At 71.7% G+C, this 461,373-nt stretch carries 403 protein-coding genes, 5 tRNA genes, 2 pseudogenes and 1 riboswitch (2 of these 411 running past the window's edge); of the genes and pseudogenes, 181 read left to right on the forward strand and 229 right to left on the reverse strand.

All coding sequences use genetic code 11. The features are described from left to right. Both ACQPZA_RS24190 and ACQPZA_RS24195 read right to left on the reverse strand, forming a co-directional pair. Positions 1-636, reverse strand: the start of a protein-coding gene (locus tag ACQPZA_RS24190; protein ID WP_433274029.1) for a relaxase/mobilization nuclease domain-containing protein. Its footprint begins 795 nt before the window's first position; 636 of the gene's 1,431 nt are visible here — the first part of the coding sequence; its start codon is at positions 634-636; its stop codon lies off the left edge, out of view. Beyond that, the gene (locus ACQPZA_RS24195; RefSeq protein WP_433274031.1) at positions 633-923 is read right to left on the reverse strand and encodes a hypothetical protein; all 291 of its coding nucleotides are present in this window, start codon (positions 921-923) and stop codon (positions 633-635) included. The genes ACQPZA_RS24190 and ACQPZA_RS24195 overlap by 4 nt, the downstream gene beginning before the upstream one ends. Positions 924-1,163: 240 nt before the next feature. On the opposite strand from ACQPZA_RS24195, the gene ACQPZA_RS24200 reads away from it, so the two are divergent. Further along, positions 1,164-1,697 (forward strand): zinc ribbon domain-containing protein, encoded by a 534-nt coding sequence (locus ACQPZA_RS24200; RefSeq protein WP_433274033.1) that lies wholly within the window; start codon positions 1,164-1,166, stop codon positions 1,695-1,697. Positions 1,698-1,971: 274 nt separating this feature from the next. Further along, a complete protein-coding gene (locus ACQPZA_RS24205; RefSeq protein ID WP_433274035.1) occupies positions 1,972-2,193 on the forward strand; it encodes a hypothetical protein in 222 nt (73 codons plus the stop codon). A 56-nt stretch (positions 2,194-2,249) separates the two neighbouring features. On the opposite strand, the gene ACQPZA_RS24210 is transcribed toward ACQPZA_RS24205, so the two are convergent. The 4 genes from ACQPZA_RS24210 to ACQPZA_RS24225 all read right to left on the reverse strand — a co-directional run bounded on the left by ACQPZA_RS24210 (position 2,250) and on the right by ACQPZA_RS24225 (position 5,995). Then, the gene (locus ACQPZA_RS24210) at positions 2,250-3,035 is read right to left on the reverse strand and encodes a hypothetical protein (RefSeq protein WP_433274037.1); all 786 of its coding nucleotides are present in this window, start codon (positions 3,033-3,035) and stop codon (positions 2,250-2,252) included. A 505-nt stretch (positions 3,036-3,540) separates the two neighbouring features. After that, positions 3,541-4,857 carry an ISL3 family transposase gene (locus tag ACQPZA_RS24215; protein WP_433274039.1) on the reverse strand — a complete coding sequence of 439 codons (1,317 nt, stop codon included), beginning with the start codon at positions 4,855-4,857 and terminating at the stop codon, positions 3,541-3,543. Between the two features lie 124 nt (positions 4,858-4,981). Further along, positions 4,982-5,671: an NADPH-dependent FMN reductase gene (locus ACQPZA_RS24220; RefSeq protein ID WP_433274041.1), complete on the reverse strand. Its 690-nt coding sequence runs from the start codon at positions 5,669-5,671 to the stop codon at positions 4,982-4,984. Positions 5,672-5,701: 30 nt separating this feature from the next. Beyond that, positions 5,702-5,995: a hypothetical protein gene (locus ACQPZA_RS24225; RefSeq protein WP_433274043.1), complete on the reverse strand. Its 294-nt coding sequence runs from the start codon at positions 5,993-5,995 to the stop codon at positions 5,702-5,704. A 130-nt stretch (positions 5,996-6,125) separates the two neighbouring features. On the opposite strand from ACQPZA_RS24225, the gene ACQPZA_RS24230 reads away from it, so the two are divergent. From ACQPZA_RS24230 to ACQPZA_RS24245, 4 genes are all read left to right on the forward strand, one after another. Then, complete coding sequence (locus ACQPZA_RS24230) at positions 6,126-6,740, forward strand: TetR/AcrR family transcriptional regulator (RefSeq protein WP_433274045.1); 615 nt, start codon at positions 6,126-6,128, stop codon at positions 6,738-6,740. A 277-nt stretch (positions 6,741-7,017) separates the two neighbouring features. Beyond that, the gene (locus ACQPZA_RS24235) at positions 7,018-7,320 is read left to right on the forward strand and encodes a hypothetical protein (protein WP_433274047.1); all 303 of its coding nucleotides are present in this window, start codon (positions 7,018-7,020) and stop codon (positions 7,318-7,320) included. An 80-nt stretch (positions 7,321-7,400) separates the two neighbouring features. After that, positions 7,401-7,589: an SHOCT domain-containing protein gene (locus ACQPZA_RS24240; RefSeq protein WP_433274049.1), complete on the forward strand. Its 189-nt coding sequence runs from the start codon at positions 7,401-7,403 to the stop codon at positions 7,587-7,589. 411 nt (positions 7,590-8,000) lie between these two features. Further along, on the forward strand, positions 8,001-8,711 hold the full coding sequence (locus ACQPZA_RS24245) for a TIGR02391 family protein (RefSeq protein ID WP_433274051.1): 711 nt from the start codon (positions 8,001-8,003) through the stop codon (positions 8,709-8,711). A 1,284-nt stretch (positions 8,712-9,995) separates the two neighbouring features. On the opposite strand, the gene ACQPZA_RS24250 is transcribed toward ACQPZA_RS24245, so the two are convergent. From ACQPZA_RS24250 to ACQPZA_RS24275, 6 genes are all read right to left on the reverse strand, one after another. Beyond that, positions 9,996-10,211 (reverse strand): hypothetical protein, encoded by a 216-nt coding sequence (locus ACQPZA_RS24250; protein WP_433274053.1) that lies wholly within the window; start codon positions 10,209-10,211, stop codon positions 9,996-9,998. A 490-nt stretch (positions 10,212-10,701) separates the two neighbouring features. Beyond that, positions 10,702-11,574: a bifunctional DNA primase/polymerase gene (locus tag ACQPZA_RS24255; protein WP_433274055.1), complete on the reverse strand. Its 873-nt coding sequence runs from the start codon at positions 11,572-11,574 to the stop codon at positions 10,702-10,704. A 456-nt stretch (positions 11,575-12,030) separates the two neighbouring features. Continuing rightward, a complete protein-coding gene (gene ssb, locus ACQPZA_RS24260; protein ID WP_433274057.1) occupies positions 12,031-12,453 on the reverse strand; it encodes a single-stranded DNA-binding protein in 423 nt (140 codons plus the stop codon). Between the two features lie 443 nt (positions 12,454-12,896). Then, positions 12,897-13,304 (reverse strand): hypothetical protein, encoded by a 408-nt coding sequence (locus tag ACQPZA_RS24265; protein ID WP_433274059.1) that lies wholly within the window; start codon positions 13,302-13,304, stop codon positions 12,897-12,899. A gap of 715 nt (positions 13,305-14,019) precedes the next feature. Further along, on the reverse strand, positions 14,020-15,735 hold the full coding sequence (locus tag ACQPZA_RS24270; RefSeq protein ID WP_433274061.1) for a ParB/RepB/Spo0J family partition protein: 1,716 nt from the start codon (positions 15,733-15,735) through the stop codon (positions 14,020-14,022). 325 nt (positions 15,736-16,060) lie between these two features. Beyond that, on the reverse strand, positions 16,061-17,083 hold the full coding sequence (locus ACQPZA_RS24275; protein ID WP_433274063.1) for a hypothetical protein: 1,023 nt from the start codon (positions 17,081-17,083) through the stop codon (positions 16,061-16,063). Between the two features lie 456 nt (positions 17,084-17,539). On the opposite strand from ACQPZA_RS24275, the gene ACQPZA_RS24280 reads away from it, so the two are divergent. Beyond that, complete coding sequence (locus ACQPZA_RS24280; RefSeq protein WP_433274065.1) at positions 17,540-17,767, forward strand: helix-turn-helix domain-containing protein; 228 nt, start codon at positions 17,540-17,542, stop codon at positions 17,765-17,767. Then, the gene (locus tag ACQPZA_RS24285; RefSeq protein ID WP_433274067.1) at positions 17,751-18,977 is read left to right on the forward strand and encodes a tyrosine-type recombinase/integrase; all 1,227 of its coding nucleotides are present in this window, start codon (positions 17,751-17,753) and stop codon (positions 18,975-18,977) included. The genes ACQPZA_RS24280 and ACQPZA_RS24285 overlap by 17 nt, the downstream gene beginning before the upstream one ends. Before the next feature lie 26 nt (positions 18,978-19,003). On the opposite strand, the gene ACQPZA_RS24290 is transcribed toward ACQPZA_RS24285, so the two are convergent. Together ACQPZA_RS24290 and ACQPZA_RS24295 are read right to left on the reverse strand one after the other, a co-directional pair. Continuing rightward, positions 19,004-19,075 (reverse strand) — tRNA-Val (locus ACQPZA_RS24290). 20 nt (positions 19,076-19,095) lie between these two features. After that, positions 19,096-19,506, reverse strand: a complete 411-nt coding sequence (locus ACQPZA_RS24295) for a TIGR02611 family protein (RefSeq protein ID WP_433282970.1) — start codon at positions 19,504-19,506, stop codon at positions 19,096-19,098. Positions 19,507-19,884: 378 nt separating this feature from the next. On the opposite strand from ACQPZA_RS24295, the gene ACQPZA_RS24300 reads away from it, so the two are divergent. The 4 genes from ACQPZA_RS24300 (at position 19,885) to ACQPZA_RS24315 (ending at position 20,704) form a co-directional block, all read left to right on the forward strand. Continuing rightward, positions 19,885-20,313: an SsgA family sporulation/cell division regulator gene (locus tag ACQPZA_RS24300; protein ID WP_169393742.1), complete on the forward strand. Its 429-nt coding sequence runs from the start codon at positions 19,885-19,887 to the stop codon at positions 20,311-20,313. Between the two features lie 105 nt (positions 20,314-20,418). After that, positions 20,419-20,491, forward strand: a tRNA-Gly gene (locus ACQPZA_RS24305). Between the two features lie 65 nt (positions 20,492-20,556). Beyond that, a tRNA-Cys gene (locus ACQPZA_RS24310) sits at positions 20,557-20,628 on the forward strand. A gap of 1 nt (position 20,629) precedes the next feature. After that, positions 20,630-20,704, forward strand: a tRNA-Val gene (locus ACQPZA_RS24315). Positions 20,705-20,802: 98 nt separating this feature from the next. On the opposite strand, the gene ACQPZA_RS24320 is transcribed toward ACQPZA_RS24315, so the two are convergent. Beyond that, positions 20,803-21,072 (reverse strand): tyrosine-type recombinase/integrase, encoded by a 270-nt coding sequence (locus ACQPZA_RS24320; RefSeq protein WP_433274070.1) that lies wholly within the window; start codon positions 21,070-21,072, stop codon positions 20,803-20,805. Between the two features lie 627 nt (positions 21,073-21,699). On the opposite strand from ACQPZA_RS24320, the gene ACQPZA_RS24325 reads away from it, so the two are divergent. From ACQPZA_RS24325 to ACQPZA_RS24335, 3 genes are all read left to right on the forward strand, one after another. Continuing rightward, positions 21,700-22,413, forward strand: a complete 714-nt coding sequence (locus tag ACQPZA_RS24325; RefSeq protein WP_433274072.1) for a class I SAM-dependent methyltransferase — start codon at positions 21,700-21,702, stop codon at positions 22,411-22,413. Between the two features lie 294 nt (positions 22,414-22,707). Then, complete coding sequence (locus ACQPZA_RS24330) at positions 22,708-23,259, forward strand: GrpB family protein (protein ID WP_433274074.1); 552 nt, start codon at positions 22,708-22,710, stop codon at positions 23,257-23,259. A 57-nt stretch (positions 23,260-23,316) separates the two neighbouring features. Further along, on the forward strand, positions 23,317-24,660 hold the full coding sequence (locus tag ACQPZA_RS24335; RefSeq protein WP_433274076.1) for an IS30 family transposase: 1,344 nt from the start codon (positions 23,317-23,319) through the stop codon (positions 24,658-24,660). A gap of 265 nt (positions 24,661-24,925) precedes the next feature. On the opposite strand, the gene ACQPZA_RS24340 is transcribed toward ACQPZA_RS24335, so the two are convergent. Next, positions 24,926-25,501, reverse strand: coding sequence for a TMEM165/GDT1 family protein (locus ACQPZA_RS24340; protein WP_433274078.1), 576 nt, complete (start codon positions 25,499-25,501; stop codon positions 24,926-24,928). Positions 25,502-25,602: 101 nt separating this feature from the next. Next, entirely contained in the window at positions 25,603-25,761 is a 159-nt protein-coding gene (locus ACQPZA_RS24345; RefSeq protein ID WP_433274080.1) for an SDR family oxidoreductase, read from the reverse strand. 445 nt (positions 25,762-26,206) lie between these two features. On the opposite strand from ACQPZA_RS24345, the gene ACQPZA_RS24350 reads away from it, so the two are divergent. Next, complete coding sequence (locus ACQPZA_RS24350; RefSeq protein ID WP_433274082.1) at positions 26,207-26,374, forward strand: hypothetical protein; 168 nt, start codon at positions 26,207-26,209, stop codon at positions 26,372-26,374. A 99-nt stretch (positions 26,375-26,473) separates the two neighbouring features. On the opposite strand, the gene ACQPZA_RS24355 is transcribed toward ACQPZA_RS24350, so the two are convergent. From ACQPZA_RS24355 to ACQPZA_RS24365, 3 genes are all read right to left on the reverse strand, one after another. Continuing rightward, on the reverse strand, positions 26,474-26,959 hold the full coding sequence (locus ACQPZA_RS24355; RefSeq protein ID WP_433274084.1) for an SRPBCC family protein: 486 nt from the start codon (positions 26,957-26,959) through the stop codon (positions 26,474-26,476). A gap of 3 nt (positions 26,960-26,962) precedes the next feature. Next, entirely contained in the window at positions 26,963-27,316 is a 354-nt protein-coding gene (locus ACQPZA_RS24360; RefSeq protein WP_169393751.1) for an ArsR/SmtB family transcription factor, read from the reverse strand. 64 nt (positions 27,317-27,380) lie between these two features. Then, complete coding sequence (locus ACQPZA_RS24365) at positions 27,381-27,830, reverse strand: hypothetical protein (RefSeq protein ID WP_433274087.1); 450 nt, start codon at positions 27,828-27,830, stop codon at positions 27,381-27,383. Positions 27,831-28,032: 202 nt separating this feature from the next. Between ACQPZA_RS24365 and ACQPZA_RS24370 the strand changes: the two genes are divergently transcribed. Genes ACQPZA_RS24370 through ACQPZA_RS24380 form a run of 3 tightly spaced genes read left to right on the forward strand, consistent with a single transcriptional unit; the run spans position 28,033 to position 30,725 of the window. After that, positions 28,033-28,740 carry a DUF969 domain-containing protein gene (locus ACQPZA_RS24370; protein ID WP_433274089.1) on the forward strand — a complete coding sequence of 236 codons (708 nt, stop codon included), beginning with the start codon at positions 28,033-28,035 and terminating at the stop codon, positions 28,738-28,740. Next, positions 28,727-29,695 carry a DUF979 domain-containing protein gene (locus tag ACQPZA_RS24375; protein ID WP_433274091.1) on the forward strand — a complete coding sequence of 323 codons (969 nt, stop codon included), beginning with the start codon at positions 28,727-28,729 and terminating at the stop codon, positions 29,693-29,695. The genes ACQPZA_RS24370 and ACQPZA_RS24375 overlap by 14 nt, the downstream gene beginning before the upstream one ends. Next, entirely contained in the window at positions 29,682-30,725 is a 1,044-nt protein-coding gene (locus ACQPZA_RS24380) for a DUF2891 family protein (protein WP_433274093.1), read from the forward strand. Before ACQPZA_RS24375 ends, ACQPZA_RS24380 begins: the two co-directional genes overlap by 14 nt. An 85-nt stretch (positions 30,726-30,810) precedes the next feature. Here the strand turns inward: ACQPZA_RS24380 and ACQPZA_RS24385 are convergent, their stop codons facing one another. Together ACQPZA_RS24385 and ACQPZA_RS24390 are read right to left on the reverse strand one after the other, a co-directional pair. Continuing rightward, positions 30,811-32,022, reverse strand: coding sequence for an MFS transporter (locus ACQPZA_RS24385; protein ID WP_433274095.1), 1,212 nt, complete (start codon positions 32,020-32,022; stop codon positions 30,811-30,813). Between the two features lie 57 nt (positions 32,023-32,079). Continuing rightward, positions 32,080-32,469, reverse strand: a complete 390-nt coding sequence (locus ACQPZA_RS24390) for a hypothetical protein (RefSeq protein ID WP_433274097.1) — start codon at positions 32,467-32,469, stop codon at positions 32,080-32,082. Positions 32,470-32,553: 84 nt separating this feature from the next. Here ACQPZA_RS24390 and ACQPZA_RS24395 point away from each other — a divergent pair, with 84 nt between their 5' ends. After that, on the forward strand, positions 32,554-32,811 hold the full coding sequence (locus ACQPZA_RS24395) for a type B 50S ribosomal protein L31 (protein WP_169393757.1): 258 nt from the start codon (positions 32,554-32,556) through the stop codon (positions 32,809-32,811). 39 nt (positions 32,812-32,850) lie between these two features. Here the strand turns inward: ACQPZA_RS24395 and ACQPZA_RS24400 are convergent, their stop codons facing one another. Continuing rightward, entirely contained in the window at positions 32,851-33,702 is an 852-nt protein-coding gene (locus tag ACQPZA_RS24400) for a metallophosphoesterase family protein (RefSeq protein ID WP_433274100.1), read from the reverse strand. Between the two features lie 116 nt (positions 33,703-33,818). Here ACQPZA_RS24400 and ACQPZA_RS24405 point away from each other — a divergent pair, with 116 nt between their 5' ends. Continuing rightward, the gene (locus tag ACQPZA_RS24405; RefSeq protein ID WP_433274102.1) at positions 33,819-35,141 is read left to right on the forward strand and encodes a cytochrome P450; all 1,323 of its coding nucleotides are present in this window, start codon (positions 33,819-33,821) and stop codon (positions 35,139-35,141) included. A 7-nt stretch (positions 35,142-35,148) separates the two neighbouring features. On the opposite strand, the gene ACQPZA_RS24410 is transcribed toward ACQPZA_RS24405, so the two are convergent. Beyond that, the gene (locus ACQPZA_RS24410; RefSeq protein WP_312858862.1) at positions 35,149-35,619 is read right to left on the reverse strand and encodes a MarR family winged helix-turn-helix transcriptional regulator; all 471 of its coding nucleotides are present in this window, start codon (positions 35,617-35,619) and stop codon (positions 35,149-35,151) included. Positions 35,620-35,678: 59 nt separating this feature from the next. On the opposite strand from ACQPZA_RS24410, the gene ACQPZA_RS24415 reads away from it, so the two are divergent. Further along, a complete protein-coding gene (locus ACQPZA_RS24415; RefSeq protein ID WP_433274104.1) occupies positions 35,679-36,053 on the forward strand; it encodes a cupin domain-containing protein in 375 nt (124 codons plus the stop codon). A gap of 93 nt (positions 36,054-36,146) precedes the next feature. On the opposite strand, the gene ACQPZA_RS24420 is transcribed toward ACQPZA_RS24415, so the two are convergent. The 3 genes from ACQPZA_RS24420 to ACQPZA_RS24430 all read right to left on the reverse strand — a co-directional run bounded on the left by ACQPZA_RS24420 (position 36,147) and on the right by ACQPZA_RS24430 (position 38,620). After that, positions 36,147-37,199: a phosphotransferase family protein gene (locus ACQPZA_RS24420; RefSeq protein ID WP_433274106.1), complete on the reverse strand. Its 1,053-nt coding sequence runs from the start codon at positions 37,197-37,199 to the stop codon at positions 36,147-36,149. Between the two features lie 165 nt (positions 37,200-37,364). Continuing rightward, on the reverse strand, positions 37,365-37,772 hold the full coding sequence (locus ACQPZA_RS24425; RefSeq protein WP_433274108.1) for a DUF3037 domain-containing protein: 408 nt from the start codon (positions 37,770-37,772) through the stop codon (positions 37,365-37,367). Continuing rightward, on the reverse strand, positions 37,769-38,620 hold the full coding sequence (locus tag ACQPZA_RS24430; protein WP_433274110.1) for a HipA family kinase: 852 nt from the start codon (positions 38,618-38,620) through the stop codon (positions 37,769-37,771). Before ACQPZA_RS24430 ends, ACQPZA_RS24425 begins: the two co-directional genes overlap by 4 nt. 139 nt (positions 38,621-38,759) lie before the next feature. Between ACQPZA_RS24430 and ACQPZA_RS24435 the strand changes: the two genes are divergently transcribed. Next, complete coding sequence (locus ACQPZA_RS24435) at positions 38,760-40,157, forward strand: nucleobase:cation symporter-2 family protein (protein ID WP_433274112.1); 1,398 nt, start codon at positions 38,760-38,762, stop codon at positions 40,155-40,157. Here ACQPZA_RS24435 and ACQPZA_RS24440 read toward each other — a convergent pair whose 3' ends face one another. Together ACQPZA_RS24440 and ACQPZA_RS24445 are read right to left on the reverse strand one after the other, a co-directional pair. After that, positions 40,158-41,984, reverse strand: coding sequence for a thiamine pyrophosphate-requiring protein (locus tag ACQPZA_RS24440; protein WP_433274114.1), 1,827 nt, complete (start codon positions 41,982-41,984; stop codon positions 40,158-40,160). After that, positions 41,981-42,505, reverse strand: coding sequence for a DoxX family protein (locus ACQPZA_RS24445; RefSeq protein ID WP_433274116.1), 525 nt, complete (start codon positions 42,503-42,505; stop codon positions 41,981-41,983). The genes ACQPZA_RS24440 and ACQPZA_RS24445 overlap by 4 nt, the downstream gene beginning before the upstream one ends. A 284-nt stretch (positions 42,506-42,789) precedes the next feature. Here ACQPZA_RS24445 and ACQPZA_RS24450 point away from each other — a divergent pair, with 284 nt between their 5' ends. The 4 genes from ACQPZA_RS24450 to ACQPZA_RS24465 all read left to right on the forward strand — a co-directional run bounded on the left by ACQPZA_RS24450 (position 42,790) and on the right by ACQPZA_RS24465 (position 47,524). Next, positions 42,790-44,037, forward strand: a complete 1,248-nt coding sequence (locus tag ACQPZA_RS24450) for a threonine synthase (protein WP_433274118.1) — start codon at positions 42,790-42,792, stop codon at positions 44,035-44,037. A 97-nt stretch (positions 44,038-44,134) separates the two neighbouring features. Then, positions 44,135-44,914, forward strand: coding sequence for an ROK family protein (locus ACQPZA_RS24455; protein ID WP_169395219.1), 780 nt, complete (start codon positions 44,135-44,137; stop codon positions 44,912-44,914). 11 nt (positions 44,915-44,925) lie between these two features. Next, entirely contained in the window at positions 44,926-46,599 is a 1,674-nt protein-coding gene (pgi, locus tag ACQPZA_RS24460; RefSeq protein ID WP_433274120.1) for a glucose-6-phosphate isomerase, read from the forward strand. A gap of 67 nt (positions 46,600-46,666) precedes the next feature. After that, complete coding sequence (locus ACQPZA_RS24465; RefSeq protein ID WP_433274122.1) at positions 46,667-47,524, forward strand: phosphatase PAP2 family protein; 858 nt, start codon at positions 46,667-46,669, stop codon at positions 47,522-47,524. Positions 47,525-47,602: 78 nt separating this feature from the next. Here ACQPZA_RS24465 and ACQPZA_RS24470 read toward each other — a convergent pair whose 3' ends face one another. Both ACQPZA_RS24470 and ACQPZA_RS24475 read right to left on the reverse strand, forming a co-directional pair. Further along, on the reverse strand, positions 47,603-49,096 hold the full coding sequence (locus tag ACQPZA_RS24470; protein ID WP_246267344.1) for an alkaline phosphatase family protein: 1,494 nt from the start codon (positions 49,094-49,096) through the stop codon (positions 47,603-47,605). A gap of 186 nt (positions 49,097-49,282) precedes the next feature. Continuing rightward, the gene (locus ACQPZA_RS24475; protein ID WP_169398726.1) at positions 49,283-50,089 is read right to left on the reverse strand and encodes an Fpg/Nei family DNA glycosylase; all 807 of its coding nucleotides are present in this window, start codon (positions 50,087-50,089) and stop codon (positions 49,283-49,285) included. Positions 50,090-50,208: 119 nt separating this feature from the next. On the opposite strand from ACQPZA_RS24475, the gene ACQPZA_RS24480 reads away from it, so the two are divergent. Together ACQPZA_RS24480 and ACQPZA_RS24485 are read left to right on the forward strand one after the other, a co-directional pair. Beyond that, positions 50,209-51,552: an IS30 family transposase gene (locus tag ACQPZA_RS24480; protein WP_433274076.1), complete on the forward strand. Its 1,344-nt coding sequence runs from the start codon at positions 50,209-50,211 to the stop codon at positions 51,550-51,552. An 80-nt stretch (positions 51,553-51,632) separates the two neighbouring features. Continuing rightward, the gene (locus ACQPZA_RS24485; protein ID WP_433274125.1) at positions 51,633-53,465 is read left to right on the forward strand and encodes an NHL domain-containing thioredoxin family protein; all 1,833 of its coding nucleotides are present in this window, start codon (positions 51,633-51,635) and stop codon (positions 53,463-53,465) included. 11 nt (positions 53,466-53,476) lie between these two features. On the opposite strand, the gene ACQPZA_RS24490 is transcribed toward ACQPZA_RS24485, so the two are convergent. Then, complete coding sequence (locus tag ACQPZA_RS24490; protein WP_433274127.1) at positions 53,477-54,412, reverse strand: LysR family transcriptional regulator; 936 nt, start codon at positions 54,410-54,412, stop codon at positions 53,477-53,479. 133 nt (positions 54,413-54,545) lie between these two features. Between ACQPZA_RS24490 and ACQPZA_RS24495 the strand changes: the two genes are divergently transcribed. Further along, on the forward strand, positions 54,546-54,953 hold the full coding sequence (locus tag ACQPZA_RS24495; protein WP_169398724.1) for a hypothetical protein: 408 nt from the start codon (positions 54,546-54,548) through the stop codon (positions 54,951-54,953). Positions 54,954-54,978: 25 nt separating this feature from the next. Then, the gene (locus ACQPZA_RS24500; RefSeq protein ID WP_433274130.1) at positions 54,979-55,839 is read left to right on the forward strand and encodes an alpha/beta fold hydrolase; all 861 of its coding nucleotides are present in this window, start codon (positions 54,979-54,981) and stop codon (positions 55,837-55,839) included. 101 nt (positions 55,840-55,940) lie between these two features. Here the strand turns inward: ACQPZA_RS24500 and ACQPZA_RS24505 are convergent, their stop codons facing one another. Beyond that, positions 55,941-56,876 (reverse strand): acetamidase/formamidase family protein, encoded by a 936-nt coding sequence (locus ACQPZA_RS24505; protein ID WP_169398722.1) that lies wholly within the window; start codon positions 56,874-56,876, stop codon positions 55,941-55,943. A 221-nt stretch (positions 56,877-57,097) separates the two neighbouring features. Continuing rightward, on the reverse strand, positions 57,098-57,868 hold the full coding sequence (locus tag ACQPZA_RS24510; protein ID WP_433274132.1) for a hypothetical protein: 771 nt from the start codon (positions 57,866-57,868) through the stop codon (positions 57,098-57,100). A 136-nt stretch (positions 57,869-58,004) separates the two neighbouring features. On the opposite strand from ACQPZA_RS24510, the gene ACQPZA_RS24515 reads away from it, so the two are divergent. Then, the gene (locus ACQPZA_RS24515; RefSeq protein ID WP_433274135.1) at positions 58,005-58,787 is read left to right on the forward strand and encodes a TetR/AcrR family transcriptional regulator; all 783 of its coding nucleotides are present in this window, start codon (positions 58,005-58,007) and stop codon (positions 58,785-58,787) included. Positions 58,788-58,789: 2 nt separating this feature from the next. Here ACQPZA_RS24515 and ACQPZA_RS24520 read toward each other — a convergent pair whose 3' ends face one another. After that, on the reverse strand, positions 58,790-59,431 hold the full coding sequence (locus ACQPZA_RS24520; RefSeq protein WP_433274136.1) for a response regulator transcription factor: 642 nt from the start codon (positions 59,429-59,431) through the stop codon (positions 58,790-58,792). Continuing rightward, positions 59,432-60,757 carry a sensor histidine kinase gene (locus ACQPZA_RS24525; RefSeq protein ID WP_433274138.1) on the reverse strand — a complete coding sequence of 442 codons (1,326 nt, stop codon included), beginning with the start codon at positions 60,755-60,757 and terminating at the stop codon, positions 59,432-59,434. It abuts the gene before it with no gap. Positions 60,758-60,858: 101 nt separating this feature from the next. On the opposite strand from ACQPZA_RS24525, the gene ACQPZA_RS24530 reads away from it, so the two are divergent. From ACQPZA_RS24530 to ACQPZA_RS24540, 3 genes are all read left to right on the forward strand, one after another. Then, positions 60,859-61,524 carry an O-methyltransferase gene (locus ACQPZA_RS24530; RefSeq protein ID WP_433274140.1) on the forward strand — a complete coding sequence of 222 codons (666 nt, stop codon included), beginning with the start codon at positions 60,859-60,861 and terminating at the stop codon, positions 61,522-61,524. Positions 61,525-61,636: 112 nt separating this feature from the next. Then, a complete protein-coding gene (locus tag ACQPZA_RS24535; RefSeq protein ID WP_433274142.1) occupies positions 61,637-62,143 on the forward strand; it encodes a DUF302 domain-containing protein in 507 nt (168 codons plus the stop codon). 63 nt (positions 62,144-62,206) lie between these two features. Continuing rightward, entirely contained in the window at positions 62,207-63,364 is a 1,158-nt protein-coding gene (locus ACQPZA_RS24540) for an acyl-CoA dehydrogenase family protein (RefSeq protein WP_433274144.1), read from the forward strand. Here ACQPZA_RS24540 and ACQPZA_RS24545 read toward each other — a convergent pair. The 5 genes from ACQPZA_RS24545 to ctaC all read right to left on the reverse strand — a co-directional run bounded on the left by ACQPZA_RS24545 (position 63,361) and on the right by ctaC (position 68,404). After that, positions 63,361-64,749 (reverse strand): APC family permease, encoded by a 1,389-nt coding sequence (locus ACQPZA_RS24545; protein ID WP_433274146.1) that lies wholly within the window; start codon positions 64,747-64,749, stop codon positions 63,361-63,363. The genes ACQPZA_RS24540 and ACQPZA_RS24545 overlap by 4 nt on opposite strands. A gap of 154 nt (positions 64,750-64,903) precedes the next feature. Next, positions 64,904-65,440 (reverse strand): cysteine hydrolase family protein, encoded by a 537-nt coding sequence (locus ACQPZA_RS24550; RefSeq protein WP_433274148.1) that lies wholly within the window; start codon positions 65,438-65,440, stop codon positions 64,904-64,906. Further along, entirely contained in the window at positions 65,437-66,900 is a 1,464-nt protein-coding gene (locus tag ACQPZA_RS24555; protein ID WP_433274150.1) for a purine-cytosine permease family protein, read from the reverse strand. The genes ACQPZA_RS24550 and ACQPZA_RS24555 overlap by 4 nt, the downstream gene beginning before the upstream one ends. A 180-nt stretch (positions 66,901-67,080) precedes the next feature. After that, a complete protein-coding gene (locus ACQPZA_RS24560; RefSeq protein WP_169398714.1) occupies positions 67,081-67,479 on the reverse strand; it encodes a cytochrome c oxidase subunit 4 in 399 nt (132 codons plus the stop codon). A 10-nt stretch (positions 67,480-67,489) separates the two neighbouring features. After that, the gene (gene ctaC / locus ACQPZA_RS24565; RefSeq protein WP_312859403.1) at positions 67,490-68,404 is read right to left on the reverse strand and encodes an aa3-type cytochrome oxidase subunit II; all 915 of its coding nucleotides are present in this window, start codon (positions 68,402-68,404) and stop codon (positions 67,490-67,492) included. A 224-nt stretch (positions 68,405-68,628) separates the two neighbouring features. Between ctaC and asnB the strand changes: the two genes are divergently transcribed. After that, entirely contained in the window at positions 68,629-70,551 is a 1,923-nt protein-coding gene (gene asnB / locus ACQPZA_RS24570; RefSeq protein WP_433274153.1) for an asparagine synthase (glutamine-hydrolyzing), read from the forward strand. A 291-nt stretch (positions 70,552-70,842) separates the two neighbouring features. Here asnB and ACQPZA_RS24575 read toward each other — a convergent pair whose 3' ends face one another. The 3 genes from ACQPZA_RS24575 to ACQPZA_RS24585 all read right to left on the reverse strand — a co-directional run bounded on the left by ACQPZA_RS24575 (position 70,843) and on the right by ACQPZA_RS24585 (position 73,717). Beyond that, a complete protein-coding gene (locus ACQPZA_RS24575; protein ID WP_211174881.1) occupies positions 70,843-71,763 on the reverse strand; it encodes a carbohydrate kinase family protein in 921 nt (306 codons plus the stop codon). A 141-nt stretch (positions 71,764-71,904) separates the two neighbouring features. Then, on the reverse strand, positions 71,905-72,267 hold the full coding sequence (locus ACQPZA_RS24580) for a HesB/IscA family protein (protein ID WP_169398710.1): 363 nt from the start codon (positions 72,265-72,267) through the stop codon (positions 71,905-71,907). Between the two features lie 331 nt (positions 72,268-72,598). Next, positions 72,599-73,717: a glycerate kinase family protein gene (locus ACQPZA_RS24585; RefSeq protein WP_433274155.1), complete on the reverse strand. Its 1,119-nt coding sequence runs from the start codon at positions 73,715-73,717 to the stop codon at positions 72,599-72,601. Between the two features lie 33 nt (positions 73,718-73,750). Here ACQPZA_RS24585 and ACQPZA_RS24590 point away from each other — a divergent pair, with 33 nt between their 5' ends. Further along, positions 73,751-74,383 carry a DUF3043 domain-containing protein gene (locus ACQPZA_RS24590; RefSeq protein ID WP_344016041.1) on the forward strand — a complete coding sequence of 211 codons (633 nt, stop codon included), beginning with the start codon at positions 73,751-73,753 and terminating at the stop codon, positions 74,381-74,383. Between the two features lie 28 nt (positions 74,384-74,411). On the opposite strand, the gene ACQPZA_RS24595 is transcribed toward ACQPZA_RS24590, so the two are convergent. Further along, positions 74,412-74,609: a hypothetical protein gene (locus ACQPZA_RS24595; RefSeq protein WP_169399826.1), complete on the reverse strand. Its 198-nt coding sequence runs from the start codon at positions 74,607-74,609 to the stop codon at positions 74,412-74,414. A gap of 22 nt (positions 74,610-74,631) precedes the next feature. Here ACQPZA_RS24595 and ACQPZA_RS24600 point away from each other — a divergent pair, with 22 nt between their 5' ends. The 3 genes from ACQPZA_RS24600 to ACQPZA_RS24610 are packed head-to-tail and all read left to right on the forward strand — an operon-like array spanning position 74,632 to position 77,049. Next, positions 74,632-75,165 carry a bifunctional adenosylcobinamide kinase/adenosylcobinamide-phosphate guanylyltransferase gene (locus tag ACQPZA_RS24600; protein WP_433274158.1) on the forward strand — a complete coding sequence of 178 codons (534 nt, stop codon included), beginning with the start codon at positions 74,632-74,634 and terminating at the stop codon, positions 75,163-75,165. Positions 75,166-75,225: 60 nt separating this feature from the next. Continuing rightward, positions 75,226-76,266, forward strand: a complete 1,041-nt coding sequence (gene cobT, locus ACQPZA_RS24605; RefSeq protein ID WP_433274160.1) for a nicotinate-nucleotide--dimethylbenzimidazole phosphoribosyltransferase — start codon at positions 75,226-75,228, stop codon at positions 76,264-76,266. A 21-nt stretch (positions 76,267-76,287) separates the two neighbouring features. Next, on the forward strand, positions 76,288-77,049 hold the full coding sequence (locus tag ACQPZA_RS24610; RefSeq protein WP_433274162.1) for an adenosylcobinamide-GDP ribazoletransferase: 762 nt from the start codon (positions 76,288-76,290) through the stop codon (positions 77,047-77,049). Between the two features lie 7 nt (positions 77,050-77,056). Here ACQPZA_RS24610 and ACQPZA_RS24615 read toward each other — a convergent pair whose 3' ends face one another. The 4 genes from ACQPZA_RS24615 to ACQPZA_RS24630 form a co-directional block, all read right to left on the reverse strand. Next, the gene (locus tag ACQPZA_RS24615) at positions 77,057-78,160 is read right to left on the reverse strand and encodes a branched-chain amino acid aminotransferase (RefSeq protein WP_433274164.1); all 1,104 of its coding nucleotides are present in this window, start codon (positions 78,158-78,160) and stop codon (positions 77,057-77,059) included. Positions 78,161-78,227: 67 nt separating this feature from the next. Then, positions 78,228-79,325 (reverse strand): glycine cleavage system aminomethyltransferase GcvT, encoded by a 1,098-nt coding sequence (gcvT, locus tag ACQPZA_RS24620; protein WP_433274166.1) that lies wholly within the window; start codon positions 79,323-79,325, stop codon positions 78,228-78,230. Between the two features lie 11 nt (positions 79,326-79,336). After that, positions 79,337-79,753 (reverse strand): SRPBCC family protein, encoded by a 417-nt coding sequence (locus tag ACQPZA_RS24625; RefSeq protein ID WP_433274168.1) that lies wholly within the window; start codon positions 79,751-79,753, stop codon positions 79,337-79,339. Between the two features lie 19 nt (positions 79,754-79,772). After that, positions 79,773-81,026: an APC family permease gene (locus tag ACQPZA_RS24630; RefSeq protein ID WP_312859534.1), complete on the reverse strand. Its 1,254-nt coding sequence runs from the start codon at positions 81,024-81,026 to the stop codon at positions 79,773-79,775. Positions 81,027-81,194: 168 nt separating this feature from the next. Here ACQPZA_RS24630 and ACQPZA_RS24635 point away from each other — a divergent pair, with 168 nt between their 5' ends. After that, on the forward strand, positions 81,195-82,706 hold the full coding sequence (locus ACQPZA_RS24635; RefSeq protein ID WP_433274170.1) for a leucyl aminopeptidase: 1,512 nt from the start codon (positions 81,195-81,197) through the stop codon (positions 82,704-82,706). Between the two features lie 16 nt (positions 82,707-82,722). On the opposite strand, the gene ACQPZA_RS24640 is transcribed toward ACQPZA_RS24635, so the two are convergent. Continuing rightward, positions 82,723-83,070 carry an oxidoreductase gene (locus ACQPZA_RS24640; protein WP_312859535.1) on the reverse strand — a complete coding sequence of 116 codons (348 nt, stop codon included), beginning with the start codon at positions 83,068-83,070 and terminating at the stop codon, positions 82,723-82,725. Between the two features lie 233 nt (positions 83,071-83,303). Between ACQPZA_RS24640 and lpdA the strand changes: the two genes are divergently transcribed. The 4 genes from lpdA (at position 83,304) to lipB (ending at position 88,852) form a co-directional block, all read left to right on the forward strand. Then, positions 83,304-84,686 carry a dihydrolipoyl dehydrogenase gene (gene lpdA / locus ACQPZA_RS24645; protein ID WP_169399834.1) on the forward strand — a complete coding sequence of 461 codons (1,383 nt, stop codon included), beginning with the start codon at positions 83,304-83,306 and terminating at the stop codon, positions 84,684-84,686. A 70-nt stretch (positions 84,687-84,756) separates the two neighbouring features. Beyond that, complete coding sequence (gene sucB, locus ACQPZA_RS24650; RefSeq protein ID WP_433274173.1) at positions 84,757-86,616, forward strand: 2-oxoglutarate dehydrogenase, E2 component, dihydrolipoamide succinyltransferase; 1,860 nt, start codon at positions 84,757-84,759, stop codon at positions 86,614-86,616. 196 nt (positions 86,617-86,812) lie between these two features. Further along, the gene (locus ACQPZA_RS24655) at positions 86,813-87,703 is read left to right on the forward strand and encodes a TIGR01777 family oxidoreductase (protein WP_169399836.1); all 891 of its coding nucleotides are present in this window, start codon (positions 86,813-86,815) and stop codon (positions 87,701-87,703) included. Positions 87,704-88,099: 396 nt separating this feature from the next. Then, positions 88,100-88,852 carry a lipoyl(octanoyl) transferase LipB gene (lipB, locus tag ACQPZA_RS24660; RefSeq protein ID WP_433274175.1) on the forward strand — a complete coding sequence of 251 codons (753 nt, stop codon included), beginning with the start codon at positions 88,100-88,102 and terminating at the stop codon, positions 88,850-88,852. Between the two features lie 6 nt (positions 88,853-88,858). Here the strand turns inward: lipB and ACQPZA_RS24665 are convergent, their stop codons facing one another. After that, on the reverse strand, positions 88,859-89,074 hold the full coding sequence (locus ACQPZA_RS24665) for a hypothetical protein (RefSeq protein ID WP_433274177.1): 216 nt from the start codon (positions 89,072-89,074) through the stop codon (positions 88,859-88,861). A 70-nt stretch (positions 89,075-89,144) separates the two neighbouring features. Between ACQPZA_RS24665 and ACQPZA_RS24670 the strand changes: the two genes are divergently transcribed. Together ACQPZA_RS24670 and ACQPZA_RS24675 are read left to right on the forward strand one after the other, a co-directional pair. After that, positions 89,145-90,293: a serine hydrolase gene (locus ACQPZA_RS24670; protein WP_433274179.1), complete on the forward strand. Its 1,149-nt coding sequence runs from the start codon at positions 89,145-89,147 to the stop codon at positions 90,291-90,293. A gap of 23 nt (positions 90,294-90,316) precedes the next feature. Further along, entirely contained in the window at positions 90,317-90,802 is a 486-nt protein-coding gene (locus ACQPZA_RS24675; protein WP_433274181.1) for an ArsR/SmtB family transcription factor, read from the forward strand. 27 nt (positions 90,803-90,829) lie between these two features. Here the strand turns inward: ACQPZA_RS24675 and ACQPZA_RS24680 are convergent, their stop codons facing one another. Next, a complete protein-coding gene (locus tag ACQPZA_RS24680; RefSeq protein WP_433274183.1) occupies positions 90,830-91,765 on the reverse strand; it encodes an LLM class F420-dependent oxidoreductase in 936 nt (311 codons plus the stop codon). Positions 91,766-91,876: 111 nt separating this feature from the next. Between ACQPZA_RS24680 and lipA the strand changes: the two genes are divergently transcribed. Next, the gene (lipA, locus tag ACQPZA_RS24685; RefSeq protein ID WP_169398832.1) at positions 91,877-92,878 is read left to right on the forward strand and encodes a lipoyl synthase; all 1,002 of its coding nucleotides are present in this window, start codon (positions 91,877-91,879) and stop codon (positions 92,876-92,878) included. An 88-nt stretch (positions 92,879-92,966) separates the two neighbouring features. Beyond that, positions 92,967-93,695, forward strand: a complete 729-nt coding sequence (locus tag ACQPZA_RS24690; RefSeq protein ID WP_169398831.1) for a DUF4191 domain-containing protein — start codon at positions 92,967-92,969, stop codon at positions 93,693-93,695. Positions 93,696-93,701: 6 nt separating this feature from the next. Here the strand turns inward: ACQPZA_RS24690 and ACQPZA_RS24695 are convergent, their stop codons facing one another. From ACQPZA_RS24695 to ACQPZA_RS24705, 3 genes are read right to left on the reverse strand one after another with little or no spacing between them, the layout of a single operon-like run. Beyond that, entirely contained in the window at positions 93,702-94,481 is a 780-nt protein-coding gene (locus ACQPZA_RS24695) for a MerR family transcriptional regulator (RefSeq protein ID WP_433274186.1), read from the reverse strand. Next, a complete protein-coding gene (locus ACQPZA_RS24700) occupies positions 94,478-95,068 on the reverse strand; it encodes a GyrI-like domain-containing protein (protein ID WP_433274188.1) in 591 nt (196 codons plus the stop codon). The genes ACQPZA_RS24695 and ACQPZA_RS24700 overlap by 4 nt, the downstream gene beginning before the upstream one ends. A 34-nt stretch (positions 95,069-95,102) precedes the next feature. Then, positions 95,103-95,576: an RDD family protein gene (locus ACQPZA_RS24705; RefSeq protein ID WP_169398828.1), complete on the reverse strand. Its 474-nt coding sequence runs from the start codon at positions 95,574-95,576 to the stop codon at positions 95,103-95,105. A gap of 156 nt (positions 95,577-95,732) precedes the next feature. Here ACQPZA_RS24705 and glnA (ACQPZA_RS24710) point away from each other — a divergent pair, with 156 nt between their 5' ends. Both glnA (ACQPZA_RS24710) and ACQPZA_RS24715 read left to right on the forward strand, forming a co-directional pair. Further along, positions 95,733-97,157 carry a type I glutamate--ammonia ligase gene (gene glnA / locus ACQPZA_RS24710; RefSeq protein WP_169398827.1) on the forward strand — a complete coding sequence of 475 codons (1,425 nt, stop codon included), beginning with the start codon at positions 95,733-95,735 and terminating at the stop codon, positions 97,155-97,157. Between the two features lie 643 nt (positions 97,158-97,800). Next, positions 97,801-98,760: a cold-shock protein gene (locus ACQPZA_RS24715; RefSeq protein ID WP_169398826.1), complete on the forward strand. Its 960-nt coding sequence runs from the start codon at positions 97,801-97,803 to the stop codon at positions 98,758-98,760. Here the strand turns inward: ACQPZA_RS24715 and ACQPZA_RS24720 are convergent. Next, positions 98,715-99,059, reverse strand: a complete 345-nt coding sequence (locus ACQPZA_RS24720) for a hypothetical protein (protein WP_433274191.1) — start codon at positions 99,057-99,059, stop codon at positions 98,715-98,717. The genes ACQPZA_RS24715 and ACQPZA_RS24720 overlap by 46 nt on opposite strands. A 537-nt stretch (positions 99,060-99,596) precedes the next feature. Here ACQPZA_RS24720 and ACQPZA_RS24725 point away from each other — a divergent pair. Together ACQPZA_RS24725 and ACQPZA_RS24730 are read left to right on the forward strand one after the other, a co-directional pair. After that, on the forward strand, positions 99,597-99,845 hold the full coding sequence (locus ACQPZA_RS24725; protein WP_169398824.1) for a type II toxin-antitoxin system Phd/YefM family antitoxin: 249 nt from the start codon (positions 99,597-99,599) through the stop codon (positions 99,843-99,845). Continuing rightward, positions 99,842-100,222: a PIN domain-containing protein gene (locus tag ACQPZA_RS24730; RefSeq protein ID WP_169398823.1), complete on the forward strand. Its 381-nt coding sequence runs from the start codon at positions 99,842-99,844 to the stop codon at positions 100,220-100,222. Before ACQPZA_RS24725 ends, ACQPZA_RS24730 begins: the two co-directional genes overlap by 4 nt. Before the next feature lie 181 nt (positions 100,223-100,403). Here the strand turns inward: ACQPZA_RS24730 and ACQPZA_RS24735 are convergent, their stop codons facing one another. From ACQPZA_RS24735 to ACQPZA_RS24745, 3 genes are all read right to left on the reverse strand, one after another. Next, a complete protein-coding gene (locus ACQPZA_RS24735; protein WP_169398822.1) occupies positions 100,404-100,718 on the reverse strand; it encodes a DMT family transporter in 315 nt (104 codons plus the stop codon). 9 nt (positions 100,719-100,727) lie between these two features. Continuing rightward, a riboswitch (guanidine-III (ykkC-III) riboswitch) is annotated at positions 100,728-100,789 on the reverse strand. 56 nt (positions 100,790-100,845) lie between these two features. After that, on the reverse strand, positions 100,846-101,448 hold the full coding sequence (locus ACQPZA_RS24740) for a TetR family transcriptional regulator (protein ID WP_433274194.1): 603 nt from the start codon (positions 101,446-101,448) through the stop codon (positions 100,846-100,848). 47 nt (positions 101,449-101,495) lie between these two features. Continuing rightward, positions 101,496-102,203: an SDR family NAD(P)-dependent oxidoreductase gene (locus ACQPZA_RS24745; protein WP_433274196.1), complete on the reverse strand. Its 708-nt coding sequence runs from the start codon at positions 102,201-102,203 to the stop codon at positions 101,496-101,498. Between the two features lie 206 nt (positions 102,204-102,409). Between ACQPZA_RS24745 and ACQPZA_RS24750 the strand changes: the two genes are divergently transcribed. The 3 genes from ACQPZA_RS24750 to ACQPZA_RS24760 are packed head-to-tail and all read left to right on the forward strand — an operon-like array spanning position 102,410 to position 103,991. Continuing rightward, complete coding sequence (locus tag ACQPZA_RS24750) at positions 102,410-103,012, forward strand: sulfite oxidase-like oxidoreductase (protein ID WP_433274198.1); 603 nt, start codon at positions 102,410-102,412, stop codon at positions 103,010-103,012. Then, the gene (locus ACQPZA_RS24755; RefSeq protein ID WP_433274200.1) at positions 102,982-103,731 is read left to right on the forward strand and encodes a ferredoxin reductase; all 750 of its coding nucleotides are present in this window, start codon (positions 102,982-102,984) and stop codon (positions 103,729-103,731) included. Before ACQPZA_RS24750 ends, ACQPZA_RS24755 begins: the two co-directional genes overlap by 31 nt. Continuing rightward, positions 103,728-103,991: a DUF6510 family protein gene (locus tag ACQPZA_RS24760; protein WP_169398817.1), complete on the forward strand. Its 264-nt coding sequence runs from the start codon at positions 103,728-103,730 to the stop codon at positions 103,989-103,991. Before ACQPZA_RS24755 ends, ACQPZA_RS24760 begins: the two co-directional genes overlap by 4 nt. A 27-nt stretch (positions 103,992-104,018) precedes the next feature. Here ACQPZA_RS24760 and ACQPZA_RS24765 read toward each other — a convergent pair whose 3' ends face one another. The 10 genes and pseudogenes from ACQPZA_RS24765 to ACQPZA_RS24810 all read right to left on the reverse strand — a co-directional run bounded on the left by ACQPZA_RS24765 (position 104,019) and on the right by ACQPZA_RS24810 (position 112,382). Next, positions 104,019-104,957 (reverse strand): urease accessory protein UreD, encoded by a 939-nt coding sequence (locus ACQPZA_RS24765; protein ID WP_433274203.1) that lies wholly within the window; start codon positions 104,955-104,957, stop codon positions 104,019-104,021. Then, positions 104,954-105,649, reverse strand: a complete 696-nt coding sequence (gene ureG / locus ACQPZA_RS24770) for an urease accessory protein UreG (RefSeq protein WP_433274205.1) — start codon at positions 105,647-105,649, stop codon at positions 104,954-104,956. Before ureG ends, ACQPZA_RS24765 begins: the two co-directional genes overlap by 4 nt. A gap of 17 nt (positions 105,650-105,666) precedes the next feature. Next, a complete protein-coding gene (locus ACQPZA_RS24775; RefSeq protein WP_433274207.1) occupies positions 105,667-106,371 on the reverse strand; it encodes an urease accessory protein UreF in 705 nt (234 codons plus the stop codon). A 34-nt stretch (positions 106,372-106,405) separates the two neighbouring features. Beyond that, a complete protein-coding gene (ureC, locus tag ACQPZA_RS24780; RefSeq protein ID WP_433274209.1) occupies positions 106,406-108,124 on the reverse strand; it encodes an urease subunit alpha in 1,719 nt (572 codons plus the stop codon). Next, entirely contained in the window at positions 108,121-108,501 is a 381-nt protein-coding gene (gene ureB / locus ACQPZA_RS24785) for an urease subunit beta (RefSeq protein ID WP_433274211.1), read from the reverse strand. Before ureB ends, ureC begins: the two co-directional genes overlap by 4 nt. Before the next feature lie 9 nt (positions 108,502-108,510). Then, on the reverse strand, positions 108,511-108,813 hold the full coding sequence (locus ACQPZA_RS24790; RefSeq protein WP_169398838.1) for an urease subunit gamma: 303 nt from the start codon (positions 108,811-108,813) through the stop codon (positions 108,511-108,513). Between the two features lie 55 nt (positions 108,814-108,868). Beyond that, positions 108,869-110,119, reverse strand: a pseudogene (locus ACQPZA_RS24795) (beta-propeller fold lactonase family protein); the annotation flags it as partial. A 124-nt stretch (positions 110,120-110,243) separates the two neighbouring features. Next, positions 110,244-110,709 (reverse strand): annotated as a pseudogene (locus tag ACQPZA_RS24800) (TetR/AcrR family transcriptional regulator). 8 nt (positions 110,710-110,717) lie between these two features. After that, positions 110,718-111,239 (reverse strand): DUF6328 family protein, encoded by a 522-nt coding sequence (locus ACQPZA_RS24805; protein WP_433274213.1) that lies wholly within the window; start codon positions 111,237-111,239, stop codon positions 110,718-110,720. Positions 111,240-111,503: 264 nt separating this feature from the next. After that, a complete protein-coding gene (locus ACQPZA_RS24810; protein WP_433274215.1) occupies positions 111,504-112,382 on the reverse strand; it encodes an alpha/beta fold hydrolase in 879 nt (292 codons plus the stop codon). Between the two features lie 121 nt (positions 112,383-112,503). Here ACQPZA_RS24810 and ACQPZA_RS24815 point away from each other — a divergent pair, with 121 nt between their 5' ends. The 5 genes from ACQPZA_RS24815 (at position 112,504) to ACQPZA_RS24835 (ending at position 120,238) form a co-directional block, all read left to right on the forward strand. Beyond that, the gene (locus tag ACQPZA_RS24815; RefSeq protein WP_433274217.1) at positions 112,504-115,788 is read left to right on the forward strand and encodes a BTAD domain-containing putative transcriptional regulator; all 3,285 of its coding nucleotides are present in this window, start codon (positions 112,504-112,506) and stop codon (positions 115,786-115,788) included. Between the two features lie 498 nt (positions 115,789-116,286). Further along, complete coding sequence (locus ACQPZA_RS24820; RefSeq protein WP_433274219.1) at positions 116,287-116,880, forward strand: hypothetical protein; 594 nt, start codon at positions 116,287-116,289, stop codon at positions 116,878-116,880. Positions 116,881-116,998: 118 nt separating this feature from the next. Then, complete coding sequence (locus ACQPZA_RS24825) at positions 116,999-117,541, forward strand: helix-turn-helix transcriptional regulator (protein WP_433274221.1); 543 nt, start codon at positions 116,999-117,001, stop codon at positions 117,539-117,541. Between the two features lie 55 nt (positions 117,542-117,596). Then, on the forward strand, positions 117,597-118,217 hold the full coding sequence (locus tag ACQPZA_RS24830) for a DUF4255 domain-containing protein (protein ID WP_169399702.1): 621 nt from the start codon (positions 117,597-117,599) through the stop codon (positions 118,215-118,217). Further along, on the forward strand, positions 118,214-120,238 hold the full coding sequence (locus tag ACQPZA_RS24835) for an ATP-binding protein (protein WP_433274224.1): 2,025 nt from the start codon (positions 118,214-118,216) through the stop codon (positions 120,236-120,238). Before ACQPZA_RS24830 ends, ACQPZA_RS24835 begins: the two co-directional genes overlap by 4 nt. Before the next feature lie 14 nt (positions 120,239-120,252). On the opposite strand, the gene ACQPZA_RS24840 is transcribed toward ACQPZA_RS24835, so the two are convergent. Then, positions 120,253-121,236 (reverse strand): sigma-70 family RNA polymerase sigma factor, encoded by a 984-nt coding sequence (locus ACQPZA_RS24840; protein ID WP_433274226.1) that lies wholly within the window; start codon positions 121,234-121,236, stop codon positions 120,253-120,255. A gap of 153 nt (positions 121,237-121,389) precedes the next feature. On the opposite strand from ACQPZA_RS24840, the gene ACQPZA_RS24845 reads away from it, so the two are divergent. Beyond that, positions 121,390-121,953, forward strand: a complete 564-nt coding sequence (locus ACQPZA_RS24845; protein ID WP_433274228.1) for a dihydrofolate reductase family protein — start codon at positions 121,390-121,392, stop codon at positions 121,951-121,953. Positions 121,954-121,993: 40 nt separating this feature from the next. Here ACQPZA_RS24845 and ACQPZA_RS24850 read toward each other — a convergent pair whose 3' ends face one another. After that, entirely contained in the window at positions 121,994-123,190 is a 1,197-nt protein-coding gene (locus ACQPZA_RS24850; RefSeq protein WP_433274230.1) for a hypothetical protein, read from the reverse strand. A 414-nt stretch (positions 123,191-123,604) separates the two neighbouring features. Here ACQPZA_RS24850 and ACQPZA_RS24855 point away from each other — a divergent pair, with 414 nt between their 5' ends. The 4 genes from ACQPZA_RS24855 to ACQPZA_RS24870 are packed head-to-tail and all read left to right on the forward strand — an operon-like array spanning position 123,605 to position 126,324. Next, positions 123,605-125,179, forward strand: a complete 1,575-nt coding sequence (locus ACQPZA_RS24855) for a phage tail sheath family protein (protein WP_433274232.1) — start codon at positions 123,605-123,607, stop codon at positions 125,177-125,179. Positions 125,180-125,238: 59 nt separating this feature from the next. Beyond that, entirely contained in the window at positions 125,239-125,688 is a 450-nt protein-coding gene (locus ACQPZA_RS24860; RefSeq protein ID WP_169399698.1) for a phage tail protein, read from the forward strand. Between the two features lies 1 nt (position 125,689). Next, a complete protein-coding gene (locus ACQPZA_RS24865; protein WP_169399697.1) occupies positions 125,690-126,169 on the forward strand; it encodes a hypothetical protein in 480 nt (159 codons plus the stop codon). After that, positions 126,166-126,324 carry a DUF6760 family protein gene (locus tag ACQPZA_RS24870; RefSeq protein WP_312859511.1) on the forward strand — a complete coding sequence of 53 codons (159 nt, stop codon included), beginning with the start codon at positions 126,166-126,168 and terminating at the stop codon, positions 126,322-126,324. The genes ACQPZA_RS24865 and ACQPZA_RS24870 overlap by 4 nt, the downstream gene beginning before the upstream one ends. Before the next feature lie 987 nt (positions 126,325-127,311). Here ACQPZA_RS24870 and ACQPZA_RS24875 read toward each other — a convergent pair. Further along, complete coding sequence (locus tag ACQPZA_RS24875) at positions 127,312-129,705, reverse strand: hypothetical protein (protein ID WP_433274235.1); 2,394 nt, start codon at positions 129,703-129,705, stop codon at positions 127,312-127,314. A 390-nt stretch (positions 129,706-130,095) separates the two neighbouring features. After that, positions 130,096-130,230 (reverse strand): hypothetical protein, encoded by a 135-nt coding sequence (locus ACQPZA_RS24880; RefSeq protein ID WP_433274237.1) that lies wholly within the window; start codon positions 130,228-130,230, stop codon positions 130,096-130,098. A gap of 277 nt (positions 130,231-130,507) precedes the next feature. Here ACQPZA_RS24880 and ACQPZA_RS24885 point away from each other — a divergent pair, with 277 nt between their 5' ends. The 8 genes from ACQPZA_RS24885 (at position 130,508) to ACQPZA_RS24920 (ending at position 138,182) form a co-directional block, all read left to right on the forward strand. Continuing rightward, the gene (locus ACQPZA_RS24885) at positions 130,508-130,963 is read left to right on the forward strand and encodes a hypothetical protein (RefSeq protein ID WP_433274239.1); all 456 of its coding nucleotides are present in this window, start codon (positions 130,508-130,510) and stop codon (positions 130,961-130,963) included. Positions 130,964-130,980: 17 nt separating this feature from the next. Beyond that, entirely contained in the window at positions 130,981-131,415 is a 435-nt protein-coding gene (locus ACQPZA_RS24890; protein ID WP_169399240.1) for a phage tail protein, read from the forward strand. 3 nt (positions 131,416-131,418) lie between these two features. Continuing rightward, complete coding sequence (locus tag ACQPZA_RS24895; protein ID WP_433274241.1) at positions 131,419-132,180, forward strand: LysM peptidoglycan-binding domain-containing protein; 762 nt, start codon at positions 131,419-131,421, stop codon at positions 132,178-132,180. Positions 132,181-132,229: 49 nt separating this feature from the next. Then, on the forward strand, positions 132,230-134,098 hold the full coding sequence (locus tag ACQPZA_RS24900) for a VgrG-related protein (protein ID WP_433274243.1): 1,869 nt from the start codon (positions 132,230-132,232) through the stop codon (positions 134,096-134,098). A 46-nt stretch (positions 134,099-134,144) separates the two neighbouring features. Then, entirely contained in the window at positions 134,145-134,552 is a 408-nt protein-coding gene (locus ACQPZA_RS24905; RefSeq protein ID WP_433274245.1) for a GPW/gp25 family protein, read from the forward strand. Then, entirely contained in the window at positions 134,552-136,504 is a 1,953-nt protein-coding gene (locus ACQPZA_RS24910) for a putative baseplate assembly protein (protein WP_433274247.1), read from the forward strand. The genes ACQPZA_RS24905 and ACQPZA_RS24910 overlap by 1 nt, the downstream gene beginning before the upstream one ends. Then, the gene (locus tag ACQPZA_RS24915; protein WP_169399235.1) at positions 136,501-137,064 is read left to right on the forward strand and encodes a phage tail protein; all 564 of its coding nucleotides are present in this window, start codon (positions 136,501-136,503) and stop codon (positions 137,062-137,064) included. The genes ACQPZA_RS24910 and ACQPZA_RS24915 overlap by 4 nt, the downstream gene beginning before the upstream one ends. Before the next feature lie 74 nt (positions 137,065-137,138). Next, complete coding sequence (locus tag ACQPZA_RS24920) at positions 137,139-138,182, forward strand: zinc ribbon domain-containing protein (RefSeq protein ID WP_433274249.1); 1,044 nt, start codon at positions 137,139-137,141, stop codon at positions 138,180-138,182. A 42-nt stretch (positions 138,183-138,224) separates the two neighbouring features. On the opposite strand, the gene ACQPZA_RS24925 is transcribed toward ACQPZA_RS24920, so the two are convergent. The 3 genes from ACQPZA_RS24925 to ACQPZA_RS24935 form a co-directional block, all read right to left on the reverse strand. Beyond that, positions 138,225-138,791: a dienelactone hydrolase family protein gene (locus ACQPZA_RS24925; protein ID WP_433274251.1), complete on the reverse strand. Its 567-nt coding sequence runs from the start codon at positions 138,789-138,791 to the stop codon at positions 138,225-138,227. 42 nt (positions 138,792-138,833) lie between these two features. Next, positions 138,834-145,034: an eCIS core domain-containing protein gene (locus ACQPZA_RS24930; protein WP_433274253.1), complete on the reverse strand. Its 6,201-nt coding sequence runs from the start codon at positions 145,032-145,034 to the stop codon at positions 138,834-138,836. A 324-nt stretch (positions 145,035-145,358) separates the two neighbouring features. After that, a complete protein-coding gene (locus ACQPZA_RS24935; RefSeq protein ID WP_169399232.1) occupies positions 145,359-145,721 on the reverse strand; it encodes a cupin domain-containing protein in 363 nt (120 codons plus the stop codon). A 49-nt stretch (positions 145,722-145,770) separates the two neighbouring features. On the opposite strand from ACQPZA_RS24935, the gene ACQPZA_RS24940 reads away from it, so the two are divergent. Continuing rightward, positions 145,771-146,277 (forward strand): DUF1992 domain-containing protein, encoded by a 507-nt coding sequence (locus ACQPZA_RS24940; protein ID WP_433274256.1) that lies wholly within the window; start codon positions 145,771-145,773, stop codon positions 146,275-146,277. A gap of 3 nt (positions 146,278-146,280) precedes the next feature. On the opposite strand, the gene ACQPZA_RS24945 is transcribed toward ACQPZA_RS24940, so the two are convergent. Genes ACQPZA_RS24945 through ACQPZA_RS24965 form a run of 5 tightly spaced genes read right to left on the reverse strand, consistent with a single transcriptional unit; the run spans position 146,281 to position 149,339 of the window. Next, positions 146,281-147,237: an EamA family transporter gene (locus ACQPZA_RS24945; RefSeq protein ID WP_433282973.1), complete on the reverse strand. Its 957-nt coding sequence runs from the start codon at positions 147,235-147,237 to the stop codon at positions 146,281-146,283. After that, entirely contained in the window at positions 147,234-147,671 is a 438-nt protein-coding gene (locus tag ACQPZA_RS24950) for a GlcG/HbpS family heme-binding protein (protein ID WP_433274258.1), read from the reverse strand. Before ACQPZA_RS24950 ends, ACQPZA_RS24945 begins: the two co-directional genes overlap by 4 nt. Positions 147,672-147,711: 40 nt before the next feature. Beyond that, entirely contained in the window at positions 147,712-148,128 is a 417-nt protein-coding gene (locus ACQPZA_RS24955) for a nitroreductase/quinone reductase family protein (RefSeq protein ID WP_433274260.1), read from the reverse strand. 56 nt (positions 148,129-148,184) lie between these two features. Beyond that, positions 148,185-148,604: a nitroreductase family deazaflavin-dependent oxidoreductase gene (locus ACQPZA_RS24960; protein WP_433274262.1), complete on the reverse strand. Its 420-nt coding sequence runs from the start codon at positions 148,602-148,604 to the stop codon at positions 148,185-148,187. A 21-nt stretch (positions 148,605-148,625) separates the two neighbouring features. Further along, positions 148,626-149,339, reverse strand: coding sequence for a M50 family metallopeptidase (locus tag ACQPZA_RS24965; RefSeq protein ID WP_433274264.1), 714 nt, complete (start codon positions 149,337-149,339; stop codon positions 148,626-148,628). Between the two features lie 92 nt (positions 149,340-149,431). On the opposite strand from ACQPZA_RS24965, the gene ACQPZA_RS24970 reads away from it, so the two are divergent. Beyond that, the gene (locus ACQPZA_RS24970) at positions 149,432-150,337 is read left to right on the forward strand and encodes a MerR family transcriptional regulator (RefSeq protein ID WP_433274266.1); all 906 of its coding nucleotides are present in this window, start codon (positions 149,432-149,434) and stop codon (positions 150,335-150,337) included. A 314-nt stretch (positions 150,338-150,651) separates the two neighbouring features. Here the strand turns inward: ACQPZA_RS24970 and ACQPZA_RS24975 are convergent, their stop codons facing one another. From ACQPZA_RS24975 to ACQPZA_RS25000, 6 genes are all read right to left on the reverse strand, one after another. Continuing rightward, positions 150,652-151,287 carry a LysE family translocator gene (locus ACQPZA_RS24975; RefSeq protein ID WP_433274268.1) on the reverse strand — a complete coding sequence of 212 codons (636 nt, stop codon included), beginning with the start codon at positions 151,285-151,287 and terminating at the stop codon, positions 150,652-150,654. Between the two features lie 53 nt (positions 151,288-151,340). After that, positions 151,341-154,352, reverse strand: coding sequence for a bifunctional [glutamine synthetase] adenylyltransferase/[glutamine synthetase]-adenylyl-L-tyrosine phosphorylase (locus ACQPZA_RS24980; protein WP_433274270.1), 3,012 nt, complete (start codon positions 154,350-154,352; stop codon positions 151,341-151,343). Positions 154,353-154,433: 81 nt separating this feature from the next. Continuing rightward, positions 154,434-155,270 carry a GNAT family N-acetyltransferase gene (locus ACQPZA_RS24985; protein WP_433274272.1) on the reverse strand — a complete coding sequence of 279 codons (837 nt, stop codon included), beginning with the start codon at positions 155,268-155,270 and terminating at the stop codon, positions 154,434-154,436. 65 nt (positions 155,271-155,335) lie between these two features. Continuing rightward, positions 155,336-156,679 carry a type I glutamate--ammonia ligase gene (gene glnA / locus ACQPZA_RS24990; RefSeq protein ID WP_169399987.1) on the reverse strand — a complete coding sequence of 448 codons (1,344 nt, stop codon included), beginning with the start codon at positions 156,677-156,679 and terminating at the stop codon, positions 155,336-155,338. Positions 156,680-156,690: 11 nt separating this feature from the next. Further along, entirely contained in the window at positions 156,691-159,645 is a 2,955-nt protein-coding gene (locus tag ACQPZA_RS24995; RefSeq protein WP_433274275.1) for a BTAD domain-containing putative transcriptional regulator, read from the reverse strand. Between the two features lie 229 nt (positions 159,646-159,874). After that, positions 159,875-161,434, reverse strand: a complete 1,560-nt coding sequence (locus ACQPZA_RS25000) for an alpha/beta hydrolase (RefSeq protein ID WP_433274277.1) — start codon at positions 161,432-161,434, stop codon at positions 159,875-159,877. 200 nt (positions 161,435-161,634) lie between these two features. On the opposite strand from ACQPZA_RS25000, the gene panB reads away from it, so the two are divergent. Together panB and ACQPZA_RS25010 are read left to right on the forward strand one after the other, a co-directional pair. Then, a complete protein-coding gene (gene panB, locus ACQPZA_RS25005; RefSeq protein ID WP_433274279.1) occupies positions 161,635-162,528 on the forward strand; it encodes a 3-methyl-2-oxobutanoate hydroxymethyltransferase in 894 nt (297 codons plus the stop codon). 285 nt (positions 162,529-162,813) lie between these two features. Beyond that, positions 162,814-163,869 carry a class I SAM-dependent methyltransferase gene (locus tag ACQPZA_RS25010; RefSeq protein WP_433274281.1) on the forward strand — a complete coding sequence of 352 codons (1,056 nt, stop codon included), beginning with the start codon at positions 162,814-162,816 and terminating at the stop codon, positions 163,867-163,869. A gap of 204 nt (positions 163,870-164,073) precedes the next feature. Here ACQPZA_RS25010 and ACQPZA_RS25015 read toward each other — a convergent pair whose 3' ends face one another. Next, the gene (locus ACQPZA_RS25015) at positions 164,074-165,210 is read right to left on the reverse strand and encodes a glutamate-cysteine ligase family protein (RefSeq protein ID WP_433274283.1); all 1,137 of its coding nucleotides are present in this window, start codon (positions 165,208-165,210) and stop codon (positions 164,074-164,076) included. A gap of 85 nt (positions 165,211-165,295) precedes the next feature. On the opposite strand from ACQPZA_RS25015, the gene ACQPZA_RS25020 reads away from it, so the two are divergent. Continuing rightward, the gene (locus tag ACQPZA_RS25020; protein WP_211174377.1) at positions 165,296-165,859 is read left to right on the forward strand and encodes a nitroreductase family protein; all 564 of its coding nucleotides are present in this window, start codon (positions 165,296-165,298) and stop codon (positions 165,857-165,859) included. 19 nt (positions 165,860-165,878) lie between these two features. Here ACQPZA_RS25020 and ACQPZA_RS25025 read toward each other — a convergent pair whose 3' ends face one another. From ACQPZA_RS25025 to ACQPZA_RS25050, 6 genes are all read right to left on the reverse strand, one after another. Next, a complete protein-coding gene (locus ACQPZA_RS25025) occupies positions 165,879-167,318 on the reverse strand; it encodes an RNB domain-containing ribonuclease (RefSeq protein WP_433274285.1) in 1,440 nt (479 codons plus the stop codon). A 40-nt stretch (positions 167,319-167,358) separates the two neighbouring features. Beyond that, positions 167,359-168,087, reverse strand: coding sequence for a maleylpyruvate isomerase family mycothiol-dependent enzyme (locus tag ACQPZA_RS25030; RefSeq protein ID WP_433274287.1), 729 nt, complete (start codon positions 168,085-168,087; stop codon positions 167,359-167,361). Between the two features lie 8 nt (positions 168,088-168,095). Continuing rightward, positions 168,096-168,923 (reverse strand): fumarylacetoacetate hydrolase family protein, encoded by an 828-nt coding sequence (locus tag ACQPZA_RS25035; RefSeq protein ID WP_433274289.1) that lies wholly within the window; start codon positions 168,921-168,923, stop codon positions 168,096-168,098. A 111-nt stretch (positions 168,924-169,034) separates the two neighbouring features. Then, complete coding sequence (locus ACQPZA_RS25040; RefSeq protein ID WP_433274291.1) at positions 169,035-170,189, reverse strand: serine hydrolase domain-containing protein; 1,155 nt, start codon at positions 170,187-170,189, stop codon at positions 169,035-169,037. Between the two features lie 114 nt (positions 170,190-170,303). Then, the gene (locus tag ACQPZA_RS25045) at positions 170,304-172,682 is read right to left on the reverse strand and encodes a xanthine dehydrogenase family protein molybdopterin-binding subunit (RefSeq protein ID WP_433274293.1); all 2,379 of its coding nucleotides are present in this window, start codon (positions 172,680-172,682) and stop codon (positions 170,304-170,306) included. Between the two features lie 34 nt (positions 172,683-172,716). Next, positions 172,717-172,842, reverse strand: coding sequence for a hypothetical protein (locus ACQPZA_RS25050; protein WP_433274295.1), 126 nt, complete (start codon positions 172,840-172,842; stop codon positions 172,717-172,719). 30 nt (positions 172,843-172,872) lie between these two features. On the opposite strand from ACQPZA_RS25050, the gene ACQPZA_RS25055 reads away from it, so the two are divergent. Then, positions 172,873-174,531 (forward strand): fumarate hydratase, encoded by a 1,659-nt coding sequence (locus tag ACQPZA_RS25055; protein WP_433274297.1) that lies wholly within the window; start codon positions 172,873-172,875, stop codon positions 174,529-174,531. 28 nt (positions 174,532-174,559) lie between these two features. On the opposite strand, the gene ACQPZA_RS25060 is transcribed toward ACQPZA_RS25055, so the two are convergent. From ACQPZA_RS25060 to ACQPZA_RS25070, 3 genes are read right to left on the reverse strand one after another with little or no spacing between them, the layout of a single operon-like run. Further along, the gene (locus tag ACQPZA_RS25060) at positions 174,560-177,364 is read right to left on the reverse strand and encodes a GNAT family N-acetyltransferase (protein WP_433282975.1); all 2,805 of its coding nucleotides are present in this window, start codon (positions 177,362-177,364) and stop codon (positions 174,560-174,562) included. Position 177,365: 1 nt separating this feature from the next. Beyond that, on the reverse strand, positions 177,366-178,535 hold the full coding sequence (locus ACQPZA_RS25065) for an acetoin utilization protein AcuC (protein ID WP_169396728.1): 1,170 nt from the start codon (positions 178,533-178,535) through the stop codon (positions 177,366-177,368). A 37-nt stretch (positions 178,536-178,572) separates the two neighbouring features. Then, positions 178,573-179,442, reverse strand: a complete 870-nt coding sequence (locus ACQPZA_RS25070; protein WP_433282977.1) for a sulfurtransferase — start codon at positions 179,440-179,442, stop codon at positions 178,573-178,575. 93 nt (positions 179,443-179,535) lie between these two features. Between ACQPZA_RS25070 and ACQPZA_RS25075 the strand changes: the two genes are divergently transcribed. Together ACQPZA_RS25075 and galE are read left to right on the forward strand one after the other, a co-directional pair. Further along, positions 179,536-180,255, forward strand: coding sequence for a metal-dependent transcriptional regulator (locus tag ACQPZA_RS25075; protein WP_169396729.1), 720 nt, complete (start codon positions 179,536-179,538; stop codon positions 180,253-180,255). 138 nt (positions 180,256-180,393) lie between these two features. Beyond that, positions 180,394-181,356 (forward strand): UDP-glucose 4-epimerase GalE, encoded by a 963-nt coding sequence (galE, locus tag ACQPZA_RS25080; RefSeq protein WP_169396757.1) that lies wholly within the window; start codon positions 180,394-180,396, stop codon positions 181,354-181,356. 20 nt (positions 181,357-181,376) lie between these two features. Here galE and ACQPZA_RS25085 read toward each other — a convergent pair whose 3' ends face one another. Further along, a complete protein-coding gene (locus tag ACQPZA_RS25085) occupies positions 181,377-182,513 on the reverse strand; it encodes a DUF4192 domain-containing protein (protein WP_433274300.1) in 1,137 nt (378 codons plus the stop codon). A gap of 265 nt (positions 182,514-182,778) precedes the next feature. On the opposite strand from ACQPZA_RS25085, the gene sthA reads away from it, so the two are divergent. Further along, on the forward strand, positions 182,779-184,191 hold the full coding sequence (gene sthA / locus ACQPZA_RS25090; protein WP_433274302.1) for a Si-specific NAD(P)(+) transhydrogenase: 1,413 nt from the start codon (positions 182,779-182,781) through the stop codon (positions 184,189-184,191). Here sthA and ACQPZA_RS25095 read toward each other — a convergent pair. Beyond that, positions 184,188-185,081 carry a M23 family metallopeptidase gene (locus ACQPZA_RS25095; RefSeq protein WP_312859175.1) on the reverse strand — a complete coding sequence of 298 codons (894 nt, stop codon included), beginning with the start codon at positions 185,079-185,081 and terminating at the stop codon, positions 184,188-184,190. The two genes, sthA and ACQPZA_RS25095, sit on opposite strands and share 4 nt — an antisense overlap. Positions 185,082-185,602: 521 nt before the next feature. On the opposite strand from ACQPZA_RS25095, the gene ACQPZA_RS25100 reads away from it, so the two are divergent. Continuing rightward, positions 185,603-186,799, forward strand: coding sequence for a hypothetical protein (locus ACQPZA_RS25100; RefSeq protein WP_433274304.1), 1,197 nt, complete (start codon positions 185,603-185,605; stop codon positions 186,797-186,799). Between the two features lie 17 nt (positions 186,800-186,816). On the opposite strand, the gene ACQPZA_RS25105 is transcribed toward ACQPZA_RS25100, so the two are convergent. Continuing rightward, the gene (locus ACQPZA_RS25105) at positions 186,817-187,755 is read right to left on the reverse strand and encodes an NADP-dependent oxidoreductase (RefSeq protein ID WP_433274306.1); all 939 of its coding nucleotides are present in this window, start codon (positions 187,753-187,755) and stop codon (positions 186,817-186,819) included. A 102-nt stretch (positions 187,756-187,857) separates the two neighbouring features. Here ACQPZA_RS25105 and ACQPZA_RS25110 point away from each other — a divergent pair, with 102 nt between their 5' ends. Further along, a complete protein-coding gene (locus ACQPZA_RS25110; protein ID WP_169396734.1) occupies positions 187,858-188,280 on the forward strand; it encodes a PPOX class F420-dependent oxidoreductase in 423 nt (140 codons plus the stop codon). A gap of 27 nt (positions 188,281-188,307) precedes the next feature. Here the strand turns inward: ACQPZA_RS25110 and ACQPZA_RS25115 are convergent, their stop codons facing one another. Both ACQPZA_RS25115 and ACQPZA_RS25120 read right to left on the reverse strand, forming a co-directional pair. Next, on the reverse strand, positions 188,308-188,718 hold the full coding sequence (locus ACQPZA_RS25115) for a tautomerase family protein (RefSeq protein ID WP_169396735.1): 411 nt from the start codon (positions 188,716-188,718) through the stop codon (positions 188,308-188,310). A 60-nt stretch (positions 188,719-188,778) separates the two neighbouring features. Next, a complete protein-coding gene (locus ACQPZA_RS25120; protein ID WP_433274309.1) occupies positions 188,779-189,144 on the reverse strand; it encodes a YkvA family protein in 366 nt (121 codons plus the stop codon). Positions 189,145-189,277: 133 nt separating this feature from the next. On the opposite strand from ACQPZA_RS25120, the gene ACQPZA_RS25125 reads away from it, so the two are divergent. Next, a complete protein-coding gene (locus ACQPZA_RS25125; protein ID WP_433274311.1) occupies positions 189,278-189,766 on the forward strand; it encodes a hypothetical protein in 489 nt (162 codons plus the stop codon). A 13-nt stretch (positions 189,767-189,779) separates the two neighbouring features. Here the strand turns inward: ACQPZA_RS25125 and ACQPZA_RS25130 are convergent, their stop codons facing one another. After that, a complete protein-coding gene (locus ACQPZA_RS25130; protein WP_433274313.1) occupies positions 189,780-189,944 on the reverse strand; it encodes a hypothetical protein in 165 nt (54 codons plus the stop codon). A gap of 227 nt (positions 189,945-190,171) precedes the next feature. On the opposite strand from ACQPZA_RS25130, the gene ACQPZA_RS25135 reads away from it, so the two are divergent. Beyond that, positions 190,172-190,912, forward strand: coding sequence for a PadR family transcriptional regulator (locus ACQPZA_RS25135; protein ID WP_433274315.1), 741 nt, complete (start codon positions 190,172-190,174; stop codon positions 190,910-190,912). Positions 190,913-190,991: 79 nt separating this feature from the next. Here ACQPZA_RS25135 and ACQPZA_RS25140 read toward each other — a convergent pair whose 3' ends face one another. From ACQPZA_RS25140 to ACQPZA_RS25150, 3 genes are all read right to left on the reverse strand, one after another. Continuing rightward, the gene (locus ACQPZA_RS25140; protein WP_169396739.1) at positions 190,992-191,387 is read right to left on the reverse strand and encodes an SCO5389 family protein; all 396 of its coding nucleotides are present in this window, start codon (positions 191,385-191,387) and stop codon (positions 190,992-190,994) included. Between the two features lie 58 nt (positions 191,388-191,445). Then, positions 191,446-192,405, reverse strand: a complete 960-nt coding sequence (locus ACQPZA_RS25145; RefSeq protein ID WP_433274317.1) for an AAA family ATPase — start codon at positions 192,403-192,405, stop codon at positions 191,446-191,448. A 105-nt stretch (positions 192,406-192,510) separates the two neighbouring features. Continuing rightward, positions 192,511-193,809, reverse strand: a complete 1,299-nt coding sequence (locus tag ACQPZA_RS25150; RefSeq protein WP_433274319.1) for an MFS transporter — start codon at positions 193,807-193,809, stop codon at positions 192,511-192,513. A gap of 156 nt (positions 193,810-193,965) precedes the next feature. Here ACQPZA_RS25150 and ACQPZA_RS25155 point away from each other — a divergent pair, with 156 nt between their 5' ends. Together ACQPZA_RS25155 and ACQPZA_RS25160 are read left to right on the forward strand one after the other, a co-directional pair. Next, positions 193,966-194,946 carry a PAC2 family protein gene (locus ACQPZA_RS25155; RefSeq protein ID WP_433274321.1) on the forward strand — a complete coding sequence of 327 codons (981 nt, stop codon included), beginning with the start codon at positions 193,966-193,968 and terminating at the stop codon, positions 194,944-194,946. 114 nt (positions 194,947-195,060) lie between these two features. After that, positions 195,061-195,519, forward strand: coding sequence for a DUF4262 domain-containing protein (locus ACQPZA_RS25160; protein ID WP_433282980.1), 459 nt, complete (start codon positions 195,061-195,063; stop codon positions 195,517-195,519). 47 nt (positions 195,520-195,566) lie between these two features. Here the strand turns inward: ACQPZA_RS25160 and ACQPZA_RS25165 are convergent, their stop codons facing one another. Continuing rightward, positions 195,567-197,897 (reverse strand): transketolase-like TK C-terminal-containing protein, encoded by a 2,331-nt coding sequence (locus ACQPZA_RS25165; protein ID WP_433274323.1) that lies wholly within the window; start codon positions 197,895-197,897, stop codon positions 195,567-195,569. Between the two features lie 127 nt (positions 197,898-198,024). On the opposite strand from ACQPZA_RS25165, the gene ACQPZA_RS25170 reads away from it, so the two are divergent. The 3 genes from ACQPZA_RS25170 to ACQPZA_RS25180 all read left to right on the forward strand — a co-directional run bounded on the left by ACQPZA_RS25170 (position 198,025) and on the right by ACQPZA_RS25180 (position 200,941). Beyond that, on the forward strand, positions 198,025-198,507 hold the full coding sequence (locus tag ACQPZA_RS25170) for an Lrp/AsnC family transcriptional regulator (protein WP_169396744.1): 483 nt from the start codon (positions 198,025-198,027) through the stop codon (positions 198,505-198,507). Positions 198,508-198,555: 48 nt separating this feature from the next. Next, positions 198,556-198,963: a TIGR03618 family F420-dependent PPOX class oxidoreductase gene (locus tag ACQPZA_RS25175; protein ID WP_433274326.1), complete on the forward strand. Its 408-nt coding sequence runs from the start codon at positions 198,556-198,558 to the stop codon at positions 198,961-198,963. Positions 198,964-199,186: 223 nt separating this feature from the next. Beyond that, positions 199,187-200,941: a BCCT family transporter gene (locus ACQPZA_RS25180; RefSeq protein ID WP_433274328.1), complete on the forward strand. Its 1,755-nt coding sequence runs from the start codon at positions 199,187-199,189 to the stop codon at positions 200,939-200,941. A 90-nt stretch (positions 200,942-201,031) separates the two neighbouring features. Here ACQPZA_RS25180 and ACQPZA_RS25185 read toward each other — a convergent pair whose 3' ends face one another. Genes ACQPZA_RS25185 through ACQPZA_RS25195 form a run of 3 tightly spaced genes read right to left on the reverse strand, consistent with a single transcriptional unit; the run spans position 201,032 to position 203,083 of the window. Further along, positions 201,032-202,003, reverse strand: coding sequence for an NADPH:quinone oxidoreductase family protein (locus ACQPZA_RS25185; RefSeq protein ID WP_433274330.1), 972 nt, complete (start codon positions 202,001-202,003; stop codon positions 201,032-201,034). Between the two features lie 38 nt (positions 202,004-202,041). After that, positions 202,042-202,716 carry an MBL fold metallo-hydrolase gene (locus ACQPZA_RS25190; protein ID WP_433274332.1) on the reverse strand — a complete coding sequence of 225 codons (675 nt, stop codon included), beginning with the start codon at positions 202,714-202,716 and terminating at the stop codon, positions 202,042-202,044. A gap of 58 nt (positions 202,717-202,774) precedes the next feature. Next, positions 202,775-203,083, reverse strand: coding sequence for a hypothetical protein (locus tag ACQPZA_RS25195; protein ID WP_169396749.1), 309 nt, complete (start codon positions 203,081-203,083; stop codon positions 202,775-202,777). Between the two features lie 84 nt (positions 203,084-203,167). Here ACQPZA_RS25195 and ACQPZA_RS25200 point away from each other — a divergent pair, with 84 nt between their 5' ends. After that, a complete protein-coding gene (locus ACQPZA_RS25200) occupies positions 203,168-203,782 on the forward strand; it encodes a class I SAM-dependent methyltransferase (protein ID WP_433274334.1) in 615 nt (204 codons plus the stop codon). Between the two features lie 28 nt (positions 203,783-203,810). Here the strand turns inward: ACQPZA_RS25200 and ACQPZA_RS25205 are convergent, their stop codons facing one another. From ACQPZA_RS25205 to ACQPZA_RS25215, 3 genes are all read right to left on the reverse strand, one after another. After that, positions 203,811-204,635, reverse strand: a complete 825-nt coding sequence (locus tag ACQPZA_RS25205) for a sugar phosphate isomerase/epimerase family protein (protein ID WP_433282981.1) — start codon at positions 204,633-204,635, stop codon at positions 203,811-203,813. 68 nt (positions 204,636-204,703) lie between these two features. Then, positions 204,704-205,897 (reverse strand): dihydrodipicolinate synthase family protein, encoded by a 1,194-nt coding sequence (locus ACQPZA_RS25210; RefSeq protein WP_433274336.1) that lies wholly within the window; start codon positions 205,895-205,897, stop codon positions 204,704-204,706. Beyond that, on the reverse strand, positions 205,894-207,045 hold the full coding sequence (locus ACQPZA_RS25215) for a Gfo/Idh/MocA family protein (RefSeq protein ID WP_433274338.1): 1,152 nt from the start codon (positions 207,043-207,045) through the stop codon (positions 205,894-205,896). The genes ACQPZA_RS25210 and ACQPZA_RS25215 overlap by 4 nt, the downstream gene beginning before the upstream one ends. 176 nt (positions 207,046-207,221) lie before the next feature. Here ACQPZA_RS25215 and ACQPZA_RS25220 point away from each other — a divergent pair, with 176 nt between their 5' ends. Both ACQPZA_RS25220 and ACQPZA_RS25225 read left to right on the forward strand, forming a co-directional pair. Further along, positions 207,222-208,910: a hypothetical protein gene (locus ACQPZA_RS25220; RefSeq protein ID WP_169396752.1), complete on the forward strand. Its 1,689-nt coding sequence runs from the start codon at positions 207,222-207,224 to the stop codon at positions 208,908-208,910. Between the two features lie 114 nt (positions 208,911-209,024). Further along, on the forward strand, positions 209,025-209,270 hold the full coding sequence (locus ACQPZA_RS25225) for a hypothetical protein (protein ID WP_433274340.1): 246 nt from the start codon (positions 209,025-209,027) through the stop codon (positions 209,268-209,270). 345 nt (positions 209,271-209,615) lie between these two features. Here the strand turns inward: ACQPZA_RS25225 and pgm are convergent, their stop codons facing one another. Then, positions 209,616-211,244, reverse strand: a complete 1,629-nt coding sequence (gene pgm, locus ACQPZA_RS25230; RefSeq protein WP_433274342.1) for a phosphoglucomutase (alpha-D-glucose-1,6-bisphosphate-dependent) — start codon at positions 211,242-211,244, stop codon at positions 209,616-209,618. A gap of 233 nt (positions 211,245-211,477) precedes the next feature. Between pgm and ACQPZA_RS25235 the strand changes: the two genes are divergently transcribed. Next, entirely contained in the window at positions 211,478-211,930 is a 453-nt protein-coding gene (locus ACQPZA_RS25235) for an excalibur calcium-binding domain-containing protein (protein ID WP_433274344.1), read from the forward strand. Positions 211,931-212,063: 133 nt separating this feature from the next. Here ACQPZA_RS25235 and ACQPZA_RS25240 read toward each other — a convergent pair whose 3' ends face one another. Then, positions 212,064-212,444 carry a hypothetical protein gene (locus ACQPZA_RS25240; protein ID WP_433274346.1) on the reverse strand — a complete coding sequence of 127 codons (381 nt, stop codon included), beginning with the start codon at positions 212,442-212,444 and terminating at the stop codon, positions 212,064-212,066. A 185-nt stretch (positions 212,445-212,629) separates the two neighbouring features. Between ACQPZA_RS25240 and recC the strand changes: the two genes are divergently transcribed. From recC to ACQPZA_RS25265, 5 genes are all read left to right on the forward strand, one after another. Then, positions 212,630-215,965 carry an exodeoxyribonuclease V subunit gamma gene (recC, locus tag ACQPZA_RS25245; RefSeq protein WP_433274348.1) on the forward strand — a complete coding sequence of 1,112 codons (3,336 nt, stop codon included), beginning with the start codon at positions 212,630-212,632 and terminating at the stop codon, positions 215,963-215,965. A gap of 7 nt (positions 215,966-215,972) precedes the next feature. Further along, complete coding sequence (locus tag ACQPZA_RS25250) at positions 215,973-219,338, forward strand: UvrD-helicase domain-containing protein (protein WP_433274350.1); 3,366 nt, start codon at positions 215,973-215,975, stop codon at positions 219,336-219,338. After that, the gene (gene recD, locus ACQPZA_RS25255; protein WP_433274352.1) at positions 219,335-221,200 is read left to right on the forward strand and encodes an exodeoxyribonuclease V subunit alpha; all 1,866 of its coding nucleotides are present in this window, start codon (positions 219,335-219,337) and stop codon (positions 221,198-221,200) included. Before ACQPZA_RS25250 ends, recD begins: the two co-directional genes overlap by 4 nt. Before the next feature lie 161 nt (positions 221,201-221,361). After that, positions 221,362-222,531, forward strand: a complete 1,170-nt coding sequence (locus ACQPZA_RS25260; RefSeq protein ID WP_433274354.1) for an acyl-CoA dehydrogenase family protein — start codon at positions 221,362-221,364, stop codon at positions 222,529-222,531. Positions 222,532-222,605: 74 nt separating this feature from the next. Beyond that, entirely contained in the window at positions 222,606-223,385 is a 780-nt protein-coding gene (locus ACQPZA_RS25265) for a hypothetical protein (RefSeq protein WP_433274356.1), read from the forward strand. Between the two features lie 10 nt (positions 223,386-223,395). On the opposite strand, the gene ACQPZA_RS25270 is transcribed toward ACQPZA_RS25265, so the two are convergent. From ACQPZA_RS25270 to ACQPZA_RS25280, 3 genes are read right to left on the reverse strand one after another with little or no spacing between them, the layout of a single operon-like run. Next, entirely contained in the window at positions 223,396-224,394 is a 999-nt protein-coding gene (locus ACQPZA_RS25270; protein WP_433274358.1) for a hypothetical protein, read from the reverse strand. After that, complete coding sequence (locus ACQPZA_RS25275; protein WP_433274360.1) at positions 224,391-227,726, reverse strand: AAA family ATPase; 3,336 nt, start codon at positions 227,724-227,726, stop codon at positions 224,391-224,393. Before ACQPZA_RS25275 ends, ACQPZA_RS25270 begins: the two co-directional genes overlap by 4 nt. After that, entirely contained in the window at positions 227,726-228,907 is a 1,182-nt protein-coding gene (locus ACQPZA_RS25280) for a metallophosphoesterase family protein (protein WP_433274362.1), read from the reverse strand. Before ACQPZA_RS25280 ends, ACQPZA_RS25275 begins: the two co-directional genes overlap by 1 nt. Before the next feature lie 164 nt (positions 228,908-229,071). Between ACQPZA_RS25280 and ACQPZA_RS25285 the strand changes: the two genes are divergently transcribed. Next, positions 229,072-230,064, forward strand: coding sequence for a cytochrome c oxidase assembly protein (locus tag ACQPZA_RS25285; protein ID WP_433274364.1), 993 nt, complete (start codon positions 229,072-229,074; stop codon positions 230,062-230,064). 40 nt (positions 230,065-230,104) lie between these two features. On the opposite strand, the gene ACQPZA_RS25290 is transcribed toward ACQPZA_RS25285, so the two are convergent. The 4 genes from ACQPZA_RS25290 to ACQPZA_RS25305 all read right to left on the reverse strand — a co-directional run bounded on the left by ACQPZA_RS25290 (position 230,105) and on the right by ACQPZA_RS25305 (position 234,949). Next, positions 230,105-230,836 carry a Type 1 glutamine amidotransferase-like domain-containing protein gene (locus ACQPZA_RS25290; protein WP_433274366.1) on the reverse strand — a complete coding sequence of 244 codons (732 nt, stop codon included), beginning with the start codon at positions 230,834-230,836 and terminating at the stop codon, positions 230,105-230,107. A gap of 40 nt (positions 230,837-230,876) precedes the next feature. After that, positions 230,877-232,421, reverse strand: a complete 1,545-nt coding sequence (locus ACQPZA_RS25295; protein WP_433274368.1) for an acyl-CoA synthetase — start codon at positions 232,419-232,421, stop codon at positions 230,877-230,879. Between the two features lie 173 nt (positions 232,422-232,594). Then, positions 232,595-234,328 (reverse strand): ATP-binding protein, encoded by a 1,734-nt coding sequence (locus ACQPZA_RS25300; RefSeq protein ID WP_169398199.1) that lies wholly within the window; start codon positions 234,326-234,328, stop codon positions 232,595-232,597. 99 nt (positions 234,329-234,427) lie between these two features. Continuing rightward, positions 234,428-234,949, reverse strand: coding sequence for a cupin domain-containing protein (locus tag ACQPZA_RS25305; protein WP_433274370.1), 522 nt, complete (start codon positions 234,947-234,949; stop codon positions 234,428-234,430). A 305-nt stretch (positions 234,950-235,254) separates the two neighbouring features. Here ACQPZA_RS25305 and ACQPZA_RS25310 point away from each other — a divergent pair, with 305 nt between their 5' ends. After that, positions 235,255-235,872, forward strand: a complete 618-nt coding sequence (locus tag ACQPZA_RS25310; protein WP_433274372.1) for a hypothetical protein — start codon at positions 235,255-235,257, stop codon at positions 235,870-235,872. A 15-nt stretch (positions 235,873-235,887) separates the two neighbouring features. Then, positions 235,888-237,678: a hypothetical protein gene (locus ACQPZA_RS25315; RefSeq protein ID WP_433274374.1), complete on the forward strand. Its 1,791-nt coding sequence runs from the start codon at positions 235,888-235,890 to the stop codon at positions 237,676-237,678. On the opposite strand, the gene ACQPZA_RS25320 is transcribed toward ACQPZA_RS25315, so the two are convergent. The 9 genes from ACQPZA_RS25320 to ACQPZA_RS25360 all read right to left on the reverse strand — a co-directional run bounded on the left by ACQPZA_RS25320 (position 237,675) and on the right by ACQPZA_RS25360 (position 247,664). Beyond that, a complete protein-coding gene (locus tag ACQPZA_RS25320) occupies positions 237,675-238,367 on the reverse strand; it encodes a TetR family transcriptional regulator (RefSeq protein ID WP_433274376.1) in 693 nt (230 codons plus the stop codon). The genes ACQPZA_RS25315 and ACQPZA_RS25320 overlap by 4 nt on opposite strands. Before the next feature lie 6 nt (positions 238,368-238,373). After that, positions 238,374-240,671, reverse strand: coding sequence for a xanthine dehydrogenase family protein molybdopterin-binding subunit (locus ACQPZA_RS25325; RefSeq protein WP_433274378.1), 2,298 nt, complete (start codon positions 240,669-240,671; stop codon positions 238,374-238,376). Further along, on the reverse strand, positions 240,668-241,663 hold the full coding sequence (locus tag ACQPZA_RS25330; protein WP_433274380.1) for an FAD binding domain-containing protein: 996 nt from the start codon (positions 241,661-241,663) through the stop codon (positions 240,668-240,670). Before ACQPZA_RS25330 ends, ACQPZA_RS25325 begins: the two co-directional genes overlap by 4 nt. After that, entirely contained in the window at positions 241,660-242,199 is a 540-nt protein-coding gene (locus ACQPZA_RS25335; RefSeq protein ID WP_433274382.1) for a 2Fe-2S iron-sulfur cluster-binding protein, read from the reverse strand. The genes ACQPZA_RS25330 and ACQPZA_RS25335 overlap by 4 nt, the downstream gene beginning before the upstream one ends. 103 nt (positions 242,200-242,302) lie before the next feature. Then, complete coding sequence (gene aroQ, locus ACQPZA_RS25340; RefSeq protein WP_433274384.1) at positions 242,303-242,815, reverse strand: gamma subclass chorismate mutase AroQ; 513 nt, start codon at positions 242,813-242,815, stop codon at positions 242,303-242,305. 523 nt (positions 242,816-243,338) lie between these two features. Beyond that, complete coding sequence (locus tag ACQPZA_RS25345) at positions 243,339-244,700, reverse strand: MFS transporter (RefSeq protein ID WP_169397751.1); 1,362 nt, start codon at positions 244,698-244,700, stop codon at positions 243,339-243,341. A 218-nt stretch (positions 244,701-244,918) separates the two neighbouring features. Next, a complete protein-coding gene (locus ACQPZA_RS25350) occupies positions 244,919-245,902 on the reverse strand; it encodes an L-histidine N(alpha)-methyltransferase (RefSeq protein WP_433274387.1) in 984 nt (327 codons plus the stop codon). Positions 245,903-245,993: 91 nt separating this feature from the next. After that, positions 245,994-246,983, reverse strand: coding sequence for a LacI family DNA-binding transcriptional regulator (locus tag ACQPZA_RS25355; RefSeq protein ID WP_433274389.1), 990 nt, complete (start codon positions 246,981-246,983; stop codon positions 245,994-245,996). A 111-nt stretch (positions 246,984-247,094) separates the two neighbouring features. Beyond that, the gene (locus ACQPZA_RS25360; RefSeq protein ID WP_433274391.1) at positions 247,095-247,664 is read right to left on the reverse strand and encodes a peroxiredoxin-like family protein; all 570 of its coding nucleotides are present in this window, start codon (positions 247,662-247,664) and stop codon (positions 247,095-247,097) included. A gap of 72 nt (positions 247,665-247,736) precedes the next feature. Here ACQPZA_RS25360 and ACQPZA_RS25365 point away from each other — a divergent pair, with 72 nt between their 5' ends. Both ACQPZA_RS25365 and ACQPZA_RS25370 read left to right on the forward strand, forming a co-directional pair. Next, positions 247,737-248,354 carry a TetR/AcrR family transcriptional regulator C-terminal domain-containing protein gene (locus tag ACQPZA_RS25365; protein ID WP_433274393.1) on the forward strand — a complete coding sequence of 206 codons (618 nt, stop codon included), beginning with the start codon at positions 247,737-247,739 and terminating at the stop codon, positions 248,352-248,354. A gap of 67 nt (positions 248,355-248,421) precedes the next feature. Beyond that, positions 248,422-248,898 (forward strand): hypothetical protein, encoded by a 477-nt coding sequence (locus ACQPZA_RS25370; RefSeq protein ID WP_433274395.1) that lies wholly within the window; start codon positions 248,422-248,424, stop codon positions 248,896-248,898. A 20-nt stretch (positions 248,899-248,918) separates the two neighbouring features. On the opposite strand, the gene ACQPZA_RS25375 is transcribed toward ACQPZA_RS25370, so the two are convergent. From ACQPZA_RS25375 to ACQPZA_RS25395, 5 genes are all read right to left on the reverse strand, one after another. Further along, positions 248,919-249,317, reverse strand: coding sequence for a VOC family protein (locus tag ACQPZA_RS25375; protein WP_433274397.1), 399 nt, complete (start codon positions 249,315-249,317; stop codon positions 248,919-248,921). Further along, positions 249,317-250,564, reverse strand: coding sequence for an acyltransferase (locus tag ACQPZA_RS25380; RefSeq protein WP_433274399.1), 1,248 nt, complete (start codon positions 250,562-250,564; stop codon positions 249,317-249,319). Before ACQPZA_RS25380 ends, ACQPZA_RS25375 begins: the two co-directional genes overlap by 1 nt. Then, entirely contained in the window at positions 250,561-252,048 is a 1,488-nt protein-coding gene (locus tag ACQPZA_RS25385; RefSeq protein ID WP_433274401.1) for an AMP-binding protein, read from the reverse strand. The genes ACQPZA_RS25380 and ACQPZA_RS25385 overlap by 4 nt, the downstream gene beginning before the upstream one ends. A gap of 99 nt (positions 252,049-252,147) precedes the next feature. Beyond that, positions 252,148-252,633: a DUF2975 domain-containing protein gene (locus tag ACQPZA_RS25390; protein ID WP_433274403.1), complete on the reverse strand. Its 486-nt coding sequence runs from the start codon at positions 252,631-252,633 to the stop codon at positions 252,148-252,150. A gap of 69 nt (positions 252,634-252,702) precedes the next feature. Further along, positions 252,703-254,298 carry a PucR family transcriptional regulator gene (locus tag ACQPZA_RS25395; protein WP_433274405.1) on the reverse strand — a complete coding sequence of 532 codons (1,596 nt, stop codon included), beginning with the start codon at positions 254,296-254,298 and terminating at the stop codon, positions 252,703-252,705. A 123-nt stretch (positions 254,299-254,421) separates the two neighbouring features. Between ACQPZA_RS25395 and ACQPZA_RS25400 the strand changes: the two genes are divergently transcribed. Together ACQPZA_RS25400 and ACQPZA_RS25405 are read left to right on the forward strand one after the other, a co-directional pair. Beyond that, entirely contained in the window at positions 254,422-256,461 is a 2,040-nt protein-coding gene (locus ACQPZA_RS25400) for a hydantoinase/oxoprolinase family protein (protein ID WP_433274407.1), read from the forward strand. After that, a complete protein-coding gene (locus ACQPZA_RS25405) occupies positions 256,458-258,425 on the forward strand; it encodes a hydantoinase B/oxoprolinase family protein (protein ID WP_433274409.1) in 1,968 nt (655 codons plus the stop codon). Before ACQPZA_RS25400 ends, ACQPZA_RS25405 begins: the two co-directional genes overlap by 4 nt. 17 nt (positions 258,426-258,442) lie before the next feature. Here the strand turns inward: ACQPZA_RS25405 and ACQPZA_RS25410 are convergent, their stop codons facing one another. Next, positions 258,443-258,823 (reverse strand): type II toxin-antitoxin system VapC family toxin, encoded by a 381-nt coding sequence (locus tag ACQPZA_RS25410; RefSeq protein ID WP_433274411.1) that lies wholly within the window; start codon positions 258,821-258,823, stop codon positions 258,443-258,445. Next, a complete protein-coding gene (locus ACQPZA_RS25415) occupies positions 258,820-259,068 on the reverse strand; it encodes a type II toxin-antitoxin system Phd/YefM family antitoxin (protein ID WP_433274413.1) in 249 nt (82 codons plus the stop codon). Before ACQPZA_RS25415 ends, ACQPZA_RS25410 begins: the two co-directional genes overlap by 4 nt. A 111-nt stretch (positions 259,069-259,179) precedes the next feature. Between ACQPZA_RS25415 and ACQPZA_RS25420 the strand changes: the two genes are divergently transcribed. Continuing rightward, entirely contained in the window at positions 259,180-259,851 is a 672-nt protein-coding gene (locus ACQPZA_RS25420; protein ID WP_433274415.1) for a DUF1275 family protein, read from the forward strand. Between the two features lie 141 nt (positions 259,852-259,992). Here the strand turns inward: ACQPZA_RS25420 and ACQPZA_RS25425 are convergent, their stop codons facing one another. Continuing rightward, a complete protein-coding gene (locus tag ACQPZA_RS25425) occupies positions 259,993-261,381 on the reverse strand; it encodes an FAD-binding oxidoreductase (RefSeq protein WP_433274417.1) in 1,389 nt (462 codons plus the stop codon). Positions 261,382-261,610: 229 nt separating this feature from the next. On the opposite strand from ACQPZA_RS25425, the gene ACQPZA_RS25430 reads away from it, so the two are divergent. Beyond that, the gene (locus ACQPZA_RS25430) at positions 261,611-262,018 is read left to right on the forward strand and encodes a YccF domain-containing protein (RefSeq protein WP_433274419.1); all 408 of its coding nucleotides are present in this window, start codon (positions 261,611-261,613) and stop codon (positions 262,016-262,018) included. Here ACQPZA_RS25430 and ACQPZA_RS25435 read toward each other — a convergent pair. Next, complete coding sequence (locus ACQPZA_RS25435; protein ID WP_433274421.1) at positions 262,000-262,770, reverse strand: FadR/GntR family transcriptional regulator; 771 nt, start codon at positions 262,768-262,770, stop codon at positions 262,000-262,002. The genes ACQPZA_RS25430 and ACQPZA_RS25435 overlap by 19 nt on opposite strands. 188 nt (positions 262,771-262,958) lie before the next feature. Between ACQPZA_RS25435 and ACQPZA_RS25440 the strand changes: the two genes are divergently transcribed. From ACQPZA_RS25440 to ACQPZA_RS25455, 4 genes are all read left to right on the forward strand, one after another. After that, positions 262,959-264,401 carry an aldehyde dehydrogenase family protein gene (locus ACQPZA_RS25440; RefSeq protein WP_433274423.1) on the forward strand — a complete coding sequence of 481 codons (1,443 nt, stop codon included), beginning with the start codon at positions 262,959-262,961 and terminating at the stop codon, positions 264,399-264,401. Between the two features lie 59 nt (positions 264,402-264,460). Continuing rightward, complete coding sequence (gene xylB / locus ACQPZA_RS25445) at positions 264,461-265,972, forward strand: xylulokinase (protein ID WP_433274425.1); 1,512 nt, start codon at positions 264,461-264,463, stop codon at positions 265,970-265,972. After that, complete coding sequence (gene rpiA, locus ACQPZA_RS25450) at positions 265,969-266,706, forward strand: ribose-5-phosphate isomerase RpiA (RefSeq protein WP_433274427.1); 738 nt, start codon at positions 265,969-265,971, stop codon at positions 266,704-266,706. Before xylB ends, rpiA begins: the two co-directional genes overlap by 4 nt. A gap of 108 nt (positions 266,707-266,814) precedes the next feature. After that, positions 266,815-268,251 (forward strand): MFS transporter, encoded by a 1,437-nt coding sequence (locus ACQPZA_RS25455; protein ID WP_433282983.1) that lies wholly within the window; start codon positions 266,815-266,817, stop codon positions 268,249-268,251. Here the strand turns inward: ACQPZA_RS25455 and ACQPZA_RS25460 are convergent. Next, positions 268,187-268,948 (reverse strand): MgtC/SapB family protein, encoded by a 762-nt coding sequence (locus tag ACQPZA_RS25460; protein ID WP_433282986.1) that lies wholly within the window; start codon positions 268,946-268,948, stop codon positions 268,187-268,189. The genes ACQPZA_RS25455 and ACQPZA_RS25460 overlap by 65 nt on opposite strands. 207 nt (positions 268,949-269,155) lie before the next feature. On the opposite strand from ACQPZA_RS25460, the gene ACQPZA_RS25465 reads away from it, so the two are divergent. Further along, the gene (locus tag ACQPZA_RS25465) at positions 269,156-269,953 is read left to right on the forward strand and encodes an alpha/beta hydrolase (protein WP_433274429.1); all 798 of its coding nucleotides are present in this window, start codon (positions 269,156-269,158) and stop codon (positions 269,951-269,953) included. A 19-nt stretch (positions 269,954-269,972) separates the two neighbouring features. Here the strand turns inward: ACQPZA_RS25465 and ACQPZA_RS25470 are convergent, their stop codons facing one another. Both ACQPZA_RS25470 and ACQPZA_RS25475 read right to left on the reverse strand, forming a co-directional pair. Next, a complete protein-coding gene (locus ACQPZA_RS25470) occupies positions 269,973-270,416 on the reverse strand; it encodes a DoxX family protein (RefSeq protein WP_433274431.1) in 444 nt (147 codons plus the stop codon). A gap of 77 nt (positions 270,417-270,493) precedes the next feature. Continuing rightward, positions 270,494-273,646: a BTAD domain-containing putative transcriptional regulator gene (locus ACQPZA_RS25475; RefSeq protein WP_433274433.1), complete on the reverse strand. Its 3,153-nt coding sequence runs from the start codon at positions 273,644-273,646 to the stop codon at positions 270,494-270,496. Positions 273,647-273,728: 82 nt separating this feature from the next. Here ACQPZA_RS25475 and ACQPZA_RS25480 point away from each other — a divergent pair, with 82 nt between their 5' ends. From ACQPZA_RS25480 to ACQPZA_RS25490, 3 genes are read left to right on the forward strand one after another with little or no spacing between them, the layout of a single operon-like run. Continuing rightward, positions 273,729-274,289, forward strand: a complete 561-nt coding sequence (locus ACQPZA_RS25480; RefSeq protein WP_433274435.1) for an anthrone oxygenase family protein — start codon at positions 273,729-273,731, stop codon at positions 274,287-274,289. Further along, entirely contained in the window at positions 274,286-275,320 is a 1,035-nt protein-coding gene (locus ACQPZA_RS25485) for an alpha/beta fold hydrolase (RefSeq protein WP_433274437.1), read from the forward strand. The genes ACQPZA_RS25480 and ACQPZA_RS25485 overlap by 4 nt, the downstream gene beginning before the upstream one ends. 59 nt (positions 275,321-275,379) lie before the next feature. After that, complete coding sequence (locus tag ACQPZA_RS25490; RefSeq protein ID WP_433274439.1) at positions 275,380-276,852, forward strand: aminotransferase class I/II-fold pyridoxal phosphate-dependent enzyme; 1,473 nt, start codon at positions 275,380-275,382, stop codon at positions 276,850-276,852. A 67-nt stretch (positions 276,853-276,919) separates the two neighbouring features. On the opposite strand, the gene yidD is transcribed toward ACQPZA_RS25490, so the two are convergent. From yidD to ACQPZA_RS25520, 6 genes are all read right to left on the reverse strand, one after another. Next, entirely contained in the window at positions 276,920-277,225 is a 306-nt protein-coding gene (gene yidD / locus ACQPZA_RS25495) for a membrane protein insertion efficiency factor YidD (protein ID WP_433274441.1), read from the reverse strand. Positions 277,226-277,667: 442 nt separating this feature from the next. Next, entirely contained in the window at positions 277,668-278,918 is a 1,251-nt protein-coding gene (locus ACQPZA_RS25500) for a phosphodiester glycosidase family protein (RefSeq protein WP_433274443.1), read from the reverse strand. Positions 278,919-279,527: 609 nt separating this feature from the next. Next, a complete protein-coding gene (locus ACQPZA_RS25505; RefSeq protein WP_433274445.1) occupies positions 279,528-280,811 on the reverse strand; it encodes a phosphodiester glycosidase family protein in 1,284 nt (427 codons plus the stop codon). Between the two features lie 627 nt (positions 280,812-281,438). Continuing rightward, positions 281,439-281,726, reverse strand: coding sequence for an NIPSNAP family protein (locus ACQPZA_RS25510; protein WP_433274447.1), 288 nt, complete (start codon positions 281,724-281,726; stop codon positions 281,439-281,441). Positions 281,727-281,896: 170 nt separating this feature from the next. After that, entirely contained in the window at positions 281,897-282,085 is a 189-nt protein-coding gene (locus ACQPZA_RS25515) for a ferredoxin (RefSeq protein ID WP_169398188.1), read from the reverse strand. Between the two features lie 13 nt (positions 282,086-282,098). Further along, the gene (locus ACQPZA_RS25520) at positions 282,099-283,325 is read right to left on the reverse strand and encodes a cytochrome P450 (RefSeq protein ID WP_433274449.1); all 1,227 of its coding nucleotides are present in this window, start codon (positions 283,323-283,325) and stop codon (positions 282,099-282,101) included. A 240-nt stretch (positions 283,326-283,565) separates the two neighbouring features. Here ACQPZA_RS25520 and ACQPZA_RS25525 point away from each other — a divergent pair, with 240 nt between their 5' ends. From ACQPZA_RS25525 to ACQPZA_RS25560, 8 genes are all read left to right on the forward strand, one after another. After that, complete coding sequence (locus ACQPZA_RS25525; protein WP_433274451.1) at positions 283,566-284,669, forward strand: M28 family peptidase; 1,104 nt, start codon at positions 283,566-283,568, stop codon at positions 284,667-284,669. Between the two features lie 136 nt (positions 284,670-284,805). Next, entirely contained in the window at positions 284,806-285,552 is a 747-nt protein-coding gene (locus ACQPZA_RS25530; protein ID WP_433274453.1) for an MIP/aquaporin family protein, read from the forward strand. A 350-nt stretch (positions 285,553-285,902) separates the two neighbouring features. Continuing rightward, positions 285,903-289,220 carry a formate dehydrogenase gene (gene fdh, locus ACQPZA_RS25535; RefSeq protein ID WP_433274455.1) on the forward strand — a complete coding sequence of 1,106 codons (3,318 nt, stop codon included), beginning with the start codon at positions 285,903-285,905 and terminating at the stop codon, positions 289,218-289,220. After that, positions 289,217-290,263 carry a 4Fe-4S dicluster domain-containing protein gene (locus tag ACQPZA_RS25540; RefSeq protein WP_433274457.1) on the forward strand — a complete coding sequence of 349 codons (1,047 nt, stop codon included), beginning with the start codon at positions 289,217-289,219 and terminating at the stop codon, positions 290,261-290,263. The genes fdh and ACQPZA_RS25540 overlap by 4 nt, the downstream gene beginning before the upstream one ends. Positions 290,264-290,331: 68 nt before the next feature. After that, positions 290,332-291,318: an NrfD/PsrC family molybdoenzyme membrane anchor subunit gene (gene nrfD / locus ACQPZA_RS25545; RefSeq protein ID WP_433282987.1), complete on the forward strand. Its 987-nt coding sequence runs from the start codon at positions 290,332-290,334 to the stop codon at positions 291,316-291,318. A 46-nt stretch (positions 291,319-291,364) separates the two neighbouring features. Continuing rightward, the gene (locus tag ACQPZA_RS25550) at positions 291,365-292,357 is read left to right on the forward strand and encodes an LLM class flavin-dependent oxidoreductase (protein WP_433274459.1); all 993 of its coding nucleotides are present in this window, start codon (positions 291,365-291,367) and stop codon (positions 292,355-292,357) included. Positions 292,358-292,524: 167 nt separating this feature from the next. After that, positions 292,525-293,490: a PDR/VanB family oxidoreductase gene (locus ACQPZA_RS25555; RefSeq protein WP_433274461.1), complete on the forward strand. Its 966-nt coding sequence runs from the start codon at positions 292,525-292,527 to the stop codon at positions 293,488-293,490. 32 nt (positions 293,491-293,522) lie between these two features. Further along, complete coding sequence (locus ACQPZA_RS25560) at positions 293,523-294,722, forward strand: cytochrome P450 (RefSeq protein WP_433274463.1); 1,200 nt, start codon at positions 293,523-293,525, stop codon at positions 294,720-294,722. Between the two features lie 4 nt (positions 294,723-294,726). On the opposite strand, the gene ACQPZA_RS25565 is transcribed toward ACQPZA_RS25560, so the two are convergent. The 4 genes from ACQPZA_RS25565 to ACQPZA_RS25580 form a co-directional block, all read right to left on the reverse strand. Continuing rightward, the gene (locus tag ACQPZA_RS25565) at positions 294,727-296,655 is read right to left on the reverse strand and encodes a cytochrome c oxidase assembly protein (RefSeq protein WP_433274465.1); all 1,929 of its coding nucleotides are present in this window, start codon (positions 296,653-296,655) and stop codon (positions 294,727-294,729) included. Next, positions 296,652-298,955, reverse strand: a complete 2,304-nt coding sequence (locus tag ACQPZA_RS25570; protein WP_433274467.1) for a heavy metal translocating P-type ATPase — start codon at positions 298,953-298,955, stop codon at positions 296,652-296,654. Before ACQPZA_RS25570 ends, ACQPZA_RS25565 begins: the two co-directional genes overlap by 4 nt. Next, positions 298,952-299,935 (reverse strand): cytochrome c oxidase assembly protein, encoded by a 984-nt coding sequence (locus tag ACQPZA_RS25575; protein ID WP_433274469.1) that lies wholly within the window; start codon positions 299,933-299,935, stop codon positions 298,952-298,954. The genes ACQPZA_RS25570 and ACQPZA_RS25575 overlap by 4 nt, the downstream gene beginning before the upstream one ends. A gap of 170 nt (positions 299,936-300,105) precedes the next feature. Further along, positions 300,106-300,840 carry a zf-HC2 domain-containing protein gene (locus ACQPZA_RS25580; RefSeq protein ID WP_433274474.1) on the reverse strand — a complete coding sequence of 245 codons (735 nt, stop codon included), beginning with the start codon at positions 300,838-300,840 and terminating at the stop codon, positions 300,106-300,108. Between the two features lie 62 nt (positions 300,841-300,902). Here ACQPZA_RS25580 and ACQPZA_RS25585 point away from each other — a divergent pair, with 62 nt between their 5' ends. After that, positions 300,903-301,484, forward strand: a complete 582-nt coding sequence (locus ACQPZA_RS25585) for a sigma-70 family RNA polymerase sigma factor (RefSeq protein ID WP_169398176.1) — start codon at positions 300,903-300,905, stop codon at positions 301,482-301,484. A 16-nt stretch (positions 301,485-301,500) separates the two neighbouring features. Here ACQPZA_RS25585 and ACQPZA_RS25590 read toward each other — a convergent pair whose 3' ends face one another. Beyond that, positions 301,501-302,430 carry a LysR family transcriptional regulator gene (locus tag ACQPZA_RS25590; RefSeq protein WP_169398175.1) on the reverse strand — a complete coding sequence of 310 codons (930 nt, stop codon included), beginning with the start codon at positions 302,428-302,430 and terminating at the stop codon, positions 301,501-301,503. A gap of 142 nt (positions 302,431-302,572) precedes the next feature. Here ACQPZA_RS25590 and ACQPZA_RS25595 point away from each other — a divergent pair, with 142 nt between their 5' ends. Both ACQPZA_RS25595 and ACQPZA_RS25600 read left to right on the forward strand, forming a co-directional pair. Then, positions 302,573-304,543: a flavin-containing monooxygenase gene (locus tag ACQPZA_RS25595; RefSeq protein WP_433274477.1), complete on the forward strand. Its 1,971-nt coding sequence runs from the start codon at positions 302,573-302,575 to the stop codon at positions 304,541-304,543. After that, positions 304,540-305,907 carry an MFS transporter gene (locus ACQPZA_RS25600; protein ID WP_433274479.1) on the forward strand — a complete coding sequence of 456 codons (1,368 nt, stop codon included), beginning with the start codon at positions 304,540-304,542 and terminating at the stop codon, positions 305,905-305,907. The genes ACQPZA_RS25595 and ACQPZA_RS25600 overlap by 4 nt, the downstream gene beginning before the upstream one ends. A 58-nt stretch (positions 305,908-305,965) precedes the next feature. Here ACQPZA_RS25600 and ACQPZA_RS25605 read toward each other — a convergent pair whose 3' ends face one another. From ACQPZA_RS25605 to ACQPZA_RS25615, 3 genes are all read right to left on the reverse strand, one after another. Further along, entirely contained in the window at positions 305,966-306,559 is a 594-nt protein-coding gene (locus ACQPZA_RS25605; protein WP_433274481.1) for a TIGR03086 family metal-binding protein, read from the reverse strand. Between the two features lie 46 nt (positions 306,560-306,605). Next, positions 306,606-306,998 (reverse strand): TIGR03618 family F420-dependent PPOX class oxidoreductase, encoded by a 393-nt coding sequence (locus ACQPZA_RS25610; RefSeq protein WP_433274483.1) that lies wholly within the window; start codon positions 306,996-306,998, stop codon positions 306,606-306,608. A gap of 100 nt (positions 306,999-307,098) precedes the next feature. Next, a complete protein-coding gene (locus ACQPZA_RS25615) occupies positions 307,099-307,674 on the reverse strand; it encodes a DUF6197 family protein (RefSeq protein WP_433274485.1) in 576 nt (191 codons plus the stop codon). 318 nt (positions 307,675-307,992) lie between these two features. Here ACQPZA_RS25615 and ACQPZA_RS25620 point away from each other — a divergent pair, with 318 nt between their 5' ends. The 4 genes from ACQPZA_RS25620 (at position 307,993) to ACQPZA_RS25635 (ending at position 311,971) form a co-directional block, all read left to right on the forward strand. Then, a complete protein-coding gene (locus ACQPZA_RS25620) occupies positions 307,993-308,700 on the forward strand; it encodes an RNA polymerase sigma factor (RefSeq protein WP_433274487.1) in 708 nt (235 codons plus the stop codon). Continuing rightward, positions 308,697-309,548 (forward strand): anti-sigma factor domain-containing protein, encoded by an 852-nt coding sequence (locus tag ACQPZA_RS25625; RefSeq protein WP_433274489.1) that lies wholly within the window; start codon positions 308,697-308,699, stop codon positions 309,546-309,548. The genes ACQPZA_RS25620 and ACQPZA_RS25625 overlap by 4 nt, the downstream gene beginning before the upstream one ends. A 64-nt stretch (positions 309,549-309,612) precedes the next feature. Then, entirely contained in the window at positions 309,613-311,202 is a 1,590-nt protein-coding gene (locus ACQPZA_RS25630) for a molybdopterin-dependent oxidoreductase (RefSeq protein WP_433274491.1), read from the forward strand. A 118-nt stretch (positions 311,203-311,320) separates the two neighbouring features. Further along, entirely contained in the window at positions 311,321-311,971 is a 651-nt protein-coding gene (locus tag ACQPZA_RS25635; protein ID WP_433282989.1) for a fasciclin domain-containing protein, read from the forward strand. An 86-nt stretch (positions 311,972-312,057) separates the two neighbouring features. Here the strand turns inward: ACQPZA_RS25635 and ACQPZA_RS25640 are convergent, their stop codons facing one another. After that, on the reverse strand, positions 312,058-312,405 hold the full coding sequence (locus ACQPZA_RS25640; RefSeq protein WP_433274493.1) for a winged helix-turn-helix transcriptional regulator: 348 nt from the start codon (positions 312,403-312,405) through the stop codon (positions 312,058-312,060). Positions 312,406-312,479: 74 nt separating this feature from the next. On the opposite strand from ACQPZA_RS25640, the gene ACQPZA_RS25645 reads away from it, so the two are divergent. Together ACQPZA_RS25645 and ACQPZA_RS25650 are read left to right on the forward strand one after the other, a co-directional pair. Further along, on the forward strand, positions 312,480-313,493 hold the full coding sequence (locus ACQPZA_RS25645; RefSeq protein ID WP_433274495.1) for a zinc-binding alcohol dehydrogenase family protein: 1,014 nt from the start codon (positions 312,480-312,482) through the stop codon (positions 313,491-313,493). Between the two features lie 59 nt (positions 313,494-313,552). Continuing rightward, positions 313,553-316,288: an ATP-binding protein gene (locus ACQPZA_RS25650; protein ID WP_433274497.1), complete on the forward strand. Its 2,736-nt coding sequence runs from the start codon at positions 313,553-313,555 to the stop codon at positions 316,286-316,288. Between the two features lie 24 nt (positions 316,289-316,312). On the opposite strand, the gene ACQPZA_RS25655 is transcribed toward ACQPZA_RS25650, so the two are convergent. The 5 genes from ACQPZA_RS25655 to araB all read right to left on the reverse strand — a co-directional run bounded on the left by ACQPZA_RS25655 (position 316,313) and on the right by araB (position 322,305). After that, the gene (locus tag ACQPZA_RS25655) at positions 316,313-317,101 is read right to left on the reverse strand and encodes an alpha/beta hydrolase (protein ID WP_433274499.1); all 789 of its coding nucleotides are present in this window, start codon (positions 317,099-317,101) and stop codon (positions 316,313-316,315) included. Positions 317,102-317,336: 235 nt separating this feature from the next. Then, a complete protein-coding gene (locus ACQPZA_RS25660) occupies positions 317,337-318,269 on the reverse strand; it encodes a U32 family peptidase (RefSeq protein WP_433274501.1) in 933 nt (310 codons plus the stop codon). Positions 318,270-318,398: 129 nt separating this feature from the next. Further along, a complete protein-coding gene (araA, locus tag ACQPZA_RS25665; protein WP_433274503.1) occupies positions 318,399-319,898 on the reverse strand; it encodes an L-arabinose isomerase in 1,500 nt (499 codons plus the stop codon). Beyond that, positions 319,895-320,581 (reverse strand): L-ribulose-5-phosphate 4-epimerase, encoded by a 687-nt coding sequence (locus ACQPZA_RS25670; RefSeq protein WP_169399175.1) that lies wholly within the window; start codon positions 320,579-320,581, stop codon positions 319,895-319,897. Before ACQPZA_RS25670 ends, araA begins: the two co-directional genes overlap by 4 nt. After that, positions 320,578-322,305, reverse strand: coding sequence for a ribulokinase (gene araB, locus ACQPZA_RS25675; RefSeq protein ID WP_433274505.1), 1,728 nt, complete (start codon positions 322,303-322,305; stop codon positions 320,578-320,580). The genes ACQPZA_RS25670 and araB overlap by 4 nt, the downstream gene beginning before the upstream one ends. Positions 322,306-322,476: 171 nt before the next feature. Between araB and ACQPZA_RS25680 the strand changes: the two genes are divergently transcribed. Further along, entirely contained in the window at positions 322,477-323,511 is a 1,035-nt protein-coding gene (locus ACQPZA_RS25680; RefSeq protein ID WP_433274507.1) for a LacI family DNA-binding transcriptional regulator, read from the forward strand. 9 nt (positions 323,512-323,520) lie between these two features. Here the strand turns inward: ACQPZA_RS25680 and ACQPZA_RS25685 are convergent, their stop codons facing one another. Beyond that, complete coding sequence (locus ACQPZA_RS25685; RefSeq protein WP_433274509.1) at positions 323,521-324,495, reverse strand: LacI family DNA-binding transcriptional regulator; 975 nt, start codon at positions 324,493-324,495, stop codon at positions 323,521-323,523. 198 nt (positions 324,496-324,693) lie between these two features. Between ACQPZA_RS25685 and ACQPZA_RS25690 the strand changes: the two genes are divergently transcribed. The 5 genes from ACQPZA_RS25690 to ACQPZA_RS25710 all read left to right on the forward strand — a co-directional run bounded on the left by ACQPZA_RS25690 (position 324,694) and on the right by ACQPZA_RS25710 (position 331,632). Further along, positions 324,694-326,553 (forward strand): glycoside hydrolase family 127 protein, encoded by a 1,860-nt coding sequence (locus tag ACQPZA_RS25690; RefSeq protein ID WP_433274511.1) that lies wholly within the window; start codon positions 324,694-324,696, stop codon positions 326,551-326,553. Between the two features lie 22 nt (positions 326,554-326,575). Next, the gene (locus tag ACQPZA_RS25695; RefSeq protein WP_433274513.1) at positions 326,576-327,889 is read left to right on the forward strand and encodes an ABC transporter substrate-binding protein; all 1,314 of its coding nucleotides are present in this window, start codon (positions 326,576-326,578) and stop codon (positions 327,887-327,889) included. Beyond that, positions 327,886-328,833, forward strand: coding sequence for a carbohydrate ABC transporter permease (locus tag ACQPZA_RS25700; RefSeq protein WP_433274515.1), 948 nt, complete (start codon positions 327,886-327,888; stop codon positions 328,831-328,833). The genes ACQPZA_RS25695 and ACQPZA_RS25700 overlap by 4 nt, the downstream gene beginning before the upstream one ends. A gap of 5 nt (positions 328,834-328,838) precedes the next feature. Beyond that, positions 328,839-329,723, forward strand: a complete 885-nt coding sequence (locus ACQPZA_RS25705) for a carbohydrate ABC transporter permease (RefSeq protein ID WP_433274517.1) — start codon at positions 328,839-328,841, stop codon at positions 329,721-329,723. 514 nt (positions 329,724-330,237) lie between these two features. Beyond that, the gene (locus tag ACQPZA_RS25710; protein WP_433274519.1) at positions 330,238-331,632 is read left to right on the forward strand and encodes a selenium-binding protein SBP56-related protein; all 1,395 of its coding nucleotides are present in this window, start codon (positions 330,238-330,240) and stop codon (positions 331,630-331,632) included. A 7-nt stretch (positions 331,633-331,639) separates the two neighbouring features. On the opposite strand, the gene ACQPZA_RS25715 is transcribed toward ACQPZA_RS25710, so the two are convergent. The 4 genes from ACQPZA_RS25715 to ACQPZA_RS25730 form a co-directional block, all read right to left on the reverse strand. Further along, positions 331,640-332,362: a hypothetical protein gene (locus ACQPZA_RS25715; protein WP_433274521.1), complete on the reverse strand. Its 723-nt coding sequence runs from the start codon at positions 332,360-332,362 to the stop codon at positions 331,640-331,642. Beyond that, on the reverse strand, positions 332,359-333,165 hold the full coding sequence (locus ACQPZA_RS25720) for an MBL fold metallo-hydrolase (RefSeq protein ID WP_433274523.1): 807 nt from the start codon (positions 333,163-333,165) through the stop codon (positions 332,359-332,361). Before ACQPZA_RS25720 ends, ACQPZA_RS25715 begins: the two co-directional genes overlap by 4 nt. Next, a complete protein-coding gene (locus ACQPZA_RS25725) occupies positions 333,162-334,106 on the reverse strand; it encodes an aminoglycoside phosphotransferase family protein (RefSeq protein ID WP_433274525.1) in 945 nt (314 codons plus the stop codon). Before ACQPZA_RS25725 ends, ACQPZA_RS25720 begins: the two co-directional genes overlap by 4 nt. 62 nt (positions 334,107-334,168) lie before the next feature. After that, positions 334,169-335,518, reverse strand: coding sequence for a DUF222 domain-containing protein (locus ACQPZA_RS25730; protein ID WP_433274527.1), 1,350 nt, complete (start codon positions 335,516-335,518; stop codon positions 334,169-334,171). Positions 335,519-335,819: 301 nt separating this feature from the next. On the opposite strand from ACQPZA_RS25730, the gene ACQPZA_RS25735 reads away from it, so the two are divergent. Together ACQPZA_RS25735 and ACQPZA_RS25740 are read left to right on the forward strand one after the other, a co-directional pair. Beyond that, positions 335,820-336,278 (forward strand): excalibur calcium-binding domain-containing protein, encoded by a 459-nt coding sequence (locus ACQPZA_RS25735; RefSeq protein ID WP_433274529.1) that lies wholly within the window; start codon positions 335,820-335,822, stop codon positions 336,276-336,278. A 3-nt stretch (positions 336,279-336,281) separates the two neighbouring features. Next, on the forward strand, positions 336,282-336,902 hold the full coding sequence (locus ACQPZA_RS25740; protein ID WP_433274531.1) for a class F sortase: 621 nt from the start codon (positions 336,282-336,284) through the stop codon (positions 336,900-336,902). A gap of 114 nt (positions 336,903-337,016) precedes the next feature. On the opposite strand, the gene ACQPZA_RS25745 is transcribed toward ACQPZA_RS25740, so the two are convergent. After that, positions 337,017-337,934 carry an LLM class flavin-dependent oxidoreductase gene (locus ACQPZA_RS25745; RefSeq protein WP_433274533.1) on the reverse strand — a complete coding sequence of 306 codons (918 nt, stop codon included), beginning with the start codon at positions 337,932-337,934 and terminating at the stop codon, positions 337,017-337,019. 251 nt (positions 337,935-338,185) lie between these two features. On the opposite strand from ACQPZA_RS25745, the gene ACQPZA_RS25750 reads away from it, so the two are divergent. Further along, on the forward strand, positions 338,186-338,800 hold the full coding sequence (locus ACQPZA_RS25750) for a DUF6518 family protein (RefSeq protein WP_433274535.1): 615 nt from the start codon (positions 338,186-338,188) through the stop codon (positions 338,798-338,800). A gap of 11 nt (positions 338,801-338,811) precedes the next feature. On the opposite strand, the gene ACQPZA_RS25755 is transcribed toward ACQPZA_RS25750, so the two are convergent. Next, positions 338,812-340,683, reverse strand: coding sequence for a transglycosylase domain-containing protein (locus tag ACQPZA_RS25755; protein ID WP_433274537.1), 1,872 nt, complete (start codon positions 340,681-340,683; stop codon positions 338,812-338,814). 226 nt (positions 340,684-340,909) lie between these two features. On the opposite strand from ACQPZA_RS25755, the gene ACQPZA_RS25760 reads away from it, so the two are divergent. The 3 genes from ACQPZA_RS25760 to ACQPZA_RS25770 all read left to right on the forward strand — a co-directional run bounded on the left by ACQPZA_RS25760 (position 340,910) and on the right by ACQPZA_RS25770 (position 345,009). Further along, entirely contained in the window at positions 340,910-342,136 is a 1,227-nt protein-coding gene (locus ACQPZA_RS25760; protein ID WP_433274539.1) for a PP2C family protein-serine/threonine phosphatase, read from the forward strand. Between the two features lie 411 nt (positions 342,137-342,547). Beyond that, positions 342,548-343,891, forward strand: a complete 1,344-nt coding sequence (locus tag ACQPZA_RS25765) for an MFS transporter (RefSeq protein WP_433274541.1) — start codon at positions 342,548-342,550, stop codon at positions 343,889-343,891. Positions 343,892-344,013: 122 nt separating this feature from the next. Beyond that, positions 344,014-345,009, forward strand: coding sequence for a rod shape-determining protein (locus ACQPZA_RS25770; protein WP_433274543.1), 996 nt, complete (start codon positions 344,014-344,016; stop codon positions 345,007-345,009). A 60-nt stretch (positions 345,010-345,069) separates the two neighbouring features. On the opposite strand, the gene ACQPZA_RS25775 is transcribed toward ACQPZA_RS25770, so the two are convergent. Both ACQPZA_RS25775 and ACQPZA_RS25780 read right to left on the reverse strand, forming a co-directional pair. Continuing rightward, positions 345,070-348,027, reverse strand: a complete 2,958-nt coding sequence (locus ACQPZA_RS25775; protein WP_433274545.1) for an FtsW/RodA/SpoVE family cell cycle protein — start codon at positions 348,025-348,027, stop codon at positions 345,070-345,072. A 22-nt stretch (positions 348,028-348,049) separates the two neighbouring features. Next, a complete protein-coding gene (locus ACQPZA_RS25780; RefSeq protein WP_433274547.1) occupies positions 348,050-349,291 on the reverse strand; it encodes a hypothetical protein in 1,242 nt (413 codons plus the stop codon). Between the two features lie 487 nt (positions 349,292-349,778). Between ACQPZA_RS25780 and ACQPZA_RS25785 the strand changes: the two genes are divergently transcribed. After that, positions 349,779-350,204: a DUF1810 domain-containing protein gene (locus tag ACQPZA_RS25785; protein ID WP_433274549.1), complete on the forward strand. Its 426-nt coding sequence runs from the start codon at positions 349,779-349,781 to the stop codon at positions 350,202-350,204. 232 nt (positions 350,205-350,436) lie between these two features. Continuing rightward, on the forward strand, positions 350,437-351,627 hold the full coding sequence (locus ACQPZA_RS25790; RefSeq protein ID WP_433274551.1) for a serine hydrolase domain-containing protein: 1,191 nt from the start codon (positions 350,437-350,439) through the stop codon (positions 351,625-351,627). Positions 351,628-351,663: 36 nt separating this feature from the next. Here the strand turns inward: ACQPZA_RS25790 and ACQPZA_RS25795 are convergent, their stop codons facing one another. The 4 genes from ACQPZA_RS25795 to ACQPZA_RS25810 all read right to left on the reverse strand — a co-directional run bounded on the left by ACQPZA_RS25795 (position 351,664) and on the right by ACQPZA_RS25810 (position 354,049). Beyond that, on the reverse strand, positions 351,664-352,038 hold the full coding sequence (locus ACQPZA_RS25795; RefSeq protein ID WP_433274553.1) for a hypothetical protein: 375 nt from the start codon (positions 352,036-352,038) through the stop codon (positions 351,664-351,666). A 33-nt stretch (positions 352,039-352,071) separates the two neighbouring features. Next, entirely contained in the window at positions 352,072-352,725 is a 654-nt protein-coding gene (locus tag ACQPZA_RS25800; RefSeq protein ID WP_433274555.1) for a hypothetical protein, read from the reverse strand. A gap of 325 nt (positions 352,726-353,050) precedes the next feature. Further along, on the reverse strand, positions 353,051-353,539 hold the full coding sequence (locus tag ACQPZA_RS25805; protein ID WP_433274557.1) for a SixA phosphatase family protein: 489 nt from the start codon (positions 353,537-353,539) through the stop codon (positions 353,051-353,053). 57 nt (positions 353,540-353,596) lie between these two features. Further along, the gene (locus tag ACQPZA_RS25810) at positions 353,597-354,049 is read right to left on the reverse strand and encodes a DUF5313 family protein (RefSeq protein ID WP_169399639.1); all 453 of its coding nucleotides are present in this window, start codon (positions 354,047-354,049) and stop codon (positions 353,597-353,599) included. 348 nt (positions 354,050-354,397) lie between these two features. On the opposite strand from ACQPZA_RS25810, the gene ACQPZA_RS25815 reads away from it, so the two are divergent. Beyond that, positions 354,398-355,636: an MFS transporter gene (locus tag ACQPZA_RS25815; protein ID WP_433274560.1), complete on the forward strand. Its 1,239-nt coding sequence runs from the start codon at positions 354,398-354,400 to the stop codon at positions 355,634-355,636. 2 nt (positions 355,637-355,638) lie between these two features. After that, the gene (locus ACQPZA_RS25820; protein ID WP_433274562.1) at positions 355,639-357,051 is read left to right on the forward strand and encodes a M20 family metallopeptidase; all 1,413 of its coding nucleotides are present in this window, start codon (positions 355,639-355,641) and stop codon (positions 357,049-357,051) included. Positions 357,052-357,061: 10 nt separating this feature from the next. Here the strand turns inward: ACQPZA_RS25820 and ACQPZA_RS25825 are convergent, their stop codons facing one another. Further along, positions 357,062-358,132 (reverse strand): 2,3-butanediol dehydrogenase, encoded by a 1,071-nt coding sequence (locus ACQPZA_RS25825; protein WP_433274564.1) that lies wholly within the window; start codon positions 358,130-358,132, stop codon positions 357,062-357,064. Positions 358,133-358,332: 200 nt separating this feature from the next. On the opposite strand from ACQPZA_RS25825, the gene ACQPZA_RS25830 reads away from it, so the two are divergent. Beyond that, positions 358,333-358,953, forward strand: a complete 621-nt coding sequence (locus ACQPZA_RS25830; protein WP_169399635.1) for an antibiotic biosynthesis monooxygenase — start codon at positions 358,333-358,335, stop codon at positions 358,951-358,953. A gap of 58 nt (positions 358,954-359,011) precedes the next feature. On the opposite strand, the gene ACQPZA_RS25835 is transcribed toward ACQPZA_RS25830, so the two are convergent. The 6 genes from ACQPZA_RS25835 to ACQPZA_RS25860 all read right to left on the reverse strand — a co-directional run bounded on the left by ACQPZA_RS25835 (position 359,012) and on the right by ACQPZA_RS25860 (position 365,378). Then, positions 359,012-360,205, reverse strand: a complete 1,194-nt coding sequence (locus ACQPZA_RS25835; protein WP_433274566.1) for an aminotransferase class V-fold PLP-dependent enzyme — start codon at positions 360,203-360,205, stop codon at positions 359,012-359,014. A gap of 306 nt (positions 360,206-360,511) precedes the next feature. Next, complete coding sequence (gene rutA, locus ACQPZA_RS25840) at positions 360,512-361,564, reverse strand: pyrimidine utilization protein A (RefSeq protein ID WP_433274568.1); 1,053 nt, start codon at positions 361,562-361,564, stop codon at positions 360,512-360,514. Between the two features lie 30 nt (positions 361,565-361,594). Further along, complete coding sequence (locus ACQPZA_RS25845; protein ID WP_433274570.1) at positions 361,595-362,998, reverse strand: amidase; 1,404 nt, start codon at positions 362,996-362,998, stop codon at positions 361,595-361,597. Continuing rightward, on the reverse strand, positions 362,998-363,198 hold the full coding sequence (locus ACQPZA_RS25850; protein WP_433274572.1) for a hypothetical protein: 201 nt from the start codon (positions 363,196-363,198) through the stop codon (positions 362,998-363,000). The genes ACQPZA_RS25845 and ACQPZA_RS25850 overlap by 1 nt, the downstream gene beginning before the upstream one ends. A 330-nt stretch (positions 363,199-363,528) precedes the next feature. Then, a complete protein-coding gene (locus ACQPZA_RS25855) occupies positions 363,529-364,221 on the reverse strand; it encodes a response regulator (protein ID WP_433274574.1) in 693 nt (230 codons plus the stop codon). After that, positions 364,218-365,378 (reverse strand): sensor histidine kinase, encoded by a 1,161-nt coding sequence (locus tag ACQPZA_RS25860; protein WP_433282991.1) that lies wholly within the window; start codon positions 365,376-365,378, stop codon positions 364,218-364,220. Before ACQPZA_RS25860 ends, ACQPZA_RS25855 begins: the two co-directional genes overlap by 4 nt. Positions 365,379-365,502: 124 nt before the next feature. Here ACQPZA_RS25860 and ACQPZA_RS25865 point away from each other — a divergent pair, with 124 nt between their 5' ends. Next, a complete protein-coding gene (locus ACQPZA_RS25865; protein ID WP_433274576.1) occupies positions 365,503-366,564 on the forward strand; it encodes a DUF418 domain-containing protein in 1,062 nt (353 codons plus the stop codon). Positions 366,565-366,603: 39 nt separating this feature from the next. Here ACQPZA_RS25865 and ACQPZA_RS25870 read toward each other — a convergent pair whose 3' ends face one another. The 10 genes from ACQPZA_RS25870 to ACQPZA_RS25915 all read right to left on the reverse strand — a co-directional run bounded on the left by ACQPZA_RS25870 (position 366,604) and on the right by ACQPZA_RS25915 (position 376,829). Next, positions 366,604-367,602 (reverse strand): LLM class flavin-dependent oxidoreductase, encoded by a 999-nt coding sequence (locus ACQPZA_RS25870; RefSeq protein ID WP_433274578.1) that lies wholly within the window; start codon positions 367,600-367,602, stop codon positions 366,604-366,606. A 211-nt stretch (positions 367,603-367,813) separates the two neighbouring features. Beyond that, positions 367,814-368,680, reverse strand: a complete 867-nt coding sequence (locus tag ACQPZA_RS25875) for an alpha/beta fold hydrolase (protein WP_433274580.1) — start codon at positions 368,678-368,680, stop codon at positions 367,814-367,816. Positions 368,681-368,839: 159 nt separating this feature from the next. After that, complete coding sequence (locus tag ACQPZA_RS25880) at positions 368,840-369,562, reverse strand: acetate uptake transporter (RefSeq protein ID WP_433274582.1); 723 nt, start codon at positions 369,560-369,562, stop codon at positions 368,840-368,842. Between the two features lie 463 nt (positions 369,563-370,025). Continuing rightward, entirely contained in the window at positions 370,026-370,679 is a 654-nt protein-coding gene (locus ACQPZA_RS25885) for a nitroreductase (protein ID WP_433274584.1), read from the reverse strand. 199 nt (positions 370,680-370,878) lie between these two features. Continuing rightward, positions 370,879-371,310, reverse strand: coding sequence for a cupin domain-containing protein (locus ACQPZA_RS25890; protein WP_433274586.1), 432 nt, complete (start codon positions 371,308-371,310; stop codon positions 370,879-370,881). A 103-nt stretch (positions 371,311-371,413) separates the two neighbouring features. Beyond that, complete coding sequence (locus ACQPZA_RS25895) at positions 371,414-373,291, reverse strand: SDR family oxidoreductase (RefSeq protein WP_433274588.1); 1,878 nt, start codon at positions 373,289-373,291, stop codon at positions 371,414-371,416. A 257-nt stretch (positions 373,292-373,548) separates the two neighbouring features. After that, the gene (locus tag ACQPZA_RS25900) at positions 373,549-374,349 is read right to left on the reverse strand and encodes an alpha/beta hydrolase (protein ID WP_433274590.1); all 801 of its coding nucleotides are present in this window, start codon (positions 374,347-374,349) and stop codon (positions 373,549-373,551) included. Between the two features lie 47 nt (positions 374,350-374,396). Continuing rightward, positions 374,397-374,738: a ferredoxin gene (gene fdxA, locus ACQPZA_RS25905; RefSeq protein WP_433274592.1), complete on the reverse strand. Its 342-nt coding sequence runs from the start codon at positions 374,736-374,738 to the stop codon at positions 374,397-374,399. Between the two features lie 34 nt (positions 374,739-374,772). Then, positions 374,773-375,759: an NAD(P)/FAD-dependent oxidoreductase gene (locus ACQPZA_RS25910; RefSeq protein WP_433274594.1), complete on the reverse strand. Its 987-nt coding sequence runs from the start codon at positions 375,757-375,759 to the stop codon at positions 374,773-374,775. After that, positions 375,756-376,829: an extradiol ring-cleavage dioxygenase gene (locus tag ACQPZA_RS25915; protein ID WP_433274596.1), complete on the reverse strand. Its 1,074-nt coding sequence runs from the start codon at positions 376,827-376,829 to the stop codon at positions 375,756-375,758. The genes ACQPZA_RS25910 and ACQPZA_RS25915 overlap by 4 nt, the downstream gene beginning before the upstream one ends. A 123-nt stretch (positions 376,830-376,952) precedes the next feature. Between ACQPZA_RS25915 and ACQPZA_RS25920 the strand changes: the two genes are divergently transcribed. Then, positions 376,953-377,753, forward strand: coding sequence for a 2-keto-4-pentenoate hydratase (locus ACQPZA_RS25920; protein ID WP_433274598.1), 801 nt, complete (start codon positions 376,953-376,955; stop codon positions 377,751-377,753). 22 nt (positions 377,754-377,775) lie between these two features. On the opposite strand, the gene ACQPZA_RS25925 is transcribed toward ACQPZA_RS25920, so the two are convergent. From ACQPZA_RS25925 to ACQPZA_RS25965, 9 genes are all read right to left on the reverse strand, one after another. Beyond that, positions 377,776-378,195 (reverse strand): ester cyclase, encoded by a 420-nt coding sequence (locus ACQPZA_RS25925; RefSeq protein WP_433274600.1) that lies wholly within the window; start codon positions 378,193-378,195, stop codon positions 377,776-377,778. A gap of 66 nt (positions 378,196-378,261) precedes the next feature. Beyond that, positions 378,262-379,065, reverse strand: a complete 804-nt coding sequence (locus ACQPZA_RS25930) for an IclR family transcriptional regulator (RefSeq protein ID WP_433274602.1) — start codon at positions 379,063-379,065, stop codon at positions 378,262-378,264. 25 nt (positions 379,066-379,090) lie between these two features. Next, positions 379,091-380,377: an aromatic ring-hydroxylating oxygenase subunit alpha gene (locus ACQPZA_RS25935; RefSeq protein ID WP_433274604.1), complete on the reverse strand. Its 1,287-nt coding sequence runs from the start codon at positions 380,375-380,377 to the stop codon at positions 379,091-379,093. A gap of 4 nt (positions 380,378-380,381) precedes the next feature. Then, entirely contained in the window at positions 380,382-381,419 is a 1,038-nt protein-coding gene (locus tag ACQPZA_RS25940) for an amidohydrolase family protein (protein ID WP_433274606.1), read from the reverse strand. Then, positions 381,416-381,952: an aromatic-ring-hydroxylating dioxygenase subunit beta gene (locus tag ACQPZA_RS25945; RefSeq protein WP_433274608.1), complete on the reverse strand. Its 537-nt coding sequence runs from the start codon at positions 381,950-381,952 to the stop codon at positions 381,416-381,418. The genes ACQPZA_RS25940 and ACQPZA_RS25945 overlap by 4 nt, the downstream gene beginning before the upstream one ends. Before the next feature lie 2 nt (positions 381,953-381,954). Then, on the reverse strand, positions 381,955-382,677 hold the full coding sequence (locus ACQPZA_RS25950; protein WP_433274610.1) for an alpha/beta fold hydrolase: 723 nt from the start codon (positions 382,675-382,677) through the stop codon (positions 381,955-381,957). Beyond that, on the reverse strand, positions 382,674-382,886 hold the full coding sequence (locus tag ACQPZA_RS25955) for a tautomerase family protein (protein ID WP_433274612.1): 213 nt from the start codon (positions 382,884-382,886) through the stop codon (positions 382,674-382,676). The genes ACQPZA_RS25950 and ACQPZA_RS25955 overlap by 4 nt, the downstream gene beginning before the upstream one ends. A 25-nt stretch (positions 382,887-382,911) precedes the next feature. After that, complete coding sequence (locus tag ACQPZA_RS25960) at positions 382,912-383,691, reverse strand: 2-keto-4-pentenoate hydratase (protein ID WP_433274614.1); 780 nt, start codon at positions 383,689-383,691, stop codon at positions 382,912-382,914. Then, entirely contained in the window at positions 383,688-384,503 is an 816-nt protein-coding gene (locus tag ACQPZA_RS25965) for a 2-keto-4-pentenoate hydratase (RefSeq protein ID WP_433274616.1), read from the reverse strand. The genes ACQPZA_RS25960 and ACQPZA_RS25965 overlap by 4 nt, the downstream gene beginning before the upstream one ends. 316 nt (positions 384,504-384,819) lie before the next feature. Between ACQPZA_RS25965 and ACQPZA_RS25970 the strand changes: the two genes are divergently transcribed. Beyond that, positions 384,820-389,799 (forward strand): protein kinase domain-containing protein, encoded by a 4,980-nt coding sequence (locus tag ACQPZA_RS25970; protein WP_433274618.1) that lies wholly within the window; start codon positions 384,820-384,822, stop codon positions 389,797-389,799. 102 nt (positions 389,800-389,901) lie between these two features. On the opposite strand, the gene ACQPZA_RS25975 is transcribed toward ACQPZA_RS25970, so the two are convergent. The 4 genes from ACQPZA_RS25975 to ACQPZA_RS25990 form a co-directional block, all read right to left on the reverse strand. After that, the gene (locus ACQPZA_RS25975) at positions 389,902-390,684 is read right to left on the reverse strand and encodes an SDR family NAD(P)-dependent oxidoreductase (protein WP_433274620.1); all 783 of its coding nucleotides are present in this window, start codon (positions 390,682-390,684) and stop codon (positions 389,902-389,904) included. A 39-nt stretch (positions 390,685-390,723) separates the two neighbouring features. Beyond that, entirely contained in the window at positions 390,724-390,963 is a 240-nt protein-coding gene (locus tag ACQPZA_RS25980; protein ID WP_433274622.1) for a hypothetical protein, read from the reverse strand. Positions 390,964-391,450: 487 nt separating this feature from the next. Next, entirely contained in the window at positions 391,451-391,864 is a 414-nt protein-coding gene (locus tag ACQPZA_RS25985) for a GlcG/HbpS family heme-binding protein (protein WP_169395309.1), read from the reverse strand. Between the two features lie 202 nt (positions 391,865-392,066). Beyond that, entirely contained in the window at positions 392,067-393,080 is a 1,014-nt protein-coding gene (locus ACQPZA_RS25990; RefSeq protein WP_433274625.1) for a LacI family DNA-binding transcriptional regulator, read from the reverse strand. A gap of 85 nt (positions 393,081-393,165) precedes the next feature. Between ACQPZA_RS25990 and ACQPZA_RS25995 the strand changes: the two genes are divergently transcribed. The 8 genes from ACQPZA_RS25995 (at position 393,166) to ACQPZA_RS26030 (ending at position 404,685) form a co-directional block, all read left to right on the forward strand. After that, entirely contained in the window at positions 393,166-394,467 is a 1,302-nt protein-coding gene (locus ACQPZA_RS25995) for an extracellular solute-binding protein (RefSeq protein WP_433274627.1), read from the forward strand. Between the two features lie 73 nt (positions 394,468-394,540). Further along, a complete protein-coding gene (locus ACQPZA_RS26000; RefSeq protein ID WP_433274629.1) occupies positions 394,541-395,476 on the forward strand; it encodes a carbohydrate ABC transporter permease in 936 nt (311 codons plus the stop codon). Then, positions 395,473-396,396, forward strand: coding sequence for a carbohydrate ABC transporter permease (locus ACQPZA_RS26005; protein ID WP_433274631.1), 924 nt, complete (start codon positions 395,473-395,475; stop codon positions 396,394-396,396). The genes ACQPZA_RS26000 and ACQPZA_RS26005 overlap by 4 nt, the downstream gene beginning before the upstream one ends. 28 nt (positions 396,397-396,424) lie before the next feature. Beyond that, positions 396,425-397,960 (forward strand): alpha-N-arabinofuranosidase, encoded by a 1,536-nt coding sequence (locus ACQPZA_RS26010; RefSeq protein WP_433274633.1) that lies wholly within the window; start codon positions 396,425-396,427, stop codon positions 397,958-397,960. A 744-nt stretch (positions 397,961-398,704) separates the two neighbouring features. After that, entirely contained in the window at positions 398,705-400,027 is a 1,323-nt protein-coding gene (locus ACQPZA_RS26015; RefSeq protein ID WP_433274635.1) for an ABC transporter substrate-binding protein, read from the forward strand. A gap of 52 nt (positions 400,028-400,079) precedes the next feature. Further along, positions 400,080-401,009 (forward strand): carbohydrate ABC transporter permease, encoded by a 930-nt coding sequence (locus tag ACQPZA_RS26020; RefSeq protein ID WP_433274637.1) that lies wholly within the window; start codon positions 400,080-400,082, stop codon positions 401,007-401,009. Beyond that, the gene (locus tag ACQPZA_RS26025; RefSeq protein WP_433274639.1) at positions 401,006-401,827 is read left to right on the forward strand and encodes a carbohydrate ABC transporter permease; all 822 of its coding nucleotides are present in this window, start codon (positions 401,006-401,008) and stop codon (positions 401,825-401,827) included. Before ACQPZA_RS26020 ends, ACQPZA_RS26025 begins: the two co-directional genes overlap by 4 nt. 32 nt (positions 401,828-401,859) lie before the next feature. After that, on the forward strand, positions 401,860-404,685 hold the full coding sequence (locus tag ACQPZA_RS26030) for a family 78 glycoside hydrolase catalytic domain (RefSeq protein WP_433274641.1): 2,826 nt from the start codon (positions 401,860-401,862) through the stop codon (positions 404,683-404,685). Between the two features lie 290 nt (positions 404,686-404,975). Here ACQPZA_RS26030 and ACQPZA_RS26035 read toward each other — a convergent pair whose 3' ends face one another. Then, positions 404,976-405,152, reverse strand: a complete 177-nt coding sequence (locus ACQPZA_RS26035; protein ID WP_433274643.1) for a hypothetical protein — start codon at positions 405,150-405,152, stop codon at positions 404,976-404,978. 430 nt (positions 405,153-405,582) lie between these two features. On the opposite strand from ACQPZA_RS26035, the gene ACQPZA_RS26040 reads away from it, so the two are divergent. Both ACQPZA_RS26040 and ACQPZA_RS26045 read left to right on the forward strand, forming a co-directional pair. Beyond that, positions 405,583-406,752 (forward strand): DNA cytosine methyltransferase, encoded by a 1,170-nt coding sequence (locus ACQPZA_RS26040; protein ID WP_433274645.1) that lies wholly within the window; start codon positions 405,583-405,585, stop codon positions 406,750-406,752. A gap of 2 nt (positions 406,753-406,754) precedes the next feature. Further along, positions 406,755-407,213, forward strand: coding sequence for a very short patch repair endonuclease (locus ACQPZA_RS26045; RefSeq protein WP_433274647.1), 459 nt, complete (start codon positions 406,755-406,757; stop codon positions 407,211-407,213). Between the two features lie 720 nt (positions 407,214-407,933). On the opposite strand, the gene ACQPZA_RS26050 is transcribed toward ACQPZA_RS26045, so the two are convergent. The 9 genes from ACQPZA_RS26050 to ACQPZA_RS26090 all read right to left on the reverse strand — a co-directional run bounded on the left by ACQPZA_RS26050 (position 407,934) and on the right by ACQPZA_RS26090 (position 424,042). Next, positions 407,934-408,143: a transposase gene (locus tag ACQPZA_RS26050; protein ID WP_433274649.1), complete on the reverse strand. Its 210-nt coding sequence runs from the start codon at positions 408,141-408,143 to the stop codon at positions 407,934-407,936. A 121-nt stretch (positions 408,144-408,264) separates the two neighbouring features. Next, the gene (locus ACQPZA_RS26055) at positions 408,265-413,346 is read right to left on the reverse strand and encodes an FtsK/SpoIIIE domain-containing protein (protein WP_433274651.1); all 5,082 of its coding nucleotides are present in this window, start codon (positions 413,344-413,346) and stop codon (positions 408,265-408,267) included. Continuing rightward, on the reverse strand, positions 413,343-414,701 hold the full coding sequence (locus ACQPZA_RS26060; RefSeq protein ID WP_433274653.1) for a hypothetical protein: 1,359 nt from the start codon (positions 414,699-414,701) through the stop codon (positions 413,343-413,345). The genes ACQPZA_RS26055 and ACQPZA_RS26060 overlap by 4 nt, the downstream gene beginning before the upstream one ends. Then, a complete protein-coding gene (locus tag ACQPZA_RS26065) occupies positions 414,698-416,482 on the reverse strand; it encodes a hypothetical protein (RefSeq protein WP_433274655.1) in 1,785 nt (594 codons plus the stop codon). The genes ACQPZA_RS26060 and ACQPZA_RS26065 overlap by 4 nt, the downstream gene beginning before the upstream one ends. A gap of 333 nt (positions 416,483-416,815) precedes the next feature. Beyond that, positions 416,816-416,890: transfer RNA gene (locus tag ACQPZA_RS26070), tRNA-Ile, on the reverse strand. A gap of 96 nt (positions 416,891-416,986) precedes the next feature. After that, a complete protein-coding gene (locus tag ACQPZA_RS26075; RefSeq protein WP_433274657.1) occupies positions 416,987-417,430 on the reverse strand; it encodes a hypothetical protein in 444 nt (147 codons plus the stop codon). Positions 417,431-417,447: 17 nt separating this feature from the next. Then, positions 417,448-418,839, reverse strand: a complete 1,392-nt coding sequence (locus tag ACQPZA_RS26080) for an MFS transporter (RefSeq protein ID WP_433274659.1) — start codon at positions 418,837-418,839, stop codon at positions 417,448-417,450. A 246-nt stretch (positions 418,840-419,085) separates the two neighbouring features. Further along, entirely contained in the window at positions 419,086-420,000 is a 915-nt protein-coding gene (locus tag ACQPZA_RS26085) for an HNH endonuclease (RefSeq protein WP_433274661.1), read from the reverse strand. A 772-nt stretch (positions 420,001-420,772) separates the two neighbouring features. After that, positions 420,773-424,042, reverse strand: a complete 3,270-nt coding sequence (locus ACQPZA_RS26090) for a CHAT domain-containing protein (protein ID WP_433274663.1) — start codon at positions 424,040-424,042, stop codon at positions 420,773-420,775. A gap of 94 nt (positions 424,043-424,136) precedes the next feature. On the opposite strand from ACQPZA_RS26090, the gene ACQPZA_RS26095 reads away from it, so the two are divergent. The 3 genes from ACQPZA_RS26095 (at position 424,137) to ACQPZA_RS26105 (ending at position 425,881) form a co-directional block, all read left to right on the forward strand. Continuing rightward, positions 424,137-424,526 carry a hypothetical protein gene (locus tag ACQPZA_RS26095; protein ID WP_433274665.1) on the forward strand — a complete coding sequence of 130 codons (390 nt, stop codon included), beginning with the start codon at positions 424,137-424,139 and terminating at the stop codon, positions 424,524-424,526. Continuing rightward, positions 424,523-425,410 (forward strand): hypothetical protein, encoded by an 888-nt coding sequence (locus tag ACQPZA_RS26100; RefSeq protein WP_433274667.1) that lies wholly within the window; start codon positions 424,523-424,525, stop codon positions 425,408-425,410. The genes ACQPZA_RS26095 and ACQPZA_RS26100 overlap by 4 nt, the downstream gene beginning before the upstream one ends. Positions 425,411-425,635: 225 nt before the next feature. Then, the gene (locus tag ACQPZA_RS26105) at positions 425,636-425,881 is read left to right on the forward strand and encodes a hypothetical protein (RefSeq protein ID WP_433274669.1); all 246 of its coding nucleotides are present in this window, start codon (positions 425,636-425,638) and stop codon (positions 425,879-425,881) included. A gap of 85 nt (positions 425,882-425,966) precedes the next feature. Here the strand turns inward: ACQPZA_RS26105 and ACQPZA_RS26110 are convergent, their stop codons facing one another. Next, the gene (locus ACQPZA_RS26110) at positions 425,967-426,812 is read right to left on the reverse strand and encodes a helix-turn-helix transcriptional regulator (RefSeq protein ID WP_433274671.1); all 846 of its coding nucleotides are present in this window, start codon (positions 426,810-426,812) and stop codon (positions 425,967-425,969) included. Positions 426,813-426,912: 100 nt separating this feature from the next. On the opposite strand from ACQPZA_RS26110, the gene ACQPZA_RS26115 reads away from it, so the two are divergent. Continuing rightward, on the forward strand, positions 426,913-427,878 hold the full coding sequence (locus ACQPZA_RS26115; RefSeq protein WP_433274673.1) for an alpha/beta hydrolase family protein: 966 nt from the start codon (positions 426,913-426,915) through the stop codon (positions 427,876-427,878). A gap of 152 nt (positions 427,879-428,030) precedes the next feature. Here the strand turns inward: ACQPZA_RS26115 and ppdK are convergent, their stop codons facing one another. From ppdK to ACQPZA_RS26130, 3 genes are all read right to left on the reverse strand, one after another. Continuing rightward, the gene (gene ppdK, locus ACQPZA_RS26120) at positions 428,031-430,751 is read right to left on the reverse strand and encodes a pyruvate, phosphate dikinase (RefSeq protein WP_433274675.1); all 2,721 of its coding nucleotides are present in this window, start codon (positions 430,749-430,751) and stop codon (positions 428,031-428,033) included. Between the two features lie 358 nt (positions 430,752-431,109). Next, positions 431,110-432,711: an alkaline phosphatase D family protein gene (locus tag ACQPZA_RS26125; RefSeq protein ID WP_433282993.1), complete on the reverse strand. Its 1,602-nt coding sequence runs from the start codon at positions 432,709-432,711 to the stop codon at positions 431,110-431,112. Between the two features lie 324 nt (positions 432,712-433,035). Next, positions 433,036-435,399: a glycoside hydrolase family 65 protein gene (locus ACQPZA_RS26130; protein WP_433274677.1), complete on the reverse strand. Its 2,364-nt coding sequence runs from the start codon at positions 435,397-435,399 to the stop codon at positions 433,036-433,038. 127 nt (positions 435,400-435,526) lie between these two features. On the opposite strand from ACQPZA_RS26130, the gene ACQPZA_RS26135 reads away from it, so the two are divergent. Next, positions 435,527-435,736, forward strand: coding sequence for a DUF4332 domain-containing protein (locus tag ACQPZA_RS26135; protein WP_433274679.1), 210 nt, complete (start codon positions 435,527-435,529; stop codon positions 435,734-435,736). Between the two features lie 315 nt (positions 435,737-436,051). Here ACQPZA_RS26135 and ACQPZA_RS26140 read toward each other — a convergent pair whose 3' ends face one another. From ACQPZA_RS26140 to ACQPZA_RS26160, 5 genes are all read right to left on the reverse strand, one after another. Then, on the reverse strand, positions 436,052-441,844 hold the full coding sequence (locus ACQPZA_RS26140) for a DUF3320 domain-containing protein (RefSeq protein WP_433274681.1): 5,793 nt from the start codon (positions 441,842-441,844) through the stop codon (positions 436,052-436,054). Positions 441,845-442,124: 280 nt separating this feature from the next. Then, positions 442,125-442,607 carry a flavoprotein gene (locus tag ACQPZA_RS26145; protein WP_433274683.1) on the reverse strand — a complete coding sequence of 161 codons (483 nt, stop codon included), beginning with the start codon at positions 442,605-442,607 and terminating at the stop codon, positions 442,125-442,127. A 294-nt stretch (positions 442,608-442,901) separates the two neighbouring features. Beyond that, complete coding sequence (locus ACQPZA_RS26150; protein ID WP_433274685.1) at positions 442,902-443,339, reverse strand: SRPBCC family protein; 438 nt, start codon at positions 443,337-443,339, stop codon at positions 442,902-442,904. A 9-nt stretch (positions 443,340-443,348) separates the two neighbouring features. Beyond that, positions 443,349-444,182: a phosphoenolpyruvate hydrolase family protein gene (locus tag ACQPZA_RS26155; RefSeq protein WP_433274687.1), complete on the reverse strand. Its 834-nt coding sequence runs from the start codon at positions 444,180-444,182 to the stop codon at positions 443,349-443,351. Beyond that, positions 444,179-445,369: a Tm-1-like ATP-binding domain-containing protein gene (locus ACQPZA_RS26160; RefSeq protein ID WP_433274689.1), complete on the reverse strand. Its 1,191-nt coding sequence runs from the start codon at positions 445,367-445,369 to the stop codon at positions 444,179-444,181. The genes ACQPZA_RS26155 and ACQPZA_RS26160 overlap by 4 nt, the downstream gene beginning before the upstream one ends. Before the next feature lie 383 nt (positions 445,370-445,752). Here ACQPZA_RS26160 and ACQPZA_RS26165 point away from each other — a divergent pair, with 383 nt between their 5' ends. The 4 genes from ACQPZA_RS26165 (at position 445,753) to larA (ending at position 449,701) form a co-directional block, all read left to right on the forward strand. After that, positions 445,753-446,094, forward strand: a complete 342-nt coding sequence (locus ACQPZA_RS26165) for a VOC family protein (protein ID WP_433274691.1) — start codon at positions 445,753-445,755, stop codon at positions 446,092-446,094. A 62-nt stretch (positions 446,095-446,156) separates the two neighbouring features. Then, on the forward strand, positions 446,157-446,342 hold the full coding sequence (locus ACQPZA_RS26170; RefSeq protein WP_433274693.1) for a hypothetical protein: 186 nt from the start codon (positions 446,157-446,159) through the stop codon (positions 446,340-446,342). Between the two features lie 70 nt (positions 446,343-446,412). Then, positions 446,413-448,380: a M13 family metallopeptidase gene (locus ACQPZA_RS26175; RefSeq protein WP_433274695.1), complete on the forward strand. Its 1,968-nt coding sequence runs from the start codon at positions 446,413-446,415 to the stop codon at positions 448,378-448,380. A gap of 43 nt (positions 448,381-448,423) precedes the next feature. Next, positions 448,424-449,701 (forward strand): nickel-dependent lactate racemase, encoded by a 1,278-nt coding sequence (gene larA, locus ACQPZA_RS26180; protein WP_433274697.1) that lies wholly within the window; start codon positions 448,424-448,426, stop codon positions 449,699-449,701. Here the strand turns inward: larA and ACQPZA_RS26185 are convergent. Continuing rightward, entirely contained in the window at positions 449,677-450,369 is a 693-nt protein-coding gene (locus tag ACQPZA_RS26185) for a hypothetical protein (RefSeq protein WP_433274699.1), read from the reverse strand. The two genes, larA and ACQPZA_RS26185, sit on opposite strands and share 25 nt — an antisense overlap. A 224-nt stretch (positions 450,370-450,593) precedes the next feature. Here ACQPZA_RS26185 and ACQPZA_RS26190 point away from each other — a divergent pair, with 224 nt between their 5' ends. Beyond that, on the forward strand, positions 450,594-450,926 hold the full coding sequence (locus ACQPZA_RS26190; RefSeq protein WP_312859276.1) for a hypothetical protein: 333 nt from the start codon (positions 450,594-450,596) through the stop codon (positions 450,924-450,926). A 23-nt stretch (positions 450,927-450,949) separates the two neighbouring features. Here the strand turns inward: ACQPZA_RS26190 and ACQPZA_RS26195 are convergent, their stop codons facing one another. Then, positions 450,950-453,169 carry an MMPL family transporter gene (locus tag ACQPZA_RS26195; RefSeq protein WP_433274701.1) on the reverse strand — a complete coding sequence of 740 codons (2,220 nt, stop codon included), beginning with the start codon at positions 453,167-453,169 and terminating at the stop codon, positions 450,950-450,952. A gap of 178 nt (positions 453,170-453,347) precedes the next feature. Between ACQPZA_RS26195 and ACQPZA_RS26200 the strand changes: the two genes are divergently transcribed. Both ACQPZA_RS26200 and tuf read left to right on the forward strand, forming a co-directional pair. Then, complete coding sequence (locus ACQPZA_RS26200) at positions 453,348-454,025, forward strand: MerR family transcriptional regulator (protein WP_433274703.1); 678 nt, start codon at positions 453,348-453,350, stop codon at positions 454,023-454,025. A 196-nt stretch (positions 454,026-454,221) separates the two neighbouring features. Continuing rightward, positions 454,222-455,406: an elongation factor Tu gene (gene tuf / locus ACQPZA_RS26205; RefSeq protein ID WP_433274705.1), complete on the forward strand. Its 1,185-nt coding sequence runs from the start codon at positions 454,222-454,224 to the stop codon at positions 455,404-455,406. A gap of 67 nt (positions 455,407-455,473) precedes the next feature. Here tuf and ACQPZA_RS26210 read toward each other — a convergent pair whose 3' ends face one another. Continuing rightward, positions 455,474-455,956: a MarR family winged helix-turn-helix transcriptional regulator gene (locus ACQPZA_RS26210; RefSeq protein ID WP_433274707.1), complete on the reverse strand. Its 483-nt coding sequence runs from the start codon at positions 455,954-455,956 to the stop codon at positions 455,474-455,476. A gap of 86 nt (positions 455,957-456,042) precedes the next feature. Between ACQPZA_RS26210 and ACQPZA_RS26215 the strand changes: the two genes are divergently transcribed. The 3 genes from ACQPZA_RS26215 to ACQPZA_RS26225 are packed head-to-tail and all read left to right on the forward strand — an operon-like array spanning position 456,043 to position 458,655. Continuing rightward, complete coding sequence (locus tag ACQPZA_RS26215) at positions 456,043-456,318, forward strand: DUF3040 domain-containing protein (protein WP_169397687.1); 276 nt, start codon at positions 456,043-456,045, stop codon at positions 456,316-456,318. Beyond that, positions 456,318-457,205, forward strand: coding sequence for an SPFH domain-containing protein (locus ACQPZA_RS26220; RefSeq protein WP_433282995.1), 888 nt, complete (start codon positions 456,318-456,320; stop codon positions 457,203-457,205). Before ACQPZA_RS26215 ends, ACQPZA_RS26220 begins: the two co-directional genes overlap by 1 nt. 25 nt (positions 457,206-457,230) lie before the next feature. After that, complete coding sequence (locus ACQPZA_RS26225; RefSeq protein WP_433274709.1) at positions 457,231-458,655, forward strand: pyridoxal phosphate-dependent decarboxylase family protein; 1,425 nt, start codon at positions 457,231-457,233, stop codon at positions 458,653-458,655. A 3-nt stretch (positions 458,656-458,658) separates the two neighbouring features. Here the strand turns inward: ACQPZA_RS26225 and ACQPZA_RS26230 are convergent, their stop codons facing one another. Then, positions 458,659-459,912, reverse strand: coding sequence for a PP2C family protein-serine/threonine phosphatase (locus ACQPZA_RS26230; RefSeq protein ID WP_433274711.1), 1,254 nt, complete (start codon positions 459,910-459,912; stop codon positions 458,659-458,661). Between the two features lie 331 nt (positions 459,913-460,243). On the opposite strand from ACQPZA_RS26230, the gene ACQPZA_RS26235 reads away from it, so the two are divergent. Next, positions 460,244-461,373 carry the 5' portion of a carboxylesterase/lipase family protein gene (locus ACQPZA_RS26235; RefSeq protein WP_433274713.1) on the forward strand. The gene runs 268 nt beyond the window's last position, so only the first 1,130 of its 1,398 coding nucleotides appear in the window; the start codon lies at positions 460,244-460,246; the stop codon falls past the right edge of the window.

Below are 461,373 nucleotides of genomic sequence, written 5' to 3' on the forward strand. Positions count from 1 at the left end.
CGCCCTCGCCAGCTCAACCCGGGCCGGCTCCCTGCCCTGGCGACGCGCCTTCTCGATCTCCCCCCGCCCCGGTGCCCGCGCTGCCGTCCCGTCAGCAGCAGCGGTCATCGTCAGGCCCAGATGCCGTTCGATCCGCCGCGCCGTCTCCCTCAGCCGCGGATAGTCCCGGCTCGGCCAGAACCTGCGACAAGTGTCCTGCCGCACCAACACCACCGCGATGTGGACGTGGTCATCGGCATGCCGAATCACCACCCACCGCGGCCCACCCGCGTCCCGCCGCGCCGCGACACCCGCGCCATCAAGCAGCTCGCGTGCAATTGACGCCCACTCCGCGTCCGACAGCACCCGGTCTCCCGCTGCGACCCGCGCCGAGCAGTGCCACACGTACCCGCGCTTGCCATCCGCATCGCGCTCCGGCAGCCCAGCAGCGGCAGCGGGCGCCCGAACCGCTCGAATCAGCGGCCCCAGGTCGCGATCGAACTCCCCCGGCCCGATCTGCTCCGGCTGCCAACCTGCATCCCGCCCGTCCCAACTCCCGATCACTCGCGGCCGCACATGCTCCTGAGCCCGCCCCGGCCCCATCAGATAGGCAATAAGCCCACCGACCCGCCAGCCGTGCACCACCTTCGTGATCACCGACTGCCCCGCTCGAGCTCCGAGACAGCCAGGTCGATCGCTGCATCTAGCCGCGCAAGCAGATGCGCCACCCGCTCGGAAACCGCCGCATCCGCACCCGCCATGTGCGCCACGAGCGCAACATCAGCGTGCAGCCGCAGCAGATCGGGAAGCTCAACAGACGAGCTTGCACCTCCCTCCGCGGCGTCTATCGCCGTCTGCCCGATCCACGCACCCACCGCAAGGCCAGCCAGGGTCGCGCGCTCGCGGACCACCACGAGCTCCGCGTCGGAGAACCGGACCACCACCTGCCGACGCCGAGGCACCGATGCCCGCGCCCGACGCCGCGCTCCCTCGAGACGGTTCTCGGGCGTGTGCTCCACAAGCAGCGGACCGAAGCGTCCGGGCGCTGTCGAGCCGTGGTCCGTCTGGCCCCCTGTAGACGGAGGACCACGACACGGGTGAGTTGAGGCTCCACGAGACGGACTGGGAGCCCGTTCTAGACCGGATTGACGTGGGACCGCCTGCACGACGTCCTCACGGACCCCGTGCGGACCTGGCAGCCCACGTCCGGGTCGTATGCCGCGAAGCTGGCGCCCGGTGGTGGCCTCACGGTCTGCGGGCTCTGCGGCAAGGAGCTCGTGAGCCAGCGGCACCGCGGACACACCCGGCTGATCTGCCTCAAGCAGGCGACCGGCGGCTGCGGTTTCATCACGATCAACTACAAGCACCTCGAGGAGTTCGTCCTCGGGCTTGTGTGGGAGGCGCTGGACACCCCGGACGTGCGGGCCGGCCTTTCGACCCGGACCGAGACCACCGAGGACGCGGCGCTGCGGGCCGAGCTGCAGGAGATCGAGCGCCAGCTCGACCGCGCCTTCGAGGCGTTCACCGAGGGGATTGTCGACAAGGACCGGTATCTGCGCATCAAGACGGAGCTGGACGAGCGTGCCGAGCGTCTTGAGGGCGCCTGCACGACGTGGCGTCCGGTTTCCTGCTTGGCACCGTGCCGACCCTCAACGGCGCGCGTGAGCGCTGGGAGCGTGGCGACGTTCCGTGGCGACAGGCGTTCCTGTCGGCGCTGATCCGTGAGATGCGGGTCGCCAGGCACCCCGAGGGCATCGCCTCCACGCTTATCCGGTTTCACGAGGCGTGGCGAGACCGACGAGGCGTTCGCCGCCCGGGTGCACGAGCACCGCCACCGGGCTATGCGCGAGCGCCTGGAGATCGACTGGCGGGCATGACCTTCCGATTACGAAACAGCGGGCCCTCCATGTCATACTGATCGCGTTGCCCAGCCGACGCCGTTGTGAACCCCAGTCACACGGTGCCGCCGCCGAGGACTGCAGAGGATTAGCAGTGCTGAGTAACGTCGTGCCATTGGCACCTCTGGCGATCTTGGTCGCCTATCCCCTCTACGTCTTACTGATGGCCTTGGTGCTGGCTGTCTGCGGGGTCAAGAGGGCAGAGATCGCCAAGTGGGCCCTGAAGCAGGCCGACCGCCAGCGCTTCACCGATCTCGTCCGAGCGGCCCGCGGCCTTTCCGTCCCAGGAGCCGAGCCACCGGACGGCAGCTCGTGACACCCCGGGCGAGATCATGCGCGAGTGGCTGTTGATCGATTGGCGGGCCTGACCTTCTACCGTCTAGTCGCCAGGAGCGGCCGGTCACACGGGATTACGCCTCCCGGAAGAGACACAAAGCGGCGCTCGTCGCTCTCCGGGTCCGGCGTGTTCAGGTCGCTGTCCCAGAACAGTGGATTATTCCAGGTATGGACGAACTCCTCTGTCTGTCGAGAGTTCGCGCGGACGACCCAGATGTGAGCCCTGTCGCCTGGTTTAGCTCCCACCCACACCTCCGGACAGGTCCAAGTCTGGTCGTCCCTAATGACACAGGGCCCCCGCTGAAGGAAAAAGTTGCGGTCCTCGCTGCCATCTTCACTGCCGACGTTACTGGCGAACACCCAGAGCGTCTCGCCTTGCCGCAGGTTTCCCGCCTGCCCGCCCGCGCACTCAACCTCGCCGACGAGCCCCTCTGGACGATCGATGGTGGGCAGCTGGGCAGATGCCTGCTGGATGACGCTAGCGACAGGAGCGGGTACATCCCGCGCGGGAAGCACCTGGCGCCCGAGTGCCAGCGACGTCGCAATGACGCCGATGGCCGCGACAACCGCCAGGCCCGCCTCCACCTTGTTGACTGGCGTCGGGAGGCTGGAGTCGGTGGGGTTCGGCGGCGTCTCCTGAAGGAACGGCTTCACCAAGTAGACGAGGCTGATCAACCCGGCACCGCTCGCCCCCGACACCAGCCAGAAGGCGGGATCCGACGTGGAGGCGGCCTGGAGCAGGGCGGTGAATCCTCCAACGGCCGTGAACAGGTTCACAACGCTGCGTCCAGCAAGTGTGATCCTCGGATACCTGTTCGCCACCGTTGCGCCCCTATCGATCACTGATCGGGTAGAGCAGTAGTCGATCGGCGGCCACGGGTCGTTACGGAGCATAAGCAGCGCGTCCCCCAGCGCCTTCGTCCAGCAGAGTGGTGGTCATGCCGTGAGCGGTGGGTGCAACCGGACGTACGGTAGTGATCGTGTAACCTTGCGAGCGGCTCCCACCCCTGCCAAAACGCTCGCACGGTCACAGCGAGCAGGTAGGGAGAGGTGTGCCTGCGGACTGGCAAGCACTGGCAGTAGGTCCCGTCGGAGCCGCCGCCGTTTACGCGCTCGTCCGGCTGCTCGCGCTGTTGATCGCGCTCCGCGGCGCAGCGCCGGCCGAGAGACCAGAGATCCTGCGCGCGCTCGGGGACTTCTTCCGTTGGCGCCGCCCACCTGACGGCCCCGGCGGACCGAGTCTTCCCGCATGACTACGAGGCCGCGGGCGGCCAGATCGCTTTCGTGACGCGGGAGCACAGATTGATCTTGTAACAAAGGAGGCTCTTCACGAACGAGGGTGTAGTTGCGGCCTGAATCCGCCGGTCTCCAGCAACGATCTGGCGATGTAGTTCGTCAGGTTGCGGAACCCGAGCGCGGATCCACGAAGGTGCTCGAGCCTGCCGTTGATCGCCTCGGTCGGTCCGTTGGACGTTCCGGGCCGATCGAAGTAGGCAAGCACGTCAGTGGCGCGCCTCTTCAGCGTTCGGCTGAGCGTGATGACCTCGACCAGCGCACTCGGCACGCCCTGGCTTACGGATTCGATCAACCTGGTCATCAGCTCGCGTCCCTTCGCCCGATCAGGTTCGCGGTAGGCGGCGATCATCCGCTGGTAGATGCCCCAAGTCGCTTCGACCTCGACATGCTGGTCGGCGGCGAACAGGTCGGCCAGCCGATTCTTCTGCTTGTTGGTGAGCAGGTCGGCGCCGGTGTGCAGTGTCCTGCGCGCCGAGTAGAGCGGGTCGGCCTTCCTGCCGCGGTGCCCATGGATGGCTTGCTGCACGCGACGTCGACACTCGTCGAGGGCCCGACCTGCCAGCCGGACGACGTGGAAAGGATTCATGACAGTGGTCGCGTCGGGAAGTTCCTCGCTGGCGGCGGTCTTGAAGCCGGTGAACCCGTCCATCGCGACGACCTCCACCGCGTCGCGCCACGCGTCAGGGCGGCCGGCAAGCCAGGCCTTGAACGCCTGCTTCGAGCGGCCCTCAATCATGTCCAGCAACCGTGCTGGTCCGGTTCCGTCGCGGATGCCGGTCAGGTCGATGATCACGGTAACGTACTTGTCGCCGAGCTTGGTGTGGCGCCAGACGTGCTCGTCGACGCCGATCGCGGTGACGCCGTCGAGGCCGTCGTCGTCGATGAGGACGCGCTTGCCTTCGGCCAGGACGGCATCGTTGGCGGTGTTCCAGGCGACCCCGAGCCCTTCGGCGACCCGGGCGACGGTGAGGTGCTGGACCACGATGCCTTCCAATGCCCAGCGCAGTCCGCGGCGCGACAGTTTCGCCCGCGGCGCAGCAGCATGGCCGGTGTCTTGGCGCCACACGTGTCCGCAACTGGTGCAGCGGTAGCGGCGAATCGTGACGAGCAGAGTCGTGGGCCGCCAACCGAGGGGCTCGTGCGCCAGTTGCCTGGTGACGGTGTCGCGGGGTACGCCTTCGCAGCCACAGCGGCGGCACCACTGATCGGCATCGAGAACCCGGCAGGCGAGCACGGCACGGTCGGGTTCGAGTCGCTGTCCGGTCACGACGAGGCCGAGCTCATCGAGCCGGCAGAACTTGGTCAGGTCAGGGCAAGCGAAGCCCGCGTCAGGGCTAGCGTCAGGCACGTCGAGGTCTTCCAGATGGCTGGCGTAGGAACCTCGATCATCGGGAGACCTCGACCCCTACTTCGTCTCAAGCCCGCAACGCTCGACTGTTGGCTGGTCGGCACAGGCGGGAAGCGGGCCGCTCTTACGGCGTTGGCTCCGCCGGGGCTGCTGGCCGGAGTGAAAAAGCTTGTGTCACCAGTTCGTCGAGCATGGTGGTGATGTTCTTCTCCTGCGGGTCGCTCGGGGTGAACTGAGTGTAGTCCTGGAAGTCTTCGGCGAAGGTGAGCGCGGCGGTGGGGTGCACGCCGGTGACATTGAGGTCGCTCACGATCCGACGCAGGTCGTCGACGGCGCGGGTTCCTCCTTGGATTCCATAGCCGACGAACCCTGCGACCTTGTCGTTCCATTCCGCGTAGAGGAAGTCGATGGCGTTCTTGAGCACGCCGGGGATCGAGCCGTTGTATTCCGGGGTGACAAACACGTAGGCGTCGAACGACTTGATCCTCTGGGCCCAGGCGTGGGTGTGGGCGTGTGTGTATTGGCCGCCGCGGGGCGGCATGGGTTCGTCGAGGTGGGGTAGGGCGTGGTCGGCGATATCCACGACTTCGAAAGTCGCGTCATCGCGTCGGGCGGCGATGTTGAGGACCCACCGGGCGACGGCGTCGGCCTTGCGGCCCGGGCGTGTGCTGCCGACGATGATTGCCACTCGCGGCTCGGTCAGGTCTGCCGAGTGGGTGGTTGCTAGGTCAGGCTGCGATTTCATGGTCATCTCTCTGAGGTCGTGCTGGATATAGGCCGCCGATGCGGGCGAACAGGCCGTCGCGGGCGGCATCGGGGCCGCAATGGGAGTGATTCGACATGATCAGTGGAAGCGGTATGCGCCGATTTCGTGCAGCACGGTCGTGACGGGCGGCTCGTCACACACCTGGTCGAGGCTCGTCCGGTAACGCTGGAACGCTTTGAGCTGCTGGAGCATCTCCGGGCCATCTTGCAGTTCCACGAAAGACACGAGGGTGACCTTGTCTTCGAGTTGGAAGGTCGCGTAGCGCAACCCGTCCGGCTGAACGGACGCCAGCTCGTCGTAGACGGCGCCGAGCAACTCCAGCACGTGCTCAACCTCGTCAGGTTTGATCTTGCATCGGGTCATCACGTGCACGGTCCGCTCCTCACACCGATTGCCTGTCGGCCGGGCGCTGCCTCGTTCAAGCAGGTACGCGCCCGCCAGTTTCACATGACAGTCTGTATTTTGGAAGACCATCTGTCAAGCGAATGCTAGGATGGCTGTCATGGCCACCCGCAAGTACGAGCAGCGCCTGCGCGCAGAAACGGCGGAGGAGACCCGCCGACGCATCCTGGACGCGGTGTACGCACGACTGCGCGAGGCGCCCGCAGAACCGGTCAGCGTCGACCGCATCGCCAAGCTGGCCCGCGTCGCACGCCCCACCGTCTACCTGGTCTTCGGTTCCCGCGCGGGACTGTTTGACGCCGTGGGAGCGGATCTGCTGCAGCGCGGAGGGTTCGAACGCATACTCCATGCGTCAGCCGATCCGGACGCCCGCGAGGGCCTGCGCGGCGCGATCCGCGGCGTCGTCGAGATGTACGCGGCACACCGCGACGTCCTGCGGGTCCTGTCCTCGATGGCGCTGCTGGACGCCGCCGCAGTCGGCGGAGCGATCCAACGGCTCGAACACGGTCGGGCCTCCGGCATGGCCCACCTCGCGCGACGCCTCGCCGACCAGGGGGCGCTGCGCCCAGACGTCACGGCCGACCACGCCACGGACATACTCTGGCTGCTGACCAGTTTCGACAGCTTCGACCTGCTACACACCGGCCGCGAGATGCCCGCCGACAAGGTCGCGACGACGCTGATCACGACCGCCAAGCACAGCCTGCTGCAGTAAGCACGCCCAGTTTCGGTATCCAACAGGCCACATCGGACGGATGACTGCGCGGCTCCGCGCTCGAGTTCGCGATCTCACTAACTTATCGCCAGATCCCTACTCGAGACCGGCGGGTTCAGACGTCAACTACACCCTGGATTCTGAAGAGCCACAAAAGATTCCCCCAGACGACCTTGTCGTGACCGAGCCACCGCCGAGGGGATCTTCCGACATGTTCCGGATGAACGAGGAGTAGAAGGCCGCTCGAGAGCAGCACCGTGCAGAGCGCGAGGCTGCGATGCTCGCACGGAAGAAGCACCGTGAGGACCTGAAGGCCTACGTTAAGGAGCACAAGCGGGAGAGGATCACGCACTTCAACGACGTACATCTCTTCCCTGGCCGGATCATCAGACTCCCCGGCTTCGCGAGTATGAGCTCGATGATCAACTTTGCGGCCGAACCCGAGATGTTCCCGGTCGCGGGCGTGAGCGCCTCCGTGGAGAACACTGGCGGGATCAGCGGCCGGTCGACCCTGACGCGGACAGCAGGCCGGGGGCGCACGGCTGGCAGAAGAAGGTCGACACGCGCGAGTCCTGGCTGATGATCACGGGATCTTGCTTCCAATAGCCCATTTTGGTTCAGCCGAGCTTGTCCGCACTTGCCCGGCAGTCTGCCGCCAAGGTGACTGGCGTCGGTGCCGCCGCTGCCGCTGCACCCCCGGCCGCACCGGGACCACGTCCCATCCCGCCAAGCGCGCTGGACGAGCTTCGGAAGCTCGCCGAGCTGCGTGACGCCGGAACCGTGACACAGCAGGAGTTCGAGGCGGCGAAGGCGCGGCTGCTGGGCGGCCTCACGTCGCCTCAAACCTGAGCATGTGAACGGCAGCCAGGTCCTTCCCCGACCTGGCCACCGGCCGTGATGTTATCGCAGATCGAACAGACGTTCTAAGTGGGGTCAGTCCATAAACGAGCCATCCCGCCGGCGGGAGTGCCGCGGGAGGGCGTGCTTGCACTGCGGGCAGCGCTTCCTCCACATGGTGAACATCCACCCGTATCAGGTCCACATCATCAGGACCATCAACTTGAACACCGCGGAGCGAGTGCAAGCGGAGCAGTTGTGATCACGTTCGAACACAGCTTCCGCTGATGAACGTACGCGTGGGGAGTTCTCGTGCCCTTCGGCGACGCTTCGAGTCCATTCGGCGATGGCACTGCGTGTCCAAGTGACTGCTCAGCCACGATGGTGTCGCTCCCACCGAACGACACGAACCAGGACGGACTCTTGATCCTCTTCGCCGACAAGGTCGCGCGCATTCGGCAGACTCCCGACGGTGAGGAGCGCAACGAGTTCGAGGCCCACGTCATCAGCGAGGAAAAGATTACGCTGCGGCCGAACAGCGACGTCGATACGGACGACCTCATCGAGTGGGTCACCCCGTTGGGCCGTAAGAAACTGCTCCGGGTGACGAAGGTGGTGTTCCACAACTCCCCTCATCGTGGCATCGGCAACAAGGGCCACCTCGACCACACGGAGGTGTACCTCACGCGGGCCGACGCGCCGCGCCCTGTACAGCCCATCCGCCAGGTGAAGATCGAGGGCATGCACCCGGCGATCTCCGAGACGGCCGGCCGGCTGTTCGCGGACGGTCACCGCGCGAAGGCAGTGTTTGAGGCGTTCCGCGCTGTCGAGAGCAGGGTGCAGGCTCTGAGTTCGGTTGATCAGTCGGGGAAGAAGCTCATGAGCATGGTCTTCGGTGGCCTGCCGAAGCTCGACGTTACGACCCGGACCGGGCAGAACGCCCAGGACGAGCGCGAGGGCTTCAACCAGCTGTTCATGGGCGCGGTGCAGGGGATCAGGAACCCGCGCGGCCACGGCGAGTCGATCGACGACACGCCCGAGGAGGCGATCGAGTACCTGTCCGTGGCCAGCATGCTGATGCGCCGGCTGGACCTTGCCGAGAAGCGGCTGGCAGACCAGGTCGAGTCCGCCTGAGCGGTCCGGCTCGTCTAGGTCGAACAGGTCCGCCTGGCCGCGCTTCGAGATGCGGCTGGGAACCGGCTCTCCAGCCGCTTGCGAGCCTGCCGGACCGCCCTGAGCGTGAGCGGCGGACCAGGCAGGCGATCCAGGGCCTCCTCCAGCGTGACCAGACTCCGGCGGTCCGAGTCCGCGCGGTCTAGGTCTGTATCAGCTGGGACATGTACCAGACGTTTCCGCACGTCAGCGGGGTGTGTACCCTCTATCGGTACCAGCTGGGACAGTCGGCGCGGTGTCCTGGTCCTGGTCCGCTCCTCGTGGTCCGGCCGGTCCGGGTCCAGCTGGTCCAGACCGGGATGGTCTGCGGTATGCTGGTCCGTGGTCCGGTCCAGGATCCCCGCCTTGGCCCAGACCGGACCGGGCGCGGCCGCAGACCAGACCAGGTCCGAGGCCTCCTGGTCTGTCATGTCGTAATGGAGGGGGCGAGCCAGGGGTCGTTCCAGTCACCCGCGAGATGCTCGAGGTCTATACAAAGCTCTTTCAGACCCCAGGCACCGATGAGCTCAGCCTTTTCGACGAACCACCTCCCGAACGGCGCCCGCCTGGGGGACGGTGTGCCTGACGCTCTGGTGCCCGACGAGCGGCGCGGTCGTCCGCTTTGGCGCAGACGCTTGGAAGTTAAGCAGTCCAGGACGGAGCGCCGGGGCGCTCGGCTGTCTGCTCGCCGCGCGGACCGCAACCACCTGCGTGATCGGCCGTTGCGGAACCGGCTGAGCAGACCGTCCATGATCGCCGTGAAGTGTGGGGGTCGACGCGCTAGCGGTCGAGCTTCTCGGGCTTGAGCAGTGTCGCGACCTCTCGACGGCTCGGTGACGCGCTGCGGCCGCGCACGCGGGCGTGGTCACGGCTGGGTCGACAGTGCGGCCCGGCTATCGCGGCGGGTACACACCGGCCCGGCTCGAAGGTAAACGCGCCCAGCGCATCGCATCGGAACGCCCCCGTTCCGGCTCCGCCCCTACCGGGACAAGAAGCATCGCTTCTTGTATATCTCGCTGCTCTCGACCACAGACCTGCCCATCCGTCTCCGCGGTCGAAAGCCGTTGACCCGACTCAAGATCTTTCGGGCCGCGCCGACACCTGGCCCTGGAACACCACTACTGCTGGCAAGTGAACGCGCCAGCGACCACGCCCCCCCGGCCAGCAGCGATGCGCTTCCAAGGAGCTCTGCCAGCAGGGCTCGGGACAGACAGCATGTCGCGAGCGCGGGTCCCGCCGGAGGTGGTGGCGGGACCCGCAGCCGTCTCAGGTCGGGTGGAGTTCGGTAGCGAGCTGTGCGAGTTCCTGGAGGGTGTGCTGCAGGAGTGTGGCCAGTGACGCGACGGCGTCCAGGGCGAGTGTGGGTTCGCCGCAGAGGGCGGCGACCTGGATGTCGTTGCGTGCCTGGCAGACCTGGGCTTCGAGGGCGGTGAGGCGGGTCGCGCGGGTGTCGGACTCGGTGATTTCGTGGGTGGTGGTCATGAGGGCCTCCGGTGCTCGGCGTTTGGGGGAACGCGGCACTGCCTCAGTGCGCTGGGGTGGGGGTCCCGTAGGGACGGCGGGGGTTCTGGCTCGCCCATCCCGGTGTGATCGCCGACCTCAACCGCCGGCCGACGTCGAGGCGTGCGGGCGATCTCGGCGGGATGGGTGGGCCAGGTTCATCGCCGCTCGCCCCCGCCCCAGTGTGCTGACCTCCGGGCGATTCACCTGAGCTGAGCACCGGAGGCCCGACCCGTCACACGACCGCCACCCACACCGATACCCGGCCACCTTCCGCGTGCACCGACCACGAAATGGCCACGCGGCACTCGAGGCCGACCACGGCGCGACCACACCATCTCCACCGGCCCGGCGACCTGGGTGGCCCCCTGGGGAGCCCAGCAACCGAGCACTGGAGTGGCAGGGGCAGGACTGCTGGACTCCCGAACTTCTTGGCCCGGGCGCCGGAACGGACCGATTCTCGGTCCTTGGCTCAGTTGGTCAAGTTCGCCGGATCAGGCCGGTTGGGGATGTTCTCGATCGCGCGTGGGAGTCGGGCGCCGTAGGTGAGGCCGTCGGTGATGTCGCGCTCGACGTGTGCGGCGGTGTAGCCCGCGACCCCGACGAAATGCCCGGCGGCCTCGCTCAGCGTCGCTCGTGCCTCGATCTCGGCCAGGGCGCCGCCGCCTACCCAGTGCCCGAGGCGGCGCGCTGCCCGCAGCAGCGTGCTGTGCCGCTCCCCCACACCGGCCGCCGTGACGGCGGCGACCTCTCCGCTGACGACGGCCCGCAGGTACGCCACGGCGCGGCTGCCAGACACCAGCGTCGACGTGCCGGCAGCGGGGAGCTGTGGCTGTGGGGACAGGGCGGCAACGAGCCAATCGGGAAGGGGCGCGATCGGGTACCGGCGGACCACGCGATAGGAGCCCTCCCGGCAGACGGACCCCGAACCAAGGACATAACCGCCGTGACCGCGGGTATCCACACACCACCCGAGGCCACGGCCAGCGCTGCCTTGGGTGTTACGCAGCTCGACTCCCGCGGGCTGCCGGAAGTACCAGTGCGTCCCGCCCGCTGGCGTGGCCACGACCAGGGTCTGCGGTGGCCAGGGCTCGCCGGCTCCGGCTGCGAGCCGGGCCACTACGTCGAACCCGCCACGGGCGCCGGGCGACTCGGGTGGTGGTTTGCCGTGTGCGAGGTCGAGGTCGAGGTCGAGGACGAGCAGGCCGCTCTTTCCGGTGGCGATGCCGATGTTGTAGGGCCGCTGACTCCACCAGGAACTGATCTGCTCGCGATCGCGGGTAGCGGCAGCCTCCCAGTCCTTCACCGCGGGGGAGCTTGCTGCGCGGATGCACCGGGAACACATACCGGCCCGCCTCGGCCCCCGCTTCGGCGACGCGACCCAACCGCGTACCCGTCGTCGTCGCCTGCCCGGATCCGGGTTGTGGGCCGGTGCGGGAGTCGGGCGTGGTGGTCATCAGGCTGGGCTCCGGGTCTCGGGTTAACGGCGAACGACCGCCGCGGCTGGGACGTGTGTCGCACAGCGAGCTCCCATTGCTGGTCTGCCTCGTGTCTGCTCGCGTCGGCACGCCGGAAACTGCCCGGGGTTCCGGGCCCGCGATCCGCGAGGAGTTGGAGGCCAGGCCCGGTCGGGCGTGCGTCGCGGGCCGGGTTCTCGGGCACCGTGTCGGGTCGACGCGAGACCACGAGCTGACCACGCTGCACGCGACCTGATCCGGCCCCGCCCCGTCGCGGGCAGACGCTCGATATGCCGAGCGCGGTCGGCGGCCCGGACCGGGTGGCCCGGGCCGCTGGCCGCGGGTCAGGCGGCGGTGTCCTCGGTGGTCGACCCGGGCAGCGGCTCAGGAGCGGGGCCGGCGTCGGTGTCGGGTCGCTTGTTGCGGGTGATCTCGGCGGTGGCGTAGCGGAGGCTGGCGGCGATCTCGGCGGCCTCGAGCTTCACCCCGCGGCGACGCTCACCGTCTTTGAGGTAGGAGTCGTCGGCGAGCTGGCCGGTGATGGTGACGGTCGCGCCCTTGGTCAGGCTGGCGGCGGCGTTCTCGGCGAGCTGGTTGAACGCGACGATCCGGTGGAAGACCGGGGGCAGGTTCGTGTAGCCGCCGCTGCGGCGGTCATACCGGCTGCGGTTGACCGCGACGGTGAGGGTCAGGACCGGCACGCCGCCGGCGGAGTAGCGCAGTTCGGGGTTGGCGGTGAGGTTGCCGTGGATGGTGATCTCGTTCATGTCGGGCTCCTGGGCTCGGTGTCAGTGGGTGACGCGGCCCTGCCTCAGCACGGTGTGGTGGGGTCCCCGAAGGGGACGGCGGGGGTTCCGGTTCGCTCATCCCGGTGTGATCGCCCACTGATCGGCAGGCGGCGTCACGACCGCGCGCGATCTCACCGGGATGGGCCGGTCCGGGTTCATCGGCGCTCGCCCCACTGACACTGTGCTGACCTTCGGGCGTCATCAACAGACACCCCGCGCCGAGAAACGACAGCACGTGCGATCACCAGCTCGGCACAGTCTGCTCCGGCCCAGCACAGCGCGTGTCCGCGCCCGCCGGTAGTCGATCCCGCAGCAACTCGATCAGGGGCAAGACTTTGGAGTCGCTGCTCCGCGGGCCGCAGGCCACGCGGGCGCGGGGATGTATGCGGCGCGGGCCCACGGCAGCCCGCGCCGACGGTAGGTCAGGGGTTCAACCAGCGATCGACGATGGCAGCCTGCATCGGCACCGATGGCGTCTGGTTGCGGTCCTCGCTGGACAGGTCTTGCCCGTTGATGCAGATACGCCAGCCGTCATCACCGGTCCGGCGCCAGTCGCTGAAGCTGCGGGTCGTCACGAGCAGGAAACTGCCGTCGCTCCCGGCGAGCGCGGTGACGACAGTGAGCCATCCGCGACGGCGTGCGACCTCGTGGTAGTGCAGGCCCAGCGGGACCGCGCCGGTGTGGCGGCAGATCTCGACGAGCAGCCCGCGCGCGGCGTTGTGCGCGCCGAGCATGCCCACACTGCCCCGCAGCGGGATGTTCGCCCGGACGTGGTCGGGCAGTATCCAGCTGCGGGAGTTGTCGTAGGCCTCGATCTGATTCCTGCCCATTACCAGCGCCTCCCGTCAGGCGCGTCCGTTGCGGGCTCGATGAGCACGCTGGTGAGATCTGCGTCGAGCGCAGCCGTGCGGGTGCCGCGGTCGGGGAACTCGCACCGGAGACAGCTGACGAAGTCGGTGGATCGACGGGTGTGCGGCATGCGGGCCTCCGGGGCTCGGCGTCGGGATGACGCGGCCCGGCCTCAGCACGCCGGAGCGGGCCCGCAGGGACGGCGGCTTCCGGCTCGCCCATGCGGGCGAGATCGCAAAGTCCTCCCGTCGGGCGGCCGGGGACTTTCAGCGATCTCACCGGCATGGTGTGGGCCGGGTTCGTCGGTGCTGGCCCGCCCGGTGTGCTGCCATCGCAGCGGCACCCGACGCCGGACACCGAGCGGCCGGTGCAGTGCTCGTCATCAGCCGGGCCTGCGTGAGGTTCCCGACCTGCAGGCAACTTCCTGAGCTGGAACCCCGACCTTGAGGCCGCATCCGACGACCGCCAGGATGGCTGGTCACTGCGCCGGGACTGCGCCGAGCGCGCCTCGCCGCTCTACTCGTGAGAGCGAAAGCCGGCGTGTGGGAGCTGGTCCCGCAGGCTCCGGGCCTCGGCCTTCCCCGCATTGCCTGCCGAGTTCTGTCAAGGTGCGAGCATTCCCTCACCCTGAACGTTCCAGCGGGTATGGCGCTCGTGGTCGGTGAGGCCGTGGATGACCTCACCGACCACCCGTGATCAGGCCACGTCAGCGCTCTCCTCTTCACCGCCCTGGCCGGCCGCGTCCTTATCGGCCTCGCCATCGAGGTCCGGCTCAGCGGCTTCACTGATCACCTGCGGGTCCGCGTCCTCGGCCCCGTTCTGGACGTCGGGTTCCGCCGTCGCGACATCTGCGTCGCCGCCGTCCTGGATCTCGCCGCCGGCGGCATCGGTGGTCTCTTCGTCAACGGTGGCGGTGTCCGAGTTCAGCGCCAGCTGCTCGACCGGAGACAGCGGATAGCCCCAGCCCTGCAGCGCAGTGAAGTAGGCGCGCGTTTCCCCGCTGGGGTTGCGCCAGCTGTGCCGTCCGGTGCCCTGCTCGACGGCACCGAGCAGGACCGCCAGGGCCAGCATCGTTGCTCGCGCCGACGACGCCGTTTCGGCCGCGACCGCGATGGGGTTGGGTGAGCCGAAGCCTGCAGCCGAATCCATGCCGAGTAGCTCGCGGGCGGTGCAGTGGCCGGACTCCATCGCCTTGCGCACGTCGTGGCTGCCGCGGCCCAGGGTGGCGGCGATGAACCGGATGGCGTCCTTCGGGGCCGTCTTGCGGGCCAGGAACGTCGTGCGTAACCAGTCCCGCCGGACCGTGGTCGCAGAGTCCCAGTCCTTGTTGTTGGCGATGACCCGGCGGCGTTCAGCCTTCACGGCCTCACTCATCGGGCCAGGCTGCCGGGTGCCCGACTCGCCGGCGGTGCCCGAGCTGTCCCACCGTGGGATATGCCCGTTCCCGTCCGGGTCCGTGCAGACAAACGCGGTCGTGACCGTGGCCTCCTGCGTCCCCCAGGCGCGGCGCAGCTCGACAAGGGCAGCGTGTCCCGGGCAGCCCTGGTGAGCATCGAAGGTCAGCTCGGTTCCGCTGGGATCCCCCGCGCTGGGCCGCAGCCCGGAGAGGTGAACCGCCTGGTCGGTCCGCTCGCTGACGACCCGGACACCGGCGGCGGTCAGTTCGGCGACCCGCTCGGCGACCAGGCGTTTCTCCTCACGCAGGTCTCGCAGCCGCTGCGCGACGTGGTCGAACTGGGCCGGATCACTCTGTGCCGTGACGGTCAGCGCCTTGACCGCCTCGACCCCGTGTTCGGTGCCGTCGTCGAACTCGGCGATCACCGCGACACGGTCCAACGGGATGTCGTAGCGGGCCAGGACCGCGGCAGCGAGCTCGCTGCGCGCGACCGACGTGGTGACCTTGACCCGCTTCACCGGCGTGTGCGTCCGGCGGGCGATCTGCCCGGCCGTCAACCCCAGGTCCAGCAGCTGCTGATGGGCCGCCACCTCCTCGGCCTCCGAGTTGCCGGACCGGTGCAGGTTCTCCTCGAGCTGGTCCACGATCCGCTCGATCTGCCCAGCACCGTCCTCCTCAGCCGGATCGACCTCCGGTTCGACCAGCACCCGCACCAGCGCCTGGCCGGCCTCGATCGCAGCCAAGGTGCGGCGCTTGCCCTTCCGCACCACCAACGCCCCGTCGCCGGGACGCCGGCGGACCTGGATCGGTTCCCGGACACCCCGGTCACGGATCGACCGCACAAACTCCCGGTCGAGGACGACCGCGCCGCGGACGTTCGCGCCGATGATCAGCTGACGTGGGTCGACCTGCAGCAGCTCCCCGAGCGGAGCAGCCGGGGCCATCTCGTTGCCGTCGTGCTCGGCGCTGATGTCGGCGTTCGCCTCGTGCTGGTCGTGCTGGTGATCGTCGGTCATGGACGGGCTCCTTCGTGGTGGCCGCGTGCCCTGCGGGTGCGGCGTCGGTGGTCCCGGTGTGGGACGCACCCGCCTGGCAGCGACCGCCCGGTCGGCCGGGGGTTCCGGCTGGCCTGACCGGCGTGGACCAGCACTCGACAACGCGCATACGACCGGCCAGGTCAAATTGCCGGTTCACCCGGCGCAGGCCGGCCAGGGTTCATCGGCCACCAGACCGGGCGGCGCTGCCACACTGCGTCGGCCCACCCGCCAGGACCACCGACCCGACACCACGGGACGCAGCCACTGCCGAATCAGCCGCAGCACCGCGCGAGATAGCTCAGCGCTACGCAGACGAGGATCGGGACACGGGTGGAGCGATGGGCACGTCGCTCGGCCACAGGTCCCGTCGAATGCGGATGAACCTGGGCGGGTGGCGCCACCGATGATCCTCGAACGCCGTGTCGACATCGAGCTCCACGACCGTCGTCGGCTCGACCCTGACGTAGGTCACCGATTCGCTGGGGCGCTGTCCGAACCGGCCCGAGGGAATGGTCAGGGGCCACGGATGCTCGGCACCGGCCGCGGTCAGAACCGGGGCGATGTCGTCGCGGGCAGCGCGGGACAATGGGCTCGTGCGGCCAGCGATCCATAGTCGCCCACGATGATCAGGCCGGCCGACGATGAGCGCCTCAGGCTGTACCAGCGTGCCCAGGACGCCGCCGACGACGGCTTCCGCGGTGAAGCGGGTGCGGACCTTGCGCCACATCCTGCCGCCCGCGCGATAGGGGTGGTCCAGCCGCTTCGCCACGACGCCCTCGATGCCGGCGTCGGAGTGGTTGAGCAGCCACGCCCGCGCGACGGCCGGCTCGGTCGACATCGGCATGAGGACCAGACCATGCGGGAGCCGGCGGGTGAGGAGCTCCTCGAGCAGTGCCCGACGGACGCTGTAGAGCCTCGAACGGACGTCCTTGCCGTCGAGGGCGAGGACGTCGAACACCACGTAGGACGCCGGCATGGTGAGGGACAGTTCCCGGGCGCGGGAGTCAGCGGGATGCAGCCGCCCTTGCAGCGCGGTGAAGTCCATCCGGCCCTCGTGCCAGAGGACCAGTTCACCATCCAGCACCACGTCGACGTCCAACTCGCTGACGGCAGAGACGATCTCGGGAAAGTACCGGCCGAGCGGGCGCTGTTGGCGCGACTGCAGAGCGACCCGATTCATGCCACCGTGGGCGATGCACCGGAAACCGTCCATTTTCGGTTCCACAGCCCAACCGCCCGGGTGGCTCATGGGAAGCCGCAGCGCCGGCACCGCGATCATCGAGCGCACCGGATACTCGACGCCCGCTATGCCCACCCCCTCGCTCACTCGGGGACAGTAAGCAGGTCACGGTGGGTTCGAGCTGCCGGACCGGCTGTGGTCGCGGCGGTAGCAGACCGGTTGCTTGAGGCAGTCCTTACGAACCCGCGAGACGAGGTCGCGCTTCGGGTATCAGGTCCCTCAGCTGTCCGGTGTCGCACCGTGGCTGATGTGTGGCTTGATCAAGTGCGCAGTCATCGGGATGAGCCGAAGGGCGTCCGGCGCAGCCACAGACTGACCACATCGCAAGGCACCCCCGCCCATCTGGAGCCACCACCCCGGCCACAGTCACCGCAACCCTCGGCTCCATCGGCATTGACGGGAGGAGACTGGGGTGCAGGTAAAGCGATGGACCGTCCGGCGCCATGGGAGCCGCGACGCCAGGGCAGCCATTCCTCGACAAGGAGCGTCTGCCGGGAGGTCGAGGACGAAAAGCTACGCGCTTGCTATCCCGGGCAGTTCGTGATGAGTGGACCTGACGATGCGATATCCCCTCGCCTGCGGCTGTACCGGATCCCGGAGGCCATGGAGCTGCTCTCGTTAAGCCGCACGGTCATCTACGAGCAGATCCGTGCTGGACGACTGCGGTCAGTCACCCAAGGCCGCACTCGGCTCATCCCCGCCGATGCGATGGCCGAGTACGTGACGCTGCTGATCAACGAATCCGGACACCACCGTGACGGCCCGGCGTAGCCGCGGCGACGGGGGCCTGCACTGGGATGAGACCCGGCAGCGCTGGATCGCCAGCGTGACCGTTGGCTACACCCCATCTGGCAAGCGGATCGTGAAGCGGGGCAGCGGCCGCACCAAGACCGAGGCACGAAACAAGCTCAAGGAACTGGTCCGCGACCACGACGACGGCCTCGCGGCGTCCCAGCACGGCTACACCGTCGCCGACGCCGTCAACGACTGGCTCGACTACGGCCTTTCCGCCCGGGATCAGAACACGGTGGCCACCAGGCGCAGCCTGGCCAACCAGCACGTCATCCCCGCCCTCGGCGCGCGGAAGCTCCGTGATCTGTCCGCCGAGGATGTCGACGTCTGGCTCGCCGACAAGTCCAAGACTCTCAGCACCCGCACCCTGCAAGACATCAAGTCCATCGTCCGCCGAGCCATCACCCGGGCACAGGCCCGCGACAAGATCAAGCGCAACGTCGTCCTGCTCTGCGAAACACCTACCGGGCAAGTAGGCCGACCTTCTAAGGCCCTCACCCTGCCCCAAGCTCAGGCTCTCGTCGAGCACGCCACCGACTCGACGATGGGCGCCTACGTGCTGCTGTCCCTACTCACCGGCGCCCGCACCGAAGAACTACGCGCCCTGACCTGGAGCCACGTCAACCTCGACGGCGCACCCACAGCACACCCTCCGGTCCTGCCCCACATGATGGTGTGGCGATCCGTCCGAACCGGCGGCGACACCAAGACGCGCACCTCCCGACGCACCCTCGCCCTCCCCCAACGCTGCATTGACGCACTGCGCGAACACCGCACCCGACAGACCGCCATCCGCACGCTCGCCAAAGGCCACTGGACCGACCACGACCTCGTCTTCGCCTCCGAGGCCGGCACCCCACTGGACCCAGCGAACGTCCGACGCGGCTTCCGACGCATCGCCGCGGCCGCCGGGCTCAACGCCAAGGACTGGACGCCACGCGAGCTGCGCCACAGCTTCGTGTCCCTACTGTCCGACGAGGGCGTGCCGATCGAGCACATCGCCCGCCTGGTCGGACACGCCGGCGGCTCGGCTGTCACCGAGACCGTCTACCGCAAGCAGCTCCGGCCCGTAATCGACGACGGCGCCACCGTCATGAACCGCGTCTTTCCCGCCCGCGCCCGTAGTCACTCAGTTGGTCACTCACCCCGGCCGCAGACAGCAGAACGGCCCGGTCCCGAGCTTCGCTAAAAGCTCCTGACCAGGCCGTTCGGCAGTGGGCGATACTGGGATCGAACCAGTGACCTCTTCGGTGTGAACGAAGCGCTCTCCCCCTGAGCTAATCGCCCTTGCCGTCGTAGACCTTACCTCACCCGAACAACGGGCTCTGCAACCAGGTCCACCTCTCGAGCCCCACCCAGCCGGCGACCAGGTAGAGGGCGTTGAGGAGGTAGAGGGTGGCCAGGACGATGAGGCCGGTGGCGGCCAGCACGGCGATCCGCACGACGAGGATCTGCCGGCCGAGCCAGTCGGTCCAGGCGTCGTACTTGCCGCGGGCGTAGTGCAGGACGCGCTGGGCCCAGCTGAACTCCGTGGCGAGGATGGCGAGGCCACCGAACACGATGAGCCAGCCCGGGCCGGGGTACGGGATGGCGATGATGCCGGCGACGAGCACCAGCCCGCCGAGGATCGCCACGCCGACGCGGTATGTGCGCCGCAGTGTGGGCTTCTCCTCGAGCCGGGCCCGGAAGCCGGGTCGCTGCTCGTCGTCCTCGCTCAGCTGTCCACCGCCTCTGTTCTGTCAGGCGGCTACGCCGTCCGCCTCGGCCCGGAGCCTACTGGGTGGCCACCTCAAGCGGACGGCCGCGACGGCCACGGCGCACATAAAGAAGAGGACAAGGTGGGGGCAGGACGTAACTGGCCGGTAACTACGCGTTGTCGCTGGTAGCTGCCGACAGGCGGCCGTTCGGGGAGAACCGCGTCCGCGGACCGCCGCTACACAGCACCCCACGTGCAGGTGAGCCTGGAGTAATTAGCCCAGTCGGGTGACTCTGGCCAGGCAACTGCAGGGAGTTCGTGGCTCTACCCGTCACATCTTCGCGGCACGGTCGTTTTTCCTGATGACGAACCACGCGGGACAGTGAAAGAGGGACGCAGGATGCGCGACGAGCCCACGGTCATCAGCTCACCGGCGGTGTTCGAACTGATCGCCCCGGACGCCCCTGCGGTGCCCGTCAATGTCGATCTGACGTACAGCAGCCGTGACCCCTACGCCGTGCAGGCGTCGTTCCGGACCGGCAACGGCACCGCCGTTGACTGGGTTTTCGCCCGGGACCTCCTGCACGACGGCCTGATCGCACCGGCCGGCACCGGTGACGTGAGGGTGCAGCCCATGCCGCTCGACCCGCACCGGGTACAGCTGGAGCTCTCCTCACCGTCGGGCCACGCGGTCTTCACGACGTGCGCGCAGACGCTCGGCGACTTCCTACACCGCACCTATCTGGCGGTACCGGCCGACACCGAGTACTCCTGGTTGGACTTCGACGTTGCGCTGTCGGACCTGCTGAACGACCCCGCGCGGGACTAAAACTGCAGGTCGGAGCTCCTTTGCGCAGAACACGGGGGGTGGTTTGAAGCCCCCACAGCGACTGCGCTAAGGTTCTCCCATCAACGCAGCGGACACGCTGCACAGGCGGACGTAGCGCAGCTGGTAGCGCATCACCTTGCCAAGGTGAGGGTCGCGGGTTCGAATCCCGTCGTCCGCTCGGAGGAACCACGGGTCCCGTCGGACCTCCATGGATCGAACTCCACGGATCGCTCCGAGGAATTCGGCGGAGTGGCCGAGTGGCTTAGGCAAGGGCCTGCAAAGCCCTGTACGCGGGTTCGATTCCCGCCTCCGCCTCGGGCGATTAGCTCAGTGGGAGAGCGCTTCCTTGACACGGAAGAGGTCACTGGTTCAATCCCAGTATCGCCCACCACTCCCATGAAGGCCCCCTGACCAGCACGGACAGGGGGTCTTCGTCATGTCCGGGGTCGCTCGACCCGGCGCCGTAGGCCCGAAATGGCACCACCCGCGTCACCCGGGCACCAGAACGCCCGCCGCGCCGTCGTCCGGGTCCTCGTCGTCGAGCGCGCGTTGGACTCGCGACGGGTCGTCGGTCCGCCGCGTGTAGAGGTCCAGGGTCGTGGACGAGCGTTCGCGCCCGAGCACCCGTCGGACCATGTTCACCGGCACCCCGTCATCCACGAGCCATGTCGCGTACGAGTGGCGGAGGTCGTGGAAGCGGAGTCCGCCGGCCTGGTTGCAGGCAACGTGGTTCACCGCCGCCGCTTCCGTGCCGAACATCGCCGATCCGGTGAGGCCGGCCGCGTCGGTCGCACTCCGCGTGGAACTTGTCGCCGTCCGGCTCGACGAGCCCGAGCAGCCCTGCCCGCACGAGCGCGGGCCTCCACACGCGGGTGCGGAACAGCGTTCGCCGGTACGCCCCGCCCACCTGATTGGCGAAGATCAGCCCGGCCTCCCCACGCGGATAGCGCGCCATGTGCTCGCGCAGCAGACTGACGAGCCAGGCCGGCAGTGGAACCGTGCATCGGCCCGCGGTCGTCTTGGGGAACGGCTTGAACGAGGTGTGCCCGGCGACCTCGATCACCGTCCGGATCACCCGCAGCCGAGCGGTGTCGAGATTGAGTGCGTCAGCGCACAGACTCACTGCCTCGCCCCACCGCAGGCCCGCTCTCTCCCGCCGATCGCCACGAGCGCGCGGTACCGTTGCGGAACCACCGGCAGGAGCGACGACCGGAAGACGGCCCGGTCAATGATCTGCTCGTCGCTGTCCTGCGTCCGCGTGTCGGGATACGGACACCCTTGCAGCGTTCGGGACGAAGAGGTCCGCGCGCCGGGCACCGCGGGCTGCAGCGATGTGCGCCCCAGTTAGAACCGGGGGCCTCCACCGCATCCGTAGACTCCAGCGCAATGACCGATACCTGGGACACCATTGCCGACTGGTACGCCGATCACGTCGATCGAGGGTCCGCGATGCACCAGTTCGCCCGCGCCGTGCTGCTTGATGTCTTGCCCATGGACATGAGCGGGCAGCGAGTGCTCGACGTGGGTTGCGGCGAAGGCCTGATCACACGCGCGGCCGCGAGCCGGGGTGCGGAAGTGGTGGGGGTGGATCCGACGGTCCGCCTCATCGAACGGGCTCGGGCGATCGAAGCGACGGGCGCCACCGGCGCGACGTATCGCGTGGACGACGGATGCAGTCTGGCCACCGTCGCCAACGACTGGGCGGACTGGGTGATCGCTGGCCTTTCGCTCAACAACGTCCCCGATCTCAATGCCGCCATCGCCTCGATTCGCCGCGCATTAGTTCCCGGGGGTCAACTAGCCTTCACCGTGCCGCATCCGTGCTTCGAGGCTCCTCACGCGCGCTGGGTCGGGGTCGAGCGAGTGATCGGAAGCTACTCCACCGAGGGATTCTGGCGCTCCGCCAATCCACGGGGCGTGCGCCGTGCCGGCAACCACCACCGGATGATTTCGCACTACCTCAACGCCCTCATCGCTCATGGCTTCATCCTGACCATGGTCGCCGAGCCGTCTGCTGACCCCCTCGTCATCGCCGAGCAATCCCAGCGAGCCGCACTCCCGCCTTTCCTCGTCGTACGAGCCAGCCGGTCGCCGGGCTGACGTCGTCATCGACCAGGGCCTGGTGCGGCATCCCGTCGACCTCCCTGAGGGCTACCGCGCTGCGCCAGGTCGGCGGGATACAACACTGACCTGCGGTGGTGAGGTGCGCGCCGGGGTCGGGCCGTTCGTCAGGACGTCCACCGGCAGCACCAACGACGAGAACCACCGCCGAGCGTTCGCGTAGCTCACAGGAGGTCTCGCCGGGCACTCCCGTCCACCACATCGAAACAGACAAGAGGGACGGTGAAGCGGGCGACTCAGCCCGCGCGGCAATGATGCGCCATGCTTGATCACGTGCGTGAGGAGACCGAGCTGATCGGCGGCCAGGAGAAGCGCGATATCACCGTCGTCCCGTATGACCCGATCTGGCCGGAGAAGTTTGCCTCTGAGCGTGAGCGGATCATGGGCGCGTTGGGCGCTACTGCTCAACGTGTCGACCACATCGGTTCTACTTCTGTGCCCGGATTGGACGCCAAGCCGATCATTGACGTGGATCTCAGCGTCGCGGATGCCGACGATGAGGCATCGTACCTCCCGGCTTTGGAGCGGGTGGGCTATCACCTGCGGGTCCGTCAACCGGGCCACCGCATGGTGCGTACCTCCGATCTCAACGTGCATGTACATGTCTGTGCGGGAGGTAGCGAGTGGGAGCGTCGCCACTTGTTATTCCGCGACTGGCTCCGCCACGACCCAACCGATCGGCAGGCGTACGCCAAGCTTAAGCGCGAGCTGGCCGAGCGCGACTGGCCGGACATGAACGCCTACGCGGACGCAAAAGGCGCCTTGATCACCAAGATCACTGCCCGCGCCGAGGAGTGGGCGCGGGCCGTAAACTGGTTACCTTAGCGCCAGCGGAGGGGGCGGATTCTGGGGGTCGTCGCAACACCCTTCTGACTAGGGGTGATGGCGGTGACAGGTCGGCCGAGGGTGTCGAGGGTGCGGGTGTGGGCCTTCTGGCGGGCGTGGAAGGCAGGTGCGCCGCTCGCGGCGGCGGTGGCTTGTGCCGGCGTGTCGGAGACGACCGGCCGGCACTGGGTCACCCAGGCTGGCGGGGTGATCCCTGATCTTGACGAGCCGTCGGGACGGCACCTGTCGCTCGCCGAGCGTGAGGAGATCGCGGTCGGGGTGGCGGCCGGGCTGAGCAATGCCGAGATCGCTCGCCGATTGGGCCGGCACCGGTCCACGATCGGTCGTGAGCTCACGCGCAATCAGATGATGTGGGGTGACCGACCGGCCCGGGCCCGGCCCGCGCGGGAGCGCGCGGCCCGCGCCCGCGCCCGCGCCGGGCACGACCCGCAACCAGGCCGGCCGGGACAGTCGCCAACCCCAGGCCTCGCGGCGGGCCCGGGACCCGCCCGGCGCAGGAATCTGTGTTATCGGGCGTGGGTGGCCCAGACCAAGGCCGAGCAGCGGGCCCGACGACCGAAACCGACCAAGCTGGCCGACAACCCCGCACTGGCCGCCCGGGTGCAGGCTGAGCTGACCGCCCGGTGGAGCCCGGAACAGATCGCCTCCAGGTTGCGCCAGGACTTCCCCGACCAGCCGGAGCTGTGGGTGTCCCACGAGACCATCTACCAGGAACTCTACGTGCAGGGACGCGGCCAGCTGCGCCGTGAGCTGACCCGCTGCCTGCGCACCGGCCGAGCACTACGCCGGCCCCACCGCCGCGCTGATCAGCGACGCGAACGAGCCCGGATCACCGACATGCTGATGATCTCCGAACGGCCCGCCGAGGCCGAGGATCGAGCGGTGCCCGGACACTGGGAAGGTGATCTGATCATCGGCAAGGACGGTGGCTCGGCCATCGGCACCCTGGTCGAACGATCCACCCGGTTCGTCATGCTGCTCCACCTGCCCGACACTCACGGCGCCCCACAGGTCCGCGACGCGATGATCACCAGCATGCACAGCCTGCCCGCGGCGCTGCGCCGATCGCTGACCTGGGACCAAGGCATCGAACTCAGCCGCCACGGCGAGATCACCATCGCCCTGGACATGCCGATCTACTTCTGCGACCCCCACAGCCCCTGGCAACGCGGCAGCAACGAGAACACCAACGGGCTGCTGCGCCAGTACTTCCCCAAGGGCACCGACCTCTCACGCCACACCGCCGTCGAGCTCGACCTCGCCGCCGCCGAGATCAACGCCCGACCCCGCAAGACACTCGGCTGGGACACCCCCGCCGAAGCACTCGCCCGGATACTCTCCCCACCCGCAACCACTACCGGTGTTGCGAGAACCCCCTGAACCCAAGGGGCCGGAGGCACCAGAAAGGCACTACCGCACCCGGCACCCGTCCGCACGCGTCGACACAGACCAACACACCGACCAGTAGGAACATCCCAGCTGGCTACCGGGCAGACCGGGGCATCCCGAATTGGCATGGAAGAGGTCACTGGTTCAATCCCAGTATCGCCCACCACGCCCATGAAGGCCCCCTGACCAGCACGGACAGGGGGCCTTCGTCATGCCTCGGGTTGTTTCAGCACGTTGGTCGAGCGCAGGAGCGGTGCTAGCCGAGGATCGCGCTGATCGCGCTGATCGCGGCGAGGACCACCAGGATGGCTGCCGCCACCCGGGTCACCCAGCGCACCGGCACAAGGCCGCGCAGGCGGGCGCCCCCGTAGACCGCGAGCGCGGATACGGCCCACAACGCCAAGACGGCGCCGACGCCCACGGCGAGCGGATCGTCGTATCGCGCGGCAAGCGTGACGATGACGATCTGCGTCGGGTCGGCGAACTCGGAGAGCATGGTGACCCCGAAGCTCGTCGCTATCACACTCCAGCGCGTCCTCGGCGTCTCCTTGACGGTCAGCTCGTCGTCATCGTCGTCCTCGCGGAGAAGCAGCACCGCGCCGACGAGGAACGTGACGGCCACGATGGCTTCGAGTGGCCGGTCCGGCAGCAGCGCCACGAGGCTCCCCGCGGCGATCGCGAGCCCGACGTGCAGAGCCATGGCGGCGCTGACTCCCAGGAGCACCCACCGGGCCGGGAAGCGGGTGCCGAGGACGAGCGTCGCCAAGGCGCTGGTGTCCGCCAACTCCGCGAGGGCGACGATCCCGAAGGTGATAGCAGCGGCGACGCCCACGGGGAGATGATGCTCTCCGCCGAGGTTCAGCCGGTAAGCGGTACGGGAGCTCCTGCAGGATCCGACCATGCTCGTCACGGCCCCGCCCAGGTGAACCGGGCTCACACCACCGGGAGGATCCCGCCGTCGACCCGGAACTCGGCGCCGGTCAGCCACCTGGCGCGGTCCGAGGCCAGGAAGGCGATCATCTCCGCGACGTCCTCGGGGTCGCCGGGGCGGCCCATCGGCACGTCCAGGTGGTCCACGATCTGTTGCTTCACGTCCTCCACGCCGACGCCTGCTGCTCGGCCATGCCCTGCAGATGCTGCAGCGCGCCCCCGGTGACCACGAAGCCCGGCAGGACGCGCACCACCCGCACACCGTGCCTACCGACCTCGGTCGCCGGCTCACGGCTGTAGGCGCTGAGCGCCGCCTCGCCGCCGCGTACGAGGCCTCGGCCCGCTGCGGCAGCCGGCTCGCGATCGACGACACGTGCCCGACCACACCCGAGTCGCGCTCGACCATCCCCGGGACCAGGACCCGGTCGAGCCGGACGGCCGCGAGCAGGTTCATGTCCAGGTCCGCGAGCCACGACTCGTCGGAACGCCTCAGGGTCGGCGCCGGCACGCTCGCTGCGGCCGCGGCGAGGCGACGGACGGTCGCCTACCCAGGCCGCGGCCGCCCCGGTGCCCCGTCACGTCCAGTGCGCGGCGCAACCGGGAAGCGTTGCTGACCGCGGCGCGGGAGGCGTCGTCACCGGTCGTCGACGACGCCCGGGCACAGATGGCCCACGCCCTCGACCGACTCCTCGCGGCCGGAGCGGCGGCCGGCGCCACGCGGATCACGGCGATCCTTTTCGACGGGCTCCGCTACGGCGCTCGAGGTGCCGGCTGAGTCGACTCCCCCAGCGCCGGACTCGGCATCGCCCGTCGCGGAGCGGCGGCTTGCGGCGACGCCCCCATCGCCGCAAGGCCGCTCAGCCAAGGCGTCACGTCAGGAGGCGATGAACTCGTCGATCTGGTTGATCGCAGCCCGGGAGCCCTCGATGACACCCATGTCCAGCACCTTCTGCAGCCCTTCCGCGGTCTCGTACCTGCCCACGTACGTCGCGCGCGTGCGGCCGTCGTGCTCGGTGAAGCTGTAGACGTTCGTCGAGACCGGCATGGACGGGTTCGGGGTGAAGTCCATGTCGGCGAAGCCGTCCTCGAACGAGAAGCTCCGCGGCTCGTCGACGGCCGTGATCTTCCAGTACCCGGCGAACTTCTCACCCTCCGGGCTGGTCATGAAGTAGTTGACCCGGCCGCCAGGGGTGAAGTCGTGCTCGACGACGGTCGCCGGGTGCGACGGCGGACCCCAGACCTTCTCCAGCTGGCGCGGGTCTGCGTAGACCTGCCAGATCCGCTCGACGGGTGCGGCGAACTCGGCGGTAATGGTCAGGGTCAGGGCATCCAGGTCGTGCGTGACGTCGGTGACGGGCATTGTTCAGTCCTCCTGGTCGGGATGGGTTGTGGTGTCGAATGCGATCAGCTCGTCGATGCGCGCGATGCGGCCACGCCAGACCTGTTCCAGCTCGGTGAGCATGGAGGCCACCGACCGCACCGCCCTCACGTCGCCGCTGGCCAGTTGCTCGCGACCGTTGCGCCGCTTGGTGAGCAGGCCGGCCTTCTCCAGCACGGCGACGTGTTTCTGCACCGCGGCGAAGCTCATGTCGTACTTCGCCGCGAGAGCGGAGACCGAGTGCTCCCCGGCCAGCACCCTGCGCATGATGTCGCGCCTGGTCCGGTCGGCGAGCGCATGGAACAGGGCGTCGGCCCGCTCCTCGTCGTCCTCGCTCACGGGACAAACATACAACTAATCGGTTGTACGTTGTCAAGAGGCTTCCCTGCGACCGGCTCCCCGGTCAGTCCGATGCAGCCAGGCCGTCGGTGCGCCGCGCCCGAAGGGCGGCGAGCTGGACGAGCGCGATGGCGGCCGGCGCGAAGAACAGCCCGATCGACAAGCCGGCGACCACGACGTACACGGTGAGCAGCAGCGCACACACGACGGTGAGAACCCGGATCCCGAGCGTCGCGACGTGCAGCACGAGCGGGATGGCTGTGAGCACCAGGGGCACTGCGGCGAACGTCAGGAGGGCCGGGAGGTCCGCCGCCCCGAGGCTCGTCGCGAGGAAGGCCACGCCGATCTCGCCGAGGAGGGCCAGCACGAGCGCGGCCCGAGCCGTCCACACGTCGATCCGCTCCGCCGACTCTCCCCCGCCGGCCCTGAGACCGACGACCACGGCGGCGACGAGCAGGACGAGGAGCCCGATCCCGACCATCGCGGCCACCTTCCTTCGCTCCGACGTGCGCATGCTGCCACACAGGAGCCCTGGATGTCCGGAAGATCCTGATTATGAAGAGTCACGTGAAGCGCTGATCACGAGCGCGTTTCGTCCCGTCCAGGTTGCTTGACACGACGCCTGCCGATCTCAGTACTATGTCACATACTACAGTTTTGGCGGCGCTGCCGAATTCGCGCGACCGCCGATTTCCGCTCCCCCGAAACGGAGAAGGATGTTCGCACTCATCGGCGTTGCGCTGGTGATAGTCGGGTTCGCGCTCCGCATCAACCCACTGCTGGTCGTCACGGTGGCCGGCATCGCCACCGCCGCTATTGCCGGAATCGGTCCGGTCGAGATACTCGACGCGTTCGGAACGGGTTTCGCCGGCAGCCGGTCGGTCACCACCTTCGTGATCGTGCTGCCGGTGATCGGGCTCATCGAGCGGTACGGGCTGCAGGACCAGGCGAAACACCTGATCGGCAAGCTCAGCAAGCTGACGACCGGACGCCTGCTGGCGGCCTACCTGTTCATCCGGCAGGTCACAGCGGCCGTCGGCCTCAACAGCATCGGCGGACCGGCACAGACGGTACGGCCGCTCGTCTACCCGATGGCCGAGGGGGCCGCCGTGCAGAAGTACGGCGACCTGCCCGAGAAGATGACCGAGAAGATCAAGGGACACGCTGCCGGGGCGGACAACGTCGGCGTGTTCTTCGGCGAGGACATCTTCGTGGCCATCGGCTCGATCCTGCTGATCACGAGCTTCGTCGACACCACCTACAACCTCACGCTCGAACCGCTCGCACTCGCACTCTGGGCCATTCCCACCGGAGTCGCAGCACTGCTCATACACGGCACCAGACTTCTACTGCTCGATCGGCAGCTCGCCCGGATGGCCTTCCTGCCCGCTCCCCCGAAGGGCCTCGCACGTGTTGACGAATGAATGGCTCTACTGGCTGATCGGGGCGTTCTTCATCGGCGTCGCCGTGCATATCCTGAACAATCACGAGAATCCCAGGCGGATCGCCAGCGGAACGTTCTGGGGACTGCTCGGAGTCAGCTTCGGCTATGGCACCTTCGTGCAGTCGAAGCAGGCGCCGGCCTGGATCCTCGGCATCGTCGTGCTCGTGATGGTGGCACTGGCCGGCTTCGGCCTGACCGCGAGATCGCCGGAGAAGACGACCACACCCGAGGAGCGGGCCGATTCGGCCCGCCGCTTCGGCAACAAGCTGTTCATCCCCGCCCTGCTCGTGCCCGTCGTGACGGTGCTGGTGGCCACCGTCGGACCGCTGATCACGATCGGCGGCACTCCCCTGCTCGCGGACGGGAGCGCCACCCTGACCGGCCTGGGCGTGAGCGCGATCATCGCCGTCGTGGTCGCGGTGCTGATCCTGCGGCCACCCAGCCTCGGCACGCCGCTGCACGAGAGCGGTCGCCTGCTCGAGGCGATCGGCTGGGCAGCCCTGCTCCCCCAGATGCTCTCGACGCTGGGCATCCTCTTCACCCAGGCCGGTGTCGGCAAGGCCGTCGGCACGATCGCCGGCTGGGTCCTCCCCGAGGGGTCACTGTTCGCCGCGGTGGTCGTCTACGCGGTCGGCATGGCGGTCTTCACCATCATCATGGGGAACGCCTTCGCGGCCTTCCCGATCATGACCGCCGCCGTCGGATGGCCGGTGCTCGTCCAGACGTTCGGTGGCAACCCGGCGGCGGTCTTCGCGATCGGCATGCTCTCCGGGTTCTGCGGGACGCTCGCCACGCCGATGGCGGCCAACTTCAACCTGGTTCCGGCTGCCTTGCTGGAGATGAAGGACAAGTACGGGCCGATCAAAGCGCAGTTGCCGACCGCCGGTCTGCTCCTGCTCGTCAACGTAGGGATCATGTACTTTGTCGCATTCTGACGATCGCAGGAGATGGGCCGACGGGTTCGCGGCGGTCGCGCTCGACAACCTCACCCGGCGCTACCCCTACGAGGCCCACCACGCGACGGGCAGCGCCGATGACCGCGCCCTGCCGATCGAGCTGCATCCCGCGTTCGCCACCTCCTACGACTGGCACTCGTGCGTGCACATGCACTGGCTGAGCGCGCGGCTGCTGGCGTTCGGCGTCGACCGGGATCTGGAAGCGCGGCTCGGGGAGCTCCTCGCGGGGAACCTCACCGCCGCGAACCTCCACGCCGAGGCCGCCTACCTCGCCGCGCACCCGCGCTACGAACGGCCGTACGGCTGGGCGTGGGCGATGCGGCTGGCCGTGGAGCTCACCGCGTCGCCCGTCGAGGCGCTGCGTGCCCTCGCTCCGAACGTCACGCCGCTGGTGGAGACCATCGACGAGCTGACGAGAGCGTGGCTCGAGAAGGCGGCGGCTCCCGTCCGCCACGGCGTGCACAGCAACTCCGCCTACGGGATGGTCATGATCCTCGACGCGGCTCGCGCGCTGGGGCGCACGGCACTGGAGGACGCGTGCGTCGCCACCGCACGCACGTGGTTCCTCGGCGACCGCGACTGGCCGGCGGACTGGGAACGCAGCGGCCAGGACTTCCTCTCCCCCGGGCTGGCCGAGGCCGACCTGATGCGGCTGGTCCTCGCCCCGGACGAGTTCGCCGAGTGGTGCACCGGCTTCCTCGGCACCGCGCGACCGGACAGCCCGATCTTCGCCCCTGCCGGGGTCGTCGACGAGAGCGACGGGCAGCAGGTGCACCTGTTCGGGCTCAACCTCCACCGCGTGGCGGCCGGTGCCCGCATCGCGGAGGTGCTGCTTCCCCGGACCGGGGCTCCCGCCGAGCTCGGCCGGCGTCTCGTGGCGAGCGGGCCGCAGATGCTCGCGGCCGGGATGGCCGCGAGCGTCTCGGACGAGTACATGTCCACCCACTGGCTGGCGACCTTCGCCTGGGAGGCGCTGGAGGCGATCGAGGCGGCGGCGCCGCGGGGCTGACCCCGCACCCGGCCGCGTTGCAGCAAAGCCACTTTCCTGCAACCTCGTTGCATGAACGTGGCTTTGCTGCAATCCCGAGGGCGCCTCACGAGCGCCGGTCGGCGGCGGTGCGCGGGACGCTCCCGGCGATGAGCACGGCGGCCACGACGGCAACGAGCGCGAGCACCACGAACACCGCGGGGTATCCGCCGAGCATCTCGGCCAGCGCGGCCCCGGCCCACGGGGCGAGGGCCGTGGCCAGCATCGCGGGGGCGGACAGCAGGCCGCCGAGACGGCCGTAGTGCGCCGTGCCCCAGCGGTCGGTGATCGCCGTGGCCTGCAGCAGCGTGAACAGGCCACGGGCGGCCCCGGCCAGCATGGCGGCGGCGACGAGCAGCGCCGGGGGGCCGGGCAGCACGGCGAGCAGGCCCGTCGCGAGCGCGGTGCCGGCGAGGACGAGCACCGAGCGGGTGCGCACGCCGGTGGTCGCGACCAGTCCGGCGTAACCGAGCCTGCCGAGCACCTGCCCCACCCCGCCCAGGCCGAGCGCCCACGCCGCGGCGCTCGTGGAGAGGCCACGGTCGATGAGCAGCGGAACCTGGTTCACCACCACAGCGAACGCGGTGAACGCCCCCAGCCCGACCGCGGCGACCAGGAGCACGAACTGCCGGCTGCGGGCGACCGCGCCGGGATCGTGGGCGGTCTCGGCGACGGACTCCGGGCGGGGCCAGGGACCGCGCAGCCCGAACAGGTGGGCGGGGATCGTGATCACGGCGAGGATCGCCGCCAGGACGAGGTAGGTGTCGCGCCAGTCCAGCCGCTCGACGAGGGCCGCGGTGAGCGGGGCGAAGATCGTGCTGGCCAGCCCGGCGAGCAGGGTGAGCCAGGTCAGCGCGGTGACCCGGCGCGGTCCCCACCAGCGGGTGAGGGCGGCGAAGGCGGGCTGGTAGAGCACCGCGGCCATCGACACACCGGCCAGCGTCCAGGCGGCGAAGAACCAGGGCAGCGTGGTGGCGGTCGCGATTCCCACCACGGCCGGCACTCCGAGCACCGACCCCACCGTCATCACCGGCCACGGGCCCGACCGGTCGAGCCAGCGCCCCGCCGGGATCCCGACGGCGGCGGAGACGACCAGGCCCGTGGAGAACGCGGCGGTGATCGTGCTGATCGACCACCCGGTGTCGGCGGCGATGCTCGGAGCCAGCACCGGGAACGCGTAGTAGAGCACGCCCCAGCTGGTGATCTCGGTGACGCAGAGGACCACGAGGACCCGACGGAGCCCGGCTCGGGACAGTGCGTCGGATCCCGTCGTGGTCACCCTGACCAGGCTGCACAACTCGACCGGCCCCGTCGAGATGGACCGATTGCCGGTCGCTCAGTTCAGCGGCGCCGCCGCGGCCCGGCGATGGAGATCGAGCAGGCGCGCGGGCAGCTCTGCCGGATCGAGGCGCCCGGCCCGGAGCCAGGAGGCGAGCGCGTCGACATCCGCCGAGGTCCGCAGGGGCCCGACCCGGACGGCGACGCCGGTGGGTCTGCGCCGGGCGTCACAGGCCTGCACGAGCACCACCGGCGCCGTGGCCCTCATCGCGCAGGCAGGGCCGTCGAACAGGCAGCCGGTGGTGACGAGCACGCCGTGGCGGCTCGACCGGACCGCGCTGCGCAGCACGTCGAGGAGCGGCGCCGCGACCGTCCCCTCGTCACCGGTCCCGCACCCGGTTGCGGTGCAGAGGACTGCCGTGAACCCCGTCGCAGACGCCTGGGACATCGTCCTACCCCCCGGAAACAAAATGACAATCGTTCTCGTTAAGGAGGACAGTAGCAGTCCGGAGCTCGACCCAGGGAGATCACGATGCGTCCCGACATCCACCCCGCTTACCAGCCCGTCGTCTACCAGGACCGGGCCACCGGCGACGCGTTCCTGACGCGCTCGACGGCGACCTCCGGCGACACCGTCGAGTGGGAGGACGGCAACACCTACCCGCTGATCCGGGTGGACATCACGGCGTACTCGCACCCGTACTGGACCGGCGCGGCGCGCGTGCTCGACTCGGCCGGAGCGGTCGAGAAGTTCCGTCGCCGCTACGGCGAGCGTGGCGGACGCAGCTGACGTCTCGGGGCCCGCGTCCGACGGTCGGGCACGGGCCCGTCAGGGCGCCGGCAGGATCTGACGCGGCAGCAGCTCGCTGACGGTGGTGCCGTTGCGCTCGTCGCGGGCCTTCCACTCCCGCGGGTAGCCGAGCGACGCCTCCACGAAGCGCACCCCGTCCTCCCAGGTCACCCGGGGGATGTGCAGGTGCCCGTAGACCACTGCGGCGGCCCGGAAGCGGACGTGCCAGTCGGCCGTGCGCTCGGAGCCGCACCAGAGTGCGAACTCCGGGTACGTCAGCACCCTCGTGGGGAGCCGGGTCAGCGGCCAGTGGTTCACCAGCACCGTCGGGATGTCCGGATCCACCTGCGCGAGCCGGCGCTCCGACTCCGCGATCCGCGCGGCGGACCACGCGGCCCGGTCCGGGAACGGATCCGCGTAGAGCAGGTGCTCGTCCGTGCAGACCACCCCCGCCGCGTACGCCGCCTCGAGGCCCTCCGCCGACGTCGTGGTGCCCTCGGGCAGGAACGAGTAGTCGTACAGCGTGAACAGGGGCGCGATCGTGGCCGGGCCACCCGCCCCGTCCCAGACCGCGAACGGGTCCTCCGGGGTGAGCACGTCGATGGCCCGGCACGTCTCGACGAGCAACCGGTAACGCTCCTCACCGCGCAGCGGTACCGGGTCCTTCGAGCGCGTCCACAGCTCGTGGTTGCCCGGCACCCAGATCACCTGGGCGAACCGCCCCCGGAGCAGGGCCAGCGCCCACTCGACGTCCCCGATCTCCTCCGCGACGTCACCCGCGACGATCAGCCAGTCGCCGTCCGAGGTCGGCTGCAGACCCTCCACGATGGCGCGGTTGTCCCGGTGATGGACGTGGAGGTCGCTGACGGCCAGCAGCCGCGGGATGGTCACACGTCAGTCGTACCGGACGCCGGTGCCGCTCGCGCGCGTCGGCCCCCACCCTGTCCCATCCCGGCCGCATCGCCGGAATGGGGCGGTACCGTCGATCACGAGCGATGGGGGGCACGATGCCAGGTGTAGGTGATGCGCGGCAGGCGCTCCGGTGGGGGCTGCGACACGGGCTGGTCCGGCGCACGCTCCTGCGGAAGATGCGCGACGGCGATCTGAGCGCGCAGCTCATGTTCGACCGGGAGATGATCGCCGACCCGTTCCCGCACTACGACGTCCTGCGCGAGCAGGGGCGCTTGGTCGACAACGGCCTCGTCCTCAACACGGCGCACCACGACATCGCCACCGCCGTCCTGCGCAGCCCCGACTTCGGCGTGGTCGGCGGCCCGAGCGCGCAGGCCCCCGCCGCGTTGCGGTTCGCCGTACGCGCCGCAGGCCGGGGACCGGTCGGACCGGTGGAGCCCCCGTCGATGCTCGCCGTCGACCCACCCGACCACACCCGCTTCCGCAAGCTCGTCACCAGGGCGTTCAGCGCCCGGGCCGTGGCCGCCCTGCGCAGCCGCACGGAGGAGGTGGCCGCGGAGCTCCTCGACGAGATGGCGGCGCGCGGCCACAACGCCGATCTCGTCACCGACTACGCCAGCCTGCTGCCGGCCACCGTGATCGCCGAGATGCTCGGCGCGCCCGTCGAGATGCGCAGGCAGTTCCTCGAGTGGGGCGCCGGCGGCGCGGCGTCACTGGACACCGGCCTTCCCTACCGCGAGTTCCGACGCTCCGAGCAGCAGCTCGAGGCCATGCAGAACTGGATGCTCGGCCACTTCGACCACATCCGCCGCCACCCCGGCGACACCATCCTCTCCGCACTGGTGCACGCGCACGCCGAGGAGGGGCGCCTCACCGAGGACGAGGTCGCCAGCATCGCCATCCTGCTGCTCGCTGCCGGGTTCGAGACCACCGTCAACCTCATCGGCAACGGCGCCGCACTGCTCGACGACCACCCCGACCAGCTCGCCCTGCTCCGCGCCGAGCCCGCGCGCTGGGGCAACGCCGTCGAGGAGATCCTCCGTCACGACTCCCCCGTGCAGCGGACCGGCCGGTTCGCAGGCCGCGACACCGAGGTGGCCGGCGAACACGTCCGGGCCGGGCAGGTCGTCCTGGTGCTGCTGGGGGGCGCCAACCGCGACCCGGCGGTCTTCACCGATCCCGGCCGCTTCGACATCACCCGCGAGAACGCCGACGACCACCTGGCCTTCTCCAGCGGCATCCACTACTGCCTCGGGGCGGCGCTGGCGAAGATGGAGGGCGAGGTGGCGCTGCGCGCGCTGTTCGACCGCTTCCCCGACCTCACCCTCAACGGCCCCCCGCACCGCCGTCCCACCCGCGTCCTGCGCGGGTACGACGCGATGCCGGTGCGGCTGTCCTCGGCCACGGTCGACGCCTGACGCCGGTTCAGCCTCCGCCGAACCAGCCGGGGACGTCGAGACGGAACGGGGTGGACCCGGTCATCGCACGCAGGTCGGCCTCGAGCGCGCGCAGCCGCTCCACGCCGAGCGTGTCGGCCCACTCGGCGCGCAGCGCGTCGAAGATCCGGGCGGAGCGCGCGAGGGAGTCGGCTCCACGGGCGGTGAGCCGCAGGACCTTGCGGCGCGCGTCGGCCGGGTCCGCGGTGCGCTGCAGGTAGCCGAGACGTTCCAGCGCCTCGACGTGCTTGGCGGCGGCCTGCTTCGTGATGCCCAGCCGACGGCCGAGCTCGACGGCAGTGGTGCCGTCCGGGCCGACCGCCTGCAGGACGAAGCCGTGCACGGGCCGGACGTCGGGATGACCCTGGCGGGCGAGCTCGGCGTGCAGCCCGTCGATCAGCACCCGGAACCCGAGCAGCAGGCGCAGCGGCAGCTCGAAGCCCGGCGGCTCAGTTGACACGATCGACAACCACGTTCACTATTTCGACAACCACGTTGTCCATCGTAGGAGTACCGGCCATGCCCGTCATCCGCCACGCCGCCAGCCGTCGCACCGCCACCCCGAACGCCGTGATCACCACCCATGCCTCACCCACCCAGGGCGGCAGCGCGCTCGCGGTCTGGCGGGTGGAGATGGCCGCAGGCGCGGCAGGTCCGCAGCATTCGTTCGACGTCGAGCAGGTGTGGACCGCACTCGACGGCGCCGCCACCGTGGACCTGGACGGCGAGACGCTCACCGTCCAGGTCGGCGACACCGTGGTGATGCCGGTCGGGGTGCAGCGCCGGGTGCACGCCGATGCCACGGCCGGGTTCACCGCGGTCGTGGCCGCACCTGCCGGCGCCCGGGCGACCGTGCCCGGCGGGGATCCGGTGCTGCCGGCGTGGATCGCCTGACGTCCGGACACCGGCGCCGCACCCACCGGGTGGCCACCGTGCACACGTCAGGACGTGCGCACGGTGGCCAGGGGTGTGCGTGGTGCCCGCCGGTCACCCGCCGAGGGCCGCGAGCGCGGTCTCGGCCTGACACTGCAGTGCCGCCAGGCGGGCCGCTCCGCCGTCCTGCTCGGCGGTGCCCATCACTCCCCCGGCATAGCGGCTGTACACCCCGGCGCCGATGCAAGCCGAGCGCCAGCGGGCGAAGGCCACGTAGAAGTCGAGGTGCGAGACGTCCCGGCCGGAGCGCTCGGCGTAGCGCTCCACCAGCTCGGCCCGCTCGGCGTACCCCTCCACCAGGCTCGGCCCGGTGATCGTGGGCGGCACCGCGTCGCCGGGACGGCCCCACGACGCGATCAGCCACCCCAGGTCGGCCAGCGGGTCGCCGAGCGTGGCGAGCTCCCAGTCGAACACCGCGCGCACCCGGCCGTCCGGACCGACGGCCAGGTTGCCGAGCCGGAAGTCACCGTGCGCGATCCGCACGTCCGACGGGGGCAGCGCCGCCGCCTGCTGGACCAGCCGCTCGTGCACGGCGTCCACTGTGGACAGATCCGGCACCGCCGACTCGTGCACCTGACGGTGCCAGCGCCGCAGCTGCCGTTCCAGGTAGCTCCCGGAACGCCGGAAATCCCCCAGACCGACCGCGTCGGGGTCCACTGCGTGCAGAGCGGCCAGGACGTCGACGGCGTCGAGTCCCGCGGTGCGCCGGGGCGGGCCCGGATCGAGCCGGTGTCCCGACGCCTCGTCGCCGAGCACCACGCCGTCGACGAACTCCATGAGATAGAACTCGGCGCCGATGACGTCGGGGTCGGCGCAGTAGGCGACCGGCGGCGCCACCGGCACCGCGGTGGGCGCCAGCGCCGCGATGAACCGCCACTCGCGGCTCATGTCGTGGGCGGTGGCGAGCACCATGCCGGTCGGCGGACGCCGCAGCGCCCAGCGCCCGCCTGCGGCATCGGTGATCCTGTAGGTGAGGTTCGAGTGCCCCCCGGAGATGCGCTCGATGCCGACGGGCTCGTCGCCCACCGGCAGCTGGGGTACCTCGGCACGCAGCCACTCGGTCAGGGGACCGGGCGGCACGGCCTCGATCTCCGGTGATCGGCTCATCCCGCCATCCAATCCCCCCACCCCCCACCCGTCGCAAGGCCACCTCCCCCACACCCCGCCACGGGCCGGCCCGGCGAATCCCGGCGGAAGGGCGACTCGCGCACGGAAAACGGGCGACTCGCGGGTCAGGAACGGGCGACTCGCGGGGGTGTGTGCTCGGCTAGGTCAGGGGAGGGGGAGGACCAGGGCGGCCAGGAGGCGGTCGAGCTCGGCCTCCGGGTCGGCGGTGAGGCCGGTGTGCACGGGCCCCGCCTGCACGATCGTGCTGCGCGGAGCGGTGAGGCGCCGGAACCGGCGGCCCCGGTCCTCCTCCCCCGCAGGTCCCGCGTAGCGGGCCGCCTCGGTGCGACCGTCGCCGCACAGCGCCGCCACCGCGTCCAGGGCGCGGGCGATCACCGTGCCGTCGGCGGCGGGGTCGAGCACGCACAGTCGCTGCGGGTCGAGGTGCACCCGCGCCCCGAGGTAGTCCAGCGGACGGCAGTACAGCAGCACGCCCGCGTTGAACGACTCCCCGCGCTCGATCCGCGGCACCACCCGCAGCACCGCGTACTCGAAGGCGTGGCGCCCCGTCATGCCCGGCCCTGCCCCTGCGTCACCCAGAACGGGGGCTTCGGTCCGCGGGTGGCCGGGGGCTCGCCGTGCCCGTCGCGGCGGGCGTCGACCGCGGCCCGCACGCCCGGGAGCCATGCCTCGCGCGCGTCCCGCCGGGCGAGGAGCGCAGCGACGAAGGCCGCGCGGACGTCGTCGGGACCGGCGAAGCCCGGTTCGTCGGTGAGCCACTGGGCGGGCACGGCGTCGACTGCGGCGCGCAGCAGGTCGGCGGTGACCCTCGGCGCGAGCACGGCGTCGGCCGCGTCGAGGTCGGGCGCGGAGCCGAGGAGCACGTGGTCGGCGGCGTCGTACGGCCTGCGCACCCACCCCTGCGCACCCGACCAGGCGTGCTGGAACGTCAGCGTGGCCCCGTGGTCGATCAGGTAGGGCGCGCCGTGCCAGAACAGCATGTTGACGTTGCGCCACGAGCGGTCGACGTTGCCGACGAGCGCGTCGAACCACAGCACCTGCCCCGCGAGCTCCGGGCCGAGGGCGAAGGCGGTGGGGTCGAGGTCGAGCGCGCCCGGCAGGAAGTCCATACCGAGGTTCAGCCCCGGGCTCGCCCGCAGCAGCTCCTGCACCTCCTGGTCCGGCTCGGAGGCGCCCAGGGCCGGGTCGAGCTCGACGGTGACCAGCTCCGGGACGGGCAGGCCCAGCCCGCGGGCGAGCTCCCCGGAGACGATCTCCGCGACGAGGACCTTGCGGCCCTGCCCGGCCCCGTGGAACTTGACGACGTACGTGCCGAGGTCGTCGGCCTCCATCAGGCCGGGAAGCGACCCGCCTTCGCGCAGCGGCGTGACGTACCGGATGGCCGTGACGTGCCGCAGCATCCGCTCACCCCCTGCTCCGAGACCCGGGTCGCCGTCGGCGCCATCCTCGCACCCCGCCGCGCGCGCTCTCTGGCGCGTCGTCACGCCGCGTTAACGAACGAGATCTACGGTCCCTCCCAGGATGACGAAAGGCGGCCGCATGACCGACGCGCAAGCCATCGGCGGGAAGAGCCCGGTCGACGAGGTGCCACCAGCGGGACGGCTCCTGGTGCTCGGCGTGCAGCACGTGCTCGTGATGTACGCCGGGTGCGTCGCCGTCCCGTTGATCGTCGGCAGCGCGCTGAACCTGGACACCCGCACCATCGGGCTGCTGGTGAACGCCGACCTCGTGGTCGCCGGCATCATCACGCTGATCCAGACCCTGGGCATCGGGAAGATCCTCGGGGTGCGGCTGCCCATCGTCACCGGCGCCACGTTCACGGCCGTCACCCCGATGATCCTGATCGGACAGAACTTCGGCCTGGCCGGCATCTACGGCTCGATGATCGTCTCGGGGATCTTCGGGTTGCTGATCGCGGTGCCGTTCTCGCGGATCATCCGGTTCTTCCCGCCCGTCGTGACGGGCAGCGTGATCACGATCATCGGGCTCTCGTTGATCTCGGCGGCGGCCGGCCTGATCGCGGGGAGCGACTCGACGGCCCCGGGCTACGGCGCCGTTCCCGGGCTCGCGCTCGCCGGGGGGATCGTGCTGCTCATCGTCCTGATCACGCGGTTCGTGCGGGGCTTCATCGGCCAGATCGCGGTGCTCACCGGGCTCGTCGTCGGTGCGCTCGTGGCGATCCCGATGGGGCTCACCGACTTCTCCGGAGTCGCCACCGCGCCCTGGTTCGGGGTGTCCACGCCGTTCCTGTTCGGGGCGCCGCAGTTCCCGCTCGCCGGCGTGATCTCGATGTGCGTGGTGATGCTGGTGATCTTCGCCGAGTCGACGGCCGACATGCTCGCCGTCAGCGAGACGATCGGCGAGCCCCTCACACCGGCCCGGATCGCGCGCGGGCTCGCCGCCGACGGCTTCTCCGGCGTGCTCGGGGGCGTGCTGAACTCGTTCCCGGACACGATCTTCGCCCAGAACGTCGGGCTGGTACAGCTCACCGGTGTGCGGAGCCGGTTCGTCCCCGCGGTGGCCGGCGCAATCCTCCTGCTGCTGGGCCTGGTGCCCAAGTTCGGGGAGGTGGTGGCCTCGCTCCCCGGACCGGTGGTGGGCGGCGCGGGCCTGATCATGTTCGCCACGGTGACCGCCGTCGGCATCCGGACCCTGCACAAGGTCCGCTTCGACGGCACGAACAACCTGATGATCGTCGCGGTCTCCATCGGGATCGGGATGCTCCCGGTGGTGGCACCCTCGTTCTACGAGAAGCTGCCGGCGACGTTCGGGATCATCGTCGGTTCCTCGATCACCTCGTGCGTGATCGTGGCCTTCCTGCTGAACCTGCTGTTCAACCACCTGCCGTGGGGACGGCCGCCGGGCCAGCCGCCACTCGCCGACGTCGGCTCGGCGGCCGCAACCCGCCACGTGGTGGATCCGCGGACCGACGGCTGATCAGCCGGCCCGGTGCGGCAGCAGGGTGGCTGCCGCCGTCGGCACACCCCGACGCAGGATCCCGCGCCAGTCCGAGTCGCCGCGGATCACCGCGGTGGCGGTGTGTCGGGCCTGCTCCAGGGTGAACTGCGGCGGGATCATCAGCTCGGCCGGATCGACGACCGCGTCGATCACGGTCGGGCGGTCGGCGGCGAGCGCGGTGTCCCATGCCGCGCCGACCTGCGCCGGATCGTCGACGCGGATCCCGTGGAGCCCCAGCGTGCGGCCCCATGCCGCGTAGTCGACGTCGGGCAGCAGCTGGCTGTCGTCGAACTTCGGCCTTCCCTCCTCGGCGCGCTGCTCCCAGCTGACGAACGACAGGTCGCGGTTGTTGAGCACGAGCAGCACGAACCGCGGATCCGCCCACTCCCGCCAGTACTTCGAGACCGTGATCAGCTCGTTGACCCCGTTCATCTGCATGGCCCCGTCGCCGAGCAGGGCGAACAGCGGGCGGTCCGGGTGGGCGAACTTCGCGGCGATCCCGTACGGCAGGCCACCCCCCATCGACAGGAGCGTGCCCGACAGGCTGGCGAGCATCCCCGGGCGCAGGTGCAGATGCCGGGCGAACCACGCGGTGACGGTGCCGCAGTCCACGGCGATCATCGCGTCGGCGGGCAGCCGCTCGTCGAGCTCGGCGAGCACGAGCTGCGGGTTGACGGGGTCGGCCTTCTGCTCGGCCACCTTGCGCTGGGCCGTCCGCCACGCCGCGGTGCGCGTGGCGATGTCGTCGCGCCACTCGGTGGGCGGCGTGTGGCCGGCGAGCAGGTCGAGCAGCGCACGCAGGGTGGGCGCGGCGTCACCGGCCAGGTTGACCTCGGTGGGGTAGCGCAGGCCCAGCTGGGCGCCGTCGATGTCGATCTGCACCGCGGGCCGGCCCTCCGGTGGGTAGAACTCGCCGTAGGGCATGTTCGACCCGACGATCAGCAGCCGGTCGCACTCCTTCATCAGATGCCAGCTCGGCCCCGTGCCGAGCAGGCCGATCGAGCCGGTGACCCAGGGCTCGCGCTGGTCCACCACGGGCATCGCGAGCAGCGCCGTGGCCACGCCGGCCCCCAGCCGCTCGGCGATCGCGGCGACCTCGGCCTCGGCGCCGTACGCGCCCTGGCCGACGAGCATCGCGACCTTCTCCCCGCCGCGCAGCAGCTCGGCGGCGGCACGCAGGTCGGCCTCCGGCGGGATGGTGACCCGGGTGCTCGGCGCGTTCGAGGTGGCGAAGTGGGCGTGGCTGTGCGGCGGGTCGAGGACGGCCTTCTCGTCCTGGATGTCGTTCGGCAGGACCAGCACCGACACGGTGCGGTGGGCGAGCGCCGTGCGGCAGGCCCGGTCGACCAGGTGGCGGACCTGGTTGGGGTCGTCGAGCTGGGCGAGGAAGCCCGCGACGTCCTTATAGAGCGCCAGGAGGTCGATCTCCTGGTAGTAGCCGCCGCCCTGAGCGGTGAGAGCGGTCTGCCCGACGAGCGCGACGACGGGCTGGTGGTCGAGCTTGGCGTCGTACAGGCCGTTGAGCAGGTGGACTGCCCCCGGCCCCGACGTCACGAGCGCCGCGCCGAGCGGCCCACCCCCGTACTTGACGTGCGCAGCGGCGGCGAAGCCTGCGGTCTCCTCGTGCCGGAGCTGCACGAACCGCGTGTCGGGCCGCCGCTGGAGCGCCGAGGTCATGCCGTTGATGCCGTCGCCCGGGTAGCCGTAGTAGTGCCTGACACCCCACGACGCCAACCGGTCGACCACGTGGTCGGCGACGGTGGGGTGACGGGGCTGGGCCCCTGTGGCGGCGGTCTGCGGCGTCATGCCCCCTGGTTGCCCCCCGCGGGACTGCGCCAAAAGGTGTCTTCCGCCTCAACGGCGTGGCGCGTGGGAGACGGGGGCGCCTGCACGTCGGGCTGCTGGTGCTGCCGGGTGCGGACGATGTGGTCGATGCTGAAGCGGCCGGGGCCGGTGGCGGTGATGGCGATGAGGCCCGCCGCGATCACGCCGACTAGCTCCCACCCGCCGTTGGCGACGAAGATGCCGTTGGGGATGTGGACGAAGATCGCCGCCCCGCCCATGATGACCAGCATCAGAGCGCACACCACCGGCGTGAGCGCTCCCGCTATCAGCAGCGCGCTGCCGACGAACTCGACCACCGTCACGAACGACGCGGAGACGATGGCGAGCGGGATGCTCAGGTTCTCGAACCCCTCGGTGGTGCGGCCGATACCGCTGATGACCATCTTCTGGTAGCCGTGGGCGAACATGACGACGCCGATGAGGATGCGTGCCAGCAGCAGTGCCACGTCGCTGGCAGGCGGGGGCAGGGGACGGTGCAACATCAGGTCCTCCGAAGCGCTGGGTGATCAATCTGATCCGGGTAGTGACCACCAGTGAACCCGACGTAGGCGGTCGATCACCCGACGTCACACGGATGCCTCGACGGCTGGGTGGTCATGCGCGATGAGCAGCGGACATAAGGGACCGAGTGCCCATCTCGACGTTTTCGCGTCCGACCGTCGCGCAGGACGGGCCGCTCGCCATGATCTTCACCACATCGTGTCGGCGCATGATCAGGACGAACGTCACAGTTGACGCGCTCGTCGCAGCAGGATTGCCTGCCGTCGTGGTTCTTCCTGCGGCCCCCGCCCATCCGACGACGTCCTTCTCCGCCCTCTCGCACCTCGAGTGCTCCCGTGACGGCTCCCGCCACGACGCCGACGTCGTGCAGGGCACCTCCCCGCTCGGTGCTCCCCTGCTCGCCCGCTACGACCTGCAGCGCGCGGCCGCCACCGTCACACCGGCAGAGATCGCGACCCGCCCGCCGGACCTGTGGCGCTACCACGAGCTCCTGCCCGTGCGGGACCCCGCACACGTCGTCACCCTCGGGGAGGGCATGACGCCGCTGCTCGACCTGCCCCGCCACGGCGCCCGGCTCGGCGTCCCGCGCCTGCGCATGAAGGACGAGGGCCTGGTCCCCACCGGGGCGTTCAAGGCACGCGGCGCCGCCGTCGGGATCTCGCGGGCGGCGGAGCTGGGCGTCACGGGGATCGCGATGCCGACGAACGGCAACGCCGGCGCGGCATGGGCGAGCTACGCGGCACGCGCCGGGATGGGCGCGCTCATCGCGATGCCCGTCGACGCGCCCGTGATCACCCGCCGCGAGTGCGTGGTCGCCGGTGCCGAGCTGTACCTGGTGGACGGGCTGATCGGCGACGCCGGGCGGTTGATCGCGGGGGCGGTGGCCGCGCGCGACGGCTACCAGGACACGTCCACCCTGCGCGAGCCCTACCGCATCGAGGGCAAGAAGACGATGGGCTACGAGATCGTCGAGCAGCTCGGCTGGCGGGCACCCGACGTCATCCTCTACCCGACGGGCGGGGGCGTCGGGATCATCGCGATCCACAAGGCGCTGCTGGAGCTGCGCGAACTGGGATGGCTGACCGGTGACCTGCCGAGGCTCGTCGCGGTGCAGGCGACGGGATGTGCGCCGATCGTCGACGCGTTCCACGCCGGGCGCACCGAGAGCACGGCCCCCGTCGACGCGCACACCGTCGCGTTCGGCATCACCGTGCCGAAGGCGCTGGGTGACTTCCTCGTGCTCGACGCGGTGCGGTCCACCGGCGGTACCGCGGTGGCCGTCACCGACGAGGACCTGCTCGCCGCGCAGGCTGCGCTCGCCCGCGACGAGGGCACCTGGGTGTGCCCCGAAGGAGCGGCGTGCTTCGCGGCGGTGGGGCAGCTGCGGGACTCCGGCTGGCTCGACGGCAGCGAGGACGTCGTCGTGCTCAACACCGGGACCGGGCTGATCTACCCGGACACGGTGGCGGTCGACGTGCCCACCCTGGCGAAGGACGGTGCCATCCCCGGCTGACGTCCGGCGTCGATCCCCTGTGGAGCACTCGCCATGACAGTCGCGACCGCACCCGGCTACGGTGCGGTGGGGGCACGGCACGAGGAGGACCACGGGCATGGCTGGACCGCTCACACTGGCAATCGACGTCGGCGGCTCGGGGCTCAAAGCCACCGTGCTGTCGCCGGAGGGCGAGATGATGTCCGAGCGCGAGCGTCGCGAGACGCCGTACCCGTGCACTCCACCGGTGCTGCTCGACGAGCTGACGACACTCGCCGGCACCCAGCCCGCCTACGACCGCGTCTCGGTCGGCTTCCCCGGGGCGATCCGCCGAGGCCGGGTCCGCGAGGTCCCCGCCTTCTCCCGCCACGGGCCCGGTCAGCAGCCCGACCCTGAGCTGGTGTCGCAGTGGACCGGCTTCGAGCTGGAGACGGCGCTCGAACAGCGGTTCGGGAAGCCGACGCGGGTGGCGAACGACGCCGACGTGCAGGGCTGCGCCGTCATCTCCGGCCACGGCATGGAGCTGGTGATCACACTCGGCACCGGCGTCGGGTGCGCGGTGTTCTTCGACGGCATGCTGCTGCCGCACATGGAGCTCTCGCACGGGCGCTTCGGGCACGGCCACTCCATCGAGGTGGCCTGCGGCGACAACGAACGGCACAAGGTCGGCAAGGAGCACTGGCGCGAGCGGGTGATGGACGCCCTCGAAGCGCTGGAGGCGATGGTGCTGCCCGACCACGTCTACGTCGGCGGCGGCAACGCCAAGCGGCTCGATGCGGACAAGCTCGGACCGAACCGGACACTCGTGCCGAACATCTCCGGCCTGCTCGGGGGCATCGCACTGTGGGACCGCAGCATCGGCGCCCAGGAGAGTGTCCCCACCCCCGCCAAGTCCTGATACGCGGCAGGATGGCGGACGTGCCCGCAATCGACATCACCTCCACCGCCGAGTGGTCCGCGCTGGCCGAGCACCACGAGGCCGTGGCCGGGTTGCATCTGCGTGAGCTGTTCGACGCCGACCCCGACCGCCCCGCCGCCATGACGGCAGCAGGCGCCGACCTCGTCCTCGACTACTCCAAGCACCGCATCACGCGCGACACGGTGCCGCTGCTCACCGCGCTCGCCCGCGCCGCCGGCCTGCCGGAGCGCACCGAGGCCATGTTCTCGGGCAAGCACATCAACACCAGCGAGGACAGGGCGGTGCTGCACACCGCACTGCGGCTGCCGCGCGACGCCACCCTGCAGGTCGACGGCCAGGACGTGGTGGCCGACGTGCACGCGGTGCTCGACCGGATGGGCAACTTCAGCGACGCCGTGCGCTCCGGGAAGTGGACCGGCCATACCGGCGAGCGGATCCGCGCCGTCGTCAACATCGGGATCGGCGGTTCCGACCTCGGACCCGTGATGGCCTACGAGGCCCTGAAGGCCTACGCCGACCGCGACCTCACGATGCGGTTCGTCTCCAACATCGACCCGACCGACATCACCGAGGCCACCCGTGACCTCGATCCAGCCACCACGCTGTTCATCGTCTCGTCCAAGACCTTCACCACGCTGGAGACGCTGACCAACGCCCAGGTCGCACGCCGTTGGCTGCTGGCGGGGCTCGGTGGCGACGAGTCGGCCGTGGCCAAGCACTTCGTGGCGGTCTCGACGAACGCGAAGGAGGTGAGCGCCTTCGGCATCGACGAGGACAACATGTTCGGGTTCTGGGACTGGGTCGGCGGGCGCTACTCCGTCGACTCCGCGATCGGGCTCTCGCTCATGGTCGCGATCGGCAAGGAGCAGTTCGGGGAGTTCCTCGCCGGCATGCACGCGGTCGACGAGCACTTCCGCACCGCGCCGCTCGAGGAGAACCTGCCGGCCATCGCGGGGCTGCTCAACGTCTGGTACGTCAACTTCTTCGACACCCAGACCCACGCCGTCCTCCCCTACAGCCAGTACCTGCACCGGCTGCCCGCCTACCTCCAGCAGCTCACGATGGAGAGCAACGGCAAGTCGGTGCGCGGCGACGGCAGCCCCGTCACCACCACCACCGGCGAGATCTTCTGGGGCGAGCCGGGCACCAACGGCCAGCACGCCTTCTACCAGCTGCTGCACCAGGGCAAGCGGCTCGTCCCCGCCGACTTCATCGGGTTCGCCGAGCCCAACCACGACGTGTCGGTGCCCGACGGCGGCACGAGCGGCGACATGCACGACCTGTTCATGTCCAACCTGTTCGCCCAGACCTCGGCGCTCGCGTTCGGCAAGACCGCCGAGGAGATCGCGGCCGAGGGCACGCCTGCCGAGATCGTTCCGCACAAGGTGATGCCCGGGAACCGGCCGTCGTCCGCGATCCTGGCGAGGAAGCTGACCCCGTCGGTACTCGGCCAGCTGATCGCCTTCTACGAGCACGTGACGTTCGTCGAGGGCACGATCTGGGGCATCGACTCGTTCGACCAGTGGGGTGTGGAGCTGGGCAAGGTCCTGGCTCGGCAGCTGGGACCGGTGCTCTCCGACCCGGAGGCGCACACCGGCGGCCTCGACGCCTCGACCGCGGCGCTGGTGCGCCGGTACCGGGAGTGGCGCGGCCGCTCGGTGTGAGGCCTGGTCGACCGGAGGGCATCCGGCCCGGCGGGCCGGATGCCACCACGGCGACCAGGATGGAGCGATGAGGCACGTGCAGGACGAGGACGGCGGCGACGGCACGGCCGGCGGCACGGCCGGCGGCACGGCTCCGGCCGGGGGCCGGGCGGCCAGGGGCGACGTGGTGCCCGGCAACGCGCAGCGCGTCGACCGCGCCGCGCCGGCGGGTCGCGCCGCCCCCGTACCGATCGACCTGGCGGCGCCCGCCGGACTCCACGAGCACCTGCCCCACCCGGCAACCCGCCCGGGGCTCGGCGCGCTCGTCGCGGTGCTGCTCTCCTTCGCCGCTGCGGCGGGGCTCTACGCCTCGTTCGTCGGCTCCGGGCCGGCCCTGGCGGACGGGGCACTGCTGCAGGACTCGCTCGAGATCCGCTCCGGCGGCCTCACGGGCCTCGCCGTCGTCGTCACGAACGTCGGGAACACGACGTCGATGGCCGTGCTGGCCGTCGCGGTGGGCGCCTGGTGCTGGTTCGCGGGGCGCCGTGCCGACGCGGTGCTCGCGGTCGGCGCGATGGCCGGAGGCGCCGCCCTCTTCCGCACGCTCAAGGAGGTGCTCGACCGGCCGCGGCCACCCGCCGCGCTCCGGCTGGTGGAGGCCACGAACGAGTCGCTGCCCTCGGGGCACGCGACCATGTCGATCGTGGTGATCGGCACCGTCGTCGTGCTCGCCTGGGCCCGCCACGCCGCGACGACACGGGCGGCGCTGGTGTCGGTGGCCGTGGTGTGGGTCGGAGCCGTCGGGGCCACCCGCATCTACCTCGGGGTGCACTGGTTCAGCGACGTCGTCGCGGGCTGGCTCGTCGGGGCGGCCTGGCTCGCCCTGTGCGTCGCGCTGTGGAGCTGGTGGCGCACCCGCCACCCGGAGCCCGCACTGGTGGAGTGACCCCGGGGGAGTTCAGGAAAGCCACTTTCCGGAACTGTGAGGGCCTGAAAGTGGCTTTCCTGAACCTGGGCCGGCGCCCTACGGCACCTGGGGACGGCGTCCGGGCTCCTGGCGCGGCATGCTCTGCTTCCCGATCGGCGCTGCGGGCGGCGGGAGGGTCGCGGCCTCGTACTGGGCCAGGTTGTACTGGCCCGTGGTGTCCGGCAGCAGCGGCGACTCCGCCGCCCTGTTGAACCGGAAGACCGAGGTCAGGTCACCGACGGCGCTCCGCCGCCACGCGCTGATGTTCGTCTCGATCACACCGGTGACCTGCTCCAGCAACCGGAGCTGCGACGTGTGGTCGAACGTCTCGGAGCAGACGTAGCCGCCCACCGTCCACGGCGAGACGACGATCGCGGGCACCCGGAAGCCGAGCCCCACCGGCAGCCCGCCACCCACCTCCCCCGTCACCGAGGTCTTGGTCACGAACTCGTCCGGCGTCCCGGGCGGCGGGGTCGGCGGCAGGACGTGGTCGAAGATGCCGTCGTTCTCGTCGTAGGAGAGGACGAAGACCGTCTTCGCCCAGACGTCGGGGTTGGCCGCGATCGCGTCGATCTTGCCGGCCACGAAGGTGGCGCCCGCTGACGGCAGGTGGGCCGGGTGCTCGTCGAACTGTGACGGCGGCAGGATCCAGCTGACGGTGGGCAGCTTGTCGTTCATCGCGTCGTACTCGAACTGCCCGACCGGCGTCGGGTCCATGGCGTGTTTGGCCAGGTCGGAGCCGGGAGCCGCCTCGTTGTACTGCTTGATGTGCTGGATCGCGGGCAGCCCGGTGGCCCCGCCCGGTTCGTGGTAGATCCGCCAGCTCACGCCGGCCTTGGTCAGCCGCTCGGGGTAGGTCGTGAACGAGTAGGCCCCGTTGGGGGCGCTGGTGGTGAGCGACGGGCCGCCGGCCACCCCGTTCGGGTCGATGGTGCCGGCCATCCACATGTGCCGGTTCGGCCCCGTCGGCCCGAGTACCGAGCAGTGGTAACCGTCGAGAACGGTGAACGCATCGGCGAGGGCCCACTGGAACGGGATGTCCTCCCGCGTGTAGTAGCCCATGGTGAACGGGCCGACATCGTTGCCGTCGGCCGCGCGGTGGGCGGGCAGCCAGTTGTCCATCCGGCCGCTGTTCCACGCCTGGTGTTGCACGACCCAGCCGTGGTCCGTCGACGGGACGGCCTGGCCCGAGCTGATCCGGGTGTTGAGCCGGAAGGGCATCAGGTAGCCGTCCGGGTTGCCGGGATCCGGCTGCTGGAACACCGAGCGGCCGCCACCGATCTGCATGGCGTGCGGGTCACCGAACCCCCGCACACCCGGGAGCATCCCGTAGTAGTGGTCGAAGCTGCGGTTCTCCTGCATGAGCAGCACGACGTGCTTGATGTCCCCGAGCTTTCCGCCCTTCGGCGGCGGTGCGGCGAGCGCCTGGCGGACGTTGGCGGGCAGGGCGAGGGAAGCAGCCGCGAGGCCGCCTGCCGCGGCCGCCGAGCCGAGCAGCCGACGGCGCGTCATCCTGGGTGTCGGACGTGACGGTTCGGGGTTGTCAGTCATCGAAGGTCCTTTCACAAATCGGCCGATGGCCGCAGGGGGAGCACTTCGACGCTCGTTCGTGCGCATGACGATCACGCCCGCCGGTGGATGTCCGCGGGCCGAACTTCAGCTGAAGCTGTTCACGCCTTGCAGAAAGATCGGTAATTCGCGATCAATGGGGCATTCACGCCTTTCCCGTGATGCCGGTCAGGCCTGCTCGGCGGAGCACCACCACGTCGAGCGGCCACCGACGGTGCCGTGCACCATCGGGGCCCCGCAGCGCGGGCAGGAGGCGTCGGCGTGCCGGAACGGGATCACCTCGCCCGTGTGCACGCCGCCGTTCGCGATCGCCGCCTTCAGCGCGCGCTCCAGTGCGTCGTACAGCCGGTCCAGGGTGGCGCCGCCGAGCCCGCTTGCAGGGGCCGACGGGGAGACCGCGGCCTGCCACAGCGACTCGTCGGCGAGCAGGTTGCCCACCCCGGCGAGCACCGACTGGTCGAGCAGCCGGGCCTTGACCGGCGCCTGCCCGCGACCGACCCGCGCGCGGAACTCCTCACGCGTGATCATCTCCGCGTCGGGCCCCAGCAGCGAGAGGTCGGGGTCGAGGCGCACACGTCCGAGGCGGCGCTTGTCGAACAGCCGCAGCCGGCCCCCGTCGGTGAACGTGACGGTGAAGCGGTCCCACTCCGGCTTGCGCGGGGTGCGGTCCGGACGCACCGGCTCACCCCCACCCCGCTCCTCGCCCGCACCCGACACGATGATCCGCCCGCCCATCCCGAGATGGACGCCGAGGTGGGGACCGGGCCGGCCGTCACGGCCCTCGGTCTCGCAGTACATCGTCTTGCCGAGCCGGTGCGCCGCCGTCAGCCTGCCCCCGACGAGCACGCGCGCGATGTCCCCGGGGCGGTGGGGCCGGCACACCCACTCGTCCGAGTCGTCGACGGACCGGATCTCCCGCCCCAAGGCAGCCTCAAGGGCCTGGCGCGCACTCTCGACCTCGGGCAGCTCCGGCACTCCCCCAGTCTGACGGCAGCGCCGCACACGCGCCGACCGCGCGCGTTCCGGAGCCGTAGTGCTGTCGGGAGGGGGGGCGGATTCTGGGGGTCGTCGCAACACCCTTCTGACTAGGGGTGATGGCGGTGACAGGTCGGCCGAGGGTGTCGAGGGTGCGGGTGTGGGCCTTCTGGCGGGCGTGGAAGGCAGGTGCGCCGCTCGCGGCGGCGGTGGCTTGTGCCGGCGTGTCGGAGACGACCGGCCGGCACTGGGTCACCCAGGCTGGCGGGGTGATCCCTGATCTTGACGAGCCGTCGGGACGGCACCTGTCGCTCGCCGAGCGTGAGGAGATCGCGGTCGGGGTGGCGGCCGGGCTGAGCAATGCCGAGATCGCTCGCCGATTGGGCCGGCACCGGTCCACGATCGGTCGTGAGCTCACGCGCAATCAGATGATGTGGGGTGACCGACCGGCCCGGGCCCGGCCCGCGCGGGAGCGCGCGGCCCGCGCCCGCGCCCGCGCCGGGCACGACCCGCAACCAGGCCGGCCGGGACAGTCGCCAACCCCAGGCCTCGCGGCGGGCCCGGGACCCGCCCGGCGCAGGAATCTGTGTTATCGGGCGTGGGTGGCCCAGACCAAGGCCGAGCAGCGGGCCCGACGACCGAAACCGACCAAGCTGGCCGACAACCCCGCACTGGCCGCCCGGGTGCAGGCTGAGCTGACCGCCCGGTGGAGCCCGGAACAGATCGCCTCCAGGTTGCGCCAGGACTTCCCCGACCAGCCGGAGCTGTGGGTGTCCCACGAGACCATCTACCAGGAACTCTACGTGCAGGGACGCGGCCAGCTGCGCCGTGAGCTGACCCGCTGCCTGCGCACCGGCCGAGCACTACGCCGGCCCCACCGCCGCGCTGATCAGCGACGCGAACGAGCCCGGATCACCGACATGCTGATGATCTCCGAACGGCCCGCCGAGGCCGAGGATCGAGCGGTGCCCGGACACTGGGAAGGTGATCTGATCATCGGCAAGGACGGTGGCTCGGCCATCGGCACCCTGGTCGAACGATCCACCCGGTTCGTCATGCTGCTCCACCTGCCCGACACTCACGGCGCCCCACAGGTCCGCGACGCGATGATCACCAGCATGCACAGCCTGCCCGCGGCGCTGCGCCGATCGCTGACCTGGGACCAAGGCATCGAACTCAGCCGCCACGGCGAGATCACCATCGCCCTGGACATGCCGATCTACTTCTGCGACCCCCACAGCCCCTGGCAACGCGGCAGCAACGAGAACACCAACGGGCTGCTGCGCCAGTACTTCCCCAAGGGCACCGACCTCTCACGCCACACCGCCGTCGAGCTCGACCTCGCCGCCGCCGAGATCAACGCCCGACCCCGCAAGACACTCGGCTGGGACACCCCCGCCGAAGCACTCGCCCGGATACTCTCCCCACCCGCAACCACTACCGGTGTTGCGAGAACCCCCTGAACCCAAGGGGGCCGGAACAGCACTACGGCTCCGAGGTGCGGACACGGAACACCTGGGGGCCGGGGCGTGTTGGGGCGCTCGTGGGCCGATCACGGGTACGGGCGCCGGAACTCACGGGGCGGCGCTGGCTGAACACCGGAGGCGAGCCGCTGTCCCTCGCCGCGCTGCGCGGGAAGATCGTATTGCTCGACTTCTGGACTTTTTGTTGCGTAAATTGCTTACACGTTATCGACGAGCTGCGTGAGCTGGAGGAGCGGTTCGCCGACGTGCTGGTGACGGTCGGGGTCCACTCGCCGAAGTTCGTGCACGAGGCCGACCCGGACGCCGTCGAGGCCGCGGTGGAGCGCTACGGCGTCCACCACCCGGTGCTCGACGATCCCGAGCTCACCACGTGGGACGCCTACGCGGCGCGGGCGTGGCCGACCCTGGCCGTCATCGACCCGACCGGCTACGTCGTGGCGCAGATGTCCGGGGAGGGGCACGCGAACGGGCTCGCCGTGCTGATCGAGGAGCTGGTGGCCGAGCACGAGGCCGCCGGCACGCTGCACCGCGGCGACGGCCCCTACGTCGCCCCGCCGGAACCGGCCACGGCGCTGCGGTTCCCCGGCAAGGCCATCCAGCTGCCCATGGGCACGTTCCTCGTCTCCGACACCGCCCACCATCAGCTCGTCGAGCTGGAGGCGGACCTCGTCACGGAGCGGCGGCGGATCGGCACCGGCGAGCGCGGGCTGGTGGACGGCGTCGACGCGCGGTTCTCCGAGCCGCTGGGGCTCCTGCTGCTGCCCGACGTGGTCGCGGAGACAGCGGGCTACGACATCGTGGTCGCCGACAGCGTCAACCACGCCCTGCGCGGGGTGCGGCTCGACGACGGGCTCGTGACCACGGTGGCCGGGAACGGGACCCAGCTGCGCGAGCGGGTGGACGTCGGCGCGTCGTCGGCGGAGCTGTCGACGCCGTGGGACCTCGCCTGGTGGGAGGACCGCGTCGTCGTGGCGATGGCGGGCAACCACCAGCTGTGGTCGTTCGATCCGGTCTCCGGCGCCGCCACGGTGCTGGCCGGGACGACCAACGAGGGCCTGCGCGACGGCGCGCCCGGCGAGGCGTTCTTCGCGCAGCCCTCCGGGCTCGCGGTCGGTCCGTACGGCACGCTGTGGGTGGCCGACGCCGAGACGTCCGCACTGCGCACGGTGCTCGACCGGCCCGCGGCGGGCGCCGCGGTGACCACCGCCGTCGGGTTGGGGCTGTTCGACTTCGGGTTCCGCGACGGGCCCGCCGACCGCGGCACCGAACCGGCGCTGCTGCAGCACCCGCTCGGCGTCGCGGTGCTCCCGGACGGCTCGGTCGCGATCGCCGACACCTACAACGGCGCGCTGCGCCGCTACGACCCCGACACGCGGACCGTCACCACCCTGGCCCGCGACCTGCGGGAGCCGAGCGACCTCCTCGTCGACGGCGACGCGCTCGTGGTGGTCGAGTCCGCGGCGCACCGGCTCGTCCGGGTGCCGATCCCGGCGAGCACCCGCGTGGACGGCGGCGCGCACCGCGTCCGGCGGCCGCGGACGGACCTCGCGCGCGGTGCGCTGGCGCTGCGGATCGACTTCATGCCGCCCACGGGCCAGCACCTCGACACGCGCTTCGGCGACCCCACGTCGTTGACGGTGACGGCGTCCCCGCCGGAGCTGCTCGCCGACGGCGCCGGCACGGCGACGGGCCTGGCACGGGCGGTCCGGTTCGCCCCCGACGCGCCTGCCGAGGGCGTGCTGCAGATCAGCGTCACCGCCGCGGCCTGCGACGACGGCGACGGCGTGTTCGCCGCGTGCCACCGCTACCAGCAGGACTGGGGCATCCCGGTGCGTCTCGTCGACGGCGCACCCGACGAGCTGGTGCTCGACCTGCGGGCCGTGCACCGGTAGCTCCTGATCGGTCAGCCGCTCAGGACGGAGCCGGCGAGCCCAGCCGGAACGGGAAGACCCAGCGCCGCCTCCCGCGCCGCCTCCACGAACCCGCGGACCAGCGGCGCGTCCATGTCCTTGCGCCAGGCGACGGAAAGGGGCGACGCGGGCAACTCCCGCACCGGGATGAACGCCAGCCCGGGCCGGTCGTAGAAGCGCTGGGTGGAGGCCTGGGTGAAGGCCATGCCCCGGCAGGCGAGGATCGCCTCGAAGCACTCGTCGACCGTGGTCACCTCGGCACCCAGCCGCACCGGCCGGCCGTCCCGACAGTCGGTGGCCAGCCAGAAGTCGCGCCAGTACTCCGGAGCCCGGCGGGCGACGAAAGGCTGGTCCGCGACCTGCTCCAGGCTGATCTCGTCGAACTCCGCGAGCGCGGAGTCGCTCGACACGACCAGCACGCGCGGCTCGACGAAGAGGGTCTCGAGGGCGAGCCAGTCCTGCATCAGCAGCGGCGGCCGGACGAACGCGACGTCCGCGGTGCCCGTGGCCAGCCCGACGTAGGGGTCGGAGAAGTCGTGCGAGCGCATCTCGACCTGGACGCCGGGGTGGCGGATCTGGAAGGCCGACAGGATCCGGGGGGTCAGCTCCGCCGCGGCGTTCGCCTGGAAGCCGACGACGAGAGAGCCACGTGCGCCGTGGGCCGCGGCGCGGGTGAGCTCGGCGGCCCGCTCGGCGCCGTCGAGCAGGCGCCGAGCCTCGACGAGCAGGACCTCCCCGGCTGCGGTCAGCTCCACGTGCCGGCTGGTCCGCAGCAGCAGCACCGTGCCGATGTTGTGCTCGAGCTTGCGGATCTGCACGCTCAGCGACGGCTGCGCGATGTGCAGCCGGGCCGCTGCCCGTCCGAAGTGCAGCTCCTCGGCCACCGCGACGAAGTAGCGGAGAAGTCGCAGCTCCAACGGCGTGTGCACGCTCCCGACCGTAGGCCGGGAGCGGGGCGCCGACCAGTTGCTCCTGCCTATCGATCGGTTGGCGACAGGTATTGGACCCGTGCGTACGGCGGGGAGTCAGATGGGCTCGGAACGCTCAGAGAGGAGCAGCACCATGACCACCGCCACCCGTGCCCCGGCACCTGCCGACTGGGCCCGTGCCTTCACCGAGGCCACCGACGGGGATCCGGAGATCCAGGCGCACGGCAAGTACTTCACCTGCGCCTACCTGCTGGACATGACCGACCACACGTTCGTCGTGCGCGTCGTGTCGGGGAAGGTCGCCGAGATCGCGGTCGACCCCGGCCCGATCGACGTGCCCTACCAGTTCGCCATCCGCGCGAGCGCCGACACCTGGCGGAACTTCGGGGTGCCGGTGCCCGCGCCGATGTACCACGGCATCTGGGCGGCCACCTTCCAGCGGGACATGAAGCTCGAGGGCGACGTCCTCGTGCTGATGCAGAACCTCCGCTGCCTGACCCGCCAGATCGAGCTGCTGCGCTCCGTCGGCGTCCCCGTCTGACGTCCCGAACCGAGAGGAACCGATCATGGCAAAGATCTCCCCGGTCACCGGGCACTACATCGACGTCGAAGTCGACGGTCTGCTGTACAAGGTCTTCTACCTGGAGAACGGCACCGGCACCCCGCTCGTGTGCCAGCACACCGCTGGCTGCCACAACCACCAGTGGCGCGGCCTGCTCGAGGACGACGACATCACCGCGAGCTACCGCGTGATCGCCTACGACCTGCCGCGGCACGGCAAGTCGGACCCGCCGGAGAACAGCGAGTGGTGGACCGAGGAGTACAAGCTCACGGCCGACCACTACGCCAAGTTCATCGTGGCGCTGTGCGACGCGCTCGAGCTCGAGAACCCGATCTTCATGGGCTCGTCGTTCGGCGGCAACATCGCCCTGCAGCTGGCCCTGCGGTACCCGGAGCGGTTCTCCGGCGTCATCCCGGTCGAGGGCGCCGACTACTCCCCCGGGTTCTACCTCGACTGGTGGCAGCACCCCCACGCCAACGCCGCGCAGGTCTGCGCCAGCGGCGTGTGGGACCTGATGGCTCCGCAGTCACCCGATGCCGACCGCTGGAAGACCTGGTTCTACTACAGCCAGGGCTCCGAGGCGTTCAAGGGCGACCTGTACTTCTACTCCGTCGACCACGACCTGCGGGACAAGCTCGGGTCGATCGACGGCGAGCGGTGCCCGGTGGTGATGATGACCGGCGAGTACGACTACCTCACCACTCCGGAGGACGGGCAGCGCACCGCGTCGCAGATCAAGAACGCCTCCTTCATCGAGATGAAGGAGATCGGGCACTTCCCGATGAGCGAGAACTACGAGGTGTTCCGCGGCTACCTGCGGCAGGCACTGGAGACCCTGCGCGGCAAGCAGCCCGCCCGGGCCTGATCGTCCGCCCCCGGAACGGGCGACTCGCGCCGCCGGAACGGGCGACTCGCGGGGTGGGGACGGGCGACTCGCGCCGCCGGGACGGGCGACTCGCGGGGTGGTCAGCCGATCGCGCCGTGGGGCAGGACGGCGTGCACGCCCCACGTGTCGTTGGCGACCTGCGTGATGCGCAGGTCGACCGCCGCGCTGGCCACCGCGAGCGCCGTCGCCTTCGCGTCGTCGCCGTCGAGGGCCAGCAGCGCCTGCATCCACACCAGCATCGCGTCGAGGGCCTCGGCCATGGCCTCGTTGAGGTCGGGGTGGAAGCCGAAGGTGATGCGGCCGGCGGGAGTGACGGCGTGGATGCCCGGCGCGGCCGGCTCGGTGATCACGTCGAGGACGACCTCGGTGGTCATCGGGCACTCGATCGCCGTGCCCCCGACCTCCCCGTCGCCCTGGGCCGCATGGCCGTCGCCGAGGTGCAACAGCGCGCCGGGGACCGTGACGGGCAGGTAGAGCGTGGATCCGGCCACGAGCTCCCGACAGTCGATGTTGCCCCCGCCCTCCGCGCGGGGCGGGTTGGTGGAGTGCTCACCGCCCGCGGCCGGGGGCAGCCCGATCACCCCGAGGAACGGGGCGAGCGCCACGCTGTGGCCGCGGTCGTTGATGCCGACGCCCCGCTCGGCGTCGAGTTCCCACAGCAGCCGGGACGGCGGGCCGTCCGCGAGACCCAACCGCCGCGTCAGCCAGTTGTCCTTCGTCGCGGCCGCCGTCCAGCCCCAGTCGCCGGGCCGCATCGACAGCAGACGCACCGCGAGCACGGTGCCCGGCTCGGCGCCATGCACCTCGATCGGGCCGGTCAGGCAGTGGCCCCGCCGCGGCTCGAACATGAGCGGCTGGACCTCGCCCGGCTTCTGCTGGCGCTCCAGGTGCCCGATCGCGTCGAGCGACCGCACCACCACGGTGTCCCCAGGCTCGACGGCGAGGACGGGCGCCGTGTCGCGGCTGAAGACGTCGACCGTCGTCTCCGGGGTGGGCTCGAGGCGGTGCTCGGTCATGCGGCTCCTTCTGCGGACACCGGGTCAGTGCCGTGTGCGGCCGGGGCGACGGCCGATCAGGATTGCGGTGCCCGGACGGAGCCCAATTCGACCGCGCTCCAATCCGACCCTCACCCCAATTCGGTCTGAACCCCAATTCGACCCATTGCTGGCATTTCGCCGCTATCGTATCCGATACCGAAAAGAATCGGATTTACCTGAACGAACGAACGCAGCAGCCACTACCTGCCCGGCTCAACATCGACGGTGGATCCAGGCTCGGGGCTGGTCGGCAGGGCGGCGGCGAGGTCGCCCAGACCGATGAGGGTGTCGGCGAGCACGACCCGCTCGGCGTCGGTCAGGGCGACCGCGCCTGCCCGGGTCAGGAACTCCATGGCGCCGCCCGGATCGTCGGTCCTGGCGGCGAGTTCTGCCCGGTAGGCCAGGGCGTTGACCAGGTCGACCGGCGTCGACGTGGCCAGGTCCCGGCCGAGCGCGGTGTCCAGGATGCGCACGCCCTGCTCGGCGGACCCACGCGAGTCGCCCATGACCACGGCGTTGTCCAGGGCCTTCCCGAGCCTGCTCCGGGCCGGCTCGGCGGCAGTGGTGTCGGCTGCGGGTTCGCCGGCGGCGAAGATCCGGATCCAGTTGCCGCCCGGGTCGATGACGGTGAACCCGGACAGGTTGTCGGCGTTCTTGCGCAGGCGCGGCCGGGTCATCCGGGGGATCCCGGCGACCAGGATCTTGCCGTGGGCCGCGCGCATCCCCGCGGCGAAGGCCCGGTACAGCTCCCCGGTGTCGGGCACGATGACCAGACAGGACCCGTAGGAGTCCGCGGGGTCGAAGCCCGGGATGCCGAAGAACTGCAGGTCGATGTCTGCGCGCCGCAGCGCCACGCACGGGTTGGGGCGGGTCTGGTAGTAGGTCCGGGTGAACCCCAGCATCGCGTAGAACGCCTCGATCTCGTCGATGTCCGGGCAGGGCAGCAGGGGCACGGTCTTCTCGTTGGCCATGGCGACCTCCATCGTGCAGCGTACCGTACGCTGTACTGCAGACCGTACGGTACGCTGTCCGAAAGCCGCAAGCAGCACCCCCCATACTCGGCGGGCGCGCTTGGACGGACAGCTGTTCAGCAGGAAGGCACGACCAGTGGCTCGACGTTCCCCGGCGCCCGACCTGGCCCGCAGCATCTACCTGCTGTGGGGCCACCATCCCAGCCCGGGACGCTCGGGCCTGACGGTGCCCGCGATCGTCACCGCCGGTATCGAGATCGCCGACGTCGACGGGTTGGACGCCGTCTCGATGCGGAAGGTGGCCGACCGGCTGGGCGTCGGCGCGATGTCGCTCTACGGGCACGTGCCCGGCAAGGACGACCTCACCGCGCTGATGGTCGACGCGGTCTACGCCGAGCTCTACGGCGATGACGGGAACGGCGGCGGGGATGTAACGGCCGCGAGCCGGGTCGGCGACTGGCGCGCGGCGATGCGGTTCGTCGCCGAGCGGAACTGGGCGCTCTACCAGCGGCACCCGTGGCTGCTGGACATCCGCTCGTCCCGGCCGACCCTCGGGCCGCACGTCAGCCGCAAGTACGAGGTAGAACTACGCCCGCTCGACGGCATCGGCCTGTCCGACGTCGAGATGGATGCCGCCCTCACCCTGGTGCTCAGCCACGTCGACAGCACGGCCCGCGCGCACCGCAAGGTCTCGCGGACCCGGACCGAGTCCGGGATGTCGGATGCCGAATGGTGGGCCGTCGTGGCCCCGGTCCTCGACCAGGTCATGGCCGACGACGACCTCATCGTGTCCGCCCGGGTCGGTGGCGCGGTCGGTGCGCAGTTCGACGCCGCCCAGCATCCCGAGCACGCGCTGACCTTCGGCCTGGACACCATCCTCGCCGGCATCCAGGCCCGGATCACCTCGCCGGGCCCCTGAGCTCAGGCCCCCAGCCAGGTGAGCACGGCCATGACGCGCCGGTGGTCGTCCCCCGAAGGGGGCAGTCCGAGTTTCGTGAAGATCGAGGAGATGTGCTTCTCGACGGCACCCTGGCTGACCACCAGCGTCCGGCCGATCGCCGTGTTCGTCCGGCCCTCGGCCATGAGTCCCAGCACCTCGCGCTCGCGGGGCGACAACGTGGCGAGCGGATCGCGACGCCGCCGGTGCGCGAACAGTGCCGAGACGACCTCGGGGTCGAGCACCGTGCCCCCGTCGACGACGCGCTGCAACGCGTCGGACAGGTCGGCGAGCTTCGCGACCCGGTCCTTGAGCAGGTAGCCGACGCCCCCGCCCGCGGTGAGCAGGTCCGAGGCGTAGGACTCCTCGACGTACTGCGACAGCACGAGGATCGCCGTCTCCGGTGCCGTGCGGCGCACCTCGAGAGCGGCCCGCAGACCCTCGTCGGTGAACGTGGGCGGCATCCGGACGTCGACGACCGCCACGTCCGGCCGGTGCTCGTGCACCGCCTCCACCAGCGCCGTGCCGTCCCCGACCGCGGCCACCACCGAGGCGCCCGCCTCGTCGAGGAGCCGGACCAGCCCCTCCCTCAGCAGGAGCGAGTCCTCCGCCAGCACCACACGCACCTAGTGATCCTCCCCCGGTCCCGATTCCCCCAGCCCGACGAGCGGGATCTCGGCGGTGAGCACAGTAGGGCCGCCGGGCGGGCTCACGACGTCCAGCCCACCCTCGACGGTCGCCAGCCGGTCGGCGAGCCCGGCCAGGCCGTGCCCCTTGCCCAGGTGCGCCCCGCCCCGGCCGTCGTCGCGCACCTGGACGAGCACGCGTTCCCCGTCGGCGCTCACCAGCACCGTGCACAGCGTGGCGTGCGCATGCTTGGCGACGTTGGTGAGGGCCTCGGTCACCACGAAGTAGGCCGTGTTCTCGACGGCCGCCGCCAGCCGTCGCCCCTCGGGGAGCTCGACGTCGAGGGACACCTCCACGGGGCAGCGGGCCGCGGCCGCCGCAAGGGCCGGCCCGAGCCCGCGGTCGGCGAGGATCGGCGGGGCGATGCCCCGGGAGAGTGCGCGCAGCTCACCCAGCGCCTCCCGGCTCTGCTCCAGCGCCTCGGCGACGAGGGGCCGCGCCTTCTCCGGGTCGTCGTCGAGGCGGCGGGCCACGGTCTCCAGATCCATGTTGAGCCGGACGAGGCGCTGTTGCGGACCGTCGTGGATGTCGCGCTCGAGGCGCCGCAGCGTCTGCGCCTCGGCCTGCACGGCAGCGCGCCTGCTCGACTCCAGCTGGGTGGCACGGGCGCGCAGCGCGGCGGTCTGGTTGGTCAGCAGACCCCGCACCAGGCCGGCCCGGACCGCGACCAGCCCCCGCACCACGAACGGCGACGCCGCCACCATCGCCGCGCCCAGCACGGTGTTGATCACGATGTCGCCGAGCCGGCCCTGGACGCCGGTCAGGAGCCAGAAGAGGCCCCCACCCTCGCCGTCGTCGGGCAGCGCCCACTGCCAGGTGATGTAGAGCAGGGCCCCCAGCCCGCTCACCGTCCACGCGACGCCGATGACGAACGCCGCCAGGCGGACCGGGAAGGCGAGCACGGCGTACAGCAGGTCGCGCCACGACTGCGGTTCGGCCAACGCTCTGAACAGCCCTCCGATGCCGCGCCCCCTCGGCTCGCGGTAGTGATGCGGGGGCAGGGCCCTGCCGGTGGCCCACTCGGTGGACCGCCGCTCGACGACGGCGAGCCCGCGCGCGGCCCGCAGCGTCAGCACGAGCACGGGCAGCCCGACCCAGACGACGAGCGTGCCCACGCCGACCGCGAAGCCGACGACCGCGAGGACGAACGCGACGATGCCCAGCGGGAGGCCGGCGAGGAGGTAACCCATCCCCCGCCAGAACCTCCCGCCCCCCACCGCTCCTGTGACGGGCGACGCGGCGGGTGGCGATGCGACTTCGGTCATGCCGGTAACCCTCGCCCCCCGTAGCGGCCGCTCCCAGCCGGTGCACCTCCGCAGGAGGGTAGGGCCAACCCGAACCTGGACGCGCCCCTAATCTGCCGTTCATGACAGAGGACGTCTGGCAGGCCGTCGACGGTTACTTCTCAGGGCTGCTCCTCGAACCCGATCCGGTACTCGACGCGGCACTGGAGGCCAACGCCCTCGGCGGTCTCCCGGCGATCGACGTGTCCCCGGCGCAGGGCAAGCTGCTGCACCTGCTGGCGTCCTCGATCGGCGCCCGGCGGATCCTGGAGGTCGGCACGCTGGGCGGCTACTCGACGATCTGGCTGGGGCGCGCCCTCCCGCCGGACGGCCGGCTCGTCACGTGTGAGATCGATCCGCACCACGCCGAGGTGGCCATGTCCAACCTGGCCATGGCCGGCCTCGCCGAGATCGTGGACGTCCGCGTCGGCCCGGCGACCGACTCGCTCGGCGCTCTCGACGCCGCTGTCGACGGCCCGTTCGACCTCACGTTCATCGACGCCGACAAGGCCTCCAACGTGGAGTACTTCCGGCATGCGCTGAGGCTCTCCCGCCCCGGCAGCATGATCATCGTGGACAACGTGGTGCGGGCCGGGCGGGTCGCCGACGCCGGGAGCACCGATGCCTCGGTCCTCGGCACCCACCGGCTGACCGAGGCCGTGGCCCGGGAGCCGCGGGTCAGCGCCACGGCGATCCAGACCGTCGGGACGAAGGGCTATGACGGCTTCCTGCTCGCGCTCGTCCGGTAGGCACGATCGGTGATGAGCGTCCCCTCACATCTGACTTGTTGATCAGAAGTCAGGCCTAGCCTGCGGGTAAGGCTTTTCGGTTGCAGGTCAGAGATGGAGAGGTCGTCACCCCATGACAGACGCACCGGCAACGACACGAAGCATCCGCAGGCTGTCCGTCCCGCTCGGGCTGCCCTACGCCGAGGGGGTCCGCCGGTTCGAGGAGCTCCTGCCGGCCGTCGACGTGGAGCAGTTCACCACCCTGACGAGCTGGGACGAGGTGGTGGCACTCGCCGGCCGCGCCGCACCTCTGGGCCTCATGCGCTTCTGGACGCTCGACGTGGCTCCACTCATGGTCGGGCGCGCCGGGCGGGAGTGCGTCGAGTACCTGGCGGGCAACCACGTGATCGCCGAGCGCATGTACCGTCACGATCCGGTGGCCATGCTCTACGCACCGCTGCGGATCCTGATCCACGCCGACGCGGCAGGCGACGCGGTCTTCGTGATCGACCAGCCGAGCAGCCAGTTCGGCAGCCTCGGACAGCCGGAGATCGCTGCTGTCGGGCGCGAGCTCGACGGGAAGATCGCCGCGGTGCTCACCGCGCTCGGCGCCGAACCGCCTGCGGCACTTGCCGGCTGAGTCGAAGATCCCGGCCCCGGCCGTTAGCGTTGCTCCGGGTAACGAGCGACGGGGGAGATCGACGTGGAGCCTTCCGACCTGACCGACGTGCTGTCCGCGGTGCGCACGTTCATCCGCAGGGAGGTCGTGCCGCTCGAGGAACAGATCGACGTCGAGGACGCCATCCCCGCGCGGATCATCGCCACGTGCAAGGAGATGGGGCTCTACGGGTTCGCGATCCCCGAGCAGTACGGCGGCCTCGGGATGACGCTCACCGAGGAGGCCCAGCTCGCGTTCGAGCTGGGCTGGACCACCCCGGCGCTGCGCTCGCTGTTCGGCACCAACAACGGCATCGCCGGGCAGGTGCTGCTGGTGGGTGGCACGGAGGAACAGAAGAAGTCGTGGCTGCCGCGCCTGGCGTCCGGCGAGGTGACGGCGTCGTTCGGGCTCACGGAGGCCGACGCGGGCTCCGACCCGTCCGGGCTCGCCACCACGGCGAGGCGCGACGGCACCGGCTGGGTGATCAACGGCTCCAAGCGCTACATCACGAACGCCCCGGTCGCCGACGTGATCATGGTGTTCGCGCGCACCAACCCCGAGGCCGCAGGCAACCGCGGCATCTCCACGTTCCTCGTGCCTGCCGGCACACCCGGGCTCTCCATCGGGCCGAAGGACCACAAGATGGGCCAGTTCGGGGCGTGGACCGCCGACGTCCACCTCGACGACGTGCGCGTCCCCGCCGAGGCGCTCGTCGGTGGGGACGCCGGTCTCGACCAGGGGTTCCTCACTGCGGCGAAGTGCCTCGCGCACGGGCGCGCCCACATCGCGGCGCTGTGCGTCGGGATGGCCGGGCGGCTGGTGCACGAGTCGGTGGAGTTCGCGAAGACCCGCGAGCAGGGTGGGCGCCCCATCGCGTCGTTCCAGCTGATCCAGGGCCTGATCGCCGACTCGGTCACCGACCACTACGCGGGCCGCGCACTCGTGCTCGACGTGGCCCGCGCCTACGACGCCGGCACCGACAAGGTGCAGGGGCCCTCGGCGGCCAAGTACTTCGCCAGCGAGATGGTGGGCCGGGTGGCCGACCGCGCCGTGCAGGTGCACGGCGGGGCGGGCTACATCCGCGGGGTCGCGGTGGAGAGGTTCTACCGCGACGCCCGGCTGTTCCGGATCTACGAGGGCACGAGCCAGATCCAGCAGGTGATCATCGCCCGCCAGGCGCTGGGGAAGGCGGCCCGTGGCTAGCCGACCTTGAGCTGGGTCGTGCGGCCCATCAGGCGCAGCACGACCAGCACCACCACACCGACGGCGAGCCACACCAGGCCGCCGATCTTGGCGTTGGCGTCGGCGTTCACCAGCACGTAGCCGATGATCACGAAGCCGCACAGCGGCACCACGAGGTGCAGCCCGTACGTCCGCTGCCGCTGCTTGATCAGGTACCACGCCACGACCGACAGGTGCAGCACCAGGAACGAGAACAGCGCGCCGAAGTTCACCAGCGACGACAGCAGCCCGATCTGCCCGACGAAGAACAGCCCGAGTATCAGGCTGACCACCGACACGAGCAGCACCGCGCGCTCCGGCACCCGGCGGGTGGGGTGCACGTGCGCGAGGAACTTCGGCAGCTGCCGGTCACGTGCCATCGAGAACAGCAGGCGCGACGTGGCCGCCTGCGCCACCAGGGCGTTGGCGACGGCCCACCCGAGTGCCGTGGCGATGGCCACCAGCACCTTGAACCACTCACCGCCGACCAGCGCGGCCACCGTGTAGAACGCCTCGTTGGTGGCCGTGTCGCCGACGAACTCCGTCTGCCCGGGCACGAGCAACGCGGCGAGGTAGGTCTGCACGATGAACAGTGCTGCCACCAGCGTCAGTGCGAGCACGGTCGCGCGCCCGACCACCCTGGCGCCGCCCCTGGTCTCCTCCGCCATCGTGCTGATCGCGTCGAAGCCGAGGAACGACAGCACGGCCACCGACAGGGCCGCGAAGATCAGGCTGGGCTGGAACACCTCGGGGTTGAAGAACGGCGTGAACGTCCAGGTCGCCCCGTTGACGCCGCGCGAGATGGCCACCACCGCCAGCACGACGAACAGCGCCAGCACCACCAGCTCGCCGAGCAGGAAGATCTTGTTCGTGCGCGCGGTGGTCTCGATCCCGAGCAGGTTCACCACGGTGTTGACCACCACGAAGAGGATCACCCACACCGCCTGCGGCACGGCGGGCAGCACCGAACCGAGCGCCGCCGCACCGGTGACGTAGAGCAGGGTGGGGACGAGCAGGTAGTCGAGCAGGATCGCCCAGCCGGCGAGGAACCCGGCCGCCGGATGCAGGCCGCGCCCCGCGTAGGCGTACACCGAGCCCGAGATCGGGAACGCACGCGACATCTCCCGGTAGCTCAGGGCCGTGAAGATCATCGCGACGAAGCCGATGACGTAGGTGAGCGGCACCATGCCCATCGACGCGTTGAAGACCACGCCGAAGATCGCGAAGGGCGCGATCGGCACCATGAACACGAGCCCGTAGACGAGCAGGTCGCGCAGGGTGAGGCTGCGCCGTAGCTCCTGCTGGTAGCCGAACTCGCTCAGGTCGCCGCTCTCGGCGGCCTCGCTGGTCGGACGCTCGGTGCTCACGCGCCGGCCTCGAACTGGGTCATCGTGCTTCTCGTTCCTCGACGTACCTGCCCGGCGGAGGCTCGGGTCGCCCGATCATCACCTGTGCTCGATCCCCGGTTCGTATCGATCTGGTTTCCGGACGGGACGAGCGGGATGAACGGGAACGAATCGTTCACACCGACGCGAGAACCGCCGCTGCGTCCACCACCTCGATCAGCGGGGAGAAGAGGCCGAGCACGTGCAGGGCCGCGGCGTGGCTGCGGTCGTCGGCCCCGGCACAGGCGTCGGCGACCACCCGGACCGCAACCCCGGCGTCGGCAGCGGCGAGCGCGGTGGAGAGCACACAGCAGTCGGTCGAGACACTGGCGAGTACGAGCACGCCATCCCCCACCCGGGCCGCCAGGTCGGGACCCCACTTGGAGAACGTCGTGGCGTCGACCGTCGGGCCCGGGTCGGCGAAGTCCGGGACCAGGTCGTAGAGCAGCGACCCGGGCGGGACGAGCGCGAAGGGCCAGCGCGCGTAGTAGTCGCGCCACGCCCCGGACGGCTGCTCCGGGGCGAGGAACCGCGTGTACGTCACCGCGGGCGCCAGCGCACCGGCCAGCGCCTGGATCCGCGGCACGATCTCCGCGAACCGCGGGGTGGCCCACTCGCTGCCCGGGTCGGCGAACACGCGCTGCATGTCGATCACCACCAGGTGCGCCGTCACGTGGTGCGAGCCTCCTGCTGCCGGATCGCCGACCGGCTCCCGACGAGCGTGGCCACGAACGCCACGACCAGCGCGATCAGCACCCCGAGGTTGGCACCCGCCCACGCCCCCTCGCGGCCACCGAGACCGAGCGGACCGAGCAGGTAGCCCTGCCAGGCCAGCCAGCCCGCTGCGCTGTTGGTGACCAGGCCCCAGCCCAGCACCGTGCACCCCACGACCACCGCGATCGGGACCGGCCGGACGTCGCCGTAGCGACCGGACGGCGAGAAGAGGTCGGTCTCGGCGTAGTCCCGGCGGCGCAGCGCGATGTCCGCGAGCATGACCCCGCACCAGGCCGCGACCGGCACACCGAGGGTGATGAGGAAGCCGGTGAACTCGTCGAGGAACTCCCCGCCGAAGAACACGACGTACACCGTGCCGACCACCATGATCGCGCCGTCGATCAGCGCGGCCGCGTAGCGCGGTATCCGCAGCCCCAACGCCAGCAGCGCCAGCCCCGACGAGTAGATGTCGAGCACCGCGCCGCCGACCAGCCCCAGCACCGCCACCACCACGAAGGGCACGAGAAACCAGGTGGGCAGTGCGTCGGCGAGCGCACCGATCGGGTCGGCCGCGATGGCCTCGCTGAGGCTGGGTGACGAGCCGGCGAGCAACAGCCCGAACGCGAACAGCAACACCGGCGCGAGCGACGAGCCGAACGTCGTCCAGCCCACGACCCCGCGGCCCGAGGAAGCGCGCGGGAGGTAGCGGGAGTAGTCGGCCGCGGCGTTGACCCATCCCAGGCCGAAGCCCGTCATGAGGAACACCAGCGCCCCCACCACCTCCTGCGTGGAGCCCGCCGGCAGCGCCATGACCGTGGGCAGATCGACCCGGCCCGCGACGAGACCGATGTAGACGACGGTGAGCACCGCGGTGACCACCGTGATGACGGTCTGCAGCCGCATGATCAGGTGGAAGCCCAGCACGCCTGCCACGACGATTAATGCGGCCACCACCACCAGCGCGACGATCAGGGTGGGCGTGCCCCCGCCCCAGCCCAGCCGCTGGAACACCGCGGCCGTCGCCATGGTGGCGAGGATCGTGAGCACGGTCTCCCAGCCCACCGTCAGCAGCCAGGAGATCGCCGTGGGCAGCCGGTTACCGCGCACCCCGAACGCCGCCCGGCTGAGCACCATGGTCGGCGCCGAGCCCCGCTTGCCGGCGAGCGCGACGAAGCCGCAGAGCAGGAACGAGAACACGATCCCGAGCACGCCGGCGATGACCGCCTGGACGAACGAGATGCCGAACCCGAGCGCGAACGCGCCGTAGCTCAGCCCGAGCACCGAGACGTTGGCGCCGAACCACGGCCAGAACAGCTGACGCGGGCGACCGGTGCGTTCCTCGTCGGCGACGACGTTGATGCCGTTGCCCTCCACCTGCAGGACACTCGTGCGCGGCGCGTGCCGCGGCCGTCCGCTCATCGTCCGACGCGTTCTGCACGACCACGGCGCCTCCCGCTGTAGATGATCGGCCGCACGGTAGGTCGGCGCCCGCTCCCGGTCAACGCGTATCACGCAACCAGGACTCAAGGGTGATCCCGACCCGGACAGCACGACGCCGCACGGGCCCGTGCGGGCCGGTGCGGCGTCGGGAGAGCTGAATCAGTGCTCGGCGGGCCGGATGTGGTACTCGAACACCAGGCCGCCGACGGCGAGCAGCACGAGCACGCCACCGATGACCAGGAGCCACACGTAGAAGAACGCCAGCCCCACGCCGAGGATCGCGGCCGACGCGGCCACGGTGATCGGCCAGTAGCTCCCCGGCGAGAAGAAGCCGACGTCGCCGGCCCCGTCGGAGACCTCGGCCTCCGGGTTGTCCTCGGGGCGCGTCTCGAGGCGCCGCGACACGAACCGGAAGTACGTGCCGATGATCAGCGACAGGCCACCGGTGAGGAACAGCCCGACGATGCCCACGACCTCGTGCGTGAGCACCGTGTAGACGATGGCCGCGATGAAGAAGAAGACCGTGATGATCTCGAAGATGCGGGATTCGACCTTCATGGCGTACCTCTCAGCTCCCCGCGGAGATCGGCTCGGACGCCGAACGCTGCGTGCGGTCGGTGCTGAACGGATAGGTGGTGTAGGCCTGCGGCGTGCACAGCTGACCGCAGTTCATGGCGCCGAGCGCCTCACCGGCGGTGTAGGGCGCACCCGTGGCCGGGTTGATCTGCTCGCGCAGCGTGACCCACCGGTCGTACAGCGCCGGAGACAGCGCCCTGACCTCGAAGTTCATCATCGCGTGGTACGCGCCGCACAGCTCGGCGCACCGCCCGACGAAGGCACCCTCGCGGTCGATCCGGTCGATCTGCCAGACGTTGTCCTGGTCGTTCTGCTCCGGGTCGGGGAAGACGTCCCGCTTGAACAGGAACTCCGGCACGAAGAAGCTGTGGATCACGTCGGTGGAGCGCTGCGTGAACTGGATGCGCCGGTCGGTGGGCAGCACCAGCAGCGGGATCGTGTCGGACGTGCCCTGCGTGGTGATCGGCTGGCCGTTCGCCCCGCGGGCGTCCGGGTAGTCGAAGCGCCAGTTCCACTGGAACGCCGTGATGTCCACCCGGACGTCGGGGTTCGGCAGGTCCCGGTCGACGTAGTTCTGCACGTTGACGGTGAAGCCGAACAGCACCGCGACGATGATCGTCGGGATGACGGTGAAGACGACCTCGATCGGCAGGTTGTACTGCGTCTGACGCGGCGGGGTGTCGTCGTCGCCCTTGCGCTTGCGGTGGAACGCGATCGCCCAGAACATCGCGCCCCAGGTGATGGCCCCGACGATCAGCGCCGCGATCGCCGACCAGGTCCACAGGTGACGCATCGCCTCGGCCTGCGGCGTGACCCCGACGGGCCATCCGAACCGCAGTACCTCGTCCACCGAGCAACCCGTGGTGAGCGGGATGACCAGAGCGGCCAGGGCGACCAGCTTCGCCACCCGACCGCGACCCGGGAGCCCGGATCCACGGTGCTCTCTCCCGCGCTGTGCTCGGCCCACTGCGCGCCGCCTCCCCAACCCGTCGTGTTCCGTCGGCCGCCGGATACCCCGGTGGCGCGCGCTTGCCCGCCTTCGACCTCGCGTAGAGCCTAACCGAGCAGGCCCCCGATCCGGGTGTCGGGTGGGCACGGGGCCGGCGCGAGTCGTCGGCATACTGGCTCGCTGTGTGTGGACTGCTGGGACTGCTGACCACCCGGGCCGACGCCGGTACCCGGATCCAACCGGTGGCCGCGGCCATGCGCTGCGCCCGTCACCGGGGGCCGGACGAGAGCGGCACCTGGAACGACGCCGACGTCGCGTTCGGGTTCAACCGGCTCGCCTTCATCGACATCGAGCACTCGCACCAGCCGATGCAGTACGCGAACGGTCGATACACGATCGTGTTCAACGGCGAGATCTACAACTACCTCGAGCTGCGCGACGAGCTCACCCATCAGTACGGGGCGAGGTTCGCCACCGCGGGCGACACCGAGGCGATCGTGGCCGCCTACCACTACTGGGGCCCCGCCGCCGTCGGCCGGCTGCGCGGGATGTTCGCGTTCCTCATCTGGGACGCCCAGGAGCGCGTGATGTTCGGCGCGCGTGACCCGTTCGGGATCAAGCCGCTGTACATGGCAGCCGGGCCGGCCGGCGTCGCGTTCGGGAGCGAGAAGAAGAGCCTGCTGCAGCTCGCGCCCGCCCTCGGGCTGGGCGCCGCCGGCGTCTCGGCCGACCTCGACCCCGCAGCGCTGCACCACTACCTCCTGCTGCAGTACGTGCCCGAGCCCGCCACGATGCACCGCGCCATCCGGCGTATCGAGTCGGGCACGCACTTCACGGTTCGGCCCGGCGGCGAGGTCGAGCAGGAGCGCTACTTCACCCCCACGTTCCACTCCGGCGCCGCAGCCGGCGGGTCCGCCGCCCTGCACTCCCGGATCGCCGACGTGCTCGCCGACAGCGTGGCCAAGCACATGCGTGCCGACGTCACCGTGGGCGCGTTCCTGTCCGGCGGGATCGACTCCACCGCGATCGCCGCGCTGGCCAAGCAGCACAACCCGAACCTGATCACGTTCACCACCGGTTTCGAGCGCGAGGGCTACTCCGAGGTCGACGTCGCGGCCGAGTCGGCCGCCGCGATCGGCGTGCGGCACGTCGTCCGCACCGTCAAGCCCGACGAGATGATGGCCGCGCTGCCACTCATCGTCTGGTACCTGGACGACCCGGTGGCCGACCCCGCGCTCGTCCCCCTCTGGTTCATCGCGCGCGAGGCACGCCAGCACGTCAAGGTCGTGCTGTCCGGCGAGGGCGCCGACGAGCTGTTCGGCGGCTACACGATCTACCGCGAGCCGCTGTCGCTCGCGCCGTTCGAGAAGGTGCCCGGCGCCGTACGGGGGCTGCTCGGCCGGGCCTCGACCCACCTGCCGGAGGGCATGCGGGGCAAGGACCTGCTGCGCCGCGGCGCCCTCCCGCTGGAGGAGCGCTACTACGGCAACGCCCGCATCTTCCGTGACGAGCACCTCGCCGGGATCCTGCGCCAGTACGACCCCCGCCGCTCCCACACCGAGATCACCGAGGCGCACTACCGCGACTCCGAGGCCTGGGACCCGGTGTCCAGGATGCAGCACGTCGACCTGTTCACCTGGCTGCGCGGCGACATCCTCGTCAAGGCCGACAAGGTGACGATGGCCAACTCCCTCGAGCTGCGGGTGCCGTTCCTCGACCCCGAGGTGTTCGCCGTGGCGTCCGGGCTGCCGCTGTCGGAGAAGCTGGCCGAGGGCACCACCAAGTACGCGCTGCGCCGGGCGCTGGAGGGCATCGTCCCCCCGCACGTGCTGCACCGGCGCAAGCTCGGCTTCCCCGTGCCGCTCCGGCACTGGCTGCGCGACGAGATGTACCTGTGGGCGCGCGACATCATCCGCGACTCCCAGGCCGACCACCTCCTCGACCTCGCCGCCGTCCAGCGCATGCTCGACGCCCACCGCGCCGGCCCGGTCGACCACAGCCGCCGGATCTGGACGCTGCTGGTCTTCCTGCTCTGGCACGGCATCTTCGTCGAGCGGCGGATCGTCCCGGAGATCCCCGAGCCGGCGTACCCCGTGCGCCTCTAGCCGCGCCGCATGATCGTCGCGAGATCCGCGTTTCCGCCCGTCAGAGGGCGAAGGCGCGGATCTCGCACCGATCAACGACCCTCGGCGCCGGACCGGCCGAGGGGAACGGGCGACTCAGGCGCACGAAACGGGCGACTCGCGGGCCGGACCGGGCTGATCATCGCGAGACCCACGTGTTCGCCCCCAGAGGGCCAACACGCACATCTCGCACCGATCAACGACCCCCGGCGCCGGACCGGCTGACGGGAACGGGCGACTCGCGCGCGCGAAACGGGCGACTCGCGGGGGCGGTCAGGCCGGGAGGACCCGCTCGATCTCGGTGGCGGCGTCGGGGCCGTAGGCGTCGCGGAGGCGCTCCAGGCCGTGGGCGCGGTCCCAGGTCCACTCCTGCGGGCCGTCGGTCTCCAGCACCTGGACGGCGATGAGGGAGCCGAGCTGCGCCGAGCGCTCCATGGACAGCCCGCCGGCGACCGCGGCGAGGAACCCGGCGCGGAAGGCGTCGCCGACGCCCGTGGGGTCGACCTTGCCGGTCTCGGGGACGATGCCGACCTTGAGCGTCTCCGGCCCGTAGATCTCCACGCCTTTCTCCCCATGCGTGGTGATCCGGATCTCGACCTTCTCCGTGACCTGCGCCTCGGTCCAGCCGGTCTTCTTGAGCAGCAGTTCCCACTCGTAGTCGTTGGTGAGCAGGTAGCGGGCCCCCTCGACGAGGCGGCGGATCTCCGGGCCCTCCATGCGGGCCAGCTGCTGGGACGGGTCGGCCGCGAAGGGCAGGCCCAGCTCGCGGCACTCGTCGGTGTGGCGCAGCATCGCCTCCGGGTCGTTGGCGCCGATGAGCGCCAGGTCGACCCGCTCGACGAACGGGGCGAGGGAGATCTCCCGGGACCGCGCCATGGCGCCGGTGTAGAACGACGCGAGCTGGCGCATGTCGTCGTCGGTGGTGCAGACGAACCGGGCGGTGTTGACGTCCTCGCAGACGAGCACGGCCGAGCAGTCGACGCCGTTGGCCTCGAGGCGGGCGCGGTACTCACCGAAGTCGGCGCCCACGGCCCCCACGAGCAGCGGCGACTGACCCAGCACGCCGAGGGCGAAGGCGATGTTGCCCGCCACGCCGCCGGGGCGGATCACCATGTCGTCGACCAGGAAGCTCAGCGAGAGCCGGTCGAGCTGGTCGGCGACCAGCTGGTCGACGAACCGGCCCGGGAAATGCATGAGCTGGTCGGTGGCGATGGATCCGGTCACGGCGATAGGCACGATCGAGAACCCTACCGGGCCGCCGACGCAACGAACCCCGGCTGGGGAGCCAAAGCTCCCGGCCGGGGTTCGTGGCCGATCACAACGAGCGGGTGACCGTCAGTTGAACGAGTCGCCACAGGCGCAGGAACCGCCCGCGTTCGGGTTGTCGATCGTGAAGCCCTGCTTCTCGATGCTGTCGACGAAGTCGATGACAGCACCCTGCAGGTAGGGCGCGCTCATCCGGTCGACCCCGACCTTGAGGCCGTGGTACTCGCGGAACAGGTCGCCGTCGAGCGACCGGTCGTCGAAGAACAGCTGGTAGCGCAGGCCGGCGCAGCCACCGGGCTGGACGGCGATGCGCAGGTGCATGTCGTCGCGGCCCTCCTGGTCCAACAGGGCCTTCGCCTTGAGGGCGGCGGTGTCGGTCAGCTCGACGCCGTGCGTCTCGGTGACGACATCGGTCGTGTTATCGACGGTCATGGCTCTCCCAACATCGAGCGCGGCAATGCTGTTCCAACTCGGAGCAGGTTCCGAATCGGCACCTGTAGCCGGTCCGGGATGTTCCGGTTCTGCCCTCATAGTAGGCCCTTGACCCGCTCGTCGGCCCCCCTGTGCCGGTCGGGGTGATCCGGGCCACGCGACGGGGTTCTAGGAGCGCGCTGGACAACTCGGCCCTACTGCGCGGCGCCCAGGCGGCGCCCTCGCCGCGTTGTCGTCGGGCCCGATACAACAGCGGTATCGGCCCCTCCTCCGCCTGGCGATGCCACCACCTGGACACCGCTCGCTACGAGCGGAGTTGTCCAGCACCCTCCTACCGACTCCAGCGGGTGGCGACGCGCTCCGCGAGCGCCGCCAGGGTGCCGGCCGGATCGGCCATCGACGCCTCCACGCCGCCGGCGTCGTCGGCCACGGAGTACGCCGAGTCGACCCCGACCGCCGCCGCTTCCCGCGTGCCGACGGACACCTGGCCGGCCAGCACGATGCACGGCACCCCGCGGTCGGCCGCCCCCTTGGCGACCGCGGTGATGAGCTTCCCGCGCAGCGACTGCCAGTCGAAGCTGCCTTCGCCCGTGATGGCGAGCTGGGCCTTGTCGAGCTCCTCGTCGAGGCCGACGAGCTCGCGGACCAGGCCGGCCCCGGACACGCGACGGGCGCCGCACGCCAACAGGGCGGCTCCGAGGCCGCCCGCCGCTCCGGCTCCGGGCTCGTCGCGCACGTCCTGGCCGAGGCCGCGGGCCAGCACGTCGGCGAAGCCGGCCAGTGCGGAGTCCAGCTCGGCCACGGCGGTGGCGTCCGCGCCCTTCTGCGGCCCGAAGACGGCGGCCGCGCCGTGCTCACCGAGCAGCGGGTTGTCGACGTCGGCGGCGGCGACGAGGCGCACGTCACCCAGCTGCGGCACGCCGTCGAGCCGGACGCTCCTGGCCAGGGCCGCTCCCCCGGACGGCACGGGCTCCCCCGCGTCGTCGACGGCCACCGCGCCGAGCGCGGCCAGCATCCCGGCGCCCCCGTCCGTGGTGGCCGAGCCGCCCAGCCCGATCACCACCTCGGTGACGCCGGCGTCCCGGGCCGCGGCGACCAGCTCACCGACACCGCGTGAGGTGACGGTGCGGGCGACGTCGGGCACCCGGCGCTCCCGCGGCACGAGATGCAGCCCGCACGCCGCGGCCGACTCCAGGTACGCCGTCGACCCGATCCGGAGCCAGCGGGCAGGCACCGAGTCCCCGAACGGGCCGGTGACGTCGAGCTCGTGCCACTCGCCACCCAGCGCCGTGTGCAGCACTTCGACGAAACCGGTGCCCCCGTCGGCCAGCGGGAGCAACCGCAGATCGTCGTCAGGCGCATGGCGCCGCCAACCCGCTGCGATCGCGTCGGCCGCTGCCGTCGCGCTCAAGGTCCCACCGAAGGAGTCCGGAGCCACTACCACTCGCATACTGGGCACCGTATCGCCCGTATGGTTACCCCCGTGAGGTTCCTGCGACGCTCCACACCGACCACCGTCGGTGCCGACCCGACCGAGAACGACGTCGCGCAGGGCCCCGGCGACACCTCTCGCAGCCCCGGCAAGGGCCGTCCGACGCCGAAGCGTCGCGAGGCCGAGACCAGGCGCCGTGGCCCCGCCCCGCCCCCTCCGCGCACCCAGCGCGAGGCCTCCCGCCTGGCCAGGGCCAACCGGCCCGACAAGGACCAGCGCCGGCGTGACGCCGCCGAGCGGCGCGAGCGGATGGCCGCGGGCGACGACAGGTTCCTCATGCCCCGCGACCGCGGGCCGGTCAAGGCCTACATCCGCGACGTCGTGGACTCCCGCCCCCACCTCATGGGCCTGTTCATGCCGCTTGCCGTGATCGTGGTGCTGTCACTGCTCGTGCCGGTGCCCGCGGCGCAGCAGTACCTCAGCCTGTTCAGCCTGATCGCGCTCACGGTGATGGTCGTCGAGGGGATCATCCTGGGGGCCACGGTCACCAAGAAGACCCGCGAGAAGTTCCCCGACGCCACGGTCAACCCCCTGGGCACCGGCTGGTACGCGTTCACCCGCGCGAGCCAGCTGCGGAAGCTGCGGGTCCCGAAGCCGCGGGTGGAGCGGGGCGCCAACCCCTGAGGTGTGCCCGCCCGGCATCCGGGCGGGCTCAGGCCTCGTGGAGGCTCATCGGGCCGTAGACCTCGGTGTCGCCGTCGAGCAGGGTGACGGCGTCGACGCCGCTCTCGCGCAGCGGCCGCCAGCCTGCGGCGAACCAGTCCTCGGCCTGCTGCTGGTCGTCGAACTGGTGGTCGGGCCCGTCGACCTGCTCGCCCGCCGCATCCAGGTACCGCCACCGGAACGCCATCCCCGGAGGCTAGCGTGACCGGGTGGATGCCGGCCGTCGCACGCTCGTGCTCGGTGGCACGCGGTCGGGGAAGTCGCGGTACGCGGAGGACCTGCTACCAGCCGACGCCCCGGTCCGCTACGTGGCCACCGCGCGGCGCCGGCACGACGACACCGAGTGGTCGGCCCGGATCGACGCGCACCGCGCGCGGCGACCCGCGGGCTGGACCACGCTGGAGGATCCCGACGTCGCCCGGCTGGTCCGCGAGGGCGGTGACCCGCTGCTGGTGGACGACATCGCCACGTGGCTGACCGGACTGCTGGACGACACCGGCGCCTGGGAGTCGGGCGAGGTCCCGCCGGCGGTAGGGGCCGGCGTGGCCGACCTGGTGGACGCGGTCGCCGCCTGTCCGGGACGGCTGGTGCTGGTCTCGGCCGAGGTCGGGCTCGGTGTCGTCCCGCCCACCCGGGCCGGCCGGCTGTTCCGCGACGAGCTGGGCGCGGCCAACGCCGCACTGGCCGCGGTGTGTGACGAGGTGCTACTGCTGGTGGCCGGGCTGCCGCTGCGCCTGAAGTAGCACTGCCGTCCGCGGGACCCCGGACCGCGGGGCGGGCGCTCTGCGCTGTAGGAATGGTCCGTGGAACTGCCTGCCGTCACCGCTCCGGACGTCGACGCTCGCCGCGCCGCCGTCGCCCGGTTCACCGAGCTCGCAGTGGCGGACGGAGCGCTCGGCCGGCTCGCGGAGCTGGGCGTATGGCTCGCCGCTGGACAGGGCGTCTGCCCGCCCCGGCCCCCCGCCCGGCCGCGGGTGATCGTCGTCGCGGCCGACCACGGCATCGCCGCAGCCGGCGTCTCGGCCCATTCCGGTGACGTCACGCTGCGGCAGGTCGCCGCGGTACGCGCGAGCACCGCCCCGGTCGCCGTGCTGGCCCCCGTGGCCGGAGCATCGGTGCGCGTGGTGGACGTCGGGCTCGACCACGACGTCGACGAGGTCGACCACGACTCCACCGATCGGTACCGGGTGCGCCGCGGCTCCGGGCGCATCGACACCGCGGACGCGCTCACCGCGGACGAGACCGACCGCGCCGTGCAGATCGGCCGGATGCTGGCCGACGAGGAGGTCGACGCCGGGGCCGACCTGCTCCTGCCCGCCTCGGTCGGCGTCGGTGCCACCACCCCCGCATCCGTGCTGGTGGCCGCCGTCACCGGCACCGAGCCCGTCGCCGTGATCGGGCGTGGCAGCGGCATCGACGACAACGCGTGGATGCGCAAGGCGGCCGCCGTCCGCGACGCGCTGCGCCGGGCCCGGCCGCACACCCGCGACCCACTGGCCCTGCTGCGCGTCACAGGCGGCGCCGACCTGGCCGTGCTCACCGGCTTCTGCCTGCAGGCCGCGCTGCGGCGCACCCCCGTGCTGCTCGACGGCCTCGTCGTGGGCGCGGCCGCGCTGCTGGCCGACGAGCTGGCGCCCGGAGCCCGGGAGTGGTGGCTGGTGGCGCAGCGCTCGCCGGAGCCGGCGATGACGCTCGTGGTCGACCACCTGGGCCTGGCACCCGTGCTCGACCTGGGCATCCGGCTGGGGGACGGAACGGGGGCCGCCACCGTCGTCCCGCTGCTGCAGATGGCCGCGCGGCTGCTCGCCGAGACCGCCACGGCCGCGGATCTCGGACTCGCATGACCGGGCTGACCCGGGCGTGACGTGAAGGGGTGGGCGCTGGCGCTGAGCTGGCTCACCGTCCTGCCGGTGCGCACGGACGCACCGGAGGCGCGGGTCGCCGCGGCGGCGATCCGCTGGGCCCCGGTCGTCGGGGCGGTGCTCGGTGCCGCGGCGGGCGGTGTGCTGCTCGGGCTGTCCGCGCTCGGCGTCCCCCCCGCGGCCGCCGGGTTGCTGACCGTCGGGTTCCTGGCCGCGGCCACGCGCGGGATGCACGTGGACGGCCTCGCCGACACCGCCGACGGGCTGGGCTGCTTCGGGCCGCCGGAGCGGGCACTGGCCGTGATGCGCGACGGTGGCGCCGGACCGTTCGCGGTGGTCACGCTGCTCGTGGCACTGGGCACCCAGGCCGCGGCGCTGGCCGCCCTCGTGCCGGTGGGGACGCACGCGCTCGCGGGGGTCGCGCTGGCGGGTGCGGCGGGCCGGGCGGGGTTCGCGTGGGTGTGCCGCCGCGGGGTCCCCGCGGCGCGACCCGGCGGCCTCGGCGCCACGGTCGCCGGCTCGCAGCGGTGGTGGGTCGCGCCCGCCTGGTGGACGGCCCTGGCCGTCGCCGGTCTGTTCGGGTGGGGATGGCGGGGCGTGCTCGCGATCGGTATCGGCGCCCTCGCCGTCATGGTGCTGTCCTGGCACACCAGCCGGCGCTTCGGTGGCATGACCGGCGACGTGCTCGGGGCGGCAGGCGAGGTGGCCACGACGGCGGCCCTGGTGACCCTCGCGACGGCCGGGCCCGCCCCGGCCTGGTGGTGACGGCCCGTCAGGCCGGGACGAGCGTGCGCATCCAGGAGTGCGTGTCGGGTGCGATGCCGCGCTGGACGTCGGTGAGCAGGCCGCGCAGCCGCATGCTGACCGGACCCGGCTCGCCGTTGCCCACGACGACCTCGCCGTCGTTGTGCTTGACCACACCGACGGGAGTGATCACCGCGGCGGTGCCGCAGGCGAAGACCTCGCTGATCCGGCCGTCGGCGCACCCGGTGAGCCACTCCTCCGCCGAGATGCGCCGCTCGCTGACCTGGCAGCCGAGCTCCTTGGCCAGCACCAGCAGGGAGTCGCGGGTGACGCCGGGCAGGATGCTGCCGGACAGCTCCGGGGTGACGACCTCCACCGAGTCGCCCGTGCCGAAGACGTAGAAGAGGTTCATCCCGCCCATCTCCTCCACCCACTTGCGCTCGGCGGCGTCGAGATAGGCGACCTGCGCGCAGCCGTGCTCGGTGGCCTGGGCCTGCGGCAACAGCGAGGCGGAGTAGTTGCCACCGCACTTCGCGGTGCCGGTGCCACCCACCGCGGCGCGGGTGTAGTCGGTGCAGAGCCACACCCCGACCGGCTTGACGCCGCCGGGGAAGTAGGCGCCAGCAGGCGAGGCGATGAGCGCGTAGAGGTACTCCGTGGCCGGGCGCACCCCGAGCCCCACCTCGGTGGCGATCATGAACGGCCGCAGGTAGAGGCACTCCTCACCGCCGGCAGGCGGCACCCACGCCCGGTCCACGGCGACAAGCTCGCTGAGCGAGGCGAGGAACATCTCGTCGGGCAGCGGCGGCATCGCGAGCCGGACCGCCGAGGAGCGGAACCGGGCGGCGTTGACCTCCGGTCGGAAGGAGGCCACGGAACCGTCGGGCTGCTGGTACGCCTTCAGTCCCTCGAAGATCTCCTGCCCGTAGTGGAGCACCATCGACGCCGGGTCGAGCATGAGCGGGCCGTAGGGCACCACCGAGGGGTCGTGCCAGCCCTCGTCCGCGGTCCACCGGATGGTCACCATGTGGTCGGTGAAGTACCGACCGAACCCCGGGTCGACAAGGATCTTGTCGCGCTGCGCCGTGGAGACCGGGGCGGGGTTGAGGGTCCGGGTGAACTGCGAGCTCATGGGTTTCACATTATCTGGTCGAGCAACCCCGACTGTCGGACGTCCGACAAATTGCTCCGGCCGGGAGCTACCGCACGTGCGACGGGACGAACGGCGGCTTGACCACCTCGCAGGCCAGCTCCCGTCCGCGCACGTCGACGCGCACCTGGTCGCCGATGGCCACCCCGGAAGCCGTGTCGATCAGCGCGAGCGCGATGCCGGTCTTCAGCGTCGGGGAGAACGTGCCGGATGTGGTGGTGCCCACCTGCTCCCCGTCGCTCAGCACCGTCATGCCGGCGCGCGGGACACCCCGGCCGGTGGCCCGCAGGCCGCGCAGGCGCCGGGCCGGACCGGCCTCCTTCTCCGCGACGAGCGCGTCGCGACCCCAGAACTCGGGCTTCGACCAGCCGACGGCCCACCCGCTGCCCGCCTGCACCGGGGAGATGTCGACCGAGAGGTCCTGGCCGTGCAGCGGGTAGCCCATCTCGGTGCGCAGGGTGTCGCGGGCGCCGAGCCCGGCCGGGCGCCCGCCCAGCGGCCCCGCTCCGGCGAGCAGCGCGTCCCACACTCCCGGTGCGGCGTCGGCGGGGACGAGGAGCTCGTACCCACGCTCGCCGGTGTAGCCGGTGCGGCACACCCGCACGGCGCCCGCGTCGGTGAACTCCATGTAGTCGAGCCCGGCCACGCCGTCGAAGCCGGCGAACATGGTGGTGAACAGCTCCGCGGAGCGCGGGCCCTGCACGGCGATCACGGCCAGCTCACGGTGCCGGTCGACGACCTCGACACCGGCCGGAGCCGCGGCGCGCAGGAGCTCGGCGACGCGGGCGGCGTTGGCGGCGTTGGGAACGGCGAGCACCTCGTCCGGCCCGACCAGGTAGACGATCAGGTCGTCGACGACGCCGCCGTCCTCGGTGCAGCAGAGCGTGTACTGCGCATGCCCCGGTCCGATCTTCCCCAGGTCGGCGGTGAAGCAGCGGTTGACGAACTCCGCGGCGCCCGGGCCCGTGATCGCCAGCTTGCCCAGGTGGCTGACGTCGAAGACGCCGACGGACTCGCGGACCGCCGTGTGCTCGGCAACGGTGCCGTCCGGGTAGGACAGCGGCATCGACCAGCCGCCGAAAGCGCCGAGGCTCGCGCCGAGCGTGGTGTGCCGATCGTGCAACGGGCTGGTCAGGAGGTCGTCCACGTGGCTGGACGCTACTGCTCGCACCGTCGTTTCAGGCCGTCGGCCTCCATCGCGAGGTAGCGGCGGGTCAGTCCGCGGATGAACATCCCGACCACCAGGCCCACCGGCCCCTCCTGCGCCAGCCGCAGCCGCACCGCCGTGGCGTCGCCGGTGGGCGTGACGAGGTGCTCGGCGACGGTCCGGACGCCGGGCCCGGTGGACACCCACGTGAACCCGCGGGACGGGTCCAGGTCGGTGACCTCCCAGCGGGCGGGCGGCAGGCGGGGCTGGCGCAGCTCCGCCCGGCTACCGACCGCGAGCGGGCCGGTGTCGAGGCGCCGCACGGCGCTGACCGAGGCGGTCCACTCCGGCCAGCGCTCGACGTCGGTGAGCACGGCGAACACCTGGTCGGTCGGCGCCTCGATCGTCACGGACCGCTCGAACTCCATGCGCGGGGCTCCTCACCGATCATCGACGACGGCTCAGGATCGTACATATCGCCCATCCGACAGCCAGTGCGGCGGCGGTGACGAGCACCTGCTGGAGTGCCAGCAGCACCGCGAGGCCGAGGCACAGCAGCAGCCCCAGCCACGAGGACCAGACCGGCCAGCGCCGCTGCGCCCGGGGCAGCCGCAGCGCGGCCAGGTTGATCACCGCGTAGTAGACGAGCACGGAGCACGCCGACAGCGCGATCGCCGCCACCGGTCCCACGAGCACGGCGAGCACGATCGCGGCGGCCCCGCCCGCGAGGTCGGCCCAGCGGGGGGTGCCGCGGGAGCACACCGAGGCGAGCGCGCTCGGCAGTTCGCGGCGCTGCGCCATCGCCAGCGCGGTGCGGCTCACCCCCACCAGCACGGCCAGCAGCGCCGACGCCGCCGCGGTGGCGGCGCCGACCCGGACGACTACGCCGAGCATGCTGGCCTGGCCGGCGTCGACCACGGCCACCAGCGGCGTCGGCTCCGTCGCCAGCCGCTCGCTGCCCAGGCCGACCAGCAGCGCGACCGCCACCAGCAGGTAGGTGACCAGCGCGATGCCGAGCGCGATCGTGATGGCCCGGTGCAGCGTCCGTTCCGGGTCGCGGACCTCGCCCCCGAGGGTGGCGATGCGCGCGTACCCGGCGAAGGCGAAGAACACGAGCCCGGCGGCCGTGAGCACCCCGACGACGCCGCCCCGCATCGCGATCGGCTCCACATCCGGGGTGGCCGCGGAGACCACCGGGTCGTCGTAGGGACCGAGCAGCCCGATCACGACCACGACGAGCAGGACGGCGAGCGTGCCGCCGACCAGGGCGTACGCGCCACGAGCCGTCCACCGCACACCGGCGGTGTTCAGCGCGGTGGCCGTGACGATCACCAGGATCGCCGCAGGCAGCGGGTGCGAGGGCAGAACGTAGCCGCCGAACACGCCTGCGGCCGCGGCGGCCGAGGCCGTCTTGCCCACCAGGAACGCGACACCGGCGAGCCTCCCGGCACCGGGCGAGAGCCGCTCGCGCCCGTAGACGAAGCCACCACCGCTCTCCGGGTGGGCCACCGCGAGATCGGCGGTGGACGCGGCGTTGCACAGCGCGACGAACCCGGCGATCAGGACGGCGAGCAGCAGCCACGGCCCCGCAGCAGCGGCGGCGGGAGCCCACACCGCGAACACGCCCGTGCCGAGCATCGCCGCCAGCCCGAGCACGACCGCGTCGGCCGTACCGAGACGGCGCTGCAGGCTCCAGGACACGCCGCCCACCCTTGCACCCGGCCCTGCCTGATCCGGCTGCACGCCGGTGTCATTAGCATCTCGAAGCGATCTCGCCTTCGTTCGTGCCGTCCCCCTGGGTCGGTCCGCCCGGAAGTTCCGGCCAGCGATCTGCCTCCGCGCAGGCTTCGTCCATCGAGAGGACGGCACGTGTCCACCGATCTCTACGTGGCGGACGGCTCCCCTGCCGCCGCCGAAACCGACGCCGTGGTCATCGGGCTGCTGCCCGCCGACGGGGAGGACTCCGCGCCGCGCCTGGCTCCGGGAGCCGAGGAGGTGGCCGAGGCGTTCGGCACCGGCGACGACGGCCTCGCCGCCCTGCTCGCCGTGACCGGCGCCACCGGCAAGGCCGACGAGGTGGTGAAGCTGCCCACCCGTGGCGCCATCACCGCTCCGCTGCTGGTCGCGGTGGGGCTCGGGGAGCCGGAGGCCGACGGGGCGCCCACGGCCGAGGCGGTGCGCCGGGCGTCCGGCGCGGCCGCGCGGGCGCTGGCGGGCACCGCGAGCGCGGTGAACACCCTGGGCCGCATCGACCTGGCCGCCGCGGCCGAGGGCACGCTGCTCGGCGCGTACACGTTCACCGCCTACCGCAGCAACGGCGCCGGGCGGGCGCCGGTCGGCCGCGTCGGCCTGACCGCAGGCGACGGGGACGCCGAGGAGATCCTGCGCACCGCCACCGCCGTCGCCAGGGCCGTGCGCACCGCGCGTGACCTCGTCAACACCCCGCCCAACGACCTGTTCCCGGAGTCGTTCGCCGCCCGGGCCCGCGAGCTGGCCGAGGCCGTCGGCGTCGAGGTCGAGGTCGAGGTGCTCGACGGCGACGCGCTCGCCGAGGGCGGTTACGGCGGCGTGCTCGGCGTCGGGCAGGGCTCGGCGCGCGGCCCCAGGCTGGTCCGGCTCCGCTACGCGGGCGGTGCTTCGCCGCGGGCCACCGTGGCGCTCATCGGCAAGGGCATCACCTTCGACACCGGCGGCATCTCGATCAAGCCGGCCGCGAACATGGACCACATGACGTCCGACATGGGCGGAGCGGCGGCCGTCATCGCCACCACCCTGTTGGCCGCGCAGCTGGAGTTGCCGGTGGCGGTCACGGCCACGGTGCCGATGGCCGAGAACATGCCCAGCGCCACCGCGTACCGGCCGGGCGACGTGCTGCGGATGTACGGCGGCCGCACGGTCGAGGTGCTCAACACCGACGCGGAGGGCCGGCTGATCCTGGCCGACGCGATCACCCGGGCCGTCGAGGACGACCCCGACTACCTGATCGAGACCTCCACGCTCACCGGAGCCCAGCAGGTGGCGCTCGGGCTGCGCACCGCCGGGGTGATGGGCAGCGACGAGTTCCGCGACCGGGTGGCCGCACTCGCCAGGTCCACCGGCGAGGACGCGTGGGCGATGCCACTGCCCGCCCACCTGCGCGGCGAGCTGGACTCGCGCGTGGCCGACATCGCCAACGTCACAGGCACCCGCTGGGGCGGGATGCTCGTGGCCGGCACCTTCCTGCGGGAGTTCGTGCCTGCCGGTCTCCCGTGGGCACACATCGACATCGCGGGGCCGTCGTTCCACACGGGAGGGCCGTACGGCTACACCACGAAGGGCGGCACCGGTGTGCCGGTCCGCACGATGTTCGCCGTGCTGGCCGACATCGCGGCGAACGGCTGACCGGCCCCGCTGCCATCTATCCGTTCAGACCCTCGCGGCGCCTCCGGTCACGCAGGATCCGCTGCCGGGCGTCGTGGTCGCGCATCCGCTGCGGATAGCCCACCAGCTGCACGTCGTACACCGGCATCTTCAGCGAGCGGGCCAGCTTGCGGGCCCCGTCGGCCGACGGGATCCGCCGTCGCGTCCACTCGCCGTCGCGGTCGACCAGCAGCATCGTCATCGCGGTGACGGTGGTGCGGGGCTCCACGAACGCCTCCACCCCCTCGTGCGACTCCGCCCAGGCGCGCAGATGCGCCCGGTCGTCGTCGAACGCCGCGCGCGGCCCGCTCCGGCGGACCATGCCCAGCTTCCCCAGCAGGCTCACCGGTCTCCCCCGCTGCACTCGGCCTGCGCCGCGCGCAGGCGCTGTGACACAGACTCACTCGGACGCTCACTCATCGCAGCCCCACCTCCTGACTGCGTCAACGCACGAGGTCGGTGGTTTTCTCCCGAACGACCAGCCGCCGCGGCCGAGCACCGCGGATGACAAGATGAACGAAGCGGCGTCACATGCCGCTGTCACACGCACTGCCGGCAATTCGGTGAGGGAGTTCAGACGTGCCCGAGCACAACGCAGACCTGGTGATCCTCGGTGGAGGGTCGGGCGGTTACGCCTGCGCGCTGCGGGCTGCGGAGCTGGGGATGTCCGTCGTGCTGGTCGAGCGCGACAAGCTCGGCGGCACGTGCCTGCACTACGGCTGCATCCCCACCAAGGCCCTGCTGCACGCCGCCGAGGTGGCCGACAGCGCCCGTGAGGGCGACAAGATCGGTGTCAAGAGCTCACTGGCCGGCATCGACATGGCCGGCGTGAACTCCTACAAGGACGGCGTCATCGCCAAGCTCTACAAGGGACTGCAGGGGCTGGTGAAGTCCCGCAAGATCACCCTGGTCGACGGCACCGGACGCTTCGAGGGCCCGAAGACGGTCGTCGTCGGCGAGGACCGGTACGTCGGCAAGAACGTGGTGCTCGCCACGGGCAGCTACTCCAAGACCCTTCCCGGCCTCGACATCGGCGGCCGCATCATCACCAGCAGCGAGGCCATCCACCTCGACCAGGTGCCCGATCGCATCGTGATCCTCGGTGGCGGGGTGATCGGCGTCGAGTTCGCCTCGGTGTTCAAGAGCTTCGGCTCCGAGGTCACCATCGTCGAGGCGCTGCCCCGGCTCGTCCCCAACGAGGACGAGTTCGCCTCCAAGCTGCTGGAGCGGGCCTTCCGCCGCCGCAAGATCGGCTTCAAGACCGGCGTCAGGTTCACCGGCGCCAAGCAGACCGAGGACGCCGTCACCGTGTCGCTCGAGTCCGGCGAGGAGATCGAGGCCGACCTGCTGCTCGTCGCCGTCGGGCGCGGCCCCAACACCGCCAACGCCGGCTTCGAGGAGGCGGGCGTGCGGATGGAACGCGGTTTCGTCCTCGCCGACGAGCGGCTGCGCACCAACCTGCCGGGCGTCTACGCGCTCGGCGACATCGTGCCCGGCCTGCAGCTCGCGCACCGCGGGTTCGCCCAGGGCATCTTCCTCGCCGAGGACATCGCCGGTCTCAACCCGCCGGTGATCGACGAGGCCGGCATCCCCCGCGTCACCTACTGCGAGCCCGAGGTGGCGTCCGTCGGGCTCACCGAGGCGCAGGCCAAGGAGAAGTACGGGGAGATCCAGACGCTCACCTACGACCTCGCAGGCAACGGCAAGAGCCAGATCCTGCAGACGCAGGGCGCGATCAAACTGATCAAGTCCGGGGCGGAGGGCACGCAGGGCCCCGTCGTCGGCATCCACATGGTCGGCGCCCGCGTCGGCGAACTCATCGGCGAGGCCCAACTGGTCTACAACTGGGATGCCCAGGCCGAGGACGTCGCCGCGCTGGTGCACGCCCACCCCACCCAGAACGAGGCGTTCGGCGAGGCCCACCTCGCGCTGGCCGGCAAACCGTTGCACAGCCACTCGTGACCAGGCACAGCTGACCCCGCTGCCCCGGCCACCCGAACCCGAACCGCAGGAAGAGGAGCTCCGACCCGCCATGGCCTTCTCCGTCCAGATGCCCGCCCTCGGTGAGAGCGTCACCGAGGGCACCGTCACCCGGTGGCTCAAGCAGGAGGGCGACCGGGTCGAGGTCGACGAGCCCCTGCTCGAGGTCTCCACCGACAAGGTCGACACCGAAATACCGTCCCCCGCAGCCGGTGTGCTGCAGCGCATCGTCGCCGGTGAGGACGAGACGGTCGAGGTCGGCGGCGAGCTCGCCGTGATCGGCGACGGCTCCGACTCCGACTCCGGCGGCGACGTCGAGTCCGGCGGCGACGCCGACGCCGGGGTCGAGGCGCCCGCCGAGGAGGAGGCCGACGCCGACGCGGCGCCGGCCCCGCCCAACAAGGCGGAGACCGCCAAGGACGAGGAGCCCACCCCGGCCCCGCAGGCGTCCACCGAGTCCACCGGCTCGGGCACCGCGATCACGATGCCCGAGCTCGGCGAGAGCGTCACCGAGGGCACGGTCACCCGCTGGCTCAAGCAGGTGGGCGACTCCGTCGAGGTCGACGAGCCGCTGCTCGAGGTCTCCACTGACAAGGTCGACACCGAGATCCCCTCTCCCATCGCCGGCACGCTCCTCGAGATCACCGCGGCCGAGGACGAGACGGTCGACGTCGGCGGCCAGCTCGCCGTGATCGGCGACACCTCGGCGGCCCCCTCCGGCCGTTCCGCGTCCGACAGTGCCCCCGCCGACAGCGCACCCGCCGACGAGGAGCAGGACCAGGCGGCCGAGCCCGAGGCGCAGGCCCCCACCGCCACCGACCAGAAGAAGGCGCCCGAGCAGCCCTCGAGCAACGGCAAGGCCCCTCAGGCCGAGGAGCAGGCCGAGCGCGAGGAGCTTCCCTCCGAGCAGCCCGAACGCGCCGAGGGCGGCGAGAGCGGCCGGGGCACCCCGTACGTCACCCCGCTGGTGCGCAAGCTGGCGGCCGAGCACGACGTCGACCTCTCCACGATCACCGGCTCGGGTGTCGGCGGCAGGATCCGGAAGCAGGACGTCCTCGCCGCAGCCGAGTCCCGCAAGCCCGCCCCGGAGCCCGAGGCCGCCCCGGCGGCCGCCGAGGCCCCCGCCCCGGCGGGCGCACCGTCCGCGGCTCCGGCCCGGCAGGTGCCCAAGCCCGCCGCGGACGGCCCGCAGCCCGGCACCACGGTGAAGATGCCGCGCCTGCGGCAGGTGATCGCGCAGCGGATGACGGAGTCGCTGCGCGTGTCGGCCCAGCTCACCACCGTGCAGGACGTCGACGTCACCCGCATCGCCCGGCTGCGTGCCCGCGCGAAGGCCGAGTTCGAGCGGCGCGAGGGCGTCAAGCTGACGTTCCTGCCGTTCTTCGCCAAGGCCACCGTGGAGGCGTTGAAGGCCTTCCCGCAGGTCAACGCGTCGATCAACGAGGAGACCCGGGAGGTCGTCTACCACGGGGCCGTCCACCTGGCGATCGCGGTGGACACCCCCCGTGGGCTCGTCGTCCCGGTGATCAAGAACGCCGAGGACCTCAACATCGGGGGCCTCGCCCGGCGGATCGCCGACGTCGCCGCCCGCACCCGGGCCAACAAGATCGGCCCGGACGAGCTCTCCGGCGGCACGTTCACCATCACCAACATCGGCAGCGCCGGCGCGCTCTTCGACACGCCGATCATCAACCAGCCGCAGGTCGCCATCCTCGGCACCGGCAAGATCACCAAGCAGCCCACGGTGGTCACCGGGCCGGACGGCGAGGACTCCATCGCGATCCGCTCCGTGTGCTACCTCCCCCTCACCTACGACCACCGCCTGGTCGACGGGGCCGACGCCGGTCGTTTCGTGAGCGCGATCAAGGCACGCCTGGAGGAAGGGGCGTTCGAGGCCGACCTCGGCCTCTGACACCCCCGTGGGCCCCGCCAAGGCGGGGCCCACGGTTCAGGAAAGCCACTTTCCTGCCCTGGCAGTTCGGGAAGGTGGCTTTCCTGAACGTGGGCGACCCTGAACCCGGGCGGCGGCCGCGGTGCGGCCGCAGAGTCCCCCGAGTGGGTCGGCCGCCCGACTCGCGCGCTCCGTCTGGTTCCGCAAGGATCACGGGGTGCGCGTCGTCATCGCCGGCTCATCGGGCCTGATCGGAACCTCTCTCGTGGCCCACCTCAGGGCGGCGGGCCACGAGGTGCTGCGCCTGGTCCGCCGGGCGCCGGCCGCACCCGACGAGCGCGGCTGGGACCCACCCGCCGGCCGCATCGACGACGGCACGTTCGACGGCGTCGACGGCGTGATCAACCTCGCCGGGGCCGGCATCGCCGACCGGCCGTGGAGCGGGGCGCGCAAGCAACTGCTGCGTGACAGCCGCAACGTGCCCACCGAGGTGCTGGCCACCGCCGTCGCCGACCACGGCGTGGCCGCGCTGCTGAACGCCTCGGGCATCAACTACTACGGCGACACCGGCACCCGGGTGGTGGACGAGACGGCGCCGCCCGGTGCGGGGTTCCTCGCCGAGGTCTGCCGCGACTGGGAGGCGGCCACCGCGCCCGCGAGCGACGCGGGTGCCCGGGTCGTGCTGCTGCGCTCGGCCGCGGTGCTCTCCCCTGGCGGCGGCCTGCTGGGCAGGCTGCGGCCGCTGTTCTCACTGATGCTCGGTGGCCGCATCGGAAGCGGGGAGCAGGCGTTCCCGTGGATCTCCCTGGACGACGAGGTCGGCGCCATCCGGTTCCTGCTGGAGCACCCCGACGTCTCGGGCCCGGTCAACCTCGCCGGACCGGAGCCGGCGACGAACGCCGAGTTCACCGAGGCCCTCGCGGCCGTGCTCCGCCGGCCGGCCCCCTTCACGGCGCCCGCCTTCGCCCTCCGGGCCGTGCTCGGGCAGATGGCCGACGAGATGGTGCTCACCGGGCCCGTGGCCGTGCCCGCGGTGCTCCTCAAGCACGGCTACCAGTTCCGCCACCGCTCGGTCCGAGAAGCGCTGGCCGCGGCCCTGGAACGCTGACCGCGCCACCCCGCGAGTCGCCCCTTCCCGGCCCGCGAGTCGCCCGTTTCTGGTCCGCGAGTCGCCCCGTTCCCGCCCGCGAGTCGCCCCGCTCCCGCCCGCGAGTCGCCCGTTTCCGGCCCGCGAGTCGCCCATGCTCACCACGAAGCGCGCACGGGAGCCCTGGTGGGGGCCCTGTCGCGCGACTCGCGACGATCACCAGGCCGGCCGTCCAGATCGACGGACCGGGCGACTCGCGCACGCAGAACGGGCGACTCGCGCACGGGGAACGGGCGACTCGCGCACGCAGAACGGGCGACTCGCGGGGTGGGGTGGGGTGGGGTGGGGCTGCTTTCCGGGCGGGGATGGGCCACAGTGCGAGGCGGGGACGATCAGGGCGGGCGTAGCGTGACGCTCATGGGTACGCGCACTGCTGTCCGGTCCTGTCGCCGCACTACCGACCCCGTGCGGATCGACCGGCTCGGGACCGTCGACTACGTGTCCGCCTGGGACATCCAGCGGGAGAACGCCACCGCCCGCCGTGAGGGCACCGGCCCCGACGTGCTGATGCTGCTCGAGCACCCGTCCGTCTACACCGCGGGCAGGCGCACCCGGCCCGAGGACCGCCCGACCGACGGCAGCCCGGTGGTCGACGTCGACCGCGGCGGGCGGATCACCTGGCACGGCCCGGGCCAGCTCGTCGGCTACCCCATCGTGGCGCTGACCGAGCCGCTCGACGTCGTCGACTTCGTGCGGCGGCTGGAGGAGGCGCTGATCCGGGTGGTGCACGACCTCGGCGTCACCACGGCGGGCCGGATCGAGGGCCGCAGCGGCGTCTGGCTGCCCGCCGACGACCTCCGCCCGGAGCGCAAGATCGGCGCGATCGGGGTGCGGGTGCAGGGCGGGGTCACCCAGCACGGCTTCTCGCTGAACTGCGACCCCGACCTCGCCGAGTTCGACCGGATCGTGCCCTGCGGCATCACCGACGCCGGCGTCAGCTCGCTGTCGGTCGAGCTGGGCAGGCGCGTCGGGGTGGACGAGGTGCGCGAGGCGGCGGGCGACGCCGTCATCGCGGCGCTCGACGGCACGCTGCCCGTGGCCGAGCACGTGGTGCCGAGAGTGGCCGACCCCGCCGGGCTGGACCTGCAGCTGCACCCATCGCTGCGCTGACCTGGGTCATTCCGAGCGCTCGGGCGGCTCCGGGGTGGTGTCGGCCTTCGCCCGCCGGGCGTGGTGTCCCGCCACACCGAACGCGACGCCGAGCGCGGCTCCGATCGCGATCCCGAAGGCGACGTTGTCGACGAGCATGCCGATCGGGAGCCCGATGGCCATTCCGAGCGCGATGCCGGTGCCTGGAGACAGGCTCTTCTTCTTGCCCGGTTCGTCCTGCATGACCGCACCGTAGCGATAGCCACGCCTTTCCTGCTACGGTCTTCCGTAATTTCGACATCACGGAGGACCGATGGCCCTCAGCCGTCGCCAGCTGATCGTCACCACCGCACTGCTGGCCGTGGGTACGGCCTGCACGGCGGCTCCTCCAGCGACGACGACACCCGCGCAGCCGCGGCCGATCGACAGCGCCGACGCACTGGTGGACTGGATCGCCGCGCATCCGGGCGCCGCCTCCGTGCTCGTGGACGACGGGCGCGGCCGGAGCGTGGCGCATCTCGCCGCCTGGTCCCGGCCGCTGGCCTCGGCGGCCAAGGTCGTGCACCTCACGGCCTACGCCCAGGCGGTGGTCGCCGGTCGACTCGACCCCGACGCCCGGGTGTCCGTGGCGGAGTGGGAGCGCTGGTACGTGCCGGGCACCGACGGCTTCGCCCACCGGCAGGCGCTGCAGATGCTGGGTGTCGGTCCCCACGACACGGTGCGCTGGGACGACCTGGTCGCCGTGATGACCGCCGCCAGCGACAGCGCCGTTCCCGACCTGCTCCGCGAGACCCTCGGCGACGCCGCCCTCGTGGCGGCGGCGACCGCCGGCGGCTGGACCGCACCTGATCTCCCCAGCTTCGGCGGGGAAGGGCTCCTCACCCCCGGCGCGTTCACCGACGACCCGCCGCCCGGCCCCGCGGACCGGCGTGCCGCCGCCGTCGCCGCGCTGCGCCGCTATGCCGGCGATCCCGTGTGGCGCGCCGCCGTCGCGCAGCGGGCCGCGGCCATCGAGACCGCTGCCCAGGACCCAGCGGCGCAAGCTGCCCCACCGGCCGCGGACCCGGCACTGGACCGGCTGATGGAGTGGTTCGACGGCGGCCCCGCCGGCACCGTCGCGCAGCTCGCCGGGATGCACCGCGCCGCCGCGACGGACGGGTTCGGGGCGGAGGTCGCCGCGATCGTGCGCGGACACCTGGAGCGTCCGCTGGCCGACCGCCTTCCCCCCGGGGTGCTCGGCGCGGGACAGAAGGGCGGGAGCCTGCCGGGGATCCTCACCAATGCCGTGACGGTCCGCCGAGCCGACGCCACCGTGGGCGTGGCCGTGGTCGCGCTGTCCGGCATGCCGCTGCCGGACTACCAGCAGGCACTCACCGCGGGGGCGCCGCTGCTGCTCAGCCAGCAGGTGCTGCTCGACGACGCCCTGCTCACGCGGCTCGCCACGGCCGTCGGAGTGCGGTGACCGACGGCGGGCATGCTGGCGGTGTGCACCCGGACGCCGACCTCCTGCAGCGACTCGCCGACCTGGAACGCCGGGTGGCGGCACTGGAGGCACCCGGAGCCGACGCCGGGCCCGCGGAGCAGCGGGGCCCGAGCGGGGCCGGGGTCGTCCGGTACTCGGGAGAGGTCGATCTCCACGGCGACATCACGTGGGAGATCGCGCTCGACGCCCGGGCTGCACTCGACCTCGACGACGAGCCCCGGGTCGCCGTGCTCGCGGCGCTCGGACATCCGGCGCGGGCCCGGATCGCCCGCATCCTGCTCACCGACGGCGCGCTCGGCACGGCGGCCCTGCAGCAGGCCGCCGGGCTCGCCTCCACCGGGCAGCTCTACCACCACCTGCGCTCCCTGACCCACTGCGGGCTGGTGGAACAGGACGGCCGGGGGTCCTACCGGATCGCCCCCCGGGCGGTCGTCCCGGTGCTGGTGCTGCTGACCGCGGCCGCGGACGTAGCGGGGCAGCTCCGGTAGTTCCCGGCAGGTGTCAGTGCAGACGCCTCAGCGCAGCTGCGGAGCGACCTCCGCCGCGATCAGCTCGATCTGCTCGATGTCGCCGAGGTCGAGAAGCTGCAGGTAGATCCGGGTGATGCCGGTCTTCTCCCGCCACTGCCCGAGCCGGTCGACGATCTCGGAGACCGTGCCCGCCAGCCCGTCCGCCCTCAGCTCGTCGACCTTGCGGCCGATCGCCTGGCACCGGGCGGCCACCTCGGCGTCGTCGCGGCCGACGGCGATCGTGTTCGCGACGGAGTAGACCAGCTCGGCCGGGTCACGCCCGATCTCCCGGCAGGCCGCGCCGACCCGTTCGAACTGGGTGGCGCTGACCTCCGGTGAGCTGAAGGCGACGTTGAACTCCGTGGCGAACCGGGCGGCGAGGGCGGGGGTGCGCTTCGGGCCGTGACCACCGACGATCACCGGGACGTGCGGTTGCTGCACCGGCTTCGGCAGCGCCGGGGAGTCCGTGACCGTGTAGTGCGAGCCGCCGAACGAGTAGCGATCTCCCGGGAGCGTCCGCCACAGCCCGGTGATCACCTCCAGCTGCTCCTCCAGGACGTCGAACCGCTCCCGGACGCCGGGGAACGGGATGCCGTACGCGGCGTGTTCGGTCTCGAACCAACCGGCGCCCAGCCCCAGCTCGACCCGGCCGCCGGACATCTGGTCGACCTGCGCCACGGCGATCGCCAGCGGGCCGGGGAGCCGGAACGTCGCCGAGTTGACGAGCGTGCCCAACTTGATCCGTGACGTCTCGCGGGCCAGGCCGGCGAGGGTGATCCACGCGTCGGTCGGGCCGGGCTCGCCGGAGACGTCGCCCATCTTCAGGTAGTGGTCGGACCGGAAGAACGCGTCGTAGCCGGCGTCCTCGGTGGCCTTGGCGACGCGCAGCAGGTCGTCGTAGCTCGCCCCCTGCTGGGGCTCGGTGAAGATCCTGAGGTCCATACGGGAACGCTAACCCGTGCCCCGGGGGCCCCGCCGCGGGCGCCGACCAGCGCCGCCGCAGGTCACATCCGACGGAATCGTCGCGGTGCCCCGCGGCGTAGCCTGACGTTCGTGACGATCGCACCCGAGGGTCGCAAGCTCCTGCGTCTCGAGGTCCGCAACAGCGAGACCCCGATCGAGCGCAAGCCGCCGTGGATCCGCACCCGAGCGCGTACCGGTCCGCAGTACACCGAGCTGAAGAGCCTCGTGCGTTCCGGCGGCCTGCACACGGTGTGCGAGGAGGCCGGCTGCCCCAACATCTACGAGTGCTGGGAGGACCGCGAGGCCACGTTCCTCATCGGTGGGGAGCAGTGCACGCGGCGGTGCGACTTCTGCCAGATCGACACCGGTAAGCCCGCCGACCTCGACCGCGACGAACCGCGCCGGGTCGCCGAGTCGGTGCGCACCATGGGCCTGCGCTACTCCACGGTCACCGGCGTCGCGCGGGACGACCTGCCCGACGGTGGTGCGTGGCTCTACGCGGAGACCGTCCGGCAGATCCACGGTCTCAACCCGGGCACCGGCGTGGAGCTGCTGATCCCGGACTTCAACTCCCGCGACGACCAGCTCGGCGAGGTGTTCGGGTCCCGTCCCGAGGTGCTCGCGCACAACCTGGAGACGGTGCCGCGGATCTTCAAGCGGATCCGTCCCGCGTTCCGCTACGAGCGGTCCCTCGAGGTGATCACCAAGGCCCGCGCGGCCGGGCTGGTCACCAAGTCCAACCTCATCCTGGGCATGGGCGAGACCCCGGAGGAGGTCGTCGCCGCGCTGCGCGACCTGCACGACGCCGGGTGCGAGATCATCACGATCACGCAGTACCTGCGGCCCTCGGCCCGCCACCACCCCGTCGAGCGGTGGGTGAAGCCGGAGGAGTTCGTCGAGCACTCCGCCGCGGCGGAGGAGCTGGGGTTCGCCGGGGTGATGGCCGGTCCGCTGGTGCGCTCGTCGTACCGGGCCGGTCGGCTCTACGCGCAGGCCGTCGCGCACCGGGGCGAGGAGCTTCCCGAGGGTCTCGCCCACCTGGCCACCGAGGGTGCCGCCGCCCAGGAGGCTCGGTCCCTGCTGGCCCGCTGAAGCCCCGGGACCCCCGTGCCGACACGGCTGCGGTGACCGGTGGAGATCTGCCCGCGATCACGGCTGGGCGACCCGTATCCTGAGCCGTATGGCCGGTAAGCCCGACAAAGCAGCGAAGCAGGAAGCCAAGCGCGCCAAGCGCGCGGCATCGAAGGCGCGCCGCAAGCAGATCTTCGAGGCGTTCAAGATGCAGCGCCGGGAGGACAAGGCGCTCATCCCCTGGATGGTCGGCGTCTTCCTGCTGTCGGTGGTGGTCGTCTTCGGCATCGGGCTGATCTTCAACCTGCACTGGATCCTGCTGCCGATCGGCATCGCGATCGGCGTGCTGGCGGCCATCAGCATCTTCGGCAGGCGGGTGCAGCGCTCGGTCTACACGAAGGCCGACGGCCAGCCCGGCGCCGCAGGCTGGGCGCTGGACAACATGCGCGGCCAGTGGCGCGTCACGGCCGGCATCGCCGGCACCACCCACCTCGACGCCGTGCACCGGGTGATCGGCCGGCCCGGCATCATCCTCGTCGCCGAGGGCGCCCCGCACCGCGTGAAGAGCCTGCTCGCGCAGGAGAAGAAGCGCACCGCGCGGGTGGCGGGCAGCACCCCGATCTACGACGTGGTCGTGGGCAACGAGGACGGCATGGTGCCGCTGAAGCAGTTGCAGCGCCACATCATGAAGCTGCCGCGCAACATCAGCGCGAAGGACATGGAGTCCCTCGAGGCACGGCTCGCCGCGCTGGGCTCGCGCGCTGCGGCGATGCCGAAGGGACCGATGCCCGCCGGGGCGAAGATGCGCAGCGTGCAGCGCACCGTCCGGCGCCGCTGAGCCGCATCACGGTTCCAGGGCCAGCGACACCCGGGTGACGAGCTCGTCGGGGGCCGCGGTGCCCGGGTCGGTCAGGTAGGTCTCCGTCACCGGCCCTCTGACCTGGTGCCCTCGCTCGCGGACGTGCTCCAGCACCGCCGTGTAGGCCAGCGGCAGCTCCTCGTAGGGCCCGACGTGCAGGGTCGCGGCCCACGGTCCGCCGGGCAACGCCACGGCCACCTCGGACTTTCCGGGCGGCGCGGGCACCCCGACGGCCGCGTCGAACTCGTCCACCAGGTCCAGCGGGAAGACCCCGACCAGCGGTTCGCGCCCGTTCCCCGCGCCGGTCCGCAGCACGGCGGCGCAGAGCGCCGCGGCGTCCACCTCGAGGGCGTCGGCCCGGACCCTCCCGGTCAGGCCGACCAGCCGCAGCGGCGCGCGCTCGGCGATCCCGACGTCGTAGCGCACCCGGCGCGGCGCGAGCAGGAGCGCGTCGAGGGAATGCAGCACCTGCTCACGCCGGGCCATCTCGGCCGCAACGCGCTCGCGCTGGGCGGCGAGCACGGCCGCCACGGTCTTCTCGTCCGGTGCCGCGAGCACCTCGCGCACCACGGGCAGCGGCACGTCGAGGCCCCGCAGCAGCGCGATCGTGGTGGCCGTGCGCACCTGGTCGGAGCGGTAGTAGCGATAGCCCGACCGCGGGTCGACCGACGCCGGGACGAGCAGCCCCTCGGCGTCGTAGTGCCGCACGGCCTTGACCGTGAGACGCGCCAGCCGCGCGAACGCCCCGATCGGCATCAGACTCATCGCACGGGGGCCACCGGCACCTGCAGGACGGTGCGCAGGTCGGCGGGCGGCGTCGAGCCGGGATCGTCGAGGTAGATCTCGGTGTGCGGGCCCGTCGCCACGAGCCCCTGCCCGGCGACGAACGCGGAGAGCGCCTCGAGGGACGGCCCCTCGGCCGCGTACGGGCCCCGGTGCAGCAGGCGGGCCACGCGCTGCCCCGCCTGCCGTCGCAGCTGCACCGGAGCTCCCGACGAGGCCGCCTCGGCGGCGACGGAGGCCTCGGACGCGCGCGGCGGGGCGGGCACGAGCAGGCGCCAGACCCAGCCGTCGGGGGATGCCAGGTCGAAGGGCTGCCCGTCGGCGGAGGAGAGGCTGCCGCCCTGGCTGTAGGTGCCCTCCAGCGGCACGTCCTGATCGGCGCCGAGCGCGAGCCGCGTGGCGAACAACGCGCTCACCGCCGCGGCGAAGGACGGGTCCTCCGGAGCGCCCCTGCCGTCGACGGCGAGCACGTCACGGGCCGGGAGGTCGACGAGAGCGGGGGTCGTTCCGGTCGGGGGCGTTCCGGTCGACTGCGGGGTCGGGTCGGGGCTGAGGGTGTCGGCGTCCATGCCGTCGACGCTCCGGTGTCCTGTACGGGGAGGGTCAAGCCCGGGTGCGCACGACGATGGTGCGCGCGGCCCGGTCGTGCCAGCCGCGCCCGTCGCCGTCACGGGCGACCGCGGGAAGCACCAGCGCGATCAGGGCCGTCCGCAGCAGCGCCCTCGGAATCCCGATCACGGGGGCGGAGTCGATCGAGGCGACCCTGATGCCCAGGAGCGTCATCCCCGCGCTCGCGCCGAACACCGCGACCGGCACGGCCGTGAGCAGGAACCAGATGCCGAGCACCGCCCACGAGAGGTTCGGTCCGCCGATCTCGTCCGAGCCCAGGACCAGCAGCGCGATCAGGTAGCCCAGCAGCCAGTCGACCAGTAACGCGCCGAGCCGGCGGCCGAACCCGGCCACCGAGCTGACCCCCTCGGCCGGCAGGCCGAACCGTTGGCCCGGATGGCCGTCGGCGCCGCGTCCGGGTGGACCCGTGCTCGATCCGGGCATCCAGGACTCGATCCAGCGCGCCATGGCGTCTAGCGTAGGGGCGCGACACCGGAGGGACAGCTTGCCCAGTCCGTTAACCTCCGTGAAACGGCCGAGTGACCGCTGGGCAACAACGCGCCCATAGCGTCGCCAGCGAGAGTGGTCATTCGACCCCCATGCCGTTCGAAGGAGTCATCGAGGGTGTTCAGCAACTCCGAAGAGGTTCTGAGCTTCATCAAGGACGAGAGCGTCGAGTACGTCGACATCAGGTTCTGCGACCTCCCGGGAGTCATGCAGCACCTCACGGTGCCCGCGGCCACGTTCACGCAGGACCTGCTGGACGACGGCATCGCGTTCGACGGCTCGTCGGTGCGCGGCTTCCAGGCCATCAACGAGTCCGACATGGCGCTGTTCGCGGACGCCGCCACGGCCCGGCTCGACCCGTTCCGCAAGCACAAGACGCTCAACATCAACTTCTTCGTGCACGACCCGATCACCGGGGAGCCCTACAGCCGCGACCCCCGCAACGTCGCGCGCAAGGCGGAGGAGTACCTGCGCGCCTCGGGCGTGGCCGACACCTGCTTCTTCGGTGCCGAGGCCGAGTTCTACATCTTCGACTCGGTGCGCTTCGGGTCCGACCCGCACCAGCAGTACCACCACATCGACTCCGTCGAGGGCTGGTGGAACACCGGCCGTGAAGAGGTCGGTGGCAACCAGGGCTACAAGGTGCCGTTCAAGGGCGGGTACTTCCCCGTGCCGCCCGTGGACCACTACGCCGACCTGCGTGACGACATCGTCGCCCACATGATCTCCAGCGGCTTCGAGGTCGAGCGTGGCCACCACGAGGTGGGCACCGCGGGCCAGGCCGAGATCAACTACAAGTTCAACACGCTGCTCCACGCGGCCGACGACGTGATGCTGTTCAAGTACCTCGTCAAGAACACGGCCTGGGCGGCGGGCAAGACGGCCACCTTCATGCCGAAGCCGCTCTTCGGCGACAACGGCTCGGGCATGCACGCCCACCAGTCGCTGTGGAAGGACGGCCAACCGCTGTTCCACGACGAGTCCGGCTACGGCGGCCTGTCCGACACCGCCCGCTACTACATCGGCGGCCTGCTGCACCACGCCCCGAGCCTGCTGGCGTTCACCAACCCCACGGTGAACTCCTACCACCGCCTGGTGCCGGGCTTCGAGGCTCCGGTCAACCTGGTGTACTCGGCGCGCAACCGGTCGGCCTGTATCCGGATCCCGCTCACGGGCAACAACCCCAAGGCCAAGCGCCTGGAGTTCCGCTGCCCCGACTCCTCGGGCAACCCGTACCTGGCGTTCTCCGCGATGATGATGGCCGGCATGGACGGCATCAAGAACAAGATCGAGCCGGCCGCGCCGATCGACAAGGACCTCTACGAGCTCCCGCCCGAGGAGGCCAAGGACATCGCGCAGGTCCCGGGCAGCCTGAGCGCGGTCATCGACCGGCTCGAGGAGGACCACGAGTACCTGCTCGAGGGCGGCGTCTTCACCCCCGACCTGATCGAGACCTGGATCTCGTACAAGCGGGAGAACGAGATCGACCCGCTGCGGCTGCGCCCGCACCCGTACGAGTTCGCGCTGTACTACGACGTCTGATTCAGGCGTTTCGCTGACCATCTAGGCAGCGACAAAACGGCGGTTGACCTGGCAAGACGCCTTCCGGCGCTTGTCAGTGTCAACCGCCGTTTTTCGTGCTCGTGCGCCACGGGCGCGCCACGAACGAAGATCGTCTTCCAAGGCTTGGCGACGCTGTGAGCAGCAGTCCGAGGCAGTCACCGCCCGCCGTCCCGCCTCCGCTGATCATGGCCGCGCGCCACGAGACGCCGGATGATCATGGTTTCCGCACTGTTTGCCCCGTCCGTCCGAGTCGTGGTCGGTGACAGCCGTGCCTGAGCTTCGCGTCGGTCGCGCCCTCCCGACAGACGTCGCTCGCCTGCTGGAGGTCCGGCACGCGGCCTTCTCCCGGCACGCGCCGTCGGCGTACTCCCCCGAGCAGGTCCCGCACCTGCCAACAGCTCCGGTATGAGTTTGGGCGATACCGGCGCTGACCCGGTCGTGAGCACGATGGAGCAGCAGCGGCTGGTCGAGAACCGGCTCTGAGAATTGATCGAGCCCCTGCTGCCCGAGTCTCCGCCAGCGCGCGGGCCCGCACCGCCCGCCTGTGGGCCCAGCCCGACGGACCGCGAGGTCGGTCGGGGAGACTGGGGCCAGTACCCGCCCTCCCGACCTGGAGCCTTCAATGCCGCAAGGGACCGTCCGTTGGTTCGACACCGAACGGGGTTTCGGCTTCCTCGCGCCCGAGGACGGCTCGCCGGATGTGTTCGTGCACGCCTCCGAGATCGTCGGGGACGGCGGCGCGACAGTGCTCCGTGAGGGCCAGGCCGTCGTGTTCGAGGTCGGCGAGAACGACCGCGGGCCCCAGGCGCTGCGCGTTCGCGTCACCGCCGACGCGGCCGCCGACAGCGCCGTGGGCCTGCTCGGCACCGTCACCTGGTACGAGCCGGGCAAGGGCTACGGCTTCGCCTCGCCCGACGGCGGCGGCGCCGACATCTTCGTGCACAGCTCCGCCATCGTGACCGGCGGCGTGCTCATCGAGGGGCAGCGGGTGGCGTTCCTGGTCGTGGAGGGCGAGCGCGGCCCGCAGGCCGGGCACGTGATCCCGCTGGGAGCGGGGGCCGGCCTGCCCGCTGCGGCCAGCACCACGGGCACCGCGGACGGCACCGACGGTGCTGATGGCACGGTGGCCTGGTACGACGAGGACAAGGGCTTCGGCTTCATCAACCCCGACTCCGGCGCCGGGGACGTCTTCGTCCACGCCCGGGCCCTGGCCGAGGGGCTGACGTGGCTCGCCGAGGGCGACCGCATCGCCTACGAGGTGGCCAGTGGGGACAGGGGTCCGCAGGCCCGCGACGTGCACCTGGTCCGGGGCGCCGAGCCCCAGACGGCGCCGCAGCGGTCGGCACCAGCCGTAGGGCCGGTATCGCGGGAGGTGCCCGTACGAGGCGGTGAGGGTGTCGTCGCGCGCTACGACGGCGACCGCGGCTTCGGGTTCATCACCCCGGACGCGGGCGGAGACGATCTCTTCGTCCACGTGTCGGTGGTCATGGGGTCGGGGCCGCTGGAGAAGGGTGACCGGGTCCGGTACGCGGTGCGTCAGAGCGACCGGGGCCCGCAGGCCGACCGCGTCGAACGCCTCTGAAGTCGAACCGCCAGGCGCAGCACGAACAGGTAGTCCGGCAGGCTCCTCAGTCTGCCCGGACCGTAGGCCGCCATGCCGTACCCGAAGCCTTCCTCCACCTCGCGCCCGAATGACACTGGCAACCCGTCAAGCAGCTTCCGGACCTGCCCGCGCTTCGTCGCCGCCAAGCTGCGGCTGTCCTTGATCTGCCACACGTACAGCGCCTCGGCAGCCAGCCGCTGCCCCTCCGGGCCCTCGGCGCGTGCCTGGCCGAGCAGCTTGTCCTGGAACCCCCTCGAACCGTTGTCGGGGGTTGTCACGATCTGCTCGTATAGCGACTCCAACGCCGCCGGCGTTCACACCGCGGACTGCGGCGAGAACAGCGAACCGCCATTAGCCACCACGTCGACCACGTGCGGGTGAGGGTATAGAGGATCGAACGGTCGAGCAGGCGCGGCACGGGTCTCCTCACGAGGCCGGGGCGTCGTGCTTCACGACGGAATCGGACATGCACATCATGGCGCCAGCGCGCATCAGCGGCTCGGCGACAGCTTATCGGCCTGCACGACGCCCTCGATCTCCTCGGATGCCGTGCGGCCCATACCGAGGTCGGAGCCGATAGACCGGTCTCGACATCCGCCGAACCCTGCCAGCACCGGTCAAGGTCGTCGATGCCACGACAACTCAAACACTAGATCGAGCCGGCCAGCCCATCACCCGGTACGTCCTGCTTTGCATCGGTACCCCAGCGCGGCAACACGCCATCGAATTCCGAGCGAAACAACCATCGCTCGAATCGAGAATGGTATGGCAGGATCGACTATCACCCCTGTCGCACAAGTGCTACAGTTGCAGTCATGGATGAGGTTGGACTCCGCGAGATGCGGCAAAACGCCAGCGATCTTGTACGCCGGGCCGAAGCAGGCGAACACCTGACCATCACCGTTTCCGGACGCCCAGCTGCCGTGCTCGGCCCGGTCAATCCGCGCACTTGGCGCAAGTGGGTCGACCTGGAGCCGCTGTTCGCCGGACCCACCGATCCCAACTGGGCTGACGACCGCGATCACCTCGACGAAGCCCCTGTCGACCCGTGGTCCCGCGCGTGAGCCGCGGCATCCTCGACACCAGCATCCTGATCGACACCGACGTCAGCCCCATCCCCGGCGAGCTCGCGATCAGCACCATCAGCATCGCCGAACTGCAGTTCGGCGTCCTCGTCGCACCCGAGCACGCGCGCGCCGCCCGCCTGTTCAGGCTCAGCGCCATCCAGCGCCGCTTCGACCCTCTGCCCGTCGACGACGCCGTCTCCGACAGCTACGCCCAGCTCGCCGCCCGCGTCACGGCCGTCGGCCGTCAACCCCGCGCCCGCGTGATGGACCTGCTCATCGCCGCTACCGCCCACGCCCACAACGCCACCATCTACACCCGCAATCCGAAGGATCTCGCAGGTCTTGAAGACCTCGTCACAATCGCGGTCGTTTGACCCGCCGCGAGCCCTGGCCTGGTTCTCGTGCGCCACAGATGCGCCACGAACAGCCTGTTGATCTCCATATCCGCAGTTCAGAAGCATGTAGCGTGCTGATCTACGACGTCTGACCGGCTGACGACGACGGCCCGGTGGTCCTCCCCTCAGGGGGAGCCGCCGGGCCTTCGTCGTCCTGTGGTCAGTGGCTCGCCTTCAGGCCGATCACGCCACCGATGATCATGAGGAGGAAGACTATCTTCAGGGCCGAGGTGGACTCGGCTCCGGTGACCATCGCATGGACGACGGTGAGAGCGGCCCCGATGCCCACCCACACCGCGTAGGAGGTGCCGGTAGGCAGAGCGCGCATGGCGTACGCGAGGCCGGCCATGCTGGCGATGAGGGCCACGACGAAGATCACCGACGGGACCGGCCGGGTGAAGCCCTGAGATCTGCCCAGGGCGGTGGCCCAGACTGCTTCGAGCACACCGGACAGCACGAGAACCAGCCAAGACATGACAACTCCGGTGTGCCGTCTTGTCGCTGTCCGGGTACGGCACCCTCGTCCGGGAGCCCGAAGGGCTCTGCATGCACCGTGTCACGCACCGGTCGAGTCGCACAAATGCCGTGTTGGTCAGGGTTGATCAGGGCGTGACGACGCTCCGCACGGCGGCCAGGAGTGCGGCCCGGTGCTCGTCCAGCCGGTCGGCGGAGTTCGGTTCGTCGCCTGCGGCCGCGCGCAGGGCCGCCGGCGCGCTGAGCCAGCTCTCGGTCATGCGCAGGACGAGCGCGAACAGGTCGGCCGCCGGGATGTCGGTGCGCAGCCGGCCCTCGCGCTGCGCCGCGGCGACCGCCTCCAACCGGTCGCGGTAGGTGGCCACCTCCGTATCGGTCGGCTCGGCGCGCTCGAAGGCGCGCCAGACGGCGATGCGGCGGGCCTCGGGGTGGGCCAGGACGTAGTCGAACCGGGTCGCGGCGAACGCGATCAGGTCCCCGCCCTGCAGCGGCACGGCCGTGGTGACCGCCTGCGCCTGGTCGTCGACCACGGCGTCGAACAGCCGGTCCTTGTCGCCGAAGTACACGTAGATCAGCCGCTTGTTGGCGCCCGCGCGGTCCGCGATGCGGTCGATCCGGGCCCCGGCCAGCCCGTACTCGGCGAACTCCTCGGTCGCGGCGTGCAGCAGGAGCGCCTTGGTCGCCTCGGCGTCGCGGGGGCGTGGTCGGCGCTCTGCCGATGACGCGGACATTCGATTCACTCCATCCGGAGTAGCGGGTACGCGGGTTGCGGGCCCGGTCACCAGGGGATCGGACCCGTGGCGTCGAAGAACCCACCGGTGGGGCCGTCCGGCCCGACCTGGGCCATCCGGACGATGACCTCAGCGCCCTGCTCGACGGTCTGCGTGCCGGCGTGGTGGTTGAGGTCGGTGGCGGTGAAGCCGGGGTCGACGGCGTTGATCCGGATGCCGGGGAACGCCTTCGAGTACTGCACCGTCAGCATGTTGACCGCGGCCTTGGACGACGGGTAGGCGATGTCGGGGTAGAAGTGTGCCGGGTTCACCGGGTCCCCGAGGTCGCGCGTCAACGACAGGCCGCTGCTGACGTTGACCACGACCGGGGCGGCGGACTCCGCCAGCAGCGGCAGGAACGCGTGCAGCATCCGGACCTGGCCGAACACGTTGGTCTCGAACACCGCGCGGACCGAGTCGGCGGTGACGTCGGCGACGGGGACGAACCCCCCGTCGGCGGTGCGCGGCTCGACGCCGGCGTTGTTGACCAGCACGTCCAGCCCGCCGTCGGCCTCGATCGCCTTCGCCGCGGCCGCCACGGACGCGTCGTCGGTCACGTCGAGCTGCACGAAACGCGCGCCGAGCTCGGCGGCGGCCGTGCTGCCGCGCGCGGCGTCGCGGGCGCCCGCGTACACGGTGTGGCCCGCGGCCACCAGCTGCCGGGTGACTTCGTAGCCCAGGCCCTTGTTCGAGCCGGTGATGAGAACGGTGGACATCGGAGCTCCCTACTTCTAACTAACCGTATACTTAACGGTAGTGCCGGCCGCTAAATCAGTCAACGGTTAGTTACCTCGGGACCGGGGAGCCGACTGGGGAGTTCACGGGCGCGAACGAGGCGCACCGGGGAGCAGGGTGCCCTCATGGAGATTTCAGCAAGGAGCCGGGAGCGGGCCACCGGCGTCCGACCCTGCCGGTAGGCGCGATGGCACTGTCGCCGAACTTCCACAGCAGACGACGCACCGACATCGATCCGGCACGGGTCCCGCCCGGCCAGTACGTCACGTCGGGGTTTCCGGTGCTGTCGGCCGGACCGACACCGAAGACACCACCAGCGGACTGGACCTTCACGGTCCGAGGCGCCGTCGACCGACCCCGGACCTGGACGTGGGACGAGTTCCGGAACCTGCCGAGCGAGACGATCACCGTCGACATCCACTGCGTCACGAAGTGGTCGAAGCTCGACACATCGTGGACCGGTGTCCCACTCGAGACGCTGCTCGGCAGAACTCGGACCCAGGCACACCACGTGCTTGCCTTCAGCGACGGTGGCTACACGACGAACATGCCGCTTGCCGACATCTCGGACGGAAGAGCGTGGTTGGTATACGCCTACGACGGCGCACCGCTGGCCCCCGAGCACGGCGGGCCGGTCCGGCTGCTCGTCCCCCACCTGTACTTCTGGAAGAGCGCCAAGTGGGTGCGTGGCCTCGAACTCCGCAACCAGGACGAGCCGGGCTTCTGGGAACGCTACGGCTACCACAACTACGGAGACCCATGGCGGGAACAGCGATACACGGGCGACTGAAGTGGCAGCTGGGCACGGTGGTCGAGCTCGTCGAGGAGACGCCGAACACCAGAAGCATCGCTCTTGCACTGTGCAACTGGCACGGTCATCGAGCAGGCCAGCACGTTGACGTCCGCCTGACCGCCGACGACGGCTACCAAGCGCAGCGGAGCTACTCGATCGCCTCGGCTCCGGAGGACGGCAACGTCGTGCTGACCGTCGAGCGGCTGGCCGACGGTGAGGTGTCGCCCTACCTGGTCGACGAACTCCGGATCGGCGACCAGGTCGAGGTGCGGGGTCCGATCGGCGGCTACTTCGTGTGGGAGGCCACCTGCGAACGTCCGGTACTGCTCGTTGCAGGAGGCTCGGGCGTCGTGCCGTTCCGTTCGATGTTGCGGCACCACCGGGCTGCAGGTGGCGCAGCACCGATACGGCTGCTGTATTCGGCCCGTTCGCAGTCGGCACTCATCTACCGCGACGAGCTCACCCGCATGTCCGGGTACCCGGAGATCGACATCCGCATCACACTCACCCGTGAGCAGCCCGGTGGCTGGGACGGGTACCGGGGCCGGATCGACCGGGGACTCATCGACCTGGTGGCGTGGCCGCCTGCTGACCGTCCGCTCGTCTACGTCTGCGGGCCGACCGCATTCGTCGAGACGGCGGCGGACGCACTCGTAACGCTCGGGCACGAGCCCGACCTGATCAGAACGGAACGCTTCGGCGGGACGGGGACATGATGAGCCTGTTGGACGGCAACGCGATCGCAGGCACGCTGCGCTCGGTGTTCGGCAAGGAGATGACGACGGCCGTCGGAACCTGCGCGACGTGCGGGGAGAGCAGCCGCCTCGCGGAGCTGCGGGTCTACCTCGATGCGCCCGGCGTCGTGGGCCGTTGCGCGAACTGCGAGAGCGTCCTGGTGGTCATCGTGGAGAACCGCGGGATCGCGTGCGTGGACGTCTCGGGTTTCGCTGCGCTGGATCAACCCACCCCGGTGTGATGCCGCCTGCGGTGTGCCGGCCGCGGCTCAACCCTTGCGGAGATCGGGGGCCGGGGCCCCGACCAGGGACGTGCGCGCCCCGCTCCAGGCCGTGCGCATCGCCGCCTGGACCGCCGTGGACGTGTGCCCGAGCATGCGCACAGCGGCCCCGCACCCGGCAGGCAGCTCGCTGACCCCGGCAAGCACGTCCGGTACCTCGGCGAGCGCGGTACGAAGCAGCGCGACGAGATCGGGCGGTGACATCCGCGAGCACATCACGAACAGCGTGGCCACGATGTCGTAGCCACCGAGCACGCCCGGCGACCGCGGGTCGCCCACCTGGCCGGGCCGGAGCCGGAGCGTGTCGGCGAACAGCAGCTTCCCGTCGAGGTCACGGGCCTCGGTCTCGGTCCAGCACAGGTCGTACGCGTGTGCCTCGTCGTGCGCGACCCTGCCGGGCAGGAGGATCTCACCGAGGATGACCGTCGCGTCCTCCGCTGCCGCGAGGGACGTCCGCTGGAACAGCCGCGACCCGCGAAACGGCACGACGGGATCGGGCAGGTACTCCAGCACGGCACCGGCACCGACGCGGAGGTTGATCAGCTGCGTCGCGAAGTTGTCCCGGGCGGCGAAGACCTTGGTCGAGGCCTGGGTCGTGACGTGGACAGCGGAGCCGGGCTCGCAGTCGATGTCCACCCGGCACCGGTCGCCCTGGACGATCCCGTCGCCTTGCTGCTGCAGGAAGACGAACGCCATGTCGGGCCGGCCGGGGTCCAGGTAGATCGGCCGGTAGATGTGCAGCGGTGCCCGCTGGTACTGCCGGATCACCTTCGTGCTCCCCGCGCGCGGGGCCAGCGCCAGGTCGAGCACTCCCGTCTTCCCCGGGGCCCCGACCGCCAGCCCGTCCCGGACCGTGCCGCCGAACGTGAGCAGTTCCTCGGGCAGCTCGGTGGGCGTGCACCACGCCAGGTCGTCCCGGCGGGTCATCTCGGGCCGGCGGTGGGAGCGAACCGGCCGATGACCGCACCGATCCGGTCCATGACCTCGGCGAGCCCGTCGCCGGTGAAGCAGTTGGTGAAGACGAAGGGCCGACCGGCACGCACAGCGCGGGCGTCCCGGTCCATCACCGACAGGTCCGACCGGACGAAGTCGGCCAGGTCCACCTTGTTGATCACCAGGAGATCGGAGTGGGTCACCCCGGGGCCACGCTTGCGCGGGATCTTGTCACCCTGGGCGACGTCGATCACGAAGATGAAGTAGTCGGCGAGGGCCGAGCTGAACGTCAGCGTCAGGTTGTCGCCGCCCGACTCGACGAGCACGACGTCCGCATCGGTGAAGCGATGGGTCAGTTCGGTGACCGCGTCGAGGTTCATGCTCGGGTCGTCCCGCACCGCCGTGTGCGGGCAGGAGCCGGTCTCCACCCCCACGACCCGCTCCGGCGCGAGTACACCGGCGAGCGTGCGTCGCACGTGCTGGGCGTCCTCGCTGGTGAAGATGTCGTTGGTGACGACCAGCGGGCTGTGTCCGGCGGCGATGAGCAGTGGGACCAGCTCCTCGATCAGCGCCGTCTTACCCGAACCGACCGGCCCCCCGATGCCGATCCTCGCGATGCCCGGAGCCCGGACGTCGGCGAACCGGGACGTCGGGCCGTGGTCGTGCGTGTGGGTAGGTGGCTCCATGTCGCGTGTCCCATTCCTCAGCTGGCGAACAGCCGGAGTTCGGATTCCTCGTGCAGCATCGCCATGACGTCCAGCAGCGGCGTGCAACTGGCGATATCGGGAACGTCCTTGTCAACGACCTGCAATGCCGCCTCGGCCATGACGGGGCGCACCTCGTGCAGCACGGCCTGAGCAGTGCTGTGGTCGGTCACTGCGAGCCGCACCGCGGCCGCGACCCAGTTGGCGGAGAACGCGAACAGCTCACCGGCCACCGACTCCGGACGCGGCACGCCGAGGCATGCGCTCACGACACCGAGAACCACGGCGTGGTTGCCCGGCGAGCGCCCACTCTCGACGTGCCTCGCGTAGTGCGACACCGCCCCGGCGCCGAAGGCGGACGTCGCGACGCGCAGCAGGGCCCGCCCCGTGCGCGTCGAGGTCTCCCTGGCCTCGCGTGAGAGCTTCACCGCGGTCAACCGTTCGTCGGCGCTCGTGACCAGCTCCAGATCGAGGGAGTCCGGGGTCGCCGTGGCGCGGTGCGCACACACCAGCCCGATACCGTCCGACGGCGCGACGGCGAGCCGCAGGTGGTCACGCAGCAGGGCCGACAGCAGCGCGGGGTCGCCGGGCGTCGCCACCCGACCGGTCTGCGCCAGCGTCTCCAGACCGGAGGACAGCGTGTAGCGGCCGCTGGGGAACGCCGAGTCGCTCAGCTGCAGAACGGAGAGGAATCCCGTCAACATTCGGAACCTCGCACCTGCCGCGGATGGCCCGGCATCAGACGATGTAGTACAGCTGTGACATCGACACCTCGCCGGCAGCAGGCACGACGGCCGGCTGACCGTCCACGGTGACCTGGTAGGTCTCGGTGTCGACGGAGATGTCAGGGGTCAGGTCGTTGCGCACCATCTGCGCCTTGCCGACCGTGCGGCACCCGCGCACCGCTTCCGTCCACCTGTCGATCCCGAGCCGCTCCATCACCCGGGCCTCCGCGGCCGCTTGCGAAACGAACGTCACGGACGTACGCCCGGCCGCCTTTCCCAACCCGCCGAACATCGGTTGGAGCAACACGGGTTCCGGGGTCGGGATCGACGCGTTCGCGTCGCCCATCACCGACCAGGCGATCATGCCGCCCTTGATCACGCATTTCGGCTTGACGCCGAACATGTTGGTCGGCCACAGCACGATGTCGGCGAGCTTGCCCGGCTCCAGCGAGCCGACGAGGTGACCGATGCCGTGCGTCAGTGCCGGGTTGATCGTCAGTTTCGCCAGGTAGCGCAGGATCCGCTGGTTGTCGTCACCAGCCGCTTCCCCTGGCAGGCTGCCGGTCAGCTTCTTCATCTTGTCCGCGGTGCGCCAGCAGGTCGCGACGGTGTCACCGACGCGACCCATGGCCTGCGAGTCCGACGAGTACATGCTCAGCACGCCCATGTCGTGCAGCACGTCCTCGGCCGCCTCGGTCTCGGCGCGGATCCGGGACTGGGCGAACGCCACGTCCTCCGGATTGTCCGGATTCAGATGGTGCGTCACGATCGTCATGTAGAACAGGTTGTCCGTCGTGTCCGTGGTGTAGGGACGCGTGGGATTGGTCGAGGACGGAAGCACGTTCGGCAACGACGCGATGGCCATCATGTCCGGAGCGTGGCCGCCGCCTGCGCCCTCGGTGTGGTAGCTGTGGATCGTCCGCCCGTCGATCGCGTCGAGCGTGTCCGCGAGGTACCCGCTCTCGTTGAGGGTGTCCGCGTGCAACGCCACCTGCACGTCGTACTCGTCGGCCACCTCGAGCGCGCAGTCGAGCGCGGCCGGTGTGGCGCCCCAGTCCTCGTGCACCTTCAACCCGCAGACGCCGGCCTCCACCTGCTCACGCAGGCCCTCCGGCCGGCTGCTGTTGCCCTTGCCCATCAAGCCGACGTTGACCGGGAGGGTCGCGGTCGCCTCCAGCATCCTCGCCATGTTCCACGGGCCGGGTGTGCACGTCGTGCCCTTGGAGCCGTCGGCGGGACCGGTGCCGCCGCCCAGCAGGGTGGTCACCCCGCTCGACAGGGCGTGCGGAACCTGTGCCGGCGTCAGGAAGTGCACGTGGGAGTCGATCGCACCAGCGGTGGCGACGAGACCCTCGCCGGAGATCACCTCCGTACCGGGCCCGATGACGAGGTTCGCGGACACCCCGTCCTGCACGTACGGGTTGCCGGCCTGGCCGACACCGACGATCCGCCCGTCCTTCACCCCGATGTCGGCCTTGAGGATCCCCACCACCGCATCCATGACGACGACCGAGGTGATCACCAGGTCCAGCACGCCGTCGGCGTTGCGCAGTCCGGGTGCTTGCGCCATGCCGTCGCGGATCGACTTGCCACCGCCGTAGACCGCCTCCTCACCGGGCAGGATGCGGGTGCTGTCGACCCGGGCGATCAGCTCGGTGTCGGCCAGCCGGAACCGGTCGCCCGCTGTCGGACCGTAGAGCGACGCGTACTGCCGTCTCGGGACCGAGCTCATGGTCGATCGTCCATTCCGGAGAACCCCAGTTCGGCGGCCCGGACCAAGGCCCGACTCGACGTCCATCGGGCCGACATGCCACCGTCGAGCAGGCCGTTGAACCCGATCACCCGACCGGCACCGCCGAACTCGACCAGGTCGACGTCGCGCTCGTCACCGGGTTCGAAACGGATCGACTGGCCCGACGGCACGTCCAGGCGCATGCCCAGCGTCGCCGCCCGGCGGAAGTCCAGCACCCGGTTCACCTCGAAGAAATGGAAGTGGGAGCCGACCTGGATCGGCCGGTCACCGGTGTTGCGCACCGAGACGCGCAGGGTGCATCGCCCGATGTTGATCTCGATCGGGGCGTCGTCGAGCAACCACTCACCCGGAATCATCGTCAGCCCCTAGGGAATCGGGTTGGCCACGGCCAACAGTTGCGTGCCCGTACGGAAAGTGGCCTCGACCTGGACCACGTTCACCATCTCCGGCACACCGGGCAGCACGTCGTCCCGGCTCACCACCTGCTTGCCGAGCTCGGTCGCCTCGGCGACGGACTTGCCGTCCCGAGCCGCTTCCAGCAAGGCTTCGGTGATCAGAGCGATCGACTCGGGAAGATTCAGCTTGAGACCGCGATCTCTCCGCCTGCGCGCCAGCTCGGCGACCTGGTAGATCACCAGCTTCTCGGTTTCCCGGGGGCTGAGCATCAAGGACGACAGCGAGGTCTCGATACGTGGTTCTCCGGAGCCGCTGTGCACCGTCATGTCAGAACCCGGCCAGCCCCTGCGGGCTGTTGTAGGGGATCTCCGCACTGGTGACCTCGGTGAGCGAGCCATCCGGCTGGACCGCGTACCCGATGAGCGTCGAGGCGTTGGCGTAGATCTGGTACAGGTAACCACCGTCCGGGGTGATCCAGTTGTCGTTCGGGCCACTGCTGACCGTCCCGTTGAGCGCCCGGAACGTCCCGTCACCAGGCACCTTCTCGCACGCGGAATGGTGGACCAGTGAGATCACGTCGCCGTCGATGCGGAAGCTGCTGATGTGGCTGTAGCCGAAGTTCGTGGCGAAGACCCACTGGTCGTCCGGCGACACCGCCAGCCAGCACAGCTCGGACGGCAGCCCCCCGCCGGTGTCGATCTTCACCACCGGGCCGGTGCCGAGCTCACCGCGCTCGTCGAACGTCGCCAGTGCGATGCCGTCGGCGACGGCGTAACCGATCACGAGGCGATCCGGCCGGTGGTGCAGGAACGCGGGGTAGAACGGCGATGCGCCACCACCGTCCTGGAACAGGCCCTCTCCCAGCGAGCCGTTCGCCTGCACCGGGAAGACGACGATGCCGTCCGGGTCGGGAGCGTTGGACGCCACGGACTTCTTCGTGCCGTCGGGCTGGTCCGCCCAGAGGATCGGGGAGCCGTCCGGATTGGCCGCGGCCGGTTGGTCGAACGTGGTGCCGACGACCAGGAACTTCTCGTCCGGGGACAGCACGACCATCGTGGACACCCGCAGCGGCTTGTCCGGGGTGTTCACGGTGTAGCCCTCCGGCCGGGCTTTGAGCTTGCCCTCGCTGCTCACCGACATCAGGCGGACGTGGTCGGGGCCGAAGGAGTGCAGCACGAACAGCGTGCCGCTCGCCGCCGAGTACGCCAGCGACTTCGCGGTGCCGCTCCTGCCGGTGACGATGTTCCCGGTCCGCTTGACGTCCAGCAGCGTCAGCTTGCCGTCCTCGCCGACGCCGAAGCTCGAGACCGAGTTGTCACCACCGTTGGTGGTGAACAGGAACCGCTTGTCCGCCGTGACGATCACGCTGCCGGCCGCCTCGAAGGCGTTGGGCGCGCTCTCCTGCCCACTGATCGGCTTGTACAACCCGGAACCCGCTCCCCCGGTGGGGATGCGCTCCACCTCGACGATCGAGCCGTCCGAAGCACGCGCGTAGTGGATGACGGCGTTCTCGACCTCGTTGGTCTGGATGTACACGTGACCGGTGGCGTGCATGCCGTGCTCCATATGCCTCTCCGTTTCCCGTTCTTCGGCACGGAGCGTTCCTCGGCGTCGATGTCCCTCGCATCAGGGGACACCCGAGCCACACAGCCCTGGTGATGCCCAGTCCGGGGAAGGGTCGGCGACCCGCTCCACCCGGGTGTCAGGGCTGCGTGACGGGGGCGAGCCAGACGCCGACGAGGGCGTCGATCAGGCCGGATGCGGCGTCGTGCCGGGTGGCGCGGGGGGTGGGGGTGCCTTCGGCGAGGGCGCGCTCGCGCTGGGCGACGACGTGCACCATGAGGTGCCTGCCGATGTCGCCACCGCCGGCGAGGTCAGGGACTCCTCGATCATGATCTCCCGCAGGGCGGGGTCGGTCATGACCTGGGCGCTGAAGCGGGCGTACCACGTGGGGGCGCCGAGCCCGTCAAGGTGCTCGGGGATGGGCCGCACGAGGCACGCGACCGAGTCCCGCACCTCGGGGCTGTCGCCGACGTCGGCGAGCAGGCGTTCCCTGATCCGCTCGATCTGTTCGCTGTGGCGCCGGATGATGGCCCGGACCAGGTCGGTTTGGTGCCGAAGTGGTAGCCGACCACGGCGGTGTTGCCCTGGCCCGCGGCGCCTGGCACAGGGCCATCTACGGGCTCGAGGAGCTCCCCGTCGCCTGGTGAGCGCTGTACGCGGGTCGGACATTCTCCGGGCCCGGTTGAGGCAGCTCACAGGACTCACGACGGAGCCATACCCGTAGCGCGGGCCCACCCCAGAGGCCGGCGAATGCTGCGGTCAGCACCACAGCAGCACCGACCGCCGCGGTGGGACCGACCACCACGTCGAGCACCAGGAGCAGTCCACCGACGATCGTGGCAAGCAGTCCGCACAGGCCGGCGACCACCATCCGATGCCCGATCCTGACCACGTCGCGCTTGCGCCCGTGCTGGAACAGCAGGCGATGCATCGCGACGGGCGCGACCAGCAGGATCCCGGTCAGAGCGGAGGCGACCAGGGTCACGATGTAGATGCCGCGCTGCGTGGCGTCCAGTGCGGCGAACCGGTCGGTGAACGACAGGCCGAGCAGGAACGCGAACAGGATCTGCACACCGGTCTGCGCGACCCGCAGTTCCTGCAGCAGCTCGGCGAAGTTGCGGTCGGCCCGCTTCAACGGCGCCTCGCCGCGCTGGCCGGCGTTCCAGGCGTCATCTCGCCTCGGCGGCGGTTCCCTTGGGATCCGTCGAGCGGAAGGCCTGTCAGATGTTCCGGATCGCCGGAACACCAGCCCCGAGGCGCGGGCAGGTAAACACAACATGTCTGAATACTGACGCCCGTACCAGATGTCATCGACGATCTTGGCGCGGTCTTGACGGTCGCAACGACCCTTCTGACGAACTCGACGACCAGGCAAGGACCACCGTGACCGAGTCCGCCGTTACCTGGCGAGCAGGTCGCGCAGGGCTTTGATCACCTCGGTGGGGGCTTCCTCGGCCATGAAGTGCCCGCAGGACACGGTGCGGTGGTCCAGGTCGGGCGCCCAGGCCCGCCACCGGGCGGCGGCGTCGAAGCCGAGGGCCGCGCCCCAGTCCTGCTGCAGCACGGTCACCGGCATCCGCAGCTGGTGGCCGGCCTGCCGGTCGGCCTCGTCGTGGTCGATATCAACCGTGGCCGAGGCCCGGTAGTCGGCGACGATCGAGGGGATCGCCCGGCGGGACGCGTCCAGATAGGCGGCCCGGACGTCGACGGGGATCGCGTCCGGGTCGACGGCCCAGACGTCGAGGAAGTGGCCGAAGAACGCGTCCGCCGCGCCGCTGATCATGAGCTCGGGCAGGCCGGGCGGCTGGGCCATCAGGAACAGGTGGAAGCCGACGGCGGCGGACGTGCCGTGCATGACGTCCCACGTGTCGAGGTTCGGCAGGACGTCCAGCGAGGCCAGGTGGGTGACCGCGGCGGGGTGGTCGAGCCCGGCGCGGATCGCGACCAGCGCACCCCGGTCGTGCCCGGCCAGCGCGAAGCGCTCGTGCCCGAGAGCGCGGGCGAGCGCGACGACGTCGGCGGCCATGGTGCGCTTGGCGTAAGTCTGCCCGTCGGTGTCGGCCGGCTTGTCGCTGTCGCCGTAGCCGCGCAGGTCGGGGCAGATCACCGTGTGGTCGGCGGCCAGGTCGGCGGCGACGTGGCGCCACATCAGGTGGGTCTGGGGAAACCCGTGCAGCAGGACGACGGGGCTGCCCGAGCCGCCCACCGCCGCGGTGAGCTGCACGCCCTCGGCGACGGTGACGCGCTGCCTGCTGAATCCGGTGATCTCCGGTGTCATGGGACTCCTCGTCCGGTGTGGTCGGTCGTACGGGCCCACCCTGCGGTCCGCCGGTCAGCGCACAGTCAGCAGCGGCTCAGCTCGTCCGGCCGGTCGGCGCGGGCCGATAGGTTGAGTACCGATGGTGGGTTTCGGTGTGCTCGGCCCGGTGGAGGCCGCGAACGAGCACGGCCCGATCGACCTGAAGGGCCTCCGGCACCGGGCCGTCCTCGCCCGGCTGCTGGTCGCGGGAGGCCGGGCCGTGCCGGTCACCCGGCTGATCGACGATCTGTGGGACGAGCCGTCCGACGGCGCGCTCGGCGCCGTCCAGACCTTCGTCGGCGCCCTGCGGAAGGCGCTCGAACCGGATCGCCCGCCCCGGACCCCGGCCCGGCTGCTGGTCACCGCACCGCCCGGGTACGCGCTGCGCGCCGACCCGGAGGCGGTGGACGCCTGGCGGTTCGAGGCCGCGGTCGGCGCGGCCGGCCGGCTGCTGGCCGACGGGAGAGCGGAGGACGCCCGCCGCCTGCTCGACGAGGGGCTGGGGCTCTGGCGGGGACCGGCGTACGCGGAGTTCGCCGAGCAGGGCTGGGCACGCGGGGAGGCAGCGCGGCTGGACGAGCTGCGCCTGCTGGCCGTGGAACGCCGGGCCGAGGCCGGGTTGGCCGCCGGCCGGGCCGCCGAGTCGGTGCCCGATCTGGAGGCTCACGTCGCGGCTCATCCACTCCGCGAGGACGGCAGGCGGCTGCTGGCTCTGGCGCTGTACCGGACGGGACGCCAGGGCGACGCGCTGGCCACGCTCCGCCGGGGCCGCACGGTGCTGCGCGCCGAGCTCGGCGTGGACCCCGGGCCGGGCCTGCGGCAGCTGGAGGCGGACATCCTCGTCCAGGCCCCGCAGCTCGCCGCGCCGCCTGCTCCCCGCCGGCAGAGCCCGGCGCCCGCCCCGGTCGTCCGGCCCCGGCCGGTGGGGCATCCGTTCGTCGGCCGGGCCGGGGAGCTGGCCGAGCTGCAGGACGCCGCGCAGGCCGCGGTGACGGCGGGGCGGCCACGGCTCGTGCTGCTGTCGGGAGCAGCCGGTGCGGGCAAGACCGCGCTCGCCACGACGCTGACCGAGCGCCTCGCGGCCACCGGCTGGACCACGGCGTGGGGGGCCAGCCCAGAGCAGCGGGGCGCACCGGCGGCCTGGCCGTGGGCCCGGATGCGCGAGAGCCTCACCGCGGCCGGGCCCGCCCCGCCCGATCCCGCCGTCGCGGCCGGCGGCGATCCCGTGGCGGCGCGGTTCCTCCGCCACCGGGCGATCGGCTCCTTCCTGGCCGGGATCTCCGAGCGGGGCCCGGTCCTGCTGGTCTTCGACGACCTGCACTGGGCGGACGAGGAGACCCTGGCCCTGCTGACCGCGCTGGTGGCCGATCCCGATGCCGGGCCCGTGCTGGTCGTCGGCACGTACCGATCGACCGAGATCTCCGCAGGGCTGGCCGAAGCGCTGGGCCGCGCCGCCCGTACCGAACCGGCGCGGATCTACCTGGGTGGTCTGACGGAGCCGCAGGTACGGGAGATGCTCGAGGCTCTCACCGACCGCCGGACGGCCCCGGGGGACGCCCGCGTCATCCACGCGCGCAGCGGGGGCAACCCGTTCTTCGTGCGGGAGCTCGTCCGGCTCTGGGAGGCCGAGGGCGACGCCGGCCTGCACGCCGTACCGGCCGGCGTCCGTGACGTCATCCGGCATCGGCTGGCCCGGCTCGCCGAGCCGGCGCGGACGCATCTCCACCTGGCCGCGGTCATCGGCCCGGAGGTCGACCTCGACGTGCTGGTCCCGCTCGCGGGGGACGAGGAACAGGTGCTGGCCTCCGTCGAGGCTGCCGTGCTCGCGGGCTTCCTCGTCGAGCAGGACGCCGACCGCGTGCGGTTCACCCACGCACTCGTGCAGGAGACGCTCTACCACGACATCACGCGCGCCCGCCGGGCCCGCCGGCACGCCGCGGCCGCCGAGATCATCGAGCGGATCCGGCCCGGTGACGTGGAGGCGATCGCCCACCACGTCCTGCGGGCGGGAACCCGGGTCACCGCCGCTCGCACCGCGCGCTGGGCACGCGCCGCGGCCGAACGGGCGGAGCGCCGCGTCGCCCCCCACGAGGCGGCCCGCCTGTGGCGGGAGACGGTCGTGGCCCTGGACCGGACCGGCGACGGCGCCGCGGAGAGCGACGGCCGGGAGCGGCTGGAGGCGGTGATGGGCCTGGTCCGGGCGCTGGCGGTGACCGGCGAGCTGCAGCAGGCCCGGAGTCACCGCGCCACGGCGGTCACGGCGGCCGAGACGCTCGGCGATCCGTTGCTGACCGCTCGCGTGCTCGGCTCGTTCGACGTGCCGGCGATCTGGACGGCCAACGACGACGAGGCCCTGTCGGTCCGCCTCGCCGCGGCCGCCGAACGCGCGCTGGCCGCGATGCCCGCCGACCGCGAGAGCGAACGCGGACGCCTGCTGGTAACCATCGCGATGGAACGGCGCGCCGATGCCGGACGGCGCGGGCACGAGGCGGCCCGGGAGGCCGAGACGATCGCGCGGCGTCTCGGCGACCCCACCCTGCTGGCCTTCGCGCTCAACGGCCGATTCCTGCAGACCTTCCACCGCGCAGGCCTCGCTCCGGAACGGGCCCGGATCGGTGAGGAGCTCCTCGATCTGGCCGCCCGGCACCGCGGGCTGGCGACCTTCGAGGTGCTCGGGCACCTGATCCTCGTCCAGGCCCGCGCCGCCCTCGCCGATCTCGTCGCCGCCGACCGGCACGCCGCCGCGGCCGACGAGCTCGCCGACCGCTACGAACTGCCGCTCGTCGGTGTCTTCACCGACTGGTACGCCGCCCTCCGGCTCGCGGTGACCGGGCCACCGGACGGCACGGCAACGGCCTACCGGGCAGCCGCCCGGCGGCTCACGGGCACCGGGATGTCCGGCCTGGAGGACGGAATCCTCCCGCTCGCCCTGCTCAGCCTGACCGCCCCCGACATGCCGACCGGCGTGGACGACGCCCACTGGGGCGCGTACGAGCGGTGGGCCCGTCCGCTGGTGCTGTTCGCGCACGGGCACGGCGACCAGGCACTCACCGCTGCACGCGCCGTCCCGGACTCCCCCCGCGACCTGCTCTTCGAGGCCCGCACCTGCCTGCACGCCATGGCGGCGATCCGGACGGGGGACCGTCCGGCGATGGAACGCCTCTACGCCCGGCTGCTTCCCGCAGCCGGAGAGCTCGCCGGAGCCGGCAGCGGCCTGCTCACTCTCGGCCCCGCAGCTCACCACCTGGGCAACCTCTCCACCGCGCTCGGGCGACCGCACCAGGCCGGGAGCCACTTCCGGCAGGCCGGGGCGATCGCGGGCAAGGCCGGTTCCCCGCGCTGGGCCACCGCCGCTCACGACGCCCTGCGCGCCCTCGGCAGCTAGCGCGACCGGCGCCGCCGATTGACCACGAAACGAACGCGATATCACCCCGGCCTACTACGTCATATCCGCCCGATGTGCGAATCGTCACAGAACTGGGCTACGCCGCCACGTATCTCCATCGGTTAACCGACAACTCGCCGAACACCGTGTTACAAGCTCCGCGAGCATAGGTCCGAATCCCACTCGGCAACCCACTACTGGGTGGAATGTCTATATCGCCCACTACTCGCTTCCACGTAAGAACGAGGAGACCGAAACAGTGGACTTCGGAGAATGGAGGGGGTTGACAACGGAGAGAAGTGGCGGGCTATCCTGGCCGAGTCATGCCCTCGGCGGGACGTTCCACAATCAGGGGCTTCGTGTGGCACAACTGCGAGTACCGTCCGCGGTAACCTCTTGTGTCGGCAACGCGCTGCCTGCGCCCGGCTAATCGCCGGGACCACCACAGCGGCCTGTTCTCGCCATCAGCATCCGAAAGGCAAGCCACTGAACACCCGCATGCGCATCAAACTAGGTCTGCTCACGCTCAGTGCCGTTGCCTTGACAGCATGCTCGGCCGCCCAGGCCCCGGCACCGGCGGCGGTGGCGCCGGCGCCGGCCCAGGCACCCCAGGCACAGTCCGACCAGGGCCAGGGCACGTCGTCCTCCGGCGACAACTCCGGCGGGGGCTCGCAGGCCGCGGCCTCGCTCGGACAGCGCAGCTCCGAGGGCGGTTACTGGCCGGCGTCGCTCCAGCTGGGGCAGAACAACAGCCTGGGCAAAGTAGTGCTCGACGGTCAGGGATTCACGCTGTACCGATTCGACAAGGACACCGCCCACCCGTCGGCGTCGAATTGCACGGGATCCTGCCTGGCCAAATGGCCCCCGGTACTCACGAACAACAAGATCCAGATCCAGAACCTGGACCCGTCCACACTGGGCGCCGTTACGCGCCCGGACGGAACGCAGCAGGTGACCGTTGGCGGGTGGCCGGTCTATCGGTACATCAACGATGTCGTTCCTGGTCAGGTCACCGGACAGGGAGTCGGCGGAACCTGGTTCGCGATAGCACCGGACGGTTCCAAGGCCGGTGGCGGCAAGTCCGTCAAGTAACAGCACCGGCGCCCAGGGAAACGACATGGCCGTGACCGTGACGGTAACCGTGCATTCGGATGACCCGTTGGCACTGGCCGGTGCCCTCAGTCATCTTCGGCATCAGCCGGCACTTGAGGTGGTCGAACCGTCGACGCCACCCGCCGGTGACTCGGTTGCCGTTGTACTGACCCAACGGGTCGACGAGAGCACCGCCGTCGAACTGCGGAGGCTGGTCCGGGAGCCGGGGCGGCGCGTCGTCCTGGTCACCGACCAACTCCGCGAACCGGAGCTGATGGCGGTGCTGGAGTTCGGGGTCCGCACCATTCTGTGGCGCGCCGAGGCCACCCAGAGCCGGCTGATCGGAGCGATCCGTTCGGCGGCGCAGGGGGACAGCAAACTCCCGCCCGACCTGCTCGGGCAGCTGATCGCCCACGTGAGCCGCGCCCAGCGGGCCGCATCGGACCAGCCGTCGATGGCCGTGCCGGCCGTGGGGCTCGCCCCCCGTGAGGTCGACGTGCTCAAGCTCGTCGCCGAGGGCCTCGACACCCAGCAGATCGCCGACAAGCTCGCCTACTCGGAACGCACGATCAAGAACGTGCTCCACGGCGTGATGTCCCGGCTGCAACTGCGCAACCGGGCCCACGCCGTGGCGTACGCCCTCCGCGAGGGCTACATCTGATGCCCCACGCTCGGAGACGAGCACGCACGTCCCCTCATGGCCCAGGAGAACACCGGTGATCCACGAGGTCGACGAGGCGTTGCGCTCGCTGATCGGAACGCGTGCCCTCCCGGGCGTGATCACCGACATCCAGTTCGACGCGCCCACCCGCAACTGGGCGGCCCGGCGCAACTCCCCGACCGTCAACGTCTACCTCTACGACATCCGCGAAGAGGTCGCCTGGCGCGAACGGGGCGCGGTTGCCGTCCGGGACAAGGACGGCAAGATCATCGCCCGGCGGCAACCGCCACGCTGGTTCCGGCTCTCCTACCTCGTCACGGCGTGGACCACCCGGCCGGAGGACGAGCATCGGCTGCTGTCGGCCCTGCTCATCCTGCTGCTGCAGCACGAGGCGATCCCGCGGGACACCCTGACCGGAACACTGGCGGAGCTCAACGTGTCGATTCCGATGTCGGTGGCGGTACCGCCGTCCGAGTCGCGCTCGATCGCCGACCTCTGGTCCGCCCTCGGCGGCGAGCTGAAGCCGTCGCTCGACATGGTCGTCCTCGCGCCGTTCGTCGCCTCTGCCGAGTACCCGGTCGGACCGCCCGTCCTCGAAGAGACGATCACGGTCCGGGATCGCCGGGGCGAGATCGTCGACTCCGCCACCCGCGACTACCGCAACCGCCTGCCGTGACCGTTCGCGACCCGGCCGTTCCGTTGCTGCACCGGTTGGACCTGCTGCACGTGCGGGCCGCGAACATCGTGCGGCAGCGCGCCGCCGGCGACGCCAGCTCCGCCGACCCGCTGCGTGGCCTCTACCTCCCACCGGAGGTCGCGCTCCAGTGGGCCCACCGGCCCTCGCCGGGCAGCGACGCCGCGGACGCCGCGGACGCCGAGGACGACGGGTACCCGGAGGCACTGGAACCCACCGAGGCGCCGGAGGACCGGCTGACCGGCCTGGCGCACAGGTTCATGCTGCCTGCGCTGGACGTCCACCTGCTGCTGGCCGCGCTCGCCCCGGACGTCGACCGCCGGTTCGAGCCCCTCTACGGATACCTCAACGACGACGTCTCACGGCGCCGCGTCACGGTCTCGGTCGCTCTCGAGCTGATCGGGCTGGCCCCCCACCACCGATCGGCCCGCGCTCGGATGCACCCGGCCGCGCCCCTGCTGCACGGCGGCCTGATGACCGTGGAGGACGACCGGGAACGGCCGTTGCCCGGCCGGACACTGCGTGTACCCGAACGGGTCATCGCCTACCTGCTCGGCGACGACGTACTCGACAGCGAACTCCTCGACACGGTCCGGCAGGCGCCACCGCTCCCGGCCGCCACCGGGCCGGAGCCGAACGCGTTCGAGGCACGGTTGGCGAAGCTGCTCCCCGACGCGTCGGTCGTGGTGCACCTGCGCGAGCACCGGCCCGGCACCGGTGTCGCGGTCGCCGTGGCGGCCCTGCAGCACGCCGGTCGCACCGTGCTGCGCTTCGACATGCCGTCCCCCACGGATTCCGCGGCGGCCGTCGACCTGATCCCGGCACTGGTCAGAGAGGCCCGCCTCCGCGAGGCCGCTCTCGTGATCAGCCCGCTGCCGGAGCAACCGGCGGCCGTGATGCGGGCGCTGGAGCACGTCGACGTCCCGGTCGTTCTCGTCGACCCCCGGCCCTTCGACCCCCACTGGTCGCCGTCGGCCACCGCGGTGCTGTCGCTCGACCTCCCTCCCGGCGGCCTGGCCTCGACACAGCTCTGGGCCGAGGAACTGGGCGAGGCCGACGTCCCGGACCTCGCCGCCGCCGTGGCACCGTTCCGGCTCGGCCCGGACCAGGTGCGCCGGGCGGTCCGGTCCGCCCGTGCGCTCGCCGCCCTCGACTCCGCGCCGCTGAGCCGGGTACACATCCAGCACGGCGCCCGGCAGCAGTCGGCGCCGCTGCTCAACCAGCACGCGCGCCAGGTGCAACCCGAGGTCGGCTGGCCGGATCTCGTGCTGCCCGACGAACCGTTGCAGCAGCTGCACGAGCTGGTCGTGCGCGCCAGGCAGCGGGAACGGGTGCTCCGGGAATGGCGGCTGCGCCCCGGCGGCGGGCGCGGACGCGGGGTGGTGGCCCTCTTCGCCGGCGACTCGGGCACCGGCAAGACGCTGTCCGCCGAGGTGGTGGCCGGTGAGCTGGGCGTCGTGCTCTACGTCGTGGAGCTGTCGTCGGTGGTCGACAAGTACATCGGCGAGACCGAGAAGAACCTCGAACGGATCTTCGCCGAGGCCGACCGCACCGACTCGGTCCTGCTGTTCGACGAGGCCGACGCCATCTTCGGCAAGCGCTCGGAGGTGAAGGACTCCCACGACCGCTACGCCAACATGGAGAGTGCCTTCCTCCTGCAGCGCCTGGAGTCGTTCGACGGGATCGCGCTGCTCACCACGAACCTGCGGGCCAACATCGACGAGGCGTTCACCCGCCGGCTGGACCTCATCGTCGACTTCCCCTTCCCCGATCCGGCGTTGCGCACCCAGCTGTGGCGCCAGTGCCTGACCCACGCGCCCTGCCTGCCGGACCTCGACCTGGCGGCGCTCGGCGACAGGTATGAGCTGTCCGGCGGTGGAATCCGGAGCGCCGCGGTCACGGCCGCCTACCTCGCCGCCGGCCGTGGCGAGCCCATCTCCGACGACGACGTCCTGATCGGCGCCCAGCGCGAGTACCAGAAGATGGGTCGCGTGGTGTGGTGAGCCGGTCGACGCGGTCAGTGGCCTGGTCCGAGGACCGGGGCGAGCCCGAACGCCGCGAACACCGGCGGGTCCTGGAACACCACGGTGCGGGCGATCCCCTGGGTGCTGACGGTCAGCACCTGCAGGGTGTGCAGGCGTAGCACCCCGGTCTCGTCGGGGCAGTAGGCGACGAGGGCGGGCTGACCGTTCGCCGAGGTCGGGACCATCCGCCAGCCCGTGCCCCGCATGGTGAACACCCTCGCGATGAACCGGCCGTAGTCGACGCGGCCGGCGTACCAGAGCGGGACGGGCGGCATCTCGAGCACGGCGTCGTCGGTGAGCAGCGTGACGAGTGTGTCCACGTCGGCGGATTCGAACGCCCGCACGTACCGCTCGACCGTCTCCCGGACGGACCGGTCGTCGGGCTCCCGCAGCGCGTTCTCCCGGGGCGAGGCCGCGGCCAGTGCTGCCCGCGCCCGCTGCAGCGCGCTGTTGACCGCCGCGGCCGAGGTGTCGAGCTGGGCGGCGACCTCCGCTGCGCTGAACTCCAGGACGTCACGAAGGACGAGGACGGCCCGCTGACGCGGCGGGAGCAGTTGCATCGCGGCGATCAGGGCCAGCCGCACCCCGGCGCGTGCGGTGGCGCGGGACACGGGATCGCCCTGATCCTGGCGGAGGTAGGTATCGGGCAGGGGCTGCAACCACGGCACCTCGAAGTCCGGCACGAGCGGGGCCCCCGGGTCATCGCTCGCTGATCCGAGTCCGGAGGGCAGCGGCCGTCGCGCCCGGCCCTCGAGCGCGGTCAGGCACACGTTGGTCGCGATCCGGTAGAGCCACGTGCGAACCGAGGCACGCTGCTCGTCGTAGCGATCGCGGGCCTTCCACGCCCGGATCAGCGTCTCCTGCGCCAGGTCCTCCGCCTCGTGCACCGAACCGAGCATCCGGTAGCAGTGCACCACCAGCTCATGCCGGAACGGGGCGGTCACGGCCTCGAAGTCCGTGCCGATGGTGCCGATCACGATCGTCCCCCACGTCCCGTCCTGCTCGCAGCAGCCAGCCGCGCGGTTGTCGAGGTTATCCGCGCGGCGGCGATGAGTTCGCCGCCGGCCGCCGGTATGTACCCGCGACCGCAGCACCGCAGGGGCCGCCAGAGCCGACCGGAAAGGAACGCCATGAACCGCGTCATCGTCAACGAGTTCATCACGCTCGACGGAGTTGCCGAGGACCCGGACGGGTCGGCAGGCACGGCGGCAGGCGGCTGGGCGTTCCGGCACGGCCCGGAAGCGGTGGCCGGGGACAAGTTCAAGCTGGGTTCGCGTCTCGACACCGGCGCGCTGCTGCTGGGCCGCGGAACCTGGCAGCTGTTCTCCAGGCTCTGGCCCAGCCGCTCCGACGACTTCTCGACCAGGATGAACACCGCACCGAAATGGGTGGTGTCGCGGACGCTCACCGACGTCAGCGCGTGGAACAACTCCACCGTGATCGGCGGCGAGCTCACCGACGAGGTACGACGGTTGCGTGGTGAGCGGGACGTCATCGTCATCGGCAGCACCAGCGTCGTGCAGACGCTGATGGAGCACGACCTCGTCGACGAGTACCGCCTGCTGGTCTTCCCGACGGTCCTGGGCACCGGCCGGCGACTGTTCACCGATCCGGCCGTGGCCCGGGACCTGCGTCTGGTGTCGGTCGAACAGAACGGTGCCGCCGCGCTGCTGCGCTACGAGAAGACCGGGTGACCCGGGCCGGATCAGCGGCCCGGGCCGCCCGAGGTCGGGATCAGGACGCCGCGGTGAGCGTCCACTCCTGCCCCGAGACGGACTCGCTCTCGCCGCACTCCCTCGCCTGCACCACCTGCCCCGTACCGATGTCGGTCAGGCAGGAGCCGGTCTGGGAGTTGACGATGGTGACGACGTCATTGCTGCCCGCGGGCTTCAGGAACCAGGCCTCGTTCTTCAGCAGTTGGCCATTACCCACGTTCCGCAGGGTGAGCTGCGAGTTGTTGCTCGGAACGGGCTGGCCGAGCGCGAAGTTGCGACCCGCGGCCGGAACGATGGCCGTGGAACCGTCCTGGAGACGGATGAGGCTCCAGGTCTGCAGGCGCTGCTGTTGCTGGTTCAGCTGGTCCGACTCGACCAGCGGTGTGCCGCCGCGCTGATCGGGCGCTGCCGACAACGCCACCTCGGTCTGGGTCACGTCGGAATGGGTGAACGTGACGTCGGTGGTCCCGCCCGACGAATTGCCCGAGCCCTGCCGTTGTTGCTGCTGCTGTTGCTGCTGCTGTTGTTGCTGTTGCTGGGTGGTGGGGGGCGCCTGCTGCTGGGTGGTCTGTATTCCGCCCGTCAGGGGCGGCACCTGCACGTTCGGCGCCTGGAACGAGGGGAGGGCCAGCGACGGGAACAGGCGGGACTGCAAGTTGGTGAACGGGAGGTACAGCAGACCCGCAGCGATCAGGGCAGCCACGAGCAACAGGCCGAGCAGCACCAGCAACCATTTGGGGAACAGTCCCATCTGGATGTACGTGCCCCGCAGCTGCGTCGGTTTCGCGCCCGTCAACGTCGCGTCCTCGGGCGGCATCACGGTGACCGCGAACGGGTAACGCTGCGGCTTCCCGGTGAACCGACGCCGGCGAGGACGCACCCGGAGCACCGGAGACCCGACGACCCCGGCCGGTACCAGGGTCGAGGGCTCCCGCCCGTCGAACAGCAACCTGTCCTCGTCATCGCGGCCGACCAGCCGGATCTCCAGTGGAGCGTTGCCCCGGTTGTTGACGCTGAAGCGCAGCAACGCGGAGAGGCGGCCACGGACCGTGACCGGGTTCATCTCCGCACGCAGGTCCCCGAAGGACGTGACGGTGACGGTTCCCTCGGCCACATCGGACAGTTCGGGGTGCTCGCGGGGCACCACGCGGACACCGATCGGAGTGGGGCCGGCCAGCACCTCCGGGGTGCGCGGCACCTTGACGGTGAGGGTCACCGTGCCCTCGTCACCGGGGAAAAGCCGCAGTTTGTCCGGAGTGAACTGACAAAAACGACTCAACGGACCGAGAACCGAGAGTTGGTACTCCTCGACCGTGTCCCCGTTGTTACGCACCTTCAACGTGAAGGTGGCAGCGCCCGCTCCTGGAGTGACAGTGCTCGACGTCGGCTCGAGAGACGTCCATAGACTCACCGAACAAGACTACGGATCATCGCGAGCCGGAGCAGTGGTCGGAAGGGCAGTAATCGGTCCATCACATCGGACCGAACGGGCAGGTTCCGGTGCCCGTCGCGCGGGCACCAGCATGCCCGCGGGTGGGGTCCGGCGGACCTGTCGGCGAGGGCGGGCGGCCCACATGATTCAGCGAAAAGCTTGGCCGCCACTTCATCTCCGGTACGAGGAGACCCCTGCATGCCTACCTATCTGTCGCCCGGCGTCTACGTCGAGGAGGCTCCCAGTGGTTCGCGTCCAATTCAAGGCGTGGGCACCGCGGTTGCCGCCTTTGTCGGTTTCGCCCCCACGGGTCCGCTCAACACACCGGTGCTGATTCCGAACTGGTCGTCATACGTCGCCCAGTTCGGCGAGTTCGCGGAGGGCAGCTACCTCGCCCACGCCGTGTACGGATATCTCAACAACGGCGGCTCGATCTGCTACGTCGTCCGGGTCGGCAGTGGTCCCGATGACCGGGACGACGCCGACGAGCCGTCGCGTCCGGCGGGCGCCCTGCCCGCGGCCGAGCCCGCCACGCTCGGGCCGTTCAGGCTCACCCCGCTCCCCCGCGGCAACGGCTCCGGTCCGCTCACCGCCGAGGTGACCGACTCCCAGGGCGAGAACGTCCCCGAGGACCGCTTCACGCTCCTCATCAAGGAGGGCGACAACACCCTCGAGACCTTCGACGTCTCGGCACGCAAGGGCGCCCGGAACTACATCGTCAACCAGGTACGGCAGAACTCGAAGCTGGTCAGCGTCGAAGAGGCGACCCCGAGCGGGCAGGTGAGCCGTCCCGCCAACCAGACGGTCACCCTCAACCCCCCGCCCGCGGCCGTCTCGACGAGGGGGTCCGACGCACCGAGGCGGCTCAACTCCGGTGACTTCATGGGCGACACGGACGACCGCACCGGCCTGGGTGGGCTCGAGGAGATCGACGAGATCACCATGGTGGCCGTTCCCGATGCGATGGCCGCCTACGAGCGCGGTGCGCTCGACATGGACGGCCTGAAGGCGGTCCAGCTCGCGCTCATCTCGCACTGCGAGCAGATGGGTGACCGGATGGCCATCCTCGACCCGCCGCCGGCGATGAAGGCCAAGGACATCCTGGACTGGCGCCAGCAGACGGCGGCCTACGACTCCGCGCACTCCGCGCTCTACTACCCCTGGATCAGGGTCTTCGACCCGGCCAGCGGACAGCCTCGCCTGGTTCCGCCGAGCGGCCACATGGCGGGCGTGTGGGCCCGCACCGACGCCGCGCGCGGCGTCCACAAGGCTCCGGCCAACGAGGTGGTGCGCGGCGCCATCGACCTGGGCACGCAGATCACCCGCGGCGAGCAGGGCATGCTCAACCCGGTCGGCATCAACTGCATCCGGACGTTCCCGGGCCGCGGTGTCCGCGTGTGGGGCGCCCGCACGCTCTCCTCCGACCCCGCATGGCGCTACCTGAACGTGCGCCGCTACTTCAACTACCTCGAGGAGTCGATCCTCGACGGCACCCAGTGGGTCGTCTTCGAGCCGAACGACCGCTCGCTGTGGAACCGGATCCGGCGCAACGTCACGGCGTTCCTGCTCCAGGAATGGCGCAGCGGAGCGCTGTTCGGAAACCAGCCGCAGAACGCGTTCTACGTCAAGTGCGACGCGGAGACCAACCCGCCCGAGTCGGTCGACCAGGGCCGGGTGGTCTGCGAAATCGGGGTCGCGCCGGTGAAGCCGGCCGAGTTCGTGATCTTCCGGCTGTCCCAGTACTCCGAGGGCGGCGCCGAGCTCACGGAGTAGGGCGCCCCGTCACACATTCCTCACTGCACGCATGTCTGATCAGCTAGAAGGAGCGATGGATGAGTCTCCAGCCGGGTGATGCGTATGTTGCGCATCAGTTCACCGTCGACATCGACGGTATTCAGAGCCCCATCAACAAGATCGGGGAGATGAAGTACTCGCTGGGCGTCGTCGAGTACCAGCAGGTGGACCAGCAGGGCAAGCCGCTGCGCAAGAAGATGCCCGGTGCCCCGGAAGGCGGCACCGTCACCGTGACCCGCGGTCTCGATGACCAGTCGACGCAGTTCGACACCTGGATCGACGCGGCGATGACCGGCGACATGAGCACGGCTCGCAAGAACGTCTCTCTCGTGGTGAACGACTACACGGGACAGGAGAAGATGCGGTGGAACCTCACCAACGCCTGGGTCAGCAGCGTGACGACCACGGGCGGTGAGGCCGGCAGCGCGTCGCCGTTCACCCAGGACATCGAGATCAACTGGGAAACCATGAACAAGCAGAACGGCTGACATGCGCCGCAGCGGCCCGCGTTACCGCAGCGCTTCTGCAACGGCGCTGGAGGGGACCTCGCCCGCGGCATCGGACGCAGAGGCTCTCGATGTACCCGTGCAACGAGAGCCTCTGCGTACCGAGTTCGAGTTCGAACTGCCCCGGGGATATGTGGACGAGTCGGGCGTCGTGCACCGTCGTGGCACGATGCGGCTCGCCACCGCGCGCGACGAGCTTCTGCCGTTGCGCGACATCCGGGTCAAGGAGAACCCGGCCTATCTGTCAGTTGTCCTGCTCGGGCGCGTGATCACCCAGTTGGGCAACATCGGGCCGGCGAACGACCAGATCGTCGAGAAGATGTTCGCGGCCGATCTGGCCTTCCTGCAGGACTTCTATCGGCAGGTCAATGCCGAGGGCCACACCCGGGCGTCGGTGGCTTGTCCACATTGTGCTAAACCGTTCGAAGTGGAGCTTGGTGGGAGCCGCCTGGGGGAATCGTGACGTACGCAACTTCTCGTATCCACGAGGAGATTGCGTACCTGGCCTATTACTTCCACTGGCGCCTGGAGGACGTGTTGGATCTCGAGCACCACGACCGCAGGCGGTACGTGAGCGAAGCGAGCGCGCTCGTGCGCCGTTCCGAGGAAAGCCAGTGATCCGATGAACCTATTTCCCCGCTTTCGTCGGCCGAGGCCGGTGGCGCGGCCGACGGAGACGTCGGCCGCGCCACCGGCGCATGCGCCCTCGGAGGACTGGAAGACCGTCGCCCCCATCCAACGGGTCCTGGACGAGCCGTCGCGGGTTCTCGGCACCACCCGCAGGTCCCCGGCGACCTTCGCGGATCCTCGGATGTCCAGCGCGGAACTGGTGCACAACGTCAGCGCGGACGCGCCGGGCGGCGTGGTCCACGGCTTGCTCACCAGCCGGATCGGGCAGCCGCAATCCCTCGACGTGCCGATGCCGCCCCTGCCGGTCGCGTCCCGTCCGGCGGAGCCACTGCCGCCCGAGTCGCCGCCGGCCGCCGACGCAGTCCCCGTGGTGAGGGTGCAGCGGGCGTCGGCCCTGGGTCGGATGACCACGGCCGTCCCCACCTGGCCGGCCCGGCAGTTGCAGGCGGTTGCGCCTACCCCGCCGCCTGTCCCGGCCTCCCCCGCCGGGACGAGTCCCGCCCAGGACCAACCTGCCGCCACATCGGGTGCGCAGCAGGCGCCCGCTCCGGCAGCGGCTGCGGGACAGGCCCCGGTGCTGCAGCGGCGGCCCACGCCGGAGGTGCTCTCCGACCGGTCCGCACCGAGCGTCTCGACCGCGCCGACCGAAGGCTCGTCCGCGCCGCCGTCACCACCGGCGGTCACGCCCACCGGCCCCACCGTTCAGCGACGGGCCGGACTCGGGGAACCGCGATCCGGCACCCCCACTCCCGGCAGCGCGACGCCGGGAGATGCCACGTTCCCGTCGGCCCCGACACCGGGAACGGCCCCCGGCGTCCCGCGGACCGTGGGCCAGGGCGGTGGTCCGCCGGCCCGCAGGCGTTCGCGGATCGGGCCACCCCTCACGCCGTCCGAGGCCTCCGGCCGGGTGTCGTCGCCGGGCGCGAGTCCGGCGCAGCGGTCGGTCACCGGGGCTCCGCCGTCGACTCCCCCGGCTCAGGTGCCGTCCACGTCCCGCTCCCCGCAGGCTGCGGACGGTCCGCGTTCGCCTGCCGTACCCGTCACCCCAGCGCCGGCGGCCCCCTCCCCCACGTCGGGAGCGCCCGGCCCTTCGACCCCTGACCAGGGCGGTGTGACGGCAACCCCCGCCGTGCAGCGCGCCTCGGCGCCGGGCGAGCCGCCCGCAACAACGTCCCCGACCCTTTCCCCCGCGGATGGCGCCCCCTCGGCAACCGGCACGCCCTCCGCCGGCGCCTCCCCGGCGCCCGCTGTCCAGCGCCGGCCGCTCACCTCCGCCACCCCGCACCCCACGGCCACCACCCCGCCTGCAACACCCGCCACCGGCGAGCCCGACGCTCCCCGCAGCGAGGCCACCGGCACACCGGCAGGACCGCCCACCAGCACCACCGTGCAGCGCGCACCGGCCGCAACCCCGACACCGGGCTCCCCCGGCAACCCGGCCACCCCACCGAGGCCGACACCCCTGGCGACCAGCCCCTCCTCGACGCCGTCGGCCCCGACCAGCGCCGCCCCGGCCCCCGCGGGCCCGACCTCGACGGGCTCGACGGCGGCCGCTCCGACCTCCCCCGCGGTCCAGCGCCGGCCGCTCACCTCGGCGACCCCACCCCCCACGGCGACCACCCCGCCCGCAACACCCGCCACCGGCGAGCCCGACGCTCCCCGCAGCGAGGCCACCGGCACACCGGCAGCACCGCCCACCAGCACCACCGTGCAGCGCGCACCGGCCGCAACCCCGGCACCCGGCTCCCCCGGCAACCCGGCCACTCCGCCGAGGACGACCCCACTCACGCCCCCGGCGACGGCCTCCCCCGCCGCGCCGTCGAGCCGGCCCCCCTCGACCCCGGCGCCGTCGGCCCCGGCAACTGCCGCCCCGACCTCCACCGGCTCTACGGCCTCCGGGCAGTCCCCCACGGTCCAGCGCCGGCCGCTCACCTCGGCCACCCCACTCCCCACGGCCACCACCCCACCCGCAGCACCCCCGAGCCCCGCCACCGGCGAGCCCGGGGCGCCCGGCGCTCCCCGCGCCCAGGCCACCGGCACACCGGCAGCACCGCCCACCAGCACGACCGTGCAACGCGCCACCACGCCGACACCGGCGCCCGGCTCCCCGAGCAACCCGGCGACCCCGCCGAGGCCGACACCGCCGGCGACCAGGACCTCCCCCTCGACCCCGCCCTCCTCGTCGCCGCAGACAAAGACGCCGCCCCCCTCGACCCCGGCGCCCACGACCCCGACAGCCGCCGCCCCGACAGCCCCGGGCTCGACCTCAGCGGGCTCGACCGCAGCGGCCTCCGGGCAGTCCGCCACCGTCCAGCGCCGGCCGCTCACCTCCGCCACCCCGCCCCCCACGGCCACCACCCCACCCGCACCACTCTCCGAGTCCGGACCGACCACCACCGGGGCCCGGCCCACCGGACCACAGGCACAGCTCCAGACCGGCACCACCGTGCAACGCGCTCCCGCGCCGGGCTCCCCCAGCAGCCCGGCCACCCCACCGGGCACGCCACCGGCAAGCACGACCTCCCCCTCCACGCCTGCGAGTCCCCCGAGATCCACGACCACGTCGACCACCCCTCCGAGCGCCTCTGCGACCTCACCGTCGCTCTCGGACGGACCGGCCGTGCAGCGCAGGCCCCTCACCTCCGCCACCCCGCCCCCCACGGCCACCTCATCGACGCCTGCGCCACCCCCCGTCCCGACCACGATCGACGCGCCCGCGACGCCCGACGCGCCCGTGCAGCGCACCACCCGGTCGACCGCACCTGCCGCCCCGGCGGGCCGGCAGTCGACACCGTCGAGCTCGACACCGATCAGCTCGGGCCCGATCAGCTCGGGCCCGATCAGCTCGATCCCGGCCAGCGCGGCACCAGGCACGACGACACCAGGCACCACGACACCGGCGGCCCCGCCTTCCCCGTCGATGCCGACGAGTTCGACGACCCCGACGAGCTCGACATCGGCCACCGGGTCCGCCGCCTCGGGCCCGGCTGAGCCCACCGCGGTACAGCGCCGGCCGCTCACCTCCGCGACCCCGCCCCCCACCGCCACCACGCCGACGCCCCCGGCACCCGCTACCGGCATCCAGGCCGCCGGAGCCGCCGGAGCCGCCCCCGGGCTGCCCACCAGCCGGACCGTCCAGCGCATGACGGCGCCCGCCGCGACCTCGGCGGCCCCAGCGGGCGGGTCCGCGGAGTCGGCGAGCGCTCCCGCTCCGGAGTCGGCGCGCCGGGCCACCGCGGCCGCGACGCCGCTGACATCCGCGACGTTGTCATCTGCGGCCGCGACGGGCTCGTCGGCGGCCGGACCAGCCGCGCCCGCCACCCGGTCGGCGCCGCTCACCGGAGCCACGCCGGCCGCGACGGTGTCCACCGGCCCGACCGTGCAGCGTCTGGGAGCTGCCTCCCCCGCACCGGGAACGCCGGGTACCAACCCGGCCGCCGTACCGGACGCCACGCCCCTGCAACGCACGACCGCTGCCGCGACGCCGCCCCTCGACGGCCCGGGCGGCCCGGGCGGCCCGACGTCCGTTCCCGTCCGCCCGTCGTCCCCTGCCGGGGGAACCGGCACCCTGCCAGGCGGCGCCACGCCCGCCTCGCGGTCCACGCGCGCCGGCTCGCCGGCCACCCCCGGTTCGAGCGGTTCGGCGGCGGCGGGAAGCGCGACCGGTGCCGGCGGCCCGACCGCGGTGCAGCGCGCACCACAGGCACCGGGCTCCGCCGGCTCTCCCGTGCCAGGCGCATCCTCGGCACCCCGGCCCGTTCAGCGGCTCGCACCGCTGCGTGCCACGTCGGTGCTGGGTGCCACGTCGGTGTTGGGCGCCACGTCGGTGCTGGGCGCATCGGAGCTGCTGGGTACCACCGCAGCCCCGACCGGCGGGAACCAGGCGTCCGCCACCCGGTCACCCGGTGCTGCTCACGGCTCACCCGTGGTCCAGCTCAGCCGGGACGGCGCCCCGGCGGCGACCCGCAGCACGCCGAACGCTCCACTCCCCGGGTCGCCCCTGTCCGGGGCGGCTCCGCCCGGACCGCTACCGGGCAACTTCCCGCCGCCCGGCCTCCCCCTGCCGCCCGGGACGATCCTCCCGGGCCCTGCCGCGTCTCCACCGGGGTTCGGCGGGCCGGCACCGACCGCGGGCGGACCCGGGCCGGTCGATTCCGCAGCGGGACCGGGCATGACGACCGCGGTGCGTCCGACGGTGCAGCGCTCCCCGGCGACCGGGGCCCCGACGACCCCGGCCCAGCCGTTGGCGCTGACGCAGCGCACCTACCCGGCCGCCCCGCTCACCGTCCCCACCGTGAGCCGTCGACAGGAAACGGGTGCGGCGGTCCAGCGCAACGTCACGACCCGCAGCGGGCCGGCGAGCGCTGCTCGGCAGCAGAGCGCACCCGCACCGACCCCCACGACCAGCACCAACACCGTGATCCAGCGGGCGACGACGGCCCCGAGCGACACAGCTGCGGCACCGGCCCCGACCGCGGACCCGGCCGCGGCCGGCTCGCCGATGTCCCAGCTGAGCCGCCAGGACATGGACCAGCTCGCCCGTGACCTCATCGGCCCGCTCTCCCGCCTGCTGCGGGCCGAGCTCAGGTTGGACCGTGAGCGCAACGGCCGGTTGCGCGACCACTAGCACCAGGAGAAGGACAGATGCCCCCCACCACCGACCCCGGTTCCACCGTCTTCTTCAAGCTCTCCATCGACGGACAGGACTTCGGGCTGTTCACCAGCTGCGAAGGCTTCAGCGTGCAGGCGGAGGCCCAGCAGCACCAGGAGGGCGGCAACAACTCCTTCACCTGGCATCTCCCTGGCCGCATCAACTACAGCAACATCCGGCTCTCCCGGCCGATCAACTCGGACTCCAACCAGGCCAACCAGTGGATGGAGCAGTCGATGGTCACCACTCTGTTCACGCGGCCGACCGCGGAGATCACCGCGATGAACCCCGACGGCAGCGAGCTCTGCACGTGGGGACTCAACGAGGTCACACCGGTGAGCTGGCAGGGCCCTACGTTCAACCCGGACAGTCCCGGAGTCGCCACCGAGACCCTCGAGCTCGCCTACCACGGATTCAGCCTCTTCTGAGCCATGGTCAACTTCAAGGGCATCGCCCAGAATGCGGCAGCGAACGTACCGGGCCTCAGCAACTTCGCGGTCTCGAAGGCCTCGCTGACGCTGTACCACCCGCCCGCCTCGGCGACCGGCATTCCCGGCTCCCAGATCGGCGAGGTCAAGTTCTCCTACAACCCCGGCAACGTGCAGATCCAGCGTTCCGCGTCCTGGAGCGCGCAGTCGGCCGTCGCCTTCGAGCGCGGCACCACCCCGGAGTTCCACGGTGCGCAGCCAGCCAACATGAGCCTCGAGATCATCCTTGACGGCGGCATCCTCGGTGGCCTCACCGGCGGCGGGGTCGACAAGGACATCGAACTGCTGATGTCGGCCTGCCAGGTGGACCCGCAGAGCGTGAGCAGCAAACGCCCGTCACCACCGTGGGTGAAGCTCTCCTGGGGCAACCTGAAGGAAGCCCAGTTCACCGCGATCACGCAGAACGTCAGTGTGAACATCACACGGTTCAACGCGGACGGCACCCCGAACCGCGCGACCTGCCAGCTGTCTCTCATGGAGATTCCACAGGCGACCAAGGGCCAGAACCCCACCTCCGGGGCGCTCACCGCATCGCGGATGCACTCGGTGGTGGCCGGGGACTCGCTGGCGTCGCTCGCCTGGAGGGAGTACGGCGACCCGACCGTCTGGCGGGTGATCGCGACGGCCAACAACATCGACGACCCGTTGCGGCTGAAGCCGGGACAGGAACTGCTGCTACCGGCGGCGGAAGAGGTGCGGCGATGAGCGAGCGCGCGAGTCGCGAAGCGCCGACCGAGCGCAGCGAGGGAGTGCGATGAGCGAGAAGATCTACACCAATGTGCTCGAAGTGCAGATGAACGGCACGAAGCTGCCGGACCCGCTGGCGCGGCTGCTCATCTCGGGCTGGGCGGACAGCAGCATGAACCTGCCGTCGGCCTTCGAGCTCACGTTCTCCGACCCGCACAGTGACGTGACCACCACGTTCTCGCAGCTCGCCATCGGGGCGAAGGTCCAGATGTCGGTGGCCGCCGACGGCCAGATCGGGCAGCCGCTGCTGACCGGAGAGGTCACGGCGCTGGAGGCGGACGCGGACCGGAACGGCCGGACGCTGCGGGTGCGCGGCTACGACGCTGCGCACCGGCTGCAGCGCAACCGGCGGATCGCCGGCTACCCGAACATGACCGCGTCCGACATCGTGCGCAAGCTCGCGACCCAGAACACGCTGCAGGTCGGCAAGATCGACTCGACGCCGACGGTCTACGAGATGGCGACCCAGCCCAACGTCACCGACTGGGACTTCATGTCCCGGCTGGCGCTGGAGAACGACGTCTATCTCTACGTGGACCGCACCGGCAAGCTGCAGTTCACCGCCCGCCGGGACGCGTCCGGGGCGCCCGCGGACACCACCACGTCGGAGAAGAGCCCGTACGTGCTGCAGTTCGGCGCCAACGCGCTGCGCTGCCGGGTGGGGGTGACCTCGGCGGGCCAGGTCAACACGGTGACCGTACGAGGGTGGGACGTGCCGACCAAGCGCACGCTCACCGCCCAGGTCCCGGCGACGAAGACCGACGGGACGCAGATCGACGTGACCCCGGCCGAGGTCACGACGAAGTTCGGCAAGGCCGCGCTGACCGACTCGGACGTGCCCTACACCACGCAGTCACAGGTACAGCACGCCGCCACCGCGCTCGCCGACGACGTCGCCAGCTCCTTCGCCGAGATGGAGGTGGCGGTCACCGGCACCCCGGAGCTCGGACCGGGCGTCCCGGTCGCGCTCAACGGGGCGGGCCGCCCGTTCGAGGGCAAGTACACGGTGACCTCGGCCCGGCACGTCTTCGAGAGCGGTCAGCAGTACCTCACCTGGGTGGAGGTAACGGGCCGTCAGATCCGCAGTCTCTACGGCCTGGCCTCCGGCGGGGGCCGGAGCGCCCCGGTGATGCCGAGCATGGCCAACGCGCTCGTGAGCAACGTGAAGGACCCGACGAAGCAGGGCAGGGTGAAGGTGAAGTTCCCCTGGCTGTCGGACACCTACGAGAGCGGCTGGTGCCGGGTTGCGCAGTTCGGCGGGGTGCGCGGCGGCGGCTCGGTGCTGCCGGAGGTCAACGACGAGGTGCTGGTCGGGTTCGACCGGGGTTCCCTCGAGCATCCCTACGTCCTCGCCGGCCTCTACAACGGCGTCGACCGGCCCACCCCGGACACCAGCCGGCTGGATCAGGTCGACGGGGTGAGCGGCGCGGTGAACTGGCGGAGCATGGCGTCCCGCAGCGGGCACATGGTCGAACTGCTCGACGCGAAGACCAAGGCCACCACCGGGATCCGGATGCGGACCGGTGACGGTGCTCTGACGATGTACCTCGACCAGACCAAGACCACGATCACCGTGGACAGCAAGGGCGCGGTGAGCATCAAGGGCACGGTCAGCGTGAGCATCGAGGCCGGCGGTGACCTGAGTCTGAAGGGCGGCGGCGCGGTCAACATCGACGCGGGCGGCGCGCTGAGCCTCAAGGCAGGCGGGGACGTGGCGATGAACGCGGTCGGGGCCGCGACCATCGACGCGGTGGGCACCGTGACCATGAACTCGGCCGGGCCGGTCGAGGTGGGCTCGGTGTCCGCCATCACGATCAACGCTCCCGCGGTCGCCCTGGACGGCGGAGTCCTGGCCAACGGGGTGCCGGTGATATGACGGGCCCGGAGTCGGCAGCGCCGCGGCGCATCCCGGGGATGCGGCGATGAGTGGCGCGTTCGTCGGTACGGGCTGGTCGTTCCCGATGCACACCATGGCCTCCGGCGGGATCGCGCTCTCCCGAGGTGAGGGCGAGATCGTGGAAGCCATCCGGCTGATTCTCTCCACGGCGCCCGGGGAGCGGCCCATGCGGCCGGAGTTCGGCTGCGGCGTGCACGATCTGGCGTTCGACCCGATGAACCCGACGACGGCCGGCCGGGTGCGGTTCGAGGTGATGGCGAGCCTCGAACGATGGGAACCGCGTATCGAGGTGCTCGACGTGGTCGTCACCGCGGATGACGACGACGCCGCCACGCTGCTCATCGACATCGAATATGAGATTCGCGGCACCAACAATCCGCGCAACCTCGTTTTTCCGTTTTACGTCATACCTCCCGACGAGAGCGAAGTTTAATGCCCCTGCCCGCCCCGAACCTCGACGATCGTCGGTTCCAGCAGTTCGTCGACGACGCCAAGCGCTACATCCAGCAGCGCTGCCCCGAATGGTCGGACCACAACGTCTCCGACCCCGGAGTCACCCTGATCGAGGCCGTGGCCTACATGGCGGATCAGGTCGTCTACCGGCTCAACCGCGTGCCGGACAAGAACTATCTGGCGTTCCTGGACCTGCTGGGGATCACCCTGTTCCCCCCGGCGGCGTCCCGCGTCGACGTGACGTTCTGGATGTCGGCGCCGCAGCCGGAGGCCCTGGTGGTCCCGGTGGGCACCGAGGTGAGCACGGAGCGCACCGACACCGAGGTCGCGATCAGCTTCGCCACCGAGAACGACCTGGTCATCCCGCCGTGCGAGCTGCAGTTGGTACTGCGCCAGGTCACGGGCGGTGCTCCGGAGGACCGCACCCAGGAGGTCCTCAGCGAACGTGACGTGAGCGCGTTCTCCGCCGAGCCCCGCGCGGGCGACATGGTGCTGTTCGGGCTGTCCGTCGCGGTGCCGAACTGCGCCGTGGTGCTCGAGCTGGACAGCCGGGTCGACGGCGTCGGGGTCGACCCGCGTCAGCCCCCGCTGCGGTGGGAGGCGCTGACCTCCCGCGGATGGCAACCGTGTGAGGTCGCCGAGGACAGCACCGGCGGCTTGAACCGCACCGGCCAGGTCATCCTGCACGTCCCCGACGGGCACACCCGATCCCGGCTCGGCCAGCAGGAGGCCGGCTGGCTGCGCTGCCAGGTCACCGAGCCGAAGGTCGGTCAGCCGTTCTACTCGGTGTCGCCCACCCTGCGTTCCGCCACGGCGTTCACCATCGGCGGCACCGCCCGCGCGGTGCACGCGGACGACATCCACAACGAGATCCTCGGGGAGGCCGAGGGGGTTCCGGGGCAGCGGATGCAGCTGTCGCGCCCGCCGGTGGTGCTCGGCGAGCCCTCACTGCTGCTCGAGGTGTCCGACGACGACGGCTGGCGGCCGTGGGAGGTCGTCGACAACTTCGCCGCCTCCGACGCCCGTTCCCCGCACGTCCGCCTCGACGCGACGACCGGCGAGATCACCTTCGGCCCGGCGGTCCGCGAGCCCGACGGCAGCGTGCGTCAGTACGGCGCGGTGCCGCTCAAGGGCTCGGTCGTGCGCGCGACGCGCTACCGCTCGGGCGGGGGGCGCACCGGCAACGTCTCGCGCGGCACCGTCCGGGTGCTGCGGAGCTCGATCCCGTCGATCGCCCGGGTGGAGAACCGGGAGGGCGCGCGCGGCGGTCTCGACGGCGAGACGATCGACGAGGCCAAGGTGCGGGCGCCGATCACCCTGCGCGCGCAGGACCGGGCGGTGACCCCGCGGGACTACGAGGAGCTCACGCAGCGGGCCGCACCCGAGGTCGCCCGGATCGCGTGTCCCACCGTGCGCGAGTCCGGGAACGAGAACGCGGTACGGGTGCTGGTGGTCCCCCAGGCCGTGCCGGACATCGGCGGCCGCCTTCGCTTCGAGCAGCTCGTCCCCGGTGACGAGCTGCTGGCCCGCATCACCCGCTATCTCGAGGATCGGCGCCCGCTCGGGGTGCGGCTGTCCGTCGGACCGCCGTTCTACCAGGGCGTATCGGTGCAGGCGACCATGCATTCCTTCCGCGGGGTCTCCTCGCAGCAGGTGCGGGCCGGCGCGCTGGACGCCCTGTACGAATACCTGGACCCGCTGACCGGGGGGCCGCAGGGCGATGGCTGGCCCTTCGGACGCCCGCTCGCGGCCGGTGAGCTTTTCGCGGCTCTGCAACGTGTACCTGGCGTGGAGCTCGTGGACGAGGTGCAGCTGTTCCCCGCCGACCCCCTCACGGGGCGGCGCGCCGACCAGACCGACCGGATCGATCTCGCGCCCGTGGCGTTGCTGTTCCCGTTCGACCTGCGCGTGCGAGTGATCGGGGACCGATGAGAGGCAATGTCACCGACCCCCGCAGCCCGTACCCGCTGGCCGACCAGCTGCCGGCGATCTACCAGGAGGACTTCTTCGGGCTGCGCTTCGCCAGCGGCTTCGACGTGGTGCTCGGGCCGGTGCTGATCCTGCTCGACTGCCTCGAGGCCTACTTCTCCCCCTGGCTGGCCCCCGAGGACTTCCTGGACTGGCTGGGCCAGTGGATCGGCGCCGAGCTCGACGGCGACGAGCCGGTGCTGATCCGCCGGGAGGCCATCGCCGGCGCGGTGACCATGCACCGCAGGCGGGGTACCGCCACGGGCCTCGCCACCGCCGTCCGGCTGGCGATCGGGGTGACCCCGGAGATCACCGAGAGCGGCGGGTCGTCGTGGTCGGCGCGGCCGCTCGGTCCGTTCCCCGGCAGCGCGGAACCGCAGCTGCGCGTGACCGTGCGGGTCCCCGACCCGAGCACGGTCAACCTGGCTCGGTTGGAGGCCGCGGTGGCGGGGGCAAGTCCTGCACACATGCCGTTCGCCATCGAGGTGATCGGCACCAACGGAAACGACGTGTTGACGGTATGAGCGACGAGACCACTCCACCCCGCTGCCCCAACTGCGGAAACGAGGGGCCCTCCAGCGGCAAATCCTTCTGTGAGGTGTGCGGCGACTTCGTCGACTGGGACGAGGTCCGCCGTACCGAGCAGCGCGCTTCCCAAGCAGCCCGGCCTGCGCCCCAGCCGCAACCGGCGCCCCAGCCGCAGTCGCAGCCCGCACCCCAGCCGCCGGCAGCCGCGCCGGCACCGGCTCCGTACCCGCCGCAGGCCCCGGTCACGTCCCGGACGGCCGGGTTCGACGACACCCCCGCCGACCCCGATGCCGAGTCGCGGAAGTCGGACCTGCGGCAGCGGGCCCGCCGGCTCCTCGTCCCGCTCTCCGAGCGCGACGAGGTGGCGCCGGTGCTCCCGGGGCGCCCCGAACCGCCCCGGCCCGAGGTCCGGCCGGTCACGGCGACGCAGGAGAGCGGCATCGTCTGCTGGAACTGCGGCGTCGAGAACCGGTCCGACCGCCGGTTCTGCCGCAACTGCGGGGTGGATCTCAGTGCCGCGCCTGCTCCCGCGGCCCCCCGGAGGCCGGGCTTCTGGAAGCGCATCCGGCTCTGGTTCGCGCGGCTCAGCCGCGGCAAGCTGATCGCTCTCGCCGCGCTCATCGCGGCCGCGATCCTCGCGGCGCTGGCGTTCCTGTTCCTGCCGGCCCTGATCAACAAGTTCTCGCTCCTCACGCCCTCCACGGTGGCCGCGTCGGAGACCGACCAGCAGCATCCGCCGACCGCCGCCTTCGACGGCAACTCGAACAGCTGGTGGGGCACCGGTCAGAGCGGTGACTCCTCGGGTGCGGCCATCACGGCGAACTACGCGCAGTCGGTCAACCTCCGCGCGGTCCGCATCACCCCCGGCGTCTCCCCGGACCCCAAGGACCGCGACAAGGAGAACCGGCCCGAGCTGCTCGACATCACGGTGGAGAACACGCAGGGGCAGAACAAGGTGTTCCACGTCCGGCTGCAGGACGACCTCGTGCAGCAGGTGGACACGCCGGTGGACAACGTCAAGTCGGTCACCCTCACCGTCCGGAGCGCCTACCAGTCGGGCCGGGACAAGCAGGTGGCCATCGCCGAGGTGCAGCTTCTCGGAACGCGCAGCTGAGGACCGCCCACCGGCGGGGCGACCTGGTCGCCCCGCCGGTGGTCAGCCGATGGTGGCGAGGAACTCGAGCACCCGCTTCCTGAGGACCGTCGCGGCGCTCTCGTCGTAGACGGGCAGGCTGCTGTCGGTGAACAGGTGCTGGTCGCCGGGGTAGAGGAACAGCTCCGCGCCCTCGACCGTCTCGACGAACTCGTGGGCGATGTCGACGTCACCCCACTCGTCGTGGTCCATCGTGTGGATCTGCACCGGGACGGCGTGGGGCCACGTGCCTCCGAACTCCGACAGCGGGACGCAGCTGTGGAGCAGCAGGGCCCCCGTGGCGCCCGGCCGCCGCTGGGCCAGCATCTGCGCGGGCATCACCCCGAGCGACAGCCCGGCGTAGACGACGTCGGCGGGCAGGTCCTCGGCAGCGAGCCGGCCACGCTCGATGAGGGTGCCGAACCCGATCTCGTCGGCATGGCCGATGCCGTCGGTGAACTCGGTGAAGGTTCTGCCGTCATAGAGATCCGGGGTGTGCACGACGTGTCCGGCGGCGCGGAGCTCGTCGGCGAATGCGAGCACTCCGGACGTCAGCCCCTGTTCATGGTGGAACAGGACGATCTCAGCCATGGCGCCGGAGCCTAGTGATTCCGGTAGGCCGAACGCCGGTCGCTATCTGCTCGGGACGGCACCCGCCGTCAGCCTGGACGCGGTGACGGTCATGGCGTCCCACGGGGGGTGCACGAGCCGGTTGGACCGGGCCTCGTACCACAGGATCCGGCCGTCCCGGTTCACGACGCGGTGCTGATCCACCTGCTCCGGGCGCGGGCGGCTGGTGCGGACCAGGAAACCGGAGCCGTCGCCTGCGGTCCGCAGGTCCTGCTCGAGCCTCTTGATCGAGTCGGTCACCGCGGGTTCGGCCGCCGTCGGATGGGTCCACTGCGAGTGCACCGCGGCGGCGACGGCGGGCTCGGCCTGTTCGCTCGTCTGCTCGGTCGGCAGGGAGACCGCGAACGGCACGATCCCGGACACGGCCTTCGCTGCCTCCGGCCCGGACCCGCCATGGAACGTGAACAGGAACCGCACGTGGCCGTCGAAGTGGACGAGTGGGAGCGTCACCTTGGAGTTCGACACCACCCGCCCGCCGCTCTGGACCTCGGTGCCCCGCCGCTTCCGGAGGGAGAACCCGAGGAAGCCGGTCCCGCTGGGGCTGCCCTTCACACCGGATGCCACGGCGCCGAACTGCCCGGTGAGGCCCCCCAGTTTCGACTTGCGCTCCCGCTCGCGGAACCGCGTGGTGTTCTCCGCCACCAGCGCGACATCCGCGCCCCGCTCCTCGCGGTCCTCGGCCAGCTCCACCACCTCGGCGGTCACCGAGACCCATGCGCTGCCGAGCTTCACCCGGAACCGGGGGCTCGTGAGCTCCTCCCCCTGGGTCAGGCGGGGCAGGTTGGCCATCAGCTCCTCCCGGCTGAACGCCTGCTTGGCCCGCTCGGAGTTCGTCAGGCCGCGGGTCGGCCCCGAGTCCCAGGCGCCCCGGTAGATCTGCCGCCCGTAGGTGTCGAGCAGGCCGAACAGCGAACCGACGTCGGGCAGGTCGCGGATGACGGCGTTCGACGGGAGGCCGTTGCGCCAGGTCTGCTCCGGCGCCACCCGGACGGTGCGGGGCTCCGCCCGACGCGCCGCCCAGGCCCGGCGCAGGCCCGGCGTGGCCGGCTGACCGACCCGGAACCGGGCGTCCTCGGCCTGGTCGACCTCGAGGGCGTCGCTGCTCTCCACGAGCGCCCGGAACCGCACCTTCGCACGGCCCGTGTGGCGCTCCTTCACCAGGAACGCCCGCTTCGTCATCGGGGTTGCCGTGGAGTCCGGGGAGGTGGACCTCGCCACCAGCCGCGCCCGCTCCGCGGCCAGCCTCTCCAGCCGGGACGCCGCGTTGGTCTCCACGATCGCACTGGCCGTGGGGCTCGGGGACCGGAGCGCGAACTGCCGCCGCGCCCGTTCGACCTCCAGGATCCGCTGGTCGATCTCGTCGATCCTCGGATCTCTCAGCGGTTCCGTGCGGGGCCGCCTGCGGATCTCCGCGGTCTGCTCCTCCAGCAGGTCGGCCTGCTCGGCCATGAGGGCCGCGCGCCGGCGCGCCAGCCCCTCCTCGGCAGCCACGGGATTCGGTCCCGCTGCGCCGTTCGCGGCGCGGAGCTCGTCCTCGGAACGCGCGATCTCCTGGAGCTCCGTGGTGATCCGGTCCATCTCCTGGCGGAACCTGCCGGAGTTCTTCCCGATGCTCCGGTCGACCGTCCTGCCCAACAGGCGACGCGGCGGCCGGAACTCGAAGTCGAGGACCGCGACCCCGTCGAACACGCTGCCCGGGACCTTCGACTTCGTCCCGCCGCCCGCACTTCGACCGGACCTGTGGTCGGACGTCGCGTCCACTCCGCGCTCGTACGCGCCGGTGACACCACCCACGAGAGCCGGGGCCACCCCCGACGGGTCGGAGGTGCCCTCGACCCCGACACCCGTCACGTAGGCGCTCCGTGAGTCGGCCATCGGCCGCCCGTCGGTGCCCAGGAGGCTGAGACCGGCGGTGGCGCCGCTGTTGAACTCGACGGAGGGGATGTTCGCGGCGTGCGTCATCTCCTCCACACTGGACCTGATCACCACGCTGCCGTGCTTCTTCAGCGTGATGGTCCAGGACTGACCCGCCATCATGGACCGCATCCGCGTCCGGAGCTCGTCGATCGTGAACTTCTCCGCGAGCTCGGCGCGGGCCGCCGCCCAGGCCTTGGGGGACCCGAAGGCCCGGACGCCGGTGTCCGCCAGCTGGTCCAGAACGGCCGCCGAGGAGAGCCGCCCTGACGGCCCCGGCACCGGCACCGCTGTCGATGTCGTGGCGACCGCGCCCACGGGCGGGGCCTGCTCGGGTTGGAGCAGCTCCAGCACGATGTCGCTCGCCCCGAGAAGCTGGGACTGCGCAATCCGCGAGGGCGGCCGGAAACGCGTCGTGGACGCGGTGCCCGACCCGGCCCCCGGTCTCGCCGGCATGTCGCGGGCGGGGAACGCGAACTCACCCCGCATGACCGCTGTCATCGTCCGGGGCGGCCCCCCGCGGAGCCTGACCTCGATATCGAAACTCAGCCGGCCCGTGAAGAGCTCAGCGGGCTCGACCGACTTCCCTCGCGACACCGCAGCGGCGGAATGGTCCCGACCGCGTTCCCACATCCGGTCCACGTACGCTCTCTCGCCGACCGTGACCGCCACATGGGGCGCGGACACCGATCCCTGTGCGATCGCGGCGACACGGTTCCGGTGCCCGCGCGAGGTTCCCTCGGCGGTTGTCGAGTCCGTGCCGACCTCGAACTCGAACGCGGGGACCGAGCGCAGGTGCGATGTCATCGCGGCCGTGGCCGAGACGATGCGGATGTCCGCGCGGGTCTTGTCGACCGTCACGGACGTGCCCCATGACCGCCCGTGGGTGAGTGCGGAGACCAGCGGCCGGAGCGCGACCGGGTCGAAGAGCGGAAGCACCTTCTCCTCGACCTCGCGCCAGTGGGGACCGAAGCCGTCGCCGATCTCCGCGCGGAGCCTGTCCACCACCGCCCTGTCGTCGTCCAGCCGCACGACCACGTCCGACGCACCGATCTGGCCGGTCCGGCTCACCCGCTCCGGCCCCACCGCGGCACGCGGAGCCGCGGTGGGGGTGCCCCCCGCCCCCGAGCGGCCGGCAGGGGTGGGCGGAGCACGGAAGCTCTGCGCACCGCCGGCTCCGTCCACGACCTGGTGCTCGTCGGTGTGTGACTTCGGCACCGCCACCACGAACCGGAGCGGGACCGGTTCGTCGTCCAGCGCCTCGGCGACCCCGCTCTCGGAGAGCCGGACGTTCACCGTGGCCGTTCCGATGAACACGACCATCGGCTCCGAGAACTTGCCGCTGGCCACGCTGCCGCCGCCCCGGCGCGCCTCCGAGCCCTTGCGGTGCCGTACCGCGAACTCGCCCCCGAGGCCCGGGAGCTGGCCGGACACCGCCTCGGAGAACTGGTGTTCGACGCCGCCCTGCCCCTCGACACCGCCACCCCGATAGGAGGAGCGCCCCGCGGCCGACCCTTCGCTCACGTCGTTGAGCACGTTGAGCTCGGCGTTGTTCGAGAGCTCCCGGACGTAGTCCAGCCGCTCCAACCGGGCCGTCGCCGCCATCCATGCGGAACCGTGCCGGGCGCGGATCAGCGGTGGGCTCTGCAGCGGCACGTTCCGGGTCATCGCCGGGATCGACGCCGCGAGGCGCTCGCGGCTGAACGCACCGAGAACCACTGGCCGCAGGCCCGGCCAGGCCTCGCCCAGCTGCCGCTGCCCCAGCGCCCCCGCGAGGTCGGCGACGGGGTTGTGGGCGTCGTCGGATCCCGCGAGCACGTCGATGATGACGGCATGGGCCGGGAGTCCGCCCCCGCTCTGCCCTCCGGAGCCCCAGATCGCCTCGCCGGGCCGCCGGACGGTCGCCCCCGCGGCAAAGCTGGGTGCCCTCATGGCCCCGCGTTCGCCGACGGCCGCGAACCTGCTCGCCTCGGCCGACACGACCGACTCGTCGGCCGCCACGACGGCCTGGAACCCCACTCTCGAGTACGCCGTGGTGGGAGTGGTCGAGGCGGCATCGAGAACGCTGAACGTGAGTCCGGCGATACCGGCGAAGACGGCGCCACGCGCCTTCATCTTGATCCCGGTGCCGGACCGGACCGTGATCTGCGCGCCTGATCTGTTCTCGCGCCCGTACTCGAGCGGGACGCCGAGGCTCCCGCTCAACGGCGCATCGTTGAAGTCGGAGTTCGAACCCGAGAAGACCCCTTCCGCCCGCCGGCCGGCGGCGACGGAAGAGCCCACCGTCCGGCTCGCGTCGGTCCCGACGTTGAACTCCGTCTGCGCGGTGGTGCGAACGTGCCTCATCTGCTCGATCTCGGCGGCGACCCGGATCGTGCCCCGGCCGTTCATGAGGGGGATCTCGAGACCCTTCCCCACCATCATGGCTTTCAGGTCGCTCTGCAGGGACACCATCGTGAGATGTGCCAGTAGCTCCCGCCGCACCGCAGGCCAGGCCTCGGTGAACACCCGGCGGCCGCAGCTCTCCAGGGATGCCCACTCTGTCTCGGAGCCGAGCAACGCTCGCACCCCGCCGCCGGTCCGTTTCCCGGCGGCATCCACCGCGTAGACGTCCTGGACCACGTCCATGCCGCCCAGCGCCCGGGTCTCCTGCACCCGCATCGGTGGCATGAGGTGCGCGTCGGGGCCCGGAGCACCGGCCGCCTCGGCAGCCGGGCCGGCGACCAGCGCGGGCACGGTCACCCCGGAGCCGGACCCCTCGTCTCCCCCTCGTTGTCCGATCTCCCGCCGCGAACCCACCAGCGGCAGCCGACGTGGCCCGCGGAGCCCGGAGAGGTCGAACGCGACCTGGATCTCGGTGTCCATACGCAGCGCACGTTCCGGAGTCTTGGTGCGTGCGAAGCTGCGCCCCACACTCGCCTCAACGCTGCTGGTGATCCTGTCCCGGAGCCCCCCGCCCTGGAAGGTGAAGCCGGTGGCCGCGGAGGGTTTGGCGCTGACGATCCCTCCGAAGCGGATCCGGGATCGACGCTCCCCGAGCTCGGAGACCGACGTGGACCGGTCGCCACCGTCCTCGAACTCCAGCTTCTCGAGCGTGTCCCGCGCCGCGGCCGTGACGACCCGGGCCGTCACCTCGATCTCACCCGTCCAGCCGCCGACGTCCAGGGCGACGAGCATGACGTCGCCCCGGGTCAAGGACGAGAGCACGGGCTGCAACGCCTGCAGGCTCAGCGGCGCCGCGACCTGTTCTCTGGCCTCGTCCAGCTGGCGCTTGGTCAGGACGTGTGCGAGCTCCCGCAACAGGCTCTCGCTGACCGCGTTGTCCGGGCCGTCGATGTGCAGGACGCGGTCGCCGCCCCCGAGCTGGCCCTCGCTGATCCGCTCGGGTGGGCGCGGGAGGCCACCGTCCCGGGCGGAGCCCGACGTCGTAGCGGCCGCTGCCTCGGCGGGCGCGGCGGCCCGGCCCTTTCCCTTGTCGGCGCCCCGTCTCCGGCCGGCAGCTGCCGCTCCGGCGTCGACCTGCGCCGGAGTCTCGGACGTGAGCGCCTCGACGGCGTCGGCGCTCTCCTCCGGGACGGCGGGTAGCGGCCGACGCCGGGGGCGTGCCATCGCTCGTGCCGGCATGCGCTGCACCACGGAGCCCGGGGCGGCCCGTCCCCGGTCGCGCACGGCCTCGGAGCCCACGCCGGTCGCGGGCAGCCCCGACACCAAGGCCGACGCCACCGCATCGGCCTCCTGCTCGAACCGGTCGTCGGGATGGCTCATGTGCAAGCCGTTGCCCTGGTCGGTTCCGCTCACCGGGCCCCGCCGTTGCTGGACGACGTGGGTCAGCTCGTGGGCGATGGTCCGCCGGTCGGTGCCGGCACCGAGCACGACGTGCTCACCGGAGGTGTAGGCGCGGGCCCCGATCTCCGTCGCCGAACGCTGCGCGGCCACATCGGAGTGCACCCGGACGCCGGAGAAGTCCGTTCCGAGCCACGTTTCCATGTCGCGCCGGACCCGGTCGTCGAGCGCCCGCCCGGGCGAGGCCAGCACGTCGTGCACGGCGGAGCGGTGCACGGGCTCCGGTCCCACCGGCCCGGACCCGTCCGGAGGGACGATCTCCTCGTGACCCGGTTGCGGTCGATCGGCCAGCATCCGGTTGACCGCACCGTTGCCGGCCAGGCGCTGCAGCGCAGGCAGCCGCCCCGAATCCGGCTCGGCCGCGACCGGTGCGGAGCCTTCGGCCCGGCGTGCGGGCGACCGGACAGGGTGCTGTGCACTGCCGATCTCGGGCGCGGAGCCCCGCATCCGCACTGATTCTCCCCGCTGGACGTGATGTCACTCGACTCCTTCTCGCCAGACTCGGCGAGCCGCCCCAGATTGGACGTACGAGCGGAGAGCACGGGTAACCGAAGATGTACGGGGAGGGAAATCCGCGTGGCATGATCGTTTTTGCAGGGCTTGACCCAATGATGATCGGCATCACGCCGGATCGGCGAATTCTCGGGACACGCACCGGTGCGAGCAGAGATGGTTTACGGAGAGCCCACCCGATACCATTTCCGGGCAGCGCGAGATGGCGCTGTCACCGGCGCCGGGACAACACGATTTCGACGGGCTTTCCGTGCCCGGTCAGTCGTCGCGGTGCGCGGTGTCCAATCCGAACGCCGGCAGGCACACCGCCACGTACTCGGCGCCGTCGGCGCCGGGCGAGCTGTAGCGCACCCACTCCCCTGCCGCGGTGTGCACCGCCTGCCCCGCCGCCACGGTGAGCTCGCCGCTCTCGTGCTCCACGCGCAGCGCACCCCGCAGCACGAGGGTGTACTCGTCGAACTCGGGACGCTGACCCGGCTCCGACCAGCCCGAGGGACTGCGCATGTGCGCCACCGACAGCCGTCCGTCGCCGGTGTTGACCTGCCCGACGTACTCGTCGATGGTCTTGGGCGGCTCGCCGGCCGCGGTCACCCGCGTCGGGCTCTCGATCAGTCTCGGCACCGCACGATCATTCCAGCCGTGGGTACGGTCGGGACGTTCGGGAAGGTGCGTGGGAGGGGACGCCGTGGTCGATCCCGGTGGCCACCGCTACGAGTCGGTGGTGGACAAGCAGATCCGGCTCGCTCAGGAGCGGGGTGACTTCGACAACCTGCCGGGGAAGGGCAAACCGCTGCCGGGCCTCGACGCCCCGCACGACGAGATGTGGTGGGTGAAGAGCTACCTGCGGCGCGAAGGCCTGTCGAACGACGCGCTGCTGCCACCGTCCATCCAGCTGCGCAAGGAGGTCGACCGGCTGCCCGGAACGCTGCGCGAACTGCCCACCGAGCAGGCCGTACGGGACGCGGTGGCGGAGCTCAACATGCGCATCGTCGACTTCCTGCGTGCGCCGTCGGGGCCGCGCGTACGCATCGGGCCAGTCAACGCCGACGACGCGGTGAGCCGGTGGCGCACCGAACGGACGGCGCCCGCTCCCGCCGTCGACCCCGCGGCCGCGGCCCCCGAGCCACAGCCGCGGCCGACGACACCCTGGTGGCGCCGCCTCCTGCGGCGAGGCTGACGGCTACCGCAGATCCGGTTCGGCGAGCACGGCAGGCCGGGCGGTGCTGGTCAGTGCCACACCCACCAGGATCAGCGCACCGCCGAACGCCTGCCCCGCGGTGGGCACCTGGCCCAGCAGCAGCCAGGACGCGACAGCCGAGGCCACCACCTCCAGCAACGCCACCAGCGACCCCCGGGCGGCGCCGATCCGGGCGATCGCGGCCAGCCCGGTGAGGTAGGCGACCACGGAGGAGACGCCGATGAGCAACGCGGCGGCGACCGGCCATCCGACGTCCACACCGGCGAGCAGCACGCCCGCGGCGGCGGTGTCGACCACGACCGGCAGCACACCGGCGGCCCCGAGCAACCCGACCACGACGGCACCGACCGTCATCCCGACCCCCGCGAGCACCAGCGGCGGTGTCGCGCTGCCGGCGCGGTCGGCCATCAGGAAGTACGCGGCCTGGCACACCGCGGCGGCGAAACCCCAGGCGAGCCCCTCCCAGCGCAGCCCGATCCCGGACCACACCTGCACCACCATCGACAGCCCGACCAGGGCGACACCGGCCCCCAGCACCGTGCGCGGACCCGGCGGTTGCCCGCGCACCAGCCACACCCAGCCGATCACGAGGATCGGACCGAGGTACTCCAGCAGCAGCGCGACGGTGACCGGCAGGTACTGCAGGGCGTTGAAGAACGCCACCTGCACGCCCGCCATGGCGAGCAGCCCGTAGAGCAGGAGCGCCGGCCCGTCGGCGCGGATCGCGGCCAGCACACCGGGGCGGGCGACCGCCAGGATCAGCAGGAGGATCACGGCCGCCCCGCCCAGCCGCACGAGCACCGCGCCACTGGCGGACCACCCGGCGTCGGTCAGCGCCTTCGCGAACGGCCCGGACAGCCCGAACGCGGCGGCCGAGGCCAGCGCGAGTGCGAGACCGGCCCGGGTGCCGTCGCGACGGGCGAGTAGGCCGGCGCTCAGTCCTCGGCTCCGGTCTCCGCCACGAGACCGGCCGCGGCGATGCCCGCCAGGGCCGCGGCCTCGTCGTTGAGCGACAGGTCGCCCGTGACGCCGACGGCGCCGAGCAGCCTGCCGTCGCCGTCCCGGATGAAGACGCCGCCGGGGACCGACAGGATCCGGCCGCCGGCCAGCGTGGCCACCGAGGTGAAGAACTCCGGTGAGTCAGCGGCCCGCGCGGCGATCGCGCGGTTCGTCATGCCCAGCCCGAGCACCCCCCACGCCTTGGCGACGGCGATGTCCGGGCGCAGGTGACCCGAGCCGTCCTGGCGGCCCAGCGCGACAAGGGCACCGCCGGGATCGAGCACGGCGACCGTGAGCGGGTTGAACCCCTGCTCCGTCCCGTGCTCCAGCGCGGCGCGCACGATGGTCTGGGCCTGCTCGAGCGTGATGGTCACGAGTTCCTCCGGGTCGACGGCTATCGGACCTGATCCTGCCTCAGGACACCCGGGTCAGTCGCAGGACGGGGATCGTCCGGGTGGTCTTCCGCTGGTACTCCCCGAAATTGGGGCGCTCGGCGGCCACCCGCGCGAAGAACTCGTCGCGCTCCGCCCCGACCACCTCCTCCGCGTGCACCGGGAAGGTCTCGGTACCGACCTCGACGGTGAACGTCGGGTTGGCCTTCACGTTGTGGTACCAGTCCGGGTTGGTCGGCGCCCCGGCCTTGGACGCGATGATCAGGATGCTCCCGTCGTCCTGCGGGAAGCTGGCCAGCGGCGAGACCCGCTCGATGCCCGACCTCGCGCCGATGTGATGGATCAGGATCGTCGGGTAGCCGTCGGCCTCGGCCACCCGGCCCTCATTGGCGCGGAACTCCTCGATGATGCGCGCGTTCCACTCGTCCCACTCGCTCATGCCTCTCCTCGCAGCTTCAGCGCTGCGGCCACGATGGTCCGGGTCTGGTCCCTGCCTCAGGACACCCGCGTCAGCCGCAGCACGGGGATCGTCCGGGTGGTCTTCCGCTCGTAGTCACCGAATCCGGGCCGCTCCGCGACCACCCGTGCCCAGATCTCGTCGCGCTCCGGTCCGGTCACCTCCTCCGCCAGCACCGCGAAGGTCTCCGTGCCCACCTCGACGTCGAACTTCGGGTTGGCCTTCAGGTTGTGGTACCAGTCCGGGTTGGTCGGCGCCCCGCCCTTGGACGCGATGATCACCAGGCTCCCGTCGTCCTGCGGGAAGTACACCAGCGGCGCCACGCGCACGGTGCCCGACTTGGCGCCGATGTGGTGGATCAGGATCATGTGCGCGCCCTCGAAGAAGCCACCCGCTCGCCCGTCGTTGGCCCGGAACTCCTCGATGATCTTCTGGTTCCGGTCGTCCCACTCGCTCATTTTTCTCCTCGCAGCACAGCGTCAGAAGAGCAGCACCCAGACCGCGGTGATCACAGCCCCACCTGCCACCAACCAGAAGAGACCGGCCCACATTCCGCCCGGGACGTGGGTGAGGCCGGCGAGCATGTCGGCGTCGGAGCTGGCGTGCAGGCCCCGGCGCCGGCCCCGTTGCAGCTCCCGCACCGCACGCAGGCCGCCGAACAGAAGGAACCAGCACAGCGCGGCCGCGAAGCCGTCCTGCAGGCGTGGTGTGCCCCACCCGGCGACCGCCGTCACGAGCGCGCCGGTGGCCAGCACGGCCACCGCCCCGTAGAGGTTCCGGATGTGGATCAGCGTGGCGACGAGCAGGCCGAGCGCGATCCAGAGCATCAACGACGCGCGGTCGGCGGCCACCAGCGCGGCGCCGCCGAGACCCAGGAGCGACGGCGCCGGATAGCCGCCGAGGAACGTGAACACCAGGCCGGGGCCACGGCGGGCGCCGGTGGAGACCGTCAGCCCCGACGTGTCGGGGTGCAGCCGGATGCCCGTCAGGCCGCGCCCGGCCAGCACGGCGACGAGCGCGTGGCCACCCTCGTGGGCGATCGTCACCACGATCCGCGTCCAGCGCCAGGACACCTGCCACACCACGGCGACGAACGCGAGTGCGGCCGCCAGGAGCACGCCGGGCCGGTCGGCGACCAGCGCGCCGAGGGTGTCGATGACGGTTTGCACCACTGCGCCCGCGCCGTCCCCCACGGCACGAGTCTCGCACTGACGCTGCGGCCGCCTCGGCTGCGGGCCGGAAACGGTGTTGACCCTCCAGCCGCTGGAGACCAGAGGATGAGCCCATGACCGAGACGACCCTGCTGACGATCGGACAGCTCGCCCGCCGGTCGGGCGTACCGGTTCGCACGATCCGGTTCTGGTCCGACGAGGGCGTGCTGCCCGAGACCGAACGCTCGACCGGGAACTACCGCCGCTACGACGCCCGTGCCGTGGCCCGGCTCGACCTCGTGCGCACGCTGCGCGAGCTCGGCCTCGGCCTCGACGACGTGCGCCTCGTGCTGGAGCGCAGGCGCAGCGTCGAGGACGTCGCCGCGGCGCACGTGCAGGCCATCGACAGCCAGATCCGCACCCTGCGGACGCAGCGCGCGGTGTGCACGCTGCTCGCCCGTGGGGCACCCTCCGCCAGAAAGGCAGCCCTGATGAACGACCTCGCCCGACTCTCCGCCACCGAACGCCAGCAGCTGATCGACGAGTTCGTCGACAGCGCCTTCGCGGGCACCGATCCCGACGCCCCCGGCGCGGGGATCGCCGGCGCCATGCGCACGATGCCCGCCGAGCTACCCGACGAGCCCACCACCGAGCAGGTCGAGGCCTGGGTGGAGCTCGCCGAGCTCGTCACGGACCCGTCGTTCCGCGCGCGGACGCGGGAGATGGCCGTCGCCGGATCCGAACCGGGCGCTGCCGAACCGCTGGTTGATCCGGCGGCCGTCATCGAGCACGCGGGCGCGGCGGTCACGGCCGGCGTCGCACCGGGATCGGCGGAAGGGCAGGCCGTCCTGCACCGCCTCATCTCGCCGGAGCTCGACCCGGCCGGCCGGGACGAGCTCGCCGCCGCGACCGCCACCTTCACCGACCGCAGGGTGGAGCGGTACTGGCAGCTCCTCGGGATCCTCAACGGCTGGGAGCCCAGGCCGCCCTCGGTGCCGGCGTTCGAGTGGCTGATCGACGCCCTCCGCGCCCACCCCTGACCGCCCTCCCACCCCACCCCGCGAGTCGCCCGTTTCGCGCCCGCGAGTCGCCCGTTCCCACCCCGCGAGTCGCCCGTCCCGCCCGCGCGAGTCGCCCGAATTCCGTCGGCGAGCCGCGGCTTCCCGTGCAGGCTCGGGCTCTGCCGTCACATGGACACATGTCGCTGTGCAGGGCGGCCCGCCGACCGCGACATGTGTCCATGTCGCCGACCCGTCGGGTTCTGGAGGGGTTCTGCTGCCTGTGCGGCGCACGGGAATCGGGCGACTCGCGGGCGCGAAACGGGCGACTCGCGGGGGTTGGGCGGGGGTGGGGGTCAGTCCTTGCGGCCCGTGAGGGCCAGGCCGGCTCCCATCACGATCATCATGGCGCCGCCGATCCCGCCCACGTACCGCAGGCGGGTGGGGGAGGTGGCGAGCCAGGTGCGGGCGGTGCCGGCGGCCATCCCCCACACAGTGTCGAACGTGGCGGCGATGACGGCGAACATGAGGCCGAGTACGAGCATCTGGGTGGTCGGGCTGCCGGCGCCGGTGTCGACGAACTGGGGCAGCACCGCGGCGAAGAAGACCAGCACCTTGGGATTGGTGACGCCGACCACCAGGGCCTGCCAGAACAGCCGTCGGTCGACGGGGCCGGCGGGAGCGGCGAGGGCGGCGGAGAGGGACCCGCGGGACCGGATCGTCTGGATCCCGAGGTGGACGAGGTAGGCAGCGCCCAGCAGCTTGAGCACGGTGAACACCTCGGCGGACTCCGCTGCGACCGCACCGAACCCGAGCGCCACCGCGACGACGACGAGTGCCGCCCCGATCGTGTTGCCCGCGACGCTGGTGACGGCGGCTCGACGGCCGTGGGCGAGCGCCCGCCCGACGATGAACAGCACGCTCGGGCCGGGGATGATCACCAGCACGATCCCGGCCAGTGCGAAGGCGAGGAGGGTCTCGACGGAGGGCATGGCCGGCACGCTAGCCCGCCCGTCGACGTCGGAGCACGGGACTTTCGCAGCGCCTACCAGCCGTAGAACACGCGCTCGACGACGGCGCGGGTGCGCCGCCCGGTGCGCCGGTAGTCGTCGAGGAAGACGCCGGGGTCGCCGTCGGGCGGGTAGCCCATGGCGACGGCGACGGCGGCGAGCTCCCGGCCCGACCGCGGCAGCTGGTCGCCGGGCTTGCCCTTCACCAGCATGACGGCGTTGCGCGCCCGCGTCGCCATCGTCCAGCCCGCGGTGAGCTCCGCGGCGTCCTCGGCGGTGAGCAGCCCGGCCTCGCTCGCCTCCTGCAGGCCCTCCAGGGTGGAGGTGGTCCGCAGCTCCGGGATGTCGCCCGCGTGCTGCAGCTGCAGCAGCTGCACGGTCCACTCGACGTCGGCGAGACCGCCGAGGCCGAGCTTGGTGTGGGTGGTGCGGTCCGCCCCGCGCGGCAGCCGTTCGGCGTCCACACGCGCCTTGATCCGGCGGATCTCGGTGACGGTGGCCGCGTCGATGCCGTCGGCGGGATAGCGGATCGGGTCCACCATCTCGAGGAACCGCCTGCCGAGGTCCGCGTCGCCCGCGACGGCGCTGGCCCGGAGCAGGGCCTGCGCCTCCCAGGCGTGCGACCAGCGGGAGTAGTACTCGCGGTAGGACCCGAGCGTCCGGACGAGCGCCCCGGAGCGGCCCTCCGGGCGCAGGTCCGCGTCGACGACGAGCGCCGGGTCGGGGCTCGGCGAGGCCAGGCGCCTGCGGACGGTCTCCGCAACGGTGGTGGCGTAGCGCACGGCGTCGTGGTCCGAGGCGCCGTCGACGGCCTCGCAGACGAACATCACGTCGGCGTCGCTGCTGTAGCCGAGCTCCATGCCGCCGAGGCGGCCCATCCCGATCACGGCGATGCGTGCGGGCGCGGGACCCTCGCTGATCGCGCGTTCCACCGAGTCCAGGGTGGCCTGCAGCACGGCGGCCCACACCGAGCTGAGCGCCGCGCACACCTCCACGGCCGGCAGCACGCCGAGCAGGTCGGCGCACGCCACGCGCAGCAGCTCGTGCCTGCGCATCGAGCGGGCGGTGGCGGCGGCGCCGTCCGGGTCCTTCTGACGGGCGACGGTGGCGCGCAGGGACGCGGCCACCTCGGCCGGGTCGCGGGCCAGCTCGTCGGCCTGCCCGGCGGTGGGCGCGGCGAGCAGCCGCAGCACCTCCGGGGCGCGGACCAGCAGGTCCGGGACCAGCGCCGACGTGCCGAGCAACCGCATCAGCCGCTGCGCGACCTGCCCCTCGTCACGCAGCAGCCGCAGATACCACGGCGTGGTGGCGAGCGCCTCGGACACGCGGCGGTAGGCGAGCAGCCCGCGGTCCGGGTCGGGGCTGCGGGCGAGTTCGTCGAGCAGCACCGGGAGCAGCGTCTGCTGGATGGAGGCGGCCCGGGACACGCCGGAGGTCAGCGCCCGCAGGTGCCCGAGCGCGCCCTCCGGGGATGCCCAGCCGAGCGCGCCGAGCCGGGCCGCGGCCGCGGCCTCCGACAGCCGCGCGGTGTCGGCGGACATCCGGGACACGGCCGACAGCAGCGGCCGGTAGAACAGCTTCTCGTGCAGCCTGCGGACCCGCCGCACGTTGCGCATCCACTCCGCCACGAGGACGCCGACGACGTCGCGGCGCCCGTCCGGACGCAGCCGCGCGGCGCGGGCCAGCCACCGCTGGGCGTCGGTGTCGTCCGAGGCCGGGAGGAGGTGGGTGCGCCGCATTCGCTGCAGCTGCAGCCGGTGCTCCAGCAGGCGCAGGAACCGGTAGGACGCCGCCAGGTTGGCACCGTCCTCCCGGCCGACGTACCCGCCGTCGGCGAGCGCGGCCAGTGCGTCCAGCGTGGAGGGTGAGCGGAGCGACTCGTCGGTGCGGCCGTGCACGAGCTGGAGCAGCTGCACGGCGAACTCGACATCGCGCAGGCCGCCGGGACCGAGCTTGATCTCGCGTTCGGCGTGGTCGGGCCGGATGTGCTCCTCGACGCGACGGCGCATGGCCTGCACATCGGCGACGAAGTCGTCGCGGGCGACGGCGTTCCACACCATCGGAGCCACCGCCTCGGCGTAGGCGGCGCCCAGCTCGGGGTCGCCCGCCACGGGCCGGGCCTTGAGCAACGCCTGGAACTCCCAGGTCTTCGCCCAGCGCTTGTAGTAGGACACGTGCCCGTCGAGCGTCCTCACCAGTGCGCCCTGGCGACCCTCGGGACGCAGGTTCGCGTCGACCTGGAAGCACGCCTCCCCGGCGATCCGCATGACGCGGCTCGCGAGGCGGGTGGTCGCCTGGTCGGCGGGCTCAGCGACGAACACCACGTCGACGTCGCTCACGTAGTTCAGCTCGTGGCCGCCGGTCTTGCCCATCGCGATGATGGCCAACCGGCCGGCCTGCTCGCCCGACGCGGCGTCGCCCGCCTCCCCGACGGCGACGGCCAGCGCCGCCTGCAGCGCCGCCGCGGCGAGGTCGGCGAGCTGCGCGGCGACGTCCTCCACGGGGAGGACCGGCAGCTCGGGCTCCCCCACGGCGCCGAGGTCGGCGGCCGCCAGCACGAGCAGCTCGTCGCGGTAGGCGGTGCGCAGGGCGCTGATCGCCTCGGCCCCCGAGAGGGTCGCGGCCGACCCACCCGGGGCGCCGGCGGGCGGCGCGGCCGGGTCGGCCCCCACCGCGCTGAGCAGCGTGGCGCACGGGTCGCCGCCATCGGGAGCGTCGCTCGCCAGCCGGTGCCACCGATCGGGATGGGTGACCAGGTGGTCGCCCAGCGCGGTGGAGCTGCCGAGCAGCGCGAGCAGCCGCCCGCGCAGACCGGCGTCGGAGCGCAGCGCGGCGTCGAGCGCGCTCCGGTCGGACGCGGACTGGACGAGCCGCTCGACGGTGCGCAGCGCCAGGTCGGGGTCGGGGCTGCGGGCCAGCGCCCACATGATCTCCGCCGCGCCGTCGGCCGGCTTGTCCCCGACCCACCAGCCGAGCTCCCCGAGCGTCGCCTCGGCCCACGGCTCGGTGAGCCCGAGGCGGGCGAGGGAGGTACCGGTACGCGTCACGGAGAACGATCCTGCCGCAGCGGGCACCACCTGTGGGGACCAGATGCGGTCCGATCGCGGGCGGCGACGCGACGCCGCACGTCACGCGGCGAAGCGCAGCTCCACGGTGTCGTGGAGCGGGCGGTAGCCGATGCGGGGGTAGAGCCGGTTGGTGATCGGGTTGGCGAGGTCGGTGAACAGGAGCACCCGCTGCGCGCCCTGGTCGAGCGCCCACCGGGACGCGGCCGCCGTCACCGCCGCGGCGTATCCGTGCCTGCGGTGCTCCGGCGGGGTGTAGACCGGCCCGATCCGCGACATCCCGGCCACCACCGGCCGCGCCGTGGCCTGCGCGATCGGCGCGCCGTCGACCTCCCACAGCAGCTCGCCCGTGCCCAGGCGGAGCGAGCCGAGCACGATCTCCCGGGGCGTCTCCGGGGACGTCCAGGCACCCCGGTCGTCCTCGGCGAACGCCCGGCGCCACCGGGCGAGCAGATCGACGTCACGCTCGTCGGCCCGTCGTGGACCGCCCGGGACCCCGACCGGTGCCACGAGCTCGTCCAGGACGAACAGCCGGGTGCGCTGCTCGGCATGTGCGCGGGCCCCGGTGCGGGTGACGTGCGCGGCGGCGAACGCCTCGGCCTCGGTGATCGGGCCCGCCGCACCGAGGGCCGGGCCGGCGGCGGCGAGCGCTTCCTCGACGGCCGCCGCATGCACCGGCGGGACGGCGGAGACGAGGACGGGGCGGCCGGGGGTCTGCAACGCGGCTCCCGCGACCTCCCCGGCCTCGTGCACGGTCAGCAGGGCTGCCGCGCGCCCGCCGCCCCGGCACAGCCCGTCGAGCACGGTGAGCTCGACGGTGTGCCGGACCGGGTCGGCGGCGAGCAACGGCCGGGCGAGCCGGGCGAACGTCTCGACGTCGTCGTGCAGAACGATCTCCATGCGCGCAGACCCTGCCGCGCCACCGCCCGGTGTCGCGACCGGTTTGCCGCCCCCGCGGGCGCGGGTCAGAGAACGGGCAGGTACGTGGCGAGCTCGTAGGGGGTGACCTGGCGCCGGTAGCCGTCCCACTCCGCCCGCTTGTTGCGCAGGAAGAAGTCGAACACGTGCTCGCCGAGGATCTCCGCCACGAGCTCGGAGTGCTCCATGGCCCCGAGCGCCTCCGTGAGGTTCTGGGGCAGCGACTCGTAGCCCATCGCCCGGCGCTCGGTCTCGGTGAGCGACCAGACGTCGTCCTCGGTGGGCGAGGGCAGCTCGTAGCCCTTCTGCACCCCCGTGAGCCCGGCACCGAGGATCACGGCGAAGGCGAGGTAGGGGTTGCAGGCGCTGTCGAGGGTGCGGATCTCCACCCGCCGGGTGGACGACTTGCCCGGCGAGTACATCGGCACCCGCACCAGCGCCGAGCGGTTCGCGTGGCCCCACGACACCGCGGTGGGCGCCTCGCCGCCGGTGATCAGGCGCTTGTAGGAGTTGACCCACTGGTTCGTGACCGCGCTCATCTCCCGCGCGTGGCGCAGCACGCCGGCCACGAACGCCTTGCCCGTCTCGGAGAGCTCGAAGGGGTTGTTCGGGTCGTGGAAGGCGTTGCGGTCGCCCTCGAACAGCGAGAAGTGCGTGTGCATGGCCGAACCGGCGTGCGCGGAGAAGGGCTTCGGCATGAAGGAGGCCTTCACGCCCTGCATGATCGCGACCTCCTTCACGACGTAGCGGAACGTCATGATGTTGTCGGCCATCGTGAGGGCGTCGGCGTAGCGGAGATCGATCTCCTGCTGGCCCGGGCCACCCTCGTGGTGGCTGAACTCCACGGAGATGCCCATCGACTCGAGCGTCTCGATCGCGTTGCGCCGGAAGTGCGGGGCGACGTCGTGGCTGGCCTGGTCGAAGTAGCCACCGTTGTCGGCAGGCGTGGGCGCCGAGCCGTCGTCGGGCAGGTCGCGCAGCAGGTAGAACTCGATCTCGGGGTGGACGTAGCAGGTGAAGCCGGCCTCGCCCGCCTTGCTGAGTGCGCGCCGGAGCACGTGCCGCGGGTCGGCCCACGACGGCGAGCCGTCGGGCATGGCGATGTCGCAGAACATCCGGGCCGAGTAGTGCTCGCCGGTCTGGCTCTCCCACGGCAGCACCTGGAAGGTGGACGGGTCCGGCCGGGCGACCATGTCCGACTCGTACACCCGCGCGAAGCCCTCGATCGCGGACCCGTCGAAGCCGATGCCTTCCGCGAAGGCGCCCTCCAGCTCCGCCGGGGCGACGGCCACCGACTTGAGATAACCGAGCACGTCGGTGAACCAGAGGCGGACGAAGCGGATGTCGCGTTCCTCGAGTGTGCGGAGCACGAACTCCTGCTGGCGGTCCATGGGCGCCGAGCCTAGGAAGGTCGCGTTACAGACATGTTTCCTCGCTGGTCAGTCGCTGCGACATCGGGAGAACGATCACCCTTCGGCACGGAAGGTTGCGCGCCTTTCCGCAGGCCGGCCCTCCGCCGGGCGCTCGACCCCGCTTCCTGGGTCGCCCTGTCGGAGAGACGTTCCTCCAGCCGGAGGTGGCGGAACTGGTAGACGGCTCCCACCTGTCGCAGCACCCCACGGCGGTGGGCGTCATCGAGGAAACGCAGGAGCCGGAACGGGGTGTGGCCCCGGACCGCAAGCCACAGGCGGGTGAGGACCGAGTACCCCCACGCCCGGGACAGGCCCGTCGCGAGACCGACCGCGAGCCCGAACATGATGCCGACCGCGACAGCGCTGGACGGGTTCGGCGCGCGCGGGAAGACCAGACCACCGACCACCGCACCGGCGAGCCCGTAGGCCACGCTTCCCGTGTTCCCCATCAGGAAACGGCCGAGCAGCGCCGCGGCCAGGCCGCCGGCGAGCACCAGTGCGAAGTCGAAGCGACCGCCCAGCACGTCGATGAACCGGACCTCACGGGTGAAGGCGTAGGCCATCCCGTAGAACAGGCCGAGCGACACCGTCAACGACAGGGAGAACCACAGGGCCGCGACCCGGTCGTTCCTCAGCACGCTGGCAGGGCTGGACACGCGCCTCGCGTCGACCGGGGTGTCCAGCCAGACGTGGACTCCCACGGCGAGACCGAAGACCACCGCGAGCAGGAGGACGAATCCGACCGACAGCGACCAGCCGAGTCCCAGGCTGACCGCCATCACGACACCGATCGCGAACCTGCTCAGGAATCTCCGCGTCGTGCCCCGGATCCGGAACTCGACGCGCTGGGGCCCGGGTCGGCGTCCGACCGCGTGTGCCAGGCACCCTGCCCCGGCGAACGCGAGACCGTAGATCAGCCCGATCACCGGGCCACCGGCGAGCCAGCCGGCCACGGCGAACAGCACAGCGGCGGGAAGGCTGAGGTAGAGGCTGCTGACCGGCCGGGGAACCGCCTTGTCGAGCTGCCACCAGGCCAGGTCCCCGGCCGGCAGCCGATGCGCGTGCCGGGCGAGGAAGGTGAGCCACCGCTCGGCCCTGACCGGGTCGTAGCTGCGTGCGGACGCCGGCCGGTCGTCCTGGCCGGGCGGTGCCGGCGCCTGCCGGTAGACGGCGGGCAGGTAGGCGTCGAGGAGGTGGCGCTCGACCGTGCCCCGGTCGGGGAAGCGGGTGGTGTCGCAGAGATCAGCAGGGTCAGAGGCGGGATGGGCGTAGGCCGTCCTGGCCAGGTCGACCATCAACGGGGTACCGAGTGCCTGCGCCAGCACCCCGGCCGGGTGGCGGCGCAGGTGATCCACGACGGGCTGCCAGCGCGTCTCGCCGAGCCGCCTGCGTGCGGTGAGGAAGGCGATGGCGTCGTCGACCCCGACCGGTTCGATCTCGACGACGGCGGCTCTGGCCAGCATCGAGCCCGCCTGGTTCACCGCGAGCTCGTAGTCGGTGCTTCGGCAGGTCACCACGACCGGGCGGCCACCCGCCACCGCCCGGTCGAGGGCGTCGATCGCCGCGGCGTGCAACGCCGGTGGCGTCTCGTCGAGGCCGTCGAGCACGGGGACGACCCGGCCCTCGAGAACCAGCCGGGTTGCGGCGTCCGGACCGTAGGCGGACCTGTTGGCCAGTGCGGGGTACTCCTCGACGAGCCTGCGGGCCAGCCACGCGTGCAGGTGCTCCTCGTGGGGGTTCCACGAGGCCAACGGCAGCAGCACCGGGATCGGGTCATCGGGCCGGAGCTCGGCGAGCAGCCCGAGGGTGAGCAGGATCGCCAGCACGGACTTGCCGGCCCCGGGCTCTCCCAGCACCACCAGCTGACGGGTGGGGAGCTTGCGGAACTGCTCGACCACGTCGTCGAGACCACCGCTCAGACCCAGGCAGTCGGGCCGGTCGCCGTCCGCTCCGGCACCCAGCACGGCGGAGGCCACCGCGGCCACCTGCCGTCCGGTGCTCGACCATCGGAGCGGGACCGGTTCGGGCCGGTTCAGCGATCGCATCTCGACCTCGACCGTCCACTGCCGGGAGATCGCCGACGCCAGCTCGCGGACCGCCCTGTCGAGCCGGTCGTCACGAACGGCGGCGACGGGCGCCGGCGCGTCGTCCACCGGGTCATGCCCTGCCTCGGCGGCCGGTGGACCGGGCGCCGCCCGGGGTGGCCGTGGCTCACCGGCGAGGATGCGTTCGTGGAGCTGGAGCACGTCGCGGCCGGGATCGATGCCGAGCTCCTCGACGAGCCGGATGCGCAGCTCGTGGAAGACCTGCAGCGCGTCGGCCTGCCGTCCGCACCGGTTCAGCGCGAGCATCAGCTGCGCGTGCAGCTTCTCGCGCAGCGGGTGCTCGGCGACGAGCTCCATCAGCTCGGCGGCGACCTCGCGGTGCTCCCCCAGCTCGAGCTGCCAGTCGACGCACTGCTCGACGGCACCGAGCCGCTGCTCGTTCAGCAGGGTGACCCTGTTGGTGAGCACGGAGATGTGGATGCCGTCGAGCACGGAGCCGCGCCACAGCCCCAGCCCCGCACGCGCCTCCCGCACCGCGTCCGCGAGCCTGCCCTCCGCGGCGAGACGGCGCGCCTCCGACAGCCCGCGGTGGAACCGCATCAGATCCAGCTGGTCCTCGGTGACGACGATCCGGTAGCCGGGCCCGTCGGTGACGATGACCCGGCTCCCGCCGCCCAGGCGCTCCCGGAGCACCGACACGCAGTTCTGCACCTGCTTGACGGCGGTTGCCGGCGGCTCGTCGTCCCAGACCGCCTCGACCAGCTTCGAGACCGGCACCACCGAGTTGGGCGCCAGCAGCAACGCCGCGACCACCCGTTGATGCCGGGTGCTCGGCAGGCTCACCCTGCCCCCGTCGCTCGTGACTTCGAGCGTTCCGAGCACGCGGAACTCCAACGCCATGCTTCTCCCCCGGCACGTCCTGCGCGAAATGCTACCGCCAGTAGCCGACCGGACACTGATCGCGTCGGACACCTACGGAAGGACAGCGTAGGGACGGCGAGATGACGGGGACTGTGACGTTCTGTCTGCGCCGTTCGCACGAATGGGGTATCGGTGCGGCGGATCGGTGATTGCCAGTCGTGGGGGGTTGTCAATCACCGTTCCGCCCGCGGTCAGCCGCGCCCCGTGATCAGCTCGCGCGGCAGACCGTGCCGGGCGGGGGCAGCGTGCCGTCGATCAGGTACTTCGTGACGGCGTCGTCGACGCAGGGCACACCCTGCAGGGCCACCGTGTGCTGCGTGCCCTCGTAGGTGAGCAGGCTCCCGTTCAACGCCTTCGCCAGGTCCACACCCGCCTGGTACGGAGTGGCCGGGTCCCCCGTCGTGGAGATGATGAGCGTCGGCGGCAGACCCTGCACCTGCGGGACGTGCGGCTGGCTCGTCGGCGGGACGGGCCAGAACGCGCACGGGTCGAGCGCCGCCACCACGCCGCGGCCGTCGTCCCGGAACGGGGCGGCCTCGTTCGCGCGCCGGATCAGGTCGGCCTGCTGGGCGCGGTCGGTGATCCGCTCCTCGTCCACGCAGCTGATGACGACGAACGCCTCGATGTCGTTGCCGTAGTGGCCGTCCGCGCCGCGACCGTTGTAGAGGTCGGCCAGCCGCAACAGGATCGTGCCGTCACCGGATGCGAGCAGGGACAGCCCACGGGACAGCGCCGGCCACAGCTGCGACAGGTAGAGCGCCTGGATCGTGCCCGTCACCGCGTCCGGATAGGACAGGGTGCGGGTGCCGTTCTCGGCCCGCGCGGGGGCGTCGATCAGCGGCCGGGTGAGCGCCTGGAAGGCCGCTGTGGCCTTGGCGGGGTCGGTGCCGAGCGGGCAGTCCGGTCGCTTCGCGCAGTCGGCCGCGTAGGCGTCGAAGGCCTGCTGGAAGCCCGCGTTCTGCTTCACGGTGCGATCAGCGGTGGTCTGGGTCGGGTCCAGGGCACCGTCGAGCACCAACGCCCGGACGTTCTGCGGGAACGCCTCGGCGTACGCCGAGCCGATGCGCGTGCCGTAGGAGTACCCGAGGTAGCTCAGCTTCTGGTCACCGAGCGCCGCACGGAGGATGTCGACGTCCCGGACGACGTCGCGGGTGCCCACGTTCGCCAGCACCGGGTCTCCCCCGGAACGTTGGGCACACCGCTGCGCGTACTGCCGGTTCTCCGACTCCGTCTGCTCCACGCCCGCAGGTGACGGGTCGACGTCCAGGTCGGCGCGTTCGGCCTCCCATTCGGCGTCGTCCAGGCAGTCGATCGTCGGCGTGCTCGCCCCGACGCCCCGCGGGTCGAACCCGACCAGGTCGAAGCGCTGGCTCAGCTGGCCCTGCCCGATCCGCCCCGACAGCGACGCAGCGGCGCTCGCCCCCGACGAACCGGGGCCACCGGGGTTGACCAGCAACGAGCCGATCCGCTGCCCGGTCGCCCGCTGGCGCAGGATCGCGAGCTGCGCGGTCGGACCGTCCGGAGCGGCGTAGTCGAGCGGCACCTCGAGACGGGCGCAGTCGAACTTCGGGTCCGAGAACGTCGGGCGGTCCGACTCGGACGTCGCGAAGTCGGCGCACGGCCCCCAGGAGAGTTTCTGCTCGTAGAAGCGGGACAGCTGCGTCGGGTCGGGGCCGCCCCGACCGGCTGCACCGGTCGTCGACTGGGTGCACGCCACCAGAAGCAGACCGGCGGAGCACAGGGCGGCGACCAATGTGGTCGATCTCATGCGGGCTGGCACCGCGACAGCATGCCAGCGCGGCGCCGTCGCGCATCTCCTGCCGCCCGACACCTCACCCGACCTCGCGCCACACCCGTGTGAACTCCATCCCAGACGTGCTGCTGCGACGCTGCGCGGTGTCAGGCTTCTCCCGTCAGCACCTGACGACCCGGGGACCCGCAACGGGCCTCGAGGGAGGACGGACAACGATGTCTCAGCATTTCGCCTCTGAGCAACCCACCACCCCGTCGACCGAGGTTCAACCTCCGTACCGCTCGGGACCGACCGCAGCCGGACCGGGCAGGCCCAAGCGCACCCGGATCCACCACCTGCGCGAGCTCAAGGAGCGCGGCGAGCGCTGGCCGATGCTCACCGCCTACGACATGTACTCCGCCGAGATCTTCGACGAGGCCGGCATCCCGGTACTGCTCGTCGGTGACTCGGCCGCCAACAACGTCTACGGCTACGACAACACGCTGCCCGTGACGGTCGACGAGCTGCTGCCGCTGGTGCGGGCCGTGGTGCGGGGCACGACGTCCGCACTCGTGGTGGCCGACCTGCCGTTCGGCAGCTACCAGATCGGCCCGGAGCAGGCCCTGACCACCTCCTTCCGCTTCATGAAGGAGGGCGGGGCGCACGCCGTCAAGCTCGAGGGCGGGGCGCGGTTCGCCCCGCAGGTCGAGGCGCTCGCCGGCGCCGGGATCCCGGTGATGGCCCACCTCGGGTTCACGCCGCAGAGCGAGCATGCACTCGGCGGGTTCCGGATCCAGGGCCGCGGGGACGCGGGCGAGCGGCTGGTCGAGGACGCACTGGCACTGCAGGCGGCCGGCGCGTTCTCCGTGGTGCTCGAGATGGTGCCCGCGGACGTCGCGAAGCGCGTGACGGCCGAGCTGGTGATCCCGACGATCGGCATCGGGGCCGGCCCGGACACCGACGCCCAGGTCCTCGTGTGGTCGGACATGGCCGGGATGAACCGCGGACGCAAGCCCCGGTTCGTCAAGCAGTACGCCGACCTGGGCGGAGTCCTGCTGGACGCCGCCCGGCGGTTCAGTGACGACGTGCGCGGCGGGGAGTACCCCGACGCCGCCCACTCGTACAGCTGAGACCTCCCGCACGGGCGCGGGGCCCCGCGGCCGCGCCCGTGCGGTGAGCCACCCCCGCGAGTCGCCCGTTCCCACCCCGCGAGTCGCCCGGATTCCGTGCGCGAGTCGCCCCGATCCCGTGCGCGAGTCGCCGGCGTGGCTGGTACCTGCCGCTCCGGGCTCCTCCGGATGGCCGAATCTCCCACGGGGTTTCGCCGGGGGCTTGACAGGAGCAGGCGCGTTTTCCGGCAATGGACGTGCACAGAAACCGGTCAGGCGGCGTTCACTGACAGGAAGGGTGCGGCCATGGCTGTCGACGAGGACAAGCTGAACGAGCTGCTCGGGACCTTCGTCACCGATGTCGGTGGGAGCTACCAGGCCCTCAGCGCCGTGATCGGCGACCGGCTGGGTCTGTACCGGTCGCTTCTCGCCGTGATGCCGGGCACTCCTGCCGAGGTCGCCGCCGAGGCCGGCGTCGGCGAGCGGTACATGCGCGAGTGGCTCCAGGGACAGGCCGCGGGCGGCTACGTCACCTACGACCCCGCCACCGGACGGTTCTCGCTCACCGAGGAGCAGGCGTTCGCGCTGGCATCACCGGACGGGATGCAGATCGCAGCGGCGTTCCTCATCCCGGTCGCGGTCGCCAAGAACATCGAACGGATCACCGAAGCGATGCGGACGAACGGCGGCTTCGCATGGCACGACCACGACCCGGCGCTGTTCGAGGGGACCGAGAGATTCTTCCGGCCCGGCTACGTCGCCAACCTGGTGTCCTCGTGGATTCCCGCGCTCGACGGGGTCGACGAGAAGCTTCGGGCCGGCGCGAAGGTCGCCGACGTCGGGTGCGGGCACGGTGCGTCGACGTTGCTGCTCGCCGAGTCGTACCCCAGATCGGAGATCACGGGTTTCGACTACCACCGCCCGTCGATCGAGCAGGCGCGCAGGCACATGGCCGAGGCGGGCCAGGGCGGCCGGGCGACGTTCGACGTGGCCACCGCCGCCGACTTTCCCGGCACCGACTACGACCTCGTCGCTGTCTTCGACGCGCTGCATGACATGCCCGATCCGCTGGGCGCGGCGACGCATATCCGCGAGTCGCTCAAGCCTGACGGGACCTTCCTGCTCGTCGAGCCGTTTGCCAACGACCGGGTCGAGGACAACCTCAACCCCGTCGGTCGCCTGTACTACGGGGCGTCCGCCGTCATCTGCGTCGCCCACTCGATGACGGAGGAACCGCGCACGGCACTCGGCGCGCAGGCTGGCGAGGCGCGGCTTGCCGAGATCCTTCGTGATGCCGGGTTCACCCGGATCCGGCGCGCTGCGGAGACACCGTTCAACCTCATCCTCGAGGCGAGGCCGTAGGTTGCCTCGCTTCGTGCGCGTCTCGCGCACGCGAAACGGGCGACTCGCGCATGCAAACCGGGCGACTCGCGGGGACGGGGCGGGCGACTCGCGCACGCGAAACGGGCGACTCGCGCATGCAAACCGGGCGACTCGCGGGGACGGGGCGGGCGACTCGCGCACGCGGAACGGGCGACTCGCGGGGGTCGGGGTCGGGGGCGGGGGTCAGGCGGGGTGGGGGGCGCGGCGGCGCACGCCCGCCACCGGTTCCCCGGCCTCGTACCTGGCGAGCATGGCCGTGGCGGGGCTCTCCCGGCGCGCCCAGCGCTCCCGCAACCGCTCCAGGCGAGCCAGGTCGCCGGCGCGGCCGGTGAGGGCGGCCCCCGCGGCGTCGAGGAGGGCACCGGTGCCGGCGTGCACCTCGTCGTCGCCGAGCCCGGCGACCGCGACGTGCTGGTGCATCGCGGCGTCCGGGGTGGTGCGCCGTCCGGGCAGCGTCTCGTCCAGGACGAGGCCGGTGAGCAGGCTGAGCAGCTCCCCGTAGAGGCCAGGGTCGGGGCAGGCGTCGAAGGCCTTGAACTCGATCCGCCCGACCTCGGCCGGGATCCGGGCCACCTGCGTGAGCGAGGGGTCGGCCTCCACCTGCTCGTCGTCCTCCCCCAGGAACACCAGCACCGCCGGACGCAGCCCGGTACGGATGGCGGTGCGGGCCGACAGGCCGCCCCACGGCGCCCCGTCGCGGAACGGCGAGGAGAACGACAGCGGCACCAGCCAGGGGCTGTAGTGGGTGAGCTTGCGCCCGATGTCGACGACGGCGGCGGGGTCGAGGTCGGCGCAGGAGAGGTTCAGGTCGGGCCCGTAGGTCGACATGTGCAGGTGGGCGGTGCGTTCCTCCGGCGAGTCGAGGCGGTGGCGCCGCTCCCACTCGTTGAGCGGGGGCTCGATGACGTACTCGGAGCGCAGCGGGTTGAAGCCGATCACGGTGCTGCGCAGCTGCGACGCGGCGAGGGCACCGTCGAGCGTGGCGACGTCCGCCGTGATGGCGTCGACGGCGCCGTCCACGGAGTCGTGGATGCGGGTGCGGATCTCGATGCCCTTGGGGTCGCAGCGCACCAGCCGGCCGTCGGTGTCGAACCGCTCGTAGCCCTCGACGTACCAGCGCTTGCGCTTGATCCCCTGGTCGCCGATGCGCAGATCGGGGTAGTCGTCCGGGTCCTCGGGGAGCGCGTCGATGACGACCTGCAGTTCGTCGAACGCGGTGTCGGTGTAGTCGGCGAAGCTGCCGTCGGTGTGAAGCAGCGCACACTCGTGCTCGATGCCGTAGCGGAAAACCCTGGTCGTCGGGCCTGTGGTGGGCTGCACCGATCGTCCTCCCCCGGATCTTGCGGATCCACATCTGGTGAAGATGAGGCTAGCCTTATCTGCAGGACGAGGAGCGGAGGTGGCGGTGAGCGGTGCGGACCCGCTGGCGGTGCTGCGTGATCGACGTTCGCGAGCCGCTCTGGCCGCGCCCGCCCCGCCACGCAGCGAGCTACAGGAGATCCTCACCGCGGCCTGCGCGGCCCCCGACCACGCTCGCCTGCGCCCCTGGCGGTTCATCGTCATCGAGGAGACGGCGCGCGAGGCGCTCGGCGACGCCTTCGCCGCGGCCCAGGCCGAGCGCGAACCGGACGCCACTCCCGCCGATCTGCGCCGCACCCGGACGAAGGCACTGCGTGCGCCGTTGATCGTCGTGGTGGTCGGGACGCCGCGCCCGCACCCGAAGGTTCCGGTCTGGGAGCAGCGAGCCTCTGCGGCGTGTGCCGCGTACGGCGTGGTGCTCGCCGCGCACGTCCGCGGGCACGGCGCGATGTGGCGCACCGGCTGGTACGGGGAGGCGCCGAAGGTGCGGGCCCACCTCGGGCTCGTCGACGGCGAGGAGGTGACGGGCTGGGTGTACCTGGGCACCCCGGTGGGGCCCGAACCGGCTCCTCGCCCGCCCGTCGACCCACCCATCACCTGGCTCGGTTAGCCGCCGCGGTCGGGGCGGCTCAGCTCACGGCGACGAACTCGATCCGACCCGTGGCGGGCTCGGCAGCCACCAACCGCACCCGCACCACGGCACCCGCTGTCAGCGCCCCCGTGCAGCGGGCCAGCACCGGTGGGTCGGGCAGGTAGATCTCACCGGGCTCGCCTTCCGCGCCACCCGGGCGCAGCGCCACGGCGTCGAACTCCTCCCCCAGGCACCCGGCGAGCAGGGCGGCCTCGGCGCGGTCGAGACAGGCCCGGTCGACCTTCGCCGCGAACGCGTCGGACTCCGCCATCACGTCCGGGAGCAGGGGCAGCGCCTCCCGCACCCACGCCGGCGGCTCCGCGCCCGCGGTCACCGCGAGGCAGAGCTCCGTGCAGAACCGGTCGGCCAGCCGCCGCAGCGGCGCCGTCACGTGGGCGTAAGGGGCTCCGATCCCACCGTGACCGGCGTCGTCGGGCGGCGGCACGCCGGCCTCCCGGTCGAAGGCCGCGTAACCCGCACCGCGCAGCAACGTGGTCGCGGCCCGGCGCACCGCCAGCGCGGCCGGGTCGTCGGCGGGCAGGCCGGCCAGTACCTCGGCCGCGGTCGCGCCCGGCGCCCACGCGAACCCCAGCTCCCGGGTCGCACGCCGGAACGTCTCGAGAGCCGGTGGCTCCGGCGCGGGCAGGGTGCGCAGCAGCCCGATCCCCGCGTCCAGCATGATCCGCCCGGCCGCCATTCCCGTGAGCAGCGAGATCTCCGCGTTCCACGCCTCGACGTCCAGCCGCCGCCGGGCCCGCAGCGTCCAGCCCCCCGCGCCGTCCGGCACGACCTCCTGCTCGGGCAGCTCCAGCTCGACGGCCCCGCGCCGCACCGCGTGGGCCCGCCGCAGCGGGCCGAGCTCGGGCAGCGCGGCCACGGCGGGGTGCACGCGGCCCGCGTCGACGTCGGCCTGCACACCGGCGTAGTTAAGCCGGGCCCGCGACCGGACGACGGCGCGACGGACGTCGACACTCACCGGCTCGGCCGTGTCGTCGAGGTCGATCGTCCACAGCACCGCGGCACGCGGGCCGTCCGGGAGCAGGCTCGCCGCCGCCTCGGACAGCACCGGGGGGTGCAGCGGCACCGACCCGTCGGGAAGGTAGATCGTCTGTCCCCGCCGGCGCGCCTCCTCGTCGAGGGCCCCACCCGGGACCACCACCCGGCCGAGGTCGGCGATCGCGTAGTGCACGCGGAAACCGTGGTCCCGCCGCACGACACCGAGCGCCTGGTCGAGATCCTTCGATCCGGGCGGGTCGATCGTCACCAGTTCCAGGTCGGTGGCGTCCACCCGGCCCGGCCCGTCGACGGGAGGGCGGTCCGCGGCCGCGGCCGCCTCGGCGAGGACCGCGGCCGGGAACCCGACCGGCAGCGCGAACTCCGCACGGACGGCGGCGAAGAGGGGCGAGGCGCGCAGCGGTCGCGTCGAGGACACGGGCACGCCCAGGAGCGTGCCACGCGACCTGCCCGGCCGCTGCCCGTCAGAGCCAGCGCGGCAGGGTGGGCGGCTTCCCGCCGTTCGAGCAGCGCAGCAGCCGTCCCCGGCTACGGCCGAGCAGCCACGCGATCAGCTCCGTGGCCGGGCCGGAGACGGTGATCGCGTCGGGCCGGTCGCGGGTGGTCCAGGTGCACTCCGGAGCCACCAGGTGCAGGCCTGGACACTCGTCCTTGTCCCCCATCGTCGCCGTCACCTCGGTGATCAGCTCGGCGAGCATCGGTGCCGGGAGGTCGGCGAACGACGCCCCGACGTCGAGGTCGACGGCGTGGATCCACATCTCCCGCGCCCGCAGCCAGGGGATGTCCGACGCGGGGAGCTCCCGGCCCCGCACGTCCTTCACGCGAGCCGACCAGGCCTCGCGCGGCATCTTCCGCACGACCTGGGCCAGCCGGTCCGACGAGGCGAGGACGTCCTCGCGGATCTCCGACGGCGGGCGGCGCGCGCCGGCGTCGATGTCGGCGTCGCGCTGTTCCGGGCTGGCGTAGGCCGGCGTGGGGACGCCGGTGCGCGCCCACGTCAGCAGGTTGATCAGCCCGTCGGCGTTGCGTGCGATGTGCGTGAGCACGTGCGCCCGGCTCCAGCCCGGCAGGGCCGACGGCGCCGCGAAGGCGTCGTCGCCCATCCGGGTCATCAGCCCGCGCAGGTGCGCTGCCCCGTCACCCGCCCACGCCAGGTTGTTGGTCAGCGCACGGTTGCCCGTGTCCGCGCTCATCACCTTGCTCATGACTTTTCGAGCCGACACGTGTTCCGGCACTCCCCGACCCCGGCGACGGTGGTGACGAGCTCGGCGCCGTCGGTGAGGTAGCGCGGCGGCTTACGGGCATGGCCCACGCCACCCGGGGTGCCGGTGGCGATCACGTCGCCGGGGTTGAGCGTGATGATCTCGGACAGGTAGACGACCAGGTCGACCGCGGAGAACACCAGTTCGTCCGTGGTGGAGCTCTGCAGCGTCTCGCCGTCGAGCACGGTGCTGACCGCGAGGCCGCCGTCGGGAACCTCGTCGGAGGTGACGAGCCACGGGCCCAGCGGCGTGGTCCGCTCGAACATCTTGCCCTGCAGGAACTGCGACGTGCGGTTCTGGTAGTCGCGCACGCTCACGTCGTTGAGCACGGTGTAGCCGGCGATCGCCGCCTCCGCCTGCTCCGGGGTGGCGTGCCGCACCGACCGGCCGATCACGATGGTCAGCTCGACCTCGTAGTCGATCTTCTCCGATACCCGGGGCAGCACGATGTCGTCGTACGCACCGACCAGCGACGGGGCGTACTTGGCGAACAGCGTGGGGTACTCGGGCATGTCGTGGCCCATCTCCCGCACGTGGTCGCGGTAGTTCAGCCCGACACAGATGATCTTCTCGGGGGACGGCACCAACGGTGCGTAGTCCAGGCCGTCGAGGGGGTGCGTCGGCCCGGCCGCGGCCGCCGCGTGGTCGGCCCAGTCGGGCCGTTCCAGCAGCGCACGCACGTCGGCGTCGCCCGTCTCCACGGCCGCATCCGCATCCACCCGGACCGCACGGTTCCCGGTGGCCGTCCGGATCGTCGCCAGCCTCATCGCGTCTCCTCACCAGTCGTCACGGTGCGAGTCTCGCCGAGCGCCGGGCCGGGCACACGATCGGGGGCGGCCTTCACCGGCGCAGGACTCCACCAACCGGGATATCACAGCTCAGAGGCTTGCGTAGAGGGCACGCTCGAAGGCGGCATACACGCCCAGCGCCTCCTCGGGCACGAACGGCAGGAACTGGCTGTAGATCGCACCCGTGACACCGGCCGCGGGGTCGACCCAGAAGTGGGTGTTCATCAACCCGGCCCACGCGCCGCTCCCGGCCCGGCGGCCACCAGGGACGTCCGCGGTGTTGAGCAGCAGCCCGTAGCCCCACTTGTTGTCGGGACCTGCGTGGAAACCGAAGCTCGACGCGGGGTCCGCCGTCTCGATCGCCGCCGGGAAGTCGAGATCACCGATCTGGTTCGTGAAGGCCGCGTCCACCGTGGACCGCCGGAGGATCGTGGTGCCCTCGAACGTGCCGCCGTGCAGGAGCGCCTGCTGGAACGTCAGGAAGTCCCGCGGTGTGGAGTGCAGGCCGTGGCCGCCCGCGTAGTACTCCGGCGAGGCGGGCAGGACCTCCCCGATGCCGGTCCACCTGCCGTCGTCGCCCGTGACGTGCAGCGCCACGAGGTTCGCCCGCTGTTCGTCCGCGGGTGCGAAGGACGTCTCGGACATCCCGAGCGGATCGGTGATGCCGTCCCTGACCGCGACGTCGAGCGGCACGCCGGCGGCGGCCTCGACGACCCTGCCGAGCCAGTCGGTGTTGATCCCGTACTCGAACGTCGTGCCCGGGTCGGCCACCATCGGCGCTGTGAAGATCACGGTGGAGCCGGAGAGCACATTGGGAGTTCCGGTCACGGACTGCCAGCGCGCGATGTCCTCGTTCCAGAACCAGTAGCTGAGCCCGGCGGTGTGGGTGACGAGCTGCTTCACGGTGGCGCGGCTCGCCGGCGGCCGCAGCCGGGGGGTGTCGCCGTCGAAGCCCTCCAGTACCTGGACGTCGGCGAACTCGGGCCGGTAGGTGTCGACGGGGGCGTCGAGGTCGAGCGTGCCCTTCTCCACCTGCTGCAGCGCCGCCACGGTGGTGACGATCTTCGTCATCGACATGATCCGGAAGTGGGTGCCGGGCGACACGGGGTCGTCGCCCCCGGCGACGGTGGAGCCCGCCGCACCCTCGTAGATCACGCCGTTGCGATCGGCCGCGACCGCCACCACGTGGGGCAGGGCTCCGCTGTCGACCGCCGTGCGCAGCACCGCGTCGATGGTCGAGCTCACCGGCAGCTCCTCGCCGTCGAGAATGTGTCCACCATCACTGTCGCGCGAACCGGCGATGCCGTCACGCGTCGGCGGTGGACGACCTGTCCCGACGGAGAGGAGCTGCCGGTGCCGTCAGATCTCGCCGCCCTCCACCGCGGCCGTCGCGGCCGAGCGGACCGGCAGGGTCGCGAAGACGGCGGGCGGCTCGCGCCACGGGTCGGTGGGGCTGCCGGAACGAGCGTCCTGGACGGCCCGCCACACCCGCTCCGGCGTGCACGGGAGGTCGACGTGCCGCACTCCGATCGGACGCAGCGCGTCGACCACCGCGTTCTGCACGGCGGGCGTCGCGCCCACCGTCGCGGACTCGCCGATCCCCTTGGCACCCAGCGGGTTCATCGGTGTGGGCGTCTCGGTGTTGGCCGTCTCGAACGTGAACAGGTCGGCCGCGCTCGGCATCCGGTAGTCGGCCAGTGTGCCGGTGAGCGGCTGGCCCTCGGAGTCGTAGACGACCTCCTCGTACAGCGCCTGGGCGATGCCCTGGGCCAGGCCGCCGTGCTGCTGCCCGTTGACGATCAGCGGGTTGAGGATGCGGCCGCAGTCGTCCACCGCGACGTGCCGGCGCGGCGTCACCCGGCCGGTCTCGGTGTCGACCTCGACCACCGACACGTGGGCGCCGAACGGGAACGTCGCGCCCTCCTGCTTGAAGTCGAGCGCAGCCGCGAGCTCGCCGCCCTCGGCCGCCGCGGCCCCGGCCACCTGGGCCCACGTCAGCGTCACCGAGGGCACACCGGCCACGCCGAACTCACCGTTCTCGGTGAGCTCCACGTCGTCCACGCTCGCCTCGAGCATGGCCGCCGCCCGCTTCCTGGCCTGTTCGAGCACGTCCTCCGCCGCCGCGCGGACGGCGTTGCCACCCATCTGCAGCGACCGGGAGCCGCCCGTGCCACCACCACGCGGCACCACCGCGGTGTCGGACTGCACGAACGTGATCTTGTCCATCGGGATGCCGAGGCGGTCGCTGGCGAGCATGGCGAACGCGGTGGGGTGGCCCTGACCGTGGCCGGACGTGCCCGCGGAGATCGTGGCCGACCCGTCGGCGTGCACGGTGACCGAGCCGAACTCGGTGCCGCCACCGCCCGCGGTGATCTCGACGTAGACGCACACCCCGATGCCGACCTGCACCGGGTCGCCCGCCTCGCGGCGGGTGGCCTGCTCCTCGCGGACCTTCTCGTAGTCGACGAGCCGCAGCGCCTCCCGCAGCGGGAGGTCGTAGTCACCGATGTCGTAGTGCATGCCGGTGACCGTCGTGTACGGGAAGTCCGCAGGCTGGATGAAGTTGCGGCGGCGGATCTCCACCGGGTCGAGGTCCAGCTCGGCCGCGGCCAGGTCCATCATCCGCTCGAGGTAGGCGGCAGCCTCCGGCCGTCCCGCCCCCCGGAAGGCTCCGACCGGCGTGGTGTTGGTGAGGGCCACCGCGGCGTCGTAGCCGATCTGCGGGATGCGGTAGACGCCCTGGCTCAGCATGTAGGTCGGGCCCAGCGCCAGCGCACCGCCGAACCCCGCGTAGGCACCACTGTCGGCCACCACCCGCGCCCGCATGCCGGTGATGACCCCGTCGCGGGTGAGGCCCAGCTCGTAGTAGCCGACCTGCGCCCGGCCGTGCGGCATCGAGACGAGGTTCTCGGAGCGGGTCTCCACCCAGGTGACCGGGCGGTTCAGCGCCCGCGCCGTCCAGATGGACGCCGTGTGCTCGGCCAGCGGACCGGCCTTGCCGCCGAACCCGCCACCCACGTGCGGCGTGATCACGCGGACGTGCTCCGCCTCGATGCCGAGAAGGCCGGCGATCACGTTGCGGAAGGCGTGCGGCATCTGGGTGGACACCCAGATCGTCAGCTCGTCCCCGGCGCGGTCCTCGCCGTACGGGCCGGGGAGCACGGCGATGGCGTTGCCCTCCATGGGCATCACCGCCAGCCGCTGGTTGACCATGCGGGCCCGGACGACCACCTCCGCGTCCTCGAGCGGATCGGTGTCGGAGCGGATCCCAGCCGCGAGGTTGGTGCCGAGCTCGGGGAACTGCAGCTCCGAGCCGGGCTCCAGCGCGGCCTCCGGATCGACCACGGCGGGCAGCGGGTCGTAGTCGATCTCCACGAGCTCGACCGCGTCGACGGCGGCGGCCTTCGTCTCGGCGACCACGACCACGACGGGCTCACCGACGAAGCGGACGCGATCGGTGGCCAGCGGCGGGCGCGGGACCTTGGGGTTGACGACCATCAGGCCGTGGTGTGCCGGGAGGTCGAGGTCGGCCGCGGTGAAGACCGCGACGACGCCGGGAGCGGCCTCCGCCTCGGACTTGTCGATGCCGACGATGCGGGCATGAGCCAGTGGGGAGCGAACGAAGGCGAGGTGCAGCACGCCGTCGAGGGCGAGATTCCCGACATACGTACTGGCCCCGGTGATCAGTTCGAAGTCTTCCACTCGGCGGACGGAGGTGCCGAGAATCGATCCAGCCATGGTGCTGACACTACGGAACGATGCTTCGCAACGCTCAGCAGTTGACGTGCCGCGGCGCACGGGAGAAGGTCATGTCGAGACCTTGCGCGGTCGGTTCGTCCGCCCGCGCGTCCTCCGGGAGGTCGGACTGGTCGGGGGCCGGTCCGGCCTCCCGATCCATGTGTGCCGCCGGCGCTGTTAGGTTCCTCGGGTGCCCGAGTTCCGCCACATCGACGTGCTTCCTCTCGGTCCGGACGACACCGAATACCGCCGGCTCGATCTGCCACCGGGGCGGGTCGTCGAGGTTCCGGCACTACCGGGCCGGACCTTCCTCGAGATCGACCCGGCCACCATCACCGCGCTGATGCGCGAGGCCGTGCACGACATCCAGCACATGCTGCGCCCGTCGCACCTCGCCCAGCTGCGGTCGATCGTCGACGACCCCGAGGCGTCGCCGAACGACCGGTTCGTGGCCACCGACCTGCTGCGCAACGCGTGCGTCTCAGCGGGCGGCGTGCTCCCGATGTGCCAGGACACCGGCACGGCGATCGTCGTCGGCAAGCGCACCGAGACGGTGCTGACCGGCGGCAACGACGAGGAGGCCGTCTCGCGCGGCATCTTCGAGGCCTACGACGAGCTCAACCTGCGCTACTCGCAGATGGCACCCACGTCGTTCTGGGACGAGAAGAACACCGGCACCAACCTGCCGGCGCAGGTCGAGCTCTACAGCGCGCCGGGCCAGGCGCCCAAGTACGAGTTCCTGGTGATGGCCAAGGGCGGCGGCTCGGCCAACAAGACGTTCCTCTACCAGGAGACCAAGGCGCTGCTGAACCCGAAGAAGCTCGCCGGGTTCCTCGACGAGAAGCTGCGTTCGCTCGGCACCTCGGCCTGCCCGCCCTACCACCTCGCGGTCGTCGTCGGCGGGATGTCGGCCGAGTACACCCTCAAGGTCGCGAAGCTCGCCTCGGCCCGCTACCTCGACGCCCTCCCCGAGGCCGGCTCGGCCGCGGGACACGCGTTCCGCGACCGTGACCTGGAACAGCAGGTCCTCGCGCTCACCCGCGAGTTCGGCATCGGCGCCCAATTCGGCGGCAAGTACTTCTGCCACGACGTGCGCGTGGTGCGGCTGCCCCGCCACGGTGCCTCCCTTCCCGTCGGCATCGCGGTGTCGTGCTCGGCCGACCGGCAGGCCAGGGCGAAGATCACCCCGGAGGGCGTGTTCCTCGAGCAGCTCGAGCGCGACCCCGCACGGTTCCTGCCCGACGCCTCCACCGAGGACCTCTCCGAGGAGGTCGTGCGCGTCGACCTGAACCGCCCGATGAGCGAGATCCGGGCGCAGCTCTCCGCGCTGCCGGTGAAGACGCGGGTGTCGCTGACCGGGCCGCTCGTCGTCGCCCGCGACATCGCCCACGCCAAGATCGCCGAGCGGCTCGACGCCGGCGAGCCCATCCCGCAGTACCTGCGCGACCACCCCGTCTACTACGCCGGACCGGCGAAGACGCCCGAGGGCTACGCCTCCGGCTCGTTCGGGCCCACCACCGCGGGACGCATGGACTCCTACGTGGAGCAGTTCCAGGCGGCGGGCGGGTCGCTGGTGATGCTCGCGAAGGGCAACCGGTCCAAGCAGGTGACCACCTCCTGTGCCACCTACGGCGGGTTCTACCTCGGGTCCATCGGCGGCCCCGCGGCCCGGCTGGCGCAGGACTGCATCCGCAAGGTCGACGTGCTCGAGTACCCCGAGCTCGGCATGGAAGCCGTGTGGAAGATCGAGGTGGAGGACTTCCCGGCATTCGTCGTGGTGGACGACAAGGGCAACGACTTCTTCGCCGACGTCAGCACGCCCACCCTGCAGGTGACGTTCCGCCGCTGACGCCGGCGTCTCTCAGCGCAGAGGTCTCTCAGCGCAGGCGGCGCGGGCCGCCGTCGTGCCGTGTGGGCGGCGGCCCGAGCAGCACCCTCGCCCCGGTGACGAACACACCATCGGGTGAGGCGAGCACCGGGTCGAGGCTCAGCGAGCGCACCTCGGGCAGGTCCTCGGCGATCTTGCCGACCCGCAGCACCAGGTCCTCCAGCGCGTCCAGCCGCACCGGCTCGGTGCCGCGGTATCCCGCCAGCAGGGGGGCGGCCCGGGGGGCCCGGACCAGCGCCGCCGCATCCTGGTCGGACACGGGCACCACCCGGAAGGCCCGGTCGCCCAGCAGTTCGGTCGCCATCCCGGACAGCCCGAACGACAGCAGGGAACCGAACGACGGGTCGTCCACCACCTCCAGCACGCACGACACCCCCTTGGGCGCCATCCGCTGCACGTAGACCTCGTCCTGGCCGGTGAGCCGCGCCAGGTCGGCGTGGGCCTGCCGCACCCCGGCGCTCGTGGTGACGTCCAGTCGCACCCCCACCTGGTCGGTGCGGTGGCGCCAGCGGTCGCCGGTGGCCTTCAGCGCGACCGGGTAGCCGATCTCCTCCGCCGCGGCGACCGCGGCATCGGCCCCGGAGACCCGCTGGAAGTCGTTGACCGTGATCCCGTAGCAGCCGAGGAGCTCGAGCGCGTCCCCGTCGCCGAGGTCGTGCCGCTCGGTGGCGCCGAACCGCGCGACCAGCATCCGGGCCCGCTCGGTGTCGATCCCGGGCGGAGTGACGAACTCCCCCACCGGCCGCGCGCGCCAGCGGGCGTAGCGGCTGACCCGGGCCAGCGCGGCCGTCGCCCGCTCCGGACTCGGGTAGCTGGGCACCGAACCCTTGCCCGGCGAGCCGTCCGCACACGGCACGGCCAGTTCGGCCGGCACCCCCTCCGCTGCGAGGAAGACCGCGACCACGGGTTTGTCGGCACCCGCGACGGCCTCCCGCAGCGCCCGTGCGTACGCAGCGCCCGGGACGGCGATGGGCGGCACGAACACGACGACGAGCGCGTGCGCCCCACCCTCGTCCGCCCCACCCTCGTCGGCCTCGGCCCCGGCGTCATCGGTCCGGGCGGCGCCGCCACCGCCGAGGGCTGCGGCCACCGCCGCGGCGAACTCCTCGGGCGGGGCGGCCGTGCCGACGTCGACGGGCGGGCCCGCGAGCTCCATCCCTTCGTCGAGCAGGGCGTCGCTGACCAGCAGCCCCAGCGCGGTGGAGTTGCCCACGACCGCAACCCGCGGCCCGGCGGGCAGCGGCTGGTACGCCAGCAGGAGCGCGGTGTCGAACAGCTGCGACAACGTCTCGACCCGGATCACGCCGGCCTGTTCGAACAGGGCCTGCACGCTCGCGTCGTCGATCGGCACCGCGCTCGCGGCCAGTGCCGCCGCCGGCGCCGAATGCCGGCCGCTCTTCACCGCGACGATCGGCTTGGTGCGGGCCAGCCGGCGGGCGAGCCGGGCGAACTTGCGGGGGTTGCCGAAGGTCTCCAGGTACAGCAGCACGACGTCGGTGGCCGGGTCGGTCTGCCAGTACTGCAGCATGTCGTTGCCCGACAGGTCGGCGCGGTTGCCGGCCGACACGAACGTGGACAGCCCCAGCCCGCGCTCCTTGGCCGCGGCGAGGATCGCGATGCCCAGCGCGCCGGACTGGGAGAAAAAGCCGACCTGGCCCCGGCCCGGCAGGTCGGGGGCGAGGGTGGCGTTGAGCCGCACGTCGGCGTCGGTGTTGGCCACCCCGAGCGCGTTGGGCCCGATCACCCGCATCCCGTGGACGCGGGCCTCCGTGACCAGTCGCCGCTCGGCGACCAGGCCGCCCGCCCCCGCGTCGGCGAAGCCCGCGCTGATCAGCACCAGCGCCTTGACCCCCTTCGCCAGACAGGAGTCCATGACCTCGTCGATCCCGGCGGCCGGGACGGCGACGACCGCGAGGTCGACCTCGTCGGGGATGTCGGTGACCGAGCCGTAGGCCCGTACCCCGCGCACCGAGCGGGCCTCCGGGTTGACCGGGTACACCGGCCCGGTGAAGTTGCCGCGCAGCAGGTTGGCCAGTACGGCATGCCCGATCTTGGCGGGGTCGGTGGACGCGCCGATCACCGCGACCGACGTCGGGTGCAGGACGTTGTGCACGCTGCGGGCCTCGGCCCGCTGCTCCCGGGCATCGCGGACCGCCAGCGACCGCTCGGTGGGGTCGATGTCGAACTCGAGGTGGAGCACACCCTCGGCGAACTCGCGGCTGACCTGGTAACCGGCCTGCCGGAACACGCGCACCATCTGGTGGTTCTCCATGAGCACCTCGGCCTCGAACCGGCGCAGCCCGTTCTCGCGGGCGGCCGCGGCCAGGTGCTCCAGCAGGATCGAGCCGAGGCCGCGCCCCTGGTGGGAGTCGCGGACCACGAACGCGACCTCCGCCGAGTCGGGGCCCGCCGTGCCGGTGGTACCGCCCGGGCCGCCGTCACCCGGCAGCCCCTCGTAGCGGCCCACGGCGATGATCTCGTCGCCCAGCAGACAGATGAACGCCACGCGCGAGTGGTGGTCGACGTGGGTGAAGCGGGCGAGGTCGCGCTCCGAGATCCGCGGGTACGGGCCGAAGAACCGCAGGTAACGGGTGCGTTCGGAGAGGCTCGCGTGGAACCGCAGCAGCGCGTCGGCGTCGCTGGGCAGGATCGGTCGCAGGTGCACGATGCCGCCGTCGGAGGCGACGACATCGGCTTCCCAGTGGCGCGGGTACCCGGGCCCCGCGTCGGCGGGGTCGGCCGCTGACGGGGACGGCCCGCCGCCCGCCGACGCCGGCGTGGACGCGGGATCCACGTCAGTCACGGGGATCGTCGGGGTCGAGGCCGTGCAGCGGGAACACCGCACGCCTGGTCTCCAGCACGGCGGTGTCGACGCGGTCGGAGCCCTCGCCCCACGGTTCGTAGCCGCTGTCGCGACCATCGGTCATCGAGGTGGGCAGCTGCTGCCCGGTGAGCCCGGCGACGTGGGCCACCCATCCGGCCGGGAGCGGCCGGTGCGGTTCGACGTCGCGGTCGAGCACCGTGGCGACGAGGTGCGTCCACGACCGCGGGACCACCCGGAACAGCCCGTACCCGCCGCCGCCGACGGCCAGCCACTTGCCGCCCGCGGCGTGCTCGGCCAGCTCGCGCAGGGCCCGGTAGATCGTGCGGTGGCCGTCGACGGACAGCCCGAGGTTGGCGAGCGGGTCCTCGGCGTGGGTGTCGACCCCGCACTGCGTGACGAGGATCTGCGGCCGGAACTCGCTGACCAGCGACGGCACCACCGCGTGGAACGCGCGCAGCCAGCCGCTGTCGGACGTGCCCGGCGGCAGCGGCAGGTTGACGGCGTACCCGGCGCCGTCGCCGTCGCCGTACTCACCGGGCCACCCGGTGCCCGGCCACAACGTCATCGGGTGCTGGTGCAGCGAGACGGTGAGGACCCGCGGGTCGCCGTAGAACGCGGCCTGCACCCCGTCGCCGTGGTGCACGTCGACGTCGATGTAGGCGATCCGGTCGAACCCGTGGTCGAGCAGCCAGGAGATCGCGACGGCGCAGTCGTTGTAGACGCAGAACCCGGAGGCCCGGTCGGGCATCGCGTGGTGCAGGCCGCCCGCGATGTTGACGGCGCGGTCGGCCCGGCCCTCGGCGATCTCCTTCGCGCCGAGCAGCGACCCGCCGCACACCAGTGCGCTGGCGTCGTGCATCCCGAAGAAGACCGGGTTGTCCTCCGTGCCGAGCCCGTGCCCCACCCCGAACGGGGCCTCGGGCGCCGACTTCACCGCCGTGAGGTAGGACGGCACGTGCACCCGCTGCACCTCGTCGTCCGGCGCCTGCGTGGGAACCAGGGGCTCGACGCCCTCGAGCACACCCAGCCCCGTGGCGAGGCGCATCGTCAGGTCGAGGCGAACCGGATCGAGCGGGTGGCCATCACCCAGGTCGTAGTGGAGGAACTCGGGCGTCCACACCACCGCAGCTCGGGGACTCATGGCCGCGACCGTAAAGGATCGCCGGGCCCGCCGCGTGTCAGGGCGCGGCGCCGGTGGCCACCGGCCGCTCCGGGTCGGCGGACCAGTTGGACCAGGAGCCGGAGTAGAGCGCGATCGGCTGTTCCGGCGGCCGCAGCCGGGCGTGCTCGGCCGCGAGCACCAACGCCGCGGCGGTGACCCCGGAGCCGCAGTAGGCGGCGACATCCGCACCGCCCTCCGCGGCGACCCCCAGCGCCGCCAGCCGCTGCGCCACCACCTCGGGGGCGAGCCAGCGCCCGTCGGGGCCGACGAGGTCGGCGGCAGGTGCGTTGAGCGCGCCCGGGATGTGCCCGGCTCGCGGGTCGACCGGCTCGGTCTCCCCCCGGTAGCGGGGCGCCGCACGGGCGTCGAGCAGCACACCGTCCCGGGCCAGGGCAGCGGCACCGTCGGCGTCCAGCACCGGCATGCCGCCCGGGCGGACGGTGACGTCGCCCGGTTCGGGCCGCGACGGCTCCGCCGTGGTGGGCAGGCCGGCGGCCACCCATGCGGCGATACCGCCGTCGAGCACGGCCACCCGGCCGGCGGGCAGCCCCGCCCACCGCAGCAGCCACCAGGCGCGCGCAGCCACCACCCCGTCACCGTCGTCGTGGGCGACCACGCGCGAGCCGTCGTGGACTCCGGCTCGCCGCAGCGCGTCCTGCAGCCGCTGGGGCGTGGGCAACGGGTGCCGGCCCGCCGGACCGGGCGGATCGGCCAGCTCCGTGTCGAGGTCGAGGAACACCGCACCGGGGAGGTGGGCGCGGTCGTGGTCGGCCCGTCCGGGTGGTCCACCGAGCCGCCAGCGCACGTCCAGGACCACAGGTCGCTCGGCGCTGCTCGACGTGTCCAGCAGTGCGGCAAGGTCGGATGAGGTGATCAGCGGAGGCAGTGGGGCGGTCACCCGGCCAATTCTGCCGGGGATGGCGGACCTCCATGAGGCCTGACACAGATAGGATGGGGTCTTGACGAAAGGGCTGAGCGCGTGAACGAGCTCATCGACACGACCGAGATGTACCTCCGCACGATCTACGAACTCGAAGAGGAGGGCGTCGTACCGCTGCGCGCCCGGATCGCGGAACGCCTCGGTCAGAGTGGGCCGACCGTGAGCCAGACCGTGGCCCGCATGGAGCGCGACGGCCTCGTGGTGGTGGCCGGTGACCGGCACCTCGAGCTCACCGACTCCGGTCGGTCCCGGGCCGTGTCGGTGATGCGCAAGCACCGCCTCGCCGAGCGCCTGCTCTCCGACGTGATCGGGCTCGAGTGGGAGTTCGTGCACGCCGAGGCGTGCCGCTGGGAGCACGTGATGAGCGACGCCGTGGAGCGCAAGCTCGTGCAGCTGCTCGACAACCCGACGATCTCCCCCTACGGTAACCCGATCCCGGGTCTCGACGAGCTCTCGCAGCTCCACGACCCCGTGCAGGGCGGCGTGTCGGCCCCGCCGACGCTCGAGGTGGGGCTGCAGCGGCTCGACGAGTTCGCCCGGCGTGGTGGTGGCCGCGTGGAGGTGCGCCGGATCGCCGAGCACGTGCAGGTGGACGCCGACCTGATGGCGGAGCTCAAGGGTGCGGGCATCGTGCCGGGGCGCGACGTGCAGGTGCGGCCGATCACCCGCTTCGGGGATCCCGTGCCCGTGGCGGCCGACGGCGCCGACGCCAGCGTGGCACCGCTCATCGCCCACGCCGTGCTGGTGCGGGCGCGCTGATCCCCCTCGTCCGGTGGGCCGGAGCAGCATGAGACGGTGTGCGCCGCCGACGCGCTCCGCTCCGCCGTGGCGCGTGGCGCCGGCAGGCGCCCGGTCGGCGCGACGCCCCGTCAGCCACCCCGCACCAGGAGGATCTTCGTGAAGCTGCTCGTCACCGGTGGAGCCGGCTACGTCGGCAGTGTCTGTGCCGCACACCTGGTGGACGCGGGCCATGACGTGACGGTGCTCGACGACCTGTCCACCGGTCACCAGGACGCGGTGCCCGATGGCGCCCGCTTCGTACAGGCCGATCTGGCCGAGGCGGCCGACGACCTGCTGGCCGAGGGCTTCGACGGGGTGCTCCACTTCGCCGCGCGCTCCCTGGTGGGCGAGTCGGTGCAGCGCCCGGAGCTGTACTGGTCGGGCAACGTGGTGACCACCTTCCGCCTGCTCGAAGCCATCCGGCGGCACGAGACGCCCCGGCTGGTGTTCTCCTCCACCGCGGCCACCTACGGCGAGCCGGAGCAGGTGCCGATCCGTGAGGACTCCCCCACCCGGCCCACCAACCCCTACGGCGCCAGCAAGCTCGCGATCGACCACGCGATCCGGTCGTACTCGATCGCCCACGGCCTGGCGGCGGTGAGCCTGCGCTACTTCAACGTGGCCGGCGCGCACGGCCGTTTCGGCGAGCGGCACACGGTGGAGACGCACCTCATCCCGCTCGTGCTGCAGGTGGCGTCGGGCACGCGTGACGTGGTGCAGGTGTTCGGCGACGACTGGCCCACCCCCGACGGCACCTGCGTGCGCGACTACATCCACGTGGACGACCTCGCCGCCGCGCACCTGCTGGCGCTGGAGCACGCAAAGCCGGGCGAGCACGCGATCTACAACCTGGGCAGCGGCACCGGCTTCTCCGTGCGCGAGGTGATCGAGGCCTGCCGGACCGTGACCGGACACCCGATCCCCACGACCGTGGCGCCTCGCCGCAGTGGCGACCCCGCCGTGCTGATCGCCTCCAGCGAGGCGGCCGTGGCCGACCTGGGCTGGCGCCCCCAGTACACCGACATCACCAGGATCGTGGGCGACGCCTGGCGGTTCACCCAGAGCAGGCAGCCCGTCTGACCCCCGCCGGCACCGCGTGCTCATGCGCCGGGCCGGTTTCTGCGGATGGTGCGGCGCGAGGTGGGGAACGGCACGGCTGACACGCCGCCCTGCTCCCCGCCCCCACGCACCCACTCCCTGATCTCCTCGGGCCGCATCCCGAGCAGCACCGAGCGCAGGATCGCGGTGAGCCGGTGCCCCGGCCAGGCCTGCTCCGCCCGGTCGAGCGCGATGTTGGCGAGCGCTCCGTCGCCCCGCACCATGGCCGACACCGCCAGCAGGGCGGCGGGCTCCGCGGCCTCGGGGTCCGGCGTCTCCCGCACCAGCGCCGTCCACAGCTGTTCCGCCGCGGCCGCGACGGGACCGACGCACCGCAGCAGGGCGGCGTCGCGGACGTCCGGGACCGCGAGCGCCCCGGCGAGCGCGACGACCCTGGTGTCGTCGAGGACCAGCCGGTCGGCTGCCGCGTCGGCGATCGCAGCGTCGACGAGCGCGAGTTCGGCGTCCAGGCCCTCGCGGTCGGCCGCGGCCCGGCGGGACGCTCCCGGATCGGGGTGGTACAGCGCCTCGTCAGCGGCCTGGATCAGCAGAGCCTCCCGAAGGCGGATGCGCTCGGGGTGGGCCGGGGCGAGGAGCTGCTCCAGCTCGTTCCGATCGGCCCGCACGACCCGGCCGGCAGCCACCGAGGCTGCTGCGAACGGGGTGGCGGAGCCCTCCGGCACGAGACCGGTGCATCCGCAGGGGTCGTAACAGGTCCACCGGGCGCCCGCCGCCGTGCTCGGCGTGCTGAGCACGGTGTGGACGTCGATGCCGCGGGCCTCCAGGGCGTGGACCACGAGGCCGACCAGATCCTCGCGCGGCCGCACGGCCTCGGCGCTCCCGGCGACGACGATCACCGCGGCGCCGGTGGGGCTGTCGAGGAGCAGGTTCTGGACGGCGTCGGCCGCGACGGCGGCGTCGTGCTCGGGCGGAGGGAGGTCGACGCGGAGGGTGAGGCCCAGCCTGCGGCCGGACTCGCCGCCGGTGGCCACGAGCACGAGCGACTCACGCGGATGGAAGCCGAGCAGGATCGGGACGGCCGCCAGCAGCTCCCCCGGCTCGCGGACCCGGAGGGTGGACGGGTCGCCCGGCAGGGGCGGCAGGGCGGAGGAGGAGCGGGGGATGTCGGGAGTTGCCATGTGCGCAGCGTCGGGCGGCTCCGGTGCGGTGCGCCATCCGTTGCGCCGTTCGGCTGTGGACCACCTGCGGTCCCCCGCTGGAGATCGCCGTCCGGACGGGCATATGGGGATGGCCGCGGCACGGAGGGCCGAAGTGTCGTCGCCGATTGTTAGCCTCCCCCGCTTGCCGGGGGACGCCTCCGCCCGCGACCCTTTCCCCGTGGCAGGGCGGCCACCGGCGCTGATCCGGTGGCGCCCGCCGAGCGAGCGAGTGGGAGGACATCCCGTGTACGACTACGACCTGCTGGTGATCGGCTCTGGTCCCGGTGGCCAGAAGGCCGCGATCGCGGCCGCCAAGCTGGGCAAACGCGTCTGCGTGGCGGAGCGGCGCAACATGATGGGGGGCGTCTGCGTCAACACGGGCACGATCCCGTCGAAGACGCTGCGCGAGGCGGTGCTCTACCTGACGGGTTTCGCCCAGCGGGACATGTACGGCGCCAGCTACCGCGTCAAGTCGGAGATCACGATCGCCGACCTGCTGGCGCGCACGGCGCACGTCGTGGGCCGTGAGGTGGAGGTGATCCGCAACCAGCTGCTGCGCAACCACGTCGACATCCTCGCCGGTACCGCCCGGTTCGAGGACGCGCACACGGTCGTCGTCGAGGGCGACTCGCGTGGTGACCACAACACCGTCACGGCCGAGAACATCGTCATCGCCACCGGGACGAAGCCGGCCCGGCCGAACGCGGTCGAGTTCGACGAGAACCACGTGATCGACTCCGACGCCGTGCTGACGCTGCAGCGGGTACCCGGCTCGATGGTCGTGGTCGGCGCCGGTGTGATCGGCATCGAGTACGCGTCGATGTTCGCCGCTCTCGGCACCCGCGTCACGGTGGTGGAGAAGCGCCCGCAGATGCTGGAGTTCTGCGATCCCGAGGTGGTCGAGTCGCTCAAGTTCCACCTGCGCGACCAGGCCGTGACGTTCCGGTTCGGTGAGGAGGTCGAGAAGGTCGAGATCACCCCCAAGGGCACCGTCACGAGCCTCGCGAGCGGCAAGCGGATCGCCGCGGACATGGTGATGTACTCCGCGGGGCGCCAGGGTGTCACCGACGAGCTCGACCTGGAGAAGGCGGGGCTCTCGGCCGACAAGCGGGGCCGGATCTCGGTGGACAAGCAGTACCGCACGGAGGTCCCCCACATCTTCGCGGTGGGCGACGTGATCGGTTTCCCCGCGCTGGCCGCCACGAGCATGGACCAGGGGCGGCTCGCGGCCTACCACGCCTTCGACGAGCCGGTGCGGGAGCTGCAGGAGCTGCAGCCGATCGGCATCTACACCGTTCCCGAGATCTCCTACTGCGGGAAGACGGAGGCGGAGCTGACGCAGTCGTCGGTGCCGTACGAGGTGGGGATGTCGCGCTACCGGGAGCTCGCGCGCGGCGCGATCGTCGGCGACTCCTACGGCATGCTGAAGCTGCTGGTGTCCACCGTCGACCACAAGCTGCTCGGCGTGCACGTGTTCGGCACCAACGCCACCGACCTCGTCCACATCGGACAGGCGATCATGGGGTGCGGCGGCACGGTCGACTATCTCGTCGACACGGTGCTCAACTACCCCACGCTGTCGGAGGCGTACAAGGTGGCGGCGCTGGACGTCACCAACAAGATGCGCGCGCTGGACGTGTTCGCGAACGGGAGCTAGTAGCGAATGCCGTGCTGGTCGAGCCACGGGCGCGGGTTGATCTTCGTGCCGCCCGGGGTGATGACCTCGATGTGCAGGTGCGGGCCGGTCGACTGGCCGCGGTTGCCGACCTCGGCGATCTCCTGACCGGCTGTCACCTTCTGGCCCACGCGCACCAGTGACCGGTTGATGTGGCCGTAGACGGTGATCGTGCCGTCGGCGTGCCGGACGCGCACCCACAGGCCGAACCCGCTCGCGGGACCCGAGTCGATCACGGTGCCGGCGAGCGGGACGCGGATCGGGGTGCCGATCGGGGCGGCGATGTCGAGGCCCTGGTGAGACGAGCCCCAGCGGGCACCGAACCCGGACGTGACCCGCCCGATGATCATCTCGACGGTGGACGCCGCGGCCTTCTTGGCGGCCTCGGCAACACGGGCGGCTTCGGCCACCTTCGCCTGCTCGGCGGCGCGAGCAGCGGCATCGGCAGCGGCCTGCTGGAGGTCGGCGGCCTTGACGAGCGAGGCGGCGTCGGCGACAACGGGCTCGGGCGTGACCGGCCCGACCGCCGCGGCGACCGCGGCGACGACCGGGGGATCGGCGACGAGCGGCGCGGAGAGCGCAGCGGCCTGCACGTCCGGAGCGGAGCTGAGGAGCTCGTTGACTCCGATGCGCAGCACGTTGGCGCCGTCGGCCGCCGCCGGCAGAGCCTCGGCGAGCGCGTGCTGACCTGCAGCGGCCACTGCGCCACCGGCGACAACCGTCGCGACGAAGCGGACGGGGAGCGAGGGAGTGAGCTGGGGAAGCGAGATCGACCGGTGGGCGCCGCCACCGACCCCCGCTGCCGCCATGACGGCCGGCAGCGGGGGCCCGAGGTGTGCGCGCCGGCCCTGGGGGGAGCGGTGCCGTGCCACGACCTTTCCTTCCGGATCGGGCGCTCCGGCCGGACATCCCGCTCGGGGGTGCGGGCGGACCGCCGGGGGTGCGGTCCGTGTCCGGTCTGTGACCGGGGCGTTATCGATCCGGGGGAAACGTTAATCGCGGTTGACTCGACGTTGACCCCCGCACCGCCAGAACTGAGATCGCCGGACGGAACGGCGCGGCGAGCGGCCGGACCGGCATGTCGGGCCCAACACGCCGATGTGGCGCCTCCCGTTCAGCGCAGAGTTGCCTCCGGTCCCCCGCCGGCAGCCGTAGTCCCGTATCCGCGAGGCGATCACGGCGGGTGCGGTACCAGCGAACGGAGTAGTCCGCGGTGCCGGTGGCCGCAGGATCCGCGCCGAACGGAGGCGGGGTGCTGATCGGGAACGCCGGACCGGTCAGCCGTCAAGCCCTCGGTGCCCCGATGTTCCCGCTCTCTGGTGATCTACGCATACACGCACGGAGCACCCTTCCGGGTACGGTTTCGACCATCCCAGCGCGCGAGGGGAGCGAATTGTTCCGCAGGTCCGACCGGAGGGACGAGCCCGCCGACGAGCGCGCGCTCGCCGCGCGCCACGCCGCCACACAAGGCTTTCTCGCCCTGGACGACGAGCAGCGCGCCGTCGCCGACGCCGTGCGGGCTGCCGACGAGCTCGGCGGCAGCCACGGGCTGACCCGGGCGTGGGCGGAGGTCGCGGCCGTCGGGGATGCGGCCACCGAGGCCTACCTGGCCGCAACCGGCGACCAGCCGCCGGGCGGTGCGCGGGCGGCGGACACCCGCGCGGCCGACGAGCGGGCGCTACGGGAGATCGAGCGGGCGCGGGAGATGATCCGCCGCTTCCGTGCCTCGAACTCCCGGGCGCTCGATGAGGCGGCGTTCGCAGTGAGCAACCTGCCCCGCACGGTCCAGCAGGCGCACACGGCGCTGCGCGAGGCGCGCACCGCGGTGGAGCAGGCCGACGCGGCCGGCGTCCGGTCCCGCCGGGCGGCGGAGCGCCTGGCGGAGGCCGAGCGGGCCGCCGCTCAGCTCGACATCCCCGGCGCGCGCCTGCGCGACCAGCGCCGGTCGGCCCAGCACACGCTCGACCTGGCCCGATCAGCCGCCGCGCTCGCCGCCGAGGCACCACGCACGGCCGAGGTGGTGCGCACGGCGCTGACCAGCATCGGCACCCGCCGCTCGGCCGCCGAGACCAAGGCCGACCGGATCGAGCCGTCGATGTCGGCGTTGCGCCGCGAGTTCTCCGAGCCCTGCTCCCGGGATCTCACCGGGGCCGAGACCCTCGCCCGCGAGGCCATCGCCGACGCCGACCGGGCGATCGCCCAGGCGCGACAGCTGGCCGGGGACGGCGACTGGGACGAGGCATCGGACCTGATCACGGCAGCCCGATCGGCGCTCGGTCGTGCCGAGGAACGGTACGACGTGGTCACCGACCGGTTGTCCCAGCTGCGCGAGGCCCGGACCGACCCCACCCGCCAGGCCTCCGACGCCCGGTTCGTGCTGCGCGACGCGCAGCGGCTCGTGGTGGACCGCGGGCTGGTCACTGAGTTCGGCGCGATCCTCGACGCCCAGTCGGTGCGGCTCGCGAACGCCGAGGAGCGGCTCACCGGGGTGCACCCCGACTACTGGCTCTACCTGACCGAGCTGCGTGGCGTCCGGGAACGGGTGAAGGACGTCGTCGCCCGGGCCAGGAGCACGCCGCCGCGCCGCTGACGGGCCGGGCACTCCGGCTACGTGGTCAGCACCATCTTTCCCGTGGTGCGCCCGAGCTCGCCTGCCCGGTGGGCGTGCGACGCCCGTTCCAGGGGAAAGGTCTCGGCCACCAGCACCCGCAGCCGCCGGTCGTCGACCAGCCGCGCGAGCTCGTCGAGGCCGTCCCCGTCGGGCTCCACGAGCATGCCGGTGGCACGCAGCCCACGGTCCGCCGCGGCGGCCACGGCCTCGGCGGCGGCGCCGGACGGCAGGCAGATCAGGCGACCGTCGGGGTGCAGCACGTCGAGCGAGCGCACGGCGATCTCCCCACCGAACATGTCCAGCACGAGGTCGACGGGGTCGATCACCTTCTCGAACGCCTCGGCCCGGTAGTCCACCGCCTCGTCGATGCCGAGGTCGTTGAGCAGGTGGTGCTTGCCGATCGATGCGGTGCCGATCACGTAGGCGCCCCTGGCCTTCGCGATCTGGACGGCCAGGTGCCCCACCCCGCCCGCGGCGGCGTGCACGAGCACCCGCTGGCCCGCCTGCACGCCGGCGATGTCCACCAGGCTCTGCCACGCGGTGAGCCCGGCCAGCGGGAGCGCCGCCGCCTCCACCTCCGACAGCCCGGCGGGGCGGTGCGCGAAGTGCCGTGACGGGGCGGTGACGAACTCGGCGTAGGCGCCGGCCTGGCGCGGGAACCACGGCATCCCGAACACCGAGTCGCCCACCGAGAACCGGGTGACGCCGAGGCCGACCGCGTCGACGGTGCCCGCGACGTCCCATCCGACGGTGAACGGGGGCGGCCCGATCACCGCCGCCATCCCCGAGCCTGCGCGCGTCTTCCAGTCCACGGGATTCACCCCGGCGGCGGCCACGCGCACACGTATCTCGGTGGGCAACGGGTCGGGCACCTCCGCCTCACCGATCTCGAGTACCTCGGGACCGCCGGTCGAGAGTTGCGTGATGACGCGCATCGTTCCCACGTCCGATACCTACCATCAGAAGACCAGGAATACCGGCCCGGGTCGGCGGACGACACTCCGGCATCGGGCAAGTGCACCCGTTACGGTGCGACCGTGAGCCCCCTTCCCGAGAGTGCGCGTGCCCTCATCGAATCCGGAAGGCTCGCCCACTGCGCGACGATCAACCCGGACGGGAGTCCTCAGCTCAGTGCCGTGTGGGTCGGGCTCGACGGCGACGAGATCGTCATGGCGCACCTGCCGGAGCACCGGAAGGTCCGCAACCTCCGTCGTGATCCCCGCGTCGTGCTGTCCCTGGACGCCGAGGAGCGCAATGCCCTCGGGATGCAGCACAACCTGGTGGTGTACGGCACGGCCACCGTCACCGAGGGCGGAGCGCCCGAACTGCTGCAACGGCTCGTGAAGGTCTACGCCGGGCCGGGTGCCGAGTTCCCGTTGCCGCCCGACGCGCCGGCCGGCTACGTGGTGCGCATCGCCGTCGAGCGGGTGGGTGGGGTCGGCCCCTGGACGGAGCACTGAGCGGCTCCCGGGCGGGCGGCGGACGTCTCAGCCCGACGTGGCGAGACGGGTCCGGGGGTCGCCGCGCCGAGCGCCGCCCGACACCCCGCCGGTGGCCCAGTCGTCCGGGTGCACCGGGATGATCCGGCCGTGGACCAGCCTCCGGTCCACCCCGAGCACGTCGACGACGATGTCGGTGAAGTCGCCCAGCAGCCGCCGGCGCTGCTCCACCGGCCTGCCCTCGAGCACCATCGCCGTGAAGTACGGAGCCGACCGGCTCGACGCCGGCGTGCCCGCGGTGGCCCAGAGCTCCGGCCGGTGCAGGGTGACCCACGCCCGCACCCCGTCGAGGGGCCATCCCAGGAGCTCGGCGTAGCGGGTGCTCATCGCCGAGAGCAGCTCGGAGTGCTGTGCGGGGGTGTGCATCCCCTCGACGAGATGGACTTCGAGGATCGGCATGGCGCATACCGTAAGGAGCCCTGCCGGCCCGCCCGCGATCGGCCTCGGCGTGCGGACGGCTCAGTCGTGCGGCTGCTCGACCACCTTCGGCTGGGTGCGCTCCCACTCGAGGTACCGGTCGGTCTCGACGAGGACGGCGCCCCCGAGCCAGAGCGCGACGATCACGTCGTCGCCCAGCCCGAGCAACGCCAGGAACACCTCCGGGACGAGGTCGACCGGTGACACGAGGTAGGCCAGGGCGAGCACCAGTAGCCCGAGCCGCCCCCGGCTCAGCTCCGGGTAGCGGCCCGAGAGCGCACCGGCGAGCATCCGGGGCAGCGACCGGAGCCGGTCGCCGAACCCGGGTGCGCCCGGCCTGCGTCCGTCGGACAGGGCACGCCACAGGGCGCGGAACGCGGCGATCCGGCGGGGTCCGATCTTGGGCACGCTCTCACAACGATCTCGACAGTCGGAACGTTCCGGACGCCTCGCCCGATCGGCGAGCGGGCACCACACCGCGGCCGTGCCGGGCGGGCGCTATCGTCGGCAGCTCCACTGATCGCTCGCGGGGGAAGTGTCGATGGGTCTCGTTTCGCGTGGCGCAAAACTTGCCGCCGCGCTGGTCGCCGGCGCCATCACCGCAGGCTGCGGCGGCTCCGTCGCCGACTCCGACAACCGCGAGCCGACTCGTCAGCAGGCTCCCCCGCCGAGCCCGTTCTGTACGGCCGCGCAGGCGAACATCGCGGCGGTCCGGCCGTTGTCCGCCCTGATCACCCGCGGCGGAGCGTCCCCCCAGGAGCTCTCCGCCTCGATCGACGGCGTGCGGCGCGCCGGTGCCGCGATGCGCGATTCGGCACCGGACCCCATCCGCTCCGACGTCGACCTGACGGTGCAGGCGGCCAACCTGCAGCTGGATGCCCTGCAGGCCAACGGGGGCGACGGCGCGGCACTGGCGCGTGATCCGGAGCTCAACGCGCGGCTCGGGTCGGCGGAGTTCACCGGCGCGCGCGAGCGCGTGCAGGCGTACGTGGACGACAACTGCGGCCCGGTGCCCGCCGCCACCCGGTGACGCCGGCGCGCTCTCAGCGCCCGATCGACCGGCGACCCTTCACCGCGGAGTAGGTCACCACTCCCAGCGCCACCACGGCGCCGATCACCAGCGCCGTGGTGAGGAACTCGAAGACCGCCCCCAGCACCGCCAGTGCGAGCCAGATGACCACTGCGATGCCCAGGATCTTCAGCAGCATCTGAACGGACCTCCTCGGGGCCTGCCGCGTCGACGACGCGTCCCCTGTTCCTACCAGCCCCGGTCCGAAACCGACCCGGCTGACCGGATGTCGTTCCCCTCGCCTGCTCCGAACGGGTGAAAGATACTTCGGCGCTAGCTCGCTGCGCTATCGCGATATATCGTGATGGCACACGAGCTACTCGATGCCATGAGAGCAGGAGGCTCGCAACGTCCGAGGAGACGACGATGAACGCCATGAACCCCGCCTGGACCCCTGGTTGGCCAGGCTTCCGATCCACCCCCTTCGGTCGCCGGCGCGGCCACGGGCACTCCCACCCGGCGGCCGGCCCGATGACCGCGGCGATGGGTGGCCCCGTGCCTCCCATGCCGCCGTTCGACGACGCGGACGACGGGGAGCACGAGCGCCACGGCAGGCACGGCGGCCCGGGCAGGCGCGGCCGGCGGGGCGGTCCCCCGTTCCGTCCGGGCTTCGGCCCGGGTGGCCACGGCGGCTTCCCCGGTCACCGGGGCAGGCGCGGCCGGCGGACCGCACGCGGCGACATCCGCGCCGCCGTGCTGGCCCTCGTCGCGGAGCAGCCGCGGCACGGCTACGAGATCATCCAGGAGATCGCCGAACGCTCCGGCGGAGCGTGGCGGCCCAGCCCCGGCTCGGTCTACCCCACGCTCTCCCAGCTCGAGGACGAGCAACTGGTCCGCGTGGAGCAGGCCGAGGGTCGCCGGGTCGTCCACCTCACCGAGGAGGGCACCCGGTACGTCGAGGAGCACCGCGAGGAGCTGGACGCCGTCTGGGCGTCGGTCGGCCGGGACGCCGACGACGACGGGGCGGGCGAGCTGTGGGAGCAGCTCGGCCAGCTGCACGCCGCCGCCCAGCAGGTGATGGCCGCGGGCAACCCGGAGCAGATCACCGCGGCCACCGCGGCTCTGACCGAGGCCCGCCGCACGCTCTACCGGCTGCTCGCGGAGTAACCGGCACCCTGATTGCAGCAAAGCCACTTTCACGCCATCTGATGGCAGGAAAGTGGCTTTGCTGCAATGCGGGGTTGCCTCAGCAGTCGCGCAGCTCCGGGCTCTGGTTCAGGACCTGGCCGCGGGGACTGATGAACTCGCGATAGGTCGGCCCGTCGACGTCCGCGGGGGCGAAGGCGGCTACGCGGTGGCAGTTCTGGAAGGCGAGCACCACGCCGAAGTGCCGCTCCAGCGCGCCGCGGATGGCGTTGCTGGCCAGCGCCCGGAGCAGCTGGCCGCGCTCCTGCTCCGACGGCGGGGGCACCTCGTGCTCGCCGAACGGGGCCTCGGGGTGCTCGACCCTGTCGTCGGCGGCCGCGGTGACCACCTGCCACGCGTAGGGCAGCGAGTCCCGGACGACGGCGAGGAACTGGGCGTCGTCGAGCTCGCCGCGTTCAGCGGCGGTGAGCACGTGGGTGGGGACGTCGAGGGACACGGAACCTCCTGGGTTTGCCGGACGAACGGACGGGCTCGGGGTGACGGGTTCGGGTCGGTCACGCACGCGCGGCGCGGACGGCGCCGGGCCCCGGCACGAATGCGGGGTCGACCTGGTCGGCGAGGTCGGCACCCACGGCCCGGTTGGCCCAGGCCGCAGCGTTGCGGAGGTGGAACTCGACGGTGCCGCGGTGGTAGGCGGCCCAGTCGCGCTGCCGGTCGTCCAGCGCGCCCAGCACGGCGTCGAGCACCGCGAGGTTGGCCGGTTCCAGCGCGCTGATGGGGGCGACGCCACCGCGCTCGGCGGCCCGCACCCAGGCGGACTGACCGAACCATCCGAGCAGGGCGTCGCCCACCTGCTCGCGCAGGTAGGTGACGTCGTCCGGCTCGCTCACCTTGTTGCCCAGCACCCGCAGCGCCACGCCGTGGCCCGCGGCGTGCTCGGCATACTGCCGGTAGACACCGACGCCACGCCGGGTGGGCTCGCTGACGAGCACGGTCAGGTCGAAGCGGGTGAACAGGCCGGACGCGAAGGCGTCGGCGCCCGCCGTCATGTCCACCACCACGTACTCGCCGGGGCCGTCGACGAGATGGTTGAGGTAGAGCTCCACCGCGCCGGTCTTGGAGTGGTAGCAGGAGACGCCGACGTCCGCCTCGTCGAACTCGCCCGTGACGAGGTAGCGCACGCCACCCGCGACGGCCGAGTACCGCAGCAGCAGCTCGCCGTCCGGAGCGAGATCGAGCAGCCGGGACCCGGCGCCCGGCGGAGTGGTCTTGATCATCGTCTCGGCGGAGGAGATGCGCGGGTTGGCGGCGCGCAGGTGGTCCTTCAGCCAGGTGAGGTCGGTGCCGAGCGCGCGGGGCGGCGGCCCGTCGTGCCCCAGCGCCGCGCCGAGGTGCTGGTTGATGTCGGCGTCGATCGCGAGGACCGGGTGGCCGAGCTCGGCGAGATAGCGGCTGAACATCGCCGCGGACGTCGTCTTCCCACTGCCGCCCTTGCCGACGAACGCGATCCGCACCCGGTCCTCCGATGATCGATCCTGTGAGACCCGATAACGATAAGCGTTTCCACTAACGGGTGACGACACCGGCCCGGTGTGGAACGAACGGAGCGGAGAACGAGATCAGCGCGGGCGGCGACGCTCGGCGAGAAGCTCACGCAGCGGGGGCACCACCACGCCCTCGATCGCCATCTTGCGGCGCGCCCGGCGCCGGGCGACCAGCACGCCGACGAGCGCGAGCACCCAGATGACGTACTGCACGGTCCACGCTCCCCGGAACGCCTCCGGGCTGTAGCCGTCGGCCGGCCCGATGAGGCCGAGCACGACGCCCACCGTGAGTGCCACGAGCAACGACGCGAAGAACCCGCCGACGTTGACGATGCCGATCGCCGTGCCCTGGCGGTGCCCGGGGTTGAAGGTGCGGGCGTAGTCGAAGCCCACCATGGACGCCGGGCCGCCGAGCGCCAGCACGACCACGAGCAGCACCAGCAGCCACCGCGGGGCGGGCGGTGGAACCGCCAGTACGACCGTCCACATGAGGGCGGTCGTACCGATCACCGCCAGCACCAGCCACGAGCGCCGCAGGGGGTGCCGCGCGGTGAACTCGCCGAACAGCGGCCCGGCGACGATCCCCACGCCGACGAGCACCGTGAGCATCGCGCTCGCCGAACCGGGCGAGAAGCCCTGGCCCGCCACCAGGTACGGCACACCCCAGAGCAGCGCGAACACCGTGCCGGAGAACTGGGTGCCCATGTGGGTCCAGAGGCCGAGCCGGGTGCCCGGTTCCCGCCACGACGAGACGAGCCCGTCCACCACCTCGCGCGGCGACGGCGCGCGCGGGGGCGCGGGGGCGCCGGGCGGCCGGTCGCGCAGCACCGCCAGCGCCGCGAGCGCGACCGCCACCCCGAGCGCCGCGGCGGACACGAACGCGGTGGTCCAGCCCGGTCCGTGGAGCAGAACGGCGAGCGGGACGGCGCTGAGCACCTGCCCGAGCTGCCCGATCAGCCCGGTGAGCTGCGTCATCAGCGGCACGCGCCGCGGCGGGAACCATGCGCTGACGACGGACAGGACGCTGATGAACGTCAGCGCGTCACCGGCCCCGACCAGCACCCTGGCCAGGATCGCGAGCGGGAGGCCGGTGGCCAGCGCCAGCATGAGCTGGCCAGCGGCCATCGTGAGCGCGCCGACCACGATCAGCCTGCGGGCACCGAAGCGGTCGAGCAGCACGCCGACGGGTATCTGCAGCGACGCGTAGACCAGCAGCTGCAGCACCACGAACCCGGACAGCACCGCCGGGCCCGCGTGGAACCGCGCGGCCGCGTCGAGGCCCGCCACTCCGAAGGACGTGCGGTGCATGACTCCGACGAGATAGGCAGCCAGACCGACCGCCCAGACCCCCCAGGCGCGATGATGCACGTTCATATCGGATCCATGGTGCGGGCAGCGGCGCCCGAACGGGATGCTGTGCGGGGAAGTTCACGTTGCATCGGGGAGACTGACGTCGCCCGGGGGAACCCCCGACCGTGTGACGCTGCGACGGGCGGGGCGCCTGCCCCGTCGAGGAACCGGAGGTGTGCGGTGCTGGAGCCGGCTGAGCTGTACGAGGTGGCGGCGGACGCGCCGCAGCTGGACGAGCCCGTGCTGCTGGTGGCGCTCGACGGCTTCGTCGACGCGGGTAACGCTGCGCGGCTGGCCGTGGACGCGCTGCTGGCGGACCGCGAGGCACGCAGCGTGGTCCGGTTCGATGTCGACCAGCTCGTGGACTACCGGTCGCGGCGGCCACCGCTGCGGTTCGAGTCCGACCACTGGGCCGCCTACGACCCACCCCAGCTCGATGTCGTGGCCCTCTCCGACACGGGCGACACCGACTACCTGCTGCTCGCGGGGCCCGAACCCGACACCCAGTGGGAGCGCTTCTGCGCCGCGGTCGAGCAGATCGTGCGGCGCCTCGGCGTCCGCCTGGTGATCAATCTCACCGCGATCCCGATGGCCGTGCCGCACACCCGTCCGATCGGCGTCACCGTCCACGGCACGCGTCCCGACCTCACCGAGGGGCACGAGGCGTGGTTCGCCACCGCGCAGGTCCCGGGCAGCGCCGTGGGGCTCATGGAGTTCCGGCTCGGGGAGGCCGGGCTCGATGCGATGGGCTTCGCCGTGCACGTTCCGCACTACCTGGCCCGCGCCGAGTACCCGCAGGCCGCGCGGGTCCTGCTCGACCACGTGGGGCTGGCCGCCGGCCTCTACCTGCCCACCGAGGGCCTGTCGAAGGCCGCCGAGCGGGCCGAGGCGGAGATCGCCGAGCAGGTGGCGGCCTCGGACGAGGTGAGCCAGGTCGTCCAGGCGCTGGAGCGGCAGTACGACATGGTCGCCACCGGGCGTGGGGAGCGCTCGAGCCTCGGCATGTCCGGCGAGCTGCCCAGCGCCGACGAGCTCGCCGCCGAGGTCGAACGGTTCCTGGCCGACCAGGACGACGAGAGCGGTACCGACAGCCCCCGGAGCAGCGAGGACAACGGGGACGACAGCGGGGACGAGGGGCGCGGAGGAGCGCAGCCCAGCTGACCCGCCCTGTGGACAACTCCTCGGCAGCGCACCACACACCGTCGTGGCTGTCGGTGGTCACGGTGACCGTGGCCCGGTCGATGTCGACCGACCGAGGAGGAACCGGTGTGCAGGATGTGCGACGACCCCACCGTCGGCCCCGAGCAGTACCTGGAGCACGTGGCCCGGCAGCTCGAGGAGCGCTGCTGGGTGGTGCAGGGAGTGGCGGCCGAGCGCGATCGCCCGGGGTGGGCCTACACGGTGGGTCTCACGGCCCACCACCGGCCGGAGCTCGTGATCACCGGCATGCCGGTGGCCCGGGCCACGCGGCTTCTCGACGGTGTCGCGGCGCACCTGCTGCACGCCGCGGCGCCACCGCCCGGTGAGCAGGTACGGCTCGTCAGCGGGGTGCTGGTCGAGTTCGTCGCGGTCGAGCACCCCGAGGTCCACCTCGTCGTGGCCCACGCCCTCTACGGGCCGTCCGTGCGGGCGCTGCAGGTGGTGTGGGCCGACGACCGGGACCACTGGCCGTGGCATCCCGGCTTTCGGAGCCGCCGCGGGGGCCAGCCGGTGCTGGGCCCCCGGGCGACATGACGCCCCCGGCGCCGGTGACGGCCGCGAACGCCGCCGGCGCGATCAGGTCACGGAGCCAGGTCCAGGCCCGCCCGCACGATGCTGTCGGCGTCCAGGCCGTGGTGGCGGTAGACGTCGTCGAGGTCGCCGGACTGTCCGAACCGCGACACCCCGAGGTGGGCGGCCCGCACCTGGTTGATCCCCGCCAGGAAGGACAAGGTGTGCGGGTGGCCGTCCAGCACCGTCACCATCGGCGTGGCGCGGAAAGCCGGGAACGCGGCGTCGAGGACCCAGGTCTCCGCGTCCCCCCGGCCGCTGCGTGCCTGCAACGCGTCGAACAGCAGCCCGGCGCTCGTCACGCACACCACGTCGGTGGGCGTGCCGAGCGCCTCGAGCCGCTCGGCCGCAGCGAGTGCCTCGGGCACCACGGCACCCATCGCGGCGATGGTCAGCGCAGGCTCCGCGGCGCGGCGCAGCGGGTAGGCCCCGGCCACCACCTGCCGGCGGCGGCGTTCCCGGGCGGCCGGGTCGGTGGGCACCGCGGCGAGGGTCTGGTCCACCGGCCTGGTCGACAGCCGCAGGTAGGCCGAGGTCCCGTCCGGGCGGCCGAGCCGGGCCAGCGACGCCAGCAGTGTCCACTCCACGTCGATCGCGAAAGCCGGGTCGTAGCTGATGCACCCGGGCTGCTCCAGCCCCACCGACGGCGTGCTGATCGACTGGTGGGCCCCGCCCTCCGGGGCCAGCGACACCCCGGACGGCGTGCCGACGAGGATCGACTGCCCGCCCGCGTAGATCCCGAACGACCACGGCTCGAGCGCGCGCTCCACGAACGGGTCGTAGAGCACCCCGATGGGCAGCAGCGGCTCACCCCACCGGCTCCACGTGGCGCCCAGCTCCCCGAGCAGGCCCACCAGGTTCGTCTCGGCGATGCCCAGCTCCAGGTGCTGGCCGGTGGGCCGCTCCCGCCAGTGCAGGATCGTCTCGGGGTCGTCGGCGAACCAGTCCACCCGCTCGCGGGCCGACCACACCCCCACCTTGTTCACCCAGCCGCCGAGGTTGGTCGACGAGCTGACGTCCGGGCACAGGGTCACCACCCGGCGGGCGGCGTCGGGCGCGGAGCGGGTGAGGTCGAGCAGCGCCCGGCCCAGTGCCGCCTGGGTGGTGGCGGTGCCGGTGGGGGTACGGCCGATGTCTACCGGGATCGGCGCCACCGGGTGGGCCACCGCCGGTTCGCGGTGCAGCCGGGCGCTCACCGCCGCGCAGAGCTGGGCAGCCGGCGAGCCGGCGGGGAACCGCGCCCACGGCTCGTCCACGGAGGCACCGACCGCCGAGGCCAGCTCGGCCAGCTGGTCGTGGGTGAGCAGCGAGGAGTGGTTCTGCGGGTGCCCCTCGCTGGCGAGCCCGTACCCCTTCACGGTGTAGGCGAAGATCACCGTGGGGCGGGCGTCGTCGATCGCGGCGAAGGCGTCGCCGAGCGCGGCGAGGTCGTGGCCACCGAGGTTGCGGATCGCGGCGTGCAGGGTCTCGTCGTCGAGCCCGGCCACGAGGCCGGCGATCTCCCGGTCGTCGCCGGGGAGCCGCTCGCGCAGCTGGGCCGGGGTGCAGCGCAGCAGCCGCTGGTACTCCGGGTTGGGCATCTCGTCGATCCGGCGGCGCAGGGCCGCCCCGCCGTCGCGGGTGAACAGCTTCTCCAGCAGGCGGCCGTACTTCACGGTGAGCACCTGCCAGCCCGCCGCCTCGAACATCCCCTGCAGCCGGGTGGCCCCGATGTTCGGCACCACCCGGTCGAGCGACTGCCGGTTGAGGTCGACGATCCACACCACCTCGCCGAGCTCGCCCACCATCGGGTCGAGGATCGCCTCCCAGCAGGCGCCCTCGTCCAGCTCGGCGTCGCCCACGAGGGAGTACTGGCGGCCCGTTCCCGGGTCGGCGCCCAGGGAGCTGACGTACCGCCGGGCGAGCGCGCCCCAGATCGGGGCGGTGGCGCCGATGCCCACCGAGCCGGTGGAGTAGTCCACCGGGTCGGGGTCCTTGGCCCGGCTCGGATAGCTCTGCAGCCCGCCGAACTCGCGCAGCGTCGTCAGGTAGCGCTCGTCGAGATCGCCGAGCAGGTAGTTGATCGCATGCAGCACCGGCGAGGCGTGCGGCTTCACCGACACCCGGTCCCCGCTGCGCAGGTGCTCGAACCAGAGCGCCGTCATGATCGTCGCGATCGACGCGCTCGACGCCTGGTGGCCCCCCACCTTCAGGCCGCTCGGGTTCGGGCGCACGCGGTTGGCGTGATGGACGATCGCCGTGGCCACCCAGAGCACCCGCTGCTCGATCTCGCGCAGCACCGCCGACGGATCGGCTCCGGCCGCACCACCGGCAGCGTCCGGCCGCTCCTCGATGCTCGTCATCACGCCCCTCCTGGACCCATGTTGTCGCTCAACTGCACCACCGCGACGATGAATGAACAACTGCGGGCGTTATCACTGAGCAGACTGCTGCATCGGCAGCGATCACGACCCGAACGGAGGGCGCAGAATGCCCAACCCCGCCAGCGTCGATGCCACCGACGCGCGGCTCCTCCTCGCGCTCACCGAGAGCCCGCGGGCATCGGTGCTCGCGCTGGCCGAACGGCTCAAGCTCTCGCGCAACACGGTGCAGGCACGGCTGGCCGGGTTGGAGGCACGCGGCGTGGTCACGTCCTTCCAGCGCAGGATCGACCCGGCGGCGCTCGGCTACCCGCTCACCGCCTTCGTCACGGTGCAGGTCGTGCAGCGCCGGCTCGACGAGGTGGCCGCCGCGCTCGCCGAGGTGCCGGAGGTGGTGGACGTGCTCGGCCTGTCCGGCCCCGCCGACCTGCTGGTCCAGGTCGTCGCGCGCGACGCCGACGACCTGTACCGGATCGCCGGCCAGCTGCTCGCCACCGATGGCGTCGAGCGCACCAACACCTCACTGGTGATGCGCCGGCTTGTGGAGCACCGCCTCTCCCCCCTGCTGGAGCGCCTCGCCCACCCCCGGTGACGGTGCTCCGGCGCTGCGCACGCGGCCGTCCTGGGTGACGATCCGAGGATGAGCGCTGAGTCGACGCCTGGCCTGCCACCCGAGATCGTCGAGATGCTGGGGAACCCCAACCCCGCCGTGATCGGGACGATCCGCCGGAACGGCGCACCGGTCACCGTGGCCACGTGGTACCTGTACCGCCACGAACGGATCGTCGTGAACATGGACGCCGGGCGGCGGCGCCTCGACCACATCCGGCAGGACCCCCGGGTGTCCCTCACGGTGCTCGACCGGGACGACTGGGGCACGCACGTCAGCATGCAGGGGCGGCTGACCCTGCTCGACGACCACGACCTGCGGGACATCGACGAGATCGCCCGTCACTACACCGGCCAGGCGTACCCGCAGCGCGACCGGCCGCGGGTCACCGGGGTGCTCGACATCGAGACGTGGCACGGCTGGGGCCGTTTCGCCTGACGCCCGCCGGGCACGCCCCGAGGGACCGGCGGTGCCGCGGATCACGACCGTGCCGATCGGTGCTGCTCGGAGCAGGTAACGAGCGCATTCCTGTCCCGGCGGTCCGATTGACGCCACCACCCCGGTCGTCGCAGGGTGCACGCAACCGTGACATCGGGGCCGGTCGATCGCCGGCCATGACGACGTACAAGGGGGAGGCTCCGGCCACCCGGGGCCGCACAGGATGACCGTTTCCGAGACACCTTCCGAGACACCCAGCAGCGGCCCGCCGCCCGACACGGTGCAGGCGCCGCCCGCCACTGGGTCGGCCGACCGGCGCTACCCCGTGGACCGGTGGGTCTTCGGCGTCGCCGCGGTGCTCGTCGTGGCGTTCATCGTGTGGGGTGCACTGTCCACCGACACGTTGAGCGCCGTCGCCTCCGCGGTACTGGCCGGGATCATGAACGCGGGCGGCTGGGCGTTCGTGCTGGCAGCGAGCGGTTTCGTCGTGTTCGCACTGTGGCTGGCGTTCAGCCGGTACGGCAAGATCCCGCTCGGGCGCGACGGCGAGCAGCCGGAGTTCCGCACCGTCTCGTGGGTCGCGATGATGTTCAGCGCCGGCATGGGCATCGGGCTGATGTTCTACGGGGTCAGCGAACCGCTCGCGCACTTCACCAGCCCGCCACCGGGCACCGTCGCGGCCGGCACCCCGCAGGCGCTCGACGTCGCCATGGCCACCACGCTCTTCCACTGGACGCTGCACCCGTGGGCGATCTACGCGGTGGTCGGGCTCGCGATCGCCTACAGCACGTTCCGGAAGGGCCGCAGGCAGCTCATCAGCTCGGCGTTCGCCCCGCTGCTGGGCGAGCGGCGCAGTGAGGGCGCCTTCGGCAGGGCGATCGACATCCTCGCGATCTTCGCCACGCTCTTCGGCTCGGCGGCCTCGCTCGGCCTGGGGACGCTGCAGATCGGCGGTGGCCTGGAGGCCAACGGGCTCCCGCCGCTCGGTGACCTGCTGCTCGTGTCGATCATCGCCGTGCTGACCATCGCGTTCGTCTGCTCGGCCGTCACCGGGATCGCCAAGGGCATCCAGTGGCTCTCCAACATCAACATGGTGCTGGCGGGGGTGCTGGCCCTCGCCGTGTTCGTCGGCGGCCCGACGGTGCTGATCCTCAACCTGATCCCCACGGCCATCGGCGACTACTTCGGCAACCTGTCGGCGATGGCGGCCCGCACCGCGGCCAGCGGCGGCGACGCCACCGCCGAGTGGCTGGCGAGCTGGACGGTCTTCTACTGGGCCTGGTGGATCTCCTGGACCCCGTTCGTCGGCATGTTCATCGCCCGGATCAGCCGGGGCCGCACGATCAAGCAGTTCGTCACGGGCGTCATCCTGATCCCGAGCCTCGTGAGCCTGATCTGGTTCGCCGTCTTCGGTGGAGCGGCGATCAACCTGCAGCGCAGTGGCACCGATCTCGCCTCGCAACCCACCGAGGCCCAGCTGTTCGGGCTGCTGCACACGCTGCCGCTTGGCGGCGTGCTGGGCATCCTCGCGATGGTCCTGATCGCGATCTTCTTCGTGTCCGGCGCCGACGCCGCGGCGGTGGTGATGGGCACGCTCTCGCAGCGCGGCTCGATCGCCCCGTCCCGCTGGGTGGTGGTGTTCTGGGGTGTCGTGATGGGCGCGATCGCGATCATCATGCTGCTCGTGGGCGACGAGGGCGAGGCGCTCACCGGCATCCAGAACATCACGATCATCATGGCGGCGCCGTTCGCCGTGGTGATGGTGGTGCTGTGCGTGGCGCTGGCCAGGGACCTGCGCCACGACCCGCTCATGCTGCGCGACCAGCGCTCCGTCGCCGCCGTCGAGCAGGCGGTCGACTACGGGAGAAAGGCCTACGGCGACCGGTTCGTGGTGGCGGTGAAGCCGCACCCCGGCGAGCCCGGCAACGGGAGCGAGCCGGCCGGCGGCACCAACGGATCTCCCCCCGAGCGCACCTGAGCCACCCGTTGCAGCAAAGCCACTTTCACGCAAGGAGATTGCCGCAAAGTGGCTTTGCTGCAACTCGGGGCTGCAACTCCGGGCTGCAACTCAGGAGGACGTCTCCAGCACCACCTTGCCGGTGACCTGCCGCTCGTCGATCCGGGCGAGCGCCTCGGGCGCCCGCTCCAGCGGGAAGGTGGCGGAGACCAGCGGGGCCAGCGCGCCGGACCGCAGGTGCGGCTCCAGCTCGGCCCACTGCTCGCCCAGGTAGCCGGGCCGCGCCAGCGCGAAGGCGCCCCAGCCGACGCCGACCACGTCGATGTTGTTGAGCAGCAGCCGGTTCACCCGCACGGTCGGGATGTCGCCCGCGGTGAACCCGACGACCAGCAACCGGCCCTCGGGCGCGAGGCTGCGCAGCGAGTCGGTGAACCGGTCACCGCCCACGGGGTCGACCACGAGGTCGACGCCCGCCCCGCCGGTGAGCTCCTTCACCGCGTCCCGGAACCCGTCGGCGAGCACCGTCTCGTGCGCTCCCACCGAGCGGGCCACCTCGGCCTTCTCCTCGGTGGAGACCACTGCCACCACCGTGGCGCCCAGCGCCGCCGCGAGCTGGACGCACGCCGTGCCGACCCCGCCGGCGGCCCCGTGCACCAGCACCTTCTGTCCCGCCCGCAGGTGGCCCCGGACCAGCAGCGCGAAGTGCGCGGTGAGGTAGTTCATCGGCAGGCACGCGCCCGCCGCGAAGGACACCTGGTCGGGCAACGGCAGGACGTTCTCGGCCGGTGCCGCCACCAGCTCGGCGAACGCTCCGGTGCCGGCGAACGCGGCGACCCGGTCCCCCGGCCGGAGCGGGGACCCGTCGGGCGCCTCCCGCACGACTCCTGCGACCTCGGACCCGAGGGTGAACGGCAGGTCGGGCTTGTACTGGTAGAGGCCCTTGGTCTGCAGCACGTCGGGGAAGTTCACGCCGGCGGCGCGGACCTCGACCAGCACCTGGTCGGGCTGCCGCGCCGGTTCCGGCACGTCCCGCACCTCGACCGCCGCCGGGCCGTCCAACCGCACCACCTGCACAGCGCGCACGCCGATCCCTCTCCCTCGAGTGTCACCGGCCCCCATCCTCACCCATGCAGGTGGCGCAGCCGCTCCCCTGCCCCGCCGACGACCGCGTCACCGTGTCCGAAGCAGGCGATCTCGACGTCCAGCGCGGCCAGCAGGCGCATCGACGCGGCCGCGCGCTCGCGGTCGAGGTTGAACGGGCCGAGCATCAGCTCGCCGCCGTGCTCCGCGATCACGTCCCCGGTGACGAGCACCCCCTCGGCGACGAGGTGCAGGGCGATGCTGCCGTCGGTGTGACCCGGTACGTGCAGCACGCGGGCGCCGGCCCCGATGTCGAGCTCCTCACCGCCCTCCAGCTCGACGTCGACGCGTGCGGGCGGGGCGGGAGGCAGCCCGTGCGCGACGCGGGCGTGCAGCTCGCGCTCGGCGTCGGTGAAGTCGGGTGGCGGCCCCGACCGGTCGCCCCGGATGATCGACGCGTCGGCGCGGTGGGCCAGGACGGTGACGCCGGGCCACGAGCCGATCTCGGCGGCGGAACCGGTGTGGTCGTCGTGGAAGTGGGTGAGCACCACCCGCCGCAACGTCCCGAGCCGCTGTACGGCCGCGGCGACGGCGGGTGCGGAACCGGCCGGTCCGGTGTCCACCAGCGTCAGGTCGGCGCCGTCTCGCCACAAATAGGCCTGGCCCACCGGGAACCGCAGCAGGTGCAGGCGGGGCGTGAGCTCCAGGAGGTCCATCCCGCGACCGTAGGGAGCGCGGGCCCTGCAGGCCCGCTCGTTCGCGCAGGGCGGACCGTCAGGCCGGCACGCCGTCGTCGTAGTGCACGACGCGGGGCACATGGCTCAGCTTGTCGACGAGGTCGCAGAGCCAGCCGTCCACTCGTTCCTGGACGCGTTCGAGGCTGTCGAGCTCGCACGCCAGCTCGAGTGCGCGCTCGGAGCCCTCGGGGCCGTCGAGGGCGAGCTCCAGCTCGTGGCGGACGCGGTCGGCTCGCGCCCGGCAGCCGTCCGAGGTCTGGACGTGGGCGAGCAGGCGGGACCGCTGCTCCGAGGTGATGCTCTCGGGAACGGACGCGACGAGCTGTTGCAGGCGGTGCGGGTGCACGAGGTCCCCCTCAGGTGACGGTCATCACCTCGACCGTACGGCGGAGGGCTCGGCGACGGTAGTCCCGGCCGCTACGGTGCGATCATGTCGCGGTCGAGATGGGCCGATACCGCTCTTTTCCTCCGCGAGTTCGTGCGTCATCCCCTGAACACCGCGTCGGTGACACCCAGCTCACCCGCGCTCGCCGCCGCGATGACGGCGCCACTGCCCCGCGCCGGGGACCCCGTGGTGGTGGAGCTCGGTCCGGGCACCGGCGCGTTCACCCGCGCGATCCAGGAACACACCGGCGGGCGGGGCAGGCACATCGCCGTGGAGCTCAACCCGGCCTGGGCGCAGCTGCTCGAACACCGCCATCCGGGTGTCGACGTCGTGCTCGCCGACGCCCGTGAGCTGCCCGCACTGCTCGCCGACCGCGGCATCACCACGGTCGACGCGGTGGTCAGCGGGCTGCCCTGGGTGGCCTACGCACCCGGCCCCGACGGGCGCGGGCTGCACTCGGTGATCGTCGACGCGCTCGGCCCCGACGGCGTCTTCACCCAGTTCGGCTACACGTGGACGCGCTGGGCTCCGCCAGCCCGGCGCCAGCTCGCCGACCTCCGCGCGCACTTCGCCGACGTCGTGATCAGCCCGGCCGTGTGGCGCAACCTGCCGCCCGCCGTGGTCTACGAGGCCCGCGGACCGCGGCAGCCCGCCCGCTGACCGGAGAGCGGGTGGGCGCCGCAGCGGGTCAGAGATGCGGCTGCACCAGCTCGACGTAGCGGCGGGCGAGGGTGGCGACCACCTGCTCCCCCGGCGCCGCCCACACGTCGGCGTGGAAGATCTCCACCTCGACGTCTCCCGCGTACCCGGCGGCCGCGACCGCGCGGGTGAAGGCGGGGAAGTCGACGTGGCCGTCGCCCATCATCCCGCGGGCCAGCAGCGTGTCGGCGGGCAGCGGGGTGATCCAGTCGCAGACCTGGTAGCTGACGATCCGCTCCCCCGCCCGCGTGATCTGGGCGTGCACGCCCGGCTCCCACCACAGGTGGAAGGTGTCGACGACGACGCCCACCTCGTGGGGCGCGAACGCCTCGGCGATGTCGAGCGCCTGGGCCAGCGTGGAGACGACCCCGCGGTCGGCGGCGTAGATCGGGTTCATCGGTTCGATGCCGAGGGTGACCCCGCGGTCGGCGGCGTGCGGCACCAGCGCCGCGATCGCCTCGGCCGCCCGCGCCCTGGCCCCGGGGAGGTCCTTGTCACCCGGTGGCAGGCCACCCGGGACGAGGACCAGCGCGCGGGTGCCGAGCGCCGCGGCCTCGTCGATGGCCCGCCGGTTGTCGTCGTGGGCGGCGATGCGGGCCGCCGGGTCGGACGCGGTGAAGAACCCGCCGCGGCACAGCGACGAGACCCGCAACCCGGCGTCGTCGACCCAGCGGCGGGCGACGCCGACGCCGACCTCCGCCACCGGTTCACGCCAGAGCCCGATCGCGGGAAGACCGGCGGCGACGGCCCCGTCGACCGCCTCACGGAGGCTCCAGTGCGCCGTGGTGCGCTGGTTGAGCGACAGGCGGGCCAGCCGCGGGTCGCCCGGTCCCGGCGTGCCGACGCGGGCGGGGGCGCCGCTGGGGACGTCGAGGACCGCCGTCACCGGGCCGCCCCCGCCACCGCGAGCAGCCCCCGGAACCGCTCCGCCGCCCGCTCCGGGTCGGGCAGCAGCCGGGCCGCGTTGGCCAGCGCGAAGGCCTCGCTCAGGTGCACGACCGAGCGCGCCGACTGCAGGCCACCGACCATCGTGAACCCGGGCTGGTGGCCGCTGAGCCAGGACAGGAACGCGATGCCGGTCTTGTAGTAGAACGTCGGCGCGGCGAAGACGTGACGCGACAGCGCCAGGGTGGGTGCGAGCTCGGCGTCGTAGCGGGCCAGGTCGCCGTCGTCGAGCGCGGCCAGCGCCGCCGACGCCGCCGGAGCGATGGCGGCGAACGCCCCCAGCAGCGCGTCCGAGTGCTGGTCGCCGTCGCCGCGGATCAGCTCCGGGTAGTTGAAGTCGTCGCCCGTGTAGAGCCGCACACCGGCCGGGAGCGCGGCGCGCAACCCGATCTCGTGCTCAGCCGACAGCAGCGACACCTTGACCCCGTCGACCTTTGCGGCGTGCGCCGACACGAGCCGTAGGAACGTCTCGGTGGCCGCTGGGATGTCCGTGGAGCCCCAGTAGCCGCGCAGCTGCGGGTCGAACGCCTCTCCGAGCCAGTGCAGGATCACCGGTTCCCGCACCTGGCGCAGCAGCTCGTCGTAGACGCGCAGGTAGTCGTCCGGTCCGGCCGCGACGGCCGCGAGCTGGCGCGACGCCATGAGGATCACCTGGGCGCCCGTGCCCTCCACGAACTCGACCTGCTCGCCGTAGGCGGCGAGCACGTCGTCGACCGACACCAGATCGGTGCGGTGGTCGGTGCCGGCCCCGGCCGCGATGCGGGCGTCGTGCGCCCTCGCCTGCTCGCTACTACGCGTCACCAGTTCCTGGACGGCCACCCAGTCGAGGCCCATGTTCCGCTGCGCCGTGTCCATCGCCTCGGCGACGCCCAGGCCGTAGGAGAACAGGTGGCGGCGGAACGCGAGCGTGGCGTCCCAGTCGACGGCCGCCGGGGCACCGGGCACGTTCTCGCCCCACGGGTCGGCCGCGACGTGCGCGGCGGCGAACGCCACCCGGCTGCGGTACGGCCCGGGGTGCTCGGCCCACTCCCGGGGCTCGGCCAGCTCCACGGTGCGCCACCCGCCCCCCGCGACGGGCAGGTCGATCCGCGCTCCGGTGAGCGGCACCTCCCGCTCGGTCAGGCTGGTCATGCCGGCCCGCCCGCGAGCTGCACCCGGACCCCCTCGGCCGACGACCGCAGCGCCGCGTCCACCAGACGCAGGCCGCGCACCCCGCTCATGAAGTCGTAGGGGTGCGTCCGTCCCGCGTCGACGTCGAGCAGGTAGCGCTCCCACTGCGCGCGGAAGCCGTTGGTGAACTCCTGGTTGTCGGGCACCTCCTCCCACTGCCCGCGGAAGTCCTGGTCGGTGGGCACGTCGGGGTTCCACACCGGCTTCGGCGTGCGCACCCGCGGCTGGATTCGGCAGCCGAAGAGGCCCGCGACGGCCGACCCGTGCGTGCCGTCCACCTGGAACTCGACGAGCTCCTTGCGGTCCACCCGCACCGCCCAGGACGAGTTGATCTGGGCGATGACGCCGCCGGCCAGCTCGAAGATCCCGTACGCCGCGTCGTCGGCGGTGGCCTCGTAGGCGTTGCCCTGCTCGTCCCAGCGCTGGGGGATGTGCGTGACGGACCTGGTCATCACCGCCTCGACGCCGCCGAAGAGGTGCTCCAGCACGTAGTTCCAGTGGCAGTACATGTCGAGCGTGATCCCGCCGCCGTCCTCGGCGCGGTAGTTCCAGCTCGGCCGCTGCGCGGGCAGCAGGTCACCCTCGAAGACCCAGTAGCCGAACTCACCGCGCACCGACAGGACCCGGCCGAAGAACCCCGAGTCGATCAGCCGCTTCAGCTTGATCAGGCCGGGCAGGTAGATCTTGTCGTGCACCACCCCGTCGACGATCCCCGCGGCCCGGGCCGCCTCGACGAGCTCCATCCCCTCCTCGACCGACTCGGCGAGGGGCTTCTCCGTGTAGACGTGCTTGCCGGCGGCGATCGCCCGCAGGATCGCCTTCTTGCGCTCGCTGGTGACCTGGGAGTCGAAGTAGACCGACGCCCCGTCCTCGGCCAGCGCGGCGTCGAGGTCGGTGTGGAACAGCTCGATGTCGTGGCGGCGGGCGATGTCGGCCAGCTTGTCGCGGCTGCGTCCCACCAGCACCGGCTCGATCTGCAGCCGGGTGCCGTCGGGTCGCAGGACCCCGCCGTCGTCGCGGATCGCGAGCACGGAGCGTAGGAGGTGCTGGCGGTACCCCATCCGCCCCGTCACGCCGTTCATCACGATGCGAACGGTGGGTCCTGACATGGGTCTACCTGCTCTCTCCGGGTTCGGCTGCGAACCGTCCGGCGTGGTCGGAACGAGGAGTAAGCGCTTTCCGAGAATAGGCCGGACGTTGAGGCAGCGGCAAGGCCAACGCTGTGACCACTGCGGACGGTATTTGTGCCGCCCCGCCTGTAGGCCGTTCAGGTGGGGCTGCCAATGTGACCCGAGTGCGTCTCGTCTTCCGCTCCGACGATCATGAGGAGTACTCCGCCGTCCGCGACCGCCTGCGACTGCACATCGTCGCCTGGGCGCGCCGGCGCGGCATCGAGGCGGAACCGTCACTCGTCGCCGCGGCACTCGACCACAAGCACAGCGTCGACGGCCGCCTCGGCCACTGGACCCGCGAGCACGTGGCCGACGCGCTGGCCGTGTGGTTCCCCCGCACGGTCGCGCTCCTGGAGGACGACCGGGACGCCGTCCCCACCGCCCTGCACGCCCTGATCGGCTTCCTCGCCGACCACGACTGGCTCGACTCCCGCTCCGCCCCCGCCGACGAGCTGCACGCACAGGTCACCGACTCCACGCCGGCCCTGTACGACGCCCTCGACGACGAGCGCAACCACGACCTCGGCACGTTCTGGGCCGTGCAGATGCTGCGCCACGGTGTCGCGACGGCCGACCCCGCCGCCGTCGCCCGTTTCCTGTCGCAGGTGCACGCAGGCGAGCTGGCGATCGACCGGGCCGCGTTGGACGAGATCCGGCGCCGCCAGGAGAACGAGACCACCGAACCGCCCCGTCCCGAGCTGCCGCCCGTGCTCCTTCCCGGCGCCGCCCAGATGCTCGCGGCCGCCGACTCCAGCGTCGCGCTCGCCCGCCTGCGCGCCTTCACCCGCTGGGTGCGGGCGGGGCGCGCGGTCACCCGCGAGGGCAGGCTCCTGCTCGCCGACGCCCGCGCGGTGGCGGACGCTCTGGACCTGGATCACTTCAGCCGCGACCGCGCCCGCACCAGCGACGACCTCCCGGAGATCACCCTGCTGCTGCACTGGGCACGGCAGGCCCGGCTCGTGCGTGTCGTCCACGGGCGGCTGGTGCAGGTCAAGAGCGCGGCCCCGCTGCTGAGCCGGCCGATCGAGCTGTGGAAGCGCGCGTTCGAGGCGGTCGGCGGCATCGGCGAGCACTTCGGGGGCAGCAACGTCTTCGGCGCGCCGTCGCTGTTCGGGATGAGCCTCGGGGAGGCCTTCCCGATCCTGCTGTTCCAGCTCTACTCCGCAGGCGGCGAACCGATCCCGGTGGAGCTGTTCCACCGCGCCGTGCGCGACACCGTGAACGAGCGGATGGGCTGCGTCGTCGACGACCTCGCCGGCGACGTCGAGCACCGGCTGTGGCGCCGCGACGTCACCGCGCTGCTGGACGCGCTGGAGCTGCTCGGCGCCGTCCACCTGTCGGAGAGCCTCGACGGCGACAACCAGGAAGAGCTGATCGCCCTCGCCGGCCGCGACGACCCCGACCCCACCCTGGTCTCGCTCACGCCGCTCGGCGTCTGGGCCGTGCAGGAGATGCTCACCGACCAGGGTGTCCACGCGCCGCTGGTCGGAGAGCTCGCCGACGAGGACATCGAGTACGTCTGCGTGCGTTGCAGCGGCCTGCGCCCCGAGATCGTCGAGGCCGAGCTGACCGCGTGGGTACGGGCCCGCAGCGGACGCGCGGCGGCCCAGGAGATCATGCGGTACCTGCAGCGGGTCGAGGATCCCGCGCACCGGGACCTGGCCCTGTTCGCCCTGTCCCGGGCCGGCGCCCCCGGGCGGGAGGCGGCCCGCTGGCGCGGCCGCCCCGCCGTGGCGCTGCGGGCCCCCTCCACGGGCGCCCAGCCGCGCGTCGAGTGCGACGCCCGGGCCCGCCGGCCCTGACCACTGCTCCATTTGGGGGATGCGCGGTACCTGTCCGTTACGTCAGGGGCACTCGGCGCGAGTACGGATCGGGTGGTGGCCGCCGCCCGTCCGCACGGAGGAAAGAGCAGCGGGATGGCCGACCCCTACGCGAGCTGGTCCGGAGCACCCAAGCAGTGGATCGTCGTCCCGGCGCAGCGCCGCTCGTCGCCGACGCTCGGCCCGGTCTTCCCGTCGGCCCCACCCCGCCGCATCAGGGGCGGCGGGATCGCCAGCTTCGCCGTGGCCGCCGTCCTGCTCACCTTCAGCGGCCCGAACACCTCGGTGGCCGACCTGGACAGCCCCTCCCCGGCCAACCCGGTCCCAGCCCTGGCCCCCTGACCCACCCCGCCCCGCCCCCACCCCGCGGCGCCCCCACCCCGCGGCGCCCCCGCCCCGCCCCGAGCGCGGGCCCCAGCCCCCGCGAGTCGCCCGTTTCCCGCGCGCGAGTCGCCCGATTCAGCCGCGCGAACCGCCGCAGCGGAACGCGCAAACCCGCCCAGACGCGTCCTCGCAGAGCCACCACGCTCCTCGCAGGGCCCACAGCATCTGCGACGACCCCACCCGCCCTGCGAAGACACCCAACCAGCCACGCGGTGGCCGCCCCACGGTTCAGGAAAGCCACTTTCAGGGCCGGAGAGTTCCGGAAAGTGGCTTTCCTGAACTTGCCGTGAACCTGCGGCGGGGTCAGGCGCGCAGGGCCGCGTCCACCACCTCGCGGGCCTCGTCCTGGATGCGGGTGAGGTGGTCCGGGCCGCGGAAGCTCTCGGCGTAGACCTTGTAGACGTCCTCCGTGCCCGACGGGCGGGCGGCGAACCAGCCACCCTCGGTGACGACCTTGAGGCCGCCCAGGGGGGCGCCGTTGCCGGGCGCGGCGGTGAGGCGCTCGGTGATGGGGTCGCCCGCCAGTTCGGTGGCCGTGACGTCGTCGGCCGAGAGCTTGCCCAGCTTCGCCTTGGACTCCGGGTCGGTGGCGACGTCGATGCGGGCGTAGGCGGGCTCCCCGAACTTCTCGGTCAGCGTGCGGTAGCGCTCGCTCGGCGTCTCGCCGGTGACGGCGGCGATCTCCGAGGCGAGCAGCGCGAGGATGATCCCGTCCTTGTCGGTGGTCCACACGGAGCCGTCGGTGCGCAGGAACGACGCGCCCGCGCTCTCCTCGCCCCCGAAGCCGATCGTGCCGTCGAGCAGGCCGGGCACGAACCACTTGAACCCGACGGGGGTCTCGACCAGCTTCCGGCCGAGGTCGGCGGCCACCCGGTCGATCATCGACGAGCTGACGGCCGTCTTGCCGACGCCGGCGTCGGGCGACCAGCCGGGCCGGTTGCCGTAGAGGTAGCCGATGGCGACGGCGAGGAAGTGGTTGGGGTTCATCAGCCCGTCGGCGGTGACGATGCCGTGCCGGTCGGAGTCGGCGTCGTTGCCGGTCGCGATCCGGAAGTCGCCGCGCCGCTCCACGAGCGAGGCCATCGCGTAGGGCGACGAGCAGTCCATCCGGATCTTGCCGTCCCAGTCCAGCGTCATGAAGCCGAACTGCGGGTCCACAGCCGGGTTGACGACGGTGAGGTCCAGCCCGTAACGCTCCGCGATCGCGCCCCAGTAGGCGACGCTGGCGCCGCCGAGCGGGTCGGCGCCGATCCGGATGCCGGCGTCCCGGATGGCGTTGAGGTTCAGCACCGACGGCAGGTCGGCGACGTACTCGCCGAGGAAGTCGTAGCGCCCGAGTCCCTGGCGGTCGATCGGACGGCGCGCCACCCCGGCCAGCTTCGCCTCGAGCAGTTCGTTGGCGCGTTCGGCGATCCAGCTCGTGGCGTCGGTGTCGGCCGGGCCACCGTTGGGCGGGTTGTACTTGAAGCCACCGTCAGCAGGCGGGTTGTGCGACGGGGTGACCACGACGCCGTCGGCCAGTCCGCTCACGCGGGCCCGGTTGTGGGTGAGGATCGCGTGCGAGACGGCGGGGGTCGGGGTGAAGGCGTCGTCACCGTCGGCGAGGACGTGCACCCCGTTGGCCTGGAACACCTCAACGGCGGTGATCCACGCCGGCTCCGACAGCGCGTGCGTGTCGCGGCCGATGAACAGCGGCCCTTCCGTGCCGTGAGCGGCGCGGTACTCGCAGATCGCCTGGCTGGTGGCGGCGATGTGGTCGTCGTTGAAGGTGGTGCGCAGCGACGAACCGCGGTGTCCCGACGTCCCGAAGGCCACCCGCTCGCCCGCCACGCCGGGGTCGGGGTGGCGGTCGTGGTAGGCGGCCAGCAGCGCGTCGACATCGACGAGATCGCCCGCCTGGGCGGGGGTTCCGGCGCGGGGATCGGACGACATGAGTGCTCCTGCGGTACGGGCGGCGGGGTCGGGGACACCTTGCCATTGCGGAGGGGGTCACTGCAGGACGCGTGGGCGATGGTCACAGTGAGCGAGCAGTTACCCGATCCGGGCCTCTTGTCCGGAGCGCCCGTATCCGGTCGTGTCGGCGCCGCGTTGGGCGTGACAGCGGGTACAGCGACCGTCACAGTCAGTGTGGACGGCGTTCCGCTCGAATCTTGAGGGAAGGCATCATGCGCGTTCGCACGACCGCCGCCGCAATTGTTCTCGCCGCGGCCTCCTCGTTGACCTTCGCTGGCCTCGCGCACGCTCAGCCCGGCGACAACGACTGTGGCAGCTACTCCTCGCAGGAAGAGGCCCAGACCGCGTTCGACGACGCGGCGGACGACGACAACGTCGACGACCTCACGAACCTCGACGAGGACAACGACGGCAACGCCTGCGACGACTTCGACTTCGCCGCGAACGACGACAACAACGACGACAACAACGCCGCGGACGACACGACCACCGCGGCCCCGGCTCCTGCCCCGCAGGTGGCTGCCGCACCCGCGGGCGGCGTGGACACCGGCGACGGTTCCACGGACGACATGCTCCCCGGTCTCCTGGTCCTCAGCGGTCTGACGACCCTGGGTGCCGGTGCCGGCGCGCTTGCCCTGCGGCGTTCGGCTCGCCGGTCCGACTGATCGGTCCGCACGGACGGCGACGGCTCCCCGGGCCGTCGCCGGGTAGTAAGGCGCCCACCTCGGCGGAGTGCGACCGCTGAAGCCCGTGCCCCGCTCGGGGCACGGGCAGCTGGGCGGAGGACCGGCAGTGGCGTCAGGCCGAGAGAGGCGAGCGCTGCTGGGGGATGCGCAGGTGCAGGGGGACACCTGCGCGCACCGTGGTGTCGGTGGTGAGGTGGTAGTGACCGCCCCGCGACCGCCCGCAGCGGTAGGACCTCAGCAGCCGGGCACCGAGCGACTCGAGCTCACGGGCCGCCGCCTCCGCGGCCTCGCGGGTGGGGTAGATGACCTTCCCGTCGGTACCGCGGCTCTGGCGGGGCAGCACGTGGCCTTCGATCTCGGCGCGGCTGGGTGTGCAGAAGATCGGGCGCCCGCCCTTGGTCAGCCGGGCGTGGCGGTGCAGGACCTCGCCGCGGGCCTGATCACGGACGCCGCGCTGCTCCGGGACCTCCGGTCCGGTGGTCGCGTCGCTCATGTCAGGGGCCCTCCTGCACGTCGCCGGTCGGAAGATCGCGAGGCACAGCTTCCCGTGTACGGGGCGGTAGCGGGATACCACCATCGTGTCCTTTTCTCGGAAGAGTTCACTGTGGGTCACGCCTGCCGCCCCCCGTCGGGAGTGTCCGACCGGCGTCCTACCTTTGTCCCGCACGAGGGAGGGGGGTGGGATCAGTGGTGCTGCACGTGCACCGGGCCGAGCGGGCCGACGCGCTGGCCGGGGCGCTCGGTGAGCTCCTCGCCCACCCGCCGGAGGATCCGTTCACGGCGGAGGTCGTCGCGGTGCCCGCCAAGGGCATCGAGCGCTGGCTGGCGCAGCAGCTGTCGCACCGGCTGGGCGCCGCCGCCGGGCGGGGTGACGGCGTGTGTGCTGGTGTCGCGTTCCCCTCCCCCACCGCCATGATCGCCGCAGCGGTCGGCGGTGCCACCGGGGTCGACCCCCGGGACGACCCGTGGCGCCCCGAGCGGGCGGTGTGGCCGCTGCTCGAGGTCATCGACGAGAGCGCGGGCGAGCCGTGGTGCGCCCCCTTGGGCGTCCACATCGGGGTTCGTGACGGCGACGCGCGACGCAGCCGCCGGCATGCCACCGCCCGCCACCTCGCGGAGCTGTTCGCGTCCTACGCCGCGGCCCGTCCCGACATGCTCGAGGGCTGGCGGGCGGGCGGCGGCGTCCCGGGCGACCGCGCCGCCGACCTGGCCTGGCAGCCCGAGCTGTGGCGGCGGCTGCGCGAGCGGATCGGGGTGCCGGGGCCCGCCGAGCGGCTCGGCGCCGCCTGCGCGGCCCTGCGTGCCGATCCCGCGGCGGCCGATCTGCCGCCGCGGCTGTCCCTGTTCGGCCCCACCCGGCTGCCTGCCGAGCACCTCGCCGTGCTCGGGGCGCTGGCGGAGCACCGCGAGGTGCACCTGTGGCTGCCCCACCCCTCCCCCGCGCTCTGGGCCGGCGTCGAGCCGCTCCGCCGCGTCCCGCAGCGGCGCGCCGACCCCACCGCGAGCCTGCCGCGCCATCCGCTGCTGTCCTCGCTCGGGCGCGACGTCCGGGAGCTGCAGGTCCGGCTGGCCGCGGCGGCCCCGTCCCTCGTCGACCACCACCACCCGCTGCCGGACCCCCCTGCCACCCTGCTGGGCAGGCTGCAGCACGACCTGCGCGAGGACCGGCCGCCCACGGGCGAGAGCCCACCGCGGCCGGACGACCGCAGCGTGCAGGTCCACTCCTGCCACGGCCCCGACCGCCAGGTCGAGGTCCTGCGCGAGGTCGTGCTGGGGCTGCTGGAGGCCGACGCCACGCTCGAACCCCGCGACGTGCTGGTCATGTGCCCCGACATCGAGACGTTCGCGCCGTTGATCTCCGCGAGCTTCGGCCTGGGCGACCGGGAGGCGCCGGGCGCCGAGACCCACCCGGGCCAGCAGCTGCAGGTGCGGCTGGCCGACCGCGCGCTGCGTCAGGTCAACCCGCTGCTCGACACGGTCGCGCAGCTGCTCGAGCTGGCCGACGCCCGGCTCAGCGCGTCGCAGCTGCTCGACCTGCTGGGCTCCACCCCGGTGCGCCGCCGGTTCCGGCTCGACGACACCGACCTCGACAGGTTGCGCGAGCTCGTCGTCCGGTCCGGGGTGCGGTGGGGCCTCGACGCGCCTCACCGCGCTCCGTTCCATCTCGACGGGTTCCCGCAGAACACCTGGTCAGCCGGCCTGGACCGGCTGCTGCTGGGGGTCACCATGGCGGGCGGCTCCGGGGAGCAGGAGTGGCTCGGCACCGCGCTGCCCATGGAGGAGGTCGACTCGGGCGACGTCGAGCGGATCGGACGGCTCGCGGAGTTCGTCGACCGGCTCGCCACGGTCCTGTCCCGGCTGGCGGGCGAGCACACCCTCGACGAGTGGGTGGCCGCGCTGGTCGGCGGCCTCGACGCGCTCACCGACACCACCGCCACCGACGCGTGGCAGGCCGCGCAGGCCCGCGGCGAGCTGGCCGACGCCGCCCGCGCGGCCGGCCCGCACGCCGCCGTCGTCCCACTCGGGCTGGCCGACGTGCGGGGGCTGCTCGGGGAGCAGCTGCGCGGGCGTCCCACCCGCGCCAACTTCCGCACCGGCACGCTCACCGTGGCCACGTTGGTGCCGATGCGGTCGGTGCCGCACCGGGTGGTGTGCCTGCTCGGGCTCGACGACGGGGTGTTCCCGCGGGCCGGTGTGCCCGACGGCGACGACGTACTGGCCCGCGACCCACTCGTCGGGGAGCGCGACCCCCGCAGCGAGGACCGCCAGCTGCTGCTCGACGCGATCTGCGCGGCCACCGAGCATCTCGTCGTCGTGCACTCCGGGGCCGACGAGCGCACCGGCGCGCGCCGCCCACCGGCGGTGCCGCTCGGGGAGCTGCTCGACGCGATCGAGGCCACGGCCGGGGCCGGCGCCCGGGAGCACGTCGTGGTGCGCCATCCGCTGCAGCCGTTCGACGCCCGCAACTTCACCGCGGCCGCGCTGGCCGCGCCCGGGCCCTTCAGCTTCGACCGTGCCGAGCTGGCCGGGGCGCGGTCCGCCGCCGGGCCGAAGTCGTCGGCCAGGCCGTTCGTCACGGGGCCGCTCCCGCCCGTCGAGCGGCCGGTGGTCACGCTGGACGAGCTGGTCACGTTCCTCGAGCACCCGGTCAAGGAGTTTCTCCGCCAGCGGGTCGGCCTGTCGCTCTTCGCCGGCGAGGACGACCCGTCCGACGCGCTGCCGGTGGATCTCGACGGGCTGGCCACCTGGGCGATCGGCAACCGGCTGCTGCACGACCGGCTCGCCGGCCACGACCTGGACCACTGCAGGCAGGCCGAGTGGCGACGCGGCGAGCTGCCGCCGGGCGCGCTGGGCGACGCCGTGCTCACCCGCGTGCTCGACGACGTCGAACCGCTGGTCGCGGCAGCGGCCCCGCTCCGGGTGGGCGAGGCGCAGGACCGGGACGTCGACGTCTCGCTGCCGGGTGGCATCCGCGTGGTGGGCACCCTCGGCGGTCTCCACGGCACGGTGCTGCTGCGCGTCGAGTTCTCCCGGTTGGCGCCGAAGCAGCGGATCCGGGCGTGGGTCCGGCTGCTGGCGCTCACCGCGTCCACAGCGGAGCCGTGGACGGCCGTCACGATCGGCCGGGGCACGCGGTTCGGGTTGTCCAGGGCGAGCGCGGGGCCGCTCGATCCCGCGCAGGCCACCGACGTGCTCGCCGAGCTGGTCGAGCTGCACCGGGCCGGGCTGCGGGAGCCGCTGCCGCTGCCCACGGTGGCGGCCCACACCTACGCCACCGTGCGGCGCGGGGGGGCCGACGCCGCTGCGGCGCTCGAGGAGGCGCTGCGCAAGTGGACCAGCGGCGCGGGCGCCGAGCAGGCCGACGACGCACACGTGCGGGTCTGGGGGCGCGCCCCGGGGCCCGGCGTGCTCACCGCCCCCGGCGGACCGGGCAGCGAGCCCACCCGGTTCGGTGCGCTCGCCATGCGGTTGTGGGCCCCCTTGCTGACGGCGGAGGACGTGGTTCGGCTGTGAGACGACCATGACGACGACCATCGGCCGCACCCCGGTGCTCGCTCCGGCCTCGTTCGACGTCTGTGGCGCGCTGCCCACCGGCACCACGGTCCTGGAGGCGAGTGCGGGCACCGGCAAGACGTTCACCATCGCCGCGCTCGCCGCCCGCTACGTCGCGGAGGGCCACGCCACGCTGCCCGAGCTGATGCTCGTGACGTTCGGCCGGGAGGCCAGCCAGGAGCTGCGGGAACGGGTGCGGGAGCGGCTCGTGTCGGCCGAGAGCGGGCTGGCCGAGCCCGCCGCGGCGCGCAGCGGCGGCGACGAGGTGCTCCGGCTGCTCGCCGACGCGCCCGACGCCGAGGTGGCCGTGCGCCGAGGGCGGCTCGCCGGTGCGCTCACCCAGTTCGACGCCGCCACGATCGCCACCACCCACCAGTTCTGCCAGCAGATGCTCGCCGGGCTCGGCGTCGCGGGCGACGGCGATCCGGACGCCGTCTTCGCCGAGTCGATCGACGATCTGGTCACCGAGGTGGTCGACGACTTCTACGTGCGCAAGTACGGTGCCCACGGCGCGGGCACGCCGGCCTTCAGCCGGTCGGAGGCCCTCGCGCTGGCCCGCCGGGCCGTGCACGACGGGCAGGCCCGGCTCGAACCGGTCGACGCCGCCCCGGGGAGCACGGCGCAGGTGCGGCACCGGTTCGCGGTGGCGGTGCGCAGCGAGGTGGCGCGCCGCAAGCGCGCCCGGCGCATCTACACCTACGACGACATGCTCACCCGGCTCGCCGACGCGCTGGCCGACCCGTCCCGCGGGGCCCCGCAGCGGTTGCGCGACCGCTACCGGGTCGTGCTGGTCGACGAGTTCCAGGACACCGACCCCGTCCAGTGGGACATCCTGCAGCGGGCCTTCCACGGCCACACCACGCTGGTGCTGATCGGCGACCCGAAGCAGGCGATCTACGCCTTCCGCGGCGCCGATGTCGTCAGCTACCTCGACGCCACCGAGAGCGCGCGCCGGCACGCCACGCTGGCGCGCAACTGGCGCAGCGACGCGCCGCTGCTCACCGCGCTCGACACCGTGTTCGCTGGCGCCGCGCTCGGCGACCGGCGGATCACGGTGCACCCGGTCGAGGCCGCGCACCGGGGGCAGCGGTTGGCTGGCGCACCGGTCGACACGCCCTTCCGGCTCCGGGTGGTGGCGCGGGCCGGGCTGCCCAAGGCACCGAAGCGCGACCTCGCCGTCGTCGCCCCGGCGCGCGACCTCGTGGCGGGCGACGCGGCGGCCGACATCGCCGCGCTGCTGGCGAGCCCCGCCCACGTCGAGGGCCGTCCGGTGCTGCCGGGGGACGTCGCGGTGCTGGTGCGCACCAACGACCAGGGCGCGCGGATCCGCGAGACCCTGGCCGCCGTCGGCGTGCCTGCGGTGCTCTCGGGCAGCGCCAGCGTGTTCGGCACGCCGATCGCCGCCGAGTGGCTCACGCTCCTCGAGGCGCTGGAGCAGCCGAGGGCGTTCCGGGCCCGCGCCGCGGCGCTCACCTGCTTCCTGGGCCACACGGTCGAGGAGCTGTGCGGCCCCGCGGCCGACGACCTGCTCGACGCGCTCGGCGGCACCCTCCGGGCCTGGGCCACGGTGCTGCACGACCGCGGCGTCGCGGCCCTGCTGGAGGCGGTCACCACGGCCACCGCGCTGCCCCGGCGGCTGCTGGCCACGTCCGACGGGGAGCGGCGGCTCACCGACCTGCGCCACATCGCGCAGGCACTGCACGCGGCGGCCGTGGCCGAGCACCTCGGCCCGGCGGCGCTCACCGACTGGCTCCGCCACCGGATCGCCGACGCCGCGGAGGACGTCGGCGCCGAGCGCAGCAGGCGGCTGGAGTCCGACGCGGCGGCGGTGCAGATCATCACCATCCACCGCAGCAAGGGCCTGGAGTTCCCGATCGTCTACGTGCCCTTCGGGTGGGACCGCAACGTCCGCGACCCCGACGTGCCCCTGCTGCACGACGACTCCGGCGCCCGCGTCCTCGACGTCGGCGGGGAGACCGGCGACGGCTGGAAGGAGCGCTGCGCCAAGCACCGCGCCGAGGAGGCGGGCGAGGACCTGCGGCTGCTCTACGTCGCGCTCACCCGGGCGCGCTGCCAGGTGGTCACGTGGTGGGTGCCGGCCACCACCACGGCCACGTCCCCGCTGCACCGGCTGCTGATCGGACGTCCCGGCCCCGGCACCGAGCCCGCGGAGGCCTACCGGGTCCCGCCGGACGCCGCCGCGCTGGCGGCGCTGCGCGAGCTGGCATGTGCCGAGATCGCCGTCGAGGAGGTCGGGCTCCGGCCCGCTCCCGGCTTCACCGCGCCCGCATCGGTGCCGGGTGAACTGCGGGCCGCCGAGTTCCGGCGGCTGCTCGACACCGCGTGGCGACGCACCTCCTACAGCGCGCTCACCGCCACGGCGGGCCACGGCCCCGGCGTGGGCAGCGAGCCGGAGGAGCCGGGCACCGACGACGAGGGGGACCTCGAGGACGGCGTCGGCCTCGATGCCGACCCGGCCGGAGACGCCGCCCCGGGCGGCGTGCTGGCGTCACCGATGGCCGAGCTCCCCGTCGGCGCCGGTTTCGGCACCCTCGTGCACGCGATCTTCGAGGCGGCCGACCTCACCGCGGCCGACCTCCCGGCCGAGCTCGCCGTCCACGCCCACGAGCAGCTCGCGCGGCACCCGGCCCCCGGCGTCGACGCCGACGCGCTCGCCGCGGCGCTCCTGCCCGCGGCGCGCACGCCGCTCGGGCCGCTCGCCGGAGGGCTGCGGCTGGCCGACATCGCCCCGCGCCACCAGCTCGCGGAGCTCGACTTCGAGCTGCCCCTCGCCGGTGGCGACGGTCCGGGGGCGGCCGTTCCGCTCGCCGCCGTGGCACCGCTGCTGCGCCGCCACCTGCCCGCCGATGATCCGCTGGTGCGCTACCCGGACGTGCTCGCCGAGCTTCCCGAGCAGCAGCTGCGCGGCTACCTCACCGGCAGCATCGACGCCGTGCTCCGGCTCCCGGGCGACCGGTTCGCGGTGGTCGACTACAAGACCAACTGGCTCGGCCCGGTCGGGCCCGAGGGACCGGCACCGCTCACCTCGGCCCACTACGCGCCGGTCCGTCTCGCCGACGCGATGATCGCCGCCCAGTACCCGTTGCAGGCACTGCTGTACTCGGTCGCCCTGCACCGGTACCTGCGCTGGCGCCTGCCGGCCTACGACCCGGAGCGCCACCTCGGCGGCGTGCTGTACCTGTTCGTGCGCGGCATGTGCGGCCCCGACACCCCCGTGGTCGACGGCGTCCCGTGCGGGGTGTTCAGCTGGCTGCCGCCCGCCGCGCTGGTGGTGGAGCTCTCCGCACTGCTCGACGGGGCGGTGGCATCGTGACCACCCCTGCGGGAGCCACCGCCGTCGGCCCGGCGGTCGATCCCGGCGACGTCCGGCTGGCCCGCACGGCCACGGGCCTGCTCGCCACGTTCAACGCCGCCGGGGTGCTCGACCCGGCCGACGTCCACGTCGCCACCCGGGTCGGCCGGCTCGGCGGCGAAGCGCGCGAGGAGGTCCTGCTCGCGGTGGCGCTGGCCGTGCGCGCGGTACGGCTGGGGTCGGTGTGCGTCGACCTGGCCGACGTCAGCCGCACGGTGCTCGGCGAGGGCGACGAGCTCGTCGACGTCTCCGCACTGCCCTGGCCCGAGCCCCACGGCTGGCTCGCGGCGTGCACGTCGGGCCCGCTCGTGGCCGACGGGGCGCACGCACCGGCGGGCAGCCCGTTGCGGGTGGTGGACGGGCTGCTCTACCTCGACCGCTACTGGCGGGAGGAGGAGCAGGTGCGGTGCTCGCTGGCCGAACGGGCGGCCACGGCTCCGCCGCAGGTGGATCTGCCCCGGCTGGGCGCGGGGCTCGACCGGCTCTTCCCGGCGGCCGGGTCGGAGCGGCAGCGGCTCGCGGCAGCGGTCAGCGCGCTGCGCCGGGTCACCGTGCTGGCCGGTGGCCCCGGCACCGGCAAGACCACCACCGTCGCGCGCCTGCTGGCGCTGCTGCACGACCAGCCGGGCCCCGCGCCTCGCGTCGCGCTGGCCGCGCCCACCGGCAAGGCGGCGGCCCGCCTGCAGGAGGCGGTGGCTGCGGAGCTGCCGGAGCAGCTGCGGGCCCGCGTGCCGGAGGCGGCCACCCTCCACCGGCTGCTCGGGTGGCGGCCGGGCACCCGCCGCTTCCGCTACGACCGCACCCAACGCCTGCCGTTCGACGTGGTGGTGGTCGACGAGACGTCGATGGTGTCGCTGACGATGATGGCGCGGCTGCTGGAGGCCGTCCGGCCGCAGGCCCGCCTGGTGCTGGTGGGCGACCCCGACCAACTCGCGTCCGTCGAGGCCGGTGCGGTGCTGGGTGATCTCGCCCGCGCTCCGGGCCGGGCCGAGCCCGCGCTCGACGCGGCGCTCCACGAGCTCGGCCTGACCGGGGGTGTGGTCAACGGGGTGGTCACGCTGCAGCACGTCTGGCGGTTCGGCGGCACGATCGCCGAGTTCGCCAGGGCGGTGCAGGCGGGCGACGCCGACACGGCGGTCGGCCTGCTGCGCAGCGGACAGCCCGACCTCGCCTTCGCCTCGGAGCCCGAGTCGGTCCGGGCCGACGTCGTGCAGGCCGGGCGGGAGCTCGCCCGGGCGGCCGCCGCGGGCGAGGTCGAGGCCGCGCTCGCCGCGCTCGAACAGCACCGGGTGCTGTGCGCCCACCGCCAGGGGCCGTACGGCGTGGCCCGGTGGACCGGCGAGATCGAGCGGTGGCTCGGCGCGCCCCCCACCGCGCTCGGGTCGCGCGCCGGCCTCCCCCGCGGCGCCGCGCCGGCCGGGCCCTGGTATCCCGGGCGCCCGGTCCTGGTCACCGCCAACGACTACGAGACCGGCCTCTTCAACGGCGACACCGGCGTCGTCGTGGACCGCCCCGAGGGCCTGCGGGTGGCCTTCGCGCGCGGCGGCCCGCCCACGCTGCACCCGCCGTCGCGGCTGGCGGAGGTGGCCACGGTGCACGCCATGACCGTCCATCGCGGTCAGGGCAGCCAGTTCCGGCGGGTCACGGTGGTACTGCCGCCCGCCGAGTCGCCGTTGCTCACCCGCGAGCTGCTCTACACCGCCGTCACCAGGGCGCGGGAGTTCGTGCGGGTCGTCGGCACGGAGGAGGCTGTGCGCGCTGCAGTGCAGCGCCCGGTGGGGCGGGCGAGTGGGCTGCGCCTGCGGTTGGGGCTGGAAAACTGAGTGTTGTCGTCTTTCGGGATTTTGTGAATCAGCGAGAAGATAGTCATCCCCGTATACCTCCCGGGTGACGTTCTCCATAGTCACTCATCGCCATTCGCGAATACACTCCTCGTGATCGCCGAGTCGTATGCCGCGTTTTCGTACCCATTGGAGGACCGAGGATGGAGATCACACACCGCGAACGCGCGGCCCTCGTCGAAGCTGCCCGGGCCATCGCGCCCGTGCTGCGGGACAACGCCGATCAGGCCGAACGGGAGAGTCGGCTCACCGACGAGGCCGCCGACGCTCTGCGCGAGGCCGGCTTCTTCCGGCTCGGTGTCCCCCGGAGCCGCGGCGGCGCCGAGGCAGACCTGCTGACGTGTCTGGAGGTCACGTCCGAGGTGGCGCGAGCGTGTGCGTCGAGCGCGTGGGTCGTCGCCCTGTCCTACGGCGCGCAGCGGATGGCCGGGTCGTTCGGTGAGCAGGTCCGCGCCGACCTGTGGGGGAAGGACCCGGATGTCGCCTTGTGCGGCGCGTTCACCGGGTTCGGCCTCGTGGTCACGCGCACCGATGGCGGGCAGCTCGTGTCGGGCCGGTGGTCGGCGGTGTCCGGCTGCTACCAGGCCGGCTGGGCCGCGCTCGGCATGCCGATCGTGAACGATGACAACGAGCGGGGTCTCGGACTCGTGCCCCTCGACGCCCTTTCCATCGAGGACACCTGGGACATGGCCGGAATGCGGGGAACCGGCAGCAATACGCTCGTGGCCGACGAGGTTTTCGTGGCAGACCGCCATATTCGTCGTTTTATCGACCTTATGGAAGGTGGTGGCGAAGGCGCCGAGCCGTTCTATCGCGTTCCCGGCCGATCCTTGGCGATGCCCCTCGCGGCGGTCCTGCACGGGATCGCCCGATCGGCCTTCGAGCAGACGATGGACGTGGTCGACAGCGGCAAGCCCTTGGCGATGTCGACCTACAGCCGGCTCGCCGATTCCCCGGGTGTCCAGGCGAGCTTGGCGGAGGCCGCCAACCTCATCGACTCGGCGTGGTTGCACATGGCCCGGTCGGCCGAGGCCCTCAGCGAGGCGGCCGAGGCCGGACGACGACCCGACATCACCCTGCGGGCCCGGGGGCGGATGGACGCCGGGCACGCTTCCCGGTGCCTGCGCGAGGCACTGCAGCTCCTGCTGACGGTGAGTGGCGCCAGCTCCTTTTCCCGAGCGAAGGTCATCGAGCGCAACTGGCGGGATCTGGAGACCGCGGCACGCCACCCCAGCCTCAACGAGGGGCTGATCCGGGAGATGTACGGCCGGGCGCTGGCCGGGGTCCAGGAGCAGGCCAGCGCCATGATCTAGGAGCCCGGCGCGTTCGGAGCCGGAACCGCCACCCCGCGTGGTCAGCCGCGGGCCGTTGCGCCGATCATGTCCTGGTGGCGGACGAGTCGGTGGCCCCGGCCGGAGCAGGTGCGGGCGCGCCCCGGAGACCGGGCCTGTCCTTCGCGCTCCTCCTCCGCGCGGGCGCGGCCGCGCTGGGGATCGCCGCCCTCGTCGCCGGCTGCGTGAGCGCATTCGTGCTGCGGAGCGACACCGCCGCGGTGGCCGTCCTCGTCGCCGGCGCGGCGCTGGTCATCGTCGTGCTGGTTCTCCCCCGGCTCTCAGAGCTGAACGTGGGCACGGACGGCGTCAGCCTCAAGCTCACGATGGAGGCGGCGGCCACCGGTGCCCCCACCGCCGCGGGGGTGATGGAGAACTCCGGTCTGGCGCGCTTCGCGATCGCCTACGAGATCGTCCACTCCGAGCTCCGGGGCAACCCCGAGTACGAGAGCGCGCGGGTGCACCTCCAGGACGTCCTGGTCGAGCGGGCCAGTGCGATGGCCTTCGGCTCCACGATCCCCGCCGCCGAGGTGCGGGCGTTGTTCATCGGGGGCTCGCCGGTGCTCCGGACCCTCAGCATCGGGTTCATGAAGGGCGATCCGTCGACGGCGGACACCGGGCTCCTGGCGTCGGCGATCACCGCCCCGGCGTCCGCGAACGAGCAGTACCAGGCCCTGGACCTGGTCGAGCAGCTGTGGGCGCGGTGGAGCCGGGAGGAGCGGGAGTACCTGCGCAGCCGCATCCGGGCCACCGACTTCCAGCCGGGCACCAGCAGGTCCCGCCTCGCCGCGCGCATCCTCGACCTGCCCGTGGAGCCCCGGCTCCCCCAGCGCTGACCCGGCGGGGTCAGACCACCGCGGGCTCCCGCTCGGCCGCCGCGCGGCGCAGCGCCCGGTACACGATGTTCGGATCCCCCAGCCGCCGGCGCAGCTCCCGCTCCAGGCCGGCGATCGGGTACAGGTTCTGCGGCGCCCGGGAGTCCTTGAACTCGACCGACGCGAAGCGGCCCAACGTCACCTGGCTCCGTGACGCGAGCGTGACGGCGTCGGCCGTGGCCAGCTCCGCGCTGCACTCCACCCGCACGATCCCCGCCCACGGCGCTCCCGGACGGCACGGCAGCCGGAGGTACCAGGTGTGGCGTCGCCACGGGGCCTCGATCCGGAACACGGGCGTGCGCTGCCCGGCGGCGAGCGTGGCGATCATGGCCCCGAGCTGGGCGGGGAGGTAGCTGCTGTGGTGGGTCTTGACGTACCCGATGGTCCGCGGCAGGTGCTGGCGACCGCGCAGCGAGCCGTCGAGCACGAGCAGGTCGTCGACGGCGGCGTGGTCGAGGCCGGCGCCGTCGAGCGGGGCCAGGTGGGCGGCACGGGCGACGGTGGCGGCGACGAACTCCGTGTCGGCGAGCGCCCGCTGCAGCGCCGAGCTGAGCACCTGGCCGGGCGCCACACCGGGCCGCTCGGTCGTGTGGTGGGCCTGGTAGGCGCCCGCCCCGGTGACGATGTCGGTGGTGGCTTCGGCCGTGCTGAACACGCCGCGGCGGACCTCGGGCGGCAGCAGATGTGCGCCTTCCCGGCAGCAGCAGACCGCCCCGGCCGCATACGACGCGCACAGGGCGGGCGAGGCCAGCCCGGGCTCCTCCTCCACCCACACCTGCGCGTCCACCCGCCGCACGCCGTCGACGAAGAGCACGGCCTCCGGCGGCGCGACAGCAGGGTCCGGGTCGACCGGACACCACTGCTGCACGGGCTGCTCGACGTCGAGCACGACCTCGGCGGCCGACTCGTTGAGCTCGGACTCGACGCTGGCGCCGTAGGAGGGATCCCAGGCTTCGACGGCGAACTTCACAGGCCCTCCCGCGTGACGGACGACGTGCGCTGGTCGCGGCTCACCACGAACTTCACCGGCACCCGCTCGGCGAGCGCCGCCACGTGCGTGACGACGCCGACCATCCGGTCGCCCCGGGTGGCGAGGTTCTCGAGCGTGCTCGCGACGACCTCGAGGTTGGCCTCGTCGAGAGTGCCGAAGCCCTCGTCGAGGAAGATCGACTCCAGGCGGGCGGCCCCCTGCGCGGCGAGCCCGGACATCTGCGCCGAGAGCGCCAGTGCGAGCGCGAGGCTCGCCTGGAACGTCTCACCGCCCGAGAGCGTCTTGACCGGGCGCCGCGCGTCGGCGTCGGCGTGGTCGATCACCAGGAACTCGCCGCCTTCGTGGGTGAGCTCGAACTGGCCGCCGGACAGCTCGGCGAGGCTGCGGGACGCGTCGGCCACCAGCGCGTCGAGCGCTGAGGCCACCAGCCAGCGCGGGAACCCGTCGGACCGCAGCAGGTTGCCGAGCAGCTTCGCCACCTGCTGGGCCGACTCGGCCTCCTCGCGGTCGGTGCGGATTCTCTCCGCCGCCGCCCGCCGCTCGGCGACGCGCTCCTGGGCCGACCGGGACCGGGCGATCACGCCGGCGACCGCGGCGAGCGCGGTGGTGCCGAGCGGTGGGGCGGCGGAGACGTGGTGGGCGAGCAGGTCGTCGGCGATCCGGCGCTCCACGGCGTCGCGGGCGCCCCTGGCCGTCTGCGCCGCGCGCTCGGCCTCGGCCAGCCGGTCGGTGCGGGCGGCCGCCTCGCGGCGGGCCCAGTCGACGAGTGTCTGCCACCCCGCCAGCAGCTCGTCGCCGCCGACGGCGGGCGCACCGAGCGGGACGAGCGGGTCACGGGCGTGGCGCAGCGCGTCCCAGGCTGCCGCGACCTCCCGGCCGACGTCCGCCGCGGCGCGTTCGGCCGACCGCCACGCGGCGCGGGCTGCGCGCAGCTCCGCGTCGGCCTCCCGGACCGCGAGGTCGAGGGCGTCGAGCCGCTCCAGCTCCGCGGCGGCGGCGGAGTCGGACGGCGCGCCGGCCAGCGCGGCCTCCAGCTGCGTGACGCTCCGCTCGATCGCCTCGACGGCACCCCGGGCGTCCTGCTCGGCGCGGGCGGCGGCGGTCTCGTCGCGACGCCGCTCGGCCGCGGCGCGCTCGGCCGCGGCCCACGCCTCCTCGGCGGCGGCCCGGAGGCGTTCGGCCGACGCGGCCTCCTCCTGAACGGACCCGAGCTCGGCGTGCCGGGACGCGGTCGCCGCGCCGGCCCACTCGACCAGCGTGGTCCAGCCGCGGAGGACGTCGCCGCCGTCGACCGCCGGGGCACCGAGCGGCACCAGCGGGTCGCGGGCGGCCCGCAGTGCGGCCGCGGCGGCGGTGACCTCGGCGCGCAGGTCCTCCACGGCAGCGGCCGCCTCGGCGCGGCGCCGGCGGGCACCCCGAACCGCGACGTCGGCCTCCTCCGCCGCCGCGGCGAGCCGGTCGAGATCGGCGAGCGCGGCGTCGATCTCCGCAGCGGTCGGGACCTGGGCCGCGCCGGCAGCGGGCAGCACCCCCTGCACCGCAGAGCGCAGCCGCGCGATCGTGGCGTCCAGCCGCTCGACCTCGGCGGCCACCCGCTCCCGCGCCGCCTCCGCCGCCACCTCCCGGCGCCGGGCCTCGTCGTGGGCCCGCTCGGCGGCGGCGACGGCGCGCCGCGGGCCGTCGGGGTCGGTGTCGGCCGGCAGCGGCGCGGGCAGGGTGGCGACCACCTGGGTGCAGACCGGGCACGCCTCGCCCGCGACGAGAGCGGGGCGCAGCGCGGCGGCGAGATCGGCGCGCTGCGCGAGCGCGTGCTGCTCCTGAGCGTGGACGAGGCGGTGGCGGGTGTCGGCCACCAGCGCCACGGCCGCCGCGATCTCCCGCTCCGCGCCCGCCGCACGCTCACCGGCCGAGCGGCGCTCCTCCTCGGCGTCGTGGAGCTCACGGCGGTCGCGGCGCGCCTGCTCCAGTGGCGCCCGGTCGGGTGCGGCGGCGAGCACCGAACGGGCCTGCGCGTCGGCGGTCTCCGCCTCGGCCAGCACGGCGTCGGCCCGGTCCAGGGCGGCGACGGCACCGGCGCGGCGCCGTTCGAGCGCGTCGAGCCCGGTGGGAACCGCCACCGACCGCAGCGCGTCCCGCTCAGCCGTGAGCCTGCGCACGGCGTCCTGCGCCGAGGTGAGCGCGGAGACCGCGGTGTCGCGACGGGACCGCGCGTGCTCCAGGCCCGCTCTGGCGTCGGCGGCGTCGCTCGCGGCGGTGGCGTAGGCGGCACTCGCCTTCTCGTGCCGCTCCCGCGCGCCCGGCAGCTCCGCCGACAGGCTCCGGAGCTCGGCGTACTGACGGCGAGCCTGCTCCAGCGGGCCCCGCGCCGGGGCGGCGGCGAGCCGCTCGCGCGCGGCGGTGTCGGCGGCCTCGGCGGCGGCGCCCCGTGCCACGGCGGCCGCCTGCTCGGCGGCCGCGGCGCGCTGCCGGGTGTCGAGCTCGGCGAGCCCGTGGGGCAGGGTGAGGGCGCCGAGCTGCTCCCGTTCCGCGTGCAGCCGGGCGACCAGCCCTTCGGCGGTGTGGAGGGCGGCCTCCGCGCCTGCCAGCTCGGGAACGGCGGCGCCGACGCGCTCCGACAGCGCCTCCAGCTCTCCCACCAGCGCGGCGGCGGCCTCCTCGGCCTCCGGGGTGGCGTCGGCGTAGGCCGTGAGCTGCTCGGCCAGCACCTCGGACCGCTGCCGCTGGGCCGCCGCCTCGCTGTTGGCCTCCCGGGCGATCACGTCGTAGACGCCGAGCCCGAGGATCCGCACCAGCTTCTCCTGGCGCTTGCGCGGCTCGGTGTGCAGGAACTCGGCGAAATCGCCCTGCGGCAGCACCACACAGGTGCAGAAGTCGCCGAAGGGCAGCCCGAGCAGCTCCTCGACGGCCTTGGTGACGGGCCCGGCGCCGTCGGCGAGCGGCTCGGTGTCCTCGCCGGGGCGGCCGAGACCCGACCCGTCGCGCAGCCGTTCCAGCCGGGCGCTGCGTACCGACACGCCGCCGGTGGCCGCTCGCCGCAGCTCCCGCGCGGCGACGTACCGGCCGCCGGCGACGTCGAAGACCAGCCGGACCGTGCCGCGGCCCACCGACGGCGCCAGCGCCAGCCCGACGGTGCGGCTGTTGTCCCACCGCGGCACCGACCCGTAGAGCGCGAAGGTCATCGCGTCGATCACCGTGGACTTGCCCGACCCCGTGGGCCCGACCAGTGCGAAGTACTCCGCGCCCGTGAAGTCGACCGTCGTGGGCTCGCGGAACGAGGCGAAGCCCGCCATCTCCAGGAGTACCGGGCGCATCAGCCCACTCCCCCGCTGGGGCTCGAACTGTCGGTGACCCGGTCGTGCAGGCGCGCGAACAGCTGCTCGACGCGGGTGTCGGCGATGTTGCGGGTGCCCAGGTACTCGCGGAACAGCTCGGACGGGCCCTGGTCGGGCCCACCGGTGGTGGGGCGGGACGCCGCGACGGGCGCGGCGAACTCCGGGTCGATCCGCACCTCGAGGGCACCGGGCAGCATCGCGATCACCTCTTCCCGCAGGCCCGCGCGGGCGGGCTCACGTACCCACACGCGCAGGAAGTCGTCGCCCACGGTGTCGGCGAGCACCGACAGTTCCGCCATCGTGCCGCGCAGCGTGCGCAGCCTGCGCCCCGCCGTGATCGGGATGTCGGTGATCTTCGCCGGGGTGCCCGGTGCGGCCTCCACGAGGCAGACGACCGGCGTGTTGTCCTGCTCACCGAAGTCGACGGCGAGCGGCGCGCCGCAGTAGTGCACCGGACAGGGCGCGTCGATGCGCTGGCGGCGGTGCAGGTGGCCGAGGGCGACGTAGTGGGCCTCGAGAGGGAAGATCGCGGCGGGCACCGCGTACTCGAAGATCGACTGTGCGGCCCGCTCCCCTCCGCCGAACGTGCCGTTGAGCACGGTGAGGTGGGCCATCACGAGGTTGACCGCGTCGTCGCGGAAACCGGCGGTGAGGCTGGCGAGGATGTCGCGCAGCTGCTGGTCGTAGGCGCCGGTGTTCTCGGCGGGCGTGTTGGTGACGAGCTCGGCTGCGCGCACCGCGTAGCGCTGCGACAGGAACGGCAGCACCGCCACCGTGGCCCGCTCTCCCGTGGACCGGGCGGTGAACTCCACCACCCCGCCCCGCTCCGCGGTGCGCACCGACCCGACCAGCGTGATCCCGGCGACGCCCGCCAGCGGCCGGTAGGCGTCGAGGGTGGGCGCGTGGTCGTGGTTGCCCGCGATCGCGATCACCTCGGCCCCGGTGCGGGCCAGCCCCATGAGCGTGCGGATCACCAGCTGCTGCGCCGGCGCCGATGGCGCCGCCGTGTCGTAGAGGTCGCCCGCGACGAGCACCGCGTCGACCTCCTGCTCCCGCGCGATGCCGACGATCTCGCGGAGCACCTGCTCCTGCTCGTCGAGGCGCGAATGGCCCTTGAGCGTCTTGCCGACGTGCCAGTCGGACGTATGAAGCAGTCGCATCAGGTGGTCATCGTAGGCACCGGGTCCGTCAGATCCCGGAGCGCCACACCCACCGGTGCCGATGGTCATGACCGGCGGCCCGAGCGGTCGCCGGGCGGCCCGCGCGTCGCGCTCAGCGCGGTCCGGCGCCCGGACCAGGTCCGGAGCGCGCGTAGCGTCGAGGCGTGGCATCCGGAGTGGTCGCGGCGCTGGCGTATGCCGGTCCGCCGCCGTTGACGCTGGCACGAACGTTCACGTCCTGGCGGTTCACGCCGGGGGTTGCGGCGACCGTGGCCGCACTCGGCGGCGGGTACGGGGTGGGCTTGCGCAGGCGGCCGGCCGCGGCGGAGGCATGGCCGCGGGGCCGGACCGCGTGCTTCGCCGCCGGGGTCGTGGTCATCGCCCTGGTCGGGATGTCGTTCCTCGGCGTGTACGACGACACGCTGTTCTGGGTGCGGGCCGTGCAGAACATCGTGCTGCTGATGGTGGTTCCGATGCTGCTGGCGATGGGGGCCCCGCTCACGCTGCTGCGCGACGTGCTGCCCCCGCCGGCACGCACACGGCTCTCCCGGGTCATGCACAGCCGCGGCGCCCGGGTGGCCACGTTCCCCCTCGTCGTGACCGTCGTCCTGACCCTGCCGCTACTCGTGCTCTACCTCAGCCCGCTGTACGAGAAGACGCTGCGCAGCGCCCTGGCCAGCGCGGTTGCCGGGCTGGTGCTGGTGGTCACCGGGTTCATCTACTTCTGGACCAGGTTCCGCATCGACCCGGCCCCCCGGGCGGATCCCTACGGCGTGACGCTCGCGATCACCATCGTGGAGATGATCGGCGACGCCGTGCTCGGCGTGGTGCTCTGGCTGGGCCCGCTGGTCGCGGCCGGCTACTACACGGCCGTCGCGCGCGACTGGGGACCGAGCCTGCACGTCGACCAGTGGCTCGGCGCGGGCGCGCTCTGGATCGGCGGCGACGTGGTGGGCCTGCCCTTCATCGGGGTGGTGGTCGCGCGGATGCAGCGCGAGGACCGTCAGCGCGCCGCCGTGATCGACGCGGAGCTCGACGAGCGCGACGCCGCCAGGACTGCCGCGGTGCCCCCGTCCGACGACGAGGCGGACGCGGACCGCCCGCGGCTGTGGTGGGAGGACGACCCGGAGCTGTCCCAGCGGTTCCGGCGGCAGTGACGGACCGCCGAGCGCCCCGCCCCCGGAACCGCAGAGATCATCACAGCCGCCGCGGAACGATCCTCGTCTCGCTCACCGAGCCGTCGGCGCCGCGCTCGACCCGGTAGGCGAACGCGTCCGGTCGATCCGCGACCGCCTCGATGAACTCGGTGCCCCGGTAATGGACGCCGACGCCGTTGTCGGTGGCGAACCCGGCGCCGAGCGTGCCGTTCCCGATCAGCTCGTGGAACAGCGGCCTGCGCCTCTCCTCGGCGTCGTAGTGCACCCCGTTCGAGTACGGCAGGAAGCCCAGCCCACCGGTGATCGGCGCCAGCTGCGGCCCGAACGAGTCGGTGGTGCCGCCGTCGTGCCAGCAGATCGACCCGGCGGAGACCCCGCCGAGCACCACCCCGGCCTCCCAGCACTCGCGCAGGATCCGGTCCAGGCCGTGCACCCGCCAGACCGCGAGCAGGTTGGCGGTGCTGCCGCCGCCGACCCAGATGACGTCCTGGGAGAGCAGGTGCGCCCGCACGTCCTCGACGTTCGGCATCCCGAACAGGGCCAGGTGCGAGGTCTGCACGTCGTGCGCGGCGAACGCGCCGTAGAACGTGGTCAGGTAGGTGATCGCGTCGCCGGAGGCGGTGCCGACGAAGCAGAGCCGCGGGCGTGCGGACGGCCTCGCCAGCTCGAAGGCGTACGGGAAGATCGGACCGGGCTCGCAGTCGATCTCGTTACGGTTGCGGGGGGCGAAACCGATCGAGGTCGCCAGGATGGTGGGGGCGTCAGCGGTCATGCCGTGATCGAATCACCACCCCGGACGACCGGCCCGCCGATTACCCGCGCGCTCCGGCGAGGTAGGTCTCGCGCAGCCGGTGCTTGCGCAGCTTGCCGGTGGCGGCGCGCGGGAGCGTGTCGACGAAGTCGATCCTGCGCGGCACCTTGTAGTGCGCGATCCGCTCCCGCAGATAGGCCAGCAGCTCCCGTTCCAGGTCCGGGCCCACCGCCACCTGAGGAGCAGGCTGCACGACGGCCATCACCTGCTCACCCATCTCGGGGTCGGGGATGCCGAAGACCGCAAGGTCGAGCACCGCGGCGTGCAGCGCCAGTGCGTTCTCCACCTCCTGCGGGTAGATGTTCACCCCGCCCGAGATGATCGTGAAATCGGCGCGGTCGGTGAGGAACAGGAAGCCGTCGGCGTCGACGTATCCGAGGTCGCCCGCCGTGCCCCAGTTCTCGTGTTCCGGGTGCCGCGCCTGACGGGTCTTCTCGGGGTCGTTGCGGTAGGTGAACGGGAACGCGCGCCGCTCGAAGTAGACGGTGCCGACCTGCCCGGCCGGCAGCTCCTCGCCGTCGTCGCCGCACACGTGCAGGACACCGAGCACCGACCGCCCCACCGACCCGGGCCTGCGCAGCCAGGTGGCGGAGTCGATCATCGTGAGGCCCAGCCCCTCGCTGCCGGTGTAGTACTCCTCCACCAGCGGGCCCCACCACTCGATCATCTTGCGTTTCACCTCGACCGCGCAGGGCGCCGCGGCGTGCACGGCCACCCGGTGCGAGGACAGGTCGTGGGCGAGCCGTTGGTCGTCGGGCAGTTTGAGCATCCGGACGAACATCGTCGGCACCCACTGGCTGTGCGTCACGCGGTACCGCTCGATCGCGGCGAGTGCGGCGGTCGCGTCGAAGCGCGGCATGACGACGACGGTCCCGCCCGCCTCGTGCACCAAGCCGGTGAAGCGCAGGGGTGCGGTGTGGTAGAGCGGTGCGGGCGAGAGGTAGACGGTGTCGCCGGCGATGCCGTATCCGGCCCCGAACAGCCGCTTCAGCGGGTTGACGTAGGCGTCGACCGGCCGGCCCGGCAGCGGCACGGTGATGCCCTTCGGCTGCCCCGTGGTGCCCGAGGAGTAGAGCAGCTCGGCACCGCGGGTCTGGTCGGCCGCCGGCTCGGGCGACGCGCCCGCGAGAGAGGCGACGATGTCGTCGTAGCCCGCCACCGGGCCACCGACCGCCAGCCGGATCGCCACCTGCGGCGTCCGTCCGAGCAGCGCGGTGGCGATCGCGGCGACGCCGGACGAGACAACCAGCGCCTTCGCCCCGCAGTCGTTCACGATGTGGACGATCTCCGCGGCCGTCAGGTGGTGGTTGAGCGGGGTGAAGTACAGGCCGCTGCGCATCGCGGCCCAGTAGACGACGTGGAACTCCAGCCGGTTCTCCGCGAGCAGGGCGACGCCGTCACCGGGCCGCAGGCCGGCCTCGCGCAGCACGTTCGCCAGCCGGACGGAGCGGTCGTCCAGCTCGGCGTAGGTCAGAACCGCACCGCTGTCGGACATGATCACGGCCGGTTTGTCGGGAGTGAGCGTGGCGAAGGTGCCGGGGAACACCTGCCTCCCTCGGGGGATCGAGAACTGCGGGTCCTGCCGACGACAGGAACAGTCACTCCTGACTGTCTCGGGCCACGCTACCGGGTGCCGCAATTCGGACATCCGGGGGCCCGGACAGCCGCCGACGGGCGACTCGACCTCCCGAAACGGGCGACTCGCGGGGGTCGGGGCGCTCAGAAGGGTGCGTCGTCCTCGTCGTCGGGCATCGCGGGGAGCCGGGCGAACGGGTCGAGCCGCGCCGCACCGTTGGTGCTCGCCGCGCGCTGGGGATCACCCGCCGACTCCGACAGCCGGGTCGCCCACGCCGGGAACGGGAACTCGACGGCCAGCGGTACCGGGATCTCCGGCTGCGACACGAACATCGTGCCGGGCTTCGCGAGCGTGGCGCGCTGCCGCTGGGACGGGGGCAGGAAGCCGTACTCCGGGCGCCCGGCCTCCGCCGGGTCGAGCCTGCCGACGACCTTGATCGACGAGTTGGAGACGATCCGCCGCTCCACCTCGCTCGCGGTCTGCTGCGCGCCGATCAGGATGATCCCCAGCGAGCGGCCGCGCTCGGCGATGTCGAGCAGCACCTCCTTGATCGGGCTCGACCCTTCGCGCGGCGCGTACTTGTTGAGCTCGTCGATCATCGTGAACAGCAACCCACCCGGTCCGGCGGCCTCCTTGCGCGCGGTCTCGGACGCCAGCACCACGCCGACGACGAACCGCTGGGCCCGCTCGGGCAGGTTGTGCAGGTCGACGACCGTGACCTGGTGCGCGTCGGTGCTCACGCGGCGCCCCGGCGCGTCGGTGAGGTCGCCGCGGACGATCGAGCGCAGCGGCTTGAGGCTCGAGCGCAGCCTCCGCAGGAACGCGTTGATCGTGCCGGTGCCGGTGACCGGGCCCGCCCAGTCGCGGCGCTCGTCCTCGTCGGTGAGCCGGTCCGAGACGAACTCGACGAGGTCGTCGTAGGTGCGCAGCACCTTGCCGCCCACCGCGATCGCGCCGTCCCCGACGGGCGTGGCCTCCCGCCGCAGCCGGGCCGCGACCTGGTGGATCACCATCGTGTACTGGTTGCGCTCGTCCTCGGCGTCGGCGAAGACGTACGGGAGGAGCTCCTCGGTGCAGAACTCCGCGAGCGTCCACCAGAACGCGGTGACGCCGCTGGTCCGGCCGGTGACGTGCGGGCGACCGGAGAGGTCCTCGGGCGTGGGCGGGGCGAAGAAGCCCGCCGAGGCGAACGGCGCCGCGAGCAGGCCGAGCTTGGCGTACGCGGCGCGCAGGTCGTCGTCGAGACGGTTGTTGGGCTGGTCGAGGAACAGCAGGTCCTCTCCCTTGACGCTGAACACCAGGGCCTTGGCGTTGACCGAGCGCCGCCCCAGCACGCCGCTGCGGAAGATCGAGTACAGCAGGAAGAGCGCGAAGCTCGTCTTCGTGGCGACGCCGGAGATGCCGCTGATCGAGACGTGGCCGCCGCGCGTGCCGTCGAGGAACTCCAGGTTGACGTAGATCGGTTCGCCGTCGCGGCCGAGCCCGACCGGCACCTTCAGGGCCATCTGGTCGAAGTAGAGCGCCCGCGCGCGATCCTCACCGGTGGCGCGCCGGACGAGCGAGCCCGGCGTCGGCGGGACGTAGCACTCCGGCTCCACCCGCGTGGTGGTGATTTCGGCGACCTCCTGCACCTGCGCGGGCAGCACGCCGTCGGCGATGAGGAAGACGTCGGAGCCGAACGAGGCACCCTCGTGCCGGGCCCGCACCTCGGTGACCACCCCGGACGTCAGCACCGGGCCGATCCCGGGCACCGGCCGGACGGTGACCACGACATCGTCCAGCTGCAGGTACTGCTCCTGAGCCAGGGCCACGCTGAACAGCAGCGGTGTGGAGTCCTCGGTGCCGACGACGCGGCCGACAGGCGCTTCCTCGGACACGACCCCTCCTCGTCACTGCTGGTGGGACCCTAACCGGCCACACCCGGCCCACGGGCGGGGGGCCGGGGCGACGCGCCGCTCGGCCCTACCCGCGGGCGGTCACCCGTGGTCGGGCCGAGCCGGGCGGGTCAGCTCCGTGATCCGCGACCGGGCGCCCGGGTACCGGTCGAGGAGGACGGCGCGGTCGCCCAGCCGGAAGCCGGCCCAGTCGAACGGCGGCGCGGTGGTCGTGCCGACCAGCGACCACTCCCCCTCCGGGCTGGAGCCCTGCCAGGTTCCCGCCGCCACCACCACCTGCGGCCGCTGCCCGGCCTCGAGACCGGGCCCGAGCACCGGCTCCTCGATCCCACCGCCGGGGTGCAGCAGGAGCAACCGGAGGGGCGATCCGGCATACCAGTGGTAGGTCTCGGTGGCGTCGAGGCGGTGCAGCGCCGAGAACGCGGGCGCGAGCAGCAGGTAGTAGATCGCGGCGGAGTGGGCGTCGAGGTGGGTGCGCCGGAACAGGCCGCCCTCGTCGGGCAGCGGTTCGAGCCCCAGCAGCGCGGCCACCCGCTCGCCCTCGGCGCGGCTCACCACGCCGCCGGAGAGATCAGGCAGGGCCGGGTCGCGACGTGGGAGCACAGGGGAAGTGTGCCCGTTGCTCCGGACGGGACCGCCCGACGGACACCGCACGCTCCCCCACCGTGGACGCCGTTGGTCACCCGGTGTAGTTGCGGTGGCCCGATCCGCACGTTCGGACGAACTGCGGGGTGTCGCAACCGCCCCAACAGCCGAATAGGCCGACCACTACTAGTCTTAATGCGCCGGATACGTCACTCACCATTGACGGGACTCGCCGCCGCGACAAGTCCCCGGCACTTCGCACGCACATGCGACTGCACGTGCGAGTACTATTCGTGTCACTCACAGGGGTAGGGGGTAGGGGAATGGCTGCTGGCGAGCTCGATCGGCTCGCAACAGGCCTCCTCGAAGGGCTGGGCAAGGAGTTCTGGGGGTTCGCGCCTCATCTCGCGGCCGCCACTGTCGAGCAGCTGGGACCGGCCCGGGCGATGTCCTGGAGCCTGAGCAGCGTCCACCGTTACGACCGCACTCTGCGCGCCTTGGGGCCGTTGCGAACGCAACTGGTCTGCACGACCATCTCCCTCTACAACCGTTGCCAGTACAACGCCTACGGCCACGCGTACGCGGCCGAGCTGATCTACTTCCGGAAGCGGGGCCGGCTGTTGCCGGTCGACCCGACGACCCTGTCCGGGTGGATCGACCTGTCCCCCGGCGAGCTGCGCGACCGGCTGTGCGACCTCCTGCAGCACGCCGACCTGCACGTCGAGGTGATCTGGATCGACCGCACGCTGGCTCTCGCCGCGGGCGAGCAGGAGCCTGTCGACCAGGACGAGGCCCGGATCGCCCACCTCGTCCGCCTGTTCTCCGTGCTCGACGCCGTCGCCGTCCTCGGCAAGCTCGAGCCGGACGAGGCCCACGACCCGATCAACAAGGACACCGCCCTCAAGGCCAAGCACGCGGCGCTGCGCGGCTCCCTGGCCTGAGCGGAGTCGGTAGCCATGCCGACCGCCAACGGTCTTCGCGCGGGAACCCGCACCGGTGGCGCCATCTCCCCATATCAGCGCCCGGCGGTTGCGCCGGCGCTGACGGCCGCGGCGTACCTCGTCGTCTCTCTCGCCGTGCACCGCCGGGTACTGGGCGACCTCGGCGGCTCCACCACCGGGTCGACCTCGGCGGACGCCCACCTGTTCGCCTGGTGGCTCAACTGGTTCCCGTGGGCGGCCGGCCACGGCCACGAGCTTCTGTTTACCGCCCACCAGAACTATCCGGGCGGCGTTAACGCTATGTGGAACACCTCGGTTCCACTGCTGGCGTTCCTGCTGGCGCCGGTCACCTTCACCGCCGGACCGGTCGTCTCCTACAACATCGGAATGATTCTCGGGCCGGCGGTTTCCGGCCTGGCTCTCGTGCTGGCGCTGCGCCCGTATGTGGCTCGATGGCTGCCGCGCTCAATAGCCGGTCTACTGTATGCGTTCTCGCCATTTGTCGTCGCGCACGGTTCGGTCGGCCACCTCAACCTCGTGTGGGCGGTGTTACCGCCCGTCCTCCTCTGGGCGGTACACACTCTCGTCGTCGTTCCGACCGCCCATCCGGCACGCGCCGGAGCGCTACTCGGTGTCGCGTTCGCGGTGCAGACCGGGATCTACTCCCAGACGGTCGCCCTCGGCGCGGTGGCGCTGGTCGTCGTCGCCGTCTGCCTGGCGGTCCGCCGGCCGCAGCTCGCCGTCGAGCGGCTCCCGGGAGTGGCCAGAGCCGTGGCGGCGTGCCTCGCGACGTACGTGGCGCTGTGCGCGTATCCCCTCTACCAGCTCCTCGCCGGGCCCAACCGGCCCCGCGTCCAGATCCGGGACCCGGCCGTGACCGGTGCGGACGCGGCCAACCTCCTCGTACCGACCCACCTGGCCGCGCTCCGGGGCGGCACCGGGCCGCTCGCCGACCAGCTCCGCTCGCACGCGGGTGAGCAGGGCGGCTACCTGGGCGTGGCGCTGCTGGTCGTCGTACTGGTGGCGATGGTGAGCGTCCGGCGGCCGCTGGTGCGGATGGTCGGGGCCATCGGGGTGGTGCTGCTCGTGCTGTCCTTCGGGGTCGGTCTCGTGGTGCTGGACCACGACACCGGGATCCCGCTGCCGTGGCACCTCGTCGAGCGCGTGCCCATCCTGTCCGAGATCGAGCCCGTCCGGTTCCAGGTCTTGGTCGCGCTGTGCGTGGCCCTGCTGGTCGCGGTCTGGCTGGACCACCTGGCCGACAGGCCGCCCGGCCCGCGCCGCACCGCTGCTGTCGCCGCCACCCTGCTGGCCGCCGTCACGTGGCTCCCCTCCGACTCCCAGGTGGCCGTACCCGCGGCGGTCCCCACGTTCTTCACGCGCTCGGCCCAGCAGCAGCTGGTCGCCGACGACGTGGCCGAGACGGTCCCGACGATCACCGGAACCTGGATGGGCGGGGCCGAGCCGCTGCTGTGGCAGGCGGCGAGCGGCATGGCCTACCGCACGATCGGTGGCTACTTCATCGGGTCGGACCTGCGGCACGACCTGCTCCTCGAGGCGCCCACCACCCTCTACCAGCGCGTTGCCACCGAGATCACCGCCGACCGCACGACGTCCATGGCCGGCGCCGGTTCGGCGGCGCGGCAGCTGCGCGCCGCAGGGGTGACGGTCGTCCTCGTCGTCGACCGGCCGGCTGTCGGCGCGCCGCTCCTGGAGTGGACCCGCCGCGTGACGGGAACCCCCGGCCGCCGGGTCGACGACGTCTGGCTGTTCCGGATGGCGCCCGTCGCCGCCGGTCCGCACTAGTCCGGCCGGGGCGCACCGCCACCGTCGCGCGGGTGCAGCAGGCCGGTCAGGACCACCTCGATGAGGTGCTGCAACGACGGGGTGAACTCCAGCCGCGTGTGCTCGAGCCGGGGTTCCTCCGCGTACAGCGCCACCAGCGTGGCCGGCGGATGGGTGGCCTGCCACAGGCCTGCGGCGACGGCGCTGACCGCTCCCACCAGGTCCCGGACGTCGTCGTCGGTCAGGTCGGGCAGCACCCGCCGGATCAGCACCTCGGCGTCGGCGAGGGCGGCGAGCGCGGCCAGCTTGAAGTTCCGCACCGCCTCCAGCGACACGTTCCGCTCCAGGGTGAGGGACGTGTGGGTCATCAGGTCGCAGAGCAGCGGCCGGGCGGCGAGGGTGCGGGCGACCACCTCCGCCACCCCGGTGACCGACCCGACCGGCAGCCGCGCCAGCTCGTCGCGCATGCCGTCCACCCAGTCCTGCCAGCCCTCGGCCGTGAGATGGAGGTAGATCTCCTCGCGGGTCTCGAAGTACCGCAGCAGCGCCGACTTGTGCACGCCGACCTCGGCCGCGATGTCCGCGAGGCTGACGTTGCTGACGCCCTTGCGTTCCGCCTGGGACCGGGCAGCGGCGAGGATGGCCTCGTAGCGCTGCTGCTTGTGCTCGGGGCGGCGGGCCCGCCGGAACGGGGCCCCGTCAGTCCCCATGAGCCCTCACAGCAGCTTGTCCAGCGTGATGGGCAGGTCGCGGACCCGCTTGCCGGTGGCGTGGTGCACCGCGTTCGCGATCGCCGCCGCGACGCCGGTGATGCTCACCTCGCCGATCCCGACCAGGCCCAGCGGCATCGTGGGGTCGGGCTCGTTCAGGTAGTACACGTCGATCGGCGGGATGTCGGCGTGCACCGGAACGTGGTAGTCGGCGAGGTTGGCGTTCATGATGCGCCCGCTGCGCGGGTCGACGAGGCTCTCCTCCTGCAACGCCATGCCGATGCCCATCACGATCCCGCCCCGCAGCTGGCTGCTCGCGGTCTTCGCGTTGATCACCGTGCCGACGTCGAACACCCCGAGCCAGCGCGACACCCGCACCTCACCGGTTTCGGGGTCGACCCGGACCTCGCAGAACTGGGCGCCCGACGCAGCCTTGACCCAGCGCCGGTTGTCGAGCACGAACTTCGTCAGGAACCGCGCCTGCCCGACGATGCTGCCCAGCCGGGTGTCGGAGCCCACCGCGGCGTCGACGGACACCTGGGCCGCCCGCCCGAGGATCGCCGCGTAGGACTCCCCGCGCGCGTCGGCGGCACGGTAGAGCCCGCCGTCCCTGGCCCGGACGTCGGCCAGGCGCTGCCCGCGCAGCGGCGACTCCGCCGAGCGCGCCGCCAGTGCCAGTACCGACCGCTTCAGCTTGTCGCACGCCTCCACGAGGCTCGCGGCCACGCTCGCGGTCTGGCCCGAGCCGCCCGCACCCGGTCCGGTGGGGAGTGCGCTGTCCCCGTACTCCACGGTGACCGCCTCGAACGGCACGCCGAGCGCGTCGGCGGCGATCTGCGCCTGGGCGGTGGCCCCGCCCATGCCCATCTCGTGGAACCCGCACCGCACGAGGACGGTGCCGTCGGCCGCCAGCCGGACGGTGACGTTGGCCAGGAACTGCCATGCCGGGTGGTACGCCGACGCCACACCCATGCCGACCAGCCACCTCCCGTCCCGCATCGAGCCGGGCTGCGGCGTCCGGGCCGACCAGCCGAACAGCTCGGCTCCGCGAGCGTAGGCCTCGCGCAACGCGCGGTGCGCGAACCGCTTGCCGTCGATCGGGTTCCGCTCCGGCTCGTTGCGCATCCGCAGCTCGATCGGGTCGACCCCCACCTCGTAGGCCAGCTCGTCGACTGCGGCCTCGAGCGCGAAGGTGCCGATCGACTCGCCCGGAGCGCGCATGAAGGTGTTGGGCAGCACGTCGAGCGCGACCTGGTTCTGCTGCACCAGGATGTTCTCGGCGTCGTACAGGTGCCGCGTCTGGGACGTCACCTGCTCCGGGCCGCCGCCCACCCGGCCCACCCGCGTGACGCTGGTGTGGATCAGGGCGGTCATGCGGCCGTCGGTCTCCGCGCCGATCGCCACCCGCTGCGTCGACGGGGTGCGACCGCCGACGGTGCGGAAGACGCCCTCGCGGGTGAGCATCATGCGGACCGGACGGCCGGTCACCCGCGCCGCCAGCACGGTGAGGATGGTGCCCGCCCAGACCGTCGTCTTGCCGCCGAACGCGCCCCCGACGAACGGGGCGATCACGCGCACCGAGGCCGGGGGGACGTCGAACCTCCATGCGAGCTGGTCACGCACCCACGCGACGTTCTGGGCCCCTTCGTGGACCACGAGGGTGTCGCCGTCCCACACGGCCGTGGTCGCGTGCGGTTCGAGTGCGTTGTGGTTGTGCCCCGGTGTGGTGAACCGCAGGTCCACCGAGACGGGCGCGGCGGCGAGCGCAGCCACCGCGTCACCCTTCTTCGCGCCTCCCGAGTCGATGGGGCTGCTCTTCTGCGGCGTCGCGTTGCCCTCCGCGGCGGCGAAGTCCACCGTCGCGGGCAGCTCCTCGTAGGTGACGGCGACCAGCCCGGCGGCCTCCTGCGCGGCGTCGAGCGTCTCGGCGACGACGACGGCCACCGGCTGCCCGTTCCAGTGCACCTCGTCGGTGTTGAGGTAGTTCACCGACGTCGCCGAGGCGAGGGTGCTCAGGTTCATGTAGTTGACGGGCCGGGGTGGCTTCATCGGCGGCGCGTTGAGGTGCGTGATCACCGAGAGCACGCCGTCGACCGCCGACGCGGCGGCGGTGTCGATGCCGGTGATCCGCGCCCGGCTGACCGTCGCGTACACCAGCGCGGCGTGCGCGAGGTCGGCGTAGGGGTACTCCGCGGAGAAGCGGGCGGCGCCGCTCGTCTTGGCCGTGCCGTCCACGCGGTCGACGGGCCGGCCGACGAGGGAGCCGGGCGTCGCGGTCAGCGGACGGTTCTCCACCTGGGTCATGCCGCGCCCCCCTCGGTGAGTAGCTGCCGGAACACCGCGACGATCGACCGCTGCGCCAGCTCGATCTTGAACGTGTTGTGCGGCTGGGCGACGGCGGGCGCGAGCTCGGCCGCGGCGGCCAGCCGGAACGACTCCTCCGTCGGCGCCGCCCCGAGCAGCAGGCGCTCGGCCTCGTGGGCCCGCCACGGCTTCGCCGCCACGCCACCGAGCGCCAGCCGGACCGCGGCCACCGTGCCGTCGCGCACCTCCAGCGCGGCGGCGACCGACACGAGCGCGAAGGCGAACGACGCCCGGTCGCGCACCTTGCGATAGCGCGACGTGGCGGCCACCGGCAGGGCCGGCAGCTCGACGGCGGTGACCATCTCGTCCGCCGCGATCTCGGTCTCGACGTGCGGGGTGTCGCCCGGAAGCCGGTGGAACCCGACGAGCGGGATCCGCCGGACGCCCCGCACGCTCTCCACCTCGACGACGGCGTCGAGCGCGGCGAGGGCGACGCACATGTCGGAGGGGTGGGTGGCGATGCAGCTCTCGCTCGCGCCGAGCACGGCGTGGTTGCGGGTGAACCCGTCGAGCGCGTCGCAGCCGCTGGCCGGTTCGCGCTTGTTGCAGGCGGCCGCGAGGTCGTAGAAGTACGGGCAGCGGGTACGCTGCAGCAGGTTGCCGCCGACCGTCGCCATGTTCCGCAGCTGCCCCGACGCGCCGGTCAGGATCGCCTGGGCCAGCACCGGGTAGCGGCTGCGGACGAGCGGGTGCGCGGCGAGGTGGCTGTTGCGCACCAGAGCGCCGATCCGGAGCCCACCGCCGGGCAGCTCCTCCACCCCGGTCAGGGCGATGCCGGTGATGTCGATGACCGTCTCGGGCTGCTCGATGTCCTCGCGCATGAGGTCGACGAGGTTCGTGCCGCCCCCGATGAACTTCGCGCGGGGCTCGGACGCGATGGCGCGGACCGCGGTGGCGACGTCGGGTGCGCTCACGTAGGCGAACGACCTCATCGGACGGTCTCCAGCACGTCGTGGTCACCCGGGTCACCCGAGGCGACGTCCTGGATCGACTCGACGATCCCGTTGTACGCGCCGCAGCGGCACAGGTTCCCGCTCATCCGCTCCCGGATCTCGGCCGCCGACAGCTCGACGTCGGCCGCGAGGTGCTCGGTGACCGCGCTGGGCACGCCGGCCCGGTGCTCGGCCAGCATCCCGATGGCCGAGCAGATCTGGCCCGACGTGCAGTAGCCGCACTGGAAGCCGTCGTTGCGGATGAAGGCCTCCTGCAGCGGGTGGGCCTGCCCGTCGGCCGCCACCCCTTCGATGGTGACGACCTCGCGGCCCGCGTACTGCACGGCCAGCGCGAGGCAGGAGTTGATCCGCTCACCGTCGACGAGCACGGTGCACGCACCGCAGGCTCCCTGGTTGCAGCCCTTCTTCGTGCCGGTGAGGCCGAGATGGTCGCGCAGCGCGTCGAGCAGGCTGACCCGCGGCTCCACCTCGAGTGACCGCACGGCCCCGTTGACCCGCATCCGTACCTCGACCACGTGATCCTCCGTCCGTCCCTGAGCTCGACGCGGCGAAGTTAACACTACGGCGTATACATAACAAGAGAACGGTGGTGACTTAACTCGTCTCGGGGGTCGCGGCTCAGGCGGGCAGGCAGACGAACTCGACGGCGACGTCGAGCGCGCGCCGGTGCAACCCGTCGAGATCGTGCATGGCGACCACGGGAACCCGCGCATCGAGCAGCAGGGTCCGACACAACGACGAATGCCGCCGGAGGGCGTGGGTGGCCCGCAGCTGCTCCAGCATCTGGCCGGTGAGCGCATCGAGCCGCGTGCGGATCGCCTGCAGGTCCGGCGGGGCGGTGGGGGCGAGATCCGGGTGGGCCCGCCATCGGCCCAGCATTCCGCGCTGCACGACCTTGCTGGCGTCGATCTGGCTCCGGAAGAACCGGACGGTCATCTCCCGGTCCAGCCCCATCTGCGCCGCTCGACGTCCGGCCTCCGCCAGTACCTGCCGCTCGCGCAGCGGGTCCTCCACGGGCGTCCCCGTCCAGAACTTCGTCGCCGCGACCTCGTCGCTCACGAGAATGCGCTGAACGGCCAGGTCGACCAGCGAACCGAAATCGGCGAGCTCGACAGAACTGTCGACAGACATGACGGAATCCTTACTGCATCTTGACGTGCGCTTGAGATTCGGCGCCGATTGCCGCGGCGGACCGCACACCACGCCGGGCAGGAATCGGGCACCATCGCATGTTAGCGTCACTAAGCAGATCAGAATAATCTCGGGTAAGGTGACTCACGAGATTCTGCGGGGCGCGCCCTCAGCAATTCGGAAAGGCGCAGGCCATGGCGGCAGCGAACGCACCGCCCGGCAAACTCCCAGATCGCGGCGCGTGCCACTGGGCGGCACGACGGTCCCACCGACCCCCCGGCGTCAGCCCGTCACCCGGCCGCGGGTGAACGTGTCGGCGTTCCGGTTCGCCGGGAAGATCCCAGAAGACCCCGCCGCCCGCGCCGCCCGGGAATGACGACGGTTCCGACAGCAGCCGGTTTCGACAGGCGGGACCCGGAAACGGCTGGGGCACCTCGAACGGAATGCGTGAGGACACCGGAAAACAGCGATGCCCAGCGAACCCCGGAGGGATCGCTGGGCATCCGGCCTCGTCGGCCTCGGATCACCGGCCGCCGGCGAGCCGCACGCTCCGCGCAGCGCCGGCCTCGAACGCCGCGTCCTCGGCATCGAGATCGGACCGCGAGGTCTCCTTCGCCACCAGCACGCACAGCACCGTGATGGCGAGGGCGACGGTGGCGTAGATCGACACGGCGAGCCCACTGTCGTACTGGCTCAGCAGGGCCGTGGCGATGATCGGCGCCAGCGCGCCGCCCACCACGCCGGCCAGTTGGTAGCCCATGGACGCCCCGCTGTAGCGCACCTGCGTCGGGAACATCTCCGCGATGAACGAGGCCTGCGGCCCGTACATCGCGGCGTGGAACACCAACGCCACCACAGCGGCCAGGACGATCAGCAGGAAGTTGCCCGTGTCGAGCAGCGCGAAGAACGCGAACGTCCAGATGGCGGCGCCGACCGCCCCCGCCAGGTACACCGGGCGCCTGCCGATCCGGTCGGACAGCGAGCCGAAGAACGGGATGAAGACCACCTGGCACGCCGCCGCGATCAGCACGGCGTTGAGGGCGTAGCTCTGCGGCAGCTTCAGGTACGTCACGACGTAGGTGGTGATGAACAGGACGAAGATGTAGAACGCCACGTCCACCCCGACGCGGGCACCGACGGCGAGCAGCACCTGCCGCGGGTAGCGCTGCAGCACGTCCACGATCGGCGCGCGGGCCTTGACCTGCTTCGTCTCGACCTCCCGGAACAGCGGGCTCTCGGCGACGGTCAGCCGGATCCAGAGACCGACCAGCACCAGCAACCCACTGAGCAGGAACGGGACGCGCCAGCCCCAGGACATGAAGGCGTCGTCGCCGGTGACCCCGCCCATGAGCGACAGCACCCCGTTGGCGAGGAGCAGGCCGATCGGCACGCCCACCTGCGGCCAGCTCGCGTTGAGCCCGCGCTTGGTGGGATCGCCGGACTCCAGGGTCATGAGGACGGCGCCGCCCCATTCCCCGCCCAGCCCGAGCCCCTGCAGGAAACGCAGCAGCACGAGCAGGATCGGTGCCCACACCCCGATCGTCTCGTAGGTGGGCATCAGCCCGATCGCGAACGTCGCGACGCCCATCAGCAGCAGCGTCGCCACGAGGACGTTCTTGCGTCCCACCTTGTCGCCGTAGTGGCCGAAGACGATGCCGCCCAGCGGGCGGGCGACGAAACCGACGGCATAGGTCGTGAAGGCGAGCAGGGTGCCGACGAGCGGGTCGAAGCTCGGGAAGAACAGATGGTTGAACACCAGCGCGGCTGCGGTGCCGTAGATGAAGAAGTCGTACCACTCCAGTGATGTGCCCACGAGGCTCGCGACGACGACCCGGCGGACTGAGGACGGTTGCCGAGCGGCTCGTTCTCCGGAAGCTGCTGACATCGGATCTCCTCGGCCTTCGATGAGAGGTGAGATGCGAGAACCATACGGATCGTTGAACAATCTCACAAGAGACAAATTCACCCATCCCCGCCGTTCGACGGCGCCCGGGTACGCCGGAGGCCGGTACCGGTCACGGGGGTGCGTCAGCGCAGGTCAGCGCAGGCAGGGTCGAGCACAGCTCCGTGGCGGAGCCGCTCAGGTCGTTGCTGCTCGCCTGGTCAGGTGCGGACGAACAGGAAGACGCCGTACTGCCACACGGGGTCGATCCACTGCTCGTCGAGGGCGAACCCGAGCGCGGACACGTCGGCGACGAACTCCGGGCGCCGGAACTTCGCCGAGAACCCGACGTTGATCGAGTCACCCCGCCGCATCTGGAGCTGCACCCCGAGGTTCTTCAGCGAGACCGTGTGGTCCTCGGTGGCGTAGAGGTGCCCCTCCACGGTCGCGGTCGCCGTGTCGTAGTGGGCCCGCGGGTAGTAGTGGTGGAGCACGAAGTCACCGTCGAAGCGGCGGTTGAGGTGGGCCAGGTGGTTCTGCCGGAACCGCACGAACGCCGACATCCCGGCCGGGTCGTTGTAGCAGTTCTCCAGGACCTCAGCGGGCTTGTCGAGGTCGGCCGACACCAGGAACAGGTCGCCCGGGCGGAGCGTCGCCGCCACCTCCTGGAGCAGCGCGGCCCGCTCCGCAGGAGTGAAGTTGCCGATGTTGCTCCCGAAGAACGCCACCGCGACCGGGCCGTCGTCGCTCTCCCGCAGGCTCGCCAGCCCCGCCTCGTACCGGCCCCACAGCCCGCGCACCCGAAGCTGCGGGAACTCCGCGGTGAGCGCGTCACCGCTGGCGACGAGCATCTCCCGGCTCACGTCGATCGGGAGGTAGGTGGTGGCGCGCCGTTCGGTGCACGCGGCGAGCAGGACCCTGGTCTTCTTCGCGCTTCCGCTGCCGAGCTCCGCGACCGCCGCGGCGCCGAGCCGGTCGGCGATCTCCCCGGCGTACCGGCGCAGGATCTCGTGCTCCACCCGGGTCAGGTAGTAGCTGGGGAGCTCCGTGATCTCCTCGAACAGCTCCGAGCCGAGCTCGTCGTAGCCGAACCACGGCGGGATGCGGGGCGGCGACTCGCGCAGCCCGGACAGCACGGCGTCCTGGTCCTCCCAGAACGCCGCATCGTCGTCGACGGCGATGATCTCGAGCCTGCTCTGCGCCACGTGCCCTCCGCGCTCAGATCGCCGGACCTGCACCGAGGGATCACAGTACGGCGAGGACGGCGACGGCGCCGGATCATCGCCGGGACCTGCGTCACGCACTCTCGCGCAGGACGAGCTCGGACGGGTACCACGTGGTGCCCTCCGCGGGCGCCCCGGCGAGCACGGCGGTGGCGGCCCCCGTGGCGATACGGGTGACCGGATGGGTGGCGGTGGTGAGTGCCGGGCCGCTCCACGCGGCGACCGGGAGGTCGTCGAAGCCGGCGACGGCCACGTCCCCCGGTACCTGCACGCCGAGCCCGCGCAACGCGGCCATCGCCCCGAGGGCCGCGGCGTCGCAGATGGCGAAGATCGCGTCGGTGTCCGGCCAGCGCCGGAGCACCTCCAGCGCACCGGACCGGCCGTTCTCGAAGCCGAAGTCACCGGGCAGGACGCGCACCGGAAGACCCGCGGCCTGCACCGTCTCGCTGTACACCTGCGCCGACCGCCACGAGCACGGGAGCCACTGCGGCCCGGCGAGCATCGCGATCCGGCGCCGTCCCGTGGCGTGCAGGTGGCGCACGACAGCGCCGGCACCGGCACGGTTGTCGACGTCGAAGGACGGCACGTCGGCCGACCCGATCCCGATCGACGCGACTCGGCCGCGCAGAGCGTCGGGGAGCTCGGCGAGCAGGCGCTCGGTGGAGTTGACCAGCACCACCCCCCGGACGCTCCGGTCGGCGGCGAGCCGGTGCAGCGAGGCCGGCGCGTCGAGCGGGAGCCACTGCAGCGAGACGCCGATTCCCTCGCCGTCGCACGCCGCCGCCGTGGCCCCCAGCACCCGCCACATGTACGGGTCGTCGAGCACGTCCGGCGCAGGACCCGAAGCGGCGACGACGACCCGCGCGCCGACTCCTCCGGCGAGCGCCCTCGCCACCGTGTTGGGCGTGTAGCCCATCCGCTCGGCGACGGCGCGGACCCGCTCCCGAGCGGGCGTGGACGTGGTGTCGGAGCCGGTGAGTGCCCGGGACGCGGTGGCCCGCGACACCCCGGCGGCGCTTGCGACGTCCTCCAGGGTCAGTGCCCGGCGGATCTCCTCACCCATGCTTCCCCCACGCGGCCGGCGCACCCGTTGCGCGCCGACCGTTGCAGCAAAGCCACTTTGCGGCAACCAGGTTGCGTCAAAGTGGCTTTGCTGCAATCCGGGAGGGGGTTACTACCGGGCGCTGTCCGGGGTCCGGACGGCGAGGGCGAGGAGCTCGTCCACCGACCACTGGTCGTAGGCGTGGTCGCCGTACCTGCGCGCGAGGACGTGGCCGTCGCCGTCGATGAGGAAGTCGGCGGGCAGCCCCAACCGGCCGCCGGGCTGGGTGCGCGACGGGAGCGGGTCCCGGGTGCGCAACCCGGTGGCGATCGCCCGGATGATCGCGCCCCAGGCCCGCGGGTCGAGCAGGGCACGCGGGCCGGCCTCCACACCGAACTCCCGGTACAGCCGCTTGTCCGGGTCGGCCACCACCGCGAACGGCAGGTCCGCCGTGTGGACGCGCAGCTCGTCGGCGGGTGAGTGGAAGACGACGACCTCGCGCACCCCCGCCGCGACGATCTCGTCGTGCCGGGCCACCACCGACCGCAGGTGCAGGTTGCACACCGGGCAACCGGCGAACCGGCGGAACTGCAGGTGGACCAGACGGCCCGGCTCCGGCACGCGCACGTGCTCCCCCGAGACGGCCGCGAGCTCGCGCGCCTCGACCACGGCCCCCTCCGCGATGCGTCGTCTGCGATCCATGACATCCCCCTCTGTAAGCGTTCGATGTACGCCTACCGACGCTATGAGCGTCCGCTGTACGCTGTCAACTCCATGCCCCGCCCGCGCTCCCTCACCCCCACCGCGCTCGCCACCGCGGCCCTCGCCGTGATCGACCGCGACGGGCTCACCGCACTCTCGATGCGCACCGTCGCCACCGAGCTCGGCATGGCCCCCATGTCGCTCTACCGCTACGTCGCCGACCGGGCCGAGCTGGAAGGGCTGGTCGTCGACCTGCTGCTCGCCCGGATCGACACCACACCCCCGGCGCGGGCCCCGTGGACCGGGAAGGTGGCCGTACTCGTCGAGCGGGCCCGCGACGCCGTCGCCGAGCATCCGGGGGCCGTGCCGCTCACGCTGACCCACCGGCACGCCTCGCCGAGCCTGCTGCGCTGGACCGAGAGCGTGCTCCGCGTGCTGACCGCCGCCGGCTTCTCCGGTGAGCGCCGGGTGATCGCGCTGCGCAGCCTGCTGGCGTACCTGATCGGATCCATCCAGCTCGAACACCTCGGGCCGCTCTCCGGGCCCGGGACGGCCGCGATGGCCGCGCTCCCCGTCGACGAGCAACCGCTCCTGCGCGAGACGGCCGGGGTGGCCCGCACCGTCCCCGCCGACGTGGAGTTCCGCCAGGGCCTGGAGGTCCTGCTGCGCGGGCTCGATCCGACCGCCTGAGGTCGCCCCCACCTCATGGGAGGGGCGCCGTGCTGCCCGCCCGGAGCCGATGGGGCACCCTGGTGCGGTGCCGCGTCAGCAGCCCGAGCCGCCGCAGGCCCTCTCCCGGTACTGGAACGGCTACGTCGGCGACTGCACGGCTGCGGTCACGCGCTTCCGGCGCATCACCAACGCCCTTCCGGCCGGTCCCGCCCGCACCTGGCTCACCGAGATCGCCCAACGCCTCGACGCCGAGCTCGAGGCCGTCCGCCGCCTCGCCACGGTCGGTGACTCCATCGAACCGGCGTGGTTCCGGGTCGGGGAGGAACCAGCCAAGCGCATCGCCCAGCGTCTCGACGCCGCCCGCAGCGCCTTCGCCGACGCGGTGTCACAGGCGGCGGAGGTGGCCGAGAAGGTCGCTCTCGACCCGGCCCACAGCGACGTCCGGGCGCACCTGGAGGTGCTCAGCCGGCAGGCGGCGCAACTGGCGGCCGCCCCGCAGCCCGAACCGGAACCGGAGCCCGAACCCGAACGCTGGTGGCGCCGGCGGCGCGGGGGCTGCTGACGCCGCCCCGCGCGAGCCGGTCAGTACATCATCCGCGGGTCGTCGTAGTACTTGAACTCCAGCAGGTTGTTCGACGGGTCGGCGAGCACGAACGTCTGGTGCTCCTCGGCCCGGCCCGCGAAGCGGTGGAACGGCTCGGCGAAGAACGTCAGACCGCGGGTGCGAGCCAGGCGCAGCAGCCGTTCCCAGTCCTCGCGGTGGCGGAACGTCACACCGAAATGGCGGGGGTAGAGCTCCGGCGCATCGTCGACGACATCCGACAGGTGACAGACCACCTGGTCGCCGAAGAAGTCCAGGGTGATGCGGTCGGCGTAGCGGCGGGCGAGCTTGCAGCCGAGCGCTCCCACGTAAAACTCCTGCGCCGCGTCCAGGTCCGCGGCCGGGATGGCCAGGTGGAAGACGTCCTCCGAGGTGCGCATCAGGCGTCCTGGGTGCGGAACGCCCGCTGTCCGGTGTCGGCCATGTCGGTTCCTCCTCTGGTGCCGGGGCCGCCCGCGGCCGCGGGCGGTGCGTGCCGGGCGCGGCCGGGGGCCACCGGGCGCGCCTTTCCGGTCCGCGACTTGCCGGTGAGGGCCAGGCTGAGCGGCGTGCGCTGCACGACCTCGACGATCGCGAGGGAGGCGACGACCGCCACCGCGTAGACGGCGAAGCTGGACCACGGAGCGGGCAGCCGCGCTGCGGGCGACGTGGTACCGGCCACGGTGAGCGCCCAGAGGATCGTGGGGTGCAGCAGGAACACCCCGAAGGACCGGTCCGAGGCCCCTTCGACGGCGCGCGACGCCGGTCCGCCCGCGCGCCGGTCGGACCAGGCGGCGCCGACCGCGTAGAAGGCGGCGACGACCGCGACCGACCACAGCACCATCACCGGCTGGAACACGTCGGTGGCGAACTGGGCACCCACGCCGTGCGCCACCCCCCACTGGTACCGCCCCTCCGCAAGAGCGCCGGTCAGCAGCACCGCGGCCACGACGACCGCGACGTGCCGGCGGATCCAGCCGTCCACCCGGGTGGCGTGCAACGCGACGACCCCACCGAGTACCAGGAAGAACTGGTAGCTCACCAGGAACGAGCCGGCGTAGGGCAGCAGCTGCGCCTTCATGCCGGTGGGCGCCGGGTCGTGCAGGTACAGGTCGATCAGCACCTGCAGGACGGCGCTCACCGCCAGCAGCACGGCGTGCCACCCCGTGGTGGCCTGCAGCAGCCGCCGGAACAGCGGGAACACCAGGTAGAACTGCAGCGACACGAGCAGGAAGTACAGGTGGAACCACGCCATGCCGGTGAGCACGTTGTGCAGCAGCATCGTGACCGCCTGCCCTGCCGGGAGCGGAGCGGTGACCATCCCGAGTCCGGTGTAGATCACCGACCACACCAGGTACGGCACCCCGACCAGCAGGAACCGGCGCCGCCAGAACGAGACGGGATGGACGGGGTCGTCGCGGTAGCGGTGGGTGAGCACGAACGCGGTGAGGACGAAGAAGGCCTCGCGGGTGAAGTGCAGCAGCATCACCACGGCACCGCCGGGCACGCTGTCGAGCGGGTTGACCGTCGAGATCGTGTGCACCCCGATCACGCAGGCGAACGTCAGCACCCGCACCATGTCGGCCGGGTAGACGTGGACGCTGCGGGCCGTCCGGCGCTGGGTCTCGAGGTGGGCGCCTGCCGTCATCGGCCGGTCGCCGCGAGCTCGTCGGCGAGCTGGCGGCGCAGCTCGGTGCGCCGCACCTTGCCGGTGGGCGCGAGCGGGAACGCCCCGACCAGCCGGATCTCCGCGGGACGTTTGTACCGCGCCAGGTGCGTGGCGCAGCGGGCGACGAGCCGGCCGACGAACTCCGCGCCGGCCACGGCGTCCAGCTCGTCGGCGGTACGGACCAGGGCCACCGGCACGGCACCGAGCACCTCGTCGGGGCGGCCGATGACCACCGCGTCGACCACGCCGGGCTCGTCGAGCAGGGTCTCCTCGATCTCCCGCGGGTAGACCAGCTCTCCACCGCGGTTGACCACGTCGTCGGCGCGCCCCACCAGGTACAGGTAGCCGTCGTCGTCGAGGCGGCCGAGGTCGGCGGTGTCGAGCCAGTGTGCGGTGTCGATCCGCTCGTCACCAGCACCGCCCGCGTAGGCGCGGATCACACCGGCGCCGCGGATCCGCACCCGGCCGACCACGCCCGGTGCGCACGGCACCCCGTCGCGGTCGACCACCTCGAGCTCCACGTCGACGGGCCGCCCGACCGAGCCAGGACGGACCGGGGCGTGCAGCGGCGTGGCGGTGATCTGGCTCGCGGCCTCGGTCATGCCGTAGCTCTCCACGACCGGCACCCCGGTGCGTTCCGCGATCAACCCGCGGACCCGCCCGGCCAGCGGCGCCGACGCCGAGCGCACGAAGCGCAACCGTGGGGGCAGCACCGGGATCTCCTCGCGGGACAGGATCGTCAGGACCGCCGGGACCGCGTTGAGCCACGTGACGTCGTGCGCGGCGAGCACCGGCCAGAAGCCCGTGCGTCGGAACCGGCGGTCGAGCACGAGGCTCGCCCCCGACACCAGCGTGGCCAGCAGGCCCACGACCTGCGCGTTGATGTGGAACAGCGGCAGCGGGTTGAACCCCCGGTCGGCAGGGGTGAGCTGGTTGTGACGCGCCACCGCGGCGGCGACGTGCAGCAGCTGCGCCTCGCCCAGCACCACCGTCTTCGGAGCCCCCGTCGAGCCCGACGTCAGCAGGGCGGCGGAACCCGGCGGACCGTCGTCGGGCACCGGAGCGTCCGGCCGGGCGATCGGGTCGATCGGGAGGCCGGTGCCGGCGTGGATCCGCAGCCCCGGCCGCGCGGCACGGTCGGTGACCACGAGGACGGGTCGCAGGACGTGCCGCGCCCGCAGCTCCTCGGCCGGGGTGGACTCCGGGTTCACCGGAGCCGAGCAACGCCCGGCGGCGATCACCGATAGGTGCACCACGGCGAAGGCGAGGGGGTCGTCGACATCGACCAGTACCCGCGCACCGGGCGGCACGTGCAGCGCGTCCAGCTCGCGGGACCAGGCACGGGCGGCCTCGGCCATGCCTGCGTTGTCGATGACACGGTCACGGCGGGCGTCCACGAGGAACAGCCCGTGCGGATTGCAGGCAGTGCGGGAGCGCAACAGACCGCGCAAGCGGATGGCCACGAGAGTCCACGCTGGACGACCTTTCTGTGCGCGCGCTGTGCAGAACGTGTGAACAGCCGGTTGGTCGCCACTGCGGTCGGTGCTGCGCGACCGGCGGCGTCAGATCACCTCGTCCAGCTCGGCCTGCAGCTGTGCCGCTTCGACGTCGCGCGCGACGGCCTGGGCGAGCAGCGCCCGCAGCACGAGCACGATGAGCGCGACCCCCAGGATGGCCACGCCGACCCCGCCCATGATCAGGGTGACGCCCGGGTCGTCCCGCTGACCCGGTGCGTTGAGGGCCGTGACTGCGAACCACACGAGGGCAGCCGCCACGATCGCGCCGATCACGACGTCCACGTACCGGAAGGCGGCGTCGGAGAAGACGGTTCCGCGTCGCACCATCGTCACCAGCCGCCATACGCAGACCAGGGCGACCTGGGCCGACACCATGCCCAGGATCGTGACCACGCGCAGCGGGGTCAGCGGGAGCGACCCGTCCTCCGGGTCGGTGGCCAGCGCCCACACCATCCCCGCCTGTACGAACACGGTGCCGGCGAGCATCACCACGAGCACGGCGCGCAGCGCACGCACTATCAGCTTTCCCACTGCCATCCCTCCATCGAATCGCGATGGGACTCTATCGAAACTCGATAGGTGGGACAAGGGCGGGAACGGTCATTCCTGCGCTCGGTGCGCGAGCACCTCGTCCTGGAACGCGAGGTACAGGTTCGCCACCGCCCGCGGCGAGGTCAGGGGCTCGCCGAGGATCTGTTCCACCTTGCGCAGCCGGTACCGGATGGTGTTGGGGTGGACGAACAGCCGCTCGGCCGTCCGTTTCACGTCCTGGTCGACGGCCAGGAACACCACGACCGTCGCCACCAGGTCCGGCGACCGGGCGAGCGAGCCGAAGTGGCGGTCGAACCGCTCGGCGACGCGGGTGTCGTCGCGGCGCGCCATCAGCCAGGTGGCGAAGTCGACCGTGTCCAGCCGCACCACCGAGCCGAGACCGCCCCGGTCCTGCCGCCGGGCCGCCACCCGCCATGCCGTGACGGCCTCGTCGACGAAGCCGGGCACGTCGGTCAGCTCCGTGAACGTCCCGCTGACCCCGACGAGGTGGCTGTCGCCCAGCAGGTCGAGCCACTCGTCGGTCGGCTCCCCCGCGGCCAGCAGCGCCGTCATCGGCGGACCGACGTCGCCCGCCTCCCCGTCCTGGTGCAGCACCACGGCCAGGCCCCGGGAGTGGATCTCCTCGACCACCGCGTCGGCGGCGCGCGCCCGGTCGGGCGGGCGGGGATCCACCGGGGTCGCGCGCGCGACGCGCAGGGGGCTCCCCGCCCGGAACCGGAAAGGGCGGAGGCGGTCCCAGGTCTGGCGCACCCGGGACGCCGAGATCCCGGCCTGCAGCGCGGACATCAACCGCGCCGCCTCCGCCCGCTCGTGGTTCACGGCCAGCGCCCACACGCTGTTCGACGCGGCGAGCACCCGTTCCGCGGTCTGCAGGAGGTCGTCGCCGAGGTTCCCGACGAGCACGGCGTCCTGGGAGGCGACCGCGAGACGGTACGCCGCCCCGCCCACCGCGAACGGGCGGCACGTGACCGACCAGCGTCCGACCGAGAAGTGGTGGCGCCCGGCGGGCTCCCGCGCGTCGATCTCGTCGCGGATGAGGCGGAACGGGCCGTTGCCGGTGGAGGCGACGATCCGGCCGGACGCCGCGTAGAGCGCGGCCGCGCCGCGGCACATCGCCGCGAGCCTGCCGACGAGGGTCGCCACCGGGTCGTCCGAGGTCAACGCGCGCAACAGGTCGTTCTGCAGCCAGACCGTGCGGCGCAGCAGGTAGGTCTCGGCGGCCAGCGCCCCGCTGTTGACGAACTCCTCGATCACCGTGAACGGCGTGGCAGCGTCGACGCTCAGCAGGGGGAGCCGCCCGACCCGGGCCGCGTGCCGCAGGCCGGGAGGGACCTCGCCGAAGTGCGGGCCGACGCCGAACAGCAGCCCGGCGACACCGGCGTCGACGAGCTCGGCGACGAGCGCGCGCCACTCCCCGCCCGCGACGTCCCGGCAGGCGAACCGCAGCCCGGTCGTGAGCATGATCGAGCCGGGCCGCAGCCAGCTCGCGGCGTGCTCGATCTCGATCGAGTGCGCGCCCCGCACCGTGGCCGAGAGGTCCTCGCCCTCCACCAGGGTCAGGCCCAGGCCGGGCTCGGCGGCGAGCCGCCGGAGGGTCAGCGGCCCGCCGGCATCGTCGGACGGTTCGGCTCCTGCTTGTCCCACCGGCCAACTATGCCCCGCCTGCGCTGTGTTCCGGACAGTGACGATGAGCCGGGTGTCCTCCAGAGTGTGGTCACCAGCAGCCGGGGGACGGCGGCGTCACCCGCAGTCGGAGGAGGTCGCCGGATGACGAGACAACGGGTCGCGGTGGACGTCGGGGGCACCTTCACCGACGTCTGCATCGTCGACGAGGACTCCCGCGCCGTGCGCGTGACGAAGGTCCCCTCCACCCCGAGCGACCCGATGCGCGCGGTCATGGACGGCATCCTGCGTGCCGAGGTCGACCTGCACGACGTCTCGCTCTTCTCGCACGGCACCACGATCGCCACCAACGCCCTGATCACGCGCAACTTCCTGCCGGCCGCGATGGTCACCACCGCGGGCTTCCGCGACGTGATCGAGATCCGGGACGGCACCAAGGACGATCTCTGGGACGCCTACAAGGACGTCGCCCCGCCCTACATCAGGCGGCGCGACCGGTTCGAGGTTCCCGAGCGGATCGACTTCTCCGGGCACGTCGTCACCCCGCTCGACGAGGCCGAGGCCCGCAGGCTCGCGGCGTTGCTGCGCAAGCGGGGAGCCCGCACGGTCGCCGTCTGCTTCGTCAACTCCTACGTGAACCCGGCCCACGAGATCCGCATGCGGGAGATCCTCGAGGAGGAGCTGCCGGACGCGACGATCTCGACCAGCGCCGAGATCCTCCCGGAGATATTCGAGCACGACCGCTTCACCACCACCGTCGCCAACGCCGTGCTGGCCCCGCTGGTCAGCGGGTACGTGGCCCGGCTCGCCGAGGAGCTGGCCGACGGCGGCTACGGCGGAGACCTGCTGCTGCTGCACTCCGGCGGCGGCTCGATGACGCCGCGGATGGTCGAGCGCTACCCGGTGCGCCTCGCGGCGAGCGGGATCGCGGCGGGCGCGATCGCCGCGCGTCACGTCGCGGGGCAGTGCGGGTTCGCCAACGCCATCGGGCTCGACATGGGCGGGACGAGCACCGACATCTCGCTGGTGCACCGCGGTGAGCTGCGGGTGACGAAGGAGTGGTTCGTCGAGTTCGGCTACCCGATCATCTTCCCGTCGATCGAGGTCCTCACGATCGGCGCGGGCGGCGGGTCCATCGCCCACATCGACGAGGCCGGATCGCTGCGCAACGGCCCCCAGTCCGCCGGGGCCGACCCGGGGCCGGCCTGTTACGACAGCGGCGGCCGGCAGCCCACCAACTCCGACGCCAACCTGCTGCTCAACCGCCTGGGTACCTCCCTGGCCGGTGGCTCCAAGATCCTGCGCCGCGACCTCGCCGAGAAGGCGATCCGGGAGTCGGTCGCCGACCCGCTCGATCTCGACCCGGAGCAGGCCGCCGAGGCCGTGCTCAAGGTCGCCAACGCCAACATGGCCGACGCGGTCCGGCTGATCTCGATCCGCCGCGGGTACGACCCCCGCGACTTCGCCCTCGTCGCCTTCGGCGGCGCCGGAGCGCTGCACGGGGCCGAGGTGGCCAGGGAGCTGAACATCCCGACCGTGATCGTCCCGCCCAACCCCGGCGTGACGTCGGCGCTGGGCTGCCTGCTCGTCGACATCCGGCACGACCTGTCGGCCATGTTCGGCGGCCTGGCCGACCAGGTCGACGAGGAGGAGTTCGAGAACGCGTTCGGCGGCCTCGAGGCGGAGGCGGCCGCCCGGCTGCGCGCCGAGGGAGTCGCCACCGAGGACACCGTGCTGCAGCGCACGGCGTCGATGCGCTACCACGGGCAGTGGCGCTCGCTCACGGTCAACTGCGGCGACGGCCCCGGCGCGCTCGCCGAGGCCGTCGCCCGGTTCCACGAGCAGCACGAACGCGAGTACGCGTTCCGGCGCGACGACACGCCGGTCGAGATCTACCAGCTCGGCCTCACCGCGATCGGCACCACGCCCAAGCCCTCGTTCGCCACGCACACCCCAGAGCCGTCCACTCCGGAGGCGGACCGGCGGCGGTCCGTCTACTTCGACCACACCGGGTGGGTGGACACCCCGGTCCACGACCGCGACCGCCTCACCGCCGGGGCGACCCTGACCGGGCCCGCGGTCGTCGAGCAGCTCGACTCCACCACCCTCGTCCCGCCGGGGACCACGGCCGAGGTCGACGAGTGGCTCAACATCCGGATCCACCTGAACGGGAGCGACCGATGACCGCCGCGACCACCACACCCGGCGACCTCGACCCCGTGACCTTCGAGGTGCTGAAGAACGCCTTCGTCACCGCGGTCGACCTCATGAGCGAGCAGATCATGCGGACCTGCTACTCGTTCGTCATCTACGCCCGCGACTTCTCCTCGGCGCTGTGCGACGCCGGGGGCAACACCGTGATGCAGGGCAGCGCGGACATCGCCGTGCACGTCGGGACGCTGCACTTCCAGTGCAAGGCGGTGCTCGAGGAGTTCGGTGACGACATCCACCCGGGCGACGTCTTCGCGGTCAACGACCCCTACCGCGGCGGCACGCACTTCAACGACGTCAGCTTCATCCGCCCGATCTTCGTCGGCTCGGAGATCATCGGGTACGCCCAGAACAAGGGGCACTGGGCCGACATCGGCGGCACGGTCCCCGGGTCGTTCGACGTCAACGCGAGCGAGCACTTCGGCGAGGGCCTGCGCATCACCCCGATCCGCGTGTGGCGCCGCGGCACGATGCTCCACGACGTCGCCCAGCTCCTGGTGTCCAACACGCGCTCGCCCTACAGCAGCATGGGCGACCTGAACGCCCAGGCTGAGGCCACGGCGCTGTGCGAGCGGGAGATCCTGCGGCTCGTCGAGCGCTACGGCAAGGACACCGTGGTGGCGGCGATGGCCGGGGTGCAGGACTACGTCGAGCGCATCGTCCGCCACCGCCTCACCGAGCTGCCCAAGGGCGTGTGGGAGACGGTCGACTACCTCGACGCCGACCCCGGACACGGGGAGGGCCTGATCCCCGTGGTCCTGAAGATGACCATCGACGAGGACGGCATCCACTACGACCTGAACGGCAGCGCCCCGGTGGTGTCGACGTTCCTCAACTCCGGCTACGGCGCCACCTTCTCCGCGCTCTACGCCGGCACGAAGACCTTCTTCCCCGAGGTGCCGCTGAACTCGGGCTTCTACCGGGTGGTGCAGGCCGACATCGGCCCGGAGGGCACGGTCGTCAACGCCGGCTGGCCCTACGCGGTCACCGGGTTCTGCTCCGGATCGTACGAGAAGCTCATGAACGGCATCTTCGAGATGTGGTCGTCGGTGATGCCGGAGCGGGCCATGGCGTGCGCGTTCAACCTGGAGTACCTGCTCGTCGGCGGCAAGGACGCGCGCACGCCGGACCGGCCCTACTTCATGTGGTACGACTGGATGGCCGGTGGCTGGGGTGGACGGTCCACGAAGGACGGTTCCGGCGCCACCGCTCCCGTGTTCGGCGCGGGCCTCGCCGTGCAGCCGGTGGAGGGTCAGGAACGGCTCTCCCCCGTGCTCACCACCGAGCACCGCATCGTCACCGACTCCGGAGGGCCGGGCCGCCACCGCGGCGGCTGCGGGCTGGAGAAGGGCGGGGTGCTCACCGACTGCGTCGGCACCGTCATGTCCTACTGCTGCGACCGTGCCCGCTCGATCACGTGGAGCATCGAGGGCGGGCTCCCGTCCGTGCCGCACGGGGTGTGGCTGAACAAGGGCACCGAGAACGAACGGTTCCTCGGCTCGACGTTCTCCGGCGTCGCCGTCGGACCGGGCGACAGCTTCACCCGCCCGTCGGCAGGCGGGGGCGGGATGGGCGATCCGCTGACCCGCGACCCCGCCGCCGTGGTCGAGGACGTCATCGACGGCTACGTCTCGATCGAGCGGGCCGCGAAGGACTACGGCGTGGTGATCACCGAGATCGACGCCGAGCTCGACCGGTTCGAGGTCGACCACCCGGCGACCGCGCAGCTGCGCGCGCAGATCGCGGCCGAGCGCACCGGATGGCTCGACAGCGACCCGCACGACATCGCGCGCCGCTACCGCGACCGCGAGCTGGACGTGCTCGACCTCGTCCGGCGCTACGGGGTGATCGTCGACTGGGGCACCGGCGAGCTGCACGAGAACACCACCCGCCAGTACCGGGAGCTGCTGCAGCGCCGCTCCGCCGCGGGGTGGTGAGGAGGCCGGAGCACCGATCAGACTGCGACGACGTCCACGAGATCCGCGACACCCACGAAGTCATCGACGTTGCGGGTGTACAGCCGGGCTGAATGGGCGTGAGCAGTGGCGGCGATCAGGAGATCCATCGTGCGGGACCGGGGTTGTCGGCCGGCCGCGACCACCGCCGCGGCCAACTGCCCGTAGCTGGCGGCCACCGCGTCGTCGACCGGCAGGGGGTCGAAGGTCCGCTGCAGCACGCTCAGGCGCCGCAGACGCTCGGCCCTGACCGCCTGATCACGGGCGACGAGAACGCCGAAGTGCAGCTCTGCGACCGTCACCACGCTGATCGCCAACTCGCCGGCCAGGGGTGGCACACCGGTGGCGATGACGAGGTTGGTGTCCAGGACTGCCCTCACGCCGGGGACCACGGATCGCGGAGCACGTCGTCGACGCGCTCCCGGTCGGAGCTCCAGTCCGGGTCCTCCGGACCGTTGAACAGATCGGCCACCTCGGAGTAGCTGCGCCACGCCTGCGGCGCGATGGGCACCAGACGTGCGCTCGGCCGGCCGGCCACGGTGATGGTGACCTCTTCTCCCGCTTCTACCCTGCGTACCAGCTCGGATGCCTGTTGCCGCAGCTCGCGGAGCCCTACGACCGTCACTTCTCCACGGTAGCACAAGTGCTATACCGGCAGCCGTGCAGCTCTGCGCGTTCCGACTCCGTCGAGTGGTCATCCCGCCGGCGGTCAGGCCCTGTGGTAGGAGTCCCGGGCATGACCGCTGCCCCGCACACACTGGCCAGGAGGTGGGCCGGGATCGTCCCGGCGATGCTGGCCGCGTGTGCGGGGGCGGTGGACCTGCTCGCACTCGCCGGGCTGGGCGGCGCGTTCGCCGGCGTCGTGACGGGGAACCTCGTCACCGCGGCCTACGGGGTCGGCACGGGCAACTTCAGGCTGATCACGCCGGCCGGCACCGCGGTGGCCGCCTTCGCCGTCGGTGTGCTCGCCTGGGCCCGGCTGTGGCACGCAAGGCCGCAGGCGGTGGTCGGCATGCTCCTCGCCGAACTGGCACTCCTGGTCGTCGTGGCCGTCGGCTGGATCGTCACCGGGGCGCACCCGGAGCCGCTCGCGGCGCTGATCCTGCTCGCCGTGGCCGCGCTCGCCATGGGCGGGCAGAGCGTGGCGGCGCTGCGGCTCCAGGCCTCGACCACGTACATGACCGGCACGCTGGTCAGCGCGCTGCAGGACGTCGTGACGGGACGGGCCGGGCCCCGCCGGGCGGCGCTGCGTCAGCTCGTCGCGCTCGTGGGCGGGGCCACCGCTGCGGCGGTGCTGCTGCACTTCCTGGCCTGGGCGGTCCCCCTGCTGCCCGTCGTCCTGCTCACGGCATGCGTCGGGCTGGTCCTCGGGGCCCGTGCCTCCCGGACGAGCGGGCCGGACGGATGAGTGCCTTCCGTGGCGACCCCTCGATCGCCATGGAAGGCACCCACTCCGGCGTTCGCCGGATTCGCGGACGGACCGTCCTCCGTCCGCTCCGTGCACCACGGGTCTCGCGTACGCGAGACCCGTGGTCGTCCAGGGTCGTGCTCAGGCGTCGGCCGGCACCGGGTGGTTGGCGACCATGAGCCCGTGCGGGTCGACCCGCCGCCGGACCGCCTGCAGCCGCTTGTAGGCCTCGGCGCCGTAGGCGAGCTCGGTGTCCAGCGCCGTCTCGGCGAAGTTGAGGTAGTGCCCGGCGGTCCACGGCACCATCGCCTCGGCGAGACGCTCCGCGTGCCGGCTGCCCACCACGGCCTCCGGTCCCGCCGCCAGCGCACAGCAGTACAGGGCGAACTGCCCGTCGAGCATCGGCAGGACCCCGGCCCGCGGATCCGGGCGGCCCAGCGCGCCGCCGAACTGGCGCAGCTCCGCCACCGCCAGTATCGAGCCCGACTCCGCGCCTGCGGCCCGGACGAACGCGTCCACCGCCTCGGCGGGCATCGACCCGAGCAACGCCGCGGACGACGCCACCGGCATGGGCTCCTCCGGGTCGCCGTGCAGGCGGACCAGCTCCGGCGCCGGCATCCGGGCGAAGGTGTCGATCTCGGGACCCAGCTCCCGCAGCGGGGCGAGGATGTCCACGGCGACCCCGTCCTCGGCCAGGACGGCCCCGTCGATCATGACGACCTGCCGGCCGCGCAGCGGTGGCGGCACCGCCTCGATCGGGGGCAGCTGCAGGATCCGGAACGACGTGGTGACCTCATCGGGTGCCCCGGTCGCCCACTGCGACCACCGGGTGAGCACGCGGCCCGCCTCCCGCCAGTCCCACACCAGCGCACCGCCGTAGACGGACGTGACCGGGTAGAGGGCGAACTCCAGAGCGGTCACCACCCCGAAGTTCCCACCCCCGCCGCGCAGAGCCCAGAACAGCTCGGGGTCGGAACCGGCGTCGACGCGCACGAGCTCGCCGTGGGGGAGCACGACCTCGAGGGCGACCACGCTGTTGCACTGCAGGCCGAAGCGGCGCCCGAACCACCCGACGCCTCCGCCGAGCGAGTACCCGCCGACCGCGACGTCCGGGGACGACCCGTGCAGCGCCACCAGCCCGTGCGGCGCCACCGCCGCGACGACGTCCTCCCACGCCACCCCGCTCCCGACGCGGGCGGTGCGCCGGTCCGCGTCGACGGTGATCCCGGTCAGCCCCGCCGTGCGCAGCAGCACCACGTCCCGGAGGTCCTCGAGCGGGCCGGCGTTGTGCCCCGTCGCCTGCGGCGCGACCCGCAGCCCGGCACGGGCAGCCGCCCGGACGACCGCCACCACCTCGTCCGCGGTCCGGGGCCGGACGACCGCCGCGGGTCGCTGCTCCACCGCGACGTTCCACGCCAGCCGTGCGGTGTCGTAGCCGGCGTCGCCGGGCAGATGGACGGGTCCGGCACAGGCCGCACGTAGGTCGTCGAGCTCGGGGGCGCCCTGACCGATGGTTGAGGTATCGCTCACGACATGGCACACGCTGGGCGCGGTGCGCAGGTTCACGGCCCGGCGATCTCTCTCCGCGAGGCCCGCCCGCAAGCCTGCGAGCAGCGATGACTCTCCCTCCGGTGACCGACATCGCATCGGCACGCGTTTCGCAACCCCTGCGACTGCGCTGTCCGGGTACCACGCCCACCGAAAGGCGACAGAACACCCGGGCGGGTGCAGTCTGGAGGGGAGGCGATGGAGGACCGTGATGCGGACCCTGCTCAACGTGATCTGGCTCGTCCTGTGCGGCGTCTGGCTGGCGATCGGCTACGCCGTCGCCGGGATCGTCTGCTGCCTGCTGATCGTGACCATCCCGTTCGGCCTGGCGTCGTTCCGCATGGCCGACTTCGCGCTGTGGCCCTTCGGTCGCCAGCTCGTGCGACGCGCCGACGCCGGTGCCCCGTCCACGATCGGCAACATCATCTGGATCGTCTTCGCCGGCTGGTGGCTCGCGCTGGCCCACCTCACCACCGCCGTCGCCCTCGCGGTCACGATCATCGGGATCCCGCTGGCGTGGGCCAACCTGAAGCTCATCCCCGTCTCACTCGTCCCGCTCGGGAGGGTGATCATCGACAGCGACACGCCGCAGGATGCGCGCTACCCCGCCGTCAGCTGACCGTCCGCGGGCGGGGCCGGCGGTGCGGAGCCCACGGACTCGGCGAGCAGCGTGCCGCTCTCGCGCGTGATCCGCTGCAGGTGTTCCCGGCAGGCGCGCCGGGCGGCGTCGGCGTCCTGCGCGGCGATGGCGTCGTAGATCGCCTGGTGCTCGTCGAGGGTGTGGCCCTGCTGGGCCAGGTAGGCCATCGGCTCCCGGTAGGACTCGCGGAGGCAGGCGTTGACCGGGTCCATGAACAGCGCCAGCAGGGTGTTGCCGCTCGCGCGGGCGGTGACGCGGTGGAAAGTCAGGTCCTGCTCGAGGCAGACGTCGAAGTCGTCCCGATGGTCGCGCGCGACGGACAGCGCCGCGCGCATCTCCTCCAGGTCCCGCGCGCTCCGCCGGACCGCGGCGAGCGCGGCGAGCTCCACCTCCAGCAGGAACCGCGCCTCCATCAGCTGCTCGAACACGGCGGGGCCGCTGCGCAGCAGCAGGCTGAAGTGCTCCGCGATGGGCCGCCCGTCCAGCAGCGCCACCATCATCCCGCGGCCCGGCCGGATGCTGACCAGGCCCCGCTGCTCGAGGATCCGCGCGGCCTCCCGGACGACGGTGCGCGATACGTCGTAGGTCTGCGCCAGCTGCGCCTCGGTGGGCAGCTGGTCCCCCGGAACGAGCCGGTCGGCGAACAACCGCGCCTGGATGCGGTTGGCGACCACCTCCGGCAGGCGCGGCGGGCGCCCGGCGGGTCCGGCAGCCACGGCGGGTCCGAGCATTTCGCGCCTCCTGTTGACGGGCTCAAAGGTATGATGATGCGATAGCTCGATGAGATACAGGTCCCCGAGCCGGAATGTTCGTCCGGTGGTACGGGAGACCGGTCCCTGCACCCGTGACGTGGCCGACGCGGCCGCCCGGGCAGGCAGCACATCCGCTCAGGCACATCCACTGAGGAGCTGACATCGGCGTGGACAGCGTTGCTCATGGCCAGAACTACGTCGACGGTCGCTGGGAGGACGGCGGCGGCGCGGTTCTGGAGGTGCGCGACCCCGCCACGGGAGACGTCGTCGCCCGGGTGCCGGAGTCGACGGAACGCGACGTCGACCGCGCCGTGACCGCCGCGCGCCGGGCGTGGGACAGCTGGCGCTGGGTCAACCCGTCGGTGCGGGCCGGCCACCTGCACGCCACCGCCGACGCCCTCTCCGCCGCCACGGACCGGGTGGCGGCCGCCATCACCCGCGAGATGGGCAAGCCGCTGCCCGAGGCCCGCGGAGAGGTCGAGAAGCTCGCGAAGACGTTCCACTTCTACGCCGAGGAGGCCACCCGGATCACCGGGGCCACCCTCGCCAACGAGGAGGACGGCTTCACCAGCATCGTCGAGAAGGAGCCGATCGGGGTCGTCGCCGCGATCACGCCGTGGAACTACCCGGTGGAGCTCATCGGCTGGAAGCTGGCCGCGGCGCTCGCCGCCGGCTGCACCATCGTCGTCAAGCCGTCGGAGTACACCCCGACCGCGGCGATCGAGGTGTTCCGCAGCCTGGAGGTCGCCCGGCTGCCCGCCGGGGTGGCCAACCTCGTCACCGGAGCCGGGACCACCGGGCGCGCGCTCGTGGCCCACCCCGCGATCGACAAGGTGGCGTTCACCGGTTCCGGAGCCACCGGCGCGGCGATCGTCAAGACGGTCTCCGGGGTCAAGCCGGTGTCGATGGAGCTGGGTGGCAACTGCCCCCTGATCGTCACCCGGCACGCCGACCTGGACCAGGCGGTCACCGGCGCGCTGCGGCGCTCCTTCCGCAACGCCGGCCAGATCTGCATCGCGATCAACCGCGCCTACGTCCACGCCGACCTCTACGAGGAGTTCGTCGGGCGGCTGGCGAAGGGCGCCGCGAACCTGGTGGTGGGTGACGGCCGGCGCGAGGAGAACGTCGACGTCGGCCCCGTCACCAACGCCGAGATCCTCGAACGGTCCGAGCGCCACGTGGAGGACGCCCGCACGAAGGGCGCGCGCGTCCTCGTCGGCGGCACCCGCCCTCCGGGCCGTCCGGCGGGCAACTTCTACCTGCCGACGGTGCTCGCGGACTGCACGCAGGACATGCTCGTCATGCACGAGGAGACCTTCGGCCCGGTCATCGGCGTGAGCGCGTTCACCGACCTCGACGCGGCCGTCGCATTGGCCAACAGCACCCCGGCCGGGCTCGCGGCCTACGTCTACTCCGAGAACCTGGGCGAGGTGTTCGCGCTGGGCCGCCGCCTCGACTTCGGCAGCGTCGCGGTGAACAACGTCGACGCCGGCACGATCAACGCCCCCTACGGCGGCCGCAAGGGCAGTGGCTTCGGCTACGAGCACGGCAGGGAAGGCATGGAGGGGTATCTCCAGATGAAGCACGTGCGGGTGCGGCACCACGCCTGACGCCCACCGGCCGTGCCGGGAGCGGCTCGACGGCGAGCCGCCGACTCAAGGAGCGACGCATGGCGACGTGTTTCATCGGCATCGACCTCGGGACGTCCGCGTGCAAGGTGCTCGCCCTCGACACGAGCGGCGAGGTGCTCGACAGCAGCGTGCGCGAGTACCCGGTGCTCACCTCGCGGCCCGGTTGGGCCGAGCAGGAGCCGGCCCGCTGGTGGGAGGCCACCGACGACGCGGTCCGGGAGCTGCTCGACCGGCTGCCTGCAGACTCGCAGGTCCGCGGCTTCGGGCTCTGCGGCCAGATGCACGGCCTCACCGCGCTGGACGAGAACCGCGAGGTGATCCGCCCGGCGATCCTCTGGAACGACCAGCGGGCCGCCCCGCAGTGCACCGAGATCACCGAACGGGCCGGTGGCTTGCCGGGGCTCATCGACCTGGTGCAGAACAGGATGCTGCCGGGCTTCACCGCCGGGAAGATCCTCTGGCTGCGCGAGCACGAGCCCGCCGCGTACGAGCGGATGCGGCACCTGGTCAACCCGAAGGACTACCTGCGCCTGCGGATGACCGGTGACCTGGTGACGGAGGTGTCCGACGCATCGGGCACCGGCCTGTTCGACGTGCGCGGGCGGCGCTGGTCCACCGAGCTCCTCGACCTGCTGGACATCCCCGTGGACCTCCTGCCCCGCGTGGTCGAGTCGCACGAGCCGACCGGAACGCTGCGACCGGAGGTGGCGCAGCGCTGGGGCCTGCCGGCGTCGACGCCGGTGTTCGGCGGTGGTGGCGACGCGGTCATCCAGACCACCTCGATGGGCATCATCGAGGACGGCGCGATCGGCATCACGCTGGGCACGGCGGGCATCGTCGCGGGAGCCAGCGGGGCCTGCCCCGACGACATCGACGGCACGCTGCAGATCTCGTGCGGCAACGCCCCGGACCGCTGGCACGTCATGGGTGTCTCGCTGGTGGCGGGCGGCGCCTTCCAGTGGCTGCGCGACGCCCTGCGCCCGGTGGATCCCGAGCTCGGCTACCGCAGCCTGGTGGACCTGGCCCGGCAGGCGCCGCCCGGGTCGGAGGGCCTGCTGTTCCTGCCCTACCTGCTGGGCGAGCGCTGCCCGCACGTGGCCCCGGAGGCCCGCGGCAGCTGGGTGGGCCTCACCCCGATGCACTCGACCGCCCACCTGTCCCGCAGCGTGATGGAGGGCGTCCTGCTCAACCTGCGCGAGATCGTGGAGGTGTGCGAGTCCACCGGCCTGGACTGCACGCAGGTGCGCGTGTCGGGTGGCGCCACCGTGGAGCCGCTGTGGCTGCAGATGCTGGCCGACGTGCTCCAGCGGGAGGTCGTGACGGTGACCGGCGCCGCCGAGGGGGGCGCGTACGGCGCTGCCCTGCTCGCCGGGGTCGGTACCGGTGACTTCGCCTCCCTCGCCGACGCCGCCGCCCTCGTGCAGGAGACCTCCCGGTTCAAGCCCGAGGCCGACAACGCCGAGCTCTACGACCGGCTGTTCGCGATCCACCGCCGGCTGTACCGGACCTTGCAGCCGACCTTCGCCGAGCTCGCCGGGGCGCAGCGGTGACCGGACGCGTGGAGGACGGCGTGCGACCCGGTACGCCACAGGACCGGGCGAAGGTCGCCGCGGGGAGGCGGGCCCTCGACACGTTCGTCCGTGACGGCATGCTCCTCGGGCTCGGCTCCGGCACCACCTCGCACTGGTTCGTGCGCTCGCTCGCCGAGCGGGTGCGGGACGGCCTCGACGTGGTGGGGGTGCCCACCTCGACCGCGACGCGGGACCTCGCACTGGAGCTCGGGGTCCGCCTCGCCGACCTGAACGACGTCTCCGAGCTCGACCTGACGATCGACGGCCCGGACGAGATCGACGGCGCCGGGAGCATGATCAAGGGCGGGGGCGCCTGCCTGCTGTGGGAGAAGATCGTGGCGAGGGCCTCCCACCGGATGGTCACCGTCCTCGACGACACCAAGATCGTCCCGACCCTCGGTGCCTTCCCGTTGCCGGTGGAGGTCGTGCCGTTCGGGTGGGTCTCCACCCGGCGGCACCTGTCCCGGCTGTTCGCCGACGCCGGCCTCGGAGAGGCGCCGATCACGAACCGGATGCGCGGGGACGACCTGCTGGTGACCGACAGCGGCCACTACATCCTGGACGCACACCTGGGTGCGATCCCCGACGTCCCCGGCCTCGCGGCCGTCCTCAACGACATCCCGGGGGTGGTCGAGCACGGCCTCTTCGTGGGGATCGCGGACGGGATGGTGGTCGGCCATCCCGACGGGAGCGCGGAGGTCCACACGTTCTGAGACCCCGGGCGTGACGTGACCCTCTCCATAAGGTGAGACGGCCGACGGGCAATGTACGGTCATTAGCGGTGATCGTCAGGCAAGGCGCCCAAGGGAGTCACCGTGTGGATGTCCGTCCTCGCCAGGGAACCCGCCCGTCCGGCCCAGCTGCGCACCTGGCCGCACGCCTGGCTGCTGGCAGTGGGGACGGTCTGCTTCGGCGCGTTCATGGGTCAGCTCGACGCCAGCATCGTCACCCTCACCTACGGTCCTCTCGGCGCCGAGTTCGGCGCGTCACTGGCGGGGGTCCAGTGGGTCTCCCTCTCCTACCTCCTGACGCTCACCGCGCTGCTGGTCCCCATCGGCAGGCTGTCCGACGCCCATGGCCGCAAGCTGCTCTACCTCTACGGGTTCGTGGTGTTCACGGTGGCCTCCGCGGCCTGCGTACTGGCGCCCACCCTCGGCTGGCTGATCGCGTTCCGGGTGGTCCAGGGCGTCGGAGCCGCCATGCTGCAGGCCAACAGCGTCGCCCTGATCAGCACGTGCGCTCCCCCGGGCAGGCGGCGTGCCGCGCTCGGCATCCAGGCGGCGGCCCAGGCCCTCGGCCTCGCACTCGGCCCCACGGTCGGTGGCCTGCTCGTCTCCACCCTGGGCTGGCGCTGGGTCTTCGGCATCAACGTCCCGATCGGCGTCGTCGCCGTCGTCGCGGGGGTGTTCCTCCTCCCCCGCACCCGGCACCGCAGCTCCACGACCACCTGGGACGTCACCGGTCTCCTGCTGTTGGTCACCGCCACCACGGCAGGGCTGCTCGGACTGACGGCACTGTCCGGGCTCACCCTTCCGGGCTGGGTCGCGCCCGCCCTCTTCGTGGTCACGGCCGCGGCCGTGCTCGGCATCGTCACCCACAGCCGGCGGTTCGCCGCTCCCCTGCTCGATCCTGCGCTCCTGCGCTCGCGGGCGGTCGCCGCGGGTCTCGGGGGCGCAGTCGGCGGCTACCTGATCCTCTTCGGTCCGCTCGTGCTCGTGCCGGTCGTGCTCGTCGCAGCCGGGGAGTCGGAGCTGCACGCGGGGCTCGTGCTGACCGCGCTCCCCGCCGGGTTCGCGCTGGCCGCCACCACCGGTGAACGGCTGCTGCCCGCGGCCTGGAGCGACCGCCTCCGCTGCCTCGTCGGCGCGCTGGCCGTCGTCTGCGCGACCGGCCTGCTGGTCGTCGTCCCGCTCACCCCGGCGTGGCTCGTACCGATGCTGGGAATCCTCGGGCTCGCGCTGGGGATCTTCACGCCGGCGAACAACAGCCTCGTCATGGGACTCGTCCCGGCCCGCACCGCCGGGACCGGCGGCGGGCTGGTCAACATGGCCCGCAGCCTGGGCACGGCACTCGGCGTGGCGCTGGTGACCCTCACGCTGCACACGGGCACCGCCGAGAGCGCCGCGCGCACGGCGCTCGCCGCGCTCGCCGCGGTGGCCGTCGCCCTCGTGGTGTCGGCCTGGCTGGTTCCGGTCAGGCGTCCGGATCGAGGTCCGGGTTGCTGGCGGCCACGGTCAGCACGCCGTGGAGGTTGTTGAGGTCGGTGACGATCTCCTCCTGGTCGGCCGGACCCCGCAGCTCGAGCAGTACCGACACCGGCCGCACACCGCCCCCGCCGTAGCCGGTCGGGCCCCCGTCCACCAGCGCGTTCACCGGCTCTCGCTCCACGTGCCTCGTGGTCAGCTCCGCGATGATCCAGCCACGACGGGTGCAGGTGCTCACGATGTCGCGCAGCAGGCCACGGCCGTCCTCGTAGGTCACCTGGATGAAGCGGCTCTGCGGCCGCGAGCCCGCGATCCGGACCGTCAGCAGCGGGAAGGCGAAGACGACGACGAAGTAGCCGACGGTGGCCACGGCCGCCAGCACCGGCAGCCCGGCACCGGCCGCCATCCCGACGGCCGTGGTCAGCCAGACGGCCGCGGCGGTGGTCAGGCCACGCACGGCGTCACGCCGGACAAAGATCAGGCCGCCACCGATGAACCCGATGCCGGACACGATCTGCGCGGCGACCCGGGACGGGTCGAGGACGACGTGGTCACCGAGGACGTCGGTGAAGCCGTACTTGGAGACCAGCATGAACAGTGCGGCCCCGAAACCGATCAGGGTGTGGGTGCGCAGACCCGCACTCTTCTGCCGCAGCTCCCGTTCCAGCCCGATCGCGGCCGACAGGACGAGCGCGACGCCGAGCTCGCCGATCTGCAGCCAGCTCTGGCCGGTCGGTTCCCCGAATGGCAACGCGAGCACCACGCTCCCGCCCTCCGATCCGTTGTCGTCTCCGAAGCGGACCACACGACGAGGCGGCGTACCGGATGGAACACGCGCCCCGTTCGCCCGACCTCGCAGCCGCCTGTGGCTCGGTGGTCGATCCCCGGTTGCTCGGGAACGGTCTCCACAGGGTAACCGCGCCGGCAGGGGCCCCGAGCGTTCCAGCACCGCGACGACGTGCGGGGTCCCCGCACACTCCTGCGCGCCGCGGTCGTCACCGCGACGAGCGCCGCGCTCGGCGGATTCGGCCTGCTGACGGGAGACTTCCCCGCGATGAGCCCTCTGCCGCCGCAGGGCGCCGGCAGCGCGAACGCGCGCCTCGCCGCCCGGCTTCCCCCCGTGCCCGTGCCCGCTGCTGCCGCGACTCCATCAAGCCTGCTGGCGCTGCCCGGCGGACCGGAGGTGCTGGTGCGCGTGCCGGCCACCGCGGGAGCAGCTCCCCTGCGTCTGGTGCTGGCCCTGCACGGAGCCGGCGGGAACGCCAAGGGCGGCCTCGCACCCCTGCTCCCGCTGGCCGACGCCCACGGACTGCTGCTGCTGGCCCCGACATCGCACGCCGCCACCTGGGACGCCGTCACCGCCGGCTGGGGGCCGGACGTGCGGCGGATCGACGACGCGCTCGCCCGGGTGTTCGGCTCCTACCCCGTAGACCCGACCCGGCTCGCCGTCAGCGGGTTCTCCGACGGGGCCTCGTACGCCCTGTCGCTCGGGCTCGCCAACGCCGACCTGTTCACCCACGTCATGGCGTTCTCGCCGGGCTTCATCGCGCCAGGACCCAGGGCCGGGAGCCCGCGGGTGTTCCTCTGCCACGGCCGCCACGACACCGTGCTCCCCATCGACCGCACGACGCGCCGAATCGTCCCGCAGCTCCGGTCGGCCCGGGTACCGACCGAGGTGCGGGAGTTCGACGGCGCCCACACCGTGCCCGCGTCCATCGCCGAGGACGCGGTGCGGTGGTTGATGCACGCTCCCTGACGTGCCGCGCGACGACCGGCTATCGCGTGACCAGCCCGCGGACCCAGCGGACGAGCTCGACGGTCCGGTACCAGCGACCCCAGGCGACCAGGGCGGCCAGCACCAGGAGCACCACCGGCAGGAGTGCCGCCGCCCCGCCCACGGTCAGCACCGTGGCCGTCGTCGCTCCGATCATCAGGGCGACCAGGCCGAGAGCCGCCGCCCCCGACAGGCGGGGCACCAGCAGCCCGATCGCCCCCGCGATCTCCAGGCAGCCGATGATCACTGTTCCGGCCGCGCTGAAGCCCATGGCCGCGAACCCCTCGAGCGTCACCGGGTCGAAGGTGACCTTCGGATAGCTCGCCCCCAGGAAGACCGCCGCGAGCAGGACCTGGGCCACCCACAGCGCCACGTCCACCACCCTTCCCGGCCGTGTCGCGGACCCGGCCGCGGTGGTGGATGTGCTGGTCGTCTGCCTGCCCATGAGGTCTCCTGGTGCTCGCACCCGTCCGTTCTGTCGGGATAGGGACCGGCCGGAGGCACCGAACTCATCGCTGCGACTCACGCCTCGGTGAGCGACTCCGGATCGGCCTGTGCCGCCGCGAGCTCGGAGGCGAGCAGCGCCGCGGCAGCTGCGCGGCCGAGGGAGCGGCCGCGGTCGTAGCAACCACCGAACCGGTCGCCCAGCCCACGGCGCAGCTCGTGCGTCAGGCGGGCCACGTCCGGGTGCAGGGAGTCAGCCGCCCCACGCACCGCGTGGCCGGCGCCGAGCGCGGCCGCCGCGGCGGCGGGTTCACCCAGCCCGGCCCGCAGTGCGGCGAGACCGGTGCCGACACCGGCCAGTAGCGCGCGCTGGTCGGTGGCCAGCGCCTCGGCGAAAGCGGCCTGCAGATCGGTCAGCGCCCCTGCGGTGTCGCCGCGGGCCATCGCCAGGTGGGCCAGGCCGGTGCGGTACTGCACCTGGAAGGGCCGGTCGGTCTCGGCGCGTCGACCCACGGCCCGGCGCGCCGCGTCGTACTCGCGGGCCGCGGCGGAGAGGGCGCCGTCGCGCCGCTCGACGTCGCCGAGCAGCATCCGCGCGAGCGCGAGGTGGTGGGCCGCCGGAGCGCCGGCGACCACGGCGTCCAGCTCGGCCCGCGCCCGCACGGTGTCACCGGCGTAGATGTGCGCGGTCGCCGCGCACACGCGCTGGTGGTCGTCGTTGCCGAGCTCGGCGGCGGGCACCCGGGCCCGGCGCAGCGCCCCGAGCGCGCCGTCGACGTCGCCGAGCACGAGCGCGGTGGTGCCGAGCCGGGTCAGCGACACGGCCGTCCCCCAGCGCTCGCCCAGGGCCTCGAACTCGTCGGCGGCGGCGACCAGATCACGGCAGGTCTCGTGGAGGTCGCCCCGGTTGGCCCGCAGCAGCCCGCGCATCAGCCGGACCATCGCCCTGCCAAACGGGGCGGCGCGAGCCGGCGGGTCGGTCGTCAGGAGCGGAGCCGGGTCACCCGACAGCGCCGCCAGGAGCGGCGCGATCACCAGTGCGGACGGGTGCCCGCTCGCGGCCGCTGCGCGGAACCGATCGAGGTCGGGGTCTCCCGATTCGACGGTGCCCGCCAGGACCACGTTGATCAGGTAGGCGGCCACCGCGGGCGCGTGCACCGCAGGCGCTGTCGAGGTCGGCAGGGCGAGGGCGTCACGCAGCAGCCGGGCGGCCTGGGCGTGGTCGCCGTGCAGCGTGAGGAAGAAGGAGATGGCGGACGCCAGCCGGATCGCGGTGTCGGCGTCGCCCGCGCCTGCGGCGCCCTGCAGTGCACCCAGGAGGTTCTCCCGGTCCTCGGTGAGGGTGGGGATCCAGCGGAGCTGGTCGGGTCCTCGCAGGTCGGGTGCCGCGGTCTCGGCCAGCTCCAGGAAGTGGCGGGTGTAGGCGGCTCTGGCGCGGTCCAGGTCCCCGTTCGCGGCGAGGCGCCGCATCCCGTACTCGCGGATCGTCTCGAGCATCCGGTAGCGCACACCGGTCGCAGGGACCAGGTGCAGCAACGACTTGTCGACCAGCGCCGCCAGCGTCCGCGCCACGGCGACGCCGGGCGGGGCCACGCGCTCCGCCGCGGTGAGGGTGATCGTGCCGGGGAAGACTGACAGCGCTTCGCCGAGCCTGCGTTCGTCCTCGGTGAGCAGGTCCCAGCTCCAGCCGACCACGGCGCCCAGGGTGCGGTGGCGGGGCAGCGCGGTGCGGCTGCCGCGGCCCAGCAGCCCGAACCGGTCGTCGAGCATCGTCGCCAGGTGCTCGACGGGCACCGACCTGGTCCGGGCCGCGGCGAGCTCGATGGCCAGCGGGAGGCCGTCGAGGCGCCGGCAGATGTCGGCGACGACCATCGCGTTGGCCGCGGTGAGGCGGAAGCCGGGGTGTGCGGCTGCGGCCCGTTCGGCGAACAGCCGCGCGGCCGGGCTGGCCAGGATCTCGCCGGCATCTGCGGTGGGGACCGCGAGGGGCAGCGGGGGCACCGGGACGAGAGCCTCCGGGGTGATGCCGAGCGGCTCCCGGCTCGTGGCGAGCACGCACAGCAGGGGGCACCGGCCGAGCAGTTCCTCGCAGAGGGCCGCGGCGGCGTCGAGGAGGTGTTCGCAGTTGTCCAGCACCAGCAACGTCGGGCTCGGTGGGACGGCGCCGGCCAGGCGGTCCATCGTGTCGCGCGCGGTGACCCCACCCGTGCCCTGGCTGCCGAACGCGCTGAGGACGGTCTGTACGACCTCACCCGGGTCGGTCACCGACGCGAGCTCCACCAGCCAGGCTCCGCCGCGCAGGCCGTCCGCCAGATCCGCGGCGACGGTCGTGGCGAGGCGGGTCTTGCCCGCTCCCCCGGGTCCGGTCAGGGTGACGAGCCTGCTCCCGGCCAGGCGGCGCGCGACGAGCGCCCGTTCCCCCTGCCGCCCGACGAAGCTCGTCAGTGCTGCGCGCAGGTTGCCCTGCCGCGACCGCGGGCGGCGGACCTCCTCGGCGCGCAGCACCGCCAGGTGCGCCTCGCGTACCTGCGGCGACGGCTCGGCGCCGAGCGCATCGGCCAGCGCCGAGCGGAGCTCCGCGTACCGCCCGAGCGCCTCGGCCGGACGCCCGTCGGCCTGCAGCGCCCGCAGCAGCAGTGCCTGCGCACGTTCCCGTCCCGGGTGCGCGGCGGTCATCGCCCGGAGCTCGGCCACCAGCTGCGCCGGCTCGGCACCGGTGAGCAGGTCCGCCTGCGCCCGGTCTTCCAGTGCGCTGAGCCGCAGCTCGTCGAGCCGGGCGGTCACCGCTGCGGCGAACGGGACGTCGGCGACGTCGGCCAGTGCGTCACCCCGCCACAGCGCCAGCGCATCCCGCAACCGGCGCCCCGCGATGTCGGCGTGGCCGTCCTGCAGCGCGGTGCGGCCGGCGCGGGCGAGCCGCTCGAAGCGCGTGGCGTCCAGCGCCTCCGGCGGCAGGTCGAGCAGGTAGCCCCCGGGAGCCGACCGCACCCACTCGCCGGGCAGCGCCCGGCGCAGCCGCGACACCAGTGAGTGCAGCGCGTGCGTGTGGCCGGCCGGCGCCCCGGCACCCTTCTGCTCCGGCCAGAGGGCCTCGGCCAGCGCGTTCACCGACACCGTCCGCCCGGCGTCCACCGCGAGCCGGATGAGCAGGGTCCGCAGCCGGGCACCGCCGACCGCGACCCGCGCGTCGCCGACCCGGACCTCCAGCGGCCCGAGGATGCCCACCTGCACGCGGCCACTGTGCCAGCACCGGCCGTCGCGCTGTGAGCGATCTGTGTGCGGTCTGTGAGCGCCGGTCGACAGCCTGGTCCCCATGCAGCGTGAGATCTTCCCGAGGACGGCCGCCTTCGCGGCGCAGCTGACGACCGGTCTGCTCGCCGGAACCATGTTCTACGGCTGGGCCAACGTGGAACCGACCTTCTCCGCCGTCCCCCTGGACGTGCACCTGACGTTCCGCACGGAGCTGATGAAGCTCAACGGCGTGGTCACGCAAGGGCTGATGGTCGCCACGTTCCTGGCCGGCTGCTGGCTGGCTCTCGCCGCCCGCGGCCGGGCCCGGGGCCTTGCCGTGGGCGGCGTGGCGCTCACCCTCACGACGTTCCTCGTCACCAGGTTCGGCACTGTGCCGATCCACGACGAGATCAGGGCCTGGGCCGCGGGCGCTCTCGCCGCCGACTACCAGGAGCGGCTGGCCGTCTGGGGCGCCTTCAACGACGTCCGGGTGGTCGTCGCGGTGGCCGCGTTCGCGCTGACGATCGCCGCGGCCGACCTGGCCCGCCGCCACCCACCCCGCGAGTCGCCCGTTTCCAGCGGCCGAGTCGCCCGTTCCGGGGGCGCCCACCCCGCACCGGATAGCGCGGGCCGGCCGGCGTGACGACGAGAGGGCGCATCAGGAAGGCCCTCACCGTCGCGGCGGTCGTCCTGCTCGGCGTACCGGCGGCCTTCGTACTGGGGCTCCTCGCGTGGGACGGGGACTTCCCGGAGGGCGACCGGCGCGTGCTCCGGCCCGGCGTCCAGCTCGACCTGCGCACCGCCGAGACGGCCCGCGGGCCGGTCGAGTACGACCTGTACGGCAGCGCCGGGCCTGTCGTCCTGTCGGTGCACGCCGGGCTGGGCGGAGCCGACCAGGGCCGGCTGTTCGCCGCCTGGCTGCAGGACGACGGGTTCCGGGTCCTGAGCCCCTCCCGGCCGGGCTACCTCGGCACCCCGCTGTCCTCGGGCCGGACGCCGGCGGAGCAGGCCGACCTCCTGGCCGCCCTGCTCGACGAGCTGCGGATCGAGCGGGTGGGCGTGCTGGCGGCCTCGGCAGGCGCCCCCGTCGCGTACACGTTCGCGGCCCGCCACCCCGAGCGGGTCTGGGGCCTGGTCTCCGTCGGTGGCACCAGCAGGCCGGTGCCCGGCACGCCGGCACCGGGCTCGCCGGTGCGGACGGCGTTCCTGAACACGATCGGCCAGAAGCTCGTGAAGCTGACCGCGAACGTGTCGCTCGGGACGATCGTGGCGGGCACGCTGGACGAGACCAGCACCTTCACCGCCGAGCAGAAGGCGCAACGCACCGCCCACATCATGGACACGCCGCAGGTCCGGGAGTTCTTCACCACCATGTTCGGCACCACGTTCCCCTACGAGGAACGGATGCCGGGCACCCGGAACGACTCCGAGCAGGCCAGGGCGCTGCCCGCGCTCCCCCTGGCGCAGGTCACCACGCCCAGCCTGATCGTGCACGGCACCCAGGACGGCGACGTCCCGTTCGAGGACGGTGTGCACGCCGCCGGGCAGATCCCGGGGGCCCAGCACCACTGGATGGAGGACGACGACCATCTCGGGTTCTGGCTGAGCCCGGCGGCCGGAGATGCGCAGGGCGCGGCGCGTCAGTTCCTTCTGCACCATTCGCCGGGCAGGTAGGTCGCTCACCTCACTTCCGACGCGTGTTGCCGACGAGGGGCGCCGGGTAGGCCGACCGTATGGACCACGACCGCATGGACCACGACGAAGCACCCGTGCTGGACGCGCTCGCCGGGTACCACCGGCACAGGCGCACGCCGTTCACCCCACCCGGCCACAAGCAGGGCCGCGGCGTCGACCCGCGGGTGCGGGCGGTGCTGGGCGAGGACGTCTTCCGAGGCGACGTGCTGGCGACCTCCGGGCTCGACGACCGGTCCTCGTCCGGAGGGGTGATCGAGCGGGCCCAGCAGTTGATGGCCGACGCCGTGGGCGCCGACCATGCCTTCTTCTCCACCTGCGGCAGCTCGCTGTCGGTCAAGAGCGCGATGCTCGCGGTCGCCGGGCGGCACGGTCGCATGCTGGTGGGACGCGACGTCCACAAGTCGGTGATCTCCGGGCTCGTCCTCTCCGGGCTGCAACCCGCCTGGGTCCACCCGAGATACGACGCCGCCCTGCACCTCGCCCACCCGCCGTCGCCCGAGAGCGTCGAGCAGGCCCTCGACCGCGAGCCCGACGTCGGCGGCGTGCTGATCACCAGTCCGACTCCCTACGGCACCTGCGCCGACATCGCCGCCATCGCGCAGCTGTGCCACAGCCGCGGGCTCCCGCTCGTGGTCGACGAGGCGTGGGGCGCGCACCTGCCGTTCCACGAGAAGCTGCCCACCTGGGCCATGGACGCCGGCGCCGACCTGTGCGTGGTGAGCGTCCACAAGATGGGCGCGGGGCTGGAGCAGGGGTCGGTGTTCCACCTGCAGGGCGACCTCGTCGACCCCGCCCACCTGCGCGCCTGCGCCGACCTGCTGGCGACCACCAGCCCGAACGTCCTGATCTACGCGGCGATGGACGGCTGGCGGCGGCAGATGGTGCAGCACGGCCACCACCTGCTCGACGACGCCCTGGCTCTCGCGGGGGACGTGCGGCAACGGCTCGCGGAGCTTCCCGGCCTTCGGGTGCTGCACGACGAGCTGATCGGAGCCGAGGCCTCCCACGAGCTGGACCCGCTGAAGGTCATCATGGACGTCTCCGAGCTGGGCATCTCCGGCTACCAGGCGGCGGACTGGTTGCGCGCGGAGCGGGCGCTCGACATGGGGACCTCCGACCACCGGCGCGTCGAGGCCCAGCTCACGATCGGCGACGACGCCGGCACCGCCGCCCTGCTGGTCGACGCGCTCGGCGCACTGACCAAGGCAGCGCACGACCTGCCGAAGCCCTCCCCGGTCGAGCTCCCGTCACCGGACGACCTCGAGCTCGACACGGTGATGCTTCCGCGGGAGGCGTTCTTCGCCCGCACGGAAGACGTGCGCGCCGACGATGCCGCCGGCCGGATCTGCGCGGAGCAGGTCACTCCCTACCCGCCGGGGATTCCCGTGCTGCTCCCCGGCGAGCGCATCGGACAGCGGGCGCTCGACTACCTGCGCAGCGGGGTGCAGGCCGGAATGGTGCTGCCCGACCCGACGGATCCCGAACTCACGACGATCCGGGTGGTCGCCTGAGCCACCCCACGTTGCAGCAAAGCCACGTTCACGCAACCAGATGGCGGCAACGTGGCTTTGCTGCAACTCAGCTGTCGGCCCGGGCGCCCGGCGTCGGGACCGGGTCGTGCCCCCGGCGGCCGCCCGGCCGGCACCGGACCAGCCGTCGCAGGGTCAGCACCGAACCGCGCACCGCACCGTGCGACCGAAGCGCCTGCACGGCGTACTCCGAGCACGTCGGGGTGAAACGGCAGCAGGCAGGCCGGCGGGCACTGATCTGCCGCTGGTAGACGCGAACCAGCGCGATCATCCGCTCGGCCCCGCTGCGCCGCGAGCGCGGGCTGCGGACCGCCGGACCCACGCCTCGGACCAGCGCGACGATCAGGTGGGGCACGGCCGGCAGCGTGAGAACCAGGCAGTTGCCGTCGAGGCTCTCGCCGATGCAGCATCCCGCGTCGAGCAGGCAGGCATCGCGCAGACACGAGCCACCCCGCGCCGGTTGGTAGTACCCGCCTCCTCTGCGCTGATTACGCGGGTCATAAGGGTCGTACGGATCGTAGCCGTACGGATCATACCGATCATAGGGGTCATATCCCCGTCGTCGTCGCCAAACCACGCCGGTGAATCACCGTTTCCAGCCTTCTTCAACCCTGCATCGGGCCCGCGTGGAAACAATGTTTCGACATTCTGGACAACTCGCCAACGGCCCGTTCGTGAATGGGGTTCGAAGCGCTCGCACCGGACCGGGGCGGCTGGTTCCGCGATACCTCGACGGCTCGACCACTCAACCCTACGAGCGGGAGAGCGGCCGAGCCGGCGGACGAGGGGGTGCCGCGTCAGCGGTCGTAGACGAACAGCCCGTTGGCCACGGGGCGCTCCCCAGCGGCATCGGACGGGTGGTTGAGGATGGTCAGGCCGGTGGTGCCGGGCAACTGGGCGGCCAGGGTGCTCGAACCGCCCCCGTCGAGCAGCACCCCTGCGTCCATCCCGTGGGCGACGAGGTACTCCGACGCCTCCTGGGGCGTGACTCCGATCGAGGTCGTCTGCCGGCCGTCGATGACCACCATGGTCAGCTGGCGTCCATCCTTGCTGACGCCGACCATCGTCTCGGGGTTGCGACCGCTGGGCGGCGCGCCGGTCGGGTCGTTGAAGACGGCGCCGTTCTGCACCAGCACCGTGGCCCCACCGATCAGGGCGTCGATGCCCTTGCTCGACAGGTCCGCCGAGATCGCCACCCGAGCACCGGGGGTGGCGTGCTCCTTCAGCCAGTCCGCGCCGGCACCGCCACCGAGCAGCCCGACCTGGTCCGGCCCGAGGGCAGGCACGGACGTCGCGCCGGGGATCACCTGGTCGATCACCGCGGGGCTCGCGCCGTGGCGGTGGGCGATGACGAGCGTCCCGGCGGGGATCGCGGCGACGGCGCCGAGGTCGGGCGTGATCTCGGTGATCCCGTTGATGGCCGCCGGCGGCTTCGACTTCTTGAGCAGGTCGGACGTGATGGCGAGGCCGTCGGGGGCCGCGTCCTCGACGGTGTTGACCGACTCGAGCGTTGCCGATTCCTTGCCGATCGTCAGCTTGCCGGTGAAGTCGACCTCACCGACCGACGCCCGCCGGTTCGCGATCGCGACCTGCCCGGCGAAATGCGGTCGGGGCGTCTTGAGCAGGACGCCGTCCCGCACCACACCACCCAGCGGGGCGCCGGACGCGTGGATGGCGAAGAAGTCGCCATTGATGCCGGCGACGGCACCGGTGCGATTGCCCATCGAGGTGGTCAGCTCGTTGGGCGGATCGATCACGTGGTCGTGCGACTCGACGGTGTCGACCCGCACCTTGCCGCGACTCAGGTCGACCTGGAGCACCTGGGTGTGCTCCGGCCCGTCGGCGGTGATGTAGGTCTCCGAATACTCGGTGACACCGGGCGTGATCTCGACCGGCTTCGTCGCCGAGGCGGAGGAGACGGCAGGCCATCCCTGCGGGATCGGCGGGACGGGGGCGGAGGGGTCCGCGGCGGTGGCGGTCGGTGGTGCGGGAGTGGGCGGTTCCGCAGCGGCGGCGATTCCGATCGGCGCGGCCAGTGCCGTTGCCACGGCAACGATCAGAACGGAACGGGGGCGTACACGCACGCAAATCTCCCAGGGGTAGGCCGATGAGGCCGTCAAGATCGCACTGCGTCCGCTCGATCGAGTGATGCGTTGCCAAACGACGGGTAAATCAGGCCCGTCGAATTCCGTCGCTCATCCGAAAGACCCGAAGACACCCGAATGTCCCCGAAAAAGGGACGGACGGAGTAAATCGCCGCGCGAGAGAATCGGGCGCAACGTGCACCGTGCTGCGGCGGGGGTGAACCCGCGGTCGTCAAGGGGTTCCACTACGTGGGCGCCACCCTGACGACCTGAGGCCTCGGCCTTGGCCGCGGGGATCATCGACTGGGTGGGCCGGTGATCCCGCACGTCGCCCGGATGCCCGTGGGTCCCTACGCCCACAGGCAGCGCTGCTGGGCGCGATCTTCCTGCTGCCGACCTCGGGCAGGCGGGCGGCCTCGACGTGATCCTGTGCGCGGAGGAACTGCGGTGCGGCCAGAGGGCGCTCGCCCGCCCCGCAACCGCCGTGGCCGGTCGGCTGCTGCAGGTCGCCACCCGCCACTGACGCCGGGTCGGTGCCCGTCAGTGGTCGTGGCCGAGTCAGCGGTGGCCGAGTCAGCGGCTGTAGACGAACAGCCCGTTGGCCACGGGTCGCTCCCCCGTCGGGTCGGACGGCTGGTTGAGGACGGTCAGGGCGGTGGTCCCGGGCAGTCGGGCGGCCAGCGTGCTCGAACCGCCCCCGTCGAGCAGCACCCCGCTGTCCACCCCGTGCGCGACGAGGTACTCGGCCGCCTCCCGGGGCGTCACGCCGATCGAGGACTCCTGCCGGCCGTCGATCACCACGAGCGTCAGCTGCCGGCCGTCCTTGCTGACACCGATCATCGTCTCGGGGTTGCGGCCACTGGGCGGCATCCCGGTCGGGTCGTCGAAGACGGCACCGTCGCGAACCAGCACCGTCGCTCCCCCGATCAGCGCGTCGATGCCCGTGCGGGACAGGTCCGTGGACACCCGCATCCGGGCGCCGGGCTTCGCGTGCTCGGTCAGCCAGTCCGCACCGGGGCCGCCGCCGAGCAGGCCGACCTGGTCCGGGCCGAGGGCCGGGACGGACGTGGCGCCGGGCTGCACCTGGTCGATCACCGCGGCGTCCTTGCCGTCGCGGTGGGCGATGACGAGCGTCCCCGCCGGGATCGTGGCGACGGCGCCGAGGTCGGACGTGATCTCGGTGATCCCGTCGATGGCCCGGGGTACGGGCTTCTTCCTGATGAGCTCGGCCGCGCCTGCCGTGTAGTACTCGAGCGAGGCGTCCTCGACGGTGTTGACCGACTCCACGGTGGCGGCGGCGGCGCCGATCGTCACCTGCCCGGTGAAGTCCACCTCGCCGACGGTGGCGCGCCGGTTCGCGATCGCCACCTGCGCGGCGAAGTCAGGCCGGGGCGACTTGAGCAGCACGCCGTCCCGGACCACGCCACCCAGCGGCGCACCCGAGGCGTGGATGGCGAAGAAGTCCCCGTTGATGCCGGCGACGGCACCCGTACGCGCGCCCATCGAGGTCGTCGACTCGTTCGCCGGGTCGACGATGCGGTCGTGCGACTCGACGGTGTCGACCCGCACCGAGCCGTGGCCCAGGTCGACCTGCAGCACCTGGACGTGCTGCGGCCCGTCCGCGGTCAGGTAGGACTCGGAGAACCGGGTGACGCCGGGGATGATCTCGACCGGCGTCGTCGCGGAGGCGGACGACACCGCAGGCCACCCCTGCGGAATCGGCGGGACGGGGGTGGGCGCGTCCGCCGTGGCGACCGCCAGTACGGGAGCGGGGGCAGGCGGTTCCGCGGAGACAGCGATTCCGACCGGTGTGACCAGAGCCCAGACGACGACAACGACGAGCAGGGAGCGGCGCACACAGGTCTCCAGGAGTGGACCGGATGGAGCTGCCAAGATCGCAGCTGATCCACTCGAACGGGTGATGTGTGGTCAAAATGTCAGCAAACCGGAACCGGCGATCTCCAGCCCCCAGCCCCCGCGAGTCGCCCGCTTCCCCGCGAGTCGCCCGATCCCGGTCCGCGAGTCGCCCGGTTCGGGCCCGCGAGTCGCCGGTTCGCGTGCGCGGTCGCTCGTTGTCCGCTCCGCCGAAGGCCCCGTCTCCGCCGCTCGGGCGGGCTCCGTGGGCCGCCCGCGCCCCGCTCCGCCTGCCCGCCCAGACGCTCCTCGCAGAGGGGGTGGGTTCCTCGCAGACGTCGTGGGCCCTGCGACGAACCCACCCGCTGTGCGAAGACGCTCCCCACTCCGCGAGTCGCCCACTTTGCGCGCGCGAGTCGCCGGACTCTGCGGCGGCGGCGCGAAGGAGGCTGCGCCGCCCAGCGCAAGCCGTGCACGTACCGCCACGCGCCCCGGCGGGGGCCTCGACTCCGGCCGGCAGCGACCTCCCAGCACTCCTCGCAGAGCGCAGGGGTTCCTCGCAGACGCTGGGGGCCCTGCGAGGAGCACGCTCACTCTGCGAGGACGGTCCGCGAGCGGCGGAGACCGGTGTCAGAGCGTGGACCGCATGAAGGTCTCCTCCTGCTCCGTGAACATGACTGGCAGGCTCCGGCGATGCTCCTGCGCCCGACGAGCGTCGGGGTCCCGGGCGACCGCAGCCTGGATTCGGTCGTAAGCGGCGCGGTCGTCGTACTCCCAGACCGCGACGACCCTGCCGTCCTCCGTCTCCCACCGGCCGACCAGACGTGCCCCGTGCCGGAGCTGGACAGGAAGCAACCAGGTCCGGAAGAACTCGTGGAAGACGGCCGCCCCGTCCACCGTCGTGCGGTAGATACGCATGCGATAGACCATGCAGATGATCGAACTCCGGACGCCGGGCGCCCTTGCTCCGGCCCCGCTCCGGGACGGTTCGTGCCTCGGGGCGATACGCCAGAAGCGTGATCAGCGGTCAGGACCCCGAGCCGTCCCCCACGCGGCCGGTGGCCCGGGCCGCTGATCACGCGTGCTGGTCAGACCAGGGTGATCACGCGGGCCGGGCACGCGTGCTCCGCCGCCCGGGCCGCGGGCTCCTGGTCGGGGGTGGGCTGCTCCTCCAGGACGACCACGGTGCCCTCGTCGTCCTGGTCGAACAGCTCCGGCGCGTTGAGGACGCACTGGCCCGCTCCGATGCACCGGTCGCGGTCGACCGTGATCTTCATGTTGCTCACCTCGTCACCAGCTCACCGGTAGCGCCTGGACGCCGTACACGATCATCTTGTCGCGGTAGCGGATCTCCTCCTCCGGAACCGCCACCCGCAGCTCGGGGAAGCGGCGCAGCAGCGCCGGGTAGGCGATCTGAAGCTCCAGCCGGGCCAATGGCTGTCCCAGGCACTGGTGGACGCCGAACCCGAACGCGAGGTGGTGGTTCGGCTCGCGCTTGATGTCGAGCTCGTCGGGAGCCGTGAACGCCGCTGCATCGCGGTTGGCCGACTCGCCCGCCGCGATGATTCCCTCACCTGCGCGGATGGTCACCCCGCCGATCTGGATGTCCTCGGTGGCGACGCGGCGGCGACCCGTGTGCACCACGGTGAGCAGTCGCAGCAGCTCCTCCACTGCGCTGTTCACCACGGCGGGGTCGCCGTCGCGCACCTCGGCGGCCTGCTCGGGGTGCTGCAGCAGGGTGAGCGTGCCGAGACCGATCATGTTCGCCGTGGTCTCGTGTCCGGCGACGAGCAGTAGGAGCGCCATCGACACGGCGTCGCCACGGCTGAGCTCGCCGCTCAGGACGTACCGCTGGGCGAGCCGGCCCAGGATGTCGTCGGTCGGCTCGGCCTCCTTCGCCGCCATCAGTCCCGTCAGGTACTCGCGCAGCTCCTCGTTCGCCTGCACGCTCACCTGCGGGTCGAGGGAGATGTCGACCAGCGCGCGGGAGCGCTCCTGGAAGAAGTTGTGGTCCTCGTAGGGCACGCCGAGTATCTGGCAGATCACCATGGAGGGCAGCGGGAGCGCGAACGCCTCGACGAGGTCGGTGGGCCGCGGGCCGCGCTCCATCGCGTCGAGCAGGTCATCCACGATCCTGGTGATGAGCGGCCGCCACGACTCGGTGCGCCGCACCGTGAAGTCGCCGATGACCATCTTCCGGTACCGGGCGTGCGCCGGGTCGTCCATCGTGATGAAGCTGGTCGAGTTCTCGCGCCGGGCGCGGATCGACGCCGACTGGTCCGGGTAGCCGGGCCGGGAGCTGTCGGAGCTGACCCTGCGGTCGGCGAGCAGGCTGCGCACATCCTCGTAGCGCGTCACCAGCCAGGGTGAGCTGCCGTCCCAGAGGCGCACGCGGCTGATGGGCTTCTCGACCCGCAGCTGCGCGAGCTCGGCAGGCGGGTCGAACGGGCAGCCCCGCGGCATCGGGTAGGTCGGCTCCGCCGACGCGTCCGCGGCGTGCCCGGCAGTGATCGTCATGACGACCTCCTCATTCTCGCTGTGCCACCACTTTAGCTAAGCTAACTAACAGATGTGAGCTCGCCGGGAAACATCTACGAAAACGGCGTCCGCGCCGAGCATGGCTGATCTTCGGACCCCCACCACATCCGCGAGGAAATCGGGCATCCGGCGCGGAAGATCACGCCGCCGCCGAGACCGATAAGGGCCACACTGGGCCGCGGAGCCGCCAGACCGGCGGCGCGGAGCCGGGAGGTCGGCGTGACCGAGAACAACGACAGGTCCGACGAGGGGCAGGCCCCCCGTGTCGTGCTCGCGCTGCCCCCGTCCGAAACCGGAGACTCCCCCGCCCGCGTCGTCCTCGAGGTCGTGCACCGATCCGGCGACGTCGACACGGAACCCGTGGACGCGAAATCGGACGGGACGCTGCACCAGCAGCTGGTGGCCGGCACGGCCGGCGCGGGCACGAGTCCCCACCTGGCGGCGCTGCAGCGCATCGCCGACGAGAACGGCGGCAACCGCGCCTCCCCGAGCCCCGGCTACGACGCGAGCGTGGAGTACGTGGTCGAGGTCCTCACCGCTGCGGGCTACGACGTCAGCACCCCCACCTATCCGCTGCCGAAGCGCCGCCGGAGAGAAGGCGAGAAGTGGTGCCGTCAGGTGGTGGCGCAGACCCGGACAGGGGACCCCGACCGGGTGGTTCTGATCGGCGCGCACCTCGACTCGGTGCGCAAGGGGCCGGGGATCAACGACAACGGCTCCGGGGTCAGCGCGCTGCTGGAGATCGCGACGCAGCTGGGCGGCTCCCCGCTCGTGCGCAACGCGGTGCGCTTCGGCTTCTGGGGCTCCGAGGAGGACGACCTCAAGGGGTCGATCCACTACGCGAAGACGCTGACGCGCCGCGACCGGGACGCCATCCTGGCCTACGTCAACGTCGACATGGTCGCCTCCCCGAACGCCGGCTACTTCGTGCTGGGCGGTGAGGGGAAGAGCCGCAAGAAGTTCGGGCCGCCCGGCTCGGGACAGGTGGTGCTCGTCCTGGTCGAGCAGCTCGCCGCCGCCGGTGTCGTCGCCAGGACCGTGCCGCTGGACGACGAGTCCGACTACGCGCCCTTCGTCGAGGCCGGAATCCCGACCGCGGGCGTGATGGCAGGCGACACGCTGAAGAAGACCGAGAAGCAGGCCCAGCGGTGGGGCGGCAAGGCGGGCGTGAAGTTCGACCCGAACTACCACACCCCGCGCGACCGGCTGGAAGCGCTGGACCGCATCGTGATGCAGCGCTTCACCCGCGCCCTGGCCGGGACGGTGGCCCACTTCGCCATGTCGCCGGACGGTCGGCCCAGCTCAGGCAGCTCGATCGGCTGAGAGCGACGCATCGAGGACCGACCTCGAGCGGGACGTGTAGCGGAGTTCGGGGCGGGTAGCCACCGCGAATCTCGAACCGGTCAGCCACGCCCGATCCTCCTGATCGACGGCGGCGCGCCGACCGATGGAGCACACCATGGTCGACACGACAACCGCCAGAACCGGGCTCTACGGCAGCAACATCGGCGCGAACATGCTCGCCGCAGCGGTCGCCGAGACCGTCGGAACGTTCATCCTGGTCTACGGCGGCACCGCCGTCGCGGTCGCCGCGGCGCTCCAACGCCCCGTCGCCGGGCCGGCGTACGACTCGATGGCCACGCCGCTGGCGTTCGGCCTGGCGCTGCTCGCCGTGGTCGCGGCCGTCGGGCACGTGTCCGGCGGCCACGTGAATCCCGCGGTGACGCTCGGGCTCGCCGCCACCGGCTCGTTCCCCTGGCGTTATGTCCCGGCGTATCTCGTCGCCCAGCTCGTCGGGGCCGTCCTGGGTGCCCTGGCCACGTGGGCGACCTTCGGGGCTCCCGGTCGTGACCAGGTCGCCCTCGCCGCGACCGTCCCGGGGCCCGGCGTCGGTGTCGGTACGGCCGTGCTCGTCGAGGCGCTGGTGACCTTCGTGCTGGTGTTCGTAGTGGTCTCCGTGGCCACCGACGACCGCGTCCATTCGAGCCTCGCTCCGATCGCGGTCGGCGCCGGCCTCGCCGTTGCGGTGCTGGTCGCCGGGCCGGTCACCGGCGGCGCGGCCAATCCCGCACGGGCGCTCGGTCCCGCACTGGTCGCCGGCGAGTTCACCAGCCTCTGGGTGTACATCGTCGCCCCGCTGATCGGCGGTATCGCCGCCGCCGTGGTCTACGACCGGTTCCTCGCGAAAGGACAAGCACCGGAGTAGGTCGCAGATCGACGGCCGGCGGCCGCCCGAGCCCTGCGCCGGGCTCGGTGATCGCCGCGAGATCCGCCTGTTCGCCCCGGCGAGGGCGGACGCGTGGGCTTGTCCGGATGGTGAGGTGCATCTCGTCGACGCCGGCGCCCGCTGAACACCTGCACGTCACGATCCACTGGTGCTTCCGTGCAGGTCACGGCCGGTGGGCGCCCGGCGTCAAGCCCGGTCGAGCCCACCGGAAACCGGACGATCCCGGCTCGGACCCCACCGCCCGACCACTGACGGCCGGCGCTTCGAATGTCGCCCCCCGCGGCGCCGACTTAGGGTCGTTCTGAGCTACTACAGAACGGGGATGAGCCGTGGGCGTGCAGCGGTGGTTGGAGAGCTGGCCGGTCTACCGGCAGCTGACCGGGTCCGATCCATTGGGCCGGGGTGCAGCCGTGGAGTCGCCCAGCTACACCGCGATGCGCCCGCGCACGGAGACGGCCGACCGGGTCGCCGGCTCGGTCTGCCCGTTCTGCGCGGTCGGCTGCGCCCAGCGCGTCTACGTCCGTGACGAGAAGGTCATCCAGATCGAGGGCGACCCGGACTCCCCGATCTCCCGCGGCAGGCTGTGCCCGAAGGGTTCGGCGAGCCTGCAGCTCGTCACGGGTCCGCAGCGCCAGGAGAAGGTCCGCTACCGGGCGCCCTACGCCACCGAGTGGACGGATCTCGACCTGGACACGGCGATGGAGATGGTCGTCGACCGCATGCTCGACGCGCGCGAGCGCGGGTGGCAGGAGAGCGACGAGCACGGCAACCGGCTCGCCCGCACGATGGGTATGGCGAGTCTGGGTGGCGCGACGCTCGACAACGAGGAGAACTACCTCATCAAGAAGCTCTTCACCGCACTCGGCGCCATCCAGATCGAGAACCAGGCGCGTATTTGACACTCCGCCACCGTCCCCGGTCTGGGGGCTTCGTTCGGGCGCGGCGGCGCCACCGACTACCAGCAGGACCTCGCCAACGCCGACTGCATCATCATCATGGGCTCGAACATGGCCGAGGCCCACCCGGTCGGGTTCCAGTGGGTGGTGGAGGCCAAGTCGCGCGGGGCCCGCGTGATCCACGTCGACCCCCGGTTCACGCGCACCAGCGCGCTCGCCGACACGTTCGTCCCGCTGCGGGCCGGCACCGACATCGCGTTCCTCGGCGGGGTGATCAACCACGTCCTCACCCACGACCTCGACTTCCGGGAGTACGTCCGCGCCTACACCAACGCGGCATTCCTCGTCGCCGAGGGCTTCGAGGACACCGAGGACCTCGACGGCCTCTTCAGCGGCTACGACGCCGAGACCGGCACCTACGGGCGCGACCTCTGGCAGTACGAGAGCGCCGAGCAGGCCCGGACCGAGCGCGAGGGCGGCGAGGGTGGCGGGGACTCGGCGATGGACCAGGAGCGGACCTCCCCGATGGGGCACGGGGCGGCCGGCGCCCCGCTCTCCGGGACGACCGGCGACATCGCGCAGGACCCCACGCTGCAGCACCCGCGGTGCGTGTTCCAGATCCTCAAGCGCCACTTCTCCCGCTACACCCCGGAGATGGTCGAGCGGATCTGCGGGACGCCCCCGGGGCAGTTCCGCGAGGTCTGCGAGGCGTGGGCGGGGAACTCGAACCGGGAGCGCACCACGGCGCTGGTCTACAGCGTCGGGTGGACCCAGCACAGCGTGGGCGCCCAGTACATCCGGGCCGGCTCGATCCTCCAGTTGCTGCTCGGCAACATCGGCCGCCCCGGGGGCGGGGTGTTCGCACTGCGCGGGCACGCCAGCATCCAGGGCTCCACCGACATCCCGACGCTGTTCAACCTGCTGCCCGGCTACCTGCCGATGCCCACCGCGGGCTCGCACGAGGACCTGCCCGCCTACCTCGACGACCTGCGCAGCCCCACGCAGAAGGGCTACTGGACGGCCGCGGACGCGTACCTGGTGTCCCTGCTCAAGGAGTACTTCGGCGACAACGCCACGGAGGACAACAGCTACGGCTTCGACTGGCTGCCGCGCATCAACGGCGACCACGGCACGTACCGCACGGTCATGGACATGGTCGACGGGAAGGTCTTCGGCTACTTCCTGCTGGGTCAGAACCCGGCGGTCGGGTCGGCACACGGCAGGCTGCAGCGGCTCGGGATGGCCAACCTCGACTGGCTGGTCGTCCGCGACCTCGCAATGATCGAGAGCGCCACCTTCTGGAAGGACTCCCCCGAGATCGAGACGGGCGAGATCGTGCCCGAGATGTGCCGCACGGAGGTCTTCTTCTTCCCGGCGGCCTCGCACGTGGAGAAGGAGGGCACCTTCACCCAGACGCAGCGGATGCTGCAGTGGCGGGAGAAGGCCGTGGAGCCCTCCGGCGACCAGCGCTCGGAGCTGTGGTTCTTCTACCACCTGGGCCGCTTGATCCAGGACCGGCTGGCGGGGTCCACCGACCCGCGCGACGAGCCGGTGCAGAAGCTCGACTGGAGCTACGCGGTGCAGGGCGGCGGGGCGTGGCCCGAGCCGTCGGCGCAGGACGTGCTGCGCCGGATCAACGGGTACCGCACCGACACGGGCGAGCCGGTCGGCGGCTACACCGAGCTGGCGGCCGACGGCAGCACCGCGTGCGGCTGCTGGATCTACAGCGGTGTGTTCGCCGACGGGGTCAACCAGGCGGCACGCCGCGTCGCGCACGCCGAACAGGGCCCCTACGACGCGGAGTGGGGCTGGACCTGGCCGTCGAACCGGCGGGTGCTCTACAACCGGGCGTCCGCCGATCCGGAGGGCCGGCCGTGGAGCGAGCGCAAGAAGCTGGTCTGGTGGGACGCCGAGCAGGGCGAGTGGACCGGCGACGACGTCCCGGACTTCCCGAAGAAGACCCCGCCGGGCTTCGTCCCGCCCGAGGACGCGACCGGGCCGGACGCGCTGCGCGGTGACGACGCGTTCATCATGCAGGCGGACGGCAAGGCGTGGCTGTTCGCTCCGCACGGGATGCTCGACGGTCCGCTGCCCACGCACTACGAACCGCACGAGTCGCCCGCGCGGAACCTGCTCTACGGCCAGCAGGGCAACCCGACGCGCAAGGTCTACGGCCGCCTGGACAACCCGTCGAACCCGTCCCCGCCCGAGGCGCACCGCGAGGTGTTCCCGTTCGTCCTCACCGCGGCGCGGCTCACCGAGCACCACACCGCGGGCGGGATGAGCCGCCAGCTGCCCTACCTGTCGGAGCTGCAGCCGGAGCTCTTCGTCGAGGTCTCCCCCGAGCTGGCCCGGATCCGGGGGCTCTCGCACATGGGCTACGCCCACGTCGTCACCAGCCGGGCCGCGGTGGAGGCCCGCGTGGTCGTCACCGACCGGATGGCACCGCTGCTGATCGACGGCGAGGTCGTCCACCAGGTCTGGCTGCCCTACCACTGGGGCGGTTCCGGGCTGGTGACCGGCGACGTCGTGAACGACCTGCTGGGCGTCGTCACGGACGCGAACGTCTTCATCCAGGAGAGCAAGGTCGCCACCTGCGACGTCCGTCCGGGACGCCGCCCGCGGGGGACGGCACTCACGGCCATGCTGGCCGACACCCGGGCCCGCGCCGGCGTGACGATCGCGACGGGCACCACGATCGCCACCGCGGCCGGGGTCCCCCACCTGCAGCACACCGAGGAGTCGTCATGACCGTGAACAGGCTGTCCGGTCCCCTGGACGACGTCGCCGGGGAGGCGGGCCACGCCGACCATCCACCCCGCGTCGGCTTCTTCACCGACACCTCGATCTGCATCGGCTGCAAGGCCTGCGAGGTGGCGTGCAAGCAGTGGAACGCGGTGCCGGAGGACGGGCTGGACCTGCTCGGCATGTCGTTCGACAACACCGGGATGCTCGGGGCGAACTCGTGGCGCCACGTCGCGTTCATCGAGCAGCCGCGCTCGCTCGGTCACCAGGACCCCGGTTTCGCCGGGCTGCCCACCGGCCCGACCAGCGGGGACGCCATGGCCGACGCCGTCGGGCCCCGGCTGCGCGAGGCCGGACGCGGTGGCTCCGAGCTGGGCACCAGCCCGCTGCACACCCCGAACCACACCGAGAGCCTCGGGATGCCCGCCTTCTCCCGGCCCGGTGAGGGCACGGGCGCCGAGGGACGCACCGACTTCCGGTGGCTGATGGCGTCGGACGTGTGCAAGCACTGCACCCACGCCGGCTGTCTCGACGTCTGCCCGACCGGGGCGCTCTTCCGCACCGAGTTCGGCACGGTGGTCGTGCAGCAGAACATCTGCAACGGCTGCGGGTACTGCGTCTCGGGCTGCCCGTACGGCGTCATCGACCGGCGCCCGGAAGACGGCCGCGCGCAGAAGTGCACGCTCTGCTACGACCGGCTGGAGGGCGGCCTCGAGCCGGCCTGCGCCAAGGCCTGCCCCACCGACTCCATCCAGTTCGGCGAGCTCGACGAGCTGCGCGAACGCGCGGACCGCCGGCTCGCTCAGCTGCACGACATCGGGGTCACCGAGGCCCGGCTCTACGGGCGCGACCCGGATGACGGGGTGGGCGGCGACGGGGCGTTCTTCCTGCTCCTCGACGAGCCCGAGGTCTACGGCCTGCCGCCGGACCCGGTCGTCCCCACCCGCGACGCCCCCTCGATGTGGCGGCACGCCGGCGCGGCCGCCGCGGCGTTCGCCCTCGCCGGGATCGGCGCGTTCATCTCGACCGCGATCGGAGGCCGGCGGTGAGTGAGAGCCGGGACCCGGTCACCGCGGAGCGCTCCAGCGACGAGGGCTCCACCGGGCGGGAGGCGCAGATGTTCCAGGGACGCCGGCGTCGCCGCCGCGCCGGTGGCGAGCCGACCGTCGTCCCCGCCGCCGAGTTCCGCTCCTACTACGGGCGACCGGTGCTCAAGACTCCCGTCTGGGAGTGGAAGATCGCCGCCTACCTCTTCTCCGGCGGCCTGGCCGCGGGCAGCGCGGTGGTGGCGGCCGGCGCCGACCTGACCGGCCGGGAGCAGCTGCGCCGGGTCGGCTGGCTCGGCTCGTTCGCGGCCCTGCTGGCGAGCGTGTACTTCCTGGTCACCGACCTGGGCCGCCCCGAACGCTTCCACCACATGCTGCGGGTGTTCAAGCCGACCTCGCCGATGAGCGTCGGGACCTGGATCCTCAGCGCCTTCGGCCCGGGTGTCGGCGTGGCGGCACTGCGTGAGCTGGTGCCGGCGCGCCGGCGCCACACGTGGCCGGCCCGGCTGCTGGGCCGGCTGGCCCGCCCCGCCGGGCTGTCCGCCGCGGCCATGGCGCCCGGTGTGGCCTCCTACACGGCGGTGCTGCTGTCCCACACCGCCGTGCCCGGCTGGAACGAGGTCCGCGACGAGCTCCCGTTCGTGTTCGCCGGTTCCGCCGCAGCGAGCGGGGGCGGTCTGGGGATGCTGTGCGCGCCGGTGGCCGAGGCCGGGCCGGCCCGGGTGTTCGCCGCCGTCGGTGCCGCGGGCGAGCTCATCGCGTCGCGACGCATGGAGCAGCGCATGGGCCTCGTCCGCGAGGTCTACCACCACGGCCGGGCCGGGAAGCTCCGGCGCGGGGCGGAGCTGCTCACCGTGGCGGGCCTGGCAGGCACCGTCCTCGTGGCGGGCCGCAGCCGGGCCGGGGCGGCGGCGTCGGGGCTCGCGCTGCTGGCCAGCAGCGCCCTGCAGCGCTTCGGTGTCTTCGAGGCGGGCACGGAGTCGACGAAGGACCCCCGGTACGTCGTCGTGCCACAACGCGAACGCCTGGAGAACGCGCGGAACGACGCGAACCGGTAAGCAATTCGTGCCGCACCGGCGTCCCGTCCGGCGTTAGCGTGACGACATGATCTCCGTTCCACTGTCCGTTCTGGACCTCACGCCGGTACAAGAAGGACATTCGGCCCAGGAAGCGCTGAACAACACCGTCGAATTGGCCCGCCGGACCGAGAAGTTCGGATATCGCAGATTCTGGGTGACCGAGCACCACAGCACGCACATCGCCGCGAGTGCCGCTCCTGCCGTGCTCGTCGGGCAGATCGCTGCCACGACGTCCGCGATCACGGTCGGCTCCGGCGGGGTGATGCTGAACAACCACGCACCGCTGGCCGTGGCCGAGCAGTTCGCCACCCTCGATGCGCTCCATCCCGGGCGGATCGACCTGGGCGTCGGCGGCGGGGCGGGCACCACCGACGAGCGCGTCACCCGTGCCCTGCGGCAGCACCCGACGGACGGCACGGATCCGTACGCCCACGACGTGCATGCCCTGGACGGTTATCTCGCCCAGGACGACTCGGGGGACGACGTCTTCCTCCTCCCGCGGTACGAGACCAGGCCGGCACTCTGGCTGCTGGCGTCGACGACGACCGGGGCGCGGTTGGCCGCCGAGCTGGGGCTGCCGCTGGCGTTCGCCCACCACATCCGCCCGCAGAACGCCACCGAGTCTCTCGCCTGCTACCGGGAGGGGTTCCGGCCGTCCCGCTGGTCGGACCGGCCCTACGTGATGCTCGCGGTGCAGGCCGTCTGCGCCGACTCGGACGAGCGGGCCCAGGCACTGGCCCTGCCGGGCGACCTCCTGCGCGTCGATCTCCTGGCGGGCCGGGCGAAGTCGCTGCTCTCCCCCGAGGCCGCCGCGGCCCGGTGGGCGAAGGAGGCGGATCCGGGCGCCTCGGCGGAGACGCGGACACAGGTGCGCGGCACCCCCGAGGAGGTCGTCGGGCACCTCGCAGGACTCGTGGACGAGCACGGCGCCGACGAGCTGATGATCACGTCGTCGATCTACGACCTCGACGACCGCACTCGCTCGTACGAGTTGATCGCCGCCGGGGCCGCGGCATGACGATCGCCACACTGCCACGTGCGAGTAGCCCGTCGGCCGCCTAGTAATGGTGTGAGGGAAAGCCCGGATACCGAACACCTTTCCGGCTGGCGGAAACGCCGTCTCTCCGCCTCGCATTGCCGGTCAGCATCGTCGGAGACGACCCTCGCCATCGTTGGAGCACATCCGTGAAGAGCACGCACGAAGAGTCCGAGATCGACCTCCTCGTCGCCGATCGTCGCGTCGCCGCCGACGGGGTCGTCGCCCTCACGCTGCGCCATCCCGCAGGCGAGGAGCTGCCTGCCTGGGAGGCCGGTGCGCACGTCGACCTGATCCTGACCGAGGACCTCACCCGGCAGTACTCGCTGTGCGGTGACCCGGCCGACCGCAGCAGCTGGCAGATCGCGGTGCTGCAGGAGTCCGACGGCCGCGGGGGGTCGGCGTACGTCCACGACAAGCTCAACCCCGGCACGACCGTGCGGGTGCGCGGCCCGCGCAACCACTTCCCGCTGGAGCCCGCCGACCGCTACCTGTTCATCGCCGGCGGGATCGGGATCACCCCCCTCCTGCCCATGCTCGAGGCCGCCACCGCCGCGGGCGCGCAGTGGCAGCTCGTCTACGGCGGCCGCACCGCCGCCTCCATGGCCTTCGTCGCCGACCTGCGCGCCGCGCACGGCGACGACCGTGTGGTGCTGCGCCCGCAGGACGAGCACGGCCTGCTGGACCTGGAGGCCCTGCTCGGTGCCCCCGCCGGGGACACGCTGGTCTACTGCTGCGGCCCCGGCCCCCTGCTCGACGCCGTCGAGGAACGCTGCTCGAGCTGGCCGTCGGGCGCCCTGCACACCGAGCGGTTCACGCCCAAGGAACAGGGCGAGCCCGTGCTGAGCGGCGCGTTCGAGGTGGAGCTGGCCCAGAGCGGGCTGACGCTCACCGTGCCGCCGGACCGTTCGATCCTCGAGGTCGTGGAGGACGCGGGCGTCCAGGTCCTCTCCTCGTGCCAGGAGGGCACCTGCGGGACCTGCGAGACCGCCGTGCTCGGCGGCCAGGTGGACCACCGTGACTCGCTGCTCACCGACGAGGAGAAGGCCGCCAACGACACGATGTTCGTCTGCGTCTCCCGTGCGGCGTGCCCGAAGCTCGTGCTCGACCTCTGACGCCACCACCACCTCGGAACGGCAGGCCCACGATGACGACGTCGCAGACCGTCCCCGCGCTGGGCGACGACCCCTTCGGCAGCGAGATCCTCACCGACCCGTACGAGTTCCACGCGCGGCTGCGCGAGGCCGCCCCCGTCGTCCACCTGCCGCGCTACGACCTGCTGGCGATGGGCCGCTACGCCGAGGTGCGGGCCACCCTCTCGGACTGGGAGACGTTCGTGTCGAGCCGTGGGGTCGGGCTCAGCGACTTCGGCCGCGAGAAGCCGTGGCGGCCGCCGAGCCTCCTGCTGGAAGCCGACCCGCCCGACCACACCGTCGTCCGCACCGCGATGAACGGGGTGATCTCGCCCCGGAACGTCCGCAAGCTGCGCGCGGAGTTCGCGGCCGCCGCCGACGAGCTGGCCGACACGCTCGTCGCACGCGGCCGCTTCGACGCCGTCACCGATCTCGCCGAGATCTTCCCGGTGCGGGTGTTCGGTGACGCCGTCGGCCTCCCGGCGCAGGGCCGGGAGAACCTGCTGCCCTACGGGGCGCTCGCGTTCAACGCCTTCGGTCCGCGCAACCAGCTGCTCACCGACGCGCTCGCCAAGGCGGCACCGGTGCAGGAGTGGATCCTCGCCCACTGTCAGCGCGACGAGCTCACCCCCGACGGTCTCGGGGCCGAGGTCTGGGCCGCCGCGGACCGGGGGGAGATCACCCACGAGCAGGCACCACTGCTCGTCCGCTCGCTGCTCACGGCAGGCCTCGACACCACCGTGTACGGCCTGGGGAACACGCTGTACGCCCTGGCCCGGCACCCGGAGCAGTGGGCCGCCCTGCACGCCGACCCCAAGCTGGCGAAGTTCGCCTTCGACGAGGCGCTGCGCTGGGAGGGCCCGATCCAGACCTTCTTCCGCACCGCCACGACCGACGCGGTGGTCGCGGGCACCCCGATCCCGAAGGACACGAAGGTCGTGCTCTTCCTCGGCTCGGCCAACCGCGACAGCCGCCACTGGGGTGACGACGCCGAGACGTTCGACGTCCGGCGCTCCGCCGGCGGGCACGTCGCCTTCGGCATGGGCATCCACCAGTGTGTCGGCCAGCCGATCGCCCGGCTGGAGGCCGAGGTCGTGCTCGGCGCCTTCGCCAGCAGGGCCGCACGGCTCGAGCTCGACGGCGAGCCCGTTCCCAAGCTCAACAACACGCTCAAGGGCTGGGCGAGCATCCCGGTCCGCGTCACGGCGGCCTGACCGCCTAGGAGAGTAAGACCTTCGGGTAGGCCATCTCGTCGTCGTCGGTCAGCGGGCGGGTGCGGTCCTCGGGCCCGGACGGCTCGCGGTCGGCGCGGGCCCAGCGCGCGACGAGGGCGAGCACGGCGAGGACGACCGGCAGCTCCCCGAGCGCCCACGCCAGCACCGCGCCCAGCCGCTGGTCGGCGAGCAGGTCGGGGACGTACGGCAGGCTCAGTGCCCCGTAGAAGCCTGCGGCGACGGGCGTGGCCTGGCCCAGCAGCCACGCCCCGAACCCCGCGTGCAGCGCCATCACGGCGAAGACCATGACGATGCGGCCGATCGCGGGCAGCCCTCGGCCGGGCAGGCTGTGGCCGAGCACGGGCCAGAACAGCGCCAGGCCGGTGGAGAAGAACGCCGTGTCCATCGCCAGGTGCGCCCAGTGCTGCTGCACGATCGCGGCGTACAGCCCGGTGGGGTAGAGCCCGAACAGGGTGATCGCGACGGCCACCCAGGCCACGGCGGGGTTGCGCACGAACCGGATCACCGGGGCGTCGAGCAGGCTGACCAGACGCGCCGCGGTGCCGGGCCGGACCACCCGCAGGGCGAGGGTCACACCGTGGCCGAGGACGAGCAGCACCGGCGCGAAGCTCGCGAGCAGCATGTGCTGCACCATGTGGACGCTGAAGACGGCCTCCGCGTACGTGGCGATGCCCGACGAGGTCGCGACGAGCAGCGTGGCGCAGCCCGCGAGCCACACCGCCGTGCGGCCGGCGGGCCAGCTTCCGCCGGAGCGCCGGAGCCTGCGCACTCCCACGAGGTAGGCGGCGGCCCCGATGAGCGCGAGCGGGCCGAACACGAGGTCCGGACGCCAGCGCAGCGCCAGGTCGAGGGCCGTGAGGTGCGGCGGGAGGTCGTAGCCGATGAGGTAGACGAACCGGCTGGCCTCGTAGTCGGTCTCGCCGGGGGGCGGCACGCGCGCCAGCGCGGTGCCGGTGGCGGACGCGACCCCGAGCAGCAGCAGCTCGACGACGACGAGCCGCATCGCCGCGTGCCGCCCCGCTCCCGCCGGGCCGATCGTCGTGCCGAGCTTCCGGACGGTCCCGGCGAGCACCACCACCGCCACCGCACCGGCCACGGAGAGCAGCCCGAACCCGCTCGTGAGGACGTCCGAGAGCCGCAGCGCGTACGAGGCCGACACCACGCCGGACGCCGTGACCACGACGAGCGACCCGAGCGCGACCGCGCGATGGCGGCGCAGCACCACCTCGGCGCCCGGGCGGTGCCGGACCAGGTGCATCGCCGCGGCGGCGGTGCTGCCGAGCCACAGCACCGAACCGAGGACGTGCAGGGCGACCGCGTCACCGGCGATGTCGTGGGAGCGCTGGGCGTTCGTCGCGGCCGTGAGCGTGAGGGGCAGCAGCGCGGCCACGGCCAGTACGAGCAGCCCGACGGCGCTGCGCCACGAGAGCGCGACGGCCGCGAGCCCGGCCACCACGAGCGCGGCGAGCGTCGAGGCGGCCCACCCGCCTGCCTGCTCCACCTGCGTGACGCCGGCGGCGAGCACGTCGGGGCGACCGATCAGCACACCGGGCCCGACCCCGCTGTTCTCCGCGACCAGCAGCCACGTGACCACCGCGGACGCCACGGCCTGCACGACCGCCCAGCGGGCGGCCGCGCGCAGGCCGGAGTACCCGGCGGGCGAGACGAGCCCGTGCGGCTCACCCGGTGCCAGCACGGCCGCGAGCAGCAGGTTCCCGACGGTGAGCGCGGCCGCTCCCACCGCCACCACCCGCGCCGCCGGCAGTCCCGCGTCCACCAGCGGGCCCAGGTCCCGCAGCCCGTACTGCACCGCGACGCTGGGGGCGAACGCCGCGACCAGCACCCCGGTCAGCGCCGCCGCCACCAGCACGCCGGTGGCCACGGCCGGAGTGGCGCGGGCTCCCGCCGTCATACCGGCCCGCCGACGGCGTCGACCGGTCTGCCCTCGGTGGGCCGGAAGCTGCGCAGCCGCAGGCTGTGCGTCACCACGAACACCGAGGACAGCGCCATCGCCGCGGCCGCGACGATCGGGCTGAGCAGGCCCACCACCGCCAGTGGCAGCGCGGCGGTGTTGTATCCGAAGGCCCACCAGAGGTTGCCGCGGATGGTGCGGTGGGTCCGGCGCGCGAGCTCCACGGCGTCGGCGACCACGAGGAGGTCCTCGCGGCCGAGGACGATGTCGGCCGCCTCGATCGCGGCGTCGGTGCCCTCCCCGACGGCCATGCCCAGGTCGGCCGCGGCGAGCGCGGCGGCGTCGTTGACCCCGTCGCCGACGACCGCGACGCTGCGGCCCTGCTCCTGCAGCCGCCGCACCACGTCGACCTTGCCCTCGGGCAGCACCTCGGCGACGACCTCGTCGATGCCCACCTCGGCCGCGACGGTGGCCGCGGTGCGGGCGTTGTCGCCGGTCACCAGCACCGGGTGCAGCCCCAGCCCGCGCAGGGCGGCCACGGCGGCGGCACTCGTGGGCCGCACCGTGTCGGCCACGGCGAGCACCCCCTGCGCGGAGCCGCCCCACCCGACCAGGACCACCGTGACACCGCGCGCCTCCAGCTCGTCGCGGGCGGCGTCCAGGTCCGGCGGCACCTGTAGCCCCTGCTCGGAGAACAGCTGCGACCGGCCCACCACCACGTGCTCGCCGTGGACGAGCCCGCGGGCGCCCAGGCCGGCGTGCGCGGCGAAGTCGGTCACCGCGGGCAGCGGCGGGCCCTGCGCGGATGCGGCCGCGGTGATCGCCGCGGCGATGGGGTGCTCCGAGGCCGCCTCGACCGCACCGGCCATGGCGAGCAGCCGGGAGCGGTCGACGCCGGGAACGGTCCGCACGTCCGCGAGCCGCATGCGCCCCTCGGTCAAGGTGCCGGTCTTGTCGAGCACGATGGTGTCCACCGCGCGCGTGGCCTCCAGAGCACGGGGCCCCTTGATGAACACGCCGAGCTGGGCCCCGCGCCCGGTGCCGACCAGCACCGCGGTGGGGGTGGCCAGGCCCAGCGCACAGGGGCACGCCACCACGAGCACGGCCACCGCGGCGGTGACGGCCTGTCCCGCCGGGTGCCCGGTGACGAGCCAGCCGACCAGAGTGAGCACGGCCAGCACCAGCACCGCGGGCACGAACACGCCGGCCACCCGGTCGGCCAGCCGCTGCGCGCCCGCCTTGCCCTCCTGCGCCCGCTGGACGAGCCGCGCCATCCGGGCGAGCTGGGTGTCGGCCCCCACGCGGGTGGCCCGCAGCACCAGCCGTCCACCGGAGTTCACGGCCCCGCCCGCGACCGCGTCACCGGGCACGACCTCCCGCGGCACGGGCTCGCCGGTCACCATGCTGACGTCCAGCGCGGAGCTGCCGTCCGTCACGACGGCGTCGGTGGCGACGGTCTCCCCCGGCCGCACCACGAACCGGTCCCCCACCTCCAGCTCCGACACCGGGACGCGCTGCGGGCCGTCCTCGCGGAGCACCTCGACGTCCTTGGCGCCCGCCTCCAGCAGGGCCCGCAACGCCGATCCGGCCGACCGCTTGGCCCGCGCCTCGAAGTAGCGCCCGGCGAGCAGGAACGTCGTCACGCCCGCGGCGACGTCGAGGTAGAGCGCGTGGCCGCTGCCGGACAGCACGGACAGGCCCTGTCCCAGGCCGGGTTCGACCGTCCGGTCGGCGATCATGACCCACAGCGACCAGGCCGTGGCGGCGAGGATCCCGACCGAGACGAGGGTGTCCATCGAGGCCGCGCCGCGGCGGGCCCCCGCCAGGGCCGCGCGGTGGAACGGCAGCGCGCACCAGCCGACGACGGGCGCGGCCAGCACCAGCAGGACCCATTGCCAGCCGGGGAAACGCAGCTCCCCGAACAGCGACAGGGCGAGCGAGAGGTCGCAGATCGGCACCGCCAGGACCGCAGCGACCGCGAGCCGCCTGCGCAGGTCGACGACCCGGCGCTGGTGGTCGCTGCCGTCGTCGGCCGCGGCGACGTCGTCGATCCGCCTGGCGGTGTAGCCGGCCCGCTCGACCTGCTCGATCAGCGTGCGCGGGTCGAGGTCCTCGGGACACTGCACCCGGGCGCGCTCGGTGGCGAAGTTGACGGTGGCCTGCACGGCGTCGAGCTTGTTCAGCTTGCGCTCGACCCGGGTGGCGCAGGCGGCGCACGTCATCCCGCCGACGAGGATCTCGTACTGCCGCAGGTCGGCGACCGGGCCGGAGGCGGTGCCGGGCGAGGCGTCCGCGGTCATGATCGATGCTCCTCGTCGCGGGTGTGCAGCGCGGCCAGCGCTGCGTTGTAGGCCTGCAGCGCGCGCTCGTCGGCGTCGACGTCACCGCTCGCGCCGTCGGCGGGAACGGCGTCGGCCCCGAGCAGCGTGCGGTGCCGCACCCCCTCGATCCACCGGCCGAGCCCCTGCTCCTGGCCCTGGGAGGTGCCCCACCGCACCGCGACGGCCACCATCAGCACCAGCATCAGGACGTCGCCGCCGAACCACATGATCGCTCCGGCGGCCTCCTGGTCGGCCAGCGCGGTCGGTCCCCATCCGGGATGCGCGGCGGCGTAGGCGGGCGCCAGCGGCCGCGGGGTGAGCATCAGGACCACCCCCGTGAGGGTGTCCACGCCCATGCTGAGCGCCAGCAGCGCGAACCGGGCCAGGTGCGGCGGCGACCACGGCACCAGCTCCGCCCCGGCGAGCGGCAGGAACAGCAGGTAGCCGCTCACCAGGTAGAGCGCGAGCTCGGCCGCCCGGACCGCGGGATCCGTGACGGAGACCTGCTGGAACCCGGTGAGGTGGGTCAGGATCACCACGGCCGCGTAGAGCCCGAGGCCGCACAGTGGCGCGGTCCCCCACCGGGCCGCTCTGCTGCCGACCACCCGGTCCACGACCGACCGTGCCCGCGCGCCCCCCGCGTCGTGCACGAGACGCCACGGCTGGGCCCACACCAGCAGCACCGGCACGACCATGATCAGCAGCAGGTGCTGCACCATGTGCACCCAGAACAGCACGTCGGCGAAGACGGCCACCGGCCCGTCGAGGGCCACCACCAGCACGACCACGGCACCGAGCCACGCCGTCGTACGCAGCGGGGGCCAGCGTGAGCCGTCGGCGCCCGGGCGGCGAGCGAGCAGCAGGTACGCGACCGTCACGAGGACGAGGACCAGGTCCACAGCCGGGGAGAACCGCCAGAACGCGAGTGCGCCCCACCAGCTCGGCGCGTTGTCGATCACGGTCGTGCCCCACCTCCGCCGGTCCGTCGCGCCGCGGCTGCGCGCGCGTCGAACCCACATAGTCGTCGCCGCGGGGTCATCGGTTCCCCGGTTCCGCCCGTGTCACAGGTGATCGGGGCGACATCCCGCTGCGGGGCCTGCCGACGGCGGACGGCTGGAGCCCGCGACGGTCACGCCGCGCGGCGCGCGGTCGGACGCGAGTCCTGCCGCAGGGCGGCGGGGCGCCGGATCCGACCGGTCCACAAGGCACGCCGCTCCGTTCTCGGGGCGTCCGGGGGCAGGCCGACGAGTGCGCCGTCGCCCTCCCGGCGGTCCCGCCGCCTCAGCACCATCAGGAGCACCAGACCGAGCACCACCAGGCCGTGGCCCAGGATGCGGCCGGGATCGACGCGCCCGGCGATGAGGTCGAGCGCGCTCAGCCCCGCCAGCACCGCGACGAACGACCCGATGACCGGCAGCAGCCCGGACAGCCGGGGGGCCGCGGTGGCCGCCCACAGGAACCCGACGGCGAGCGCCAGGTTCCACGCCGCGCTCTCGTGCGCCACATGCATCGCGCTGGCGCCCCCCACCTCCATCGCGTCGTGCATCGCGAACGAGCCCGCGGTGGCGATCCCGCTCACCGCCAGTGCTCCCTGCGCGAGGCCGACCGCGCCGAGCGCGAGCCGGACGGCATCGGCGCGGCGTGCCCGGCGGGCGGGTGCCGCGGCGAGCACCGCGGCGACCAGGTCCGGACCGGGTTCCGCCAGGCCGGTGCGGGCCAGGCGGGTGACCTGGGCCGCCCGGTCGAGGAAGGACCGGCAGTCCGGGCACGTCGCCGTGTGCTCGTCGACGGCCGTCGCCTCGCCCGGATCGTCCTCGCCGTCGAGCAGGGCGGAGATCGCCTGGCGGCAGTCCTGGCATCGCATGTACTGGTGGTCGTCCGGACCCGCCCGGCGGTTCCCGCGGATCGGGGAGCTACCGTGCGGGCATGGCCGACGGCGTGGACGACGCCCGGATCACCGCATGGGCCCTCGCCGCAGGCCGCGGCGACCGGGCCGCGCTCGCGGCATTCGTCCGCGCGACGCAGCGCGACGTCCACCGTTTCGTCGCCCACATCAGCGGTCCCGGTGAGGCGGAGGACCTGACGCAGGAGACCTACCTGCGGGCCCTGGCCTCGCTGCCCCGGTTCGCCGGCCGTTCCTCGGCCCGCACCTGGCTGCTGTCGATCGCCCGGCGCACCGCAGCCGACGCGGTCCGCACCGCCACACGCCGCCCCCGCACGACCGGTGTGGACGACTGGAACGCCGTCGTCGGCGAGCGGATCCGGTCGGCGCGGTCGGCTGCCGACGAGGCCGTGGTGCTCGGGCTGCTGGTCGACCAGCTCGAACCCCGCAGGCGCGAGGCTTTCGTGCTCACCCAGGTGCTCGACCTCGACTACGCGGAGGCCGCCGCGGTGTGCGACTGCCCGATCGGCACGATCCGGTCCCGGGTCGCACGGGCGCGCGAGGACCTGATGACCGCGATGGATCCCGTGCGCGACAGCCGCCGACGGCGCTCCGGCGGCGTGTGAGCGGACGGGGCCTGCCTCACGCCGAGGCGATCGGCTCGACGGTCCCCGCCCGCGGCCCGGGGTCCTGCGGGCGCACGTCCGTGCAGAGCGCGAGGAAGTTGCGCACGAGAGGGTCCGGGTCGCCGAGCCACGCAGCCGCCATCGTCAGCCGCATCCGGGTGCCGAGTAGCGGGACGCAGACGACGCCGGGCTGGGCGACCCGCCGCCCCGACCGCGGGACGAAACACACGCCGAGGCCGCTCGCGACCAGGCCGATCGCCACGTGGGTGCGGTCGACCTCATGGCTGATCCGGGCGCTGAACCCCGCCGCGGCGCACTGGGCGACGTAGTAGTCGTGCAGCTCCGGTTCCTGGGAACGGGCGATCAGGATGAGGTCGGTGTCGGCGAGCTCGGCGAGGTGCACGGCCTCCCGGTCCGCCAGCCTGCTGCCCTCGGGCACCGCGAGCATCACCGGTTCCGACCGCACCGTGACCAGCGACAGCTCGCTCACCGGCTCGATCGGCAGCCGCACGAAGGCGATGTGCACGCGCCGGCTGCGGACGGCGTTGACGGCCTCGATGTTGTGCATCTCCTCCAGGGCGAGCCGCACCCCCGGATGCCGGACGCGGAACGCGCGCAGAACCGGAGGGAGCAGGTCGTAGAGGGCGGGGGCGATGAAGCCGACCCGGAGCATCCCCGTGCTGCCCCGGCCGGCCGAACGCGCCCGCTCCACGGCCCCGTCGGCCTGCGTCAGCAGCCGGCGCGCGTCCTCGAGCAGGGCGACCCCGGCGGTGGTCAGCACGACCTGGCGCTTGTCGCGTTCGAACAGGAGGACCCCGAGCTCCTTCTCCAGCGCCGAGATCTGCTTGCTCAGCGCGGGCTGGGCCACGAAGACCCGCTGCGCCGCCCGCCCGAAGTGCAGTTCCTCGGCAAGAGCGACGAAGGAGCGCAGATGCCTCAGCTCCATCGTCACCGCCCCTCTGCCGCGTGCAGATCACAGCACGGGAGGCGGGTGCGGCGCCACGGGGCTGCACTCATTCCGGGTGGGCATCACAAGCCTCGCAACCGTTATTTCCGGTCGCGTCCGGTATACGCCGAGAGTAGTGACCGTGACCACCGTGGACGTTGGTACCGGACTCTCCGCACTGCTCGACGACGACGCCGCGCTCGCCGCCGCCGTCGCGGGTGCGGAGCTGCCCGCTCTGCTGCCGGCCCTGGCCCACCTGACAGGTGACCTCACGCTGCTCGCGGACGAGCTGCGCCCGCCGCTGCGCCTGCGCCCCGACATGGTGGAACCGCAGGGCGGGATGTCCGAGGCGGCCCAGGAGCTGGGCCGCCGTCGCGCGCTCGCCGCTCTGGCGGCCTTCCGCGACGGCGGGGCGGTGCCCGCGCCCGAACCCGACGACGACACCCTGCGCCGCCTCATGCGGTTCGTCGCCGGTGACGTGGCCGACGACTACCTGCCGCTGATGTCCCACGAGCTCGGTCTGCCGCTGGACGCGGGGGCGCCGGGCTGGACCGTCGAGCAGGTGGCACCCGGGCGCACCGTCGAGGTGGTGGTGATCGGCGCCGGGATGTCCGGGCTGGTGACGGCACACCGGCTCCGGCAGGCCGGCGTCGAGGTGACGGTGCTGGAGCGCAACGCCGACGTGGGCGGGGTGTGGCTGGAGAACGGCTACCCCGGCGCCCGGCTCGACACCCCGAACTTCGCCTACAGCTTCTCGTTCGACCAGCGGCCGGACTGGCCGCACCAGTTCTCCGCCCGCGACGACGTCTGGGGCTACTTCCGGGACGTGGCCGACCGGTTCGACCTGCGTGGCTGCGTCCGGTTCGGGCACGAGGTGGTCGAGGCGGTGTTCGACGACGCCACGCGGCGCTGGACCGTGCGGGCGCGGCGGGCCGGCGGTCCGGACGTCGTGCTCGAGGCGGACGCCGTCGTCAGCGCGACGGGGCAGCTCAACAAGCCGAACCTCCCGGACATCCCGGGACGCGAGCGGTTCGCCGGACCGAGCTGGCACACCGCGCGGTGGCGCGACGACGTCGACCTCACCGGCAGGCGCGTCGCCGTGATCGGCACCGGGGCGAGCGCCTACCAGGTCGTCCCCTCGATCGTCGACCGCGTCGGCGCCCTCAGCGTGTTCCAGCGGACCCCGCCGTGGATGCTGCCGACGCCGACCTACCACGATCCGACGCCCGACGAGCAGCTCCGGCTGCTGCGCGAGCTCCCCTACTACCACCGGTGGCTGCGGTTCGTGCAGTTCTGGACCTCGGTGGAGGGCAGGCGGCCGTTCATGGAGGTCGACCCCGGCTGGGAGCACCCGGTCTCGGTGTCGCCGGCCAACGAGGCTCTGCGCCAGGCCCTCGTCGCCCACCTGGAGCGCAGGTTCGGTGACCGTCCCGACCTGCTCGCGAAGGTCGTGCCGGGCTACGCCCCCGGCTCGAAACGGATGATGCGCGACAACGGGGTGTGGCCCGCGGCGCTCAAGCGCGAGCACGTCGACCTGGTCACCGACGCCATCACCGAGATCACCCCCGACGGGGTGCGCACGGCCGACGGCGTCGTCCACGAGGCCGACGTGCTGATCTACGCCACGGGCTTCCGCGCGTCGGACTTCCTCGCGCCGATCACGGTCCGCGGGCGCGACGGCGCCGACCTGCACGAGCGCTGGGACGGCGACGCCCGTGCCCACCTCGGCGTCCATGTGCCGGGCTTTCCCAACCTCTTCTGCGTCTTCGGCCCGAACACCGGCCTCGTGATCAACGGCAGCATCCTGCTGTTCTCCGAGATCGCGGTGCACCACATCCTGGGGTGCCTGCGGCTGCTGCTGGAGTCCGGGGCGGCGACGGTCGAGGTGCGCCGCGACGTGCACGACGCCTTCAACGAGCGGGTCGACGCCGGTAACGCGCTCATGGCGTGGGGGGTGGCGACCGTCAACAGCTGGTACCGCAACGCGAAGGGCCGCGCCTCCCAGGTGTGGCCGTTCACCGTCCTCGACTACTGGCGCATGGTGCGCGAGCCCCGCCCGTCGGACTTCCACATCGAACGAGCCCCGACCCCTCAGCCCGAGGAGCGCCAGTGACCCCTTCCGCGTCTCGCAGTGCCGCGAGCCGACCCTCCGAACACACCCGCCGGGTCGCCGCGGCGACCTTCGTCGGCACCGCCATCGAGTGGTACGACTTCAACATCTACGGCGCCGCGGCCGCCCTGATCTTCGCCCCGCAGTTCTTCCCGAACTTCTCCCCGGTGGCGGCCACGCTCGCGGCGTTCGGGACCTTCGCCGTCGGGTTCCTCGCGCGCCCGATCGGCGGCATCGTGTTCGGGCACTTCGGCGACCGCCTCGGGCGCAAGCAGACCCTGGTGGTCTCGCTGCTGCTCATGGGCATCGGGACGTTCCTCATCGCGCTCCTGCCCACCTACGCCCAGATCGGGATCGCCGCACCGATCCTGCTCATCGTCCTGCGGTTCGTGCAGGGTCTCGGTGTCGGCGGGGAGTGGGGCGGTGCGGTGCTGATGGCGATGGAACACGCGCCCGAGGGACAGCGTGGTTACTACTCGTCGTTCCCGCAGATGGGCCTGCCGGCCGGGACGCTGCTGTCGAACCTCGTCTTCCTGGGCGTCTCGGTGGGCCTGGGCCGCGAGCAGTTCGCGGCGTGGGGCTGGCGCATCCCGTTCGTGCTGAGCGCCCTGCTCGTGGTGGTGGCACTGGTCGTCCGGCTCCGGCTCGCCGAGAGCCCCGAGTTCGCGCGCACCCGGCAACGGGGCCGGGTGCGTCGCCTCCCCGCGCTCGACGTGCTGCGGAACAACCCCGGCACCGTCGTCCTCGGGATGGGCATCACCCTCGCCCCGTCCGCGCTGGGCTACCTGCTGTCGGTGTACCTGCTCTCCTACGGCACCGGCACGGCGCACGTGCCGCAGCAGACGATGCTGCTGACGATCTCGGCGGGCTCGGTGGTGTACCTCGTGGTCGCCTACCTGACCGGCCGGGTGACCGACCGCATCGGCGCCGTGCGGATCTTCATGGTCGCCTCGGTGCTCTCGGTGCTCGTGCCGTTCGCCGTGTTCGGCCTCATGGACACCGGGGCGGTGCCGGCGGTGCTCCTCGCCATGCTGGCGATGGGCCTGGTGCTGGGCCTGCTGGTGGCGGTGCAGGCGGTGATCGTGTCGCGCGCCTTCAGCACCGACGTGCGCTACACCGGTGCCTCGATGTCGTACCAGTTCGGCGCGGTGCTCGGCGGCGGGCTCACCCCGCTGCTGGCCGCCGCCATCCTCGGGGCGACCGGGTCGTCGGTGTGGGTGGCCGCCTACATCGCCGCGCTCGCCCTGCTGTCCGGGGTGTCGGTGTGGTTCCTGCCGCGTGAGGCGCCCGACGTGACCGACGGGGACGCGCTCCCCGCAGGCGCCGGGGACGAGCCCCTCCACGACGGCGGGGCCGTGCGCGCCTGAGCCGCGCCGGCTGCGCTCGTCCGCGGGCCGGGCGAGCGCGGCCGGCCCGTCGTGCCGGTCAGCGGGTCGCACCCACCGCGGCGGGCGTCCAGGACGGGTCCCGGCCGCTGAGCCCGACGAGCCGGTCGAGCGCGGGCGCGTCGTCGGGCACCGGGACCGGCGGCCCGAACAGCCCGGGCACGCCCTCCGGCCGCACGGCGGGCGCGACGAACGCGAAACACGCCTGCACGCTCGCCTGGTCGGCGTCGTAGACCTGGCCGGTGGCGCGGGCGATGTCCCAGGCGTGCAGTACGAGCTCGTCGAGCGCGACGAGCGCCATCACAGCGGCCGGCATCTCCACTCCCCCGGCGCGCGCCGTGCCCTCCCGGGCAGCGGGGTCACGCCAGGCGGCGGCGAGCGCGTCGAGCCGCTGCGGCAGGAGCCGGCGCCAGTGCGGGTCGAGCTCCGGCGCCACGGCGGGCGGCGGACCCGGATCGGGCTCCTTGGCCGCGGCTCCCCGGAACGCCTCCGCGAGCCCGAGGAGGTGGCTGAGCAGGTTGCCGACGGTCGTCTCGGCGCACGGGGTGGGCGCGTCCAGCCGGTCGTCGGTGATGGCATCGAGCAGCCGCACGACGCGGTCGGCCGCGGGAGCGAGGTCGACGAAGGGTGTCATGGTCTGCAGACCGGGCCGCCCGCCGGAACTCATCGGCCGCCGGCCGTCACCCGGTGCCGTTGACCTTCAGCACCTCGATCGTGAGGACCAGCCGGGTCTGGTCCCGGCCGCCGTACCAGGGATAGGGGCCACCGAGGTAGCGCTGGGCGAGCATCTCGATGTGCTCGGCCGCCCCGTCGCTGGTGATGTCGAGGACCCGGCCGCGGACCGCGTAGTACCGGGCGATGTCGTCGGGGTCGGAGACGTTGAGGGCGACCCGCGGGTCCCGCTCGATGTTCTTGATCTTCTGGAAGCCCTGCACGCTGTTGACGAGGATGTGCTTGCCGTCCGTGTCCACCCAGGTCTGGGTGAGGTGCGGCGAGCCGTCGCCCATCGTCGTGGCGAGGTAGCAGGGGCTCGGCCGGTACAGCAGGTCGAGCAGACCTTCGGGAATGTCCACGCCCCGAGCATTCCAGCGCACGGTGTCGCAGTTCGGAGCCGTACTGCTGCCGTGACCCCCGTCCGACAGCAGTACGGCTCCGGAACGCGCCTGCGTTGCCCTACGGGTGCGCGCCGGCGCGGGCGATCTCCTGCCCTGCCGCCCGCTCCACGGCGTGCAGCAGGGAGAGCACCTCGGCGGACGTGCGGGCGGGCTGGTCGTTCCAGCGCGTGAGGTCCCGGACGTGGGCGGCGCGGACCGGCGGGGCCGGGCACCAGTGGACCGGCTCGTGCTCGCTCCCGTGGAGCGTGTGCCAGGTCAGGTCGAGCGCCCGCTGCACCGGCTGGCTCCGTACGGCGGCCGGGCCGCCGCCCGCCTGCACGATCGCGCCGACGAGACAGGCTCCGGTGATCGGCCGGTCGCCCATCCGCTGCAGGGTGGCCGCGGTGACCGTGCGGTGCTCGCCCTGCTCGTCGCGGTAGGCGAACCAGCCGTGCTGGACCCACCCCGACCCGACCACGGCGCGGGCGGCGCCGACGAGTGCGCGGATGTGGTGGAGCTCGGCCAGGTGCGCGGCCCGGCGGTCCTCGCCTGCCAGGCGGCGCTGCTCCCGCCGCCGGTCCCACCACCGGGGGCGGCCCACTCTGGGGCGCGCCTGTGTGGATCGAGGGACGGTCAGTTCGGGTGTCGGTGTCACGACCACTCCTCCCGGGCTGGTCCAGGCCGGGCGTACGACGGTCCGACCCAGGTTAGGGGGCGTCCCGCGGATCTTCAATCGCGATAGCCCCAGCGGCGCCGCCAGGAACCACCTGGATCACGGCTCTCATCGACCAAGATCCACGGGACACCCCCTGGTACGGCACCGGCGCCGGGGTCAGCTGACGGATGCTGCGAGCACGGCGGGTGATCCGTCCGGTTCCCCGGACGGGCCCGCGGCCTACGCGAGACGACGGGGCGGACGGGCTACTCTGAGCTGGTTCTGAACCGGACACCGTTCCGCTGCGAAGAAGCTGACGTGAGGATCCCGCTGGTGGCCGATGCCCCCGACACGCGTGAGGGGTCGAGTCTGCCGAACCGACGCGGAGGCGGGTCGCCGACCACCGGCGAGCCCGACGTACCCGATGGGGATCTCGTCCTGTCCGTCGCGAACGGGGTCGAGTCCGGGCTGGCCGTTCTGTACGACCGGTACGGTCGGCGGGCCTACTCGCTCGCTCGCCGCATCTGTGCCGACGACGGCCTGGCCGAGGACGTTGTGCAGGAGGCCTTCCTGGCCTTCTGGCGCGACCCGCACCGCTTCGACCCCGCCCGCGGCAGCTTCGGGACCTGGATCCTGACCCTCGTGCACCACAAGTCCGTCGACGCGGTGCGCCGCGAGAGCGCGATCCGTCGGCGCACCGTGCCGGCGGCCGAGGAGGGGCAGGAGTGGTCGGCCCCACCGGGGCCGGGTGCCGACCACGGCGCGCTGCGCTCGGTGGAGGCCGGGCAGGTCCGCACGGCGCTCGGGGGGCTCCCCACCGACCAGCGGCAGGCGCTCGCACTGGCCTACTTCGGCGGCTACACCCAGCGGGAGGTTGCTGCGATGACCGGGGTCCCGCTGGGCACGGTGAAGTCGCGGATGTTCAGCGGGATGCAGCGCCTGCGGGGTGTCCTCGCCCCGCTGCTCGACGGCGGCTCCGACACCACCCGCACCGACAACGCCGGCACCACGGGCGATGCCCGATGAGCGCCGACGAGCAGCAGGCCTGCGCGATGAACGAGCACGCGGTCGGCTGGGCGCTGCACGCGCTCGAACCCGACGACGAACTGGCGATGGAAGCCCACCTCCCGACCTGCGAGTCCTGCCGCGAGATGGTGCGCGACACCGAGCTGATCATGGGCGGCCTGGCCGACACCGCGGAGCAGACCGACCCGCCGCCGCGGCTGCGCGACAACATCCTGGCCCAGGCCGCCGAGACACCGCAGGTGCGCCCGCCGGCCCCCCGGGAACGCGAACCCGAGGACCCGCCGCGGCGGGCGCCCGTCCGGCCGGATGTCGGCCTGCCGGCCCCCTCCGACACCGGGGCCCGTCGCCGTCCGACGTGGGCGACCATCGGACGGCGACGCCTCGTCGCCGCCGTCGTGGTGCTGGTGGCCGTACTGGGCGTGGGTGGTCTGGCCGTCTACGCGGCGCAGCTGCAGCAGCAGCGTGACGCCGAGATCGCGCAGTCGCAGTCGCTGGCCGACATCGTCACGCAGCTGGATCAGCCCGGCACCACGCATGCCACGCTGAGCACCACGTCGGGCGATCCGGTCGCGGCCGTGCTCACCACCGCATCGGACCGCACGGTCGTGACCACCGGCGTCGTCCCGAACAACCGCTCCGACTCGATCTACGTCCTGTGGGGGATCGACGGCGGCCCCCCGCAGCCGGTGGGCATGTTCGACGTCACCGCACCCGGACCGGGTGTCCACAGCATCGGGCCCGCCGTCGGCGCCCCGGCCTTCTCCGCCTACGCGATCTCGCTCGAGCCCGGCCGGGCCATGCCCACCATGCCCACCACCGTCGTCGCCACCGGCCCCGTGCAGACCTGACCAATCGTCCCGGGAAGTCCCGCAAGCAGCCGAACCGGACAGGCGTGACGCGCGAACGCTCGTCGTGAACCCGACCGCCCCGCCCGCGCCGCCGCTCCGCCCACCGCGAGCCGCCATCCCGCGGGTCGCCGCCGCAGCGGAGGCGGTGCTGGCGGTGGGTGCCGCGCTCGGGGCCGGGCATCTCGTGGCGGCGCTGATCTCCCCAGCGTCCTCGCCGTTCCTGGCCGTGGGGGACGTCGTCATCCGGTTCTCCCCGCAGTTCCTCACCGAGTTCGCCAAGACCACGTTCGGTACCGCCGACAAGCCGGTGCTGCTCGGGGGGATGGCCGTGGTCATCGCGGTCGTCGCCGTGGCTGCGGGCCTGGCGTCGGTCCGCCGCCCGGCGCCGGGGATCGTCGTCATCGGCGGCCTGGGGCTGCTCGGTCTCCTCGCGGTGGTCACCGGGCCGGCGTTGACCTGGGTTGACCTGGCGGCGCCCGCCGCGGCGCTGGTCGTGGGTGTCGACGCGTTCCGCGGGCTGCACGCACTCGCGACCCGCGCCTACGTCCCTGCAGCCGGTGGTGACGACCACGCGGGAGTCTCCCGGCGCACCCTGCTCATCGGTTCGTCGGCCGCCGTGGCGGTGGTGTCGCTCGCCGCCGGTGGCGTCGGCCAGCTCCTCAGCGGCGGGGTGGGCGACTCCAGCCGGACGGTGACCGACCGGCTGGCCCGCGCCCGCCTCGTCGAGCGGGCTCCGGCGATCCCGCCACGGGCCGCGTTCCCCGAGCTGGGCACCCCAACCTTCCTCACCGCGAACCCGGACTTCTACCGGATCGACGTGGCGTTGCGGGTGCCGGCGCAGCGGGCCGAGGACTGGTCGATGCGCATCCACGGCATGGTCGACAACGAGATCGTCCTGACCTTCGACGACCTGCTCGCCCGTCCCCTGGTGGAGCGGACCATCACGCTGACCTGCGTCTCCAACCCCGTGGGCGGCCCGCTGATCTCCACCGCGAACTTCATCGGCGTCGACCTGCGCGACCTCCTGCTCGAAGCGGGCGTCCGGCCAGGGGCCGACCAGCTCTACTCCACCAGCGTCGACGGCTGGTACACGGGCACGCCCACCGAGGTCGTGCTCGAACCCGGCCGCGGCGCGCTGCTGGCGATCGGCATGAACGGCGAGGCACTCCCGCCCGAGCACGGCTTCCCGGTGCGCATGCTCGTGCCCGGCCTCTACGGCTACGTCTCCGGCACGAAATGGCTCACCGACCTGGAGCTCACGACGTTCAGCGCCGAGTCCGGCTACTGGCTCGAACGCGGCTGGGCGCAGAAGGCCCCCATCAAGACCCAGTGCCGCATCGACACCCCCCGCGGGTTCGCCACCGCCGCGCGCGGACGCGTCACGGTGGCCGGGATCGCCTGGTCGCAACCCACGGGCGTGAGCAGGGTGGAGGTCCGCATGGACGGCGGCGCGTGGCGAGACGCCGAGCTCGCCACCGAGGTCAACGCCGACACCTGGCGGATGTGGCGCGCCTCGTTCGATCTCGCGCCCGGCAGCCACACCGTGCAGGCCCGCGCCACCGACAAGAACGGCGTCGGCCAGACCGAAATGCGGGCCGAGCCGATTCCGGACGGCGCGTCCGGCTGGCCCGCCACCATTTTCACCGTCGCCTGAAACTCACCGAGAAAATCTCTCCGGGACCGAACCGATGCCGTCCGGAATGCGAATGCTCTCCGAGCCCGGAATGACCGGGCAGATTCGAGGAGGCAACACCGTGCGCAAGACCCAGCGAATGGCCGCCGTCGGCGCCCTGGCCGTCCTGACCGTGACGCTCGCCGCCTGCGGCGGCTCCGAGGAGCCGGCCGGCCCTCCCCCCGCCGCCGCCCCGATGTCCTCCGCGCCCGCTGCGGCGAGCAACGGCGTCACCACCAACGACGACGTGTTCGGACCCGCCTGCGGCCAGCTCCCGCAGGGCGACGCACCCGGCTCGCTCGACAACATGGGCCCGCAGCCGGTGGCCAGCGCGGCCGCCACGAACCCGCTGCTGAGCACCCTGGTCTCCGCCGTGACGGCGGTTCCCGGGCTGGCCGACACCCTCAACTCGCAGCAGGCCATCACCGTCTTCGCCCCCTACAACGGGGCGTTCGACCAGGTGAAGACCACGATGGGCGACCAGGCGTTCAACGGCCTGCTGTCCGACCAGCAGCAGCTCGGCGCGATCCTGTCCTACCACGTCGTGCCGAAGCGCTACGACGCCGCGGGCCTCGTCGAGGCGAACAAGCTCACCGAGCTCGCGGGCGGGGACGTCACCATCGGCGGCACCGCCGACGCCCCGACCGTCACCGACGGCAAGGGCAACACCGCCACGGTCCTGTGCGGGAACATCCCGACGTCCAACGCCACCGTTTTCGTGATCGACAAGGTGCTCATGCCGGCCGGCTGACATTTCTGCGCCACCGCGCACATCTCGTGGCCACCGCACACACGTCATGCCGTGTGCGCGGTGGCCAACCGGTGTGCACGGTGGCGTCAGGCCGAGACCGGGAACCGGTCGATGTTCGCCTCGACCCACGTTCGCAATGCGTTCAGCGGGCGGCACGCGTCGACCCCGAGCGGGGTGAGTGCATATTCGACGTGCAACGGGACCGCCGGGAAAACCGTCCGGGTGACGAGCCCGTGGTCCTCGAGACGGCGCAGCACCGCGGTGAGCACCTTGGGACTGATGCCCTGCAACCGGTTCTTGATCGCGCCGAACCGCCGGGGACCGTCCTCCAGGGCACCCAGCGCCAGCGCGCTCCATTTGTCGGCCAGCAGGTCCAGAACCGAACGGCAGGGGCAGTTCGCCGCGTAGACGTCCCTCGCGCCGCATTCCGTCATGCACCCCATCGTAGTACCCTGAAGGAACTACGTTCCCTTGCGGGTTACTACTGTCTCAGAGGTAGCGTCGGGGCATGACGAACACTGCAACCCGTACCCGCGCCGTGGCCTACCGGAACAGCGGGCCGATCGACGCCCCGGATGCGCTGATCGACATCGAGATCGACATCCCGACGCCCGGTCCGCACGACCTGCTCGTCGAGGTGCGCGCCGTGTCGGTCAACCCCGCCGACGCCAAGGTGCGCGCCGGCGTCGATCCCGGCGGTGAGCCGAAGATCCTCGGGTTCGACGCCGCGGGCGTCGTGGTCGGCACCGGTGCCGCGGTCACATCCTTCTCGGTCGGCGACGAGGTCTACTACGCGGGCTCCATCGCCCGCCCCGGCAGCAACGCCGGTCACCAGCTCGTCGACGAGCGGATCACCGGGCACAAGCCGAGGATCCTGGACTTCGCCGAGGCGGCCGCCCTCCCGCTCACCGCGATCACGGCGTGGGAGGCCCTCTTCGACCATCTCCGGCTCGGCCCCGACAGCCAGGGCACCCTGCTCGTCATGGCGGGCGCGGGCGGCGTCGGCTCGATGGCCGTGCAGCTGGCCCGCAAGCTCACCGGGGTCACGGTGATCGGCACCGCGTCCCGGCCGGAGTCGAAGAGGTGGGTGCAGGACATGGGCGCCCACCACGTCGTCAACCACCACCACCTGCGCGAGGAGATCCGGGAGGTCGCCCCCGGCGGCGTCGACGCGATCCTCTCGCCCTTCTCCGCGGGCAACGTCGAGACCTACGCCGAGATCCTCCGCCCGCGCGGCGCGGTCGTCGCGATCGACGAGCCCGAGGGCCTGGACACGCTGCCGCTGAAGTCGAAGAGCCAGGCCTGGCACTGGGAGTTCATGTTCTCCCGGCCCCTCCACGAGCCGGAGAGCACCTACCAGCGTGAGCTGCTCGACACGGTCGCCCGGCTCGTCGACGACAGGGTGCTGCGCACCACCATCTCCGAACGGCTCGGCCCGCTGAACGCCGAGACGCTGCGCGCCGCGCACCGCCGGATGGAGTCCTCGGGGAGCATCGGCAAGATCGTCCTCACGGTGGGCTGACGCCCCGCGGCTCCCGCTGCCGACCGCGGTGCACGGCCGTCGCTGATAGAAAGGGACCCATGCCCGCCCCGCACCAGGCCGCTCAGCCGCTGCGCGGACGGGACGCGGAGCTGGGCACGGTGCTGGCCGCGCTGCGCCACGCGCAGAGCGGCCGGTCGGCGCTGGTGGTGGTGCGCGGCGAGCCCGGGATCGGCAAGAGCGCGCTGCTCGACGCCTCGGCCGACCAGGCCACAGCACTCGGGTTCACCGCCGCCGTTGCGGCCGCGCACGAGACCGACGAGCTGAGCCCGCTGGCGTCGCTCGGTCCGGCTCTGCGCTGCGGCCCGGCGCCGGTGCTCGACTCGCAGGAGTTCCTCGACCTGGCACCGCTCACGGCGCAGCCGCTCTGGCTCGTCGAGCACCTGGCCGTGCTGCTGCAGCGCCGGACCGGGTCGACGCCCCTGCTCATCGCGCTCGACGACGCGCAGTGGGCCGACCCGTTGACGGCGTTCGTGCTGCGCGTCCTCGTCGGGAGGCTCCGCTCCGCACCGATCGCGTTTCTGCTCGGCACCCGTCCGACTGCCGGGGGTCCGGCCGACCAGGTCGTGGGCGGCTTGGAGCGGAGCCGGTGGGTGCGGTGGATCGACCTGGCACCGCTGCGCGACGAGGCCGTCCTCGCCGTGGCCGTCGACCACCTGGGACACGCGGCCGGCCCGGAGCTGGCCCAGCGCCTCCTCGGCACGCGCGGCAACCCGTTCCTGGCGGTTGCCCTGCTCCGCGGCCTGATCGGGCCGGACGACGCCGGTGACCACGGCGACGACCTGCCCGCCGGGCTGCTCGACGGGGTCCGCAGGCGCACGGCCGGCACGTCCGAGCGATGCCGGGCCCTGCTCCGGGCGGCCGGCGTCCTGGGGGTGCAGTCCCGGCTCGACGACCTCGCGCACCTGCTGGGTGAGCCGGCCACGCAGCTGACCGGCCCCCTCGAAGAGGCCATCGGGCTCGGGCTGCTGACCGACGACGGTGTCACGATCACCTTCCGGCACGAGCTGTTGCGCCGGGCCGTCTACCAGGACATGCCGCCGTCCGTGCGGGCCGTGATGCACCGGTCCGTGGCCGCGCATCTCATCGCCTCGGGGCGCGGACACGCTGCTGCCGCCCCGCACGTCCTCGCGTCGGCGGTGCCCGGCGACGCCACCGCGGTACGGGTCCTGCAACGCGCGGCGAAGGAGCTGCTCGGGACCATGGCCCTCACGGCGGTGACGATCATCCGGCGCGCGTTCGAGCTCGTGGCCGACGACGATCCCGAGCGGGAGCAGCTGGCCCGCGACGTGGTCGCGATCCTGGTCACCGCGCGGCACCACGACGAGGCGGCGGCGTTCGTGGACCGGCTGCTCCAGGATCCGGCGGTGTCGCCCGGGACGGCCGCGGTCACCCAGCTGAGCCTCGCTCCGCACCTGTGGTCGACCGGGCGGCTCGACGAGCTCGCCGGGCGCACCCGCGACGCGCGGTTCGCCGGGGCCGCTCCCGCGCTCCGCGCCCGGCTCGCCGCCTACGCGGCGCTCGCCACCGGTTCGGACGGCGGCGAGCTCGCCCCCGATCCGGTCGCCCGGTCGCTGCAGCTGGTCGCCCGCGCCGAGCAGGCCGAACGCGCCGACGAGTACGGGGCGGCACGCGGGTACTACGAGCAGGCGAGAGCCGCGGCCGAGGAGGGCGCAGGCGAGGCGGGCAGCCTGCCCACGAGCCGGCTGGAACTGCGCGAGCTGCTGGTTCGCGGCCGTCTCGACGACATCGACGGCGCGCTGGCGCGGCTGGCCGATCTCGACGCCCACGGCGCCGACTCCGACTCCTGGCAGGCGCCCCAGGTCTCGCTGGTCCGGGCCGTCCTCGAGCTCGGCGTCGGCCGCCTCGACGCCGCGCAGGCTGCCGCGACCGCCGCTCTGAGGCGGTCGGGCGACCTCGGCGACGCCGCTGTCGACCCTCGGCTGTGGCACGTCCTCACCCTGGTCGCGCTCCATCGCGGCGAGCTGTCCGAGGTGCGGTCGCGGATCGCCGAGGCCGAACGGCGAGGGGTCCCCGTGCCGGTCGGGCAGGCGCTGCTCGCCTTCGCGGAGGACGAGCCTGACGCCGCCGCCGGGCTCGTGCGGGAGCTCGCTGCGGGGGCGGTGCCGTGGCCGGAGGAGCTTCTCGTCGAGGCGGCGTGCGCGGCCCACCGCTGCGGTGACGGCGACACCCTGCATGCTGCCGACGACGTGCTGGGCGCGCTCGCGGCGCGCAACCCCGGCGTCGCGAGCATGGCGGGCGCCGCGGCCCTGACGCACGGGCTGGTCATCGGGAAGCCGGTCGGCGCAGTCGACCTGCTGCGGGAGGCTCGGCGTCCGCTGCTGCTGGCCCGCTCCGAGGAGGAGGTCGGGCGGGCGGCACTGGACGAGGGCGACCCGTCCGGTGCCGAGTCGCTGCAGCGCGCCCGGGACGGTTTCGCCGCGTGCGGTGCCACGGCCGCAGTGCTGCGGGTCCAGCGGCTGCTGCAGCCGGCGGGGGCGCGCCGTCCCCGTGGTTCCGCCGAGTCGCGGCCGCGGGCCGCGACCGGCTGGGAGTCGTTGACGACGATGGAGCGCCGCGTCGCGGAGCTGATCTGCGACGGCCACACGAACCGGTCCGCCGCAGCCGAGCTCCACCTGTCCCCCAGCACGATCAACACGCACCTGCGCGCGGTGTTCACCAAGCTGGGCGTGCACTCACGGGTGCAGCTGGCGAAGCTCGTCCTGTCCCGGCCGGACGAGCCCGGAACGGGACCGGCCCGCCACCACGACGGGTGACGGGCCGGCGGGCACGACGCGGTCCTACGACCGGGCGGCCTTCTCGATCTCGTCGGCGACGACCTTCGGGTTCGAGGCGGCCACGGCGTGCGACCCGGCCACCTCGGTGATCGTGGCGCCCACCCGCTTGGCCATGAAGACCTTCGCGGCGGTGGGGATGGCCTTGTCGTCGGTGGAGATCAGCGCGTACTTGCGGATCGAGCCGGGGAGGGCGGCGGTGGCCTTGTCGTCGAAGGCAGCGGCCAGGATCGGCCGCTGCTGCGCCGCCGCCACGGCCGCGGTGGCGGCGGGGACGTCGCCCGCGAAGACCTCGCGGAAGCTGTCGGCGTTGACGTACAGCTCCGGACCGGCCGGGCTGTCCACCGTGTGCGACGTGGTCGGGCCGAGCAGGCTGCCCGGGAACTGCGAGTTCAGCTGGCCCGCGCTCTCCCCGGGCTGCGGGATGAAGGCGTTGACGTACACGAGTGCCTTCACGTCGGGGGTGGTGGCGAGCCCGTTGACGAGCATCCCGCCGTAGGAGTGCGACACGAGCACCTTCGGACCCTTGATGGCGTCGACGACGCCCTTGAGCTGGTCGGTGTCCGTCGCGACGCCCCGCAGACCGACGGCGGGGGCGATCACCGGGTAGCCGTCGTGCTGCAGCCGCTGGGTGACCCCGCTCCAGGCCGAAGCGTCCTCGAAGGCGCCGTGCAGCAGGACGATGGTCGGCTTCGGCGTGTCGCGGGCCGGCGCGGCCGCAGCCGCGGTCGACGCCGTGAACAGACCGACGGCGGCGGTCGCAGCCAGCGCCACGGCAAGGTTCCTGATCTTCATTACTGCTCCTGGGTCCAGTGGTGGGGCTGGAGACAGGAAACCCGGACCGACATACGCGGGATATCGCACGAAGACGCGAGATCTGGAACTCCCGGGCCGGGAGCCGCGAAGCGCCCAGTCGGAGTACCTAGCCCGTTCGTAGGAGATGCGGCCGCACGGACATGACGCGGAGCACGTCGGCTTGACGCCACCCCCCGCGAGTCGCCCGAATTCCGCCCTCGAGTCGCCCCCGGGTTCAGAGGCTCGGCAGGGCCAGACCGGCGGCGGGGATCGCCGACATCACCGCGTCGGGCATCGTGCGGTGGAGGCGTTCGAGCCCGATCTGCGCGCGCCGGACCCGTTCCCGCCCCAGCGCGACGGTGACCTGGTCAAGATGCGTGCCGCTCGGGTAGATCACCGGGGTGTTGGCCAGCCCGAACTTCAGGTACACCGGTGCGGCCACCCGCACGATGTCGGCGATCTCGGCGTGCCGGACGAACCCGCCGAGGTCGTTGGGCGACTCGATGTAGACGTCCAGCGGGATGTCGACGGCCGCGCGGACCGCGGCGAGCTCGCCGAGCGTCATGTCGGTGGGCACGTTGTAGGTGTCGGCGCCCAGCCGCTCCGCGAGCCGGATCGCGGCCGGGTTCGACAGGCCCATCTGCACGCTGATCTTGAACTGGAGGTCGGCCGGGAACTCCCCCGCGGCGCGCAGCGACGCCGCGGTCTCCAGCACCCCGAGGTCGGTGACGAGCACGCTGCGCACGCCCGCGTCCACCGCGCGGGCGATGTCCTCCAGCACGTGCACCAGCTGCTCGGTGCCGCGGGCCTGCGCACCGAGTGCCGCCCCGCCCGGTGTGTGGGACGCGGCCGACGCCGCACCCCAGCCGGTGAGCGGCCGGGCGAACAGGCTCAGCTCGACCGGCCGCCGGGCCGCCGTCGCCGCCATCCGCTCCAGCTCGGCGTCGGTGAGGAGCAGCGCCCCGCTGCCCTGGGACACCCGGTGCACGGGCACGCCACGGGCGTCGGCCTCGGCCAGCACCGCGTCGAGCACGTCTGGGCCCTCGGTGCTCGGGATCTCCACCCGGCACTGCGCCCCGTCCGGGAAGCGCTTGGCGCTCTCGGGCACGCCGTGGTCGGACCGGGCGAACCCCCGCGCCACCAGTGCCTCGCGGAAACGCTGCTCCACTGTTCCTCCGATCGCGTTCGGGACCCGGACAGCCGCCACCGAGCAGCTCGCTCTGGCCACAACCGACCACGGTCATCCTCGTCCCGAGGCGAGCCGACGTCGAGCAGTGGGAGGCCGCGGTGGGACGGACTACAGGGCTCCGGCCAGGCGGTAGTACGCCTGGTTCCACCGCAGCTCGCGGGCGAAGCGGCGCGGCGTGGTGTCCGCGTCGATCACCACCAGCTCGGTGCGGGCCAGCTCGGAGAGGTCGTCGAGCTCCTCGACGCCGAGCGCGGTGGACAGGACGGTGTGGTGCGGACCGCCCGCCATGATCCAGGTCTCCGCCGACGTGCGGAGGTCCGGCGCCGGCTCCCAGACCGCCCTCGCGACGGGCAGGTTCGGCAGCGGCTCGTCGGCGGGGACGACCTCGATCTCGTTGGCCACCAGCCGGAACCGGTCGCCCATGTCCGACATGCCCACCACGACCCCGGGGCCGGGGGCGGCGTCGAAGACCATCCGCACCGGGTCCTCGCGGCCGCCGATGCCGAGCGGGTGGATCTCCACCCGCGGCGTGGCGGCGGCGACGGTCGGGCAGACCTCCAGCATGTGCGCACCGAGCACCCGCGGGCGTCCCGGGCCGAGGTGGTAGGTGTAGTCCTCCATGAACGAGGTGCCGCCGGGCAGCCCGGAAGCTGCCACCTTCAGCGTGCGCAGCAGCATCGCGGTCTTCCAGTCGCCCTCCCCCGCGAAGCCGTAGCCGTCGGCCATCAGCCGCTGCACGGCGAGCCCGGGGAGCTGGCGCAGCGCGCCGAGATCCTCGAAGTTGGTGGTGAACGCCATCGAGCCGGACGCCGCGAGCAGCTCGCGCAGCCCCAGCTCGATCCGGGCCGCGTAGCGCAGCGACTCGTGCCGGTCGCCGCCCGCACGCAGCTCCGGCACCACGTCGTAGCGGTCCTCGTACTCCGCCACGAGCTTGTCGACGTCGGCGTCGAGGCTCGCGTGCACGGCCTCGGCGAGGTCGGTGACGGCGTAGCCGTTGACGGTGACGCCCCAGCGCCACTGGGCCTCGGTGCGGTCCCCCTCGGTGACGGCGACGTCCCGCATCGTGTCGCCGAAGCGGGCCAGCCGCAGCGACCGGACCTCGGCCCAGCCCAGCGCCGCCCGGGCCCACGCCCCGACGCGCCGCTGCACCTCGGGATCCTCGACGTGGCCCGCGACGATCTTGCGGACCACCCCGAGCCGCGCCTGGATGTAGCCGAACTCCCGGTCGCCGTGCGCGGCCTGGTTGAGGTTCATGAAGTCCATGTCGATCGTCGCCCACGGCAGCGACCGGTTGGCCTGGGTGTGCAGGTGCAGCAACGGCTTGCGCAGCGCGTCGAGCCCGGCGATCCACATCCTGGCCGGGGAGAACGTGTGCATCCACGCGGTGACCCCGACGCAGCGCGGGTCGGCGTTGGCGTCCAGTGCCATCCGGTGGATGCCGTCGGAGCTGGTCAGCACCGGCTTCCAGACGATCCGCACCGGCGCGGCGCCCGAGGCGTCGAGCGCACGGGCGATCTCCTGCGACTGGGCGGCGACCTGGGCGAGAGTGTCCTCGCCGTACAGGCCCTGGCTCCCGGTCAGGAACCAGATCTCGCGGTCCTCGCTCATCGCCGGGCCCCCGTCTGGCCGTACACGTTCTGGTAGCGGTCGAACAACGCGTCCACGTCGTCGGGTGGGATCGGGACGAGCGGCCCGAGCTGACGCGCGATGTGCGTGGAACGAGCCACGTCCTCACACATCACGGCCGCCTTCACCGCGGCCTTCGCGTCGGGACCGATCGAGAACACCCCGTGGTTCTGCATGAGCACGGCGCGGGAGCGGTGGCCCGCCAGCGTCTCGACGATGCCGCGGCCGATCGAGTCGTCACCGATGCGGGCGAACGGGCCGAGCGGGATCGGCCCGCCGAACTCGTCGGCCATCGCCGTCAACGCGCACGGGATCGGCTCGGCGCGCGCCGACCACGCACTGGCGTACGTCGAGTGCGTGTGCACCACTCCCCCGACCTCGGGCATGTGCCGGTACACGTAGGCGTGCGCCGCGGTGTCGCTGGACGGGGAGAGCTCACCGTCCACCAGCTCACCGTCGAGGTCGCAGACGACGATGGCGTCCGCGGTGAGGTCGTCGTAGGACACCCCGCTGGGCTTGATCACGAACAGGTCGTGCCCGGGCACCCGGGCCGAGACGTTGCCCGCCGTCCACACGACGAGCCCGTAGCGCACCAGCTCGCCGTGCAGCGCCGCGACCTGCTCGCGCAGCTCGTCGACGACTTCCTTCGCGGACTCGGGGATCACCGGCCGTCCTTCCCGCTCGTGTTCTTCGTCCTGATGGCTTCCGCGCGCAGGGCGCGCAGGCGGTGCATCACGTCGTTTCCGCCGCCTGCGCCGCGGCGGCCGAAGTGCTCGTGCAGGCGGACGTACTCCGCGTAGAGGTCGTCGTAGGCGCGCGCCCGAGCGGGGTCGGGCCGGTACACGGCCCGGTTGACCTTGCCCATCGCCGCCGCTGCCGCGTGGACGTCCGGGTGCGCCCCGGCGGCGACCGCGGCGTGGATGGCCGAGCCGAGCGCCGGGCCCTGGTCGGAGCCGATCGTGGAGAGCGGGCGGTCGCACACGTCGGCGTAGATCTGCATGAGCAGGGCGTTCTTCAGCAGGCCGCCCGCCACCACCAGCTCGCCGACCGGCACACCCGCGCGCTCGAACGCCTCGATGATCGTGCGGGTGCCGAAGGCGGTGGCCTCCAGCAGCGCGCGGTAGGTGTCCTCCGGCCGGGTGGCGAGCGTCTGGCCCACCACCAGCCCGGACAGCTCGTGGTCGACCAGCACCGAGCGGTTGCCGGAGTGCCAGTCGAGCGCGACCAGGCCGTGCTCGCCGACGGCCTGGCCGGCCGCCAGCTCGGTGAGCAGGCCGTGCACGTCGAGGCCGCGCTCGGCCGCCTGCTCGTGGTAGCTCGGCGGCACGCTCGTGTCGACGAACCAGCCGAAGATGTCGCCGACCCCGCTCTGCCCGGCCTCGTAGCCCCAGAGCCCGGGCAGGATGCCGCCGTCGACCACGCCGCACATCCCCGGCACCTCGCCGAGCCGGTCGGACACCATCACGTGGCACGTCGAGGTGCCCATGATCGCCACCATCTGGCCGGGCTCGACGGCCTGTGCCGCCGGCACCGTCACGTGCGCGTCGACGTTGCCGACGGCCACCGCGATGCCCTCGGGCAGCCCGGTCCACGCGGCAGCCTGCGCCGTGAGCCCGCCCGCGCGGTCGCCGAGCCGGCCGATCGGGTGCTCCAGCTTCGCCTCGACGAAGTCGGCGAACCCGGGGTTCAGGGCGGCGAGATACTCCCGGCCCGGGTAGCGGCCGTCCTGGTGGATGCCCTTGTAGCCGGCGGTGCAGGCGTTGCGCACGTACGTCCCGCACAGCTGCCAGATGATCCAGTCGGCCGCCTCCACCCAGCGCTGCGTGCGGGCGTAGACCTCCGGGTCCTCCTCCAGCAGCTGCAGCGCCTTGGCGAACTCCCACTCCGAGGAGATCCGGCCGCCGTACCGGGCGAGCCACGCCTCGCCGCGGTCCTCGGCGAGTGCGGTGATCCGGTCGGCCTGGGCCTGCGCGGCGTGGTGCTTCCACAGCTTCGGATAGGCGTGCGGACGGCCGGCCAGCTCCGGCAGCTCGCACAGCGGGGTGCCGTCGGCGAGGGTCGGCAGCACCGTGCACGCCGTGAAGTCGGTGCCGATGCCGACCACGTCACGCGGGTCCACCCCGGACGCCGCCACGGCCTTCGGCACGGCGGTGCGGAGCACCTCCACCCAGTCCGCCGGCACCTGCAGCGCCCAGTCGGGCGGAAGCACGGCGCCGGTGGCGGGCAGGGTCCGCTCCACCGAGCCGTGCGGGTACGGGTGGACGGCGTCGGCGAGCTCCTCCCCGTCCGCCACCCGGACCACCACGGCCCGGCCGGACAAGGTGCCGAAGTCGATGCCCACGGCCACGGCGCGGCGCGGGTCAACGGCGCGCTCCCCGGGACTGCTCACGAAGCCCACTCCTTCTCACGACGGTGTGAACGCTCACATTGTTAGCGCTAACAAGGTTTGTCAAGAGGTCCTTGCTCCGCTGATCAGGTCTCGTCCACCGGCGTCACCCGGCCGGGGGCACCGTGATCGAGGGCGCTCACTCCGCGGCCCGGTTTGGGGCAGCATGCACGCATGCACGACTCGGCGCCCGCCCCCGTCATGACGGACGTGGCGCGGCTGGCGGGGGTTTCCCACCAGACCGTGTCACGCGTCGTCAACGGGTCCCCGCACGTCAGCGCGCCCACCCGGAACAAGGTGCTGGCGGCGATGGAGCAGCTCGGCTACCGGCGCAACGCGGTGGCCAGGGCGCTGGCCACGCGCCGGTCCGGGACGCTCGGCGTGATCACCTTCGACACGGTGCTGCACGGCCCGGTCACCACGCTCTACGGCGTCGAGCAGGCCGCGGGCGCCCTCGGGCTGGGGGTGAGCATCGCGGTCGTCGACCGGGTGAGCTCCGACGCGGTGATGCGCGCGCTGACCCGGCTGGAGGACCAGTCCGTCGAGGGCGTCATCGCGCTGGCCACCCAGGAGGACGCCGTCCGGGCCCTCACCGCCGGCCTGCGGGCCCTGCCCGCGATCTTCGTCGGCGGACTGGCCGGGGCCGCGGCGGCCGGCGCGACCGCCGTGGGCACAGACCAGCTCGACGGGGCGCAGGCGGCCACCCGGCACCTGCTCGAGTTCGGCCACCGCACCGTGCACCACCTGGCCGGCCCGCAGGACTGGCTCGACAGCCGCTGGCGCGTCGAGGGCTGGCGGGCCGCGCTGCACGCGGCGGGGGCCCCGGAACCCCCGCTCGTCGAAGGGGACTGGAGCGCCCGGTCCGGCTACTGCGGGATGCGGGCGATGCTCGCCGCCGATCCCGCTCTCACGGCCGTCTTCGCCGCCAACGACCAGATGGCCCTCGGCGCGCTGCGCGCACTCGACGAGGCCGGCCGCCGCGTTCCCGAGGACGTCAGCGTCGTCGGATTCGACGACGTGCCCGAGGCCGAGTTCTTCCGGCCACCCCTCACCACGGTCCGCCAGCACTTCGCCGAGGCCGGGCAGCGGGCGGTGCACCTCCTGCTCGACCTGATCCGGCCGCAGGAGTCGCCCGCCGACGCCACCCCGCCACCCCTGGTCCCCACGGAGCTGGTGGTGCGCCGCAGCTCGGGGCCCGCAGCCCGATGATCGCCGCGATCAGTCCGGCAACGTCGAGCCCCGGACGACGAGCCGGGTGGGTAGCTCCAGCGCACCGGAGTGCGGCCGGCCGCCCACGGCGTCGAGCAGCATCCGGGCGGCCCGCCTGCCCAGCTCCTCCAGCTCCAGGTCCACACTGGTCAGTGGCGGCCGGCAGGCCAGTGCCATCACGTCCCAGTTGTCGAAGCCGGTGACGGCGACGTCCTCCGGGATGCGGCTGCCCAGCTCACGGAGCCGGTCGCAGACACCGCGCGCGATCTGGTCGCTCCCACAGGAGATCGCGTCCAGGTCCGGGTGGGCGCGCAGCAGCAGGTCGACCGCCTGGCGGCCCCACCGCTCGCTCCACTCCCCGTACAGCGGGGGCCCGCGGAACGCCGCACCGGCCGTCTCGGTGGCCGCGGTCGCCCGCTCGACGGCGCTGCGGTGCCGCTCCGGCCCGGTGACGTGCGCGATCGCCGCCCGTCCGATGTCCGTGAGATGCGCGACGGCGGACGCCGCACCGCCCCTGTCGTCGACGAGGACGGACGCGTCCGCCGGGTCCGTCGAGCCGTTGAACGCGTAGACGACGGGAATGGGGACGGCGATCTGCGGCCGCGGCTCGGTGCGGCGGCCGGTGACGATGATGCCGTCGACGCGACGGGCGAGCAGCGTGCGCAGGTAGTGCTGCTCGCGCAGCGGGTCGTCGCGGGTGTCGCACAGCAACAGCGCCATCTCGCCCGCGCTCAGTGCGTCCTCCGCGCCGAGCATGATCGGGATGCTGAACCGGCCGGAGCTGTCGGTGGTGACCAGGCCGACCGTGTAGCTGCGCCCGGACGACAGGGCGCGCGCCCGACCGTCGGGGGTGAAGCCGAGCTGCTCCGCGGCGCGCCGCACGCGCTCGCGGGTCTCCCGGCGCAGCTGCCCGGTGTCGTTGAGCGCCTTGGACGCCGTGCCCGGCGAGACGCCGGCCAGTGCGGCGACGTCGGTGATGCGCACGACGGCGCCGGTCCGGCCGGCTGGGCTGCTGGTCAGCGGACGGCCCCTTTCCGTTCGTTCCGTGCCGCGCGCAGCTTACCGAGGCGCCGCGGGAAACCCGGAGCCCAAGGGTTGACCCGATCGAGGAGGGCACCCTACCTTCGGACGGAAAACGAATTCCTGATTTCCGTCCGGCTCGACAGCGCGCACAGGAGCGGCATGACGACGACCTCGCCCCGCACCCTCGGCACCGCACGTGGACCCGCCCACCCCACCGACACGGCCAGTGTGCGGTTGCAGCCGATGGGTCTCGGGGAGTCGAGGATCACCGGCGGATTCTGGGCGCAGCGCCAGCGGGCCAACGGCGCAGCGGCCATCCCGCTCGGCCGCAGGCGGCTCGACGAGGCAGGCAACCTGGAGAACCTGCGGATCGCGGCCGATGTCGCCGACGGCGAGGTCGTCGGCCCGATCTTCGCCGACTCCGACGTGTACAAGTGGCTCGAGGCGGCGGCCTGGGAGTACGCCCGCAACCCGTCCGACGGGCTGCTCGCCGTGCAGCGGGAGGTCACCGCGGTCGTGGCGGGCGCCCAAGCCGATGACGGCTACCTCAACTCCGTCGTCCAGGTCCGCCACCGCGACCGGGGCCGCTACGCCGACCTGCCCTGGAGCCACGAGCACTATTGCGCCGGGCACCTCATCCAGGCCGCCGTCGCGCAGGTCCGGTGCACCGGCGACACCGCGCTGCTGGACGTCGCGGTGAAGCTCGCCGACCACCTCGCCGACACGTTCGGCGAGGACCGCCGCCACGACGTCGACGGCCACCCGGTGATCGAGACCGCACTCGTGGAGCTGTACCGCGAGACGGGCGAGGTCCGTCACCTGGAGCTGGCGCGCTACTTCGTGGAGGCACGCGGCCACGGCCTGATCGCCGCCCACGGGCAGGAGCCCACCTACTTCTCCGACCGCGTCCCGATCCGCGAGGCCACCACGGTGGAGGGACATGCGGTCCGCGCGGTCTACCTCGCGGCGGGGGCCGCCGACGTGGCAGCCGAGCTGGGCGACGGCGAGCTGCTGGGTGCGCTGCGCAGGCAGTTCGACGACATGATCGCCACCAAGTCCTACGTCACCGGCGGCCTGGGGTCGCGCTGGGACCGCGAGTCCTTCGGCGACCCGTACGAGCTGCCGACCGACCGCGCCTACGCGGAGACGTGCGCCGCGATCGGCGGGGTGCAGTGGGCGTGGCGCATGCTGCTCGCCACCGGCGACTCCCTCTACGCCGACGCGATCGAGCGCATGCTGTTCAACGGGTTCCTCGGCGGGATCTCGCTGGCCGGCACCGAGTTCTTCTACGTCAACCCGCTGCAGCTGCGCGGCGGCGCCCACGCCGACGAGAATCGCTCCCCCGCCCACGGCCGCCGCGGCTGGTTCGACTGCGCGTGCTGCCCGCCCAACGTGATGCGCACCCTCGCCAGCCTCGACGGCTACGTCGCCACGCGCGACGCCAGGGGCGTCCAACTGCACCAGTACGCGCCCGGCACGGTGACCAGCGGCGACATCGAGCTGGTGGTCGAGACCGAGTACCCGTGGGACGGCCTGGTGCGGGTGCGGGTGGTCGCCGCGCCGGGCCGGTTCGCGCTGTCGCTGCGCGTGCCGGGGTGGGCGGGGGGCGCCACCGTCACCGCGGGCGGCACGACCCAGGAGGTCCGGCCCGGCTACGCGCGCCTGGAGCAGGACTGGACCCCGGGCGACGTCGTGGAGCTGCGGCTGCCGATGGACGTGCGCACCACCGTCGCGCACCCCCGGGTCGACGCGGTGCGCGGGTGCGTCGCCGTCGAACGAGGGCCGCTGGTCTACGCGGCGGAGCAGGCCGACCACACCGCACCCGTCGACGACCTGCACATCGACCCGGCCGCTCCCGCGGCGAGCGAGCACCGGCCCGACCTGCTGGGCGGCGTCACCGTCGTCACCACGCGGGGCCGTACCGACGCCGACGGCGAGCTCGACCTGACCCTCGTCCCGTACTACGCGTGGGCCAACCGAGGTGCCGGTCCGATGCGGGTCTGGATTCCCGCGATCTGAACCATCCCGCCAGGAGAGGACGATGACGACCTCACGCCGCGGTTTCCTCGCCCTCGCCGGCCTCGGCGCACTTGCCGCCGCGCTGCCGGCCTGCAGCTCTGTGCTGCCCGAGCCGGACATCCGCGCCCCCGGCTTCGGTACCTCCGCCACCGGGCGGGTCGAGGTCTGGTGTCGCTCGGCCACCCAGACGGGCCTGACCGCGATGGTCGAGCGCTTCAACGCGGCGCAGCACCGGCTCACCGTCGAGCTGGTCCCCGTGCCCGACGCGCTCTACGTCACCAAGCTCGCCACGGCGATCCGGGGCAGGCAGGTGCCGGACCTGGTGGACATCGACGACATCAACTCGCTGCTCTTCGTCCAGCGCGACGCGTTCACCGATCTCACCCCGCTCGTCGCCGAGCTCGAATTCGCCGATCAGCTCAGCCCCGGCCACCTCGCGCTCGCGACCGTGGACGGGCGGCGGTACGGCGTGCCGTACCTGGCCGACAACTCGGTGCTGTTCTGCAACACGCAGCTGTTCGCCCGCGCCGGACTGGACGTCGACGCCGCCACCACGAGCCTCGACGCGCTGCTGGGAGCCGCCCGCCGGATCACCGCACTCGGCGGGGACGTTCGCGGCTGGTCGTTCCCCGGCAACTCCTCCGGCGCGCTCGGGTTCGCTGTGCAACCGCACATCTGGGCCGCCGACACCGACCTGATCCGCGGGGAGCCCGGGGCGCAGGAAGGCAACGTTGCCGGCAACGAGGCGCTGGCCCGCACCCTGGAGTTCCACCGTGCACTGTGGATGGACCGGCTCGTCCCGCCCGGCTCGTACTCGGACGAGGCGGCCCGCTGGGCGGCGGACTTCCAGGCCGGCCGGATCGGCATGTTCCCGGCGAGCTACGGCGTGGTCACACCGGATGCGAGCCCGGGCCTGCTCGCGGCGACCACCGTCCGCCTGCTCCCCGGCCCGGACGGCGGCCGCGCCTTCTTCGACGGCGGCGACAACATGTGCATCCCCCGCGGATCCGCCAACGCGTCCGGGGCATGGGAGTTCGTGCGGTACGCGCTCGACCTGCCGCAGCAGTCGGTGCTCCCGGACGGCGGCTACACCCCCGTGCGCGCCGACGTCGCCACGCCCGAGTTCGCCGCCCGCTACCCGCTGACGCTCCCCCCGCTGCAGGCGCAGGAGCAGGGATACGCACCGAAGATGCTGTCCTACAACGAGATCTACAACCAGCCGGACGGGCCGTGGCTGACGATGTTCCGCCGCGCGGTCTTCGACGGCGAGATCGAGGCGGCCATGGCACAGGCACAGGAGTCCTATGACCGGATACTCCGGCAGGCCCGGACATGAGCGCAGAGACGAGCGCCGTGATCTCGCCGCCGGTCGCGCCGGCTCGGAGCCCCTCCACACCGGCGCGGCAGCGGCACTCGCTCACCCACCCACCCCGCACCGGGCTGCTGCTCGTCGCTCCCGCCGTGGTGATGGTCGCGGTGTTCGTGCTGGCCCCGCTGCTGTTCGCGCTTGGCATCTCCTTCACCGACTGGCCCCTGATCGGTGACGTCTCGGGGGCTGGGTTCGCCAACTATGTCAGCATCGGCTCCGATACGGGCTTCCTGCGAGCGGTGCTCTACACGCTCCTCTACACCGCGATCGTGACGCTGCCGATCCTCGTGGCCGGGTACGCGCTGGCGGTGCTCGTGCGCAGCAGGCGCCGCGGCGCCACTCTCCTGCGCACGGTGTTCTTCCTGCCGTTCGTCGTGGGGCTCACGACCCTGAGCCTGATGACCGTGCTGGAGGCCCAGCCCGACAGTGGGGGACTCAACCTGGTGCTGCAGGCTCTGGGCATCACCGACGGCAGCACCGCCTGGCTGGTGGACGGCCCGCTCGCGACGGGTCTCGTGTCGGCGCTCGTGATCTGGGGTGTGGCCGGGCTGACGATGCTGCTGCTGATGGCGGGGATGCAGGCGATCCCCCGGGAGGTCTACGAGTCGGCCGACCTGGACGGCGCGAGCTGGTGGCAGCAGGAGTGGCGGATCACGATCCCGATACTGCGGCGCACGATCGCGATGAGCCTGGTGATCTCGGTGGTCGGCTCCCTGCTCGCGTTCACGCAGTTCTATGTGCTCACCGACGGTGGCCCGGGCTCGGCCACCACCACCGTGGTCCTTTACATCTACCACCGGGCGTTCGTGCAGCTCCAGCTCGGGGCCGCCGCAGCGCTGTCGATCATGCTGGTGGTCGTGGTGGCGCTGGTGACGGCACTCCAGCTGTGGCTGGTCCGGGGCGAGGAGTGAGTGCCATGACGAGCACAGCGGCTCCGCGCACGTCGCGCACCTCGACGGGCCGGCGGGAGACCCGGACGAAGCGAACGCTCTATGCGGTCGGCGGCGGCGGGGCGTTCCTCGTCTTCACCGTGCCCCTGGCCTGGGCGATGATGCGCTCGTTGCAGCCGGGGACCGTGATCGTGGCCGCGCCGGACCGGGCGACGTTCTTCCATCTGACCCTCGACAACTTCCGTGCACTGGTCAGCGGCCCGAACAACCTGCTCGGCGCGGTCGCCAACAGCCTCGTCGTGGCGCTGGGCACGGCCGTGCTCACCACGGTGATCGCCACGGCGGCGGGCTACGGCTTCGCCCGTTTCCGTTTCCGCTCGGCGCCGCTGCTGTTCGCGCTCGTGACCGCCTCGATGATGGTGCCGTTCCAGGCCATCCTCACACCGCTCTACCTGCAGATGAACCTCATGCGGCTCACCGACAGCCTGGTCGGCCTGGTGCTCTTCTACACCACCGTCAACCTCCCGTTCGGTGTCCTGGTGATGCGCAACTCGTTCTCCACGATCCCGCGCGAGCTCGAGGACTCCGCGCACATCGACGGCGCGAGCACCCTGCGGATCATCACGTCGGTGCTGCGTCCCCTGATCACGCCCGGCGCGGCGACCGTCGCCCTGTACGCGTTCCTCGCGGCGTGGACGGAGTTTCTCGGGGCACTCACGTTCCTGACCTCCCGCGACCTGTACACGCTCCCCGTGGCGCTGGTGAACCTGCAGCAAGGCGCCTACGGACAGATCAACTTCGGATACCTGGCCGCGGGGTCGGTGATTGCGATGATCCCGTGCGTGGTGCTCTATGTCGGTCTCCAGCGGTTCTACGTCGCCGGGCTCGCCTCGGGGGCGGTGAAGGGGTGAGCAGCTCGGGCGCGTGTCCTATCGAGTGGACGGTCCTTCCGGACTGGGATCATGGAGATACCGCCTGACGGCGTCCGTTCCGCTGACCTGCTCGGCTTCCCTCCCGACGCGCGGCTGCTCATCGTCAACTGCGACGACCCCGGGAGGTACCACGCGATCAACGCGGCGATCCTCACGGCCGTCCAAGACGGGATGCAAGCTAAGCCGCCGAGTCGTGGAGCAGGAGGGGATCGACGTCATCGACGACGGAACCATGCAACGCGCGTGGTCGGCACGTCCCCGTTAATGACACCTCGGTACCGGATGATGATCGACCGGCACGATTCGGGCGCGCACCACTTCACAGTGGTGGGTAACGCGCCTACCGTCGCCCAGACGGTTCCGAGAACCCGGCGAGATCGTTCCGAAATGCCAGATGCGGGCGTTCTGATCACGAAACAGCTGCGGCGGCAGAACCGTACAGGAAACGCACGGATCCAGTGAGATCACCATTTCCGGTAACGAGGAGCCCACAATGGACCCGACCTTCTACAGGACCGCAGCCGACGCCGCAGCTGCCCCCGCGGAGGAGCTCGCGTACGTGGTCGCCTTCGACCGTGGCGCCACGACGAGCGACGCGATGACCGTGGTCGGCCTCGACCCGGAGTCGGACGACTACGGCGAGGTGATCGGCTGGACCGACATGCCCGCGGTGGGCGACGAGTTGCACCACTTCGGCTGGAACGCCTGCAGCAGCGCGCTCAAGCACGAGGGCCACGACATGGACGGACTCGCGCGCCGCCACCTGCTCGTGCCCGGCCTGCGGTCGTCCAACATCTACGTCCTCGACACCGGGCCTGACCCCCGCGACCCGACGCTGGTCAAGACCGTCGACGGCAAGGAGCTCGCGGCCAAGGCCGGCTACTCCCGCCCGCACACCCTGCACTGCGGCCCCGACGGGGTGTTCCTCACCTGCCTCGGTGGGCCGCCGGGCAACGACGACGGCCCGGGCGGCATCGCGCTGCTCGACCACGAGACCTTCGACGTCCTGCGCGCCTGGGAGACCGACCGCGGCCCCCAGCATTTCCACTACGACGCGTGGTGGCACCTCAACCAGAACGTGCTGATCTCCAGCGAGTGGGGCAGCCCCTCGATGATCGAGAACGGGGTCGTGCCCGAGCTGCTGCTGGGCCAGAAGTACGGCCACCACCTGCATTTCTGGGACCTGGCCACCGGCCGTCACCAGCAGAGCGTCGACCTGGGCGCCCAGCACCAGATGGTGCTGGAGGTCCGCCCCTCCCACGACCCGGAGGCCACCTGGGGATTCGTCGGGGTGGTGATCTCCACCGACGACCTCTCGGCCTCGGTGTGGCGCTGGCACCGCGACGGCGGGCAGTGGACGATCGAGAAGGTCATCTCCATCCCGGCCGAACCCGCCGACCCCGACCTGTTGCCGCCCGCACTGAAGCCCTTCGGCGCGGTGCCGCCGCTGGTCACCGACATCGACCTCTCCGTCGACGACCGCTTCCTCTACGTCTCCTGCTGGGGCACCGGCGAGATGAAGCAGTTCGACGTCAGCGACCCCGCCCACCCGCGGCAGACCGGGTCGGTGCGGCTCGGTGGCATCGTCGGGCGCACCCCCCACCCGGCTCGGCCGGACCTGCCGCTCGCCGGCGCTCCGCAGATGGTCGAGGTGAGCCGCGACGGGCGCCGCGTCTACTTCACCAACTCCCTCTACGGCGCGTGGGACGACCAGTTCTACCCCGACGGCGTCGGCGCCTGGATGGCCAAGCTCGACGCCGACCCGGACGGCGGCCTCAGCATCGACGAGAGCTTCTTCCCCCACGGCGACGACTTCCGCGGCCTGCGCGTGCACCAGATCCGGCTGCAGGGCGGCGACGCGTCGTCGGACTCCTACTGCTACCGCTGACCACCCGCTACCGGGTGGACGTCCAGATCCGCAGGGGTCCGATCGGGGTGCAGCCGTGCCGGAGCGCCGCGTCCAGCCCAGGGCCGTGTTCGTAGCCGACCACCGGTAGACCTGGGACGTACCGATCCACGGCGGCCAGGGCTCCCGCCCACGCCCGGTCGATGTCGTCGTCCACGTCGAAGACGTTGGACAGCCCGACCACCTCGGCGCTGCGGTGCGCGACCGCGCCGGAGACGATCCGGGTGCCGAGGTGACCGGCGAGGACGTGCACGGTGGGCTCATCGAGCAGCCCGGCGCGGAACACGCCTCTCGGTCCGGAGTCGCCCGCCCATGCGGCCTCCCACGCCTGCAGCATCTCGGGAGTACGCACGGCGTCCCACCGGACGGCCTGCGGAGCCCCGGCTACCGGACGGTCCCCGGCCCGGCGCACCCATTGAGCCTCGATGAGCACCTCGAAGCCCGCGGAGGTGAGATCCAGGCACGCGAAGCTGTCCTTGACCGACGCGCCCGGGGACGAGGTGTCGATCCGGGCCAGCACCTCGCGGGCGGACGCCGCGGCGGTGAGGGTCACCCCGTCCGGGTACAGGGGCGGTGTCCGGCGCGGGTTCGTCCATGCGTCGGTGCGGAACTCGCCCGCAACCCCGTGCGAGCGGCACACCGCGTCGCACCACTCGGCGTTCTCGCGAGCGGCCGCCCGGACATGGTCGGCGGCCCGCGCCGTCGACGTCACCGGTGCACGGACCACGACCCGGCGGGTTCGACGTGCAGGACCTGGGAGAGGCCGGCGTCGTCGAACGCCGCGACCACGAGGTCGAGCCCTTCGCTGAAGTGCGCCCAGCCCTCGTAGTGGGCGGGCACGACGACGAGCGCACCGAGCACGGCGGCGACCGCCGCCGCCCGCTCGGCGGTCAGCGTGAGCGGCCGCCCGCGTTCCCGCTGCGGCACCCGGGCCGCGCCGATGAACAGCACCGCCGCGTCGACGGACCCCACGCGCCTGGCAATCTCTGCCACTGCGGCGACCGAGGCGTTGTCGCCGCTGACGTACACCGTCGGCAGCCCGTCGCCCGTCAGGACGAAGCCGGTGACCTCGCAGTTGACGTTCCCGTCCTCGTCGCGGTCGCCGTCGGCCGGACCGTGCACGGCGGGCACCGCCTGGACGGTCAGGTCCCCCGCACCGTCGGGGCGGGCGAGGGTGATCGACGCCCAGGGCTCCAGCCCGGTGGCGGGGGGCCCGAGACGGCGCGCGGCCTGCGGCCCGCACACGACGAGCGGGGCCGCGAGCGCGAAGGCCCGCCCCCGCTCGTCGAGGTTGTCGGGGTGCACGTCATGGCTGACCAGCACCGCGTCGACGCTGCCCAAGTCGGATTCCTCGACTGCGGGCCCGCGCAGCTTGGTGAGATATCCCTTGTCGCCCGGCGGGTCGAAGGTCGGGTCGGCCACGAGCCGCAGGCCGCCGATGTCGATGACAGTGGTCGGTCCGCCGACGACCCCGATACCGAGATCCCGCCGCTCGTTGGTGATGGTTTCGCTCACGGGGACCCATCATGCTCGGCTGCCACCGGGATGGGCAGGGTCGTGGCCAGCAGCCGCGCCACCGCGAGCGCACGGCCACCGGCCTGACCGTCCCCGGCGTCCCACACCTCCGACAGCATCGCGGCGACGAAACCCCAGCGGGTGACGCGCTCGAGGGGCAGGCCGAGCCCGTCGGCCAGCTGCTCGACGCGGCGCGGCACCAACGCCAGCAGGGTGGCGTCGCGGCGGCCGGGATCGGGGTTGTAGAGCAGCGGGCCGGCGTCGAACCCGGGGTCGCCCGCATAGCCGTGCGGGTCGATGGCGAGCCAGCCCTCCTGGCCGGACCGCAGGATGTTGTCGTGGTGCAGATCGCCGTGCAGCACGACCCGGCGCGGCGCCGAGGCGCACAGCTCGTCGAACAGGGTCAGGGCGGCGACCACGAGCCCTCGCGGCAACGGGTCGTCGCCGCTGTACCGGGCGAGATGATCGACGAAGCCGCGGCGCAGCGTGTGCAGGTCGAGCAGGCCTGCCTCGGGCACCGGCGCGGCGTGCAGCCGTCGGAGCACGCCGATCGCCGCGGCCGTCGCATCCTCGTCGCTGCCGGGGACGAGGTCGCGGGCCATGGTGCCCGGCTCGGCCCGCTCCAGGAGCAGCGCGCCCCGTGCCGCATCGTGCGCGAGCAGGCGCACCGCGCCGTCGCCCCCGTAGGCCGCGAGGGCCGCCGCCTCCTGCGCCAGGTGCCCCGGCCCCGGCGGCCCGAGCTTCAGCACGGCGAGCGTCCCGTCGGCACGGCGGGCGCGTGCGACCCAGTTGTAGCTCAGGGAGTAGATCTCCCCGACCTCGACTCCCCAGTCGCGGCGGACCGCGTCCAGCACATCGGGCAGCTCGGCGAGCCAGCGGCGGCCCTCGTCGCCCCATGCGTGCACCGCGTTCTCGGCGAGCACCCGCGGCACGTCGATCACCGGCTCACCCTTCCAGGACGGGCACGCTGCCGCACCCGCCTTTTCCGGGTGCGGGTGCGCGCTCATGCGGCGAGGTGCAGGAGGGGTTGTCGGCGTGGTCTTCGCTCCGGGTCGATCCAGGCCGGTGGGATCAACTCGGGCAGCCCGTCGCGGATCCGGACTTCCCACTCGGAATGGTGCTGCAGACGGTGACACGCCCGGCACAACATCACGCAGTTGTGCAGGGCCGTGTCGCCACCGTCCTGCCAAGCCGTGATGTGGTGGACCTCGCACCACGACGGCGGCCGACCGCACCCGGCGCACCCCCGGTCACGCGCGGCGATCGCGCGGCGCAGACCGTCGGGGATCGTGCGGGTGACCCGACCGACATCGAGCGGCTGACCCTTCCCGTTCAACACCACAGGCACGACCCTCGCGTCACAAGCCAGCATCCGCAACGACTCCGGCGACAACGTCCCGCCGAAGTCCAGGCACGCGGCACGGGCCCGGTTCTCCAGGTCTTCCAGCCGCACCAGCACGCTCAGGTGCGGGCGGCGCCCACCACACGCGGGCACGTCACCGTGATCGAGCACATACCCGCACACGTCGGCGAGGGCTGCGGCCTGGCGTTGCGCGATGCTGCGATGCTGGTCGCCGCTGGCGGGCCGGGCGTGGGCGTCGATCACGGTGGCGATGGCATCGAACATGGCCGCGTCGTCGAACCGGCCTTTGAGGGTGCCGCCCGCCTTCCCGCGGTGCCGCACCAGGTGCAGTTCGTTGACCGGCGCGGGTGGCCGGTCGTCGGGCTCGGGGCCGTCCTCGTCGAGGGCCTCGACGAGCGCGGTGCCCCAGGTCTGCAGCTCCGAGGGGGTGTAGACCGCGGCTTTGTCGGCGAGTTGGGCTTCCGCACCGGCCCACACGTCGGGCGTGAGCCTTTCTGCGGCCGGGGTGGCGAGCACGCGGGCGATCACGGCGACGTGCCGCAGGTCCGTGGCGCCGGCGGCGAACACCGCGGCGGTGGCAGGCAGCTTCGCGGGTAGCGCGGTGCCGTCGAGCCCGACCCGCGGGCACACCTGTTCGGCGGCGACCACCCGCTGGCGGGCTTCGAACCGTTCCCACCCGAGCAGATCCCCCAACGCTGCCGGGGTGGACGTGTAGCCGCGCTCGGCGAACGTGCCACGCCGCTCCAGCGTGGCCACGGTGGCGACGACGACCCGGTCCAACCGGCGGCTGGTGCCTTCGCAGAGGGTCAGCACGGACAGCAGCTCGTCATCGGTAGCGCCGGATTCAGCGGCCCCGGACAGCGCGTCGATCGCCTCGACCAGGAGGCGATGGGCGGTGGTGAGCGGGCTGTCCGACACCTCTTCATCATACTCGAACACATGTTCGAATCGATGTTCGTCGTCGCAGGTCAAGGACCGTTCGACGCTCATGTTGCCCCGCATCGACGACGGCGGGTCGGCGCGTCCGGCCGTGCGGGGCCGTAGCGCTGCCCGTAGCGCGCGGCGGGCGCGGTCCAGAGCCAGCGGCCGTCGCCGTGAACGCCCACCCCCTGCCGAGCCGGCCCAGATCACGACGGGCCGGGCGAGCCCACCTTCCGACCGAGGCATGATCACTCTGAGCAGCGGGGCCTCTACAGGCTGTTTGTAACAGCGGTCCGGATTGTCCCGATGGTCCTCCCGCGCGACCCCGAATCGCGCAGGATCGTTCCCCGACCCAGTGAGGCCCAACTCCATGCGCATCCGCAACATCACCGTTGCCGCCGTCCTCGCGGCCGGCGCCACGCTCCCCTTCGCCGGTATCGCGAACGCCCAGCAGCCCGACCGCGACTGCTCCGACTTCGCCAGCCAAGCCGAGGCCCAGGCCGCGTTCGACTCCCGGCCCGGGGACCCCGAGCGCCTCGACGCCGACGGCAACGGCATCGCCTGCGAGAGCGAGTTCGACGAGGCCACCACCAGCCCTGCACCCGCTCCCACGACCACCACCGCGCCGCCCACCACGGCCCCCGCCCCCAGCGACGACAACGACGACAGCGGCCAGGTGCGGGTGGTGCCCGAGGGTGCCGTCGACACCGGCGACGGCTCGACCGTCGGCGACCCGATGACCGGCCCGGCACTCCTCGCCCTCGCCGGCCTGGCGGCTGTCAGCACGGCTGCCGCGGCCACGACCTGGGCCGGACGCCGGTCCAGCTGAGCCATGGCCGACCGCACGCACCACCACCCCCGCCGGACCGCACGCCTGGCGGGGGTGGTGGCGATGAGCCTGGCGCTGCTGGCCGGATGCGCCGGCCCCGGCAGCCCGCCGGCCCCGGCACCGGCAGCTCCGGCGGCGCCCGCTCCCGCTCCCGGCTCCCGGGCACCCGTGCTGGCCGCGTCCCACCCCACGCGGCTGCAGATCCCGTCGATCGACGTCGACGCCCGCGGCGTCATCGACCTCGGGCTCCAGGCCGACCGGACGATGGAGGTTCCCGCCGACGGCACGACCGTCGGCTGGTACACCGGGTCACCGACCCCGGGCGAGCTCGGACCAGCCGTGCTCGCCGCGCACGTCGACTGGAACCACGAGAAGGGCGTCTTCTACGACATCCACCGCCTCGCGCCCGGTGACCCGATCACCGTCGAGCGGGCCGACGGCTCCTCCGCGGTCTTCGAGGTGCAGCGGGTGGAGCAGTACCCGAAGGACGACTTCCCCACCCAGGCGGTGTACGGCGACGTCCAACGCGCCGAGCTGCGGCTGATCACCTGCGGTGGCGAGCTCGACCGCGCGGCGCGCAGCTACCGCGACAACATCGTCGTGTACGCGGCGCTCGTGGCCTGACGACGCAGGCCATGGCGACGGGCCGGGCGAGATCGACCTGAGCGGGGTCACGTCCACCCCCAACCCCCCACCAGGTCGACCTCGCGCGCTCGGGTCTGGCGCCGGCCGGCCTGGTCAGCAGAGTTCCCGTGTCGCCTCGTGGAGCAGATCGAACTCCTCGACGTCGAGGCTCGTCGGCTCCAGGATGAGCGTGAGCTCGCGCCCGTCGGCCGCGGTGAACGCGGCGAGGCGCTCGGCGCACTGCTCGGGCGTGCCGTGGATGACCGAACGCTCGACGTCGAACGCCGGGCCGTAGTAGCGCTGCCAGTGGCGGCGGGCGCGGTCCAGCGCCACCCGGCCGTCGCGGTGGACGCTCACCCCCTGCACCTTGGTGATGCCGAGCCGGTCCGGGTCGCGGCCGCTCGCCTCCGCCCGTTCCCGGATCGTCCTGATGCCGGCGAGGAACTCGGCGGTGGTGAAATGGCCGCTGGCGACCCACCCGTCGGCCACCAGGGCGAGGCGGTTGAGCATCGCCTCGCTCCGGGCGCCGACGTACACCGGCAACGGGTCCTGGAGCGGCTTCGGCCGGACGCTCGCACCCGTCAGGTGGTGGTAGCGCCCGGCGTGGTCGACGCCGTCCTCGCGCCAGAGCCTGCGGGCGATCGTGACGTTCTCCAGCAGCCGTCCCAATCGCTGCTGGATGGGCACGCCGAGGCTGGCGAACTCGTCGGGCGTGCCGCCGAGCGCCACCCCCAGCACCAGTCGTCCGCCGGAGAGCCGGTCGACGGTGGCAGCGCTCTTCGCCAGATGCACCGGATGGAGGTAGGCGGCCAGCACCACCGCCGTCCCCAGCCGTACCCGGTGGGTCTGGCCGGCGACCCAGCTCAGCAGGTCCAGCGGTTGCAGGACGTCGGTGTGGTGGAAGACGTGGTCGCCGACCCAGATCGACTCGAAGCCGAGCGCTTCGGCGCGCTGCACGAAAGCGCGCAGCTCCGCCGGGTCGGGCGCGTCGGCCGACGGGATCCGGACACCGACGTTCACCGTGGCGGTCACTCCTGGTCCCGCCGCCGGGCGGACCTCGTCGCTCGACCCAACACACCCTCCTCGCCGCGGTGATCAGGTTGATCATCATGGCGCAGCGGATGGCGGTGCGGCCACCGTGTGCGATCAGCCGGCGACGCCGCCGAGCTCCTGCACGACCGGGACTCGCGCACATCGTCGGCTGCCGGTCCGCAGACATTGTGGCAACACTCCGGCTCCGACACTGCCCCTCGGAACAGTCCGCCCGACCGAGGGATGCATTCATGGAAACGGCCCTCGCGCCGCCTGCGTCGACGATCCGCCCGCTGCTCGGTGTCGGCTGCGCCGGACTGCTCTCGGGTGTACTCGGCGCACTCGCACGTGACGACGAGACGCTACGGCCACTGGCCCATCTGATCGGCCCCTGGATCCTGCTGGCCGTGGTGGTCAGTGCCGGGCAGCGGCCCGAACGGGCCGCGGTGCGGAGCGCGCTCGCCCTGGTGGCGGCCGTCGTCGCGTTCTACGCGGGCACCGGCCAGCCGTCCTCGCTGCGCGCCGGCCAGATGGCGCTGTGGTGCGTGCTGGCCCTGCTCGGCGGGCCCGTGCTCGGCCTGCTCTTCCACCGGATCGGGCGCCACGGGCCGTCGGCCGTCGTCGGAACCGCCTCCGCGCTCGGCCTGCTGATCGGCGACGTTCTCAACGAGCTCGACAGGTTCGGGTCCGTCGTGACGCTGTACCTCTTCGCTCTCCTGGCCGTCGGCACGGTTCTCGCACTCAGCCGGCCGACCTGGCGCCGGTTCGTGGTCGTCCTCGTGCTCACGCTGCCCGCGTCCGCGATCGGGCTGGCGCTGGTCGCCGCCCCCGACGACCTCGAGAAGCTGCTCCTCACCGGCTTCTGAGCAACCGGTGGTCAGGGCCCTTCCGTCGGCTGCCGCCGGGTCGGAGTGCCGGAGGGGAGATCCGGCGCGGGCTCACCGATCGGCCGGAAGGGGCCGAAGGGCAGCTGCGGGGCCGTCGCCATGACGTCGCGCCACACCCTGCCCGGCAGCGTGCTGCCGGTGATCGAGGTGGCCGACGACGTGCGCAGGGGCGAGTTGCGGTCCGTCCCGATCCACACGGCCGTGGCCATGGCGGGGGTGAACCCGCCGAACCACGCGTCGTTGGTCTCGCCCGCGATGCGGGACGGCACGGTGCCCGGCGCGGCCGCGACGGGGGTACCGGTACCCAGCCCCCGGTACGCCGCCACGTCGAGCATCGTCTCGGCGACGTTGCGCGCCACCTGCTCGCCGAACCGCCGGTCGCCCGCCGAGGCGCCGTCCGCCCCGGCGTCGTAGAGCAGCCTCCCGTCGCCGTCGACCACCCGGGCCACGACGTGCGGCGCGTGCCAGACCCCGCCGTCGGCGAGGGTCGCGTAGGCCGACGCGAGCTCGAGCGGGGTCACCTCCTTGTTCCCCAGCGCGAGCCGCTCGTCGGGGTGGTCGAGCGGTGAGGTGATCCCGGCGGCGCGCGCCGCGGCGGCGACCTGCTCGGGTCCGAGCCGCAGGGCCAGCTTCAGGAACACGGCGTTGTTGGAGATCGTCATCGCGCGTGTGACGTCACAGCGCGGGCAGTCGGCGCCATCGGCGCCGGGCCGGCCCGACGGTTCGGTGCCGTCGTAGACCTGTCCGATCGGGGCAGGCGGCTCGTGGAGCAGCGACGCCAGCACCGCGAACGGCTTGAACGTCGACCCGGCCTGTTTGCGGACCTGCGCGTAGTCCAGCCCGACCCCGTCGTCCCCGCCGTAGTAGGCCCGGATCCCCCCGGTCGCCGCGTCGACGGTGACCACCGCGGCCCGTAGCTCGTCCGGCTGACCCGCGAACGCCCGCCGCACCGCGGCCACCGCGGCGCCCTGCTGACCCCGGTCGATCGTCGTGGTGATCCGCAGACCGTCCTGGGCGACCTCCCGATCCGTGATGCCCAGCGACTCGAGCTCGGACTTCACGGAGTCGATGATGTGCCCGCGCTCGTCACCGAAGGATCCGCTGGACGGCAGCCGCCGCGGCTGCGTGGCCGGGAACCGGCTGCTGCTCCGCTCGGCCGCGGAGAGCCAGCCCTGCGAGGCCATCCCGTCCATGACGAACTCCCACCGCTGCGTCGCCTTCTCCAGGTCCAGGGCCGGGTCCCAGCGCGACGGCCCCTGGATCACCCCGGCGAGCAGCGCCCCCTCCGCGGCCCCCAAATCGGTGACGTGCTTGCCGAAGTAGGCCTGCGCGGCGGCCTCGATGCCGTACGCGCCGCGACCGAAGTAGATCGTGTTGAGGTAGTCGGTGAGGATGTCGTCCTTCGACCGCTGCTGCACGAGCTTCACCGAGACGATCAGCTCCCGGTACTTCCGCCACAGCGAGATGTCGTTGCCCACCAGCGCGTTCTTCACGTACTGCTGGGTGATCGTCGAACCGCCGCCGTCACCACCCCGGAGCTGGTTCCACACCGCACGCAGGATGCCGGTGAGATCGAAGCCCGGGTTCGAGTAGAACGAGCGGTCCTCCGCCGCGAGCACGGCGTGGCGCACCGGCACCGGGATCTGCGCGAGCTGGACCTTGGTGCGGTTGCCCGCCTCCGGCACGAGCCGGGTGAGCTCGCTGCCGTCGGAGTAGGAGATCAGGGCGACCTGGTTGTTGACCGCCTCGTCCACGTCGGGCACCGGGAACACCAGCCAGCCGATGACGAACGCGAGCAGCGGGGCGAGCAGCAGCGCGGCGGTCCCGCCAGCAGGATCCGCCGGAGGTGACGCCGGATCCATCCCAGATCTCCCATGAGCCCTCCCGGTAGTGGGCGCGCGCAGTCGGCGGCGACCCGGTGACCAGGGAGAGCGCAACAGGGCCGCTGTTGCAGCGATGTCGTCTCGTTTCCACACGTTTTCGCAAATGCGCGCCGGCGTTCGTCCCTTCGGACCACTGGCCGTTGACAGAGCGCAGCCCTCTCGAAGCAGCGATCACCGCTTCCGGACCGACCGCTAAGGTCGTCAGGTGTCGACAGGAGATACGGCGCCCGATGCGTCGGAGGAGCGGTTGCGCCGCATAGAGGCAGTCACCGCAGCCGATCTCGCGCATCTCGACGTCGAGGATCTCCTCGGTGTCCTCCTCCAGCGCGTACGCACACTTCTCGCCGTCGACACCGCGGCCGTACTCCTGCTCGACTCCTCCGGCAGCCACCTCGTCGCCACGGCCGCGCAGGGCATCGAGGAAGAGGTCCAGCAGGGGGTGCGCATCCCACTCGGGAAAGGCTTCGCCGGTCGCATCGCGGCCGAGAAACAACCTGTCGTCCTCGACGACGTCAACCCCACCAACGTGCACAACCCGCTCCTGCTGAAGCGGGGTATCCGCTCGATGCTCGGAGTGCCGCTGCTCAGCGGGGGCAACGTCCTGGGCGTCCTTCACGTCGGGACCCTGACTCCACGTCAGTTCACCGACGACGACCGCAGCCTGCTGCAGCTCGTCGGCGACCGCGTCGCCCTGGCCACCCGGGCACGCATCTCGCATGCCGAGCGCACCGCCGCGAGCGCGCTGCAGCGCAGCCTCCTGCCCGCCGAGCTGCCCACGGTGCCCGGTCTGGAGTTCGCCGCCCGCTACGTCCCGGGCGACGGTGAGGTCGGCGGCGACTGGTACGACGTCTTCCTGCTGCCGTCCGGCCGCCTGTGCATCGTCATGGGCGACGTCGCGGGCCGCGGACTTCCGGCGGCCGTCACGATGGGGCGGCTGCGCACCGTCGTCCGGACCTGCGCGCTGGATCTCGAGGATCCGGCCGAGCTGCTGTCCAAGGTCGACGAGCACGTCCGGCACTTCGAGCCGACCACGATGACCACCGTTCTCTGCGCGATGATCGATCCCGAGCACCGGACCCTGAAGATCTCCACCGCAGGCCATCCCCCGCCGGTGCTGGCGCGGCCCGACGGGGATGCCGAGCTCCTCGACCTCTACCACGACCTGCCGCTCGGCGTCGCCACCGCGCGACCGCGGCACACCGCCGAGGTCGCCCTGGCCCCGGGGACCAGCATCTGCTTCTACACCGACGGCCTCGTCGAACGCCGGAACGCGTCGCTCGACGCCGGGTTCGACCGGCTCCGCCACGCCATGGTTCCCGAGCGGGCGGAGGCGGCCTGCGCGGCGATCATGCTCCAGATGGTCGGCCGCGAGCAGGTCCACGACGACATCGCCATCCTCACGGTCTCCCGGGACCACGCTCCCCCGACCTGAGGCCCGGCCGAGGGCCAGGGCGACTCGCGGGACGAAACCGGGCGACTCGCGCAGCAGGAACGGGCGACTCGCGCGGCAGGAACGGGCGACTCGCGCGGCAGGAACGGGCGACTCGCGCGGCAGGAACGGGCGACTCGCGGGGGGCCCCGCGAGTCGCCCGGTTTCCGCCCGCGAGTCGCCCGTTCCCTGCCCGCGAGTCGCCCGGTTTCCGTCCGCGAGTCGCCCGTACCGCGGGCCACTAATGCGGGAATTACCGGTTACGCCGTAATTGCCGGAATAGCCAAACAGTTCGGCCGCCATTCTTGACACCGGCATCCAGTGATCGGACTATTTCTGTTCGCGGTGATTCGGTCGGAGGTCGGGCCGGCGCCGGCGGTCCACAGCACGGTTCGATGGACACAGGAGTCTGCGATGAGCACCGACACACCAACGACGCTGTTCAGGTCACAGCGCCGACGGGCCGTGGTCGCCAGTACGGTCGGCACGTCGATCGAGTGGTACGACTTCTTCCTGTACGGAACTGCCGCAGCACTGGTGTTCCCGCATGTCTTCTTTCCGGGGCAGAGTCCCTATATCGGGGTGCTCGCCTCGTTCGGCACCCAGTTCGTCGGTTTCGCCGCCCGGCCGATCGGAGCGGCGATCTTCGGGCACTACGGCGACCGGATCGGCCGCAAGGCCACCCTCGTCACCACATTGATGATCATGGGGGTGTGCACGGCGCTGATCGGGGTGCTGCCTGCGGAGGCGACCATCGGGATCGCCGCACCGATCCTGCTCACCGTGCTGCGCCTGCTGCAGGGCATCGCGGTCGGCGGTGAATGGGGCGGCTCCGTGCTGCTGGCCATGGAATGGGGATCCGACAAGCGCCGCGGGTTCATGGCGAGCTGGCCGCAGCTCGGCGTCCCGATCGGGCTGCTGCTCTCCACCGCGATGGTGCAGCTGATGTCGGCGACCACGGGCCCCGGGTTCCTGACGTGGGGCTGGCGGGTGCCGTTCCTGGTCAGCCTGGTGCTCGTGGCCATCGGGCTCTACGTCCGGCTGCAGGTGCTGGAGAGCCCGGCCTTCACCCGGGTGAAGGAGACCCGCTCGGTGGTGCGGGTGCCCGTCGTGGAGGCGTTCCGGCACCAGTGGCGGGAGATCCTGACGTCCGCCTTCGTCCGGATGTCGGAGCAGGCGCCCTTCTACCTCTTCGTGACGTTCGTTCTCACCTACGGCACCCAGCAGCTGCAGCTGTCGCGCGCGGGCCTGCTCACCGACACGCTCATCGCGGCAGCGATCGGGTTCATCAGCGTTCCATTGTTCGGCTACCTGTCCGACCTCATCGGCCGCCGGATGATGTACGGGATCGGGATCGTGTGCACGGGCGTCTTCGCCTTCCCGTACTTCGGCCTGCTGAACACGCGGGTGGCCGGTCTCGTGCTGCTCGCGATCGTGGTGTCGTTGATCTTCCACGACATGCAGTACGGCCCGCAGGGCGCTCTGATCGCCGAGAGCTTCGGCGCCAACATCCGCTACAGCGGCGCCGGCATCGGCTACCAGCTGGCATCCGTCGTCGCGGGCGGGCCGGCCCCGCTGATCGCGGCGGCCATCCTCCAGAACACCGGATCGAGCACCGGGATCGCCCTCTACATCGTGGGCTGTTGCGTCGTCTCCTTCGTCGCGCTGCTGTTCATGCCCCGCACCGCAGCCGCGTCCCCGCCGTCCGGAGAGGCGGACCGGCCGGCGCATGCACCCGGGGGGTCGGCGCTCGCCTGACGGTCGCCCGGGGCCCGGTCGGCGCACTTACTCGGAGTAAGGCAGCCGATCAGTGGCTGGACCAAACGGCCGCCGGGACACAGACTCAGAGGCCGGGGGGTCCACTCGCATGGGGAGGATCCGTGGCTCAGTTCGGGATTGATCTCGGAACTGCGAACACCGTGGTGTGCAACGAGTCGCACGGCGTCGTGTTCGACGAGCCGTCAGTGCTCCTGCGGCGCAACGGAGCCAAGCGCCGGGGGCGCCCGGTCGCGATCGGGCAGGAGGCTTCCGAGCTGCTCGGGCGGGTCCCCGCAGGGCTCTCCGCACTGCGCCCGCTGCAGGACGGCGTCATCACCGACCTGGACACGGCGCGGACGTTCCTGCACGCGGTGGTGCGGCGGGCCGCCCGGCATCCGTGGCAGCGCCCCTATGCGCGGGTGGCCATCGGCGTGCCCTCCGGGGCCACCGAGCTGGAACGCCTCGCGTTGCTCGAGGCTGCCGACGAGGCCGGCATCAGGGGCGCCATCACCGTCGACGAGCCGATCGCCGGTGCCGTCGGCTGCGGCGTGGATCCCATGGAACGGCGCGTGCACCTGGTGGTGGACGTCGGCGGCGGCACGGCCGAGGTCACGGCGTTCTGCTTCGGCGGGGTGCTCACGTCCCGGTCCTGCCGGGTGGCGGGCGACGAGATGACCGTGGCGGTCTACCGGTACCTGCGCGAGCACCACCACCTCGTCGTGGGCGAGCACACCGCGGAGGACCTCAAGATCCGGATCGGGTACGAGACCGAGCCCAGCGTGGTCGTGCCGGGGCGCGACGCCGCGTCGGGCCACGCCCGGCTGGCGACGGTGCCGCTCGCGGAGATCGTGAAGGTCATCGAACCCATCACGGAGTCGATCGTCGAGACGCTCGCGGCGTGCCTGGACGACCTGCCACCGGAGGCATCGCGGGACGTGCTGGCCGACGGCATGCTCCTGATCGGTGGGGCCTCGCTCACCCGCGGGTTCGCCGAGCGGCTCGAACGGGCCTTCGGGTTCCCCGTGAAGCTGGCCGAGAACCCGCTGACCTGCGTGGCCGAGGGGGCGGCGAGTTGCCTGCGCAACCCGAGCGTGACCGCGGCCTACGGCTGGAACTGACGCCCGCGGCGCCCACTCGACGACTTGCAGCCGGGGTGCTCGCCGCCGGCTCGGGCGGGATCACCCCCCGGCGGCGGGGTCCTGCACGGGGTCGGTGGCGAGCACCTCGGCCTCGTGGTCGTGGAAGTAGCGCAGTCCCTCGGCGATCAGGCCCTTCACGCTGTTGCCCCCGGTGCCCGGACCCTGGACGACCGCGGTCATGACCACCCTCGGGTCGGGCATCGGCGCCGCTGCAGACAGCCAGTTGTCGTAGCTGTCGGCGGACAGGCTCCCGTCCTGCGCGGTTCCGGTCTTGGCCCCCACTGCGAAGGGCAGGCCGGAGAGGCCGGTGGCGGTACCGCCGGTCACCACGGCCCGCATCCCGTCCCGGACCGGGCCGAGCTTGTCGGCGAACGGCACCGGGGTCGGCGCCGGGGCGGGCAGCGCCGCGTAGACGCCCCCGCTGGTCCCGGTGGCCATGCCCAGCCGCGGGGTCACCATCTGGCCGGTGGCCACGCCCGCGGTCCACAGGGCGTTCTGCAGGGGGGTGACCTGCAGGTAGCCCTGTCCGATGCCGAGGATCACCGTCGACCCTCCGTACCAGGTGCCGCCGTCGGCGGCCACGCTCTCCGGCGTGCCGATGTAGCCCGGTGACTCGCCGGGCAGGTCGATGCCGGTCCGCTTGCCCACGCCGAGGGCGTGCGCCGCCTCGATGATCGGGCCCGGGCCGAGTGCGTGCGCGAGCTTGTAGAAGTAGACGTCGTTCGACCAGGCGATGGACTCGACCAGGTTCATGGGGCCCATCGGCTTCCAGTTGCCGAAGGTGTGGTCCCCGAGGGTGAAGCTGCCTCCGGTCGGGATCACCCGCTCGGGCGGGATCACGGGGTTGACCACCGCGGCCGCGGCCACCACCAGCTTGAACGTCGAGCCCGGCGGGAGCGCCGCCTGGCTCGAGTGCTCCAGCATGGGATGGCCGGGGGCGTTCGCGAGCGCCCGCAGGCCGCCCGCGTCGACCGGCGGGCCGTACACGTTGTTGTCGTAGGACGGGGCGCTGGCGAGCGCGAGGATCTGCCCGTTGCGCGGGTCCATGGCCAGCGCCGCCCCCACCGCCTGCGGGCTGCGCTGGGCCCGGAGCGCGGCTTCGATGCCGGTGGTGAGCCGCTGCTGCAGCCCGAGGTCGAGGGAGAGCCGCAGGTCGGCTCCGGGCACGGGGTCCACCCGCTCACCCATCACGACGGGGACGCCGGTGGGCGTCACGTACACGCACTGCCGCCCGTTCACGCCCCGCAGCACCGAGTCGTACTGCTGCTCCAGGCCGGCCCGCCCGACGATCTCGCCGGGCGGCAGGTTCGGCCACCGCTGGGTGTCGGTCGGGGTCGCGATGCCGGCGAACCCGATGACGGGGCCGAGGAGGGCGCCGGTGGGATAGGTGCGCCGCGCCTCCGGGATGACGAGCACGCCGGGGATCCCGGCCGCCGTGACCGCGTCGCCCACCGACCGGGGGACCTCTGCCACCGGGAGGGAGAGAGTGGTCTCCGGCGCGGCGTCGAGGGCGGCGCGCACTGCGTCGGCCGGCTGTCCGACGAGGACGGCGAGGCGGGCCACGTCGTCCGGGCGGGAGCGCACCAGCGCCGGCACGGCGACGACCTCGGCGATGGCGTTCTCCGCGGCCGACGAGCTCACCGCGAGCGGTGCACCGTGCCGGTCGGTGATGGTCCCCCGCTCGGCGGGGAGCCGGATGCACCGCGTCATCTGGTCGTGCCCGGCCGCCGCCAGCTCGGCGCCGCGGTCGGTCTGCAGGTTCCACCCGTAGAGCCCGAACAACACCAGCAGCACGGTGGACGCGAGCGCGATCAGCCGCATCAGCCGTGGACGGCGGCGGCGCCAGCCCGGCACCGTCCACAGCCGGCGGCGGGCTCCTTCGCGCCGGATCCCGAGGGCGACTCCGAGCGCGGCGAGGTGCACCAGCAGGGCCGTGCCCCCGTAGCTGAGCAGCGGGAACGGCACACCGGCCAGCGGGAGGAGGCCCAGGTTGCCTCCGACGGACACGATGATCCCCACCCCGAGCAGTACCGCGAGGCCGCCCGCGACCAGCGCACCGTGCGGCCTGCGCGGCACCCGGCTGGCGAGTGCGAGCCGCCACACCAGCACGATCGCCGCGACGAGCACCACGCCGCCGGTGACCAGGCCGAACTGCTCGACGACGCTGGCCAGGGCGAGGTCGGTCTCCTTCTCGGGCAGGTACTGGGCGAGCAGGGGGGCGAGGGGGTCACCCGAGCGGCCGAAGAGCGATCCCGAGCCGACGGCGATGTGTGCCTGCCGCACCGCCCACCCCGCGCCGGTCGGCGACTCGTGCGAGCCGACGAGGAAGCTGCCGAGCCGCTCCAGCTGGTAGGGGTGGAGGAAGCCGACGGCCAGCGGCGCCACGACGAGGGCGGCCGCGAACAGGGGCAGGATGATCCGGGCGGGGATCCGCCCGATGATCAGCATCGCCACGGTGAGGAGGATCAGCAGCATGGTGGTGCTGAGATCCGGCTGCATCGCCGTGAAGCCGATCGGCACCAGCGCGAGCCCGATCGCGAGGACGAAGCGCTGCCACGCCGGCCGTTGCGACCCGAGCACGGCGGCGAGCACGAGCAGCAGCCCGAGCTTGGCCAGCTCGGAGGGCTGGAACGTGAAGCCGCCGATCCCGATCCACCGCGTCGCGCCGTTGAACGTCTGGCCGGCGACCTCCACGGCCGCCAGGAGGACCACGGCGGCGACGTAGGTGACCCAGCCGAGCGCCGTCAGCAGTGTCGAGCGGAACCGCCAGAAGGCCGCCAGCAGGACGACCCCGCCCGCGGCGATGACTGCCTGCCGCGCGGCCATCTCGAAACCGTCCACGGCGTCGAGGTTGGCCAGCCCGATGGCCACCAGCACGAGCGCCGCGATGATGGCCACCACGTCCATCGTGACGCCGCCGGTGTCCTTGCGTTTCGCCGGCTGATGGCTGTTGGGCTCCTCCGACGCCGGGTGGTCACCATGCTCCACGATCAGCACGACATCGCCTCCTCATCGGTGGTCAGCGCGACGGTTCGGCCACGGGTGACCCGCAGTCGGCGTCGGCCGGGACGAGCAGGGGAGCGCTGGCCGCGATGGCCGGCTGCTGTGTCACGGCGAGCACGGCGAGGGCGTCGCCCTTCGGCAGCGTGACGGTGACGACCGCGTCGGCCCGGTCGCCGTCGGCCGGCACCGTGACGGTGCCACCGGGCACGGTCGACCTCGCGTCGGTGCACCGGTCGACGACCTGGAACGCCCACGTGACGGTCTGGGGTTCGGCCCGTGGCGCCACCACGACCTGCAGCCGGACCCCGCACGCCGCGTTCGGTGCGCACCTGTTGACCGCCCGGAGGTCGACTCCCGTGACCGGGCCCGCGGCAGGTGGCTCCAGGGGCACGACGGGCGGCAGGGCCGCCGCGCTGGTCGACGCCGGCGATCCCGACCGACCGGCCTCGAGTACGGCCTCGATGTTGCGGGTGATGCCGTCGCGCAGGAAGCTGATCTCGATCATGATCGCCGCGACCAGCACCACGAGGGAGAGCACCCACTTCCAGCTGCGGGCCACGACCGTCCGCGCGATCGACCGGGGCCGGCCCTGCGGGCGCAACGGTCGCGGGGTGGCCGGGAGCGGGGGGACGCGGGGCGGGAGTGGGGGTGCGAAGTCGCCACCGCTCACCGCGGCGACCAGCCGGGCGAGCTCGGCCCGCGCCTCGGCGCCGCCCGGGGCATCGGCCTCCCGCAGGATCGACACGACGTCCCCGATGCCTGCCCCCGGCACCCGCGCCTCCGTGGCGGCCCGGCCGAGCGCCGTGAGCGGGGCGGTGGCCGGGTCGCCCGATGCGGCGCCCGGGCGCGACGATGCGGCCGCCAGGTCACCGAGCAGGCGCGCGGCGGCGTCGAGGTCGGTCCGGCTCCCGTCGGGAACCGGCTCGCGTCCGGGCCCGTCGTCGGCGAGGAAGCCCGCGCCGTCCGCACCGATGAGCACCGTGTCCAGGCCGAGCCGGATCCGCGACGGGCCGAGGCCGGCGCCACGCTGCTCCTCCAGCCGGGCGAGCACGTCGGTGCCCAGCGCCACGGCCTGGGCGGGTGTCAGCCGCGCGCTGGAGAGCAGCCGGAAGAGTGCGAGCCCGCCGTCAGGAGCGCTGCTCCTGCGCGTGGCCCGGGCCTCCCCGCCACCGCGGCGCGACCGCCCCAGATATCGCCGCAGCAGGGGGTGGAAGCCCCTGTCCGCTGCTGGACGCCGATCCGAACCAACTCGCACCATCGATCTGCCACCCTCGGACTCGGGACGTCACAACTGGCCCGGCCGGGCATGCCCGCACCGGCCGCTTCGAGGTGAAATCGAATACTTCCCGCTGTTCCGGCTCAGACCGGCAAGAGGAAGGGTCTTCGTGCTCGGAAATGATGTCCCCGCTCGGCCCGACGGGTCTCGGCTTGCTCCGGTTTTCCGTTCATCGGGCCCCCTGCGCTCGGCACCTCCGTGCGTCATCACACCACGTCAGGGCAGTTGCGGGCAGCCCGCCGACCGAAAACCCGCTTACCGGAGGAGTCGGCCCCCGGCCGCGCCACAAATCCGTTCGCCGATTCGGACGACGGGGTGGGGAGCAGCACCAATGGCTCCACCCGAAAGGGCCTGGCTCACGCTCTGCGATCGGTGCGCGGCAACGGATATGACGCGCGCTCAAGTGGCTGGGACGACGGCGCCTCCGGCGCGGGTTGACGCCACCGGCGGCACCGGCGAGCCTGCTCGGGTGAGCGATCGGTTCCACCTCAGCCGCTTCGTCGACGCGCAGGACGCCGGGGGCACCTACGACCGGGCGCTGCGGGAACTGCAGGCCGGCCGCAAGCGCGGCCACTGGATGTGGTTCGTCTTCCCGCAGATCACCGGCCTCGGCTACAGCGAGACCTCCCGGCACTTCGCCGTCTCCGGCCTCGATGAGGCCCGGGCCTACCTCGCCCACCCGGTGCTCGGGCCGCGCCTCGTCGAATGCGCCTCGGCCCTCGTGACGCTCGACGGCACCGACGCGGTGGCGGTGTTCGGGCCGGTCGACGCGCAGAAACTGCACTCGTCGATGACGTTGTTCACCCGTGCGGCGCCGGCCGAGCAGGTCTTCCGCGATGTGCTCGACCGGTACTTCGGGGGCGAGCCGGACGAGGGCACGACGAGCCGGCTGTAGGCAGCAACGCTGATTCGGAGCGGAATTCTCGATCACCGGCGACCAGGTTTCCGCCCGGATGATGTTCACCTGTTCGACCGCATGTCACAAAGGGTGATGACGAGGCCGGTGACATTCCGATAATCCGATTCTGCGGCATGATGGCGACGTGGAGCAGCGAGAAGGATCAATCGTCGGACACGCTTCTTCGACGATTCCACCGCGCCCACCGGCCCGCCCGCACCGCAGCGCCGTGGCCGGGCTGGCCGTGGCACTCGCGCTGGTCGCGTCGGCCTGCGGCGGCGGCAGTGGCGACACGGCGACCACGGCCGGCGGCCCGAGCCCCACCGCCCCGGCCTCCGACCTCGCCACGCGGCTGCGCCCCGTCGTCACCGCGGCGATGGCGGACCTGTCCGTCCCGGGTGCGGTCGTCCTGGTCCGCACACCGACCGGGGAGTACCGGGAGGCGTTCGGCACCCGCCGGGTCCGGGCCGACGACCCGGTCCAGGTCGGCGACTACTTCCGGGTCGGCTCCAACACCAAGACGATGACCGGCACCGTGGTGCTGCAGCTGGTGCAGGAGGGCCGTATCGCGCTGTCGGACCCGGTGTCGAAGTTCCGGCCGGATGTGCCGGGCGGCGCCGGCATCACCATCGAACAGATGCTCGACATGCGCAGCGGGCTGTTCAACTACACCGAGCTCGAGTCGGTCAACCAGACCCTCGACGAGGACCCCACCAAGGCCTGGCGCCCCGAGGAGCTCGTCGCTCTCGGCCTGTCCCGGCCGCCCTACTTCCCACCCGGACAGGGCTTCCACTACTCGAACACCAACACGGTGCTGCTCGGTCTGATCGTCGAGCAGCTCACCGGGCAGCAGCTCGGGACGGTGTTCCAGCAACGGATCTTCACCCCGCTCGGGCTGCGGAACACGCTGCTGCCCGCGATCACGTCCAACGACATTCCCGACACCCACCCGCAGGGCTACCTGTTCGGCACGAACGTCTCGACGATGACCGACCCCGCGCTCCCGCCCGACCAGCAGGCCGCCGCTCGCAACCGGACGCTGCAGCCCAACGACGTCACCGATCTCAACCCGTCGTGGGCCTGGGCGGCAGGCGCCGCGATCTCCACCGCGGAGGACCTCGCGACCTACGTCAAGCCGCTCGTGACCGGTGGGCTGCTCGACGCCGCGGTGCAGAAGCAACGGCTCGACAGCCTGGCCCCCACCGACCCGACCGACCCGAACAGCGCCTCCTACGGACTGGCGCTGGCCCGGTTCGGGCCGATGATCGGCCACGACGGCGCGCTGCCCGGCTACCAGTCGTTCATGGGCTACGACCCGGTCGCCGGCAACACCCTCATCGTGCTCACCAACCTGCAGAACGCCCCTGACGGCACCCAGGCGGCGAACGACATCGCGAGGCGCGTCATCCCCCTGCTCTGAGCCGCTGCCGGGACGCGGGTCCCGGAGACCGGCGGATCAGCCGGCGTCGGGCGTGCTCCGGTTGCCGGGACCCGTCGGTCCCGCGCCCTCCGCCGTCGGCGGCGTGGACGGCGCGGCCGGCGCGGCCGGCGGGACACCGGTGGCCTGCGTGGCGGCCTGTTGACCCGTGGTGGTGGCGGCGAGCATCTGCTTGGCGAAGATGCGCTGCTGGGCGATGAGGTGCTCGGCGAAGTCGAAGACCGCGTCGAGGACCTCTTCCGGGTTGGCGCCGCCGGGCGTCGCCCCGTGGGTCCGGCCCGTCATCCCCTTCATCAGCTCGGTGCTCTTCTCCGCCCATTGCTGCCACAGGTGCCGGAAGCTCTCCTGGGTACGGCGGGTCAGCTCGGTGAGCTGCTCCTGCGAACTGGTCATCGCGCTCCTCCTCCTGGCTGCTCTCCTGCTCCGTCAGCTCCCCTGCCCGGTCGGACGTGGGCGTCGGGGGCGGCCACCGCCGCCTGCCGGGGTGGGAGCGGGGCGGGTCCGGCGCACCGCGGGCCCGGCGGGGGCCGGCCGCTCGCGCTGCTGGGGGCGGTGGCCGGGGCGTTGCCTGCGCTCCCCCGGCTCCCGGGCGCCGCCGCCGGGCCGCTCGTTGTCGGGACCGTCGGCGCGGGCCGGTGGCACCTCCGCCGGTGCCGTGCGGCGCCGGCGGGCGAGGCGCTGCAGTGCCGCGAGCACCTGCTGGGCCAGGCGCTGCAGGAACCGCAACACCGCGACGGCCTGCGCCACGACGAGGCTGAACGCGGCGCCCGTACGCGCGCGCACCGCCGTCCCGCTCCTGGCGAGGACCCCGGGACCCGCCCGGTCGGACCGCGAGCGGGCGGGCCTGCCGGTCAGGGCCTCCCGCAGTCCGGTGCCGCCGCTCTCCGCCACCCCGTCGAGCCGGTCCGCGACCCGGTCGACGCGCCCGATGGCCATGTCGACCACGGCCCCGAGCATCACGTTGCCCGCCTCGCTCATCGCCTTGCGGGCGGCTCCGCTCACCGCGCGGTCAGGCAGGTCCCGGCCGGCACGCAGGGCGCCACCGGTGGCGCGGGTCGCCGTACCCGTCAGGTCGGCCATCTCTCACGTCCTCTCGATCCACCCGCCGGGGCTGGCGCTCCGCGGGCATCGGCTGCGGTCGTCAGCGGGTGCGAGGTCGCGATCGTGCGCTGACGTGGGTGTCACGCCATGCCGGCGATCGTCGGCATGGTCACCGGCCCCCGCCGACCCGCCGGGGACGGCCTCGGCGGCGGCGGAGAAGGCGATCGGACGCGCGGCAACGGTCGTCATCGAACTGCCACCCTGCTCCGGAGGTCCGACGCTCCGCTCGGGCATCGATGCCCTCCGGGTGGACCCATGCTCCTCGCCGCACCCCCCGCTCGCAAGACGCGGCAGGCGGGAGCAGTCAGCCGCGTGGCGTGGCGTGGGCGACCAGCGTGGCGCCGCCCGGGGCCGCGTTCTCCCAGGACCCGGCGAGGTCCAGCACGGCGATCGCCGCCGTCCGCATCTGTGGCGACTCGCCGGTCAGCAGGGCGACGAGTTCGGTCACCCCGGGGTTGTGGCCCACCAGTACCGCCTGCCCGGCGCCGTCGGGAAGCTGCGAGACGACGGTGAGCAGCGCGTCGGCCGTCGCGTCGTAGATGCGGTCGTCGAAGACCGGGGCGGGCAGGCCGCTGAGTACGGCGGCGGCCAGGTTCCAGGTCTGGCGGGTGCGCGTGGCGGGCGAGCACACGACGGCCTCGACGTGCTCCCCCCGGTCCCGCAGCCACCGGCCCACCGCGGGCGCGTCCCGGCGCCCCCGTGCGTTCAGCGGCCGCTCCGCGTCGGGTACGCCGTCCGGCCACGCCGACTTCGCGTGCCGGAGGATCACCAGCCGACGCGTGCCGTCAGCCATTGCCGTGCCCGCCGCCGGTCATGCCGCTCTCCACGGGTGGATTCTCCCCGACCGGGCTCATCCGTGGGACTTCCGGCGCTGGGTGCGTTCGAACTCCGACAGGGCCGCGGCGAGTGCCCGGGCCGCGTGGCGCTCCTCCCGGACCCGCGCCGCGGTGCCGTGGTCGTAGCCGGCCTTCCACGCGCGGTTCTCGGTGGCCTCGTAGAGGAACACGAACGAGTAGGACAGCCCGACCAGCGACCCGCCCACCACCGCCATCAGCCGCACCCACAGCGGTCCCGGGATGAGCACCACCAGCACGACCGCGACCGGCACCACCTGGACGAGCAACCGCACCAGGTGGCGCAGCGGCCACGTGCGGCAGGTGACGTCGTAGAGCACCCACTGCCGGTACGCCGCGGGAAGCCGGCCGCCGACGGCGTACCACAACCAGTGGACCGGGCCCGGGTGCCGCAGCGCTGCAGAGGCGGCGGGAGAACCCGGTCGCCGCGTGCGGGGTGTCCACCTCATGTCGGGTCCTCCAATCTCCCGGACGAGGTGACGTCCGGCATGGATTCCCTCCGGAGCGCGCGCGACTCGATCGGCCCGCGCGGGCGCTCCGGGGCGCAAATGCTACGCGGCCTACGCGCTGAATGTCCCGAATCCCGGGGCGGATTCCGGCGGACCTCCCGGACTCGTTGACGGGCGCCGATCACGGTACCGAGAATGACCAGGTGATCGTGCCGACGCGACCTCCACCCTGAGGGCCGGTCACCCGGAAGACTTCCCGCGCCCACCCTGAGCGAGGTCGATTTGTCCGAATCCGGAGCGTCCATTCCCCGCTCGGCGTGGCTGCCCCGCGCCCATCCGCTGTCCTGGGTGACACTCGCGATCACCACCTGCGCAATTCTCATGACGGCGGTCGACGGCGGGATCCTCCCGGCGGTGCTGCCCGCGATCCAGGAGGAGTTCGGGCTCAACTCGACGCAGGCCGGGCTGATCAACTCGGTGTTCTTCGCCGGGCTGATCGTGGGCGCCCTGCTGTTCGGGTGGTTCTCCGACCGGATCGGCACGGGGTACCGCCGCACCTGGGCCTGGAACGTCGCGATGCTGATCGGCATCCTCGGCGGCGCCCTCACGTTCGGGTTCGCGGGCAGCTTCGTGGCGTTCCTCCTGCTGCGCATCCCGATGGGCATCAGCCGGGGCGGCTCCGAGCCGGTCAACGTGGCGCTCGTCAGCGAGTGGTGGCCGAAGGAGCACCGCGGGTTCGCGGTGGGCACGCATCACACCGGCTTCCCGCTCGGACAGTTCCTCACCGGCGCGCTGATCGCCGTCGTTCTCGGGGTGGCGGGCTGGCGGGAGGCCTTCCTGCTCATCCCGTTGCTCGGCATTCCGATCATCGTGGCGCAGACCATCGTCGGCACGCGGCGCAACCAGCAGCGGGTCTACGACTGGATCGACCGCCACGGTCTCACCCGGCCGCTCCCGGAGCTCTCCGTGCGGCAGACCGGGTCCGCACTCGCGCCCGTCAAGGAGGCGCTGAGCAGCGCCAACGTCCGCTGGTCGATCGCGCTGATCTTCCTGTTCCTCTGGGCGGAGGCCGGGGCCGTGACGTTCCTGACGGGGCAGCTGGTGGGCCAGGGCATGAGCCTGCCCACGGCGGCCCTGCTGTCGGGCGCGTCCGGGCTGACGGGCTGGATCGGACAGGTGGTGTGGGGCGCGTGGTCGGACCACGCGGGGCGCAAGTTCGCCATCCGCTTCCTCGTCGTCGGCTGGGCCGTGACCCTGCTCGCCATGATCCTCATCTCGGGCCCGGCGAGCGCCTGGATCGTGCTGCTCGCCTGGGGCCTGTTCCGCAACGCGCCCTTCCCCGTGGTCTACGCGCTGCTCATCGACTCGGTGCCGCGGGCAGCGGGCACGGCGATGGGCATCATGATCGGCCTGGCCCTCGGGGTGTCGGGGGTGCTCGCCGCCGCCGTGTCCGGCTGGATCATCGACAGCTTCGGGTTCACCGTGCACTACGTCGTGCTCGCCGCGATCTGCCTGCTGGGCCTGGTCCCGCTGGCCAGGATCACCGAGACGGTGACCGCCGGGCGCGCCGCCCGGCAGGAGGGATGACGATGACCCGCGCCGACGCCGTCGAGCGGTCCACGTCCTACGTCGACTCGGGCGCCTTTCTCGACGACCTCGGCAGGCGGGTGGCGCTGCGCACCGAGAGCCAGGACCCCGGCTCCCTCCCGGTGCTGCACCGCTACCTCTCCGGCGAGATGACCTCGGCCCTCGAACGGCTCGGGGCGCACTGCACCGTCGTCGACAACCCGGTGGCAGGCGGTGGGCCGTTCCTGATCGCGCACCGCCACGAGGACCCCGAACTGCCGACCGTGCTGGTCTACGGCCACGGAGACGTCGTGCTCGGCCAGCCGGAGCGGTGGCGCAGCGGGCTCTCCCCGTGGGAGATCCGCGTCGAGGGAGACCGCTGGTACGGCCGGGGAACCGCCGACAACAAGGGCCAGCACACCCTCAACATCGCCGCACTCGGGCACGTCATGGCGGCCAGGGGTGGACGGCTCGGGTTCAACCTGAAGGTGCTGATCGAGACCGGTGAGGAGGCGGGGTCGCCCGGCCTGCGCGAGATGTGCGAGCAGCGGGCCGACGAGCTCGCCGCCGACCTGCTGCTGGCCTCCGACGGGCCCCGGCTGGCCGCGGACCGGCCCACGGTGTTCCTCGGCTCCCGCGGTTCGGTCGCGTTCACGCTCAGCCTGAACCTGCGCGAGGGCACCCACCACTCCGGCAACTGGGGCGGTCTGCTGCGCAACCCCGCCACCGTGCTGGCCAACGCGCTCGCCGGCATGGTCGACGGGCGCGGCGTCATCACGGTCGACGGGCTGCGGGCACCGGAGATCCCGGATGCGGTGCGCCGGGCACTGGCGGACGTCTCCCCCGGTGGCGGGCCGACCGACCCGGACATCGACGACGGCTGGGGCGAGCCGGGGCTGACCCCGGCCGAACGCGTGATGGGCGGCAACGCCCTCGAGGTGCTGGCGTTCGTCGCCGGCACGCCGGACGCGCCGGTCAACGCGATCCCGGCGACGGCGCGCGCCCACTGCCAGCTGCGGTTCGTGGTGGGCACCCCGTGGCAGGAGCTGGGCCGGATCGTGCGCGAGCACCTCGACGCGCAGGGCTACCCGATGGTCGAGGTCCAGGTGGACAGCACGATGGCGGCCACCCGCCTGAGCCCCGACGACCCGTGGGTGCGGTGGGCCGTCGCGTCGATCGAGCGGAGCACGCAGAAGGCCCCCGTCGTGCTGCCCAACCTCGGCGGGTCGTTGCCCAACGACGTCTTCGCCGAGGTCATCGGCATGCCGACGGTCTGGGTGCCGCACTCGTACCCGGCGTGCGCCCAGCACGGGCCCGACGAGCACCTCCTCGCCTCGGTCGCCCGTGAAGGGATTCGGATGATGTCCGGGCTCTTCTGGGACCTGGGCGAGCTGGGCAGCACCCGGCCGGGCCCGGCACCGGCCACGGCGGGATAGCCGCCCGAGGTCAGGACAGCAGTGCCGTCGGCGAGACGAGGATCTTCACGTTCTCCTCCTTGTTGTCGATCAGCTGCCGGAAGCCGCCGCTGACCAGGTCGTCGAGCCCGATCCGGCCGGTGATGAACTGCTCGGCGTCGACCTTCCCGTCGCGGAGCAGGGCGATGACGTCGGGATGGTCACCGCAGTAGGCCAGCGAGCCGATGAGCGTCACCTCGCTCATCACCAGGTCGTTCACCGCGACCCGCGGCTCGTGGCCCCAGATCGCGACGTTCACGACCGTCCCGCCCGGCCGGACGGACCCGATCGCCGACGCGAGCACGGCGTCGATCCCGGCGCACTCGAACGCGACGTCCACACCCGCTCCGCCGGTGACGTCGCGGATGGCCGTCGCCGGGTCGTCGGTGGCCGGGTCGACGACGACGTCCGCGCCCGCACCCGTCGCCTTCGCCTTACGGGCGGCCGCGGGCTCGACGACGATCACCGTGGCCGCCCCTGCCGCCCGCAGCGCCGCGGTCGTGACCAGCCCGATCGGCCCGGCGCCGAACACCGCGGCGGTGCCACCCTCCCGCAGGCCGGAGAGCCGCACGGCGTGGTAGCCGACGGCGAGCGGCTCGACCAGCGCGCCGATGTCCGTCGGCAGGTCACCGAGCGGGTGGATCCAGCGGGAGTCGACGACGCACCGCTCGGCGAAGCCGCCCTGGTCCCCGCTCAGCCCGACGAAGCCCAGGCTGCGGCAGATGTTGTAGCGCCCGGCCGCGCAGGCCGCGCACGTCCCGCACACCCAGTACGGCTCTACCGCCACCCGATCTCCCTCGGAGACGCCCGTGACGCCGGACCCCACCGCCGAGACCACGCCGGCGAACTCGTGCCCGATGACGACCGGCATCTCCACGCCGGTGATCGGGTGCGGTGAACCCTTGCCCGGGATGAAGATCGGGCCTTCGAGGAACTCGTGGAGATCGGTGCCGCAGATGCCGCACCAGTCGACCGACACCTCCACCTGGCCGTCCCGGACCTGCGGGTCCGGCACGTCGTCGATGCGGATGTCGCCGGGACCGTGGAACCGTGCAGCGCGCACGTGACCTCCTCGGAGTGCTGCGGCAAGCGGTGCGTCCGAGTCAAGCCGCCGCGGTGGCGCGGAGCAACCGTTGCAACGGGGTTGCAGGTCGATCTTCGCCGGTGGCGGCACAGGCATTGCCACACCAGGACCGCGCGAGAAGGGTGTTCGGCGACCGGCGGCGCCGCCGGGGCGCCACCCCGATCGGAAGGGGGTGGATCGTGTACGCACGCTCCACCACAGTCCACGCACATCCCGAGTCGATCGACGCGGGGGTCGCGCACATCCGCGACGAGGTCATGCCGATGTGTCTGGAGACCGAAGGGTGCATCGGCCTGTCCATGCTGGTCGACCGCATGTCGGGTCGCTGCATCATCACGACCGCGTGGCAGGACGAGGCGGCCATGCGCGCCAGCGAGGACCGGCTGCGGCCCGTCCGCGAACACGCCGCCGAGATCCTCGGCGGCAGGCCGCAGGTCGACGAGTGGGAGATCGCCGTCCTGCACCGGGACCACAGCTCGGCGCCGGGTGCGTGCGTGCGCGCCACCTGGCTGCGGACGGACCTCCCGGGCACCAACCGCGTCGTCGAGATCTACCGGATGGGGCTGCTGCCCGAGATCCAGGAGTTCGACGGGTTCTGCAGCGCCAGCCTGATGGTCGACCGCACCTCCGGATACGCCGTCTCCTCGGTGACCTTCGACAGCCGTGACGCCATGGTGCGCAACCGCGACGCAGCCGTCGCGTTGCGGGAGCGGGCCTCCAGCGAAACCGGCTCCGAGGTCGTGGAGGTCGGCGAGTTCGAACTGGCGCTCGCGCACCTGCGGGTGCCGGAGATGGCCTGACCGGCACCGCGACGACGGGAGCGCCCGGAAGCTGGCGGGCGCTCCCCCGTGCCGGGGCTCAGCCGAGCGCGCCCGATGCGGGCAGCGCGGCCACGAGCCGGTTGAGCTCGTCCTCGGTGTTGTAGTAGTGCACCGAGGCGCGGACCAGCTCCGTCAGCCCCCGGCGGGGCATGTCCAGCTGGGCCGACCTGGCCCGGGAGACGGTGGTGCGCACCCCGCGCTCGCGCAGCACCTGCTGCACCTTCTCGCACGGGACGCCCTCGACGGTGAAGGTGACGATGCCGCAGCGCCGGGCGCCCTGGTCGTGGACCCGGACCCCGTCCATCGCCCCCAGCCGTTCGCGCAGCGTCTCGGCCAGCGCCGTGACGCGGGCCTCGATCGCCTCCAGCCCCCACTCCAGTGCGTAGTCGACGGCCACGCCCAACCCGATCCTGGCGGCGACGTCGCTCTCCCAGTTCTCGAAGCGTCGCGCGTCGGGCCGCACCTCGTAGCGGTCCGGAGCCGTCAGCGTGGCGGCGTGCAGGTCCAGGAACGGCGGGTCCAGGCGCTCGAGCAGCGCGCGGCGGACGTACAGGAAGCCCGTCCCGCGGGGCCCGCGCAGGAACTTGCGGCCGGTGGCCGACAGCAGGTCACACCCGATCCGCTCGACGTCCACATCCAGCTGGCCCACGGACTGGCAGGCGTCGAGCAGGAACGGCACACCCGCGGCGCGGGCGACGGCGCCGACCTCCTCGGCGGGGTTGACCAGCCCGCCGTGCGTCGGGACGTGCGTCATCGCGATGAGCCCGACGCGCCCCCCGCCGTCCTGCAGGCGGCGGCACAGGTCGGCCACCGACAGCTGCCCGTGCTCGTCGTCGTCGACGACCTCCACCATCGCCCCGGTGCGCGCGGCGACCTGCAGGAAGGCGATGACGTTGCTGCCGTACTCCGCGCGGGCGGTCAGGATCCGGTCGCCGGGCCGCAACGGCAGGGCGTAGAAGGCCATGTCCCAGGCGCGCGTGGCGTTCTCGACCAGCGCGACCTCGTCCTGCGCGCAGCCGAGGAGCCTGGCCACGGCCGCATACGTGCCGTCGATCCGGTCGGCCGCGACGGCGGCCGCCTCGTACCCACCCACCTCCGCCTCCCGGCGCAGGTGGTCGACCACCGCCTCCGTCACCTGCCGCGGCGGCAGCGCCGCCCCCGCGTTGTCGAGATGCGCCACGCCGTGTGCACCAGGGGTGTCGCGCCGGGCCCGCTCGATGTCGAAGTCCACGTGATCAGAGGCTACTGCTCCGACCGGGATGGTTCATCGGGTTGCTGCCCTTGCCTCCAGGTCTGGGCGGTTGGGGAGACGAGCCCGAGGGGGTAGCTGCTAGGGAGAGTCTTCGGAGATCCCCCGGCCCAGCCGACGGTTCACGGCATCGGCCAGCCGGACTCCGAACAACGCACCGCCGGTACCAGCCAGCGCCGCGGCTACGAACCCCATCACCTGAATCAACACGTCCAGCGTATTCCTCTTCGTCGTTCCCACTATTGCGGGAATGTCCTGATTTTGTCGAACCATCCGTATCCGGTGCGACTAGCCCAGCAGCGGCATCACCCGCGTACCAAAATCGTGGACGCCCTTCTCGAAATCGTCAAACGTGAGCATCATCCCCTTGACGCCGGGCATGTCAGCCAGTAGGTCGACCTGGCGGGCCACCGACTCGTAGCTCCCGACGAGGGTGGCCATGTTGATGTTGACCGCCCCCTCGGGGAGGCTGATCGTCCGCGCCGTGCCCGAACCGTCGGCGGCGACGTCCTTCCCGCCCTCGTCGGTCATGTAGGCGATCGCCTCGACGTCGGCGCCCTCGTGGTACGAGGCCCATTTGGCGTGGGCCTCCTCGTCGGTCTCCGCCATGATCGCCATGAACAGCGGCAGCGAGCCGACGTCCCGGCCGGTCTTCTCCGCGGCCTGTGCCAGCCGCCCCGACGGCGCCCGGTAGACCTCCGGGTCGTTGACGCCGGGGCTGAGGATGAAGTTGAAGTCGCCGTACTCGGCGCAGAACCGCATGCCGCGCTCCGACTGCCCAGCGCACACGATCTCGACCGGACCCGATGGCCGCGGCGAGAGCACGCAGTCGTCCATCTGGAAGTACTTTCCGTCGAGGTCGCAGCGACCCTTCTCCCACAGGTCGCGGAGCACCTGCACGTACTCCGAGGAGTAGTCGTAGCGGTAGGAGAAGTAGTCGTCGCCGGGCCAGAGGCCCATCTGCTCGTACTCGCCCTTGGCCCAGCCGGAGACGATGTTGACGCCGAAGCGGCCGGGGGCGATCGAGTCGATGGTGGACGCCATCCGGGCCACCAGCGCAGGCGGCAACGTGAGCACCGCCGTCGAGGCATAGAGCTTGATCCGCTCGGTGACGGCGGCGAGCCCGGCCATCAGCGTGAAGGACTCGAGGTTGTGGTCCCAGAACTCGGTCTTCCCGCCGAAGCCGCGCAGCTTGATCATCGAGAGCGCGAACGCGAACCCCTGGGTCTCGGCCTCCTGCACCACGCGTTTGTTCAGGTCGAACGAGGGCATGTACTGCGGAGAGTTCTCGGAGATCAGCCAGCCGTTGTTGCCGATGGGGATGAAGACACCGAAGTCCATCTCTGTCCTTTCACGAAGTGGGACGCTTGCTCACGTCAGTTCGGCGACAATTGCGGGCAACCGGAGATGGTGATCCGTGCGCGCCTGGAACAGCCGGGCCGCCCGCAACGCCACGGCCTCGTGGTGCGGCGGCGCGATGAGCTGCGCCGAGACCGGGCACCCGTCGGGGGCGAAACCGGTGGGGAGCGCCAGCCCCGGCACGCCGGTCAGGTTGGCCAGCATCGTGGAGCGCGACTGGGCCGCGTAGAGCGGGAACTCCACCCCGTCGACGACGACGGTGCAGTCCGGCAGCCGGGGTGCGGTGCCCGGACAGGTCGGGACGACGACGAGGTCGGCCGTCGCGAACACCGCGTCGAGCTCGCGTTGCAGTTCGACGCGGAACTGCAGCGCCCGCAGGTAGTCCACGGCCGGGGTGGCGATGCCCTGCCCGATCCGGCGCACCGTGACGGGGTCGTACTCCCCCCACCGGCCGGCGTCGCGGCGGTGCAGGGCGGCGGCCTCGGCGAACACGATCCGGTAGCCGGCCGGGAGCGCTTCGGCGGCCGACGGGATCTCGCCGGGCACCACCTCCGCGCCCGCATCGACGAGGGTGGTCACCAGCGCGTCGATCCCGGCGCGCACGGCGGCGTCGCACAGTTCGGTGAAGTACCCGCCGGGGACGGCGATGCGCAGGCCGGCGAGGTCGGCGGGCTCGTCCGGCGGCGTGAACGCGGGGAGCGGCGCGGTGCGCGGGTCGCGCGGATCGGGTCCGCGCAGCACGTCGAAGACCAGGCCGACGTCACGGGCGCTGCGGGCCAGCGGCCCCACCGTCTCGACGGTGAAGGACAGCGGGAACACCCCCGTGCGGGGCACCGCGCCCATGGTCGGCTTGAGCCCCGTGAGCCCGCACCAGGCCGAGGGCAGGCGCACCGAACCACCGACGTCCGTGCCCAGCCCGAACGGGACGACGCGCGCCGCGACCGCCGCCGCCGTGCCCGTGGATGAGCCGCCCGTCCAGCGCTCGGTGTCCCACGGGTTGCGGCAGGCGCCGAACCGCGGCGGGTGCGGGCCACCGACGGCGAACTCGGTGGTGGTGTCCTTCGTAACCGGGATCGCGCCCGCCGCCACCAGCCGGCGCACCACCACCGCAGACTCGGCCGCCGGGTGCTCGCCGTACACGAGCGAGCCTGCCGTGGTCGGCACCCAGGCCACGTCGATCACGTCCTTGACCGCGAACGGGACGCCCTCCAGCGGACGCGCGGTGCCGTCCGACCAGCGCCGCTGCGACTCCTCGGCCGCCACGACCGCCTGCTCCGCCAGCACCAGGACCGTGCAGTTGAGCCGTGTGTGCGCCTGCTCCGCCCGCTTCAGCGCCCCGGTCACGACCTCGACGGGCGAGACATCTCCGGCGCGGTAGGCCGCCAGCAACCCGGTGGCGTCGAGCTCAGCGGTCATCACCGCCCCTCCCAGGCCCGCAGCCACTGGTCCCCGAGCACGGGATCCAGGCCCGCGGCGGCCGGGGAGCGCTCCTGCAGCCGCTGGGCCGCGGCCTCGTCGGCCACGACGGCGGCATGCACGGCGGCCGCCTGCTCCTCGTCGAGCCGGTAGCCGAGCCGCGCGGCCCGCGCGGCGAACTCCTCGGCGCCGGTCACCACGTGGAGCCCGCGTATTCGCGGCCGTCCGCCTCCGAGAGAATTGTCGTGCCGATTCTGTGAAAATCAGGGTCCGGGGAGCGGGGTATCCGCCGATCGGGTCGTCCAGCCATCGCTTCTCCCTCGCGTCCGACCCGATGCTAAAAGTCTCGGCGTTTCCGCGGCAAGCGGCGCCCGCCACAGGATTCGACGGCCCTATGGGAAGTTTTCAAGAAAGTAACAATGGTCAGCGGAATCCCGACAGAATGGAACAGTCGGCACCGGTGCTCCCTGGCCGGAGCACCGTCGGCGCCGCACCGGTTACCTGATGTTCACGGGGTGCCGACCGGGGCGCTACCGCCGACGGCGCGGGTTGCGGGAGGCCGGCCCGGCGTCGAGATGGACGATGTGGTTCTCCCAGGCCCAGGCCGCTATCCCGACCCGGTTGCGCACCCCGAGCTTGGCCTGGATTCCCGACAGGTGGCTCTTGACCGTGCTCAACGAGATGAACAGTTCGGCGGCGATCTCCTGGTTGGTACGGCCTCCGGCCACCGCACGAACGACCTCGATCTCCCGGTCCGACAACGCCTGAACCGGCCTGCCCGTCGGATTCACGCCGGCACCCATCAAGCGGCGGAGCAGCCGCACGGTGATCGACGGCGAGACCAGTGCGTCCCCGGCATCCGCCGCCCGGACGGCCTCGACGAGCAGGGCGGGACCGGCGTCCTTCAGGACGAAGCCGACCGCCCCGCCCCGCAGCGCGCGGTACACGTAGTCGTCGAGGTCGAAGGTGGTGACCACGACCACCCGCAGCGGGTCGGCGACGCCGGGGCCCGCCAGAGCGCGTGTGACCTCGATGCCGTCGAGGCGGGGCATTCTGATGTCGACGAGGCAGACGTCCGGACGGAGCCGGCGGGCGAGAGCCACCGCCTCGGCACCGTCCGCTGCCTCCCCGACAACGGTGATGTCGGGCTGGTCCTCGAGTATGAGCCGCAAACCGCTCCGTACCAGCGCCTGGTCGTCCGCCAGCAGCACCGTGATGGTCATCGGCGCACCCGCGCGGGGACCGGCAGGGTGGCACGCACGGCCCAGCCGGCGCCGGGTCGCGGACCGGCACACAACGTGCCACCGAGGGCCTCGACGCGTTCGCGCATCCCGATCAGGCCGTAGCCGCCGTGGTGGCGGTGCGACGCAGTCGGCCCGTCGTCGGTCACGGCGACGGTGACGCCCTGGTGATCCTCATCGACGTCGACCGTGACCGAACGGGCCTCGGGCGCGTGGCGTGCGATGTTGGTGAGCGACTCCTGCACCACCCGGTAGACGGTGCCGGCCACCTCGGGTGGCCACGCCGTCCGGCCGTCGGGCACGCGCAGGCGCACCGCCGGACCCTGTTGTTCGAAACGTTCGACCAGGACACTGAGCTGTTCCGGTTCCGACGTGGTCGGGTCCGCGTCCTCCGCGTCGCGCAGGAGCCCGACGACGCGACGCATCGCGGTCAGGCCATCGGATCCGGCGGCCTCGATACCCGCCAGTGCCGTCTGCACGTCGGCCAGCGGACCGTCGAGGTACCCAGGCTGCCTGCGAGTGACGAGTTGGGCGGCTTGGGCCTGCAGGATGATGCCGGTGAGGTGGTGGGCCGCCACGTCGTGGAGTTCCCTGGCCAGTCTCATCCGCTCGTCGCGGCGCACCGAATCGGCGACGGCCCGGCGGCGCGCGTCGAGCAGCCGCAGACCCAGCCCGACCGCCAGTGCTGCGGTCCAGCCCGCGCCGTTCAGCGCTGTCACCCCCGCTACCCCGGAGGTGGGCGGCGGGTCGGCGAGCCAGGTGCCGGCGACCACCGCGAACCCCCCGGCCGCGATCGCGGCGGCAGGCAGTGCCGGAAGGGCCCTGATCGACGACCCGACCAGCACGGACAGACCCAGGGCAACGGCGGGCCCGGGCTCGGACGGTAGCTCGGCGGCCCGGGCGACGATGATGGCGACGGCGGCGACCGCCAGGCCCGCGACCGTCCCCCACGTCCGCAGCCGCCTGCGCACCAGGGCGATCGCGCACACCACGACGCCGGCCAGGCAGCCGGACAACCAGTAGCCCCCGCCCCAGCTCGCCGCGACGGCGGCGGCCTGGACGACGAGCGCCGCGGCGACGACCACGCCGAGCCCGACGTCGGCCACGGCCCGAAGCGTCCCGGGCAGCCGGTCCCCCATGGTCACGCCGCTCAGCCTAGAGAGCGTGACGCGGGCCCCGAACCGGTCGAAAGTACGGTCGCCACCGCCACGAACCGTCCTTTGCACGGGTGTCGGCACCGACCGCGATGTCGAGGCTGAGCCGATGCCTCATGACGCTCCCCACCGCACGCCGGACTCTTCTCGACGGCAGGCCGACCCCGACCAGCCCCTCGTCCCCGGTCGAGCGCGCATCGCCGCGCTCGACGTGATCCGCGGGTTCGCGCTGTGCGGGATCGTGCTGGTCAACGTCAGACCGATCGCCGCCATGGGCGGCTTCCTGCCGCCGGCACCGGCCGGCGCGGACGACGGGTTCGCCTGGCTGGGGCTGCTCACCGAGCTGCGCTTCTTCCCGATCTTCGCGCTGCTCTTCGGCATCGGGTTCCAGTTGCTGCTGCGCTCGGCGTCGAACCGCGCCGCGCGGCCGCGGCTGCTCCTGCTGCGCCGGCTGCTGGCCCTGCTCGTGGTGGGTCTGGCGCACCACGTGCTGCTGTGGCAGGGCGACATCCTGACCGTCTACGCCGTCGTCGGCCTGGTGGTGCTGCTGCCGTCGACCTGGCTACCGCGGTGGGCGGTGGCCGGGCTCGCCGCGCTGCTCATCGCGGCAGCGGTGATCGCCGCCGGTGGCCAGGTCTCGCTGGTGCCCGGGCTGTTCCTGCTGGGATCGGCGCTGGTCCGGTACGGGGTGGTCGACCGGCTGGAGCTCTCCACCCGGGTACCGGCCGTGGTGGGCCTGGTCCTCGCGGCGGGGGCGGCGCCCGCCGTGTGGTGGCAGACCCGGCAGCTCGGCGACATGGGCGGTGCGGACTTCAACCGCGCGATGACCCTGGCCGGGGTGCTGATCGCGGGTGTCTACATCTGTGCCCTCCTGATCGTGCTGAGGACACCGCTCCGACCGGCGCTGCAGGCGGTGTTCGCGCCGCTGGGCCGGATGGCGCTCACCAACTACCTGGCCGCCACGGTCCTCGTGCTGGCAGCCGCCCATCTTCTCGGTGGGCCACCGGACACCTGGTCACGCGCGACGGTGTTGGCGATCACCGGCGCCGTCCTCACCGCCGAGTGGCTGTTCTCCACGCTGTGGCTGCGCCGGTACCAGCAGGGTCCGCTCGAATGGCTGTGGCGCTGGGCGACGTGGGCTCGCCGCCCAGCACTGCGCCGCATCGGCTGACCGCCGCAACCTGGCGACGGCCGAACGGGGACCGGCGGCTCAGGCGTCCGCGCCCAGCATCGCGTCGGCCGTGAGCTCCGCCGAGCGGACGCGCTCCGCGATGCCCTGGGAGTGGTGCGCGACGATCAGCTCGTCGGCCTGCGTCGAGTCGGCGAACTCCTCGAGGAACTCGCGCACCTGCGTGGCCGTACCGACGGCCGTGTACTTCATCATGTCGGCGATCTGACGGCCGTTGGGCGTGGTCAGGAAGGCGTCGATCTCGGCGTCGGTGTAGTTCGGGGTGCCCGGACCGCGCGAGATCATCCCCCGGACCCGCGCCCGGCGCACCGTCACGAACTGCTTCTGCGCGTCCTCCGCGTCGTCGGCGGCGATCACGTTCGCGCCCACCATGACGTAGGGCGCGGACAGCTGCTCCGATGGCGTGAAGTCCTGGCGGTAGGTCGCGATCGCCGCGTGCAGCGCCTCGGGCGCGAAATGCGAGGCGAACGCGTACGGCAGGCCCAGCGCCGCGGCCAGCTGAGCACCGAACAGCGACGACCCGAGGATGTACAAGGGCACGTTCGTTCCCGCCCCGGGCACCGCCTGCACCCCGGGGACGCGGGACTTGCCCTGCAGGTACCCCTGCAGCTCCAGGACGTCCTGGGGGAAGCGGTCGGACGACGAGGCGTCGCGACGCATCGCGTGCATGGTCACCTGGTCGCTCCCCGGAGCGCGGCCCAGCCCCAGGTCGATGCGACCGGGGAAGAGCGTCTCGAGGGTGCCGAACTGCTCGGCGATCGTCAGCGGCGCGTGGTTGGGCAGCATGACGCCGCCGGCGCCGAGCCGGATCGTGGAGGTGTGCGCGGCCACGTAGCCGATCAGGACGCTCGTGGCCGACGAGGCGATCGTCGCCATGTTGTGGTGCTCGGCGTACCAGACGCGGCGGTAGCCGAGCCGCTCCGCGGCCCGGGCCAGCTGCACACTCCCCTCGAAGCTCTCCCGTGCCGTCTGTCCAGGGGCGACGGGTGCGAGGTCGAGGATGGAGAGCGTCACGGGCATGTGCGGGCCTTCGGTTCGTCGGGGATCCAGCGGGTGCCGGCTGAAGCACCCACCGTCGTCAACCCGGCAAGAGCCGGGTTCGTTCCCCGCACCCCGCCCCGGCTCCACCCCCCGCGAGTCGCCCGTTCCGAACCCGCGAGTCGCCCGTTCCCGACCCGCGAGTCGCCCGCTCCCGACCCGCGAGTCGCCCGCTCCCCGCGCGCGAGTCGCCTCAGCCGAGGCGTTCGAGAACCCCAGCGGCGAACTTCTCCGGCGCCTCCAGCGGGGTGAAGTGCCCGACCCCGTCCAGCGGGCGGACCTCCACGTCGGCGAACCAGTCCGTGACCCGGTCGGACCATGCCCGCGGGAACAGCGGGTCGTGCTCCTGCCACAGCACCGTCGTGGGTACCGCGATCCGGTCGGCAGGGGCCGGCGGCTGCTCCTGCGCCGACATCGCCACCGCGCCCGACCCCGCGCGGTACCAGTTGATCGAGGCCACGAACGCACCGGGACGGCCGTAGACCTCGGCGAGCCGGTCGAGCTCGGCCCCGTCCGGGACGTAGTCCGGGCCCGACCAGTGCGTCCAGAAGTGCGCCAGGTACGCCCGCACCGCGTCCTGCGAGCCGGCTACCAGCTGCTCGGCCAGCGGCAGCTGGTGAAAGGCCTGGTACCAGAACTCACGCTGCGCCGACGGGGTCAGCACCCGATCGCCGGCACCGGGCAGCGGCGGCGACAGGACCAGCGCACGCACCAGATCGGGCCGCGCCCGCGCCGCCGCCTGCGCGACCCGGGACCCCACGTCGTAGCCGGCCAGCACCACCGGCCCGGCACCGAGCGACTCGACCAACGCGAGCACGCTGCGGGCCTGCGCATCGGCCCCGTACGCGGCCGGCTCGGCCGCGGGGTCCGTCTCGGACGCGCCGAACCCCCGCAGATCCGGGACGACGACCCGGCACCGGCCCGCCAGCAGAGCCACCACGTCCCGGAAGTCGTGCCGGTCCCCCGGCCAGCCGTGCAGGAGCACGACCGTTCCCGCGCCCTCGCCGGGATGATCGTCGTAGGCCAGCCGGAACCCGTCCATGGCATCGGTGAGCAGCATGCGGCCATGGTAGGAGCCGGCCGGGCCGCAACCTGCGGCCGACATCGCCGCTGACCTGCTCCATCGCGTACGAGCCCACGGAGATGTGCCGCCGCCGCGCACGTCGGGCACGTGCGCGGCGGCGACTCCGGACGGTCGGGCCAGGGGTCCCGTCCGGTATTACCCTGCGACCGTCACTCCGGGAACGAGCACGTTCCGCTGGACGGTGCCGGGAAGCCGGGCTGTGCGACGCTTGCCGATCGGGAGGACGACTCGCTTCGCGGTGGCCTCGAGCATCATCGCGGCGGCGAGATAGCAGGCCAGCGCGGCGGAGACGAGCAGCACGTAGGCGCCGATCGTCTGCACGACCGGCACATCACGCAGCAACGCGATGGCCAGCAGCGTGGAGCCGGTGGCCAGCGTGCCCAGTGCCGCGGTGAGCGCGATGTTCTCGGCAGCCGCGGCGACCGCACCCAGCCACGTGATCGCGGCCAGGACGACGAACCACACACCGAAGGCGACGGCGGCGGCAGAGCTCGTGGCCGGCGCCACACCCAGCGCGATGAGCAGGGTGTAGAGGCCGTACCCGATCCAGAACAGCCCCCACATGCTGTGCAGCGCGGTAGCGACCGCGTCCTGGGCTCGATAGGCCCACATGCCGGCGAGGAGCTGTGCGATACCGCCGGCGGCCAGGGCGAACGGGAAGAGGATCAGTGGGGCCTCCGCGTTCCCGTACCAGCCCGCCAGGCTGGCGGCGACCATGAAGGTGGAGGCGGCGAAGCCGAACAGCCCGAGAATGGACGGCGCCGCGACCGGCAGCAGCGCGATCGTGGTGCGGTCGCGCCAGAACCTGTACTCGGGGGTCGCGAACCACACGGAGAGCCCGCTGATATCGGCACTCACTCTTCCTCCAGATGTTGCGCTTGCTCGCCCTTGCGGGGCCAAGAAATCGCGTCGACGCGACGTGATCCTTCATTGCCCGGGTTCGAGCCAGGAATCGCAGAGATCATTGGAGCCGGCCCGCGTCACGGTTCGTTGCCAACGTGACGCGAGCCGTGAGACCAGACTGACCCTCGACCGAGCGGAAGTCGTCACGGCCTGCGGTCATCTTCGCTACCTGCTGGCCGGAACCCCGAGATGCCCGCTACCACTGACGGCGGTGGCGTCGAGTGCGCGAGCATGGGCCGGGCTCACCACATCGGAGCGCGCCGCCGGGCAAACGGATGCCCGTGTCTCACCTGGACGACGTAATATCGATGTTGCTGTATGACCGATTTATACCTCGACAGTACACCTCGTGGGCATTTTTCTGCCTCGTCGGCGCACCGGAAGCTCGAGCGCCGCCACGGCACGCGACCAGCGACCCTCACTCATCGAGGAAGACGACGTTCTGGTCGATGGGATTGCGGCTGGTGCGCACCGAGTTCCCCGGAAAGTCGGGGTCGGAGTAGCCGATGGCGAGGCCACACAGGATCCGCATCTCGGTCGGGATGTGCAGCTGCGACCGCACGATCTCGGGATATCCCGCGATCGACACCTGGACGCACGTCCCGAGGCCCCGGGCGGTCAGTGCGAGAAGCAGCGTCTGCAGGAACATTCCGATGCCCACGCTGTCCACGTGGTCCAGGTCCCGGTGCATGCAGACGATCCCGGCCAGCGGCGCGCGGAAGAACTCCCAGTTGCGCAGCACCGCGATCCGCCGGGCCTCGGTGTCGTGGCGCCCGATGCCCATCGCCCCGTAGATCACCGCACCGAGATCACGTCGCAGGTGCGCGAAGCCGGGCGGCAGCACGGGCACCACCGGCGGCCTGACCTGGGCTTCCTCAAGCAGCGCCTCGACCAGACGGTCACGCGCCGGACCCGACGCGAAGACGACGTGCCAGGGCTGGATGTTGGAGTTCGACGGTGCGCGGACCGCGAGCGCAAGAGCGTCCTCCACGACCTCGCGCGGTACGGGCTTGTCCCGGAGGAACAACCTCGTCGAGTGGCGCTCCTGGACGACTTCACAGAGATCGGCCACAACCGGAACCTCCTCTCCCCGTGGCGAGTGCCGCGAACGACGAGGATCGTCGTGCCGGCGGCGTTGCGCTGAGTGCGGCGGCGCCACACCACCGGTGGGCTGCTGGTGGACGGGCGCGGGCCGGCCGGTTCGGTGCCGCAGCCGTCAGTGCGACGGTCCGCCGTCGCCCGCCCGTACCCGTGCCCGGTCCACCGCCGGATCAGGGACGAGGGGCGCGGCGGGACTTGCGTTCCTCGAGCTCCTCGGCGCTCACCGGGATCAGCATCGGCTGGTCGGGGACGCCGAACATGGTGACCACGAACCGGCTCCGGGCATCGGCGAGGTTGTTGCCGTCCTGGTAGTGGATCACGTCCCCACCCGGCTCCCAGAAGGTCTCACCGGCACGCACGACGCGCTCCGGCTCACCCTCCAGCTCGAAGATCATCTCCCCCTCGACGACGTAACCGAAGGCCGGGCCGGTGTGCCGGTGCGGCGGCGAGCCGGCGCTGCCCGGAGGCAGAGTGACGTGGATGGTCATCGCCTCGGAGGACTCGGGCATCGGTGGGGTCGGCACCGAGCCGATGAGCTCCACCCGCGGCGGAGGTGTCGTCGCGTTCGGGTTCTCGATGTGGTGCGAGTGGTCGACGGACATGGGTGCTCCCAACTTCTCGTGCAGTGACCTCGAGTCACTGCCACCAGCTAGGACAGGACGACGGCGCCGTCTGTGACAGCCGGCCGCGATCGTCCGGGGGCCCCTACCTGCCCACCGGCTCCTCGACGCTCGGGGCGTCGCCGAAGCCGCCGTCGGCACGGACGTCAGAGGACCAGGGCCGGCGCCCCAGTACCGCCAGCAGCCGCAGCTTCTCGGCGCTCTCACTGCCCGGCGTGGCCGTGTAGACCAGCAGTCGCTGGGACAGGTCCGGGTCCAGCAGCGTCTGGCACTGCAGCTCGAGCGGCCCGACCTGCGGATGCAGCAGCCGTTCCGTTGCGCGGCACGGCCCCGGCACCGGGTGCGTCCGCCAGATGTCGGCGAACTCCGGACTCCGCGCCAGCAGGGCATCGACGATCTCGGCGGCACGCGACCCCGCGCCGTCCCGGCTGAAGGCGCCGTGCAGGTCCCCCGCGACGAGCCTGCTGCGCGCTGCGTGGTCCTCCTCCGGGTAGTGCGCCCGCGAACCGGGATCGGCGAACCACCGGTAGTGCAGGCTGCGCGCCAACCCGCTGTAGGCGGTCTCGTCGCCGTGCAGCGCGACCGCGAGCCGGGTCTGCGTCAGGGTCTCGCCGACGTTATTGAGCACCTGCGCGGCGGCGTCGCCCAGCCCGTCGAACACGCGCAGCATCCCCGGGTTGATGTGGTCGGCCCGCCGAGCCGGCTGCGGCGCCAGGTAGCCGCCGAGCCGGAACAGATGGTCGCGTTCCTCGATCGAGAGCCGCAGGCCGCGCGCGAGCGCAGCGAGGGTCTGCTCGGACGGGTGCGGGCCGCGCTCCTGCTCGAGCCTGACGTAGTAGTCGACCGACACGTCCGACAGCAGCGCGACCTCCTCGCGGCGCAGCCCGCGGGTGCGCCGTCGGCGTCCACGGGGAAGTCCGACGTCCTCGGGCTGAAGCGCCTCTCGCCGGGCGCGGAGGAACCCCGCGAGTCGTGCACGATCCACGGCCCCACTCTCCTCCCGCACCCGGCGGCTCCCGCTACACGGCCGCGAAAGTGACGCCCGCCAGCTGTTCGGACATGTCCCAGAGCCGGACGGCATCCTCGGGGTTGCGAGCGGACCGGTAGATCGGCAGCTCGGTCGGCCTGCCGGCGAACTGGCCGACGCCGTCGGGTCCGTAGAAGCGGCCCCCGGCGGCCCCCGGGCTGGTCGCGGCGTACAGGGCAGGCTGCATGCCGGCGTCGACCCCTGGACGAACACGCCCCAGCTCGCGAGCCGGCCCATGATCGCCTTCTGCGGTGACGGGCGGGCGCGGCCCAGGTTCGGCCCGGTGGCGTAGAGGTTCGTCAGGGTCGTCCCGGGGTGCGCGACGTTGCTCGTGATCCCCCAGCCACCGGCCCGGCTGCGCCGGTCCAGCTCGAGCCCGAACAACAGGTTCGCCAGCTTCGAGACGTTGTAGGCGCGCACCGGCGAGTAGCGCCGCTCGGCCTGCAGGTCGTCCCAGTCCAGCCGGGCGTACCGGGCGGCGCTGCTCGACATCGTGGTGACCCGCGCCCCGCCGGCTCGCAGGAGCGGCAGCAGCCCCGCGGTGAGTGCCACGTGCCCGATGTGGTTGGTCCCGAACTGCAGTTCCAGCCCGTCGGCCGTGGTGTGGCGAGTCGGCGGGGTCATCACCCCGGCGTTGTTGACCAGGACGTGGATCGGGCGGCTCTCGTCGCCCAGGGTCCGTGCCAGCGCGGCGACCGAGTCGAGGGACGCCAGGTCGAGGTCGCGCAGCGTGACCGCGGCGCCGGGCACGTCGGCACGGATGCGCTCGACCGCAGCCGCACCCTTGCGCGGGTTGCGGACGGGCAGGACGAGCTCGGCGCCGGCCCGCGCCAGGCGCGCGGCCAGGCCCAGCCCGACGCCGTCGCTGGCGCCGGTGACGACGGCCAGCTTCCCGGCGAGGTCCGGGACGGACAGGTCCTTCAGAGCTGCTCTCATCGCGTTCTTTCTGCCGAGTGGTCGTGTCGTGCCACTGACAGCGTGAGAGCGTTCGGCGCTGGCATCCATGCCCTGTCAGGCCTGGGATGACCGCCACAACCGCACGCCTCTCCGGCCGGGCGAGGCCGGCCACCGGTGACCGGCATGGGGCTGCGGTCCGGGTTGTGCCCCCGGACAGCTGCCGTGGTCCACCACGCCGGAGCAGGCACCACCGGGGCCGGGCTGCGCGCGGAGTGCCGGTCCGGTGGTGGGGCCGGTCAGTTCGCGGGGATTTTGGCCTCGAGCCAACTCCGCACGAAGTCGGCGACCTCCCGCCAACCGTGGTCGAAGATGAGCGAATGACCGCGGTCGGGGAACTGCTTCAACTCGGTCGTGGCCGACGATTTCGCGTAGAGCTTGTACGCCGCCCTGGTCACGACATCGGGCACCGTGTGGTCGCGCCCACCTGAGACGAAGAGCAGTGGCCCCCGGTCGTTGTTGCCCACCTCGACCCGCGCCGGACTCGCCGACCTGAAGTTCGCGGCCGCGGATTGGAACAGGGGGCGTCCCGGTCCCGGGATGGCGAACCGAGCGAAGAGCTCGTTCGACTCGGCCTCCGGGATCGCGTTTCCGAAGCCGTAACGGAACTGCTTGGCGGTCAAGGAGACGGTCCGCTTCCGGTTACCCGGGCGGCCCAGGATCGGGAAACCCGAGCGGAGCTGGGCGAAGGGCAACGGCTTGACCCCCTTGATCTGACCGGGATCGATGGCCACTGCCGAGCGGGCGAGGTTCAGGCCCAGCAGCTTCTGCGCGATCAGCCCTCCGAAGGAGTGCCCGACCAGCACCGGAGCGCTTCCCAGGCCGTCGATGATGCTCGCGTAGTGATCGGCGATGTCATCGATGCCCTGACCCGCCAGGAGTTCGGGGTGGGCACGGGTCTCCGCGACGGTCGCACTGTCTCCGGGCCACCCCGGCGCGATCGGCTCGTAGCCGGCCTGCCGGAAGTGGTCGATCCACGGCGCCCACGCGGACGAGTGGATCCATAGGCCGTGGATGAACACGACGGGCGTGCGTCTCATGGTGGAACTCCTGCTCAGCACTGTTTTCGGGTCGTGAGTTCGGGTCGTCAACCGCGGGGTGGGAGGGCGGCGACACGGGCGGTGTCGACACCGACGGGGCCGAGATGCGAGGCCCCACCGGGAGTGCCCAGCGCACCGGCGTCGCTCAGCGGCTCCTGGAAGAAGTCCGCGTTGTCCTGGATGTTCCAGGCGTCGTCGCGGTCGGCCAGCGCCAACGCGCTGAACGCCGCGTTGGTCGGGCACACCTGTTCGCAGGCGCCGCAGTCGATGCACTCGACCGGGTTGATGTACATCTTGCGATCGCCCTCGTAGATGCAGTCCACCGGACATTCCTCGGTGCAGGACTTGTCCCGGACGTCCACGCAGGCGTCGGTGATCACAAAAGTCATGACGGATCCTTTGAACTGCAACGAGAGAAACGATTTACGCCGCGGTCGAGACTGCGGCCGGCGTGTCGGTCGAATGACCGGGAAACACCGACGAACTCGGGTCGACGAACACGGCGGCGTGGTTGACCGCCGTCGCGGCCTCACCGAAACCGATCGCGATCAGCGGGACGCGGCCGGAGTAGGTGCAGATGTCCCCGGCGGCGAACACACCGGGCCGGTTCGTGCGCATCATCGGGTCCACGCGGATCTTGCGTTCGTGCAGATCCAGTCCCCACTGCGCGATGGGACCGAGGTTGGCCACGAAACCGAGCGCCGCCACGACGTCATCGCATTCCACCGTGGTGGTCTCTCCGGTGTTCATGTCCGCGATCACCGCGGCCTGCACGTACGCCTCGCCGCACAGAGCCTGGACCTGGCTGTTGGTGTGGATGCGGACGCCGTGGCCCAGAACCCGGTCCACCGTGTCCTGGTGGGCGCGGAACCGGTCGCGCCGGTGCACCATCACCACCTCACCCGCAATGCCGTGCAGGGCGTCGGCCCAGTCGAACGCCGAGTCGCCGCCACCGACGATCAGCACCCGCCGGCCGGCGAGCACGGCGGGGTCGCGCACGAAGTACGACACGCCGCGGCCGAGGTAGTCGGCCACACCCGGCAACGGCCGCGGCGTGAAGGTGCCGATGCCGCCGGTGATCAGGACGGATCGCCCGGCGATCTCGCTGCCGTCGGCACAACCGATCCGGAAACCGGAGTCGTCACCGTCCAGCGAGATCGCGGAGTGGCCCAGCCGCCACTGCGGGGAGAACGGCTCGGCCTGGCGGACGAGCGCGTCCACCAGGTCCCGGCCGCGCACCGACGGCAGTCCCGCGACGTCCCGGATCAACTTCTCCGGGTACAGCGCGCTGATCTGGCCGCCGGGTTCGTCCAGCGAGTCCACCACCGTCACGCTCATTCCGCGCAGGCCGGCGTAGAACGCGGCGAACAGTCCGACCGGTCCGGCACCGACCACGACTAGATCACTCACGGTCGTGGTTCCTCGAAGATCGCGAAGACCTTGTTGGACACGAAGATCTCCGACGGTGCGAACGCGGTGTAGCTGGGCTTGCGGTCGAGGGCCTCCATCGCGCCGATCAGCGCCCACCAGTTCAGCAGCTCCTGCTGCCCGGATGCCTCGGCGTCCGCCAGTGGAACGTCGCGCCAGCTCTGGTAGTCACCCGCCTCCAGGGCCGCGTACATCCGGCGGTCGGCCCCGGTGTCCGGGAACAGCCGGGAGTTCTTGTCCACCAGGAAGCTGTGTGACCAGCTGGAGCTGCCGATCAGGGCGACCCGGGCGGCACTCGCTGCGCACACGCGCGCGACGGCGCCACCGAGGTCCATGATCCGGGAAGGGCTCGGGCTCGGCGGGTCGAGCTCGCGCTCGACGCCCAGCGGCGTGATGTTCCCGCGGTAGCTGACCACCTTGCGGCCGTAACAGTTCAACGGGAACGTCACGACCGGGTAGTCGAATCCGGTCCGGTCGTAGTCCAGGTAGAGCATCGTGTTCAGGAACGCGTGCGCGAAACCCTCGTGATGCAGCGGCTGGTAGGAGTAGGGCAGATCGAAGCCCTCGTCGAACAGCGACTCCACCAGGTGCTTGGCGAACGCGCGGTTCCCGCGCACCACCCGCTTCGTGTCCTCGGGCTCGCCCCACACGTTGGGCTTGCCCTTCATGTTGCTGGAGTCGTGCGCGTGCCGCCACGGGAACACCGTCATGTCGTCGTACACGGCGACGGAGTAGGGCGGGATGATGTCCTCGCGGAAGTTCTCGTACTGGTCATCGCCCCAGATGATCACCACGTCCGGGTTGAACTCATCCAGCGCGGCCCTCGCCCGGCGGAAGCCGTCGAGCAGATCGGCGCGGTGTTCCCGCCCGGCAGCCCGGCCCTCGTCATCCGACCACTCCTGCCGGGCACGTTCCGGCCAGTTCGCCGGATCGTGCAGTTCGGCCGGCAGCAGTGGATCGGCAAGAGCATTACGGAAAACGGCCGTGAGATTGTCATCGACGCCGCTCAGCGGCGGATAGTGCGTCACACCAAGACCGAGGATCTCGCCCATCCCATTCTCCCTCACTCGCGATGTCATGAGTGTGTGTCCGGGAGAAGACCCCCCGCAACGGAACGGTCCGTCCAATGGACTCCGTTGCGGACCACCACGAAGAGCTGCCCCAATAATGGCGGCATGACCGAAATGAAGCACAAGGTCGACACCCGGGGCGAGTCACCGGCGCACCTGGCGCGCCTGCTTCGGGATGCCCGGCAGGAGGGACGCACGCTCAGCGGCGGCGCCGACGGTCCGCAGTTGACGCTCCCCCAGGCCTACCTGGTGCAGGACCAGCTGACCTCACTGCACCTGCTGGCCGGACGCCGGGCCGCTGGTTACAAGCTCGGTTACACGTCGCTGGTGATGCGCAGGCAGATGGGGGTGGCCGAGCCGAACTTCGGCCCGCTGTACCACGACATGCTGGTCGAGTCGGGTGTCACCGTCGACGGTCTTCTGCAGCCACGGCTGGAGCCGGAGATCGCCGTTGTACTGGGTGAGGATCTGTGGGGCGCCGGGCTGCTGCTGCACGAGGTGGCGCGCGCGGTCGCGGACGTCCGGGGGTGTCTGGAGATCGTCGATTCCGTGTGGCGGGACTACCGCTTCAACGTGGCGCAGAACACGGCGGACGGTTCCTCGGCCGCCGGCGTGGTGCTCGGCGCGAGTCTCGGTGTGGATCCGCTGGAGTGCCACCGCGTGTCGGCGACCCTCGCGGTGGACGGCCAGACCGTGGCGACGGCGACCGGGACGGCCGCGAGCGGACACCCGCTGCACGGGCTGAGCTGGCTGTGCGCGCGGCTCGCCGAGCGGGGCGAGCGGCTGCGGGCCGGGGACGTGGTGATCACCGGTGGGATGACGGCGGCGATCCCGCTGGCGCCGGGGAGCCGGGTGGAAGGGATCTACGACAGTGGCGTCACCGTGTCGGTGCGCCGGGCGGTCTAGGCCGGTCGGGGTGCAGGTGTCCTCAGGTTGCTGCGGTCGCCGGGTCGTTGACGTAGTGCCACGACGAGCGTTCGACCCAGTTGGTCAGCAGCTTCCCGTCCTCGCGCACCGCCCAGACCGCGGTGCCGGTCAACGCGATGTCGCGCTGGTCGGGTGTCGGGCCGAGCGCGCCGTTGTTCTTCCCGGTCAGCGAGAAGCGCGACGTCACCCTGCTGCCGTCGGAGTTCTGGAACGACTCGATGACCTCGAGGTGCAGGTCGTGGACCTTCTCGAGAAATCCCTCGATCCACTGCTTGAAGTTCTCACGGCCGGAGATCGGCTCACCGGCGGTGACGATGACGAAGTCGCCAACTACGAACCGGTCTGCCGCGGTTGCGTCGTGGGCATTCCACACCTGGTCCCAGAAGGCGTGCACGATGTCCACGGAATTCTCAGCGCTCATGCGGGTGTAACGCGTTGCGCAGCGCGGACAATCCTCCACGAGCGGTGGAGCGTGTCGAACGGTCAATTACAGGGTCCGGGCCTGGCCGGACGGTGGCGAGTCACGTTGGATCGCGGTGTTCAGCAGCCGGCTGATACTCAACGCCGCGGTATGCACCGCCGCCTCGAATCGCACGACGCGCAGCCGCTGCCGCGGGCCGGTGACCGAGATGGCGGCGACCGCCCTGCCGCAGTAGTCCAGGATCGGCGCGGCGACGCAGACGATGCCGACCGTGCCCTCACCCCGGTCGTAGGCGATGCCTCGCTGCCGGATGGTGTCGAGTTCACGCCGGAACCGCGCCGGCGCGGTGATGGTGGCGGAGGTCAGTGGGGGCATGGGTCCGGAGAGCACCCGCTCCACCTTCTCCTCGTCGCTGAAGGCGAGAATCGCCTTGCCCAGCCCGCTGCAGTACGCCGGCAGGCGGGAACCGACCGCCGACGGAGCCTTGATGCTCTGGCGGGCGGTCAGCTTCTCGACGTACACGACCTCGCGATCGTCCAGTACGGCCAGTTGCACGATCTCGTGCGTGGCCTCCAGCAGGTCGGACATCAGCGGCAGCGCGATGTCTCGCAGGCGGCGGGAGGCCGGCACCTGCTGGCCCAGCTCGAACAGGTGGAACCCGAGGTCGTAGCCGTGTTCGCCGTGCCTCAGCATCCGGTGCCGCACCAGCTCACCGGCGAGCCGGTGCACCGTCGGCTTGGCGATACCGGTGAGGCGGGAGAGTCGGCTGAGGCCGACACTTCCACGCTCGGCCGCGACCACGTCGAGGATCAGCAGTAGCCGGTCGGTGACCGTGCGCTGCTGATCGGTTTCGACATTGCCGATTCGCACGCTCACCTCCCCGCCGCTGTCGTGCCTACGAGGCGACCAGGCGTTGCCACTGGCGCCAGAACGCGCGCTGCTGGATCTCGTCGGACGCCACGAACGGTTCTCCGGTCCGTTCCTTGTGGATGCCGCGGGAGATGTCCGACCACCGCACCTCCTCGCGCGCGGCGAACCCGAGCTGGCAGGACTCGCACGCCTCGTTGTCGTCCGGGGACGCCAGGCCGCCCGGGCCCTGGAACGTGACGAACGAGTCCAACCGGCGACTGCGCACCGACTCCGGCTCGCCCTTGGTGGCCAGCGTCCACTGCGAAACCACGGTACGCCCGGCCGACACCGGTGTGATGGTGCGCACCACAACACCCATGATGTCGTTGATGATCAGGTTCGGGAAGATCAGCAGGTTGCGGTCGGTCTCGGCGATCCGCCTGCCGCGTTCGGCCCCGAACTTCTCGTCCAGGGCGCGCCGCTGCTGCTCGATGTACTCGCGGTTCTCCTCCCCCATCGCGGGCCGCCACCGCGCCACCGGACGCGCCCACGGGCCCTCGACCGTGATCACGGCGTGGCCGGTCCCCAGGTCCTCGGCTCTGGTCTCCTGACGCGGGTCCATGTAAGAACCCTCGGCCTCCTTGAGGTAGTCGAAATAGGTCCGGTGCAGGGGCAGCAGGTGGTAGCCGTCCAGGCTGTTCTCCACGAACAGCTTCCAGTTGGCGTCCATCGCGTACTCGTGGGTGCCGGTGACGATCTCCATCTCCGGCGACTGGTCGGCGACCAGGTCGAGGTAGTCGGCGGCTCGGCCGAGGTACGTCGCCAGATCCGGCGCGTCACCGTCGAAACAGCAGAAGACGAACCCGCGGTAGGACTCCACCCGGGCCGGCGAGCGCAGCGAGAACCGGGACCGGTCGAAGTCGGGGCCGTAACCCCCGGCGTCCGGCAGGCCGGTCAGCTCACCGGTACTCGCGTAGGTCCAGGCGTGGTAGAAGCAGGACAGGCCGCGGGCGTTACCGGTAGGCACCCGGCACAGCATCGCCCCGCGGTGCCGGCAGGTGTTCAGGTAGACCCGGACCGTTCCGTCGGTGGCGCGCCAGAAGATCAACGGGCGGTTGGCGACGGTGCGGGAGAGGTAGTCGCCGGTCTTGGGCAGCTCCGACTCGTGGCCGACGTAGAGCCAGGAGTGGTCGAAGATCGACCGCAACTCGGCCTCGTACACCTGCTCGTCGACCAGCGCAGCACGATTGACCCGAAAGTACCCCTCGTCCACCCGGTCCTGTACGTACTCGGCCGTCTCCGTCGCCGTTGGCGGCGGCAGGATCTGAGTCATTGCATTACTCCTCGTGTTTCGTGCCGGGCGCATCGGCCAGCAGCCTGCGCGGGTTCTCCGAGCGCACCTGGTCGACCAGGCCATCCGGCAATCGCGGATCGCGCAGCAGCTCGGCCGGGTCGACGGGCAGGAACGGGTAGTCGCTGCCGAGCACGAGGCGGTCGGTTCCGACCAGCTCGATCAGCAGGCAGAGCACGGCGGCGTCGAACACCAGCGGGTCGAACCAGATCCGCCTGGCGTAGGTCGCCGCAGGCTCGGGCATGGATTCCCGCGTCGGGGGCGCCATGCCGCGCACGAAGTCCAGCCGGGCGACCGACGCGGGCAGGCCACCGCCACCGTGGCTGGCCAGCAGGCGCAGCCCAGGGTGCCGGGCCAGCACTCCGTTGGCGATCAGGCCGGCCAGCGCCTCGCCGATCCGCGCCGGGAAGATCGCACCGGTGCCCGCCATCGCGTGATCGAACTCGGTGACCGAGCCGACCGAGTGCATGAAGACCAGCAGGCCCAGCCGTTCGGCTTCGGTGAAGAACTCGTCGAAGCGCCTGTCGTGCAACGGCGCGTCCGGGGTCGCACACGGGATCTCGACACCGAGCAGGCCGAGCCGCCCGATCTCGGCGAGCAGCTCCGGGGCCACCGCCGGGTCCTGCAACGGCACGATGCCCAGACCGCAGTAGAAGCCGTCGTACCCGACGACCTGCTCGGCCAGCCATTCGTTGAAGGCCCGGCAGTAGTCGGCCGCCTCGGCCGCCGGTGCCCACGTCGCGAACAACTCCGGCATCGCCGAGAGCACCTGCCCGGCCAGACCGCGCGCCGCCTGCTCGGCATGCCGCTGGTCGAGGTCGTAGGCGACGCGGCGCACCGTGCGGAACAGGCGGCCGGCCACGACCACGTCGGCCACGTCGTCCCGGTCGGCACGGCGCACCAGCCGGGCCCAGCGCGGGTCGGTGGCAGTCAGCCGCTCCACGAACGACGTCGCGGGGGGCACGACGTGCGTGTGGACGTCGACCGCTCCCGGCTCGGGCGGCGCCCACACGGGGCCGCTCACAGCACGATCGAGACGGTGCCGCCCGCTTCGACCAGGTCGTGGTCGAGGCGCGCAACCCGCTCCAGGATGCGGTAGTCGGGCACCGGGCCGGTATCCGGCGCGACCAGCAGGGTGTGCTCGTAGTGACCGATGAACTGGTCCAGTCGGCCGAGCCGGGTGCGCAGCACGTGGAAGTTGCTGTGCACCACGTACGTGCCCGGTTCCGGCTGCTCGGCACGCACGTTGGTGACCATCCGCCGGGTACGCGACTTCGGGCTCTCCGCGTGCGCGTGCTTGCTCTTGAGCCGGACGACCCGGCCGGCGAGCAGCTGGTGGTCGTCGTGGATGACCTGCAACGTCGTGTGCGGGTCGCCCTCGGCCGAGTCCTCGGCGGGTACGCGGTAGACCACGTCGGGGTGCATCAGCGCCAGCCACTCGTCCAGCCGCCACTCGTCCAGGAGCGCGGCCTCGCGGTACAGGAACTGTTCGATCCCGCACAGCACGGCCGGATCGACGACCGGAGGCGCAGCGAGAACGGTGCGGGGTTCACTCATGGTCAGCGCCCTCCTCGGACGGTCGATTCCTCGGTCATCGAGGCCAGCAGCCGGGCCAGATCGGTCGGCCGGGCCAGGAACGGGCTGTGCGAACCGGAGATCCGCACCGGCTCCACACCCAGCCGCTCCCGGGCAGCCCCGGCCGCCCACTCCGGCGACACCGCCCGGTCCTGATCGCAGATCACGTACCGGGTCGGTACGTCCGGGAACGCGCGTACGGGTGTGGTCTCTGCGATCGGGGTCGGCGCCTGTGGGCGCAGCCGTCCGGCGGCGGAGCGAGCGACGTCGTCGGGGCAGTCGTGGAAGAACAGCTCCCGGGCAGTCGCCGGTTCCCAGTAGGTGCGCCCCTGCTCGTCGCGGCGCTGCCGCGGCAGCGCGTGCTCGTAGAACCAGTCGTTCATCGGCCGCGACCGCGCGAGCTGCTCCCGCCAGGACGAGCCGGGCTCGGGAAGCAGCGAGGCGAGGTACACGAGCGCTGTCACGTCGGCCCGATCGGGGACCAGCGGCAGCGCCAGCCCGGCCAGCGAGTGGCCGACCACCACGCTGCGACCCGGCGCCACGGACGCCGCGACGGTGTCCGCGTACGCCTCCGCACCGGCGCCCACCACGTCGCTGGGCAGGTGAACGGCCGTCGCGGTGTGGCCGTCCACACGCAGCGCTTCAGCGAGCGGCGTCCAGCACCACGCCCCGTGCCAGCCGCCGTGCACCAGTACGAAGTGGGTCATCCCGGTGCCTGCCCGGCGGCGGCGGTGCGCTCGGCCAAGGTCTGCCCGCCGGCCATGACCAGCTCGGCCGGCACCTCGACCAGCCAGACCCGGACCCCGGTCTCCGGCACGCCGACCGCCTCGGCCGCGGCCTTGGACACGGCCCGCACGAGCTGCTGCTTCTGCTCGTCGGTGCGGCCCGCACCAAGGGTCACCTGAATGAACGGCATTGCTCCTCCTCATAGCCGGGTGTGGTCACCCGGCGGTCAGGGTGACGCTCCCGATGCCCGCGACGGTCGCGGTCACCGTGCGGCCCGGGCTCATCGCCACCGGCGCGGTCAGGCCACCGGAGAGCACCACCCAGCCGGCCTCCAGCCGCTTGCCCACGGTGGCCAGCGCGTTGGCCATGAAAGCCACGGCCGTGGCCGGGTGGCCCATGACGGCCGCTCCGGCCGCCGAATCGGTCACCTCGCCGTCCACCTCCAGTACGCAGGCGGCCAGCGCGAGGTCCATCGTCGGCGCGACCAGGTCGTTGCCGAGCGCGAACACCGACGAGCTGCCGTTGTCGGCGATCGCGTCGACATGGGTGAAGGAGAAGCCGTCGTACCGGCTGTCGATCACGTCGAGCGCCGCACACACGTAACCGGTGGCGGCCAGCACGTCGGCCGCGGTCGCGCCCGGCCCGGCGACGGGCGCGTTCAGTACGAACGCGATCTCCGGCTCGACGCGGGGATGGATGAGCTGCTCCAGCGGCAGGATGCCGCCGCTGGGCAGCGTCATATCGCTGGTGACCAGGCCGTACAGCGGCTCGTGCACGCCCATCGCGATCTGCTTCGCCTTGCTGGTCAACCCGAGTTTGCCGCCCACCACGCGGGCACCCCGGGCCACCCGCAGCCCGACCAGCGCCTCCTGCACCCGGTACGCCGTCGCCGTGTCCAGTTCGGTGTCCGCCGACAGCGGCTTGGTCGTGCTGCGCTCGCGCGCGGCGGTGTCCAGCCGCTCGGCCAGCTCGCTGACCTGCTGCTCGCCGCTCATGCCGTCACCACCGGAGCTTTCGCTTCGATGACGCTGACGCTGACGTGACCGAGCACGTCGAAGTCGGCCCGAACGGTGTGCCCGGCCGTCAGCGGCACCGCCCGGGTGCAACTGCCCGGCATGATCAGGTCACCCTCTTCCAGCCCGGTCTGGTAGGCGGCCAGCGTGTTGGCCAACCAGGCGACCGCCGTGGCCGGGTTGCCCAGCACCGCGCCGGACGCACCGGTCTCGACCACCTCGCCGTTGTCCCGCAGCGTCACGCCGATCAGCCGGGGGTCCACGTCGTCCAGCCGGACGCGGTTGCCGCCCACGACGACGAGCGCGGAGGAGGCGTTGTCGGCGATGGTGTCGACGATGCCGATCCGCCAGTCCTGGATGCGCGAGTCGATGATCTCCAGTGACGGCACCACGAACTCCGTTGCCGCGAGCACATCGGCGACCGTGACGCCGGGGCCGCGCAACGGGCGGCCGAGCACGAACGACACCTCGGGCTCCGCCCGAGGCGCAATCAGGTCGGCGGCCCGCAGCGGCGTGCTCTCGGGGTGGAACATGGAGGCGCGCAGCACACCGAAGTCCGGTGTGTCCACACCGAACTGCTGCTGCATCGCCTTCGCGGTCAGGCCGACCTTGTGGCCGCGCACGGGATCGCCGTCGGCGACCCGCAGTCGCACGCCCTCGACCTGGATGGCGTAGGCGTCGTCGGTGGTCGCCGCCGGATAGCGCTGGCTGATCGGCTCGATGGGCGTGCCGGTCCGCTCAGCCCGTAGCAGTTCCGCGGCAAGCGCGCGGACCTCATCACGTGTCAAGGGCATCCGGCCATGCTCACCTCCGGAACCCACCACCTCAACAGGCTGGTCCGCTGAATGAACCCCTGCAGGTCGCGGGCCTGTGCGTTGCTCCCGGACCCCGCTACCAGGCAGCGGGGCGCAGGACCCCGGAAGCGCCATCGGCCCGGTCAGCTCAACTCCTGTCAGGGAGTGGTCGAACGTGCCCGCCCGGTAGTCGATCGAGTTCCCTGACCCCTGACCTCGTGTCTGGCGACCGGTGGTCGTCGAGGACCGGGTATTGCGCAAGAAGGCGGTCGGGCGTACGACTGGCGCGACGTGCGTCCGACCGAGGAGGTGTCGGATGGGGCCAGGCGGGGTGCAGCCGGGCCGGGATCCGCCCGGTCGGCCCGAAGTCCTGCTGCACGAGAACGCACGTACGCGGGTGACCCGGCTGTTCCTGCCCGGGCGCACCGTTGTCCGTAAGGAGCCGCTGGGACCGGACGCCGACCGTCGGCTGCGGCATGAGGTGGCGATGCTGCAGCGGTTTCGCGGTGTCGCGGGGGTTGTCCAGCTGGTGGAGGCGCCGCGGTATCCGGGGTCGATCGTGCTGGCGGACCTGGGTGGTACGAGCCTGGCCGGCCGGGCGACACCGCTGGATGTGAACGAGCTGATCCGGCTCGGGTCGGGGTTGGCTCGGGCGGTGGCGGCGATCCACCGCCGGGGAGTGATGCACCGGGACATCACCCCGTCCAACATCATGATCTCCGACGACGGGGCCCCGTGCCTCCTGGACTTCGCGTTGGCGACCTCGTTCGCCGAGATCCGCCCCGAGTTCACCCACCACACCGAGATCGTCGGGACGCTCGCCTACCTCGCCCCCGAGCAGACCGGGCGGACCGGGCAGTCGGTGGATCAGCGTGCCGACCTGTACTCGTTGGGCGCGACGCTGTACGAGCTGGCGACGGGCGAGCCACCGTTCGGTTCCGGCGACCCGTTGCGCCTGACCCATGACCACCTGGCGCGCGTACCGGTGGCGCCGGCTGAGGTCAACCCGGCCGTGCCCGCGCCGTTGTCCGAGATCGTCATGCGTCTCCTGGAGAAGGAACCGGACCACCGGTACCAGAGCGCGGAGGGCGTGGCCCACGACCTGGAGTGGCTGCGCGACGCCCGGGCTCGTCCGGCTGCGGCCCGGTTCCGCATCGGCGAGCACGATGTTCCGCTGCGGTTGCTGCCGCCGTCGCGGCTGGTGGGGCGCGATGCCGAGGCGGCGGCCCTGGAGGCCGCCTTCGAGGAGGCGCTGGCGGGCCGATGCCAGGGGGTGCTGGTCAGTGGGGCGCCGGGGGTGGGCAAGACGGCGCTGGTCGATCAGCTGCGGACGGTCGTGACGGCCAGGAACGGCTGGTTCGTCGCCGGCAAGTTCGACCCGTACCGGCGGGATCTGGTGTTCAACGCGGTCCACCAGGCGTTCCGTGCCTTGGGCCGGATGCTCCTGGCCGAGCCGGACGACGAGCTGGCCGAGGTCCGCGATCGGGGCCTTGCGGCGCTCGGCCCGAACGCGGGTCTGCTGAGCGCGACAGTGCCGGAGTTCGAGACGCTGCTGGGGGTGCCCCCTGATGCGGGGGATCCGCTGACCGCGCAGGCGCGGGCGCAGCAGGTGGGTATGCACGGCCTGCGAGCGGTCGCGTCGCGGGAACGGCCGGTGGTGATGTTCCTCGACGACCTCCAGTGGGGCGGACGAACCCCGCTCGGCTTCGTCGATCTCGTGCTGAGCGAGGAGCCGGTCGAGGGCCTGCTGCTGGTGGGGGCGTACCGCGACAGCGACGTGGACGTGGCACATCCGATGGCCGCGCTGCTGTCCCGGTGGCGCGACCAGACCGGCGTGCGGCGGCTGCGGCTGGACAACCTGCCGGTGCCGAGCCTCGTCACCCTGGTTGCGGAGATGCTGCACGTGGACCGGGCCAGAGCGGCGGGCCTGGTCGAGATGGTCAACGCACACACGTCCGGCAACCCGCACGAGACGGTGGAGCTGCTCAACGCGCTGCAACGCGAGGGCGTGCTGACCGCGACGGCCACCGGCTGGCGGTGGGACGATGCCGCCGCGCGCGCTCGTCTCGGCGAATCCGAGGTGGCCGGTCTCCTTGCGGCGAGGGTCGAGGCCATGCCGCCGACCTCCCGCGCAGTGGTCGAGGCGATGGCCTGCCTGGGCGGGCGGGCCGAGGTGAACCTCCTGCAGACCGTCACCGACGCACCGGCGGGTGTCCTGGACCGACAGCTGGCGCCCGCCCTCGACGAGGGCGTGCTCGTGGTGGAGCCCGGGGTGCGCGAGGCGGTGCGGTTTCGCCACGATCGGACCCGTGAGGTCATCCTGCACGGGCTGGACCCGCAGCGGCGGCGCGACCTGCAGCTGACGATGGCCCGGCGGTTGTCCGGGGTGGGGGAGCTGTTCGCGGTGGCCGCCGAGCAGTACCTGCCGGTGATCGACGCGGTCAGCGACGGTGCGGAGCGGCAGCGGGTGGTGGCACTGCTGCGCCGCGCCGCCGAGCAGGCAGCGTTGATCGGGGAGGACACCCTGGTGAACGCGCTCCTCGCCGGCGCGCTGCCGCTCATCGACCCGGCGGACACCGCCTCGCTGGTCGCGGTGCACACCGGCCGCCACGCCGCCCTGTACAGCCTGGGCCGCCTCGACGACGCGGACGAGGAGTACCGCGTCCTCAGGCGGCTGTGTCCCTCTGCGATCCAGCGCGTCCACGCGACGGCCCTGCAGGCGCGCAGCCTGACCCACCAGGCACGTTTCGCCGAGGCGATCGAGCTGGGCCTGGACTCGTTGCGCGCCTTCGGCGTCACCGTCCCGGCCGCCGACCGCCTCGCCGACGAGCTCGACCAGCAGTTCGAGTATCTGTACCGGTGGTTGGACGACACCGAAGCGGCCGATGACCTGGGGCGGCCGGAGCTCACCGACCCCACGCTGCTCGCCGCGACCCGCCTGATCGACGCGGTCCTGCCGGCGGCCTACTTCGTCGCCGACCACGCGCTACAGGCGTGGCTGAGCCTGGAGGTGGTGCGGATCTGGCTCGAAGACGGCCCGGGGCCGACCCTGGTCAGCCCCGCCTGCGTCGCCGCGTTCCACGCTGTGGCTCAACGCGGCGACAGCGCCACGGGGTACCGGGCGTTGCGGCGGATCCTGGCGGCGGGCGAAGCCCGTGGCTATGAGCCCGATACGTCGCACGCGCGCCGCGTGTTCGCCATCCTCAGCTGCTGGTTCGAGCCCATCGAGAACGGTCTCCATGCCACCCAGCGCGCCCGCGAGGGCCTGATCGCCGGCGGCGCACTGGAGTACGCCGGCTACACCTACCACCCGACGGTGTACTACGTGCTGGACTGCGCGCCAACCCTCGACGACGTCATCGCCCACGTCGAGGCGGGGCTGGCGTTCGTGCGTCGGACGGGCAGCGAACAGACCGGTCAGTGGCTCGACAGCCACCTGTGGCTGGCCGATGTACTGCGCGGCGAGGGGTCGGCCGCGATCGGCACAGCGGTTCCCACGGACAGGTACGCCGACAACCCGCTCGCGCTGTTCCACGCGCATCTCAACCGGGCGATCGCCGCGCTCGTCTTCGGTCACGGGGTCGAACTGGCGCGGCACACCGCGGCGGCGATGCCGCTGCTGCCGGCCGTCCTGGGCAACTACCCGACCGCCGTGGCCCACCTGCTGCGCGGGCTGGCCGTCGCCGAGCAGGCCCGCGCAGCCCATGGTGACGAGCGCGCAGCTCTGCTGTCCGAACTGGACGAGGTGACGCGGTGGCTGGCCGCCCGCGCCGCGGACGCGCCCGACAACTTCCTGCACCTGCTGCGACTGGTCGAGGCCGAGCGGGCCTGGGCGGTCGGCGGCTTCCAGGGCGCCGTGCTGGCCTTCGACGCGGCACGACGCGAGGTCTCCCGGCGGCAGCGCCCGTGGCATCGAGCCGTGATCGCCGAGCACGCCGCCCGCTTCTACCTGGCCCATGGCATCGGACAGGCCGGCTACGACCTGCTCGCCCAGGCCCGCGAGGAGTACCTCTCCTGGGGAGCGACGGCGAAGGTCGGCCAGCTGGACTGGGCGTACCCGATCCTGCGACGACACCCCGACGCAGCCGCCGAAGCGCGCGGCGACGAGCCCGGCGACGTTCTTCATCAGCGGGCCGCCCTGACGACCGGGACGATCGACCTGCTGGGCATCCTGTCCGCGTCGCAGGCGCTGAGCTCCGAGACCAGCATCCAACGCCTGCACGCCCGCGTGGCCCAGGTGCTCGGCGCGATGACCGGCGCCACCGGTGTGCAGCTCCTGCTGTGGAGCGACGACCACCACGACTGGTTGCTGCCGTCGTCCGACGGCGGCACCGCCCCGGTCAGAGGCACCGGCAACGAGCACTCGGTGCCGCTGTCCGTCCTGCGCTACGTCCAGCGCATCGGTGAACCGCTGGTCGTGGCCGACGCCACCCGCGACGACCGGTTCGCCCGCGACCCGTACCTCGCCGACCTCGACTGCTGTTCCCTCCTGGCCGTCCCCATCCTCAGCCGCGGCACCCTGCGAGCACAGCTGCTGTTGGAGAACCAGCTCATCCGCGGCGCGTTCACCGCCGAGCGGCTCGACGCCGTCACGCTCATCGCGGGCCAGCTCGCCGTCTCCCTCGACAACGCCCAGCTCTACGGCGAGCTCACCACCTCCCGCGCGCGGATCGTCGCCACCGCCGACCAGACCCGCCGACGCATCGAACGGGACATGCACGACGGCGCCCAGCAACAGCTGGTCTCCCTGGTCCTGCAGGCGCGTGCGATACAGGTCATGGTGCCTCCCGAAGCCGTCGAGCTGGCCGCACAGCTCGACGACCTGGCCACCCAGGCGACCACCGCACTCGACGAACTGCGCGAGCTCGCCCGCGGTATCCATCCGGCGACCCTCGCCGAAGGCGGCCTGCGCCCCGCTCTCAACGTTCTCGCCCGCCGCTCCTCCGTCCCGGTCGAGCTGGACATACGAGCAGACGGCCGGCTGCCCGAACAGGTCGAGATCGCCGCCTACTACCTCGTCGCCGAAGCACTCACCAACACCGCGAAACACGCGCGTGCCTCAGCCGCCCACATCACCATCGACGTCCTGCGCACCACCTCCGGCAGCGCGCTACGGATCTGCGTACGCGACAACGGCCGGGGCGGCGCCGACCTCGGGGCCGGAAGCGGGCTCGTCGGAATCAAGGACCGGGCCGAGGCGCTCGGCGGTCACCTCTCCATACACACCGCCCCCGGTGCAGGCACCACTCTGCAAGCCGAACTCCCGCTCTCCCCCACGCACCCGGGTTCCGGTTGACGGACCGTCTCCGGGTCGGCACCACGCTCGACGAGCTGGAGGCGATCGGCCACGTCGAGTGCAAGCCCGATCCCGCGGACCGCAGCCGGCCCGCGGCGACGGTCAGGTCAGCGCCAGTCCTCCATCGACTGCGAGGACCTGCCCGGTTATCCACGCGGCACCGGGATCGCACAGACGCACGATCCACTCGGCTACCTCGCCGGGCTCGCCGCGCCTGCCGAGCGGGATCCGCGCCTCCTCCGCCAGCTTGATCTCGGCGATCATGGCGTCGGACAGGCCGGCAGCGACCAGCGCTCCGCTCTCGGTCGGCCCGGGTGCGACAGCGTTCACGCGGATCTGTTCACCGGCCAGCTCTGCGGCCCAGCTACGGGTGAGCTGCTCGACTGCAGCCTTCGACGCCCCGTAGTGACTGGCGCCGGGAGAGGGGCGGTGTCCGAACGTGCTCGACACGTTGACGATGGTGCCGCCGTGTTTGCGGAGCTGGGGCAGTGCGGCACTGGCGAGGAGGCTGGGCGCCGTCACGTTCACGGCGAGAATGTCGGCGATCCGGGTGGCCGTACTGTCGGCCAGGGGCATCGATGCGAAGACGCCTGCGCCGTTCACCAGGACATCGATGCGGCTCCACTCCCTCACCGCGGCATCGATCACCGCCTGTGCCACATCGTCGCTGCGCAGGTCGGCCACGAACGGGACGATGGACGGTTCCCCTCCCGCCGTCTCCTCCAGCTCTTCGAAGCGCCGTCCGACTGCCAGCACGCCGGCACCCGCCAGGGCGAATGCGCGCGCTGTTGCTCTGCCGATCCCGGAGCTTGCGCCAGTGACGATCACCCCGCGCCCGGTGAAGGCACCCGCACGGCCAGGTACTGCTGACTCGCTGTTCGACATCTGGTTGTCTCCACTCGTTGCCACGCCAGGTGCGCTCGGTCAGGAACCCGTAGAGGGCTCGTCGCCCCGGCTGTCGTGGCCGTCCGCCGCCTCGACCGCACCGAGGAGGTTGCGCAGGCCGATCTCCTCCCGCTGAACGTCCATCGGGTCGAACGGCCACTCGGCGCTCGGCAGCTCCATGACCTGCTCGGGACGACTCAACTCAGCCAGCTTCAGCTCCGCCTCGACCTCGATCTCGAGCCCGCCCAGCACGTCGCCGCCGTCGGTCGGGTTACCCATGTCTTCCTCCATGCCTGTGGTCGGCCGTCTGCTCGGCCCGGAGGAAGGACAGGACAGCCACGGAGCTTGTGACAGCACCCCAGTCACCTGCCCGGCGATGTGCCCAGCGGCACAGCGTGCTTTGTTGGAGGTCAGGTCAATACGCTGCCTACGGTGTCGCGGAAGGTCGGAATCCCGTCGATCTTCTCCTCGGTGCCGCCGAGGATCCGGCCGGCGAGTGCCAGCCGTCTGGTCCAGGGTCCAAGCGGCGGCGACAGGTGTTCTTGCCACCTGCCGAGTGTCCCGGGCGGCGTCCGCTGTGGCGCTTGATTGGATCAGGTCGACGCGCGGCCGCTCTCGGCGACAGTCACCGCGTCCAGAAGCCAATCGCTGCTGCTCCACGGCGATCGGTCGAGACCGTACTGACGTTGATACCCAGCGCAGGCTCCCGGGGACCGCTCCGGCGGCGAACGAATCGGCACGAAGTCGCTGTCGGCCGTCTTCGCACTCAGCCGACGAAGGCCTTCCGGCCGGCCTCCGCCACCTGGTGGTCCTCGTCCACGGTGCCGGCGCTGACGCCCACAGCCCCGGCGATCGTGCCGTCGGACGTGCGCAGCAGCACGCCGCCGGCAAAGACGACCAGGCGCCCGCCGGTGGTGGACTCGATCCCGTAGAGGGCCGCGCCGGGCTGTACGAGCGGCACGAGCTCACGGGTGTCCGTTTGAAAGTAGACGGCGGTGAGCGCCTTCTTCTGCGAGATGTCCGCACCGATGAGCTTGGTGTCGTCCATCGCTACGAAAGCGACGAGGTTGGCGCTGTCGTCGACCACTGCGATGTTCATGGGCTGCCCGATCGAGTTTGCCTCGACCTTGCAGGCCTCGATGATGTTCTCGGCCTGCTCGAGGGTGATGTTGCGGCTCATGATTACTCCCTGTCAGAAGAAGACGGGCATCGCGGCCTCAGCCGCGACTCCCCGTGATACCACGATCGGCGAGCCACAATCGGACACGGCGGTGGCGGATGTGGAGCTCGCGGCCGGGCGGAGATCAGCGGCGTGGCCCTTCTTCGCCATTCCGGCATCGATACTCGCCGACGGCATCAGAACGCGGAGCTGATAGCCCCGCTCAGGTGCTCGCGCGCACGACCAGCCGGTGCGGAGTGGTGACACTGCGAGGCGGGAGGTCGGGCTCGGACAGCCGCGAGATGACCATCTCCAGCGCCGACTCGACCACGAACGCCCGGTCGATCGCCACAGTGGTGAGCGCAGGGGTCGTGAAGCGCGACTCGGGCACGTCGTCGACGCCGACGAGCGCGACGTCGTCCGGCACGCGGCGGCCGTGGCGGTGCAAGGCGCTCAAGGCGCCGATGGCGAGCACGTCGTTGGCGGCGAACACCGCGTCGACGTCCGGGTGCTCGGCGAGCAGGGCGTCGACGGCGTCGGAGCCGTCCTGGCGGTCCCATGCCGGCACGGTCCGGATCAGCGAGTGCTCCACCGGCAGGTCCGCCGCCCGGAGCGCTTGCGTGTAGCCGAGTATCCGCTGCTCCATCGCCGACTTCGCCCGATCCTGCTGGTGGCCGATCACGGCGATCCGCCGCCGCCCCGACACCGCCAGATGGCTCGTGGCGCTGCGGCCGATGGCGGTGCTGTCGATGTCGACGCGGTCGGCCTGCGCGGCCGCTCCGTGCTCGCCGAGCAGCACCATCGGGGTGTCGTGCCGGGGCGCGGCCAGCTCGGACGGGGGCATCGAGAGCGGGCTGAAGATCAGCGCGTCGGCGAACCGGACGGGCGAGCCCGCGGCGACCTGGCGCTCGCGCTCGATGTTGCCGTCGGTCTGCTCGACGACGACCGTGAGCCCGTGCTCGCGCGCCGCGCTGACCAGTAGGGCGGCGAGGTCGGCGAAGTAGGGCATGTCGACGTGCGGGACGGCCAGTGCAATAGCGCCCGTGCGACCTCTGCGCAGCTGCCGGCCGACGGCCTGCGGGCGATATCCCAGCTCCTCGACGTAGCGCTGGACGTGGGTGCGGGTCTCGGGGCGCACGTGGACGTAGTCGTTGACGACGTTGGAGACGGTCTTCGGTGACACGCCCGCGGCGACCGCCACGTCGCGCATCGTCACCGGTCGCCGTTGCGTCCCCACGGTTCCAGTCTCCCCTGCGGCGATGCTCTTGACAGCCAAGGGCACCCTGGAGAGGGTATTACCACGATGTAAAGGGGAGTGGTCAATGACGACACACCGCCTCTCGCGCCGCACCCTGCTGCGCGCGACCGCCGTCGGCGCCGGCGCTGCCGTTCTGTCCTCGTGCGCGCGAGGCCCAGGAGGCGCCGTCGACCTGGCGTACTGGAACTTCTTCGGAGGCAGCGACGGCGAGCTCATGGTGGAGCTCGTCAACGACTTCCGGGCCGAAGCGCCCGGTGTCCGCGTCACCGCCACCACGCTCGACTGGGGCCCGCCCTACTACACGAAGCTGGCGATGGCGTGCGCGGGCGGCCGGGCGCCCGACCTGGCCACGCTGCACGCCTCCCGGCTGGCGACGTTCGGGCGCGACCTGCTCGACGAGTGGGACCTCGACGAGCTCGCGGCCCGGGGCGTCAGCATCGATGAGTTCCCGCAGCCCGTCCTGGACCGGGTGCTGGTCGACGGCCGGCTGAGGGCGTTGCCACTCGACACCCACCCGCTCGTCCTCTACTACAACACCGACATCTGCGAGCGAGCCGGACTGCTCGCCCCGGACGGCACGCTGGCGCCGATCACCAGCGCCGAGCAGATGCTCGACGCGGGCCGGCGCGCCGCCGAGGTCACCGGCTCCATCGGGATCTCGCTCGGCATCGGCGAGAGCTCCCACGTGTGGATGGTGTTCTGGTCGCTGTTCCGCCAGCTCGGCGGGGAGATGCGGCTGCCCGACGGCGGGCCGGCCGAGGTGGACCGGGACGCGGCCGTCCAGGCGATGACCTTCCTGAGGGATATGTGCGACGGCACGATCTGCTCGCCCACCCTCGACGGGCAGTCGGCGCCGGCGGCCTTCGCGAGCCAGCAGGCCGGGTTCCTGTTCGTCGGACCGTGGGAGGTGACCTCGGCCCGCGAGGCGGAGATCCCGTTCTCGATGACGCAGTTCCCCGCCCTGCTCGGGGATACGCCGTTCGTGCGGGCGGACAGCCACAGCTTCGTGCTGCCGAGGCAGGCCAGCGTCGACCCCGCTGCCCGCGCGGCGGCGTACGACATGGCGGTGTCGATGTTGCGCAACAGCCTCGTCTGGGCGACGGGCGGCGGGCACATCCCGGCACTGTCCGCGGTGGCGGCGAGTCCGGAGTACCGGGCGGAGCAGCCGATATCGAACTACCGGGAGGCGGCGCAAGTGGTGGAGTTCGATCCCGAGACCTACTTCTCCGGATCCGGGTCGACGCTGATGTCGCGGGCCGGGCAGAGCCTGCAGGGGGTGGCGACCCGGGCGCTGACACCGGAGCAGGGCGCCGACGACCTCATCGGCTGGCTCGACGAGCAGATCACCTTCGGGAGCCCACTGTGAACGAGCGTCAGCGAGTGAACCATCGATTCAGCGACTCGGCGCAGCCCTCGACCGAGCGCAGCGAGGTCTTCGGATGACGGCGGGGACGGTCGCCGCTCCGGGCCGCGTCGCGCCGGGCACCGCCGCCCGTGGGGGGCGCAGCCTCGTCGGCGGCCGCGGCGGGATCTGGTTCGTCCTGCCGTTCCTGCTGGTCTACGCCGCGTTCGTGCTGTGGCCGCTGGTCTACGGCCTGGGTCTGAGCTTCTTCGACACCAGCCTGGTGCGCAGCGAGTCGCAGTTCGTCGGGCTGGCCAACTACGTGCGGCTGTTCTCCGACCCCGAGGTCTGGCGCACGCTCGGCGTCACGGTGCTGTTCACGATCGGCAGCACGATCCCGCTGGTGGCGGTCGCACTGGTGATGGCGCTGCTGGTGCAGACCGGAGTCCGCGGGCAGTGGTTCTGGCGCTTCGCCTACTTCGCGCCGTTCCTGCTGCCGGTGGCCACCGTCGCCCTGATCTGGCAGTGGCTGTTCTCCGGTGACTACGGCCTGCTCAACGGGGTCCTGTCCGGGCTGGGCCTGCCGACGGTGGGGTGGCTCACCGAGCCGGACATCGGCCTGTGGTCGGTCGTCATCCTCACCGTCTGGTGGACGGTCGGCTTCAACTTCCTGCTCTACCTCGCCGCCCTGCAGGCGATCCCCGCCCAGCTGTACGAGGCCGCGGAGATCGACGGTGCCGGCGGCTGGCGGCGACTCTTCTCGATCACGCTGCCGCTGCTGAACCGCACGACGGGCCTGGTGGTGGTGCTGCAGGTGCTCGCCTCGCTGAAGCTGTTCGACCAGGCCTACATCCTGTACCAGGCCAACGGCGGGCCGGGCGGGTCGGCGACGCCGATCCTGCAGTACGTCTACGAGACCGGGTTCGTGGACTACCGCCTGGGCTACGCCTCGGCCATCTCCTACATGTTCTTCGTGCTGATCATCCTGATCGCCCTCGTCCAGGCCCGGCTCAGCCGCAGGAGTGAACTGTGACCACCGCGCCCGACACCGCGAACCCCGCCACGACCCCCCTCCTGCCGCGGGCCCGTCGGCCACGCTCCGACGACGGCCCCGCGGACGTGCGGCGCTACACACCACTAGCCCGTGCCGGCATCATCACCGCGCTGCTGGTGGTGACGGTGCTCTGGTTGGCGCCGCTGATATGGGCGCTGCTCACCTCGCTCAAGCAGGAGGCCGACACCACCACCGTGCCGATCGAGGTCATTCCCGATCGCGGGTTCACGCTGCAGGCCTACGCCTCGGTGCTCGCCGACGGGAACCTGGTGACCTGGTTCGTCAACAGCACGGTGGTCGCGCTGGTGGTCACGGTGCTGACGGTGGCGCTGTCGGCGGCGGCCGCGTACGGCTTCTCCCGCACCCGGTTCCGGGGCCGCAACGCGCTGTTCGCGTTGACGATCGCGGGGATCATGGTTCCGCCGCAGATCCTGATCGTGCCGCTGTACCGGCAGATGCTGGCGATGGGCCTGGCCGACACCTACGCCGGCATCATCCTGCCGCAGCTGGTGCTGCCGGCGATGGTGTTCATCCTCAAGAAGTTCTTCGACGGCATCCCGCACGAGCTGGAGGAGGCCGCCCGCGTCGACGGCGCCGGCTCGTTGCGGATCTTCCTGCAGATCGTGCTGCCGCTGTCACGGTCGATCCTCGCCGCCGTGTCGATCTTCGTGTTCATCCATGCGTGGAACAACTTCCTGTGGCCGTTCATCATCACCTCCGACCCTGGCCTGATGACGCTCCCGGTGGGGCTGGTGCAGGTGCAGAGCGCGTTCGGGGTGCGCTATGCCCAGGTGATGGCCTCGGCGATCCTCGCAGGGCTGCCGCTGATCGTCGTGTTCATGCTGTTCCAGCGCCAGATCATCCGCGGGGTCGCCACCACCGGCCTCGGCGGAACGTGAACCGCACGACCGTCCAGAAGGGAACGCCTTGCCCCGCGCACGCCTGACCATCGATCCCGACTTCACGATCGCCCCCGTGCCCCGGCGCCTGTTCGGCTCGTTCGTCGAGCACATGGGCCGCGGCGTCTACACGGGCATCTACGAGCCCGGTCACCCGAAGGCCGACGCGGACGGTCTGCGCACCGACGTGCTGGACCTGGTGCGCGAGCTCGGCCCCACCGTCGTGCGCTACCCCGGCGGCAACTTCGTCTCCGGGTACTACTGGGAGGACGGTGTCGGCCCGAAGGACCAGCGGCCGCGGCGCCTGGACCGGGCATGGCGCTCGATCGAGACCAACGAGTTCGGCCTGGGCGAGTTCTCCCGCTGGACCCGCGCCGCGGGTACCGAGCCGATGATGGCGGTCAACCTGGGCACCCGCGGCGTCCAGGAGGCGTGCGACATCCTGGAGTACGCCAACCACGCAGGCGGCACCAAGTACTCCGACCTGCGCCGCGCCCACGGCGACGCCGAGCCGTTCGACATCAAGCTGTGGTGCCTGGGCAACGAGATGGACGGCCCGTGGCAGGTGGGCCACAAGACCGCCGCCGAGTACGGCCGGCTGGCCGCCGAGACCGCGCGCGCCATGCGCCTGGTCGACCCGAGCATCGAGCTGGTCGCGTGCGGCAGCTCGAAGTACGCCATGCCGACGTTCGGCGAGTGGGAACGGGTAGTGCTCGAGGAGACCTACGACCAGGTCGACTACATCTCCGCGCACGCCTACTACCAGGAAGACGACGACGGCCCGCACAGCACGGGCGACTTCCTCGCCTCCGCCCGGGACATGGACGTCTTCATCGAGGCCGTCGTGGCCACCGCCGACGCCGTGCGCGCCCGCGGCAAGCACCGCAAGCGGATCGACATCTCCTTCGACGAGTGGAACGTCTGGTACCAGACGCGCCACCGCGCGACCGCGATCGCCAAGGGCGAGAGCGACTGGGAGGTGGCGCCGCGGGTGATCGAGGACGAGTACTCGATCACCGACGCGGTGGTCGTCGGCACGCTGCTCAACTCCCTGCTCCGCCACGGCGACCGGGTCACGGTGGCGTGCCAGGCGCAGCTGGTGAACGTGATCGGCTTGCTGCGCAGCGAGCCGGGCGGCGCGGCGTGGAAGCAGCCGATCGCCCACCCGTTCGAGCAGGTCCGCCGACGGGCGACGGGCGAGATCCTCGCCGTGCGCACCCGCAGCGACCGCTACGAGAGCCCTCGGTTCGGCGATGTCGACGTGGTCGACGCCGCCGGCACCTGGGACGCCGAGAGCGGCGTGGTCTCCCTGTTCCTCGCCAACCGCGACCAGGCGGAGTCCGCGACCGTGGAGGTCGGGGTGCGCGGCTTCGGCGAGCTGCGCGTGCAGCACGCCGCGGTGCTCGCCGCCGACGAGGGCCAGGACCGGCACACCACGAACGACGAGCAGCACCCGGACCGGGTGGGCATGCGCCCCCTGGACGGTGTGCAGATCGCCGACGGCACCGCGCAGCTCACGTTGCCGCCGCTGTCGTGGGCGGTCGTCCAGCTCGTCCGCGTCTGACGGCTCTGGCGCCGATCTCGACGCCAACCCTTCCGGGCGTCGGCGAGGTGTGCTCCGCGAGTTGAGCACGCCAAAAGGGCACGGAACGGCGCTCGATTCGAACGGCGCCGCGCCCCGCTCGTTGTGTCCGCGCGTGCCGCCGGGACCGGCCACCAGGCCGAATGCCCGGCGGGCTCTTGCGCGGTGCGCAGCACGGAGCGCGGCGCCGCAGGCGCCGCCTTGTTGTCGGTCTGGCCGTCTCCGCCGACCGTCCGGCGGACTGAACCGTCGCCGTCGCGGGGCTCGGGGGTGGCCACCGACATCGACATCGACATCGACATCGACATCGACATCGACATCAGCGTGGCCGTGGCCACCGCCCCACCACTCCCACGTCGATCTCGCCGCTACCCCCGACCGGGCATCTCCCCCATCGGCAGGACGCCTCCGGCAACGACCCGGGGTAGGAAGCCGCGCGCAGAATAAATGTGGCGCCATCCAATTATCACACCGCATTGATGCGGCCATCCGAGTGGGGATTCCCGTCATCCTATCGGCTCGCCCTGTGAGCACGCGAGAATCACTTTCCGCGGGAGCTGCGAAGGCGACTCACGCGGCCTTGCTCAGCGGAATCGCGTACGGAGATCCGCCCTCCGCGACCAATGCGCACCTTGACGGTGCGATCACCGCCCGCCTAGCATCGCCGCACAGCCACCAGTTGAAACGATTCAACTCCGCAGCCACGTCTGACAAAGAGGTCAAACGATGCGCAAGCCCAGGTGCACACGAACGCGGGCGCTCGTCGCCCTGGCGGCGGCCGTCCTCGCCACCGGCTGCAGTGCCGGCAGTCTCGGTTCCAGTGGGGGCGACGGGGCGGGCGTCACGCTGTCGTTCCTCACCAGCAACGGCCCCGAGGACATCGCCCTCGCCGAGGGCCTGGCCACCGCCTTCATGGCCCGGAACGCCGGCGTGACCGTCCAGGTCGAGCAGCGCCCGCAGGGCACCGAGGGCGACAACCTCGTGAAGACGCGCCTGGCCACCGGCGACATGGCCGACGTCTTCGTCTACAACTCCGGGTCGCTCCTCCAGGCCCTCAACCCGGCGCAGACCCTCGCGCCGGTCACCGACCAGCCGTGGGCCCAGGACCTCGACAAGACCTTCGTCGACGCGGTGTCCGGGAACGGCCAGGTCTTCGGCGCCCCGATCGGCACCGTCCAGGCCGGCGCCGTCATGTACAACAAGGCCGTCTACCAGCAGCTCGGTCTCCAGGTCCCCCGGACCTGGGACGAGTTCATGGCGAACAACGCGGTGATCGACCAGCGCACCGACGCCGCGCCGGTGATCCAGACCTACCGGGAGACCTGGACCTTGCAGCTGTTCGTTCTCGGCGACTTCCGCAACGTCCTGCAGACCGAGCCGGACTTCCCCCAGCGCTACACGGCCGGCCAGGTGAAATACGCGACGTCCGCCGCGGCGTTGCGGGGCTTCCAGCACCAGCAGGCGGTGCACCAGGCCGGCTACATGAACGAGGACTTCGCCTCCGCCACCTACAACGACGGGCTGCGGATGCTGGCCGAGGGCACGGGCGTGCACTACCCCATCCTCACCAGCGCGATCGGCGAGCTCGTCGCCAGCCACCCGGACGGGGTCGCCGACATCGGCGTCTTCGGGCTGCCGGGCAACGACGCGGCGACGAACGGCATCACCATCTGGACGCCGAACGCGGCGTACACGCCGCAGACGACGCAGGGCCCGCAGCGCGACGCGGCACTGCGCTTCCTGGCCTTCATCGCCAGCCCCGCCGGCTGCCAGGCGATGACGGACGCGGCGACGCCGACCGGCCCGTACGTCGTCGCGGGCTGCGAGCTCCCCGCGGACGTGCCACCTGCGGTGAAGGACATCCAGACCTACCTCGACCGGAGTGCCGCGAGTCCGGCGCTGGAGTTCCTGTCACCGGTGAAGGGTCCGAACCTCGAGAACCTCACGGTGGAGGTCGGCTCCGGCATCCGCTCTGCCGAGGACGCCGCCGCTCTCTACGACCAGGACGTCGCTCAGCAGGCTCAGCAGCTCGGCCTCGCCGGCTGGTGACCGCGCCCCGCTGACAGCCGGACGACCCCGGACCCGCGCAGGGAGGCACCCGATGGCGACGAACACCATGGCTGGACCTGCGGCGCCACCCGGCCGCAGCGCTCGACCCGGGAAACCGCGCGGCAGCCGGAAGAGCCCGTACCCGCACTGGTTCTATCTTCCGGCGGCGATCGTCTACTCGGTGCTCTTCCTGGTGCCCACGTTCGCGTCGTTCTACCTCAGCCTGACCCGGTGGACGCTCTTCGAGACGGAGTTCATCGGCTTCGACAACTTCGTCACGTTCTTCGAGCAGCCGCAGCTCGTCACCGGTCTGGTGAACACGATGATCTACGCCTTCGTCACGTCGGGGGCGAAGGTGGTGCTGGGCCTGCTCCTCGCGGTGTTCCTCACGTCGCAGATCGTCGCCCGCGGCTGGCTGCGGTCGGTGGTCTTCTTTCCGGTGCTCGTGAGCACCGTGGGGGTCGGTATCGCGTTCCAGGTGCTCATGGATCCGCAGGACGGGCTCATCAACGACTCCCTCGCGCTGCTCGGAATCGACGGGCCGGGCTGGCTCACCGACCCCGACCTCGCGCTGCTGTCCGTCGCCGGGGTCGACATCTGGAAGGGCGTCGGCCTGGCGACCGTCATCTACATCGCCGGCATCGTCTCGATCCCGCAGGAGTACTACGAGGCCGCGAGGGTGGACGGGGCCGGGGCGTGGCAGAACTTCCGGCACATCGTTCTCCCGCTGGCGCGGCCCGCCACCGCGACGGTGATCATCCTGTCGCTCATCGGGGGCCTGCGGTCCTTCGAGCTCATCTGGGCGATGACGCGCGGTGGGCCGGGCTACACCTCGGACGTCATCGCGTCAGTGATCTACAAGCAGTACCAGGCCGGCTTCTACGGCATCTCGACCGCGGGCAACGTGGTGCTGTTCGTGGTGGTCACGGCGATCGTCCTGCCGTTGACGCTCTTCCTCAACCGGCGGGAGGTGGAGATGTGAGCCGCACCTACCGCTACTGGGCCAGCACGCTCGGCCTCGTCCTCACCGCGGTCATCTTCGTGGTCCCGTTCGCGTTCATCGTCCTCACGTCGCTGAAGACGCGGCAGGAGGCCAACCTCCTCGAGTTCTCCTGGCCCACCCGGATCGCGTTCGTCGACAACCTCGTCGAGGTGGTCCAGGCGCGCGACTTCATGCTCGTCATCGCCTTCATCAACAGCACCGTGCTGACGGTGGCGAGCGTGGCCGGCATCGTGGTGCTCTCCGCGATGGTGGCCTTCGTCCTGCAACGGCGCAAAACGCGCTGGAACCCGTTCATCAACTTCCTCGTGCTGTCCGGGCTCATCATCCCGCCGGCGGTGGTGCCCACGATCTGGGTGCTCCAGGGGATCAGCCTGTTCGACACCATGCTCGGACTCGTTCTCGTCGAGGTGGCGTTCGGCCTGTCGTTCTCGATCCTGCTCTTCCGCGCTTTCATCTCGACGATTCCGCGGGAGATCGACGAGGCTGCCATCATCGACGGCGCGGGCCCCTTGCGCGTGTTCTTCCGGATCATCCTGCCGCTGCTGAAACCGGTGGTCGTCACGGTCGTCGTCGTGCAGGCGGTGCAGGTCTTCAACGACTTCGTGAACCCCCTCTACTTCCTGCCGGGCAACCCCACCGTGCAGCTCACGCTCTACAACTTCCAGAGCCAGTTCCAGACGAGCTACAACCTGCTCTTCATGGACGTCCTGCTCATCACCATTCCGCCGCTCGTCATGTTCATCTTCTTCAACCGCCAGATCGTCGCCGGGATGACCTCCGGCGCCGTGAAGGGCTGAGCCTCCGTCGATCCGTTCCAGGAAGGACGTCCGTGACCGCTGCGCCGTCGACCCGTGTCATCCGCACCATCGCCGAGCACGCCACCGACCGCAGGACCGTCCCCACGCCGACGCCGCGCCTGTCCTGGGTCGTCGAGACCGACGTGCCGGACTGGCGGCAGGCGTCCGCCGAGGTCGAACTCGCGCCCACGGGTGGGGAAGCGACGACCGTCCGCCTCGACGGCCCTGACGCGGTGCTCGTCGACTGGCCCTTCGAGCCGCTCGCAGCAGGCGACGAGGTCGCGGTCCGGGTGCGGGTCACCGGCACGGACGGCGGGACGTCTCCGTGGAGCGGGCCGCTGCCCGTCGTCGCCGGTTTCCTTGCCGGCGGGCAGTGGACCGCGCGGATGGTCGGCCTCGCCGACCCGCAGCAGCCGGCGCAGCCGGTACTCGTCCGGCACGCCTTCACCCTCGACCGCCCGGTGCGGCGGGCACGGCTCTTTGCGACCGCGCACGGCGTCTACCAGGTCGCGGTCAACGGACGCGACGTCGACGACGAGGTGCTGAAGCCGGGCTGGACCGCGTACCAGTGGCGTTTGGTGCACGAGACGACCGACGTCACCGACCTCCTCGTCGACGGGGAGAACGCCGTCGGTGTTCGCCTCGCGGGCGGCTGGTGGACCGAGCGCTTCGGCTTCCGGGACGCCGCGGAGCGGGTCTACGGCGAGCAGCCCGCGGTCGCCGTGCAGCTCGTCGTGGATTTCGCCGACGGCACGACCGAGACGATCGCCAGCGGCGAGGGCTGGCGCGCGACCGGCGACGGGCCGACGACGAGCAGCGGGATCTATCCCGGCGAGCACTGCGACGCGCGGCGCGAGGCCGCGGGCTGGTCGAGCCCCGGCTTCGACGACGGCGCCTGGTCGCCGGTGCGGCTCGACGGCGACTTCCCGGTGCCGCAGGCTCGCCGCTCGCCGGGCGCCCGCCGCATCGCCGAGCTACCGGTGCGGGAGGTCATCACGACGCCGAGCGGCAAGACGGTGCTCGACTTCGGCCAGAACCTCGTCGGATGGCTGCGCCTCACCGTGCGCGGCGAGGCCGGGACCACGATCACGCTGAAGCACGCCGAGGTCCTGGACAACGGCGAGCTCGGCACCCGGCCGCTGCGCGCGGCCGAGGCCACCGACACGTACACGCTCGCCGGCACGGGCGAGGAGACGTGGGAGCCGTGGTCGACGTTCCACGGGTTCCGCTACGCGCAGGTCGACGGCTGGCCCGGCGAGCTCGACCCGGCCCACGTCGTCGCCGTGGTCGTCAGCAGCGACATGCGCCGCACCAGCGAGTTCGAGTGCTCGCACGAGCAGTTGCAGCAACTGCACGAGAACATCGTCTGGGGCATGCGCGGCAACTTCCTGCACGTCCCCACCGACTGCCCGCAGCGCGACGAGCGGCTCGGCTGGACCGGCGACATCCAGGTCTTCGCCCCGACCGCCACCGACCTCTTCGACTGCAACGGCTTCCTCGCGAGCTGGCTGCAGGACCTCACGCTCGAGCAGGAAGCGGCGGACGGCATCGTGCCGTTCGTCATCCCGCACGTCCTCGGCAGGCCGATCCCTGCGGCCGCGTGGGGGGACGCCGCCACGGTGGTGCCGACGGTGCTCCACGAGCGGTACGGCGACCGGCAGGTGCTCGCCGACCAGTACCCGAGCATGCGCTCGTGGGTGGAGACCATCCTCGGGCTCGCGGGCGAGCGGCGGCTCTGGGAGGGGCAGTTCCAGTTCGGCGACTGGCTCGACCCGGCAGCGCCGCCCGAGCGGCCCGGGGAGGCGAAGACCGACCCCGACATCGTCGCGAGCGCCCACGTCTTCCGGTCCACCGACATCCTCGCCCGCACCGCGGCGCTCCTCGGGTACACCGACGACGCCGAGCGCTACCGGCGCATCGCCGAGGAGGTGCGCGCCGCCTTCCTGCGCGAGTACGTCACGGGCGCCGGGCGGATGCTCTCCGACACGCAGACCGCGTACGCGATGGTCCTCGAGTACGGCATCGCCACCGACCCCCAGCTGCGCGGGCAGATGGGAGACCGGCTCGCCGACCTGGTCCGCGCGGGCGGCTACCGGGTGGCCACCGGCTTCGTCGGCACCCCGATCGTCTGTGACGCGCTGACGAGCACGGGGCACGTCGACGTCGCGGGCCGCTTGCTGCTGCAGACCGAGAACCCATCGTGGCTCTACCCCGTGACGATGGGGGCGACGACGGTCTGGGAACGCTGGGACAGCATGCTGGAGGACGGCTCGATCAACCCGGGCCAGATGACGTCGTTCAACCACTACGCGTTCGGCGCGATCGCCGACTGGATGCACCGCAGCGTCGCCGGCCTGGCCCCCGCCGCTCCCGGGTACCGGGAGCTGCGGATCGCGCCGCACCCGATCGCCAGCCTGGAGTTCGCCCGGGTCACGCACGAGACGCCCTACGGCCGGGCGGCGGCAGGCTGGGAGCGAACCGCCGACGGCATCACTGTGACCGCGGTGGTGCCGGCCGGCACCACCGCCACCGTGCACCTCCCCGACGGCTCGGACCCGCTGGTCGTCGGCTCGGGGTCGCACTCCTGGACGGTCGCCATGAACGGCGCATCCCTGCCCGACGGCGCTGTCTCCCTCGACTCCGAGCTCGCCGACATCGCCGACGACCCGGCTGCGTACGCGGCCGTCATGGGCACGCTGCGCAAGTACGACGAGGAGCAGGCGCGCGAGTTCCGCGACACCACGCGGTGGGTGCGCGGGAGCCGGCTCGTCGACGTGATGCGCAAGATCCCGCCGGTCGTCCAGACGGAGGTGGCCGAGGCCCTGGCCGGGGTGACCCGGTCCCGCGGGGTGGGATGAAACGTTACATCCGAGCCGCCGCCGGTCGTTCCCCGGAGCCTGACGACCTGATGATCGGCTGGTCCACGCAATGAGTTGTCTGACGGTGAGCCATGGCCGACGACGGTGGACCACATAGTGGCAGTTCGAGCACAGCAGGGCTAGGTCACGAAGCCCGGTCTTCCGAAGGCCCAGCGAGGCTTATGGTTCACGGTGATGGCACTCGATGAAGTCGCGGCCGCGATCGCCGTAGGTGGATTCGAAGTCAGATCCGCATGCTGCGCATCGCACGTACCTAAGGTCGCACCGGGCTAGCCGAATCCTGCGCCACCGCGCTTCGGGTTGCGCTTGCGGGCCAGGTGCCGCCGCTCGAAGTTACGGCCCTCGTCGAAGCTCGAAGTCGCTGAGGCGATGGGGTCGAGTGCTGGGTCCACAATGGCTGGTTGGGCGAGGTAGGCGTGGATCTCTTCAGCAATGTAGCGCTTCAAGAAGCAGATGATCTTGTAGCTTGTGCTGGCCTGCGGCGGTGCGGCATCGAGTGGCGGATTGATGAGGCCCCACGGGGACCATGAGGTGATGTAGAGCGCACTATTCGCCGCCTACCACTTCCCCGACTGAGCGGTGAAGCTCGGTGGTCCGGCTGCTACTCACTAGGTGTGGAGCGACTCGCAGAGCGCCGCGGCGCGACAGATCGGCCGTGCGCGGGACCGTCGGCGTTCCCCGCTAGCGTGATGGCGTGGATGCAACCTTCTCCGTCGGAGGCCCCTTCGCGGGGATCGGTGGTAGCCGTGAGCGCTCCACCTGCGAAGCCCTCCTCGGCTCCGACGTCCTCAGAAGCACCTCGGTGCCAACTCCGGTGTCTGAGCACATCGCCCGTGACGAGGGCACTAGCCTCAGCAGTGTGCACGAGGCCCAAGAGTGAGAACCGAGGAGCCGATCCTGAGCCTGTTCTCTGGGGTTGGCGGGATCGAGCACGGCCTTCGCATGGCCGGGCTGCGCAACACCGTCGGGTTCTACGAGTCATGGCCGTCGGCTCAAGCAGTATTGAAGGACAGGTTCAAGAAGATCCCTCAGTATGGGGATATTGCGTCCATGACGAATTTTCACGGAGCACAGCTTGTCACGGCGGGTTTTCCCTGCACGGATCTTTCCCAGGCAGGCCGGACGGTGGGACTAGACGGCGCAGCGTCGGGTTTAATCCGGCGAGTCCTGGAACTCCTTTCCCGAGAAAAGCCCGATTGGCTGCTCATCGAAAACGTCCCCAACATGCTTCATTTGAGCTCAGGGCGTGCGCTCGCAGAGATCGTTTACGCGATACAGGATGCAGGCTACGATTGGGCTTACCGAGTCATGGACTCGCGAGCTTTCGGACTTCCGCAACGACGTCGCCGCGTATACCTACTCGCCTCTCGAGTGCACGATCCGGCCGCCGTCCTATTTCGATCGGATATGCCGTCCATCCGAAAGGACGGAGGCGCAGCCGGGGCACGGTTAGACGCATTCGGCTTCTACTGGACAGAGGGAAATCGCGGCATTGGGTGGGCAATTGATGCAATTCCGACCCTTAAGGGTTCGACGACAGTCAGCATCCCGAGTCCGCCCGCGGTGTGGCTGCCCCAGGCCGCACTCGGCCACAAGATCGTCCGCCCCTCGATCGCCTCTGCCGAACGTCTGCAGGGATTGCCTGAGGGCTGGACTTCGGCGGCGCCAATACGTGATCGTTGGAAGCTTCTAGGGAATGCTGTCAGCGCTCCCGCTGCACGCTGGATCGGTGAGGGCCTCATGGCCATCCCGGATCCCAGCCTGGTCGATGGACTCCCCCGCAGCTTGCAGACAGACGGAGCGCGATGGCCACTTGCGGCGCATCACAGGGACGGGAAAACCTGGCGGACAAACGTTTCCGAGTGGCCGACTCCACCGTCAGGCAGGCACCGGCATCTCTCGACTTTACTCCGCACTTACGGATCGGAACCGCTGTCCTTTCGCGCAACCAGAGGCTTCCGCGATCGGCTGGTGCGAAGCAAACTACGCTACTCAGAGGACTTTATGCGAGACCTCAACGAGCACGTCACCGCAATGAAGGTCTAACCATGACGCCACCCCGTGCCTCATCAGAGACGATCCGGCGGCGTATGTCGAGGCAGCGGCGCACAAATACCAAGCCTGAGATGGACGTCCGCCGCCAGCTGCACGCGGCAGGTCTGAGGTATCGCGTCGATGTACGACTTGAGGCGGACCTGCGGGTGCGCGGTGACATCGTCTGGGCACAGGATCGCATCGTGGTGTTCGTCGACGGGTGCTATTGGCACAGATGTCCGCTCCACAGCACTGCGCCAAAATCGAACGCGGATTGGTGGCAGACAAAGCTCGAAGAGAACACAGCCCGAGACCGCCGAGTGGATCAGATCCTCAGAAAGCGTGGCTGGCTCGTGCTTCGCTTCTGGGAGCATGAAGATCCGCGAAAAGTCGCGTCCGCCATCAAAGACCAACTTGCTGAGCGGAGGAGGTCGAACCCCCGACCGATGAGGCAACGGGTTCTTCCATCCTAGCGGAACGCAGGCTGATCACGGCTTCATGATCACGAAGCCATACGAAAGCCAGCCAGAGGGGTCACCCCAACCGCCCGGCAGCAGAAACCCACCATAGCGCGGCGGGCTCTCGCCAGCCTCACAGTCGGACGTCACGTGGAACCGCTGCCTATGCCGGCTAGACGCTCCGACTTCGCATCATATAGGGAAGTAGCGTATCTTACCATTAAATAGCCCGCTCAACGCCTGGAAGGCGCCGGTGGGTCTAGCAGGCCGACATACCCCATGGCCGGATAACCGGCAAGCAACACCACAAGGGCAGCCAGTCTCTAAGAGCGTGTTTGAGAACATCACCCGGCGGGTGTGAGGGTGCGGCGTTGTTGTCGGGTAGCAGGCGTGCCGCGGGTGAGGCGGGGGGTGATGGTGTTGATCGCGGCCCAGCAGATCATGGCCTCGGAGACGGGGCGATCGCGTTCGTAGTCCCGAGCCAGGCGTCGGTGTGCGGTCAGTCAAGCGAGACTGCATTCGACTGCCCAGCGGCGTGGGATGACAGCGAACCCGCGCTGACGGCAGGCTTGCGCGCGGGACTCCCGACCGACGGTGTCAGCACCCTTGACGCTCTGCGAGTCGGTGATCCCTGCGCTCGGCTCGGAGTTGCGCCCTTCTGCGGCGCGGAGCTGTTCGCGCACGATCGGGAGGATCTACTCGGGTAACCCGGTCTTGTTCCGACCGGTTCGAGTATCAGTACACGGTTTGCCACGGCGCGAAGTCCGCCGGCCGAGCCAGCCAGGCACAATGGGCCCAGACCGCGTGGAGGATAGCGTCCACAAGGTCCCGGCGAGGATGCTTCTCCGGCCGGCCCCCGGACCTGGCCGCGGGCAGCAACGGTTCGATCAGCGCCCACTGCTCTTCGCTGGTGTCCGAGGGATACCGCTGCGTACGCCGAGCCACCGGCCAACCGTGGACCAACCCGGACTGACGATCCCCCAGACACGCCAAGGCCTCTCAAACACGCTCTAAACGACAAACTCCACTGACTTCTCCGATCAGCCAAGGTTCAGCTCTCCATGATTCAGCGGATAATGAACGGTTCTCGGCAGAACGCCGCCTGCAGTCGAGTCAAACCCTTCGCGGTCTTGAGAAATGCATCACCCTTCCCTGCAAGTGTCTCGGCACCAGCCTCGTCCATGATGATCCGACTGTCGGATGCAGTCTTAACACGCAAAGCAATCTGAGCCGGAAGGTTCGACCGTACAGTAGTGGAGATTACCTCCGCGCTAGGTTTCTGAGTCGCCACAATTAGGTGAATCCCCGATGCGCGGGCTTTTTGCGCCAAGCGCTTCAAAGCTCGTTCAATCTGAACTTTGTCGTCGGGGTCCGAGGTCAGATCCCCATACTCGTCCAGCACTATGATCCACCATGGGAGTCTCACCTCTTTGCCGACCAGGGAGTTGTATTCAGAAATTCGTCGAACACGCTTGTTTTTTAGGATAGTGTACCGTCGCTGCATCTCCTCAACAGCCATTTCTAGTATCCCGAGTGCGTCGACGGCGTCCATCCCAATGCTTCCCTCTACGTGAGGAGAACCCTCAAAGTCAACCAGCTCCGTACCTTTCGGATCAACAAGAAAGAAGCGCACCTGCTCCGCAGAATAATGGCCAATCAACCCACGAATAAGGGTGTCGACTAGGACCGACTTTCCGCTACCCGTCGTGCCCCCGATCAGGAGGTGGGGGGAGTCTGGCGAGGAGAAGTCAACGCCGACTACATTCCCTTGTATGTCTTCACCCAGCGGCACGTATAAGGAATCAGAATTCCAGGTCGTACGAGTCCATATGTTCTCCGCGAACACATCATAGCGCTCAGAGTCCAGCTTAGGGACTTCAAGTACAACGGTTCCGCGATCAACAAATGCGCGTATATCCTGACTCGCCTCAAGCATGAGCGCCAACTTGAGATCATCTTTTCGGTTCATAAGTCGATCGACCGAAACGCCTGACCGAGGAATCACGCGGAGCACATAGAACCCTGGCCCCTCTTCGAATAGGTCCGCTCCAGGCGCGTCGACCAACACGTTATGTGCGGCAAACACGTTTAACATATTATTGTATTTCGAACGAAGCGAATCCAAAGAAAGGCCGCCACGCCCGTCATTGAATAGTCTCGTATCCGAAACCCGCACACCGAGAGTCGCAGAATTTTCAATCGCATCAGCGCCCCCCGCGACGGCATCCCAGTCACCGTTCGAGTCATCTAGACGAAGACTGACACTCTCGTCACCGATTAAGTCGAAGCGGTGCGCGGGTGAAGCTTCACCCACAGCACTATCAATCCGCTCAACCGGCGGAATCTGATCAACCAGTCTATCCAATATTCTTGCAATATCATCGCGAAATAACCTTAGGCAATGATGATTCTGGGGCGTATAACCTCTTGAGCCGTTGCCTGGCTGGTCGTACGCTATAGCGACTGCAATACCGATAAGCTCATCAACGCGGAAGTCGCCGGCGAGCAACTTCGCACGAAAGTCGACGGCCGTGACAGAGTGGGCTCCCAGCGGCCTAAGCGCCGGCAACTCGGATGCCTCCAAACCGCTCTTCGAGGTCTGACTGAGCGCGCCTAGTATCTCCCGCCGCCAAAACACGGCGTCGTCGGCTTCCCGCTCACCGCGACCCGCGTTACCAACAACACCTGCTAGAAGCGAAATTGTCCGGGCCAGTTGCTGATCGGCGATTCCAAGGTCCTCTGCGCTCCGGAACTTGGATTCGACGACGTGCAGGGTCAGGATAAGCTCATCGCCGTCGTCCACGGCGATCACACGGAGCAGATCTGCCCGGGAGCCGCGCGACCCCCCAAACCAGTTTAAATGCTCGTCCAGCGATATCCACCACTCGAAACCGGTTGAACCAGTTGGTGCTGGAAACGCCTCTTCGACGGCGTAGCGGCTTGCTATAAGTCCGACGATCTCCTCCGCCGTTCGGCCAAGCCCAAGGGCCCGCAGTATGACACCCGGCAGTGTATTTCGTCCGACTTCATAGAGTCTCCGTGCAACAATATCTGGTCCATTCCTAAGCTGTAGACGAAAGTCATGCTGCAGCTTACGCGCCAACCGTCGCGTAACGAATCGCGAACCAGTCTCGGAGCTCACAATTAGAGTGTATGTCTCGTTCTTGCCGATCCCTGATCGCACGAGGATGACGTCCGGGCATCCCTCTAGTGCATCGACTTGATCGCGCCCAACAAAGGGGTCGAGAGTAACTACCCAGTGCGCCGACAAATGTAGTGAACGAAATAGTGGGACTCCTGCGTGGAACTGAATTTGCAGAGACAGATAGTCGGTCGCCAAGCCTTCGTCGGGAGAAACCGGTGCATTTCGATAACGCCTAACGCACAAAGTCGACCATGCTTCGAGCAGAGGATCCGGCTCGGCGGGGAGGAGCACCCGCGAAACATTCTCTCGGACCGTTGAACCTGCGGTCGGAACATCATGACTCGTAGGATCAACCCACGGGTCGAACCGACCCGAGATCCCCATCTCCGACCGCCGAGTATTGGCCTGTGCTGATGTTTTAGTACCGAACAGATTTGGAGCTATCGCAATATCAATCTTGTCGACCAAGTGCGCGAGATCAGGGTACGACGCTCCCTCTAGCCACTCATGCAAGATCAACTGCACATTCGGCATGAAGATTGCGGAGCCTATGCCATTAGAGTCAGAGATACCCTCTATCTCACGAGTAATGCGATCATGGTACCGCCGCGGTGTGACGACGTGGAGCTCCACACGCGCGTTCGCATATTCACGTTCTCGAACGCGCTTGAGCAGTCGCACGGCAACTAGCGGATCACCATCTTGCAAAAGTAATAGAAGTGCAATTCCATCGGTTTTGTGGGGATATGCCTCAAGGTACGTTCTAACGACACGCGCTACCTCATCGACGGACGCCTCGTCAATTCCGGCAAGCCAGTCTCTGCGTTCCGTACCTGCCTGCTGGATGGGGGCATATTCTTCATGTAGTCCATACTCCCGCGTTGGAATTGAGAGCGTTTGGTTCCCTCCGCTAGCGAAAGCCGGCTGACGATGTGGAGATACACGATCCAACCAGTCGAAAAACAACTGATCGTTCTCATCGTTTAGAACGAGGCCATTCTCAAGGGAGGAGAGTATTCTTCGAGTCATCTGCTGAGAGTGGGTGGAGATCCATCGAAGCCGGAGTGGATGAGTGGCCAGCATGGCAGTACGATCACGTGGCAAACGGACGGTATCAACGTCCAAAAATTCCTCAAGCTCTGGCTGAGGCGCGTTGTGCGGAACCAACGACTGTCGTGCATCTGAAACGTGGTCTGCCCACCAAGCGCCGAACTCATCAAGAATCGCACTATCCAAACCGGTAACACTTAGCTTGATAAACAACTCGCGCCTTGCGGTTAGCCATTTGTCTGCAAAGCCATCACCCATAGCACGTTCCACTCGCGCGGGCTCCGCTCTGTCACGCCAAGCAGCTGGATCCAGCGCCCGCTGGCACCAATCGTCCAGCGTCTCGTTCAGCCGATCCCCGCAGAGCTCGCTCTGGGTTTGTATGATTTGTGCGAGCCGGACTATGCCTGGTGCGTCCATTGGGCGCCACTCGAACCTGTGGAGCGGATCGAGCTGACCTTGTACTCGAATAGACAGACGTAGTGGACCCCACAGCTCCGCGAGATCAATAGGCGCGTCCTCCTTTTCCGGCGGAAAAAGAGCAGCGATCGACTGAACTGTAAGTAAGGACTCGTCCACGACGAGGCGCGCACCCATCCCGTCCGCCGAGGATAAGCAGATCTCCGACAAGCTTGGGCCGTAGAGGAACGCGAATAGCGCTGCGCTAAGACGGCCCTCCGGATCCTTGAATGATTCACGACGTACTTCGACCGTGCGCGGTTCTTCGTCTGCAGCCCGCTCAAGTCCCTGCAGGCCGTACAGCAGGGCTCGCAGCGGATCCGTCTCTGCTGTTACACGAGGAATGGCAAGTTTCTCAACTCGCCGTTTGATCTGTTTCGGAAGCAGATCGATTACGGCGACCTGCTCATCCTCTGGTTCGGAACGAAGGAGAACCTGCGCCGCTTCCTGCTCGCCTTCGTCTAATCCTGACTCGATCGCAAGGTCGTCGAACTCCTGCACCCTTTCAGGAAACTGTTCGCTCAGTGCGGTTCGAATCCTAGAGCCCAAAGCCGCTTTCGTTGGATTGGTTCGAAACAGTTCGAGCCATACCTTGAGATGAATACGGCTTCTAGCGTCCTCTCCACCTCCTTCAGCGACTTCCCGCATCCAACCTCTTGCAGTAACGGCATCTGGTAGTCGAGCGTCCCTCAATCTATCCGAATCGAAAGCGACTTGCTCGATACGAGCGACGAGATCCTCTTCCGTGATTTCCCTACCAGTGGGATGCAACCGCTGCGCGACATTTTGATTGGTTTGAATCTGGCGCTTTATTGCGCCGGCCACCGCGAACGTCTCAGGATCCGGGAATAGACCAAGCGCAGTCAAAGATTCTCCCACCGCCCGATCTACCGCCGAATGCCCGCTCACCATCTGACTCGCTAACGCGGCGGCCGAAACGTTCGAAAAGCGGATCCAGCGTCTTAGGGATATCTCACTTGTGCGAGACAAGATACCATGAACCTCAGTAATTCTTTTGATCAACTGCTCGGGAGCACCGATTCCCGAGTCCGACTCCACCTGCAATGCCCATGTTGTAGACACGATTGAGCGGAGGCGCTGGCCGGTAACTTCGGGCGTCAAGTCGCGGTCCAGCACAGTTTGGTCGTCGAATGCCACAATATTGGCAATTCCATTGACGTCACTGAATGGATCTAGTTCGATCAGCACCAGACCAGAGACATTGTTGTTGCGGTAGCGGGTCAACGTTTCCCCCGCCGCAAGACGGCGTCCCTCAAGTCCACGGACATCGCGAGTAGTGCCCACCCGAATATCAACCGGCGCGCTCTCGCCGGGAAGAATGAAGCCGTCCAGCGCGGATGCTAAAGCGATGACCTCATCCTCTTCAAAGGAGCGTACGACCACGGCAGCCTGCTCGCCCGGATCCTCAACTGAGCGCAAGAGTTCAGCCTTCACAAGATCCGCTACAACTTGGCCGACTATTCTCGCACTACTCATTGTCTCACCTCTGCGTGCACCATTTGGGTTGCGTCTGAGAATTCAGAGAGTAGCCCCAGCGCTCGAAGCGCCCGAGCCGCATGGCTGCCATTATCCCGGAAATCTGCCAAGTCGATCGATTCAGCGAGCCGGGCTTGAGAAGCAGATCGCTCATCGATTACAAGGCGGAGCCGCTGGAACATGTGATCAGTCATAAACCCGTCGAGTTGCATCTCCTCGCCCGGCTTGAGTAGCGCGTGGACGACAGACTCTAGCAATGGCAGCTGCAACGTAAAATGTCGACGCCCGGTTGACGAGTTCAAGGCACCAACTGCAGCTAGGGTCTCCGTGAAGAAGGCTCTTGGTCCGTTCGTCCACGAATCCCCGCCGCTCAAAAGCTGTTTGATCGTGCTACGTTGCTGCTCCTGATCAGGTTCCTCTTGCATGCCGACCGCGGCGGCACGCAGGGCGTGCACTATTGTCCATCGAGCCTGTTCAAGCCCTTCTCTTGAGAGGGTACGTATAGCACTGCTTCCGTCCCGGAAGTCTACAAGGAAGGTCATCGGCGGGCGATCAAGGAGTAGGCTAGCAAGATCGAGCTGGTGACGCGCGATGCAATATGGTACCCAATGCATCAAGTGCTCGATGCGCCTCGCGGTCGGAGCGAGTTCACGACTAACGATGTTGCAAACGCCTGCACGAAGCAGCTCAATCCAATCCGTCTGGTGGCCATCTAGATCAACCTGAGCTTCGACTCCACCAGAAAATGCGTCTTTTTCCGTTGCCGCGTCGTGGTGGTGCAGTGCTGACGCGATTCGACCGAGAGCTGATCCAGAATCTCCTACCAATGAAGCTAAGCCGAACCGCGTTCTTTCAAGACGCGCACGATCTGGGTCTCGCCGTAGGATCTCGTGGGCGACGACACCACCGCCACGATAAGTGTAGCGCTCGATCTGCGGCCGTCGAGCCCCTCGGCTTCGAACAGCATCGTAATGGATCAGCTCACCCACATACGGATAGAGGTGTAGGTTGAACCACTCGGGCGCCTTGCGCCTTCCTGGGATTTCGACCGCGATTGAAGAGAAGAGGGCTCGCAGTGAATCGATCGCCGCTTCATCTACCTTCTCGCGGTCTTCGTTGGTTAGGTCGCCTGAATCGGTCGCAATTCGCCGAGCATAGTCGTGACTAGTTCGGAAGAATGGCCGGATCGCCTCTCCGTCGGCCAACAAAGGTGTGCCGGCTATTTGATGCCCTCGTAAGATGGCGAAAAGCTCCAGGGCAACGTAGTAGCCGCGCCCTTGTTGGTACAGGCTCCCCCCAAAGCAGCTGGTTACAATCCTGCGTGCTATGAAGTTGCTCGCTGCTCGAGAGCTCATATTTCGACTGCCCGGATTCGGTTCCCAACGTCAATAGCGAGCTTTCTACGCTCACCATCGACCAATACCATTATCTCACCGTCATCATTGCTTACGGAACTGAGGTGAGCGAGCTGAGCGCTCAGGTTGCGTATGTCTGCGTGGAAATGCCGCCTTGCGGTTAAACCCTCCGCATAGCGAAGTATCAGTTCGACCCTGTGCATATCTAGCTCAATCGCCAGCGCGACTTCACCGTTTGCGTTTGAGAAGACGAGGTACACAGACCTGTCTAGCCAGTCGACGGAGTGAGGGATTGAAGCAGCCTCGCCCGAACGCTGCCTCCACCAGTCACTCTGCGCATGGATGCGGACCCTTGAGCTGGTAAATTGCCGAGCAATGACGCTTGCCCTGCTGCGATGAGATGTGAACGCCGGATCAACGACCAGAAAGTTGGCCTGCCGTGAACGTCGTATTCCTTGGATTGCCTCAAGTCCGCGTAGTAGCTCATCTCTGAGACCGACTAGTTGAGTCTCGGCGACGTCGTCAGATGCTGCCAACGAAAATTGGGATGCGAACTTGATGCCGGCACGCTCGGCGCGGGTAATACCGCTTTCAACCGTTCCGCTAAAGAAGAAGTCGCGCCTGCGGAGAAACAGAAAAGCTCGCCGTTGACGATCAGCGTCCCGTCTTGATTGAACTCGCGATCGAGGCGTTTCTTCGACAGCGGCGGAGTCTGGGGGAAGAAATCTTCCTAGGATTTCGTCTGCCTCGGGCACGAGGTAATCGTCGACGCCTCGCAGTGCTGTCCGGCCTGGATCAACTCGTTTGAGGGCCGCAATGAGGCGAACTTGCGCTTGTTGCTTGGCTGTGATGGTCTCACCGAAAATCGCCTGGTGAAAGATGTGGCGATATTGCCAATGAGTTGATGTCTTGGACGCGTGATAGTGGGCGTGAACATCTCGACATCGAAGTCCTCCAGTTATCGCTAGTGCGATCACAATGAGTAGCTCTCGTATTGTTACCACCTGACCCGTATGTTCCACTATCTTCATCAATTGGACGACCCCGTTGCGCCTCTCCTCTCCCTCCCTTCCTTGAGAAAGCAGGCGGTGATTCTCGTAAATTGGGCAGATGTCTCTTGCGTCGCACGGCGCGCAGCTTCGCCATTTCCGCTGGTCTTGCCCCCAGTAGCGCAACAGATGCGCGGTGAGACTTCGCTCGGCGTGGGCAGCTACGCTTTGATAGTTGAGATTCACTACGTGCAGACGCGAGTCCATCGTTGTCGAACCGCTGACGGTGCCCATTTCAAGGACTTCACGAACTGCCGCCAAGCGTTCCGGTTCAGCTTGGACAGTGCTTCGAAGCTTCCCCTCATTGGCGCAAATTATTGTAACTCGATCGGCCGCCTCCAGCGCTTCAATCAGCTTCCGAGGGGCCGACTCGGCGAACTCACTCAGATCCTTGATTATTCGAAGAGACCTGCCCGTTGGCAGCTGCCGAAGGTCTGATTCCCCATCACACTTATCGCGTATGATGGCCGGGACGTTCTCCGCGCCTAATCCGAGGCCGGCAAGGACGCGGGTGCATAAATGCGTCTTCCCGTGTCCAGCATCACCCGTGAGGACCACGACGCCGGTTTGCCGGTCGGCGATGAGTTTTGTAACATAGTCGAACGCTTGCGTTGGAAGCGCATCGCGACTCGACATGTCGACTACGTTTTCTTGATAGAGTTGCGACGAGCTTGCATTAAAGGGTTGGTACCTCGACAGTCGTTCGACGTTCTTGTTGACTTCTAACGTCATGGCACCTCGTCGGAGTTCGCTGGTTGATCGTGGTTACGTTCGTCTGAACACAGCCGAACGCTTGCCGCTATGCGCCGGTAGTCCCCAAACTTGTGTCCAGCCGTAGGGGTGTCGAGAGGGACGGCTGGCCGCGGGCCTGCCGCAGCGAGTCTCGGCTCAGCGCAGCGTCGAGCAAGGTCACCACGAGCATGACGCTACAGAACCGCCGTTCGTCCCCCCGACTCCGTAACCCGGGCGAGACACGATCCATCGGCCTGTTCGTTCTTAGGGGGCATAAGAGGACGGTGGCGATCTTGCCGGCGATGCGCCCCGTCGCCCTGACAGCATGGTTAGTGGGGCGGGTGGGGCTCGAACCCACGACCTGACGGATTATGAGTCCGCTGCTCTGACCAGCTGAGCTACCGCCCCTGACGCGTCGAGGTTAGCGGACCGTCCTCTCAGCTAGGGACTGCGGCTCGCCGTGGAGTGCGGGGCTCGTGATCGTCCCGACGAGCATGAGTCCGATCACGGCCACCCCCCGATCAGCTCCTCGATCACCGCCTTCTCCTCAGGCGAGACGATGGAGGGGTTGCTCATCTGCGGCGCTCGCAGCACCTCAAGCCCGGCAGTCCGAGGATCGGCCCGCAGCTGCTCGCGAGGCAGCACCTCGGGCAGCAGGGTCATCGCCAACCCGACCCGGGGACGCGGCTCGCCGCGCGTGATGACGCCGGTGGTGCGTCCGACCATCCAGATCCCCGGCTCCGGAACCGACGTCGCGTTGCCCGAGACCCAGAGCACGGCGGCCTGATCCGCCTCCACCAGGTCGACGCGGTAGGTGGGATGTGCGCACCATCCGTCGACCGAGCGGCCGTTGCGCAGGCCCAGTTCGAGTTCGGCGAACTCCCGCGGGTTGCAGGTGAAGAGCCACGCCCCGACGTCGGCCGCCGTCAGCCTGGATCGTGCCGCCACAACGTCTCCCTCTTCGACTACGCCCGGCCGGTCACGACGTCGCCCGCCGACCGGGCCAAACGCAGGCCCTCGACCGCCGGCACCAGCAGCACCACTGCAAGCAGGACGAACGCCACGCGGAACGGGCCGGCGACGCCGTGCACCACTCCGACCGCCTCACCGAGGCGCACGAGCAACGCCCCCACCGCGACCCCGAGGCCCGCGCCGAGCTCCTGCAGCGTCGAGAGCAGCGTATTGGCGTGCGTCATCCGACCCGCATCGACGTCGGCGAACGCCACGCTGTTGTAGGCAGTGAAACCGATCGACCGGAAGATCCCGCTCACCGCCAGCACCGCGACGAGCAGCGGCAGGGGTGTCGTCGGTTGCAGGAACGCGATCGCCACCAGGCACGCGGCGGAGGCCGCGACCGCGCCGAGCAGCACCGTGCGAATCCCGAAGCGGCGCATCAGCGGCGTCGTCAGCGGCTTGATGCCCACGTTGCCGAGGAACAGCGCGATCACGGCGAACCCCGCCTGGGCCGCCGACCAGCCGAAGCCGAGCTGGAAGAACAGCGGCAGCAGGAACGGCACAGCGGTGATCACCGCGCGGAAGAGCGAGCCGCTGACCGCCGTCACCCGGTAGGTCGCGACCCGCAGGATCCGTAGATCCACGAGCGGGCGCGGGGCGCGCAGGAGATGCCGCACCGCCGCGCCGAGCAGGACGGCGGCCACGGTGAGCCCGATCCCGACCACCGCCCACCGCGTCTCCCCCGCACCCAGGCTCTCCATCCCGACGACCAGGGCACCGACGCCGAGGGCGGTCAGGACGAACCCGCGACGATCCAGCGGCCCCGCGTCCTCGGCACGCAGGTCGGGCACGAGTCGACGGGTCAGCAGCAGCGCGGCCAGCCCGAGCGGAATGTTGATCAGGAAGATCCAGCGCCACGACGCGTACTCACTCAGCACCCCGCCCAGCACCGGCGCGATCACGGGCGCGGCGAGGGCGGGCCAGGTGAGGTAGGCGATGGCGCGGACCAGGTCGGGCTTGGCGGTCGTCCGCAGCACCACCAGCCGCCCGACCGGCACCATCATCGCGCCGCCCATCCCCTGCAACACCCGCGTGGCGGTCAGGACGGGCAAGGTCGGCGCGGCAGCGCACCCCGCCGAGGCCAGCGTGAACAGCAGCAACGCGATCGTGAACACCCGCCGGGCGCCGAAGCGGTCGGCCAACCAGCCGCTGATCGGGATCAGCACGGCCAGCGTCAGGACGTAGGCGGTGATGGCGATGTTGATGTCGACCGGGCCGACGCCGAAGTCGGCGGCGATGTGCGGGGCCGCCGGCGCGATGATCGTGCCGTCGAGGATCTCCATGAAGAACGCGCCGGCAATGAGGAGCGCCAGGCCCCGGTTCAGACCTGCTTCCTCGCGCACCCGGACACCGTAAACGCCGCAAGAGCGACTCCGGGGGAACGTGTGACGTCGAAGACTCTCGTCGGCTACTCGCCAAGTCCTGGTGCGCCGAAGCGATCATCCTGCCGGCGAACGCGTACGCCTGGAGCGAGGCACAGAGATCTGGACCCTGCACGACCGGCAGTGCCACTACCGATCCGCTGTTGCTTCAAGTATGCCTACTCGATCACACAGAGCTATCTGAGTGACATCGCGGGGCGTACGAGGTCAGCCGCCGGCGCGGAACCGCGCATAGCGCTCCTCCAGGAGATCGACGTTCGGACGCTCGGCCCGGACCTTCGGCAAGGCCATCAGCCGCTGACCGTGACGTCCCTTCAGGCCGTGCTCCAACATCGGACCGTCGATCTCCTTGAGCAAGTCGGCGCGGATCTCGACGACGAGATCCGGCCTGATCCCGAGGACCGAGCTGTCGTAGGCAGCATGGTGGATCTTGCACAGGGCCAGGCCATTGCGGACGGACGCGATTCCGGCCGCCTCTCTGTCGGGCACTATGTGGGCTGCATCCAGCAGCTCTGCGTGTCGCAGCGCGCACACCGCACACCGCGTCTCGTACGCGCGAAGCACCGTCGCACGAAAGACCGGCTGGTGCAGTCGCTGCTTCGTCTGCCGGAGGATGTAGCGCCGTACCTGCTCAGTAATCTCGCCGCCCTTCGACACCAATCCTCGCGCCACATCCGGATCGATGACGAACTGGTGTAACTCCGGTTCCTCCCACAGCAGATACACCGGATAGATCGGCTTGTAGACGCCCTGCGCGACACCGAAGAACCAGATCAGCGGCGCCTGCTCGTCCATGGCGGCCCGAAGCGCTCGGTTCTCCGCATGGTCGGGGTCGTCACCGCGCCACTTGTACCGCAGCAGACCGTCCGGTCCGACCTCGTCGGCGTACGGCCGGTCCTTGCCCTCGACCGTATAGACCGTGCGGATCGACAGCGCCGACGAGAGCTCGCGGGGCTTCCGGATGCCCCGTTGGGCGTCCATGAGGCGGAACGGCTGCCCGGCTACCTCGAAGTCGAGGAGGTCGGACGACGAGATGGGTACCTGCCCGTCATTCGTCCGGACGGTGAGCCAGCGCTGGGCTTCCCTGCGGAGGACCGCGTCGAACTCCGGGCCGTTGATCACGGCAGGACGATACCGGTCAGCCAAGGCCGAGCCGGTATCGCTCGGCGAACAGCACATGGCGCTCAAGCGGAACCGACTCGTCGTCGAGAGTGCACTCGCATCTTTCAGGCGGTCCCGATGGCTGCCTGGTGTGCGACGGCCGCCCGCTCACGCTGCACCGCCACCAGCGCGCGGCGATCGATGTAGCACGGTCCGGCGAGTCCTACGTCCTCACGACGGGCACCAGATCCACGGCTACGGCAAGAGTAGCGAGGCTGTCACCTACGCCCGCTACACCGGCCAGGAGGGCGACGAGCGCCGCAAGGAGATGCGCGACAATCCGCCGGACATTTCTGCTCACCAGCGACGTGATGCTGGAGTTGATGCTCACCCGGCCCGACGACCGACGCTCGCTGATCAAGATGGCCAGCGGTCTGGAGTTCCTCGTCTTCGAGGAGTTGCACACCTACCGCGACCGCCAGTGCGGATGTCGCCCTGCTGATCCTCCGAGTCTCGGTGAGACGCTCGTGCGCGCCACCGGCAATACCCAGGGCGGGCGCGTGGTCCGAGCGAGCAGAGCGAGACGCCACCGAGGGCGAGCAGTCCTGACATCGCGTCCAGACCGTCGCGGGCTCACGAAGGCCAGCCGTTTGACTCATCCTGCCCATTAACCGCGCACATCGACGGCCGGGACGCACACCGACAGGGCTCCCCGGCCGTCAGCCATCAGGTGAGCCCACCAGGGTTCAGCCCTCGCATGCTCTCCCAGACGCCGCAGAACCGGGACCGCGAGTCAGGCGCCGCTGTGCACGTGGGCGGCCCATGTCCAGGGGGCATCGGGCCGCTCGGCACGCATCCGGCGGGTCACCGCGTGCAGGGCGTGCGCGGCCGCCGGTCGGTGCGTGGTGTCGTCGGTGGTTCGAGCCAGTTGGTGGTGCACCTGCTCGGCCATGTGCGCCGCGACCTCGTCACCGACCTCCCACAGGGTGCCGATCGCCTGCGCATACCCGGCCAGCTGGAATGCCGACGCCAGGTGCACGGCCTCGTCCGCGAGGGCGGCGCTGCCCCGCGCGGTGGCACACGCGGACAGATACGCCAGCTGCGCACCGTCCAGCGGTAGCCGGCTCAGCTCGGTGACGGCCAGCGGACCGTCGTGCAGCAACAGGTGGCTGGCCTCGGCGTTCAGCGGATCGCTGCTCGCGTGGCACGCGAAGTGCGCGAAAGCCGCCCTGGGCAACGCCGCGAGCACCGCCTCCGCGGTCGCGGCGGGCCCGACCAGCACCTCCGGTGCGGCTCCCCTGCCGGTGAACCCGGCGGCAAACGCGGTGGCCTCGCGCGCCGTCGCCGGCAGCGCGGCATGGCCCGGTGTCTCCGGCATGGCCACCGCCAGCGCGGTGCGTTCCCCGGCCGGCACCGGCCGCGCACGGCTGTGCAACAGCGCGCGCATGGTCGGCGTGTACGACGAGACCACCCGGTCCAGCACGGACGCGCCGGGAACGTCGTGACGGCCGGCGGCATGCAGGGGAAGGAAGTTCAGCGGCCCGCTCGGTGACCACCACACCCGCGGCCACGGCGCCCCGCCGCCCGGGTGCACAACCGGCCCCGCCACCACCAGCACCGGCTCGGCCAGCACGTCCCACAGCCAGGCGAGCGTGTCGACCACGGCTCGTCCGGCCATGCCGCGCACCAGCCGGTTCGGTTCCGCCGAGGACAGCGTCGCGATCGCGTCGCGGAACGCGCCGGCCTGCTCCACCAGCTCGTCCACTCGCAGCCGCGGCAGCGGCACCACCGCCGCGGTGCCGTCGCGCAGTACCAGCGCGTCGCAGCGGGAGCGATCGAGGTTGACGGCGATCACGGGCCCGTGCGCGGCGGCCGGTGCCAGCTCGGCGAAGGTGACGATCGGCGGCAGCAGGAACCGGTCGAACCCGGGCAGGGCCCGGATCTGCTCGAGCAGGGCGTTCCACTCCCGGGTCAGCGCCTCGTGCGGCTGGGTCACGAAGAGGGAGCCGGCATGCAGGCTCCCGCGCAGCGCCACGAACCGGTCGGCCAGTCGCGGCGCGGCGGCGTGTAGCCGGTCCAGCTCGTGCCGGGTGATCAGCGCGGACGTCAGCAGGTGGGCCCGACCGGCCTCCCAGGACGTCAGGGCGCCCTCGGCATCACCGTCGACGATCTTGAGTGTCACGAGCGGATTGCTCACGGTCGCGGCTTCGAGGGACGGCCGTTCGCTCACCGGCTCGTGGCCGGTCGGGTCTCGCAGCAGAGCCGCCGCACCCCAGAGATACAGCAGCGCGGCATCGGGTGGCTGCTCGGCGGTGATGGTCTGACGGGCGGCGTCCACCGCTTCGTGGAACGTCCCGTCCTCATTGGTGATCAGGTAGCGGCTGAACAGCGCGTTGGCCAGCGAGATCTGCTCGGAGCGCCGGCCCGGGTCATCGGGCGACAGAGCAGCGAGCTTCAGCCGACTCCGCGTGATGGCTTCGTTGGCCTCGGCCACCGTCTCGAACGGCGACGACATGGCGGTACCGATGGCGACGTGGCCCTGCACCTGACCCTTGTCGGTGAACCGCTGCTCCAACGCATTTGCCGCTGCTTGCATCAGCAACGGCAACCGCTCGGGGAGCTCCCGTGCGCGGGCTTCGGGGTCGGTGATCTGCTCGGTGGAAAGGAAAAGGTGGATGGCTTGCACTCGGCTGTGCTCCGGGGAGCCTGGAGGCAGCTCGCGCAGCGCCCGCTCGTGGAGCTCGATGATCTCGTTGAGATCGCTTCGATCCGCGGGCGGCGTGGGCGTCTCCAGTGTCAGCATGGATGACGGTCCGCCTCCGGAACCGGGACCCAGCATGAACTCCCGCGACATGTCGTCGAGCGACTGAAAGGCCGATCGCGCGAGGTACTCCAGATCGCGAAAGAACTGGGGGTTCGTCGTCACCGCATCGACCAGCCGCGAGCCGGTGCCGAGCCGATCCTGGAGGGCGGCCGCCAGCCCGTCCGCAAAGCCGCCCTCGTCGGGCGCCGGTCGACGTGCCTGCCCGGGCTGCCGGTGCTTGCGTTCCAGATCGGTGAGCAGCTCGCGTAGCTGCTGTCGCTGCTTGTCGATCGCCATCTGCGACTTGTCGAACTCGGCCAATGCGCGATCGAGCTCCGGAGGTGCCCCACCTCGCTTCGCCCGTTCCTGGTCCAGCCCCGAGCGCACGTCGCCGACATTTCGGCCGAGCTCGTCCAGTCGGTCGAGCGCCTGCCACATCTGTCCGAGCATCCCGCCCGGCGCCCAGGCCTCGGCGCGGCGGGCACCCTCCTCCGCACTCCGGATCAGGCCCGGGTCACCGCCGGACGTCGGGTCCGCCGCGGTCCGGAACAAGCGTGCGGCCTCTGCCATCAGTGGCCTGTCCCCGGCCCGTTCGGCCTTGACGACCAGCGCAATTGCCAGGCCGGCCGCGCACCGGGCGTAGTGTTGACCACCTGCCGAAACGACGTCGAACGCCTCCCGGAACACCGTGATGAGCTCGTCGACACGCTCTTCGGGTGGATCCATGCCGGCCAGTTCCTCGGCATGCATCAGCGCGTAGCCCTGCGCACAGAGGCCCGCGGGCCGTGCCTCGTGCCCCGCCGGCAGCAGGCTGACCGCCAGCTCGGCGAGCCCCGCCACCAGCCCGTCCCGATCCTTCTCGCCGCGCCGTCCCAGCCGTTCGACCAGCAACCAGACCACGTCGGTCACCGCTCGGCCCATGACCTGCGCCGGGGTGTCTCCGGCCTGTACCAACGCCTCCCGCACCGGCTCCAGCCAGAGCCGTACCCCCTCCGGCAGCGCATCCGGATTGCTCAGCAGCACCGGCAGCAGGAGGACCGCGGCGGTCAACCAATCCTGCTTCCCTTCGGCGCCGAGCAGCTCACCACGCGCCACATGACACACTCCGACCAGGTACGCCACCTGCACGTCCAGGTCCCCGGGGATGGCCAGGAAGCCCAGTAGCTGGTCGAGGTCTGCCCGCGTGTCCTCGGCGAGTATCGCCTCGGGATCGCCCGCCTCGAGCCGGGCAGCAACCGCCGCGAGTAGCCGATCACGCACGTCCGGTGACACTAGCGGTCCACCCACATGGCGTCGATGCACTGTGGACACTCACCTACACTTCCCGAGCCGGCACCGGCCTCTGGGGGGAATCGTGGGTGAGCAGCAGGTCGAGCGGGACAGCTTGGCTCGCTTCTGCGCCGACATCGGCCCGCTGCGGGCACTGCTGCGCGGCCCGGCGGGAGCGGCCGCCCGCGCCCAGGTCGAACTGGTGATCCGGGCCGCCCGCCGCGGCGAACCGGTCGCCGAGCTGATCGCGGCGCTCGACCCGACGGACGCCGCGGACGTGGACGGCGAGTCGTCGCGCGATGCGCTGCCGCCGCGGCTGTCCGGCGTTGCGCTCCCACCGGTGACCGGCGGCTATGTCTGCCCCGTCGACCTGTGCAACCGGGTCGAGTCGCGCCGGGCCGGTTCCCCGGTGCCCCGGTGTGATGTGCACCAGCAGGCGCTGCGCTTCCACACCGACGGTGAGCCGCCCCGGTGAACGCCGTCGTCACCGAGATCGGCAAGAAGCTGGCCGAACGCTGGGTGGCGCTCCTGGTGCTGCCAGGTCTGTTATTCACCGCCACGGCGACCGCCGCAGCGCTGCTCGGCCACCGGCATTGGGCCGATCTCGAGATGCTGGGGCGACGGCTGGCGCAGCTGGTGCCGCCCGACGCCGGTGCGTCGGGCGACTTGTCCCGGACGGTGTTGTTGCTGCTGGTACTGCTGGTGGCATCGGTGGGCAGCGGGTTGCTCGCGAACGCCCTCGCGACGCCCGTCGAGCATGCCCTCGCGGGCCGCTGGCCCGCGCCGTTGCGGCGACCGGCACGCGCCTGTACCCGTCGCCGACGCGCCGCCTGGGTGCGTGCGAACCAGGAGTGGGAACGCGCCCGCGACGCGGGTGAACGCGACCGCCTCGCCGAACTGGCCGAACGCCGAAACCGCATCGCGCTGATCGAGCCGATCAACGCGACCTGGATCGGGGACCGACTGGACGCGCCGACGCTGCGGGTCCACCAGGAGTACGGCGTCGACCTCACCTTCCTCTGGCCCCGGCTCTGGTTGTTGCTGCCGGAGAGCTCACGAAACCCACTATCAGTCGGCCGACGCCAACTGGACGAGGCCGCCACGCTCGGCGGATGGGGGCTGCTCTACCTGGCACTTGGTGCAGTGTGGTGGCCGTCCGCGATCATCGGCGCGGTCCTGGGTCTGATCGGCTGGCGGCGATGTCGATCGGCGGCCGACGTCTACGCCGGCCTGGTCGAAGCGGCCGTGGACGTGCACCTCGAGGAGCTGGTTGACCGGTTCACCGACGACCAGGGCGTGCGGCCCGCCCGCCCGCACTGGGGCCAACAGATCACCGAGCGATTCCGCAAAGGCATCTGACGATGTGGCGCGTTGCGGCTGTTCTGCCGACTGTTGCCATTCTGGCCGCATGCAGCACGAGCGATCCCCGCCCTGGCGCCCCCGGGCGAATCGACGGCGGCAACGGCGCTCAGGTCGGCGGCGCCGATCACGGCCGACATCGAGCCTGACTCGCCGGTGCCGCCCCCGGGCCCACCGCAGCCCGGGTGGACGTACAACCCGGTCCCCGATCCGACCGTCGGTGTCGTGTACCCCTACCTGCTGTACGTGCACTGCGGGATCCGGACTGCGCGGTTCGGCGGCAGGACGTGGCTCGCGGAGACACCCGTCCCGAACCCGGCACCGGAGGAGGTCGCCGCCGGCCGGTGGGACGCCCGGCAGGTCGAGCGCGGGACGATGACGCTCGTCGAGCCGGACCTTCTCCGTTGGGACGGGTGGCAGGGCCCGATCTACTTCCGGCCGGCCTCGACGGATCCGGCACCGTGCGCGTGACCGCGAGAGTGTCGGAGTCAGCGGGGGTTCCGGGAGGCGCCGGGACAGTTCGTCCGGTGCGAGGTTTTGTGCGTGTCCAGAGTGTTCACTCCGCCTCGAAGAACTGCTGGGTGCCGATCACGCGTAGCAGCTCGAGCTTCTCGGCGGCGTCGGTGCCCTCCAGGGGCAGGAGGATTCGCATCCGGATACCGTTCTCGGGCGTCCCGAGCAACTGGCAACGCAGCCGGACCAGCCCGACCTCGGGGTGCTGGACATCCTTCAGATCGGCGCGTCGGACGGCCACGTCGTGCCGGTCCCACAGCATCCGGAACTCCGCACTGTGCACGGCGAGGTCATTCACCAGTTCCATGATCTGATCGTCCTCGGCGCGGCGGGAGTAGGTGGCACGAAGGTCGCTGACATGAGCCGCCGACAGCCGGACCCGATCTGCTTCCGGAACGCGATCACGGGAGGCTGGGCGCGTGAACCAACGCCAGTAGACGTTGCTGTCACGGCCGGGGCGAAGCTCGCCGCGGCAGTGCAGGGCGTCATCGAGCGCGTTGGTGTAGAGCACCTCGCCGAGCTCGTTGTAGACGCACGTCGGCAGGTTATCCAGGTGGGCGACGAGTTGACGCAGGTTTGGGTCGATGTGACGACCGACCTGACGCGACGGGATCGGCACACCGGCGAGGCGGAAGAGATGGTCCTTCTGATCCGGGGTGCACCGCAAAGCGCGAGCGAGCGCGCTAACGACCGATTCCGACGGGTCGGAGCCGCGGGCCTGCTCCAGCCGCGCGTAGAAGTCGCTCGAGACGCCGGCCAGCACGGCGACCTCCTCGCGTCGCAAGCCGGGCGTCCTGCGCCGCGACGTCTCGGGCAGGCCGACCTCCGACGGCGAGAGCCCCTCACGCCGTCGACGCAAGAATTCGGCAAGTCCGGGCCGGTCGATCACCTCATCAGCATGCCCACGCGGGCGCCCCGCATCCAGGACCAGGCTGGTCCGGGACGGACCGGCCCTGGCAGGCCACGACGATCGGCCGCACGGTGGCTCCATGACCAACAACTACGTCCAGCTCGCCCGGAGCATCCCCGTCCCGGAGGCGGTGCCAACCGTCTCGGTCAACCCGGTCACCCTGCCGGCACCCGACCGCGGCCTCCCGCTGGAGCTGCGGGTCACGGCACCCCTGCACGGCGATGCCCTGGCGATCGTGCTGCTGTCCCATGGTGGCGGCAGCTCGCGCTATCTGAGGTCCAAGGACGGCTATTCGCCCCTCGTCGACTTCTACGCGAGCCACGGATTTGCCGTTGTCCAACCGACCCATCTGAGCTCCCCCAGTGGCGGACTCGGCCTGGACAAGGACGCTCCCGGCCACCCGCTGTTCTGGCGTTCACGGATCGACGACTTCGGGCTGATCCTCGACAATCTGGACGCCGTCGAGGCCCAGGCGCCGGTCGTCGCCGGACGGCTCGATTCGGCGCGCATCGCCGTCGTGGGTCACTCAGCGGGTGGTAACACCGCCAGCGCGCTGCTCGGCGCGCGGGCCACCGACCCGGCCGGCGGCGCCGTCCTCGACCTGCTCGAGCCCCGCATCAGCGCAGGTGTGCTGCTCGCCTCGACCGGCAGCGGCGAGGGCATGACCAGCACCATGCGCGAGCAGTACCCCGAGCTGGAAGCCGACTTCTCGCACCTGACCACGCCAACCTTGGTCGTCCACGGCGACCTCGACGGGAACCCCGCCGCGTCCACCCGCGGCGCCGACTGGCACGCGGAGCCTTACCACCTCAGCCCAGGCGCCGACGCCCTGCTGACCCTGCCCGGCGCGAAGCACTACCTGGGCGGCGTCATGGGCTACAGCCTTGCCGAGACCGACGACGAAGACCCCGAACGGCTCGCGGTCACCCAGCGCATGACATGGGCCTACCTGCGATCGGCCCTCCACGCCGGTGACCCCGCGTGGCAGCAGGCCACCGACGCGATTCGCGGCAACCCGGTCCTCGGAAGGGTGCACACCAAGTAGCCGCCACAGCGCTGTGTGCGGGTGGCACCGCACGCCGCAGGTTCCCCCTGAAACGTCCACGATGTGACGGTGCGTCGACCCGCGTCACGTCATCCGGCGACAGGTACCCCGGTGGCGAAGGCTCGACGCCGGCCGCCGAGTGACGGCGCTCGTCAGCGGGCTCCGGCCAGGCCGGCGGCGGTGTCGTCGTGGGTGATGGCGGCGCGGCCCGCCTCGAGGCGGGCGACGGGTATGCGGAACGGGCTGCAGGAGACGTAGTCGAGCCCGACCTCGTGGAAGAAGTGCACGGACTCCGGGTCGCCGCCGTGCTCGCCGCACACCCCCATCTTGAGCCCCGGCCGCGCCCGCCGGCCCTCCTCGACGGCGATGCGGACGAGCCTGCCGACGCCGATGGCGTCGAGCGTCTCGAAGGGCGACACGGTGAACACGCCCTTGTCCAGGTAGGCGGCGAAGAAGGCCGCCTCGACGTCGTCGCGGGAGAACCCCCACGCGGTCTGGGTGAGGTCGTTGGTGCCGAACGAGAAGAAGTCGGCTGCCTCGGCGATCCTCGCCGCGGTGAGCGCCGCTCGGGGCAGCTCGATCATCGTTCCGACGGGAATGTCGAGGGTGACGCCCTCCCGCTCGGCGACATCGGCGAGAACGCCGTCCGTCTCGTCCCGGATCAGGTGCAGCTCCATCACCGACCCCACGAGCGGAACCATGATCTCCACCTGCGGGTCGCCGCCGGCCTTGATGCGATCCGCGGCCGCCTCGGCGATCGCGCGGACCTGCATCGCGAACAACCCGGGCACGACCAGCCCCAACCGCACACCTCGCAGGCCCAGCATCGGGTTGGACTCGTGCAGCCTCTCCACCGCGGCGAGCAGCGTCTCGTCGGCGGCGGTGTCCTCCCCGCGTTCCCGTCCGACCGCGACCCGGACGGACAGCTCGGTCCGGTCGGGCAGGAACTCGTGCAGCGGCGGGTCGAGCAGGCGGATCGTCACCGGCAGCCCGTCCATCGCCTCCAGCAGCTCGACGAAGTCGCCGCGCTGTCTCGGCGTCAACGCCTCCAGCGCCGAGGACCGCGCGGCAGCGGAGTCGGCGAGGATCAGGCGCTCGACGAGCGCGCGCCGGTCGCCGAGGAACATGTGCTCGGTCCGGCACAGGCCGATGCCCTCGGCGCCGAGCCGGCGGGCGCGCGCCGCGTCCTCGCCGGTGTCGGCGTTGGCCCGCACGCCGAGGCGCCGGGTGGCGTCGGCGTGGGTGAGGATGCGGTGCACGGCCTGCACCAGCTCGGCGGTCTCCTCGTCCACCTCGGACAGCGCGGTGTCCAGGCCCTCCTCCAGGTACGTCGCTACCGGTGAGGTCATCACCGGCACGTCGCCGAGGAACACCTCGCCGGTGGACCCGTCGATGGCGATGACGTCACCCTCGCTGACGACGATGTCGCCGACGCGCGCGGTGCGGGCCGCGGCGTCGACGTCGATGGCCTCCGCCCCGCACACGCAGGTGCGGCCCATGCCGCGGGCCACCACCGCGGCGTGCGAGGTCTTGCCGCCGCGGCTGGTCAGCACCCCGGCGGCCGCGATCATGCCCTCGAGGTCGTCCGGGTTGGTCTCCCGGCGCACGAGGATGACCGAGTCGCCGGCGGCGTGACGCGCGACGGCCGTGGCGGAGTCGAACACGGCCTCCCCCACGGCCGCGCCCGGCGATGCGGCCAAGCCGGTGGCGAGTCGGGTCCGAGTGGCGGAGCGGTCGAACTGCGGGAACATCAGTCGTGCGAGCTGGTCACCCGTGACCCGCTGCAACGCCTCGTCCAGCGTGATCAGCTGCTCGTCGACCAGCTGGACGGCGATCCGGAACGCGGCGGCGGCGGTGCGCTTGCCGACCCGCGTCTGCAGCATCCACAGCGTGCCGCGCTCGATGGTGAACTCGATGTCGCACAGGTCCCGGTAGTGGGTCTCCAACCGGCGCATCACCGCGTACAGCTGCCTCGCCGACCCCGGGTCACGCTCGGCCAGGTCCGCCAGGGTGAGGGTGTTGCGGATGCCGGCGACGACGTCCTCGCCCTGCGCGTTGGGCAGGTAGTCGCCGTAGACGCCCTGCCGGCCGCTGGCCGGGTCGCGGGTGAAACACACCCCGGTCCCCGAGTCCGGGCCCAGGTTGCCGAACACCATCGCGACCACGTTCACCGCGGTGCCCAGGTCGTGCGGGATCCGCTCGCGGCGGCGGTAGAGCCGCGCCCGCTCGGTGTTCCAGGAGTCGAACACGGCGTTCATCGCCAGGTCGAGCTGCTCGCGCGGCTGCTGCGGGAACGACCGTCCCGTCTCCTGGTGCACCACCTTCTTGTAGGCCTCGACGAGCTCCTCGAGGTCGTTCGCGTCGAGGTCGACGTCCTGGGTGACGCCGCGCGTGCGCTTCATGGCGTCCATCGCCTCGACGAACGACTCCCCGTCGATGCCGAGCACGGTCCTGCCGAACATCGCGATCAGCCGCCGGTAGGAGTCCCAGGCGAACCGCTCGTCGCCCGACACGGCGGCGAGACCCCGCACCGACACATCGTTCAGCCCGATGTTGAGAACGGTCTCCATCATCCCGGGCATCGAGAACTTCGCCCCCGAGCGCACCGACACCAGCAGAGGATCCTTCGGGTCCCCGAGCTGCCGGCCGACCTTGTCCTCCAACGCCCGCAGCGCCCGCGTCACCTGCACCCGCAGCTCCGGCGGCACCACCCCGTCGGCCAGGTACCGCCGGCACGCCTCGGTCGTCACCGTGAAGCCCGGCGGCACCGGCAGGCCGAGCCGCGTCATCTCGGCAAGGTTGGCCCCCTTGCCTCCCAGCAGGTCCTTCTGGTCCTTGCCGCCCTCGCTGAACTCGTACACGTACTTCGGCATCAGCTCAACCTCACGGAAGCCGGCGTCAGGGCGCGGCCACCCCCGCACTCTGGACCTGGCGGTGCGGGTTTTCAACAGCACGTTGCGACGGTGGCGCGCTCGGACGGGTCGCTCCTGGCCCCTCCCTGCTGCAGCGGAGCAGGCCCAGAAAGCCAATGAGCTGGCCGCCTCGTGGGTCAGCGCGAACCTGGCCGACCGGATTCAGCTCGAGACCACCCAGGTCGGGGACTTCCTGTTCTTCGAGAGCGTCTGACGATCAGGCGGGTGACGTCGCAAGGCACTGTCGCGCCGTTCCGGACGTATCGCCAGTCGCTGACCACGGGGGCGATGTCGGCAACCGGCGCCGACTACGCGGCAATCACGCCGGAGGCGGCTGGACGGACCTTGCGCCGGGCCGCCCGTCCTCGATGACGAAGCTGGCGCGGGTACCTACTGGGGCCCCGGGCCGGGACACATAGTCGACGGTCCGGAAATCTGCGGTCCACTCCGTGGGAGTGACGACAGTGCGCACGTAGCCCCGGTCGCGGTTGATGAACTTGATGTGCGGGTTCTCGGCCATCTGTTTTGCGTCGCCGACCGGGTTCGCCTTCCCGTCGCCCTCCGAACTGATGGAGGTCCCTACCAACTCGGTGGCCACCGTTCTGGAGTTGGGGTCGTTGAAGTCGGCCTTGATGTCGCAGACGTAGTTCATGTGGACGTCGCCGGAGAGCACGATCGGGTTGCTCGTGCCGACCGTGGCGAGATGGTCGCGAAGTCGATCGCGGGCCACGGCGTAGTCGTCCCAGGAGTCATCGTTGAAGCCCTGATCCGGGCCGGCAGTGAAGTCTCTCTGGGAGAAGAACACCTGCTGGGCCAGTACGTTCCAGCGGGCCGTGGGTCCGGCCAGCGCCTGACTCAGCCAGCTCTCCTGCACATCGCCGAGGATGGTGCGGCTCGGGTCGTACCGCTGCGCTTGCGGGACCTGGTCACTACGGTACGACCGGGTGTCCAGCACGTAGAGGTCGATCAGATCACCGAAGGTCAGGCGGCGGTAGATCTGTACGTCCGGACCGACCGGTCGCTGCGCCCGGCGCAGAGGCATGTGCTCGTAGTACGCCTGGAACGCGGCCGCGCGGCGGGCAAGGAATTCGCTCACGGGGACATCCGGGTCGGCGTCGTCGCCGGCCCAGTTGTTCGCCACCTCATGGTCGTCGAAGGTGACCACCCACGGGAATGCGGAGTGCGCCGCCTTCAGATCAGGATCGCTCTTGACCTGCCCCAGCCGAATGCGGTAATCCGCCAGTGTCTTGACCTCACGAACCGGCAGCCAGCCCCGCCCGATGGTTCCTTGACCGTCCCCGTTGTAGATGTAGTCGCCGACGAAGGCGACCAGATCGAGGTTCTCCTCGGCCATGTGGGCGTAGGCCGTGTAGAACCCTGCCGGGTAGTTCTGGCAGCTGGCCAGGGCGAAGGCGAACCGGTCCAACCGGGCGCCGGGGCCCGGCGCGGTCTTCGTGCGGCCCACGGGGCTCAGCTCGGAGCCTGCACGAAAGCGGTAGAAGTACGCAGCACCGGACTGCAGGCCCGCCACTTCGGCGTGCACCGAGTGCGCCTCCTCCGGCCGGGCGAGCTCGGTCCCCCGGGCCACCACCTGACGGAAGCTCTCGTCCTTGGACACCTCCCACTGCACCGGCACGGGCCTGTCGGGCATGCCACCGAGCCCGTCCTCGGCGAGTGGCTCAGGGGCCAGTCGGGTCCAGAGCACCACACCGTCAGGCATCGGATCACCGGAGGCCACACCGAGCGTGAACGGCTCGCGCACCGGCCCTCCGGCCGGACCTGCTTGGGCCCACGCCGCGGATTCCCCCAGAGACGAGACACCAAGCGCAGCGGCACCGACCGCACCGACCGCACCGACCCGCAGCAGCTGTCGCCGGGTGGGCGACCAGTGGGGCCTCGGCTTAGCAGTGTGCTCTGGCATGTATCTCCCTAGCGAGACCAACTACCGATCAGAGGCGCAAGGGGATCACTCACAGCACAACCCGCCACAACCACCGCGCAACGGCCGGACCACCCGGGCGTGAAGACCGCGGCAGCCGGTCCGAACGGGCGATGCCGATACGGACACCGCCGGTCAAACGGCACCGAGCGCGTGAGCGACGTCGATCGCGAACGGTGATGCCCGTCGACCGAGCTGGGCGGATGCCAGGGCGCGATCTACTGCGGGATCACTTCGACAGGCCCGGCACCGTGCACATGACCGGCGCAGCGCGGGCCCCGAGGCGTCAGCAGGAGGCCACGCCGCTCAGGCGGCTTCGGGCGGGCGGGCCCGCCGGCCGAGGGCGCGGGTCTCCGGTTGGCGCGGTGGGGTGCGCTCCTCGCGCGGGGTCAGTGGCCGTTCCACGGGCACGCCAGCGGTCAGCTCCACCTCGTCGCCTTCGTGGAGCACGACCAGCGGCTCGCCACGCAGCACCTCGTAGGTGGCCGTTCCCGCCTCCACACTCACCCTGAGCAGGCGCCCACGGAAGCACATGCGGAAACACAGCCGCTGCAACCTGCTCGGCAGCGCGGGCCGGAAGTGCAGCACGGCGTCGACCTGCCTCAGGCCGCCGAACCCCGCGACGATCGCGATCCAGGTGCCGGCCAGCGCCGCGAGGTGCAGACCGTCGGCCGTGCTGTGCTCGAGGTCGCGCAGGTCCGCCAACGCCGACTCGGCGACGTAGTCGTGTGCGAGGTCGAGGTAGCCGACCTCGGCGGCGAGCACGGCCTGGTTGCTCGCGGACAACGAGGAGTCACGCACCGTCAGCTGCTCGTAGTAGTCCATGTTCCGGGCCTTCTCCTCGTCGGTGAAGGCGTCCCCCCGCAGGAACATCGCGAGCACGAGGTCGGCCTGCTTCACGACCTGCTTGCGGTAGAGCTGGAAGTACGGGTAGTGCGAGTGCAACGGGTAGTGGTCCTCCGGGGTGCCGGCGAAGTCCCACCGGGGTTGGTCGGTGAACCCGGCCGCCTGCGGGTGCACACCCAGATCCTCGTCATAGGGCACGAACATCGCGTCGGCCGCGTCGAGCCACGACGCGATCTCGTCGTCCCCGACGTCGAGAGCCTCGGCGCTGTCACGGTGCTTCTGCGCCCAGTTCGCGGCACCGCGCAGGTTCCGCTGCGCCATCAGGTTCGTGTAGACGTTGTCGTCGCTCAGTGCGCTGTACTCGTCCGGGCCCGTCACCCCGTAGATGTGGAACGCCCCGTCGCGGCCATGGTGTCCCAGCGACATCCACAGCCGCGCCGTCTCCACCAGCAGATCCAGCCCGGTCGTGCGCGCGAACTCCTCGTCGTCCGTGGAGTCGACGTAGCGGATCACCGCGTCGGCGATGTCGGCGTTCACGTGGAACGCGATGGTGCCCGCCGGCCAGTAGCCCGAGCACTCCTCGCCTGCGATGGTGCGCCACGGGAACGCAGCTCCCTGCAGGTCGAGCTGACGGGCGCGGGCACGGGCTTTGTCGAGGATGGCGTGGCGCCACCCCAGTGCGTGCCGGGTGACCTCGGGCCGGACGGCGGTCATCACCTGCAGCACGAAGGTCTCGGTGTCCCAGAACGCATGGCCCTCGTACCCGGTGCCGGTGAGCGCCTTGCCGGCGATCGCCCGGCCCTCCGCGCGGAGCGTGGCCTGCAGCAGGTGCCACAGCGCGAACCGGACCGCCTGCTGCAGCTCGTCGTCGCCGTCGATCTCGACGTCGGCCGACTCCCAGAACTCGTCGAGCGTGCGCCGCTGGGCGGCGAGCAGCTCGTCCCAGCCCGTGTGCCGCACCGCCGTGACCGCCGCCGCCACCTCGTCCCGCACAGCCGACAGCGAGCGGTCCCCGGACCAGGCATAGCCGAGGTACTTGACCAGGGTGATCGCGGCGCCGGTCTCGAGCCGCCCGGTCACGGTGAAGCGGGCCGCGTCCTCCTCGCTCTCCGCGTGCACCTCGAAGTCCTGCGGGGCGTCGAGCTCGTGGTCGGCGGCCGCGCCGACGAGAAGACCGGAGCGGCGAGCGCGGTGCACCAGGGTGAGCCGGGTCCCGGACGCCCGGTGCTCGCAGCCGACCAGCGGGTGATTGAGGAGATCATCGGGACTCGGGACGGGCGGCAGGTCGGGCAGCTGGGCGTTCGCGACGAGACCCGACTGCAGGACGACCTCCACCGGCGCGTCGACGGCCCGGACGCTGTAGCGGATCGCCGCCCCGCCGCGGTGCGCGAACGACACGAGCCGCTCCGACTCGATCTCCACGACCCGGTCGTCGGGGGTGCGCCACCGCGCTCGACGCCGCAGCGTCCCGGCCCGGAGATCGAGTACCCGCTCGTGGTCGAGCAGCTCCCCGCTCCGCACGTCGAACGGGTGGCCGTCGACGAGCAACCGCACGAAGGTGCCGTCGATCGTGTTCACGAGCGTCTGCGTCGCCTGAGGGTCCCCTGCAGCCGTCTCGGGGTACTCGAACGTGCGCAGCTCGTGGAACCCGGCGAGGTAGCTGCCTCGCTGCGCGACGGGCTCACCTTCATCGAGGGTGCCGCGCAGGCCGAGACAGCCGTTGGACAGCGCGAAGACGGTCTCGGTGTCGGCGAGGACATCGAGCCGCAGCTCCGGCTCCCGCACGCACCAGGGCTCGACGGTGTACGCATCCTTCTCCGGCACACAGGACCGTTCCCCACGGACGGGTGGTTCATGCACTTATGGGTGTTTCTGTGTGTGGGGACCTTCACCGACGGGAACAGCCGGACAACGCCGAGTAGCGAGATGAGAGGGAGACACCATGGCTCACGTGGAGAACGACCTGGCGGAGATCAAGGGCATCGGCCCCCGCTACGCCGAAATCCTGAAGAGCGTCGGCATCGACTCGATCAAGGAGTTGCGCCATCGCAACGCCGCCAACCTCAAGCAGATGATCGAGTCGAGGCATGGTTCCGTACGAGGACTCTCGGAGAAGGAGTGCCAGACCTGGATCGACGAGGCAAAGGCCCATAGCGGCTGAGACGCGGGATCGGCAGGCCACCGCCGGGCGCCCGAGGTCTTCTCGCAGGGATCACGCCTCCGGCCGCGCGACGCGCAGCGCGTCGATCCAGTACTGCCGGGCAAGTGCCCACGCTCATTCGGACGGGCCCGCGAACGCGCTGCGTTCAGCCGCGCCGATTCCAGGGCCAGGGTCACGATCCCCGCCACCAGCAGCACCCCGGCCACCGCGACCAGCACGAGCACGATGACGTAGAGCGGCAACGGCTGCTCAGCCGACCGGCGGTGGGCCGGAGCCGGGCTTTCCGGCGGAGAAGGGCGTCGAACTCCGGGCCGTTCAGCCCGGCGTCACCATCGCACCGTCGAACCGCAACCGACCGGACCGGACGCCGAGCTCCAGCGCCGCGTCCATCCGCTCGGTCGCGCCGCGGGTCCGCCGTCGCCACCCGAACACGGCCAGCACCTCGCGGTGCAGCTCCTCCCGCGACATCCCGGCCGCGGCTCGCGTTGCGGGCACCATCGCGTTGACGATCTCTCTCAGCGGCACGTGTTCGAGCGGGCGGTCCACCCCCTCCGGGGTGCTGCGGAACCCCTCCCACTCCTCGGGCGCCCGGGCGTCGGGCCAGATGACCGCCTCCACATCGTCCCGCCGCAGCGCTCGCGGCAGGTGGCGCAGAATCGCCGTCCTCCGGGTCTCCGCGACGCGCCGCAGCCCGAACGCGTTCGCCACGAGCTGCGCCAGCCTGTCCGTGTGGATCGGCCCCTCCGCGTCCACGACCGCGGTGAGTGCCGCCGACACCGCCAACGCCGCCGCCCGCTCGGGAAGAGCGTCCAGGACGTCGACGCTCCCGAGGTGGCGCACCGGCCACGGGACGAAGACCTCGGGTGCAGGAGGCCATGCGACATCGTCGCGCGGGGGCGCCACTGCCACGGCCGAGGCGATGACCGGCACGACCGGTGACGGAGGCGTTGCCACCGGTGGCTCGATCTCGACGATCGCCGCGGGTCGCGGTGCCTCCCCGGCAGCGGCCACGAGACGGTCGAGCACCACCTCCGGATCCGCGAGCCACGTCGGCAGCCACACCCGCTCGACGGACGGCCAGCGCAGCACGTCGGTCAGGACCTCACGCGGCAGCGCGTCCCGGTCTCGCACGGTGAGGCGCTGGGACCACGCCCGCCCGTCGAGCAGGACGGCGACGCGGGGCTTCTCCGGATCCCCTAGCACGAGATCGATCGCGAACTCCGAGAGCCCGACGTTCGTCTGCACCTCCACGCCTCTGTCCCGCAGGCGGGAGGCGATCTCCTCGCGGTGCCGGTCGGGAACCGTGCTGCGCTGCGCACCGCGCGGCAGCACCGACGGACCGTGCGCCGCCATCTCGAGGTAGGTGCGCAGGTGCCTCAACCCGACCGACGACGTCTCCTCCGTGCGCAGCTGCCCGGGATAGAAGCTCGAGAAGACGATCACCTGGCGGCGGGCGCGGGACACCGCGACGTTCAGGCGGCGCTCGCCGCCGGCACGGTTGAGCGGCCCGAAGTTCAGCGGCAGCACGCCCTTGTCGTTGACGCTGAACGCGGTCGAGAAGAGGATCACGTCCCGCTCGTCACCCTGCACGTTCTCGAGGTTCTTGACGAACAGGCCGTCCGGGTCCTCCAGCGCATCGATCACGCGCTGGTCGCCGATGTCCCGCAGCCGACCCTCGATGAGGGTGCGCTGCTGCTGGTTGAACGTCACCACGCCGAGTGACGGTGCAACGTCCGGTGACGCCGCGAAGCGCTGCCAGATCTCCGAGACGACCGCTTCCGCTTCGACCGGGTTGGTCCGCAACGTCGCGCGGGCGCCGGAACGGTGGAAGTGCCCGTCGACCCGCCTCAGGGAGATGCCGGTGTCGCCGGTCGCCGGCGCCGGGAACGAGGAGAGGCCGCCGTCGTAGTAGTGGTGGTTGCTGAACGCGATGAGTGACTCGTCCTGGCTGCGGTAGTGCCACGACAACCGGTGGCGCTCCACTCGCGCCTGGACGCATTCGGTGAGGATCGACTCCTCGTCCTCGACCATGTCCGTGGAGCTCTCGGCATCGAGGTCGTCCGATCCGAAGCTGCTCTCCGCGAACGACGTCGGTGGCATCTGCATGCTGTCGCCGACGATCACCACCGACCTGGCCCGGCCCATGGCACCGATGGCGTCGGCGACGCGCACCTGCGAGGCCTCGTCGAACACCACGATGTCGAAGAGGCCGGCCGTCGCGGGGAAGAACCGCGAGAGGGAGTCCGGGCTCACCAGAACACACGGCAGCGCGCGGGTGATCACGTCACCGAAGGTGCTCATCAGCTCGCGCACCTTCATGCCGCCACGCCTGGTGGTCAGCTGCCGCTGCAGCTGGCCGACCTGGCCACCTGCGGCGCGAGGGTTGAAGCCCCGGGCTGACAGGACCTGCTGCGGGACGACGGTGGCCAGGTGGTTCCGCACCGCGCGGGACGCGGTGACGAACCGCGCGATCGAGCGTTCGTGGGCGCCTGCGTCGAAGCTCTCGAGCCCCGTGGTCCGGAGCCGTTCCGCGATCGAGGCGCGAGCCAGCCCGAGCTCGAACGACCGCCGCGCGTCGTCCGGGTCGAGCGAGCCGGCGAGCACCGCAGCCCGCGCTTCACCGAGGTGCTGCGCTCGCAGCGGCTCGAGGTGGGCGAGCAGGTCGAGCCAGCACCGCAGCGAACCGAGCTGCGGGTCGGCGAGGCCGCGTTCCGCCGCAGTGAGCTGCCAACGACCCAGGAGACCAGGCACGCCTGCCCACTCGGCAACCGCAGCCGGTGTGCTGCAGCAGACCTGGAGCAGCGCCTCCGCGGCTGCGGCGGCCTCATGGACGGGTCGCGGATCGGCGTCGACCCCGCCGTCGAGAACCTCCCGCAGCGCCTGGACGAACGGCGCCCGTTCCGGGGTGGACTCCGCCGGATCGACCAGGTGACCGGCCCGGCGCACCCGGTCGATCCGAGCCGTGAGCGCGACGCGCCCCTCCTCGGTGAAGGGGTTCCAGGCAGCCGGGAGCTCCAGACCCGGGATCGCGCCGATCTTCGCGGCCAGTGCCTGAACGGCCTCGACGAGATCGACGAGCTTGCCGGTCAGCTCGGTGAGCCGTTTCGGTTTGACGGCGGTTCCGGGCCGCAGCACCGGGACGAGCCGGTCACGCACAGCGGAGAGGCGCTTCCTCCGGCCGAAGAAGCCGGATGCGGCTGCCGCCCTGGCCTCCGCGTCGATGTCGGCGATCGGCAGGCCGAGGACCTCGGGCGTGACGACGTCCAGCCCCGGATGCGGCGCCGCGGCGAAGTCTGCGACCTCGTTCACGATCGCCACAACTGGATCTGCCCAGGTGCGTGAGCGCGACTCGTCGAGCACCTGCAGCGAGAGCGTGACGTCGACTAGTTCGGCGAGAACAGCGAGATCCGCCGGCACCCGGACCGCTGCCAGCGCCGGATCGAGGACGTCGGGCAGCGCGAGTACGGCTGCATCGAACCGCCGGGCAGCGACGTGCACCGCGGGGACGTCGACTCCCGCCACGGAGTCGATGAAGGCCCACGGGTGCTCAGGTCGCGGCCGTGCAGCGTCCGCGCGGTCGGGCAGGGTGCTGAACAGCTGCCGCAGCCGTCCCACGGTGTCCGCAGCGCCCCCGGCCAGCACGGACTCGGGCACCGGCATCGGCGCGACGTCGTCCCCGATCGCGAGCTCGGCGCCGCGCGCCTCGTACAGGGCCAGGCCGGCGCCGTTGCGCTCATGGAGCCGGTAGGCGTACCGGGTGAGGCCGCGGCGGGCGGAACGGAGCTCCTCGACCTTGATGGCGTGGTCCTGGGTATCCGCGGCGACCACGTGGTCGAGCGCCTTCTTGATCTGTTCGCGAACCGCCGCCGGCTTGCTGCCCTTGTCGTGCAGGTCGAGCGACAACGGTCCCATGCCGACCGCGTCGAGCCGCTTCTGCACGACGTCGAGCGCTGCCCGCTTCTCCGCGACGAACAGGACGCGCTTGCCCTCCGCGACCGCGTGCGTCAGCAGGTTCGTGATGGTCTGCGACTTGCCGGTGCCGGGCGGGCCCTCCAGGACGAACGTGCGGCCGGCCGTGGCTTCCGCGATCGCCCGCAGCTGAGAGGCGTCGGCCGGAACGGGGCAACGTTCGTCGAGACCGTCGAGGTCGTACGCGGCCGATGCGTCCACCGGGTCGGCGAACGCATCGGTCGGCGTCCGGATCAGGTGCGCGACGAGCGGGTTCGCCTCGAACGTCGCCCAGTTCTCGTCGAGGTCCTTCCACAGGCGGAACTTGGCGAACTGCAGCACGGCGAGATCGGCCGTCGGCTCGACGCGGAACCGCAGCCCGCGCGCGTCGATGGCCCGGCGCGTCGCGCGGAACGCGGCCTCGACGTCGATGCCCGAGTCGTCCGCGACCGGATCGGCGAGCCCGGGGATGTCGAGCCCGTGCACCTGTCGCAGCTTCTCCAGGAGGCAGTAGTTCGGGGTCGATGAGCCCGCCTCGTCGAGGGAGAGCCGATAGCGGCCGCCGCGGCCCGCCGGTGTGAGCACCACCGGCACCAGGATCAGAGGGGAGCGCAGCGTGCGCCCGTCCAGGTCCCACACGAGCGAGCCGAGAGCCAGGTAGAGGTTGTTGGCGCCGGTCTCCTCGACGACCGTCCGCGCCTTGTAGGCCACGCTGCGCATGCGCGAGGCGTACGCGGCGGCGGTGACATCGACGTGGACGGTTCGCTTCTCCTCCAGGAGATCGACCAGCTGCGCCTGCGGCAGGTCGCGGCCGTGGCGGACGCCCCGCTCACGATCGACGGCCGCGAGATCGTCCGACGGGCGCAGGGTGATCGCGGCGTCCCGGTTGAGGAGGTCCTCGACCAGCCCGAGCCGCCGCTCCGGCACGGCCAGCGACAACGCCGATCGCGGGGTGAAGTTGATCAGGCGGTTGCGCAGGCTGAGATCGAGCAGGGCGTTCTTCCAGGTGGTGACTCTCCGGGGTTCGGGAACCCGCCCGGGCACGACACGGCCCGGCCCGGCGTCGGGTGCGAACCCGGCCGCGCTCACCGCCGGAGGTACGTACGCGGTGACGACCACCTGCCCGTCGTCACTCCGGGTCCGCGCCGGCAGCGGGACGATGCGGTCCACCCGCGCCTGGTGGACGTCGACGACACCGATCACGTTCGCGAGGTCGCCGGTCAGGTGGGCCCCGTACGGCATCTGCTGCGCCTCGGCGAACGGAACCGCCTCGGGACGCAGCATGAGCGCCGTGGTCTCCACCAGGCCGATCTGTCCGAGGTCGATCCGGTTGACCACACCGGCGGTGTCGAACTCCGCGACCGCGCCGAGGGACGTCGCCTCGCGCCAGTAGCCGAGGAAGGCATGGTCGTCGACGACCCAGATGAGCGGCCGCACCCCGGCCTGCTCCAGCGCGGCGGCCATGACGACGACGGTGTCCAGGCAGGTCCCGACGCGGTCGTCGAGCACCTCGCCCGGAGTCCGGACCTTCTGCCCGATGTCGGCCCAGCTCGCGGGCGGCTCGGCGTAGCGGATGCCGCGTGCCTGCATCGCCGCGTACACAGCGGCGACGATCTCGTCCACGCGCTCCGGACCGGCCTGGTAACCCTCCAGAGAAGGGCTGCCCGTGCCGGCCTCCAGGTGCTGGGCGACCTCGCGCATCAGGGCCGTGACCGCCGGGTGGTTCGGCATGACGTGCGCGGCGAGCATCTCCAGCGCGAGCGCGGGCGGGGTCGCGAGCCACTGCTGGGCGGCCAGCACCCACGTGCGGAAGACCTGCTCGGCGTGCACCTCGCCGTCGATCTCCAGGAGCGCCTGGATCACCGCCGGCCGCTGCTCCTCCACCTGCAACATCGCCGCTGGCTCGAGCAGGAGCCTGATGTCGGTCAGGACCGTGGGCAGCCCGGCCTGTAGGTCGAGGAGGATCTCCTGCGGGTCGCCGATCGGCCCGGTGGCATCGGCCACCGCCAGCCGGAGCCGCGCTGCCTGGATGTCAGCGGGGACGTGCTCGATGGCGAGGCGGGAGATCACCGGGATCTCGTTGTGGGCCATCGCGTAGCTGAGGACCGACCGGGCTTCGAGGGTGATGGCGATCGGTTGTGCGGGCTGTTCTGAGGTCACCCTCGCTCCTTGCTCACTGCTGTGTACGGCGGCGGCGTCGCCGCTTTCCGGACTATCGAGGGATCACCGCACAACGTCACGCGCGCTCCCGGTCGGCGGGAAGCGAACGTGCGCCCGGTGCGGGGTCGAGGAGGTCGACCAGATCGAGAAGCCCATGGTGCAGGCGCCGAAACCGTCCCCCTCGCACGGACCACCGCCTGGCCCGTCCCATTCATCGCCTCCTGAGCTCGCGTCGTCACGTGGCCGGCTCCTGATCACACGAACGGGCGAGTGAGCACCCTCAGCCCAGTGCGTCGACCACCCACGACGGGTCGAACATGGCGACCACCTCGGGACCCGTACCCGACCGCACTGGTGTCACCTCGCCGACCCGCCCCGATTGCGGGTCAACCAGCCGGACACCCGCCTCTCTCAGCACCCGCAGCGTTGACGCCCACGCGGGATGGCCCCAGAGCCGGTCGTTGACCAGGGGAACCGCCACGACCGGGATCCCGGCGCCGAAGGCGTCACACAGCACCCCGGAGGCAGGGGTGTCCATGATCCCGGCCGTCACCTTGTTCGCCGAGTTGAACGTCAACGGGCAGGCGACGACCTGCTCGGGACGTGGTCGTTCGTCCGCCGTCGCACCCTGGAACCAGGTCCCCGCCGCTTTCGTGGAGACGATCGACACCACCCACCGCGCGCTCAGCACGTTCGCCACCTCGGCGGCGCGCGCTGCCAGCGGTGCCCCGCACACGACGAGGGTGAGCGGCCGGCCGGCCATCAGAAGGCGACAACGGCGAGATCGGATCCGCCTCGCCGTCGGTGGACCGCTATCCGTCGACCGATCGACCCCGCCACGGACAGATCGTGGCACAGCCGCTCATACGCGGTCCTGGCCGCGATGCCGGCGGTCAGTCGATCAGCCCTGACCGTACGGCCCGACAATCGGAGTGCTCGACCATCGCCGGTTCCGTGACGCCGGTATCAACCCGGTCTGCCGCGTAGTGCTCCCGCACGACAGCAGCAAGGACAGCCACGTCAGCGGCCTTCACGGAAACCGACGACAGTCGTCGTCTCAGCTCCCGAACCGCTCCTGCAACGCCTTGATCCCGCCCCCGTACACCCCACCGGCGAAGGTCTTGGTGAGCTCTTCCTCGTCCGCGGCCTCGGAGTCGTAGTCCGACCACCACTCGATGAACGTGTGCCCGGAGTCGGTGACCGGCGCCATGCGGCAGGTGGAGATGTAGCGGCGCACCGCGAACGGGCTCTCGAGGATCTGGTAGGTGAAGGTGTGGCTCAGGTCGTCGAGGGTGAGCAGCCGTTCGACCACCACCCCTCCCCCGCCCAGCGTCAGGCGACGGACTGCTCCCACCTCGGTGCCGGACCCGCCGGAGTCCAGCGAGCTCTTCTCGATACCAGGATGCCAGGCAGGCATTCCGTTGAAGTCACGGACGAGGGTCCAGACCTCCTCGACGGAGCCGGGGACGACACCACTGGCGTACGGGCGGGGCATGAGGGTCTCCTAGCGGGTGAGACGGGTCTTGAACGCGCGGGTCTGGTCGGTGAGGGCTTTCTCGGTGGGCAGTCGTTCCATGGACGAGGCGCCGTAGAAGCCGTGGCAGTGCTTCGTCCGGTCGAGGACGTGGGCGGCGTCGTCGGGCATCGCGATCGGGCCGCCGTGGCAGAGCACCAGCACATCCTCGCGCACCTCGCGGGCCGCGGCGGCCCACTCGTCGATCAGCTCCACGCAGTCGTCCAGCGACTTCGCGGTCTCCGCGCCGATCGAACCGCCGGTCGTCAGGCCCATGTGGCAGACGATGATGTCGGCGCCGGCGCGGGTCATGGCGCGGGCGTCGTCGGCGGAGAAGACGTACGGCGTGGTGAGCAGGTCGGCGGCGCGGGCGGCGGCGACGAGGTCGACCTCCAGGCCGTAGCCCATCCCCGTCTCCTCAAGGTTCGCGCGGAACACCCCGTCGATGAGCCCGACGGTCGGGAAGTTCTGGATCCCCGCGAAGCCGAGGTCGGTGAGCTCGCGCAGGAACCGGTCGGTGATCATGAACGGGTCGGTGCCGTTGACGCCCGCCAGCACCGGGGTGTGCTCGACGACCGGCAGCACCTCCGCCGCCATCTCGACCACGATCTCGTTGGCGTTGCCGTAGGCCAGCAGGCCGGCTAGCGAACCACGGCCGGCCATGCGGTAGCGCCCGGAGTTGTAGATGACGATGAGGTCGATGCCGCCGGCCTCCTCGCACTTCGCCGAGAGCCCGGTGCCCGCCCCGCCGCCGACGATCGGTTCACCTCGCCGGGCCATGTCCTGGAACTTCTCGACGAGCTCCGCACGGACGAAGCGGGTCACCGCTGCACCTCCTGCCACGCGCTGACCAGCGCGTCGGCGAACTCGGGGTCGTTGATGTGGTGCTTCAGGCGGACGAGCCTGCGCTGGTCGGTCTGCTTCACCTCGGCCTCGAGCGTGGCGAACAGCGCCTCGTCGGCCTCGGGGTTCCAGAACGGCAGCGTCGGCGCGTCGAGCGCGGAGACCCCACCGGTCGGCAGCAGGAACCGCACCGGCCCCTCGCACGCGTTGAGCTTGCGGGCCAGGAACCGGGCGATCTCGACGCACTCCTCCGGCGTGGTCCGCATGAGCGTGACCTGCGGGTTGTGCTCGTAGAAGGTGCGGTCGGCGAACTGCTCCGGGACGGTGGCGGGGGCGGCGAAGTTGACCATGTCGAGCGCCCCGCACGATCCGACGTACGGGACGCGGGTGCGCGCGATCGCGCCCAGCCGGTCCTCCGTCGCCGCCATCACTCCGCCCACGACCAGGTCGCACACCTCCGTGGTGCTGATGTCGAGCACCGAGCTGACGAGCCCGTCGTCCACCAGCTTCTCCATGGCCCGCCCGCCGGTGCCGGTGGCGTGGAAGACGAGGGGGTCGACGGCGTCCCCGAGCCGCTCGATCACGGCCGTGACGCACGGCGTGGTGACGCCGAACATCGTCAGCCCCACCGCGGGCCGGTCCTCCGTGGCGGGGATCTCGTTCAGGACGATGCCCGCGAGCGCGTGCGCGGCGTTGCCGATGACGCGGCGGGAGATGTGGTTGAGGCCGGCGACGTCGGTGACGGAGTACCACATCGCGATGTCGGAGGCGCCGACGTACGGAGCGACGTTCCCCGACGCCACCGTCGACACCATGATCTTCCCGACCCCGACCGGCAACGCCTGCATCGCCGGGGTGATCAGCGCCGTCCCACCGGAGCCGCCGAGGCCGAGCACCCCGGCCACGTCGGAGCGCGCGCCCAGGAAGTGCACCAGCGCCTCGGCCATGGCGCTGACGGCCGTGCCGCGGTCACCGGTGAATACCGCGTCAGCGCCGCCGGGGTGGTGGGCCGCCACCTCCTCCGCGGCCACGTCGGCCGCCGACCCACCGCGCTGGGTCGACACGTCGACGGTGACCGCGTCCGCGCCGGCGGCCCGTAGCCGTTCGGCGGCGTACTGCAGTTCCGCGTCCTTCGTGTCGAAGGTGCCGATCACGTACGCCTGCGCCATGCGATCGTTCTAGCGCATCGGCCGCCGTCCGGCTGACCACGCGCCCGGATCGGGCGCCGAACGGCACGACCCTCCCGGTGCTGACGAGCCAAAGCACCCCCGAATCGGGCGACTCGCCCGGGCGCGGGGCGTCCTCGCAGAGCGGATGTGTTCCTCGCAGAGCCCACAGCATCTGCGAGGAACCCACGCCCTCTGCGAAGAACACCCACGGCGGGCATCGGGCGACTCGCCGACGCGGAACGGGCGACTCGCGGGGTCGGAACGGGCGACTCGCGGGGCGGGGGCGGGGCGGGGGTGGGGGGCGCGGCGATGAGTTTGGGGGCGGGGGGTGGTCGGAGGTGCGTACGCCGATCCCTGGAGGAATGTTGAGCACCATCTCGCCGATGATCGTGACGCCCGACGTCGAACCGCTGCTCCGCTTCTACACCGGCCTGTTCGGGGCGGAGCAGGCCGAGCGCTACCCCGAGGACGGCGCGGTGTTCTTCGTCGGCCTGCGGATCGGGGACTCCCATCTCGGCCTCGTGTCCGACGCCGCCGCCGACACGACCATCCCGCAGCGCCTGCTGCTCAGCATCGACGTCGAGGACGTGGACAAGCTGCTGGAGCGCGTGGAGGAGCTCGGGGGGCAGGTTCTCGGGCCGGCCAACGACATGCCGTGGGGGCAGCGGGTCGCGCACATCAAGGACCCGGACGGCAACGCGATCAACCTCACGCAGCCGGTCTGAGGTCCACGCGTCAGCCGCCCGCCAGCGGGTACGCCGTCCGAAGGGCAACCGGAGGAGGGGACGTGACCGCGCAGCAGCAGCCGCCGGGCAAGGGCGGGGAGCCGGAGGAACGGCTCCCGCCGGAGGTGCAGGGCGACGGCGAGTTGGGCCAGGACCCGACCACGGTGCCCGCGCCCGGGGCACCCAGCATGCCGATGGAGCAGCCCGACGAGCCGGAAGCCGGCCCGCGGGACCGGACGGACGGCTGATCGGTCCCCCCTGCGGCGACACGGCGGGCGGGACGTGGCCGTTTCGCTCGACCTCGGGGCAGGATGTGGTGTGACCACCTCGACGCGACCGACGCGCACCGGGCTCGATCTCGACTGGGTCGATGCGGGAACCCGCCCTCAGGACGACCTGTTCCAGCACGTCAACGGCCAGTGGCTGCGCACACACGAGATACCTGAGGACCGGTCGCAGGACGGCGCGTTCTACGCGCTGCGCGACCGCGCCGAGGAGGATGTGCGGGCCATCGTCGAGGACGCGGGGTCACTGCCGGGCGACGACGCCCGCAAGATCGCCGATCTCTACGCCTCGTTCATGGACGTCGAGCGCATCGAGGCCGCGGGGGTCGAGCCGCTGCGCCCGCTGCTCGACGAGGTGGCGGGTGCCGCGGACCGCGCTGCGCTGGCGGTCGTTCTCGGGCGGCGGCAGCGCGAGGGGCGCGTGTCGCTGTTCGGGTCGTTCGTCAGCACCGACGCCAAGGACTCGTCGCGCTACCTCGTGCACCTGTCGCAGTCGGGGCTCGGGCTGCCCGACGAGGCGTACTACCGCGAGGACTCCTACGCCGAGATCCGCACCGCCTACGTGGAGCACCTGGCCCGGCTCGCGGAGCTGGTCGGCCTGCCCGATCCCGCCGGGCTCGCGGCCACGGTGATGGACCTGGAGACGGCGATCGCGGCGGTCTCCTGGGACCGCGTCACCAACCGCGACGCGGAGAAGACCTACACCCTGATGACGTTCGCGCAGCTGCGCGAGCTCGCACCCGAGTTCGACTGGGATCCCTGGCTCGACGCCCTCGGCGCGCCCGCGGGGACGTTCGACGAGGTGGTGGTCCGCCAGCCGAGCTTCCTCGCGGCCGCCGCGCAGCTCTGGGCGGAGCGCCCGCTGGAGCAGTGGCAGGCGTGGCTCGCGATCCGCACCGCGTCGGCCTGCGCCGACTACCTGAACGAGGCCGTCGTCGAGGAGGACTTCGCCTTCTACGGCCGCACCCTCTCGGGCACGCCCCAGCTGCGCGAGCGGTGGAAGCGCGGGGTCGGGCTCGTGGAGGGCGCGCTCGGCGAGGCCGTGGGCCGGCTCTACGTCGAGCGGCACTTCCCGGCGTCGTCCAAGGAGCGGATGGTCACGCTCGTCGCGAACCTCGTGGAGGCCTACCGGCAGAGCATCAGCGAGCTGGACTGGATGAGCCCCGCGACCCGGGAGCGCGCGCTGGCGAAGCTGGAGCGCTTCACGCCGAAGATCGGCTACCCGGACGAGTGGAAGGACTACTCGGCGCTGGAGATCGCGGCCGACGACCTGCTCGGCAACGTCCTGCGGGCCGGCGCGTGGGGCACCGACTTCGAGCTCGCGAAGATCGGGAGGCCGGTGGACCGCAAGGAGTGGTTCATGACGCCGCAGACGGTCAACGCCTACTACCACCCGCGCATGAACGAGATCGTCTTCCCCGCGGCGATCCTGCAGCCGCCGTTCTTCGACCCCGAGGCCGACGACGCCGCGAACTACGGCGGGATCGGTGCGGTGATCGGCCACGAGATCGGCCACGGCTTCGACGACCAGGGCTCGAAGTACGACGGCGACGGCAACATGACCGACTGGTGGGAGCCCGCCGACCGCACCGAGTTCGACCGCCGCTCCCAGGCGCTGATCGCGCAGTACAGCGCGCTGTCGCCGTTCGGGCTGTCCGACCACAAGGTCAACGGCGCGCTCACCGTCGGCGAGAACATCGGCGACCTCGGCGGCCTCACCATCGCGGTGAAGGCCTACAAGATCTCGCTCGACGGCACCGAGGCCCCGGTGCTCGACGGTCTCACGGGCCTGCAGCGGGTGCTGATCGGCTGGGCCCAGGTGTGGCGGGCGGTCACCCGGGAGGCCGAGGCGATCCGCCGGCTGGCCGTCGACCCGCACTCCCCGCCGGACCTGCGCTGCAACGCCGTCGTCACCAACCTCGACGCCTTCCACGAGGCGTTCGACGTGCAGGAGTCCGACGCCCTGTACACGCCCCCGGACCAGCGGGTACGTATCTGGTGAGACGAACCCACGGCAGCGACGAACGCACGGCGGAGAGGTAACGATGCAGACCCGAGTCGCGTACGGCGACACCGGACTTCGGCTGGACCTGCCCGACGGGGCCACGGTGGTCACGCCGAGCCCCCGGCAGGCGGCCGCCGACCCGCGGGAGACCCTCCGCACGACGCTGCGCAAGCCGGTGGCCGGTCCCCCGCTGCGGGAGCGCGTCTCCCGCGGCCAGACCGTGGCGATCTCCGCGTGCGACATCACCCGCCCGCAGCCGCGGCACCTGATGATCCCCGCGCTGCTCGAGGAGCTGGACGGGATCATCGACCTCGACGACGTCGTCGTCCTCGTCGCCACCGGCACCCATCGCGCCAACACCCCCGACGAGCTGCGGGCGATGTTCGGCGACGAGGTCGTCGACTCCGTCCGCATCGTCAACCACGACTCCCGGGCCATGGACACGATGGTGTGGCGCGGGACGTTCGGGCGCGACGTGCCCGTCTGGCTCAACCGCGAGTGGACCGAGGCGGACGTCCGGATCACCACGGGGTTCGTCGAGCCGCACTTCTTCGCGGGCTTCTCGGGTGGTCCGAAGCTCGTGGCTCCGGGGCTCGCGGCGCTCGACACGGTGCTCGTCCTGCACGATGCCACCCGCATCGGCGACCCCCGCGCCACCTGGGGGATCACGCACGGCAACCCCGTGCACGACGACGTGCGCACCATCGCCGAGACCACCGGCGTGACGTTCGCGCTCGACGTCGTGCTCAACGACGAGCAGGCGATCGTCGAGGCGTTCGGCGGCGACCTCCTCCCGATGCACGAGGCGGCCACCGCGTTCGCCAAGGACGTCGCCATGCAGCCGGTGGACGGCCGGTTCGACGTGGTGGTGACGACGGGCTCGGGCTATCCCCTCGACCAGAACCTGTACCAGTCGGTGAAGGGCATGTCGGCCGCGTACCAGGTGGTCCGGAAGGGCGGGATGATCGTCTGCGCGGCGGAGTGCCGCGACGGGTTCCCCGACCACGGCTCCTACCGCGAGTCCCTGACGTCGGGCGCGTCGCCCGAGCAGATGCTCGCGGAGATCGCCGGGCGCGACCACACGATCCCCGACCAGTGGCAGATCCAGATCCAGGCCCGGATCCAGTCCGACTCCCGCGTGGTCATGCACACCTCGTACCTGTCCGACGCCGACCTCGCCGCGGCCCACCTCGAGCAGACCGACGACATCGTCGGCACGGTCGAGAAGGCCATGCGGGAGGCCGGCTCCGCGGCCCGGCTGTGCGTGCTGCCCGAGGGGCCGCAGACCGTCCCCTACGTGGCGGGCGAGCTGCCGTAGGGGGCGCGCCGGGCCAGGATCGCCGGTACGCGATCACGGCCGGTCAGCTCCCCGACGATCGCCGGGGACAGGAGCTCCAGCAGCCGGTAGACCGTGGCGTGGTCGGCGTCGAGATGACGATGATGGATGGGCTCGTGATGCATGATCCGGTTGCGCAGCACGAGGACGTTCCGCAGGTCCTCGTGCAGGTCCCGGCGGGCCGCTCCGGGGAACACGCGGTGCAGGGCGGGCACCCACAGCGTCCGGTGGTAGGTGCTGCTGACCAGCGAGATCCAGAACCCGAACGTCAGCTGCGCCACGAGATCGTCCGCGACCTCCGGCCTTCCGTGGAGGCGGACCAGTGCCCGTTTCGCCTCCGTGACCTTGCGCCTGCCGTTGTCGTCGAGAGGCGCCGAATACCACCAGTCCGGCCGGCGGAACATCGCGGCGAGAACGGGGTGCAGCGCATTGCGCAGCGCCAGTTCGAGCCGGTTGAGCGGCACCACGAACGCGGCCGCCACCTCGAGGTTCCACCATTCCAGCTCGACCGCTGCATCGGCGTCGCCGCCGGTGGCGGCCAGGTACGCCGTGAACCTCTGCCGTGAGAGAACGGCGTCGACCCAGGCAGGAGGTTCGCTGCTCAGGGCGTCCTCCGTTGTCCGGTTCGATACAGCGCGCCGTGCTAACATTCGTCCCGTAAGCCCCGGGTCGCCCCTGCTTCGGCATGCCGCTCGGGGCAAGCTTTTTCTCGGGGAACCAGACCGTAGCGCAGCGGCAGCGCCCGTTCCGGCCGCGTCGCCCTCCCCCCACCGCACACACCCGAGCGACTACGCTGCGTTCGTCGATCCGAAGGGGTGGGACGATCAGCGGCACCGAGACCTGGACCAGTGACGAGTGCGCGCAGGCCTGGGGCGTGAAGACGGCGACCTGGTCGGGCTACGTGTCCCGGGGGCAGGCACCGCAGCCCCTCGACGGGTACGACGAGCAGGGCCGGCGGCGCTGGGACGCCGACGAGGTCCGGCGGTTCCCCCGCCCCGGCGTGGGGCGGTCCCGCTCCGGCGCGGGTCCGGAGGCTGAGGCGTTGCTGGCCGAGATGCGCGAGGCCGCCGAGCGGATCGAGGAACTGCGGGCCCGGCAGCGGGAGCTGCTCGCGACGGGCAAGCGGCAGGGGCTCGAAGTGCTCGCGATGTCGCGCGCACTCGGGATCTCGCGCCAGACCGCCACCAACTGGCTCGACGGAGCCTGACGGCGCGGCGCGGCGCCCACCCGTCATTCCGCGGACGCGCTCACCCGTCCCCCCGGCAAGATCGCGGCACCGGACGCCACGGGCGGCGACCCGTGCGACTCCGGCACGCCCCACCTCCGCCACCAGCGAGCCAGCGGGGCGGGCGCCCACCATGCGCGGGCACCCAGGAGCCGCATGGTCGCCGGCATCAGCAGGCCACGGACGATCGTCGCGTCGACGACCACGGCGATCACCAGGCCGACCCCGATCATCATCATGAACGTGATGTCGGACAGCATGAACCCGCCGACCACGACGACGAACAGCAGCGCGGCACTGCTGATGATCCGCGCCGACTGCTGGATGCCGACGGCGACCGACTCGACCGGGTCGCCGGTGGCCACCCAGTTCTCCCGGATCCGGGAGAGCGTGAAGACCTGGTAGTCCATCGCCAGACCGAAGGTGATCACGAGGATCAGCATCGGGATGTTGGCGTCCATGAAGCCCTCCGGCACGAAGCCGAGGACGTCGGACAGCACGCCGTACTGGAAGACCAGCACGATCGTCCCGAACGCCGCTGCCAGCGACAGCACGGTGAGCAGCAGCGACAGCAGCGGAACCAGCACGGACCCGAAGGCCAGGAACAGCACCGCGAACGAGACTGCGGCGATGTAGGTCACGAGCCACGGCAGCCGGTCACCGAGCATGGACAGCATGTCCACCAGCGACACCGGGTAGTTCGTGAACCACACCGTCGCGCCCTGCGGTGGCGCCTGCGCCCGCAGTCCCGCGACCATCGCGGCCGCCGCGTCGGACTGCGGGTCCATCCCGTACCCGAGGGTGAGCCGCGCGAGATCGCCCTCGGTGCCGGTGATCGACGCCCCGTCGACGCCGGGCACCCGGTCGAGGCGCGCGGCGAACTCCTCGAGCGCCGCGACGGACTGCGTACCGTCGGCTGCCGCCGGCATCCGGACCACGGCGGTGACCACCGCGGTGGGATCGCGGACGAAGTCGTTGTCAAGCATGTCGTCGACCACCCGGCTGTCGGCGCCCGCCGGCAGCACCCAGTCCGACGGTCGGCCCCACTGCGCACCCAGCACCGGCGCTCCCGCCGCGAGCAGCACGAGCGACAGGCCGGCGGTGACGGCGACGGGCCTGCGCATGATCGCCGTGGCCGTCCGGTACCAGCCGCCCTCCCGCACTGGGACGCGTTCGGCGTCGCGGCGGCCGAAGCGTGGCAGCGGCAGGCGCAGGGAGTTGATGCGGTGGCCGGCGAACCGCAGGAGCGCGGGGAGCAGCACCAGCACGGCGACCACGCCGAACACCACGACGCTGATGATTGCGACCGCCATCGAGATCAGGAACCGGGACGGGAAGATCACCAGCCCGAGCATCGTCACGGCGATGGCCAGCCCGGAGAACGTGACGGTCCGGCCCGCGGCCGCCATGGTGCGCTCGACCGCCTCGTCGACGGTGCGTCCGGCGGCGAGCTCCTCACGGAACCGGTTGACCACGATGAGGCCGTAGTCGATGGCCAGGCCGAGGCCCAGGAGCGTGACCACGTTGATCGAGAACGTCGAGACCGGGTAGAACATCCCGACGACGCGCAGCACCGCGAGCGATCCGACCGCCACCACCGTGCCCACCACGAGCGGCAGAGCGGCGGCCACCAGGCTGCGGAAGACGATCACCAGCAGGACCAGCAGGATCGGGACGGACACCAGCTCGGCGCGCACGAGGTCCCGCCCGGTCAGCGCGTTGACCTGGTCGTTCACCGGCACCAGTCCGCCGTAGCGGACATCGAACCCGTCCACCGCGAGCCGGTCCTTGATCGTCTGCTGGTAGCGGACGACGTTCTCCTCCTCGGTGTTCCCCGCAAGCTGGATGGCCACGTAGGTGGACCGGCGGTCGGCCGAGACGAGGTCCGGGGAGCCGGTGGACCAGTACGTCTCCAGGCGGGCGACCGATGAGGCCGGGATCCGCTCCGCCGCCGTGGCGACCGCGGCCTCGAACGCGGGATCGTCCACCGTGGAGACCGGGCTCGTGTACATGACGACCACGTCGATGGCGTGGCGGCCCAGCGGGCCGGCGAGCATCGCGTTCGCCTCCGCCGACTCGCTTCCCGGGTCGTCGAACCCGGCCCCTCCGCCGAACGTCCCGGCGGCACCCGCTCCCCAGAAGCCCGCGAGCGCCACGAACACGACGGTGCCGATCACCACCGCCCACCGCCGACGTGCGGCCGACCTGCCGAGTGCCGCGAGCATGGCTTCTCCCCACCTGACGGATAGCGGTAAGTGGAACTATCGATATGGATGGTATCCATAGTTGCCTGAACGGACAACGCAGCTCACCCGCGGGTTAGGCTCGGCCCGACAGACAGCCGGCATCCCTGCTATCCATGCCGGGCCGCACAGCGTCGCCAACCGGGAGGTCACCGTGCGCATGGCGGAGCTGAGCGCCCGGACCGGGGTGCCCATCCCCACGATCAAGTTCTATCTCCGGGAGGGTCTGCTGCCGCCGGGCGAACGCACGAGCCCGAACCAGGCGCAGTACGGCGAGGAGCACGCCAGGCGGCTGAAGCTGATCCGGGCCCTCGTCGACGTCGGGGGCCTGTCGATCGTCGCGTCCCGGGCCGTGCTCGGACACCTCGACTCCGGGGGCGTCGGCGAGCTGGACACGCTGGGCAAGGTGCAGTACTCCCTGACGCGGCGGCACGAGCGCGACCCGGACGACGACGAGTCGTCGCGCGCAGCAGGCGAGCAGGTGCAGCAACTGCTCGATCGCCACGGCTGGCACGTCCGCCCGGACAACCCGGCGCGGGCCGGCCTGGCCGAGGTGCTCGCCACCCTGCACCGGCTCGGCCAGCACGACGTGCTCGATCTGCTGGACCGCTACGCCGACACGGCCCACGATCTCGCCGCCACCGAGGTCGACACCCTGTGGCGGCGCACCTCCGTGGAGGACCGCGCCGAGGGCGTCGTGATGTTCTCCGTACTCGCCGACGCCCTCCTCGCCGCCCTGCGCCGGCTCGCTCAGGAGGACCTCGTCGTGCGCACGGCCGGCACGGGCGATGCAGGGCAGGGCGGGAAATCGATCGCTCCAGCCCGTCGCGCTCCTTAGTCTCCTGCACATGTCCGCCGGCACCCTCCTCGTCGCAGAGCCCGCTGCTCTGCCGGTGCCGGCCGCCCTCTCCTCGGCTGCAGCAGCAGACACCCGACGCTGACCCCTCTCCGTCCCACCTCCGGAGAACCAGCGGAGGGGGGTGGCTCACGCGTACGCGCGGGTTCTCGCCAGATTGTCCACAGAGGACGAGATCATGACCGAGCACGTCAACCAGCTGCGCAAGCCGCACCTCAACATCGGGACGATGGGTCACGTCGACCACGGCAAGACCACCCTCACCGCCGCGATCACCCGGGTGCTCGCCGACCGGGGGCTGGCCAGGGCCGTCCCGTTCGACGGCATCGACCGGGCCCCTGAGGAGCGCGACCGCGGCATCACCATCAACATCGCCCACGTCGAGTACGAGACCGCCACCCGGCACTACGCCCACATCGACATGCCGGGCCACGCCGACTACGTGAAGAACATGATCACCGGTGCCGCCCAGATCGACGGGGCGGTACTGGTGGTCTCCGCGCAGGACGGGGCGATGCCCCAGACACGCGAGCACGTGGTGCTGGCCCGCCAGGTCGGTGTCGAGCACGTCGTGGTCGCGCTGAACAAGTCCGACATGATCGACGACCCCGACCTGCTCGACCTGGTGGAGCTGGAGCTGCGGGACCTGCTGGCGGAGTACGGGTTCCCCGCGGAGGAGATCCCGGTGGTCCGGGTGTCCGCGCTGCGGGCGCTCGAGGGCGACCCGCGGTGGGTCGCGCGGATCGACGACCTGCTCGCGGCGATCGACGCGTACGTGCCGGTACCGGCGCGGGTGGTCGACGCGCCGTTCCTGATGCCGATCGAGAACGTCCTGACCATCACCGGCCGGGGCACGGTGGTGACGGGTGTGGTGGCGCAGGGCGCGATCCGGCTGCGCGACGAGGTCGACGTGGTCGGGCTGGACGACGGCCTGCGCGGCGTGGTCGTCACCGGGCTGGAGACGTTCGGCCGGGCCATGGACGTCGCCGAGGCCGGCGACAACACGGCCATGCTGCTGCGTGGCGTGCAGCGCAGCGACGTCCGGCGCGGGCAGGTGATCAGCACTCCGGGAGCGATCCGGCCGCACACTCGGTTCCGCGCGGTGGTCCGGGTGCTCACCGCGGCGGAGGGCGGGCGCAGCAGGCCGTTCTCCACCGGGTACCGCCCGCAGTTCCACTTCCGGACGACGGACGTGGTGGGCGTCGTGTCGCTCGGCGCCACCGGCACGGCGCTGCCCGGCGACGCCGTCGAGATGACCGTCGAGCTCGGCAGGCCCGTCGCGATGACCGAGGGGCTCGGCTTCGCCGTCCGCGAGGGCGGCCGGACGGTCGGAGCCGGCACGGTCGTCGAACTGCTGGCCTGATTCCTGGCCGGCCCGAACCCGGGCCCCGCGCGGTCGACCGCCGCGCGGGGCCCGGTCGTCCGCCGGGTCAGGTCGGTTCGGACCGGCTCGCCGCCGGCTTCGGGGCGGCGCCGTCCGGCTCGTCGTGCCACGCCGGCAGGACCAGTGCGTCCTGCATCCGGCGCAGCTCGTCGCGGTGCACGGTGCCGAGGCGGCTCAGGATCCGCTCGCCGTGAGCGGTGAGCACGACGCGCACGGCCCGCGCGTCCGCCGGATGGGCCGCCCGCTCCACGAGCCCTTCCGCCTGCGCCCGGTTGACCAGCTCGACCACGCTGTGGTGACGCAGCTGGAGCCGATCCGCGAGCTCCCGCACCGTCGCCCACTCCCGCCCGGGGAAGCCCTTGAGGGCCAGCAACAAGTGGTACTGCTGCGGGGTGAAACCGTGGCTGCGCACCGTCTCCTCGCTGAAGCGCAGATAGCGCCGGATCCCGAACCGGAACCGGGCCAGCGCCTCGAAGTCGTCTTTCGTCAGGGGCTCCGCGGGGGCCTGCCCGTCCTCACGATCAGCCATCGATCAACTATATCGTGTTACGATAAAACTGTCCGCTGGTGCCACCGAAGCCAGGCGTGCGAGCCGCCTCGAGGAGGTGGTGGGCTGTGCTCGACGACAACGAACGGGAGACGCTGCGCGAGGTGGAGCGCCGCCTCCTGGCCGAGGACCCCGAGTTCGTGAACGGGTTCCAGGCACGCCAGTCGGATCTGCATCGACGCACTTACCGGCGAGGCGCCGCCATCGCGATCGTGGTCGCGCTGTTGCTCGTCGGCCTGATGCTCGCCGCCGGGTCGGTGGGTGGTGCCGTGCTGTGGGCGGGGGCGACCGCAGTGGTCTGGGGGATGTGGCGCCGCTCCGCCGGAAAACGGAGAACCAGATGATCACCGTCGTCCTGCTCATCGCGATCGTGACCGTCGGCCTGCTGCTGCTCGGGTCGAGCGTCCGGGTCATCAACCAGTACGAGCGCGGCGTCGTCATGCGTTTCGGCAGGCTGCGCGACGCGACCCGCGGGCCGGGGCTCGCGCTGATCGCCCCGATGGCCGACCGGCTGCACAAGGTCAACATGCAGATCGTCACCATGGCGATCCCCGCCCAGGACGGCATCACGCGCGACAACGTGACCGTCAAGGTCGACGCCGTCGTGTACTACCGGGTCGTCGACCCCGTCCGGGTGGTCGTCGGGGTGCAGAACTACGACTACGCCATCGGCCAGGTCGCCCAGGCCTCCCTGCGCTCGATCATCGGCAAGAGCGACCTCGACGACCTGCTGTCCAACCGCGAACGGCTCAACCAGGGCCTGGAACTGATGATCGACAGCCCCGCCCTCGACTGGGGCGTGCACATCGACCGCGTCGAGATCAAGGACGTCGCGCTGCCCGACACGATGAAGCGCTCGATGTCGCGCCAGGCCGAGGCGGAACGCGAACGACGCTCCCGGGTGATCACGGCCGACGGCGAGCTGCAGGCGTCGCAGAAGCTGGCCCAGGCCGCGGAGGTGATGACCGAGCACCCGGCAGCGCTGCAGCTGCGGCTGCTGCAGACCGTCGTCGAGGTGGCCGCCGAGAAGAACTCCACTCTCGTGCTGCCCTTCCCCGTCGAGCTGCTCCGGTTCCTCGAACGGTCGACGCCACCGGAGACCTCCTCCGAGCCGACCGAGCCGGCCGGGGCGACCGAGGAGGAGCCGGCAGAGCTGCCCCATGGCGAGATGACCGAGGCGGAGGCGACCCGGCCGGCCGCCGTGGCGTCGTCCACACACACAGCGGGCTGACCGCGGCGTCCGGCATTGTCGGGGCATGACCGACTCCAGCGCCGACCATGCCGTCACCCCGACGACCGGCAGCGACCTGCGTGACCTCCTGCAGTACGTGGCCGCCCGCGGCGCCGGCTACCGGGAGCGGGTCGGTGACGGCCCGGCCTTCCCGTCGGCCGCCGCCGTCGACGCCGTCCGGGCCGCGCTCGGTTCGCTGCCCGACGGGCCCACCCCGGCCGCGGACGTGGTCGGCCGGCTGGCGGACGCGGTCGAACCGGCGCTGGTGGCGAGCACCGGACCGCGCTACTTCGGGTTCGTGACCGGCGGGGCACTCGACGCCCCGACGGCGGCCGACGTGCTGACCACCGCGTGGGACCAGAACGCGTGGAACCCGTTGACCTCCCCCGTCGCCGCCGTGGTCGAGGACGTGGCGGGTGCCTGGCTCAAGGACCTGCTCGGCCTGCCCGAAGACGCCTCGTTCGGCTTCGTGACCGGTGGACAGGGCGGCAACACCGTCTGCCTCGCCGCCGCCCGGCACGGCGTGCTCGCGGACGCGGGATGGGACGTCGAACGCCAGGGGCTGCACGGGGCTCCGCGGGTCCGGGTCGTGGCCGGCACGGGACGCCACGCCACCGTCGACCGGGCGCTGCGCCTGCTCGGTCTGGGAACCGACGCCGTCGTCCCGGTGCAGACGGGCCTGCAGGGCTCGATCGACCTGGCCGACCTCGCGCGGGCCCTCGCCGACACGAGCACCGACCCCACGATCGTCTGCCTGCAGGCCGGTGAGGTGAACACCGGAGCGTTCGACGACTTCCCCGCCGCGATCGCGGCCGCGCACCACCACGGCGCCTGGGTCCACGTCGACGGGGCCTTCGGCCTGTGGGCCGCCGCCGCCCCCGCCACCCGCCACCTGGTGGCCGGGATCGAGCAGGCCGACTCGTGGTCGACCGACGGCCACAAGTGGCTCAACGTCCCCTACGACGCCGGGTACGCGTTCTGCGCCCACCCGGCCGCGCACGTCGCGGCCACGTCCTACAGCGCCCCCTACCTCACCGGGACGGGCGCCGAGGCGTTCCGCTCACCCGGCGCGTACGTCCTGGAGTCCTCGCGCCGCGCCCGCGGCTTCACGACGTGGGCCGCGTTGCGGCAGCTCGGGCGTGACGGCGTCGCCGACCTCGTGGAGCGCTGCTGCGCGCTCGCCCGCCGGTTCGCCGACGGGCTCGCCCGCCTCGACGGGGTCACCGTCGTCAACGACGTCGTGCTCAACCAGGTGCTCGTCCGCTTCGGCGACGACGAGCGGACCGGCCGGGTGATCGAGGCCGTCCAGAGCTGCGGGGAGTGCTGGATGGGCGGCACGGTGTGGCACGGGATGCGGCTGATGCGCATCTCGGTGTCGAGCTGGCTCACCACCGAGGCCGACGTCGATCGCTCCGTCGACGCGATCGCGGCGGCGCTCACCGAGCGGTGACCGTCACACCGGGTCGGCCGGCGACGAGGGGTGCCAGTCGAGGCAGACCGCGGTGGCGTCGTCGTTGAGCTCGCCGTGGCAGGACTCGGTGACGGCGTGGGTGATCCGCCGGACGAGCTCGGCGGGCGGCAGGTGCCGGTGTTCAGCGAGCAACGCGGCGAGGCGGCGGTAGCCGAACTCCCGGTGCCCCGGACGGTGCGCCTCGGTGATCCCGTCGGTGAACAACAGCAGCCGGTCGTCGGGCTGCAGCCGGATCGGGTGCAGCGGGTACTCGACCGGCGTCATCAGCCCCAGCGGGTACCCGGCGGCCAGCACCAGCTCGCTGACCGCCCCGTCGCGCACCAGCAGCGGAGGTGGGTGGCCGGCGTTGAGGATCGTCCCGACACCGGTGTCGACGTCGAGGTCGAGCAGGAGGCCGGTGACGAAGTCGGACCCGGGGAACTGCTCGACCAGGTGCCCGTTGGCCGCTCTCGCCTGCTCGACGATCGTGCAGTTCGCCCGGCGCGCGTTGCGCATCGCGGTGCACGAGAGGCTGGCGAGCAGGGCGGCCCGCAGCCCGTGGCCGGCCGCGTCACTGACGCCCACGGTCAGCCGGTGGGCGCTGATCGCGTAGTCGAAGTTGTCCCCTCCGATCTCGTACGCCGGCTCCACCGTGCCCGCGATGGAGAAGTCGGGTAGCTCGAACGCCAGGCTGGGCAGCAGCTCCCACTGGATCTCCGCGGCCAGCCCGAGCTCTCGACGGCGCCGCAGCATCTCGAACCGGTCGGTGTACCGGCGGGCCCCGGTGAGCACGTGTCCCAGCACCCGCGCCACGTCCTCGAGGACCTGCGCCACGTCCGGGTCCAGGTCCGCGCCCGGGAGCGTGATCGCCAGGACACCGAGTCGCTCGGACCGCACCGACACCGGGAGGTACACGACCAGCGCCGGTCCCCCCACCCCGCCCGTCACGGCTCCGGCCGCCGGGACGTCGTCCGGATGGTCGACGGCCATCGCGACGATGTGCTGCTCGCGGTAGGCCTCCCCGGCGGCGCTGCCGACCAGGTCCTGCGAGCGGAGCCCCGCCGCACCCCGGCCCCGGCCGACCGCTTCCAGGCTGGCCTCGGCGTAGTCGGACAGCAGCAGGACGCACGCCCGGGCCCCGATGTGCCGCACCAGCCAGCTCGAGCAGACGTCGACGAGCTCCGTGGGGGGCGCCTCGTCGAGGCTCCGCAGGAGCGCGCCGACCCCTGGCCGGTTCGCCTCTGCCTGCTCCGTCATCCGCCCACCCTGTCATCCGGAGTGTCGCGGCGGAGGAACAGCCTCCCGTGTACCGCTATTGCGCACGATGAGGGTGTGATCGAGGGACCGCGCCCGTTGGCCGCCGGATCGCGGGCAAGGCCGTGCTGGACGTGGGCTGACCGCGACCGCGGAGCCGGGACGCTGCTCGCCGACCGTCCCACCGAGGGGCGCCGGCACCACGATCCAAGGGCTTCAATCAAATGAACTCTCGCCGTCGGCTCTCGGCGGATGAAATGAACCGGCGGTATGTGTTGTACAACCCTTACCGGTTGGGGACCGGGCGCCTTTGCCGGTGGTGTTGGGTGAGGCCATGCAAGAGATCATCACGCAGACGACACAGGGTGCCGTACGAGGCATAATGGACAATGGTGTCAGCGTTTTCAAGGGCATCCCGTACGCCGCACCCCTCGACGGCCCCCGGCGATTCCAGGCGCCGCAGCAGCCCCAGCCGTGGGACGGTGTCCGCGACGGTACCGCTTTCAGCGCCTCGCCATCGCAGGGTCAGATGCGTCCCTTGCCGGCGCTGTGGCACCCGGGTGACGATGTGGACTGCCTCACCGTCAATGTCTGGACGCCCGATCCCGGAGCAGGCGGTCTGCCGGTGATGGTCTGGCTTTACGGCGGGGCGTTCATTTTCGGTTCCGCGAGCCAGCCCGAGTTCGACGGCGCGAACCTGGCCGGCTCGGGCGTCGTGCTGGTGACCTTGAACTACCGCACAGGCTTCGAGGGATTGGGCTGGCTGCCGGACGCGCCGCAGAACCGGGCGCTGCTCGACCAGCTCGCGGCCCTGCGCTGGGTGCAGGAGAACATCGCGCGTTTCGGCGGGGACCCGGGCAATGTGACGATCTTCGGGCAGTCGGCGGGAGGCAGCGCTGTGGCGGCGCTGACGGCCGCCCAGGCCGGCCGCGGGCTGTTCGTCCGGGCCATCGGGCAGAGCGTCACAGCGGCTTTCCTGTCCGAGGAACGGGCGCGCGGCACGGCGGAGCGGATCGCGGCGGCGCTCGGTGTGCCGCTCACTTCCGAGGCCTTCACGGGCGTGGCGTCCGAGGCGATCCACGCCGTGCAGTCGAGGGCGGGCGAGGTCACTCCCTACGGGCCGGTGGTGGATGGGGATGTGGTGCGTGACCAGCCCTGGCGCGGCCTGCGTGGGGAGGTCGACCTGATGACCGGGTTCACCCGCGACGAGTACCGGTTCTTCGCCATGGCGATGAACGAGGATCTGTCCGCCGTTGACGTCTCCGGTGTCGCGGCGGCGCACGCCGTTCCTCTCGACGCCTACCGAGCCGCGTATCCCGGCGCCTCCGACGCCGACTTGTACATCCTCATCCAGTCCGACGCGTTCTTCCGCATCCCGTCGACGTGGTGCGCCGAGGAGCACCCCGGCCGCAGCTGGTGCTACGAGCTGGCGTGGCCGACCCCGGTGTTCGGTGGGGCGCTCGG

Source organism: Pseudonocardia xinjiangensis, assembly GCF_050948425.1.
GTDB lineage: Bacteria > Actinomycetota > Actinomycetes > Mycobacteriales > Pseudonocardiaceae > Pseudonocardia > Pseudonocardia xinjiangensis.

Excerpts from the sequence above, each read along its gene's own strand:
- ACQPZA_RS25570 (WP_433274467.1), bottom strand. The coding sequence starts at position 298,955 with ATGACCGCGGACGCCTCGCCCGGCACCGCCTCCGGCCCGGTCGCCGAC.
- ACQPZA_RS25035 (WP_433274289.1), bottom strand. The coding sequence starts at position 168,923 with ATGAGGCTGGCGACGATCCGGACGGCCACCGGGAACCGTGCGGTCCGG.
- ACQPZA_RS25695 (WP_433274513.1), top strand. The coding sequence starts at position 326,576 with ATGACGACCTCACGCCGCGGTTTCCTCGCCCTCGCCGGCCTCGGCGCA.
- ACQPZA_RS25915 (WP_433274596.1), bottom strand. The coding sequence starts at position 376,829 with ATGGGCGAGATCCTCGGTCTTGGTGTGACGCACTATCCGCCGCTGAGC.
- ACQPZA_RS24265 (WP_433274059.1), bottom strand. The coding sequence starts at position 13,304 with ATGGGCAGGAATCAGATCGAGGCCTACGACAACTCCCGCAGCTGGATA.
- ACQPZA_RS25870 (WP_433274578.1), bottom strand. The coding sequence starts at position 367,602 with ATGCCCGTGACGCTCTCCATCCTCGACCTCGCACCCGTCGCCCCTGGA.
- ACQPZA_RS24530 (WP_433274140.1), top strand. The coding sequence starts at position 60,859 with ATGACAGAGGACGTCTGGCAGGCCGTCGACGGTTACTTCTCAGGGCTG.
- ACQPZA_RS24430 (WP_433274110.1), bottom strand. The coding sequence starts at position 38,620 with ATGCTGCGGCACGTCACGGCCATCCGGTACGTCACGCCGCTGCGCGAA.
- ACQPZA_RS24495 (WP_169398724.1), top strand. The coding sequence starts at position 54,546 with ATGACCACCGCCACCCGTGCCCCGGCACCTGCCGACTGGGCCCGTGCC.
- ACQPZA_RS25375 (WP_433274397.1), bottom strand. The coding sequence starts at position 249,317 with ATGCGCACCTCGGAGGACGTCTTCCACCTGGCCATCCCGGCCGCGGAC.
- ACQPZA_RS25520 (WP_433274449.1), bottom strand. The coding sequence starts at position 283,325 with ATGACGATCACTGCCGGGCACGCCGCGGACGCGTCGGCGGAGCCGACC.
- ACQPZA_RS25960 (WP_433274614.1), bottom strand. The coding sequence starts at position 383,691 with ATGAGCGGCGAGCAGCAGGTCAGCGAGCTGGCCGAGCGGCTGGACACC.
- ACQPZA_RS25585 (WP_169398176.1), top strand. The coding sequence starts at position 300,903 with ATGGCCGACGGCGTGGACGACGCCCGGATCACCGCATGGGCCCTCGCC.
- ACQPZA_RS24415 (WP_433274104.1), top strand. The coding sequence starts at position 35,679 with ATGCCCGTCATCCGCCACGCCGCCAGCCGTCGCACCGCCACCCCGAAC.
- ACQPZA_RS25135 (WP_433274315.1), top strand. The coding sequence starts at position 190,172 with ATGAACGCCATGAACCCCGCCTGGACCCCTGGTTGGCCAGGCTTCCGA.
- ACQPZA_RS24335 (WP_433274076.1), top strand. The coding sequence starts at position 23,317 with ATGGCGGTGACAGGTCGGCCGAGGGTGTCGAGGGTGCGGGTGTGGGCC.
- ACQPZA_RS25325 (WP_433274378.1), bottom strand. The coding sequence starts at position 240,671 with ATGACCCAGGTGGAGAACCGTCCGCTGACCGCGACGCCCGGCTCCCTC.
- ACQPZA_RS25865 (WP_433274576.1), top strand. The coding sequence starts at position 365,503 with ATGCCTCATGACGCTCCCCACCGCACGCCGGACTCTTCTCGACGGCAG.
- ACQPZA_RS24905 (WP_433274245.1), top strand. The coding sequence starts at position 134,145 with ATGAGTGGCGCGTTCGTCGGTACGGGCTGGTCGTTCCCGATGCACACC.
- ACQPZA_RS24505 (WP_169398722.1), bottom strand. The coding sequence starts at position 56,876 with ATGACCGAGCACCGCCTCGAGCCCACCCCGGAGACGACGGTCGACGTC.
- ACQPZA_RS26015 (WP_433274635.1), top strand. The coding sequence starts at position 398,705 with ATGCGCAAGCCCAGGTGCACACGAACGCGGGCGCTCGTCGCCCTGGCG.
- ACQPZA_RS26210 (WP_433274707.1), bottom strand. The coding sequence starts at position 455,956 with ATGGCTGATCGTGAGGACGGGCAGGCCCCCGCGGAGCCCCTGACGAAA.
- ACQPZA_RS24585 (WP_433274155.1), bottom strand. The coding sequence starts at position 73,717 with ATGCGAGTGGTAGTGGCTCCGGACTCCTTCGGTGGGACCTTGAGCGCG.
- ACQPZA_RS24480 (WP_433274076.1), top strand. The coding sequence starts at position 50,209 with ATGGCGGTGACAGGTCGGCCGAGGGTGTCGAGGGTGCGGGTGTGGGCC.
- ACQPZA_RS25855 (WP_433274574.1), bottom strand. The coding sequence starts at position 364,221 with ATGACCATCACGGTGCTGCTGGCGGACGACCAGGCGCTGGTACGGAGC.
- ACQPZA_RS25965 (WP_433274616.1), bottom strand. The coding sequence starts at position 384,503 with ATGCCCTTGACACGTGATGAGGTCCGCGCGCTTGCCGCGGAACTGCTA.
- lipB (WP_433274175.1), top strand. The coding sequence starts at position 88,100 with ATGGGTACGCGCACTGCTGTCCGGTCCTGTCGCCGCACTACCGACCCC.
- panB (WP_433274279.1), top strand. The coding sequence starts at position 161,635 with ATGTCTCAGCATTTCGCCTCTGAGCAACCCACCACCCCGTCGACCGAG.
- ACQPZA_RS25690 (WP_433274511.1), top strand. The coding sequence starts at position 324,694 with ATGACGACGACCTCGCCCCGCACCCTCGGCACCGCACGTGGACCCGCC.
- ACQPZA_RS25925 (WP_433274600.1), bottom strand. The coding sequence starts at position 378,195 with ATGAGCGCTGAGAATTCCGTGGACATCGTGCACGCCTTCTGGGACCAG.
- ureC (WP_433274209.1), bottom strand. The coding sequence starts at position 108,124 with ATGAGCTCGGTCCCGAGACGGCAGTACGCGTCGCTCTACGGTCCGACA.
- ACQPZA_RS24765 (WP_433274203.1), bottom strand. The coding sequence starts at position 104,957 with ATGACCCGCCGGGACGACCTGGCGTGGTGCACGCCCACCGAGCTGCCC.
- aroQ (WP_433274384.1), bottom strand. The coding sequence starts at position 242,815 with ATGTCTGTCGACAGTTCTGTCGAGCTCGCCGATTTCGGTTCGCTGGTC.
- ACQPZA_RS25310 (WP_433274372.1), top strand. The coding sequence starts at position 235,255 with ATGGCTGCTGGCGAGCTCGATCGGCTCGCAACAGGCCTCCTCGAAGGG.
- ACQPZA_RS25065 (WP_169396728.1), bottom strand. The coding sequence starts at position 178,535 with ATGAGTCCCCGAGCTGCGGTGGTGTGGACGCCCGAGTTCCTCCACTAC.
- ACQPZA_RS26045 (WP_433274647.1), top strand. The coding sequence starts at position 406,755 with ATGACGCCACCCCGTGCCTCATCAGAGACGATCCGGCGGCGTATGTCG.
- ACQPZA_RS25810 (WP_169399639.1), bottom strand. The coding sequence starts at position 354,049 with ATGAGGTGGACACCCCGCACGCGGCGACCGGGTTCTCCCGCCGCCTCT.
- ACQPZA_RS25430 (WP_433274419.1), top strand. The coding sequence starts at position 261,611 with ATGCGGACCCTGCTCAACGTGATCTGGCTCGTCCTGTGCGGCGTCTGG.
- ACQPZA_RS24535 (WP_433274142.1), top strand. The coding sequence starts at position 61,637 with ATGACAGACGCACCGGCAACGACACGAAGCATCCGCAGGCTGTCCGTC.
- ACQPZA_RS25215 (WP_433274338.1), bottom strand. The coding sequence starts at position 207,045 with ATGTCAGGACCCACCGTTCGCATCGTGATGAACGGCGTGACGGGGCGG.
- xylB (WP_433274425.1), top strand. The coding sequence starts at position 264,461 with ATGGCGACGTGTTTCATCGGCATCGACCTCGGGACGTCCGCGTGCAAG.
- ACQPZA_RS25755 (WP_433274537.1), bottom strand. The coding sequence starts at position 340,683 with ATGGATCCGGCGTCACCTCCGGCGGATCCTGCTGGCGGGACCGCCGCG.
- ACQPZA_RS25225 (WP_433274340.1), top strand. The coding sequence starts at position 209,025 with ATGGCCGACCCCTACGCGAGCTGGTCCGGAGCACCCAAGCAGTGGATC.
- ACQPZA_RS24470 (WP_246267344.1), bottom strand. The coding sequence starts at position 49,096 with ATGACTGACAACCCCGAACCGTCACGTCCGACACCCAGGATGACGCGC.
- larA (WP_433274697.1), top strand. The coding sequence starts at position 448,424 with ATGCAGACCCGAGTCGCGTACGGCGACACCGGACTTCGGCTGGACCTG.
- pgi (WP_433274120.1), top strand. The coding sequence starts at position 44,926 with ATGGCGGACGTGCCCGCAATCGACATCACCTCCACCGCCGAGTGGTCC.
- ACQPZA_RS25955 (WP_433274612.1), bottom strand. The coding sequence starts at position 382,886 with ATGCCGTTCATTCAGGTGACCCTTGGTGCGGGCCGCACCGACGAGCAG.
- ACQPZA_RS25290 (WP_433274366.1), bottom strand. The coding sequence starts at position 230,836 with ATGACCGCTGACGCCCCCACCATCCTGGCGACCTCGATCGGTTTCGCC.
- ACQPZA_RS24755 (WP_433274200.1), top strand. The coding sequence starts at position 102,982 with ATGGCGGGAACAGCGATACACGGGCGACTGAAGTGGCAGCTGGGCACG.
- ureB (WP_433274211.1), bottom strand. The coding sequence starts at position 108,501 with ATGATTCCGGGTGAGTGGTTGCTCGACGACGCCCCGATCGAGATCAAC.
- ACQPZA_RS24325 (WP_433274072.1), top strand. The coding sequence starts at position 21,700 with ATGACCGATACCTGGGACACCATTGCCGACTGGTACGCCGATCACGTC.
- ACQPZA_RS24975 (WP_433274268.1), bottom strand. The coding sequence starts at position 151,287 with ATGCCCTCCGTCGAGACCCTCCTCGCCTTCGCACTGGCCGGGATCGTG.
- ACQPZA_RS25635 (WP_433282989.1), top strand. The coding sequence starts at position 311,321 with ATGGCCGCCGTCGGCGCCCTGGCCGTCCTGACCGTGACGCTCGCCGCC.
- ACQPZA_RS25280 (WP_433274362.1), bottom strand. The coding sequence starts at position 228,907 with ATGCGACTGCTTCATACGTCCGACTGGCACGTCGGCAAGACGCTCAAG.
- ACQPZA_RS25860 (WP_433282991.1), bottom strand. The coding sequence starts at position 365,378 with ATGGGGGACCGGCTGCCCGGGACGCTTCGGGCCGTGGCCGACGTCGGG.
- ACQPZA_RS25380 (WP_433274399.1), bottom strand. The coding sequence starts at position 250,564 with ATGACGGCAGGCGCCCACCTCGAGACCCAGCGCCGGACGGCCCGCAGC.
- ACQPZA_RS25045 (WP_433274293.1), bottom strand. The coding sequence starts at position 172,682 with ATGGCTGGATCGATTCTCGGCACCTCCGTCCGCCGAGTGGAAGACTTC.
- ACQPZA_RS25420 (WP_433274415.1), top strand. The coding sequence starts at position 259,180 with ATGACCGCTGCCCCGCACACACTGGCCAGGAGGTGGGCCGGGATCGTC.
- ACQPZA_RS26055 (WP_433274651.1), bottom strand. The coding sequence starts at position 413,346 with ATGAGTAGTGCGAGAATAGTCGGCCAAGTTGTAGCGGATCTTGTGAAG.
- ACQPZA_RS25515 (WP_169398188.1), bottom strand. The coding sequence starts at position 282,085 with ATGAAGATCACGGTCGACCGCGACCGGTGCATCGGAGCGGGCCAGTGC.
- ACQPZA_RS24235 (WP_433274047.1), top strand. The coding sequence starts at position 7,018 with ATGCTCGCACGGAAGAAGCACCGTGAGGACCTGAAGGCCTACGTTAAG.
- ACQPZA_RS25510 (WP_433274447.1), bottom strand. The coding sequence starts at position 281,726 with ATGCGTATCTACCGCACGACGGTGGACGGGGCGGCCGTCTTCCACGAG.
- ACQPZA_RS24445 (WP_433274116.1), bottom strand. The coding sequence starts at position 42,505 with ATGTTGCACCGTCCCCTGCCCCCGCCTGCCAGCGACGTGGCACTGCTG.
- ACQPZA_RS24865 (WP_169399697.1), top strand. The coding sequence starts at position 125,690 with ATGCGCCGCAGCGGCCCGCGTTACCGCAGCGCTTCTGCAACGGCGCTG.
- ACQPZA_RS24910 (WP_433274247.1), top strand. The coding sequence starts at position 134,552 with ATGCCCCTGCCCGCCCCGAACCTCGACGATCGTCGGTTCCAGCAGTTC.
- ACQPZA_RS25000 (WP_433274277.1), bottom strand. The coding sequence starts at position 161,434 with ATGAGATCGACCACATTGGTCGCCGCCCTGTGCTCCGCCGGTCTGCTT.
- ACQPZA_RS24665 (WP_433274177.1), bottom strand. The coding sequence starts at position 89,074 with ATGCAGGACGAACCGGGCAAGAAGAAGAGCCTGTCTCCAGGCACCGGC.
- ACQPZA_RS24690 (WP_169398831.1), top strand. The coding sequence starts at position 92,967 with ATGGCCGGTAAGCCCGACAAAGCAGCGAAGCAGGAAGCCAAGCGCGCC.
- ACQPZA_RS24995 (WP_433274275.1), bottom strand. The coding sequence starts at position 159,645 with ATGGCGTTGGAGTTCCGCGTGCTCGGAACGCTCGAAGTCACGAGCGAC.
- tuf (WP_433274705.1), top strand. The coding sequence starts at position 454,222 with ATGACCGAGCACGTCAACCAGCTGCGCAAGCCGCACCTCAACATCGGG.
- ureG (WP_433274205.1), bottom strand. The coding sequence starts at position 105,649 with ATGGAGCCACCTACCCACACGCACGACCACGGCCCGACGTCCCGGTTC.
- ACQPZA_RS24740 (WP_433274194.1), bottom strand. The coding sequence starts at position 101,448 with ATGTCCGCGTCATCGGCAGAGCGCCGACCACGCCCCCGCGACGCCGAG.
- ACQPZA_RS25455 (WP_433282983.1), top strand. The coding sequence starts at position 266,815 with ATGTCCGTCCTCGCCAGGGAACCCGCCCGTCCGGCCCAGCTGCGCACC.
- ACQPZA_RS24250 (WP_433274053.1), bottom strand. The coding sequence starts at position 10,211 with ATGACCACCACCCACGAAATCACCGAGTCCGACACCCGCGCGACCCGC.
- ACQPZA_RS24695 (WP_433274186.1), bottom strand. The coding sequence starts at position 94,481 with ATGAGTCTGATGCCGATCGGGGCGTTCGCGCGGCTGGCGCGTCTCACG.
- ACQPZA_RS26065 (WP_433274655.1), bottom strand. The coding sequence starts at position 416,482 with ATGACGTTAGAAGTCAACAAGAACGTCGAACGACTGTCGAGGTACCAA.
- ACQPZA_RS24760 (WP_169398817.1), top strand. The coding sequence starts at position 103,728 with ATGATGAGCCTGTTGGACGGCAACGCGATCGCAGGCACGCTGCGCTCG.
- ACQPZA_RS24395 (WP_169393757.1), top strand. The coding sequence starts at position 32,554 with ATGCGTCCCGACATCCACCCCGCTTACCAGCCCGTCGTCTACCAGGAC.
- ACQPZA_RS25845 (WP_433274570.1), bottom strand. The coding sequence starts at position 362,998 with ATGACCGCTGAGCTCGACGCCACCGGGTTGCTGGCGGCCTACCGCGCC.
- ACQPZA_RS26125 (WP_433282993.1), bottom strand. The coding sequence starts at position 432,711 with ATGCCAGAGCACACTGCTAAGCCGAGGCCCCACTGGTCGCCCACCCGG.
- ACQPZA_RS24220 (WP_433274041.1), bottom strand. The coding sequence starts at position 5,671 with ATGCCGCCCGCGACGGCCTGTTCGCCCGCATCGGCGGCCTATATCCAG.
- ACQPZA_RS24595 (WP_169399826.1), bottom strand. The coding sequence starts at position 74,609 with ATGGCGTTCCGGTGGCGGTACCTGGATGCGGCGGGCGAGCAGGTCGAC.
- ACQPZA_RS25085 (WP_433274300.1), bottom strand. The coding sequence starts at position 182,513 with ATGGCAACTCCCGACATCCCCCGCTCCTCCTCCGCCCTGCCGCCCCTG.
- ACQPZA_RS25240 (WP_433274346.1), bottom strand. The coding sequence starts at position 212,444 with ATGAGCGACGCGACCACCGGACCGGAGGTCCCGGAGCAGCGCGGCGTC.
- ACQPZA_RS25400 (WP_433274407.1), top strand. The coding sequence starts at position 254,422 with ATGACGAGACAACGGGTCGCGGTGGACGTCGGGGGCACCTTCACCGAC.
- ACQPZA_RS24900 (WP_433274243.1), top strand. The coding sequence starts at position 132,230 with ATGAGCGAGAAGATCTACACCAATGTGCTCGAAGTGCAGATGAACGGC.
- ACQPZA_RS24745 (WP_433274196.1), bottom strand. The coding sequence starts at position 102,203 with ATGTCCACCGTTCTCATCACCGGCTCGAACAAGGGCCTGGGCTACGAA.
- rutA (WP_433274568.1), bottom strand. The coding sequence starts at position 361,564 with ATGGACTTCGGTGTCTTCATCCCCATCGGCAACAACGGCTGGCTGATC.
- ACQPZA_RS24230 (WP_433274045.1), top strand. The coding sequence starts at position 6,126 with ATGGCCACCCGCAAGTACGAGCAGCGCCTGCGCGCAGAAACGGCGGAG.
- ACQPZA_RS25920 (WP_433274598.1), top strand. The coding sequence starts at position 376,953 with ATGACCGAAATGAAGCACAAGGTCGACACCCGGGGCGAGTCACCGGCG.
- ACQPZA_RS24420 (WP_433274106.1), bottom strand. The coding sequence starts at position 37,199 with ATGAGCCGATCACCGGAGATCGAGGCCGTGCCGCCCGGTCCCCTGACC.
- ACQPZA_RS24750 (WP_433274198.1), top strand. The coding sequence starts at position 102,410 with ATGGCACTGTCGCCGAACTTCCACAGCAGACGACGCACCGACATCGAT.
- ACQPZA_RS24810 (WP_433274215.1), bottom strand. The coding sequence starts at position 112,382 with ATGACACCGGAGATCACCGGATTCAGCAGGCAGCGCGTCACCGTCGCC.
- ACQPZA_RS25315 (WP_433274374.1), top strand. The coding sequence starts at position 235,888 with ATGCCGACCGCCAACGGTCTTCGCGCGGGAACCCGCACCGGTGGCGCC.
- pgm (WP_433274342.1), bottom strand. The coding sequence starts at position 211,244 with ATGTCGTCCGATCCCCGCGCCGGAACCCCCGCCCAGGCGGGCGATCTC.
- ACQPZA_RS25800 (WP_433274555.1), bottom strand. The coding sequence starts at position 352,725 with ATGGCCGACCTGACGGGTACGGCGACCCGCGCCACCGGTGGCGCCCTG.
- ACQPZA_RS24625 (WP_433274168.1), bottom strand. The coding sequence starts at position 79,753 with ATGGAGTTCGAGCGGTCCGTGACGATCGAGGCGCCGACCGACCAGGTG.
- ACQPZA_RS24555 (WP_433274150.1), bottom strand. The coding sequence starts at position 66,900 with ATGAGCGGACGGCCGCGGCACGCGCCGCGCACGAGTGTCCTGCAGGTG.
- ACQPZA_RS26185 (WP_433274699.1), bottom strand. The coding sequence starts at position 450,369 with ATGTTAGCACGGCGCGCTGTATCGAACCGGACAACGGAGGACGCCCTG.
- ACQPZA_RS26200 (WP_433274703.1), top strand. The coding sequence starts at position 453,348 with ATGGCGGAGCTGAGCGCCCGGACCGGGGTGCCCATCCCCACGATCAAG.
- ACQPZA_RS24700 (WP_433274188.1), bottom strand. The coding sequence starts at position 95,068 with ATGGACGCCGACACCCTCAGCCCCGACCCGACCCCGCAGTCGACCGGA.
- ACQPZA_RS25165 (WP_433274323.1), bottom strand. The coding sequence starts at position 197,897 with ATGACGAGCATCGAGGAGCGGCCGGACGCTGCCGGTGGTGCGGCCGGA.
- ACQPZA_RS24955 (WP_433274260.1), bottom strand. The coding sequence starts at position 148,128 with ATGAGCGAGTGGGACGAGTGGAACGCGCGCATCATCGAGGAGTTCCGC.
- ACQPZA_RS25180 (WP_433274328.1), top strand. The coding sequence starts at position 199,187 with ATGACCGTTTCCGAGACACCTTCCGAGACACCCAGCAGCGGCCCGCCG.
- ACQPZA_RS24715 (WP_169398826.1), top strand. The coding sequence starts at position 97,801 with ATGCCGCAAGGGACCGTCCGTTGGTTCGACACCGAACGGGGTTTCGGC.
- ACQPZA_RS25795 (WP_433274553.1), bottom strand. The coding sequence starts at position 352,038 with ATGACCAGTTCGCAGGAGCAGCTCACCGAGCTGACCCGCCGTACCCAG.
- ACQPZA_RS25480 (WP_433274435.1), top strand. The coding sequence starts at position 273,729 with ATGCAGCGTGAGATCTTCCCGAGGACGGCCGCCTTCGCGGCGCAGCTG.
- ACQPZA_RS25360 (WP_433274391.1), bottom strand. The coding sequence starts at position 247,664 with ATGGATCGCAGACGACGCATCGCGGAGGGGGCCGTGGTCGAGGCGCGC.
- ACQPZA_RS24560 (WP_169398714.1), bottom strand. The coding sequence starts at position 67,479 with ATGAAGGTCGAATCCCGCATCTTCGAGATCATCACGGTCTTCTTCTTC.
- ACQPZA_RS24455 (WP_169395219.1), top strand. The coding sequence starts at position 44,135 with ATGGCTGGACCGCTCACACTGGCAATCGACGTCGGCGGCTCGGGGCTC.
- ACQPZA_RS24575 (WP_211174881.1), bottom strand. The coding sequence starts at position 71,763 with ATGCATTTCCCGGGCCGGTTCGTCGACCAGCTGGTCGCCGACCAGCTC.
- ACQPZA_RS25405 (WP_433274409.1), top strand. The coding sequence starts at position 256,458 with ATGACCGCCGCGACCACCACACCCGGCGACCTCGACCCCGTGACCTTC.
- ACQPZA_RS24705 (WP_169398828.1), bottom strand. The coding sequence starts at position 95,576 with ATGGCGCGCTGGATCGAGTCCTGGATGCCCGGATCGAGCACGGGTCCA.
- ACQPZA_RS24960 (WP_433274262.1), bottom strand. The coding sequence starts at position 148,604 with ATGAGCGAGTGGGACGACCGGAACCAGAAGATCATCGAGGAGTTCCGG.
- ACQPZA_RS24390 (WP_433274097.1), bottom strand. The coding sequence starts at position 32,469 with ATGTCCCAGGCGTCTGCGACGGGGTTCACGGCAGTCCTCTGCACCGCA.
- ACQPZA_RS25950 (WP_433274610.1), bottom strand. The coding sequence starts at position 382,677 with ATGACCCACTTCGTACTGGTGCACGGCGGCTGGCACGGGGCGTGGTGC.
- ACQPZA_RS24500 (WP_433274130.1), top strand. The coding sequence starts at position 54,979 with ATGGCAAAGATCTCCCCGGTCACCGGGCACTACATCGACGTCGAAGTC.
- ACQPZA_RS25105 (WP_433274306.1), bottom strand. The coding sequence starts at position 187,755 with ATGCGCGTCATCACGCAACTCTCGACCGGCGGTCCCGAGGTACTCGAG.
- ACQPZA_RS25130 (WP_433274313.1), bottom strand. The coding sequence starts at position 189,944 with ATGCTGCTGAAGATCCTGGGCATCGCAGTGGTCATCTGGCTCGCACTG.
- ACQPZA_RS25010 (WP_433274281.1), top strand. The coding sequence starts at position 162,814 with ATGGCTGTCGACGAGGACAAGCTGAACGAGCTGCTCGGGACCTTCGTC.
- ACQPZA_RS25365 (WP_433274393.1), top strand. The coding sequence starts at position 247,737 with ATGCCCCGCCCGCGCTCCCTCACCCCCACCGCGCTCGCCACCGCGGCC.
- ppdK (WP_433274675.1), bottom strand. The coding sequence starts at position 430,751 with ATGCCGAAGTACGTGTACGAGTTCAGCGAGGGCGGCAAGGACCAGAAG.
- ACQPZA_RS25175 (WP_433274326.1), top strand. The coding sequence starts at position 198,556 with ATGAGCGCTGAGTCGACGCCTGGCCTGCCACCCGAGATCGTCGAGATG.
- ACQPZA_RS26160 (WP_433274689.1), bottom strand. The coding sequence starts at position 445,369 with ATGGCGCAGGCGTACGTGATCGGCACCTTCGACACGAAGGACGCGGAA.
- ACQPZA_RS25560 (WP_433274463.1), top strand. The coding sequence starts at position 293,523 with ATGACGACGTCGCAGACCGTCCCCGCGCTGGGCGACGACCCCTTCGGC.
- ACQPZA_RS25580 (WP_433274474.1), bottom strand. The coding sequence starts at position 300,840 with ATGCGATGCCAGGACTGCCGCCAGGCGATCTCCGCCCTGCTCGACGGC.
- ACQPZA_RS26230 (WP_433274711.1), bottom strand. The coding sequence starts at position 459,912 with ATGACGGAGCAGGCAGAGGCGAACCGGCCAGGGGTCGGCGCGCTCCTG.
- ACQPZA_RS25435 (WP_433274421.1), bottom strand. The coding sequence starts at position 262,770 with ATGCTCGGACCCGCCGTGGCTGCCGGACCCGCCGGGCGCCCGCCGCGC.
- ACQPZA_RS24525 (WP_433274138.1), bottom strand. The coding sequence starts at position 60,757 with ATGACCGAAGTCGCATCGCCACCCGCCGCGTCGCCCGTCACAGGAGCG.
- ACQPZA_RS25345 (WP_169397751.1), bottom strand. The coding sequence starts at position 244,700 with ATGTCAGCAGCTTCCGGAGAACGAGCCGCTCGGCAACCGTCCTCAGTC.
- araA (WP_433274503.1), bottom strand. The coding sequence starts at position 319,898 with ATGAGCGAGGACCGCGAGATCTGGTTCCTGACCGGGAGCCAGGGCCTG.
- ACQPZA_RS25820 (WP_433274562.1), top strand. The coding sequence starts at position 355,639 with ATGACCCGCGCCGACGCCGTCGAGCGGTCCACGTCCTACGTCGACTCG.
- ACQPZA_RS24270 (WP_433274061.1), bottom strand. The coding sequence starts at position 15,735 with ATGACCGACGATCACCAGCACGACCAGCACGAGGCGAACGCCGACATC.
- ACQPZA_RS26225 (WP_433274709.1), top strand. The coding sequence starts at position 457,231 with ATGACCGACTCCAGCGCCGACCATGCCGTCACCCCGACGACCGGCAGC.
- ACQPZA_RS24925 (WP_433274251.1), bottom strand. The coding sequence starts at position 138,791 with ATGGCTGAGATCGTCCTGTTCCACCATGAACAGGGGCTGACGTCCGGA.
- ACQPZA_RS24725 (WP_169398824.1), top strand. The coding sequence starts at position 99,597 with ATGGATGAGGTTGGACTCCGCGAGATGCGGCAAAACGCCAGCGATCTT.
- ACQPZA_RS25590 (WP_169398175.1), bottom strand. The coding sequence starts at position 302,430 with ATGGAGCTGAGGCATCTGCGCTCCTTCGTCGCTCTTGCCGAGGAACTG.
- ACQPZA_RS25805 (WP_433274557.1), bottom strand. The coding sequence starts at position 353,539 with ATGGCTGACGGCACGCGTCGGCTGGTGATCCTCCGGCACGCGAAGTCG.
- ACQPZA_RS26150 (WP_433274685.1), bottom strand. The coding sequence starts at position 443,339 with ATGCCCCGCCCGTACGCCAGTGGTGTCGTCCCCGGCTCCGTCGAGGAG.
- ACQPZA_RS25565 (WP_433274465.1), bottom strand. The coding sequence starts at position 296,655 with ATGACGGCGGGAGCCCGCGCCACTCCGGCCGTGGCCACCGGCGTGCTG.
- ACQPZA_RS24510 (WP_433274132.1), bottom strand. The coding sequence starts at position 57,868 with ATGGCCAACGAGAAGACCGTGCCCCTGCTGCCCTGCCCGGACATCGAC.
- ACQPZA_RS26165 (WP_433274691.1), top strand. The coding sequence starts at position 445,753 with ATGATCGTGACGCCCGACGTCGAACCGCTGCTCCGCTTCTACACCGGC.
- ACQPZA_RS25355 (WP_433274389.1), bottom strand. The coding sequence starts at position 246,983 with ATGGGTGAGGAGATCCGCCGGGCACTGACCCTGGAGGACGTCGCAAGC.
- ACQPZA_RS24280 (WP_433274065.1), top strand. The coding sequence starts at position 17,540 with ATGAGTGGACCTGACGATGCGATATCCCCTCGCCTGCGGCTGTACCGG.
- ACQPZA_RS24815 (WP_433274217.1), top strand. The coding sequence starts at position 112,504 with ATGGTGGGTTTCGGTGTGCTCGGCCCGGTGGAGGCCGCGAACGAGCAC.
- ACQPZA_RS25700 (WP_433274515.1), top strand. The coding sequence starts at position 327,886 with ATGAGCGCAGAGACGAGCGCCGTGATCTCGCCGCCGGTCGCGCCGGCT.
- ACQPZA_RS25730 (WP_433274527.1), bottom strand. The coding sequence starts at position 335,518 with ATGAGCGTCGAACGGTCCTTGACCTGCGACGACGAACATCGATTCGAA.
- ACQPZA_RS25540 (WP_433274457.1), top strand. The coding sequence starts at position 289,217 with ATGACCGTGAACAGGCTGTCCGGTCCCCTGGACGACGTCGCCGGGGAG.
- ACQPZA_RS26020 (WP_433274637.1), top strand. The coding sequence starts at position 400,080 with ATGGCGACGAACACCATGGCTGGACCTGCGGCGCCACCCGGCCGCAGC.
- sucB (WP_433274173.1), top strand. The coding sequence starts at position 84,757 with ATGGCCTTCTCCGTCCAGATGCCCGCCCTCGGTGAGAGCGTCACCGAG.
- ACQPZA_RS25705 (WP_433274517.1), top strand. The coding sequence starts at position 328,839 with ATGACGAGCACAGCGGCTCCGCGCACGTCGCGCACCTCGACGGGCCGG.
- ACQPZA_RS25170 (WP_169396744.1), top strand. The coding sequence starts at position 198,025 with ATGCCCAACCCCGCCAGCGTCGATGCCACCGACGCGCGGCTCCTCCTC.
- ACQPZA_RS25530 (WP_433274453.1), top strand. The coding sequence starts at position 284,806 with ATGGTCGACACGACAACCGCCAGAACCGGGCTCTACGGCAGCAACATC.
- ACQPZA_RS25320 (WP_433274376.1), bottom strand. The coding sequence starts at position 238,367 with ATGGGGACTGACGGGGCCCCGTTCCGGCGGGCCCGCCGCCCCGAGCAC.
- ACQPZA_RS25330 (WP_433274380.1), bottom strand. The coding sequence starts at position 241,663 with ATGAGGTCGTTCGCCTACGTGAGCGCACCCGACGTCGCCACCGCGGTC.
- ACQPZA_RS25150 (WP_433274319.1), bottom strand. The coding sequence starts at position 193,809 with ATGAACGTGCATCATCGCGCCTGGGGGGTCTGGGCGGTCGGTCTGGCT.
- ACQPZA_RS25200 (WP_433274334.1), top strand. The coding sequence starts at position 203,168 with ATGTCGCGGTCGAGATGGGCCGATACCGCTCTTTTCCTCCGCGAGTTC.
- ACQPZA_RS24970 (WP_433274266.1), top strand. The coding sequence starts at position 149,432 with ATGACCGAGACGACCCTGCTGACGATCGGACAGCTCGCCCGCCGGTCG.
- ACQPZA_RS25735 (WP_433274529.1), top strand. The coding sequence starts at position 335,820 with ATGCGCATCCGCAACATCACCGTTGCCGCCGTCCTCGCGGCCGGCGCC.
- ACQPZA_RS25250 (WP_433274350.1), top strand. The coding sequence starts at position 215,973 with ATGACGACGACCATCGGCCGCACCCCGGTGCTCGCTCCGGCCTCGTTC.
- ACQPZA_RS24425 (WP_433274108.1), bottom strand. The coding sequence starts at position 37,772 with ATGACGGGGCGCCACGCCTTCGAGTACGCGGTGCTGCGGGTGGTGCCG.
- ACQPZA_RS24370 (WP_433274089.1), top strand. The coding sequence starts at position 28,033 with ATGTTCGCACTCATCGGCGTTGCGCTGGTGATAGTCGGGTTCGCGCTC.
- ACQPZA_RS26195 (WP_433274701.1), bottom strand. The coding sequence starts at position 453,169 with ATGCTCGCGGCACTCGGCAGGTCGGCCGCACGTCGGCGGTGGGCGGTG.
- ACQPZA_RS25975 (WP_433274620.1), bottom strand. The coding sequence starts at position 390,684 with ATGTCGAACAGCGAGTCAGCAGTACCTGGCCGTGCGGGTGCCTTCACC.
- ACQPZA_RS25945 (WP_433274608.1), bottom strand. The coding sequence starts at position 381,952 with ATGAGTGAACCCCGCACCGTTCTCGCTGCGCCTCCGGTCGTCGATCCG.
- ACQPZA_RS25890 (WP_433274586.1), bottom strand. The coding sequence starts at position 371,310 with ATGTCCGTCGACCACTCGCACCACATCGAGAACCCGAACGCGACGACA.
- ACQPZA_RS24465 (WP_433274122.1), top strand. The coding sequence starts at position 46,667 with ATGAGGCACGTGCAGGACGAGGACGGCGGCGACGGCACGGCCGGCGGC.
- ACQPZA_RS24855 (WP_433274232.1), top strand. The coding sequence starts at position 123,605 with ATGCCTACCTATCTGTCGCCCGGCGTCTACGTCGAGGAGGCTCCCAGT.
- ACQPZA_RS25655 (WP_433274499.1), bottom strand. The coding sequence starts at position 317,101 with ATGAAGATCAGGAACCTTGCCGTGGCGCTGGCTGCGACCGCCGCCGTC.
- ACQPZA_RS25970 (WP_433274618.1), top strand. The coding sequence starts at position 384,820 with ATGGGGCCAGGCGGGGTGCAGCCGGGCCGGGATCCGCCCGGTCGGCCC.
- ACQPZA_RS26115 (WP_433274673.1), top strand. The coding sequence starts at position 426,913 with ATGACCAACAACTACGTCCAGCTCGCCCGGAGCATCCCCGTCCCGGAG.
- ACQPZA_RS25050 (WP_433274295.1), bottom strand. The coding sequence starts at position 172,842 with ATGGATCGGGAGGCCGGACCGGCCCCCGACCAGTCCGACCTCCCGGAG.
- ACQPZA_RS25650 (WP_433274497.1), top strand. The coding sequence starts at position 313,553 with ATGCCCGCCCCGCACCAGGCCGCTCAGCCGCTGCGCGGACGGGACGCG.
- ACQPZA_RS25765 (WP_433274541.1), top strand. The coding sequence starts at position 342,548 with ATGAGCACCGACACACCAACGACGCTGTTCAGGTCACAGCGCCGACGG.
- ACQPZA_RS24615 (WP_433274164.1), bottom strand. The coding sequence starts at position 78,160 with ATGAGCTCGCAGTTCACCCGGACCCTCAACCCCGCCCCGGTCTCCACG.
- ACQPZA_RS25605 (WP_433274481.1), bottom strand. The coding sequence starts at position 306,559 with ATGACACCCTTCGTCGACCTCGCTCCCGCGGCCGACCGCGTCGTGCGG.
- ACQPZA_RS24985 (WP_433274272.1), bottom strand. The coding sequence starts at position 155,270 with ATGGAGATCGTTCTGCACGACGACGTCGAGACGTTCGCCCGGCTCGCC.
- nrfD (WP_433282987.1), top strand. The coding sequence starts at position 290,332 with ATGTTCCAGGGACGCCGGCGTCGCCGCCGCGCCGGTGGCGAGCCGACC.
- ACQPZA_RS24255 (WP_433274055.1), bottom strand. The coding sequence starts at position 11,574 with ATGTGTTCCCGGTGCATCCGCGCAGCAAGCTCCCCCGCGGTGAAGGAC.
- ACQPZA_RS26000 (WP_433274629.1), top strand. The coding sequence starts at position 394,541 with ATGACGGCGGGGACGGTCGCCGCTCCGGGCCGCGTCGCGCCGGGCACC.
- ACQPZA_RS25275 (WP_433274360.1), bottom strand. The coding sequence starts at position 227,726 with ATGCGCCCGGTACTCCTGGAGATGGCGGGCTTCGCCTCGTTCCGCGAG.
- ACQPZA_RS25235 (WP_433274344.1), top strand. The coding sequence starts at position 211,478 with ATGCGCGTTCGCACGACCGCCGCCGCAATTGTTCTCGCCGCGGCCTCC.
- ACQPZA_RS25625 (WP_433274489.1), top strand. The coding sequence starts at position 308,697 with ATGAGCGCCGACGAGCAGCAGGCCTGCGCGATGAACGAGCACGCGGTC.
- ACQPZA_RS24365 (WP_433274087.1), bottom strand. The coding sequence starts at position 27,830 with ATGCGCACGTCGGAGCGAAGGAAGGTGGCCGCGATGGTCGGGATCGGG.
- ACQPZA_RS26145 (WP_433274683.1), bottom strand. The coding sequence starts at position 442,607 with ATGGCCGGCCGGCCGCTCACCCTCGTCGTGTGCGGGGCACCGCTGGCA.
- ACQPZA_RS24670 (WP_433274179.1), top strand. The coding sequence starts at position 89,145 with ATGGCCCTCAGCCGTCGCCAGCTGATCGTCACCACCGCACTGCTGGCC.
- ACQPZA_RS25030 (WP_433274287.1), bottom strand. The coding sequence starts at position 168,087 with ATGAGCGCGGACACGGGCAACCGTGCGCTGACCAACAACCTGGCGTGG.
- ACQPZA_RS24440 (WP_433274114.1), bottom strand. The coding sequence starts at position 41,984 with ATGACGCCGCAGACCGCCGCCACAGGGGCCCAGCCCCGTCACCCCACC.
- ACQPZA_RS25980 (WP_433274622.1), bottom strand. The coding sequence starts at position 390,963 with ATGGGTAACCCGACCGACGGCGGCGACGTGCTGGGCGGGCTCGAGATC.
- ACQPZA_RS25680 (WP_433274507.1), top strand. The coding sequence starts at position 322,477 with ATGCACGACTCGGCGCCCGCCCCCGTCATGACGGACGTGGCGCGGCTG.
- ACQPZA_RS25125 (WP_433274311.1), top strand. The coding sequence starts at position 189,278 with ATGGGTCTCGTTTCGCGTGGCGCAAAACTTGCCGCCGCGCTGGTCGCC.
- ACQPZA_RS24885 (WP_433274239.1), top strand. The coding sequence starts at position 130,508 with ATGACGACCGCGGTGCGTCCGACGGTGCAGCGCTCCCCGGCGACCGGG.
- ACQPZA_RS24735 (WP_169398822.1), bottom strand. The coding sequence starts at position 100,718 with ATGTCTTGGCTGGTTCTCGTGCTGTCCGGTGTGCTCGAAGCAGTCTGG.
- glnA (WP_169399987.1), bottom strand. The coding sequence starts at position 156,679 with ATGGACCGCCAGCAGGAGTTCGTGCTCCGCACACTCGAGGAACGCGAC.
- ACQPZA_RS25895 (WP_433274588.1), bottom strand. The coding sequence starts at position 373,291 with ATGAGAGCAGCTCTGAAGGACCTGTCCGTCCCGGACCTCGCCGGGAAG.
- ssb (WP_433274057.1), bottom strand. The coding sequence starts at position 12,453 with ATGAACGAGATCACCATCCACGGCAACCTCACCGCCAACCCCGAACTG.
- ACQPZA_RS24860 (WP_169399698.1), top strand. The coding sequence starts at position 125,239 with ATGAGTCTCCAGCCGGGTGATGCGTATGTTGCGCATCAGTTCACCGTC.
- ACQPZA_RS25160 (WP_433282980.1), top strand. The coding sequence starts at position 195,061 with ATGTGCGACGACCCCACCGTCGGCCCCGAGCAGTACCTGGAGCACGTG.
- ACQPZA_RS24355 (WP_433274084.1), bottom strand. The coding sequence starts at position 26,959 with ATGCCCGTCACCGACGTCACGCACGACCTGGATGCCCTGACCCTGACC.
- fdxA (WP_433274592.1), bottom strand. The coding sequence starts at position 374,738 with ATGACTTTTGTGATCACCGACGCCTGCGTGGACGTCCGGGACAAGTCC.
- ACQPZA_RS25780 (WP_433274547.1), bottom strand. The coding sequence starts at position 349,291 with ATGGTGCGAGTTGGTTCGGATCGGCGTCCAGCAGCGGACAGGGGCTTC.
- ACQPZA_RS24820 (WP_433274219.1), top strand. The coding sequence starts at position 116,287 with ATGCGCATCAAACTAGGTCTGCTCACGCTCAGTGCCGTTGCCTTGACA.
- ACQPZA_RS24930 (WP_433274253.1), bottom strand. The coding sequence starts at position 145,034 with ATGCGGGGCTCCGCGCCCGAGATCGGCAGTGCACAGCACCCTGTCCGG.
- ACQPZA_RS25935 (WP_433274604.1), bottom strand. The coding sequence starts at position 380,377 with ATGACTCAGATCCTGCCGCCGCCAACGGCGACGGAGACGGCCGAGTAC.
- ACQPZA_RS25740 (WP_433274531.1), top strand. The coding sequence starts at position 336,282 with ATGGCCGACCGCACGCACCACCACCCCCGCCGGACCGCACGCCTGGCG.
- ACQPZA_RS25550 (WP_433274459.1), top strand. The coding sequence starts at position 291,365 with ATGATCTCCGTTCCACTGTCCGTTCTGGACCTCACGCCGGTACAAGAA.
- ACQPZA_RS24435 (WP_433274112.1), top strand. The coding sequence starts at position 38,760 with ATGACCGACGCGCAAGCCATCGGCGGGAAGAGCCCGGTCGACGAGGTG.
- ACQPZA_RS26060 (WP_433274653.1), bottom strand. The coding sequence starts at position 414,701 with ATGAGCTCTCGAGCAGCGAGCAACTTCATAGCACGCAGGATTGTAACC.
- ACQPZA_RS24895 (WP_433274241.1), top strand. The coding sequence starts at position 131,419 with ATGGTCAACTTCAAGGGCATCGCCCAGAATGCGGCAGCGAACGTACCG.
- ACQPZA_RS25640 (WP_433274493.1), bottom strand. The coding sequence starts at position 312,405 with ATGACGGAATGCGGCGCGAGGGACGTCTACGCGGCGAACTGCCCCTGC.
- ACQPZA_RS25210 (WP_433274336.1), bottom strand. The coding sequence starts at position 205,897 with ATGACCAGCCTGACCGAGCGGGAGGTGCCGCTCACCGGAGCGCGGATC.
- ACQPZA_RS25115 (WP_169396735.1), bottom strand. The coding sequence starts at position 188,718 with ATGCCGATCCTCGAAGTCCATCTCGTCGAGGGGATGCACACCCCCGCA.
- ACQPZA_RS24680 (WP_433274183.1), bottom strand. The coding sequence starts at position 91,765 with ATGGACCTCAGGATCTTCACCGAGCCCCAGCAGGGGGCGAGCTACGAC.
- ACQPZA_RS25190 (WP_433274332.1), bottom strand. The coding sequence starts at position 202,716 with ATGGACCTCCTGGAGCTCACGCCCCGCCTGCACCTGCTGCGGTTCCCG.
- ACQPZA_RS25985 (WP_169395309.1), bottom strand. The coding sequence starts at position 391,864 with ATGAGCCGCAACATCACCCTCGAGCAGGCCGAGAACATCATCGAGGCC.
- ACQPZA_RS25750 (WP_433274535.1), top strand. The coding sequence starts at position 338,186 with ATGGAAACGGCCCTCGCGCCGCCTGCGTCGACGATCCGCCCGCTGCTC.
- ACQPZA_RS24405 (WP_433274102.1), top strand. The coding sequence starts at position 33,819 with ATGCCAGGTGTAGGTGATGCGCGGCAGGCGCTCCGGTGGGGGCTGCGA.
- ACQPZA_RS24580 (WP_169398710.1), bottom strand. The coding sequence starts at position 72,267 with ATGACCGTCGATAACACGACCGATGTCGTCACCGAGACGCACGGCGTC.
- ACQPZA_RS25875 (WP_433274580.1), bottom strand. The coding sequence starts at position 368,680 with ATGCTGCTCACCGATGCCATGGACGGGTTCCGGCTGGCCTACGACGAT.
- ACQPZA_RS25900 (WP_433274590.1), bottom strand. The coding sequence starts at position 374,349 with ATGAGACGCACGCCCGTCGTGTTCATCCACGGCCTATGGATCCACTCG.
- ACQPZA_RS25490 (WP_433274439.1), top strand. The coding sequence starts at position 275,380 with ATGGACCACGACCGCATGGACCACGACGAAGCACCCGTGCTGGACGCG.
- ACQPZA_RS24915 (WP_169399235.1), top strand. The coding sequence starts at position 136,501 with ATGAGAGGCAATGTCACCGACCCCCGCAGCCCGTACCCGCTGGCCGAC.
- ACQPZA_RS25710 (WP_433274519.1), top strand. The coding sequence starts at position 330,238 with ATGGACCCGACCTTCTACAGGACCGCAGCCGACGCCGCAGCTGCCCCC.
- ACQPZA_RS25995 (WP_433274627.1), top strand. The coding sequence starts at position 393,166 with ATGACGACACACCGCCTCTCGCGCCGCACCCTGCTGCGCGCGACCGCC.
- ACQPZA_RS24890 (WP_169399240.1), top strand. The coding sequence starts at position 130,981 with ATGCCCCCCACCACCGACCCCGGTTCCACCGTCTTCTTCAAGCTCTCC.
- ACQPZA_RS24775 (WP_433274207.1), bottom strand. The coding sequence starts at position 106,371 with ATGTTGACGGGATTCCTCTCCGTTCTGCAGCTGAGCGACTCGGCGTTC.
- ACQPZA_RS24845 (WP_433274228.1), top strand. The coding sequence starts at position 121,390 with ATGAACCGCGTCATCGTCAACGAGTTCATCACGCTCGACGGAGTTGCC.
- ACQPZA_RS25470 (WP_433274431.1), bottom strand. The coding sequence starts at position 270,416 with ATGGGCAGGCAGACGACCAGCACATCCACCACCGCGGCCGGGTCCGCG.
- ACQPZA_RS25260 (WP_433274354.1), top strand. The coding sequence starts at position 221,362 with ATGGAGATCACACACCGCGAACGCGCGGCCCTCGTCGAAGCTGCCCGG.
- ACQPZA_RS24300 (WP_169393742.1), top strand. The coding sequence starts at position 19,885 with ATGCGCGACGAGCCCACGGTCATCAGCTCACCGGCGGTGTTCGAACTG.
- ACQPZA_RS24320 (WP_433274070.1), bottom strand. The coding sequence starts at position 21,072 with ATGTTCGGCACGGAAGCGGCGGCGGTGAACCACGTTGCCTGCAACCAG.
- ACQPZA_RS25645 (WP_433274495.1), top strand. The coding sequence starts at position 312,480 with ATGACGAACACTGCAACCCGTACCCGCGCCGTGGCCTACCGGAACAGC.